This window comes from Roseomonas fluvialis (assembly GCF_022846615.1).
Taxonomy (GTDB): domain Bacteria; phylum Pseudomonadota; class Alphaproteobacteria; order Acetobacterales; family Acetobacteraceae; genus Neoroseomonas; species Neoroseomonas fluvialis.
This window is the reverse complement of the sequence record NZ_AP025637.1, coordinates 3797404-4247201: the sequence shown is the minus strand read 5'-3', so window position 1 is coordinate 4247201 and position 449798 is coordinate 3797404. Positions and strand designations below refer to the sequence as shown.

Below are 449798 nucleotides of genomic sequence, written 5' to 3'. Positions count from 1 at the left end.
CCGGCGGCCCCCACAGGATCAACGACGCCAGCGACCCGCGCGCGAGCATCCGCGCGATCGCGCCCGCCTCGCCCAGCAGGTGGTCCTGGCCCACCACCTCGACCAGGACGCGCGGGCGCAGCCGGTCGGCCAGCGGGCGGGCGGCTTCGGCCTCGGCTGTGGCAGGGGCCTCGCCGAACAGGTCGGCGGCGGGTGCGGGGGTCTTCGCCATGTCGCCATCCTGCGCCAGGGCGCGCCCGCGATCCATGGCAGGCCCGCCGCCCGCCCCCGGCCGGCGGGCCGCACCCGCGTCGCCTGCCGATCCGGCCCGGGACCATCCGTCTCGAATGACGTCATGCGTCTGTCGCTTGACGCCGCGCCGGGCGCATCGCACGGGAGCGCCATGTTGAGACGTACGCTGCTCGCCCTGCCGCTCGCCACGCCGGCCCTTGCGCAGGACCGCCCCACCCGCCTTGTCATCGCCTTTCCGCCGGGCGGTTCCACCGACATCCTCGGCCGCCTGATCGCCCCGCGCATGTCGGACCTGCTCGGCGCCACCGTCACGCCGGAGAACCGCTCCGGCGCCTCGGGCGCGGTCGGTGCTGGCGTCGTCGCGCAATCGGCCGCCGACGGCGCCACCCTGCTGCTCGATTCCGGCGGGCAGTCGGTGAATCCCTTCCTGCTGCGCGGCCTGTCCTTCGACTATGTGCGGGACCTCGCCCCCGTCACGCTGCTCGCGACCCTGCCGCTGCTGCTCGTGGTGCGCGCCGAATCTCCCGCGACCACGCTGCCCGACCTCCTCGCCGCGCTGCGCGCCGACCCGTCCCAGGCGCGCTACGGATCGGTCGGCATCGGCGCGCGCGTACACCTGGCGATGGCGCAGCTGCTGCGCCGGGCCGGCATCCGCGGCGAGCACATCCCCTATCGCGGCGGCGCCGACCAGGTGACTGGCCTGCTGCGCGGCGATACGCCGATCGGCTTCACCTCCCCCGCGCTCGCCGCGCCGCTGCTGGCGGACCGCCGGGTGCGCGCCGTCGCCATCTCCTCCGCCGCGCGCAGCCCGCAATACCCCGGTGTGCCGACCGTGGCCGAACAGGGCTTCGACGGCTTCGCCATTGGCGACTGGCTCGGTGTGCTGGCGCCCGCCGCAACACCCGCGCCGGCCATCGCGCGCATCGCCGCCGCGGCGGCGGATGCGGTGAACCAGCCGGCGCTGCGCCCGCGCCTCGATGCGCTGGGCCTGCAGCCTGCGGCGGACGGCCCCGCCGCCTTCGCCCGCTTCCTGGCGGCCGAGCGCGCGCAGTTCGAAGCCCTGATCCGCGAGGAAGGCATCCGGCTCGAATCGTGATCCCGGCCATGACGCCGGGCATCCCGCTACGGCCAGGGCGCCGCGGATCTTGATTCGGCTCAAGGCGCCGCCGCCCCGCCCGCCGCATGCTCCGCCGGTCGCAACCAGGAGGAACTCCATGCGCGCCCGGGACATCATGACCACCGACCTTGTCACCGTACCGCCCGACATGCCGATCGACGCGCTCGCCACGCTGATGGCCGAGCGCCACGTCTCCGGCGCCCCCGTCGTCGACGCCGAGGGCCGCCTGGTCGGCCTGGTCACCGATGGCGACCTGATGCGCCGCCTCGCGGCCCGCGAGGACAAGCCGGCCTCCTTCTTCGCGGCGCTGCTCGGCGCCAATGCCGACCAGGCCGCCAGCTACGCGCGCACCCATGGCCGGCGCGTGCGCGACCTCATGAGCACCGACCTCGCGACCGTGGCCGAGGACGCGACGGTCGAGGAAGTCGCCCATATCCTGGAGACGCGCCGCATCCGCCGCGTGCCGGTGGTGCGCGACGGCGCCCTGGTGGGCGTGGTCTCGCGCGCCGACCTGCTGCGCGCAGTGATGGCCCCGGTCGGCTCCGGCGCCGAGGCCGAGGCGTCCGACCCGCGCATCCGCCGCGCCATCTATGCCGCCATGGCCGAACAGCCCTGGATCAGCGCACGCTTCGTGTTTCCCATCGTGCAGGACGGCGTGGTGACGTTCCACGGCTTCCTGGGGTCGCAGGAGGCGCTGCGCGCCCTGCGCGTGCTGGCCGAGGGCGTGGCCGGGGTGCGCGAGGTCCGCTTCGACACCACCCCCGCGCCGCGCATGATGCTGGGGGTGCCGTAGCGTCGCCGCGCAGCCCGCGCTTTTCCCCATGCTTTTGCATTTTCCTTGTTTTCGCACATGCGAAGGCGCATAAGCCTGCCCAACCGCGCGGACACCTCCGCGCGCCACGCGCCGCCCGGCCGCGTGATCGGTCCCCGCCGCTTCCCTTCGCAGAAGGCGTGAAGCGCGGTGCGGGCCCGGGCCGGGGATGGCGCGCCACACACCGGACGGTCCCTATCCCGCGGGGCATTCCAGACCGCAGCGACGCGCGCGGCCGGAACCGCCACGCGCGCGTGACAGGACATATCGTGACCACGAATTTCGAGGCGCTGAACCTCGACCCCCGCATCCTCCAGGCCCTGGCCGAGGAAGGCTACACTTCCCCAACCCCCATCCAGGCGCAGGCCATCCCGTCGGTGCTCGAAGGCCGCGACCTGCTCGGCATCGCGCAGACCGGCACCGGCAAGACCGCGGCCTTCGGCCTGCCGATCCTGCATCGCCTGGCGGCCACCGCCGGCCGCCCGCCGCGCGGCGGCTGCCGCGTGCTGATCCTGTCGCCGACGCGCGAACTGGCCTCGCAGATCGCCGACAGCATCAAGACCTATGGCCGCCACCTCGGCCTGTCGGTCGCGGTCATCTTCGGCGGCGTGGGCTTCGGCCCGCAGCGCGCGGCGATGGCCCGCGGCGTCGATATCCTGGTGGCCACACCCGGCCGCCTGCAGGACCTGCTCGACCAGAATGCCGGGCGGCTCGACCACGTCTCCACGCTGGTGCTCGATGAAGCCGACCAGATGCTCGACAAGGGCTTCCTGCCGGCCATCCGCCGCCTGGTGAAGGCCATCCCGGCCGAACGCCAGACGCTGTTCTTCAGCGCGACCATGCCGAGCGAGATCAACCGCCTGGCCGCCGAGATGCTGCGCGACCCGGTGCGCGTGTCGGTCGCCCCGGTCGCCACCACGGCCGAGAAGGTGGCGCAGCGCGTCATCCACGTCCCGGCCTCGGGCAAGCGCCGCGTGCTGGCCGAGATCATCCGCGGCGAGGGTGTCGGCCGCACGCTGGTGTTCTCCCGCACCAAGCACGGTGCCGACCGCATCGTGAAGCACCTGGACATGGACGGCATCGCCGCCAGCGCCATCCATGGCAACAAGGCGCAGAACGCGCGCGAGCGTGCACTCGCCGCCTTCCGCGACGGCTCTGCCCCGGTGCTGGTCGCGACCGACATCGCCGCCCGCGGCATCGACGTGGATGGCGTGACGCACGTGATCCAGTTCGACCTGCCGGAAGTGCCCGAGACCTACGTGCACCGCATCGGCCGCACCGCCCGTGCGGGCGCTTCGGGCGAGGCGGTGGCGCTGTGCAGCCATGAGGACCGCGACAAGCTGCGCGCGATCGAGAAGCTGATCCGCCAGACCATCCCGGCGGAAACCCGCCCGGGTGCGACGGCAGAGGAACTCGCCGCCCAGCCGAAGGAGGCCCCGCGGCCGCCGCGGCAGCAGCAGCACCGCAAGCCGCAGCGCCAGGCCCAGCAGCCGCGGCAGCCGCAGCACCGTCCGGCTGGGCATGGTGCGACGGCGGAGCCGAAGCGTGACGTGCAGCCCGCGCGGCCGCATGCCGGCGAGGCCGCGCGGCGGCGTCCGTCCAGCACCGGCAGCCAGGCGGAAGCGCCGCGGCGGGACCGGTCATGGCGGGAAGGGGATTTTCGCGATGGGTCGTCTGCGCCGGCGTTCTTGAAGCGCGGGCGGTAAGGCAAGGCTAAGGCCCGGCGGAAGGGAACTTCCCCCGGACCCCCATCCTTTTTTCTGTCAATTGGACGAGCGTTCCCGGCGCGGCCAGGGGTGCTCATCCGGCGAGCGCCTCACGGAGCGCTCGGCTCTTGGCGGCATTCACGGCATTGCCGATGCGCAGGAAGGCTTCCTCCGATTCCAGGTAGCGCGCCGCGGCTGCCGGAATGTTGCCCGCGGCATACTCAAGGTCACCTAGCGCCGGCAACGCATCAGCCTCGTTCCAGACCGGGGAGAGCGCGCGGAACTGCGACAGCGCCGCGACGATGTCCTCGCGCACCGCCCTGAATTCCTCGTCCGCCAGCGACACCCGCCCCAACCGCAGCCCACGAATCGCCTCGCCGATGCGCGCGCCGGCGGCGCGAACGATCGGTAGGACCGCCTCGTAGGAACCCCGTGCCGCGTCGTGGTCGGCGCGGGAGCGAAGCCCCGCTGCCCGCTGCGCGACCAGCCAGATCGCGAGCGGCATGCCCCCTAGCGCATCGATGAGGCGCGGCAGATAAGAATAGCGCAGCTCTCCCTGGACTTTCGCAACGCGGCGAGCTTATATAGGAATTCAGTCCGCAGTATGGTGCAGACTGCCGCTCTTTCACAGCCGCATCCGTCCCTCGTCACCCTGTCGCAGCGGGACCCTTTCTGACGCCGCGCGCGGTATTTCTCCGAAACTTGGTGATACGCGCCGAGCTCGTCCCAGTCGGAATTTGTCCAAAACCCGCAATCCGTCGGTCCCGCCTAAAATCCTAAAGCCCTAAAGCCCCCCAACCCCATTGTCCGAAACCGCCCCTTCCCGCGCCAACGGCCAAAAAAAGGAGGGGGTTTCAGGGGGAGTTCCCTCCCCCTGACCTTCCACCGCCCCTTACCCAAACACCTCGCCCCAGGCCCCCCGCAGCGCCGCATCGGCTTCGTCCATCGTCGCCATCACCCCCTGCGCCGCGATGCTGGTCACGCCGTGCTCCGCCACGCCGCAGGGCACGATCCCGCCGAAATGCGACAGGTCCGGCTCGACGTTCAGTGCCACGCCGTGCCAGGTCACCCAACGCGTTACGCGTACGCCGATCGCGGCGATCTTGTTCTCCCCGCCGGCCCGGTCTGGCACCCACAGCCCGACGCGGCCCGCCCGCCGTTCGGCGCGGATGTTGAAGCGAGCCAGTGTGCGGATCAGCCATTCCTCGAGACCATGGACATAGGCCCGGACATCACGCGCCGGCACGGACCCATGCGCCTGGTTGAGGTCCAGCATCACGTATCCCGTGCGCTGCCCCGGCCCGTGATAGGTCCATTGCCCGCCGCGCCCGGCGTTGAACACCGGGAAGCGGGCATCGTGCAGGTCCTGGGGCCTTGCGGAGGTCCCGGCGGTGTAGGTCGGGTCGTGTTCGACCAGCCAGATGCGTTCGCGCGCGCCGCCCGCGCGGATGGCGCCGACATGCGCCTCCATCGCGGCCAGGGCCTCGGCATAGGGGGTGCGGCCGTCGGAGATGATCCACTCCGGCGGCTCAGTTGATGGCGGGGCGCTCATGGGTTATACGCCGCGCCCTCTACCCGGTTTGCGGTCGTGGCGGAATGGTAGACGCGCCAGCTTGAGGTGCTGGTAGGGGAAACCCTGTGGAAGTTCGAATCTTCTCGACCGCACCAGTTTTTTTCTGATTCCTCAGACGGCGGGCGCGGGCCATCCGGCCGGCTTGCCTTCGCGTCGTGCACTGCCGCCCTGGCGGCAGCGGGCAGCGGGCAGCGTGCGCGCGGTCGCGCTATGCGCTCGCGGCCCGAGGCAGGGCCTCGGGCCGACAGGTCGGAGGGCTCAGGCGGCCAGGGCCAGGCGCATCTGCAGGTCGTGCCAGTCGGCGGGCGCGAGGCTGACCATCGCCGACCCCTCGATCATCGCCACCGCCGTGTCGTCCGGCGCATTGGCCCTGGCGCCCGCAACCAGGGCGGCGCGTTCGGGCGGGCTCATCGCCGGCAGCATCAGCCGCAGGAAATCCTGCGCGCGGGCGGGCGGGATCGCGGCCAGGATGCCGGCCTCGATCGCCCGCATCTCCGCATCGCTCAGCAGCGCCTGGAGCATCGGCTGCACCGCCTGCTCCTCTTCGGCCATGTGCTCGAAATCCTCGGCCACGAAGGTGCTGAAGCGGAGATAGAGACGGCGGCCGAGCGGCGGGCGCTCGGCGCCGGGCGCGGCGGCGATGGTCTCGATCATCAGCGCCAGGTCCGCGAAGGCGGCGTCATGCGCCTCGTGCTGGTGGCGCGGGCGCACCGCGCCTTCGGGCAGGCGCGTGTCGAGCAGGCGGTGGATGTGCTCCTCCTCGTGGCGCAGATGCGCCGCCGAGATCTCGAGCTGCCCGCGCATCGCATCCAGCAGCGCGGCCGTGCTCGCGGCTTCCGTCCAGTCCTGCGCGCCGAGCCGCGTCAGCAGCCCGCACAGCGCCAGGCGCAGCCCCTTGTGGACCGGCCCGTACAGGTCGAAGGAGGCCGGGCGCTTCGGCGCCGGCATCGGGCCGAACACGTCGTCGCGGCTCGGCGCAAGCCAGTTGTCGTTGATGATCGGCATGGGGCGTGTCCTCGGCATGGGTGCGGCTGTCATGGCGCCGACCGCGCGCCGCACGTCGCGACGGCCGGCGCGCAGGTGGTGGCTGTCAGCGCGCCGGCGCGCCGGGCACGACGACCGTGAGGTAGGGCGCCGTGGGCGTCTCGGTGGCGCCGACCATGGCCGGGGTCGGGTTGCGCACCGGCGGCAGGGCGCGCAGGTAGCGCGCCAGCGCCCGGGCATCGGCGTCGGTGAGCGCGGCGTAGGAATGCCAGGGCATCACCGGCGCCAGCACGCGCCCGTCCGGCCGCACGCCGGTGCGCACGGCGCGCACGATGTCCGCTTCGCTCCAGGTACCGAGCCCGGTCTCGCGGTCCGGCGTCAGGTTGGGCGGATAGAAGACCCCGACCTCGGGGATGCCGAAGCCGATGCCCGAGCCCGCCAGGTGCAGCCGCGGGTCGGGCCGGCCGGCCAGCGCGCCGCCGGTGTGGCAGCCGCCGCAATCCATGATGCGCGAGAGGTATTCGCCGCGCGCGTTCGGGCCCGACGGCGCAGCCTGTTGCGCCAGCGCGGGCGCGGCGGCGAGGGAGGCGATCATGGCGGCGGCGCGCAGGCCGCGGGAAGCGATGGTGGTCATGGCGGCGGTCCTCGATGCCCGGGCGACCTCGCCGCGGGATGGCGCCACATTCGCCGCCGCCGCTTTCCGGAGCCATCGCCGGAGCTTTCCGGAGCTTTCCGGAATCCTTCCCGCCGGTGATCCGCGTCACACCGCCATGCGGCGGCTCACTCCGGCACGCCGGCCTTGACCAGGCCCTCGACGAAGACCTCGGCATGGGCGAAGCCCGCGAGGTTGCGGCGCAGCAGCCCGACGCGGATCGGCGGGCCCATCCGGTTGCGCGCGGCGATGTAGTCCTGCGCTTCCTCGATGCGGCCGAGATGCCCGCAGCAAGAGATCAGCGTGTTGTAGTGCCCGAGATACTCGGCGAAGGCGGCGACGGAGGCGCGCAGGTGCGGCAGCGCTTCGTCGAAGCGCCGCGCGCCGAGCAGCGAGAGACCGTGGATCGCGGTGTAGATGCCCGCGAAGCTGTCCATCGGGCTCATGCGCAGCGCGAGGCCCGTCTCGGCGATCGCTTCCTCCATGCGGCCGGCGCGCAGCAGGCCCCAGCCATGCAGCGTGCGCCCCAGCGCAAAGCAGGGGTTGAGGTCGAGTGCCGCGCGCAGTTCCACCAATCCGGACTCGTGCTGGCGCGCCGAGGAGAGGCAGATGCCGTGCGTCATGCGCGCCCAGGGTTCGGCGGCATCGTGCGCCACGGCCACGGCCGCGTGGCGTGCCGCCTGGCGGTAGCCCTCGGCATTGTCCGGCCACCAGTAGCACAAGGCCGCCCACCAGCCGGCCCAGGCCAGCAGCGCCTGTGCCCGCGCATAGCCTGGCTCGAGCTCGAGGGCGGCCTCGAGCAGGCGGCGCGCTTCCTGGTTCTGCGCGCGGCCGACCTTGCTGATCAGCCCCATGGCGCGCACCGCGAGGCCCCAGGCCGAGAGGTTCGCGGTCGGCCGGGCGGCGGCGCGGAAGCCTTCCTCGGCATACAGATGCGGCTCGATCGCCGCGACGACATGGCGCGTGATCTCGTCCTGCACGGCGAAGATGTCGGCCATCTCGCGATCGTAGCGTTCAGCCCAGATGTGCCGGCCTGTGGCGGCGTCGATCAACTGTCCGGTGACGCGTATGCGCCCGCCGGCCACGCGCACGCTGCCTTCCAGCACGTAGCGCACGCCGAGGTCGCGCGCGACCTCGCGCACGTCCACCGCGCGGCCCTTGTAGGTGAAGGTCGAATTGCGCGCGATCACGAACAGCCAGCGCAGCCGGGCGAGGTCGGTGATGATGTCCTCGGTGATGCCATCGGCCAGCCAGTCCTGGCCGGCGGCCTCGCCCATGAAGGTGAAGGGCAGCACGGCGATGGAGGGCGCTGCGTCCTCCGCCGCGCCTGTGGCGATCGTGCCGGGTGGCGCGTCGGGCAGCGCGGGGGCCGCGACCTTGTCATGCAGCACGAGGCCGGTGGTCGCCTCGACGACCGCCAGCGTGCGGTCGGAGAACAGCCCGACCAGCAGCTTGTCGACGGTCGAGCGGCCGAGCCGCGTGCGATGCGCGAATTCGTCCCGCGAGATGCGCTCGCGGGCCAGGTAGGTGCGGAGGATGTCTGCGACCCGTCGCCTGCCGTCCATCCGGACGCCGCTGCTCCCCGACCCATCGCCCCGCCGCGCGCGGGGCCCTCGACCTGCGATGCCAGGATAGGCCGGGGCGACGGATGGGGAAACCGCCCCCGGCGGCCGGTGGCCCTGACGCACCGGCGCGAAAGCCTCTACCCTGTGTGGCGGAGGTGCCGTTCATGGACGATGATTTCCGCCGCGCAGCGCTCGACTACCACCGGCTCCCGCGGCCCGGGAAGCTGGCGATCGAGCCGACCAAGCGCATGGCGACGCAGCGCGACCTCGGGCTGGCCTACAGCCCCGGCGTCGCCGCGGCCTGCGAGGCGATCGCCGCCGACCCCGCCGCCGCCTACGAATACACCACGCGCGGCAACATGGTCGCGGTCATCACCAACGGCACCGCCGTGCTGGGTCTCGGTGCGATCGGCGCGCTGGCGTCCAAGCCCGTGATGGAGGGCAAGGCGGTCCTGTTCAAGAAATTCGCCGGCATCGATTCCATCGACATCGAGGTCGAGGAACGCGACCCGGCGAAGTTCATCGAGGTGGTCGCCGCGCTCGAGCCCTCGTTCGGCGCCATCAACCTCGAGGACATCAAGGCGCCCGAATGCTTCGTCATCGAGGCCACGCTGCGCGAGCGGATGAAGATCCCGGTCTTCCACGACGACCAGCACGGCACCGCCATCATCGTGGCCGCCGCGGTGCGCAACGGGCTGCTACTGCAGGGCAAGCGGCTCGAGGATGTGAAGCTGGTCAACACCGGCGGTGGCGCGGCGGCGCTGGCCTGCCTGGATCTGCTGGTGTCGATGGGGCTGAGGCGGGAGAACGTCACCGTCTGCGATATCGGCGGCGTGGTGCATACGGGGCGCAATGACCTCGACCCCTACAAGGCGCGCTATGCGCAGGTGACCGAGGCCCGCACGCTGGAGGATGCGCTGCCGGGGGCAGATGTGTTCCTGGGCTTGTCGGCGCCGCGCGTGCTCAAGCCGGAATGGCTGAAGCTGCTGGCGCCCAAGCCGCTGGTCCTGGCGCTGGCGAACCCCGAGCCCGAGATCCTGCCCGAGGCCGTGCGCGCCGCACGGCCTGATGCGATCGTGGCGACCGGGCGCACCGACTACCCGAACCAGGTCAACAACGTCCTGTGCTTCCCCTTCATCTTCCGCGGCGCACTGGATGTCGGTGCAACCACGATCAACGAGGCGATGAAGATCGCCGCGGCGGATGCGATCGCGGCACTGGCGCGCGTGGAAGCGAGCGAAGTCGTCGCCGCGGCCTATGGCGGCCAGGCGCCGGTCTTCGGCCCTGACTACATCATCCCCAAGCCCTTCGACCCGCGCCTGATCCTTGAGATCGCGCCGGCGGTGGCGCGCGCGGCGATGGACAGCGGCGTTGCCACGCGCCCGATCGCCGATTTCGAATCCTACCGGCGCGAACTGGAACGCAACGTGTTCCGTTCGGGCAACCTGATGCGCCCGGTCTTCGAATCCGCCCGCAAGCGCCCGCGCCGTGTGGCCTATGCCGAGGGCGAGGATGAACGCACGCTGCGCGCCGTGCAGTCGGTGGTCGATGAAGGCATCGCCGAACCCATCCTGGTCGGCCGGCGTTCCGTGATCGAGGCGAAGGTCGCGGCGCTCGGCCTGCGCATGAAGCTCGGCGAGAGCGTGCGCGTGGTCGACCCGGTGGATGACGATGCGCTGTTCGCCCCGCTGGTCGACCTGTACCGCCACAAGGTCGGCCGCCGCGGCACGCCGCCCGACGCGGCGGCGAAGCGGGTGATGACGCGCCCGGCCGTCGCGGCGTCCCTGCTGCTGGAAGCCGGCCATGCGGATGCTGCCATCTGCGGGGGCACCGGCGATTGGATGGGGCAGTGGAGCCATGTGCTCGACATCATCGGCAAGCGCGACGATGTGGGGCGCGTCTATGCCGTCTCGGGCCTGGTCACGCGTGCGGGCGAGCATCTGTTCGTGGTGGACACGCACCTGTGCCTCGAGCCGACCGCCGACCAGATCGCCGAGATGACGCTGCTCGCGGCCGAGCAGGTGCGCGCCTTCGGCATCACGCCCAAGGTCGCGCTGCTGTCGCATTCGTCGTTCGGTGCGTCGCATGCGCCATCGGCACGACGCATGCGCCAGGCGCTGAAACTGGTCCGCATGCACGACCCGGCGTTGGAGGTGGATGGCGAGATGCACGCCGATGCCGCGCTGATCCCGGCGATCCGCGCGCGCGCGGTGCCCGACAGCACGCTCGATGGTGCGGCGAACCTGCTGGTGATGCCCGGGATCGATGCCGCCAACATTGCCTTCAACCTGGTGAAGGCGGCGACCGACGGGCTGCAGCTGGGTCCGCTGCTGCTGGGGATGAACAAGCCGATCCACGTGCTGGTGCCGTCCGTCACCGCGCGCGGGATTCTCAACGTCACCGCGCTGGCGGTCGCGCAGGCGAACGCGCAGGGCTGAAAAAGCGCCCGGGAGGGGCGCAGCCTTTTTGCTTGCAGTTAGTTCAACGTTGAAGGTAAATAGTTCTACGTTGAACGAAAGGCAGATCCCCATGTCCACCCGACGCATCCTCCTCGCCGGCGCCGCCGGTGCCTTCCTTGCGCTGCAGGGCCGCACGCTGCGTGCCGCCAGCGCAGACCCCGTCGCCCCCTGGGCCGCAGCCCCCGCCGCCGCGCACCCGGACTGGCGCGTGCGCGCGGCCTTCTGGGCGGTGCTGGCCCCCAACCCACACAACCGCCAGCCCTGGATCCTCGACCTGCAGGCCGATGGGTCGGCGCTGCTGCGCTGCGACCTCGATCGCCGGCTGCCGGCGACCGACCCCTTCGACCGGCAGATCACCATCGGCCTGGGCTGCTTCGCCGAACTGTTCCGCATGGCGGCCGCGCAGCAGGGTCAGGCTCTGCGCATCGAGGCCTTGCCCGAGGGCGAACCTGGCCCGCGGCTCGATGCGCGGCCCATCGCGCGCTTCGTCCCGCTGCCGGGTGCGGCCACGCCCGACCCGTTGTTCGCCCATGCGCCGGCCCGGCGCAGCGCAAAGGTGCCGTTCGACACCGCGCGCACCGTGACGCAGGCGCAGATGGCGACCCTCGCCGCCGCCACCGGCGGGGGCTTCGGCGGCACGACCGACTCCGCGCGCGTCGCCGCCCTGCGCGACCTCACCTGGCGCGCCTGGGTGATCGAAGCCGAGACCCCCGCCGCGCATATGGAAACCATCAACCTGATGCGCCTGGGGTCGCCCGCCATCGCCGCGCAGCCGGACGGCATCAGCGTCGGTGGCCCAGGCCTCGATGACCTGATCGCCCGTGGCGTGCTGACGCGCGAGGGCTTCGCCACCCCCGGCGCCCCCGGCTACCGGGAGATGTTCAATCGCTATCGCCCGATGCTGGCGGCCACCACCGCCCATGTCTGGCTCAATGGCGCGGCGACGCGCACGGCCGCGCTGGCGGCGGGGGCGGAATGGCTGCGGCTGAACCTGGCGGCAACCGGGCTTGGCCTGGCCCTGCACCCGGTCAGCCAGGCGCTGCAGGAATATCCCGAGATGGCGGGGCCTTTCGCCGAGGCGCAGGCCCTGATGCCGGGTCCGGCCGGATCCCGCGTGCACATGATGGGCCGCATCGGCCACCTGCCCGACGGCGCGCGCGCGCCGCGCCCCACCCCGCGCTGGCCCGCCGAATCGCGTATCCTGGGGGCATGACGGCAGCACCCCAGGACCCGCCCCTGTTCGCCCTGTTGAACGAGGTCGGGATCATCGAGCAGCTCGCCCGCAACCGCTTCGACGCGGCGCAGGCGGACGGGCTGCTGCTGTCCCACTTCATCCTGCTGAACCACCTCGTCCGCGTGGGCGACGGCACGCCGCCGGCGCGGATCGCGAGCGCGCTGCAACTCGCCAAGGGCGCCATCACGAACACCATGCAGCGGCTCGAGGATCGCGGGCTGATCCGGGTCGAGCCCGACCCCGAGGATGGTCGCGGCAAGCGCGTGTTCCTCACCGAAGCGGGCCGCGCGCGCCGCGCCGCGGCGGTGGCCAGCGCCACCGATGCCCTGGCCCCCCTGCTGGCCGACCTGCCCGCCGGCACCTGCGATGCGCTGCTGCCGGGCCTGCGCGCCATCCGCACGCGGCTCGACCGCGCGCGGGATGGCTGAACGCCGGCATCAGCCCCGCGCGAGCAGCGCCGCCAGGTCCTTCGCGCCGGCCTTCTGCTCCGCGCGCAGGATGACATAGACCGCCTGCGCCTCGATCGCCGGGTCGCCGGCCGGGTTCAGCCTGACCTCGCCGCCCGGCGGGCTGTAGGCGATGGCCGTGCCGAGCCCCTGCTCCAGCAGCAGCCCGGCGACGCGCGCCCAGGTGCCGCGATACGGCGTTGGCAGGTCGATCCGGAACAACTCGTTGCCTTCGGAGGAGAACAGGTCCTCGAGCAGCCGCTCCGCGCCTGGTGCCACCAGGGCGCGGGCCAGCATCTCGGGGTAGCTGCGCAGCGGACGGACCGCGGCCGAAGCGCCGGCCGCGAGCAGCCTGACCCGGTTGCGGTCATCGACGCATTCCGTGACCACCACCGGCGGCGCGCCGGCCGCCATGGCGCGCACCCGCGCGACGACATCGGCCGAGATGGCATCGCTCACCGCGTCATCCTCGCGCTCGGCCAGCACAATCACCGCGGCGGCGTGCTGCGCATCCGCCATGCGCAGCGCGTCCTCGTCGGTCGGCGCGCCGTTCACATGCACCAGGTCCTCGTCGCACAGCATCTGCGGCAGGCCGTCGGGTCCCGCGGCAAAGGCGCGGGTCAGCAGCAGCACCGGCGCCTCCCGGTAATCCGGCGTGCCGCGCAGTTGCCGCACCAGTCCGTGGAAGAACCGCACGGCATCGCCCTCCGGCGTGCCGATCACCAGCACATGGCCTTCCATGCCCCACCTCCAGGATCCCGATCGCTTGCGCGCGCGCACGTCCTCGCGCCAGTCGAACCAGTCCGACGCAACCTTCGCCACGACGAAGACGCCACCGACCAGCAGCAGCAGCACGGTCGCGACCCGGCCGATGCCGGTCCTGGGCGTGATGTCGCCATAGCCGACCGTGGTCAGGGTCACGACCGCGAGCCACAGGCTGTCCTGCGGCGCCATCTCCTCGAAGGCGGCCATGGCGGCGACGAACAGCGCAACCATTGCCGCCAGCCACATCATTGGCCGGCGCAGTCGCGGCCGCCCGTGCCGCCAGCGACGCCGGCGCAACAGCAGCCGGAACGCGGTCAGCACGGCACGGACCGCCCCCGGGTCACTGCGCCGTGGCGGTGATCCCGAACAGCCGCTGGGCCTCCGCCGGGCCGGGCGGCGGACCCTGGATATCCGCCATGCCGAGCGGGCGCGGTGGATTGGCGCGGATCTCGATGGTGCGCGCCTGGCCGCGGATGAAGCGCTGCACCACGTCGCGGATCGGGTCGAGCGCCGCTGCGCCCGGCTGGGACAGCGCGCCGCCTGCCATGGCGGCCAGCTGTTCGCGCAGCTGCGGCTCGGGCGTGCGGGTCTCGCGCGACTGCGCGGCGATGAAGCGGCCGAACAGCGACGCATCGGCATAGCGCAGCCCGAAGGAGATCAGCCGCGTGGCGGAGAAGTCGGCCGCCTGCATCCTCTCCTGCGTCAGGCCATCCATCGCGAGCGCGAGCGACAGCGTGCCGGCCTCGCGCACCGCCAGCGAGATGTCACGCACCTCGATCCGCCCCGATGCGCCCTCATAGGCGGAGCTGGAGGTGATGTCGGCGTCGATCGCCTGGTAGCCGAAGCGCGTCAGCCAGGCAGCGATCATCGGCGTGGCCTCCACGCGGATACCGCGGAAGGCGAGGGTGCCGGTGCCCGACCCGTCGGGGTTGGTCACGTCGGCGCCGATGCGCATCTCGGTCATGCGGCCGACCGGGCGGCCGCCGCCGGCGAGTTCCAGCCCGTCCATCTCGACAGAGGCGCGCCCGACCAGCGATCGCGGCCGTTCCTGGCGCATCACGGCGCCCAGGGTGCTCGCGATGTCGACGCCGCTGAAGGCGAAGCGTGCGATGCGCACGGCATCGACCACGCCGCCGCCGTCGATCCGCGAGACGTCGAGCCCCTCCATCCCGAAGCGCGCCGGCTGGCCCGCCACCCAGTTCTCGAAGGTCAGGGACGCAAGGCGCATGGTCGCCCCGCCGGAGGTCTCCAGCCCCTCGAGCCGCAGCCCGTCGAGCCGCACATCCTCCGGCCGGGGCGGGCCGCCGGCGCCGCGCGGCACGGTCAGTCCGGCCAGGCGGAGCAGGCCGACGCGGACCTGCGTGCCGCTTTCCTCGGTCGCGAGGCCGCGGATCACCGCCTCGGCCACGCCATCGGGGCGCAGGCCGTTCAGCGTGACCTCATCGGCGGTGGCGCGCTTGCCGGGCTGTTCGAGCACGACGCCGGTCAGGCGCACCTGTTCGCCGGCGGAATCGAGCGCCTGGGCGCTGGCATAGGAGAGCCGGACATTGGCGCCCAGCAGGCTGCGCAGCCGCGTGACCGCGGCGGGCTCGTTGGCAGGCACCGCCTGGGCGGCCGGCGGCATGATCGGCGGGTGGAGCGGCGCGGGCTGGCCCGGCGGCGGGGTGGCCGGCCGGGCCGGCTGCGCCTGCTGCGGCGCGCCGAGCGGCGGCGGCTTGGCGGTGGGCAACGCCTGCGTGGGCGCCGCCTGGGTGCCCGGCTTGGGCTGTGCGGCGACCGGCCCGGCCAGGGCGAGCCCCGCCACTGTCGCGAGCATCGTCGCCTTCATGCCCATGCTGCGTGCTGCGTGCATCCCCGGCTCCCGTCCTGCGTGACCGAAACCAGTTAAGCCCGCGCGCGCGTTCCGCACCAGCATCGGCGCGCCGGGGCTTGGCGTGGGGTGTGACCGGTTTCACATGACAGGCATGATGCGCGAAAGCCCGGACCCGGCATGACCCGCCCGCCCGCCCGCACCGGACCGCCCCCCGAGGTCGCCGCCTTCCTCGACCGTGTCGCGCGGCTGCCCGCCGCGCGCCCGGCGAGCGGGCGGCCCGGCCGGCTGATCTTCACCGTCGATGCCACCGCGTCGCGCCAGCCGGCCTGGGACCGGGCCTGCGCGCTGACCGGGGAGATGTTCCTGGCCACGCGCGACCTCGGTGGGCTGGCGGTCTCACTCGCCTATTGGCGCGGCTTCATGGAATTCGCGGCAACCCCCTTCCTGACCGACGGCGCGGAACTGGCGCGGCGCATGTCCACCGTGACCTGCCTGGGCGGCCAGACGCAGATCCTGCGCGCGCTGCGCCACGCGCTGGCGGAATCCCGTAAGGAGAAGGTCGGCGCGCTGGTGCTGGTGGGCGACGCGATCGAGGAGGATGTCGACGCCGTCTGCCACGCCGCGGGGGAGCTCGGCCTGTTCGGCACGCCGGTCTTCTGCTTCCACGAGGGTGCCAACCCGGTCGCCGCCAATGCCTTCCGCCAGGTGGCGAAGGTGTCGGGCGGCGCCTACGCGCCCTTCGATTCGGCCTCGGCCGGCACGTTGCGGGACCTGCTGCGGGCGGTCGCGGTGTTCGCCGCCGGCGGGCGGACGGCGCTGGCGGCCTTGCCCGGCGCGACCGCGGCGCGCATCGCGGGACAATTGCCCGCTCCGAAAGGTCGCACATGACCTGGGTCGCGCTCGGTGCGCTGGCGCTGCTGGTGGTGATGGTCGCGTTGCGCGGCTTCGCCACCGCCTCGGTCACGACGGTGAAGAAGACGCTCGCCTGGACCGCGGGCGGGCTTGGCGCGGTGCTGCTCGGCGCGCTGCTGTTCAGCGGGCGCGGCATGCAGGCGATCTGGTCGCTCGGCCTGTTCGCGCCGCTGCTGGTGCAGGCCTGGCGGTCGTGGCGCACGGCGCGCACCTTCTCCCGCGGCGGCCAGGCGAGCCCGGGCCAGGAAAGCCGGGTCGAGACCGCGACGCTCGAGATGGTGCTGCACCACGACAGCGGCCGCATGACCGGCACGGTGAAGCGCGGGCGGTTCCAGGGTGCCGACCTCGCGGATCTCGACCTGCCGATGCTGCGCGCCCTGATGGCGGACTGCGCCGCCGAGGACCCCGACAGCGTGCCGCTGCTGGAAGCGTGGCTCGACCGCAGCCACCCCGACTGGCGCGACGGCGCGCCCCCGGCGGCCGAGGACGGCCCGCTCACGCGCGCCGAGGCGCTGGCGGTGCTCGGCCTGGCGGAGGGCGCGACCGAGGCCGAGATCCGCAGCGCGCATCGGCGCCTGATGCGCACCGCGCATCCCGACCAGGGCGGCAGCGCCTGGCTGGCGGCGCGGCTGAACGCGGCGCGGGACCTGCTCGTCGGCGGATGACGGGTGGCGGGTGCGGCCTCTCCGCGGCCTCGGCCCGGATGCAGGCCATGCATGATGCCGTCTCGCCCGATGCCCGCCGCCGCCCCAGTCCTGCCGCGTGGCGGCGGCAGGATGCGCCGATGGAACACGCCCGCCGCACGGCGCTCGCCGCCGCCCTCCTGGTCCTGGCCGCGCCTGCCGGCGCCACGCAGGACGCCGTCGTCACCGGCACCGCCGCCTATCGCGAACGCATCGCGCTGCCGCCGGGCGCGATGCTCGAGGTCGAACTGCGCGACATCTCCCGCGCCGACGCGCCGGCGCCGCTGATCGCGACCGTGCGCGTGGACCCGGCGGGGCAGGTGCCGATCCCCTTCGCGCTGCGATACGACCCGGCGCGGATCGACCCACGCGGACACTATGCCGTCTCGGCTCGGCTGCTGGTGGATGGCGTGGTGCGCTGGCACACCGACAGCAACCATCTGCTGCCCCAGGGCGGGTCCGGCCAGGGCGTCGCGTTGCAGCTGGTGCGCGCCGCGGCGCCCGGGCCGGCCGGCGCGTGGCAGGTGCGCGAGATCGGCGGCCGCGCCGTGCCCGCCGCGATCCCCGCGACGATCACCTTCGACGGCACCGGCCGCGCCCACGGCACCGGAGGCTGCAACCGCTTCAACGGCGGCTACGAAGCCGATGGCCCGGCGCTGCGCTTCGGCCCGGCCGCGCAGACCAACATGGCCTGCGCCGAGCCCGCGATGGACCAGGAGGCGCGCTTCCACGCAGCACTCGCGCGCGTGCGCACCTGGCGCGCCGATGGCGCGACGCTGCTGCTGCTGGACGAGGCCGGCGGCGTCGCGATGCGCCTCGCGGCCCAGCCGGGCTGACGCGCAGGCGCTGCTTTTGGGGGCTTCAGCGCGGTCGCGTCACGATTTCGGCGCCTGGCTTGCCGGGGCGGAAGCGGTAGACCTTGCCGGCCCAGGCCCCTTCCGAGCATTCGCCGCGCATCGCGAGGTCACGCCGCGCCATGGAGCCGGCATCGTTCCAGTCCTCCATCAGCCCGTCATTGGACATGCTGCCCAGCCAGAACAGGCCGCAGGGGCCGGGCTGGGCGGTATCCGATCCATAGACGGTGACATCGAGCAGGTCGGCGATGCCATGGCACAGTGCGGCGCCGCTGCGCGGGGCGGGCAGCGCATCTGTCGGGCTGCCGCCGGGGTTGGTCACGATCCAGCAGGCGCGCAGTTCGATCGACGGATCCGGCCCGCCGAAGCGCCCGGCCAGCGGGCGCAGCTTGCGCAGGTTCCAGGCGCCGATCCCGTCCTTGCCGAGCTTGATCCACCAGTCGCCCTCGGCGCTGTGCCCGCTGTGGCAGATCATGATGAGCCGGCCGATCGGCACGGCGGCCGCGGCATCCGCCAGGCGACCTATCACGTCCTCGGTGCTGAGGTCGCTCTTGTGATGGGCGAGGAAATCGAAGCGGCCCGCATTCTCGATGCTGGTGCCGATGCGCGTGTCGAGCACGCGGTAGGTTGCTGGTGCGGCCATCATGCGCTCCGTTCGCCACGGTGGCATGATGGCCCGGTCCGGCGGCCGTGGCTGTGACGCGCTTCACCCTGCGAAGCGGGCGAATTCCTGCGCGAGGTCCTGGTAGATCACGCGTTTGAAGGCGACCGCCATGTCCGGCAGCGCGGCCAGCGGCGCCCAGCGCCAGGCGTCGAATTCCGGATGCGGGTCGAGGTCGAGCCGGATGTCGGAATCGGTCCCGGTGAAACGCAGCGCGAACCATTTCTGCCGCTGCCCGCGATACTTCCCCCCCAGCGCCTTGCCCACCAGGTCGGGCGGCAGGTCGTAGGTCAGCCAGCGCGGGTGTTCGGCCAGGATCTCGGCGCGCGCGGTGCCGACTTCCTCCTCCAGTTCGCGGAAGACCGCGATGGCCGGGTCCTCGTTGTCGTCGATGCCGCCCTGGGGCAATTGCCAGCCGCCGGGCGCGCCTTCGGCATTGGGCAGGTCGGCGCGCCGCGCCACCAGCACCAGGCCGGCCGCGTTGAACAGCACGGCGCCGACATTGGCGCGATAGGGCAGCAGGCTGGTCATGGGGCGCTCGCGGGCCGGACGGCGGGGGTCTCGGTGCCGGTCGCCTCGGGGCGGCGGATCAGGGCGGAGACCGGGGCCAGCACCACGCCACGCTGGTCGAGCCCGACGGCCCAGGCGGCGATGCCCTCGACCAGCACGGGGGTGGGCGCACCGGCGAGGCCGAGCGCGCTGCCCCGTTCGCGCGCCAGCTGTTCGAGCTCCGCGAGGCGGCGGTCGATCTCGTGCCGCGTGCGCGCCGGTTCGTCGAGCACCACATCGACCCCGCGCCCCCAGGCGCGGGATGGCGAGGGCGCGCCGGGCCGCGGGTCGACATACAGCAGGCCGCGGCGGAACAGCGCCTCCTGCACGGCGGCCATCGCCTCGGGCAGCGCGGCGAAGCGTTCCCCCCGCATGCCAGCCACCACGCCGATGGCCCCGACATAGCCCTGGAAGCGCGCCAGCGACCAGTCGAGCTGGTCGAGGTTCTCGGCCATGCCGCGCCCGGTCAGCAGGGCGCGGTCGCCGGGGTCGTTCAGCGGGTAGCCGGTGGGTTCGAGCGGGATGGCGATGAGCGTTTCCATGCCCCGTTCGCGGGCGCGTTCGGCGGCCTGGGCCGGGCGCTGCGCATAGGGCGAGAGCGCCAGAGCCACCCCCGGCGGCAGGCGGCGGATGGCGTCGTCGGTGGCGCTGGCGGACAGGCCGATATCGGCCACGACGATGCCGATGCGCGGGCGGGTGTCGCGGCGGTCGAAGTCGCGGCCGTAGGTGCGGATGGAGGTGCGGCCATCGGCGCCGATGCGCGGCACCGTGCCGTGGCGCCCGGCTTCCTGCAGCGCCGGGTCGGGCGGCGTGATCGGTCGCGGCGCGGCGCGCGGCGCGGCCGCGACCGGGGCGAGGGGGGGCGGTTCCGGCGCGGGCGGCGGGGTGGCCGATGGCGGCGGGGCTGGCGCCGCGGCGGTGGTCGCCGGCGCGGCGGGTGCAGGCAGGTTGGCCGCAGCGGGCGGGGACGTCGCGGCGGCTGGCGCGCGTGCTGGCGTGGGCGTTGCTGGGGGACTGTCGGGCGGAGCGCCGCCCGGCGTGGGCGGCATGGCCGCGGGCGGCGTGACACCGGTGGGCGTCGCAGCCGGTGCCGCCGCCGACGCCGGCGGCGTGGTGCCTTCGCCGGTCGCTGCGGGGCCGGTTGCATGTGATGCATCGGCGCCGGGTGGCGCCGCGGCCACGACGGGCTCGGCAGGCACCGGCGGCCCGAGCCTGGCAAGGATTGCCGCCCCGCCGCCCACCACGACCGCCACCACCGCCCAAGCCAGCCCGAGCGCCCGCCAGCCTGGCACGCGCATTGGCGGGCGGCCCCGGTTCGGGCTCAGCGCGCCGCGCGGCGCTGCGCGGCCGGCAGGGCGGCGATGCCGCGCAGCAGCTGGACCGCCTGCTGCAGCTGGTGGTCGGTCTCGGGCTTGGTCGGGTCGAAGGCGGCGGCACCCTCGGCCGGCTGGCGCTGCACGCGCTCCAGCAGGTTGGCGGGCAGGTTCAGCGGCGGCGGCGGCGGGGCGGGCTGCTGCGCCGCCTGGCCGGAATTGTCGTTGCGCAGCGCCCGGCGCAGGTCGGCCTCGCGGTCGCGCCGCGCCACCGCGGCGGTGGTGGCGTCCTCGCGCGTCGCGAGCACCTCGATGTCGGGCTCGATGCCGGTGGCCTGGATGGAGCGGCCCGACGGCGTGTAGTAGCGCGCCGTGGTCAGGCGCATCGCGCCATTGCCCGGGATGGGCATGACGGTCTGCACGCTGCCCTTGCCGAAGGACTTCACGCCCATCACGACGGCACGGCGGTGGTCCTGCAGCGCGCCGGCGACGATCTCGCTGGCCGAGGCGGAACCGGCGTTGATCAGCACCACGATGGGCAGGCCCTGCGCGATGTCGCCCGCGCGCGCGTTCCAGCGCTGGGCGTCTTCCTGGCGGCGGGCGCGGGTGGAGACGATCTCGCCCTGTTCGAGGAAGTCGTCGGAGACCTGCACCGCCTGGTCGAGCAGCCCGCCCGGGTTGTTGCGCAGGTCGAGCACGATGCCCTTGAGATTCGCACCCGCCTGCTGGCGCAGCTGCTGCATCGCGCGGCGCATGGCCGCTTCGGTCTGTTCATTGAAGGACGACAGGCGAATGTAGCCGATGTCGCCGCCTTCCATGCGGAAGCGCACGACCTGCGGGCGGATCACGTCGCGGGTGATCGACAGTTCGATCGGCCGTTCGGCGCCTTCGCGGCGGATGGTGATGCGGATGGCGGTGCCGCGCTCGCCACGCATCTGCTCGACCGCTTCCTGCAGCGACAGGCCCTGCACGGAATTGCCGTTGAGATGCGTGATCAGGTCGCCCGGGCGCACGCCGGCACGCGCCGCCGGTGTCTCGTCGATCGGCGAGATGACCTTGATGTAGCCGCCTTCCTGCGACACCTCGATGCCGAGGCCGCCGAACTCGCCGCGCGTCTGCACCTGCATGTCGCGGTACATGCGGGGGTTCATGTAGGACGAGTGCGGGTCGAGGCCCGACAGCATGCCCTGGATGGCGTTCTCGATCGCGTCGCGGTCGTTCACCGGTTCGACGTATTCGGCGCGGATGCGCTCGAAAACGTCGCCGAACAGGTTCAGCAGGCGGTAGGTTTCTGCCCGCCCGCCTTCCTGCGCGCCGGCGCCCATGATGGGGCCGACCAGGGCGCCGGCCACGAAGGCCGCGCCCACCGCCGCGTAGGTTCCGGTCCTGCGCCGCATCCGAATTCCTTCCTTCCGCATCGCCGAGGGCCCGATGGCCCGGCGCGAGTCCCGATCCTACAGTGCAACGCGGACCAAGGTGCAGCCTCATTCCGCGCAGATACGCACCCGTTACCTTGGCCGCGCCGGGGCGCGCCCGTCAGCCGGCCCCGGGACGGCCCGCGCCGAACCAGCCACGCGGGTCCACCGCCTGCCCGTCCCGCCGCAGTTCGAGGTACAGGCGACCGCGCCCGCCCTCGGTTTCGCCGACCACACCGACCGGTTCCCCGGCCAGCAGACGGGTGCCGGTCGTGGTGTCCAGCCGGCCGAGGCCAGCGATCACGACATGGTGCCCATCGGTGCATTCGACAATCAACAGCAGGCCATAACTTCGGAAAGGACCGCTGAACGCCGCCCGCCCCGGGCAGGGGCTGACCACCCGCGCGCCGGTCGCGGCCTGGATGGTCTGGCCGCGCGCCGGTCCGCCCTCCGCGGCCTCCCCATAGGCACGCAGGACCCGCCCGGCGACCGGGGTGACGCGCGCGGCGGCAGGCGCGCCGGCGACTGCCGCCGGTTCCGGAGCGGGGGCGGGCGGGGGTTCGGGCAGCGGGCGGCCGGCGCGGCGGGCGGCGCGTTCCTCTCGCGCGCGGGCGGCGGCCTCGGCGCGATCGCGCGCGGCCTGGGCGGCGGCTTCTCGCGCGCGGTCGCGTTCGATGCGCGCCAGCATCTCGGTCAGGTCGGCGGCGCGGGCCAGCGCCTCCTGCGCGCGGCGGCCGGCCTCGCGCTCGGCCTGGCGGGCCTCTGCCTCGCGGGCGCGGGCGGCGGCGATCTCGCTGTCCAGGGCGCGGGCGGCGGACAGCGCCTCGGTGCGCGCGGCAGCAACGATGGTGGCCTCGACCGCGGCCTGCCGGGCCTGGCGGGAGGCCTCCTGGTCGGCTTCGCGCAGCGCTTCGACATCGCGGCGCACCTGGCGGGCGACGCCCTGCAGCACCAGCACGCCGCGCAGCGCTTCCTCGGGCGGCAGGGGCACCGCCAGCAATGTCTCGACCGGCCACAGCGAGAGCCGGCGCATGGCGGGCATCAAGGGCGCGAGGGCGGCGGCGCGGCGTTCCACCTCGGCGCGGGCGGCGATGGCGGCGAGGCTTGCGGCGCGCTCGCGGTCCTGCGCCGCCTCCAGCGCGGCATCGGCGCGCTGGGCGCGTTCGGCCATGGCGACGCGCTGGCGGGCCAGGCCGCGTTCGAGTTCGGCGGCCTCACGCGCCAGGCGGGCGGCGTCGGCGGCGGCGGCGCGCTCGGCCTCGGCGGCGCGCCGCGCGTCCTGGATGGCCTCGCGCGTCGGTTGGGCGAGGGCGGGCGCGGCCGAGAGCGCGCAAGCGAGGCCGAATGCCGCGAGGCGCATCGGGCGGGCGGCCGTGCCCTGGCGGGCCGTGTGGCGATCCGGATGCGCCACGCCGGCCGCCATCAGCGCGGGTCTGGCAGCGTGGCGGCGCGGCGCGTCACGCCCGGTGCCATAGCGCCGCGCAGCGTCGGCCACGGCCACGCAATGCGGGCCGGGCCATGTCGCGGCCGCTTGCGGCTATTCGGCGGCAACCTGGGCCGTCCCGTCGCGCAGCAGCGACCGCCCGGTCATCGCGGCGGGCTGCGGCACGCCCAGCAGCGCGAGCAGCGTCGGCGCGATGTCGGCGAGTCTTCCATCGGCGAGCGCCGCGCCGGCGGGACCGCCCAGCAGCAGGGCGGGGACCGGGTTGGTGGTGTGCGCGGTGTGCGGCCCGCCGGTCGCGGGGTCGCGCATCAGTTCCGCATTGCCGTGGTCCGCGGCGACGAACAGCGCGCCGCCGGCCGCACGGATGGCATCGGCGATACGACCGAGGCCGGTGTCGACGGCTTCCACCGCCTTCGTCGCGGCCGGCAGGGAGCCGGTGTGCCCCACCATGTCGGCATTGGCGAAGTTCAGCACGACCAGGTCGTAGGTGCCGGACGCGATGGCGGCGACCGCCTTGTCGGTCAGTTCCGGGGCCGACATCTCGGGCTGCAGGTCGTAGGTCGCGACCTTGGGGGAGGGGACCATGATGCGGTCCTCTCCGGCATAGGGCGTCTCCTCGCCGCCGTTCAGGAAGTAGGTGACGTGGGGGTATTTCTCGGTCTCGGCCATGCGCAACTGCGTCAGGCCGGCGGCGGCGACCGCCGCGCCTAGGATGTCGGCCATGGATTGCGGGGCGAAGAGCGCGCGAAGAAAGGGATTCAGCGCATCCGAGTAGTGGGTCATGCCCACGGCGTCGCAGAATTCGGGAGTGCTCGGCCGCGGGAACCCTTTGAACCCGGGATCGACCAATGCGGTCAGGATCTCGCGCACGCGGTCGGCGCGGAAGTTGAAGCAGAGGATGCCATCGCCGCTTTTCATCCCGGCGTAGTCGCCGATGGCGGTCGCGGGGATGAATTCATCCGTGACGTCGCGCGCATGGGACGCCGCGATGGCCTCGGTCGCCGAGGCGGCACGCATGATGGGGCTGGGGGTGTCGGGCTTGAAGGGCGGGTAGGGACCGGCGCCGTAGGTCATGACCTCCCAGGCCTTCGCGACCCGGTCCCACCGGTTGTCGCGGTCCATCGCGAAGTAGCGGCCCGTCACGGTCGCGATGCGCACGCCGGGCAGGCCGGCGATGTCGGCTTCGAAGCGTGCCATGAAGCCGGGGGCGGATTGCGGGGCGGTGTCGCGCCCATCGGTCCAGGCATGGATCGCGACCGGGATGCCGGCGGATGACAGGATGCGCGCCAGCGCCACCGCATGATCCTGGTGCGCATGCACGCCGCCAGGCGAGAGCAGGCCCATCAGGTGGCAGGTACCCCCCGTGCGCTTCAGCGCCGCGATCAGCCCGGTCAGCGCCGACAGTGTGGTGATCGATCGATCGGCGATGGCGCTGCCGATGCGCGGCAGGTCCTGCATGACCACGCGCCCGGCGCCGATATTGAGGTGCCCGACCTCGGAATTGCCCATCTGCCCGTCCGGCAGGCCGACATCGGCGCCGGAGGTGCGCAGGAAGGCGTGCGGACATTCCGCCCATAACGCATGGAAGGCCGGCGTGCGGGCCTGCGCCACGGCGTTGTCCGCGGCCTCCGCGCGCCAACCCCAGCCGTCGAGGATGACGAGCATGACGGGGCGGGGGCGGGTGGCGGACATGGCGCGGGTCCTTCGGGTGCTTGGGGCGGGATTAGCCCCCGGCGCGCTCCGCCCGCAAGGCCGCGACCTCGGCGCGCAGCGCACGGATCTCGTGCAGGAGCGTCACCTGGTCGGCATGCGCGGCCGATGCCGCGGCATCCGAGGCCGCCTGCGCGGCCGCGGCGTCGGCGCTGGTGCGTTCCTCGCGCAGCGTCTGGATGCTCTCGACGATCACGCCGATGAACAGGTTCAGCACCACGAAGGTCGCGACCACCGAGAAGGGAATGAAGAACAGCCAGGCGAGCGGCTGCTTCTCCATCGCCTGGCGGACGATGTTGCCGAAATCATCCATCGCCATGAGCTGGAACAGTGTGAACAGCGAACTGCCCAGGTCGCCGAACTGTTCGGGCAGATCCTCGCCGAACAGCTTGGCGCCCATCACGGCAAACACGTAGAAGATCAGCACCATCAGCAGAACGATCGAGCCCATGCCGGGGAGTGCTGCCAGCATTGCCTCGACCACGTTGCGCATGGACGGCACCACCGACATCAGCCGCAGCACGCGCAGCACGCGCAGGGCGCGCAGCACACTCAGCGGCCCGGTCGCGGGCATCCAGGCGATGCCCACCACCACCAGGTCGAAGATGCCCCAGGGGTCGCGGAAGAATCGGCCGCGGAAGGCGTAGATGCGCAGCGCCAGCTCGGCGGTGAAGGCCCACAGCAGCGCGGTGTCGATCGCGTGAAGCACGCCGCCCCAGGAGGCCATGACCGCGTCCGAGGTCTCGAGCCCCAGCGTGACGGCGTTCAGCAGGATGAGCGCGATGATGGTGCGCTGGAAGGGCACGGACATGACCATGCGCGCGACGCGCGCGCGCGGCGTGTCGTCCGCGTCCGCGGCGGTCAGGGCTTCCTGCATCTGTTGCGATTCCCGCTGGTGTCCGGTGCGGGCGCCACATAGGGCGGCGCCGCGCCGGGCTCAAGCCGCCGGTCAGCCCAGGATCAGTGCGGGCACGCCAAACACATGGCGGTGCGCGTGCAGGAAGCCGGCCCAGGCCACCAGCCCGATCAGCGGGGCGACCCAGCCGATCTCGCGCACCACCAGCCGGTTGCGCCCGGCCAGGATGGCAGCCCCGGGAATGATGGAACTGGCCGCCGCGAAACCCGGCCAGGCGTCGGGGTGGCGCTTCGCCATCTTGGCGTCGATCGACGGCATGCCCGCCACCGCCGTGACCAGGAAGGCGCCGAAGAAGACGACCGCGGCGCTGTCACCATTGCCCAGTACGTGCACCGCTGCCCAGATCGCGAAGGCATTGAGCATCGGGTGGCGCGTGACGCGCTGGATGCCGCGCGGCCCCTGCGCCAGCAGCGCCGCCCCGCCCATCGCAGTGGGGTTGCCGATCAGCGAACACGCGAACAGCACGAAGGCGGGCAGCATCACGATCGCGAGGATCCAGCGCAACCAGGCGGGGGCGAACCATAGCGGCGTGGTCCCGGCCCCTTGCCAGGCCTGCACCAGCAGCACGATGGCGCCGACGGAGGCGACCGAGAAGCCGACCGAGAAGACGCGCTCGCCCACCCGCGCGACCAGCGCGTCGCGCAACGCCGTGCCCGAGACGCCGATATGCACGAACACCCAGAGCACGGCCGCGAGGATGAGCAGGATCATGGGCGGCAGTCTCGCCGCCGCGCCGTGACCGCGTCCAGCCTCGTCGCGCGAGGCCTGCGTTCGAACTCATCGCGCGATGCGCGCGTTCCAAATCATCGCGCGATGCGCGCGTTCCAAATCATCGCGCGAGGCGCGCGTTAGACCTCATCTGGCGAGGCGCGCGTTCCACGCTATGGCCGCCAGGCGCGGTGATAGGGGTGGTTCTGCCGGATCGCCTGCGCGCGATAGAGCTGTTCGGCCAGCATCCCGCGCACCAGGAAATGCGGCCAGGTCATGGGGCCGAGGGCGATCCGGTGCTCGGCCCGCCCCAGCACGGCGGGGTCGAGGCCCTCGGCGCCGCCGATCAGGAAGCAGGGCGCACGGCCCGCGTCGTCCCAGCGGGCCATCAGGGCGGCGAAGCGGGCGCTGTCGGGCTGCTCGCCGCCGAGGTCCAGCGCAACGCCCAGCGCATCCGCCGGCATCGCGGCGAGAAGCGCAGCACCCTCGCGCCGGCGGATCTCGGTCGCGGAACCACGCGCTTCCGGGATTTCGGTCACCTCGGGCGGTGGGCGCAGCCGAGCGGCATAGTGCGCATACAGCGCTGCCTCCGGCCCCGGCTTCATGCGCCCGACCGCGAGGATCCTAGCCGGGCGTGGCGTCGGCCGCCCCCGGGCTTTCCGGGCCCCACATGCGTTCCAGACGATACAGTTCGCGCGCTTCGGGCCGGAACAGATGGATCACCAGGTCGCCGGCATCGATCAGGACCCAGTCGCCGGAGGCCTGGATGTTGTCCCGGCGAAGGTGCAGGCCGGCATCGGCCAGCGCCTTGTCGAGGTGTGTCGCCATGGCCTGGAGCTGCCGCTCGACGAGGCCGGTCGCGATGATCAGGCGGTCGGCATAGTCGGCACGGCCGGTGACATCCAGCAGGACGATGTTCTCGGCCTTGTCGTCCTCGAGCGACTTGATTGCGGCGTCGACCAGCAGGGCGAGCCGGTCGGGGGCGAGCTTCTCGCGCTTCTTGGTGCGGGTGGGGCGCGGGGCGGCAGGCTTCGCGGCGGCTGCGGCTTTCGGCGTGGTCGGCGCCTTGGCGCCCGACGCGGCCTTCGGCGCGGCGGCGGCCGGCTTGCTGGCGGCGCGGGAGGCGGCCTTGGCGGGGGCTTTCTCCGTCGTCGACGCCTTGGCCACGGCGCGCGCCGGCGCCTTCGCGACCTTCGCGGTCGCCGGTTTCGGCACCGCGGCCGAGGCCTTGGGCTCGGCCGACTTCGCCGCCGCGGGCGACGCCGCCTTCCGTGAGGGCGCCTTCGGCGCGGCAGGCTTGGGTGTCGACACCGCGACGCGTGGCGCAGTGGCCTTCGGCGCTGCGGTCTTGCTCCTGGGCGAGGCGGCCTTCGCTTTTGGCGCGGCTGCCTTAGGCGCGGCCTTCGCCTTCGGCACGGCAGGCTTGGGTGCGGTCGCCTTCGCCTTCGTCGCGGCGGGCGTGTTGGTCTCGGTCTTCGGCGTGCGGGCTATGGCCCCCTCCTGTCGCGCGGGCCGCCCCAGGCCCTCGCCGCGCGGATGGCGGTGGCGGAGGCGGCGTGCTCTCGGGCCGGAACCAAGCACCAAGGCGCGTGCGGCGCAAACCTTTCCGCGCGAGGCGCGTCGCGGGCGCCTTCGCTGCGCACCTGTCCCGGCGCGCGGCGATGCCGGCGAAGCGCCTGCGCTGCCAGACCCTTCAGCGCGGCCCGCGTGAAGCTCGGCCGCGGCAGCACGGCCAGCGCCGTGCGTCGCGCAATCCCGCGCCAGCCCTTCCAGCGCGGCAGTTGCAGCAGGTTGTCGGCGCCGATCACGAAGGTGAAGTCGGCACGCGGAAAGCGCCGGCGCAGCAGGCGCAGCGTGTCGGCGGTGAAGCGCGTGCCCAGCGCGCGCTCGATGTCGGTGGCGATGACGCGCCGGCCATCGGCGATGCGCCGCGCGGAGGCCAGGCGTTCGGCCAGCGGCGCCATGCCGGCCCTGGGCTTCAGCGGATTGCCCGGGGAGACGAGCAACCACACCTCATCCAGCCCGAGCGCACGGCGGGCGCATTGCGCGACATGCAGATGCCCCTCATGCGCCGGGTTGAAGGACCCGCCCAGCAGGCCGATGCGCCGCCGCCGGGAGTCGCCGAAGCGGCCGGGTGTCACCGCGTGCGGACGCTCACGCTGACCGGCGCGGCCGCCAGGCCTTCGTAGCGCACGGTATAGGTGCGACCGGCCTCCAGCGGCAGCGTCGGCGAATACCCCGCGACCGAGATCACCTGCCCTGCCTCCAGCCGCTGCCCGTCCTGCGCCAGGCTCTCGACCAGGAAGGCGACGACGTTGAGCGGATGGCCGAGCGCCGCGGTGCCGGTCGCACGTGCGCGTTCCTGCCCGCGGTCATCGACCATGGTCACGACCATGTTCGCCAGGCGATCGGCGAAGGCCTGCGTCGCCTCGACCGGGATCGGCGTGCCCATCACACCGAGGCGCGCGCCCACGTTGATGGCGAGCAGCTGCGGCCCGGTGAAGCCGCCGGTCAACACCAGGTCCGGCAACTCGATGTAAGGGATCACGGCATCGAGGTGGCGCAGGATCGCGACATGGTCGCGCCCCGCGTCGTTGATGCCGGCGTCGCGCACGCGCACCAGGAAGTCGCTCTCGATCACCGGCACGGCGCCGAAGCGGGCCGGCACCTCGGCGCCGTCGCGCAGGCTGACGCTGGATTCCATGAGGATGCCGCGCAGCGGCTGGTTCACGCCGAAGCGTTGCTGGACGGGTGCACTGGTCAGCCCGACCTTGTAGCCGACGATGCTGCCCCAGCTCGGCACCAGCGCCGCGACCAGCCGTTCCTGCGCGCAATGCCCCTCCTCGATCGTCGCCAGGCCCCGGATGGGTGGCGAGGGGCGGTTGGCGATGAGCGCCTCCGCCAGGCTGTCCATCGCGGCCTGGGACGGGCAGGCCGCCTGCGCCGTCACTGGCAGGGCGAGCAGGGCAGCGAACAGCATTCGGCGCATGGGGTCGTTCCTCCGACGGGCGGCGATGCTACCGGCGCGGCGGGGTGGACGGGAAGGGCGCGTCAGCGGAAGTTCAAGACGACGGCGCCCAGGCCCTCGATCGACAGCCGCCAGGTCTCGCCGCCGCGCGGTGGCATCGGCGCGGCGGGGCCCATCAGCGCCACCTGGTCGCCCGCGCGCAGCGGCCGGCCTTCGGCGGCGAGGTCGCGGGCGAGGGTCGCCAGCAGCATCGCCGGCGCCGTCGCGAGGCCAAGCCCGGCCAGGCTGGCCACGATGCTGTGGTCGGCCTGGAGCGTTACGCCGGCGGACAGCGCGGCCGCATCGCGCAGCGGCACCGCCTGGCCCAGCACGCCCAGCCTGACGCCGAGATTGCCAGCGCGCCGCGACGCTTCATCCATCCCGCCCGGCATGGCGGCGTGGTCGAGCAGCACAAGAAACGGCGCGACAGTCGCGACATGGGCCAGCGGGTCGGCTGCGGTCTCGACCCCCTCGCGACCGATGGTCAGCAGCAGCGCGGGGGCGATGGCGGGGCGTGCGGCGTAGGCGGCCTCGATGGTGGCGCCGGAGCGTTCGCGGAAATTCGCGTGGAACAACGCGCCGCGCAGCGCCGGCGCGACCTCGGCGGCGAGCACGATGCCCTCGATGTCGCCCCAGGGCTGCGCGAGCATGCCCACCAGGCGCTGCTGCGCGCAGCCGGTGTCGGTGCCAGGTGACCAGGGCTGCGGCACACGCCGTTCCAGCAGCGCGCGGGCGAAGCGGGCGACCTCCGCCATCTCCGGGCAGGCCGCCTGCGCCGGTGCGGCCGCGGCCATCAGCACAACCGCGGCGGCCGCCAGCCTCACGGCCGGGTCTGGCCCGTCCCGATGACCTGGTAGCGATAGGTGCAGAGCTGTTCGAGCCCGACCGGCCCGCGCGCATGCATCCGCCCGGTGGCGATGCCGATCTCCGCGCCGAAGCCGAATTCGCCGCCGTCGCAGAACTGCGTCGAGGCATTCCACAGGCCGACCGCGGAATCGATGCCGTCGAGGAAGTCGCGCGCGGCGGCTTCGTCCTGCGTGATGATCGCCTCGGTGTGTTCGGATCCGAAGCGGCGGATATGGGCCAGCGCATCCGCCACGCCATCCACCACCTTCACCGACAGGATGGCGTCGAGCCATTCGGTGGCGAAGTCCGTATCGGTCGCGGCGGGCAGGTCCGCCACGATGGCGCGCGCGCGGTCATCGGCACGGAAGTCGCAGCCCAGCGCGCGCAGGTCGGCGACCAGCAGCGGCAGCAGGGCCGGCGCGATGGCGGCGTCGATCAGAAGTGTCTCGGTCGAACCGCAGACGCCGGTGCGGCGCATCTTCGCATTCGCCAGCACGGCACGCGCCATGGCGGGGTCGGCGGCGGCGTGGATGTAGGTGTGGCAAAGCCCCTCGGCATGCGCGAGGACCGGCACGCGGGCTTCCTCCAGCACGCGCGTGACCAGGCCCTTGCCGCCGCGCGGGATGATGAGGTCGATCAGCCCCGCCGCGCGTAGCATGGCACCCACGAAGGCGCGGTCGGCGGTGGGGGCGATCTGCACGGTCGCTTCGGGCAGGCCGGCTGCGCGCAGGCCCTCGACCAGGCAGGCATGGATGGCGGCGGCGGAGCGCGTGCTCTCGCTGCCGCCGCGCAGGATCACGGCATTACCGGATTTCAGGCAGAGCGCGGCGGCATCGGCCGTCACGTTGGGCCGGCTCTCGAAAATCATGCCGATGACGCCGAGCGGCTGGGCCACGCGGCGGAACACCAGGCCATTGGGGCGGGTCCATTCCGCCAGGGTGCGGCCGACGGGGTCGGGCAGGGCGGCGACCTCCTCCAGGCCGACGGCCATCGCCTCGATGCGGGCGGGCGTCAGCGTCAGGCGGTCGCGGAAGGCCGAAGTCAGGCCGGGGGCGGCCTCCACATCCGCGGCATTGGCGGCGAGGATCGCGGCGGCGTTTCGGCGGATCGCGGCAGCGCCCTGAGTCAGCGCCAGGTCCTTCGCCGGCGACGGCGCGCGCGCGATGACCGCAGCGGCCGCGCGGGCGGCGCGGGCGGCGGTGTCGAGCAGGCGGGCGGCGTCCTGGGCGATGGCGTTCACGGCGTGGTGCTCCGATGCCGAGTTCATGTGGCGTGCGCGGCCCCTCGGGAGAAGGACCGCCGCCCCGTCACGGCCGATAGGCCACCCAGCCGCGGAAGGTCAACGCTGCGTAGAACAGGCTGACGTCGACGAAGCCGGCTTCCGCCAGCAACGTGGCGTCCTGTTCGGGCGACAGCGCGGGCAGGTGCTGGCCGATCCCATCGGCGGCGCCCTGCGCGAGCTCGGCCGGGACGCCGGAGGCGGTCGCGAAGGCAGCGAAGCGCGACAGCCAGACGGGCTTCTCGCCCGGCGCCTGCGGGAAGCTGTGATGCGCCACCACCAGCGGCGCGCCGGGCTTCAGCCGCGCGAACAGCGCCGCGAGGGTCTGCGCGCGCGCCTCGGGCGGCAGGAAATGCAGCGTCAGCAGGCAGGTCGCGGCGTCGAAGGGGCCGGGCGGCGCGGTGCCGATGTAGCCCTCGTGCATGTCGACCCGTGCTGCGAGCGGGCCGAGCGTGCGCGCCGCCAGCGCCAGCATCTCGGCCGAGGGATCGACGCCGGCGAAGCGCCAGCCCGGCTGCGCCTCGGCGAAGGCCTTCAGTTCAAGCCCGCCGCCCGCGCCCAGCACCAGGATGCGCGCATCCGGCGCGCAGCGTTCTGCGAGCAGCAGCGCCGTCATGCGATGCAGCGCATCGAGGCCCGGCACCAGGCGCGGCGGCATGTCGGTATAGCGCGCGACGGCCTCCGGATCGGCGAAAGGCGCCCTGGGCGATATCATGGCGCGGCCGCCAGGCGCAGCAATGCGCGCGCATTGCCGCCGGCCACGGCGCGGCGGGCCTCGTCGTCCAGCGGCGCGGCAGCGATGAAGCGCGCGGCGTCGTCCGAGGATTCATACGGGTAGTCGATCGAGAACAGCACGCGCCCATGCCCCATCGCCGCGATGGCGGCCATCAGCGGCACGTTGTCGAACTGGCCCGATGTGGTGACGTAGAAATTCTGCCGCACGTATTCGGATGGCTTGCGCGCGACGCAGCGATTGGTCTCGGTGAAGGCGTAGCGGCTGTCCAGGCGCCACAGCTCGTACGGGATCGCCTCGCCCATGTGGCCGAGGATCAGCTTCGCGCGCGGGAAGCGATCGAATACGCCGGAGACGATCAGCCGCAGCGCATGCGACGTGGTCTCGGTGGTCCATTCCCAGACCGGCTTCTGCAATTCCGGGAAGCCCTCCAGCACGAAGGGCATGCGGTGGGAATCGCCCGGATGCAGGTACAGCGGCACGTCCAGCGCCTGCAGCCGTTCCCAGAAGACGTCGTGGCGCGGGTCATCCAGGTACACACCATTGGTGTGGCCGTTCACCAGCGCGCCCTCGAAGCCGAGCTGGCGCACGCAGCGTTCGAGTTCGTCCGCCGCACCGGCCGGGTCCTGCATGGCCAGGTGCGCGAAGCCGGCATAGCGCGCCGGGCGGCGCGCGATCTGCGCGGCAAGCGCGTCGTTGGCCTCGGCGGCGAGGCGTGTCGCGAGGCGTGCATCGGGTTCGATCTGCACGCCGGGGCCGGAAATCGACAGCACCGCGACATCCACGCCCGCTGCATCCATCGCGGCGATGCGCTGGTCTCCGAAATCCGCAAGGCGCGCGATGATGGCCTCGCGCGCTGCGCGCGGCGTCGGCGGGAAGGCGCGCTCCAGATAGGGCTGCAGCCCCGGCGTGATGACGTGTTCCTCGAGCGCCACCTTCGGGATGGACTGCGCCACGGCCTGTACGGGCAAGGCGGCGGCGGGGGGCGCGGCGATGACGGAGCGGCGGGACAGGCGCATCGGGGCATCCTTGGCGGCGTGCGCGACCCCTCGCACGCCGCGCCGGACGCGTCGACCGCGCTACTCGATGCGTATGCCGCTCTCGCGGATGATCGGCTCCCAGGTCGTGCGCTCGGCCGCGAGCGCCTGGGCCATCTGTTCCGGCGTGGACCAGCGCGGCTCCAGCCCGTTGCGGTTGAGCACCGCCGTCGCCTCGGCATCGTTCAGCGCCACGCGCATCGCGGCATTGATGCGCGCGATCGCAGCGTCGGGCGTGCCGCGCGGCGCCAACACGCCATACCAGGACGGCACGTCGAAGCCCGGCACGCCGGATTCCGCGACGGTCGGCAGCTCGGGCATCAGGCGGGAACGTTCGGCATGCGGCACCGCCAGGGCGCGCAGCTTGCCCTCGCGCACCTGCGCCAGGACGGACGCGGCGGTGGCGAAGGAGAAGTCCACGCGCCCCGCCAGCAGGTCGGTCACCACAAGCCCGCCGCCGCGGTAATGCACGGGCGTCGTCTCGATGCCCGCCATGCGGTCGAACAGCAGCCCCGCCAGGTGCGGCCCGCCGACGATGCCGCTGGTGCCATAGGACAGGCGGCCCGGCGCCGCCTTCGCCGCGGCCACCAGGTCGGCCACGCTGCGCCACGGCCGGTCCATCGGTAGGACCAGGATGTTGAACAGGTCGACGGCGATCGAGATCGGCACCAGGTCGCGCGCCGGGTCGATCGGCAGGCGCACCACCATCGGGCTTACCACCAGCGCGCCGAGGGTCGCGAGCAGCAGCGTGTGGCCATCGGCTGGGCTGCGCGCCACCACTTCCGACGCGATGTTGCTGCCCGCGCCGGGGCGGTTTTCCACGATCACCGGTTGGCCGAGCGCCTCGCCCATCTTGGGCGCGATGGCGCGGGCCGAGATGTCGGTCGCACCGCCGGGCGTGAAGCCCACGACAAGGCGTAGCGGGCGGGTGGGGAAGCCCTCCTGGGCGAAGGCCGGCGCGGCGAGCGGCAGGGCAGCGGCACCAAGCAGCGCGCGGCGGCGGAAGGCGGGTATGGTCATGGCGTTCAATCTCCCGGTGCGATTGTTGCGGGCATCATCGCACGAACCGCGCGGGGCGTCGAAACACTTGGTTTCATCGACGGTCGTGATGGTGACCATCAGCGCCGCCAGGGCTGCGCACCGGGTCGGTGGCGCCATGTGCTGGGGCACGCGGACGGCGCCACTTCCTGCCGCCGCGCAACAGAAGAAAAGGACACCATCACATGACCCATGCGCGCTTCGGCATTGCGGCCGCCGCCCTCGCCTTCGTCGTCGCCGGCTCTGCCGCGCAGGCGAATGAATGGCTGGCGCAGTCGCAGGCCTTCGTCGCCGGCAGCGGCGAGACCGAGAGCGTCGCCTATGTCGGCGAGCGCCCGGCCGGTATCGTGCTGCCGGGTTCGGTCGTAACCGGCAGCGGCAACAACGTGTCCGTCGTGCTGCCCGGAGCCCCCGCCTTCGCGCCGCGCGACTACGTCGCGGTGGTCGAGGGTTCGGGCGAGAACCAGACCGTGCGGCACATCCCGCTGCCGCGCGGCTGACGCAACGTCACAGCAGGACGAGGTCGTCCCGGTGGATGATCTCGTCCCGTCCGCGCCAGCCGAGGATCGCTTCCAGCTCCTCGCTGCGATGACCGGCGATCTGGCGCGCGGCCTCGGCATCATAGGCCGACAGGCCGCGCGCCACCTCGCGCCCGGCTTCGTCGCGGACCGACAGCGGATCACCGCGTTCGAACTGGCCTTCCACCGCACGCACGCCGGCGGGCAGCAGTGATGACCCGCGCGCCAGCGCGCGCGCCGCCCCTGCATCGACCGTGAGCGCGCCGAGTGGCGCCAGGCTGCCTGCGATCCATCGCTTGCGCGCCGTGCGGCCTTCGGGTGCGGCGAGGAACCAGGTGCAGCGTGCGCCATCGAGTAGCGCCGCAAGCGGATTGTCGCGCTTGCCGAGCGCGATCGCCATGGCGCAACCGGCGCCGGTCGCGATGCGCGCGGCGATCAGCTTCGTGCGCATGCCGCCGGAGGAATAGCCGGGCGGGGGTTCGCCGCCCATCGCCATGATCTCGTCGGTGATGCGATCGACCGCGGGGATATGCGCGGCCGCCGGGTCGCGCCGCGGGTCGGCGGTGTACAGGCCGTCGATGTCCGACAGCAGCACCAGCGCGTCGGCGCTGATCATTTCGGCCACGCGCGCCGCCAGGCGGTCGTTGTCGCCGAAGCGGATCTCGGCGGTGGCGACGGTGTCGTTCTCGTTGATGACGGGCACGCAGCCGAGGCCGAGCAGTGTCGCGATGGTGGCGCGCGCGTTCAGGTAGCGGCGGCGGTCCTCGGAATCCTCGAGCGTCAGCAGCAGCTGCGCGGCGTTCATGCCGTGCGCGCTGAGTGCATCCTGCCAGGCGCCGGCCAGGCGGATCTGTCCCACGGCGGCGGCGGCCTGCTTTTCCTCGAGCCGCAGCGTGCGCCGCGTGAGGCCGAGCGCGCGGCGCGCCAACGCGATGGCGCCGGAGGACACCAGCACGACCTCCGCACCGCCCGCGCGGAGGGCTGCGACATCCGCCGCGACCGATGCCAGCCAGGCGGCGCGCGGCGCGGCCGTCGCCTCGTCGACCACCAGGGCGGAGCCGATCTTGACGACGATGCGCTTGGCCTGCGCGAGGGAGGGGGCGGCGGGATCGATCATGGCGGCGGCCTGTAGCATGCGGGACGGGCGGCCTGAAGGCGGGATGGCCGACCGCGTCTTGTCGCTTGCCCCTGACGCGCGGCGCCCTATCGTGCAGCGCAGATCGGCATCACAGGGAGACAGCCCATGGCGGACCTCATCATCGTCGCGTACCCGGACGAAAAGACGGCGGAGGCGGCGCGCGCCAAGCTTATGGAACTTCAGAAGGAGTACCTGATCGAACTGGGCGACGCCGTGATCGCGGAACGCCTGGCCGACGGGTCGGTAAAGCTGCACCAGTTGATCAACACGACCGCGGCCGGTGCGGCCGGCGGCGCAATGTGGGGCACGCTGATCGGCCTGCTGTTCCTGAACCCGTTGCTGGGTGCCGCGGCGGGCGCGGGCGCGGGTGCGCTGAGCGGCTACCTGACCGACGTGGGCATCGACGACAAGTTCATGAAGAGCGCGGCCGAATCCCTGACGCCCGGCCAGGCGGCGCTGTGCGTGCTGGTGCGCAAGGTGACGGCGGACAAGGTGCTGCCGGCCATGGCGCAGTTCGGCGGCACGGTGCTGCGCACGAACATGACGACCGAGCAGGAGCAGAAGCTGCGCGACGCGCTGAAGGTGGGGTAGGCGCGCGGCTGCGACAGATCGGCTGGGCCCATCCGATCGGGATGGGCCCAGTGCCTATTCGGCAGGTCCGGCGCCGACGCTCACCACCCACCCGGCCATCCCATGCCAGGATACGGAGGTGAGCGGCTGGGTCGGGGAACCGGCCGATGCCGGACATCGAGAATGCGCCTGAATGGGCGCAGGCCCAGACGGTCAGTTACGCGGGGGCGCGGGCCGAAAGATCCCGCATCACCGTTCTGAACACATTGCGGTAATCCTCGGCCACCCGCAGGTCCACGCCGTCCTCGAGCGCGTCGCGCGACAGCCCGGGCCAGGCCCCGAAATGGCCGCCCAGCGCGCCGCCACGCCCGAACGCCAGGACCGTGCCGGCACGACCGTGGTCCGTGCCGCCATTGGCATTGGCGCGCACGCGCCGGCCGAATTCGCTCGCGACCAGGACCGACCAGCGCCGCGGCAGGTCGGTCAGGTCGGCATCCAGCGCGGCCAGCCCGCGCGACAGGGTGCGGACCAGGTTCGTCATGCGCCAGGTCTGCCCGTCATGCGTGTCCCAGCCGCCAAGGTCGACCTGCGCCGCAACCAGGCCGGGCAGCAGTTTTGCGGCTTGTGCCACGGTCGCGAGCGATGCGCCGAAGCCCCCGGCCGCGCCGTAATTGGCGCCGCCCGCCGGGCGGTAGGGCAGGATGCGGCTCCCCGCTTCCCGCGGCAGCAGCGCGTGCAGCGCGCGCATGTCGTCGATCGCACCGCGCGCAGCGCGCGAGACCTCGTCCTGCCCACCGGCGTGCAGGGATTCCAGCGCGGCGGCACCGAGCGATCCGCCGGGCAGTGCCAGCCCGCCGGCAAGCGATGGCACGCTCAACGCGCGCGCCAGCCCTGCGAGTTCCGGTGTCAGCCCGCCCTGGGCCGCGATGGCGGCCGGGCCAGGCGCATGGCCCGACAGCGCCGCCGTCCAGGCTGCGAGCCAGCCCTGCGCGGCGCGTGCATCCTGCCGCGACCCGCGACCCCCGGCCATCAGCGCCTGTGCCTCGAAGTGGCTGCGGGTCGCTTCCGGCACGCCGGCGGCGGGCCAAAGCGCCATGCGGCGATCGCGCCAGATCTCCGCGAGGCCGCCGGCCTCGACATGCAGGCGAAAATCGATGGTGGCGGACGCCTCTAGCCGGTGGCCTGCGCCGGCGCCGTCGGCCCGCGTGCGCAACTCCGCCATGCGCATGTCGACGAAGGCGGCGTCGTCGGCCGGCGAGAGAACGTGCAGCGCGTCCATCCCGCCGCGCAGGAACACCAGGATCAGCAGCGGCGGGGCCGTCGCCGGGTCGGCGAAGGCCATGCCGCGCAGCCCGGGCAGCGCGGCGGCGGCGAGGCCAGCCCGCAGCAAGGCGCGGCGTCCGAGGCGGGCGATCATGTCGTCTGGAATCCCGGTGCCAGCAGGGCGATGCCGAGGAGTGCGGCGCCGTCCTGGCGGTTGCGCAGGCGGTCCGGGCGCCGGTCCGCCTGCCAGGCGGCCACCAGGCGCTGGCCGACGGGCCCGGCGGCAGCGCCGAGCAAGGCCTGCGCGACCTCGCGCGCCGCCTCGGCGACCGGCCGCCCGGCCAGCGCCTCCGGCAGCGGGGAGGCGCCGGTGCCCCACCAGTTCTGCGCGACGCCCAGCAGCATGGTCCAGCGCGCGCGCAGCGCGCCGCCGCCGAGGTAATGCGCGCCGTCGAGTGGTTGCCCGTCCGGGGAGGGCCAGCCGAACAGCACTTGGCCGGCGCGCCCCATCTCCGCCAGCAGGGGCGCCTGCGGGGCGATCGGGATGGCGAGCGCGCGCGCGGCCGCGGCGGCGGCATCGAGCGGGCGGCGCACGCGGCCGAGTGTGGGGTCGGTGGCCTCGGGCCCGTCGAGCAGCGCACGCAAGGTGTGGGCGATCTGGTCCGACGACTCGCGATGCCGCAGGAAAGCGGCCTCGGCGCGGGCTGCGGCGGCGGGTGGGGCGCGATCGCCCAGGAAGAAGCGGGCGAGCTTGGCGGCGATATGCCGTGCCGTCGCCGGATGCGTCGCGGCGAGCGCGATGACGCGGCGACCATCGGCCTGCGCCGGCGCGAAGGGCGGCAATTCCTGGCCTAGCACGCGCTTCTGGTAGCCGTCGTGCCAGCGTTCGACATAGGCGAATTCGCCCGCCGTCGGCAGGGTGCGCGCGCCGTCGATGCGCTGGCCCGCGGCGATGGTCCAGCCGGTGAAGGCGCGCGCGGCTTCCCAGACATCGCCGTCGAAGTAGCCGGCCGGGGTTCCGTCGGTGGCGCCGGGGACGTCGCGCCAGGACCGTGCGCCAGGCTGGTAGGCGGACGCGCCCAGCGTGTGGAGTTCGAGCAGTTCGCGCGCGAAATTCTCGTTGGGTGCCCCGGCACGCGAGACGTTGTTGTTGAGGTAGGCGAGCATCGCCGGGCTGCTGGCCACGGCTTCGAGCAGGGCGGCGAAGTTGCCGAAGGCATGGGTGCGGATGCGCGTGTCGTGGTCCGGCAAGCAGACGGCCACCTGGCCGCTGGCCTGCGCCGCGACGTTGAAGTGGTCGTGCCAGAACTCGACCACGCGTTCGCGCAGCTGGTCGGGGGCGAGGACCTTGCGCAGCAGTGTGGCGGCCGCGAGTTCGAGCCGCGGGCGGTCGCGTTCCGGCCACGCGATCGGGCGGCGGTTGTCGGACAAGGCCCAGCGCTGGTCGGGGCGCATGGCCAGCGCCTGCAGCGGGCGGTGTTCGTCCACCATCTGTTCGCCAGGGCCGGCGGCGTAGCGGATCGGCAGCGTCAGCGCGGCGAGGGCCGTGTCGATGGCCGTGCTCGCGGCGGGCAGGGAGAGCTGCGCGTCGATCCAGTCCCGCAGGGGCAGTCGCGCGGTGGCAGGCAGGTCGGCCGGCCGCGGGCCATAGGCGGCACGGTTGAGCAGGCGGCGTGCGGCGTCGTCGCCGAGCATCGACATGCGGACAGGCTAGCGCGTTTTCCGATCAGACGGCACTGGCGCGATCCGCTGGCGGGCCGCCGCCGCGCCACGGGCGCGCCCTGTGTGCCCCGCCAGTATCGTTGATGTGGGGGACGGTGCCGATGCCGACAGGTCGGTGCACGCGCGAGCACCGCCGGCGGGTGGTGCCCCGGCGCTCCGGCGCCGTCAGGCGCTGCGGTGCGCGGCGATGGTGTCGGCCAGGGCGCGCAGGATGGCCGGTACGCCTTCGCCGGTGGCACCGCTGATCACATGCACCGGGTGGCCGCAGGCGCGTTCCAGCGCCTTCACGCGGCTGGCCTTGGCCTGCGCGGTCATGGCATCGAGCTTGTTCAGCGCCACGATCTCGGGCTTTTCGGTCAGGCCGTGGCCGTAGCCTGCCAGTTCCGCGCGGATGGTGCGCCAGGCGCCGGCCGGGTCGGCCTGCGTGCCGTCCACCAGGTGGAGCAGCACCGCGCAGCGTTCGATGTGGCCGAGGAAGCGGTCGCCTAGGCCCGCGCCCTCATGCGCGCCCTCGATGAGGCCGGGGATGTCGGCCAGGACGAATTCCTCGGTGGCGTTGAGGCGCACCACACCGAGTTGCGGATGCAGTGTGGTGAAGGGGTAGTCGGCGATCTTCGGCCGCGCGGCCGATGCCGCGGCAAGGAAGGTGGATTTCCCCGCATTGGGCAGCCCGACCAGGCCAGCATCGGCGATCAGCTTCAGGCGCAGCCAGACCCAGCGTTCCTCGCCCGGCCAGCCCTTGTCGGCGCGGCGCGGGGCGCGATTGGTGCTGGTCTTGAAGTGCGCGTTGCCGTGCCCGCCGTCGCCGCCGCGCGCGAGCACCACGCGCTTGCCCGGCGCATCGAGGTCGGCGAGCAGGGTCTCGCGGTCCTCGGCCAGGATCTGCGTGCCGACCGGCACCTTGAGCACGACGTCGTCGCTGCCCGCGCCGGTGCGGTCGGAGCCTGCGCCGTTGCCGCCCTTGCGCGCCTTGAAGTGCTGCGCGTAGCGGTAGTCGATCAGGGTGTTGAGGCCGTCCACCGCTTCGGCCAGCACGTCGCCGCCCTTGCCGCCATTGCCGCCGTCGGGGCCGCCGAATTCAATGAACTTCTCGCGCCGGAAGGCGATGACGCCGTCACCGCCGTCGCCCGCCTTCAGGTAGACCTTCGCTTCGTCGAGGAACTTCATGGTGCTTGCGGCCTTGCGAAACGAAAACGGGGGCCGTAAGGCCCCCGCGATCGCAGCGCCGTGTGGGCGTGGCTATTCGGCGGCCTGGGCGGTCGGCGTCACGGTGACGTGGACGCGGCCCTCGGCCCGGCGGACGAAGGTGACGCGGCCGTCGACCTTGGCGTGCAGGGAGTGCTGGCGGCCGGCATACACGTTGTCGCCCGGGATCATCTTCGTGCCGCGCTGGGTCACGATGATGGAGCCGGCATTGACGGTCTGCCCGCCGAACAGCTTGACGCCGAGGCGCTTGCCCGCGCTGTCGCGCCCGTTGCGGGACGAGCCGCCTGCCTTTTTGTGAGCCATGGTGTGTGCCCCTTACGCCGCGGTGATGGTGGCGATCTTGAGCACCGTCTGGTGCTGGCGATGCCCGTTCTTGCGCCGGCTGTTCTGGCGGCGGCGCTTCTTGAAGATGAGGACCTTGTCGCCGCGGTTCTGGGCGACGACCTCGGCCGTGACGGACGCGCCAGCGACAGTGGGCGCGCCGATCGTCAGGCCCGCTTCGGTCGCGACGCAGAGCACGTCATTGAAGGTGATGGTGGTGCCCGGCGCGGCGTCCAGCTTTTCGACCGCCAGGGTGGCGTTCGGGGTGACGCGGTACTGCTTGCCGCCGGTGCGGATCACTGCGTAGGTCATGACAGGCCCTGGATGTTTCCCGCTGTCCCTTGGGCCGGAGGCCGGGGACGGGCGGGCAAAAGCGAGAGCGGCGAAGGTTGCGGCCCCGCCGGGAGAGCGGGCGTATAGCGGCGGGGCGGGCGGGGCGTCAACCGGTGAAGCGGCATCCGGGGCGTTGCCAGCGGGGCTCGGCCGGATTATAGCCGCCACCCCGTCGGAGAGGTGCCGGAGCGGTCGAACGGGTCGGTCTCGAAAACCGAAGTACGGGCAACTGTACCGTGGGTTCGAATCCCACCCTCTCCGCCAAAAAGGTAGTGATTTCAGCTCTCTAGACCGCTGGCGTCTGTGGGTCCACAAATGAGTCCACAAGATACCCGGCGGCCACCCTGGCTGCGCCTACATCCTCGCGTGCGCCCAGTGCCCCGGGCTTTACTCGGCCTCGGCATGTGTCGGAGGCGTGATGCGGCGGCTCGGACTGGCAAGTGTCCCTCGGGCAGTCGCAGGGTGCGCGGTCGCGGACCACCACCCGCCAACGAGTTCACTTGACCCGCTAATGGTCGAGTTCCGAAATTCTGAGGGCGTCGGCCGCTGGTGCATTTCGCCGGCATTCGCCGAAACCAACTACCGAGGGTGCCGGGACAGCCTCCTAGCATCGGGCTATCACGAGTAGGGCCTTACTGCGCGCACCAGGTCGAGGATGGGGCATTCTCCGGTAACGTGGCGGCCTGGGCGGTCCTCGGTGGGATAGGCGGAGCGATCAGCGCGGCCCGCATGAATTCGGCGCACGCGGCGCATCGGGCTGCCTGTCAGCAAAGGCAAGATGCTGCGTAGGGGCGTGTCTTCGCCGGGCTTCAACATGCCAGCTTGATGAATCTCGCCCCAAGTCCCGCAGCTTTCGTGACGCGCTCTCTAACAATTCGCTTGCCTCGGGCCGGATTGCAGCATCCTCGGCCGCGAGGGTCGGCGCTGCCAGGGTGCGCAAGACCTCTGGCAGCCCGGCCTGGAAGTGCTGCCGCACCTCCCTCGCACTGGCCGGGGCGAGGCCGCTGGTCGGGATCGGCGGGATATGGAGTGGGTCGGACATCGGCCGAAGGATGCCGTGGGCAAGGGAACGAATGAAGAACATGAATCGCCGGCGAGAACAGACCTAATGTGTCAATGCTTTGCCCCGCCGTGAGCGCTCCACCACGGCACTCAGGTTGAAGCGCTTGGTTGCCCTTCGAGGATGAGGCGGGTAACGCGGGCCAAGGCGTCCTGCAGTTCGGCTGAAGGGATGCGACGAGCATTCACGACAAACGCAGCTATGCGGCTAATCCGCTCGCGTTGAGCGCGGCCCTGCGAGCCGCGCCGCAGCATCTGGGCGCCCGGAAAGAATTCCGTCACGGGCACTCCGAATAGCGTGGCGGCACGGAGTAAGGTATCGGCGAAGATGCGAATCTCACCGCGTTCGTACTTGTGCACGGTCCCGTATGCGACGCCGAGGAACGTCGCGAGCTCCTGGATCTTTAGCCCGTTCGCAATTCGAAAGGCCCGAAATGCCGCGGCGACGTGAAGGTCGGTCGCCTCGACGACGCCAATGGGCGACTCCACCCGTTCTACTGCGGCAGGACGTGGCTTGACCACGGGTTCGGATCGGGCGCTACCGGAAATTGGATGTGCGGCACGCGGCCGGGATCGCCGCCAAACTCGGCCCATAGCCGATCGAAAGCGATACGAAAGCCTGCCGCCAACTCAGCATGGGCGGTGCTTTCGGGGCTTCCGCCAGCAGCGTCTCGAAGCGCAAGGAACAGCTCGCGCGCCAATGCTTCCATGCGCTGGAGGGGTTGGTCGCACTTCTCCAGATGCGCCCGGATAGCGTGCTCGGCGGCATCTGCGACGGATTTTTGGACGAACGCTGTCATGGCTACCTATGAGGATGCATCCTACACGACGTCATGCGAAGGGGCGGTCGGCCATCCAGGCGCGCGCGCGGCGTCGTGAGGGTGCCTCATTCGCGGGGTCATGGCTAATTCGAATCACAACCGACCGCGACACGTAACGCCTCCTTGTGAGAGAGCGAAATGCATTTTTTGCACATTCACTATCGCGATGGTCGTGATGCCGGCGGCGGGGTTACCCGCATCCGTGAAAACTGCGTCAGAAGCTCACTGCAGGGTTTCATAAATTTGAACAATTTCAGTTACTTAATTGGAAGTCTCCGAAAGCGCCTCTCAATCTCTGGTTTACCAACCTGTGGACAAGGTGATCGCTGACAGCCTAGTTCTGTCCCGCGGTGAGGGCAGAGGGGCAGCGGGGAGCATCACTTTATGGTAAACGAACACCCATTCGTTCTCATTAATAATCCATTTGCTGATGACAGAGACGTAAACACTCTCACTCTCCCGTTCGCGGTCGGTTCAGGAATCATCTCCGCCGCTGAGGGGGTATTGAGCGCGGCTCGAGAGGCCGGAAGTATCGACGCGGAACGCGTGCTGCAAGCCGTCATCGAGCTGCTGCGAGCAGCCGGCTCGGCTCAGGCAGCATGACCCGGTCACCATCCAGAAGGGGTTAAGGTCATCATGGATATGGCAAACACGATCAACCCCGGCGCTTCGCCCGCCGCCGACCTTTCGGTGGGCATTGATATGTCAGAGGATCTCAAAACAGCCGCGCTCGCTATCGAGCGGGTCTTGAGTGCCGCCCATGAGAGGGGCAGCGTCGATGCCGTCATCATCCTTAGCACGGTATCTGGCCTGCTGCGCGATGTTGCCCGCTACCGCGGGAAAGCCAAAGAGAGCTAAGGCTTCCACTCGCCAACGGCCCCGCACGGTCGAACGGGGTGTCCGCCACGCGGAATCGGCTTGCGGGTTTCGCTTCAAGCCCCTCGCCACCACCACCAGCGACCAATCCGGCAAGGTTCGCTGCACCGCCTTCGCCTCGTACCACGGCGCCGTCATCTACGTTTAGATCTCCTCCGGCGCGGCGACGATTACCGGCATCGCCCAGGGGTGACTCGCGCCCACCTCGGCGTTCGGTTCCCTCATGAGGAAGCGGAACAGGTCGATCGTCTCGAGGCCCGTCCGCGCCTTCCGTACGCTGGTCCACCGTGGCGCCCATATGCCGGCGAAGAAGGTCAGGGGACGGTCCTAATCGCGGGCGAACCAGATGTATCCGCCTGCCTCCCTGTTGAACTCGCTAAAGGACGTGAAGGGCACCAGGCATCGGCTCTCGACGCCGAGCCATCGCTTCCAATGCGCCGATGCGGTGTTGCGGATGTTCGTCGTGCCGCTATCCGGCTCCATGCGGAGCAGCTCGTCGAAGTCGACGCGCTTGCCCTTCGCGCGGAGCTTGTCCGCCCGCTTCGTCGCAGCGTCCAGGAGCGCCTTTTCGACGACGGCATGCCCCACCGAACCAAGGCAAGTTCGGGGCCCTCTGGGAATACCCCGGGCATCTGCTGCAGGTTGCCCCTGCTGTCCTTGAAAGCCGGAAGCGATCGTCACCCGCTTCGCTAATCGCTTTCCGCCGAACGTCGTACAGAAGGCGAAGGATCGCCTAGCCGGCGCATGAAGTAACCGGTGCCGGCGCGGAGGTTAGCTACGGATCATCCTTGCCGCACCGATCAGAACGCAGGCCCCGAGCACCCCAGCCGCCAAGTAGCCAATCCAACCGCCGAAGGAGACGCCGAGAATCCCGAAGAGCAAGCTGGCGACAGCGGCACCTATCATCCCGACGATGATGTTTAGGAAGATCCCGGTGCTTGATTTCATCAGCGCCGAGGCGATCCAACCGGCGAAGCCGCCTATGGTGAACGCCGCAATCCAGCCAATGCTTCTGTCGTCCATTCTCTGTCCGCCGATAGGCCCGCGCCGTTCAGCGACGCAGGCAAAAGCCAATGAACAGCCCCGTGAACAACGACGCCAGCATGGCCTGAATGGGGTGCTCCTGAACGCGCTGTACCGTCCGCGTGGCGCAATCTGCGACGCGGTCGACCGCATCCTTAGCGCGTCCTCCGACCTGACTGAATCGCGAAAGTCCTTCCCCGACGCGGTGCGGATCTGATTCAAGCTGTCTGTCGGGAGGGGGCCGACAGGCATGTCGAAGGCGCTGTCGGTGGATCTTCGGGAGCGTGTTGTTGCGGCGATCGAGGCAGGATCCTCTTGCCGGGCAGCCGCTTCACGCTTCGGCGTCGGCATCTCGAGCGCCATCCGCTGGGCGTCCTTGAAGCGTGCGGTGGGTTCGGTGGCACCCGGCCCCCTCGGCGGCGACCGTCGCTCAGGACGGATCGAGGCGCATGCGCCGTTGATCCTCGGTCTGCTGGAGCGCACGCCGGACATCACGCTCAGCGAGCTACGCGCGGAACTGGCGGCGGCCGGCGTGCCGGTCGGCGTCGCCACCTTGTGGCGGTTCTTCGCACGGCGCCGGATCACGCTGAAAAAAAGTCGGCGCACGCGGCGGAGCAACAACGGCCCGACATTCTGACGCGACGCTGGGAATGGTTCGAGGGACAACTCGACCTCGACCCGGACCGCCTGGTGTTCATCGACGAGACCTGGGCCTCGACCAACATGGCCCGCACCCGCGGCCGGGCACCGCGCGGTGAGCGACTGCGCGCCGCTATCCCGCACGGCCACTGGAAGACGACGACCTTCGTCGCGGGCCTGCGCAACTCCGGCATGGTCGCGCCGATGGTGCTCGACGGGCCGATCAACGGCCTCGCCTTCCAGGCCTATGTCGATGAGGTTCTGGTCCCGGATCTGCGACCTGGCGACATCGTCGTCATGGACAACCTCAGCAGCCACAAGCGGCCCGGTATCCGCGCCGCTATCGAGGCTGCGGGCGCGAGCCTCCTTTAACTGCCGCCCTACAGCCCCGACTTCAATCCGATCGAGAACGCCTTCGCCAAGCTCAAGGCCATGCTGCGCAAAGCCGCCGAGCGAACCATCGACGGCCTCTGGTCCGCCATCGCCAGCATCATCGACACATTCAATCCAACCGAATGCGCCAACTACTTCGCCGCGGTAGGATATGACCCAGACTGATCGGAAAATGCTCTAGCCGTGCTCGCCCTCATTGGCTGCGCCTCAACTACGCCAGTCCTCAAGCTCGGCGGCGGGGAATACTGTAACCGCTCAGACCGATTGGATGAGTGGCGGCGCGGCGTCGGCACAGACGCGGGTCGTAAGCCAAGCGACTGAGTATTGTGCAGCGCAGGGAAAGCAGGTGCAGCCCGGCGATCTGAGTCGCAGCATCGACCAGTATCGTGGCCTTTACGACTTTAGCCTTCGCTTCCGCTGCACCTAAGCCGGCGCCGCGTCGGCCTAGGCGTCCCGCCGGTCCTGTCGCCGGGCAACCCATGCGAGCGCGCTGCCGATGGCGTGGAGCAAGACCCACACGCCCACGACCCCCAGCACGACAATACCTCCGGCGACCAACTGCGACACCGACGCCTCCACAAGCCTGCTGCGATGCTGCGGTTATGCATTCGGCCGTATAGGCGCCGCCACTAACCGGCGGGCGTGGTGTCGCAGCCGTGACGATACGAACACGGACCGTCGCGTGCTGCGGTGCAACCTGTGCGCTGTGCGATAACGCGTGCCATGCACGCTGAGGGATGGCGCGCCTAGATGCTGCGCTTAGCTAACGCGCGCGCCTGCCCGGCGAGGTCGGCTGCGGCCGTCAGCAGGCGCAGCATCGGCCCGGCTGCGATCCGCCCGGTGGTTGCGGCTGCGGCGAGGTCGGTTATGCCCATGCGCCGCGTCACGAGCACCAATGCGGGGTCGGTGAGCAGACGGGCCAGGGCCTCACGCTCGGCCCGTGCCTCTTGCTCGGCGTGGTGGCGGGCGCGGTGGCGCATGGCGGCGACGGGGTCGTGCGTCATGGGGCAAGTATCGCCGGGTGTAGTGACCGAGGCATTACGCAGGGCTGGCGGAGCCTGCCCGCGTCTCCGGCGCCGGCCCGGGGCGCTCGCGTGTGACGGTGCCGCGCGTCTCTGTCGTGACCTGCACGACGATGGTGCGCCCGCGGCACCCGGAGCATCGCACGCGCTTGGCGATCCCGCGGACAGTCATGCTGCGGCCGAAGCGCGCGATCGCAGGGCCGAAGCCGAGGGCGATGCGGAGGTTTGTTCAACGCCGGTCGCTGCCAACGTCGCGAAGCAACCCGGCGACAGCGCTGAGAAGCGGAATGGCGTCTGCGAAGCCGCGCTCGTGTGCCACCGCCAGGACACGTTCGACTGCCAGCGCGGCGTCTCTAAGGGCGTCGGTCCCAGAGGCCGCGCCAGTTAGGTGCTCAACTTGATCTCGGTCCTGGAGACACAGATTGTCGATCTGAAACATTCCAAGGGCCTTCCTCGATGGTTATGGGGTGCCGTTACACTGGCTCGGCGTTTCCGCCGCTGGAGGTCTTAAGTAGCGCTATCAGCGTGTGCAAAACGCGCTCGGCGTGGGCGCTACCGGCTTCGCGCGCGGCCCGAAGGACCTGCTCGGCGGCCTTGAGCGCATCATTCCGCGCGAGTGTTGCGTCCGCAGCACGATCTTCATTTGTGTCGTTATGATCATTTAAAAGACTGTGAACGCGGCCGTCCGACATAAAGGGATGCTCCTTGAGCGCCGAGATCACTTGCTTACCGGCGGAATATGCATCTAACCCGAGTGTGTCCAGATTTTCCTAAACCCCAGATTGATATGTCGCGTCCCCGGTTTCCCGTTATGTCATTGAATTCAAATAACTCAACCAACAGTAGTGGAGGGCATTGACGACGAATTCACGCGCCAACGATCCATGCCAATGATAGACAATTATTCGTGAGCGATGAATATTGGTTAATTAGACAATGTTTTGATTTTTGGATTCTGAGGAACGCTGGCTACCACCGCAGTCATTGGCGGAGCGCCCGCCTCTAGACCACAGTAGGCCGCACCGCCGTCCAACGCCGGGCTGTACCCCTTACCGTCGGGGAGCGGTCGTGCAGGGGAGACACGAACTGTGAAGCCGCTAGCGAACCATACAATCGTTCAGGCAGCGGAAATCGCGCTGCGCGAAACCATCGCGCTAGCCGATAGGCCGCGCGAGAGGCTTGAGGAACTCGTTCGTGAGCTCTCTGGCGCCTTTGACGCGGCACACAATGCCGCAACGCCTGGCGAGGCCGCGACGATCCGGGAGGTCGCGGAGGCGTTCCGCGCCGCCTGCGAGCAAATCCGGACGGAGGTCGGCGGCGATAGCGCCCACACGCCGGAGCTCGAAATCGCTCGCGAGCCGGTACCGCAGCCATTTATGGAGCGCGCGAAGCTACTTCAGCATTAGTCACCGGTGAGACGTCTCGCTGGAGTTGACCCGGTTTTGTGGACACCCCGAGGCTTGAGACGGAGGTGTTCGAGATGCCCAGGTTCAGAGTGCCCTACCCGCCGGAGTTCCGGCGGCAAATGGTGGAGTTGGTCCGATCAGGTCGAACGCCCGAGGACCTCGCTCGCGAGTTCGAGCCGACGGCGCAGTCGATCGCGCACTGGGTCCGTCAGGCGGAGCGCGATGCCGGCCAGCGCCGCGACGGCGGTACGACCAGCGCCGAGCGAGAGGAACTGAGCAAGCTCCGCCGTGAGAACCATCGGCTGCGCCAGGAGCGCGACATCTTGGCAAAGGCGGCGGCCTGGTTCGCGAAGGACAAGACCCCGTCGGGGTCTTCGAATTCATGATCGCGCACCAGGCCGAATTCCCCATCCGTGTCATGGCCCGTGTGCTGCGGGTTTCCGTTTCTGGGTTCTACGCCTGGCGCAGCCGGCCGGCCTCGGCCCATGCCCGGGCCGACGCCATCCTGCTGCGCCGGATCCGCACGATCCACGTGGCCTCACACGGCACCTACGGCGCCCCGCGGGTGCATGCCGAGTTGCAAGCCGAGGGCACCGCGATCGCCCGCAAGCGTGTGGCGCGGCTGATGCGCCAGGACGGGCTGCGCGGTGTGTCACGGCGACGTTTCCCGACCACGACGCGGCGCGAGCCGACACACAGGCCGGCCAACGATCTCGTCGGCCGGGTCTTCACCGCACCAGGGCCGAACCTGCTGTGGGTGGCCGACATCACCTACGTGCCGACCGCGGCAGGCTTCTTGTTCCTGGCCGTCGTGCTTGATGCCTGGTCGCGCCGCATCGTCGGCTGGTCGATGGCCACAGACCTGCGGACGCGCCTGGTGCTCGACGCACTCGACATGGCCGTCGCCACGAGGAAGCCAGCCGATGTCGTGCATCACAGCGACCAGGGCAGCCAATACACCTCTGTGGCCTTCGGGATGCGCTGCCGCGAAGCCGGCGTGCGTCCGTCCACAGGCTCGGTCGGCGACGCCTATGACAACGCCATGGCAGAGGCGTTCTTCGCCACCCTCGAGTGCGAACTACTCGACCGGCGTCGTTTCCGTTCCCAAGCCGAAGCCCGCATGGCCGTGTTCCACTTCATCGAGGGCTTCTACAACCCCACCAGGCGCCACTCAGCCCTGGGCTACCTCTCCCCCATCGAATACGAAGCGACGAAGATGCTCATGAACGACTGATCACTACCCGCAGACCGTCCATGGAAGCGGGGCAACTCCACGCAGCCCGACTGCTCAGCGCCAGCGCCGCGCATTTCGCGTCACTGATCAGCAGCCCGAAGACGCGCCAGCTCAGACGGCGCGTCATCGAATCTATAACTGGCTGCCGTACTGCGTCCCCGCGATGCACAGCAGGTCGCATACCCTCTGTCCGAAATGCTCTTCGGCAACTCCGGAGCCCACTATGCGGTTAACGTCGGACGATGCCTCGTGGCTTGCCTCCATGGCGCCAAGGGCAATCGTCAGCGTCGTCTTCCGCGCCCGGCGGATTCCACCGGAAGCCCTGACATCGCGGAGACGAAGGGCTCCCGCTTTCACCTGTCCTGAATGTGCCGAGCCGGGCAACAACGGACCGCGGCTTTAGGCCCAGTGCGGAGGGATCAGCCGCCCCGGTGGGGCTTGTGTGCACCCCACTCGAAAACGCGCTTGCAAATGCGCCATAAAGTTGAATAACAATAAGCGACTTCGCGGATTGGATGCGGATATGGCCGTCGAAAACTAAGGAGTTGCCGGCGTATGTTGGGGGACGCTTCTGTCTCGGCCGAAATGACAATGATTCCCGCTTTGTTGCTGGTGCTCCTCGCGTTTGCCGGCGGCTGTGCAGCCTGCGCGCAGAGCATTGCTGCCGCGGCTGCTGAGCCCATTCGGGCTGTCCTTTGCGCCACCGGAAGCGCTGCCACTGTGCACGGCGAGACCGCAGGGTGGCTGAATCGCTCTGGTAGGGTGCCTGACCGGCGGCAGACGGCGCGCGAACCAATGTCGTGCGGAGCAAGGTTGGAAGTTGCCGGACGCGCTTGGGCGGTCAATTTGCTTGACCTGTCGGAAGCCGGCGCCGGCATTCAGGCGCCGTCCGACATTGTCGGCGTAGGCGCCGAAGGGCGCCTCGTGATCGATACAGCGGTGCTTCCGGTGCAGGTCGTATCGGTCGGTCCCGCTCGCCTTAGCGTTGTCTTTGGACCTCTTTCTGCCCATGCCACAGCGACGATCGGCAAAATCCTGTCCTGACCCCAGCGGTACAGCGAGCGCGCGAGCCCGGCCCTAAGCTCCGCTGGAAGATGCGGGCGAGCGAAACGCCGGGGCGGCGTCATCGCCCGAGCATCCGCTCGGCGCCTTTCATCCATATCGCCTCGTGCCGTTCCATGGCGGCTTCCCACTCGGCCCATGTGCGCTCGTATGTCCGCCAGCGCATCCATTTTGGTCGGCGCGGCAACACGTCGTCAGCATGGGTGTAGGCGCCTCCTAGCCGGCGATGCAGGCGCCGCAGGCGGCCATGGCTGCGGCCCATGGCGTCTTGGCTTTGTGAGGCATAGCCGAGCCGATACGCGCCCCGCCCGCGGCTCAGGAACAGTTGCCCGCCGTTGGGCAGATAAAGCGTCGCACAGCGCCGCCCCGTAGCCGGGCACACCCACCACCACCGCACCCCGCCGAACCGGCAGGGCGTGGTTTCCAGCGTCACTAGTTGGTCCTGCGGCCCGGTGCGGCGGCTCGGCTGGGCAATGTCGAATTGCAGACGCGCCGTCCCGTGGTCGGCGTGCAGCATCAGCGTCAACAGCGCGTGGGCGCGAGGCGCTGCGTCCCCGTCTGTCGTCCATGACCACACAGCCCCCCCAACCACCGGCAGCGCCGCCGGCTCCACGCCGCGGAGCGCACCCCGCAGGACCTTCGTTACCCGGTTCACGTCGAGTTTCAGCGTCCGGCAGCCTTCCACCGTGACCTTCCCCGCCGTCCGCCCCGATCCAAAGCCGCCCATGCATCGCCTCCGCTCGCCGGATAATCCGAAATCGTTTGGCTAACCCGCCTTCCTCGCGCGCGAGGCCGTCGGCTCTTTGGTTTTCGGCATGGTTAGAAAACCGTCCCGGCGCGGGGAGGGAGGCGCGGTCCAAAGCGTGTCCAGCCAAGCGACTTCCTCGGCCCTCACTGGCGCGCGCGGATCGCCGGCTAGAAGGGCGCGTAGTTCGGCGATACGCCCCGCACTGGCGGCGTCGCCTCGGTAGCGCTGCGACAGTTCCGCCAGGCGCTTGCGCCGCCCTCGGGGACCAAGATGAGCGAGGCCCTTCGCCTCCCGCGGCTTCGTCATCTGGTCAAGGATCGCGTCCATCGCGGAGGCAAACGTGTGCGGCTTCACGCCCTCGGCCTCGATTATCTGAGCGATGCAGCGGGCGGCCACCAAGGCGTGTTCGTCGTTCGCTGATCCCAGATGTTGAACAGCCGTGGCGAGCGTCCGTGCGCGGTTGGGGGTCATGTCGTTACCTCATGGATGGCGTTGGGGGACAGGTGATCGGGCGGGTGGCAGGTGGTGCAGCGCCGCGCCGTGTCCGGTTCACCGACTTCGCACCACCAGCGGCGGCCAGCGCAGGTCGGGCAGGCGCCGGGCTCCCTGCGAACCGCGGCGAAGGCGCGTCCGCGCTCCGGGCCGGCAGGCAGCGCATTCCAGGCCGCACGGTGGGCATGGAAGCCGCGATGCAGCCCGTCTCGCAGAGGGTCAACGTCGCCGGGCTGGTAGGGGCGCGCTGCGCCTTCCTCGGCGTAGTGCGCGGCCCTTGCAGCGCGCTCGGCCGCGTCATGGTCCATCGCCTCGGGTTCGGCCGTTCTCTTCGCCCGGAACAGCCGCGCCACAGCCTCGGCCTTTTCCGCTTCGCTCAGCCCCCACGCGTCGCGTTCGGGGAGAGCCGGCAAAGCCGGCGGGGGCGGCGCACTCAGCAGCCGCAGCACGCCGTCTCGCTCCGCCCGGAGAGCAGCAAGCAGGTCATCCGCGGGCGGACGCGCCGCCCGCACCCGGACCTGCCCGCCCTCCACCGACAGGCTGACGCCTTCGGCAGCGGCTCGCGCGATCAATGCGGCGGCGCTCACAGCGTCGCCTCGAACGGTTCGGAGGCCCTTTCCCCCCAGGCAGGGGGTTCCTGATCCGCTACACCGCTACAACCCATATTTTCTGCCGGGTTGCGGGCATTTTCGGAGCCGCTACAGGGGGTGTCGTGTAGCGGTTCGGAATTTGCAGAAAACCTCGGGTTTTCCTCACTTGTAGCGGTGTAGCGGCTCGAATGGGGGGTATGGGGCACAGAAGGGGTGTCAGCCGGCAGGTAGCGGTTCCACGCTTCCTCGAAAGCCTCGCGGAAATACCCCTTCGCAACCTTGTTGTCTGGTCCGCGCAGGTTCGCCGGCCGCACCCCGAACGGCGCCAGGCCGCGCGCGAGCTGTGTCGGCGTCATCGGCTTCCCGTGCTTCCACTCGGGCCAGGGGCGTTCCTCCATCTGCCCCAGGTGCTCGCAGATGCCCGCGCTGGTCAGCCGCGTGGCGCTGTTGCCCACGAACAGCCGCCGCAAGTCCGACAGCAACAGCGCGCCGGCCTCCATGGTGCCTTCGGCCGCGTTGCGGATGCCGAACACCTCCAACAGCGCGGCGCGCGCCCGCGCGGGCCACTCGCCCCCGGCGGCATCAGCGATGGCAAGCAGTGGCACGGAAATGTCGCCCTCGCGGTCGCCCATCGCCTCGGGAATGTCAGGCGCAAGCGGCAGGCTGGCGCCGTGGTCCTGTGCCCACCGCGCCAGGCACTGCGCGGCGGTGTGCAGCGCGTCCCGCGCGCCAGGTGCGCGCATCTTCACCACCGTCTCGGCCGCAGCTTTGCGCTGCAAGGTGATCGGCACGCACCGATCCGCCAGCGTGTCCGGCAGCTTGCCGATGCCCGCCAGCGCCACCGGGCAGAAGGTGGCGAAGCGCACCGGGCGGTGCTCCCCGTCGATTTCCACCACGCGGATTACCTCACCGGACACCTCAAAGCCGGAATTGAGGATCCCGCGCAGTTCTTCGTTGTCGCCCAGGAAGGTGTCCGCTTCGTCCACCAGCAGCGTGAGACCGCCTTCCTCGCGCAGCGCCTCGACCGTGCGGAACACACCGCTGGCGCTGATGTTGTCCGCCTTGAGCGGCCGGCAGCAGGTGGCGCGCAGCACGTCCATCAGGGTGGACTTGCCGCAGCGCTTCGCAGGGCTGCCGATGCCGAGCCGCGGCGTGTGCTGAAACCGCTGCGGCACCCACGTGTGTGCGATCCACAGCGCCACGCAGTCGGCCGCGCACTGCGGCAGGATGATGTGGCGGCGGATGACGACGGCCAGCCGATCGAGCATGGCGGCGCCGTCCACCGGCTCGGGCCAGGGCTCGACCGCGCCGAGCGTCACGCCCCGTGCGCGGTCCGCCTCAGGCTTCGGACGCAGGGCCGCAATCTGTTGGTCTAGGGTGCTAGTGCGGATGCCCAGGCGCTTTGCAGCGGCCTCGCGCTCGCGGTCGTAGGAGAGCGCATCCAGGGCCGCCAATCGGAGTAGTACTTCGGCGTCGGCAGCGGCATCGCGCGAGGTTTCGGTGGCGCCGCTCATGCGTCACCTCGCGGGCCGTGCTTCAACCCATATTCAGCGGTCTTCTCAGCATTGCGCCGGTCGATGCCGCCGGCGTCCATCGCCGCGTTGACCAGCGCATCGCGCGCGCTGGCATCGGATATGGACCCGTCTTGCACGAGTTCATGGGCCTTGAGCGCCGCCCATAGCAGCTTCGGATGCCGCTCCCCTTCGGCTGCCCCGCGCACGACCTGCAAGAGCGCGGCAAATCGCATCGCAGGCGCCCCCCGCGAAGCGCAGCGAAGGAAGGCAAGCCCCTGCGTTGCGGCTGGCGAAGCAGGGGCAGGGCGAGGGTGAAGGATCACGCCCGGCACCTCCACAACGCCACGATCGCCCGGCACCAGCGCCAGGCGGGCGGGGAGCGGGTCGGCGCGGCCAAGGAACAACGGCGCGGCGGTGTAGATCGGCTGCGCCGCACCGAAGACGCTAAAATCAACCGGGCAGCCCATGAACCATGCCTTCAGTTCGTCACCGGTGGTCGGGCGGGACAGCCAAGCCCACCAGCGCAACCGTGCGCCGGGCTTGATGCCGTGCGACGCGGTGGCGGTTACGATCGCGGCGGCCCCCCGGAACGCGGGCGGCAGCACGCACCGCACAGCACCGGCGCAGGCGGCCAGGTCACGCGGGTCGGTGCCGGGGGGCAACGCGACGCTGTCCAGATCCACAGCAACCCATCGCCGCGCAATCTCGCCCAGCGTCGGCGCCTCCCCGGTTTCTGCGTCGGGATGCACCAGCCGCCGCACGCCCATGGTGCGGGCGGCGTCGATAGGCTCGCCGCGCACGATGCACTGGCGGGGCTGCGTCAGCAGGTCGCGCAGCACGTCCGCCAGGGTGGCGAGGTCAGCCACCGAGCGGGCGTGAAGGTTCACGGTGCGCGCCTTGTCGTATGGCTCGCACGTCCCGTCAGCGTGCCAGCGCTTCGCGAGGATGCGGCTGCGGGCTTCAACGATGGTGAGGGCGCAGCCCGGCGCGAGGTTCGGCGCGCTCATGCCGCACCCCCTTCCGCACGAGCCATGATCGCAGGATGCGGAGGCTTGTCCGCCGGAACCTGGATCAGCAACAGCGCGAAGGGTTCGCGGCCTTCGGCCTCCCGCCGGTCGCGTTCGCGTTCCGCCAGGTGCATCCATGCCGGCTCGGCCGCGGTGTTTGTCTCGACCAAAAGCACCCGCCGGTGGATGCGCGCGGCGGCCACCGCCCAATCGTAGTGGCAGGTCGTGCCGCCGGCGGCGTGGATCATCACCCGCTGCGCCCACGTCAGCAGGCGGCCCGCATCGGGGAAATCCCCCGGCCCGCTCGACAGCCCGGCATCGTCGCCGATGACGGCAATGGTCGTGACGGCGCTCCAAAGCGCCTGGCGCGGCACGCGGCCTCGCGGCAGAACCTCGATAAGGGCGCCGACGTCGCCCGCCAGGTGGGCGCGGTAGAGCGCATTGCGGAATTCGAAGCCGCCGGCTTCCTGCGGTCGGATAATTCGGTTGATGGTGTCCAGGTCGCGGATGGCGGCGCTCATGCCTGCGCTTCCATGGCGCTATGCGTCAGGCTGGCGCGGACGACGCGCAGGGCGTCCGCTTCCAGCGCCTCGGCAGCGCCCACGTCCCCGCGCTGGCGCAGGGCGGCGGCCTCACTCAGCAGCGCGCGCAGCGGCGCCGCAGTGGTGGTGGTCTGGTGTTCCATGTCTCGGCCTCTTGAAGCTGGCCGGACACTCAGGAAGCAGTGGCAGTGAACCGCGCAAAACCTTATGTTCGGGCTGACCATCGGGCTTGTAGTTCTCACCCGCCCGGTCGCTCCCTGAGCGCCGGGCGGCTTTATGTTGAAGGGTTGAAGCGAAGCAGCCCGGCCAGCGTCAGCAGGGCCAGCAGCGCCACGGAAGGCGCGGCGAGGAACGGAGGCGGCGCGCATCACGCCGCATCCCGCTTGCCAATGGACGCCTCAGGCAGCGTCGCCAGGAACGCGCGCACGCTGGCGCAGTCCACCAGAGTCCGCGCGCCGGCCTTCAACAGCCTGATGCGGCCCTCAGCGGCCAAGCGGTAAAGGTGGGACCGGGAAAGGCCGAAGATGGCTGGCGCGCGCGGCAGCGGCACCATTTCGGGGGATGGCTTATGGTAGGTCATGCTGTCCCTCCAGCAGCGCGGGATTGCGCGGGACAGCGGCGTTGTCGGCGCTTCAGAAGCTCGCAGCGATAATCGCGGAGTTCCCGCCGCGGCGAGACTTACCGCGGCTTGCGCGGACCAGATTTCCGCCAATCCGACGGCGCCAATTCGCGCCGTATTTCGCGGATTGTCTCGCGCGGAATCGGGGGGGAGCGGTCCCCAAAGTAAGCGCGAATCTGGGTGAGATCGGTAGCCTCGGAGGGTGGCGGCTCCTCTTTCGGCCAAGTCGCAACATGGAGGCGATACCACGCACGGCCGGCCGCGAGCGTGAATCGGGGGCGCGGGTCAGACCGTGATGGGGCTGCCCCGGGGGTCGATGGGATACCTTTGGTAGGTGGTGGTGCCGCGTCCCCGTGAATGGGCTGCCATTCTCTCACCACTTCATCCCGCGCGACGCTGATCTCCTGCCATGCACGTCCCGTTGTGCCCCGCGGTTCTGCGACGACGTCGCCCCGCGTGGGCTCCGCGAGCGCCAGGCCTCGCCAATCGCCGGGGTCCATGGTGCGTGGCGTCGCGTAAGCCGGCAGTCGGCCGCGTGCGATGATGGCGCCGCTTCGCAGCTTCGACAGCAAGTCGTTCTCGGCCGCGTCAGGCGGCAGTCCGTTAGTAGGGGTGCCTTGCGCCCGGTCGTACGCCCATTCGAGCGACAAGCGGAGGCGACCGCTTCCCGGTTCGCCCATCACCGGCTGCAGTTCCGCATCACCACCGGGCAAGCGCGTCTCTGCCCGATATGCCGTGGCCTCGCGCGGCGTTTCGAGTGAAGCGCCCTGCACGGTGCGCAGGTCTCGGAAGATGATCCACGCGAGGGCTTCAAGCAGGGTCCAGCGCGCGGGCAATTCGCTAAGTGTTGGAGGCTCCGCGCCGGGCCGTGCCGGTGTTGCAACGGGCCACTCGGCCAAAACTGCCGCTGCATCGAAATGCACATGGTGGAAGTAGGGACCGCCATAGTCCAAGACAGCATCTATGGGAGCGAACCGCCTTAGGCCGAGCGTTCCGACGTCACGCCCGTTCAACCCGACTTCGTGCTTTGCGAAGGCGGCGGCCGGGATCGCGGTCGGCAAAACGCCCGGCCGCGGCTTACCCCGGCTCCCTTCCTCGCCCCTCGCACCAATTCGTCCCGCCGCTGCCGCGTCAACAAGAGCGCGTTCGGCGACATTCAAGCGGTCGCCATAGGCGGCGTCATCTATCGGCGGAGGGCAGCCACGGAAGGCAACCCAGTGGACAGATTCCATGGCGGGCAGCCAAGGCTTCTGCGCGGGGTTTGGTGGCGCAGCGTTGACCAGTGGTGGCGGCGCAACCCGCTCCCGCTCGGCGGCAGTGGCCGATGTCTTGCCGCCGCGCACCCTAGGCGGAGGGTCGGGGCATTGCGTCGGGCCGCGCTCACCGTTGGGGGCCACATAAGCTGCCCGCCATTTCGGTTCCTCGCCGTCGCTTTCTGTATGGTCCATCGCCGCCCCTCCGCTGGCGCTCCGCAATGTGGCGGCGTGGGCAGGGAGTGCGGATATCTCCCGTTCGGCTGGCCGGCCTAGGCCCCACCATTCCTAAGGCGGCAGCGCCTATTGCGCCGGGCCTTCAGCCATCCCGCCGCCGCCGCCATATCCGGGCATCGGGGCGAGGGCCCCGCCGCGCCGGCCTGGTAGCTGCTGCGCTGCGCTAAGCAGCCCGTTTGCGATCCCGCCCACAATCGACCATTTGCCGTCCGGGCCGTACGCGATCGGCCTGCCGAGCATTTCCACCAGCATCTGGCGGCGCCGCTGCATTTCGATATCGTCACTCGCTGCGGCAGCCGGCGCGGGCGCCATGGGCGCCGCTGGTTCCTGCTTGGGCGGCCCGACCGCCTGCGCCGCTGTCATGGCCCTAGGATACTGCACCAATGTATCAGGATTCGGCAGCCCCGGCAAAGTGCCCGATATCGGCGCTGTCACGTCGTTCTTCCGCCAATAGTCCATTGCCCGCGTCTCCGCATCGGTGTTCCGCACAGAGGCTTCGTCGCGGGAGGTGCGCCGATAGTCGGGCGCGGTGTGATCGGGCGAAGCACGAGGGCGAGTCTAGAACAACCGACCCGCCGCTGCGACTGCATTCGCGGGCGGCGCCGGACTATCCGTGTGCCGCGCGCTCTGAAGGAACGGCGGCGGGCTGCGCGGTCGGTGGCCCGCGCTGGCCGGCCGGCCTGCCCCGCCGCGATGAACTCTAACCCGAGGCGTGATCGGTCGCGCGTTCCTCGCGGAACCGATCGGTCGCCCACGTTTGGGCGCGCCCTCGCCCGCGGGATTTCCGGTCACGCTCAGGGCTATCCTCAGGGGGGATCACAACCCACTCCCATGGCCCCCACCGCAGAGCGTTCGGGCCACCGTCCACCGTGGCCCAGTAGCCCGGCAGCGGAAGCAGACGCCGTCCGGCGGCGCGCAAGTCCGGCAGGGGAACCCTTGCGGCGCCTGCCTTGCCGCCGGTGCGCGCCGGCAAGTCGCGGAGGGATTGCGGCATCTCGTTCCCGTCATCGAACGCGGCTGCGTAGCACCTAGCGTGTTGCGACTGCCGGATTTTCGCATGCCCGAAGCCACGCGCTCCGCCTGTTCCCGAAGCTCGGCTACCGCAACGGCAAAGCGGCCGCTCATGCGCCGTTCGTCCCACGTTGCATTTGTTCCAAGTGCTTGAACAACACGATGGCGTCGGCAGCGTTGTCATCGTCAGGCGCGAAGCCATGCGCGCGGCACCAGGCAATCGCTCCCGAATTCGCCGTGCCGGCGGGGAAGTCGCTGCGCCCCAAAACCTCGCGGCGCGTTCGCCACCGGTTCCTCGAGGACCGGGATGCCCTTGTGGTGCGCGAGCAGATGCAGGTGCGCGGCCAACCCGTAGGCTAGCCGCGTCGTGCTTGCGCCTTGGCTGCCAAGCGGCGGTTCGATGGCAATTTCGGCCGGCTGGTGCTGCCGGATCAGCGCATGGAGCCAACGGAGCAGGTCCGCATAGACCACGCCGTGTGAGCGACCCTGTAGCGCGACAGTGCCGTAATCGGGATGGGCGCCAGGGACGCCCGCGCACCAACCGAATGTGCGGGCGAGGTTGAGGCACAACACCGGCCGCGGCATGGTGCGCGCCGACCAATCCAAAAAGGGAGCGGGGGTCATGCCACGACCGCCTGCGCGGGAGCCGTTTCGGTGAGCGGCATACCGGCCAGGGCGGCGAAGTCGGCGCGCAGGCTTCCAACACAGCCGCGTCCGCGTCGTCCGAAATATTCCCAGCCTGCAGCCGGCCCGTCAGGTATTCGCCCTTGAGCGCTGCCTTTTCGGCCGTTGCCACGGGCCGCTTGGCGCGCATCATCGACAGCACGTCATCGAACCGTCCGAGCCCGTCCATGTCGTCGTCCGAAATCCCCGGACCCGCGCGCATTGATCGCCGCGAAAGAGGTTCGCGCCGTCGCCAGCAGGTCGCGCAGGGGCGTCGCTGCCAGCGCGCGGCGTGCCGGCACTGAGGCGCCGCGGGTGGGCGCGGCGCCGAGCCAGATCACCGCGTTCGAGGCGCCGGAGGCGATGCGGCACGCGGACGACTACGACGAGCCGAGCGGGACGCCGCTGCGGGCGCGCGTAGATGCGTTCGCCCTGGCGGGTGGGGTGCTGCCGCGGATGCGGCGGCATTCTTTGTCGCCCCTGAATGATTCGCAAGTGCCCGAGAAGCCAAGACGACCATTTCCTGTAGCTTGGGAGACCGAATCTGTTGAAAATCCGACAACAATCTTTGCAGGCTGAGTAATCTAGGTGACTGTTTCAACGCTTTTTGGCGTGGAAAGAATGACTTGATAGGGCTGGCGAGGGCCTGTGCGGCCAAGTACAGTTGTCCAGCTGAAATTCTGATTTCGCCTTTTTCCATTTTATGGACGGTTTGCGGCGCAACGCCGATGTAGCGGCCAAGAAGTCGCTGCGTCATTCGACGCGAGCGCCGCACTCGGCTAAGCGCCTTACCAACGTCCTTGTCGAAATCTCGCGAGGGCATGTAGGAGCGCGTTATCCAGGATCAGATGCCAGAACCGCGATTGCGATTCGCCAGTCATCGTGTGTCAAGGGGTGAAGCGATCCCACCCACTTCACCGCCATACTCTCCGCATCGGGGGGGGGGGGGGGGGCAATCGCACTTTTTGAGACGTTCATTAAAATCGTCTTATTGCGAATTTTTGGGCGTCAATCTCCCGTGAAATCGCCGTCAGTCTGATCATCTCCTGATCTATAAATTCACCAAATATCAAAGGCTTACACGGAATTGGCGCTCTGCTTATCAATCCTTGGTTTAGAAAACCTCTGGACCGTCGTCCTGTAGCGCGTATTTTTGGGTCTGCGGTTCAATTTCTGAGCGAAAAGGGGCTCGTGGTGCGCGAAAATCGTGAGAACGTTCATAACTCCTGGTGGCAGCCGGTCGAACGCGAGTCCGATGAAGTATGTGACCTCGCCGGGGAAGCAGCCGCCTTGCTCGATGTCATTTTGATCGACGCATATGAGGCTGGGCATGACGAACTGGTCGGAGTTTTGGCCGCAATGCGCGGCTTGCTCGCTTCCTTGTCGATGAATCAGGGATAGTGGGCTTGGCGATCGTATCGCTCGGCTTGGGCCCCGGATCCCGCAACGGAAACGTACAGGCTGGCGAGTTGCGCCAGGCTCCACTTGACGCCCAGTTATCCTAAATCCTCCCAACTGGCGAAGAGGATTCCTCGTTTGATGGCTTGACTGCCGCCTAGCATCTTTGAGTATGGCCAAGCCCGTCACCGCGGTCTCCGTCGTCGCAGGCGGCGGCAGGATGAAAATCGTTGACCGCCGGCCGGAAGCCTAAGCTTTTGCCTCAGGTCACGTCTGCGAGGTTGGTATGGACAATCATCAAACGCCGGCTGACTGCATACGCCGCGGCGAGTTGCCCAGATCGCTTCCAATCTTTTTTTTCCTACACATCCCAAAGACCGCGGGAACCACACTGAACTCAGTCTTATCCAAGATGTTCGCCCCGCACAGCATTTTTCATCAGGCCCTCACAAATAAGATAGGAAAAAATGAGAGTCTTTCAGATTATATAGATAGCAATCCAGATTTTTATGACACGCTTATGCTTGTCGTAGGGCACTTTGGATTCAAGAATCCGCTGGTACAAAATGCAAGCCGTCGTAGGATCATACTTGCAAATTTTCGCGATCCTGTCGAAAGGATCGTGTCGCTCTACAATTATATGCGATTTCGAGAGGATCACGCCCTTCACCAGCCGCTTCAGAAAATGACCTTATATACGGCGATACGTGAACTTCCTGAATTTAGAATACACTGCGGGAATGCTCAACTTAGGACAATTTTTGGAACTGACAATCTTGATAGAGTACGTGAGCGGCTTGATTCGGCAGACTATGTAGTTGGGCGTTATGGAAATACGTCGGTATTTCTTGAGGCTGTTGAAGCCATCTCAGGCTTCAGGCGCAATGTTGAGATACCTCACCTAAACTCAGAAAAACCCATCTCTGGTGTATTGCATGCGCACCAACAAAATGACTACTCTCTCGCCGTTGAACATTTGCATGCCCTCAATTCGTCCGAGCTGGAATTTTTTGGCAGAATGCCGTCAGTCGTTATCTCTCGATCGTTCCATAATCTAGTGTAGGGTTGGGCTCCGCACCGCTGGGATCAGGTGCGGAGCGCCCATTTTCTCAGAAGCGATAGACGAGACCTGCATTCATTCGATACGACTCGATTACATTGACACCACTCGGCCATGAGTAGGTCACGTCCATACGGGCTGCCCACGACGCCGTGAGCGGGATCTCGGCCCCGATCCCGAAGGTAGGTACCGGCGTCCATTCAGTGCGCGCCCTGTTGCCGTTTTCGACCGACTCAAAATTTTGAGTCGGAATGACTAAGCCCGCCCTGAAGAAGAACAGGTTGCGGCCATCAGACGACCATCCGATGCGCCCGAACGCACCGATCTCGCCACGAAGTCGGGCGCGGTACTCCACGCCATAGGCATTCAGGCGGCTCGTCACATTCCACGGAAGCAGTCCCTCCACCTCGCCGCCGACATAGATGTGCTGCGTGACGAGACGGCCCCATCCGACACGGGCGCCGAAGATGACGCCGTCCCCGCCCTGGTCCACGAACTTTCCCGCTGGCCGGTCGGGAGTTGCCGGAAACGTGACCGTCGAGTCCAAGACGACCAGGCCGGCGAACCCCGACACATAGATTCCTTCGACAGGGTTACCTTGCCCGAATGCTCTAGACCCAGCTGCCGCAACGAGCAGTATCAATCCAGACGCAAAGATCATAGAGAAATATTTGATCATCTCATGACTCCCCATGACTGCATGTCGCGAGGGAGTTTGACGATGGGTGATTAAAAATGTGTGCCTTTGTGAGGATTTACTATCCCAGAACGAAATTCACAGACTTTTATTAGATTCACTATTTGTAGAACATCTAAAGATTTGTTTGAAAAACAGAGATGGGGGCGCTGCTGCTCTGCCGCGTCGCCCATCTCTGGTTACGAAATCGACGCTTAACCGTCGGTTAGGCGTGCAGTCCCATCACCGCTGGCAGCGTCCGAGCGGCGTCATGGTGGCAGGAGGCCCCTCGATGACAGATCTTCCTTCGTCGGCGAAACTTCTCCCGCCAGTGACCAATATCGCTACAGGCGTTGGCGGTTCGCATCGGCTACTGCAATATGCCTCCGGGCAATCCTGCTCCCTTGGATGGCAGCAACGCGACGGAGTGCTTCGCATGCTGTCGCCGACCAGTGCGGTGGTGGGGTCACAGGCTTGCGTGCTGGCGATAGCGTTCGTTTGGTGGTCTAGCGGGACGAAGTGATCGTCCGCTAATGCCGCGTGACGCGCGCTACGCTTGAAGGGATTGAGCACGACCACGGCCACGGCGACGACGGCAAGCGTGCTGGGAGTCAACGCATCCAATAGCTGGCTTGGTTGGACCGCCGCCCAGTCTGACCGGGTAGGCTGCGTGGCCTGGAGGGTTTGTCGCGTCAGCCTTGCCCGAGCCAGAGTTTCCTCATCAATGCGGCCGGAAGAGCGTCTGGAGGAGGCGCTTGCTCGCGCGAAGGGGAGCGGTGAGCCGCCAGGAACTGCTGCCTTGTACGGCGAGGAGATCCGCGGAGATACGGTCGTTCTCCGCGCGGACTGCCTCTATGGCTGAGGCGCCACGAAGGATATCCGCGCGGGCCTCCATTAGGGCGGCCGTCGCATCCGCTTGTAGGCGAGCGGCACGTATGGCCTGCGCACGATGCCATTGGGACGCATAGGCAGCGCCAGTGCCGACATACCGGACACATTGATTCAGCAGACTGGCCTCTGCGAGGGACTCCGCAGAGTTGCCGAGCCCGAGAGTGTGCACCACGCGCTTCCACAGCACGGCATCGAGCCGGCTGCGGGAACCAAGAAGGGCCAGAGTGGACGAATCCAGTTCCTCGCCCAAGACGGGAATAGGCGCCGATGGCGATTTTTGCGTAGCGTTTTCGTGATCGATCACGATGTCCGCGCCGATGAACTTGGCCAGACGCGTCGCTAGCGCCGGATCCTCTACGCATCCAACGAAATCCAGCCGCTTGAGCGCCCGGTGCGCGGCATCGAGAAGCTCATCGTCGGCTTCCGGCGGAATGAAGTCGGCGTCTGGCAGGCGGGGATGCGGCCAGACAAGCATACGAAGGCACAGATTATCTGTCTGACAGGCGATGCGGGGATCCGTCAGAAAGTGAGAAAGCGTGTCACGAGCGACCGCGAGGCGGTCGCCCCACTCGCTCCACGGGGCCAGGACCGAGTCGGGCAAACTGCGCCAAAAAAGCCAAGTCGAGAGAATTCGACTGCGCGGCTCGCGCAGTATTGTAAATATACTTGAAGTAGGATAGGCCGCTTTCAAGCTCGATAACGCAATGTGTCCGCTAAAAAAGGATATATTATTCGGAAATTCGCCTGGATTCAGATAGAAAGAATTCCTATATGGCAGATTTTCTTTGCGATTTTCGAAGGCGTTGCCAAATGTGCAGAGATCAAATCCTTCCCCAGCGCTTGCCGCACACGTCGCCACCTGAACTGCACGCCGTATGGACGTGCCAGCCGTCTTGGGAATGTGCAGAAATATGATCGGTGTCTTCGTGACCGGTTGATTCAATATGGTCCGATCACGATTCATGTCCTCAGATGAGATTTGATCAAGCAACGATAATTCCTTTCTAAAGCGACCATATACCAATATAGATTTTTCACAGTCCAACTTAGTGTCGCAAGGCGCGGATTGGCAGACGGGGCGACATTGATGCGAAAATAACGCGAGCACCGTTTCGAGAATCGTAAAGATCAGAGCGCTCGGTGTGTGGTGCCGCAGGGTCGATTCTGGCTATTGGCCACATCGTCCCCACCGGCCGCGCCCTCGCCCTCTTCCCAGGACAAGGCCGACCGCGCGCGCCAGGGGACAGCCACCGGATCAAGAGCCGCACCGCAGCCCTCCGAGGGTTGCCCCATGGCACTCGACATCGAAAAGCACTTCACCACCCAGTTCGAGGCTGAGCTCTTCGAGGCGTTCCAGAACAAGGGCGGAGTGATGCGCCCGCGGCTGCGCCGCAAGACCGCCAGCAACTCCTCCGAGGTGAAGTTCCCCAAGATCGGCCGCGCCCCCGAAGCCATGCCGCAGTCCGCAACGGCAAGGTCGCGCTCATGGAAATCCTGCGCGACCGCGTGACCTACGGCCTCGCCGATTACTACGGCGCGGTCATGGTCGACGACCTCGACGAACTCAAGACCAATGTCGAGGAACGCGGCGCCGTCACGCTGCGCGAGCGCATCCGGCTCCTCTGCAGGTCGCAACGGCTGGTCGTCGACGAGATCGGGTACCTGCCCGTCGTCGCCGGCGGCGGCAACCTGTTCTTTCAGCTCGTCAACGCGCGCTACGAACGAGGTGCGATTAGCCTCACCTCCAACCGCGGCTTTGCCGAATGGGGCGAGGTGTTCGGCGACACCGTCGTCGTCACCGCGCTGCTCGACCCTCCCGCACTACGCCATCGTCGTCCGCATCGAGGGCGCCACCTATCGTCTCCGCCGCCGTGCCGACCTGCTGCCCGACCGCGCCGCAGCGCGCGATGGTGGGCGATGGGGCGAAGCAGCGCATCGAGGCGGTGGATCGCTGGATGGCGCGGCAGCACTGCAACGAGACGATGTACCGGGCGGCAATTAGCCGGGCGACCAGCGCGGATTTCGTGCTGGCGATGGAGCAGCTGATGCGGAGCATGAGGCACGCCGTGCAACTGCCGGTCGGCGCGCCGGGCGCGCGCGGCTGGCGCGAGAAGGTGGCGGTAGGGTAGCGGTGTTGTTAGCCTCGACCGCATGGGTCGCTCCAAGGTGGTCGGGGTCAGCCCCGCCCGGTGGTTCCAGCACCGGACGGGCGCCCTGGATCGCGGAACGGCCCCGGCGCGGATGCCCGCCGTTACTAGCGTTACCAGTGCCCGCGCGGCAGTGGTAACAGCGGCAAAGCGGCGGATTTCTGCGGTTGTTGCCACCGTTACCGGTGTTGCTAGCCAAAACGGCTAGGATTGCAACTCGCGCGTCACCCGGCGGCCTCGGGGTGCGCCACCAGCAGGGCGTGAACCTCGGCCGGCGCGTTGGCGCAGAAGTCCGCCCAATCGGCCATGAGGCGCGCGCGCTTCGCGAACAGGTCGCCGCGCCGATACGCCGCCTCAACCTTGTCCCCGATGGTGTGCGCGAGCGCGGCCTCGGCCACCGCGTGTGGCGTGCTGGTCGCTTCCTCCGTCCAATCGCGGAAGGCGCTGCGGAATCCATGCGTGGTGAGGTCACCGCGACCCATCCGGCGCAGCAGCATGAGCATCGCCATGGAGGATAGGCCGCGCGTCTCGACGGCGCCGGGGAACACAAAGCCGTCGCCTTCCTCGGGACACAGCGGCGCCATTTCGGCCAGCACCGCCAGCGCGGCGCCAGGCAGCGGCACGCGATGCTCGCGCCCGGCCTTCATGCGCTCGGCGGGGATCGTCCAGACTGCCGCGCCCATGTCGATTTCCGACCAGCGTGCGCCCAACGTCTCGCCGGTGCGCGTCGCCGTCAGTATGCAAAATTCCAGCGCGCGCGCGGCGGTGCCGGGGCGCTTACGCAGGTCCACCATGAAGGCGCCGATTTCCTGCCAGGGAAGGGCGGCGTGGTGCTGCACGCGGCGCACTTTCGAGCGCGCGGGAAGCAGGTTCGCCAGATGCCCGCGCCACCGGGCAGGGTTCACCGTCTCGCGCCAGCCCCGCGCCGTGGCGTAGTCGATCACTGCTTCAATCCGACCGCGCACGCGCTTCGCCGTCTCAGGCTTCGCCGTCCAGATCGGTTGCAGACAGCGCAGCACATCATCGGTCGCGATTTCGTCCACCGGCTGCCCGCCGATGGTCGGATACGCGTAGGTCGTGAGGGTCGCCGTCCACTGCGCGCGGTGCTTCGCGTTCCGCCAGCCCGGCGAGTGCGCCGCGATGTATTCCGCCGCCACGTCGCGGAACACCCGCGCCTTCGCCTGCGCGTGCGCGGCCAACCGCTCGGCCTCGGCCTTCGCCTCGGTGGCCTTGCGGTCGCGCTCGGCCATCGGATCAAGCCCGGCGCGCAGGATGGCGCGGGGTTCCTCGGCAGCCTCGCGCGCCTGTGCCAGTGTCAGCCCGGCCTTGCCGTCCGCGTCATAGGGTCCAAGCCCCATCTCTCGGGACTTGCCGCCAATGGCGTAGCGCAGGGTCCACTTGCCCGCGTTCCGGCCGGCGACGCGCAGGTAAAGGTTCCCGCCGTCAGCGTGGGCGCCGGGCTGCCCGGCTGCCACGAGTGCCTTCACGGCCACCGCCTGCAACCGCCCCGTCAGCTTGCCCGCCGCCTTCGCCATGGTCCCGCCGTCCGTCCACAAGGTAGTCCACAATTATCTTGTGGACTGGCGGGGCGCAACGGGAAACGGTGGGGGGTGGTGCTCTAGTGAGGTGGGCGGGAAGTCTCAAGTTATGCTGGGGATTTTGGCATGGCGTGGTGCGGTGGGGGATTTAGGTTCGGCGGACATCCCCTCCGCCAGTTCCCATACGAGCCGTGCTCTCTGCCTGACCGACCGCCACGCTGAGTGGCAGGTTTCCTGGGCTTTCCGGGGCAGACCTGTTGACTGCCGCGACGCGGAGACGGCCAAAAATCGCTCTCCGGAGGCCATTTCTCTCCGGACCTCCTGACTTGGGCGCTTTAGTACGGAACTTAAAACCCTAGGTAAAAGGCCGGTTTCAGCGCGGTCGGCACTCGCCCTGGTTCGAACCCCACTTGCCCGAAATCCGTACTTCGAGAACGAACATTCAGTACGTCGATCCGGAAGACGCGCTTGTCATCGGTCATCTATTTGATCTGGACGCGGCATCGATGATCTCCGACACGAAGTCACCCAGTTCACTGTTCAGACGTTGAGCGCGCTCAGGAATCGCCAAGAGGTCTTTGGAGGTCAGCTTCCGTTGCACGCGCTCGTAGCGCAGCTCCGCGAACTTTAGCATCTCCAGGTGGAGCCCGCGGCCGGGCGCGTCTATCTCGGCGGCATGAACGAGCCAATTGCGGTCGTCGGCGGCTTCGAGAACTCTGGCCAAGAGATGCTCCCCTCCGGCGGCAAAGGGAACCAGCAGATCGCACCCGGCGAAGGCTGATTTGACGAACTTGATCTTTGCCCCAAGGAGCCTCGGATAGGGCCCGTTTGGCCTGGGAAAACCGCCGTAGTTGATTGCGACACCAACGATGTAGTCGAGCATGCGTTCGATTTGGGAGAAGGCGATCACGGTCCTACCGACCGACATCTCGTAGGGAGTGCCGTTATTCATTGGTTCCATCGCACAGAGCGTCTCGTGCAATTTCCGCAGCGCGCGTTTGAAGGATCACCCTCGGTACGCATTTTCGTTGTGCCAGCCCAGGGCGGCGCGGTCGGGGCGCTGCCGGGCGTCACCAGGCGTGGCGATCTGCTGGCCGTGCAGCGCGTAGTAGTGCTTGCCGTTGTCGAACTCCTCCCGGATGCGGCGGCTGACCTCGAAGCGGAGGTCGGGCGTCACGGTCACGTAGCCGGCGTCGAACAGGCTGTGCAGGTCGCGGCGGAGGAGGAGGCCGTTGCTGGCCTCGTGCTGGCCGCCCTCGGCGTAGGGGCGGATATGGGCGGCCTCCAGCGCGGGCAGGGTGCGTTCCTGCGTCACGGCGCAGCGGCGCTGATACAGGTCCGTGACCAGCACGCGGAAGGCGCCCTGGCCGAGGCGCGGGCGGATAAGGTGGGGTTCACCGAAGCGCGGCAGGGGCTCGGCGAGGCCGGGCACGGCGCGCTGCGCCAGGCGGTCCTGCATCGCTTCCCACAGGGCCAGGCCTTCCGCGTCACCGGTGCTGTAGGTCTTGAAGGAGACGATGTTGCGAGCCCAGCTCGGCGGCACTACTAGCCAGTCCCGTTCGTCGAGGAAGAAGGGCTGGCTGAGGATGCGGCAGCCGATCTCGAACTCCGTGCGGTCGGCGGGATCGGCGCGGCGGTAGCGGGCGATCCGCGTTCGCATCTCCTGCGCCGAGCGGGCGCCGTTCGCTTCGCCGAAGGTGCTCCAGGCCATGGACCAGGGCATGGCGTTGGCGTGCGCGAAGATGCCGCCGCCGACGATGACGTTGCGCGGGGCGTGCAGCTTGAAGAGGAAGAGCTCCCCGGGCTGGAGGGCACGGAAGTTGGCGGCCGAGGGCGCCCAGAAGTTCACCTCCGTGATGTCGGGGCGATGGCGCAGCATCTCGAACCAGTCATCATCGGTGACGGCGATGACGAGGTTGATCGGCATGATCGCGCCTAGTTTCGACCGTTCGCGAGAACATCCCAGGGCGTAATCATGCGCTGGAGCGGCTCAGTATCCTTGCCCGAGGCCGTCACGAAGGCAGCACCCAGCCGAGTGGTCCGCGAGATCGGTGCGACGAACATGCCGACCAAGTCATCGAGCAGCGTTCCCGGCCGGACGAATTGGAAGGTCTCCGTGTGGTCGGCATCGAGGCTGCAATGCGGCAGGATGTCCTCGACCCGCATGTCGCGTTCGATGATGCGCGCCGGCTCTGCCCAGAGGTGATCGAAGACGGCGGCCTCGTTGAACACGCCCATGACAACGTCGCGTTCATCAAGGATCGGCAGATGGCTGAAGCCGTCACGCTTCATCATGTCGGCCAGGTCGCCCAAGCGGTCGCCCAGGCGCGCGGTCCTGATATCGCGGCGTGCGACGCCGACCGAGCGAACCGTGGGAGGGTCCTGTAGGTGCCTCAGGAGAGCCTTTGCCTCGTTGAGGAACGCGTCGGTGATCTGGACGGCGTGACCTCGCGCGCCGTGTTGGGGATGCTGCAGGGCGTTCCGCACATCACGGATGTAGCGGATCAGGCGACGATTCTTGTCGATGGCGGGATCAACGCCTGCAGCGGTGTCAATCTGGAGCGTGTGGGAATTTGGCTCGCCCGCGCGGCGATTTACCTCCTCGCGGAGCGCTTCGAAGGTGCGGATGAAGTCCTCTGTCGTCGTGCTCATGCGGCGATCTCGGGAAGGGGGGCAAGCGTGTCGGTTAGGGTGACTTCCAACAGCCGCGTTCGGGTGGTGGTCGCGTCGGTGAGGCCCGCCTCCAGTATTCCGCAGAGACCCATCAACTCGTTGACCCTGGCCAGGATGCGTTCCTGTTCACCCTGCGGTGGCAAGGCGACCGGAATCGAATTCATCTTCGCTTGGTTCATCTTGGGCTGCGCGGTGCCTGTGACGTACAGCTTCAGGTCCGTGGCGTTGATGAAGAGCTCAAGATAGCGAAGGAAGTCCTCCGATACGCCATCGATGACGTGGGCGTGGTTGTTTACCCAGTATCTTCCGCGCGCCATGAACGCGATCGGCGTTGACCGATTGATGAGGTTGGCTCCGTCCTCCCCGATGAGCAGAAGGGGCTGATCGAACAAATAGCCGTCAATCCGATCGATAACGCCGGACGCGCCGTAGTAGTCGTAAAGCTTGGCGCGTCCGCTTCTCTCCTCCTTTGAGACCGGGACGCGCCGGCCGTCACGGCAAACAGTGATATCGCCGAAGCGGAACCACGCCCAACCACTCGGCACCGGATGAGGCGCTTCGGCTTCAGGGATCGGCCTGATGCTTTGCGTCTGAGCCCGGCCGGCCTGATGGTGCTGGCGATATGTCCCGATGCGAGCAATGAGCGCGGACACGGGCTCATCGCGGGCATCCTGCGGCACGAGCTTCCCGCGTACCGCTAGGTTCAGGATGGTCTGGCGGAGGTCCTTGATCTGGTCGGGGCGGGTGGTGAGGGCGGGCAGGGCGTCGAGGGCGAAGCGCGCGTCGGTCGGGAAGGTCTCGGGATCCGGGGTGTTGAGGCGGGCGAGGCTCGCTGCCGCCAGCCGGTCGCGCGCCGCCTCTCGCGCCGTCCGCGCCGCCTCCAGCCGGTCGCACAGCGCCATTAACTCATCCACCTTGGCGACGATGCGGTGCTGCTCGGCCAGCGGCGCGAGGGGGAATGGCACTGCGGCAACAATCTTGCCCGAGACTTCCTTGAAGGTCGTCCCCGGTGCTTTCGCATCGATCTCCGGCGCAAAGGCCTTCATCGCCACAGCAATGAAGCGCGAACACTCCACCACATACGGCACGATGGACTTGAAGCCCTGGTTCGTCGCCAGCGGGTTCGAGGCAATGGCGACGTAGCCGATCGGGGCGCGGCTGGTGAAAAGGACGGTGCCGGCCGGCATTATGGTTGCGGACGACGTGCGCGCGCCCTTCTCGGAGAGATCCCGAGCGCCGCGCGAGACATAAAGTTCGGTGTGTCCGCCGAGGTCTGCCGGCGTGAGCCAAGGGACCCCATCGCCAGGTTCCGCGAAGTTTTCTGCATCAGCCGCCGAGGGCGTTCCGCCGCCGATGATGGCACCGACGCCGTCAAGTCTGATCCATTTCCAACTCGGCGGAACGGGGAATGGGGCCTCTATCTCATCCGCGCTGCCAAGTTCGCGCGGCTTCCGAACCTCACCCAACTTGACCAGCCGCGCCTTCTCCCGCGCGATGCGCTTCAGCAATTCCGACGCCGGTTCGTCGCCGGCATCCTGCGATACCAACTTCCCCCGCACTGCGAGGTCCAGCACGAAACGCCGCAGCCGCGCCACTGCATCCGGCGCCTCGGCGATGCGCTCATACAACGCCAGCAGCCGCGCCGCGTTCATCGCGTCAGCGCCTCCGCCAGGATGGCCTTCAGCTGGTCCTGCAGGCGGGCTGTCTCGGCCTCGGCTGCGTCGAGTTCGGCCAGTAGCGCCTCCGGGTCGCCGTGGTCCGCCGCGACGGTGTTTGGGTTCTTGATGTCGAGGTTGTAGCCGCGCGCCTTCACCTCCTCGGCCGTCACGCGCCAGGCCTGGGGGCCTTCGGCGCGGCCTTCACGGGTCGGGCCGCCCCACCAGGCGGTGCAGTCGGCAAAGTGGTCCAGCCGGATCGGCTTGGTCATGGAGTAGGCCTTCTGGCCCGCGGGCACCTGGTGTTCCCAGAACCAGGTCTCGGTGGTCGGCGTACCCCTCTCGAAGAACAGCAGGTTGGTGCCGATCGAGGCGTAGGGCTTGAAGACCGAGTTCGGCAGCCGGACGATGGTGTGCAGGTTGCACTCCTCCATCAGGCTTTCCTTGATGCGGGTCTTCACGCCTTCGCCGAACAGCGTGCCGTCGGGCAGCACCACCGCGGCGCGGCCGCCCGGCTTCAGCAGGCGGATGATCAGCGCGAGAAAGAGGTCCGCCGTCTCCCGCGTGCGTAGGTGAGCGGGGAAGTTGCTCTCGATCCCGTCTTCCTCCCGCCCGCCGAAGGGCGGGTTGGTGAGCACGATGTCGACGCGGTCGGACTGGGTGTAGCTGATGTAGGGGCGGGCGAGGGTGTTGTCGTGGCGGACGAAGCTCGGGTCCTCGATGCCGTGCAGCAGCATGTTGGTCACGCAGAGCATGTGCGGCAGCTGCTTCTTTTCCACAGCGCGCAGGGCGCCCTGCATCAGCCATTCGTCGGTGGTCTTCTTCACGTAGCGGTCGCGCATGTGGCGCAGTGAGCACGTGAGGAACCCGCCCGTGCCGCAGGCGGGGTCGAAGAGGATCTCGCCAGGCCGCGGGTCGATACGGTCGACCATGAAGGAGGTGACGGCGCGGGGGGTGTAGTACTCGCCCGCGTTGCCGGCGGATTGGAGATCGTTGAGCAGCTGTTCGTAGATGTCGCCGAAGTGCTGGCGTTCGCTGAGGTTGTTGAAGTCGATGCTGGTGATGCGGTTGACCACCTGGCGCATCAGCTGGCCGGACTTCATGTAGTTGTAGGCGTCCTCGAACACGTCGCGGACGACGCGGCGGCGGTCGCCGGGCGTGGCGGAGACCGGGAGGTTCTTCAGCGCGGGGAAGAGTTCGCCGTTGATGAAGTCGAGCAGGGCTTCGCCTGTGATGCCCTCGGGGTCCGCGGCCCAGGTGCGCCACTGGAAGCGCTCGGGGACGGGAGAGCGGTAGTCGGGCTTCAGGAGTTCGAGTTCCTGGTCCTGGTCGTCGATGATCTTGAGGAAGAACATCCAGCAGAGCTGGCTGAGGCGCTGCGCGTCCCCATCCACGCCGCTGTCCTGGCGCATGATGTCCTGGATGGATTTGACGGTGGTGCGGGCGGACATGGGTCAGGCGATATCCTGGTAGAGTGCGGCCTGCAATTCCTGCGCGGCCTGTTCGAATCCCAGCTTGCCGCCGAAGGCGCGGACGAGTTCGACGATGCTGCCCATGGCCGTGAAGGGCGTCACGCGCAGGACGTTGGCGTCGTCGAGGTTCAGCACGCCCTCATCGGCATACTTGGCCAGCAGCGCGTCCAGCACGGCGCGGCCCTGGGGACCGTACTTCGAGAAGGCATCGCGCTTGCGCACGTTGTCCGCCCGTTCGCGGCGGGTAAGCGGCTTGCGATCGAAGGCGATGTGGCAAATGAGATCGAAGGGATCGAGGTTCTTGCCGAGCTCGTCCGCAATCGGGTCGAGCGGCAGGCCCTCGGCCTCCAGCTCCTCCACGATGGCCTGCTTGCGCGCTTCTGATTTCCAGCGCTTGAGGAAGTCATCGAGGCTGGCAAAGCGCTTGCGCAGCGCGGCCTTGGTAAAATCGCGGAGCGATTCAGTGACCAGCTTGCCGTTTTCGTCGAGGTACTCGATGCGCTCGGTGATGATCCTGACGCTGACACCGTCGATATAGACTTTGCGCTGGCCGCTGCCTTTGGTCGGCAGGTGCACGCCGTCGGGGTCATCCACAACTGTCTCGTCGGTGCCGGGCGTGATGGCATCGTCGGCACCGGGCGGTGCGTCGTCGGGCGGCGTGATTGGGTCATCGGCACCGGGCTCGTAGATCTGCACCGGCTCGCCGTCGAAGTCGGGGTCGGCGAAGTGGTTTGTGGCTCCGCGGAAGTCGAGCAGGGTGAAGTAGAATTTGCGCGTGTCCTCGTGCACGCGCGTTCCGCGGCCTACGATCTGCTTGAACTCCGTCATGGAGCCGATCTCGCGATCGAGCACGATCAGCCGGCAAGTCTGTGCGTCCACGCCAGTCGAGAGCAGGCGAGAGGTGGTGACGATGACGGGGTAGGTAGACTCCGGGTCGATAAAGTTGCCGAGCTGATCCTGGCCTTCCTTGTCGTTGCCAGTGATGCGCATGACGTAGCGGTGGTTGGCGGCCACTAGGTCGGCGTTCTCGTTGACCAGGGCCTGGCGCATGCGCGCTGCGTGTTCCTGGTCGACACAGAAGACGATGGTCTTCTGGAAGCGGTCACCGCTCTCGCGCAGGAACTCGGTCACCTTCCGCGCCACGAGCCGGGTGCGCTCATCCAGCACGATCGTGCGATCGAAGTCCTTGGTGTTGTAGATGCGGTCCTCGACCTCTTCTCCATCGCGGTCGAGCTGACCCTTCTCGGGGCGGTAGCCTTCGACGTCGCGGTCGATATGGACCTTCACCACCTTGTAGGGGGCAAGGAAGCCATCCCGGATACCCTGCTTCAGGGAGTAGGAGAAGACCGGATCACCGAAGTACTCGATGTTCGAGACGTAGCGCGTCTCCTTGGGGGTAGCAGTCAGGCCGATCTGCGTGGCGGATGCGAAGTAGTCCAGGATCTCACGCCAGGCGGAGTCCTCGGCCGCGCTGCCGCGGTGGCACTCATCGATCACGATGAGGTCGAAGAAGCCCGGCGAGAATTCCTTGTAGAGCTTCTGGCGCTCCTCTGGCCCGGTGATGGACTGGTAGAGCCCCAAGTAAATCTCGTAGGCGCTGTCGATTCGGCGCTGCCGGTCGAGCGCCAGGGTGAGATCAACCTTCGTGCCGTCAGCGCGTTCGATGGTTTTCGACGAGGTGGACAGCTTGGCCATAGCGCCGCCGAACGGGCGGAAGTCGTTCACCATGGTCTGATCGACCAGCACGTTGCGGTCGGCCAGGAAAAGGATGCGCTTCTTGCGGCCTGCCTTCCATAACCGCCAGATGATCTGGAAGGCCGTGTAGGTCTTGCCCGTGCCGGTGGCCATCACGAGCAGGATGCGATCCTGCCCCTTGGCGATGGCCTCAATCGCGGCGTTGACTGCGTTGACCTGGTAGTAGCGCGGCGCCTTGCCGCTGCCGTCGTCGTAGTAGTCTTGAAGGACGATTTGCTCGGCGGTGGGATCGATGCCTTTCCAGGTGCGATAGCGTGCCCAGAGTTCATCGGGCGCAGGGAATTGGTTCAGGCTCAGTGTGGTTTCCGACGGGCCGCCGGGTGCCGTTCGATCGTGGAAAACGAACCCATCCCCGTTGGAGGAAAAGACGAAGGGGATCTGGAGCGTTTCCGCGTACTCGAGCGCCTGCTGAAGGCCGTCTCCGACGCTGTGGGTGTTGTCCTTCGTTTCGATGATGGCGAGCGGAATGTTGGGCTTCACCGAGAGTATGTAGTCGGCACGCTTGGCCTGCCCGCGGCTGACCAGCTTGCCGCGGACAATGATGCGCCCCTTGGTAAAGCTGACCTCCTCGCGGATCTGCAGCATTTCATCCCAACCGGCAGCGCGCAGCGCCGGCGTGATGAACTTCGTGCAGATGTCGCGCTCGCTGAGTGATGTCTTGTCCATAGGCTCAGAGAGAGGTAGCCGCGCTAGAGACGGTGATATCCGCCGCGGTCGATTGCGACGACCAGTGGATATGACAATACGGCGCTAGAAATACGCCGAGTGCCTTCGTGATGTAGGAGTAACTCCAAGATTGCTCCCACTTAGGCGATCGCCCATGCCTGTTCTCGACCCACGAGTAAAATTCATCATGATCGACCAAGAACCAGTTCCGGCCTGGACAATTTCCGTAAGGATCCGGGAAGAGCATCCAGATGTTTCGACCGCTGTATCGTAACCGATCGACAGCGGGGCGTCCCTTCAGCTGTACCGCTCGCAAGCGGCCATCGGGCCATCTCAAAACGAGGTCTTCGCCCGTGACGTCAGCCTCTGGCCGGTAGACTCGAAACCTTGCACGGATCAGCAGCGCCGTCGCTTCAGCGCGATTGGCCGCTTCGATCTCACGGGTTGCGAGCTTTGGTAGCGAAACCGCTGAACCGTTGGATGAGGACTGAAGCAAGGGAGAGTCGTTCCGGCGTGGTGAAGCACGTTGCATCGCAATACTAGAGATTTCGACAACCCATTCCACCGGAAACAGCTGCGTTAGCGTCGGCAGCGCCATCGCCTCCGGCTGCGGCCCGCCCAGGATCGCCTCGACAGTGTCGGGCGCCAGCAGCGTGAGGCGCAGCACGCGCGAGATGTAGGACAAGTTGATCATCTCGGCCTCGGCGAGCTAATTGATCGTGGCGAACCGCCCGGCCTCCAGCGTCCGCCGCCACCATAACCAAATTAGCGGAAGGCCCAGCGCAGTGTCTGCGCCACCCCGAGCGTCCCGGCGCGCACGAAGGGGCGGGCGAGCAGGGGATTAGGCAGCCCGTGCATGCGTCGCGCCCATGCGGGCAGCAGGTCGATGGCAGCCTGATTGCCCAGCACCTGCACGCCCATGGCCAGGCGGTCGGCCGTCGCCGCCTTCAGAACGAGGTCTCGGACTTCGCGAGTACGGGCGTCGGTGCGCAGGTGCGGTCGGTATGTCTCGACGAGGCGGCGCGCTGCTGACCGATCCACCGGCACCGGTGACGCACCCAGCGCGTGCGCCACCTGCGCCATCTCAGCAAAGTACCGATCCTGGTCCGCCGCCGACATGCCGGGTTCGACGTAGCGGCGCCAGGCGTTCAGAAAGCTCGTCGCCTCGGTGACATGGACCCAGGCCAGCAGCGCCGGATCATTCGCGGCGTAGGGGGTCCCGTCCGGCAACATGCCCCCCACGCAGTCATGGATGTGGCGGACGCGAGCAATAACCGCATCGGCCTCATCGCGCCCGCCGTAGGTGGTCAGGGCAATGAAGCGCGCGGTGCGCCGAAGGCGGCCGTGCATGTCGGTCCGGAAACTGGAGTGATCCCAGACGCCGGCCAGCACGGCGGGGTGCAGCATCTGAAGCAACAGCGACGAAATCCCGCCGACCATCATCGACGTAACGTCGCCATGGACACGCCATGCAACAGCCTGGGGGCCGAACAAGCCATCGAGGCGGCGCGTGACGGGCGCCTCGCCGCGCGAGCGATCGTTGAACAGCGCGATAACCCGGCCGGTAATCGCAGCCTTGATGGAACGCGCTGGGTCAGGCTGTGGCGCGCGTGGCGGTGCTCGCTTCATGATTCGGGATATAGGGCGATGCTCGCGCGGGGCCAGTCAGAACTCCAGCAGCGGCAAAAACAGAAGCCGGCGTTTATGGACCGCTTGCCTGTCGCTCCCACTCCACCGGAAACGCCTCCATCAACCCCGGCAGCGTCACGCCGCCTGGCTGCCGCCCATCGAGGATCGCCTGGACGATACCGGCGCCACCAACGTCAGCCGCAGTACGCGCGAGACGTAGGACGAGTTGATCGTCTCGGCTGCGGCCAGTTCGTTGATCGTGCCGAACCGCCCGGTCTCCAGCATCCGCCGCCACCGGAAGGCGCGTGCGACCGCTTTGATGAGCGTGATGCTGCCTGCGCTCCAGCGCCAGCACGCCGGGGCGACCATCGCCTTCCTCGACCACTCCGGCCCGGCCAAACAGAACACGACAGGATGGTAGACCGAGTAAGGCACACAAGGGCACTACGCCCGATCTTCTCCCGATCAGATCTCTGGGGGCTGTCCGCTGAGAAGCGCGGCGAAAAAGGGCTGGCATTCTCCGATAACCGCGGCGACGCTCAACTGCTACGCCCCGGATGGTTACGCCCCGGCAGCTTGGTGATTTCACCAGGCGGATGTCCCGGTGAAGCCGGGGTTCAATCCGCACCCCGGTCAAGGAGTCCGCGATGCCCCCGCTGAGCTCAGTGCCGACCGCGACCCAGCCACGTCGGCGCTCGCTGCTAGCCCTCGCTGCCGGTGGTGTCGTGGCCCTCCCTGGCTGCTCCATACCGACCCGCGGCACGGCCGTGCCGAGTGGCCGCGCCAGTGCCGCGTCGGTTGTTGGCCTGCCGAACGAGAGGTTCTTTCCTTTAGAGGCTGCCGGCCAGGCGGCGCTCCAGCGGGAGTTCACCGCCGCTGTAGAACGCCAGATGGCGGCGCGTGGCCTTTCTGCCAACGCACCAATGCCGGAGTTGGATTTGCTGGGCATCTCGGGCGGCGGCGAAAACGGCGCCTTTGGCGCGGGAGTGCTCAACGGCTGGTCTGAGCGAGGCGATCGCCCGCCGTTCTTCCTCGTAACTGGTATCAGCACCGGCGCGCTGACCGCTCCTTTCGCTTTTCTGGGCAGTGCCCGTGACGCTGATCTGAAAAGTGTCTTCACGGACATCACGCTCGCCGACGTGATCGTTCAGCGCGGCATGACAGCAGCCATCTGGAACGACGGTATGGCGGACAACGGCCCGCTGTTCCGGACGATCTCCCGATACATCGACAACGCGCTGTTGGCCGAAATCGCCCGCGCCTATGACAGCGGCCGGCTGCTGCTGGTCGGCACGTCCAACCTCGATGCGCAAATGCCGATCATCTGGAACATCGGCGCCATCGCCAAGAGCGGACACCCGAGGGCGCTGGACACGGTTCGAAAGATCCTGCTGGCTTCCTCCGCCATACCGGGTGCCTTCTCACCGGTGCTGTTCGACGTGACCGTTGACGGCCAGGAGTTCCAAGAACTCCACGTTGACGGCGGCGCCTTCGCTCAAGTCTTCCTCTATCCGGCGAGCGTCGGCACGTTTCGTCGCGCGCGGATGGCACGAGGGCAGCCGATAGCGCCGGCCAGGGCGTGGGTCCTTCGCAACGGCCGGCTTGATCCCGAATGGGCTTCAGTGGACCGACGGACGATCGGCATTGCAGGCCGCGCGGTTGCCGCCATGATTTCCTCCGCAGGGGTCAACGACGTGTGGCGAATCTACACTGCGACCGAGCGCGACCGGGTGGACTTCAACCTCGCCTTCATCGGGCGGGATTTCACTGTCCCTTACGATCAGCCATTCGCGCAGTCCTACATGCGCCCACTGTTCGACTACGGCCGGGAGCGCTCCTTACGTGGAGATGCCTGGGTGAAGCGTCCGCCGAGTTGAGGCAGTGGGAATTGAGCGGAACCGGCGCAAGGGGGCCTATCCACGCTGTCGTTCGTTCATTGCTGGTGCCACACCACCGGAAAACGGCCCATCAGCCCCGGCAGCGTCATCCCCTCCGGCTGCCGCCCGTCCAAGATCGCCTCCACGATGTCGGGCGCCAGGAGGGTCAGTCGCAGCACGCGCGAGACGTAGGACGAGTTGATCTTCTCGGCCGCCGCCAGTTCGTTGATCGTGGCGAAGCGCCCGGCCTCCAGCATCCGCCGCCACCGGAACGCCCGTGCCACCGCCTTGATCAGCGTGATGTCCTGCCGGCGTTCCAGCGCGAGCGCGCCGGGCGTGACCATGGCCTTCCGCCCGCCCCGCGGCTTCACCCGAAGCGGGATGACCACGGTGAGAGTCTGAGCTGCGTCGCTCATGCCGCCGCCCTCCCGGCGTCGGGGGCCTGGGCAGCGAGGTCCCGGACCAGGCTGCCGAGCCCGTCCAGCCGCAGCCTCACCGCGGCGCCCTCTGCCCGGACGTCGACGCGGTCCACCAGCAGCCGCACGATCCGCGCTCGCTCGGCGGGGAAGAACTCTTCCCAGAGGGGCTCGATCCGCTCCAGCGCCTGCAGCACCTCCTGCTCGGTCACGTCCTGCGCCGACGCACGCGCCGCGCGCCAAGTGCCGACCACCATCTCCGGCTGGCGCAGCAGCGCGCGGACCTGGGCGACCACCGCCGTCTCGATCTCCCCGGCCGGCAGCCGCGCGATCGCCGGCCGCTCCGTCGCGCCGCCCTTCAGCACGGCTTGGCTGACATAGTAGCGGTACATCTGTCCGCCCCGGCCGCGGCTGTGGCTCGGCGACATGGCGCGACCGTCACTGTCGAAGATCAGTCCGCGCAACAGCGGCGCGGTGGTGTTCCGCGTCCGGTTGACCCGCACGCGTGGGCTAACCTGCAGGATCGCGTGCACCGCGTCCCACTGCGCCTGGCTGACGATGGCGTCGTGCTCGCCGGGATACGCAGTGCCTTTGTGCACCGCCTCGCCCAGGTACACGCGGTTGCTGAGAATGCGGTAGACGTCGCTCTTCGTCAGTAGCCTACCCCGCTTCGTGGTGGCGCCCTCGGCGCGCAGCACCTGCACTAGTCGGGTGCAGGATTCCAGCTCGACGAAGCCCTGGAAGATCCGCCGCACCAGGGCGGCCTCGGCGGCGTTCACCAGCAGCTTCCGCTCGCGTACGTCGTAGCCGAGCGGCACGTAGCCGCCCATCCACATGCCGCGTTTGCGCGACGCTGCCACCTTGTCGCGAATGCGCTCGCCGATGACCTCGCGCTCGAACTGCGCGAAGCTCAGCAGGATGTTCAGCGTCAGCCGCCCCATGCTGGTGGTGGTGTTGAAGCTCTGCGTGACCGACACGAACGTCACGTTGTTCGCGTCGAACACTTCGACCAGCTTGGTGAAGTCCACCAGCGAGCGGGAAAGGCGGTCGATCTTGTAGACCACCACCACATCCACCAACCCCTCCTGGATGTCGGCGACCAGGCGCTTCAGGGCGGGGCGTTCCAGGGTCCCGCCGGAAATGCCGCCATCGTCGTAGCGGTCGCGCACAAGCACCCACCCTTCGGCGCGCTGGCTGGCGATGAAGGCCTCGCAGGCCTCGCGCTGCGCATCGAGGGAGTTGAACTCCATGTCGAGGCCTTCCTCGCTCGACTTCCGGGTGTAGACCGCGCAGCGCAGCTTCCGCACGGCCGCCGGCATGGCGCCGGCCTGCTTTGCGTCGCGCTTCATGCCGCGTTCCGGCTCGGGCGCAGCCCGAAGAACATGCGCCCGTTCCACCGCGTGCCGGTGATGGCGCGGGCGATGGCGGAGAGCGATTGGTAGGGCTGGCCCTGGTACTCGTAGCCGGCGCGCGTGACGGTCACGACGTGCTCGACGCCCTGGTACTCGCGGATCAGCTGGGTGCCGGCGATCGGCTTGTCGTCGCCGCGCATGCGGCGGACGGTGATCTTGCCCCCGTCGAGCTGCTCACCGAGTGCCTCGAGGCGGGCCAGCGTCTCCGGCTTCAGCCCGCCATAGGCGAGCTCCTGAATCCGGTACGCGAGCCGGCTCTCCAGGAAGCGCCGATTGTACGGCGGCGGATCCGTGCCGAAGAGTTCCCGCCATTGCTGCTTCAGCGCCGGCGTGGCGGTGGTCTTCAGGGCGGCAAGCCGGCCGAGCACGTCGGCGGGCGGGATGGCGGCCATCGAGCGCGCGACGGGCTCGATGGCATCGCCGGAATAGGTGCGGCGGGTCATGCGGGACTCCTCTCCAAGGGGACCGCATGCACGCTCTGGTGGGCGGTGAAGTGTAGCGAACTCTCTCCGCCTGTCCGCCTGTCGCGGTCGAACTCCTCGGCAGTGCGGCTACGCAGCCGCACCAGGCCGCGGGCGAGGATGTCGCAGATCTCGCGGAGGTGAGGGGGAAGGTGCCGCACGGGGTCAGCGGCTGATGTTTCATGCCGAGGCATTAGATTTCCCCAACACGGACAGGCGCGGCGCAACGCTATCGTTTCGGGCATGACCGACGATTCGCGCCCCCGCCGCCTGGCTCTTGTCGAGGCTGTCCTGGCGTGGACGCCTCCGCATCTCATGGACGCCGTTCGCGACGCGGAGGATATGACCCACCACGACGAGCTTGTGCGATGGGGACGCGATGCGATCGCGACCATCACACAGCCTCGGGCGCGCCCTCAGCGTGGTCGGATGATGTCGATGGCCGGACGCCCTGCTGGGATTGCGGCGCTGGATCGTGCTTGGGACGCGGTCTTCGACCACGTCCGTTTGGAAGTGGAGAAGGGCACGCTGCAACTTACGGGACGCATGATGCGACCCGAGCATCGGCAGAATGCGCAGCCAATTCCGAGCGTTTGGGGACGTGCGCTCGACTTCGACCTGCGGGCGGGGGCGGTGTTCTTCGAAGACCAAACCTTCGTTGCCGTCGAGACATCGAAGCAATTGTCCTTCGGAGCGGTCCCCGAAGTCGGCAGCGATGAGCCGGGCAATCGCACACCTGGCGATACGTGCCCTAGCGCGGCGGACCAGGATCTTTCGCTGCTTGAGGCCATGACGCAGTGGTGTGAGCCACGACTCGTCAACCGCGTTCGTGAGGAGGAGCGAAAGTTTATCGCAATCGAGCTCCACCGATACTTCATGCCGAAGCTGACGCACGAGACAGAATGGAGCCAGCCCACCAGCCGATCGTGGATGGCGGAGACGAACTATGTGTTCCTGACCGCCGCCTGGAACGAGCTGACCATCGACTTTCGACGACGGATAGAGCGAGGCGAAATGTACCTGCGAGGCGTTCTGTCTGGAGACGACCCTGCCGCCGCCATCGAGGCGATTCCTGGTTTCTGGGCTGCGGAGTTGATGTTCGATCTGCGCGCCAATGCTGTCCGCCGCGACTCCAGAACCTACCTGGCGGTGAGGGTCTCGAAGCAGGCGCCAGCGGAGCCACCAGTGGCAAAGAACGAGGTTCCACCTGCCGCTGCCGAGCCTCGTGGGCCGGTCACGCCTCTCACGGCTGCCACGTTGACGGACGAAGAGGTGTTCGTATTGCTGGATGAGTACGCTCGGCGCGTCGTGGCGGAAGAGGGCTCGCCCCTCAGGCTGCCGGTGAAAGTCAGCTTCATACCGATCCTTCGGAGAAAGATGCGGCAGCGATTCGCGACTGGCGAGCACGCGTTGACGCTCGGCGCTGAGGCCGCGGCCTTGGAGGAATGGATCAAGACGAAGGTGGATGGCCATCAGACCCCCAGCGCCGGGCATATTGAAAACGAGCTGCGAGAGGAACATCGGCGCTTGAAAGCCCAGCATCCACGGCCAGCATCCAAGGATCGGGATCCTTAGATCCTGGGTGTGGATGCTGGTCTCGGTTCCTCCCAACTCTGCCCCACGAGCAGATGCTGTGAGGCACGACGATGTGCGACCGACGACCGGCTTCGAGCGCCAATGCAGGTGGGTTCAACAGCGTCCGCCTGACGCAGTCGGAATTGGCGAAGCGTTGGCGCATTAGCGGCCGGACGCTTGAGAAATGGCGGCAGACCCAGGCCGGGCCTCGGCACCTCAAGATCGGCGGGAGGGTGGTTTACCGCTTGGAGGACATCGAAGCCTTCGAGGTCGAACAGCTCCGGGGGCCGGCGTGATGGACGCCGCCGTCGCCGCTGCGATGTCTGACGCGGATCGCAATCCGAATTTCCGGCGGAAGTGGGTGGATGATGCCCGCGTCACTGCGATCTCGGGAACCGCGCCGCCCGCGGCGATCGGCTCGTTCGGCCTGGTGCTGCAGGAGGCCCTGGCGCGCGCCGGCCGTCCCCACCTTCAGTCGCATGTCGGCAGCGCGGATCGCCGGATCCAGCCGCCGGAGGGCACCGAAAATGGCTGACGGTGGCTTCCAGATGCCCACGCTGGCGAGCCTCGCGACGATACCGCGGTGGGTTGCTTGGCAGACACAGGATCGAGATGGGAAGCCCACCAAAGTGCCGTTCCAATCGAACGGCGCGAAGGCGAAGGCAGATACTCCTTCGACATGGTGCGGCCGTGCCGCGGCAAGAGAGCGGGCCGATCTGCTGCCCAAGCCCTACGGCGTTGGCGGCGTCGGCATCATGCTGGGCCAGTATGAGGATCTCGCCCTTGCCGGTCTGGATCTTGATAGATGCCTCGATGAGAGCGGCGGCATGGCGCCCTGGGCTGTCGAGATTGTCGAGCGGTTCGGCTCCTACACCGAAGTCTCACCCTCCAACACGGGGGTGAAGGTCTTCTTCACCTACAACGCTGGTGACCTGGTCACACTGCGGCAGTTGATGAAGTCCGAATGGGGCAGGCAGTACAAGCGTTCGAGCGGCGCCGACCATCCGCCAGCGATCGAGCTCTACCTTGGCAATCGCTTCTTCGCTGTGACCGATCGACAGCACGGCGACATCGAACTGTTGCGCCATGTCAGCACCGACATCCTCCGGTGGCTGATCGAGAAGGCCGGGCCTGCTTTCGCACAGAAGCTGAAGGCTCAACGGAAGGAGTCCACCGGCAGGAAGCCGAGCGGCCAGCAGAATCGGGACGAACGTGGCAACGATGGCAGCCGCAGCGCGATTGCCTTCGGCATCGCATGTCGCGTTGTGCGTGATGGCGGAAGCTACGCGGACATGCTCGCCGCGCTTGGTGCCCATCCTCACGCGGCAGAATGGCTTGCCGAGAAGGGCCTGCCCAACGGAGAGCGTGAGGCGAAGCGCGCATGGGAGAATGCGAACAAGCGCGCCCGACCTCGCGCTGAATGGCTGGCAAAATGCCAGAACGGTCAGGACGGCACGCCGCGCGGCAACCTTTACAACGCGCTGTTGGCTCTGCGCGAGGACGGCCGCCTTCGGGGTGTGTTCCGGCTGGATGAGATGCTGCGTGTCGTCGTGATCCCCGAGCATCGCGCGCACATGACGATGGTGCCGGCGACCGAAGTACACGTTGGCCGGCTACAAGCCATGCTTCAGGAGGAGGGGCTGGAGACAGTTGGCAAGGAAACCGTGCACCAGGCGGTCGAGATTATTGCCGCGGAGAATGCGTTCCATCCCGTTCGCGACTACCTCGGTGCGCTTCGCTGGGACGGGAAGCCGCGCCTGGGGACCTGGCTACACGTCTACCTCGGCGCAGAGGCCAGCGCATACACCAGCGGCATAGGCACGATGTTTCTAATCGCCATGGTCGCGCGCGTCATGCAACCGGGCGCGAAGTGCGACTACATGTTGATCCTGGAAGGCGCCCAGGGCGCCCGCAAGAGCACCGCCTGCCGCATTCTCGGCGGCGCCTGGTTCTCGGACAACATGCCCGATATCCGGGGCGGCAAGGACGTGTCGCAGCACCTGAAGGGCAAATGGCTAATCGAGGTGGCGGAAATGTCCGCCCTCGACAAAGCAGAGGCAGCAGCGCTGAAGGCCTTTGTCACTCGCGACACCGAGCGCTATCGGCCGAGCTATGGCCGCCTCGAAGTGATCGAGCCCAGGCAATGCGTATTCATCGGAACTACCAACAAGGTCGCGTATCTGCGCGACGAAACAGGCGGCCGACGGTTCTGGCCGGTGAAGGTCGGTGTGATCGACACGGACGCCCTCACGCGCGACCGCGACCAACTATTCGCGGAAGCTGTGGCGCTGTTCAACCAGGGCGCGGGTTGGTGGCCAACCTCCGGTTTCGAGAGCATGCATATTCGGCCTCAACAGGAGCAGCGATACGAGGTCGATGCGTGGGAAGATGTGATCGCCACATGGCTGGATGGCAGGGCGCAGGTAACGCTTCTGGACGTGGCGACTCAGGCCATCGGACTCGATCGGTCGAAGGTCGGAACCCAGGAGCAGCGCCGCATTGCGGCGGCGCTCGAACGGCTGGGATGGGTTCGCGGGAAGAGGACGAACAGCGGCCTCCCATGGGTGAGAGGCGTGACGCAGTGACGCACGTGACGCACTTCTCTTCCAAGCAGCGGACCGAAATCTTATTCAACTACTGGTGGCTCAACCGCGCGTAGAACATGCACACGCGAGGCGCGCACGAAGGAAAATGCGTCACGTGCGTCACTGCGTCACTCGATGCATCCCGCTGCGCGCACCAGCTGGGCACGTCGCAGACAACGTCGGCGCTGACTACGCGCTGCAGGCACCAGGGTCCCTCGATAGGGCAGGCGAGGCTCGATGAGTCTCTCGACGCGATGGCAGCAGCGTCATCGTACATCGAATAAATCTGCAGCGATCGTACCGCCGCGTAGCGCATCGCATTTGCGGTCGATTGTGCCCAAGAATCGCGATCCGGTATTCAATCGAGGTCGCGGCGCAGGGCCCGACATCCACTCCGCGCAGGAGGTTTTCGAGATGCCGGTGACCGTCGCTTCGCACGCAGACTTCCCGACCTACAAAACGGTCCGAACAGCGGATTTGATCCCCTACGCCCGCAACGCGCGCACCCACAGCGACGCGCAGGTCGCGCAGATCGCGGCGTCCATCCGCGAGTTCGGCTTCACCAACCCGGTGCTGACCGACGGCGACAACGGCATCATCGCCGGCCACGGCCGCGTGCTCGCCGCGCGGAAACTCGGGCTCGCCGAGGTGCCGGTGATCGAGCTCGCGCATCTCACGCCGGCACAGCGCAAGGCCTACATCCTCGCCGACAACCGCCTCGCGCTGTCCGCCGGCTGGGACGACGACCTGCTCCGCCTCGAACTCGCCGATCTGCAGGCGCTGGGCTTCGACCTCGACCTTACCGGCTTCGACGCCGACGAGATCGCGGGGTTCCTCGCCGAGCCCACCACCGGCCTCACTGACCCTGACGACATCCCGCCGCTGCCCGAGACACCGGTCTCCAAGCCGGGCGACGTCTGGATCCTCGGCCGCCACCGCCTGGCCTGCGGCGACTGCACCGACCCCGCTGTCGCGGCGGCGGTGCTGGCCGGCGTGCGCCCCCACCTGATGGTCACCGACCCGCCCTACGGCGTCGCCTACGACCCGGAGTGGCGCAACCGTGCCGGGGTCAGCACCACCCGCCGGACCGGCAAGGTGGAGAACGACGACCGCGCCGACTGGCGCGAGGCCTGGGCGCTGTTCCCCGGCGATATCGCCTACGTCTGGCACGGCGCCCTGCACGCCACGACGGTGGCGGAGAGCCTGACCGCCTGCGGGTTCGACATCCGCGCGCAGATCATCTGGGCCAAGGACCGCCTGGTGCTGGGCCGCGGCCACTACCACTGGCAGCACGAACCCGCCTGGTACGCGGTGCGCGGCCAGGGCCATTGGTCGGGCGATCGCAAGCAGACGACCCTGTGGCAGATCGCCGGGCGCAGCGAGGACGCCGAGACGGTGCACGGCACCCAGAAGCCGGTGGAATGCATGCGCCGGCCCATCGAGAACAACTCCTCGCCCGGGCAGGCGGTGTACGAGCCTTTCTCGGGTTCTGGCACCACCATCATCGCGGCGGAGATGACCGGCCGCGCCTGCCACGCCATCGAGCTCTCCCCGGCCTACGTGGACGTCGCCATTGCCCGCTGGGAGGCCTTCACGGGCCAGGACGCGGTGCGGGAGGGCGACGGGGCGCGGTTCAGCGGTCTCGCCCCTGGCCCGGTCCCTGGCGCGCCTGTCAGCCCCGCGGAGGCGCCCCATGCGCCGGCATGACCCCACCCCTGACCAGCGCCGCACGGTGAAGACCATGGCCGGGTTCGGCGTGCCGCACACTGACATCGCGACCTTCCTCGGGATCGACGCCAAGACCCTGCGCAAGCATTTCCGGGAGGAACTGGACCGGGGGACGACGGAGGCGAACGCGAAGGTGGCGCAGTCGCTGTTCCAGATGGCGACGCAGGGGAAGAACGTCGCGGCGGCGATATTCTGGATGAAGGCGCGGGCGGGCTGGCGCGAGAAGGTCGAGATCAAGCCGGTGATCGATGATGACATCAGCCGGATGAGCGATGCGGAACTGCATGCGGAGATCCGGCGCCTCGAGCGTGAGGTGAAGACGGTCCAGGTGGTGCTGGTGGACGAGACGACCGCGAGCGACGGCGAGCGGCAATGACGGCACCGGCGGGTTCGGATTCGGAGGTCGAGCAGACCAGGCTGCTGCTGACCGACGAGCAGCGCCGGACGGCGAGGGCGATGGCCGGGTTTGGCGCGCCGCGCACAGCGATTGCGGGCTACCTGAAGATCGACGTGCCGCGGCTGAACGCGCTGCTGGGCGATGAGCTGGACCAGGCGGAGGCGGATGCGAACACGAAGGTGGCGCAGGCGCTGTTCAACATGGCGACGCGGCAGAACAACGTGGCGGCGGCGATCTTCTGGATGAAGGCGCGCGGGGGCTGGCGCGAGAAGCACGATGTTGAGGCGACGGTGAAGGGCGAGGTGCAGCAGCGGTACGTGATCAACGTTCAGCCGCGGCTGTCGGAGCAGGAGTGGCTCGAGACCTACGCGCCGAAGAATCTCGGCTGACCCTCGTCGCATCGCATCTGTTCAACACCGAGCAACGACCGTTGGTCGGTGGTGAACAGGAGAGGGGACGGGGACATAGCAGCGCACGCGTGTCCCCTTTCGACCCTTCGCCGTCGTGCAGCCGCCGACCAGGCAGCCTGGTTCAGAGCGCAATGAGCCGGGTGAATGCGTCATACGCCATCCTCGGGCGGCCGTGGCATTGCGGGCCTCAGCATCCCGTAGCCCGCCGATCCCGGGCTGTAGCGGTCTGGCAGCATTGACCTGCGAAGGCCTGCCACCGCGCTGGCCTGTGAATCGTCAAGCTGGTCTTGGTCTAGGTAGGTGCGGGCCGCCCACATTGGTCGGAGCGTGCGAGTCCGCTCGAGTTCAACCAGGAGAATCGTTGTTGCCCATGCGCCGCCGGCTGGCCCTGGCAAAAGCAAATCCGCTCTCTGTTCGCTTGGGTTGATCCCGAGCCGCGCGTTGATCATGGCACCTACGGTCGCCTCTGGCATTCGAAGCAATGTGTCGTGCAGATCCAGTACCGCGGCCCGCAGAGCGGCCGTGGCACGCACGCGCCCGCGCTGCACCAGGCGGCCGAGCGCGTGCATGCTGACCGTGAGGCAGCCCGGCGTGAAAGCCCAGCCGGTACGCGTCACGGCCAGGTCCAAAATCTCCAGCGTGCAGCTTTGGTCGAAAGCCGGATCGGGCGTCAGGCCGTCCCTGAACGTGCCGGTGAGTGATCCGGCAAGACGGCGCCAGCCAACGTAGTCGGGCGCGTCGATGATTCGCAGCCAGGGCGCTCCGAGCGCGGTGTCGATCCAGGCTAGCGCGCGCTTGCGACCCTCACCAGTCTTTCGCACCGCGTCGTCCGCGAGGGCATTCGGCAGCATCGGCCAGCCTGAGTTTGCAGGGGCGATGACCTCCCGCGCGGCCGCATAGGCAAGGCCTCGCGCTTCTGCGTCGACCGGAGTGCTCACGTTGAACGCGCCCCAAAGGCGTTCACTGACCCGCCGGGCGGGAGCCAGGTCGTCGTCATGGCGCGTGGCGTCAGGATGCCTGCCCTCCTCGCGATGCGCGTCGAACTGCCAACTCAGGTGAATGGCGATAGGCAGGTAGTGTCCGCGCCAAGAGCCAAAGCGGGGTCGACACTACTGCGATCTCCCGTTCCCACATCTCCGTCGGGAACACGTCATCCGTCTGCTGCTTGATCAGGCTGCGCCAGTGCTCGGCATCACGGATCTGCGCTGACAGGCGTCCGATGACCGCGTCACCGGTGAAGCCGAGATAGATTAGAGCGGTTGGGATGCCCAGTGAGGCGAGCTTCCAGGCAAAGGCGACGCGATTGGAAAACTGGTAGCAACGGTCACGACTAATGCCGATGCGCGCGTCTGAGGCCCTCAGTGCCTGACACGCCTCGGCAACGGCGCGTCCGATCCTCTCGTGGTTCTTGTGGCTGTTGGCGCTGGCGTCGGAACGCAGCCGCTTTGCGGCGCCCTCATTAGCAAGCTCACCGACGTGGGCCTTGGCCTCCACCAGGACGAGGCCGCGGCGCCGCTCGGGAAAGTCTACCGCCGCCACGAGGTCCCAATTCGGTCCGCTGGCCGTCGGATGGTCAACCGCTAGCCACCATTCACGGAGGCACCGACTGACCTGCGCCGGAAGCAACGGCGCGCAATCGCGGTCGAGGAGCGCCTCTGCGGGATTGCTGTAGCCGACAGGGCGCCACAACGCCTCAGGCGATACGCTGGCGCCCGTGAGCGTCAGCATGGCATTCAGGGATTCCACAAAGCCGCCGCTGCGGCCCTCGACCCAATCGAGGACATGCATCCTGCTCCCAGCATACTCATTCACCATGACATCTCCCCTACGGCCCAGTGTGCTGGTCCGTGCGTGCCCGGTCCAAGGGATTTCAGCGCCGCGGGGCGGGGCGAGTGTTCGGCTAGCGTTCGATGCAACGTGTGCGGGCCAGCACGCGAGCGACGGTGGTGTGGGTCCAGGCGACGCTGCCGCGCGGCGCTGGCACAGCCCGCGCGTTGAGAGCACGCGCGAGGGCCGCGTGTCCTTCGACCCCCTCTGCGCGCAGGCGGTCCACTTCCAGCCCGAGCCGATGCGCCGTGCGTTCCGCCGCCTCACGCCGCGCCTGGGCCGCTGCTGCGGCGTCCGGGCTGGCGGCCGGCCGATAGCCTCGGTCGCCGCCCAGAACCCTCCCCCGCGCCTTGGCTGCCGCCAGCGCCGCCCGCGTCCGCTCGCTGATCAGCTCGCGCTCCTTCTGCGCCATCGCGGCGTAGATGCGCAGCATCAGGTCGTCGGCCCCCGGCATGTCGGCCGCGCGGATTGAGACCCCATCCTCCAACAACTGCGACAGCGTGTGCGCGCGCCGCGTGATGCGATCCAGCCGCGCGGCGACCAGCACCGCGCCAAGCTGACGGCACCGCTCCAGCGCTCCCTGGAACCCCGGCCGCCGGTCGTCCTTGCCAGACGCGATGTCGGAATACTCCGCCACCATCGTCCATCCCTGCGCGGCGACGAAGGACCGGATGCTCGCCTGCTGGGCCTCCAGGCCCAGCCCGCTGTTGCCCTGCTCGGCGGTCGAGACCCGGATCAACCCGACCGCCAGGCGTGGTGCGTTCGCGCCCAGGCGCATCAGCCCGCCTCGGCGACGCGGTAGATCGAGTAGGAGCCCTTCGCACCCTGCTTGTTCGGGCCGACCTGGCGGACGCGCTCCAGCACCTCGACCGTCACGCCCTTGCGCTTGAGCCCGGCGACGAAGCCGCGGACGGTGTGTGGCTGCCAGCCGGTGGCGTCGATGATCTCGGCGATGGTGGTGCCCTCGTCGCGGCGGAGCAGGGCGAGGACCGCCTCCTGCTTGGTGCCGGTGCGGGCCTGGGGCGGGATGGCGGGGTCGCGCGGCGGGCGTGTAGCGCGTGCAGCCCGCGGGGACGCTGCCAGGGCGTCGCGAAGGGCCGCCATCGCGTCATCGAGTCCGTCGCGCTCCGGGGCGTCCCAGGCGGTCAGGACTGTCGTCGCGGCCATGCGCAGGGCAGCGGCGCGGCCGATTGGGGCGTGCTGACTCATAGGCGGGCGCTGAGGCCCCTCTGGGGCTTCGCCGCCGCCGGAGGGCGGGGCGGGCGGAAACGCCGCCAGTGAGGCTCCCTTTGGCCCTGTGGGTAATTCGGTGGATGGCACTGGGGCCGGCGCCGCTGAGGTCAGCTCGCCCGCGATGTCGCCGTCATCCACAGCCTCTGGAGAAGTCGGCGCCTCGGGCTCGACGCCGATCGCGGCCAGCCCCGCGGCGGTGATGCGCAGCGCGATCAACGGCCCGTCCTCGTCCTGCCGCCAGCCGAGCGCGATCGCCTCACGCGCGGCGGGCACCTCCTCCAACAGGCCCTTGGCGATCATGCTGCGCAGGACGGCCTGGCGCGCGGCGGCGGGCAGCTTGGCGGGCGGGGTGGCGAGCAGCGCGTCGTGCTGGGCGGCGCGGCTGAGGATCACGCGCTGGGTGTCGGAGAGCTTGGTCATCGTCGGGCTCCTGGTCCGCACCCGATGATCCGGGTGCTACCAGCCCGAGCCCCGCCGGGCCGCAACCGGGCAGGGCGGCGGGGTGGAGCGTCGCGTCAGGCGGCGCATTCGCCGCGGCGGAAGTGCTGGTCAGCGATGTCACGCAGTTGGCGGATCGCGTCGGTCAGCCAGGCGGCCTGTGCCCAAAGCACCGTGTCCGGGTCAGTGCCGAAGTGATCCGCGCTGGCCCGCTGCGACTCGGCGAGCAGCGCATCGAACTCGGCCTTGCAGGCGAGGAAGGCGTCGAGGCTGCGCTGCTGGTTCGTGGCTCGGATCTTCATCATCGCGGGCTCCGTCTTTCGCTGGCCCACGACCATTCGCTCTGTCGCCGCTCGAAGCCAAGCGAAGGGTGCGATCAGGTTATTGCTTTGTGATGCGGGTGCGCGCCACCGCCCATTCGCTCCGAGGCTGCGCGAGGCCAAGCGGATCGGAGAGCAGAACCTTGCTATATTTGCGGGTGTAATCGGAGCGGCCGTTTCCGCCCCCGACGCTTATCAACCGGCGAAGAGGATCTCGATGGTGTGGAATCCGGATGCTGACCTTCGGCCGCCCGCCAGCGACGCCAGCATCACGATCGAAACGTTGACCGAACATATTCTAGGCGGCTGGCGTCTTCGGAACCACGCCCACGAAGATCTGCAGAGGTATCACGGCAAATTACTCGAGCTGATGTGCCAAGAACTTGGCGTCGCTTGGCGGGATGACGCTGACGCATTGCGGGCCGCCTGGTATGGATCCGACAACGGTCGTCGCGAGGAAAACGAGGCAGGCCCCATGGGCACCGTCCACGATATCCGGTCGGAAGCTATGTCGAGGAACGAAGCCGATAACGTGCCACTGCCGAGTATCCTGCGGACTATTTGTGATTCGTACGCGGGGATAGAAAGACCATTCGACTCTTTCTTAGAATACAGGCCCGGTGAGCGCGAGAGAGAAATCTTGGATGCCCATATTGGCGGCATCGATCGTGCCACGGACGCGCTGCGAAAGCTCTGGCAGAGGTGGCTGCGAGACATGCTGCTGCTCCGATGGCCGGATGCCGCATCGCGAACGACAAGCTGGGAACGGCTTGCGGAACTCGGACTCGGCAAGCCGGTGGACGCGGCAGACTATTTCTGATGCCGACGGCTACGGCGATGCTCGCCGTGTTGGAAGAAGTCCTTCCCGCGTACGTCAGGGTTTTGCCCGCCAAGCACGCAAGGTAGGCATCACGCTTCGCGTGCAACTGGTTCGAGTTGCTTAACGACGCAGCGATGTGAGCCAGCGCAACGCTGACATCCAGGGCGCCGTTTTACCTGCTGCTGGCTGTTGCCTGTCGCCTTCTGGGCCGGGCTCTAGCGGAGGCCTTGTCCATCTGAGAGCATCGCTGATTGCGTAACAGTAAGTGTCGCGTTTTTGGATGAGGCTCGCCTGAAAGCGCAACACGATGCCGGCGGTGCCTTCGGGGGAGCCATCGAGCAGGTCTTCGCAAAGTCTCTCCGCCGCTGTCCAGATTTCCGCGCGCCGGAGGATGTCGACCTGGCGGATCCGCATTCTGCGACATGCCTCGTCATCCGGATCTTTGCCCTCAAGCGCCAAGTCCGTGAGCTGTGTCGCTTCCTTTCGACATTCGATCGACAGAACGCGGTCGTGCCTGTCATCGGCTACCCAGGCTGCGCGCAGTGCGGAATCTGCCGCGTCGTGCGGTTGACCGAGCTCCCGTTTCAATAAGGAAGCGCGGAGGAAGGCGGAGGCAAGATCCGGCCCTTTCCACCCGAACATCAATTCGCGCCATCGATCGCCGGCAAGCACTCGCCGTACGAGATCGGGAGTGAGAAGTTCGACGCCGATTTTCTCGGCGACGTAACCGCAATTCGGGCACGCCTGTATCCACGCCGTCATCGTGCTCCGAACCATCTCAGGCGGACGCAGGTCGAGGTCGGCCGTGCCGAACCGATTTGTGCTCGCCAGGGTCGTCTGGATGCTCGTCGAGTGACACATGCAGCAAGTTGCTTCGATCGAGCCATAAGTCGTCATCGGCGGTTCCTCTGAGCCACCTGACGACTGGTCGTTTGGCGTGAGTTCAGGAGCTGTGATGTCGCGTGGATAAGTCCCTGCATCGGGAGCAGTGGGGTCACCGGCGCTGGGGCGATCACGAGAGCGTCGCGAACCTCGCGGTGCCGCCAGCCGTGGGGCTGGAAGCAGCAGCGGGTCCACGAGTGACGGCGGGCCGGATCGCTGCATCGGCCAGACCGGTTTGCGCCGCTAGCACTGCCTCGGACCGTAGACCGCGGCGGCTAGACGGTCCCTCGCGTCAGACGCTGTTGCCGCGACCCTTGCTAGGAACGCGACAATTGCCGCTTCCAGGTCTGCCTCCAGCGTCGCGCGGTTAGCGAGGGCGCCCGCGAGCCAGCGCTCCAACCGGGCCGAAAGACTCCCCTCGGGCGCTTCGACGGGCTCAAGCATGGGCGCCGTGGGCACAGGGTCGGCGGCGAGCGGATGCTCCGCATAAGGGGCGCCGTTGGGGCGGTCGTCCGTCCAGAGATGAGCGATCCGAGGGTTCGGTGCAAAGTGGCGATGCAGCACAGGCTGATCGCATAGCACCAGGAGGGGGTCGTCCGACAACCAAACTAGCTCGCGCGGCAGTTCACAGGCCTGGATCGCTTCCAGGCCCGCTCGGCCCGCCGCCGGCGACCGCATGTCGTTCATCACCCTGCCATCCGAGTCGGTGAGCAACATCAGTGATCCCGACCAAGCGCCACCATGCCAGGCGAGGTGGGATGCTTTGATCCGCACGCCATGGGCTGGATCGACGAAGCCAGCGGCGGTCCGGGGAGAAACGAAGGTGGTGATTTCTCCCAGTGTTTCCTCCTCGCCGACCGAATACTCAACTCCGGCAGCTGACGTCCTGGTGAGCGGCGACGTCGGCTTCGTCCACGTCACGTAGATGAATGCGAACACCAGCGCCGGCTCTCTCGACGGCAAGCGCGGCATCAGAACCAGATCGACGCGGAACACTGGCAAGCAGCGCACTTCGAGGACGTCGAAACCGGCCTCGAATTCCGTCCCGTCCTCGTCCTGGAACCGTAGGCTGCCGGCAACTCGGCCAAAGGCTGCTGGGGCTACACTTTCTCCGCTAACATAGCCGAGATGGACATGAGGGTAGCGGTCAATCCGCTTCCATGTCTGTACGCACAGAGTGTCCGACTGCGAGAGGTTGAGTTCGTCGCCGAGAAGCTCAAGATCGACCTTCATCGGGGATGTCAGGTCACCCGGCGCCTGCAGGGCCCAGCCTGCAGTCTCCATCCGCCGAATGGCGGCAGCAGCGGGATACTTTCGGCACAGCCTAGCGGCGATATCGGAGAGCATCTGCGTCATAAAGCCGGTGCGGCGCACGAGGTCAGCCTCGATCGGCGCCGGTGGTGGATCCTGCGTGTAGTAGCTGCCCTCAAGGACGCGGAGTGTTGCCACATCGGGGTCGATTCCGGCGAGTTCCGCCGCCGCCTTCGCAACCTTTACGAATCTCGAGGCTGTCCGCAGGAGATGGCGCGCTCGCCGCTCCGTCTCGCCCGAGTCTCCGGTCGGGCGGAATGCGTAGCGGGGCAGATGCTTTGTCGAATCTTCTGGCGTGGCGTTGATCGCCTTCTGGAGGACGCGCGCCTTGCTGACCCCTCGCGGCCCACGCTCGATCTCGTCGAGCAGACACCAAAGATTCTCTCCGACACGTCGTCGCTCCATCTCGCGACGCATGAGCGGCCGATCTGCCATGCGTTTCTCGGCGTGGCGCACGAGCGCGCGGCGCCTGATGCGCTCCTCGAAGGCTGCCCGCTGCCCGTCCAGGAAGCCGGTCTCTTCCATCTCCCGCTGCGCCTGACGAGCCCGTCCTTCGGCTGTTTTCGGATGCATCACCACCTCGCTCATCAACGGCGCGCTCCGCTACGGCTGCGCCGCTCAGCCATGGCCGCGCGTTCCCGGGCGCTGAGCCGAGCATGGCCGCGCTGAAACCGAGCGTACCATGTCGGCCGGTTCATCACCGTCACGACGGTCCCATCGGTGCCGAGTATGGCGACCAGCCGGCGGAGCTGCTCGACGTCATCTGGCGGCACCCCCTGACGCGCCGCTTCGGCCAAGGCGAACCTGGAACAGCTCCGTGCGACGCAGCCACGACCCACATCACGCTCGGTATCCCCGTGCGCGAGCAGTAGCGCCAGCATCTGCCCGCGCACGCCGCGGCGCCGGAGTTGAATCTCGGCGTGTAGGGTCGTTCGCGGGATTGATGTGTCTGTTGCGATACTCATCGGAAGCTCTCCTCGGTGCGATGGCCGAGTGATAGCGGCGGCGGTCGGAGGCCCGACATCCCAGGTTCGACGCCGCCCCTTTAAGAGCACCATCTGGGAACATAGATGGGAAGAAAAATATTCTACAAGCACCATTCTTGACTGGGCCAGCCTCTAGGCTGCGGCTGGAGCGGCACGGACTGCGTGGGTCCCAGCCATGTCACTTTGACCAATGAACGACCCATGCGAGCGATCCGCCTTGAGAATGGGGGTGCTCTGCGAATGCGTTAGCCAGTCGCGCCCGTACAGGGATGGTTGGCGGCCGCGCTGACGGCAGTTGGCGCAGCCAATTTGGCAGGACGCCGCGACGGCCGCGATGCCCGTCACGCCGAAGTCGCGTGCGAGGAACAGACGACGAAGAGGACGGCGGACGCGGCGGCTCGTGATGCTGAACGTACTGGTGCTGCCGAGCGGCTGCGGAGCGGGGATTTCTGATCGGCCCTGTCCGCGCGTGACGGAGTTCCCCGCCGAGCTGCAGCGCCAGGCCGTCATCGAACTCGCCACAGCGCCGGCGCTCGCGCGCATGATGGATGCGATGGCGGCGGATCGGGCATTCAATGAGGCGATCTGTGGCTAATCATCATCGCGTCGACCGTGCCCGGCGCTCCAGGCGCATCTGCCGAGCGGCAGCGGTAAAGGCGAACTTTACGAGGATATACTTCCTAGGACAAAAATGCGGAGTGGCAACACTAATTTCTTGTTCGCGGACGTTCTGGATGTTGGAGTATCAGGTGCGGGCTCCAGACGAAAGGAATTCGTCGATGAAGGCTCTGATCTTCGCTGCTGCTGTGGTGTTTTTGGCGTCGACGCCCACGCCCGTCGGTGCGCAAGGATCGTCGAATCCAGGTGTCTGGTCGGGGGAATCCACGTTCGCGCAGATTGCGATCTTCTGTCAGCGACTCTACAGATGTGGTCCATCTCAAGCGGTCATGATCAGCGGCGAGAACCGCCTGGAAGTCACGCCACCTCGTACGGTTCGTGGCGTGTGTTCGGCGGCCGGGGGGGCTGCGGATTCTTGCAACGTTTGCCTGACAACCCCGCCAAATGAGAGTTGTTCATGGCGAATAGTTCCTAGATGAGCTGCGTTGTCTCATCATTGAGCACACTATCGGTCGCTTTGTCTCGGCGCGCCTCTGTCTTGGCACAAAAGTTTACCTGTAAGTCGGAGTCAGGCCGCGGCGATCCCGCGACGAAGGTCGTGCATGGCATGACCATAAGATCGGTTGGAGGAAAGATGCGTCGAATCTTCATTCTCGGAGGCGTCGCTGCGTTCCTCCTGGCGTTCGGCACTTCGGACGTTGGCGCGCAGCCAGCTGCGGCGCCGCCTCCACAGCCGCGCGCATTGATCCCAGTAACGGACTTGCCAAACCTGGCGACGCTTACCCTGAGAGCATCGTGCGAGAATGGTCCGCACGTCCTTGCTTGGAACGACGATCGCGACGCGCCGACTATGCGGCCTGTGACAGACACAGAGATCACAAGAGCTACGTTCCGGGTCTGGAAGACGCCCAGGTTTCCACTACCGCTCAATCGAACAACATCCCTGCCGGAAGCGGAGCCTATCGCGAGACAATTCCGTCGTCTGCAATCGCGCGGTCTTCGCATTCACGCCGGCGACATGGTTCAACTCAGTCTACTAGAGGCGCCCGCTAATGGGCAGCATCAGGCAGATCTTGTAGATCTGCGCGAGGAAAGCTCGGATACGCCAGCTGAGAAGTTTTGGCTTTCTGTGCGCACTTTGCCAGGCACTCCGCCTGGACACCGGCTCGGGCTTGGTGAACTACCAGCATCTCCCGGTGCATGGCAGCGTCCCGAATCCACTGGCGACGCGCATTCGCGTTTCTTTATTAGGTCACCGGACGGGTCTTTCGGCGAACCTGAGGCGTTCGGAATTGGTTCGGATGTTGTTCTGCATTCGGCGTCGACCGGACGCCGGATTGCGGTCAGTCGTAATTGTTCAATTACGCATGTTCCTTCAGTTCAGAGGTTCGACGACACGACCGAAGTACCCCTTTCGCTTGGGAGCCCATACGGCGTGAATGGGCTTCCCGCATTCGCAATTCGTGAGGATCGATGGACAGACACAGATTTCTTTCACGGATCTTTCGTTCTGCCAGCGATCGAGCTAATCTTCATTTCGGATTTAGTTCGTGTTATTCAGCTTCCACAATTGACCGGTGCTGCGGGTTTTTCAGGTCCTTGGGTTAGAGGGGTGCCACCTCTTCTAAGATCTGAGCCCGGTTGGTGTCTGCTGGATAGTGGAATGCCAACTGGCTCCCAGCGCATCTTTAGTTTGCCCGCCAATCCTCTCGGGCTCGGCTCATATCGGTCATTCTCACAACAGGAAAGCGTATTCTATATGAATCCACCATCTATAACTTTTGGACGTCATCCTTCTGTAACCCTACCGGAAGACCACGGAATTAGAGTGCCTGCGATGTTGTTGTGTGGAACGGAATTTCATCGAGCCGAACCTCAGGCGATTGCTGCGCCGCCAAGATCACAATCCACCAGTTTACGCGAGGAGATACGTGCACTCCGACGCGAGATCGCTCGTTTGGAATCAGTCTCGGATGGACAGAAGGCGACGCTGATCCAGCTTATGCAAACCATGACACAAATACTTAGCAGGGGTGCCCAGCGGTGATGTGGTTTCGCCTATCGCTGCTTGCATCAGTGGCCTTGATCTTGAGCGTGACAACAAAAGCCCCTTTCGGAAACGCGCAGTCGTTACCGCCTCTCACGCCATCGCCTTCAGAGCGTATACTACTCGCGCTTCCAGAGAACACAACGATCGTTGTCCCTGATTGGGCGCCATTAGTTACCACTCCGCAGCACGCTCGCGCGCTGGCGGGACGTGTGGCTCGAGATTCATGGAGCGCGCGGCGCAGCGAGGGCGCTACGCCGGATCTTCCAGACCTACAGGCAGCGGTGAGGGAGTTTCGGAGTGCGGTGGAGCGGCTAGCGCCTAGTGCTCCTGCGGCGTCGTTTGCTTCCCGGCTGGCAGGTGGCGCTCACGGATCCGCTGGTAATCGCAGTATCGCTGATCTCGCAAGCGAGTTCTCTGTCGTGCGGAGGTTAAATCCGATCGAATTTAGCCATGGCATTCAGGCGGCTAGCACGATTGGCGCGTCAGCAGTTCAGTTCGGCGTTTTTTCGCGTGGCGTGGCTAGTGGAGTTGTGACGCAGTTCCTCGCGGTCAGAGATCCCAACCTTTCCGCCGAGCAACGGGCGCAGCTCTCTCGTATGGCAGCAGCAACTTCTGCACAAGAGCGACGACGGATCCTTGAGGAAAACGACGAGAATCTGGCTGCTGCATTGCTGAATGGTGCCCCGGCTTCGTTCGACAGAGGAGCCGCCATAGCGCTGTTGGCCGAACACGCCTCGGCCTTACCGCTGAGTACTGTTATGGAACCTAAGGATAACCTTGAGGAGATATGGCCACGGTTGGCCGACGCTGCTGAGCTCAATCAGACAGTCAATGCATACAGTCGATCTCTGCTCGGAGCGACTATTGGAATTGAGGCGCGGACACCAGCTCCGCCCTTCGCCGGGGCAGATTTCACGTCTGGGCTCCGCGATACCTATGGGCTGTCGCGTGGGCCTGGAGCTCGCGCGGATCCATGGCGCCAAGCTACGCTAGGATCGAGCGGCTTCTTTCCTGCGTTCGAGCTGCGGCAAAGAGTTGAGGGTTATTACTTTCCGGGAATTCTCTTGCCTCCTCCGCCACGGCCGTTTCGGGAAAGGTTTGCAGAAGAAGGAGGGCGCTTTGGGGCAGCCCTTTCGGTCGCGGCTGAACATCTTGGAACGGCGCTTCCGATACTCGAGCGTTTGGGTGTCCAGAGCCGAGATGTGGCCAACCTGCGCCGGGCGCAGAACGTCCTATCGGCAGGTAGCGACGCGTTCACTAAAATGGCCGCATTCGCGGCAGCAACGACTTTTGAGTTTGGCACGTTCTTTCCGATGGTGGGCGCGGCAGGGGCGCTAGCGGACGCTCTGTTTGGCGACGGCGGCTTATTTGGTTCAGGCGAAGGCGGCGGCAACGCAAGCGGGCCTGATCCAATGGCGGGATCCATGATGGTCATCATGGAGGCCCTTGCAGAAGTCTTAAAGCAACTTGATGAAATACGTAGTGAAATCAGAGAAATTAGAGTGGAAATACGTGCGCTCTCGCGAGAAATAGCCGATCTGCGAAATGAAATTAATCGCAGATTCGATCAAATATTTGGACAGCTCGCGTTTTTGCGTCGAGATTTGCTTGAGATTAGGGACCTCGCGTTGGCTGAGGCCGATCGTGATATCGGGCTTTGCGATTTTGCACTCGGACTCATTGATCAGGGTGAGCGGAGACTTTCCGTCGCAATGGCTAGTCCTGGGATTTCAGCTGACGCGCTACGGCGCCTAGACCCGTATCGGCGACTTTTTTCTTCTTCTTCAACCACTCCGCTCCCGCGTTGCTTCGCGGGCCTCCTTGATGCGTTTGGTCGTGATCCGCTTGACGGTCGAAACCGGATACACCTCCGCCGGTACAGTGCCCGCATCGTCGCCGATGACTCGCCTGCCCCAGGATCGCCCAACGATCGGCAAGACTGTGTAGATCGCCTTCGAAACGCCGCGAATAATCGCGATCGAGTCGTGGCAGAACGAAGGGGTCAGCGGGGAGGATCGCAAACTATCGTATCAGCAACGGCTCGGACTGCAGCTGCTTTCTCTAATGATCTCGCGGCCACAGCCGAGAGTTTCTATGAATGCGCATGGAAACTCGCACGTACGCTCGCGCCGTTTGGTGCATCCGAAGCCGCTGGAGGTGGGGCCAATGATTGGAGGCCCTGGCAGCGTGCTGCGCGTCCTCGAGGTGATGCTTTCGCTTACCTCCCCGGACAATCCTCGTCAGTCCCCCTCAACCTGACGGCGTTCGATCGATCCGTGTTTGTCCACCGCGCGTCGTACGAACGGTGGGCATCTGAGGCGGTTGCGATTGGCGACTTGTCAGTTGGATTGGGTCGCCTGCTCGACGGATCCAAGCTGATACGCCATGCGACCATGCTGCGTCGCCTTGCCGGGGTTATGGATCTCGAAGAGGTAGTGGCAGAGCGCCAAAGTCCCGCAAACGCGACCGAGGGCGTAGCGCGTGACCTTCTTGCCCACGCTGAGAGCTTGTTGACCGTCGCGACAATGCAACGGAGCATGCTTGCCGGTGAGGCGTGGCTCGATCCATTAAACGCGCTGATAGAGGGGCGGAGTTCCGGCCTACCAGAGGGGATTCGGGGCGACGAAGCGCATAAGGCGAGTCTGCGAGCCGAAGCGTTCGTACTCCTAGCTTCCGACGCCGGTGCCGATCTTGCGCGGAACCTGGCAATGTTCACGATCGTTCGGCGCCTTTCCGCAAAAAGCGTAACCGAGGCAATGCTCGATCCCGCGCGGCTAGCGAATTACGGTACTGGCTTTTTTGTGAGCAGTTTGAATGGATCTCCCATCCATGCTGCCTTAGACCGAGAAGGGGAGAGCCGAGTTCCAATAGAGTGGATTTCTGGCCACAATTGGGAATGTCTCGGTTTCCCAGATGAGCTCGGACATAGGTCCACGGGTGCGCAGAGCGGTTGGGCAATCGTCTGGCGGCGACCGGATGGAATCGGAGAGTTGTCGGCCGATGGACGTGCGCTGCCAGCGCGAGTTTGCGTTGTCCTGCCGAGCACCGAGCAAGTTTCGGCTGCACTTTTTTCATATCCTCCCCAGACTGAGGAGATTGGACGTCTGCGCGATGAGATCACGTCGGATCTGTTGACCCGCGGCATCGCTGAGCGCCTTGCGGGCGGGACTCCGGCGGAGCGTCACGTCCATGCCCTGGTGAGCTACATGTGGATGCATGCGCCTAGCAGGTGAACCGCTTGCCCCTCGCGGACAGACTCTGACGGAAGGGATGCACGACATATCCCGCGGCAGCCCGTTGGCATCATGCCAGGCCGCGCGACGGTTCGAATCCGGGAGCACTCCCTCCGCCAGTTCCCATACGAGCCGTACTCTCCTCGGGACCGGCCGCCGCACTGAGTGGCGGGTTTCCTGGGGTTTTCAGGGCAAACCTGTTGACTGGCCCGGCGCGGAGACGGCGGAAAATCGCTCTCCGAGGGCCGTTTCTCTCCGGACCTGCTGACTTGGGCGCTTTAGTACGGAACTCAAAAACTCAGGTAAAAGGCCGTATTCCGCCCGGTCGCCATTTCCCTTGGTTCGAACCCCACTTGCCCGAAATCCGTCCTGCGAGAACGAACACTCTGTACGGCTCCGCCTCACCCGAGCACATCCCGCAGGAACTCCGATTCGGGCATCACCCCAGAGACCCAAAGGCGGTCCCGCGCCCGGGTACAGGCGACGTAGAGCAAGTGCCGCTCCGTCTCGTAGACCTCCACCAAGTCGGCCTCATCCGTGACCGCCTCGACGCGCTCCTGCAGCGGCAGCACCTCGTCATCGCAGGCGATCACCGCCACCGCGCGAAACTCCAGCCCCTTCGCCAGGTGCATTTGGCTGATCGAGACCGCCCCCACGGCCCCTTTGACCTTCTCGTCGAATTCCACCGCCTTCGCGCCGGCCGCCTTCACCGCCGCCCGCGCGCGGGCGGCCTGCGCGGCTGATCGGACCAGGATGCCGATCTCGGACGGTGCATATCCCTCCCGCAATCGTTCGGCGATCCAGGCCCCAACAGTCGCCCCCTCGGCCGCCTCATCCTTGAAAAGCCTGATCACCGGCGCCGGACCGTCAAACAGCGACACCGTACCGCGGCGGTTCTCCTGCGCGCCGTCCACATCCGAGACTATGCCCGGCAGCAACCGGTCCGCCTGGGTCCGTATCTGGTGGGAGGTCCGGTAGTTGATCCGCAGGCTGTTCGACCGGCCACGTACATCAATGCCGAGCGACTTCCAGGAAAACGGCTGCTGGAAGATGCGCTGCCCCAGATCGCCGGCGAAGAACAATCCGTCCGGCTTGCTGCCCACCATCGCGGCCAGGAAGCGCGCCTCGGGCATGCTCAGATCCTGTGCCTCATCGACGACGACGAAGTCATAGCCGAGGCTCTTGCCCACCGCTGCCTGCTCTGCGAGGCGGCCAAAGATGTGCGCCCAAGTCACCACCTTCCGGTCCCGCAACCCGGCTCCCACCGCCTCGAAGATGGACCACAGCACCAGCCGCTGCTTCTCCACGCGTCACTATCCTAACTCGCCGACCGCAACGCAGGTCCGGTAGGTCGATCGGGGCCCGCCGCGTCGAGCGGAATGCCGTTCAAACGCTTGCCTGCGCTCTCAATCATCATGAAGCTTCGCCGCTCGTTATCACCTACGGAGCGCTCCAGGATTGCGGTCGATCCGCTTTGCCGTGACTGTGACGCAGCACGAAGAACGAGCCGCGCGGAGCGATGGTTCGAGTGTTACAGGATCAGGACCTCCAGCTTGGAGAGTAAGCTTGCCACCGACCAAGGTTACCCCCAGTCAAATGGCAAAACCTCCGCGGTCCCGAAGCGTACGTAAAGGCGCACCCGTCCGTGTAAATCGTAGGGCAGACGGCCAGGCACGTGAGAAGGCCATAGTAGCCGCCGCGATCACGCTGTTTTCCGAACTCGGGTTCGAGGCGACGACGCGCGATCTGGCCGCACGACTGGGCGTCACACAGCCACTGATCTTCAGTTACTTTCCGACGAAGGACTTATTGATCGAGCGCGTCTACCAGGAGGTCTTCGTCGGCACATGGAAGCCGGACTGGGACACCATGATCGCCGATCGTGCAATACCGCTGAAGCAGCGCTTGGTGACGTTCTACCAGGACTACGCGCGTACGGTCCTGCGCCCGGAGTGGATTCGTCTCTTTATGTTCTCCGGACTGAAGGGGGTTGGGCTGAACACCCGCATCCTGCGCATGATCCGCGAGCGAATATTCGTCGCAGTGTTGGCCGAGATCCGCGCCGCGAAGAAGCTACCTTCGCCCACGACAGCGCGAGAGGAAGAGCGCGACCTCGAGCTCGTCTGGGGATTGCATGCCACGATCTTCTATCTGGGCATGCGCCGCTTCGTTTTCGGCATGACGGTCCCGCAGGACCTGGATGCGGCCATCGCCGACAAGGTCGAGGCGTTCTTGGAAGGTGCCCCGGCCGTCATGGCCGGCGGCCAAGTCACCCCGTCGCGTCGATCGGAAAAGCCACCGGCCGCCCGAGTTGCGCCGCCCGGTCGAAGGCTTTCGTCATCATGAGGCAGCGGTGTGCTTCCGCTGCCGTCGCATGGGGCGTTGCGACCCCGAGTGAAATGCGGTCGAACCACCCCAGGGTCTCCTCCCGCATGGGCCCCCAAAGCTCGCCGAAGGCCATGTCGCCGGGCGGGTAGCTGCCAAGGAAGTCGACCAGGCGCCGCTTGTCAGGCGCGTAGCCCTCGGTCTGGGGGTCGTCCGTGGCCAGCACGATGTCTCGGTGCGTGTCGTCGATAGTGAGCACGCCGCTCGTGCCCAGGATCGCGACGTCCAGGCTGTAGACGGCGGCCGGCCAAGCCACAGGGAGGGCCCAGGACATACCGAACTGGCAGACCGCTCCATCAGCGAAGGTGATCAATCCGGCCGTTCCATCGATACCCTGAACCTGCGGCCCCAGCACGCTATCGACCGAACGCGCATAGACTTCCATCGGCATCTTTCCATCAAGCAGCCAGAGCGCGATGTCCATCGCGTGCGTTCCGGAGACGACCATGGGCGAGACCGTGCTGCGGTCCCCCGCACGGCGATAGGCGTCGAGCGCCACGAGCCGGTTCATGAGCGTCCGCGAGGTTACCATCGTGACCTCGCCAAGCGCACCGGTTCGCACGCGTTCCTTCGCCGAGAGCCAGCGACGCCGGAAGCGCTGCGTGTAGCCGACGACGGCATCCGTGCCCGTGCGTTCGATCTCGGCGAGGACTCGCGCTGAATCCTCAAGGCGCGTCGCGAGCGGCTTCTCGATCATCATCGAAAGCCCCCGATCGGCAGCGAACAGGGCAGGCTCGACATGCAGATGCTCGTCGGTCGCGATGATTACCGCGGTCACCTCGGGCCGGGCGAGCAACTCCCGCCAGTCCTCGCTGACAAGGTCGGCTTGCACGAGCGCGCCTACCTCCGCCGCTCGCTCGGGCCGGATATCGCAGACGCCGATCCAGTCCACCATCGGGTGGCGGCGTGCCAGCGCACCGCGGAAGCGCCCGACGCGCCCAGCACCAATGATGGCAAGGCCAATCCGGCGATGTGAACGGGAAACCGCGCGGCCAGAACTGATCACGTCAATCCGCCAGTTCGATGCCAGTTTCAGCGATCAACCTGCGCCAGTAGGCGACATCGGCCATCAGCCATGTCTTGGCGTCATCCGGTGTCGAGCTGGGTGCAGCGGTGATGATCTGCCGTCGGAAGCTTGTGAGCACCGCCTCCGCCCGCAGAGCCTGTGTGATCGAGCGATGCAGCGCTGTCGTCGCCGCTGGCGGCAGACCCTGCGGTGCGAACATCGCGACCCAGGAAATGCTGCCGATGCCGGGGAAGCCTGCTTCGGCCATCGTCGGCACGTTGGGGAACTCGGGCATGCGTTCGTGTGATGTCACCGCGATGGGCAGCACCGCGCCGCTCTCGAGCACCGGGCGCAGCGCCGCCGGGTTGAGCGTAATGAACTGCGCGTCATTGCGCATCAGCGCGCTCAGGATCGGCGCAGCCCCGCGCGGCATCGGCAGGTGCGTGAACTCGACGCCGTTGCGCTTTGCCAGCAGTTCCATGTCGAAATGCGCGTAGGTGGCGACGCCCGGCGTCGGATACTTTACGTCGCCAGGGTGACGCTTCGCGTAGTCGATCACTTCACGCATGGTCCGTGGGCCGAAATCCTTTGTCACGGCGAAGACGGCCGGAAGGTCCGCCATGCGCGTGATCGCGGCCATGTCGATGAAGACATCGACTGGCGGCCGCCCGCGGAACGTCAGTGGCGTCAGCACGTTCGTCGTGGTGTTGCCGATCATGATCGTGTGACCGTCGGGCTGGGCGCGGGCAACGACTTCCGCCGCGATCAGGCCACCGGCTCCGGGACGGTTCTCGACGATGACCGGCTGGCCAAGAAGTTCCCGCATCTGATCAGCGACGAGGCGACTGATGATATCGCTGGCGCCACCGGGCCCATATGGATTGATGATCCGGATCGGCCGGCTGGGGAAGCGGTCCTGCGCTACGCCGATCCCGGGCAGTGCAAGGCTGGCGATGCCGCTAAGGGCGAGGCGCCGCGTGATCATGCTGTATGTCCTCCAGGCGAGTTGTGTCGTTGGCGCAGCGCGCGGATCAGCTGCGGCGCAGCGCGGTTGCCGGGACCGGAAGTGCCGCGTTCGTGCTGTCGAGGAACTCCACCGTGGTGAAGATGAGCTCGGTGGTCCCGGTATTGACCAGGTCATGCAGCTTGTATTCGCCGGCACCGTAGCGGGAGTGCACCACCTGTCCGGCGGTCACAGGGATGTCGACGATACGACCATCCTGCAGATGGGAGCGCGCCTGGCCGCTGGTGATGGCGCACCAGAAGTAGTCGAGCACATGTCGATGAAAGGGCAGCCGCTCGCCGGGGGCGACCTGCACGCGCCACACGCGGACGCGCTCGTTCTCGGACAACAATTCAGTGCCGACGCAGGGGTTGAGCTGGTTGCGGATGAAGTCCTCGCGGATCGCATCAGGCCAATGCGCGGGCGCGTTATCCAGCGCGGATGCTGCTTCGAGGGGAAGCGTGTCGGCCATGATCTCCTCCATGCGCTTCGAGGCGGCGCTTGCATGACCATAGCTGTCGCCGTAGTTTGATCAAGTGATAAATTTCCCGCATCAATGATCGCGGGGCGGGAGAATGGTGGATGTCGCGAGTGTCTCACGCAGTAGCAGCAAGACCGCGCGCGCTTGTCGTCGGCGGGTCCATCGGAGGACTGTTCGCTGCCCGTGCGCTGCGCCGCGCGGGGTGGGACACCACCATTTTCGAGCGAACGGGCGGCCTCGAAGGCCGCGGCACTGGCATCGTCACGCATGACAAGCTGCTGACTGCGCTGCGATGGGTGGGTGTGGAGCCGGATGCGACGCTCGGCGTCCCCGTCACGATGCGCCAAGCCTTCGATGCGGACGGGCGCGTCATCGGCGAGCGTATCCACGCGCAGACTGTCACCTCGTGGGAGAGGCTGTTCAGTATCCTGCGCGCCGGGGTCGCCGATGCCGACTACCGCACCGCACATGACCTCTGCGACGTCGAACTGCTGGAGAACGGCGTGCGCGCACGCTTCACGAATGGCGTGACCGAACAGGGTGACCTGCTGGTCGCCGCCGATGGCTTTCGCTCGACCGTCCGCAGCCTGCTGATGCCTGCGGTCGAGCCCGTCTATGCCGGCTACGTCGGGTGGCGCGGCTTGACGGACGAGGCAGAACTGGTGGCGCGCCTTGGTTCCGGCTTTTTTGACAGGTTTGGCTTCTACCTCGCCTGTTCGCACCAGATGGTGGGCTATCCTGTCGCCGGGATGGGCAATGATTTGCGCCCGGGCCGTCGGCGCTACAACTTCGTCTGGTATCGACCTGTCGATGACGACCGGCTGAGGGAGCTCCTGACGGACGCGAGCGGTCAGGTGCACGCCCTGTCCATCCCGCCGCCGCTGATCCGTGCGGAGTCGTTGGCCGAGATGCGCAGCACCGCAGAACATGAACTCTGCCCTCAGTTCCGGGAAGTCATCCGTCTGACAGCCCAGCCCTTCTTCCAGCCTATCTACGACGTGTGCTCGGAGCGACTGGTCCAAGGCCGCGTTGCCCTCATAGGCGATGCGGCCTTCGTCGCACGCCCGCATGTAGGCGCCGGCGTGACCAAGGCTGCGGAGGACGTGCTTGCCCTCGCGCAGGCGCTCGATGGTGCTGCCGAGATTGGGTCCGGACTCGTTGACTACGAGCAGGCGCGGCTGGAATCGGGCCGCCAGATCGTCGCCTGGGGACGACGTCTCGGTGGCTACCTGGCGCCGGGGCACGCAATGACCATGACGCCTGGCGAGACCTTCGACGAGCCGACGCCCGACGCCTTCATGAAGGACAGCGCATCGCTGGAATTCCTCGTGGCGTGACCGCGATAGGCTTGCGGCATCGCTCTGCGCGCGGCCGGTATCAGGATTGACGGATCATACGGATCATACGGCGCAGGACGCGCACTCAGGCGAGGAAGCACTATGCGACAGGTTTCGGTCGGTATCATCGGCGTGGGGTGGGTGGGTGGCGTTCGCGCCAATGCCTTGGCGGATCATCCGCAAGTGCGCGCGCTGCACATCTGCGACATCCGCCAAGACAGGCTGGCTGAGGTTGCCGGCCAGACCAGGCCGACCTCCGCGGTGGAGGACTACCGTCGGCTACTCGAAAATCCGGACATCGACATGGTGTATGTCTGCACCACGCCTGAAAGCACCCATTACCCGATCACGCGAGACGTACTGTTGGCCGGCAAACATGTGATGGTTGAGAAGCCTCTGGCGCAGACGACAGCCGAGGCGGACGACCTGATTGCCATCGCGAATCGCCAGGGGCTGAAGCTCTCGGTGGGTTATTCGCAGCGATTCAATCCGCGCTTCGCTTATGTACGCAAAGCAATCCAGGAAGGCATGATCGGCGAGCCGGTGACGTGTCTCGTGAGTCGCAACGTGACGCGTGAACTGGGCACGAAGGTCACTGGTCGCACACGCCTTTCACCGGCAGCAATGGAGGCGACGCACGACATCGACTTTCTGATGTGGTGCCTTCAGCCGCGCAAGCCGATCCGCGTCTTCTCGCAGGCTTCGGGCAAGTACATGAAGCAGTTCAGCGAGACACTCGATCATCAATGGGTGATGATCACCATGGATGACGGCACCACGGTCAACGTCGGTGCCGGTTGGATCTTGCCACTCGGCTATCCGAACTACTCCCATACATGGATCGAGATCATCGGGACCGAGGGCTCGTTGACGGTCGATGACAGCCACAAGGAGGTGTCGCTCAACACGGTGGCGCACGGCATTCGCTACCCGATGTCGTCGATGCCGGGCGAGGCAGTCGACCACGTCTATGCAGGTCCCATGTCGGCAGAAACGCTCCACTTCCTGGATGCGGTCGCGCGCGATCGCGGCGTCCTGGTGAAGGCCGAGGAAGCGCGCGCTGTGATGGACATATACAATGCAGCGGACATTGCAGCTGACCGACACGAAGCTGTGGCGCTTCCGCGGAACAGCTGAGAGACGGGGCTGCCGATCCAACCGTCCAGACCGCGACCAGGCTTCAGCGAAACGGCTTCTGCTGACCTGCCGACGTAGAGGCGTTCCGCCGGGGATGGTTCCCGGCGGCAGACATGGGCGGTTGAGCTCGACGTGTCGGAACGGAGGGCCTGCGCGGTGTTGGGGCAGCTCAGATCAGCGCAACAGAAGCCGCCGCTTTTTTTGCCGGCGCGGGCTAGGCGCTACCGCGGATGATGGTCTCAAAGCCGACATCAACGCGCAATGCGGTTGGTAGACCTTCAGCGCGCTCGACGATCAGCCTGGCGGCAGCACGACCAATCTCGTACCCGCGCGTCCGCACGGTTGTCAGCCCCGGGGCAACCTCTGCGGCGATCTCGAAATCACCATAACCCGCCACGGCGAAGTCGCGCGGCACAGCAAGGCCCTGGCGCTGGCATTCAAACAGCACGCCAACGGCGAAGATGTCGGTCACGCAGAATAGCGCATCGAGCCTCGGCTCTCGTGCGCGGAGCGCTTCCATCGCAAGGCGGCCACCCGCAAAACCTGCACTTTCATCCGCATGGAACAGCAGGTCGTCGCGTAGGCCCGCCTCGCGTAACGCCGCTTGAAAGCCCTGCTGCCGTTCTAGGAAACGCTTGCGCTCAGCCGGCGCATAGCCCGCGAAGCCGATATGCCGGTAGCCGCGCGCAACAAGCAGCCGTCCCATCTCCTTTGCCGCATGGCGCAGATCGAAACCCACCGCCATGTCGAGTATCGGCTCGCTCATGATCCACGTTTCGACGAGCGGCACCTCCCTCTGCTGCAGCAGAAGGATCGTATCCGGGTGATGCTCGTTGCCGGTCAGGATGATGCCATCTGGTCGGTGCCGCAGCACCGCCTCCACGGCACTCCGCTCGCGTTCCGCCGTATCGGCGACGGCCAGAAGCAGTTGGTATCCCTGCTCGGAGAGCTCGTCGTTCAACCCCTGGACCGTGCGCGCGAAGCTTGAGTTCCGAATCGAAGGGACGAGCGCGGCGACTGTCCTGCTCCGTCCTGAAGCCAGGCTGCCGGCCAGGCCGTTTGGCACGTAGCCTAGCCGCCGGGCCGCCTCCAGGATGCGCTTGCGGGTCTCAGGCAAGACGATCTCGGGCTTCTTGAAGGCGTTCGATACACTCATCGCGGACACGCCGGCCTCCCGCGCAACATCGCTCATGCGGATGGTCCGCGGGGACAGGTTCGGCGCGTCGGTCATGATCGCGGGCCTAGCATGGACAGGGGCTTTGAGGGCAGGGCGCCTGCTCCCTTGCATTGGGCGATTGTAGCGCTACAATTGGCGAAGATCACGCAGCAGGTATCCTAATGACCTTCTCGCTCGCCGCGCACGATGCGCAAACCGGCATGTTCGGGATCGCATCGGCCAGTTCCAGCATCGCGGTCGGTAACCGCTGCCCTTGGGCGCGCGCCGGTGTGGGTGTCGTGTTGACGCAGCACCGCACTGACACGCGCGCGGGGCCCTTAGGTCTGGATTTCCTCACCCATGGCTACAACGCACAGGAAGTGGTGAACCTCCTGGTCGCCGGCAGCGAGCATCCCGGCCAGCGTCAATTTGCCGCGCTGGATCGCGAAGGGCGCGCTGCCTTTTTCAACGGCCCGCTGATTGAATCGATCAATGCCGGCCACATCGGTGACCGCTGCGTCTCGGTCGGGAATTTCCTCGCAAACGTGGATGTCCCGCAGGCCATGGTCACAGCCTACGAGGCCGCCGAAGGAAAAGCCTTCGTGGAGCGGCTGCTCACCGCACTCGATGCCGGCGTCGCCAAGGGGGGCGAAACCCAGCCAGCAATGGCCGCGGCCTTGCTGGTCGTGGACCGCCATTCCTGGCCGCTGGTCGATCTGCGCGTCGATTTCGAGCCCGACCCGCACGAGACCCTACGGCGGCTGTGGCGAAGCTACGAGCCTCTGGTCGAGCGCTTTGTCACCCAGGTGCTCCGCCCATTCGCGCTCAAGCCCCTCATCAATTCCGCCTTGACGATCTGACCAAGCCCCGGAGCATCCGATGACATTCCCGGTCGAGACTAGCCGTCGCCTGGCCATCGCAGCGCTGCTCGCGCCGCTCGCCTCCACGGCGCGCGCACAGGCGCCCGCTTTCCCCACCCGTCCCATCACGCTGGTCGTCTCATTCCCTGCAGGCGGCAGCAGCGACGTCACCGCGCGCATTCTCGCGGAAGGCATGGCGCGCGATCTCGGTCAGCCGGTCGTGGTCGAGAATCGCCCAGGCGGTGCGACGGTGATCGGCGCCATGGCTGTCGCTCAGGCAGCGAAGGATGGCTACACGCTGCTCTTTGCGTCCACCTCCGCGCTTACGACGAACCCCCATCTCTACCAGAACCTTCCCTACAAGGTTTCGGACTTCCAGCCGGTCTCGATGGTCGCGGTGGCGCCATGGATCATCGCCGTCTCGCCAACCGTGCCTGCGCGCACGCTGCGCGAGTTCGTGGACTATGCGCGGCAGCGGCCCGGCCAACTCAATTATCATTCATACGGACCGGGGACCGGCGCGCATCTCTTTGCCGCGATGGTCTTGGCTGCGACAGGCATCGAGGCTGAGGCGATCGTCTATCGTGGGGAGGCGCCGGCCCTGACTGCCCTGAGCACGGGCGAGATCCAGATGATGCCTGCCAACATCAGCGGCGCTCTGATCGAGCAACACAAGGCGGGCCGCATCCGTATCATTGCCATCGCGGATGCGGCGCGAAGTCCCGTCGCACCGGACGTGCCGACATTCGCCGAGCAGGGCTTCGCGGGCGTCGAGGCCAGTTCATGGTTTGGCATCGCCGCGCCATCCGGCACGCCCGCGCCTGTCGTGACGCGCCTGCAGCGTGCCGTAGCCGCGGCCCTCGCGATGCCTGACATCCGCGCGCGGATCGAGGGCATCGGCTTCAGCGCACAGGCTTCCTCGCCCGAGGCGCTCGGCAAGATCATCGACGAGCATTCGCGTCTTTGGGGCGGCGTGATCCAGCGGCTGGGCATCCGTCTCCAGCTTTGAATGACTGCGGAGCTGCCTGCGGTTACCTGTGCAGCTCCGCACTCGTGGCGACCACGTTGCGAAAACGTACCTTGCGCCAGAGCATTTTCCGATCAGTCTGGGTCATATCCTACCGCGGCGAAGTAGTTGGCGCATTCGGTTGGATTGAATGTGTCGATGATGCTGGCGATGGCGGACCAGAGGCCGTCGATGGTTCGCTCGGCGGCTTTGCGCAGCATGGCCTTGAGCTTAGCGAAGGCGTTCTCGATCGGATTGAAGTCGGGGCTGTAGGGCGGCAGTTAAAGGAGGCTCGCGCCCGCAGCCTCGATAGCGGCGCGGATACCGGGCCGCTTGTGGCTGCTGAGGTTGTCCATGACGACGATGTCGCCAGGTCGCAGATCCGGGACCAGAACCTCATCGACATAGGCCTGGAAGGCGAGGCCGTTGATCGGCCCGTCGAGCACCATCGGCGCGACCATGCCGGAGTTGCGCAGGCCCGCGACGAAGGTCGTCGTCTTCCAGTGGCCGTGCGCGATAGCGGCGCGCAGTCGCTCACCGCGCGGTGCCCGGCCGCGGGTGCGGGCCATGTTGGTCGAGGCCCAGGTCTCGTCGATGAACACCAGGCGGTCCGGGTCGAGGTCGAGTTGTCCCTCGAACCATTCCCAGCGTCGCGTCAGAATGTCGGGCCGTTATTGCTCCGCCGCGTGCGCCGACTTTTTTTCAGCGTGATCCGGCGCCGTGCGAAGAACCGCCACAAGGTGGCGACGCCGACCGGCACGCCGGCCGCCGCCAGTTCCGCGCGTAGCTCGCTGAGCGTGATGTCCGGCGTGCGCTCCAGCAGACCGAGGATCAACGGCGCATGCGCCTCGATCCGTCCTGAGCGACGGTCGCCGCCGAGGGGGCCGGGTGCCACCGAACCCACCGCACGCTTCAAGGACGCCCAGCGGATGGCGCTCGAGATGCCGACGCCGAAGCGTGAAGCGGCTGCCCGGCAAGAGGATCCTGCCTCGATCGCCGCAACAACACGCTCCCGAAGATCCACCGACAGCGCCTTCGACATGCCTGTCGGCCCCCTCCCGACAGACAACTTGAATCAGATCCGCACCGCGTCGGGGAAGGACTTTCGCGATTCAGTCAGGTCGGAGGACGCGCTAGCCATTGACCTCCGCTGGACGGACAGCAGCAAGTGGAGACGGTTCGAACCCAGGCGCACTTCCTTCGCCAGTTCCACATCGCGTCGCGCTCTCGGCCCAGCCAACCGCCGCGCTGAATGGCAGTTTTCCTGGGGTTTTCGCCGCGGACCTGTTGACTCGCCGGGCGCGGAATTGGCTGAAAATCGCTCTCCGGACGGCAATTCTCTCCGGACCTCCTGACTTGGCCGATTTAGTACGGAACGCAAAAACCTCGGTAAATAGCGCTTTTTTTTCGCGGTCGGCATTTGCTCTGGTTCGAACCTCAGTTGCTCGATAATCCGTACTTCGCGAGTGACCATTTGGATCGGAACAACGCGGTTGCAGGGCGATCCAACGCATAAGGCCGTCTGCAGGCCCGTCGCGCGCCCCCCCGGGGGCCCTCGGTGCTTTGTCACCCTAGACGCCCAAAAATAGTCCGGCTCCCCTGCGCCTTGCGTTTGAGCAATGCGTACCCGGCCAAGTGCAGCCTAAAGATGGCGCGCCATGGCTATCCACTATTCCACTCAATCCCAAGCAGCGGCGGATGATGCCTGATATCCCGAGCCCCGCGGGCGCGCACACCGACCAAGCAGGCATGTGCCGCATCCCCGGCGGTGTCTTCCGCATGGGCAGCGACGTGCATTACCCGGAGGAAGCCCCGGCACATCGCGTCCGCGTGGGATCCTTCTGGATGGACGCCACGACCGTCACGAACGCGGAGTTCGCCCGCTTCGTCGCCGCCACCGGCTACGTCACCGTGGCGGAACGGCCTCTGGACCCGGCGATGTATCCCGGCGCGCGTCCACGCGATCTCAAGCCAGGCAGCCTGGTGTTCCGCATGACCGACGGGCCCGTGCCGACCAACGATTATCGCCACTGGTGGGCCTGGACCCCCGGTGCCTGCTGGCGCCATCCCGAAGGCCGCGGCAGCGGTGTCCAGAGCCGTCCCAATCACCCGGTGGTCCAGGTCGCCTACGAGGATGCCGAAGCCTATGCCGCCTGGGCCGGAAAATCGCTGCCGACCGAAGCCGAATGGGAATTCGCCGCGCGCGGCGGTTTGGATGGCGCGGAATTCGTCTGGGGCGACAGCCTGACCCTCGGCGGCCGCCACATGGCCAATACCTGGCAGGGCGACTTTCCCTGGCGCAACACGGCGGAGGATGGCTTCGCCGGTGCCGCGCCGGTCGCGTCCTTCCCGCCGAACGGCTACGGCCTCCACGACATGGCCGGCAATGTCTGGCAGTGGACGACGGATTGGTTTGCCCCCCGCCACGCTGCCGAGGCCGCCAAGACCAAGGCGCAATCCTCCTGCTGCATGCCGAGCGACCCGCGTGGCCCCGGGATCGAGGGCTCCTTCGACGCCAACCAGACGGGCGTCCCCATCCCGCGACGGGTGGTGAAGGGCGGCTCCTTCCTATGTGCGCCCTCCTATTGCCGTCGTTATCGCCCGGCGGCGCGCCACGCGCAGATGGTCGACAGCGGCATGAGCCACATCGGCATCCGCTGTATCCGACGCGACGCCTGATGGAGGCCGCCGCGCCCCCCGCCAGCCGGCGCGAGTTCGAGGACCCCTACGCCTTCGCGGGCGCCGTCCAGAACGCGCATCTGCGCCTCATGCCGCAGCAGGCGGGTTGTTTCCGCGCCCGCGTGACACAGGTGCGCCTGCCGGCCGTCAATCTCTCCCAGGCGGAGGAAAGCCTGCCGCGGGTGGCGCTGATCGAAACCGCCCCTGGCCGCGTCTATGTGCGGCCGACCCTGTACGACGATCCGCCGCGCATGATCGACGGCCAGGACGAACTGCCAGGCACGCTCCGGCTGCGGCATGAGGCGGCGCTCGGGGTCGAGCACACCACGACCCCCTCGGTGCTACGCACCTTGTCCCTGCCGCTGGAGGCCCTGCAGACACGTATGGCGACGCTGCTGGGCCGAGACCTCGGCGCCATGCTGCGGGGGCCGCTGCGCTGGCGGCCGGACGCGGCCGATTTCACCGCCCTGGTCTTGCTGCACCAGCAGGCCATCGGCCTGGCGCGCGACGCGCCGCATGTCCTCAGTCATGCCGCCGCCGCCGCGGCGCTCGACGCCCGGATCACCGAGGTGCTGCTCTCCGCATGGAGCGGTGCGACGGCGCTGCCCGAACGTGCGGCGCAGCGCCGTGGCGACCTGATCATATCGCGGGTGTTGCGCTTCATCGAAGACGGCCCGACGGCGCCGCTCAGCCTGACCGCCCTGTGCGCATCCGCCGGGTGCTCGGCCAAGACGCTGGAGATGCTGTTCCGCGAAAGGCTCGGCCAGACGCCGCTGCGGTATCTCCGCCAGCGGCGGCTGTGGCTGGCGCATCGCGCGCTGATGGCCGCCGACACACGAACGACGACCGTCTCGGCGATCGCCCTGGAGTGCGGCTTCTGGGAACTAGGCCGCTTTGCCGGCGCCTATCGCGCGCTGTTCGGGCAGGCGCCGTCGGTGACGCTGCACCGCAAGCAAACCCGCGCGTGAATTCCAAGTAATTTACGAAATTTGCATGGTATTGGCACCAGCCGCCGCGCACCTTCCACACCCACAATAAACGAGGGGGACAGCGCGCATGGACTTAAGTCTGAAGACGCGTCGTTGGCTTTTTGGCACGATTAGCGCGCTGGCGATCGCTGGTCCCCTGGCGGCCCAGCAGCCGGCTCGCCCCGCCGCGCCGCCCGCCGCAGCGGCACCTGCGCCGGCGCAGCCAGCGCAACAGCGCCCGAACATCCTGTTCATCATGGGCGACGACATCGGCATGTGGAACATCGGCGCCTATCACCGCGGCCTGATGGCCGGGCGGACGCCGAACCTGGACCGGCTCGCCGCCGAGGGCATGCTGTTCACCGACTACTACGCCGAGGCGTCCTGCACCGCGGGCCGGGCCAACTTCGTCACGGGCCAGCTCCCGATCCGGACCGGCCTCACCACGGTCGGTCAGGCGGGCTCGCCGCTCGGTATTCCGGCCGAGGCCGTGACGATCGCCACGACCCTGCGTGCCCAGGGCTACGCCACCGGCCAGTTCGGCAAGAACCACCTGGGTGACCTCAACCAGTTCCTGCCGTGCGTGCATGGCTTCGATGAGTTCTTCGGCTATCTCTACCACCTCGACGCGATGCAGGACCCGTTCTCGCCGAACTATCCGGCGGCGCTGTGCGACCAGGTCGGCCCGCGCAACGTGGTCCGCTGCACCGCCACCGATGTCGACGACGCGACGGAACAGCCCCGCTGGGGCCGCGTCGGCCGCCAGCGCATCGTGGACGAAGGCCCGCTGCCACCGCGCCCGATGCCCGGCATCCAGTACAACATGACGACCTTCGACGAGGTCATCCGCGACAACGTCATCGGCTTCATCGATCGCTCGGTCGCGGCCAACCGGCCCTTCTTCGCCTACATGAACCCGACGCGCATGCACGTCGAAACCCACTTGTCACCCGAATACCAAAGCCGCCGGAACGCGGAGAACGGCTGGTCCATCCAGGAAGCCGGCATGGCGCAGATGGACGACAACATCGGCGCGGTCATGGAGCACCTGCGTCAGCGCGGCCTCGACCAGAATACCATCGTGGTGTTCACCACCGACAACGGCGCCGAGAACTTCACGTGGCCCGATGGCGGCAATACGCCCTTCGCCGGAGGCAAGGGGACGGCCATGGAAGGCGGCTTCCGCGTGCCGATGATCGTCCGTTGGCCGGGCCGCATCGCTCCGGGCACTGTGCAGAACGGGATCATGTCGGGCCTCGACTGGCTGCCGACGCTGACCGCCGCTGCCGGCAACCCGAACATCCGCGACCAGCTGCGTGCCGGCGCGCAGATCGGCGGCCGCACCTACCGCAACTACCTCGACGGCTACGACCAGACCCGGATGCTGACCGGGCAGGGCCCGTCGGCCCGCAACGAGATCTTCTACTTCACCGAGAGCACGCTCGGCGCGGTGCGGATCAACGACTACAAGTACCGCTTCACCGACCAGCCGAATGGTTGGCTGGGTGGCACGGTGCGTCTGGACTGGCCGCAGATCACCAACCTCCGGCTCGACCCGTTCGAGCGCATGGGCATGCCCAGCGGTGCGCAGGGCTCGCTGCATTTCTATGTGTTCTTCCTCGACAACTTCTGGCGCTTCGTCTTCGTCCAGCAGGAAGTGGCACGCTACGCCCAGTCCTTCATCGACTATCCGCCAATGCAGCGTGGTGCCTCCTTCAACATGGACGCAGTGAAGGCGCAGATCGAGGCCGCCATCGCAGCAGCGCGAGCGCGGAGCAACTAGAGCGCCGCAGCGCCATGCCAAGCCGCCGGCGCGTGTGGCGCGCCGGCGGATACAAAGCTGGCGTCCTGTCGTTCGCGGCGGGATTGCCCCACCGATACGGACCGCCCCCATGACCGCCCGGACAATCTTCGGTACGCTTACACGTCGCACCCTGGCCGCCGCCACGCTTGCCCTTGCCGCTGCCCCGGCCGCCGAGGCGCAGGCGGTGCGCGACCCGCTGCCCTCCTGGCGCGACGGCCCGAACAAGCGCGCCATCTTCACCCTCATCCGTCGCACGGTGCGTCTCGGCACGCCCGACCATGTGCCGCCAGAACAGCGCGTCGCCGTCTTCGACAATGACGGCACTTTGTGGGTGGAACAGCCGCTTTACACCCAATTCATCTTCGCCATCGACCGGCTGCGCGAGATGGCGCAGCGCGATCCGGCGCTGGCCGCCCACCCGCTGTTCAAGGCCGCGATCGACGGCGACATGCGCACCGTGATGGCCGGCGGCGAGCGCGGCCTTGCCGAAATCGTCGCGGTTACCCATTCCGGCATGTCGCAGGACGCCTTCATCGGCATCGTCACGCAATGGCTGGCGACCGCGCGCCACCCGCGCTTCAACCGGCCCTTCACGCAACTGATCTACCAGCCAATGCTCGAAGTGATGCGCCTGCTGCGGCGCGAGGGCTTCGCCGTGTGGATCGTCACCGGCGGCGGGCAGGAATTCGTCCGCGCCTTCAGCGGACCGACTTATGGTGTCGGGATCGACCGTGTCGTTGGGTCGGTCGGCAAGACTGAATTCCGCACCCTGCCGGATGGCAAGACCGAACTGTTCCGCCTGCCATCGATCGAGGCGGTAGACGACGGCCCCGGCAAGCCGGTCGGCATCGGCCGCTTCATAGGCCGCCGCCCGATCATCGCCTTCGGCAATTCCGATGGCGACGTCGAGATGCTGCAGTACACCACGACCGGTGCTGGCCAGCGGCTCGGCCTGTTCGTCCACCATGACGATGCAGAGCGCGAGTACGCCTATGACCGGGAGACGCACATCGGGAAGCTCGATCGCGGCCTGACGCTCGCGCCCACAGCGGGCTGGCGGCTGATCTCGATGAAGAACGATTGGCTACGGATCTTTCCATCTGGCTGAATGTCGTTGAGCCAGATCGTACCGCCGCTACTCCGGCTCTGGGCACGGACGCCGGACGCGAGACAAGGAGGCGGATGCGAACACGAAGGTGGCGCAGGCGCTGTTCAACATGGCGACCCGGCAGAACAACGTGGCGGTCGCGATATTCTGGATGAAGGCGCGCGGTGGCTGGCGGGAGAAGCACGAGGTGGACGCGACGGTGAAGGGCGAGCCGATAGGATTAGGCGTGGTGTTCCGCGTCGCACACGTGGGCAGTTGACCAAGGGGCAGCCACGAGGGCCGAGTGTCAATTCAACTTGACAGTTCATTCCTTCAAATCGATGATTTCGGCGTTGGGGTTCGTTGAGTCGCTTGGATTGCCGATGCCGTTGGTGATCCGGTTTCGCATTGCGGTGGGTTCAATCATGCGCGTCGGGATTTCGCACTCCCGAGGGCACCGAGCTCATAAGCACCGCTGGCGGCTGCGACGTTCCGTAGCGTGAGTTTTCGAGCACGTGCTCGGTTGTGGCCCGAGGTGTTGCCGCACATGAGTGGCTCCGCGTCGATGCCTCGTCGGCCAGGCTCGGGTGTGGCGTGCGAAGGGCCGAGGACGATGCTGAACGAGTCACGCGGAAGCTTCGACGACATCCCACGCGACCCGTCCCCCTCCGCGGATCTCTGTACCGTTGTCTACCGCAGTAGGGCCGTTAAGCCGCTCTCGGACCTGGACCTGAAGTCGCTGCTGCGCACGGCGCAGGCGCGCAACCAGCGGGAAGCGATCACCGGTGTCGTGCTCTACGACAGCAGCCACTTCTTCCAGTGGCTGGAAGGACCGCCCGCCGGTGTCGAGCGGGTCATGGAGTCGATCCGGAACGACAACCGCCATCGTGATCTCGAGATCCTGACCAAGGGCGCCGCGCCGCAGCGTCGGTTCGACGGCTGGGACATGAAGCTCGCGGCGCCGGGCGCCAGCGCCACGTCGCTCCGCAGCGAGGCGCTTGAGCCGCCGCGCGACATCATCGACGGCCTGCGCCGCCAGCCGGCTGCAGCCCCCAGCCTTCTCGTCAAGCTGGTTCCCTTGCTCCCCGCGGACAACGAGAGCCCATTGTCGGCATCGCTGGCCGGTCGGGAACTCGGCAACTCGGCGGCCGCGATCCTGAGGACAGTGATCCTCGATGCGGTGATCCCGAGCCTGCTCGATGCCCACGGTTTCCCCCCGGGTCGGATCGAAGCACCGCGGGCCAATCCCCGCGCCTGCGAACTCGCCGAACTCCTGATCGCGTCGGACCAGACCGCAGCGCTCGATCTGATCCGCGAACTGCGCGGAAAGGACGGCGACGTCGAACAGCTCTTTGCGCCGTTGCTCGAGCCGGCCGCGCGAAGCCTCGGCGACCTGTGGGATGAAGACGTCTGCAGCGAATTCGACGTGACCCTTGGGCTGTGCCGCCTGCAAACCGCCGCACGCCTCCTCGGAGCCGATTCACCTCGCCGCATCCTGCGCGTCGCGCAGCCCAGCGTGCTGATCGCTCCCGTCCCCGGTGAGATCCATCAACTCGTCGCGGGCCTGGACAGCGAGTGGCTCTGGCACGCAGGCTGGTCACCGCGATCCGAGTTTCCTGCGAACGAGCGCGACCTCGGGGACATGCTGTCATCGAACTGGGTCGACATCCTGGACCTGTCCTTGAGCGCCGCCTTCCGCCGCGAGGAGTCCATGCCGCGCCTCGCCGGCATCATCGCCGGCGCCCGGCGTGCATCCCGCAACCCGACGCTTGTCGTGGTCGTCGGCGGCCGGGCGTTCGTCGAGGACAGTGCAGTCGGAGCCGAGGTTGGTGCCGACGTATCCAGCCGCACGACGCGCGACATCGACCGTCGGATGCTCGAGAGCATCCAAGCGGATGGGATCGTGTCCCCGATTGTTCGTGCCGGGCGTGTTCAGTGAGCGAACAGGATCAGACTGCGAATGCCAGGCACGCGGAACGACGAGGATCCATGAACCCGCCCGACATGACCGCGATGGCCGAGGGCCACGCAGTGGGGGAAGGCGGCATCTCGCCCTGCCGCGGGACATGCAACTTCGATGTCGTCGCTCGCCAATGCATCGATTGCGGCCGGCTGGCCCGCGAAATCCGCGAATGGCCTGACGCGACCCAGCAGCGCCGCCAGGAGATATGTGACGCCGCCGCGCTGCGCGTCGCGCCGGACAGCTTACTGTAGTCCACGTCGTGCGGCCGGACCTTAAGGCTGCCCGACCCACAGCCGCTGACCCTGCCCCCTAGATGACCTCGTTCATGATCAGAGCCTGTGTTCCATGTGACCTGCTAGCCGTCCGTGGGAGGCCAAGGACGTAAGCTGGGTCGGTGGTGCCAGCGGGTAGCCGACAGATCCGTTGGCCATCCCGGTTTTACACCCCGGGCAAAGCCGGAATTCCCCGCGGACGCTACCTGTCGGCGCCCTCCCGCTTCGTGGCAGAAGGGTGGAGTGTATCCAGCGGACCTGAATCGAGGTGCTCAAGAATGCGCTTCAGTGCCGCGATGTTGTTTTCGTCCTCGGCGGTCCCGAGCGCTTCCTGCAGCACCGCGCGGATGTCATCGGCTCCGACCCGCTCCATCTCCCAATTCGGATACAGACGCGCGCGCTTTTCCACACTCCGGTCCAGCGTGACGATGTCGAAATGCCGCGGATCGCCATGAAGGCTCGCGATCAGCTTCTCCACCTGGGCGGGCGGCCCCTCGATCCACTGGAAGAAGATGCCGCTGCCGAAAACCAGCACCCCGGTGATGTCGCGGGCGACATTGCGGCGCTGAGACAGCTCGATGATGCGTTCGACCTGAGCGTCGTTGACGCCTTCGGCGGCACGACTGCAGTACACGAACGTATCGAGAATGGGTTCGGCGCGGCCCGAGTCAGCGTCGCGCGGAAAACCGAATTCGTCGAACATGGGTCAGCTCGCCTTGTCTATGCCGGGCAGGCCGCGCCATCCGGTGAGTGAGCGTAAGGCTAGCGCATCTCCCTGATTTGGATAAGGAAGGATTGGATCCCCACCCCGGGTCGCGGCAGCTGGATCTCTGGACGTACCAGCGCGGTGTGACGCTGGACTTTTCCTGGCCCGGCGCAAGCCGACGGACAACGCGTTCATCGAGAGCCTGAACGGGAATTTCCGGGCGGGGTGGCTGAACGCGCACTGGTTCATGAGCCTCGACGACGCGCGGGCGAAGTGCGAGGCCTGGCGTAGAGACTACCATGAGGTTCGCCCGCTCAACGGGATCGGCAACGAACCGCCGGCGAGCCTATTGAAGTCAGTCAGCGTTACACGGCCGACGCCGACCGAATAGCGCTGGATGACACCCGCAGGGCGGTCCAGGGATGCGTAGCAGGTCAAGCGGAGAACGGGCTCTGCTCATGAACGAGGGCGCTTCGGGGGCAGGGTCACCGGGGACCCATGCACCTGACGGCGCGCGCTGCCGTCGGAGCCGAGCCCGGCCGCGCGCTGACGGTGCCTCGCCGCGGCCTGGCTGAAGCCGAGGGCGATGCGCGGTGTCATCCAGGCGCGTGCGCGCGCAATTCGCGCGGGAAGGCATCGGATCGCTTCAGGATCTCCAGCTTCTTGACCGGCAAAGTGCGCAGTGCGAGCCCGGCCATGAACGGCGCGATGGTCGGCGAGATCACGTGCAACCCCGGCGCATAAGCCGCCGGCGCGCCATAGAGCCCCGGCGTGGCCGCGACGAAGAAGCCGATGGCGAAGGCGATGGCCGAGACCTCGGCCATGGCATAGTCGCGCAGCTGCAGGTCGGGGAAGAACGGGCTCGCCTCGGCAAACGGCAATGGTATCAGCAATTCCCGCTCGATCGCTTCGCCGGGCTGGACCAGCGTACATAACGGCAGGTCCGGCGCCAGCAGAATGCGGTCCTGCGGCAGGGGGGCGATGAACTTGCCGACCAGCGCGATGCCGTCTTCGCGCAGTATGACAGCCGCCGCCTGGGGATTGGCGCTGACCGCGCGGGTGCCGCGGTCGACCTGCGGCATCGCGTCCATCACGTAGATCGGCGCGGCGGATTGGTTCTCGGCGCGATAGGCGAAGACGAAGGCGTCGGGCACTTTGTTGGGCAGGCACTGCAGGTGCAGCCCGCCCTGGCGGAAGGTGGCGGCGTCCGCGCTCATGGCGTGCTCCCCGGCGCGGGTTGGCCATTGTATGTGCCCGGCGGCACGGTGCCATCGCGCATCTGTCCTGATCGATCGAGCGATCCTTCCAGCTGCTCGGCGCTGGTGGGCGAAGCGGAATCGCCCGCGCGTGGCCAAGCCGAGGGGTCGTACTTGATGGTGGAGCCGGTGCCCATGCCGGTGCCCGTCTCCGGTGTGCCGTCGGGATTGGTGCGCCCGGTCGGCTGGCCCGCGGGCACGGAAGCGGGCGGATGGTTGGGAGAGATGCCGGTGGCGGGCGGGTCGGTCGACGGTGCCTTCTCGATCACGGTGGGCTTGTCGGAATTGATGGCGTCGTCGATCTTCTTCGAGCCTTCGGGCGTCTCGCGGATCCTGTCGAGGTCGGCGACGACCTCGTTCGCGAAGGCCGGGTCGTCGGTCTTGATGCGCAGCCCGCTCTCGCGGCCATCCGGCTTGCCGACAAGAAGCGTTCCGTCCTTCGCCGCATAGATCCTGGCGGTGCGCTGGGGCGACTTGGTGTGTTTGCGCCGCCCGCCGCCGCCGCCCTTGGGCAGCCGCGCCAGGTAGTCGGGCGGCTCGCCGGGGTCGGCCTGCGCGGCATCCGCGGCCGCGGTCAGCTCGATCACCGGCCCGCTGGACGGCGAGCCGCCCATCTGCTCGCGGTAGAACGCGGAGTCGTTGTCGATCGCCGCCGGGGTGATGACGATCGAGGATGCACCCACCTTCAGCGTGATCTTCTTCTTGGCGTTGAGGATGATTTCGTCGGCATCGAGCACCGCGTTGCCGGTGGCGTAGGTGTACCAGCCCGCGCCCACATCCTGGACCTTGTCGGCTGTGACCGTGATGTTGATGGCGCTGTCGATGCTCTCGAACTGGTCCTTTCCGACATGCAGGTCGTACTCGCCGCCGGCGGTGACGAAGATCGACCCACCGGGCGGCGGCTTGCCCGGTTCCTGCGAACTGCCGCCCACCAGCACGTGCAGGTTGCCCCGCGTGGTGTCGTAGCGGGAGCCGAAGGCGGTGATGTCCATCCGCCGTTCCGAACGCAGCAGGAACTGTTCCTCCCCCTGCCGGTCATCAAGGCGCATCATGTGGAAGCCCGACTGCCCCTCGGGCTTGCGCGGCGTTGTCTTGGTGCGGATGCCCGAGCGCGTCGCCTGGTCGGTTTCGGTGCCGCGCAGGTCGTCGGGCACCGCGAGATGCTTGCCCTGCGCCGAGGCCGGCAGGTAGGGCAGCTGCGTGGTACCGCCGCGCGCATTGTAGACACGTCCCACGACCATCGGCCGCTCGGGGTCGCCGTCGATGAAGCCGACCAGCACCTCCTGGCCGATGCGGGGCAGGAACTGCGTGCCGAGGCGTTCGCCCGCCCAGCCTTCCGAGACGCGCACGAAGCAGGTGTTGCGCCCGGTCTGCAGCGGCTCCTTGCCGATCGGGTCGTGTGGGCTGTCTGGGCCGGGGTCCCACGGAAAGCGGATCCGCACCCGGCCCAGCGCATCGACATGAATGTCGCGTCCCGACGTATCGATGCCGTCGGGCCCCACCACCATCGCGAAGTGCGGGCCATGCGCGACCGGCTTTGTCGAACCGGGCATCGGCAGAAGGTCGCGCAGGTGCGGCGGGTCGAAGGGCAACGCGTCGAAGGCGATCGACAGGCCGTTGGTCTCCTTCATCAGCGACTCGACCAGTTCCTTCACGCTCTTCACGGTCGAGAGCAACAACGGCACGGCGCCGGCGACCGCCGAGCCCGCGCTCCCGAGGGCCGAGCTCAGGAAGCCCGGCAGTCCGGAGGGGTTCTCCGCACCTGGCTTCTTTTCGAGCCAGTCGATGATCTTGCCGGTGCCCTCGACGTTCTTCTTGACCTGCTCAAGCAGCCCCTTGGCCGCGGCGGTCGCGATGTCCTCCTTGCCGCCACCCAGGCCGACAAGCCCGCCCAGGATGTCGATGATGCGGTCACCAAGGTCGATAAGTGCCGAATGGTCGAAGGCGAAGACCGAGCAGGTGCGCAGCAGGAAGGTCTTGCCCGTCTGGCCCTTGTCGGGTTCTTCCTCGGATACGGTCAGGTCCTTGTGGACCACGAATTTCCGCCCGGCGCGGAACTCGGCATTGCGCGTGCTGCCGGTCGCGCCGAAGACGCCACTCTCGTTCTGACGCATGCGGCGCTGCGCGTAGTCGCGCGGCGCGGGCGCGACCGTGGCCGGTACCGGAAAGGCCTCGGCCTCATGTGGTGGGAAGTCGCCCCACAGGTCATAGGCGGGTGCGATGTCCGCCTGGCCGCGATAGGGCGTGGCGGGATTGATCTCGTTGAAGTTGCCGACCTTGGCGACGCGCGTCGCCATCACCGCGGTGCGGCGGAAGCCGGTGACGCGCCCGTGCTTGGGGTTCCCGCCATCGATGTCGACAACCTCGACCTGCACCGGCGGGAGAGCGCCCACGCCGCCCATCACCATCACCTCGCGCGCCAAGTTCAGCTCGTGCTCGAAGCGATAGAAGCAGCCGTAGCGCTCCAGCAGGCGATGGACGAAGTTGAACGTGGTCTCGCCGAACTGCACGCAGTAGGGGATCTTTTCCTTGCCCTCGTCGGGCATCAGGGACGTGTTGATCTCGATCTCCGGATAGGGCCGCAGCACTTCCTGCAGGACCTGTTCGAGGGTGCGGTCCTCGAAGACGCGGTAGCGCGTCTCGTAGGCCGTCAGCTTGAAGGCCGGCACCAGGCGCATGGCATAGGTCCGGTAATCGTCGAGTGGGCCAGTATCCTCGAAGGTCTCGATGATGCCGTGCCGCGTGACGAACTTGAAAACGTCGTCGTCGCCCTCGTTGAGCACGTGCTTGATGCCGAAACTCGCGCGCGAACCCACCATGACGGCCGGGTCGGGACGGCGCTTCCTGGGGCCGATCACCGCGAGGTCGTAGGCATAGGGGGCCGACATGCTCTCGGCGCCGCGCGCCTGGATCAGGACGAAATTGTCGTCCTCATCCTCGTCCGCGCTGTCCTTCAGGACCGTCTGGACCTGCAGGAATCGCTTCTTCGGGTTCTGCTTCAGCGCCATGCACTGGTTCCGCCAGGTTCAGGGAACATGGCTGGTCTTCTGACCCGCATCGGTGACGGTGATCACCCCGCCCCACATGCAGGCCAGTGTCGAGGTGTCGTTGAGCACAGGCGCGCCCGCGAGCAGGTCCTTGGGCACGCCGGGCGTCCAGGGCGTCGTGGTGCAGGGAATGCAGGGCTGCGGCGTCAGCACGCCGGCTGCCGCCGTCGTCGCGGCCGCGACCTGTGGGTTGGTCGGCGCGGAACACATGCCGAATGGGCGGATGTTCTTCGTGGGCAGGTGGTCGAGGATGTTCGCCGCCGGCGTCCCGATGCTGGACCGCTTCTCCGGCGTCACGCCGAGCGCGGAGGGCATGGCCCCGAAGCTGCACGCCAGCAGCGCGCCATCGACGACGTGCAGGGCCATTTGTTCGTCCCTCCCGCACCGGTCCGCCGCTCGGCCCGGCAAGCGTGATCAAAACGCTAGTCCGAGCGCGTCGGCAGACGCCAGCGCCTATTTCGTAGAAGGAACGGCGCGAGTCTGCATCGACGAACGCTGAGCGCGTATTCATGTTCGTCCTTCAACCGTGGACTGTGCCGGCGCGACGTGCGTTCTTCGCAGCCGCTACATCGTCGAGCCCCGTCCCGGCATAAAGTCCAACCGATCGAGGCGAAGGACGCGATGCAGGGACGGACCGCGTGCCAGGGGCAGGGCCAGCAGCAGCCTCGCAATTCCTCGTGTGGTCGGGTCCAGCCCTGCGGGCGGCGCGCCAGGTCGAACCGTCAGAGTGTGCCCTGCCCGTCAGCTCGATGGCGCTGTCCATGGACATGGCCGCATCGGGCAGCAGGGTCCGGTCGTCGATCCTGGCCTGCCCGTCATGCCGATACAGCGCGCGCGGGCCGGGCTGCAGCTGAAGCGGTTATCCCGGTTCGCGCACATCCTCTATGCGCAGCATCTGGATCTGGTGACCGTCACCCATCAGGACCGACGATCCCTTCGCGCTGAGGCCCGATGCCGCGCCGCATCAGCTATTATGCTGCGGGAAGCGCAACTTCAGCGTCTCGCCCGTATGGCGCCACGTCGGCGTTGTCGACCGGCACGCGGTGTTCGGGTTGCCGCCGAGGGCGATCTCTTAGACCGCCTCCGACTGCGGCTTCGTCTCGAGCCAATCTACCGGCACGAACCACTCGCACTTCTCGAGATCGTCGATGAACTGGCTGTGGAAGGAACCCGGCTTCACGGCATCCAGGACGGGCAGGAGGCCGCCGGCCTCATTGCGGACCTTGACGTCGCGCGCGGGCTCCGGCGTGCCGGTCACGGCGGCGACGCCGACGAACCCGTAGTCGCGAACCTTCACCCAGACGGGATCTCCCGGCTTCAGCATGCCCAGCGTGCGGCTGTATCCAGCACGTTAGGGAGGTGAGATAGCCCGCCGAGCCAGCGCTCAAGGTTGGCCAGCGAAAAATGACTCAGCCGGCGGGATGCGTCTCATGGCACCCAGAGAATTTTATTCCCCGGTTCCCGCCGCTGCAGCAGGCCTCGGCGTCCGCTCGACAGGCGGCGACGGTTCGAACCCGGGCGCACTCCCGCCGCCAGTTCCCCAGCAGGTTCAAGCGCTTCACGTCGGCAGCATGGGGGCAGGGGCGACCAACGGCCATGGCTGTGCCCCATGGCGTCTTGGTTCTGTGCGGCATACACGAGCCGGTATGCGCCCCGTCCGCGGCGCAGGAATGCTCGCCCGCCGTTGGCCAGTGGCAGCGCCGCCGGGTCGCCGGGCACAGCGCGTCGACGCATCGCATCTGCTCAACACTGATCAACGAGCGTCGGTCGGTGGCGAACAGGCGACACCGGCGCGAAATGCGCTCGGCGCCAAGACGCCTGCGCGTCCAGCCATTCGGCGATCGCTTTGGTCGGGCAAAGCCTTAAAATCTCCCTCCGGTGTGGCGTTCAGGCGTAGATGCTCTCGTAAACTCGCCCCTGCCGCCGCTTGGCTTGCTCGTGTGGCCTTGGGCCGTTGAAAGGTGCTGGTCCCGTCATGAAGATCGCGCGCGTCTTGCTGCTCGGTGTGCTGCTTCTCCTGGCGGGGAAGTCCGGCGCTACGTCGGTTGGCTTTACAACGCTGCATGTGCCGGACGGAGCGGAGCCTGCGCTGGAGGTCGCCGTCTGGTATCCTAGCGATGCACCCTCACGCTCCGCCGCCGTAGGCCTGTTCATGCAGGACGTCGCGCCGCAAGCCGCGGTGCTGGGGCGCGGCCATCCGCTGGTGGTCATTTCTCACGGCAATGGTGGCAACTTCGCAAGCCATGCCGATACTGCCCTTGCCCTCGCGCAGGCTGGCTTCGTCGTCGCCGCGCCGACCCATACAGGCGACAACCATCGCGACCAGTCACGCGCGACCGATGTGGCCGGGCGCAGTCGCGGCCTTGCGGCGGTTCTCGACTACATGGTTTCGCATTGGGTTCCGGGAACGATCGATCCGGCGCGCATTGGCGCCTTTGGATTTTCAGCGGGCGGCTTCACCGTGCTCACCACCGCTGGCGGGGTGCCTGACCTTGCCCGCATTGCACCGCACTGCGAGGCAAATCCAGCATTCTACGATTGCCGCTTGATGGCCAGCGCGCGTCGCGACGGGCAGATTGCGGCAGCAGGCACCTCCGCGATGAATCGCCCTTCCTTCATTCGTGACGGGCGGCTTCGCGCGATCGTCGTCGCTGCGCCAGCCTTCGGCTTCACATTCACACCAGCTGGCATGATGTCGGTGACCTTGCCCGTGCAGCTCTGGCAGGCCGAGGACGATGTCATACTCCCACCGCGCGTGTATGCTGAACCAGTGCGTGCGGCGCTGCCTCGTCCGCCAGAGGTTCACGCGGTTGCCGGTGCCGGGCATTTCGATTTCCTCGGACCCTGCCCCGATGCCTTGGCGCGTGCTGCACCCGCGATCTGCCAGAGCGCGCCAGGTTTCGATCGGGGCGCCTTCATCAGGCACTTCAACGCTGAAGTTGTCGCGTTCTTCACGAGGACACTGGCGCCGTAACGCCGGTGGGTCGGGTGATGTCATGATGACGATGCGCCAGATGAATGTGTTGAGCGTATGTGTTGCAGCGGTGCTTTGTTTCGCGACGGCATGCTCGGGACCGGCTCAGCGCGCCGTGGTGCCGATGCTGCGCGGTGGGCCATCGGATGAACGGCCGCCCTGGCTGCGCGAATTGCCGCAGCCGATCGAACGGTATCCCGCGCCGCAGGGATGGGGCGGCGATAACCTTGCGGCACAACAGTTCGGTGTGGGTGCTGGCTAGCTGCCCAGAAGACTGGCCAAGCGCGCGAGGACCCGCGAGACGGTCGCGCGCGCCCAGGCGCCGCCTGCCCCCGAGGCGTCAGCACGCTGCGTTCGTTCAGGGCGGGTGCCAGCGCGTAGCCTCGGTACCGCGAACACCCTGCCCAGCCTGACGCGTTCTACGTTTACCAGCACTAGCGGCACCCGCCGGCCTTCATTCGCCACATGCGAACCGCACGCGGGCTCTGTCGCGGATTCGCATGCGTCGGATCGCGAAGCTTCGGGCGTCGCGCGCGTGTGCGCCCCTGCGCGCGGTTGCTGCGGCCTCGGTCATCCGCCGCCACCGCCCCTCGTCAAACGCGCGGCCAATGCCGCTGGGAACGTCGCCTCGTATCCGCGCAGGTTGTCGGGCAGCTGCGCGTTCTTCCACTCCAGCTATTTCAGCCGTTTGACCCGGCCAAGCTGCAAGCCACCGCCCCCGTTTGCCCACGATACTAGGTCGGATTCGTCACGCAGATCGTCCGCACCCCGTTGGCGACCGTCCTGCGCCGGTGAACGAGAACCTCAACCTACCGCAGCTTTGCGACAATCTCCTTCGGTGCGTGCGCCTGGTTCCTCGCTGAGCCCATCACCCCTTCGCTGCCTCCGGCTTTCACTACCGACGGACGCGTCTCGCGGCCCCTCGATCTCGTGGAGCCGACGGATTTTCCCAGCCAGCTCCACGATCAGCATCCCCAACATGACTCCCCCGGCGTCTCCGAGAGCGAACGTGAACCCCTTCAACAGAGGGGTCCGCTCTTGGACGCTGATCATCCCTCCAAACGGCGAGGCGGTTTAACCGAGCGCTCGACGCCGAGGGTGATTCAAAAAATTCACGGAAACGTGATTACTGATACATAAGCAAGTTTATGTGATCACTTGTTGCGAAAACGATACGTGATAGCGAGCAACGCCATAGGGTTTGGAGCATGGCTCACCACCGAGAAACTAAATAGTTGAGTTGCCCTGTTCCGCAACGTTGCAGATACAACCCTGAATAGGTGGAAACTAGGAAGTCCAAACGATTAAGAATCTGTCAGGCAAGAGTCACCATCCAAATACGATAAGTAATCTGTCACATAACTTGTCATGAAAGAACTCTTTCATGACAGGACTGCGGAATTTTGCTCGCGGAGAAATCCAAAATGACCCCGTCTATCAAGAAAATTCGATCAATTATGCAATCAAGGATTCCAATTCTTGATGATCATGAGGTCGGGCAAAATCTTGCGAACATCATCGACCGCCCTTTGCTGCCGCGCGGACTGCGCGCCGTGAGCGGGAGCCGCAATAATATCGTGTTGGGCCGTGAAATTTGGAGTGTATCCAGGCAACCATTTGCAATTCTTGCCGGCGGGCTGAGCTGCAGGGACGAAGCCGACGGCGATTTCATCCATTTCGGGTCGGGCTTGAAGTTCACGGACACGAATTGCGGCACTCGGGCGAATGTTGCGGAGGCCGCTTCTCGGATGGCTTCAAGCCTGGTCGTTGATCAGGCGCCGGAAAGCCCGGCCGCGCTTCGCACCGCCCCGCGTCATGCCGGGCTTTCTGGATCGGACATGCTGGAAGCCGGTGCGGAGGTCCTCGCCGCCTACGCGCTGAACCAGGCTGCCGCGGGCGTGGTGGCGGAATGACTACCTTCCCCCTCACCCCACGCGACCTCGCGGGCCTCAAGGCCCTCGTCACCGGCCAGCGCTATGACGAGAGCGTCACCGGCGTGCGTACCCTCAGCGGCATCGGCAACAATCTCGAAGACCCGACGGACGGCGTTGCCGACGAGGAATTCATCCGCATCACGGACGCGCGCTACGGCGTGCCGGAATACGCGACCGATCCTGCGACCGGGCAGCAGGTGAAGGTGAACCTCGCGGTGAACCCGGTCTTCGAGGGGCTGGACCCGCGCACCATCAGCAACGTGATCGGCACGCAGGAACTGGACCTGCCGCAGCAGGCGGATGGCGGCACCATCCTGTTCATGGCCTTCGGCCAGTATGTCGACCACGGGCTCGACTTCATCGCCAAGGGCGGCAGCGGCACCATCCAAATTGGCGCGCCGGGCACAGGCTTCGGGCCGGGGTCGACCAACCCCGCCGACCTCACCCGCGCCACCGTCGTCGGCTACGACGCGGACGGCGTGCCGCTGCACACGAACAAGACCTCGAACTTCGTCGACCAGAACCAGGCCTACGGCTCGAACGAACTGGTTGGCATCTTCCTGCGCGAACCTGGCGGTGATGGCACCGTCACCGCCCGCCTCGCCTTCGGCGCGCCCGACCCGTCCAATCCAGACTTCGACCTGCTGCCGACGCTGCGCGAACTTATCCACGCGCACTGGGCCAACGACACCGACTTCGGCGCCATGACCTTCCGCGAGGCCTATCCCGGCCTCGTGGTCGACGGCGTCATTACGTCCTCCATGGTCCAGGGGCTCTATCAGAACTTCATGGGCAGCGGCCAGCCGCTGCTGCTCGACCTGAATCCTTTCATCAGCCCGCTCGACCACATCGTCGCCGGCGACGGGCGCGTGAACGAGAACATCACCCTCACGTCGATCCACACTGTCTGGGCGAGGAACCACAATTTCCACGTCGATAACCTGATCGCGCAGGGCTTCGACGGCACGGCCGAGCAGGTCTTTCAGGCCGCCAAGATCATCAACGAGGCCGAGTACCAGCGCGTTGTCTACACCGAATACGCCGATGCGCTGCTCGGCGGCATGCGTGGCAGCGGTTCGCACGGCCACGACGAGTACAATCCCGATGCGTCGGCGGCGATCTCCCACGAATTCGCCGCCGCCGCCTTCCGGTTCGGCCATTCGCTGGTCGCCGAGACCGTCACCGTGATCGGGGAGGACGGCCAGCCCAAGCAGGTCCGCCTCTTCGACGCCTTCCTGAACCCGACGAACGGCGGCGAGTTCCTCGTCACGCCCGCGCAGATGGCGGCGATGGGCTACCAGCCGCAGCCGGGCTACGCGGAGTACGGCGCGGCCCCCATCATCGCCGGCATCGCCACCCAACCGGCCGAGGAGGTGGACGCCAACATCGTCGGCGCCATCCGCAACGACCTGGTGCGCATCAGCGCCGACCTCTTTGCCTTCAACGTCGCGCGCGGCCGGGACGTCGGCCTCGGCACCATGAACCAGGTACGCCAGGCGCTCGCGGAATCAACCGACCCGTATGTGCGGGAGGCGGTGAGCTTCGCGGGCGACATGTCCGCCTACGCATCCTGGGAGGACTTCCAGGCGCGCAACGGCCTAAGCGACACGGTCATCGAGCAGTTCCGCACCGCCTATCCGGATCTCGTGCTGCAGACGCAGCAGGAGATCGACGCCTTCCGCCTGATCAATCCGGACATCGAACTGGTGGACGGCACGACGGTGAAGGGCATCGATCGCGTCGACCTCTGGGTCGGCGGCCTGACGGAAAAGCACATCAACGGCGGCATGGTCGGCCAGACCTTTTGGGTCATCCTGCACGAGCAGTTCGACCGGTTGCAGGAAGCCGACCGCTTCTACTACCTCGATCGCGTCGACGATTTCGACTTCTACGAGGACCTGGTCGACGGCTCCCAGGAGGGCTTCGCGGCCATCGTCGCACGCAACACGGGCCTCGTCGGCCTTCCAGAAGACCTCTTTATTCTCGACGACCTGCCTGACAACCGCGCGCCACGTCTCGAGAATCCGATCGCCGACCAGGTCGCTCTGGCGGGCGGCGCGATGGACTTCACCATCCCGGCCGATGCCTTCCGCGACCGGGACGCGCTGGACGTGCTGTCCTACACGGCGCGGCTCGCCGATGGCGGGCCCCTGCCGTCCTGGCTGAACTTCAACCCGACCAGCCGCGCCTTCTCCGGCGCCGTGCCGCTCGACTTCATCGGCACACTCTCGATCCTCGTCACTGTCACCGACAGGGGCAAGGAAAGCGCGTCGGATGTCTTCAGCCTGACGGTCTCGACAACGCGCAATCTCATCGATGGGAGCGCGGGCAATGACCTGCGCATTGGCAGCGGCGGCGCCGACCTGATGCGCGGCCTTGCCGGTGCCGACACGCTGAGGGCCGGCAGCGGCGACGATGTCGCGAGCGGCGGCGACGGCAATGACAGCCTGCTCGGGGACGGCGGCGCGGACACGCTCCTCGGCGGCACGGGCAACGACCTGCTGAACGGCGCGGATGGGCTCGACTCGCTCGATGGCGGCGCGGGGGCGGACACGCTGATCGGCGGCGCGGGCAATGACGTTCTTCTCGGCGATGCCGGCAACGACAGCCTGAGCGGCGGCACCGAGGACGATGTGCTGAAAGGCGGCGCCGGCAGCGACACGCTCGTCGGCAACGTCGGCAACGATTGGCTGGAGGGCGGGGAAGGAGCCGACAGCCTGACCGGCGGCGGCGACAACGACACGCTGTTTGGCGGGATCGGCGACGACGTGTTGCGGGGGGATGATGGCGACGACCTCATGCTCGGCGGCACGGGCAACGACCTGCTCAGCGGTGGCAACGGCGGCGACACGCTGCACGGCGAGGACGGCGATGACAGCCTGTCCGGCCTGGACGGGGACGACCTCCTGCTCGGCGGAGCGGGGATCGATACGCTGAGTGGCGGGTTGGGTGCCGACACCCTCGATGGCGGCCTGGATGCCGACCGTTTGTCCGGTGGTGGCGGGGACGACCTGTACATTGTCGATGCCGGCGACGTCGTCAGCGAGACCTCCGATGCCGGACAGGATACAGTTGTCACGGCACTGTCCAGCGCCACGCTGGCGGCGAATGTCGAGGTGCTGGTCTTCACCGGCACGGGTGACTTCGCCGGCACGGGCAATGGCGCCGCCAACACGATCATCGGCGGGCACGGCGACGACTGGCTCGACGGAGCGGCAGGGGCGGACTCCCTTGTCGGCGGGGCGGGCGACGACGTTTACGTGGTCGGTGACGTGGGCGATGTCGTGGTCGAAGGCGCGGGCGGTGGCACCGACACCGTCAGGGCCTCGAACGCAACCCACCAGCTCGCCGCGAATGTCGAGGTGCTGGTCTTCACCGGCGGTGGACACCGCAGCGGCGTCGGCAACGGTGCGGACAATACGCTCGTGGGCAGTAGCGGCAACGACACGCTGGATGGTGGCATCGGCGCCGACGTGCTTGAGGGTGGCACGGGCAACGACGTCTATGTTGTGGATGATGTCGGCGACCAGGTGGTCGAGGTTTCGGGCGGAGGTAGCGACCTGGTCCGCACGACGCTCGCGACGTACACCCTGGGGGCCAACGTCGAGAACCTCACCTACACCGGCGCGCTCGACTTCACGGGCTACGGCAACAACCTGTCGAACGTCATCACCGGCGGTGCGGCCAACAACGTGCTGTATGGGGCTGGCGGCAACGACCGGATGAGCGGATTGGGCGGTCATGACTCGCTGTTCGGCGAGGCTGGCAACGACAGCCTGCTCGGCGGTGAGGGTGACGACACGCTTGATGGCGGCGTGGGTGTGGACACGCTGAATGGCGGGGCCGGCAACGACTACTACGTGGTCGACAATGTGCTGGATGTGGTGATCGACACCGCCGGCAACGACACGGTCGAGACGACGCTCGCCAACTTCACGCTCACCGGTTCGCTCGAGCGCCTGTACTACGCCGGCAGCGGCAATTTTGTCGGCACGGGCAACGGGCTCGCCAACGAGATCCGCGGCGGCGACGGCAACGATACGCTGAGCGGCGGCGCCGGGCACGACACGCTGGTGGGCGGGGACGGCAACGACGAGATCGACGGCGGGAGCGGCAACGACGTGCTGCGCGGCGGTGTCGGCAACGACACCATCGTCGGCGGGCTCGGCGGGGATACGATCGAAGGCGGCGAGGGCGATGACATCTTGCTCGGCGGAGCCGGTGCGGATGTGTTTGTCTTCTCGGCCGGTTTCGGCAACGACGTGATCGAGGGCTACGCGTTCCTGCCGGGTGAGACGCAGGATCGCATCGACATCCGGAGCTACGGCTTCACGGTCGAGGAGTTCAATCTGGGCGTCGAAATCCAGATCACCGGAGACACTTCCCAGACGGTGATCACGATCGGCAGCGACGAGATCCTCCTCGCGGGTGTGGACGTCGCGACCGTCAATCAGACGGACTTCATCCTCTAGCACGTCGCATGGTCAGCCAGCACGCCGCTGGCTGACCATCGCTACCGCGCCTCAGGCAACATCGCCAGCTGCACAGACGAAATGGGCGTGGCGACGGCCCGTCCGGGCAATTCCTGGCGAAGTTCGCGCGATGTGCCACTTTTCGCGCGGGCGGTGGCGGTTCGAAGCCGGGCGCACGCGCTCCGCCGCCAATCAAGCAATTTCAGATGTTCAAGCCCCTAGGCCGTCCAGGTCCGCGGGCGCTGCCCCCCGTGGGGTGCCCGGGTCTGCGCGAGAATCCGCCGAAGGGCGGCGGGTGTTCGCATCGCAGATCCCTACTGCCCGGACTGCCTGGCGCCCCCACCGTCGACGCCAGCGCCGCCGGGGGGCCATCGAGAAGGCGGGAGCTGCCTCGGGCGCACTGCCTTCCGAAAAGGCGGTGCCGGCAGTCATGCGATGCACTGGAGGCATGTGCAGGGCGGCCGCTGAGTCCCGGCGGCTGCGACGCCCGGTCGGCGGGGCCTCACCCGATCCGGTCGGTTGGGTCTCGGTCGTGTGCCAGCGGGCGGGGCGGCAGGTTCCCAGGCGGCAAAACGTCAACGGCCGCTCTCGGAAATGTGATGAACAAAAAATTAACGAACGCGTGTTCACTTATTCCGAAAGCGATACGTTATATGCAGGAAAGCCATAGGGTTTGGATCGAAGCCTACGGCTGAAAAACTAAATAGTTGATTTGATCCGCACCGCAACGGTGCAGATGCAACCCTGAATTAGTAGATGTTTGGAAGCTCTAACGATTACGAATCTGTCAGGCGGGAGTCGTATTCGAGTGCTGCCTAATAGCGTTCCGTATGGATTGTCATGAAGCGATGCTTTCATGGCAATTTGATTGAGTTTTTCCGGGGAGAAATCTGATAATGGTCACTCTTGTTAAAGAAGATCTGTCGTTTATCCTCCGGCAAATTCAGATCGCCGAGGCGCATGCAGCTGGAGCAAATCTTACAGATTTTATTTCAAGCCCGCTGCTGCCATTCGGGCTGCGGACAGTCGACGGTAGCTTTAACAATATTGTCCCAGGGCGTGAAACCTGGGGTGCGTCCGGGCAGCCATTCATTTTTCTGGCTGGTGGGCCAAACTATAATAACGATGACGACGGCGATTCCATTAACCTTGGGCCGGGCTTCACTGTCACGAACACCGACTACGGCAATTCCGGCAGCGTCGCGGACGCCGACCCGCGCATCATCTCGAACCTGATCGTCGACCAGACGCTGGAGAACCCGGCCGCCCTTCGCGCGGCCCTGCAGCATGGTGGACTCTCGGGTCAGGCGCTCCTCAACGCCGAGGCCGCAGTCCGCGCCGCCTACGAGACCAAGCAAGATGCCGCCGACGCACTCGCCGACGCGCATGCGGCATTCGTCGCCGCTGAGCAGGCCGTGACCCTGGCCTCCGAGGCGCTTGATGGCGCGAGCCCGGAGGAAGTGGAGGGCCTGCAGGCTGCGCTCGCCGCGGCCGAGGAGCATCGCGACGCGGCGGAGGTCGCGAAGGTTGCCGCGACGTCAGCCGCCACGGGCGCGGGCACAAGCCTGGTAAATTTGCTCAAGACGTACGACGTCGAAATGTCGGGCGACAGTCTGGTCCTACCCAACGTCGCGCCCGACGAAGGACTTTCCGCCCCCTACAATTCTTGGTTCACGCTGTTCGGCCAGTTCTTCGACCACGGGCTCGATCTCGTGCAGAAGGGCGGGAATGGAACCGTCTATATTCCGCTGCAGCCCGACGACCCCCTGTACCGGGCCCCCGCCGGGGAAGATGGCGTCCTCGGCACGGAGGATGACGTCCACACCAACTTCATGGCAGTGACGCGTACCAACGGCCCCGAGGCCGCCAACCTCACGACGCCCTGGGTCGACCAGAACCAGACCTACACATCCCACCCGTCGCACCAGGTCTTCCTGCGCGAATACGAGATGGTCGGGGGGCGGCCCGTCGCGACCGGCCGCCTGCTGGACGGCGCCGATGGCGGCCTGGCCACGTGGGCCGACGTGAAGGCGCAGGCGCGCGACTTCCTTGGTATCAACCTGACGGACGACTTCGTCACCGGCGTGCCGCTGATCAAGACCGATCCTTACGGGAAATTTATTCCGAGCACCGACGGTTTCCCCCAGGTCGTCTTCCTGGTGCAGGACCCGCCTGGCTCCGGCGTCTACGTCGAGCAAACCGACTCTGGCACGCCCGACGCGCCACTCAACATTGCCGGCGCGGCGCGCATCGCCAACGCATTCCTTGACGACATCGCGCATGATGCCGCGCCGGTGCTGCTCGGCGGGGAGCTCCAGGACGACGACGACGACGTCGTCGGCTACGCCGGCGGCACCTTCCAGGGCCGCAATACCAGCTACGACAACGAACTGCTCGACGCCCATTTCGTCACCGGCGATGGCCGCGGCAACGAGAACATCGGCCTGACCGCCGTCCACCATGTCTTCCACTCGGAGCACAACCGCCTGGTCGACCAGGTTAAGCAGGTGGTGCTCGCCAGCGAGGACCTCGAATTCATCAACGCGTGGCTGTCCGTGCCCGTGACGGAGCTGCCCGCGCCGGACGCGGAGCTTGCCTGGAACGGCGAGCGCCTGTTCCAGGCGGCGCGCTTCACAACCGAGATGCAGTACCAGCACCTCGTGTTCGAGGAGTTCGCCCGCAAGGTCCAGCCCGATATCGATGTCTTCATGGTGCAGCCGAATGTCGAGCTGAACCCGCAGATCTTCGCCGAATTCGCGCATGTCGTGTACCGCTTCGGCCACTCGATGCTGAACGAGACGGTGGATCGCGTCACCGAGGACGGCAACAGCGACGCGAGCATGACGCTGTTCGATGCCTTCCTCAATCCGCTCGCGTTCAACGATCTCGATGGGCAGGCGGTCAATGCCGAGGTGGGCGCCGGCGCCATCATCCGCGGCATGACCGGACAGGTCGGCAACGAGATCGACGAATTCGTCACCGACGCGCTGCGCAACAACCTGCTCGGGCTGCCGCTCGACCTGGCCGCCATCAACATTGCCCGCGCCCGCGAAGCGGGGATGCCCACCCTCAATGAGGCACGGGCGCAGTTCCAGGAGCTCGCCGGCGGGGATACGCAGCTCACGCCCTACACGAGCTGGGCGGACTTCGCGCTGAACCTGAAGAACCCCGCCTCGATCGTGAACTTCATCGCGGCCTACGGCACGCATGCCAGCATCGAGGCGGAGGAGACCGCCGCCGGCAAGCGTGAGGCGGCGCTGAAGCTGGTGATGGGTGGGGTTGGCGCTCCCGCGGACCGCGTCCAGTTCCTCAATGCGCAGGGCGACTATGCTGGCGGTGCGCTCGGCGGCCTGCAGAACGTCGATTTCTGGATCGGCGGCCTGGCCGAAAAGAAGATGGCCTTCGGCGGCATGCTGGGCTCGACCTTCTCCTTCGTGTTCGAACTGCAGATGGAGAACCTGCAGAACGCCGACCGCTTCTACTACCTGTCGCGCACGCAGGGCATGAACCTGCTGACCGAGCTCGAGAACAACTCGCTGGCCAAGATCGTCCAGCGCAACACCGATCTCGGCGAGACCATGTTCGCCCTGCCGGCGGACATCTTCGCGGTGCCCGACTTCACCTTCTATGTCGACCTCGCGAAGCAGCAGGCCTTCGGCCACCAGGACCCGGAGCACGACGACCCGGTCCTGCAGGCGCTGTCGAACAAGGTCGAGCGCGGTGTCACCGAGAACGGCGACAAGTACATCCGCTTCAATGGCCTCGAGCACGTGGTGATCGCCGGTACCGAGAACGACGACAGCATCGTCTCCGGCGGTGGCGACGATGGCGTCTGGGGCTTCGACGGCAACGACACCATCGAGGCCGGCTACGGCGTCGACAAGATCATGGGCGGTGACGGCGACGACATCATCACCAACGCCGGCACCGACATCGGCGAGACTGACATGCTGCACGGCGATGACGGTAACGACGTCATTCATGGCGGCAGCGGCCTGTCGCTGATCTTCGGCGGCAAGGGGCAGGACGCCATCATCCTCGGGCCCGACGGGTCCGAAGCCCGCAGCGGCACTGGCAACGACTTCGTCATCGGTCGCGAGGGCTCCGACGTCATCTTCGGCAACGAGGGCGACGACTGGGTCGAGGCGGGGGCCAATTTCGACTACATCGCCGGCGACAACGGCGACATCTTCTTCAACTCGCCCATCATCGGCCATGACGTGCTGAACGGCGGGTCCGGCGACACCGACTACGACGCCGACAGCGGCGACGACATCATGTTCGGTGGCGAAGGCATCCAGAAGTTCATCGGCATGTGGGGCTTCGACTGGTCCATCTACAAAGGCCAGCTCACGCCCGCCGTCGCGGACATGAACATCCGCGTCTTCACGACGTTGCCCGAGGAAGTCCTGCGCGACCGCTTCAGCGAGGTCGAGGCCGCGTCCGGCTGGGACAACGACGACGTGTTGCGCGGGGATGACCGCGCCTACGACGTCAACATCGCGGTCAACGGCACGCTCGATCCGACGCCCGAGGGGAACTTCGCCTTCAACGAGCTCACGCAGGAAGGCATCGATCGCATCGCCGGACTCAACGCGATCGTCACGCCAGACCTGCTGCATGAGGTCCAGCTCTTCGACCCGGTCACGCTCGAGACCATCGAAGGTGCCGGGGGCACGATCATGGGCTTCGCCGCCGGCAACATCCTGCTGGGCGGCGGCGGCAGCGACACCATCGAGGGGCGCGGCGGCGACGACATCATCGACGGCGACGCTTGGCTCGACGTGCGGATCAACGTGATGGGGACCGGCGCCGACAGCCTGACCATCCTCGAATCCGTCGACAGCCTGGCCGATATCCAGGATCGGCTGCTCAACGGCACCATCAATCCCGGCCAGCTACAGATCGCGCGCGAGATCCGCTACGCGAATGCGGCAGGTGACGTCGACGTCGCAGTCTTCTCGGGGGATTTCGACGAGTATGCCGTGACGGTCAACGCGGACGGGTCCGTCACCGTCGCGCATGACGGCGGCGCCGGCGTCGATGGCACCGACACGCTGCGCAACATCGAACTGCTGGAGTTCAACGACAGGGACCTGGCGCCCGCGAACGGCAGCTTCACGCTGGACGACCTGACGCCGACGCAGACGCAGATACTGACGGTGACGCTGGCCGATCCGGATGGCGTCCAGTCCTCGGCGATCACCTGGGAGGCGCTGACCGCGCCCAACACGTGGACCGCGGTCGGCACCGGGGCCACCTTTACGCCTGGCGCGACGGAAATGGGCCGGGTGCTGCGTGTCAGCGCGCAGTACACGGACAGCCTTGGAATCGTGACCAACATTGCGCCGATCGTGACCGGTGTCGTCGGCGGGTACTTCTCCGGGAGCGCCGCTGGCCAGCTGACGACGATGACGGCCTCGTCGGACCTCGCCTTCGGCAATGCGGGGCACGACACCATCCTCGGCGATGCGGGCGACGATACGCTCAACGGTGGCACCGGAAACGACTCGCTGCAGGGCGGCGCCGGTGCGGATCTGCTCCGCGGCGAGATCGGCAACGACACACTCGATGGCGGCGGCGAAGCCGATCGCCTTGAAGGCGGCGCGGGCAACGACTCGCTGTTCGGCGGCGATGGGATGGACCAACTGCTGGGCGACGTCGGCAACGACACGCTGGATGGTGGCATCGGCGCCGACGTGCTTGAGGGTGGCACGGGCAACGACGTCTATGTTGTGGATGATGTCGGCGACCAGGTGGTCGAGGTTTCGGGCGGAGGTAGCGACCTGGTCCGCACGACGCTCGCGACGTACACCCTGGGGGCCAACGTCGAGAACCTCACCTACACCGGCGCGCTCGACTTCACGGGCTACGGCAACAACCTGTCGAACGTCATCACCGGCGGTGCGGCCAACAACGTGCTGTATGGGGCTGGCGGCAACGACCGGATGAGCGGATTGGGCGGTCATGACTCGCTGTTCGGCGAGGCTGGCAACGACAGCCTGCTCGGCGGTGAGGGTGACGACACGCTTGATGGCGGCGTGGGTGTGGACACGCTGAATGGCGGGGCCGGCAACGACTACTACGTGGTCGACAATGTGCTGGATGTGGTGATCGACACCGCCGGCAACGACACGGTCGAGACGACGCTCGCCAACTTCACGCTCACCGGTTCGCTCGAGCGCCTGTACTACGCCGGCAGCGGCAATTTTGTCGGCACGGGCAACGGGCTCGCCAACGAGATCCGCGGCGGCGACGGCAACGATACGCTGAGCGGCGGCGCCGGGCACGACACGCTGGTGGGCGGGGACGGCAACGACGAGATCGACGGCGGGAGCGGCAACGACGTGCTGCGCGGCGGTGTCGGCAACGACACCATCGTCGGCGGGCTCGGCGGGGATACGATCGAAGGCGGCGAGGGCGATGACATCTTGCTCGGCGGAGCCGGTGCGGATGTGTTTGTCTTCTCGGCCGGTTTCGGCAACGACGTGATCGAGGGCTACGCGTTCCTGCCGGGTGAGACGCAGGATCGCATCGACATCCGGAGCTACGGCTTCACGGTCGAGGAGTTCAATCTGGGCGTCGAAATCCAGATCACCGGAGACACTTCCCAGACGGTGATCACGATCGGCAGCGACGAGATCCTCCTCGCGGGTGTGGACGTCGCGACCGTCAATCAGACGGACTTCATCCTCTAGCACGTCGCATGGTCAGCCAGCACGCCGCTGGCTGACCATCGCTGCCGCGCCTCAGGCAACATCGCCAGCTGCAGAGAGGCAAAGGGCGTAAGGTCGAATCAGTTTGGGCGGGCAACGACGGTTCGATGCCGGGGCGCCCCCCTGGTCTGCGTGACACGACCTGGTACGCGCGTCTGATAACAGCGCTGGCCGAACCGGCGCGGTTTTCGAGGCCTGAATTGAGCCAGCGCGTCGCTGTGCTCGCGACCTGATCGGCAGAGACGTCGCGGCCTCCCGGATGCTTTCGCTGTATCAGTGCGAGGGCGGGCTGCACGGGTTGCGGCTGATCTACCGGCGATCGACCTTGACCCGCTCAGACACGCTGCCGCGGCACCGCCGGAACCGCTGCCGCCTCCGAGTGCCGGGGCTTCGGCGGGCTGAACAACTCCGATCCCTGCGAACAGGCGGTGTGCCAAGCTGACGCCGCGTTCCGCCCGTGCACTGGGCGCGAACCGGCCGCCGCGCGCGGTCTGCACCACGTCGCGGACGTGCTCGCACGCGGCCCGCGCCCGCCTTGTGCTGGCGAACGTCGGCGCCGCAACACCGGTTACAGGCCGCCGCTCGACAGCGCGTGGTCCACGCCGCCCAGGATATGCGTGGCCAAGACATCGCGCGCCGCCGCAGCATCGCGCCGCAGGGCGCAGTCGCGCAGCGCCGCGTGCTCCCGCACCGCGATGTCGCCACGGAACCCGAGCGCGCGATTCTGGTAGCGCTGGTAGCGGTCGAACACCGCGGCATGGGTCGCCATGAGCGTGCGCGAACCGCAGGCGGAGATCAGGGTCTGGTGGAACTGGGAATCGAAGCGCCGCCACGGATCGAGAGCCGCAGCATCGCCTCCGCCCAGTCGTTCTTCCATCTGCGCGAGCCTGTGGTGGGCAGCGACGACATGCGCCTCCCACTCGACATCGCCGGCGCGCAGCGCCTGGTCCAGCGCATGGCTCTCCAGCAGCAGCCGCAGCTTCGCAAGTTCGCGCAGTTCGTCGGCGCAGAAGGGCGCGACCTCGAAGCCGCGCTGCCCTTCGGCGAGAACGAGCCGCTCGACGACCAGCCGGTTGAGCGTCTCGCGCAGCGTGCCGATGCCGGCTCCATAGGCATCGCGCAGTGCCTCCAGCCGGAGCCGCTGCCCCGGCGCCAGCACATTGCGCAGGATATCGGTGCGGAGCAGCCGATAGGTGCGCTGCGCCGCGGTTTCGGGGGGCAGGGCAGGGGCATCGCCGGCCATCATGGGGCGACGGCCCTGTGGGGCGCGGGCGCTGTGTGGGGCGAAGGGCAGCAGCGCCCCGGTCTGCGCCACGTGCTCGACACAGCCGCCGACATGCTCGTCCAGCAGGCGGCAGGCCTGGTCGGCATCACGCGACAGAGCGCAGGCCAGCAACGCCTCGTGCTGCGCGGCCGCTACGCCGCCGCGGAACACCACCGCCACCATCTGGTAGCGCAGGTAGCGGTCATAGGCGGCAGCATAGGTCTCGCGCAGCACGGTCGACCCGCAGGCCTCGATCAGCGCAGCGTGGAATTCGCGGTCGTAGCGCTTCCAGAGCACGGGATCCGCGGGCTCGCCGGCCAGCAGGCGGCGTTCCAGCGCAGCCAGCTTGTGGTGGCCTCCGACGACGCGGCCTTCCCAGTCCAGGTCGCCCGCCGCGAAGGAGTCGCGGATTGCATTGCGCTCCAGCAGAAGCCGCAGGTCGGCAACCTCGGCGAAGTCCCGGGACGAGACCGGGGCGACGCTGAAGCCGCGCTGGCCTTCGGCAACGACGAACTCCTCGGACGCCAGGCGGGTCAGGGCTTCCCGCAGCGTGCTGACCCCCGCGCCGTAGATCGGTCGTAGCCCCTCGAGGCCGAGCTTCTGCCCCGGCGCAAGCCGGCCGGCGATGACATCGGCACGCAGGCGGCGATAGGCCGCCTCGCCGGTCGTGCCGGATGCCTCCAGGGCAGTGCCGCCCGCGGTGGTCATGCCGTCTCCTTTCGCGTCGGTCGGAGTATCGGTCGCGGTCCGGGCGCACACAATATGTGAGCTTTTAGCAAATCTCATACATAAGGCTCAGAGACTCTTGATCTGGGAAATCCCCACACGTAGCCTGAAGGCCAACAAGACACAGGGAAAAGGAAACGCCATGTCGTCGCCCATCGGCCGCCGTGCCGTGCTGGCCGCTGCCGCTGCCGCTGTCCTCGCCGCCGCGCCCGTTTCCGGCGCCAATGCGCAGGCCCGCCGCCGGCTCCGCTTCACCGCCGTTTTCTCCGACCAGGACATCCGCGCCGAGGCGATGCGCGGCTTCCAGCGCGACCTCGCCAGCGAGTTCGATGTCGAGTTGCACCTGAACGCGACGCTGTTCCGCCAGGGCACGGAGCTGGTCGCGATCCAGCGCGGCAATGTGGAGATGGCGAACCTTTCGCCGCAGGACATCTCGCGGCAGATCCCGGCCTGGGCGGTGATGGCCTCAGCCTACCTGTTCCGTGACGCCGACCACATGCGCAAGGTCTTCGCCAGCCCGATCGGCACCGAGTTCAACCGCATGGCGCGTGAGCAGCTGAACGTTCACATCCTCGGCCCGCTTTATTTCGGCACGCGGCATGTGAACCTGCGCCCGCGCACGCGTATCGCGACACCGGCCGACATGCGCGGCCTGAAGCTGCGGATGCCGCCCGGGGAGACATGGCAGTTCCTGGGCGAGGCGCTGGGCGCCAACCCCACCCCGGTCGCCTTCGCCGAGCTCTACACCGCCTTGCAGACCGGCGCGGTGGATGGCCAGGACAACCCGCTGCCGACCAGCCGCACGATGCGCTTCCATGAAGTGACGACGCAATTCGTGCTGACCAGCCACCTCGTGGCCTACGACCTGCTCGCGGTCTCCGCGCGGGTCTGGGATGGCCTGACCCCGGCGCAGCAGCAGGCGCTGCAGGCCGCCGCCAACAAGGCGATCGACGAGAGCACGCGCCGCCATCTCGCGCAGGAGGAGGAGATGCTGGCCTTTTTCCGCAGCCAGAACCTCGAAGTCTATGCGCCGAACGTCGATGCCTTCAGGGCCGAGGCGCAACGCCGCTACCTCGCCTCTCCGCAGTCGCAGAGCTGGCCGCAGGGCATCCTCGAGCGCATCCAAGCGGTGCGTTGATCCCGTGCCGGGCGGCCGCCCCGTGCGACCGCCCGGTTGCCACGCCCTTCGGATGGTCCGGTCATGATGCCCCTCACGCGCCGCGCGCTCGACTGGGCCAGGCGGCGCGCCGAGAACGTGCTTGCCGCGCTGCTCGCGGCGATGTTCGTCGCCTTCATCATTCAGATCGTCATGCGCTACGCGCTGAATGCCCCGGTCGGCTGGACGACCGAGGTATCTACCCTCGCCTGGGTCTGGGGCATCCTCTGGGGCGCGGCCCTGGTGCTGACCGATGAGGAGGAGATCCGGTTCGACGTGATCTACGTCGCCATCCCGCCCCGGTTGCGGCGCCTGTGCGACATGGTCACCGGCAGCATCGTCGTCGCGGTCTTCACCTGGTCGCTGCCGGCGGTCTGGGACTACGTGACCTTCATGAAGGTGGAGCGATCCACCTATCTCGGCATCCGGTTCGACTGGCTCTACTCGGTATACCTGGTCTTCGCCGTCGCGATGATCATCCGCCACGCGGCGATCGTCTGGTACGCGGCGACAGGGCGGCGGCATGTGCCGGCGGACGGCGCGTGAACGCCGTCGATCCCTTCACGCTGGCGCTGCTGGCCATCATCGGGCTGTCGCTGCTCGGCCTGCCGATCGGGCTCGCGATGATCACCGGGTCAATCCTGTACCTGGCGGCCTCCGGGCAGGATATGTCGATCGCGGCGGAGCAGGTGCTGAACGGGCTGAACGGCAGCTACATCCTGCTAGCGGTGCCGCTGTTCATCTTCTCGGCCGGGTTGATGAATGCCGGCAGCATGACGGACCGGCTGCTGCGCTTCTGCAACCTGCTGGTCGGGCGCTTCCGCGGCGGGCTGGGGCACGTCAACGTCGTGCAGAGCGTTATCTTCGCGGGCATGTCGGGTTCGGCCATCGCCGATGCCGCGGGCAGCGGCAAGATCATCATCGACATGATGAAGCGCGGCGGCGCCTATCCGGCGAGCTATGCGGCCGCGATCACCGCGGCCACGGCGGTGATCGGTCCGATCATCCCGCCTTCCATCCCGATGGTGCTCTACGCGCTGATCTCCGACAGTTCGATCGGCTACCTGTTCCTCGGCGGTGTCGTGCCCGGGCTGCTGATGGCGCTGGCGCAGATGGGGATCAACAGCTGGATGGCGCATCGGCACGACTTCCCGGTGGCCGAGCGCGTCCCGCTGCGGGAGATCCCGCGCCTGACCTGGGATGCGGCGCCGGCGCTGCTGATGCCCGTGATCCTGCTCGGCGGCATCTATGGCGGCGTCATGACCCCGACCGAGGCGGCGGCCGTCGCGGCCGCCTATGCCTTCGTAGTCGCCGCCGTGGTCTATCGCAGCATCACCGCACGCGAGACCTATCGCACCGTGCTGGCCAGCGCGCGGTCCACCGCCGCGATCGGCATGCTGATCGCCGGCGCGCTCGCCTTCAACTACGTCGTCGCCAGCGAGAACATCCCGAACACCGTGCGCAACGTGCTCGCTGGCTGGGAGCTGTCGCAATGGCAGTTCCTGTTGGCGGTGAACCTGATCCTCCTGGTGCTCGGCTGCCTGCTGGAAGGCAGCACGATCCTGCTGGTGGTCGTGCCGGTGCTGATCCCGACCGCGCAGGCGCTGGGCGTGGACATGGTGCATTTCGGTGTCGTCGTTGTGGTGAACATCATGATCGGTCTGATCACGCCGCCGTACGGGCTCCTGCTGTTCATCGTGGCGAAGCTTTCGGACGCACCGCTCTCGGCCGTTGTGCGCCACACGCTTCCCTTCATCGCGGCGATGCTTGGCGCGCTCGCACTGATCACCTTCGTGCCTGAGCTGGTGCTCTGGCTCCCATGGCGGTTCGGGTACCAGGGCTGAGCGCGGCGCTTCGCCCCTGGAAGAAAAGGATACTGTGTTGTCCAGAACCATCCACGTGCTGAACGGCCCCAACCTGAACCGCCTCGGCAAACGGGAGCCGGAGATCTACGGCCACACCACACTCGCCGAGGTGGAGGCGATGTGCCGCGCCGCGGCAGGCGAGGACGCCGTGGTTTTCCGCCAGACCAACCATGAGGGGCAGCTCGTGGACTGGATCCACGAAGCGACGGACAGCGGCGCGGCCGGCATCGTGATCAACCCGGCCGGGCTGACCTTCACCTCCATCCCCGTGCTCGATGCCCTCAAGATGTTCGAAAGCCCGGTGATCGAGCTGCACATCTCGAACATCCACCGGCGCGAGGCGATCTATCATCGTTCGCTGGTTTCCGGCGTGGCGACCGCGGTGATCGCCGGCCTCGGCGCGCGAGGCTACGCGACTGCGGTGCGCGCCCTCCGCGACATCCTCGATGCCTGAGCCTGGCCGTCCGGCGGCTTCGTCCGGCCGGCGCCGCGCCCCAAGCAACACCTCCGCGACCGCTCGAACCCTGGCATAAGTTTCCGACCCCCTTCGGGACGCGCCGCGCGCGCTGTGTGGCACGGCGGCACGGCGCGCCCGGTCGGGTGCACTAGGCCAGGATGAAGTCGGCCTGCGTGATCGCGTTCGGAACGCTCCCGGAGACACCCGCGAGGAAGATCGAGTCCAGCCCGATAGTGACGCGCATCCCGGCACCATCGACGGCAATCGTCACAGAAGCCTCGAAGCTTGCCGCGGTGATGCCCAGGCCGCTGATGTCCAGCAGATCCTGCCCACCCGCCGGGTTGGCATCGAAGCCGGTGATCGTGTCGGCGCCGAAGCCCGCGCCGAAGATGAAGATGTCGTTGCCGGCGCCTCCGTTCATGGCGTCGTTGCCGGCGCCGCCCGTCAGGCGGTCGACCCCGCCATCGCCCGTGATGCTGTCATTGCCGGCACCACCGTTCAGGGTATCGTTGCCGAGGCCGCCGCTCATCACATCGTTGCCGTCGTCACCGACCAGGTTGTCGGTACCGCCCATGCCGCTCAGCGTGTCGTGGCCAGCGAGGCCCGTCAGGGTATTGGCGCCGCTCCCGCCGATGATGACGTTGTCGAGCGCATTGCCCGTGCCGCTGAATGCACCGCCGCCCGTGCGGGTCAGGTTCTCAACATTGGCTCCGAGCGTGTAGGTGGCGAGGTTTGTCCGGACCGTGTCGGTGCCGCCACCGATCGCTTCGCCGAACACCACGTCGCCTGCACTTCCGACGACATACAGGTCGTCGCCTGCGCCGCCCTCCATGGTGTCGTTGCCCGCGTTGCCGGCCAGCGTGTCGTTGCCGGCGCCGCCGACCAGTTCGTCGTTTCCGACGCCGCCATCGAGGCTGTCGTCGCCGCCACCGCCTTCCAGCGCATCGTTGCCGGACAGGCCGGCAAGGGTGTCGCCGCCGACGCCGCCGAGGATCGCGTTCGCGCCGTTGTTGCCGGACCCGGTGAAGGCGCCCGCGCCGCTGTAGGTCAGGTTCTCGATGTTCGTCGCGAGCGTATAGGCGCTGAGGCTCGTGACGACGCCATCATCCGCACCATTGCCCGCCCCGGCGCCTTCCGGCGCGATCACGTCACCGAGGGAATCGACGAAGTAGGTGTCGCTCCCGGCCCCCCCGGCCATGGCATCGTTGCCGCTCCCGCCATCCAGCGTATCGTTGCCGTTGCCGCCGTTCAGCGTGTCGTTGCCGGCATTGCCGAACAGCCTGTCATTGCCGCCGAGCGCGGAGGCATTGTCGTCCCCGGCGGTGCCGTTAAACGTGTCGACCCCGTTCCCGGCGCCGTTGCCGGCACCGAACAGGTCGCCCACCACGATGGTCGGCGCCGACACACGCTGCTCCGCGTAGCCCGAATTGTCGGTGAAGCTGACGACCACGCGCAGCGGGCCATTCACCTGCAGCTGCGTCGGCACGAAGGTGGCGCTGTTGGCCCCTGCGATGTTCACGAAACCGCCGCCTGCATCGTGCTGCCACTGGTAGGCGACGGTGGCCGCGTTGATGCCGCCATTGGCATCGGCGACGGTGCCCAGCGACGCGGTCAGCAGCTGGCCCTCGGTCGGCGACGTGTCGCTGATCGCCGGCGCCCCGGTCGCCGCCGTGTTGGAGATGTCGAGGTCCTGGTCGGTGAAGCGGAGCACCTCGATGTTGCTGATGGTGTCGACGCCATCGGCCTGCGTGCCTCCGGTATGGGAGACCGTCCGCCGGCCAAGCGCATCGAGGCCCAGGGTGTATTCGGCACGCGCGCCGGAGAACACCGCCACATCGATGTCGCCGGCGCCATCCGCCGTCAGGATCTCGCGCTGGATCTGCAGCTGCCCGGGATTGAAGGTCGCGTTGAACATGCGCGTGACCAGCTGGGTCATGCTGTCAGCCGTCGCGATCTCCGGCCCGGTGCCGTCGTTGTTTTGGCGGACGCTGATCCGCACGTTGAACCACTTGTCGCCATCGATGATATCGTTGCCGCCGCGGCCCTCGATGATGTCGGACCCGTCGCCGCCGAGGAGGATCTCGCCGTCGTCGAACAGCGTGACGCCGGCACCCACGACCGCCTGCAGGCCGGTGACCAGCGCGATGCCTTGCGCATCGAGCGCGCTGCCCAGGTAGCCATGTGTGCCGCCAGCGGCCAGCGTCTGGCCGATCTCGGCCGAGGTGTCGTCGGAGCCGCGCAGCGTGTCGCCGAAGCGCGAGCCGGACAGGCCCTCGACGGCGTCATAGACATCGAGCGCCGCATTCGACGGCGGGATCGGCGTTTCGTCGAATGCCAGGCGGAACAGGTCGGCATTCGTGCCGGCCGTGTTGTTCTTGTAGATCGTCCAGTCGAAGCCGGACATGCCGACCATCTTCCCGACGCCGGCACTGCCGACCATGACGTCGTCGCCGCCCTCGCCGATGAACTCGTCGAAGCCGCCGAGGCCGAAGAACACGTCGTTGCCGCGGATGCCGTCGCGCGCGAAGATCTCGTCGAAATTGTCGCCCGGCGCACCGTCGAAGGTGCCGTACTCGATCCAGTCGTCGCCCTCGTTGCCGAGGATGCGCTCGGCGGTGAGGTTGCCCAGGATGAAGTCGTTGCCTTCGCCGGCGAACACCTCGGTGCCGGCGTCGTTGCCCAGCACGATGAAGTCCTGGCCGCGGCCACCCATCACCAGGTCGAGCCCCGGGCCGGTGTTCGCGACGTCGTTGCCGTCGCCGAGCTTCATGTTGTCGTCGCCGCCCACGTCGCGAACGATGTCGTCGCCCGCGCCGGCATTGATGATGTCGTTGCCGGCACCGCCCTGGATCGTGTCATTCCCGCCGTCGCCATAGATGGCGTCGTCGCCTTCGCTGGCGGTCAGGATGTCGTTGCCCTCGGTGCCACCAAGGACGACATGCTCGTCGCCCGTGTAGCGCAGGTAGTTGGCGTCCGGACCGGCGGTGGCCGGATTGTTGCGGATGACAAGCGGCGTGAGCACGGTGCCCCCCGCCGGGTCGGCGGTCCCCAGGTCTGGGTTCCATTGCCTCGTCTGGTCGACCTCGAGAATCAGGCCAGGCGTCGAGAACACATCCGATGGCAAGTGCGTCGCATCGGTGTTGCGCATGATCATGGAGGCGAAGGAGTTGTTCTCCATCTCGCCGAACAGGTGCAGGCCATCCAGGCGCTGCAGGTAGTAGAAGCGGTCAGCGTTCTGCAGCTTCTCCATCTGCACTTCGAAGACGAAATTGAAGGTGGAACCCAGCATGCCGCCGAAGGGCAGGATCTTTTCGGCCAGGCCGCCGATCCACAGGTCGACGTTCTCGAGGCCACCGAGGGTGGACGCGTGGGCGCCGCGGCCGTTCAGGAAGTCCTCGGCATCGCCAGGTACGGCAAAGGTGCGGGACTCGTCCTCCGGTGTGTTCGGATCATCCACGCCGACGGTCTGCGCTTCTCCGAAGATGATCGCCATCGCCGCGGCGCGCTTGCCCTCCAGCGTCGTCTCGTTGGTGATTGACGTATGCGTCCCGTAGGCCGCGATGAAGTTGATGATCGAGGCCTCGTTCTTCAGGTTGCTCGCGAAGTCGATCCAGCTCTCATAGGGTCGCAGCATCGAATCGTTATTGGTCGCTTCGTAGAACTCGCGCCGTGCCTCGTTCAGCGTCGGCACGCCTGTATCGCGCCCGCGGGCCAGGTTGATGGTCGCGAGGTCGAGCGGCAGGCCCAGCAAGTTGTTGCGCAGGGCGCTCGTGACGAACTCGTCGATCTCGTTGCCGACCTGGCGCGTCATGCCGCGGATGATGTCGCCCGCCGCCAGCCCGTCCTCGACGCCGTTGGTCGTCGTGAAGGCGGCCGGATTGAGGAAGCCGTCGACCAGGCTGATGTGATCGGCGTTGAAGGACGGGTCGAAGCGGTCGATCGATTCCGTGAGCATCGAATGCCCGAAGCGATAGACCACATGCGCGAACTCGGCGACGATGTCCGGGTTGATCGTGGTGTCGAAGCCATCCGGTACGATGAAGAAATCGACCTGCGGCTGGACCTTACGGGCAAATTCCTCGAACACCAGGTGCTGGTACTGCATCTCGGTGCCGAACTTCGCCGCCTGGAACAGGCGTTCGCCATCCCAGGCGAGGCTGTTGACGGCCGCTCCCTGCGGCACCACCGCCACGTCGACAGCAAGCCATTCATTGAGGAAGGCGACCGCTTCAGCCTGGGATGCGCCGCCGGCGAGCATCGCCACGGCATCGGCGAGCACGACGCTCTTGGTGTGTTCGACCAGGCGGTTGTGTTCCGAGTGGAACACGTGGTGCACCGCAGTCAGCCCGATGTTCTCGTTGACGCGCCCGTCGCCCGCCATGAAGTGCGCGTCCAGCAATTCGTTGTCGTAGACGTCCGGGTTGTTGCCCGGATTGGCGAGGCCGATCGTGACGTCGCCGTCGTCGATGCCCTTCGGAACCGCGTCGTGCGCGATGTCTGCGAGGAAGGCATGGTTCGTCCGGATCGCCGTGTCCAGCGTGACAGGCGCGCCCGGCGTGCCCGATATGGTGATGTCGTCGGCGGTATTCGGGATGCCGTCCAGGCCCACGCCGGTGATGACCTGGGGGAAGCCGGTGTCGGGGTGCGGGATGAAGTTCCCGTACTGATCCGTCCGGAGAAGCGGAACGCTACCGACGTCCTGGTCCGTCAGCGTGATGCCGAGCATCGCAAGCGCCTGGGCCTTGACCTCGCCCCAGGTCGCCATACCGCCATTCAGGCCTTCGATCAGCTTCCCTGTTGCGACCGGCTGCCCATCGGTATTCAGCACATACTCGCGCAGGAACACCTGGTGCGACGGGTGCGAGGTGTAGGTCTGGTTCTGGTCGACATAGGAGGTGGTGGTGTTGACCGGCCCCACATCGTCGGCGGTTCCCATGATGCCGTCCGTACCGGCCGAGACGGTCGCGCGCGTCAGCACCATGAAGTTGGTGTCGCTGCCCTCGACATAAAGCGGATCATCCGCCTGCAGCGGGATGAAGACGGTGCCGCTGCCGCCCTTGTTCACCAGGTCGAGCCCGTGGTCGAAGAACTGGCCGAACAGCGTGAACCAGGAGTTGAACGATGCCGACAGGCCGACATCGGGGGAGATGTTCGGCAAGTGGACGTTGTCGCCGTCCATCGCGATGCCGAACGGCACAAGGGCGGCGTCACGCACTGTACGTGCTGCCTCTAGATCGTTCAGCGCCGCGGCATGGGCTGCGGCCGCGACGACGACCGCAGCCTGTGCCGCGTCGAGTGCCGTCTGCTGTTCGGGCGTCAGCTCCCCGCCAGGCGGGGCGGGATCACTGAGCTCGTTCGCCAGCGCTTCCGCATTCTGCAACGCAACGCGCGCCTGATACTCGGCGTCGGACGCTGGCTTGAACGCCTGGTAGATCGTGGTGACCAGAGCGACGTTGTCGAGCGTCGGCGCCCTGACGCCGCCACGTTCCAGCGCCTCGAGGATTGCAGCCGGATTGCCCAGCGTCTGATCGACGATCAGGTTGGAGATGGTCCGCAGGCTGGGGTCGAAGACGATCGAGGCCGGATTGTTCGACGGGGTATAGCCCGGTGCATAGGAGGGATCGACGAGCGCAGGGAACTGCACGTCGGAGGCGCCCCAGTTCTCCTGTCCGGGAAGCAGATGGTTGTAGGTGCCATCGACGGTCCGCAGACCGAAGCTCACATTGTAGGCGGGCACGAGCCCGCCCGGGCCGAACAATGGCGCGCCCGCCGCGTGCTGCTCGGCGATCTTGATCTGGTCGAGGATGAACTCCAGGTCGCTGCGGATGTAGGTGACCATGATCGAGATCCTCCGGCCGGGTGCTGCGCGAAGCCGCGGTGGATCCGACGGTCGCGGAAAGCGGAATGTCGTCGGGTCACTGTCCGCCGCGCCCGGGCCGGAATGCCATACGGGCTGAGGACTCGTTCGATGCGACTGAGGTCTCACGGGCGTTCAGACCAAGGGCTTCAGACCTAAGGCTGACGTCACGCGCGCGCGCATCGTCCGCGGCGCGAACGCGCGCGATGCGACGTGATGCGCATCGCCCGTGGATGCGTATCGTGATGCCGGTCAGCCTCCGCCACCGTCTTACGTGTCGTGGCGTCGCACGGCGCAAGGACCTGCCGGTTCGCGCCTGACGCGCAGCGCTGCGGGCGGACGAACACGCTGCGGCCCGCGCCGCGCACCGCAGCCGCGATTGCGCATGTGCGTCCGGCCCAGCACGCTCCGGCGGATCGCTACGTCACAACAAAAAGATACGGAATCACGGACAACTGCGCCCCGCGATGCGTTGTACCGACCTATTCAATCATGTTGCTGGAAGTGGCCTGGTGCGCGTACAAAAGATGTGGAGAGGGATGATTACGCAGAAAAAAACTAATGAATAGAGACGACAAAAAGAAACACACGGAAAAAGTGCAGAAGAAATCATATCATGCGTATTCAACCAAAGGGGCAAGTTGGCGTGCGGCGCGCGCGAACGGCTGCTTTGCGGCCGGCGGTTGCCGGCCACGGGCCTGACGGCGCGCGGTCTCGCCATCTGCATTTGCCGCGTGGGCCGGGTGAACATCCGCGCCGATCGGGCTGCGCTGCATGATCGGGTCGAAGCCTCAACGCTGGCTTGGGCGGCGCGTCACCAGCAGGCTGGTGGACACGGCGCCGGCTGGGCCGGTTCGGGGTGTGGTGCGGGCATCGCCGGCCGATGGCAGCGATCCGGCCGTGACGGAGGAGAATATCGTCGATGCGGCCCGCACCGGGTGCCCTCTGGATCGGGGCGAACCGCGGTCGCGTCACGCAGGGCGAACGGCATCGGGCCTTGTGCAGCGGCTGTGCTGGTGGCGAAGGTCTGCGGCGCGGCCGGTACCGGAGCCCGGCATCTGCCTCGCCGACGCCGCGCCGCGCAGCCGTGCCTCACGCGCTTGGCCACGCTCGCTCAGCCTGACCGCACAGTTTTCCGTGGTGAGCAGCGCCGTGCTCCTGATGGGCATGCTGGTCCAGGGACACTGGATTTCCTCCACCATCGAGGACAAGGCGAAGTATCACGCCGGAGCGGCGGCGACGTTGTTCGTCGACCACATCCTCGGGCCGCATTTCGCGAACAGCGAAGTCGGTGACGTGATTTCTCCGGCGCAGCACGAAGCCATCGACGCGCTCATGCGGCGGGCCTCGGAGCGCATGCAGGTTGCCGCCCTGAAAATCTGGTCCCCCGAGGGCACGGTCGTCTACAGCACCAATCCGCAGATCCTCGGCCAGAGGTTCGAGCCGACCGAAGCGCTGCGCAGGGCGCTGGACGGCATGACCTCGGTCGAGTTCGACATCCTGGACGATGCCGAAAGTACGTGGGAACGGAACATGAATGTTCCGCTGATCGAGGTCTATGTCCCGATCCGCAACGCGGCGGGGCGCGTGGTCGCGGTCGCGGAGTTCTACGAGAACGCCGAGGTCCTGAACAACGAGCTTGTCCGGTCGCGTCGAGACACCTGGGTGGTCACCGGCGCGGTCTTCATCGCGATGATCGTGTCGCTGCTGGGCATCGTGACCCGCGGCAGCCAGCTGATCGAGCAGCAGCGGCATTCCCTCACGGAGAAGGTTCGCGAGCTGTCCGATCTGCTCAGCCAGAACTCGTTGCTGCGTGGCAGGGTCGAACAGGCGTCCCGGCTCGCCGCCGCGGAGAACGAGCAGTTCCTGCATCGCCTTGGCGCAGAACTGCACGACGGACCGGCCCAGCTGATCAGCTTCGCGCTGCTGCGCCTCGGCACCGTGGCGCCGGCCGGCGACGACGAGCCCCCCTTCGGCCCCATACGGACAGCGCTGTCGGATGCGATGAACGAGGTGCGCAGCATCAGTGCCGGACTGTGCATGCCCGGCGTCACGCAACTGCCCTTCGCGGATGCCATCGCATCGGTGATCGAGGGGCATGAGCGGCGCACCGGCACGGTTGTCGCGAGCCACTTCGCCGGGCTGCCGTCCGACACGCCCCACTTCGTCAAGACAAGCATCTGTCGGTTCGTTCAGGAGGGGCTGAACAATTCCTTCCGTCATGCGCAGGGAAAGGGCCAGTCGGTCGATGCCTGGTGCCGTGATGGAACGATCGTGGTCGAGATCTCGGACACCGGTCCGGGCATGACGCTGCCGATCTTCGGCGGACCGCATGGTGGCCTCGGTCTTTCGGGGCTTGCGAACCGCATGGAGAGCCTGGGCGGGACTCTGCGTATCGACACCGTGCCCGGGAATGGCACGCGCCTGACGGCGACAATGCCGTTCGTCACACCGGAAGGGAGGACGGGCTCATGATCCGCGTTGCAGTCGTTGACGACCACCCGTTGTTTCGGGATGGCGTGATGCAGACCCTGCGGGCGGTGGCCGACATCGAGGTCGTTGGTGAGGGCGCGTCGGCCGAGGATGCGGTGCGCATCAGCCGCGACCTCGGGCCCGACGTGATGCTCCTGGACATGAACCTCTCGGAGGGCGGCGACGGCATCCGGGCGGTCGCAGCGATCACGGCCAATTCGCCCGCCGTGCGCATCCTGATGCTCACCGTCGTCGCCGATAGCGATCGGATCCTCGAGGCGATCAAGACAGGCGTGCGCGGCTACGTGCTCAAGGGCGTGGGTGGGGCGGAACTGATCACCGCGCTGCGCGCCGTGCATGGCGGCGAAACCTACGTTACACCGAATCTCGCGGCCTCGCTGTTCGCGCGGCTCGATCGCAAGGTCCACAACGCCGCGCCGGATGGTGCACCGACGATGCGCCTGAGTGCGCGCGAGGCGCAGATCCTCTCGTACATCGCGATGGGCATCAGCAACAAGGAGATCGGCCAGCGCATCGAACTGAGCGAGAAGACCGTGAAGCACTACGTGACGAACCTGCTGCAGAAAATGCAGGTGCGCAATCGCACGCAGGCAGCGCTCCTGGCCTCCCGCATACAGGTGGATCGCGATGGCGCACCGCACTCCGCGCAGACCGAGGCGCGGTCGGCAGCATTGCCGGGTACGGAGTACGCGCGGCCTGTCTGACCGGGAAGCATCGGCCCGCGGCCAGGTCATTCGGGCCGTTGGAGCACGTGTCGGCGCACGCGACGGGCGCCGCGGGCAACGCCAGCGTCGCTGACGGGTCGGCTCTACCATCAACGGCGTGCTGACCGGATCGCCCGCAGCAAGCCTCATCGACGGTAACGACGGATACTGACACGCTGCGGGGCGGGCAGGGCGACGTGAACGAAAACGCCGTGGCCGGCATCGTCATCCGGCTGCAGGGCACCAGACTGCGGCTGGTGGTAGCTGATTTCGCACCGTAGGCCATTCCGAGCCGCACAACCGGCCTCGCGCGCCGATGCGCAAGGCGAAGCAGCGGTTTGGTCGCGCCGAGAGGCCTGGCTCAGGCCCCGCGACCCTCGGCAGCGGCCGATGCGCCCGGCGCACGCCGACCATCGCCGCGTGATATTGCGCGCTTGTCGTGGACGATCGCGCCGCACGGCGTGGGCCGCAGCGGCGCCCGGCCCACGACCTCGCCGACCAGGATCAGGGCAGGCCGCCCCGACGCCCAGCCGATGGCGCTATCCGGCAGCGTGCCGAGCGTGCCGTCGAGCCTACGCGAGGCGCCGGTCCCGCCATCCTCGACCATCGCCGCTGGCGTGGACGGGTCGAGCCCGGCGCCGATCAACCCGGCGGCGAGTTCCGGCAAGGTCGATAGCCCCATATAGATCGCGACGGTCTGCCCGGGCCGCGCCAGCGCCGCGAAGTCCACATCCAGCCGCCCATCCCGCGTATGGCCCGTGACCAGCACGAGCGCGCGCGCGGCGTCGCGATGCGTCAGCGGTATCCCGGTCTCGGCCGCGCAGGCCAGGGCTGCGGTGACGCCGGGGACCACCTCGTGGTGGATGCCGGCCTCGGCCAGGGCGGCCGCTTCCTCGCCGCCGCGGCCGAACACGAAGGGGTCGCCACCCTTCAGCCGCACCACGCGCTTCCCGTCCTGCGCCAGGCGCACCAGCAGCGCGTTGATCTCCCCCTGCGGCATGCAGTGGTTGGCGCGCGCCTTGCCCACGAAGATGCGCACCGCGTCGCGCCGCGCCATGTCCAGCACCGCGTCCGCCACCAGCCGGTCATGCACGATGACATCCGCTTCTCCCAGCAGGCGCAGCGCGCGGAGCGTCAGCAGGTCAGCCGCACCGGGTCCGGCACCGACCAAGTACACCACGCCGGCAGGTGCCGCGTCGGCGGTCTCCAGCGCCGCGGCGAAGGCGCCCGACGCCTCGGTGTCGCAACCGGCGAGTGCGAGCTGGCCGGGCCGTCCGCCCAGCGCCGCGTCGATGAAGCGGCGCCGGGCTGGAAGATCCGGCAGGCGACGGCGGACCAAGGCCTGGAAGCGGCTGGCCAGCGCCGCCAGCGCACCCAGGCGCGGTGGCAGCACGGTCTCGATGGATTGGCGCACCATGCGCGCGAGAGTGGGTGCCGCGCCGCCGGTCGAGATCGCCACCGTGACCGGATCGCGATCGACGATTGCCGGCATGATGAAGGAACACAGTTCGCTGCGGTCGACGATGTTGACCGGGATTCCGCGCCGCTGCGCCTCGACCGACAGCGCGCGCAGATCGTCCTCGGGTGCATCGGCGCCGATCGCGATTGCAACGCCATCCAGCAGCACGGCATCGAAGCGGGATGCCTGGCGCAGCAAGGCGCCGGCGCGCCGCAGCGGTTCGGCCTTGCGCGCCACGGTCTCGCCTTCGCCGATCAGCAATGCAGTACGGCCATGGAGATCGAGGAAGGCGGGGAAGTGGCGCATCACGCATCCTCCGGCTGGCGGGCGATCAGCACGGCGATCTCGGGACGGCAGGATCCGCAGCCGGTGCCCGCGCCGGTCGCGGCACCCACGCCGTCCACGTCGGGCGCGCCGCAGCCGCGAATCGTGGCCGCGCTCACGCCATGGCAGGCGCAGACCAGCGGCGAGGCTGGTGGACCGCCCGGCAGGATGCCCGCGAGCAGTGCGGCGCGTTCGGCGATCGACAGCGGCCCTTCGCCGGCCATCAGCGCCGACAGCCAGGCGCGCGGCGGGAGGGCTGCGTCGGGGCCGAGCAGCACAGCGCCGAGCAGCCTGCCCCCGCGCAGCACGGCGGCGCGGTAGACCCCGGCCGCTGCGTCCTCGAGCACCTGCCATGCGGCGTCCTGCGCCGCGATCAGGCTGCGCAGCCGCGCGAAGGCCTCGGCCGGACTGTCGCTTCCGGCGAGTTCGTGCCGCCAGGCGCCGCCCTGGACCGGGATCGCGGCGCACCATGGCGCAATGTCGGCCGACAGGCGTCGCGGCAGGAGCAGGAAGGCATGCCAGGTGGCGGCGAACGGCGCGACGCGGATGGCTGCATTCTTCAGTTCAGGCTGGAACGACACCGGGTCGGCATGCGGCGCGACCAGCGCATTGACGCGCGCGGCCGGCGCGAATTGCGCCGTCCAGTGCATCGGCGCGAAGGCTGTGCCGCGCCGCTGGCCCTCGTCCAGCGCCAGGCGAAACACCGCGCTGCCGCGCGCGGAGCGCGCTTCGACCAGACCGCCATCCGGCAGCCCCGCCGCGTCCTGCGGATGCAGTGTCAGCACCGGTTCGGGCGCATGGGCCATGAGGCGCGGCACAGTGCCGGTGCGGGTCATGCTGTGCCATTGGTCGCGCAGGCGGCCGGTCAGCAGGCGCAGCGGGAAAGCGCTGCAGACATCCTCGACTGGCGCGCGGAAGGGCGTAGGCACCAGGCATGCGCGCGGCGCCAGCGTGCCGCCGGCGGCAAAGAAGCGCCTGGTGGCGGTGCCATGCGGGGGCACGGGCCAGCGCGTCGGCGCCAGCGCGTCGTACTGCGCGTCCGACAGTTGGGCGAGGCCGGAAATGTCGAAGGCGCGCCGGGAAGGACGGGCAAGCCCCGTCACCGCCGCATGTTCGCGGAAGATCGCGGCGGGTCCCTTCCAGCCGAATGCGGTGCCCAGGCGCGCCGCGACCTGCGCGACGGCCCACCAATCCGGCCGCGCGTCGCCCGGCCACGGCAGGAAGCCGCGCTGGCGGCTGATCACGCGCTCGCTGTTGGTCACCGTGCCGTCCTTCTCGCCCCAGGCGAGCGCGGGCAGGCGCACATGCGCGTAGCCCGCGGTGTCGGACCGCCGCGTGGTCTCGGACACGACGAGGAACGGCGCGCGGGCCAGCGCCGCACGCACCCCGTCGCCATTGGGCAGCGACACGGCGGGGTTGGTCGCCATGACCCACAGCGCGCCGATGCGCTGTTCCGCGAGCGCGGCAAAGAGCTGCGTCGCCTTCAGCCCCGGCGCCGTCGGCAAGGCCGGCGCGCGCCAGAAGGCAGCGAGCGCGGCGTGTTCGGCGGGCACGTCGAAGCGCAGATGTCCGGCCAGCATGGTTGCGAGGGCGCCGGTCTCGCGCCCGCCCATCGCATTGGGCTGTCCGGTCACGCTGAAGGGCCCCGCGCCTGGCGTGCCGATCCGCCCCGTCAGCAGGTGGCAGTTGATGATGGCGTTCGCCTTGTCGGTGCCGGCGGAGGATTGGTTGACGCCCTGGCTCCAGAGCGTGACGGTGCGCGGGCTGCGCGCCCATGCCGCGCAGAAGCGCGCGATCGCGGCAGGATCGAGGCCCGTGAATTCGGCTGCGCGCGGGGCGATGGAGCGCGCGGCGGCAAGCGCTTCGGCGGCGCCCTCGGTGTGTGCGCCGAGATACGCGGCATGCGCATGGTCGTGATCGGCCAGGTGCACCAGCAGCGAGGCGAACAGCGCCACGTCGCTGCCGGGACGCAGCGGCAGGTGCAGCGCCGCGCCCTCGCAGGTCGCGGTGCGGCGTGGATCGACCACGATGACCTGCATGGTCGGTCGCCGTGCCTTCGCGGCCTGGATGCGCTGGAACAGTACCGGATGGCACCAGGCGAGGTTGCTGCCGACAAGTACGATCGTATCGGCCAGTTCCAGGTCGTCGTAGACGCCGGGCACCACATCCTCGCCGAAGGCGCGGATATGGGCGGCGACCGCGCTCGCCATGCACAGGCGCGAATTACTGTCGATGTTGGCGGTGCCAAGCACGCCCTTGGCGAAGCGGTTGGCGGCGTAATAGTCCTCGGTCAGCAACTGGCCCGAGACATACAGCGCCACGCCGTCAGGCCCATGTTGCGCGAGGCCGCGGCGGAAGCCTTCGGCGACTGCATCCAGCGCGGCGTCCCACGACGCGCGCTTGCCGTTCACCTCCGGATGCAGCAGGCGTTCGTCGAGCGACAGTGTTTCGCCCAGCGCGGTGCCCTTGCTACACAGCCGCCCGGCATTGGCGGGATGCGTCGCGTCCCCCGCGATGGCCGCCCCGCCACGGCCATCGGGTGTCGCGACCACGCCGCAGCCCACACCGCAATAGGGGCAGGTCGTGCGGATCGCGCGCTGGGCGATGCTGCCGTCCATCACCGGCCCGATCGCGATCCGACGACGCCGCGCAGGGTGAATCTGCCCACCATTTCAGTACACATCCCGCTGGTAGCGGCCCTGGCGTGCGAGGGAGACGATCCAGTCGCGCGCCTGGTCCGCGGTCATGCCGCCTTCGGACTGCGCGATGCCGCGCAACGCCGCATCGACATCCTTGGCCATGCGCAAGGCATCGCCACACACGTAGAAATGCGCGCCATCCTGCAGCCACCGCCACAGGTCGGCCGCCGCCTCGGCCATGCGGTGCTGGACATAGACCTTCCGCGCGCCGTCGCGGCTCCAGGCCAGCGAGAGCTGCGACAGCACGCCCCTGGTCTTCCAGGCAGCGATCTCCTCGCCGAACAGGAAATCCGTGGCGCTGCGCTGGTCGCCGAAGAACAGCCAGGCGCGGCCTTTCGCACCGATCTGCTCGCGATGCTGGAGGAAGGCGCGGAATGGCGCGATGCCCGTCCCCGGCCCGACCATGATGACCGGCGTCGCCGCGTCTGTCGGCAGGCGGAAGTGGCTGGTCTGGACATACGCGGACAATGGTGTCTGGGCATCCGCGCGGAAGGCGAGATGGCAGGAGGCGACGCCGTCGCGCAACCGCCCACGCCGTTCGTCCCGCACCACGCCGACGCAGAGTTCGACACGCCCCGGGCGCGCCAGCGGCGAGGATGCGATGGAATAGAGCCGCGGCTTCAGCGTGGGGAGCGACGCAACCAGGTCCGCGACCGGCGGACGTGACGAGGGAAAGGCCGCGAGCAGGTCGAGCAAGTCGGCATCCGCGGGCTCGGCGCCGTCTTCGCCATCCGCCAGCGCGCGCAGCGCCGCGGCATGGGGGGCGTGCTTCGCCGCGCCCGCCAGCAGGTCCATCGTGCGGTCGAGCGGACGGGCGATGTCGCGCCGGTGCAGCAGTTCCGCCCGCAGCGCGGCATCGTCCGCTGCATCGAGCAGGGCGAGCACGGCATCGACCAGCGCGGGATCGTTCGGCGTGGCGACGGAGAGGCTGTCACCCGGCTCATACGTCAGATCGCTCTCGGCCAGGTCGAGCACGACATGCCGTACATCCTTCGCGGAACCCGCGCCGGTCAGGCGATGCGCCGCAACGAAGCGCACCGGTCGGCCCGCGGGTGCCGCGGCCGCGGCGACGGCCGGCCTCGGCAGGGCCGCCGGCGCTTCCGCCAGCAGCGCCTTCAGCGCCTTCTGCGTCGGCTTCGCGCCGGGCACGCAGAGCGATGCGGAGGTCTCGGCGCCGCTCGCCAGCGCCTCGGCATAGGTCTGGCACAGGTAGCCGCACTGACCGCAGTCCAGTTGCGCCATGCAGGCCATCAGGCGCCGGCTGAGCGGGCGACCTTCCGCCATCGCGATGCGTTCGTCGAGTTCGAGGCCCGGATCGTGCCAGGGAAAATCCTCGGCTGGCGGCGGGGGCGCGGCGGACGCGTTGCCCGCTGCCGCCGCGCCGCCATAGAGCCCGGCGAGAAAGCCGTTCAGCCAGGCGCGCTGCGCGGCGGTGAAAGGCGCGGAGTCCGGGATCAACGGCACCGGCGCCGGCGGCAGGCCGGACGGCAGGATGGCGTTCATGCGGGGGCGTGCTCCGCCTGCGCGATGGCGGCGAGTGCGGCATCGTCGTGGCGCGCGGTGAAGGCCTGGAAGGTTTCGCCCGGTGCGCGGTCGCGCATCCAGGCCGACAGAACGGCGAGCACGGTCGGGCCGAGCACATCTGCCGCGACCTTGGGCAGGATCATCCGGCCGATCTTCTGCTCCGGCCCGGCGCCGCCGCCGACATGCAGGTCGTAGCCCTCGACCAGGTCGTCGCCGCGTTCAACCTTGGCGCCGAGCAGCCCGATATCCGCGACGTAGTGCTGCGCGCATGAATGGTGGCAGCCGGTCAGGTGGATGTTGATCGGCGCATCGACGGTGATGCGCGCATCCAGGAAATCCGCCAGCTCCGCCGCGTGGCGCTTGGTGTTGGACGCGGCGAACTTGCACCCCGCATTACCGGTGCATGCGACCAGCCCGCCGCGCAGCTTCGATGCCTGCCAGCCCAGGCCGAGTGCGGCGATTGCGGCGCAGGCCTCCGCCACCGCGCTGTCGGGAACATCGCTGACGATCAGGTTCTGCCAGACCGTCAGCCGGATGGTGCCGCTGCCGAAGCGCCGCGCCAGCGCCGCGATGCCCTGCAGTTGCGCGAAAGCCAGGCGCCCGACCGGCGTGACGATGCCGACATAGTTCAGCCCGTCCTGCTTCTGCGCGTGGATGCCCATATGCCCGTGCTTGGCGGGTGGCGGCGCATGGTCCAGCGCGGCGTCCTCGATGCGCTCGAGCGCAATGCCGAGGCGCTGTTCCACCAGGGCGATGAAGCGGTCCACACCCAGCCGGTCCAGCACATATTTCAGCCGCGCCGTCTTGCGGTCGGTGCGATCGCCCTCGGCGATGAAGACGCGCAGGATGGCGTCACAGACGCGCACCGCATCCTCCGGCTTCACCACCACGCCGGTCGGGCGGGCGAAGTCCCTGTGCCCCGTGATGCCACCCAGTGTGAGGCGATAGCGGAGCCCGTCCGGCGTGCGCACGGCGCGTAGTGCAATGTCGTTGGTCTCCTCCAGCACCTCCACCGCGCCGCCGCCGGCGACCGAGATGTTGAACTTGCGCGGCAGGCCGAACAGGTCGCGGGTATTGAGGATGTGGTGGTGCAGCGCACGCACCAGCGGCCGGGTGTCGATCAGCTCCTGCGCGTCGATCCCCGCGGTCGGGCTGGCGGTGATGTTGCGGATGTTGTCCGCACCCGTCCCCTTGGGGATGATGCCGAGCTCGGCCAGGCGCGCCACCACCTCGATGCCCTTGGCGGCGGGGATTTCGCGCAGCTGCAGGTTGGCGCGCGTGGTGATGTCGGCATAGGCCCCGGCGCAGTCCCGCGCGATCTCGGCGATGCCATCGAGCTGGTGCGCGGAGAGGATGCCGCCCGGGATTCGCAGGCGGCACATGAAGGCATCCTGCGCGGGCCCAACAAAGAACAGCCCGTGGTAGCGGCCGATGAAATCGTCGATCGGCTTGGGGAAGGTGTTGGCCTGCGCGCGCGCCGTCAGTTCGTCCCAGCGGTCGAGCGGGTGTTTCGCGCGCTTGGCATCCTCCTGCGGAACCAGCTTGCCGCCCCGCGCGATCGTCGCGTCCTGCGCGGCGCGCAGCGCGTCGGGCGGCGCACCACCTTCGCCGCCGCCCGGCAGCAGCGTGCCGCGCCGCGCCTCGACGCCGGCCATGAAGCCCTTGAGGTATTCCTGCTGCTCGCCGGTGAAGCCCGGATCGGTCATCACGCGGCCTCCGCAAAGGCAGCGCCGAATGCCAGGCGCGCGCGGAACGGCTCGACCGGTCGGCCGCTCGACAGAAGGTCCAGGTAGAAGGGCGCATCGGCCGTGTCGCCGTAGAGCACCGCGCCCACCAGCCGCCCGCCGCGCAGCCAGAGCCGCCGATAAAAGCCGGCCTCCTCGTCCGATAGCGTCACCGCCTCGGCATCGGGTGGCGCGATCTCGCCGGCCGACCAGACCGCGATGCCCGAGACCTTCAGCGCCGCGGTGTCGGGGCGCGCGGCGTAGGCGCGCTGCTCGCCCAGCAGCGTGGCGGCGGCAACCTCGGCCATGGCCAGCGCGGGCGCGACCAGGCCGCAGACCACGCCGCGATGCTCGGCGCATTCGCCGATGGCGAGGATGCGCGCATCGCTGCTGCGCATCGCGTCGTCCACGACAATGCCGCGGCTGACCTGGAGCCCGGCCTCGCGGGCCAGCGCCACCGCAGGGCGGATGCCGACTGCCATTACCACCAGGTCGCAAGCGATGCGCGACCCATCAGCCAGGCGCAGCGCGCGGACATGGTGATCGCCCTCGATGCCCTCGGTCGTCGCCGGCATCACGAATCGCAGGCGACGAGTCGCGCCCAGTTGGCGTGCCAGCAGCGCGCCGGCCACGGGGTCGAGCTGCCGTTCCATCGGCCAGCCCAGCGCATGCACCACGATCACCCGCGCGCCGGCCATCGACAGCGCCGCCGCCGCTTCCAGGCCGAGCAGCCCGCCGCCGATCACGACGGCCGTGGCGCCGCCCGACACGGCGCGCCGCATCGCCTGCACATCGGCGATGCTGCGGTAGACGAACACGCCCGGCAGCTCCGCACCCGGCAGCGGCAGGCGCACCGCGTCCGACCCGGTGGCGAGGACCACGCGGTCCCAGACGATGGTCTCGCCGCGCGCCGTCGTGGCGCTGCCCGCCGCGCGTTCCATCGCCGCGATGCGCGTCGCGGCGCGGAAGCGGATGTCGAGCGCGCGTAGGCGGGCCGCGTCATGGGTGATGAGCGCGCGCACCTCCGCCTCGCCCGACAGCACGCGGCCGAGCGCTACCCGGTCATAGGGCAGTGCTGGCTCGGCGCCGGCCAACGTGACCTCGGCACCGCGTTCCGCCAGGCGCTCGGCGCAGCGCGTACCTGCGGGCCCTGCGCCGATCACCAGCACGCGCATGGTCACGCCGCGGCCGGCAATGCGTGGCGTTCGTGCAGGAAGCGCAGCACGGCCTCTCGCGCCGTCAGGAAGCGCGCATCCGATGCCAGGGCCAGCCGGTCGCGCGGACGCGGCAGGTCAACGTCCAGCACCTCGCCGATCGTCGCGTTCGGGCCGTTCGTCATCATCACGATGCGGTCGGACAGCAGCACCGCCTCGTCCACGTCATGGGTGATCATCATGACGGTGGTGCCAAGATCGGCATGGATCGCCATGACCTGGTCCTGCAGATGGGCGCGGGTCAGCGCATCCAGCGCGCCGAAGGGTTCGTCCAGCAGCAGGACCTTCGGCTTCATCGACAGAGCGCGTGCGATGCCCACGCGCTGCTTCATGCCGCCCGAGATCTCGTGCGGCCGCTTCTGCGCATGGCCTTCCATGCGCACCAGCGCCAGGTTACGCAGCGTCCAGTCGTGGCGCTCGGCGCGCGACATGCCGCGCCCGGCGGTGCGGTCCACCGCCAGCTTCACGTTCTCATACACGGTCAGCCAGGGCAGCAGGCTGTGGTTCTGGAACACCACCGCGCGGTCGGGGCCGGGTTCAGTCACCTCGCGGCCTTCCAGGATCACGCCGCCCTGCGTCGCGTTCAGAAGGCCGGCCACCACGTTCAGTAGCGTGGACTTGCCGCAGCCCGAATGGCCGATCACGGCGACGTATTCGCCTTGGCGGATCTTGAGGTCGATGCCGTTCAGCACCAGCGGCGCGCCGGCGCCGAAGCGCACCGACACGCGCGAGATATCCAGGAAATCGCGTTCCATGGCCGGCCCCTTCACTGTTCGGAGGTGCCGCGCGTGACGGCGCGGCCAACCAGCGCCATCGCGCGGTCGAGCACGAAGCCGACCACCCCGATATAGACCAGCGCCACGATGATGTCGGAGAGGTTGGAGGAGTTCCACGCATCCCACACGAAGAAGCCGATGCCCACGCCGCCGATCAGCATCTCGGCCGCGATGATCGCCAGCCACGACAGCCCGACGCCGATCCGCAGCCCGGTGAAGATGTAGGGCGCGGCCGCCGGCACCACGATGCGCAGGAACCAGTCGAAGGGCGACAGGCGGATGACGCGTGCGACATTGCGGTAATCCGCCGGCACGTTCCGCACACCGACCGCGGTGTTGATGATGATCGGCCAGACCGCGGTGATGAAGATGACAAAGATCGCGGAAGGCTGCGCCTCGCGGAAGGCCGCGAGCGAGAGCGGCAGCCATGCCAGCGGCGGCACCGTGCGCAGCACCTGGAACAGCGGGTCCAGCGCGCGCATCGCCAGGCGCGACGATCCCACCAGCATCCCCAGCGCCACGCCCACCACGGCCGAGATCGCGAAGCCCACCGCCACGCGCTGCAGGCTGGCGAACAGGTGCAGCCCCAGCCCCTTGTCGAGCCCGCCGCGGTCGTAGAACGGGTTCAGGATCAGCTCCTTCGCATCGTCCCACACGCGCGATGGCGGCGGCAGCGAGGCGGTCGGCCCGGAGGACGCCCATTCCCACACCGCCATCAGCAGGCCGATCAGCAGCATCGGCGGAATGGTGACCGCGAGCGCATGCTGCACATGCGGGCGCATCCGGTCAGTCAGCGTCGGCCCGCGCCGCGGCGGCAGCGCGGTTGAGGCGGCAAGGTCGGCCGGCGGCGCCGGCGGGGCGATGGCGTTCATCGGATCAGGCCGCCGACAGCTTCTTGATCGTCAGGCTGTCGAGGTAGGCGCGCGGGTTCTCGGGGTCGAAGACCTTGCCGTCGAAGAAGGTCTCGCGCCCGCGCGACGTGCCGGTGGGCGTTTCGGCATTCGGCACGCCGGCGCGCGCGGCGCCGGCGCGCCAGATCTCCTCGCGGTTCACCTCGCGCAGCAGCGGCGCGGTGTCGAGCCCCTCCGGCAGGATGCCCCAGCGGATGTTCTCGGTGAGGAACCACAGGTCGTGCGACCGGAAGGGATACGACGCATGGTCGCGCCAGAACTTCATCGTGATGTCGAGGTTCGTGGCGCGGCGACCGTCGCCGTAGTCCACCTCGCCGCGCATGCGGCCGATGATGTCGTTCACCGGCACGTTGAACCAGGCACGCCGGCCCAGGATCTCGCACATCTCCTGCGTGTTGGCAGGGGTGTCGCACCACCGGGCGGCCTCGATCACGGCGGCGGTCATGGCTTCGGTCGCGCGCGGGTTCTGCTGCACGAAGTCTCCGCGCAGCGCGAAGCACTTCTCCGGATGGTCCTTCCAGAACTCGCCGGTGACGAGCGCGGTATAGCCCAGCCGCTGATTCACCAGCTGGGCATTCCAGGGTTCGCCGACGCAGAAGGCGTCCATCGTGCCCACGCGCATGTTCGCCACCATTTGCGGCGGCGGCACAACGATGGTGGAGACGTCGCGCTCGGGGTCGATACCGCCGGCGGCCAGCCAATAGCGGATCCACATGTCGTGCGTGCCGCCGCGGAAGGTCATCGCGACCTTGCTGTCGCTGTTGAGCGCGCGCTTCAGCGGCGCGGCATCGAGCCGTGCGCCGAGCGCTGCGTGCTTCGCCGCGACGCTGATCGCCTGCCCGTTGGTGTTGAGCCTTGCCAGCAGCGCCATCGGGACCGGCTGGTTGTTCTGCACGATGCGGCCCATGTGAATGAGGTAGGCCATGGGCGTGAGCAGATGCGCGCCATCGATGCCGCCACGGCCACCACCCAGCACCAGGTTGTCACGCGTCGCACCCCAGCTCGCCTGGCGCGCCACCTCGACCTCCGGCATGCCGTGCTTCGCGAAGAAGCCCTTCTCCTTCGCAATGATCAGCGGCGCGCTGTCGGTCAGCGCGATGAAGCCGAGCGTCGCCTTGCGGACCTCCGGCGCGGTGCTGCCCTGCGCGAAGGCGCCGCGCGGCGTGGTGGCGCGCGCGGCGGCGAGCAGCGCGGCGGTGGCGGCGATGGCTTGGCGACGGGTCGCGGGAATGCCGGTCATGCGAGGGGCTCCTGGACGGTGGGTGTGAAGGGGGCGGGCGCGGCGGCACGTTCGGCGGCGCGCTGCCAGAGGTCGGCGCGCCAGCAGGCGCGCGCGTCGTGGGCGGATGCCGCGGCGGGCAGGTGATCCCAGCGCCGCATCGCGTCGAACCAGCGCGTCGCGGTCTCGGCGCAGGGCGGCGTGTCGGGGTCAAAGGCGATGGTCGGCGCCGCCGGCGCGCCCGCCAGCGCTGCCGCGATGCTCGCGGGCGCGACGCCAGGGAAGACGCGTTCGGCCAGCAGCGCGACGGCGGCGGGGCGGTTCGCCGGATCGGCCAGCCAGCGCTGCGCGGCGATGACGGCGGCGGTGGCGGCGACCACTGCCCCAGCGTCACGCTCCGCGAGGCCCTCGGCGAAGGCCAGCACCTTCTCGGGATGGTCCGGCCAGATATCTCCGGTGGACAGGGCGAAGCGCCCGGCGCCCTGCGCCACCGCATGGCTGCCCCAGGGTTCGCCGGCGCAGAAGCCCTCGATGGCGCCCTCGGCGAGCGCGCGGGCGGTCTGCGGCGGCGGCACCACCACCAGGCGCACATCATGGTCGGGATCGAGCCCGCCGGAAGCGAGCCACTGCCGTAGCAGGTAGTTGTGCGAGGAGTAGGGGAAGACGACCGCGAGCGTGGGCGGCGGCATGCCATCCTCGGCGCGGGCCTGCAGCGCGGCGGCGAAGGCGGCGGCCGCCAGGGGCGGGGTGAAGCGCCCCACCGCGGCCGCCAGCGCATGGGACAGCACGACGCCATTCCCGTTGCGCCCGAGACGCGCCGTGACATCGACCCGTCGCCGGAGTCCCCCCGCGCCAAGCGCCAGGCCTACTGCCATCGGGCCGAGCAGATGCGCCCCGTCCAGCGCGCCGAGCGCGAGCTTGTCGCGCAGCGTCGCCCAGGCGCGTTCCTGCGACAGCGCCACCCGGACACCGGCGGCGGCGAAGAAGCCGAGCGCATCCGCCACCACCAGGGGCGCCGCATCGGTCAGCGGGACATAGCCAATGCGCAGGAACGAGGCCGACATGAACGGGCGGTTCCAAGGCGCCTTGCGCCTTGATCGCGAACCGCCATTGGCGCGCGCATCAGCCGGGATAGGGTTGCGGCGTCCTGCCACGTCATTGCGGCAGGCACCGGCCGCACTGAAGCGGCAGGGTCCAGAAAGCACGCCACGGCGCGGTGACGGAATCGGATTCGCGTCCGATCTGGGCAAAATCAGCGAATTCCCGACGTGATTTGCTTAACGGATTTGCGTGGCGCCTATAGATTGCGCAGAAACTGCTGTGCGACATGCGCGAGCTTCTCGCCGCGATCCATCGCCCAGCGGCGCAGCATCCGGTAGGCATCCTCCTCCGACAGCCTTCGGCGCTGCATCAGGATCCCCTTGGCGCGCTCGATCACCACGCGGTCGGCCAGCGTCGCCCGGGCTTCCTCGAGCCGCGCGCAGAGCGCCTGGTGGGCGCGGAAGCGGCGGATCGCCACCTCGATCACAGGCCGCACGCGCGTTGGCGACAGGCCCTCCACGACATAGGCGGCAACACCGGCTTCGAGCGCGGCCTCGATCTGGTCCGGCTCCCCGCGTGCGGCGAAGACCACCACCGGCCGCGGTTCATCGCGGTGCAGCGCGCGCATGCTCTCGAGAGCATCGCGCCCCGGATCGTCGATGTCGCAGACGATGACGTCGGCCTGGGCGTCGCGCACCCGCCGGGTCAGGTCATCCGCATCCGGTGCGACGGCCACGACCACGCACCCCGCGGCTTCGAGCCCGGCCCGCACCGCCGCAGCGCGCTCGCCCTCGCCATCGATCAACAGGACGCGCAACATGCCCCCCGCATTGCAGGACGCCGTGCACCGGATTTGCCTCCGCTGCCAGCATGCCCGGGTCGCGGCGGCGGGAAAAGACGCGCCGTCGCCGCCGCGCATCGCAGCCGCCGCACGCGCCGCGGGCATGGCGCGCTAGACTGCCGCCATGGCCCCAGCCCCGCCCGCCATCGCCCGCCTGCTGCTGCCGCGCGACGACGACTTCCCCCGTCGCGCCGAGGAGCTGGGCTTCAACTTCCATGCACCCGACGACCGCGAATACTGGGCGCGCGATGCCTGCTACGCCCTGGCGCCGGAGGCCATCGCGGCGCTCGAGGCCGCCGCGCGCGAACTGCACGGCATGATCGATGCCGCGGTGGACCGCGTGGTGGCGCGCGGCGACTATGCCGCCTTCGGCTTCACCGACCGGCTCGCCGCGCTGGTCGAGGCTTCGCACCGCGCAGCCGAGCCATCGCTCTATGGCCGCTTCGACTTCCGCCTGGCGCCCGACGGCGCCATCAAGCTGTTCGAATTCAACGCCGAGACCCCGGCCGCGCTGCTGGAGGCCGCCGTGGTGCAGCTCGCCTGGTTCGAGGAAACGCCCGCCGCGCGCCTCGGCACCGACCAGTGGAACCGCATCGACGATGCGCTGGTGGCCCGCTGGCCGGCGCTGCGCCTGCCGCATCTGGTGCATTTCGCCGCCGAGCACGAACGCGCGGACGAGGTCGCGCAGGTCGCCTACCTGATGGCGACCGCGCGCGCCGCCGGGCACGCGGCCGCCTTCCTGCCGGTCGAGGACATCTCCTGGCAGGACCCCACCGGCTTCGTGACACCCGACGGCACGCCGCTGCGCGCCTGCTTCAAGCTGTACCCGTGGGACTGGCTTGATGCCGAGGATGGCGGGCGGCTGCTGCCGCTGGGCCGTACGCGCTGGATCGAACCGGCGCGGCGCATGGTCGCGGCGAACAAGGCGATCCTGGTCACATTGTGGGAGATGTTTCCGGGGCACCCTCTGCTGCTGCCGGCGTCGCTCGACCGCGGCAGCATCGACGGGCCGGCGATCGGCAAGCCGGCACTCGGGCTGGAGGGACATGGCATGCGGGTGGACGGCCTCGACGCCGATGCATCGACCGAGATCGCGGAAGGTTTGCCACCCTCGCCCACCATCTGGCAGGCTTGGGCGCCGCTGCCGGGGCACGCGACGCCGCAGGGCGACGCCTTCCCTGTCATGGGCGTCTGGATGGTGGGCGACGAGCCCTGCGGGCTCGGCATACGGGAGGGAGACGAGCTGGTGACGACGCTCGAGGACCGCTTCGTGCCGCATGTGGTGCTCTAGAGTGCATCCCGGTCGCAAAGGCGCGCGTCATGCCCGCTAGCCGTCCGTTCTTGCGAGCACCTTTACCCGTCCAAACGATTCCGCATGGGCGGGGGATGCACTAGGCCGCCATGACCACGCTGCCGTTCCAGCGCATCGCCGTGAAAACCCCGCGCGAGGCCGAGGCCCGGCTGCGCGAACTGGGCATTCTCGAAGCCAATGCCGATGGCACGCCGTGGTGGGTGACCGATGCCGCCTACCTCATCGACGCCGCGCTGGTGGACCGCGTGTTCGACGCCGCGAAGGGCATCCAGGCGCGCTGCTACGCCGCGGTCGAGGCCATCGTCGCCAGCGGCGACTTCTCCTATTTCGGCATCCGCAACCCGGCGATGCAGACCGCCATCAGGAAGTCCTGGGCGGCCAAGGACTCGCCGCTGCATGGGCGGATGGACTTCTCCTTCGCGCCCGACGGCACGCCCTTCCTGCTCGACTACGAGGCCGATTCCCCCTTCGGCTTGGCCGAGGCCGGGCACGTCCAATGGGGCTGGTTCGAGGCCTGGCAGGCGGCCGAGGGCAAGTCGTCGGACAGCCAGGAGAACCTGATCTACGAGACCTTCATCAAGCATCTGCCGCGCACCGGCCTGCCGACGCGATTCGCCATCGCCGCCGGCGGCGACACGCTGCCCGATGGCCGCCCCGCCGACACCGGCGAACGCTTCGACGCCCAGTTCATCGCCGAGATGGCGACCGAGGCGGGGCTGCGCCCGTCCATCTGCTCGATCGGCCAGGTCGGCTGGGACGTCGACGCCAAGGCCTTCACCGACGAGGCCGACGAGCCGCTGCAGGCAATGGTGAAGATCTACCCGTGGGACTGGATGGAGGACGAACCCAACGTGGACGTCCTGCCCGACTGCCGCACGCGGATCCTGCCTGGCGCCTGGACGCGGCTGCTGTCCGACAAGACCATGATGGCGCTGCTGTGGCACCAGCAGCCGGGCGCGCCGAACCTGCTGCCCACCTTCCTGAATCGCCCCGAACAGGGTGCCACGGTCGCCAAGCCGAGGCGCGGCTGGGATGGCGAGCATGTCTACCTGCCCGGCCAGACCCCGGGGCTGGTGCCAGAGGACGAGATGGGCCCGCTGCTGTTCCAGGCCCACTGCCCGCTGCCGGTCTTCCGCAGCAACGCCGGGGAGGTGCACGCCAACCTCTCGGTCTGGATGGTCGGCGGCGAGCCCGCCGGCATCGCCTTCCGTGAATCGCGCGGACCCATCACCGGTCCCGCCGCGCGCTTCGTCCCGCACATCCTGCGCGGCTGACGCGCGCCAGGAAGGAAAACCCCCGCATGTCCGCCGCCGAGATCCTCAGCCTGTTTCCCGCCACCTTCCTCAGTTTCCTGGTCGCCTTCGGCCTTGGCTTGGTGTTCTGGGTGGCGGGCCTCGTCGTCGTCTCGCTGATCACGCCGCATTCCGAACTGACGCTGCTGCGCGCCGGCAATCTGCCCTGCGCGCTGGCCTTCGGGGGCAAGGCGCTCGGCATGGTGTTGCCCATCGCGGCAGTGGCGCGCACCGCGGCCGGGCCGTTCGACCAGATCATCTGGTGCATCGTCGCGGTCGCGGTGCAGCTGGTCGTGCACCTGGTCCTGACCACACTGCTGGAAGGCCGGCTGAAGGAGGAGATCGCGGCCGACAAGCTCGGCGGCGCCGCAGTCTTCATCGCCTTCATGCAGGTGGGGGCCGGCGTGCTGAACAACGCGGTCATGTCGGGCTGACGCGCCGCCATGGCGCAGCCACCGAGCCCCCGCCGCTCCCGCACCGTGCGCGCCGCCGCGCTGGTGACGCTCGGCCTCGGCGCCACGGCTTGCGACGAGGCCCCGCCCGGCGACCTGCCGGGTGCCGCGGCGGCGCGGCTCGAAGCCTGCCGCACCGCGCATCGGCGGCTCGGCGAGGACCCGGCGCGCTGCGACCGGCTCGAGGGCGTGCTGGCGCGCGAGCAGGCCGAGACCCGCCCGCGCTTCACCACCGTGAACGCCTGCGAGACGCTGTTCGGCCGCGACGCCTGCGAGGGCGAGACGCTCGGCACCCAGCCGCCCGCCTGGCGCCCGGCACTCGTCGGCTGGTCACGCGTGCCGGGGCAGATGACCGCCGTGCAGCCGGTGGTGCGCGACCGCGACGGCACCGCCTGGGCGTTGCCCGAGGCGAACCCGGCGGGGGCGTCGGGCGTCGCGGTCCAGGCGCCGCCGCGCGCGGTCGCCAACCTCGACTATACGGCCACGGCGCGCGCGCCGCTGCCGGTCTCGCTGGCCTACTATCGGCTCGCGCCGGTCTATCCCGAGGAAGCGCTCTGCAACGCCGAATGGCAGGGCTGCGAGCGCTTCGACCTGCCGCTGCCGACGCGCTTCGCGACACAGGAATCCTGCCAGGCGACTTGGTCGACCTGCGCCGAGGTCGAGATCCCGCCCGCCGCGCTGCTCGCCGCCGCCGCCGTCGCGGCGCAGCCGGGCACCTCGACGCCGCGCAGCAGCTGGGGCGGCTACAATTCCTTCTGGGTGCAGCGCTATGGCAGCGGCATCGGCCCGCGCTACCAGGGCTGGACCTGGTCGGCCGACCGCCAGCCCACGGCGTCCTACCGGCCGGCGGTCGGCACCGGGCCGCTGCGTGCCTGGGACAGCGGCGCCCGCACCCTCGGCCAGGCGAACCGCATGGGCACCTATGCCGGCACGACCGGGTCGCGGCTGACCGGCTCCAGCGTGTCGCGGCCGACCTCCACCATCACGCGCGCGGGCTTCGGGTCCACCGGCCGCGCCTATTCGTCGGGGGGCTGAGCATGGCCGCACCCGATGCCGTTACCCGCGCCCGCGGCAGCCTGCAGCGGCAGGAGCCCGAGGGTGCGCCGGGCGACACGCTCATGAGCGACGGGCAACGCCGCGTGGTCTTCGCCATGCTCGCGGCCGGACTGGCCTGGCTGCTGGTCGGGCTGCTGGTGCCGCCGTATGGGGCGGCGTTCTGGGTGTGGTTCACGCTGGCGCCGCCGGTGCTCGGGGCCATCGCGGCGCTGTTCGGGGGGCGTCGCGGCATCGATGCCTGGCTGCTGGGCGGCGGGCGGGCGAAGCCTGACGTCGCTGCGGTCGCCCCCGCCGCCTTGCCCGCGGCGGCGCGCGACGCGCTGCGCCTCGCGGTGGTGCCGGCCCTGCTCAATGAACTGGCGCGCGCCAGCGTGCGAATGCCGGCTTCCGAAAAGGCCGCCGCCGGCCTGGTGATCGAGGCCGCGACGCGCGCCTGGAATGCCGCGCCGGACGATGCCGCGCGGCTTCCGCTGGCCCGGGCGCTGCCAGGGCTGGTGGCCGGGCTGCTGGCCGGCGGGGCCGAGGCGATCCGCGCCGCCGATGCCTTCGCCGCAGGCGGAGGGCTTGCGCGATGAACCCGCTTCAGGTGCGTGCGCGGCTGTTCCTGCTCGCGGCCTCGGTGCTGGTGCTGCTGGCCGGGATGATGATCGCGGTGGGGCGCTGGAACGCTGCCGAGACCGACCGCGCCTTCGTCGACGCCGCGGCGCGCGCGGCCGCATTGCCCGAGACGACCCTGCCGCCGCGCTACTGGGCGCCGACGGCCGCGGCGCGCCCCGGCCCCACCGTGACCAGCCGGATCGAGGCGATCGAGGCCGCCCGCAGCCTGCCGCCCGCGCCCGCCCGCGCCGAGCCCACCCAAGCGCCCTCCAGCGCCAAGCCGCCGGCGGCCGCGCGATGATCCTGGGCACGCTGTTCCTGCTGGGCGCCATGGTGCTGGTGTTTTTCGCCTGGCGCGCGCTGCACCGTGCGAGCGGCGGCGACTGGGTGCGCGATGCGGGCACGCGCATCGTGGTCGAGGCGCCGGCGGGCCAGGAGGCGCCGCGGCTGCGGCTCGACAGCGGCGGCGTGGCGCTGTTCGGCCCGGTGGCCGCGGAATGGGCGCCGCGCGCCGCGTTGTCGCAGGCGCTGGGCAATCCGTCGGCGCTGCCCGGCCAGGCGGGCGGGGCGGCGCCGACCGGCAGCTGGCGCGTGGTGGCGATGGTCGACCTCGCAGCGCCCGGGGCCTTCGACAGCGGCGATGCGGCGCTGGACAAGCGCCTGGCCGAGAGCCTGGGCGGGCGCGCCATGCTGCTGGAGCGCGTGGATGGTGGCGCGGCCCCGATGCTGCTGCACGGTGTGGGCAGCCACACCGATGGCAGCCTGGGCGGGCTGGCCCTGCAGTCGGCGCGCTTCGGGGAACTCGCGGCGCGGTTGGGCAACCCCGAGGGGCTGGCGGTCGAGGTGCTGCGCCGGCGCATCCAGCGCGCCGGCTGGGGCGGAGAGCGGGCGCAGCGGCGGCGCGGCGGGTGATGCCGTGCCGGTGCGCCGGCGCCGTGGCCGATGAGGTGCGCGTTGTCCTGCGGTGGTGCGTGCGGGGTCGCGGCGCGCGCCGCAACCCCGCGCAGCGCCTCAGGCCAGGGTGAAGGCCTCGTTGATCGCGCTTTTCACCCCGCCGCCCATCTGCGGGCCTCCGCCGGCGACATAGATGCCGTCGCCGATCACCACCGCGCCCATGCCGTGCCGCGGCGTGAGCATGGGGGCATAGGCTTCCCAGGCATTGGTGGCGGGGTTGAAGGCCTCGTTCTGGCCATAGACGCGGTTGGTGCCCTCGCCGCCCATGCAGAAGATGCGGTCGCGGTACCAGACGCAGCCCTGACCCGACCGCGCGGTCGGGATGGGCGTGCGGAAGGTCCAGTCGTCGGTGCGCGGGTCGTAGCTGTGGTGCAGGTTGGAATTGGTGTGGAAGGTGTCGATCCGCCCGCCGATGATGTGGATCGCACCGGCCACCACCACGATGCCGGTGTGGTCGCGCCCGACCGGCATGGGCTGGCGGCGCGCATAGCGGTCGGTCTGCGGGTCGTACACCAGGTGCCAGTCGATCGACCGGCGATTGTCGGAGCCGATGGCGCCGCCGATGATGTGGATCTTCCCATCGAGCGCGATGCAGGCCATCGCGCCGCAGGCCTCGGGCAGGCGGCGCAGGGTGTGCCAGCGCGTGCCGTCGAAGGCGAAGGCGCCGTCATGCGGCGTGCGGTTCTGCTCGAGGAACCCACCGAAGGCGTAGATCCGGTCGCCCAGCGTCGCCACACCCACATGGTTGGCGCCGCGTGGCAGTTGCGCCAGTTCGTCCCAGCGGTCGGTGCGCGGGTCGTAGGCGTGGTGGTAGGGGCGGTCGACGCGCTGTTCGGCGTAGCCGCCGATCAGGTGCATGCGGCCGCGATATTCCACCGCCCAGGCCATTTCCGTGCGCGGGATGGGCAGCGGCGACAGCGCCCGCCAGGCCCCCTGCCGCGCGGCGCGCGGCGCGGGGCTGTCCGTCACAGCATGCTGCTGCGCGAGGTCCGGCAGGCCCATCCGCCCGGGCTGGGCCAGGCGTTCGAACTGGCCGCCGTGATGGGCGTGGGGGTTGCCCTGCGCCAGGGCGGGCGCGGTCGCGAGGGCAGCGCCCCCGGCCAGCAGGGTGCGTCGGTGAAGCGACATCTGGTTGTCTCCGGCGAAGCGTGGTCTTGGCGGCCTCGTGGCCGCTTGCCGCAGGATTGTCAGGCAACGCCCGCCAGGCGCAAGCCCCGCAGGAAATGGTCGATGTCGCGGCGCCGCACATAGGGGGCCGCGCGGCGGAAGCGTTGCAGCGTGAAGCCCGGGTCGATCTCGAGCAGCGCGCGCACCGCCGGGCGGGCCTCGCCCTCGCGCCCCAGATGCCCCAGGGCTGCGATGCGTGCGCGAAGTGCGGCGGTGAAGCGCGGCTGCATCTGCAGCACGGCGCGGGCCATCTCGGCCGCGGCCTCGTGATTGCCGAGCAGCATCTCGACGGTGGCGAGCCCGGCCTCGGTGAAGAAGGCGTGCGGGTTGCGCGGCAGCAATTGCAGCGCGCGCAGAAGATGCCGCCGCCCGGTCTCGAGTTCGCCCGAATACGCATGCGCCATGCCCGAGAAGGTCCAGGCCGCCGGCAGCGACGGATTGATCGCCAGCGCCTGGCGGCACAGCGACAGCGCGTCGGGCACCTGGTGGTGCAGGAAGCCGCGCGCATGGCCTGCGATGGCCAGTCCGCGCGCATCCTTGGGGTCGAGCAGCACGGCCTGTTCGGCCGCCGCCGCCGCCGCTGCCAGCACCTCGCGTTCCTGCGTTGCCCAGCCCTGGCCGACCAGCAGGATGTTCCAGTAGGCCAGCCAGGCCTGCGCGGCCGCCAGGCGCGGGTCCCGCCTGACCGCCATGCCGAGGATCTTGCCCGCGCGCAGGAAGGCGTCGCGTTCCAGCCGGTAGATGTCGGGCAGCACGCGCAGGACCATCTCCTGCGCGGTGGCCTCGTTCAGCGGCACCAGCGCGGCGCGCTCGGCCTCGAGCAGCAGGACCTCGTGTTCGATCCGCGCGCAGGCCAGTGCCGCCACTTCCTCGGCGAAGGCGGCCGGGCGCGCGGCGTCCGGCGCGGCGGCGAGGGACCACAGCACCGCGCCGCCGCCGGCCGCATCGACGAAGCGCAGCACCGCCTGGGGCTGGTTTTCGGACAAATGGATGTTCCCGGTCAGCAGGTAGTCGGCCGCCGGCACAGGGCGGCCAGGCACCTCGACAACCACCGCGACCGAGCGCAGCGCCGACAGCGCGGCCAGCACCGCATCGTTGACCGCGGCATCGAGGTGGCCCACGCGCGACCCGGCCAGGTTGCGCACCGGCATGACCAGCACCGACGGGCGCCGCGCCGCGGGGCCGCCACGGTCCGGCGCGCGGGGTTCGGTCGCGCCGGGCGGGGCGGCGCCGGTCTCGGCGCGTGACAGCCAGTCATCGAGCTGCGGGTCGATGCCGCGCAGTTCGGGCAGCAGCGGCCAGCCCTCGGTGCGCGGGGCGTGTTCCACCGCCACCCGGTCGGCCCGAAGCCAGAGCGAGGAGGCGTCGGCGCCGAAAGGGTCGAGATCGCCGGCCAGCAGGCCATGGCGCAGGTCGTGCAGCACGTCGCGCAGCCGGGCCAGCCCCTGGCGCAGCTCAGCCCCGCTCCAGAGCAGCCCAGCGACCAGCCGGCGCGGCATCACATGGCCCGGTGCGAGCGCCAGCAACGCGAGCAACGCCCGCGGCCGCGCGCCCCCCGGCAGCAGGGACGACCCGTCGGCGGCCAGCACCTGGAGCGTATCGCCCAGGCGCAGGCGCAGCGGCGCCGGTGGGGCGGTCAGGTCGGCCAAAGGCGGCGCGGGGCCGACGCTATGCAATGACGGGAACCTCTCCAGTGCGTGCCGCGCCGACGCATTTCCGACGCCGACCGACGCCGTACCCTCATGCACGAAACGGCGAAAGATCAAGACTGATTTCCGCGCATTGGTTGCTTTTCATGAAGGACACCCCCGTCGTGAACCTGGTCGAGATCGGCACGCCGCAGGTCCCGCCGCCGGCCCTGCACCCGGCATCGCCGCCGCGCCGCCGCGCACGGCCTGCCGCCGCGCCGCGTGCCGCCGCACCCGCCATCGACGCGACCGAGCACGAGGTGCTGTTCGGCGTGCTCGCCCCCTGCCTCGGCTGGATCGAGGCGGCGGAAGCTTCGGAGGCTGCGCTGCGGCGCTTCGGCGGCCTGGCCGGGACGCTCGCGGCATCGGAGGGGGAACTCGCGGCCCTCGGCCCGCTGGGCGAGGCGGGGGCGGCGACGCTGAAGGGCCTGGCCGCCGCGGCGCGCCATCTGGGTGCACTGCAGCCGCCCGAGCGCCCGGTGCTGCGCGGCCTGCCCGCCATCCTGGCGCATCTGCGCGCCGCGGGCGCGATGCCGCCGGGGCTGCGGGCGATCTTCCTCGATTCACGCGACCGCGTGATCTCGGAGGAAGCGATGGGCGCGGCCGATGACGGCGCGGCGGCACGGGTGCTGCGCCGGGCGGTGGCGGTGAACGCCGTGTCGGTGATCCTACTGCGCCACGCGCCGGAGGGCGACCCGACGGCGCTCGCGACCGACGTGCTGTTCGCCCAGCGCGTGGCCGGTGCGGCGCGCGTGATCGAACTGGAATTGCGCGACCACGTCGTCGTCGGTGCCGGTGCGCCGGCCTCCTTGCGCGGCCTTGGCCTGATGGACTGAGCCGCAGCCGAACCCCGGGAACGGGCATGGCGCGGGGCCGGTGGGGCGGCCCTGGTCCGGAGCCCGGGAGCCGCGCCGCAGGGTCCACCCCCCTGCGGCGCGGAATGTTTTGTGCGCCCTCAGTCGGCGGGCGCGGCCCGTCCGGGCCGCTTGCCTTCGCGCCGTGGGCTGATGCCGTGGCGCGGCGGATGGTTTGGGCGCGCTCGCGCATGCGCGCTCCCGGATCGCTGCGCGATCCGCGCATTTTCTGTCATTCAGGCGACGGCGCTGCGGCGGCGGCGGCGGACCTCGGTGGCATGGCGGCCGAGCGGGCATTGGCCGCCGCGCCGCGGGGCGACGACCGAGCGTTCGTAGTCGGCCCAGTCGGAAGGCGTCATGGCGCCGAGGCCCTCGGCCACCGGAAAGGCGTTCAGCGCGGCATCGTCATAGGCGTCCCGCGGGATGGGCTGGACCTGGAAGATCGGCAGGTCGGGGTCGAAGCGCACCGGCGCATGGGTGCGGGTCAGCCGCAGGTTCACAAAGAGCGGGCCGAACCAGCGGTCGGCCTCGACCAGGCCTTCATAGACCTCGAAGCCCGGCTGGCGGGGCAGGTTGACCGGCGGGCGGACCAGCAGGCTCCAGCCGGGGCGCGAGCGTGCGAACAGCCCTGACCACAGGTTCACCAGTCCCGGTTCGGGCAGGGCACCGACCAGGGGCGGGGAAAAACCGCGCACGCCCTCGGGCGCCGCGCCATCGAACTGGTCCCGGAAGCCGGGGAATTGCGCGACCGAGAGCGGGTGCCAGGCATCGGCACCGTCCCAGGTCCAGTGGATCTCGCTGCCGTCCCAGACCAGCGCCAGGCCGATCGGCGGGAACACCAGCCAGCCGAAGCCCGACGCGGTGGTGGCGGACTCGCAGTAGCGGAAGGCGCGGGTCGGCAGGGTGCCGCCGGCGGCGCGATCCGCCCGCTGGGGCGCACGCCCGCCGGGGGTGACCTGGTGGAAGCGGATCAGCGGTTCGGCATCGGTCATGGCGGCGAGTCCGGGCATGGGAAGCGAAGGCACCCGGCCTGCCGCGCGCGGCAGGCCGGGCGGGCGGCATCAGCCGCGGGCGAAGACCGGGGAGAGGCCGCCCATGCGCAGCGTGCCGGCATCGGCGACGCAGGCCGGCGGAAACAGCGGCGACAGGCCGCCCAGGCGCAGCGCGGGCAGCGCGGTGGCCCCGGGAAGCGCCGGCAGGGCCGGGAGGGTGGCGGGGGACTGGGTCTGGGTCTGGGTGTTGGACATCGGGGGGGACCTTTCGTCGGGCTGGCCCGGGGGGCCGTTGGGAGAGGAAGCGGCAGCCAGGGTCGCCGCGTGGGGTGTTGGGTGGTCAGTCCTGTACGACGGGGCTGGGGAACCCTGCCGTCCAGCGGGTTCGGAGCAAACCGTTGCGCTGGCCTACCCTTTGTATCGCCGATCAGTCCTAAGATCAAGATAAAATTCTTAGTACGGGGCTAAATATTCCTTAAAGACGTGCCGCCCTGGCGCCGCCGCGGCGCAGACCATATCGTAGCCGGTGCATCGCCGGCGCCAGACCGGCCCTTTCGGGAGACTTCTGCATGAGTTTCGCGCCCCCGCGCCGTGCCCTGCTGCTGACCGCCGCCGCGGCCGCGCTGCCGGCCCCTGCCTTGGCCCAGGCGCCTTGGCCCAGCCGGCCGATCCGCGTGATCGTGTCGTTCCCGCCGGGTGGGGCCATCGACACCGTCACGCGCCTGATCGCGCCCGCCATGCAGGAGGCGCTGGGCCAGCCGCTGGTGATCGAGAACCGGCCGGGTGCGACCGGCACCATCGCGGCCTCGGCCGTCGCGAGCGCCGCACCGGACGGGACGACATTCCTGTTCGACGCGTCGTCGCATTCCGCCGCACCCCATCTGGTGCGCAATCTCCCCTTTAACTACGCGACCGCCTTCGAACCGGTGACGCAGCTGACCTCGGTGCCGCTGATCCTGGTGGCGCACCCGTCGGTGCCGGCGAATACCATCCAGGAGTTCCTCGCGCTCGGCCGCGCGAGGGCCGCGGCGGGGCAGCAGCTGACCTATGCCAGCGCCGGGAACGGCTCCTCCTCCCACTACGCGGCGGTGCTGTTCCTGCAGCGCGCGGGGTGGGAGGCGACGCACGTGCCCTTCCGCGGCGGCGGGCCGGCGGTTCAGGCGCTGCTGTCCGGCACGGTGCAGTTCCACATGGGCACTGCGGCGTCCTCCTCGCTGCTCGCGCAGGAGGGGCGGCTGAAGGGTCTTGCGGTGACGACGCAGGCGCGCATGCCGCAGCTGCCCGCGCTGCCGACCCTGCAGGAGGCCGGGATGGCCGGCTATGAGTGGATCGAATGGGGCGGCATCTTCGCCCCGGCCGGCACGCCGGCGCCGATCCTCGACCGGATGAACCAGGTGGCGCGCGCCGCGTTGGCGGTCCCCGCCACGCAGGACAGGTTGCGCCAGATCGGCATGGTGCCGGTGGGCAGCGCCCGGGCGGATTTTTCGGCATACGTGACGGAGCAGCGGGCGCTGCTCGAGCGGCTGACGCGGGAAGCGAACGTCACGCTGGATTAGCTTGCCGCGAGCGCCGGCGCCGGCAGCAGCCGGTTTGGCTCGTCCACGCTGCGCCGGGTACAGCGGGCAGGTTGGGCACGGTCGCGCCTAGCGCTCTCGGACCGCGCGCAGCGCGATCCGTCTTGTTGGACTGAGACCCCACGCGGGCGGCGCGGACGAGGCCGTGGCCTGCACTGCTTCGCTCGCGCGGTGCCTCGCGCTGGCCGGAAAGATTCTGCGCCCCCGCGCGCGGGCAGGAAATGCTGCGCGGCAGGTTGGAGGAGCCGCGTGATGAGTGATCTGAGGCCGGGAAATCTCGGGCCCTACGCCCTCGAAGGACGCATTGCCGTCGTCACGGGCGGCAGCAGCGGCATCGGCGCGGCGACCGTACGGCGGCTCGCCGAACATGGTGCGCGCCTCGTCATCGGCTACAACACCGGCCAGGATCGAGCCGAGGCCCTCGCGGGACGTCTGCCCGGAAGCGGGCACCTGCCGATCTTCCGGCCGGCGACCGACAGCGCGGCGCTGCGCACCGCGGCCGGCCAGATCGAGCAGCGCTTCGGCCGCGTCGACGTGCTGGTGAACGCAGCCGGCACGACGCGCGCCGTGCCTCATGGCGATCTCGATGCCATGGATGACGAGACCTTCGATCGCATCCTGGTCACCAATGTTCGCGGCCCCTTCGCCACCATCCGGGCGTTCCTGCCGCTGCTGCGCCGCGGTGGCGACGCCGTCGTGGTCAACATCTCCTCCTTCGCCGCGCTGCGCGGGCAGGGCAGCAGCGTGCCCTATGCCGCGTCCAAGGCTGCGCTCGACACGATGGGGAAATCGCTGGCGCGGGCCCTCGCCCCGCATATCCGGATCATCGGGATCGCGCCGGCCGGCGTCGATACCGACTTCATTCCAGGGCGCACGCAGGAGGGCTTCCTTCGCCACATCGCGCAGAGTCCGCTGAAGACCATCTGTCAGCCGGACGAAGTGGCAATCGCCGTGCTGGCCGCCGTGACGCACCTCAGGCTGACGACGGGCTCGACGATCCTGGTCGATGGCGGTTCGCATCTCTGAATTCGCCGGGGCGCCTAGGCGCCAGGCGCGGCCCGCTGCGCCGTGAACCAGTCGCCGATCTCGCTTGATGTCGCAAAGACAACCTCGGGATGCCGCGCGAGCTCCGCCATCACGGCGGCGAAGCTTTCCATTCGGTGCGCCACGCCGATCACATGCGGGTGCAGCGCGATCGTCATCACGCGTGTGCGGTCGAAGCCGCTGCGCGACCAGAAGGCCAGGGTGTCGCGGATGCGGTCCGCCAGGGCCGACGACGCCTGGTTCGCCACCACATAGACCGGCACGTCGTTCAGTTCGACCGTATAGGGCAGCGCGACCATCGGGCCATCGGCGGTGCTCATCCACACCGGCTCGTCATCCACCAGCCAGTCGTGCAGCAGGTCAATGCCGTGTCGGCGCAGCAGTTCGGGCGTGGTGTCCTTCTCGCTGAGTCCCGGGCCGAGCCAGGCGCGCACGGGCTGGCCCGAAAAGCCGCGCATGATCGACAGGCTCTCGCGCACCCAGGCCTCGTCGTCCTCCACCGTCGCGAGCGCCTTCTGGTACAGGCCGTGGCCGACGAACTCCCAGTTTGCGGCCAGCATCGCTTCCGCCAGGCGCGGGTAATGCGTGCAGATCTGCGCGTTCGACAGGTTCGACGCGCGGATGCCCAGGGCCGCGCACAGGTCGAGCAGCCGCTTCATCCCCACCCGCAGCCCGTATTCCACCCAGGTGAAGTTGGGCACGTCCGGTACGGCGCGGATGCCGTGCGGCGGCGGCAGGATGGCGCGCGGCATGGGTTGGTCGAAGGGCCAATACTCCACGTTCACCGCAACGTTCACCACCACGCGCTTGCCGCGGAAGGGCGCGAGCGCCGCGCTGTCACCCTCGAGCCGGAAGGGGATGCGGGGATTGGGCGTGGACATGTGCGCGGCTCCGGCGTGGTGCTGTGGCGCAGGCATCGCGCGAATTGCGGCGGACGTCGAGCCTGCGAGAGAAGGCGTGCGTCGAGCCCGCCGGAGAACGCGGGCGTCGAGCCCGTGAGAAAGCCGGCGCGGCGGCATCAGGCGGGGCGGTTTCGCTCGGCCGGCGGCTGCTCTAGCATCGCGCACCGGGCCATCGCCAAGACGCGCAGGGGAACCACGACTGACCCGCATCCCGTTCCATCGGCTGATGCCGCCCTTTGCGCTGGCCTGCGCCATGCTGGTGCCGCATGTGCTGCTGCCCGCCGACGGCGCATGGGCGACGCTGCGCCTTGCCGCCGGCACCGGCTTCTGGCTGTGCGTCGCCTGGACCGCGGCGCGGCTCGCCGCATTGCTGCTGGCGCATCACCCGAAGCTGCTGAGCGACCTGATCGGCGCCGCGCTGTTCCTCGCCGCCGCGGTGGTGGTCACGCAGCTGGTCTTCGAATTGCCGGCGACCGGGCTGATCGCGACGTCATCCGTGCTGATCGCGGTGCTGGGCTTCGCGCTGCGCAACACGCTGGGGGACATCTTCTCGGGCATCGCGCTGGGCATGGAATCGCCCTACGCCATCGGCGACTGGATCGAGGCGACCGAGGGCTGCGCAGGCCGCGTCACCGGCATCTCCTGGCGATCGACGCGGCTGGTGACGCGCGACGGCGTCGCGGTGGTGGTGCCCAATTCGCTGATCGCGGGGCATCGCATCGCGGTCTACGGGTCGGGTGCGGCTGGGCGCTACCGCGCGCAGGTGATGGTGCCGGTCGATGCCACGGTGCCGGCGGCGCGCGCGCGGCGCCTGCTGCTGGGGGCGGCGATGGAGGCCGGGCGCGCGCAGCCCGACTTCGACCCCGACGTGGTGCTGGTGGATGTCGCGCAGGGCCAGGCGATGTACGCGGTGCGCTTCCATGTACCGGACTACGGGGCCGAGATGCGCTGGCGCGACGCCGTGGCGGGCGCGGCGCAAGCGGCGCTGCAGCGCGCAGGCATGGAATTCGCCCGGCCCGGGCGCGAGGTGGGCCCCGGCCGCACCTGGCAGCCGCCCGCCCCGGCCTCGCCCGAGCTGCTGCTGGGCAGCATCGACCTGTTCCGCCCCTTCACCGCCGAGGAACGCGAGGGCCTGGCGCGCGCGATGGCCGAAGTGGTGCTGGCGCCGCGCGACGTGGTGATGCGCCGCGGCGAGCAGGGTGACAGCCTGTTCCTGCTGGCCGAGGGCGTGCTCGAGGTGCGCATCCCGGACGTGAACGGGACGGAGGTGCCGGTCGACCGCCTGCATCCCGGCGCGGTGTTCGGCGAGATGTCGCTGCTGACCGGCCAGCCGCGCAGCGCGACCATCCTGGCGGTGACCGACGCGCTGGCGTTCCGGCTGACGCGCGAGGATATCGACCCGGTACTGCGCGCGCGCCCGGCGCTGCTCGAGGGTCTAACGGCCATCATGGCGGCGCGCCAGGCGCGCAACCGCGCCCCGCCCGGCAGCACCCGCGCCGTGCCGGCGGCGCCGACGCGCGAGGACATCCTGGCGCGGCTGAAGTCGTTCTTCGCGATCAGGTAGCGGCGCGCCGCATCACCACCGGAAGCGACGCGGATCGTGCACTGCACGATCCGGGAGCGCACGGCGCGACCGCGCCCAGACCGTCAGCTGCGCCGGGCCCGACACTGCATGGCGCGCAGCCAAGCCGCGGGACGCCGCGCCCGGCGTTTGAGGGCACGCCGAAGACTCAGCGGCACTCCAGGACGCGGATGTCGTAAACCGGGTGCTCCAGCATGCTCACACCTGGCGCGTTCGCGAACATCCAGCCGCGGAAGGCGGGCGGGCTGCCGGGGGCGGCGCGACTGTCGGTGATCTCCATCCAGGCGGCGGCGTCGGGCACGTCGTCGGGCCCGCGGCCGTTGCACGACCGCAGCGCGATCGACAGCGTGCCGAAGGTGGCGCTCTCGTTCACCCGGGCTTCCAGGATGGTGATGCGCGCCGTTACCTTGTCGAGCGCCTGCAACCGCGCGGCGCGCATCGGCACCCAGTCCTGCGCCGCCGCGGGAATCGGCGCGAGCACCGCGGCCGCTGGCAGCGACGCCAGTACCAGGGCGACCAGTGCGCGGCGCATCACGCGCGCCTCGGGCTGACCAGGCCGGCCACGAGGTCGGCCAGGATGCGGCGCATCGCGGCCTCGTCCACGCCCATCAGTACCGCGTCCTCGAAGGCGTCCTGCAGGACCTGGCGCGCCTCGGCGTGGTTCTCCGCGAGGGTCTTGAGCTTCTCGCGGCACGACACCGGGGTGCCGTCGGCACCGGGCCAGGTGGTCGGGGCGGTCATTGCGGCGTGGCCGGGGGCGCGGGCGCATCCCCGCCACGCTGCTGGTTCATCTCGGTGACCGAGAAGATGAAGCGCCCGAGCAGGCTTTCGAGGCTGACCGCGCTGGCCGTGATGGTGATCTCCCCGCCGTCGCGCAGGAAGCGGTCGGACCCGCCCGGGACCAGCGCGATGTATTTGCCGCCCAGCAGGCTCTCGCTCTGGATCTCGGCCGAACTGTCGGAGGGCAGGTTCAGCCCGGCGTCGACGCGCAGCGTCAGCACGGCCAGGAAGGTCTGCGGGTCGATCCGTTGGCTCACCACCTGGCCGATCTTCACCCCCGCCAGGCGCACATCGGCCCCGGCGCCGAGCCCATCGATCCGGTCGAAGCGCGCGGTGAGGGTGATGCCCGGCCCGCCGGCCAGCGATCGCCCGCTGCCGGTCACGGCATGCACCAGAAACCATCCGGCGACGACCAGGATGACGGCGCCGGTCAGAATTTCGGCGAGGCTGCGCTTCTGCATGATGGTCAGATGTCGGGGCTCAGCGCCCCGGCGTCCAGGCCTCGTAGTCGCCGGCGGTGGTCGGGCGCTGGCCGCCGCGGGCATCGTGGCCGGGCGGGTGCCAGGCCTCGGGCGTGCCGGTCAGGTTGGGGCGGTGCTCCTTCTGCCAGGCGCGGCGGGGCGCGTCCTCGGGCAGCGGGGCGGCGGTGGTGTGGTGGATCCAGCCCCACCATTCGGGCGGCACGGCGCTGGCTTCCGGAACGCCGGCATAGAGCACGCGGCGGATCGGACGGCCCTGCACGTCGCGCTTGCCCTTCGCCTCCCAATAGGTGTTGCCGAAACGGTCCTGCCCGACGCGGCGGCTGCTCAGGCGGATGAAGAAGGCGTCGAGGAAGGCCATGGCCACGTCCTTGGGGGCATCCCGGGAGGGGTGGTGATGCCACAGCGCGCGGGCGGGCGCAAAGTGCGGCCTGCGCCACGGCGCCCGGCCAGGGGGCCGCGGGACTATCCACAGGATATTGGGGGTAAGCGACGCCCGACCCACAAGATGCGGCTTCCGTGCCCTGCCGAGTCCCGCTAGCCTTCGCGCCATGGCAGGCATTCTCGGCACCCTGTGGGATGGCGTGGCACTTCGGCGCGAGAGGATCGGCGCCGATCCCGATGCGCCGCCGCGCGCGGTGGCACTCCCGGCCGCCTGGGAGGGCGGCGCGGCGGCGGCGATCGCGGGCCTCGCGCCCGGCACCGGCCCGGTCACGCTGCCGACGCTGGCCGAGGGCTGGATCCGGCGCGTCACCACGCGCGGGCGCCGCCTGGGCCTGCTGGAAAGCCCGGAGGAGGCCGACGAGCTGGCCGGCCGGCTGCGCGCCCTGTTGCTGGCCCGCCGCGGCGCCCCGGGCGCCGAGGTCTGGCGCGACCGGCGGGAGGAGGCGCGCTTCGTGCTCAACCTGCCCGCCTTCCTCGATGCCGATGGCGGCTTCGATACGCCGGGCTATGCGGCGGCCGCGGCGGTCGGCGTGCGGGTGCTGGACATATTGGGACAGGGGCGCGCGCCGCGCCTGCGCCTGGGCTTCGCCGACCTGGCGGGGCTGCTGGCGGCCTTCCGGCTGCCCTATGGCGGCGCGGAGGCGCAGGCTGTCGCCGCCGCCATCGCCGCCCTCACGCGCGGCGCGGCTGAGGCTGAATCCGGCCGTCTCGCGGCCCGCCACGGCGCGCTGCACCCGGTCGCGCTGATCTGGCCGGAGCCGCCGGGCGAAACCGTCGTGCCGGGCCTGGCCGCTGCCGCGCGCACGGCGTTGGATGCCGCCGCGGCCTCGCCCGGCCTGCGGCACGAGGGCTGCGTGGCGCTGACCCCGGCCGATGCGGTCGAGGCGCTGCTCGGGGCCGAGAGCGCGGGCCTTGCGCCTGCGGCCGGCCCCCTGGTGCCGGTGCGCGATGCCGAGGGCCGCTTCGCGCTGCGTCCGACCCGCGCCGCCGAACGCGCGGGGGAGGAGGCGCCGAGCCTGCTGGCCCCGCCCGCACCCGGCGCGCGGGCCGCGATGGAAGCCGCCGTGATGCCCTTCCTGGATGCGGCCCCGCCGGCGCCGATGGCTGTGGCGGCCCCGCCGCAGGCGCCGCGACGTGCCGCGCCGCGCCCGGTCTCGGCCGCGCCCGCGCGCACCTGGCGCGTCGCCGTGGGCGGGCTTCGGGTGGCTCTGCGCGCGACCGAGGACGACCGCGGCCGCCTGCGCGAGATCGCCTTCAGCCTGCCGCGCGAAGGTGCGTCTGCGCGCGCGCTGCTGGAGGCGCTGGCGCAGGCCGTGTCGCTCGGCCTCGCGCATGGGGTGCCGCTCGCGGCCTTCGTGGAGGCCTATGCCTACAGCCCCGGCGCGGGCGGAGTGGTGGAAGGGGATGGCGCGATCGGCCGCGCGACCTCGGTGCTCGACTGGGCGTTTCGGCGCCTGGCGCTGGACTACCTCGGCCGCGGCGACCTGCCCGACCCGGTCGAGGAGGAGACGCCCGTCCCGACAAGCGCCGCGCCGCCGCAACTGCCGCTCGACCTGCCGGCGCAGCCGGCGCCGCGGCGCGGGCGGTCCTATCGCCACGCTGCCTGAAGGAGACTGACCCATGGCCGGACGCATCGAGGCGCGCCTGACCGCGCTCGGCATCACGCTGCCGACGCCGGCGGCGCCGATCGCCAACTACGTGCCCTTCACGGTCAGCGGGAAGCTGGTGGTGATCTCGGGGCAGATCCCGATGCGCGACGGTGCCGTGGCCTTCACCGGCAAGGTCGGCGCCGAGGTCACGCCCGAACAGGGCAAGGACGCGGCGCGGCTGTGCTTCATCAACCTGCTGGCGCAGCTGAAGGCCGCGGCGGGTGGGGACCTGGATCGCGTGGCGCGGGTGCTGCGCCTGGGCGGGTTCATCGCCGCGCCGGCGTCGTTCACGCAGCATGCGGCGGTGATGAACGGGGCGTCGGACCTGGCGGTGGAGGTGTTCGGCGATGCCGGGCGGCATGCGCGCAGCACGATCGGCGTGCCCTCGCTGCCGGCGGATGCGGCGGTCGAGGTGGAGGGGATGTTCGAACTGGCGTGAGGCGTCGCCGGGCGCTTGCGCTTCGGCGCAACGGCGCGACATTGCCCCCATGCCCGACGGATCCGCCGAACTGTCGCTGAGCCTCCACCCGGCCATCGCGGAGATCCCCGCAGCCGACTGGGATGCCTGCGCGGGCGGCGACAACCCCTTCGTCAGCCATGCCTTCCTGAGCGCGCTGGAGGATAGCGGCAGCGCCACGCCTGATCGTGGCTGGCTGCCGCAGCACGCAGCCCTTCGCGACGACAGCGGACTCCTCGTGGCCTGCGCACCCTGCTACGCGAAATCCCACAGCCAGGGCGAATACGTCTTCGACCATGGCTGGGCCGATGCGCTGGAACGCGCGGGCGGCGACTATTATCCGAAGCTGCAGGTCTGCGCGCCGTTCAGCCCGGTCCCCGGGCCACGGCTGCTGCTGCGCGCGGATGCCGGGGTGCCCTACGCCGCGCTGGCGCAGGGCCTGGTGCAGGGGTGCAAGGCGGTGGGCGCGTCGTCTGTACACGTGACCTTCTGCACCGAGGGCGAATGGGCCGCGCTGGGCCAGGCCGGCTGGCTGCAGCGGATCGGCACGCAGTTCCACTGGGCCAACCAGGGCTATGGCTGCTTCGATGATTTCCTGGGTGCGCTGGCGTCGCGCAAGCGCAAGGCGCTGCGGCGCGAACGGCGCGACGTGCAGGCGGCGGGGCTGACCCTGCGCTGCCTGCGCGGCGCCGAGATCACGCCGCGCCACTGGGATGCCTTCCACCGCTTCTATCGCAGCACCACCGACAAGAAATGGGGCCGCAGCGCGTACCTGACCAGGCGCTTCTGGCCGCTGCTGGGCGAACGCCTGGGCGATGCGGTGGTGCTGATGGTGGCCGAGCGCGACGGCGAACCGGTGGCCGGTGCGCTGAACCTGGTGGGCCGCGACGCGATCTATGGCCGCAACTGGGGCGCGACCGTGGACGTGCCGTTCCTGCACTTCGAGCTGTGTTACTACATGGCGATGGACTTCGCGATCGCGCACGGCATTCCGCGCGTCGAGGCCGGCGCGCAGGGCGAGCACAAGATCCAGCGCGGCTACCTGCCGGTGCCGACCTTTTCCGCGCATTGGATCGCGCATCCAGGGCTGTCGCGCGCGGTGGCGGAGTTCCTGGACCGGGAACGCCCGGCGATGCGGCGCGAGATGGAGGCGCTGGCCACGCTGTCGCCCTTCCGCGCGGAGGGCGAGGCGTAGCGCGTGGCGAAGTCGCCCTTCTTCGCGCGCATCAAAGGCGATGTGCTGCGCATCGTCGCGAGCGTGCCGGCGGGGCGTGTCGTGAGTTTCGCCGATGTTGGCGCGCATCTCGATGTCGCGCCGCGGCACGTGGCGTACATCCTGGCGATGCTCGACCCGGTCGAGGCCGCCACGCTGCCGTGGCATCGCGCGGTGGCGGCGGGCGGGACGCTGGGTGTGCCGAAGGCCGGGGCGGATGGCACGCCGCAGCGCGCGTTGCTGGCGGCGGAGGGCGCGGCCTTCGATCCGGATGGGCGCATCACCGACTTCGTCGCGCGGTGCATCGCCGTGGCGGACCTGCCGCACGGCGTGGCGAGGCAGGTGCGTCCCGCCGACGCACCGGTCGCGACGCGGCGCGCGCGGCAGCCGGTTGCGAAGGAGGCGCGCGGGCGGCGCTGAGGGCTGCGTCGAAACACGCGGCCTGCCAGCCGCCATTTCCGTGAGCGAGCGTCCCGCCTGCGCCGGCGCGACGGTCGCCGTCGCGCCACCGTGTTGGGGCGGCAGCCTGTGATCCCATCCCGAACGGCAGTGCCCTACGGCACGGCCCAGTCACGCTGACCCGGTGTGATCGGATTTCGTGCTGCAGACTCAAGGGTTTCTGAAGCAGGGCACCCGATCGGCCGTTTCCGGCTGATCGGATATTGCTCTAGGCTTCCGCCACGGGATGGAGGAAGCGGGCATGGTCGCACGACGCGGAGCGTTCCTTGGCGCGGCAGGCTTGGCACTCGCCACGCGCCTGCCGGGCGTGGCGCTGGCACAGGCGCAGACCGCCGCACCCACGCTGCCCTACCGTCCGCACACCGTCACCAGCCCGGATGGCGTGGTGCTGTCGGTGCAGGAATGGGGCAACCCGCAAGGCCCTGCGATCCTGTTCATCCACGGGTCCTGGCAGTCGCATTTGTCCTGGGCGCGGCAGGTGAGCGACCCGGCACTGGCACAGCGCTACCGCATGGTGACCTTCGACCTGCGCGGCCACGGCGACAGTTCGAAGCCCGAGGGCGATGCCTTCTACAAGCCGGCCAAGCCCTGGGCGGACGACGTCGCGGCCGTGATCGCCACGCTTGGCCTACAGCGGCCGGTCCTGGCTGGCTGGTCCTATGGCGGGCGCGTCATGGGGGACTACCTGACCGTGCACGGGAATGCCGCGGTGGGCGGCATCCACTTCGTGGACGCGACGACCTCGGCCGCTGATCCGGCGGCCTTCTTCGGGCCTGGCGTGCGCTTCCTGGGCGCCGGCACGGCGGCGGACCAGGCCACGCGTATCCGCGGCACGATCGATTTCCTGCGCGCCTGCTTCGAACGTCAGCCGACCGATGCCGAGTTCCAGGACATGCTCGCCATGAACATGCTGACGCCGCGGCATGTGCGCATCGCGATGGGCGGGCGGCCGACCAACTACGAGGCCGCCTGGCGCGCGCTGCAGGTGCCCGCGCTGGTGACGAATGGCGACAAGGACCAGCTGATAACGCCGGCGATGGCGCGCTGGACGGCCTCGGTCGTGCCGGGCGCGCGGCTGTCGATCCATGAAGGCGTGGGCCATGCGCCCTTCTGGGAGGACACGGCGCGCTTCAACCGCGAACTGGGCGAGCTGATGGCGCAGGTGGCCGCGCGCCGGGGCTGATCCCGCTTGCGCCTGGCCTATCTGCAGCTGGCGCTGTCCATGGCGCTGGTCGGCGCCAACGTGGCGGTGGCGAAGCTGCTGGCCGAGGCATTGCCGATCGCACTCATTGCCTTCCTGCGCTGCGTGCTGGCCATGGCGGTGCTGTGGCCGCTGGCGCGTTGGATGGATGGGCCGGTGCGGGTGCCCCGCGATGTGGCTTGGAACCTCGCGTTGCAGGCGGTGTTCGGCACCGCGATCTACAATGCGGGGCTGCTCGCGGGGCTGCGGCTGACCACGGCGCTGGAGGGCGGCCTGGTGCTGGCGACGCTGCCAGCGGTGGTGGCGATCGGCGGCGCGGTGTTGCTGCGCGAACGCCTGCCGGGCCGGCAATGGGCGGCGGTGGCGCTGGCGGCGGGCGGCATGGCGGCGATCACGGTGGCGCGCGCGGCGGGCGGGGATGGCGGGTCGCTGCTCGGCAACCTGCTCGTGTTCGGCGGCGTGCTGGGGGAAGCCGCGTATGTGCTGCTGGCACGGCGCATCGCGGGGCGCGTGCCGGTGGTGACCGCGAGCCTGTGGATGCAGGGTTTTTCGGCGCTGGTGCTGCTGCCCTTCGCGGCGCCCGGCTTCGGCGCGGTGGCCGCTCTGTCGGATGCGTCGCTGGCGGCCCTGCTGGTGTTCCATTCCCTGACCGCGAGCGTGATCTGCCTGCTGTTGTGGTACGCCGGGTTGAAGCGCGTGCCTGCGGGGATGGCGGGGGTGTTCACCGCCTTCCTGCCCGGCACGGCGGCGCTGGTGGCGGTGAGCCTGCTGGGGGAGGCGTTCACGTCGGTGCATGCGGCGGGGTTCGTGCTGATGATGGGCAGCGTGGCGGTGGCGACCTGGCCGCGGCGGGGCCGTTCATGAGGGCGTGGCTGGCGCGGACAGGTTCGGACTTGCAGGCGGAGGAACCGGCCGTGACCGCGGGCCTGCTCGCTGCCGCCCAGGCGACGCGGGGGTATCCTGGCACGCCCGAGCAGCAGGCGGCGTGGCATGACGCGGTCGTGGCGCTGCGCGCTGCGCTGCGTGCGGCCGGTGGCGACGCATGGACGGTGGCGCTGGAATACGACCTGATGCGGCTCGAGAAGCGCGCCGATGCGGTGGTGCTGACCGACCGCGCGATCCTTGTGCTGGAATTCAAGCAGGCGGATGCCTCGGCCGCCGCGCTGGCCGAGGCGGAGGACTACGCGCTCGACCTGCGGGATTTCCACGCCGGCAGCCGCGCGCACCCGGTCGTCCCGGTGCTGGTGAGCGGCGGCGTGCCGGGCTTCGCACCGCCGCGCCAGGCGCCGCTGATCTGGCACGGCGTGCTGCCACCGATGGTCTGCGGGCCGGACGGGCTGGCGGCGTTGATGCGCTGGGTGCAGTCGACTGCACCGGTGGCGGCGCTGGACGGCCCCGCGTGGCTGAATGCGCCCTATCGCCCGGTGCCGGGCATCGTGGAAGCGGCGACGATGCTGTTCGCACGGCACGGCGTGGCCGAGATCGCCGCCGCGCGTGCCGATGCGGCGAACCTGCGCGAGACATCCACGGCGATTGCCCGGGCGGTGGCCGAGGCGCGGCGCGACCATGTGAAGCGCGTGGTCTTCGTCACCGGCATTCCCGGTGCGGGCAAGACGCTGTGCGGGTTGAACGCCGTGTTCGGTGCCGCGCGGCAGGATGGCGCGGCCTTCCTCACCGGCAATGCCCCGCTGGTGGCGGTCCTGCGGGAGGCGTTGGCGCGCGACGCGGTGGCGCGCCGCGGCGGTGCCAAGGCGCAGGCGCTGCGCGAGGTGAAGGCCGCGATCCAGAACGTGCACCGCTTCCTGGAGGACGGCGCGGCACCGGGCGCCGGCGCGCCGCCCGAACGCATCATCGTCTTCGACGAGGCGCAGCGCGCCTGGGACGAGGCGAAGGCGCGCCGCGGCACGCAGAACCGCCCCGGCACGCTGACCATGAGTGAACCCGCCCATGCGCTCGACATCATGGGCCGGCATGACGGATGGGCGGTGGTGGTGGCGCTGATTGGCAACGGCCAGGAGATCAACACCGGCGAAGCCGGGCTCAGCGAATGGGGACGCGTGATTGCCGCCGATCCCCGCTGGGGAGCAATTGCGGCGCCGCGTGTCCTGGCGGCGGCGGACCCTCTGCAGCGGCTCGCGCCCACGCAGCCGCCGTGGCTCGTCATCGACCACGCGCTCGACCTCACGGTGCCGCTGCGAGCGGTCCGCGATGCCTCGGTCGCGGGCTGGGTTGAAGCGGTGCTGGCGAATGATGCGGCGGGGGCGGCGGTAATCGCGCGGGGCGCGGCGGCGTTCCCGGTGTTCGTCTCGCGCGACATCGACGCGGTGCGCGCGGCGCTGCGCGGCTTCGCACGCGGGCGGCGGCGCGTGGGGCTGTTGCGGTCGTCGGGCGCAAAGCGCTTGCGCGGCGAAGGGCTGGCGGCCGAGGTGCCGGCCGAGGATGTGGCCGATTGGTTCCTCAACGACTTCCTGCATCCGACTGGCACCGCGGCGCGGGACGTGCGTGCGTCGGACGCCCTGGAGGCGGCGGCCACGGAATATGCCTGCCAGGGCCTGGAACTGGACGTCACGGGCCTGGCCTGGGGCGGTGACCTGGTGCGCGGCGACGGGCAGTGGCGGGCGCGGCGCTTCGCGGGCACGCGCTGGCTCGCGGAGCGCGCGGAGGCGCATTACGTGCTGAACACCTACCGTGTGCTGCTCACCCGCGCGCGCAACGAGGCAGTCATCTGGGTGCCGCGCGGATCGCCGCGCGACGATGCCTTCCACGATCCCACGCGCGACGCCGCGACCTACGATGCCATCGCCGACTTCCTGATCGCCTGCGGCGCCCGCCGTCTCGATACCGCGGCCGCGCTGCCCGCGCGCGCCGAACCCTCGACACTGCTATGAAGGCCGCCATGCGCCCGCTGCTGATCGCCGTCTTCGCCCTTCTCGCGCTGCCCGTGGCGGCGCAGGAGATCAAGCTCGCCGCCTGGAACATCGCCTGGCTGACCACCAAGCCGGCCGGGCATCCGGACCTGCCATCCTCCCTGCCCACGCGCACGGCCGAGGATTGGGCGCGTCTGCGCGTCTATGCCGACCGGCTCGCGGCGGATGTGGTCGCGTTGCAGGAAATCGACGGGCCGCTCGCGGCTGCGCGTGTCTTTGATGCGACGCGCTTCGAGTTCCATTTCCCCAGCGAGACCGACACGCAGCGCGCCGGCTTCGCCTGGCGGCGCGGTCTGAACGTCACGCGCAACCCGGATGTCGCCGCACTCGACCTGGTGCCGAATGCGCGGCGGTCGCTGCGGCGCGGGGCGGACATCACGGTGCGCAGCGGGGATGGGCCGCCGCTGCGGCTGCTGTCGGTGCATCTGGATGGCGGCTGCGCGCAAGGGTCGATCCGCCAGCCAGACAGCCGCGACTGCCAGAACCTCGGCCGCCAGGCTGAGATCATCCGCGACTGGATCGCCGAGCGCCGGCGCGAGGGTGTCGCCTTCGCCGTCCTGGGCGACTTCAACCGGCGCATCGAGCGCAACGACGAATTCCTGGCCACGCTGGCCGAGGCCGCGCCGCTGATCCGCCCGACCGAGGGCTTCGCCAACCCCTGCTGGGCGCGCGACCGCCAGGCGCGCGGCTTCGTCGACCACATCCTGCTGGGTGGCGCCGCGCGCGACTGGCTGGTGCGCGACAGTTTCCGCGTGCTCGTTTATGTCGAGCGCGACCCGGCGCTGCGCGACCGGATCAGCGACCACTGCCCGATCAGCGTGCGGCTCGACCCGCGCTGATGTCCGCCTCGCCAGGCTTCGCGCGCATCACGCTGCCACTCGCGGCGATCAATTTCCTCAACCAGTGCAATCGCGGGATGGTGGCGACGATCGGGCCGCTGCTCGCGATCGAGTTCGGCTTGTCGGCCTCGGGGCTCGGGCTGCTGGCGGCGTGCTTCTTCGCGGCCTATGCGGTGGCGCAACTGCCGATCGGCATCGCGCTCGACCTGCATGGACCGCGCAAGGTGCAGGCGACGCTCGCTTTGGTCTCGGCCGCGGGGTTCGTGCTGTGCGCGGTCGCACCCGACGTGATGGTGCTGGCGCTCGGGCGGATCCTGTGCGGCCTGGGGCTTGCAGCCGGGCTGATGGCGATGCTCAAGGCGAATTCGCAATGGTATCCGAAGGAGCGCGTCGCGGCCGTCACCGGCGCGGGGCTATTCCTGGCGGGCATGGGCGGCATGACGGCCACGGTGCCGGTGCAGTCGGCGCTGCCGTACCTGGGTTGGCGCGGGATCTTCGTGCTGCTGGCGGGGCTCGCGGTCTGCGCGGCGGCCTGGATCTGGACGCGGGTGCCCGACCGTCCGGCCGCGGCGCCCCAGCGGCGCAGCATGGTGCGGGAGATCGGCGAGTTCGGGCGCATCTTCCGCGACCGCCCCTTCCTGCGCTTCCTGCCGGCGATCATGGTGCTTTCGGCGTTGAACTTTACCTTCCAGGGCCTCTGGGCGGGGCCATGGCTGCGGGACGTGGGTGGCCTCGATGACGGGCCGCGCGCGATCGCGCTGCTGATCTATGCGATGGGGCTGGTGACGGGGTCGCTGGTGACCGGCCAGGCAGCATCGTTTGCGCAGGCGCGCGGCTTCACGCCGATGTTCGTCCCGTATCTGGGCATCGGCGGTGTGCTGGTGGCGCAGGCGCTGCTGGTGGCGGCACCGGGCGGCTATTGGGTCACAGCGGCGATCTGGTTCGGGTTTTCCTTCTGCGGGTCGGTCGGCGTGGCGGGCTATGCGGCGATGGGGCAGGGCTTCCCGCCGGAGTTGCAGGGGCGTGTGGCGACCGCCATCAACTTCTCGATGCTGGTGCTGGTGTTCATCCTGCAGACCGGAATCGGCGCGATCCTGGACCTGTGGCCGCGGACGGCGAATGGCGGGTGGGACCCGGCCGGCTACGCGGTGGCGCTGAGCGTGACGTTCCTGTTGCAGGCGCTGGCGGCGGCGTGGATCGTGGTTGCACCGAAGGGGAGGGCCACATGATCACCAAGCGCACCGAGGCCATCCTGGACCGGCTGCGCGTCACGCGCGCCAAGGGCTTCCGCCTGAAGGACCACGACGCGGGCGACACCTGTGGCCTCGACATCGAGAAGGACCACGCCGCGGCGTTGCTGAAGCAGGGGGTGGATCGGCTCGCGCAGTTGCAGGACATGCTCTACGCGCAGGATCGCTGGTCGGTGCTGTGCATCTTCCAGGCGATGGACGCGGCGGGGAAGGACGGTGCGATCAAGCATGTGTTCTCCGGCGTGAACCCGCAGGGCTGCCAGGTGCATTCCTTCAAGGCGCCGACTTCGACCGAACTCGACCACGATTTCCTGTGGCGGCATTCGACCGCGCTGCCCGAACGCGGGCGCATCGGCATCCACAACCGGTCCTGGTACGAGGAAGTGCTCGCGGTGCGGGTGCATCCGGAGTTCCTGGCGGGCCAGAAGCTGCCGCCGCGCCTGGTGGGCAAAGCGGTGTTCGACGAACGGCTGGAGGACATTGCCGCCTACGAACGCTACCTCGCGCGGCAGGGTACGGTGGTGCTGAAGTTCTTCCTGAACGTCAGCCAGGCGGAGCAAAAGAAGCGCTTCCTGTCGCGAATCGAGGAGCCGGAGAAGAACTGGAAGTTCTCGGCGAATGACGTCGCCGAGCGCGCGCATTGGGACGCCTACATGGACGCGTACCAAGCCGCCATCCGCGGCACCGCGGCGGAGCACGCGCCGTGGTTTGTGGTGCCGGCGGATACGAAGTGGTTCACGCGCCTGGCGGTGGTGGCGGCGATCGTGCAGGCGCTGGAAGGGCTGGGCCTGCACTATCCGAAGGTGACGAAGGCGCAGAAGGTGGCGCTGGAGGGCGCGCGGGCGGCGTTGGGTTAGGTTTCGTTCGCCCGATCCAACGCATGCAGCGCATAGGTAAACGCCGCCCCCGCATTCAGCGCGATCGCCACCCCCAGCGCCTCCGCGATTTCCGCCTTTGTCGCCCCCGCCGCCATCGCCTTGCGCACATGCGCGTCCAGGCAGCCGTCGCACTTCGTGGTGATCGCCACCCCCAGCGCGATGAACTCCCGCGTCTTGGCATCGAGGTGCTGCGTCTTGGCCGCGCCGTTCGACAGCGCGACGAAGCCCTTCACGATCTCCGGGTGCAACTGCCCCAGCTCCTTGCCGCGGTCGCGCAGCGCCGCGGAGTAGGCGTTCCAGTCCTTGATCGCGCTCATCGCTTCATCCCCTGAACGGAAAACGGGCGCGGAGGGTTGCCCTCCGCGCCCGTTCATCATCGCGCCTGGCGGCGTGCAGCGCTACTCGGCCGTCTCCGGCTCGCGGTCGGGTTCGCCCTCGCCTTCCTCGGGCTTGGGCAGCGCCGGTGGCGTGGCCTCCATGATGTCGAAGGACAGCGCGCCGTCCTTCAGCCCCACCTTCACCGAACCGCCCTTGGCCAGCTTGCCGAACAGCAGTTCCTCGGCGAGCGGCTTCTTGATGAATTCCTGGATGACGCGCGCGAGCGGGCGCGCGCCATAGAGCGGGTCGTAGCCACGTTCGGCCAACCATTCCTTGGCCGCGCTGCTCAGTTCGATCGTCACGTTGCGATCCGCGAGCTGGGCTTCCAGCTGCATCACGAACTTCTCCACCACGCGGCCCACGATCTCGGGCGTGAGCGCGGCGAAGGGCACGATCGCATCCAAACGGTTGCGGAATTCGGGCGTGAACAGTCGCTTGATCGCTTCCTCGTCCTCGCCCACGCGTGTCGGGCGTTCGAAGCCGATGGTCGCCTTCGCCATGTCGGACGCGCCCGCATTGGTCGTCATGATGAGGACGACGTTGCGGAAATCCACGGTCTTGCCGTTGTGGTCGGTCAGCTTCCCGTGGTCCATCACCTGCAGCAGGATGTTGTACAGGTCCTGGTGCGCCTTCTCGATCTCATCGAGCAGCAGCACGGCGTGCGGGTGCTGGTCGATCGCATCGGTCAGCAGCCCGCCCTGGTCGAAGCCGACATAGCCGGGCGGTGCGCCGATCAGGCGGCTGACGCTGTGGCGCTCCATGTACTCCGACATGTCGAAGCGGATGAGTTCGATGCCGAGCGTCTTCGCCAGCTGCTTCGCGACCTCGGTCTTGCCGACGCCGGTCGGGCCGGAGAACAGGTAGTTGCCGATCGGCTTCTCCTGGTCGCGCAGGCCCGCACGCGACAGCTTGATCGCGGCGGAGAGCGCCTCGATCGCCTTGTCCTGGCCGAACACCATCGCCTTGAGGTCACGCTCAAGCGTGCGTAGCTGCTCACGGTCGTCGGTCGAGACCGACTTCGGCGGGATGCGCGCGATCTTCGCCACGATGTCCTCGACATCCTTGAGCGTGACCGTCTTGCGCCGCTTGCCCTCGGGCAGCAGCATGCGCGACGCACCCACCTCGTCGATCACGTCGATCGCCTTGTCGGGCAGCTTGCGGTCGTGGATGTACTTGGCGCTGAGTTCCACCGCGGCGCGGATGGCCTCGGGCGTGTAGCGGACCTTGTGGTGCTTCTCGTAGTTGGTCTTGAGGCCCTGCAGGATCTTCACCGCGTCCTCGAGCGTCGGCTCGTTGACGTCGATCTTCTGGAAGCGGCGGACCAGCGCGCGGTCCTTCTCGAAGTAGTTGCGGTATTCCTTGTAGGTGGTGGAGCCCACGCAACGCAGCGTGCCCTGCGCGAGCGCCGGCTTCAGCAGGTTCGACGCATCCATCGCCCCGCCGGAGGTCGCACCCGCGCCGATCACCGTGTGGATCTCGTCGATGAACAGGATGGAGCCCGGCTGGGCTTCCAACTCCGTCACTACGGCCTTCAGCCGTTCCTCGAAATCGCCGCGGTAGCGCGTGCCAGCCAGCAGAGAGCCCATGTCGAGCGCGTAGATGGTCGACTTCAGCAGCACCTCGGGCACGTCGCCCTCGACGATGCGCTTGGCCAGGCCCTCGGCGATCGCGGTCTTGCCCACGCCCGGATCACCCACATAGAGCGGGTTGTTCTTGGTGCGCCGGCATAGGATCTGGATGGTACGCTCGATCTCGGAGTCGCGCCCGATCAGCGGGTCGATCTTGCCCGCCTGCGCCTTCTTGTTGAGATTGACGCAGTAGTTCGATAGCGCGTCCTGGCCGCGGCCGCCGCGCGGCTTCTCCTCCTTCTCGGAGTTCTCCTCGCCGTTGTTGGCCGAGGCCTGCGGCGAACCCTGCACCGGGCGCGGCTGCGAACGGCCCGGCGCCTTGGCGATGCCGTGCGAGATGAAGTTCACCGCATCGAGCCGCGTCATGTCCTGCAGCTGCAGGAAATACACGGCATGCGATTCGCGTTCGCTGAACAGCGCGACCAGCACGTTGGCGCCGGTCACCTCGTCGCGGCCGGAGGACTGCACATGGATCGCGGCGCGCTGCACCACGCGCTGGAAGCCGGCGGTGGGCTTGGGATCGCCGCCGCGCTCGGTCACCAGGCCGGCCAGGTCCTTGTCGAGGAACTCCGACAGGTCGCGCTTCAGGCGCTCGAGGTCGACCCCGCAGGCGCGCAGGACCGTCGCGGCATCCTGGTCGTCGCCCAGGGCCAGCAGCAGGTGTTCGAGTGTCGCGTATTCGTGGCGCCGTTCGCTGGCCAGTGCCAGGGCCCGGTGGAGCGTCTGCTCGAGGTTGCGGGACAGCATGTCAGTGACGCTCCCCTGTCGGTGGCGCGTCAGCCTCATTGGGTCGGCGCGGCACCAGGTATCCGGTGTAGGTGATGTAGGCTTCCCCCCGAGGTTCTGCGACCCCTGCCCCTATTCCTTCTCGATCGTGCACTGCAGAGGGTGCTGGTTCTGGCGCGCCAGGTCCATCACCTGTGTCACTTTCGTCTCGGCGACCTCGTAGGTGAAGACGCCGCAAACGCCCACGCCGCGCCGATGCACGTGCAGCATGATGCGCGTCGCCTCCTCCCGGTTCTTCTGGAAGAAGCGTTCGAGGACATGCACGACGAACTCCATCGGCGTGTAGTCGTCGTTCAGCATCAGCACCTTGTACATGGCGGGCTTCTTGGTGCGCGGACGCGTCTTGACGACGACCCCGGTCTGGGGTCCGTCGCCGCCCTGCCCGCCGCCCGGGCGCTTGTCCTGATCGCTCATGGCCGAAGAAGTGGTTTCCCTTGGGCGGACCGGCAACGGCCCGCGCCGCATGGCAGGATATCGGAGCGCGCGGCCCGCCGTGAAGGGCCGAGAGCGCCGACGTGCCAGATTGTTCCCCAGGTCATTAAAAAAGCCCGGACCGGAACCGGCCCGCCGCGGATGCGACAGGCCGGCCCGGTCCGGGCCGTTGGGCCACCCCGGCGCTGGGGGAGGGGGATCGCGCCGAGGGGCCTCGGGTCTCGTGGCTCAGGCCGCGATCGGCTTGGCCATCTTTTCCATGGCGACGGTCACGCGGGCCGAGATCGGCGCCACGGCCTGCTCGGTCAGCTTGAAGACCGCTTCCTGCATCTTCGCCGACTCGGCAACGGCCTTCTCCAGCGCGGCCTTGGCGTACTTCGCCTGGATCTCGGCGGCCTCGTTCAGCGACTTCACGGCCGAGAGAGCCTTCGCACCCTCGAGCGAGTGGTCGGTCAGGCCCTGCGCCAGCGCCATCATCTGGCGGGCCAGGTCCTGCGCGCCGACGGTCCAGGTCTGGGCGGCCTTGGTGAAGGCCTCCATGTTGCCGCGGCCGAACTCGGTCGCTTCCTCGACGGCCTTCATCACGCCTTCGGCACCCTTGGTCATCTGCTCCATGCCCTTCTCCATCGCGACGCGGGCCTGCGCCGCGCCGTCGGTCACGATCTTCTGCGCCTGGGCCGCGCCCTCGGCGGCCATCTTCTTCACGTCGGGGGTCTTGGTCTCGGCCATGGCCTGGTCCTCTTCCATATTGGGGGTTGGGACCACGGGGGGCGCGGTCCGCTTTGGTAGCCCGGGCTTCCGGGTCGGTTTGCTGCGCTGCAACATGACCCGGGGTTTATCTGATCGGGACGGTCCCTCGCAACATTTTTTTTGCACCGCACCATAACTTTGCAAAGGCCCGACGGCGGACAGGGCCGGGGACTATGGCGGAATGTCGCAACACCACTTTGTAACCCATTGCGGTATAAGGAAGTCGTTGCACGTTTCGGCTGGACGGCGGCACCGCGCCGTCGCTATTCTGGACCAAGGGTGATACTGCCGGGTCCGCCAGGACCGGGCTCGAGGGGGATTCCGCATGCCGCAGACCGGCGCCGAACTGCGCGCGAGCGTCCGATTCCGCGCCGCGCACGGCCTGCTGCCGGGCCTGCTGGCGCTGCTGGCCGCCTGGCTGGCGCCAGCACCCGCGGCTGCACAGATCGGCAGTGAACGTTATGCCGCGATGGTGGTGGAAGCCCGCAGTGGCCGCGTGCTGGTCGCCGCCAATGCCGATGAACAGCGCTACCCCGCCTCGCTCACCAAGATGATGACGCTGTATATGCTGTTCGAGGCGCTGCGCGACGGCCGCGTGCAGCTCACCACCCCGATCCGCATGAGCGAGGAAGCCGCCTCGCGCCCGCCGTCCAAGCTCGGTCTGCCGGCCGGCATGACGCTGTCGGTCGAGCAGGCGATCTACGCGCTGGTCACCAAGAGCGCCAACGACGTCGCCGCCGCGGTGGGTGAACACCTGGCTGGCAGCGAGGAACGCTTCGGCCAGGTCATGACCATGCGCGCACGCGCCATCGGCATGACGCGCACCACCTTCCGCAACGCCTCCGGCCTGCCGGACCCGGACAACATCACCACGGCGCGGGACATGGCCACGCTCGGCCAGCGGCTGATCGCCGACTTCCCGAACCGATACCACTACTTCAGCACGGTGCACTTCTCGTGGGGGCGCGCGATGATCCGCAACCACAACCGGATGCTGGGCGACTACGAGGGCGCGGACGGCATCAAGACCGGCTTCATCCGCGATTCCGGCTTCAACATCGTGACCTCGGCGCTGCGCGACGGCGTGCGGCTGGTGGGCGTGACCATGGGCGGGTCGTCCTGGGTGGAGCGCGACCGGCACATGGGCGCGCTGCTCGACCAGGGCTTCGCGCAGATGGGCGTCGCACCACGCCCGCCGTCGTCGATCATGGCCGCGGCGGTGCCCACGGCGCGCGCCGCGACCGCTGCGCGCGCCGCCGTGCCCGACCGCCGCGCCGGCACGACGCGCGCCGCCGCCACGCAGGCCCGCGTCGGCGCCGGGCGGGGCACGACAGCGGCACGCGCCGCAACCCAGGCCGTGCGCGCGCCGGTCGCGCGCAGCACCGCCCCGCGCGCACCGGCCCCGCGCGCGGCGGCCGCGTCGCGCCGCACCGCGCCGACCGCGCCGCGCGTGGAACAGGGCAGCCGCGCCACGACGCCCGCGCTGCCGCGCCCGGTGCCGCGTCCGGTTTCGACCACCCGGCGCTGAGCCGCGATCGCCCGGCGGGGCACTGGCCCCAGCCGCGCCAGCCCGACGGCACGGTGCTTGCTCCGCCGCGCGGCAGGTCGTGCTATCGCACGGCTGCCAGCGCCTGTGGTGCCCGGGCTGCCCGGCGCGCAGGCATGCTTGTCGCCAGCCGCCATCGGAAAGGGCAGCCCATGCTCCGTCGTCGTCTCCTTCTCGCCGCACCCGCCGTGCTGGCCGCGCCGTCGGCCCTGCATGCCCAGGGGGCCTGGCCGAACCGGCCGGTGCGCATCATCAACCCGTATGCGCCGGGCGGGACGTCGGACATCGTCATGCGCTACCTGGCGGCGGGCATGGAGCGCGCTTTCGGCCAGCCCTTCATCGTCGAGAACCGGCCCGGCGCGGGCGGCGCGGTGGGCACCGCGCAGGTCGCGGCCGCGGCGCCGGATGGCTACACGCTGCTGGTGACGAATACCGGGCCGCTGGCCGTTTCGGTCAGCATGACGCCGCCGCCGGCCTATAATCCGGAGCGGTCCTTCGCCTACATCACGATGTTCGGCGGCGCGCCGATCCTGTGCGCGGTGAAGGGCGACGGGCCGATCCGCACCATGGCGGACTACAAGGCCGCCGCGGCCGTGCGGCGAGAGGCGGTGTCCTTCGGGTCGTCCGGCGTCGGTTCGGTCGGCCACCTGGCCGGCATGCTCTGGGCGCAGGAGGCGGGGGTCGAACTGCTCCACGTGCCCTTCCGCGGTGCCGCGGACGCCGAGCAGGCGATCATCGGCGGCAACACCACGTCGTTGTGGAACACGGTGGGGGCACATACGGGCGGCGTGCAGGGCAATTCCATCCGCGGCCTCGCGGTGACCAGCGAGCAGCGGGTGTCCTCGGTGCCGAACGTGCCATCCATCGTCGAGGCCGGCTTCCCGGGGTCGATCGCGTCGAACTGGTTCCTGCTGGCGGGCCCGGCGGGGTTGTCGGCGGAGATCGTCGGTCGGCTGCGGACCTACATGGCCACCGCGATGGCCGAGGCCGCGGCGCGCGAGCGCTGGGCGGCGATCGGCATGGTGTCGCTGGGCGACCCGACGCCGGCCGAGATCTCGACCTTTGTCGCGCGCGAAGCCGCCCGCTGGGCCCCCGTGGTCCGCGCCTCGGGCGCCTAGAGCAGATCCCGATCCGATGGACTCATCGGATCGGGTAAAGATGCTCGCGAAAACGGATCCGGGTTCCGGCGGTCCAGGGGGCACTGCCCCCTGGCGGGATGGTCCGGGAGGGCAGCGCCCTCCCGGCGATCACCCAAACCTCTCCAGCCAGTGCTGCGCGATATCGCGCCGCCGGGCGACCCAGACCTGGTCCTTCGCCTTCGCCACATGCGCGAGGAACTGCTCGAGCCCCGCGATGCGCCCCGGCCGCCCGATTGTGCGCAGGTGCAGCCCGACCGACATCATCCGGCCGCCCTCGGCCATCAGCCGGTCGAAGGCCGCGATGCAATAGCGCGAGAAGTCTTCCGCGAAGACGAAGCCCTGGCCCGGGCGGAAGCGCATGTCGTTGGTGTCGAAGGCGTAGGGCAGGATGACGTGGCGCGTTCCCGGCAGCAGCCGTGGCAGGTCGTCGTCATAGGCGTCGGAATCGTACAGGAATCCGCCATCCTCCAGCAGCAGCCGGCGGGTGTTGACCGATGGCGCGGACTTGGTGTGCCAGCCCACGGGCCGCGTGCCGGCGTGTTCGGCGAGGGTGGCGATGGTGCGGGCCATCACCGCGCGCTCGGTCGCCTCGGGCATGTTGGCGTGCATTTCCCAGCGCCAGCCATGGGCGGAGACCTCGTGCCCGCGGGCCGCCGGCGCGGCGGCCAGGGCAGGGGTCACGGCCACGGCGCGGGCGCAGCAGGAGAAGGTCGCCTTCACGCCATAGGCGTCGAGCACATCCATCACCCGCCACAGCCCGACGCGCGATCCGTAGGCGAAGTGGGTTTCCATGCAGGGGTCGGGCGCGCCCTGCACCAGTTGGCCGGTCTCGGGCCCGCTCTCGTTGCGCTCGTCGCCCGAGGCGATGGAGAGTTCCGCGCCTTCCTCGACATTCACCACGATCGAGACAGCCACGCGCGCCCCGCCGGGCCAGGCGGGGTCGGGCGGGGTGCCCTCATAGCCGGCGAGGTCCCGGTCGGCCGGCGGCATCCCGCCGGGCAGCGCGCCCTCAACCATAGGACTTGAGGATCGCCTGCATCGCCGGCGCCATGTCCGGGCGCTTCAGCGCGAAGGCGACCTGGGCTTCCAGGTAGCCGGCCTTGTCGCCGCAATCGAAGCGCTTGCCGTCATAGCGCAGGCCGTGGAAGGGCTGGTGGCCGATCAGCTTCGCCATGCCGTCGGTGAGCTGGACCTCGCCGCCCGCACCCTTCTCCATCTTGGCCAGGTGGCCGATCACCTCGGGCATCAGGACGTAGCGGCCGATCACCGTGAGGTTGGACGGGGCCTTGTCGACCGGGGGCTTCTCGACCAGGCCCTTCACCGAGACCAGGCGCCCCTTGTCCTCGGCCACGTCGAGCACGCCGTAGCGGTTGACGCGGTCCATCGGCACTTCCTCGATCGCCACCACGTTGCCGCCGGTCTCCTGGTAGGCGCTCGCGAGCTGCGCGGTGCAGGAGGTGTCGCACATCATCAGGTCGTCGGGCAGCAGGATGGCGAAGGGGTCGTCGCCCACGAAGGCCCGCGCGCACCATATGGCGTGACCGAGCCCCATGGGCACCTGCTGGCGCACCGTCACGATCGACCCGGGCGTCATGGCCTGGGCGCGCAGGGCATCCAGCTCCGCGGTCTTGTTGCGGTCCGCGAGCGTGCGTTCGAGTTCGTAGGCGACGTCGAAATGCTCGACGATGGCGGTCTTGCCGCGGCCGGTGATGAAGCAGAACTGCTCGATTCCGGCGGCGCGCGCCTCCTCGACCGCGTATTGGATCAGGGGCTTGTCCACCACGGGCAGCATTTCCTTGGCCATCGCCTTGGTGGCGGGCAGGAATCGGGTGCCAAGGCCGGCAACGGGCAGGACGGCCTTCTTGAGCGGCTTGAGGGGCACGGTGGGCGGTTCCTCGATGGTCTTGGTAACGGACATAGCATCATCCGGCCGAGGCATGAAAAAGGCGTGGCCAAGCCGGGCCGATGCCGGATTTCCGACCCCGCCGGATGGCGCGGCGCCGGACGGACACGTCGGCTGGAACGCGGCCATGGCCCGCTGCGTTGCAGGGCCGCCGCGCGACGGCCCGCGACCCGTTCCCGCCCGTGGTATTCTGGCCTATAGGCTGGCCCCACCATGGACATGCCCCTCCCCGCGGATGCCCGCGTGGCCGCCGAGGCCGCGCGGCGCCGGTCCTTCGCCATCATCGCCCACCCGGACGCCGGCAAGACCACGCTGACCGAAAAGCTGCTGCTGAAGGGCGGCGCGATCCAGCTGGCCGGCCAGGTGCGCGCCAAGGGCAATGCCCGGCGCACCCGGTCGGACTGGATGAAGATCGAGCAGGAACGCGGCATCTCGGTCGCGACCTCCGTCATGACCTTCGAGAAGGACGGCACGGTCTTCACCCTGCTCGACACGCCGGGCCACGAGGATTTCTCGGAAGACACCTATCGCACGCTGACCGCCGTCGATGCCGCGGTGATGGTGCTCGATGCCGCCAAGGGCATCGAGAGCCAGACGCGCAAGCTGTTCGAGGTGTGCCGCATGCGCGACATCCCGATCATCACCTTCGTCAACAAGATGGACCGCGAGGGGCGCGACCCCTTCGAATTGCTGGACGAGATCGAGAAGACGCTCGCACTCGATGCCGCGCCGGTGGCCTGGCCGGTCGGGCAGGGGGCGGACCTGCGCGGCGTGTACGACATGCTGAACCCGTCGCTGCGCATGGTGGACAGCGAGGAGGTGATCGCACTGTCGGGCCTCGATGACCCAGCGATCGGCGCGCATGTGCCGGCGAACCTCTCGGCCACGCTGCGCGAACAGGCGGAACTCGCGGCCGGGGGCTGCGCGGAATTCGACCTCGGGCGCTTCCTGGAAGGATCGCTGACGCCGGTCTTCTTCGGATCGGCGCTGCGGGATTTCGGCGTGGCGCATCTGCTGGAGGGCCTGGCACGCTTCGCCCCGCCGCCCCGCCCGCGCCCGGCCGATACCCGCCTGGTGCGGCCGGAGGAACCCAAGCTGTCCGGCTTCGTGTTCAAGATCCAGGCGAACATGGACCCGCAGCACCGCGACCGCGTGGCCTTCCTCCGCATCTGTTCCGGCCGGCTGGAAAAGGGCATGCGCCTGCGCCAGGTCCGCACCGGCAAGCTGGTGCCGGTCAACGCACCGCTGTTCTTCTTCGCGAAAGACCGCCAGGTGGCCGAGGAAGCCTGGCCGGGCGACGTGGTCGGCATCGCGACCCATGGCGGCATCCGCATCGGCGATACGCTGAGCGAGAACGAGGCGCTGAATTTCCAGGGCGTGCCATCCTTCGCACCGGAACATTTGCGGCGCGTGCGCCTCGATGACCCGATGCTGGCCAAGAAGCTGCGCAAGGCGCTGGACGAGCTGGCGGATGAGGGCGTGGTGCAGCTGTTCCGCCCGCTGGATGGGTCGCAGCCGATCGTGGGCGTGGTGGGGCTGCTGCAGCTCGATGTGCTGGCGTCCCGCCTGAAGGCCGAATACGGCGTGCCGGCGTCGTTCGAGGCGGCGCCCTGGGCGCTGACGCGCTGGATGGCGTCGGAGGACCGCGACGCCATCGAACGCTTCGCCGCCTCCAACCGCATGGACATGGCCGAGGATCACGACGCTGAGCAGGTGGCCTTCTTCACCTCCGACTGGCGCCGCAAGCGCGCCGAGGAGGAATGGCCCATGATCCGCTTCCTGCCGGTGCGCGAGCAGCATGGTTTGTAGGTCCCTGTGGTGGCGGGCGCCGCGCATCCGCGCGGCATGCCCTCGCGACACGCATTGGCGCGCCCGGCGCCGCTAGAGACGCCTCCGTTCGCCGTGGCTTACGGCGACGTCTCTAGGCAGCTGTTGTCGCGAGCATCTTCACCCGGCCAGATGATTCCATCTGGTCGGGATCTACTCCAAGGGTCTGGGCGCGGTCGCGCCTTGCGCTCCCGGGGCGCGCCGTTGCGCGATCCGCCGGGTCGGTGCGCCGGCGCGCTACTGCGCCGCCACCGGAAGCGCGGCCTCGGCCCCGCCGCCAAGGCCGGCCCTGGCCGCCGCCGCCTGCATCTCGCGCGCCACCAATGCGCGTAGCCACGCATGTCCGGCATCGCGGCGCCGACCTTCGTGCCACACCAGCCAGATCGGGATGCGGATGGGCGGGCCTGGCACGTCGGTGATGATCATGCCGTATTCCTGTTCGGCGACACGCGCCATGCTGCGAGGCAGGACGCCGAGGTAATCGGTGCGCAGCACCACGAAGGGCACTTCGAGGTACTCGCTCACGGTCAGCCGGCTATCGGCCATCATCTCCCACAGGCGCCCCTGCAGGGCCTTGGGCCGGCGTTCCGGGGCACGACGGTGGCAGCGGACGAATTCCTCCGCCGCCAGGTGCCGCCAGCCCATGCCCTTGAAGGCGCGCGGATGCCCGCCGCGGGCGGCGATCACCAGGCTGTCGTCGAACAGGCGCTTGTTGACGAAGCGGTCGTCCTCGGCGCGGATCCAGTCCACCGCAAGGTCGAGCAGCCCCTCGCGCATCAGCGTCGGCGCGTCGTCGGCCAGCGTGCGCGTGTCGAAGCGCATCGTCACGCGCGGCGCCTCGGCCAGGGCCGCGTCGCGGATGCGCATCGCGAGCACTGGGCCCCAGGGATGCGGGATCGCGACCTCGAAGCGGCGGGTGCTGGCGGCGGGGTCGAAGCCGCGCGCTTCCTCGACCGAATGGCGCAGCGCCTCGAGTGCCTGGTGGATCTCGGGGAAGATGCGGTTGGCGACCGGCGTCGGCGTCATGCCGGTGGGCGTGCGCAGGAACAATTCGTCGCGGCAGGTCTCGCGCAGGCGGGCCAGGGCGTGGCTGGTGGCGGATTGGCTGAGCCCGAGCCGCACGCCGGCGCGCGAGACCGACCGCGTGTCGTACAGCGCCTCGAACACCAGCAGCAGGTTGAGGTCGAGGCCCTTGAGGGTCGCCATGCGGTCTTCCTTGCAGCAGCGCCGCTGGCTGGGCCCGGGTCCGGCGCGCAGTCGCAATGATGATTTGCGCCGATGCGGCGGCGAAATTCAAGGCTTGCTGCGCCTGCGCCCGAATGGGGGCACCGCGCCTGGCGTCAGGCCGGCGGTGCGGCGTCGGCCCGCCTCCGGCGCACCACGGTCACCGAGCACGGCGCCTCCCCCGCCACCTGCGCCGAGACCGACCCGAGCACCCGGCGCGAGAAGGACGCTTCCCGCGCGCCCAGCACCACATGGTCGACCCGGTTGGCGCGCGCATAGTCCAGTATCGCGCCTGCGACGTCGGCTGCCTCGAGCACGTGGAAGGTCACGCGGCCCTCCGCGAGGCCGAGCGGCGCGGCCCAGTGGCGCAGTTCCAGCAGCCGCTGCACATGCCGGTTGCGCCCCGCATCATCGAGCGTGCTGTCCATCGCGATCAGGTTCGACTTCAGCACATTGAGGCAGGCCAGCCGCGCGCCGGGCCGGCTGGCCAGCATCTTCTGCGCCTGGTTGCGCAGCGCGTCGGCGAGTGTGTCGTCGGTGCCCGACGTATCAATCGCGATCGCGAGGATGGGGGAGACGGCGATCTGGCGGGCGGCGCCGCCGCGCCGAAGCCCGGGGGGTTCGGGCCGCAGGCGCCGGCGCAGTACGGTCAGGAACCCATCGCGCCGGAGGCGCCGGGCGCGGTCCGTGAGTGCGACCTGGTCGGGGTGGCGCAGGTCGAAGGCGAGCTGCGCCGCGGTGGGTGGCCGGCGGTCGGGGTTCACCTCGAGACAGCGCAGGATGATCTCCTGCAGCCAGGGCGGGATCGCCGGGCGGCGGCGGCGCGGCGGCACCGGGTCGCGCCACAGCCGGCGCTTCACGGCCTTGAGGTGCTGTGGCTCGCCGAAGGGCGTGTCGGCCGTGGCGAGCTGGTACAGCACCGCCCCCAGCGCGAACAGGTCGCTGCGCGGTTCGTGGCGGATGCCCATCGCCTGTTCCGGCGCCATATAGGGCGTGGAGCCGTAGGGCAGGCGGAATTCCTCGGCCATCAGGTCGGGCAGCCGGTCGTGGCGGGCCAGCCCGAAATCCACCATCACCGCGGTGCCGTCGGGGCGGAACAGGATGTTCGCCGGCTTCACGTCGAGGTGCACGACATGCTGCCCGTGCAGGTCGTCGAGAGCATCGGCGATGGCCGCGCCGATCGCGGCGACCTCCTCGGGCGGCAGCGGCAATTCGCGCAGGCGGGCCGAGAGTGCCGGGCCCTCGATGCGCTCCATGACGATGTAGGGGTCGGCCTCGAAGCCGCCCATGGCGATGAAGCGCGGCACATGCGGGCCGGACAGCCGCGGCATGATCAGCTGCTCCATCTCGAACGAAACGATCGCCGCAGGGTCCTCGCCCTCGCGCAACCTCGGCACCTTCATCAGCATGGGGGTGTCGTCGCCGGGCCGCGCGGCGCGATACAGCATCGCCATGCCGCCTTCGTGCAGCCTTTCGCCCACCTCGAAGCCATCGAGCACGGTCCCGCTGCGCGGCACCGCTCAGCGCCCCACGAAAAGCCGCTCCGCGAGGCCCGCGGGCAGCCCGGCGGCGCGGATCTTCCCGGCCGCGGCCGCGATGTCGTAGGGCACGCGATGCCAGGTCACGCCGAGCTGCACCGTATCGACCATGGCATAGCAGGCGGCGGGGTCGCCATCGCGCGGCTGACCCACTGCGCCCAGCACCGCGAGCCAGCGGCGCCCCCGCGCCAGCGGCACCGGCGCGCCGGCCACCGGGCGGAACGCATTGAGCTTCGCGGTCTCGCCAAGGCTGTACAGCGCGGGGCGGTGGACGTGGCCGCAGAAGGTCGCGTGCGCGGTGGTTGCCTCGAGGCTGCGCAGCGCGGCGTCCCCGTCGGTCACGTAGCGCCAGCGCGCGGGGGCGGAGGCCTCGGCATGGACGAAGAGCCGCCCGTCCTCCTCGTGCGTGAGGGGCAGCCCGGCCAGGAAGCCCCGATGCGTGTCCGTGAGGCGCCCGCGCGTCCAGTCCATGGCGATGGCCGCCATGTCGTTCATGCCGGTCGCGCCGGTGCCGATCGCGGCCTCGTCGTGATTGCCCAGCAGCGCGACGGCGCCGGCGGCGACCAGCGCGATCGCGACGTCGACCACCGCGGCCGGGTCGGCGCCGTAGCCGACCAGGTCGCCGAGCAGCAGGATGCGTTCGGCCCCGCGCGCCAGCGCATGGTCCAGGCAGGCGTGCATCGCCTCGAGGTTGGCGTGCACGTCGGCGAGGACGGCCAGGCGCATTCTGCGGCGCTAGTTGTTGATGAACACGCGCGCGGCGAGCGCGATCTGGAACAGCGCCGTCACCAGGTCGGTGCCCATCTGCCAGTATTTCGGGTCGAGATAGGGCAGCGCGATCAACTCGTCCCCGGCGCGCGGGGGCACGCGGGGGTCGAGGATGACCTCGCCCGACGGGCGGCGCAGCATGAGGGTGGAGCGCGCGCCGCGCGCCGTGAGCCCGCCCGCGGCGTCGAGGTATTGCTCGATGCCCCAGCCTTCGCGCCAGATCACGGGCTGGGCCATGTTGACCTCGCCCTGCACGAAGACGGTCTGGGAGCGTTCGGGGATGACGATGATGTCCCCGTTCTCGAGCCGGATGGGCGCGCAGGCGCCGCTCGCGCCCATCACGACCACGCGCCCCTCGGGCTGCACGCGGCGCGCGCGGGAGATGTACTGCGAGATCAGGTTGGCTTCCTGCGCGCGCGATTCCGCGATGCGCGTGGTGGCCGAGGGTGCAAGGAACAGCTGGCGTTCCAGCCGGTCCAGCGCCTCGTCGATCGCGCGCTTCTGCGAGATCGCGAGCGAGGGGCGCATCAGGAAGACGCCCTCGGTATTGGCCAACTGCGCATCGACCGCGATGTGGTCGAGGATGCCGCACAGCGTCATGTCGCGGTCGGTCACGAGCACCGAGGGATACAGCCGGCTGCCCTCGACATTGACCCGGATGGTACGGGCCGCGACGTCGGCCACGAAGGTTACGGTATCCTGGTCGAGCAGAGTCTGCTGCGCGAGTTCCGTGATGGTCATGTAGCGCGAGAAGGGCTGCGAGGACCGCACGCCGCGCACCACCGCATTGGTCGCGGCGGGCAGCGGCCGGGCCAGTTCGATCAGTTCGCGCCCGCTGAGGTTGGCGCGGCTGGTGCTCTCGAACAGGTAGTTGTTCCTGACCGCGCCATCGGCGCCGATCATGGCGCGTTGGCGGCCGACGATGATAGTGTCGCCCTCCTGCAGGCGGATCTGCGGCAGCACGCCCTGCAGCAGGAAGCGATAGAGATCGATGGTCGCGATCGTGCCGCCGCCGCGCGCCACGGTGATCTCGCGGAACGACCCGCGCCCGGGGTCGACGCCGCCGGCGCGCACCAGGAAATCCAGGATGCTGTCCGATGCCACGCCGGCATAGCGGCCGGGCGCGCGCACGAAGCCGGTGACGAACAGGCCGATGCGTTGGGTGGACAGTACGGTCGCATAGACCTGCACCTGGGTGGTGTAGACCTTGCGGACCTCGCCCTCGACCACCGCCTGGAGGTCGCCGACCCGCACGCCGGCCACGCGCACCGGGCCGATATTGGGCAGGAACAGGTTGCCGGCGGGGTCGATCACGCCGACCAGTTCGGAATCGACCGCGCCCCAGGCGCGGACCGAGACACGGTCGCCAGGTGCGAGGACGTAGTTGGGGTTGGGCGCTTCCGAGCTGCTCTGCTGCTGGCCGGTGAACAGCGCCGCGCCGAACACCGCGGTGGCGGGCCCGGCGACGCGTGCCTGGTCGCCGAGCGGGGCGACCAGGGATGCCCCGCCCTCGGCCTGTGTCGGGCTGCCCAGGCGTTCCAGGCCGCGCTGCTGGCCGGGGATGTCGGCCAGCGAACGCTGGTCGAAGGTGGGCGGCGGCAGCACGGCCGGCGCCGAACCCGGGATCTGGGTGCCCCCGGCCGTTCCACCGCTGCCCTGGCCCAGAAGGGGGAAGCCCGGCAACTGGCCCGGCACGCCGCCGATCCCGGGCGCCAGGGTGCGGTTCTGCGCCACCGCCTGCCCCGACACCGCGAGGCCAGCGAGCAGCCCCAGTGCCATGCAGGCGCGCCGCAGGATGTCAGATCGCATGTTCGCGCATCCCCGCCACCAGCAGCCAGCCGATGCCGAATGCGACCGAAAGCCCAAGGAAAACGCTGCCAACACTGATGAGCTTCCGCGGATAGAGGGGATAGACCGCCAGGTTCGGTTCGACCACGCGCGCGATGTAGACCTGCTGGCGCTGCGCCTCGACGCGCGCGGCCTCGAGGCTTGCGGTGGCGGAGGCAAGCTGGCGGTCGGCGAATTCGCGTTCCAGCATCAGCCGTTCGAAGTTGCCGAGCTGCTGCGCCAGCGTGCCCTCACCCTGGGTGCGCCGGGCGCGCTCCACCTCGATCTGACGTTCCAGGGCGGCGATTCGGTTGCGCGTGACCTGCAGCGCGGGGTTGTCCGGGCGCATGAAGGCCATGCGTTCGCGCAATTCGGCATTGGCGGCGGTCAGCGCGCTTTCCATCGCCGAGATGGTGGAGGCCGCGGCAGTGGCGGTGCCGGCGCTGTCGAGGTCCTGCTGCTGCTCGCGGAAGCGCGTCAGCGCGGCGCGGGATTCCGCCACTCGCTGTTCGGCGACCTGCAGCTCGGCGCGCGCGATCCTGAGCGCATCCTCGCGCGCCCGTTCGGACAGGCTGTTCACCAGCGATTCCGAGAGCGACAGCAAGGTCACGGCGATCGCCTTGGAATCCTCGGGGCGGAAGCTGCGCACGCGCAGCGTGGTCACGCTGGTCGACGTATCGAAGCTGGCCGAGACCATGGAATTGTAGAACTTGGTCAGGCGTTCTGGCTCGGTGTTGTGCAGCCGCGCGTAGAAGTCGGCATCGTCGCGCGACCACATCGCGATCAGGTCGATGCGGTCCTGCGTGCGCATCACCGCGTCGTGGGAGAGCAGGAAGTCCCGCACGCTGTTGGCCTCGGCGGTGGCGCCGCCGCCGCCGCCGGCCGCGGCCGAGATCACGGCGCCGAGCGAGAGCTGCGGCGCGTCGGCGCGCGAGCGCACCACGAAGCGCGCTTCCGAGACGTATTGCGGGGAGGCGACGAGGTAGAAATACGCGGCCACCAGCGCTGTGGGCAGTAGCACGCACCAGGTGAAGGGGTGGCGGACGAAGCGCAGCAGCCGTCGTTCCGGCCGGGGCGGCGGGGTCGGCGCAGCCTCGCTCCAGGCCGCGACCGGCTCGGCCTTGCCGGGTTCAAAGGCTGTTGTAGGTGGCGAGAGCTTCATCGATGTCTTCGTAGAAGGTCAGCGTCCCTTGATCCAGCACTGCCGCGCGGGTGCAGAGCTGGCGGACGAGGGAGGGCTGGTGGGTGACGAGGATCAGGCCCGATCGCTGCAGCCGCGCGGCGAAGGCGCGGCCGAACTTGGTGTCGCCCACCGCCAGGGCTTCGTCGACCAGGAAGCAGTCGAATTCGACCGCCAGCGAGATCGCGAGGCCGAGGCGCGAACGCATGCCCGAGGAATAGGTCCCGACCGGCATGTTCAGATAGTCGCCGAGCTCGGCGAAGGATTCCACGAAGTCGACGGTTTCCGAGGCCTTCTTGCCGTAGATCCGCGCGATGAAGCGCGAATTGTCCGCCCCCGACAGCGCCGGCTGGAACCCGGCTGCCATGCCGATCGGCCAGGAGACCGACATGGTGCGCCGGATGGTGCCGCGCGTGGGGGCCTCGACCCCGCCCAGGATCCGCACCAGCGTGGACTTGCCCGTGCCGTTGCGGCCCAGGATGCCTACCCGTTCGCCCTTGCGGAAGCTGCCGGTGACGCCGCGCAGCACATGCTTGCGGCCGACATTCATCGGGTAGGATTTGTGGACGTCGTAGAGGTCGAGCGACACCCACGCCCCCTATTCCAGGCCCAGGCGGTTGCGCGCGAGGCGCAGTCCGGTCAGCCCGATCAGGTGGGTCACGAGGATCCAGCCGAACACGTAGTTCAGGTCATACACAGGCCGGTACAAGTCGCCGAACTGCCCGTCGCGCAGGAGTTCGAAGATGTGCACCGTCGGGATCCAGAGCACGATCTCCTGCATCCAGCCCGGCAGCCATTCGACCATGAAGAACAGGCCGCTGAAGGGCAGGATCAGGTAGGACATCGCGTGCACCAGGCGCTCCAGCCCGTCCCATTCGCTGGTCGCGGCGCCGATCACGAGGGCAAGGCCCTGCGCAAACAGGAACATCAGCATCATGGCCGAGAGCATCTTGACCACGCTGTCGGGGTATTGGCCGCCCATCGCGACGCCAGCGATGGTGAACAGCACCATCACGCCGGTGCAGGCGATCGATTCGATGATGTGGCGTGCATAGAACAGGTCGGGCAGGGTCACCTGCCGGTGGTACAGTAGTCCGCGATTGGCGCTGATGGTGCTGCCCGCGCGGTTGACCATGCCGCGGAACTTGAAGAATAGGATGTAGCCGATCGCGAAGAATTCGAAGTTGGCGCGAATACTGTCCTGGCTGCCGCGGAACTGGTGGATGATGGCGATCATCGCGCCGAGCAGCAGCGGTTCGAAGAACAGCCACAGGTAGCCGAACTTGTGCCGCCCGAAGCGGGTATGCATCTCGCGGATGATGAGCGCGCCGATCACGCGCATCTGCATCCGCGCGCAATCGATGAGCAACGGGCGTGGCGCGCTGCCGCTCACGGCCGGCCCACGCCGTCGCGCAGCAGCGGCCGCGCCTCCCGCCAGCCGGTCCCGGCACGGCAGAGCAGGCGCATCTGGGCCGTGCCGCTGGTGTTCACCTGGATCTCGCGGCATTCCCGCCCGCTCGCGGCCGTATACGACCGCACCATGCGCAGCCTGGCGGTCTGGCCGGTCGAGGGCAGCACCACGCTGTCCTCCGCGCCGGGGGAGGCATTCGCGGCGAAGGCAACGACCGGGTCGGTGATGGCGACGGGGGTGTCGGTGCCGGGCGAGATGACCGCCGTCGGTTCCGCGCACCCTGCCAGCAGGGCCAGTGCCACGGCGGCCCCGGTCCATCCGGCAGCGATCCGTTCGCGCCTTACACCCATCCGCACCGACCCTTTGGAACAGCAGTTAGATACCCTAGCGTTTCGTGGCGACTTACGCAAAAACAAGCAGATGCGATGCGCGGCACATACGGCGTGCGTGCTCGGCGCCCCGACCCACGGGGGCAGCATAGGCGCGTGACCTTGCCAAGGCGTATCCTCGTCCAGCACGAATTGCTGCGGCGCTGGCCGCATTTGCCTGCCTTCTGGCCGGAGGCCTGCGTCGGGCCGCTGCGGGCGGGCGTGGCGCCTGATGCGGTGATGGCCGTGCCGGCGGGCGATGCCGTCCCGGCCCGGTGGGATGGCCGCGTGCTGCGCCTTTCGCCCGGCCCCTTCGCTCCGCCATCCTTCGCGGGGCGCCGCGTGCCGGCCGTCCTGCTGGCCGGCGAGGCGCCCGACCCTGTCACGCACGCGCTCGCCGCCGCGCCGGCCCCGGATGCCGGCATCTGCCCGCAGGCGCTGCAAGCCGCGCTGCGCGCCGCCCGTATCGGCGGCCCCCCAGGCCTGGCCGACCCCGGGCCGGCCGCGCTCGGCCACGGCCCTGTCGAGGCGGTGCTGGTCATCGACCCCTGCGACCCGTCGCGCCGCGACGCCGCGCTGGGGCTGTGGCGCGATGCGCTGGCGCAGGCCGACGGGCGTCCGGTGCTGGCGCTGCGCGACCCGCATGCCCCGGCCACGGCCGCGCCCCTGCTGGGCGCCACGCGGCGCGATCTCCTCTCGCCCTGGACGCTGCTGGACGTGGCGGCGGGTGTGCATGCGCTGCCGGGGCCGATGGCGCTGCTGGGCACGCTGGCAGGCGTGGCGGTGCGCGGGCCGGGCGGCCGGGTCGCGGATGCCGGAGCGGCCTGGGCGGCGATCGCCGCCGCGGCCCGCTGCGCCGACCCGGTCCGCGGCATCCCGATCGACCTCGAACAGGCGATCGCGCTGCTGGGAGATTGGCGCGCGGCGGAAGCCGCCAATCGCCGTATCGCCGTCTGCCTTGGCATGTCCTTCTGGAAGCGGCGGCGGATGGCGGCGGTGCTCGCGAGCGCCGCCGGCCCGCCGGCCTTCGCTCGCACCGCCCGCGACGCGGTGGCGCTGGCGAGCGCGCGGGGCGGTGCGGTCGCCGCCTGGCCGAGCCGCGCCCCGGCCGACCTGACCGCCCGGGCTGCCGCGGCCGGCGTGCCGGTGGTTTGGGTCGAGGATGGCTTCATCCGCTCGGCCGGTTTGGGGGCGGGCTTCCTGCCGGCGGCTTCCCTCGCGCTCGATGGGCGGCGGCCCTATTTCGACGCCGGCGGTGCCAGCGACCTCGAGATCCTGCTCGCGACCACGACCTTCCCACCGGCGCTGCTGGCGCGTGCGGCGGCGCTGCGCGACGTGCTCGTGGCGCGCGGCATCACCAAGTACAATCTGGCAGGCGCCGCGCCGGCGCTGCCGCCCACGCCCGGGCGGCGGCGCATCCTGGTGCCAGGCCAGGTCGAGGACGACCTGTCCATCCTGCGCGGTGCGGCAGGCGCCGTGCGCGGCAACCTCGACCTGCTGCGCGCGGCGCGGCGGGCCGCGCCGAACGCCTACATCGCCTTCAAGCCCCATCCGGATGTCGAGGCCGGCTACCGCCGCGGCGCGGTGCCGGCCGACGCGGCCCGCGCCCTGGCCGATATCGTGCTGGACCACGTGACGATCGCCCCGCTGCTCGACCAGGTGGACGAGGTCCATACTATCACCTCGCTGACCGGCTTCGAGGCGCTGCTGCGTGGCCGCGCTGTGACCTGCTGGGGCCAGCCCTTCTACGCCGGCTGGGGGCTGACGCAGGACCACGCGCCGATCGCGCGGCGAGTGCGGCGGCTCACGCTTGATGAACTGGTGGCAGGTGCGCTGATCCTCTATCCCCGCTATCAGGACCCGGTGAGCGAACTGCCATGCCCGCCCGAAGCCCTGCTGGATCGCCTGGCGGAGACTGCCCCCTGGAGGGGTGGCCTGCTGGCCCGGCTGCGCCGCTGGCAGGGGCAGGCCATGGCGCGCCTGCTGAAGGGGCGCGGCTGAGGGTGCCGGGCGGTCCGCGCCCGGGCGCCGATGCCGTGGACGGCGCCGCGTGGCAACACGCGATGCGCGGCTGCACCGGGGATGCCGGCGCCCGTCGATCAGGAACGCGCGTGATGGCGCCCTGTCTCGCAAAGCGCGCCTGATGGTGCCGCGTCACGAGGAGCGCGCCTGATGGCGCCCCGTCATGAGGAGCGCGCCTGATGGCGCCCCGTCATGAGGAGCGCGCCTGATGGCGCCCCATCATGAGGAGCGCGCCTGATGGCGCCCCATCATGAGGAGCGCGCCTGATGGCGCCCCATCATGAGGAGCGCGCCTGATGGCGCGACGCTCCTTCCTGTTCCTGCAAGGCCTGGCCACGCACTTCTTCGTGCGCCTGGGCGACGCGCTGGCAGCGCGCGGCCACGCCGTGCACCGCGTGAACTTCAACGCCGGCGACCGGCTGTTCTGGCGCCGGCCCAACGCCACCGACTACACAGGCACGCCGCAGGACTGGCCGGGCGCGCTCGCGGCGCTGGTCGCGCAGCACGGCGTCACGGACCTCGTGATGTTCAGCGACTGCCGGCCGCTGCATATAGCGGCCATCGCCTTCGCGCGGCGCAGCGGCCTTGCGGCCTGGGTGATCGAGGAAGCCTACCTGCGGCCGGGCTACATCACCCTCGAACAGGGCGGCGTGAACGCGAATTCGCCGCTGCCGCGCGACCCCGGGCGGATCATGGCGATCGCACGGGGCCTGCCGCCGGCGGCACCCGAGACCCTGTCCGGCGGGTCCTTCCTGCGCCGCGCATCGGACGACGTGCGCTACAACATTGCCAACCTGGTCGGCCGCGGCGGCTTCCCGCATTGGCGCACGCACCGGCAATGGAACGCTTTCCACGAATACGGCGGCTGGCTGTGGCGCGGAGCGCGGCGCCCCTGGCGACAGGCGGCGGCGCGGCGGCGGCTCGCGGTGCTGCAGGCCTGGGCCGGCCCGGTCTTCGTGTTCCCGCTGCAGCTCGAGGGCGACTTCCAGCTGCGCCTGCATTCGCCCTTCCCCAGCCTGCGCGACGCCATCGCGCACATCGTCAGGTCCTTCGCGGCGCATGCGCCAAGCGATGCAGCTCTCGCGGTGAAGGGGCATCCGCTCGACAACGGGCTGACCGATTGGGGGCGCGTCGCGCGGCGCGTGGCGAGTGATGCCGGGGTGGCGGACCGCCTGGTCTGGCTGCCGGAACTGCCCTTCGGCCCGGTGCTGGCGCCCGCTGCCGGCGTGGTCACGGTGAACAGCACGGCGGGGCTGCAAGCGCTGCGGGAGGGCAAGCCGGTCGTGGTGCTCGGCCGCGCGCTGTACGACATGCCGGGCCTGACCTTCCAGCACGGGCTCGACCGCTTTTGGACCGAGGCGACGCCGCCCGACCCCGCGCTGGTCGACGCGCTGCGCCGGGTGCTGGCGGCGCAGTGCCTGATCCGCGGCGGCTTCTTCCACGATGCCGGCATCAACGAGGCGGTGGCGCTTGCCGCCGCGCGGCTCGACCGGCCGGTGCTCGCGGCGGCGGCGCAATGATGCTGGTCCTGCGGCCCTGCCGTCCTGCGCGCAAGGCCCGGGGCCGCCTGCGCCCGGCATGACCGCGCCGCGCTGCATCCTCGTCACCGGCGCGTCGCGCGGGCTCGGCGCCGCGCTGGCGGAACGCTTCGCCGCGCCGGGTGTCACGCTGCGCCTGGTCGCGCGCGGGGCCGAGGGACTCGCCGCCACCGCTGCACGCTGCACCGCCCGCGGCGCGCAGGCCGAGACCGCGGCGATAGACGTGCGCGACGCCGCCGCCATGTCGGCGCGGATCCAGGCCTGGGAGGCGGCGCTGCCCTTCGACACCATCATCGCCAATGCCGGCATCTCGCGCGGGACCGACCCCGATGGCGTGTCCGAGGGCCTCGAGGGCGCGACCGCGCAGGTCGCGGTGAACCTGCTCGGCGCCATGCACGCGATCGAACCGCTGCTGCCGGCGTTTCGCGAACGCCGCGCAGGGCGGATCGCGCTGGTGGCCTCCGTCGCGGCCTATCGCGGGTTGCCGGATGCGCCGGGCTATGCGGCGTCCAAGGCCGGGCTGCGGGTGTACGGCGAGGGGCTGCGCGCCGCACTCGGCCCGCGCGGGATCGCCGTGACCGTGGTGCTGCCCGGCTTCTTCGACAGTGCGATGGGCGCGCGCTGGCAGGGGCGGCGGCCGCTGGCGATGGGCCTCGATCGCGCCGCCGACGTCACGCACGCCGCCATCCTGCGCGGCGCGCGGCGCTGCGCCTTCCCGTGGCCGCTGGCGGCGCTGCTGCGCGTGCTGGATGCGCTGCCGGCCGGTGCGTCCGACTGGCTGGTGCGGCGCATGCGCTTCCGCATCGCACCCGAGGCGTGACCGCCGCCCTGCACCTGCTGGCCGCGGCGCTGCTGCCGCTGCCCGCCTGGTGGTGGCTGCGCCGCGGGGCGCGCGTGTCGGCCTGGATGCTGCTGGATGGCGCGCCGCTGGCGGCGGCGTTCTGCGCGTTGCTGGCGGTCACGGCGCGGCCGGTGCTGGCGGGCGGGCTGGTTGGTTGCGCGTGCATCTTCCTGGCCGTGGCGGACCGCGCCAAGCGGGCGGCGCTGCGCGAACCGCTGGCCTTCACCGATGGCGGGCTGCTGTGGCAGGTGCCCGCGCATCCGAGATTCTACCTGCCCTTCGTGCCGCGCGCGGTGGTAGTGGGCGGGATCGGCGCGGGGGTCGCGGCATTCCTGGCCGTGCTGGCGCTGGAGCCAGCGTTGGCGCTGGGGTGGTCGTGGCGGATGGTGCTGGCCATCATCGCGGCCGCGCTCGTGGGCGTGGTGCTGCGGCCGTTGTGGCTGCTGCGCGGCGCGGTCAACACCGACGAGACGCGCGACACGTCGCGTACGCAATCATTGGCGCGCGATCCGTCGCGCGACCGAGCACTGGCGCGCGACCCCACGCGCGACCAAGCACTAGCGCGCGATCCCACGCGCGACGCCGCCCGCTTCGGCCCGCTCGCCGCCTTTGCGCTGCATGCGCGGACCGCGGCGGTGGAACGCGTCGCGCGCCGCGCCGCGTATCCACCCGCCCCCGCGGTGGCCGCGCCGCACGGGACGCCGCCGCACCTGGTGCTGCTGCAACTCGAATCCTTCTGCGACCCGCGCCGGCTCGGCCTGCCCCAGGCGCTGCCGCACTGGGATGCGCTGGCGTCGAGCGCCGTCGCACGCGGGCGGCTCGCGGTGCCAGGCTTCGGGGCCAATACCATGCGCACGGAATTCGTCGTGCTGACCGGCCTCGATGACGCGGCCCTGGGACTCGACCGCTTCAACCCGTATTTCCGCTTCGCCCGCACGCCGGTCGCCTCGCTCGCCTGGGCCCTCAGCGGTGCGGGATGGTCCACCGCCTGCCTGCATCCCTATGACGGGCGCTTCTTCGGGCGCGACCGCGTGCTGCCCGCGCTCGGTTTCCAGCGCTTCGCGGACGCGGCAGCCTTCGCCGATGCACCGCGCGAACATGGCCTGGTGACGGATGCGGCACTGGGCGCGCGCATCGTCGCGGAACTCGAGGCCGCGGCCGCCCCGCTGTTCCTCTATGCCATCACGGTGGCCGCGCATGGGCCCTGGCCCGGCGCCGATCCTGCCGCTGGATGGGCGGCGCGCATGGCGGCGACCGATGCGATGCTGGGCGCGGTGGCGAATGCGGCGCGGCGCAGCGCGCGCCCCGTCGTGCTGGCGGCCTTCGGCGACCACCGGCCATCCCTGCCCGTCGCGCGGGGCGCGACGGACACCGACTACCTGATCTGGCGCAGCGACACGCCGGGGGGCGGCGCCGCGCGGGACCTCGATGCCGCGGCGCTGCACCGCGCGGTGCGCACGGCGGTTGGTGTGGCGTAATGCCTCACCGCGCGACCCCGCCGAGAGCGCGCGCCGCGCGCAGGTCGGCGGCATCGGTCAACCGCACCCCGCGCCGCGCCGCATCCGCCAGCGCCGATCGATCGGGGAAGGGGCAATAGGGCAGTAGCGGCAGGTCGCGCCCGCGCTCGCTGCCCTGCGCCATGGCGTCCAGCACCTCGACCAGCATCGCCGCACCCACCTGGTGCAGCATCCGCGCCGCGGCCGAGACGCTGGCCCCGGCCGGTGGTGCCGCGGCGCGCTGCGCAAGCAGCGCCCCTGCATCGATCCGCGCCGCCAGGCGATGGATGCTGACGCCGTAGGCCGCGCCTCCCTCCGCCGCGGCCCAGAAGCAGGGCATCGGCCCGCGATGGCGCGGCAGCAGGGACGGATGCAGGTTCACCCCGCCGCAGGGCGCGATCGCGATGACCTCGGGTACGAGGATCTGGTCGAAATGGCAGGTCACGATCACATCCGGCCGCGCCTGCGCGACCATCGCGCGCGCCGATTCGCCGTTCACGTCGCCCAGCGCCACCGGCGCCACGCCGCGGGCGCGTGCCGCATCCATCAGCGGCCCGCCGGGGCGCGCGCGCAGCAGCCGCGGCGCCGCGAATTCCACGACCATCCAGGGCAGGATGCGCGGCCCGCTGCGCACGACCATCGCCCGCGTTCGTGCCAGACCTCCGCGATACGGGTCGGACAGGCCGATGAAGACGACGTCGTGCCGACTCTCGCGCACCACGCGCGCGGCGGCTTCGGCGCTGGCAGTGCTCTCGAGCGTGAGGACCGCGATGCGCAGGCGGCGCATGGTCGCTACCGCGCGAGCTCCGCCTGCTGCGTGCCCGACATCACCGCGCGCAGGGCCGCGACGGTCTGGCGGATCTGCGCTTCCGTATGTTCGGAGGACAGGAAGAAGCGCAGCCGCGCCGAACTGTCGGGCACCGCCGGGTACAGGATGGGCTGCACATTGATGCCGCGGTCGAACAGCGCCTGCGACAGCCGCGCGGCACCCACCGACGACCCCACGATGACCGGCACGATCGCGAAGCCCGCCGAGGTGCCGGTATCCAGTCCGGCCTCCTTCGCCAGCCGCAGGAACAGCGTGCTGTTCGCCTGCAGCCGCGCCACGCGTTCGGGCTCCGCTGCCAGGATGCGCAGCGATTCCAGCGCCGCGGCGGCGAGCGCCGGCGCCATGCCGACCGAATAGACGAAGCCCGGGGCGGAATGCTTCAGCCAGGCCACCAGGTCGGCATTGCCCGCGATGTAGCCGCCGCAGCCCGACAGGGTCTTCGAGAAGGTCCCCATCCAGATGTCGACCTCGCGCGCATCGACGCCACAGTGTTCGTGGATGCCGTGGCCGGTGGCCCCGACCACGCCCATGCCATGCGCTTCATCCACCATCAGCCAGGCGTCGTGGCGGCGCGCCATCTCGATGAAGCGGGGCAGGTCGGGGATGTCGCCATCCATCGAGTAATGCCCCTCGATGACGATCAGCGCGCGCCGCGCGCCGCGCCGTGCCGCGCCGAGTTCGCGCTCCGCCGCGCGCCAGTCGTTATGCGCGAAGGCGATGCGCCGCGCTCCCGACAACCTGGCGCCCTCGGCCGCGGAATTGTGGATGGCGGCATCCTGCAGGATCAGGTCACGTGGGCCCATCAGGTGGCCCAGCACGGTCACGTTGGTCGCATGGCCCGACACGAAGGCCAGCGCGGCATCCACGCCGTAATGCGCCGCGATCGCCGCTTCCAGTTCGCCATGCACGGGCCGTTCGCCCGAGACCATGCGCGAGGCCGAGGCCGAGACGCCATGGCGTGCAATGGCCGCCTGCGCCGCCGCCTGCACCCGCGCATCGCCATTCAGGCCGAGGTAATTGTACGACCCGTAGTTGATCACCTCGCGGTTGCCGATGCGCGTGGTGGCTGACGCGACACCCTCATGCGGGCGGAAGAACGGGTTCTCGAGGCCCAGCGCGCTGGCTGCCTCGCGGATCAGTTCCATGTCGCGCTGGCCGGGCAATTCGCGGAAGGCGCGCGCCGCGCCGGGCGCGGGGCCCTTCTCTTCCTTGCGCTTCGACAGGCGCTGCAGCAGCGCGAGCCGCGCAGTGGCCGACAAGCCGAAACCCTGCGTCACTTCACCGCCTCGGCCGCGGCGGGTTCGTAGGCATCCATGAACGATTCCACCGCCTGTTCCGTCCTGTCTTCCAGCACCACGCCGGCCATGCGCCCGGCCAGCACGGCGATGGTCAGATCCTCGGTGACCGCCGCCAGCGGCACCTGTACGCCAAGCCGGCGCTCCAGCGCCATGCGCAGCTCGAGCCCGCCCAGGCTGTCGAGCCCGAGCCCTGCCACCGGCGCATCCGCGCCGATCGCTTCCAGCGGCAGGCGCAGGATGCGCGCGATCTCCTCCTGCGCCAGGCGCACCAGTCGCGCGCGGGCGTCATCGGGCGGCAGGGCGCGCAGTTCGGCGCGCAGGTCCGCACCTTCCTGGTCTCCCTGGCGGGCGGTGCGGATGCCGGCATAGGCGGGCTCCGCCAGGATCGGCAGTGCCGAGGACAGGCTCGCCCAGGTCACGCGCGCGAGGTGCACGACCGGCGCGCCCGCGCCGATCAATGCGGGCAGCGCGGAGAGAGCCGCCTGCGCCGGCATCGGCGCCACGCCGGTGCGCCGTTCGAGCGTCTCGGCCGTGGTGGCATCACGCGCCAGCACGCCGGCATCGGCGATCGGCCCCCAGCCCACCGCCAGGCCCGGCTGCCCCGCCGCGTGGCGTTGCCGTGCCAGCGCCTCCAGCGCCGCATTGGCCGCGACGTAGTTCGCTTGCCCCGGATTGCCGAAGGCGGTGGTCGCCGAAGAGAACAGCAGGAACAGGTGCAGCGGGTCGGCCTGCGTCAGCCTGTCGAGGTTCCGCGCCGCCACCAGCTTCGGCGCGAGCACGGCCTCGAAGCGCGCGGCATCCATCGTGGCGGCCGCGCCATCCGCCAAGGCGGCGGCGGCGTGCACGACGCCGCGGATCGGCGGGCCGTCGCGCCGCAAGCGCCCCAGCAGCGCCGCCAGCGCCGTCGCATCGGTCGCGTCGCAGGCCTCGATCCGCGCGCGCGCGCCAAGGGCCGCGAGCGTGCGCAGCCCCGCATCACCGCCCGGCGTGGCGCGCCCGCGGCGCGAGACCAGCGCCAGATGCGCCGCGCCATTGGCCGCGAGCCATTTCGCGCATTCCAGCCCGAAGCCCTGCACGCCGCCCAGCACCAGATACAGCCCGTCCGGATCCGGCCGCCAGGGTGCCGGCGCCGCGGCACCGTCGCCCGCCGGTGGGCGCACCACCAGCTTGCCGATATGGGTCGAGGCCTGCAGCGTGCGGAACGCGGTCTCGACCTCCTCCGGTGCGAAGACCGCGTGCGGCAGCGGCAGCAATGCACCTTCCGCGAGACGCGCCGCGATGTCGGCCAGCAGCGCCTGCGCGAGGTCCGGGCGCGCCCGCGGCAGCGCATCGGCATCCACCGCGAAGTAGGACACGTTGCGGCGGAAGGGGCGCAGCGGCGCGCGGCGGTTTTCCACGAAGTCGCGCTTGCCCAGTTCGATGAACCGCCCGAAGGGCGCCATCAGGCCGAGCGTGCGCTCCATCGCTTCGCCGGCCAGGGAATTCAGCGCGACATCCACGCCCCCGGGCCAGGCGGCGCGCAACCGGTCCGCGAAGCCCGCGTCGCGGCTGTCGAGCACCAGGTCGGCGCCGGCGGCGCGCAGGAAGGCCCGCTTTTCTTCGCTGCCGGCGGTCGCCGCCACCAGTGCGCCCGCCGCGCGCGCGATCTGCAGCGCGGCGAGGCCCACGCCGCCGGCCCCGCCATGGATCAGCACGCGCTCGCCCGGGCGGATGCGTGCCAGCGTCTCGAGAGCATAGGCCGCGGTGATGAAGGCGACCGGCACGGTGGCGGCGGCCTCGGGCGACAGGCCCGCGGGCAGGGGGGCAAGAGCCTCGGCGCGCGTCAGCGCATGGGTCGCGAAGGCCGCCGGCGCGAAGCCGAACACCCCCTGGCCGGGCTTCAGCGCTACCCCGGGGCCGACCGCCTGCACCACGCCGGCGCATTCCATGCCGAGCGTGGGGCCGGCGAAGCCGTCCATCAGCGCGTCCTCGGGCAGCAGGCCCTGCGCCCACATCAGGTCGCGGAAATTCAACCCCGTTGCGGCAATGGCGATGCGCACCTCGCCGGCGCCGGGCGCGGGCAGGGCGGGTTCCGCCTCCCAGGCCAGGGAACCGATCTGGCCAGGCTGGCCGACCGCGAGCCGGCGTGGCCCGGTGGGCATCGGCACCGGCAGGCCGGGCGCCAAGACCGGTGTGGCGCGGCCGGCCGCCGTGATGGCCACCTCCGGCACCGGGTCGTCGTGGAGCAGTTCCGCGACCAGCCGCCGCGCCGCCTGTTCGGGCGGCAAGGCGGGGTCGATGGTGATGCGGCGTGGGCGCAGCTCGGTCATCTCGTTCGCCAGCACGCGGCCAAGCCCGGCCAACGCGGCAGCGCCCGGCGCATCCCCGGCGCCGACCAGGGCGAAGCCGTCGGCGGCACCCTGCGCGGCCTCGGCCAGCCGCGTGGCGGCCGCGAGGGTCGCGGGCAGCGCGTCGTCACCAGCCAGCCCCACCACGATGCGCCCGCGCAGCATGGCCGGCGCGGGCCGATCGGCCAGCGAGCGGGTCACCGCGCCGTGGCCGGCGGCGAGCAGCGCGGCCGCCAGCGCGGCAGCGAGGCGCGTGGCATTCGGGGCGGCGCAGACCATCACGTGGCGCGGCTTCGTCGCGGCCGGCAGCACCACGGAGGGCGCGCGCGCCGCCACAAGCAGCGCCGGCCAGGGCGCGGCCACCAGCGGCAGCGCCTCGGGCGCCTCGAAGCCGGCCTCGGCCAGGGCATGCGTCCAGGCGCTGGCATCAGGCAGGGCGCCCGCGCCGCCCTCCCACCAGGCAGGGTCCTGGCCGCAGGCGAAGTCCCACAGCCGGCCGGGGGCGGGTTCGGCCAGCAGCAGCAGCGCGCCGGGGGCCGCGGCGCGGCGCAGCGCGGCGGCGAGGGCGGTGCCGGACCGCGCCAGCGCCCCCGCAGCGACGCCGATGACCAGATCCGCGACCGGAGCGGCGCCGGACCCGGCCAGCGGGCTCCAGGGCGTCCAGGCGAAGTCGATGCCCGCCGCGGCGGGCGGGGCGCCGCCGGCGCGGGCCTCGCCTGCGGCGCGGTATTCCACCCGCCGGCCGCCGGCGACGAGTGCGGCGACGGCGCGGCGGGTCAGCGGCCCGCCGGGCGAGAGGTCGAGCACCCGCAGCGGGCGCCCTTGCGGCCAGGCGGCGACCAGCGCGGCGATCGCCGCTTCCAGCACGCCGGCGAGGCGCGCGAAGGCCCCGGCTTCGGCGGGCGGCGGGGCGTGCGGGCGGACCTGCCCGGCCAGCGCCTCGGGCAGCGCCTCGGCGGCATGGGCCAGCCACGCCATGTCGAGGGCGAGGCGCGGCTGCTCGGCCAGCACGGCGCGCCAGATCTCCTCGGCTGGTGGCAGCGACTGGTCCTCGGCGAGGCGCCATCCAGACGGGGTTTCCTCGGCCAGGCCGCTCTCGGCGAGGCCGCGCCACAGCGCACGGCGGTAGGGGCTGGCCAGCGCCGGCGCGGCGGGCAGGGCGGCGACCGCGGCGGCGGCGGCGAAGCCTTCCAGCAGCAGCGCGGCTTCCGTCATGTCAGCCGCGGCATCGGCGGTGCGCGCGGCATCCAGCGCGGCATCCGCGTCGATCGGCGCGGGGGCGGCGGGCAGCGGCGCGGCGGGCACGGGGTCGAGCCGGAAGGCGTGTTCGGCCGGGGCAAGACGGCCCGGCAGGCGCACGCGCTGCAGCCAGACATCCTGGCAGGTCGCTACCACGGCGCCATCGGCGTCGCGCAGCGTGAGGTCGGCGGCGAGCACGCGTTCGCCGCGCCGGGTCAGCGTCACCTCGGCGCTGGCGGGCGGGGCGGCACCGCGGCGCACGGCAAGCCGCCCGATGCGCACCGGCACCAGCGACTGCCCCTCGGGCCGCATCAGGGCCGAGAGCAGCGCGACCAACCCCTGCAAGGCGCCGTCGAGCAGCACCGGATGCAGCAGGTAGCCCGCGGCGGGCGGAGCGGCCGCGGGCAGGCGCAGCGACACCAGCCCCTGCCCGGTGGCGTCGTCGACCAGCACCCGTTCGACCGGCTGGAAGGCGGGGCCGTAGTCGAGCCCGCAGCGCGCGGCGAGTGCCACGACCTCGGCGCCGGTCACGGCGCGGCGGGCCGGGAGCGCCTGGTCGGGCGCCTGGTTGCCAGCGGGCGCGGCGGGCAGCCGAGGCAGGGGCGCGACCCGTGCGCGGGCGGACAGGCTCCAGGGTTCGTCGGCCAGGCGGCGCCGGCTTTCGAGCACGAACCCGCCCTCGGCGTCGGCCACGCTGCGGACTTCGCGCGTGCGGTCGGGTTCGAGCGCCAGCGGGCGCAGGATCGCGAGGTCGGTCACCTCCAGCGCAGCGGCCTCGGGGTGCAGCGCGGCGGCGGCGGCGAGCGCCATCTCGGCCATGCCCGCGGCCGGCAGCACCGCTTCGCCCATCAGCCGGTGATCGGCCAGCCAGGGCATGAGTTCGGTGTCGAGGAAGGCGGTCCAGACGCCCGGGTCCGGTCCCTGGCGGATGCCGAGCAGCGGGTGGTCGCGCAGCGGATCGGTCAGGCGCGCGGATTCGACCGTGCGCGGGAACCAGGTGGCGCTGCGCGCGAAGGGCGTGAGCGGCAGGTCGCGTTCGCCCGCCCCCGCGAAGGCGGTGCCACCGCGCGGGTCGGCGCCGCGCGCGACCGCACGGTCGGCGATGGCGGGGAAGGGGTCGCCCGGCGGGTCGCGGCGCGTGAGGGACGGCAGCACCGCGGCCTCCGCGGCGTCCTCGCGCAGGCTTTCGCGCAGGTAGGATTGCAGGACGGGGGTGGGGCCGATTTCGAGGAACAGCCGCGCGCCCATCGCGCCGGCGGCGCGCGCGGCATCGCGGAACCGCACCGGTTCGCGCAGGTTGCGCCACCAATAGGGCGCGCCGGCATCATCGCCGCGCAGCACCGCGGCCGACACGCTCGAGACCATCGGCACCGCGCCGGGCTGCGGCGCGAGCGTCGCGAGGTCGGCCAGCAGCCCGTCCCGCACGGGGTCCATGGCGGCGGCGTGGAAGGCGTAGTCGAGGTCGAGCGGCACGGCCGAGACCCGCTGCGCTTCGGCCGCCGCGCAGAGCCGTGCGATGGACTCCGCCGGGCCGGCCACGGTGATCGCGTCGGGGCCATTCACCGCGGCAACCTCGAGCCCCGGCCCACACGCTTCGAGCAGCGCCGCCGCGGCGTCGGGCGCGCAGCCGATCGCAGCCATGCGCCCGGCACCACGCGTCGCGTGCTGGTGGCGCGATCGCGCCACGATCAGCCGTGCGGCCTGGTCGAGCGGAAGGATGCCGGCGCACCAGGCGGCCGCGACCTCGCCCACCGAATGGCCGAGCACCACCGCCGGGCGCAGCCCCTGCTGCGCCAGCGCGCCGACCGCCCCGACCTGGATGGCGAACAACAGCGGCTGCGCGATGTCGGTGCCGGCCAGCGCCTGCGCGCTGACGCCGCGCTTCAGCACCACCAGCGGGGACCAGCCCAGCAGCGGCGCCAGCGCGGCATCCGCCTGCTTCACCGCCGCGCGGAAGGCGGGCGAGGCGGCCAACGCCGTCTTCGCCATCGCGGCGTATTGCGCGCCATTGCCCGAAAAGACGAAGGCGAGTGAACCGCGCACCGCCTCACCTTGCACGGCGCTGCCGTCATTCGCCTGCAAGGCGGCGATCGCAGCGGGGATGTCGGGGCCGCGCAGCACCAACCGATGCGGCGAAAGGTCGCGATGCTGCGCGACGCCCCGCGCGAGGCGCGCGGCCTCGGTGGCATCGGCGCCGAGCAGCCGGTCGCGCCAGCGCTCCGCCAGCAACGACAGCGCGGCGGCCGAACGCGCCGAGAGCACCAGCGGCGGGCTGCCGCGCCCGGACGGCCCGCGCGCCGGCGCGGCGGCGGGCGCGCGGCCCAGCAGCACGGTCGCGTTGGTACCGCCGAAGCCGAAGGAATTCACGCCGACGACCGAATCCGCCTGCACCGGCGCTGCAGCATGGCGCGTCTGCACCGCGAGGTTCAGCGCGGCGAAGTCGATCTCGGGATTGGGCGTGTGGAAATGCAGCGAAGGCGGCACCGCGCCGTGCTGCAGCATCAGCATCGCCTTCAGCAGCCCGGCCATGCCCGAGGCCGCTTCCAGGTGCCCGATATTGGTCTTGACCGACCCGATCGGCAGCGGGGCGGAGCGGCGCTGCGCGATGGTGGTGCCGATCGCCCAGGTCTCCGCCGGGTCGCCCACGCGGGTGCCGGTGCCGTGCGCCTCGAAGGCCAGGAAGCGGTCAGGGGAGACGCCGGCACGCCCGATCACGCGCTCCATTAGCGTGGCCTGCGCGGTCCGGTTGGGCAGCGACAGGCCGATCGTACGCCCTGCCGCATTCGCCCCGCTGCCCAGCAGCACCGCGCGGATGGGGTCTCCCGCCGCGATCGCGTCGGGCAGGCGCTTGAGGATGATGGCGCCGGCGCCCTCGGCGCGCACGTAGCCATCGGCGCCGGCGTCGAAGGCGCGGCAGCGCCCGGTCGGTGAGAGCATACCGGCGCGCGAGAAGCCAATGAAGGAATAGGGCGAAAGCAGCATCGACACGCCGCCCACCACCGCCGCTTCCAGCGCGGGGTCGTCGGCCAGTGCGCGCACCGCGAGATGCAAAGCGACGAGCGAGGAGGAACAGGCCGTGTCGATGGTCTGCGCCGGCCCCCGAAGGTCGAAGACGTTGCCGATCCTGTTCGCCAGGATCGACAGCGCATTGCCGGTCATGAAGAAGCGATCGACCGAGGACGGGTCCGCGAGGCGCAGTTCCGCGTAGTCGGTCGAGGACCCGCCGACGAAGACCGCGACATTGCGCCCGGCCAGGCGTTCGCCGGGCCAGCCGGCATCCTCGAAGGCATGGGCGGCGACTTCCAGCAGCACGCGCTGCTGCGGGTCCATCTCCGCCGCTTCGCGCGGGGACAGGCCAAAGGCCTGGGCGTCGAAGGCCGCCGCGTCCCCGATGGTGCCGGCGGCGAAGGTATAGGACCGCCCGGCCTCGGATTTGCGCGGGTGCAGCCAGCGCGCCTGGTCGAAGCGATCGGCCGGAACCGCGGTGACGGCGTCGCGCCCCTGTTCGAGCAGCGACCAGAAGGCGTCGAGGTCCTCGGCACCCGGCAGCCGGCAGGCGGCGCCCACGATGGCGATAGCGTCCTGCACGGGCTGGCCCAGTCCTGCTATGCGCCGCCGGCGTCCAGCGTTCATGCACGCAGTATGCCCGGTGCGCCTGGGCGCGTCATCGCAGGCCGACTGGCGGTGCGCCGAAGGCGTCCGGCGCGGCGATGGCAACCCGCGCTTCGGCGCGCTGGGGCACGGGCAGGGCAGACGCGCCGCGTGCGGTCACCCTCGCCAGCAGCCCGTCCACCGCGGCGAAATGGTCCGACCAGGCAGGCGCGCGCCAGTCCCGCAGCCGGGCCAGCTGGGCGGCGCGCGCGCGGCTGTCGGGCGCCGCATAGTCCAGCACCAGCCGCCGCCACGCCGCGCCATCGAGGGGGTCGAGGTATTCGGGCACGGCGCCACCGACCTCGCGCAGGGCCGCGAGATCCGAACAGATCGCCGGCGCGCCGGCGGCCAGCGCCTCAGCGAGCGGCAGCCCGTAGCCTTCCGCGAAGGAGGGGAACAGCAGGGCGCGGCTGCCGGCCAGCAGCGCCGTGACCTCGGGGTCAGGCAGCGAGCCGGCCTCGTGCACCAGCCCGCGCAGCAGGGTGCAGCGCTCGAGCAGGTCGAGCACGTTCTCGTTCTCCCAGCCGCGGCGCCCGACCAGGACCAGCCGCGGCGCGGCCTGGCCCCACTTGGCAGCGAAGTCGCGCCACAGGTGCAGAAGCAGCAGGTGGTTCTTGCGTGGTTCGATGGTGCCGATCACGACGAAATAGGGCGCGTCGACCGGGCCCGCGGGCAGCGCCGCGGGGGCCGGGCGGCCGATGCCCAGCGGCGCCACGAGCACCGGCGGCATCGCTGCCTGGCGCACCAGGTGTGGGCGCAGAACGGCCGCGGTCGCTGCCGAGTTCACGATGATGCCGTCGGCCAGCGCCGCCACCGTCTCGAGCCGCTGGAGGTGCTGCATGGCGACCCCAGGCCGGGCGTATTCCGGATGGGTGGCTGGGATCAGGTCATGCACCAGCGGGATGAAGGCGGCCCCGGCGCGCCGCAGTTCGGCGATCGGCTCGGGCTGTTCCATCAGGCGGTGGGAGACCAGCAGGAACACGGTGCGGCGGTCGCGCGCCATCACCTCGGCGACGCGGGCGCGGCCGCGCCCGACCATCATGCGCGCCAGCGCCAGCATGCCGATCCTGCGCGCGCTTCGCAGCGCCGCCGCGGCGTCGGGCCCGCCCGACCAGGCGACATTCAGCCGGTCCGCGAGGTCAGCGACAATGCCGCGCGGCACTGCGGAATAGCCGTTGCGCGGCCCGCGGGCGACGAAGGTGACCGCGTTCGCGGGGGCATCGAGCCACCGGCGCGCATAGGCGGCCTCGACACGATCAATCCCTGACGGCGCCAGTCGGCGGCCGCATGCCAGGAACCTTGAAACGTCCATCACGACATGCACGACGTCACTGTCCAATCTCGGCTCAGGGGCTCGATGCCCTCATTCAGCTCCAACTTCCGCATTCGCGAGGCAGACCGTGGTGTTCCCAGTGATTCGTGGCGGTAAAATACACCGGAGATTTTCTACCGCAAGTTGATATAGCGATACCAGACCGATGGCTGTCTGTTCGTCTTGAAATAAAATCGGCCCGCAGGCACTCAGACGCAACGACACAATCGCGCGAGAGCGTAAAAAATTTGGGATTTTCCATGAAAATTTGGCAAAGACCGACCGAACCTGAGCAGATGGAAGCCCGCTTCGCCGGCAGCCTGCCCGGTCTTTTCGGCATCCGCATCCTGGAGGTCGGAGAGGATTTCCTGCGCGCCGAGATGCCGGTGGACGACCGCCATGTGCAGCCCTTCGGCATCCTGCATGGCGGCGCCTCGGTCGTGCTGGCGGAGACGCTGGGCAGCATCGCCAGCACCCTGACGCTGCCCGAGGGCCGCCGCGCCGTCGGGCTCGAGGTGAATGCCAACCATCTGGCCGCGGTGACCAAGGGCGACGTGGTGACCGCGACCTGCCGCCCGCTGCACCTGGGCCGCACCACGCAGGTCTGGCAGACCGAGATCCGCCGCGGCGACGGCAAACTCGCCTGCGTGTCGCGGCTGACCACCGCGGTTGTCGAGGCCCGCGCCTGATGCGCGCACGGGTTGCCGTGCCGGCGCCACGCCGATAGCCTGCCACGCAGGAAACGCACACCCTCGCCGGCGCACCACCCGCCCACGGGAGACCGCCCGCATGCATCCCCTTGCCATTCCTCCCGAGATCATCGCGCGCGTGCAGGCGCGCTGCGGCCGCGCGCACCCCTTCGAGAACCTGGTACCCGCGCGCACCGCCTTCGTGGTCATCGACATGCAGGTGGGCTTCATGGACCCCGCCATCAGCCATGCCTGCTGCCCGATGGCCGAGCGCATCGTCCCCGCGGTGAACCGCCTGGCCGCGGCGCTGCGTGCGACCGGCGGCGGCGTCTTCTGGATCCAGAACACCCATGATGACGCCGACGACGCGTCCTGGAGCGTGATGCAGCGGATGTGGACGCCCGCCGCCCGCGCGCGTCGCGTCGCCGCCATGACCGCGGGCGCTCCCGGCCATGCACTGTGGCCCGCGCTGGACGTGCGGCCGGAGGACGAGCGCGTGAAGAAGCACCGCTTCAGCGCCTTCATCCAGGGATCCTCCGACCTGCCGGCGCGGCTGCGCGCACGCGGCTTCGACACGGTGCTGATCGGCGGCACCGTGACCAACGTGTGCTGCGAGAGCAGCGCGCGCGACGCGATGATGACCAACTTCCGGACCGTCATGGTCGCCGACTGCAACGCCGCCAACAGTGATGCCGAGCACAACGCGTCGCTGGCGAATTTCTGGAACATCTTCGGCGACGTCATGACCGCCGACCACGTGATCGACAGGCTGCGCATCGGCGCGGCGGGAGCAGCGGCGGCATGAGCACGAAACCCAAGGTCGCCATCATCGGCACCGGCGGCACGATCTCCTCGATGGGGCGCGGCCCGCTCGAACTGATCGACTACGGTGCGGCCGGCGTGGTGCTGGACGTCCACGGCGTGATCGCCCGCGTGCCGGAACTCGCGCTGGTGGCCGATGTGCTGCCGGTGCCCTTCAAGGCGATCCCGTCCACCGCGCTGGCCTGGCCTGAGTGGAAGCAGCTCGTGCTGATCTGCGACCGCCTGTCGGCCGAACACCCGGACCTGGCAGGAGTCGTGGTGACGCACGGCACCGCCTCGCTGGAGGAAACGGCGTATTTTCTCTCCCTGACTCTGAAGATTCCGCAACCGGTGGTGGTGGTGGGCGCGCAGCGCCCGGCTTCCGCGCTGGCCGGCGACGGGCCAATGAACCTGCTGAACGCCTGCCGCGTGGCAGCCGACCCGGGCGCGCGCGGTCTCGGCGCGCTGGTGCTGCTGAACGACGAAATCCAGGCGGCGCGCGAGGTCACCAAGACCTCGACCCTTCGGCTGCAGACCTTCCGCACCGCGGATTTCGGCGCGCTGGGCCATGCGGATGCGGACCTGGTCGCGTGGTACCGCCGCCCGCTGCGGCGCCTCGCGCCCGACACGGAATTCGACGTCCGCGGACTGGATGCGCTGCCGCGCGTGGACATCGCCTATACCTATGCCGGTGCCGACGGCACCGCGATCGAGGCCTTCGTCGCCGCCGGTGCCAAGGGCATCGTTACCGCCGGCTTCGCGCCGGGCTACGTGACGCCGGCGATGTCGGAAGCCATGGCAGCGGCGGTGAAGCAGGGGGTCGCGGTGGTGACATCCTCGCGCGCCATGTCGGGGCGGGCGGCCAAGACGAGCAAGAACACCGCGCTCGGCTTCGTGACCGCGGACAACCTCACGCCGCAGAAGGCGCGCGTGCTGCTGGCCCTGGCCCTCGCGCATGGCATCACCGACCTGGAGCGGGTGTTTGCCACCTACTGACGCGGCGCGCCGTGGCTGACCGCGCCTGGGTGCGGCTGCCCTCGGGCCGGCGGCTCGACCTGCTGGCCCCCACGCCCTTCGACTGGACGGATGCGGACCTGGCCACGGGCCTGGCCCGCACCTTCCGCTGGGGCGGGCATTCCGCCTGGCCGGAGCCGCTGTCGGTGGCGCAGCATTCGCTGAGCGTGCTGGCGCTGCGCCGCACGCGTACGCGCCACCGCCTGGCACCGGCGCAGGAACTGCGCGAACTGCTGCACGATGCCGATGAGGGGCTGATCAACTTCGACTGCATTTCGCCGCTCAAGCCCTTCCTGGGGCCGGGCTTCGCCGAACTGCAGGCGCGGCTGTCGGGCGTGATCGCCACGCGCTACCGGCTGCCAAGTTGGACCCCCGAGGAGAAGCGCGCACACAAGGTGGTGGACATCGCGGTGGCGGCGGCCGAGGCGGTCCACGTTGTCGGCTGGACCGCGACGGAGGTGCGCGAGACGCTGGGCATCCGCGCCGCGGTGATGGCGCGCGACCCGCTGGCGGTGCGCTACGGCGACGCGCCCTGGCGGCCCTGGGCTCCCGATGCGGCGGCGCAGCGCTTCCTCGAGGAACTGACCGCGCTGCAAGCGCGGATCGGCTGACGCTCAGGCGCCGAGCTCGCGCAGGCACCGCCGGATGGCCGCCTCGCGCTCGTCGTATCCCTGGTAGCCCGGACGCGCCGCCTTGGCGACCAGCACAAGATCGAGCGCCTCGCGGCACAGCGCTGCCGGATCGCCGGCGCCGCGCCGCGCGCGGTTGTGCAGCAGCGCCGCTAGGTTCGCCGGTGCATGCGGATTATCCGGCACCAGCCGGCGCGCAGCGCGCAGCAGCGGCTCGGCGCGGTCGGCCTCGCCGAACTGCATCTCGGCATAGGCGGCGTTGACCAGTGTGGTCGTCGCCAGCAGCGCGCTGCCGATGCACCAATGCGTCCCGGCCAGGATGTCCGGCATGTGCGGGAAGGCCGCGATCGCATGTTCGTGCGTGCGCAGCACGTAGGGCGCGAGCTCCTTGGGCCAATCCCCCTTCACGATTGCCGGCAGGATTGCATCGGCGCCGCCGCCAAAGCGCGCGCTGTCCATCATCGCCGGCAGCGTCGCGCCATCGAAGCCGAGCAGTGCGGCGCCGGTCGCCAGCGGCGCAGCGAAGCTGCTCCCCAGCACGCCGGCGGGCTGGCGGATGGTGAGGTCGGTCACGTCGCTCTGCGCGAAGTCGGGCGGGATCGCGGCAGCGAGCTCGGTCTGTTCGGCGGTCAGTTCGCGCGCGTCCAGCTGGAAGCCGGCGCTGACCACGCCCTCGGCAACCGCCGGGCAGAACACGCCATCGACGGCGTTTCCGGCGGCAGCGACGATGATCGGCCCCTGCGCGGACGCGGCCCGCGCCGCCTCACACAGGCAGGGCGAGGCCGGGCAGGTGCGGGGCCTCGCGACCTGCCGCCCGGCTGCGGCGAACATGCCGAGCAGCATGTCGGTGAAGCTCGCATCCGCGAGGCTATCCGCGGGCTCTACGGTTACCTCGTGGCGCGGCACCCCGACACCGAGACTGAGGCAGGCGGCATCGACGCCGGACAGCGCGATGCGGCGCAGCGCCGCGCGCACCGCGAAGCCGTCCGGCACGCCATCCGCGGTCGTCTCGTACAGGTCGAGCTGCGCATCCGGCGCGACCGCGAGGATCAGCAGCGCAACCACCGTGCCATGCGCGGTGGGCTCGCCCGCGCGGGCGGCCATCTGCGGCGCGCCGCCCGAGGCGGCATGCAGCGCCGGGATCGACAGGTCGAATGCGGAATCGACGACCGCTGCACGACGGCCGTGGCCGGTCAGGCCTCGGCGGTGCGCTTCCGCCACGGCGTCCCAGAACTCGCCCACCAGCGGGAGGTGCCAGCGGCCTGTGTCCCGGTCGTATCTGTCAAGAACGGCCTGCGCCGCCGCCGCGCTCTCCAGCCGCAGGGTACCGGCCTGACCCGTCACGGGGCTTACTCGATCGCAAAGGGGCTGAGTTCCACAAAGGGCTGCGCCGGCAAGGGCGCCGCAGCGGGGTCTCCGGCACCGAGCAGTTCGGGCCGGGAGCGGCGCCCCCAGATCGAGCGGCTCGCGCCATAGAGCCGCAGGGCGACGGGATGCGGCTGGTCGCTGGCGCGCAGCTGCAGCGCATAGGCCGCCCCTGTCGTGGCGCCGAAGGAGACGGAGGCGTCGCCGACGTCGAGCGCCTTCAACGCCTTGAGCGACCCGCTCAGTTCGACCTCGCCCTCGCTGCCAACGGCGACCGCAAGCGCCGCGACGCGCGCGGAATGCACCTCCGAGACGACCACCACGTCGTCGAACTCCGGCGAGCCCCAGTCGAGCGCCGCGAGCACGAGGCCGAGATTGGCGAGCGCATGCTGCACGCGGTCACGCGCGTCGAACACCACGCCGCCGTTCGATCCGAATTTCAGCGAGGCCTCGACCTTCAGTGCGGGATCGACTTGCGCGCCGCCCTGCGCCGCCGCCTTGGCCGTCACACCCACCGAGAACTTCATCGGCGCGGCGAGCGTCTGCTGCGTGGGCTCCGGGACCACGCTGCCCTGGAGTTGCGAGACATGGCCCTCGCGCACGAAGACGCCATCCTTCATCACGCCAACATCGCCCGGTACCAGCCCGGTGCCGGGCTGCCAGACGGGATGGTAGCTGAGGTTCTCCCGGAACTTCGCCGCGTAAAGCCCGATGATCGAAGCCATGGCGCGCCATCCATCAAGGGGCGAGGACTGCGTGGTGCCGCCCGCCGGGCGATAGCACCACGTCGCGCCGGCGCGGGGCAAGCGCAGCGTGCCGCTTGCCCCCTATCGCTGCGGCGCTGCACGCGCGATCCTCGGTGCCGGAAACGTCAGAAGGGAAGGTTGTGTCCATGACTGCCGCCGTGCCGGTCGCCGGCCACAGGTTCATCATCGTGGGCGGAGCGAGCCTCGTGGGCTCCGCCACTGCCGCCGAGCTGCTCGACGCCGGCGCCGCCGAGGTCGTCCTGTTCGACAACTTCTCCATGGGCTCCGATGCCGCCATCGCGCATCTGAAGGACAATCCGCGCCTGCGCCTTGTGCGCGGCGACGTGATGCGCCTGCCTGACCTACTGCGCGCGATGGAAGGCTGCGACGGGGCACTGCTGCTCGCAGCCTACATGACGCTGAACATGAACACCGACCCGTGGGGCGGGCTGGATGTGAACGTCCGTGGCGTACAGAACGCGCTGGAAGCGGCGCGCGCGAACAAGGTGCGCAAGGTTGTCTTTGCGTCGTCCAACGCCGTGTACGGCTACGGCCCCGGCGTGAAGGGCGACCTGGTCGAGGACACACCCTTCCATTCGGTGGGCGCCCCGCCGGCCGCTATCCTGTACGGCGCGACCAAGATCATCGGCGAACAGCTCTGCCGCGACGCCAAGCGCCGCTTCGGGCAGGACTACGTCGTGCTGCGCTACTCCACCGTCTATGGCGAACGCCAGCACTACCGCGCGGCGAACGCGCTCTACATCATCGAGACCTGGGACAAGGTGAAGCGCGGCGAACGCCCGCAGGTCTTCGGCGACGGGTCCGAGACCAAGCACTTCGTCTATGTCGGCGACCTGGCGCGGGCCAATCGCATGGCCTTCGAATCGCCAGCGACGGATGTCGCGGTGAACACCTCGGGGCCGAAGCCGGTCACCACGCTTGAACTGGTGCGCATGGTCACGAAGCTGGCGGGCAGCGACGTCGAACCGGAATTCGTCGGCGACACGCCGGGCAAGGTGCGCCTGACCTCCGGTGGCGCCTTCCGCATCGCGCATGAGGAGGCCTTCGCCGCCATCGGCTGGAAGCCCGAGGTCGACATGGAGGAAGGCCTGGCGCGGCTGATGCGCTGGATCGACGGCAACGAGGCCCGTGCCGCCTGACGCGCCCATGATGGCGCGGGTCGAGGCGATTGCCCGCGCCGCGCCCGACCGCGCCGCCTTCATCCGCGCCGATGGGCCCATGGGCTACGGGGAAGTCGCGCGCCTCGTGCGCGCCTATGCGGCGCAAATCCTGCGTGCCGGGATCGCACCCGGCGATGCGGTCGGCATCACCCTCGCCGATGACTGGACGCATATCGTGTGCTCGCTGGCGCTGATCCGGCTGGGCTGCCGGCAGGTCGGGCTGCCGCGGCGCGATCCGGTGCCGCTGCGCGAGGACCTGGTGCGCCGGGTCGGTGTCGTCGCCATCATCGCCGACGACGCGGCGGATGCGCTGGGCGGCGCGGCACTGATGCGCCCCGACCGCGAGGCCGCCGCGCGCGAGGCGCCCGATAGCCTGCCGCCGATCGGCCATGGCGAGCTGGTCATGGCGACCTCCGGCACCACCGGCCGGCCAAAGCTGATGATCGCGCGCGAACCCATGCTGCTCGACCAGGCGGAGCGCATCGCCGGCTTCGGCTGGGTGTTCGTGCATCGCCCGAGCTTCGACGGCAACCACAGCAAGCGCCTGACCTACCGCAGCCTGGTCACCGGCGGGACCGAGGTGATCGCCGGCGACCTGTCCGCCCGCGACCTCGCTGCGCTGGTCGCGCGCCACGGCGTCACGCGCGTCCATCTGGCACCGAAGGACGTCGCGGCACTGCCCGATGCGCTGGGCAGCGCGCCCTGGCCCGCCGGCACCTCCATTGTCACCACCGGCACCCGCGTGCCGCAGCCGGTGCGGCGCGACGTGCAGGGTCGGCTCGGCAGCGCGCTGCATGTCCTCTATGGCACCACGGAAGCCGGCATCGTCAGCATCGCCGGCCCGCACGACCACGAGGACCATGCGGATTCCGTCGGCCGCATCCTGCCCGGCGTGGACGCACAAGCCCTCGATGACGCCGGCCGCCCGCTGCCCGAGGGCGAGGACGGGCTGCTGCGCTTCCGCACGCCAGCCCTGGTCGCAGGCTACCTCGACGACGCCGAGGCCGATGCGACGTATTTCCGCGACGGCTGGTTCCACCCCGGCGATATTGGCCGGCGCCTGTCCGGCGACGTGCTGCTGGTGGCCGGGCGCGTTGACGACCGCATGACGCTCGGCGTCATCAAGATCTTCCCCGCCGAGATCGAGGCGGTGGCCGAGGGCTTCCTCGGCGTCGTGGAATGCGCCGCATTTCCGCTGGCCTCGGCGGCCCTCGGCGACATTCCCGTGCTGGCGGTGGTCGCGCGCGAGGGCTTCGACGCCGCCGCGCTGCTGGCGCATTGCCGCGCGCGGCTGGGCATGCGCGCGCCGCGCCGCATCGACATCGTGGCGGCCCTGCCGCGCAACGCGCAAGGCAAGGTGCTGCGCCGCGAACTGGCCAGGGCCGCCGGCGCGCCATGACCTCGCGGCCGGCGGCGACGCATGCCATGCTGCCGGAAAGAACCGCATGGAGGACGTCATGACAACGACAAGACGCACGCTGCTCGCCGCTGGCGCCGGCCTTGCCGCGCCCGGCATCGCGCCGGCGCTCGCCCAGGCCAATCGCTGGCCGGAAAAGCCCGTCGAGATCGTCGTCGGCTTCGTCCCCGGCGGCGCCACCGACCTCGATGCGCGTGCGATCGCACCCATGCTGGAACGGCGCATCGGCGGGTCGGTGGTGGTGGTGAACCGCCCCGGCGCCGGCGGCGAGGTCGCGCTTGCGTCCGTCGCGCGCGCGCGGCCGGACGGGCATGTGCTCGGCACGACCAACATGCCTGGGCTGCTCACCATCCCGATCGAGCGCACCGCGCAGTTCAAGCTCGATGACTTCGCGGGCATCGCCAACATGGTCACCGACCCGACCGCGATCACGGTGCATGAGGACAGCCCGTATCGCACGCTGCCCGACCTGATCGCCGCGGCGCGCGCGCGGCCCGAGACGATCACCTACGCCTCGCCGGGTGTGGGCACCGACGACCATCTGCAGCTGGTTCTACTGCAGGCCGCGACGGGCACGCGGTGGGTGCACGTGGTGTTCCAGGGCGACCCGCAGCTGATGGCGGCGGTGCTCGGCAAGCAGGTCGATTCGATGGGGCTCAACCTCGGCCCGGTCTCGGCCAATCGCGACAAGCTGCGGACGCTGGCGATGGCCGGGGCCGCGCGCAGTTCCTTCCGGCCCGACGTCCCGACACTCAAGGAACTGGGCTTCGATGTCGAGATGGCCTCGGAACGCGGCCTGGTCACGCAGGCCGGCGTGCCGCCCGCGGTGCTGGCCAAGCTGCGCGAGGCGATGGCCGATGTGGTGCGCGACCCCGCCTTCGTCGCCGCCTTCCGTGCCCGCTTCACCGAGCCGCGCCCCGAGGAAGGCGAGGCCTGGTTCACCCGCCTGCGCGGTCTGCAGGAAGGCTACCGCACGCTGTACCAGCGCACGCCCTGGTCGCAGCGCTGACGAAGCGCTTGCGCGCCGCCTGACCCCGCGGCCAGGATCGCGCACCGGCGTTCCCGGTCAGCCCTCGCGACGGGTTGAACTGCCGGCGCGGGCGGCACAGCCTGCGCGCATGATCGGATTCGGCGATTCAGTGCGCGCACCCTTCGCCATCATGGCGGCGGTCGAGGCCATTGCCGCGCGCGACCCACGGCATCCGGCGCTTATCCTTCGCGGCGGGGCGATCGGCTATGGCGACCTGGTGCGCCAGGTGCGCGCGCTGGCGGCGCAGTTCGCGCGCGCCGGCCTTGCACCCGGCGACACGGTCGGGATCACGCTGCGCGACGACCTCGCGAACATCCTGTGCGCGCTGGCGCTGCTGCGGCTGGGCTGCCGGCAGGTCGCGCTGCCCGCGCGCGACCCCGCGCCGCTGCGCGAGGCGCTGGTGCGCCGCCTGTCGGTCTCGGCGGTGATCGGCGACGAGACCGCCGATGCGCTGGGCAGCGCCGCGCTGGTCGTGCCGGACATCGAGGCGGCGCGCGCGGCGCCCCTGCACGAGGCACCGCCACCGCCCGGCGTCGGCGCGCTGGTCGTGGGCACCTCCGGTACGACCGGCCAGCCGAAGCTGATGGAAGCCGACGAAGCCATGATTGTCGACCGCGCCGCGCTGCTGCACGCCCATGGCGGCGTGGTCCTGCAGGCGCTCGGCTTCGACGGGAACCACGGCAAGCGCATCACGTTGCGCAGCCTGGTCTGCGGCGGCACCGAGGTGCTGGCCGAAGGCGCACCGCCCGAGGACTTCGTCGCGCTGGCGCAGCGCTTCGGCATCCGCCGCATGCACCTGCAGCCCCAGGCCGCGGCGGCGGTGCTGGCTCAGCGCCGGCGCGGTGGGCCCGCCTGGCCGCCGGCGCTGCGGCTGTTCACCACGGGCACGCGCATCGCGCAGCCCTTCCGGCTTGAACTGCAGGCGGTGCTGGGCGTGGGGCTCCATGTCCAGTACGGCACGACCGAGGCCGGCATGGTCAGCCTGGCCGGGCCGACCGACCACGCGGCGCATCCCGATGCGGTCGGGCGGGTCTTCGACGGCATCGATGTCTCGGTGGTCGACGAGGACGGGCGCGAACTGCCCCCCGGCACGGACGGGCTGCTCGGATTCCGCTCCTCCGGGCTGGTGCCCGGCTATATCGACGACCCGGCGGCGAATGCGCGCTACTTCCCCGCTGGCTGGTTCAGGCCGGGCGATATCGGGCGCATCGATGCGTCGCGCGCCTTGTTCGTGACGGGGCGGCGCGACGACCTGATGACGCTGGGCGTCATCAAGATCTTCCCTGCCGAGATCGAGGCCGTGGCGGAGGGCTTTCCCGGCCTGCGCGACTGCGCGGCCTTCCCGCTACCGAGTCCGGGGCTCGGCGAGATCCCGGTGCTCGCGGTGGTGCCGGAGGCGGGCTTCGACGCGCAGCGGCTGCTCGCGCTGTGCCGCGAACGGCTTGGCGTGCGTGCGCCACGCAAGATCGTCGCGCTCGACGCGCTGCCGCGCAACGCCGCGGGCAAGGTCCTGCGGCGGGAACTCGTGCAACTCAGCGGACTTGCTCCGGATTGAATCGGCGCGCACGAGGGCTGCGGTGCAACATTTCACAATCCAGGGTTGTTTCTCGCGGCACGAATATGCGCTTGCGGTGGCGTGTGCGCATCTTCGCCTTGCCCGGCCGACGCACCGCCGCCAGATTGCGCCGCCACCGGGAGAACGCGATCAGCACCATGCAGCAGCCTTCCACCGCCATCACGCGTGACGCTGCCGCGCTGCGCGCACTGGTCGCCGAGGGTGTCCGGCAGAACCCCGTGGTCTTCGTGTCGGATCCCGTGCTGCTCGCTCGCCTTGCGGACCCGGCGGCGGATTGCAGCTTCGAAGCGCTCGGCTTCGATTCGCTCGCGCGAATGGAACTCTGCATCTGGATCCAACTCGAGGCCGGGCTCGAGGTGACCGAGGCCGAGATGCTCGACCATCCGAGCGTTGCTGCGCTGTCGGCGCACCTCGCCGCACGGGGCTGATGGATGTCCGCGCGGCGCTGGCCGCCTGCGGCAGCACGGCCGAGATCTATCGCGCCCAGATCGACGCCGAGAATTGCCTGGCACCAGCCGAGGTCGAGGCACTCGCGGCCGACCATGCCAGCCTGCCCGAGGCCGCCCAGCCCTGGATCCTGAAACTGGCGGCGACCTGCGCCAGCATCTGCGCGACCACCCAGCCCTATCGCCGGCGTGACCTTGGCGAGAACGCCATGATGTTCGAGGCGCCGGCCCCGTCCGATGCGCCGCGCTGCCTGGTCGTGGCCTTCACCGGCATCGCGCTACGCATGATGCTGCCGGTCGCGGGATTCCTGCAGGCGCTGCCGGCCGAACGCTGCGACGTGCTGGTGCTGCGCGACCCCGACCGCGTCTGTTTCCTGCAGGGCGTGCCGGGCTATGCGGCGGATATCCCCGCGCTTGCGGCCCGCCTGGCGGCGGACCTGCCGATGGCGCGCTACACCCACCGCTGCTGCGTCGGCACCAGTTCGGGCGGGGCGGCGGCGCTGGTGCTTGGACCGCTGATTGGCGCGCGCGTGGCCCTGGCGCTGGGGGGCGGACATCCGCAGGGGCTCGCGCAGCGTGCGCCGCCGGGAACCGACCGCGCCGCCTTCGACGCGCTGCTGGCCGCGCCGCCGCAGCCCACCCGTCGCATCTGCGCCTTCGGCGAAGGGTTTCCGCGCGACGGCGTGCGCGCGCGCCTGCTTGCGATGATGTGCCAGGCCGACCTGCTCGAGGTGCGCGGCGTGGGCGTGCATGGCGTGCTGAGCGGCCTGGCCGCGCGCAAGTCGATGGACCGCTTCCTGTGTGACGTGCTGCTGGGCGATGCGCCGCCGGGCCCAGCCTGGCCGGCCTGACGGCCCTGCGTCAGCGGGCCGGCGCCGTCACCGATAGGCGGGAAAGCGCGTCAGCCGCCCGGGCCGCGCGACCGTTCGGCCGGAACCGCGGCCAGGCTCTCGCGGATGAAGCCGACCAGCGGTTCGACCAGCGCCGAGCGCCCCTCGGCATCGCCGAAGACGCACATCTCGGCGGTGCCGCAGGCCGGCAGGCCGGGCAGGTCCTCGAGCCCCGGTGGCAGGCCCGACCGGCCGAGCACGGTGGCCGCGAAGCCCGCCTGCGCCGCCGCCGCCACGCCGAGCAGCGAGGGCGATGTGTACAGGACCTCGAAGGCGATCCCGGCGCGGGCCAGGGCGGCCAGAGCGCGATCGCGGAACATGCAGCCCTGCGGCAGCATGGCGACCGGCAGGGCGCGGTCCGTGGGCGGCGTCCAGCCGGGGGCGGCGACCCAGATGATGGTCTCGGTGAAGATGGGGCGGCCCTCGGTCTCGCCGTCGCGCCGCTTGCCCAGCACCAGGTCGAGCGCGCCATCGGCCATGGCCGCGCGCAATTCGTGGCTGCGACCCACTTCGACTTCCAGGCGCACATCCGGATAGGTCTGCGCGAAGCGCGCCAGAACGGGGGCCAGGTTGCGCGGGATGAAGTGGTCCGCGACACCCAGGCGCAGGCGGCCGGCCACGGGTGGTGCAACCATGCGGCGCACCGCCTCGTCGTTCAGCGCCAGGATGCGGCGTGCGTATGCGAGCAGCGTCTCGCCCTCGCGCGTCAGCGCCACGCCGCGGCCGCCGCGGTCGAGCACGCGCTTGCCCAGGATCTCCTCGAGCCGCTTCACCTTCAGGCTGATGGCCGATTGCGTCAGGCCGAGCGCATTGCCCGCGGCGGTGAATCCACCGCGCTCGGCGACCGTGACGAAGCCGCGCAACAGGTCGAGGTCGAGGTCGGGGACGCGCATCGCATGAGGAACCATCATGCGCCCGGGCGCGTCAATGACGCGCGCCAATGAAAAGGCCGGATCCCCGTGGGGACCCGGCCCTGTCGCGAGGATCAGATTTCCTCGTCGCCGCCCCAGTCGCCGCCGCCGTCATCGGCGCCCCAGGCGTCCTGCGGCTCGGCCGCGGCGTCCTGGTAGCCGCCACCGGCGGGCGCCGCGTCGTCGGCACCCCAGCCGCCGGCCGCGCCCGGGTCGCTCACCGGGGCGGCATCCGCGCCGAGGCCCGCGGCCTGCGCCGCGCCGCCGCCGAGCGCACCCATCAGCATGTTGCCCAGCAGCATGCCGCCCGCGACACCCGCCGCGGCCGCCGCCGCCGTGCCCAGGAAGCCCATGCCGCCGCGCGACTGCTGCTGCAGCGCCTGCGGGTTGTACCCAGGCGGAAACTGCGGCTGCGGGCGGGGCGGCATGGCGGGCGGCATCGGCGCGTTGGAACGCCCGCCGAACAGCCCGCCGAACATGCCACCGCCGCCGGCCTGGGCGGCCTGCGCCTGGCCCTGGCGGCGGGCGTTCTCGACTTCCCATTCCAGCTGCTGGATGCGGTTGGTCGCCTCGATCAGCGCCGCTTCCTGCACGAAGGCGGATTGGGTGATGCGGTAGCGCGCCTCGGGCAGGCGGGCGAACAGGTCGTTGATCAGCCGGTCTGCCTCCGGGTCGACCGGCGGCAGGGTCGGCACGCGCGCCGGGCCGGTGGCGCCCCAGGGGCCGCTCGGCGCCTGCGCGATCGGCGCGGCGCCGCTCATCCGCTCCACGAAGGCGGTGATGATCCGCCGTTCCTCGTCCGTCATTCGCTTCATCCTCTCCCGACATGTCCGGGGCGCCGCCTGTTGTCGGCCCGCTGTCCCGTCGCGGCGCGAAATGGCCCGCGGGTGGGCCGGTTTCAAGGCGGCGGCGTGTTACGGTCCGACGTGCCCGGGCAGCCCCAGCCGCCGCCATTCGATCACCGGGCACCGGTCCATCACCACCATCAGCCCCGCCGCGCGGGCGCGCGCCGCCGCCGCCTGGTCGATCACGCCGAGCTGCAGCCAGACCGAGCGCGCACGCAGGCGGATCGCCTCGTCCACCACCGCGCCGGCCTCGGCGCTACGGCGGAAGATGTCCACCATGTCGAGCGGCGCGGCGTCGTCGAGCGACGCGACCGCCGCGATGCCTTGGATTGGCCGGCCCGCCAGCGCCGGGTTCACCGGCACCGCGTCGTAGCCGCGCGCGCGCAGGAAGGCGAAGACGCCGTGGCTCGGCCGGTCTGGCCGGTCGGAGGCGCCGACCACGGCGATCCGGCGGGTGGTCAGCAGCAGGTCGCGGATGGCGGCGTCGTCCAACGCCATCAGAATTCCTCCAGCAGCCGTCCGCAGCCTTCCACCTTGTCCATGATCCCGTTCGCCCGCAGCGCGTGCCAGTAGGTGGCGGTATTGATGGCGATGACCGGCTTGCCGAGCCAGAGTTCCGCCATCGCCGCGAGCCTCACCATCGACAGGTTGGTGCCGACCTGGATGATCGCATCCACGTCGTCGCCGTCGATCTTCTTGATCGCATCGACGCATTGGCGCGGCGTGATCTGCGCGATGCCGGTCCAGGACCGCGCCTGCAGCGCGATGTCGCGCACCACGGTGAATCCCATGTCCCCGAAATACCGCGCGACCTCGGTATTCATCGCCGGCCAGTATGGCGAGAGCACCGCGAGCCGCTTCACCCCGCCATGCGCATTCAGCGCCGCCGTGCAGGAATGGCTGCCGACCGAGATGTCGAGCCCCGACACCTCCTTCACCTGCGTGATGAAGCGATCCGCCCCGCGCGCGCCGTCGAAGAAGGTCACCGCCGACATGCCCATGACCAGGTAGTCGGGGTTGCAGGTCATGACGGACCGTACGGCGTCGAGCGTATTGGCGCCGATCAGCTCCGCACCGGCGCGGAAGGTCTCGTTCGACACGGCATCGGCATTGGGCGTGTAGATGCGGCTGTAGTGGTTGGTCACGCCGGCCGGGCGCATCATGTCGAAATCCGGCTGCACGACCGTGTTGGTCGATGGGCCCATCACCCCGAACAGCTTCCGCCAGCCCAGCACGTCCCTGACCATCGCCGCGTCTCCTGCCTAAGTCGCGCCGGAAGCCTGCCACAGGCGCGCGGGCGCGCCAGCCCTTGCCGGCACGCGCCATGCGGCCGGCATGCGCGATGCGGCCGGCATGCGCGATGCTAGAGCACGCCAGCGCTGGCTCCGCTCGCCTGGGCTCGCGGCTTCGCCTGTAGCCTTTTGGTTTCGCGAGCACCTTCACCCGAGCGGACGATTTCATCCGGTCGGGATGTGCTCTAGGCATGGGCTGCACAGCCCCCGGACGGAGCCTGCCATGACCCCCACGCGACGTACCCTGCTGGCAGCGGCACCCCTGCTGGCCGCACCGGCCGCGCTGCGCGCGCAGGGCACCTGGCCCGACCGGCCGGTGCGCTGGGTCAATCCCGGGCCGGCCGGCGGGGCGGGGGACGTGTTGTCGCGCCTGGTGGGGGACCGTGTCTCGGCGCGCATCGGCCAGCCGGTGGTGGTCGAGAACCGGCCCGGCGCGGGCACGAATATCGGCATGACGGCGGTCGCGCGCGCCGCGCCCGACGGCTACACGCTGGGCCTGGCGTCGATCGCTTCCCACGCGGCGAACAAGTGGCTCTATGCCAACATGCCCTTCGATGCGCAGCGCGATTTCGCCGCCATCGGGCTGATCGCGCTGGTGCCCAACATCGTGGTGGTGCCGCCCTCCATCCCGCCGCGGGACCTGCAGGGCTTCATCGCCTGGGCCAAGGGGCTGGGGCGGCCGCTGAACTTCGGGTCGGTGGGCATCGGGTCCTCGCAGCACCTGGCGGCAGCGCAGTTCGGCCAGATCACCGGCATCGAGATCATCCACGCGCCCTACAACCAGGCCGGGCAGATGAACACCGACCTGATCGAGGGGCGACTCGACGTGCTGTTCCAGTCGATCTCGGCGGTCAGCGGCATGGCGCAGGCCGGGCGGATGCGCCCGATCGCGGTGAGCGGGCCCGAGCGCGTGCCCGCCTTCCCGGAGCTGCCGACCATGCGCGAACAGGGCGTGGACGTGACGACCACCGGCTGGTTCGGCCTGGCCACGCCGGCCGGGGTGCCCGAACCCATCCTGGCGCGGCTGGATGAAGCGCTTGCGGCTGCGCTGGCCGAGCCCGAACTCCAGGCGCGCATCGTGGCTGGCGGATCCTTGCCGCGCGTGATGCGCCGCGCGGAATTCGCGCAATGGATGGCAAGCGAGAGCGAGCGCGTCGGCGCCATCGTGCGCGCGACGGGCGCGCGGGTGGATTGATCAGCTCGCCATCGCGCGCCGCAGCGCGAGGCCGACGGGCACCATCCCGGGGATCACCTCGCGCGTGAACAGCGCGAGCGTATCGAGGAAGCGCCGCAGGCCGGCGGGCTCCGGCGGCGGCGCGCCGAGGCACGCGATCAGCGCCGGCGCTTCGTCCTCGGCGGCCGCGACGGCGGCATCGCGCGTCCGCGCCAGAGCGCCATCCGCGAACAGCGGCGCGAGCGCGTCGGGCAGGGCGCCCAGCACCGCTGGCCAATGCGCGAGGTGCAGATACAGGCTCGGCATCACCGCCGGATCGGACAGCCCATGGCGCGCAGCCAGCGCACGAGCCGCATCCGCCAGCGCCGGCGGCAGCGCGTCGAGGCGCGGCAGCGGCGGCGGGGCGGGCAGCGGGGCACCGATCGGCGCCGGAGCGGCCGCGCGGCCCGGCGCCAGGCCGCCCGCGCGCAGACGCACCGCGGTCAGCACAGCAAGGTTGGTGAGGTTGCCGCGATTGTAGGTCTCGACCAGCGCGGCCACGCCGGGCGGCGCGTGCAGCGGCGGCAACGCGGGCAGCGCGAGCGCCGCGGCGATGCGGTCCCGCCCGCCTGCCGCCGCACCCGAAGCGAGCGCCGGGCGCGCCTGCGCCCAGAGCCAGTCGAGCACGCCCGGCAGCGCGGCCGCATGGCGCCAGATCAGGTTGACCTGCGGCACGCCGGTCGCGTCGCGCAGGGCGGCATAGGTCGCCGCGACGACGGGCGGCGCTTCCGATTCGCGCAGTTCGGGCAGGCTCACCGCGGTGCGGTCCAGGCCGCTTCCAGCTCGGCGCGCGTCAGCAGGTCGGCGTATTTCTGGCCCATGTCGAACAGGTTCGCCTCGTGTGGGCCGATCGCGCGGTCGCCGACGCAATCCGTCACGCAGATGGTGCGGAAGTTCGACTGCAGCGCATCCACCACGGTGGCGCGCACGCAGCCCGATGTGGTGCAGCCCGCCACCGCGACCGTGTCGACACGCCGGAAGGCCAGCCAGCCGGCCAAGTTGGTGTCGAAGAAGGCGGATGCGCCCTGCTTGCGGATGATGAGTTCGCCTGGCGCCGCTGCCAGTTCGGGCACGATCTGCGACAGCGGTGAGGTCTCGGTCAGCTTGCGCAGGGATGGCGCCTTCAGGGTGAAGACGCCGGCATCCGACCCGTCCTCGGCATAGACCACGCGGGTATGCGCGACCGGCCAGCCGTGCCGGCGCGCAAACGCCAGCAGGCGCACCGTCTGTTCGATCGCGGGGGCGATGTTGCCGCCGCCGAAGTGATCGGGATCGGCGAAGCCCACCACGAAATCGACGATGACGAGGGCAGGCGCCTGGCCGAGGCCGGCACGGTTGCCCATGCCCTGGCGGTGGTAGATGTCGGCCTCGGGGTGTCCGCTCATTTCTTTCCTTTGTCCCTCAAACGCCGGGCGCCGGCATCCGCCGGCTTGGCTTCGCGCCACGCGCTGGTGCGCTGGCGGCGACTGGCGGGTTGGGCGCGGTCGCGCTTTGCGCTCCCGGATCGCGCCTGCGCGTAATCCGAAACGCGGCGCGGCGCTGCCGTTTGGCAGGTGCTGTTGCCGATGGCTTGGTGCGCGCCGCGTGCGGGGGCCGTCACGCCACCTGCTCCAGGTCGCGCAGCGACTGGATCATCGAACTGCGCAGCAGGAAGGCGCGGTGCTTCGCGGGGTCCGCGGCGGTGGCGCGCAAGTCGTCGTGGTAGGTGGCGCGCACCTGCGGGTCGCGCTGGTTCAGGATCTGGCGGTTGCGCAGCGTGGTCGCCTGCACCGTCTCGAGCGCCACCTTGCGGCGCTGGCGCCCATAGCGGTCGAGCAGCGACGCATCCGCGCCGCGCCAGACCTCGCTGAGCTTCTCGGCCAGGTTGAAGGCGTCGTGCACGCCCCCATTCATGCCCATGCCGCCGAGCGGGTTGTTGATGTGCGCGGCGTCGCCCACCAGGAAGCAGCGGCCGCGGCCGTAGGTCTCGGCGACACGTTCATGCACGCGATAGGCGGTGCGGTGGCGCAGCTCGTAGCCCGCGGGGTTGGGCACCACCGCCTGCAGCCGTTGCTCGATGCGCGCCGGGTCCATCATGCGCGCCTCGGGCTCCGACGGGTCGGTCGGGAACAGCACGCGCCACAGGGATGCGGTGCGCAGCAGCACGAACCATTCCTCGGGATCGGAGATGTAGGCGATGTTGGTCAGGTCATCGATCGCGTCGTGGAAGGCGAAGGTCGTGGACAGCGTCAGGAAGATCTCGGGGATGGTCTCTCCCTCGAAGCCGATGCCGAGCGACTTGCGCACGGCGGAAGACGCGCCATCCGCCCCCACCAGCCAGCGCCCGCGCACCGGTTCGCGCGACCCGTCAGGACGCTCGATCGTGAGCGTCACGCCATCGGCGTCCTGCGCGACGTCGACCGCCTTCGCGTCGTAGATGAAGGTGGCGTCGGGGTTGGTCGCGAGCCGGTCGCGCAGCATGCGCGTCAGGCGCCACTGCTCGCATTGGAGGCGGTAGGGATGGCCCGTGTCGTCCTTCAGGTAGCCCAGGTCGAAGGTGGCGATCACGCTGGTCGCGCGGTCGCGGAACTGCCAGGTCGGGCACACCAGCCCCTGGTCGATCATCGCCTGCACCACGCCGAAGCGTTCCAGCATGTCGAGCGTGGGCGGATGGAAGGTCGATGCGCGCAAGTCGTCGGGGAGGTCGCGCGCCTGTTCGACGATGGTGACGGGGATGCCCTGGTCGGCCAGCACGGCGGCGGCGACCAGGCCCGAGGGCCCGGCACCGGCGATAAGAACGCGGTTGTTCATCATGGCCGCATTGCAGCGCGCAGCGGGCGCGGCGGCAAGGCGGCTTGATCGTGGCGGCAGCGGCGGCATCTATCGGGCATGGCCTTCACTCTGTTCGACCGTACACCCCGCGTCGCGCTCATCCGGCTGACCGGCCTCATTGCCGCGCGCCCTGACCCCTTCTCGGGCGGGCTCAGCGCCGCCGGGACCGGGCCGCTGTTCGACCGCGCCTTCGCCATCAAGCGCCTGGCGGCGGTGATCCTGGTGGTGAATTCGCCCGGCGGGTCGCCGGTGCAGTCATCATTGATCGCGGGGCAGATCCGGCGCCTTGCGGAGCGCAAGAAGGTGCCGGTCATCGCGGTGGCCGAGGATGCGGCGGCCTCCGGCGGCTACTGGATCGCCTGCGCGGCGGATGAGATCGTGGCGGATGCGGCATCGATCCTGGGCTCGATCGGCGTGATCAGCGCCGGCTTCGGCTTCGACCGGGCGATGGCGCGGCTGGGCGTGGAGCGGCGGCTGCGCACGGCGGGGGCAGAGAAGTCGTTCCTCGACCCGTTCCGGCCCGAACGCGCGGAGGATGCGGCGCGGCTGGACGACCTGCTCGGCAAGCTGCACGAGGAATTCAAGGGCTGGGTGCGCGCACGGCGCGGCGCGAGGTTCACCGCGCCGGAGGAGACGCTGTTCAGCGGCCGCTTCTGGACGGGGCGCGAGGCGGTGGCGCTCGGGCTCGCCGATTCGCTCGGCGACGCGGAGGGTGAGGCAAAGCGCCGCTTCGGGGAGAAGGCGCGGATCATCCGCCTCGGAGCGCGGCGCCGGCCCTTTCCGTGGCGGCTGCTTCCCGGCGCGCGCGAGGGTGTCGATGCGATCGCCGCCGCGGCGGAGGAACGCGCGGCCTGGGCGCGGCTGGGCCTATAGCCCGGCCACGCCCGGCCCCATCGTGGCGAACAGCCGCGCCAGCATCCGCGTGCGCGGCACCAGGCAGCGCAGTTCGATGTATTCCTCGCGCGTATGCGGACCGCCGCCGATCACGCCGAGGCCATCCAGCGTCGGCACGCCGAGCGCGCCGGTGAAGTTGCCATCCGACCCGCCGCCGGCGACGCGTTCGCCCGCCGAGGGCAGGCCGCACTCCGCGGCAAGCGCCGCCGCGTGGTCATACAGCGCCTGGATCGCCGGCGACTTCACGAAAGGCGGGCGGCCGAGGCCGGGGGTGATCTCCGTCCGCACATCGGCGTCGTGCTGTGGCAAGGCGTGGATGGCGGCGCGCAGTTCGGCGTCCTCGACCGCCGTGGGCACCAGCGCGTAGCAGATCGCGCTGCATTCGGCGGGAACCATGTTCTCATGCGTGCCGCCGTGGATGATGCCGATGTTCACATAGAAGTTGCGGGGATGATCGGTCAGCGCTTCCAGCGCCAGGATGTGATGTGCCATCTCGCGCACCGCGGAGCGGCCCGCGGCGTGGTAGGCGCCGGCATGGGCGGGCCGGCCGATCGTGCGAATGTGCCAGCGCGCGATGCCATGGCGTGCGACGGTGAACCGGCCGCCGTCGCCCGAAGGTTCCACCACCAGGACCGCGCGGTGGCGCAGCGCCTCTGCCTCGATCGCCGCGCGCGAGGAGGGGCTGCCGACTTCCTCGTCCGGAATCATCATGACGCTGACCGGCAGGCGCGGGCGGCGGCCGGTCGCGTGCAGGTGCTGCAGCGCCGCGACCGCCATCGCGTTGCCGCCCTTCATGTCGTAGATGCCCGGGCCATAGGCGCGGTCGTCCTCGCGCCGGAAACCGAAGGACCCGCGCTGGTGCACCGTGTCCATGTGGCCGAGCAGCAGCAGGCCGGGGCCATTCACCTCGCCCGGCACGCGGCCGATGAGGATGTCGCCGAAGCCGTCGCGGCCGGGGGTGCGTTCGATGGTGGCGCCGAAGGAACGCAGCAAGGCTTCCGCGTGATCGGCGACGCGGTTGACGCCGGCGGCGTCGTTGGTGGGGCTTTCGATCTCGACCCAGGCGCGCACGGCATCGAGCAGCGCGTCGGTGGTCAACTCACGCATCGGCGGCGACCTGCGCGATCCAGTCGGCCAGGTTGTAGTGCATGGTAACGCGCGCGATCCGTCCGTCGCGGATGGCATAGAAGGCGCCAGCGGGCAGGGCGTAGCGCTGGCCGCGCGCCTCCGGCAGGCCCGCGTCGGTCGCGATGTATTCGCCATGCACGGTGAATTCCGCCGCGGCGCGCGTGCCGGTGGCGTCGGCCATCACCACGATATCCGCCAGGTGTTCGCGGTAGCAGCGGTCCATGCGCGCCATGAAGCCGGCAAAGGCATCGCGGCCGACCTCGCGCCCGCCCTGGTTGACGTCATGCGCCACGTCCTCGGCCAGCAGGGACAGCATGGCCGGGCGGTCGCCGCGGTTGAAGGCATCGAGGTAGGCGCGGATCAGGGCGGCGGCGGTGTCCAAGGCGGTTTCCTTGCCCGATGGGGGTCTGCCGCCTATACGTGCCGCGCAAATCCGCGCAGCACCACCCCGGACCGCCCATGCCGCAGAAGCCCCCGAGCTTCCAGGACATCATCCTGCGCCTGCACCGCTTCTGGTCGGAGCGCGGCTGCGTCATCCTCCAGCCCTACGACATGGAGGTGGGCGCGGGCACCTTCCATCCTGCGACCACGCTGCGCGCACTCGGCCCCAAGCCGTGGAAGGCGGCCTATGTGCAGCCTTCGCGCCGGCCCTCGGATGGCCGCTATGGCGAAAACCCGAACCGGCTGCAGCACTACTACCAGTACCAGGTGATCCTGAAGCCCTCGCCGCCCGACCCGCAGGCGCTGCTGATCGAAAGCTACCGCGCGCTGGGCATCGACCCCGGCCTGCACGACATCCGCTTCGTCGAGGATGACTGGGAAAGCCCGACGCTGGGGGCGTGGGGCCTCGGCTGGGAAGTGTGGTGTGACGGGATGGAGGTGACGCAGTTCACCTATTTCCAGCAGGTCGGCGGTATCGCCTGCGAGAAGCCGAGCGCCGAACTGACCTACGGGCTCGAGCGCCTGGCGATGTACATCCAGGGCGTGGAGAACGTCTACGACCTGGCCTTCAACGACGACGGCGTGAAATACGGCGAGGTCTTCCTGCGCGCCGAGAAGGAATACAGCGCGCACAACTTCGAACACGCCGACGTTGCCATGCTGTTCCGCCACTTCGAGGATGCGGAGCGTGAATGCGCCGCGCTGCTGGAACAGAAGCTGGCGCTGCCGGCCTATGACCAGTGCATCAAGGCATCGCACCGCTTCAACCTGCTGGATGCCCGTGGCGCCATCAGCGTGACGGAGCGGCAAGCGTATATCGGCCGGGTGCGCGACCTGGCGAAGGGCTGCTGCGAGGCGTGGCTGGCCGGCGAGGCCGCGTGACCTTGCGCTGGGGTCGAATTCTACCATATGACGGCAGCGTTCTACCATGAGGCTGCCATGGGCCAGTTGAACATCAAGGACGACGTGGTGATCGCCGAGGCGAAGGAGCTGGCGTTGCTGCTCGGCACCTCCGCCACCGGTGCTGTTCGCGAGGCGGTGCATGAACGCCTGGCGCGGGAGAAGGCGGCGCGCGATGAGCGCAAGCAACGCATGTTCGAGGAGATCATGGCGATCGCCGAGCGGTCCTCGAAGCTGTTTCCGCCCGGCACGACGAGCGACCACAGTGACCTCTACGACGAGAATGGCCTGCCCCGTTGATACTGGACACCTCTGCCCTGATGGCCATCCTTCAGAAGGAGGCCGAGGCTCCGGCCTTCGGCGAGGCGGCGGCGAAGGCTGAGACCATCGCCATCGCGGCGCCGACCCTCGTCGAGCTCGGCATCGTCGCGGAGGGACTTGCCGGCGAGGTCGTACGCCCGCGCATCGATCAGCTTCTTGAGTCGATGCGTGTCGAGATCGTGCCGTTCACCGCTGAACACGCCGCGCTCGCGCGCGACGCCTGGCGCCGCTACGGCAAGGGGCGGCACCCGGCGGGGTTGAACCTCGGCGACTGCTTCGCCTATGCGCTGGCGGTCGCGCGCGACGAACCCCTGTTGTTCAAGGGCGATGACTTCGCCCGCACCGATGTGAAGGCGGCGATCTAGTGCCTGAACTGCTGATCGAACTGTTCTGCGAGGAAATCCCGGCGCGCATGCAGGCGCGCGCTGCGGAGGATTTTTCGCGGGTGTTCGGCGAACGCTGCGCCGCGTTGGTCGAGGCGCCGCCGCTGACCTTCCATGGGCCGCGGCGGATCGGGCTATCGGCACTGTTGCGCGCGTCAGTCGATAGGCCCGGCAAGGAGGAACGCGGCCCGCGCGTGGGCGCACCCGATTCGGCACTGGAGGGCTTCCTGCGCAAGCACGGCGCGGCGCGCGAGGCGCTGGTGCAGGACGGCGCCTTCTGGGTGCTGCGCAAGCCCGGCGAGACGGTCGAGGCGCGCGCGCTGGTCGCGGCTGCGCTGCCGGCCATGATCCGCGGCTTTCCCTGGCCGAAGTCGATGCGCTGGGGCGGAACGTCGTCCATGACCTGGGTGCGGCCGCTCAAGCGCGTGGTCTGCGTGCTCGACGGGGCGGTGGTGCCGTTCGACCTGCGCGCCGGCGACGATGACGGCCATGGCCTGGTGTCGGGCAACGAGACCGAGGGCCACCGCGTGATGGCGCCGGGCGCCTTCGCCGTGCGCGGGCTGACCGACTACCAGGAGGGGCTGCGCGAACGCCGCGTGGTGCTGGATGCGGCCGAGCGTGCGCGGCTGATCCGCGAGGGGATTACTGAGCTGGCGTGGGCGGAGGGGCTGGTCATGGTTCCCGACGATGCCTTGGTGGCCGAGGTCGCGGGCTTGGTCGAATGGCCCATCCCGCTTCTCGGCAGCATTGATGCCGACTTCATGGATTTGCCGGTCGAGGTCATGCGGACCACCATGCGCGTGAACCAACGCTATTTCGCGCTGCGCTACGCTGATGGTTCCCCGATTTCCTCTCCTGAACCCGACCCCGTTCGCGGCAGCGCCGCGCCGCGCTTCGCTCTGGTCGCGAACATCGCCGCACCCGATGGCGGCGCGGCGATCGTGGCGGGCAATGAGCGCGTCCTGCGTGCGCGGCTGTCGGATGCGCGGTTCTTCTGGGACCTCGACCGCAAGCAGTCACTGGAATCCTTCCTGCCGAAGCTGGACAGCGTGGTGTTCCACGCGAAGCTCGGGACGCAGGGGCAGCGCGTGGCGCGGCTGGAACGGCTGGCGCGGGTGATCGCGGGGCGGCTCTGGCCGGATGACGCGGCCGTGGCCGACGACGCGGCGCGGGCGGCGAAGTTGGCGAAGGCGGATCTGGCCTCCGGAATGGTGGGCGAGTTCCCGGAATTGCAGGGCGTGATGGGGCGTTACTACGCGCTGGCGCAGGGCGAGGCGCCGCGGGTGGCGGAGGCGATCGGCGCGCATTACCGGCCGGCGGGGCCTGGCGATGACGTGCCGGGCGAGCCGGTGGCGATCGCGGTGGCGCTGGCGGACAAGATCGACCAGTTGGCCGGGTTCTTCGGCGTCGGCGAGAGGCCGACCGGCAGCGGCGATCCCTTCGCGCTACGCCGGGCCGCGCTCGGCATCATCCGCATCCTGCGCGAGAACGGCCTGCGGCTCGGCCTGCATGGTGTGCTCGAGCAGGCACTGGCGGGTTACGTCGAACAGTGGCGCGGATCGCCTTGGCTGGCCGGTGAACCGAAGCAGGTTGCGCCGCTGCTCCATAGCGCTGCCATCCGGCAGGAACTGCTGGACGGCGCTGCCCGCCTGGAAGGCGAGGGGCTCTCGCCGCAGGAGCGCGTCCTGGTGCGCCTGATGGACTTCGCGAGCGTCACGGACCTGCGTGAGCGCGGCGTGGCGATCTATCTGGTGCCCCAGACCGGGGCCGCGGGGGAACTCACGCGCATCTTCCGCACGACCGACGCGGTCGTGCTTCCCGAAGCGGCCGTGCTCGCGCGCGACCTGCTGGATTTCATCGCGGACCGCCTGCGCGTCCAGCTCCGCGCCGAGGGCACCCGCCACGACGTCGTGACCGCCGTGCTCGGCGCCACCCCGGACGACGACCTCAATCGCCTGCTTCGCCGTGCCGATTCCGTGCGCGCCTTCGTGGAATCCGACGCCGGCGCCAATCTGCTCGCCGCCTACAAGCGGGCCGCCAACATCCTCCGCATCGAGGAAAAGCGCGACGGCCATGCCTTCGACACCGGCTACGAGCACCACCTGCTCAAGGCCGAAGCCGAACAGGCGCTCGCCGCCGCCCTCGAAGCCGCCGCGGCGCGCATCGACCTCGACCTCTCGGCCGAGGACTTCGAACGCGCCATGGACGCGATGGCCACGCTCCGCGCCCCTGTTGACGCTTTCTTTGACAAGGTCATCGTGAATGACCCGGCGCCGGAACTCCGCCGCAATCGCCTGAAACTACTCGCCCGGCTCCGCGTCACCATGGACGCGGTCGCCGATTTCTCGAAGATCGAAGCCTGAGCGGGAGCACCCGATGACGCAGTGGGTCTACAGTTTCGGTGCCGGCCACAACGAAGGCCGCGCGGAGATGCGCAACCTGCTCGGCGGCAAGGGGGCGAACCTGGCCGAGATGGCCTCCATCGGCCTGCCCGTGCCGCCCGGCTTCACCATCACGACCGAGGTCTGCACCGCCTACTACGCGAACGGCGAACGCTACCCGGATGACCTCGACGGTCAGGTCCGTGCCGGCCTGGCGCGCATCGAGGCCGCGGTGGGCAACACCTTCGGCGACCACCACAAGCCACTGCTGGTCTCGGTGCGCTCCGGCGCTCGGGTCTCCATGCCGGGCATGATGGACACGGTGCTGAACCTCGGCCTGAACGACGCAACGGTGGAGGGCCTGGTCACGGCCTCGGGCGATGCGCGCTTCGCCTGGGACAGTTACCGCCGCTTCATCCAGATGTACGGTTCGGTCGTGCTCGGCGTCGATCATCACCGCTTCGAGGAAATCATCGAGCACATCAAGCTCGACACCGGCAAGAACGAGGACACAGAACTCTCCGCCGCCGAATGGCACCGCGTGGTGCATGGCTACAAGGAAATGGTCGCGGAAGTCACCGGCAAGCCCTTCCCGCAGGACCCCTGGGAACAGCTCTGGGGCGCCATCACCGCCGTGTTCGGCTCCTGGCAGAACCAGCGCGCCGTCACCTATCGCCGGCTGAACGACATCCCGGCCGAATGGGGCACGGCGGTGAACGTGCAGGCGATGGTGTTCGGCAACATGGGCGAGGATTGCGCCACCGGCGTCTGCTTTACGCGCGATCCCAGCACGGGCGAGAACATCTTCTACGGCGAATACCTGATCAATGCGCAGGGCGAGGACGTCGTCGCCGGCATCCGCACCCCGCAGCCCATGGCGCAGCTTAAGGCCAAGCCGGACGAACGCAGCATGGAAGTCGCCATGCCCGCCGCCTATGCCGAGCTGGTGAAGGTGCGCGCCACACTCGAACGCCACTACCGCGACATGCAGGACATCGAGTTCACGGTGCAGAGCAACAAGCTCTATATGCTGCAGACCCGCAACGGGAAGCGCACCGCGGCCGCCAGCCTCAAGATCGCCGTCGACATGGCGCGCGAAGGCCTGATCGACCACACCGAGGCGGTGAAGCGCGTAAACCCGGCCGCCCTCGACCAGCTGCTGCATCCCACGCTCGACCCCAAGGCGCCGCGCAAGGTGCTGGCCAAGGGCCTGCCGGCCTCGCCGGGTGCGGCCTCCGGCATCGTGGTGTTCTCCGCGGATGAGGCGGAGGCGCGTGCGCAGAAGGGCGAATCCGTCATCCTGGTGCGCATCGAGACGAGCCCCGAGGACATCCACGGCATGCATGCCGCCAAGGGCATCCTGACCACGCGCGGCGGCATGACCAGCCATGCGGCCGTGGTCGCGCGCGGCATGGGCCGGCCCTGCGTGGCCGGCTGCGGCGGCGTGTCGGTGGACTACAACAACCAGGTGCTGTCGTCGGGCGGCATCCAGGTGCGCGGCGGCGAATTGCTGACCATCGACGGCGGCACCGGCGAGGTCTTCGTCGGCCCCGTCGCCATGATCGAACCGCAGCTGTCGGGCGATTTCGCGACCCTGATGGAGTGGGCCGACCAGATGCGCCGCATGAAGGTGCGCGCCAATGCCGAGACGCCGCTCGATGCCGAGACAGCGCGCAAGTTCGGCGCCGAGGGTATCGGCCTGTGCCGCACCGAGCACATGTTCTTCGACCCTGCGCGCATCGGCGCCGTGCGTCAGATGATCCTGGCCGAGACGGAACAGGGCCGCCGCGCCGCACTCGCGCGCCTGCTGCCCTTCCAGCGACAGGACTTCATCGACCTGTTCGGCATCATGGCCGGGCTGCCGGTGACCATCCGCCTGCTCGACCCGCCGCTGCACGAATTCCTGCCGCACACCGAATTCGAGATCGCCGAGGTCGCGACCTCACTCGGCGCGAACGTGGACGACATGCGCCGGCGTGCGCAGGACCTGTCGGAAGCGAACCCGATGCTGGGCCATCGCGGCTGCCGGCTGGGCATTTCCTACCCCGAAATCTACGAGATGCAGGCTCGCGCGATCTTCGAGGCCGCCTGCGCCATCGGCCGCGACACCCACAAGCCGCCGCATCCCGAGATCATGATCCCGCTGGTCGCCACGCGCCGCGAACTCGAGATTACGCGCGCGCAGATCGATCGCGTCGCGCAGGAGGTCTTCGCCGAGATCGGCTACCACGTGGACTACAGCGTCGGCACCATGATCGAATTGCCGCGCGCCTGCCTCACCGCCGATGCCATTGCGGAATCCGCCGACTTCTTCTCCTTCGGCACCAACGACCTGACGCAGACCACCTTCGGCCTGTCGCGCGACGATGCCGGCAAGTTCCTGCCGCTCTACATCGAGAAGGGCATCTTCCCGAAGGACCCCTTCGTGTCGATCGACCCCGACGGCGTGGGTGCGCTGGTGCGCATCGCGGCCGAGAAGGGCCGCGGCGTGAAGGCCGACATCAAGCTCGGCATCTGCGGCGAGCACGGTGGTGATCCGTCGTCGATCACATTCTGCGAGAGCGTGGGTCTCGACTACGTGTCTTGCTCGCCCTACCGCGTGCCGGTGGCGCGCCTGGCGGCGGCGCAGGCAGCGCTTGCGGCCGGCGGGGGTGTCGACCGCACCGCCTGACGCGGCACGACGTGGCTGGCGGGGGCTACTGGCCCGCCGGCTGCAGCAGCGACAGCTGCCGGTCGGAATTGGCCTGCCAGTCGGTCAGCGGGATCGCGTAGTCCCCGGTGAAGCAGGCGTCGCAGAAATGCGGCGCAGCCGGGTCGCGCGCCTGCTGGCCGAGCGCGCGGTACAGCCCATCGAGCGAGATGAAGGCCAGGGAGTCCACGCCGATGATGCGCGCCATCTCCGTGAGGTCGTGCTTGGCCGCCATCAGTTCCGACCGCTCGGGCGTATCGATGCCGTAGTAGCAGGAATGCGTGGTGGGCGGCGACGAGATGCGCATGTGCACCTCCTTCGCCCCTGCCTGGCGGACCATCTCGACGATCTTGCGCGACGTGGTGCCGCGCACGATCGAATCATCCACCAGGATGACGCGCTTGCCTTCCAGGATCGGCTTGTTCGCCGAATGCTTCAGCTTCACGCCCAGATGGCGGATCTGGTCGGTGGGTTCGATGAAGGTACGGCCCACATAGTGGTTGCGGATGATGCCCAGTTCGAACGGGATGCCCGCTTCCATCGCGTAGCCCATGGCCGCCGGCACGCCGGAATCGGGCACCGGCACGACCACGTCGGCCGCCACGCCGGATTCGCGCGCCAGCTCGGCGCCGATGCGCTTGCGGGTGTCGTAGACGGGCGTGCCCTCCATCACGGAATCGGGCCGCGCGAAATAGATGTATTCGAAGATGCAGAAGCGCCCGGGCTGGCGCCCGAAGGGCTTCACCGACCGCACGCCCTCGTCGTTGATGATCACGACCTCGCCGGCCTCGATGTCGCGCACGAATTCGGCGCTCACGATGTCGAGCGCGCAGGTCTCGCTCGCCAGCACCCAGCCGCCATTGGCCAGCCGCCCCAGCACCAGCGGGCGCACGCCCAGCGGATCCCGCGCGCCGATCAGGGCGCCGTTGTGCAGCGCGACCAGGCTGTAGGCGCCCTGCACCTGCTTCAGCGCGTCGATCAGCCGGTCGAGCACAGTAGAATACAGGCTGATCGCGATCAGGTGGATGAACACCTCGGAATCCGTGGTGCTCTGGAACAGGCAGCCGCGGCGCACCAGGGCCCGCTTGAGCACATGCGAATTGGTCAGGTTGCCGTTATGCGCCACTGCGAAGCCGCCGAATTCGAAGTCGGCATACAGCGGCTGCACGTTGCGCAGCGCCGTCTCCCCGGTGGTGGCGTAGCGGTTGTGGCCCACGGCCGCACCGCCGCGCAGGGATGCGATGACCTTCGCCTCGCCGAAATTGTCGCCGACCAGCCCCAGGCCCTTATGCGCGTGGAACAGCCCCTTCTCGTCCAGCGTGACGATGCCGGCGGCTTCCTGCCCGCGATGCTGCAATGCATGCAGGCCGAGCGCCGTCAGCGCGGCGGCATCCCCCCCGTTCCACACGCCGAAGACTCCACATTCCTCATGCGGCTTGTCGTCATCGAGGTCGAAGGGGGCGGTCATGCTGGACCTCAATTGCGGCTGCGGGCGGGGGGACGTAGCAGCTCATCCACGGTGGGTCCGCCCGGGCCCGGCGGGGCAACCAGGCGGGGGCGATAGGCTTCGGGCACGCGTTCGACGACCTGGCGCGCGCCCTCCGCGACGAAGGGCAGGCTGCGGGCGTCCTTGACCGCCTGCGGCCAGGTAGCGGTCTCGGGCGCGAACAACCCAGCCATGATATAGGCAACCACGGCCAGCACCGCACCCCTTGCCGCGCCGAACAGCAGCCCGAGCACGCGATCGAGACCGCCCAGCGACGAATCCTGCACGCGGTCTGCGATCGCGTTGGTCAGCAGCTTGAGCAGCACCAGCACGACCAGGAAAACCGCCCCCGCGCCGACCGCATCGGCGATCCATTCGGTGTCGATCCAGCGGCTGGTATAGGGCAACAGGTACGGCCGCGCGAGGAAGGCGGCGGCCGCGGCCCCCACCCAGGCGCCCAGGCTCAGCACTTCCCGCACCAAACCGCGGAAATAGGCGACGGCGGCCGAAATCACGACCACGCCCGCCAGGACACCGTCTACCCAGGTCATGCCTGCCCTATAGCGGGGCCGTGGCGGGTCGTCACGGGGCCGGGCGGGCGCGCTTGACGGTCTTCTCCGCGAGGACCGCAACGACATCCGCCAGGTGACCGACCTCGGCCAGGACCATGCCTTCTGGCGGTGCGGGCGCCTTGCCGCCGCGCGCCACGCGCCGGGGCAGCGTGGCCTGGCCGAAGCCAAGCTTGGCGGCCTCGCGCAGGCGGGTTTCGGCCTGCGCAACCTGGCGGACCTCGCCCGACAGCCCGACCTCGCCGAAATAGACGCGCTCGGGGTCGGTCGGCCGGTCGGTCGCGGCCGAGACCAACGCCGCCGCCACCGCCAAATCCGCCGCCGGTTCGTTGATCCGCAGCCCGCCCGCGATGTTCAGGTACACGTCGTTCTGCCCCAGGCTCATCCCGCAGCGCGATTCCAGCACCGCCAGCAGCATCGACAGGCGCCCCGAATCCCACCCCACGACCTGCCGGCGCGGCGATCCGCCCGAACTGGGCGAGAGCAACGCCTGGATCTCGACCAGTACGGGCCGCGTGCCCTCGATGCCCGCGAAGACCGCGCTGCCCGCCACATTGCCGCGCCGTTCCGCCAGGAACAGTGCGGAAGGGTTGGCGACTTCCATCAGCCCGGTGCCGGTCATCTCGAAGACGCCGATCTCGTCGGTGGCGCCGAAGCGGTTCTTCACCGCGCGCAGGATGCGGAACTGGTGGCCGCGATCGCCTTCGAAATACAGAGTGGCATCGACCATGTGTTCCAGCACGCGGGGCCCGGCCAGCGTGCCTTCCTTGGTCACGTGCCCCACCAGCACGATGGCGAAGCCGCGCGCCTTGGCCAGGCGGATCAGCTCGGCGGCGCAGGCGCGCACCTGCGCCACCGTGCCCGGCGCGGAATCGAGCGCGTCCAGCCACACGGTCTGGATCGAATCGATCACCACCAGCGCGGCGTCGGTCTCGCCTTCCAGGCTCGCGACGATGTCGCGCAGCGCGGTGGCGGCGGCCAGCGCCATCGGGCTTTCGGTCAGGCCGAGCCGGCCGGCGCGCAGGCGGACCTGCTCGACCGCCTCCTCGCCGCTCACGTACAGCACGCGCCGTCCGGCGGCGGCCACCCGCGCGGCCGCCTGCAGCAGGATGGTGGATTTTCCGATGCCCGGATCCCCGCCGACCAGCACGGCCGAGGCCGCGACCAGACCGCCGCCCAGTACTCGGTCGAGTTCCGCGATGCCGGTCGGGATGCGCGGCGGCGGTGCCGAACTGCCCTTCAGCCCGACGAATTCCACTCGACGCCCGCCGCCCGCCTTGGCCGCGGGGCCGGGGCCGCGCGGGGCAGGAGCTTCCTCGGCCAGCGTGTTCCATTCGCCGCAGGCCTCGCAGCGGCCCTGCCATTTGGGGTGCGCCGCCCCGCAGGACTGGCAGACGAATCGGGTCTTGTCCTTGGCCATGACCTTCCAGGACCCGCCGGGGCGCCCCCCGTCAATCCTTTGTTGAGGCCGATGGGCCGAGAGTTGGGCCAGTGTCGGAGAAGCGCGCGATGCAGCGGAATCCAATCGCACGCCGCGCCCTGCTGGCCACGGCGGGGTTTTCCTGGGTCGGCGGCGCGCGGGCGGTCGAACCCATCCTGATCGGCGGCACCGGGACCGCCACCGGCCTGATGCGGCATCTCGCGGCCGCCCACGCCGCGCGCACCGGCGACGCGCTCAGGATCGTCCCGAGCCTGGGCAGCACCGGCGGGCTGCGTGCCCTCGCGGCGGGGCGGCTCGACATTGCCGTGACGCTGCGCGAACCGGGCCCGGAACACGCTGCCCTGCGCGCGCGTATGTTCGGCCGCACGCCGATCGTTCTCGCGACGCATCGCGCCACCCCGCCCGTCATGCTCACCGCCGCGCAGGCCGGGCGCCTGCTGGCCGGCGAGGACCGCGCCTGGCCGGATGGCGCGCCGGTGCGCCTGGTCCTGCGGCCACCAGCGGAACGCGAATGGTGGGTGCTGCGCGATGGCCCGCCGGAACTCGCGCGGGCCGCGGACGGGGGCGCGCGGCGCAGCGGGGCGCTGGTCGCAAATACCGCACAGGACAATGCGCACGCGCTCGGCGCGATCGAGGGCAGCCTCGGCATGATCTCGCTTGGCCAGATCTTTTCCGAGGGGCTCGACCTGCGGGTCGTCGGCCTCGATGGGCTGGTCCCCAGCCTTGGCAGCCTGCGAGCCGGCACCTGGCCCTATGGCGTGGTGGTCCACATCGTCGCGCAAGCCGCCCCGCGGCCCGATGCCAGGGCCTTCCTGGGCTTCCTCGCCTCGCGAGACGCCGCCGCGATCGCCGAGGGCTTCGGCTACGACCCCGCGGTGCAGGCGGCGTGAGCGACCGAACCGACATCGCGGGCATCCGCACGCGGCTGCATGGGGTCCTGCAGCACGGCTCGCGCATCATCGCGACGTTGCTCGCGCTGATGCCGCCGCTTCTGTATTTCGCGACCGCGCGCGCCACCATCGAATCCGAGATCGACCTCGAGGCACGCTTCATCGCCGGCATGGTCGGCGAGATCGCCGCGAGCAACCCGACCCATTGGACCTTCGAAGGCGTGCGGATCGAGCAGGCGCTGACCCGCGTCGTCGACGAAAGCGACCACGAATCGCGCCTGGTCCTCGCATCCGACGGCGAGGTGCTGGCCACCCAGGGGGCGAGGCCCCCCTGGCCGGTCCTGCGCGTCGACCACAGCATCGTCGCGCATGGCGAACGCGTGGGCGCGGTGGTGATCGTCAAATCGATCATGGACATCCTGCGTGAAGCGGTGCTGATCGGCGTGCTGAGCGCCTTCGCAATGGGCCTCGCCTACCTGCTGCTCGGGCGCGTGCCGCAGCGGCTGCTCGATTCCGCGATGCGCCAGGTGACGCACCTCGCGACGCACGACGTGCTGACCGGCCTGCCCAATCGCGGCGTCTTCATGGATCGGCTGCAGCTGGCGCTGGCAACGCTGCGGCGCGACGGCGGCGGCGCGGTCGCGCTGTTCTGCCTCGACCTCGATCGCTTCAAGGAGGTGAACGACACGCTCGGCCACGCGATGGGCGACGAACTGCTCCGCCAGGCGGCCGACCGGCTGCGGCGCGAACTTCGTGACACCGACACGCTGGTGCGGCTGGGCGGCGACGAATTCGCCATCATCCAGCCGCGGCTGAACCATCCGCATTCCGCCGAGGTGCTGGCCCAGCGCCTGATCGACGCCGTCGAGGAACCCTTCGACCTCGGCCGCCACCAGGTCCGCGTGGGCGTGAGCGTCGGCATCGCGCTCGCGCAGGGGCGCGGCCATCCCGAGGCCGAGGTCCTGCTCAGCGATGCCGATACCGCGCTCTATGCCGCCAAGCGCGATGGGCGCGGTACCTTCCGCTTCTTCGCCGAGGACATGAACGTCGCGCTGCGCCGGCGCCGCGCCATGGAGACCGACCTGCGCCAGGCGCTCGCGCGCGGGGAGTTCGAACTCTACTACCAGCCGCAGGTGAACCTGAGCACCGGCGCGCTGACCGGCGTGGAGGCACTGCTGCGCTGGAACCATCCGGAACGCGGCTTCGTGACGCCCGACAACTTCATCCCGCTGGCCGAGGAGATCGGCCTGCTGCCGCAGATCGGCGCCTGGGTGCTGCGCGAGGCCTGCGCCAATGCGCAGCGCTGGAAGGACATGACGATCGCGGTGAACGTGTCGGCCCACCAGATCCATGCCGGCGGCTTCGAGACGCTGGTGGCGCGTGCGCTGGCCGAAAGCGGCCTGCCGGCCAGCCGCCTCGAGATCGAGATCACCGAAGGCGTCCTGCTGACCCAGACTGAGGCGACCATCGGCACGCTGGAACAGATCCGCGCCCTTGGCGTGTCGATCGCCATGGACGATTTCGGCACCGGCTATTCCTCGCTCGGCTACCTGCAGCGATTCCGCTTCGACAAGCTCAAGATCGACCGGTCCTTCATCGCGAGCCTCGGTACCGACCCCTCCGCCTCGGCCATCGTCGATGCCGTGCTGGGCATCACGCGCGCGCTCGGCGTGCGCGCCAATGCCGAAGGGGTGGAGACCGAGGAGCAGGCGCGGATGCTGTGCGAGCGCGGCTGCAACGAAGCCCAGGGCTGGCTCTTTGGCCGCCCGGTGCCCGCCAGCCAGATCGACACGCTGCTCGCCGATCGCATCACGGCGGCTGCCGAGTAGCGCCGTCGAGCGACCGCTTGAGAATGCGCCCGCCGGCGCATGCTGCAGGCCCGCAGCGGGCCTTCTCAATCGGCCGCTCAGCGCGCCGCCAGATACCCGAACACGTCGCCCTGCGGGGCAATCCCCTCGACATGCCGGCGGTGCCACAGCGCGTGGAACAACAGGTGCCAGGCGGCGAAGGCCTCGCGCTTGCCCGCCGCGGCGCGGAACAGCGGCAGGATTCGGTCGGGCTTCGCGATCTCGGCCACGCCGGGCTGGGCCGCCACCAGCGGCGCCAGGCGATCCGCCGCTTCCGCGATCCAGGTGCCGACCGGCACGGTGAAGCCCTGCTTCTTGCGGAACGGCTCGCTGGCGGGGAAGTGCCGCGCCAGCCACTGCCGCAGGATCCACTTGCCCTGGCCGTTCTGCACCTTCAGTGCATCCGGCAGGCGGAAGGCCGCCGCCGCCACCCCGGCATCGAGGAAGGGCGTACGCCCTTCGACGCCATGCGCCATCAGGCAGCGATCGAGCTTGAGCAGCAGGTCGTTCGGCAGCCAGTCGGCCACGTCCAGCGCCTGCGCGGCCTGCAGGCGCGTGCGGCCGGGGGTTGCGGCTTCAGCCTCGGCGGCGGCGATGCCGTCGCGCCAGCCGCGCGGAGGGCTGCGCAGCACATCCAGCCGGTCGAAGGCGCCATGCGCGCGCATCGCCTTGCCGCCGCGCCACCAGGGGCGCATCGCGGACCGGTAGCGGCCATAGCCGCCGAAGATCTCGTCGCCGCCCTCGCCCGAGAGCACGACCTTCACGTCCTCCCGCGCGCGCCGCGCCAGGAACCAGGTCGGGATGATGGCGTAGTCCGCCGCCGGGTCGTCCATGGCGCCGACGATCTCTGGCAGGTGCTGCCAGACCATCTCGCGCGTCACATCCAGGGTCACGTGTCGTGCGCCGGCGGCCTTCGCGGCATGGGCGGCGGCGTCGCGCTCGTCCGCCGCGCCGGGCACGTCGAAGCCGGCGGTGAAGGCCTGCACCGGGCGTTCGTTGAGCCGCGCCATCATCGCCAGCACGGCGGCGGAATCCGTCCCACCCGACAGGAACATCCCGTAGGGCACGTCGGCGCGCTGGTGCAGGTCGACGCTCTGCTCGAGCGCCGCATCCAGCCGCGCCAGCGCCGCCTCGGCGCCGATGCTCTCCGGCCCGCCCTCGGGCAATGCCGCGCGGCGGCGGCGCTCCACCACGCTTCCGTCGGCGATCACCACCGTCTCGCCGGGCAGCAGGCGGCGGATGCCCTCGAAGATGGTCTCCGCGCCGGTGGTGAATTGCAGTTGCAGAACTTCGGCCAGCGCGGTGCTGCGCAGCCGCGGCGCGACCAGCCCGGCGGCGATCAGCGCCTGTGCCTCCGAAGCGAAGGCGATGCCCTGCGCCGTCTCGGTCACATAGAGCGGCTTGATCCCGAAGGGATCGCGCGCCAGCACCACGTGCCGCGAGGCGCGGTCATGGATGGCGAACGCATACATGCCGCGCAGCGTCTCAGCGAAAGCCGCACCATCGCGGCGGAACAGGTGCAGCGGCGGTTCGCAATCGGACCCGGTGGCGCAGGCCAGCGCATTGTCCGCGCGCAGTTCCCGGTAGTTGTACACCTCGCCATTGCCGACCAGGCTCGCCGGCCCGGCATGCAGCGGCTGGTCCCCCGTCACCAGGTCGATGATCGCAAGGCGCGTGTGCGACAGCGCCACATTGCCCTGCACATGGTGCCCGTGCCCGTCCGGCCCGCGATGCGCCAGCGCGCGCGTCAGCGCATCGAGCACCGCCGGGTCGGGCGTGGCTCCGGGCTTCAGCGCGAGGCCGGCGATGCCACACATGCCTCAGGCCGCCTGCCGCTTCGGCGCGACGGCGGCCAGGAATTCCCGCCAGCGCGCCACCACGGCCGCCTGCGTGAAGTCGCGCGCGAAGGCCGCGCGCCCCGCCGCGGCAAGCCCGGCCGCGCGCGACGGGTCATCCAGCAGCCGCGCGATCGCCACCGCCAGCGCGCCGGGGTCCTCGCCTGCCACCAGCACGCCATCGACGCCGTCGGTGATCAGTTCGAGCGGCCCCTGCGACGCCACGGACACCACCGGGCGCGCGGCCGCCCATGCCTCGAGTACGATGTTGCCGAGCGGTTCGTGGCGCGACGAGCAGACGAAGACTTCGGCCGCCGCGAGCAGCGCAGCCGTGTCGTGCCGCCAGCCCAGGAAGGCCACGCGGTCCGCGACACCGAGCTCCCGCGCCAGTGCCTCGAGCGCCGCACGCTCCGGCCCCTCGCCGGCAATCGCGAGATGTGCGGTGGGCAGTTGCGCCAGCGCGCGCAATGCGATGTCGAAGCCCTTGTTCGGGTGCAGCCGCCCCATCGCCAGCAGCCGCCGCGCGCCGGGCGGCGCGCCCCAGTCGGCGGGTGCCGCGCCCGCCATGTCATCGACGAAGTTCGGCAGGTGATGTGCGCGCGCCGCCGGCCAGCCCTGCTCGGTCACCCAGCGGACGATACCGCGCGTGTTGCCCACGATGTGGTCGCAGCGCCGGTAGTACTTCAGGTCGTAGAAGCCGCCCATGCGTCCCACCAGCGTCCAGGAACCCTTCGGCGTGAAGCGCGCCGCGCGGTTCATCCAGGCGACCGTCACCGCCGGTGCGAAGCCCCCGAGCACCCGGCGCAGCCGCGGCGCGGTCAGCAGATCGAGCGCGCCGCCGAAGCCAAGCTCCACCGGCGCCAGCCCGCCCGCGCGCAGCCGCGACGCGCGTTCGGCATCGCGGCGGATCACCGGCAGCACGTCCGCGCCCGCGGCATGCAGCGCAATGGTCAGCCTTTCATAGAAGCCTTCCGCCCCACCGTGCCGCGCCCCGGCCATGACCTGTGCGACCCTCATCGCCCGCCACCGTGCTTCTCGGGCTCCAGCTTCGCCTTCAGATACGACAGCAGCGGAAACGCCCCCGTGCACAGCGCCAGCAGCACGCCCCAGCCGCCCTCGCGATAGCCCTTGCGGGAGACATAGGACTTGAACCCGCGCGAGAAGAACCGCCGCACATTGGCGCGCAGTGTGCCGATATCCCCCGCCGCGATCAGGTCCGCCGCCTTCGCGGTGGAATAGCGGTCGAGCCGCCGCAGCATGTCCGAGATGTCGCGATCCACCAGGTGCACCAGCGCTCCGCGCGTGATCTTCGGACCCTCGGTGCCCGTCCAGTCCAGCCCCGGATGCACCCGCTGCGCGCGCCAGCGCTTCGCCCCGCGCCGGAACAGCCGCGGCACGGATGTTGTGCCGAAACTCCCCGCCCAGCCGAACCGCACGAGCCTGTCACCCACGTAGTTGTCGACCGGTACCTGGTGCCAGGCATGCGCGCTGGTCGCGATCGTCTCCCGCACCGCAACCGCCAGCGCCGCATCCACCCGCTCATCGGCATCGACCTCGAGCACCCAATCGCCGGTGCAGGCCTCGATGCCGGTGTTGCGCCGCTCGCCCTCGAGCTCCCAGGCCCCCTCGATCACCCGCGCCCCGGCGACCTGCGCAATGCGCGCGCTGCCATCAGTGCTGCGATCCAGCACCACCACCACCTCGTCGGCAAAGGCCACCGAGGCCAGGCAATCAGGCAGGCGGGCCTCCTCGTTGCGGGCGACGATGAGGGCGGAAAGGCGAGGGGCGGTCATGCGGGCGCGGTCGCACGGGGGAGGGCTCTGCCCTCCCCCGGACCCCCACCCGCCAGGGGGCTACGGCCCCCTGGACCGCGGGTCTTGAATCGGGGAGTTCGGGGAGGGGCATCGTCGGTGATGCCCTGCGCGAAGGTCGCGTCACGCCCCTCGCCGAACTCCCCGATCACGTCGAGGGTTCCAAGGGCCTTAAGCCCTTGGTGGGGGAGGTACGGAGGGGGCAACGCCCCCTCCGTAGCGACCGTGCCGCTCATGCCGCCACCGCCTCCGGCCGCGCCAGCAGCGTGGTGGCCTCGGCGGCGACGTGGCTGGCGGTCAGGGCGCCCATGGGGGCATTGCCGGGCGGGCCTTTGGCGAGCACGGCCAGCGCGCGGGCACCGACCGGGGCGTATTCGGAGGCCGGGGTGGGGCCGAACAGGCCGATGGTGGCGGTGCCGGTGGCGGCGGACAGGTGCATCAGGCCGGAATCATTGCCGACGAACAGGGCGCAGCGCGACAGCACTGCGGCGGCTTCGGGCAGGTCAAGTGCGCCGACCAGATCGATCGCGCCGGGCAGGGCGTCCAGCACCGGTTGGGCCATGGCGCGTTCCTGTGCGCCCGGACCGCCGAGCACGGCAATACGCGCGCCGTCGAGGGCGCCGCCGGGTTGCGTGAGCAGGCGGGCGAGGGTGAGGAAGCGGTCGGCCGGCCAGACCTTGCGCACCCAGTTCGCGGTCGGGCCGAGGGCCAGCACCGGCGGGCCGGGTGGGATCAGCGTCGCGGCGCGGGCCGCCTCGGCGGCGCCGAACCAGGCGACGGGGCGTGGCGCGGGGGTGATGCCCAGGGTCTGCGCCAGGTGCAGCAGGCGGTGGCCGGGCCGCCGCCCGCCGCGCATCACCGCGCGTCGGCGTGCCGGCAGCAGCCAGGCGATGGCCGATCCGCGCAGGTCCACCACCAGGTCCCAGCGGGTGGTCGCGACCGTCGCCCAAAGCCCCAGCCAGTGCAGGCCGTAGCGCTTCTTCTCGATCGGGATCAGGCGTTCGAGGTTCGGCATGCGGGCGAACACGCCCTCGGCCACGCGACCGCAGGCGATGGTGAAGCGCGCCGTCGGGTGGGCGTGCATCAGGTGGTCGAGCAGCCCGGTGGACAGCACGGCGTCGCCGATCCGGGTCGAGGTGATGAAGAGCACGCGCACGGCGCGGCTGTATCACGCCCCGCGCGCGGGCGGGAGGCTGCGTCCCGCGGCACCGGTCACCCGTGCGCGCGGCGCTGCGCACCGGGCCGGACCGCCGCCCGCCCGGGGCCTGCCGGCGGCGGGGCGTGCGGGCCGGCGGGGTGGTTGCGCGGCGGCCCTGGCCGGCACACCTGTGCTGGCATGACGACAGCGCTTCTTCCCGACCGCGGCGTGCTCGAACTGACCGGCCCGGACCGGGTCGCCTTTCTGCAAGGCCTTGTGTCGAATGACGTATCCGCCATCCCGGGCGGGACGGCCGTCTGGGCCGCCCTGCTGACCCCCCAGGGGAAGTGGCTGGCGGATTTCTTCGTCCTCGCCACCGGCGACTCGTTGCTGCTCGATGCCGAGCGCGCGCAGATCCCGATGCTTCTGCAGCGGCTTTCGCGCTTCCGGCTGCGCTCCAAGGTCGAACTGCGCGATGCGTCGGAGGACTGGCACGTCCATGCCGCCTGGGGCGCGGGCGAGATCCTCGAGGGTTTCGGCGGCCGCGACCCCCGTCTGCCGGAAGCGGGCTGGCGGATCCTTGCGCGGACGCCGCTGGCCGGATCGGAGACAGCCGAGGCGTACGACCTCCATCGCCTTCGGCTGGGCCTGCCGGATGGCTCGAAGGACATGGAGAGCGAGAAATCCGTCCTACTCGAAGGTGGCTTCGACGAACTGAACGGCGTCTCGTGGTCGAAGGGCTGCTACATGGGCCAGGAACTGACGGCCCGCACGCGCTATCGTGGGCTGCTCAAGCGGCGGCTCGTGCCGGTGCTGGTGGACGGCCCCTTGCCGCCGCATGGCGCGGCTCTGACCGACGAGGCCGGCGCCGAGGTCGGCCAGATGCGCTCGGGGCGGGATCGGCTCGGCCTCGCCCTGCTGCGCCTGGATGCGCTGGACCGGGGGCCGCTGCGCGCCGGGTCATCCTTGGTGCATCCCGAGGTCCCTGACTGGATGCGCCTGCCCGCGCGCGAGCAGGCATGACGACCCCCGACCACGGCCCGGGCGTGCGCATTCCGCCGCCGGTGCTGGTGGCCGCGCTGCTGGCGGCCGCCTGGCTGCTGCGCCAGCTGGTCCCGGTGCCGATCGGCCCGCCGCTGCCGGCCTTCGGTTCGCTGCTGATCTTCGCGGCCCTCGCGCTGATCGGCTGGGCCATCCTGGTGATGGTGCGCGCCGGCACCGATCCGCGCCCCGACAAGCCCGACGCGGCGATGGTCGAGGGCGGGCCGTTCCGCTTCAGCCGCAACCCGATCTACCTGGGTTTCCTGCTCGCGGTGGCGGGCTTCGCGCTGCGCTGGGGGGATCTGTGGGGCTGGGTTGCGGTGGTGCTGGCGCACCTGGTGCTGGACCGGCTGGTGGTGGCGAAGGAGGAAGCCTACCTCGCCACCCGGTTCGGCGCGGCCTACGCGGCCTACCGGGCGCGGGTGCGGCGCTGGGTGTAGCGGCGCTTGCCGCAGGAACCGCCGTGTCATCGGGCCCGGGCTCCCGGGGGCATTGAATCCCGTGTCGACGTCGATCCGCGCCGAACCTGGCCCGCTTCACCTCTCCTTGACCTTCACCCGGCAGGATGTGCCGGCATGACCAGCCCGACCGCCCCCCGTCCGGCCGGCCCGCCGGCTCCGCCCGCCACGCCGCCGGGGCGTGCGCCCAAGGCCCGGGACTTCAAGCCCGCGCTGGCACGGGCCACCCCGCCCGCCGTGCCCACGCCGGCGCCGCAGCCGCGCCCGGCGGCGCAGCCCGCCGTCGCGCGCATCCCGGCCCCGGCCGCGACGCCGGTGGTGGCCCGCCCGGTCGCCCCGGGCACCCTGCAGGCCCCCAGCCTGCGCCCCTGGGAAGGCCAGGCCAACGCCCTGTTCCGCCACCGCATCGCCGAGGCCGAGCGCAGCGCCGAACACGTCAACGACGGCTATGGCCTGCGCAACCCATCCTCCGGCGCGCTCGGCCGCTACCAGTTCCTGCCCATCGCGCTGCGTGACATCGGCTGGATGGACCCCGACGGCGCCTGGTCCGCCACCGCCCAACGCCACGGCGTGACCGACGAGGCGAGCTTCCTCGCCAGCCCCGCCGCGCAGGAGGCCGCGATGTCGGCCTACCTCGCGCGGCAGGAGACCATCCTCGACCGCGGCGGCACCATGGGCGTGGTGGGCCTCACCATCCGTGGCCTGAACGGCCAGGAGATCACGCTGAGCGAGGGCGCGCTGGTCGCCGCCGCGCATCGCCGCGGCGCCGGCACGCTCGCGCGCTACCTGACGCATCGGACCGAGACGCCGGACGCCCCGCTCAGCCCCGCCCAGCGCGCCGCCTTCGAAAGCATCGAACACCGCCTGCGCGGCTTCGCCGAGGTGGCCTATGCCTCCGAGCGCCCCGGCAACCGCCTGATGGCGCGCCGCACCGGCCCGGCGGGCTGACCGTCGCGACTTTGACACCGCGCGCCATCCGGTGAAGGAGTGCGCCCGCACGCACCCGCCACAGCCGAGAACGCCCACCGCCATGTCTTCCCTCACCGGCCAGGTTGCCCTGGTCACCGGCGCCTCCCGCGGGATCGGCGCTGCCGTCGCCGTCGAACTCGCCCGCCGCGGAGCGCAATGCGTGCTGGTGGCGCGCACTCAGGGCGGGCTCGAGGAAACGGACGACGCCATCCGCGCCACGGGCGGGCTGCCGGCCACGCTGCTGCCGCTCGACCTGCAGAAGCGCGCGCAGGACATTGACATGCTGGGGCCGTCCGTCGTTGCGCGATTCGGGCGGCTCGACATCCTGGTCCATGCGGCCGGGGTGCTGCCGAAGCTGACGCCCGTGGCGCATATCCAGCCGCGGGACATGGAGGAGTCGCTGGCGGTGAACCTGTCCGCCACCTGGCGGATGATTCGCACCTGCGACCCACCCTTGCGCGCCGCGCCCGCCGGCTGTGCGGTGGTGCTGACCGATGCGGTCGCGGCCGCCCCCGCCGCCTATTGGGGCCTGTACGGCGCCGCCAAGGCGGGAATGGAGCACCTGGTGCGCTGCTGGGCCGCTGAGGTCGCGACCACCCCGCTGCGTGTCATCCTGGCCGACCCCGGCCCGGTCGCGACGCAACTGCGCGCCAATGCCTTCCCCGGCCAGGATCCGTCGCGCATCGCCGACCCGGCGGCGGTCGCCCCAGGCATCGCCGCGCTGTGCGAGCCCGGCGGGCCCGGCAACGGCGAAACGATCCGCCTGGGCGGCTGAGGGCCGCCGCGCACCTCGGCTCGCGGCAACGCCTCCTGCCGTTTGGACGTGCGGGCATATCCACCTGATCTGATTGGGATCTGCTCTCGGGCGTGATCCAGCCGGATGGCATCATCCGGGCGGCGCCCTTCTCTGGTCAGCACGAGGCCCCGCAGGAGCCACCGCCCGGTCGACGCTGCCGCGCCAGCGGTTCCATGTGGCAGCGCGCGGCCCTACTGCCCTGCGGAGGGCTGCGTCGCCTCGAGCGCGCGCACCGCCGCGCCGGCCGCCGCACCCTGGGGCGGCCCTGGCACCGCGCGGGCCGCCGCCTCGGCCGCCACCGCCTGGATGGCGGGGGAAGGGGCGGGGATCGGGGCCATCACGACGGTGGGTGCCGGCACCACCACCTGCACCGGTTCGGGCGGCGGGGCAGGGGCCGGCGTGGCGGCGCGTTCCAGCGCCCGGGTGATCCGCCCGCCCCAGCCGATGCGGTTGTTCTCCTGCGCCTCGGTCAGCGTCGCCGGGCCGTCCGCCACGCCGCGATAGGCCGGCCAGGCCGCCGGCGGCACCGTCCAGCAATCGACCGCGCCGAGCGACCGGGTGCACATCGGCGGCGGCGTTGGCGCATTGTCCTGCCCGCAATACGAATCGCCCCGGCCAATTCGCGCGATCGAGCAATCCTCCCCCGTTGCCAGTGAAACGAGGCCGTCGCCAACCGTACGCCCGAAGGCGCGCAACGAGACGGCCTCGACCACCGCGGGGATGGCAATGAGGGGCGCGCCCGGTGCGCCGATCGCGGCACAGCCGGGCAGCAGGGCAGCCAGCAGGGGAAGGGCGGGAAGGCGCATGCCGCATGGAAACCCTTGCGGGCTTAACGCCCCGCCAACGGGCCTGTATGGTCCGCCCCCTTCCGGGGGGTGGGCCAGGCCCGCCCGCCGCAGACAGAGGTGCCGCACTTGCCCGATATCTTCGACGAGGTGGCGGAGGATCTCCGCGCCGAACGCGCCGCCCAGATGTGGCGGCGCTTCGCCACGCCGGTGATCGGCGCGCTCGTGCTGGTCATCGCCGGCGTCGCCGGCTGGCAGGGCTGGCAATGGTACGAAGGCCGCCAGCGCGATGCCGCCGCCACCGCCTTCCTGGCCGCGCATCGCGCTGCCGAGGCCGAGGGTGCCGACCTGCCCGCGATCACCGGCCGGTTCGAAGGCCTGGCGCCGCAGGCGCCGGCCGGCTACCGCACCATCGCCCTGCTGCGCGCCGCCGCGCTGAAGGCCGAGACCGGCGACCGCGCCGCCGCGCTCGCGCTGTACGACCGCGTCGCCGCAGATACCTCGATCGATCCGCTCTATCGCGACCTGGCGTCGCTGATGTGGGTCCTGCGGTCGATCGACAGCGGCGATCCCGCGGTGCTCGCCGCGCGCATCGCGCCGCTGGCGCGCCCCGACCAGCCCTGGAGTGCGTCGGCGCGCGAACTCGCCGCCCTGGTCGCGCTGCGCGCCGGCCAGCCGGCCGAGGCGCGCCGCACGCTGGAAGCCCTGGCCGCCGACGTGACCGCGCCGCGCGCCATCCGCGACCGCGCCCAGCGCATTGCCGCGGGGATCGCCGGCTGATGGCCGCGCGCCTCACGCGCCGCGCCGCGCTGTTCGGCACCGCCGGGCTGCTCGGCGGCTGCGAGACGATCGACAACATCTTCGGCGAGCGCCGCGAACGCTTCGAAGGCGACCGCCGCGCCGTGATGACCGTGCCTGAACGCACCCTGCAGGTGGATGCCAACGCCCAGGGCACCGCGGTGGTGCTGCCGGCGCCCGTCCCGCGCGCCGACTGGCCGCAGCAGGGCGGCGATGCGGCGCATTCCGGCGGGCATCCTGCGCTGGGCGGCGCACTTTCGCGCGCCTGGAGCAGCGGATTCGGCAGCGGCACGGGCTACCGCCAGCGCCTGGCCGCCGGGCCCGTGGCGGGCGGCGGCATGGTCTTCGCCGGCGATGCCTCGAGCGATGTCGTGGCCATCGACCTCGCGACCGGCGGGCGGCGCTGGCGGCGCGACGTCAGTCGGCCGAACGAGAGCGCGGGGTCGATCGGTCCTGGCCTGGGGCTGGCGGGGGATACGCTGTTCGTCGCCACCGGCCTGTCAGAACTGCTGGCGCTGAACGCCGCGGATGGCGCCATTCGCTGGCGCGTGGACCTGCCCGCCCCGGCGCGCGGCGCGCCCACCATCGCCGAGGGCCGCGTCCTCGTGCCCACCGTCGCGAGTCACCTGGTCTGCCTGTCGGCCGAGGACGGGCGCCGCATCTGGACCCACCGCGCGACCCCCACCGTCACCATCCCCTTCGGCCTGCCCGCCCCGGCGGTCGAGGGCGAGGCGGTGGTCTGCGGCTTCCCCTCCGGCGAGTTGTTCGCGCTGCGCGCCACCGACGGGCGGGTGCTCTGGAGCGAGAGCCTGGCCGCGGCGGGCACCGGCGCGCTGTCGGACATCGCCGGCGTGCGCGCGAGCCCGGTGATCGCGGGCGGGCGTGTCATCGCGGTCGGCGTCGGTGGCCTGACCATCTGTGTCGACCTGCGGTCGGGCCGGCGGCTCTGGGAGGAGGAGACCGGCGGCACCGAGGCCCCCTGGGTGGCGGGCGACTGGGCCTTCCTGGCCAATGATGTCGGCCAGGTCGCGGCGATCGGGCGCGACAGCGGGCTGGTGCGCTGGGCGACATCCCTGCGCCCGCCCGCGCGCGGCAGCCGGCCGCAGGAACGCATTGGCCTGTCCTCCCCCGTGCTGGCCGGCGGGCGCCTGCTGGTTGGCACCAGCCGCGACGAACTGGTCGCGATCGACCCCGCCACCGGCGAGGTGACGGGCCGCACCGCGCTGCCCGGGCCGCTCTCGTTGCAGCCCATCGTCGCGGGCAACCTGCTGCTGGCGGCGACCGACGACGCGACGCTGGTCGCCTTCGCCGGCGCCGGCTGAGCGCGCCGCGCCATGACCCCCACCGTCGTGATCCTGGGCCGGCCCAATGTCGGCAAGTCCACGCTGTTCAACCGCCTGGCGCAGCGGCGCATCGCCATCGTGGACGACACGCCCGGTGTCACGCGCGACCGCAAGCAGGCGGAGGCGCGCATCGGCGGGCGGGATGTCACGCTGGTCGACACCGCGGGTCTCGAGGAAGCGCCGCCCGATACCGTGGCGGGGCGGATGCGCCAGAGCTCCGAGGCCGCCTTGCGCGCCGCCGACCTGGTGTTGTTCGTGATCGATGCGCGCGCCGGGCTGACACCCGCCGACCGCGCCTTCGCCGCCTGGCTGCGCAAGGCCGCGCTGCCGGTGCTGGTGGTGGCGAACAAGGCCGAGGGCCGCGGCGGCATCGCGGCCGCGATGGAGGCCTTCGAACTCGGCCTGGGCGACCCCGTCGCGGTCAGCGCCGAGCACAATGAGGGCCTGGGCGCGCTGCACGAGGCGGTGACCGAAGCACTCGGCGCCCCGCCCGAGGACGAGCCGGAGGACGCGGCGGAAGATCCCGACCGCCCGCTGCGCATCGCCATCGTGGGCCGCCCCAATGCCGGCAAGTCGACCCTGCTGAACGCCCTGATGGGCGAGGAGCGCATGATCACCGGGCCCGAGCCGGGCCTGACGCGCGATTCCGTGGCCCACGAATGGGTCGACCACACCGGCGGGCGCGTGCGCCTGGTCGATACCGCGGGAATGCGCAAGAAGGCACGCATCCAGGAACGGCTCGAGCAGATGTCGGTCGCCGCCACGCTCGGCGCGCTCAAGGAAGCCGAGGTGGTGATCCTGGTGGTGGACGCGCTGCTCGGCATGGACGAGCAGGATTTGCGCATCGCCCGCCTGGCGGAGCGCGAGGGCCGCGGCATCGTGATCGCCTTCAACAAGTGGGACGCGGTCGAGGACCGCGCAGCGACGCGCCGGGTGCTCGACGACACGCTGATGGCATCGCTCGCGCAGCTGCGCGGCATCGCGGTCGTGCCGCTCTCGGCGCAGACCGGGCGTGGCGTGGACAAGCTGATGCCCGCGGTGCGCACGGCCTATGCGCTGTGGAACAAGCGCGTGGGCACCGGCGAGCTGAATCGCTGGCTGGAAGGCGCGCTGTCGCGCCATCCGCCGCCGGCGGTGGAAGGGCGGCGCATCAAGCTGCGCTACGGCACCATGCCCAAGGCGCGCCCGCCGACCATCGCGATCTTCGGCACGCGCGCCGAGGATCTGCCGGAGGATTACCGCCGCTATCTGGTGAACACCTTCCGCGACACCTTCGCCATGCCGGGCGTGCCCATCAGGCTGCAGCTGCGCGGCACCAAGAACCCCTACGCCGAGGAGTGATGCAGGTCGCGGCGCTGCGGGGCGCTACGGTCCTGAGCTAGAGCATGAGCCGATCGGATGGAATCGTCCGGTCGGATGCCTTGCCTTGAAAAACAACGATTCCGGAGCCGCTTGTGTCAGGTCAGCGGTTCCGGTCAGCCGGGCGCTGCTCTAGGCGCACCGTCGGGGTGCATGGTATCCCGAAACGACCTTGATAGAGGCGCCGCGGTGGCGCGGGGAGCGACCCTGGCGATGGACGACATGACCGCGGGCACCGACCCGGCGCCGAGCATCGGACAGAGGCTGTCATCGATCGAAAGCCGCATCGATGTTCTGCAGGCCGAATTGCGCCAGGCCAACGCGACGATCCAGCGTCTCGCGGCCGCGGGCGACGCCGTGCTGCCCTATGTCACGGTGGCGCAGATGCGCGACATGGGCGACCGCGTGATGGCCGAGGGCATGATGCGCGCGCGCTGCATGAACGTGCAGGTGGATGCGACCACGATCCTGTGCCGCATGCTTGGCCGCTACAAGATGTACCTCGACCGTCGCGATGTCGGCTTCGCGCCGCATCTGATGTTCGAGGGCTTCTGGGAATACTGGCTGACCGAATTCATTTGGCGCAACGTGAAGCCCGGTCAGGTCGCGCTCGATGTCGGGGCGAACCACGGCTACTACGCGGTGCTGATGGCCGACCTGGTGGGCCACGAGGGCGTGGTGCACGCCTTCGAGCCCAATCCGCGGATGGTGCAGCTGCTGCGCCAGACCGCGGCGCTGAACGGCTTCTGGCAGACGGTGCAGGTCCATCCGGTCGCGCTGGCCGCCGCCTCGGGCCGCCCGATGCTGTTCTTCGCGACCGAGGCCGAGCCGAAGAACGGGCGGCTGCTCCATGAGGCGGAGGCGGCCGCCGCGATGCGCCACGATTCCTCGTCGAACGTCTATGAGGTGCAGGTGCGCTCGCTCGATGATGCGATGCCCGGGCGCGTGGACTTCGTGAAAATCGACGTCGAGGGCGCGGAGGAACTGGTCTGGCGCGGCATGCAGCAGATGATCGGGCGCAATCCCGACATCAAGGTCGTGATGGAGTTCAACCCCGGGCGCTGCCGCCAGGCGGCCGAGACGCTGCGCGAGATCGCCGACCTGTTCCCGCTGCGCGAGATCGGCTTCGACGGCCAGGTGCACCCCTGCACCATCGAGGACATCCTGCCGCGCCGCGAGGATGCGCTGCTGTACCTCTCGCGGGTCGATCCCGATTGAGCGCGCGGGTCCGACCGGCGGCGAGGTCACGATGATCTACTACCTTCACATCCCCAAGACCGGCGGCCAGACCCTGGCCACGCGGCTGTCCGCCGCCTTCCCGCGCGACCGCAGCTGGATCCTGCAGGCGGATATCCGCAACCAGAGCCACCTGCGCGACCTGCTGCGCAAGCACGATTTCGTCGAGGGCCATGCCGGCGTCGGAGTCCTGCGCGGCCTGGATCCCGCGGTGGATATCATCTGCACGGTGCGCGATCCGGTCACGCATGTGCGTTCGCTGTTCGCGCATATCCTGCGCGAACCCCGGTTGCGCCTGCATGCGCCGGCGCGCGGGCTGGGCTTCCGCCGCTTCGCGCAGCACTACGGGGAGCACCTGTTCAACGTACAGGCCGACAGCCTGGTGAAGGTCTTCGAGAACCGCGACCTCGGCTACTACCGCGACGGTCGCGACCTTTGGATACTCCAACGTCTGGGCGCAGCGGCGCGCCGCGTGCGCTGGCTCGTGCCCACTGAGCAGATCGACGATTTCTGCCGCTGGTGGCCGATCGAGACCGGGCGCCCTGCGGTGCCCGGTGGCCTGCGCGTGAATGTCGCGCAAGCCGCCGAACAGGATGACGAGGTCACCGCCTTCGTGCGGGAGAACCCGCATCGCCTGTCCCTCGACTACGCGCTCTGGTCGATGGCGCAGCAGCGCTACGACGCCTGGCGCGCGGCGGTGGCGAACGCCGCGGCGCCGCCGCCTGACGAGCTTCATGCCTCCTGCGCCTTCTCGGACGGGAAGGGGCACGGCATCTGGCTCGGACGCGGCTGGTACGCGCGCGCGATGCGCGGCGACGGCACCGCGGAATGGTGGGCCGGTCCCTCGGCGATCTCGGACCTGCGGGTGCGTCGCAGCCCGGACCAGGTGCGCCTGTGCTTCGAGGTCCCGGCGCTCATCGGCTTCCGCCACGAAGGCATCAACCTCTATCCGGCCGACGGCACAAAGCGTCTGCCCGCGCGCATCGCGCCGGTCGGCGAGGGACCGATCATGGCGCTGTCCTTCACCCTGCCGCCCGAACTTGGCGAGGACATCCGCCTGCAGATCCAGGTGCCGCGCGTGGCGAGCTTCCTCGAGGTCATCCCGCCTTCGGGCGATGGGCAGCGCCAGTCCTTCGCGACGCAGAACTGGTCGCTGGGCACGGCGGCGTGAACGGCGCGCGCGCTGGACGCGGGCTTGGCTGGTTCGGTAGCCTTGCACGCATCGGAGGCGCAGATGGCCTGTGACGCACTCATTCCCGCGGTGGCGCCGGCCAAGCACGTGAACCACGCGCCGGCCGACGAGGAGCCGAAGCACGTCGCGCGTTTCTTCGGGGATGGCCGCCCACCTGCCCCGCCCGCGGCGTGACCGCGCCACGATTGCGCCATCGGTTGGGCTGACACGGCACGGCCATGCAGGACTTTCTTTTCGCGCTCTCCAAGATCCTCTGGTTCCCCGCGCGCCCGGGCCACTTCGCCCTGATCGTCGGGTTCGTCGGGCTGGTCATGGTCTGGCGCGGGCGGCGATTGGGCCGGTGGTTGATCCTCGCGAGCCTCGGCTTCTTCCTGATGCTGGTCGCGACACCGGTGCACCAGTGGATGTTGCTGCCGCTCGAGAACCGCTTCGCGCGGCCTGCAGAAGCGCCCGCGCATGTGGACGGCATCATTGTGCTGGGCGGCGCGGTGGACCAGAACATCACCGAGGCGCGCCGCATCCCGTCGCTGAACGGCGCGGCCGAACGCATGACGGAAGGCGTGATCCTGGCGCGCCGCTACCCGAACGCCCGCCTGGTCTTCAGCGGCGGGCAGGGGTCCTTCGTGCATGGCGCGATGACCGAGGCCGATGTCGCGCGCGAGCTTTGGACCGCCATGGGCATCCCACCCGATCGTGTCGTCTATGAGGATGCGGCGCGCAACACGCACGAGAACGCGGTCCTGACCTACCGGCTGCTCAACCCGCGCCCGGACCAGACCTGGCTGCTGGTGACGTCCGCATCGCATATGCCACGGTCAGTCGCGGTGTTCCGCGCGGCTGGCTGGCGCGGCATCGTGCCCTGGCCGGTCAACTACCGCACCGGCACCACCTGGCAATCCTGGTACGACGCGCCCTTCCCCGAACGGCTTGGCCAGTTCGAATGGGCCTTCCGGGAGTGGATCGGCCTGGTGGCGTACCGGCTGATGGGGCGCACGGACAGCGTGCTGCCGGCGCGCGAGGCGCCGTCGCGCTGATCAGGGCGACGTTCCGTCTCGCCGATCAGCGCGCGCCGCGCTGGCGCTCGATCTCGCGCCAGCGAGCCACCGCGCGGTTGTGCTCCTCGAGCGTGCGGGAGAAGGCATGCCCGCCCGTGCCATCGGCCACGAAGTAGAGGAAGTCGGTCGCTTCGGGGCGCGTGACGGCCTGCAGCGCGGCGCGCCCGGGACTCGCGATCGGCCCCGGCGGCAGGCCGCGGATGCGGTAGGTGTTGAAAGGGTGCTCGCGGTCGAGGTCGGCCCGGCTGATCGGGCGGTCCATCGGCGCGCCAGCCGTCGCGGCATAGGCCACGGTCGGATCGGATTGCAGCGGCATGCCGCGCCGCAGGCGGTTGACGAACACGCCGGCGACGCGCGCGCGTTCCTCTGGCTTGCCCGTCTCGCGCTCGACGATCGACGCCAGCACCAGCGCCTCGCGCGCCGAGGCCAGCGGCAGGTCGGGCGCGCGCGCGGCCCAGGCCTCCGTCAGGGCGCGGTCCATCGCGGCATCGGCGCGGCGGATGATGGCGGCACGGGTCTCGCCCCATTCGAAGGCGTAGGTCTCGGGCAGGATGTCGCCCTCGGCGAAGGCGGGGGCCTCGCCCGTCAGGCCCTCGGTGCGCTCGAGCAGGGCGCGGATCTGGTGGGCGGTCAGGCCCTCGGCGATGGTCAGGCGGCGCTGCACGGGGCGCGCCTCGCGCAGGATGCGCAGCACCTCATCGAGCGACGCACCGACGGGGAAGGCGAATTCGGCCGCGCGCAACGGGCCGTCGCCGCGGGTCAGCCAGGCGGCGAGGGCGAAGGCGCGAGGGTCGCGGATCACGCCACGTTCGAGCAGCGCGCCGGCGATGCGTTCGGTGCCGCCGCGCGGGATGACGACCTGGGTGGGCTCGGCGAGCGGGCCGGGGGCCGTGTAGGTGTGCCAGGCGAAGCCGGCACCGCCGGCGAGGACGGCCAGCATCAGCACGAGCGTGATCAAGCGCTTCATGCGCGCGCACCGGAGGGGCACCGCCCCTCCGGACCTCCCCGCCAGGGGGCTACGGCCCCCTGGACCGCGGGAAAAAGGGCGCGTGGAAGGTCATGCGGGACCGACACGAGACGGGTCGCGGCGTGCGGCGATCCGGGGGCGTGCCTGCGTGACCGCGCCCGGAGCATCAGTCGCCCCGGGCGCGCCAGTGCGTGGCGCGAAGGCAAGCCGGCCGGATGGCCGGCGCCCGCCGCCTGAGGGTGGCGCAAAAACTCAGGGCGCAGCCCTGAACACGATGCTGGCGTTGGTACCGCCGAACCCGAAGGAATTCGACAGCGCCACGTCGATCTTCCGCGGCTGCGCCTGCAGCGCCACGCGGTCGATGGCACTCTCGCGCGAAGGCTTCTCCAGGTTCAGCGTGGGCGGGGCAACATTGTCGCGGATCGCGAGGATCGAGAAGATCCCCTCCACCGCGCCCGCCGCGCCCAGCAGGTGCCCCACCGCCGACTTGGTGGAGGACATCGCCAGGCCCTTCGCCGCATCGCCCCACAGGCGCTCCACGGCTTCCAACTCCAGGTCGTCGCCGAGCGGGGTCGAAGTGCCGTGCGCGTTCACGTACTGCACCTCGGCCGGCGTGACCTTCGCCGAGGCCAGCGCGGCCTTCATGGCGCGGAAGGCGCCCTCGTGGCCCTCGGCCGGGGCGGTGATGTGGTAGGCATCACCCGACATGCCGTAACCGATCACCTCGGCGTAGATCTTGGCCCCGCGCGCCTTGGCGTGTTCGAATTCCTCGAGCACCAGCACTCCGGCACCCTCGCCCATGACGAAGCCGTCGCGGCCCTCGTCCCAGGGGCGCGATGCCGCGGTGGGCGTGTCGTTGAAGCCGGTGGACAGCGCGCGCGCAGCGCAGAAGCCGGCGACACCCAGTTCGCACACGGCGGCTTCCGCACCGCCGGCCACCATCACGTCGGCATCGCCCAGCGCGATCAGGCGCGCCGCGTCGCCCAGCGCATGCACGCCGGTGGCGCAGGCGGTCACCACGGAATGGTTCGGACCCTTGAAGCCGTACTTGATCGATACCTGGCCGGAAGCGAGGTTGATCAGTGCGGACGGAATGAAGAAGGGCGAGATGCGCTTCGACTTCCCGTTCACCGCCAGCATCGCCGCTTCGTGGATGGTCTCGAGCCCGCCGATGCCCGATCCGATCATCACCCCGGTGCGGCAGCGGCTTTCCTCGTCCGGCGGCACCCAGCCGGAATCCTCGACCGCCTCGCCCGCCGCAACCAGCGCGAACTGGATGAAGCGGTCCATCTTCTTCTGATCCTTGATTGGGATCCATTCGTTGATGTCGAGCCCGCCCTCGGCCCGCACGCCCGCGGGGATCTGCCCCGCGATGCGCGCCGGCAGGGCGGAAGTATCGAAGGACTGGATGCTGCCGATGCCGGACTGTCCGGCCAGCATCCGCGTCCAGACATGCTCGACCCCGAGGCCGAGCGGGCAGGCGATGCCCATGCCGGTCACGACAACCCGTCGCGGCTGGAAACCGTTCTGGAACACGCGCGCTACCCCCCAACCAAGTCTGGGCGTTACTCGCCCTTCTGCTTCTCGATGTAGTCGATCGCGTCCTTCACGGTGGTGATCTTTTCCGCCGCATCGTCCGGGATCTCGACGCCGAAGGCCTCCTCGAAGGCCATGACCAGCTCGACCGTGTCGAGGCTGTCGGCGCCCAGGTCGTCGATGAACGAGGCTTCCGGGGTCACCTTCGCCTCCTCGACGCCGAGGTGCTCGACGACGATCTTCTTCACCTTCTCGGCGGTGTCGCTCATCGCGTTTACTCTCTCCGTTCTGCCGGGCCTGGCCCGTGCCTGAATGCCGTCTGCGCTCCGCCCGGCCGGGCCGGACTCGCGCCCCGGCCCCCCGCGGAGCCCGGCGCTTATCATGGAAGCGCCGCGGGGCCTAGGCGCTCATGGCCTCCCCGGTCAAGGGGCGGGGTCCCGCCGCCGCTTGCCCAGGCGCCGGGGCGGCCGCATGTAGCCATCCGGCAACACCAGAACAAGGAGGCTCCCGGACCATGACCACCCGCCGTTCCGTCCTCGCCGCCGGCACCGCCGCGCTGCTGCCGGCCGGGCTTGCCGCCCCCGCCCTCGCGCAGGGTGCAGCCCGCAACGCGCTGCGCTTCATCCCGCATTCCAACCTGGCGTCGATCGACCCGGTGGGGACCACGGGCTACATCGTGCGCAACCACGGCTACATGGTCTACGACACGCTGTTCGCGACCGATGCCGAGTTCCGCATCCGCCCGCAGATGGTCGAATCCTGGGAGGGTTCGGGCACCGACCTGGTCTGGACCTTTCGCCTGCGCGAAGGCCTGCGCTTTCACGACAACGAACCGGTCCGCGCGCAGGACGTCATCCCCTCGCTGCGCCGCTGGGGCGCACGCGACAGCTTCGGCCAGACCCTGATGGCCGCGGTGGCGGACATGACCGCGGTCGATGACCGAACCTTCCGCATCACGCTGTCGCGGCCCTTCCCGCTGCTGATCGACGCGATCGGCAAGCTGTCCTCGCAGGTGCCCTTCATCATGCACCAGCGGCACGCGAGCCTCGATCCGAACACCCCGGTGCCCGAGGCGGTCGGCTCCGGCCCCTTCCGATTCGTGCGCGACCAGTGGGTGCCCGGCAGCCAGGCGGTCTACGAGAAGTTCGCCGGCTACGTGCCGCGCAACGAACCGGCGTCGTCGGCCGCCGGCGGCAAGCGGGTGAACATCGACCGCGTCGAATGGCGCATCATCCCCGACCCGGCCACGGCGGCGGCGGCGCTGCAGACCGGCGAGGTCGACTGGTACGAACAGCCCGCCTTCGACCTGCTGCCGCTGATGGCCCGTTCGCGCGACATCCGCATCGAGCAGATCGACCCGGTCGGCTCCATCCTGATGCTGCGCTTCAACCATCTGCACGCGCCCTTCAACAACCCGGCCATTCGCCGGGCGGTCCAGATGGCCGTGAGCCAGGCCGACTACCTCCAGGCCGTGGTGGGCAACGACCGCTACTTCCGCGAGTGCAAGGCCTTCTTCGCCTGCGGCACGCCGCTGGCCAGCACCGAGGGGGTCGAGGCGATCGGCGGCAACCTCGACCGAGCCCGCGCCATGCTGCGCGAAGCCGGCTATGCCAACGAACCGGTCGTCATCATCAGCCCGACCGACATTCCGGCGAACCACGCGCAGTCGCTGGTCACGCACGACCTGCTGCGGCGCCTTGGCATGAACGTGGAATTGGTCGCGACGGATTGGGGCAGCGTGCTGACGCGTCGCGGAAATCGCAACGCGCCTGCGCAGGGCGGCTGGTCCATCTTCCATACCTGGTGGGTGGGGCCGGACCTCGCGAACCCCGCTCTGCATGCGCCGCTGCGCACCCACGGTGCGAACGCCTGGGCCGGATGGCCGACCGATGCGCCGCTCGAGGCGCTGCGCGACCAGTTCCTCGCGGCCGCGACGCCAGCGGACCAGATGCGCATCGCGGTCGAGATGCAGAAGCGCGCCTTCGAGGTGGTGCCCTATGTCACGGTCGGGCAGATGTGGCAGCCGACCGCGTTCCGCCGCAACGTGGTGGACATCGTGCCCAGCCCGGTGCCGTTCTTCTGGAACGTGCGCAAGACCTGACGCGGGTGTCGCGGCTGCGCCGTCCGCCGCAGTCCGCGCTGCGGTGGTCGCCGCGTGCGTGAACGGGCCGATACGCAGGTCGCACGGCCCATAAGCCACGCTTGCATTCCGCTCCAGGTGAGACCATCTTTCGTCTCATCTGGAGCACCCCCATGTCCTTTGCCCTTGCCGACGATACCGCGCTTTTGGGCCTGGCACCGCCGCCGGGCCGTCCGCTCGCGCTCGCCGAACGCGTGGCGGCCGGGCTGCCGATCGCCGCACTGGATCGCCTGATGCGCGCCGTCGCGCCGGACGAGGACGCGCTGCGCTATGCCTTCGTGCCCAAGGCCACGCTGGCGCGGCGTGCCAAGGCGCGGCCCGCGCGCCTGTCGCCGGAGGAGAGTGCCCGCATCGCCCGCGTCGCCCGCGTCTTCGCGCTGGCGCGCGAGGCCTGGGGCAGCGATGCCGAGGCGCGCGACTTCCTGCGCCGCCGCCACCCGATGCTCGAGGACCGCACGCCGCTCGATGTCGCGATCGAGACCGACATCGGCGCGCGCATCGTGGAACGCATCCTCGGCCGGCTGGCGTACGGCACGGCGGCGTGACGCAGCGGCTCGACCGCATCCTCGACTGCTGGCGCATCGGGGATCCGCAGGGCCGCTTCCCGATCTTCGACGCGACCGGATCCGCACTCGCCCCCGGGCGCTGGAACCGGGCCGATGGGCCGGTGATCTACGCCGCGCGCAACTATTCGACCGCGATGCTCGAGAAGCTCGCGCATGGCGCGGGCCGGCTGCCGCCGAACCAGCACGCGGTGCGGATCCGCGTCCCGCCCGGTGTGAGCTACGAGGCCTTCGACCCCGCCATGGCCCCCGGCTGGGCCGCGGCGGACGAAGCCGAGGCACAGGCCTGGGGTGCGGCCTGGCGTCGGCACGGACGCTCCGCCGTCCTGCTGGTGCCATCGGTGGTGGCGCGGATGGAGGAGAACGTCGTGATCAACCCCGACCACGCGGATTTCTCGCGCATCGAGCACGACCTGCCACGCCCGGTGTGGTGGGACCGTCGGTTGTTCGGATAAGGCCTGCCGTTCCCGCGCAACCCGCAACGGATCGCGCAGCGATCCGGGAGCGCAGGGCGCGACCGCGCCCAGACCATCAGCCGCCCCCTGCGCACCAGTGCACGGCGCGCAAGCCAAGCCACCGTATGCCGACGCCCGGCGCCTGAGGGCAAACAAAGCCTCGGATCGCGCAGCGATCCGGGAGCGCACGGCGCGACCGCGCCCAGACCATCAGCTGCCCCCTGCGCACCAGTGCTCGGCGCGCAAGCCAGGCCGGCGGATGCCGGCGCCCGGCGCCTGAGGGCGAAAAAAGACTCAATCCACGGTGATGTTGGCCTGGCGGATCACTGGCGCCCAGCGCTCGCGCTCCCAGCGGATCAGGCGTGCGAAGGCCTCGCCGTCCATCGTCGAGGGCTCGGCCCCCTCGTCGCGCAGGCGGCGGATCACCTCGGGGTCGGACAGCGCCTGGCGCATCGCGACGAACAGGCGTTCCTTGACCGGCGCCGGCGTGCCGCGCGGCACCAGCAGCCCGTACCAGGCGGTCGCCTTGTAGCCCGGGATGGTCTCGGCGACGGTGGGCACGTTGGGCAGCACCGCCATGCGCGCCTCGCCGGTCACCGCGATGGGGCGCAGCTGGCCGCCGTTCAGCAGCCCGACCACGGAGGGCAGGGTGGTGACCATGAAGTGGAGGTGGCCCGCCACGACGTCGGTCAGCGCGGGGCCTGCGCCGCGGAAGGGCACGTGCTCGGCCGTCAGCCCCGACATCTGCAGCATCAGCGCCGCCGCCAGGTGGCTCGCCGAACCGTTGGACGCGCTGCCGTAGGTGGTGCCGCCATTGCCGGCGCGGATCTCCGCGAGCAGTTCGGTCAGGGTCTGCGCGCGGGATTTCGGGCCGACCACCACCACCAGCGGCGCATCCGCCACCAGGCCGATCGGTTCGAGTGCACGCTCCGGGTCCACGCGCATGTTGCGGAACAGCGAAACGTTCACGCTCATGGGCCCGTGGTTGCCCATCAGGATGGTGTAGCCGTCGGGGCGCGCACTGGCCGCGGCCTCGGTCGCGATGTTGCCGCCGGCGCCGGGGCGGTTTTCCACCACCACCGGCTGGCCCAGCACGCCCTGCATCGGTGCGGCCAGGGTGCGCGCGATCAGGTCGGTGCCGCCGCCCGGCGCGAAGGCGAGCAGGATGCGGATCGGCCGGTTCGGGAAGGGACCGTCCTGCGCCGCGGCCGGCAGGGCGGCGAGGGCGGGGGCGGCGGCAAGGGCGCCGATCAGCGTGCGGCGGTGGGTCATCGCGAAGACTTCTCCGTGTGCGGCCGGTTCGGTCCGGCACCTGTGCGTCGCGTGGTCTAGCGCGTCCGTGAGGGCGTTGTGAATGTTTCCCGAGCCGGTGCTGCGCGCGCGGGGGATTGATCCGGCGCGGCGGAGCGCGTCCCCTGTGTGGGCATGACCGACGATCCGCCGCGCCCCGTCCCGACCCTGCTCGACATGTTTCTCACCTATGGCCGCATCGGGCTGATCGGCTTCGGTGGCATCAATGCCTGGGCGCGCCGCGTGCTGGTCGAGGAAAAGCGCTGGTTGACCGACCAGGAATACGCCGAGACGCTTGGCCTGGGGCAGGTGCTTCCAGGGCCGAACGCGCTGAACGCCGCGATCATGGTCGGCGACCGCTTCCACGGCACGGCGGGCGCCATCGCGGCACCCGTCGCAATGTTTGGCGGGCCGCTGATCCTCCTGGCGGGGCTGGCGATGTTCTACGACGCCTATGGCGAGGTGCAGGTGGTCAAGGCTGTGCTGGCCGGCGTGGCCGCGGCCGCGGCGGGCATGGTGTTGGGCACCGCGGCGAAGATGACGCAGAAGCTCAAGCCGCCGCCCACGCTGCTGGCGGTCGGGCTCTGCGCGCTGGTGGCGGCGGGGCTGCTGCGCGTGCCGCTGCCCTATGTGGTGCTGGGTCTCGCGCCTTTCGGGATCGCGGCCGCCTGGCAGGTGCTGCGCGCGAAATGACGGCCACGATCTTCTGGCAATTGGTGCTGGGCTTCGGCGCCATATCCCTGGTCTCGGTGGGCGGCGGCATCGCCGTGCTGCCCGAGATGCACCGCCTGGTGGTGGATGTGCATGGCTGGATGAGCGATGCCGATTTCGCCCGTCGATTCGCGCTCGCGCAGGCAGCACCCGGGCCGAACGTGCTGGTGGTGGGGCTGTTCGGCTGGCATGTCGGCGGCGTGCTCGGGATGCTCACGGCAACGCTCGCGATGACGCTGCCGACCTCGTTCATGGCCTTCGGCTTCTCCCGCCTGCGCGCGCGCCTGTCGGGGCGCTTCTGGCTGCGCGTGGTCGAGCGCGGGCTGGTGCCGATCGCGGTCGGGCTGATCGGCGCGTCGGGATTGATCCTGGCGCAGGGGACCGCGACCGGGTGGCTGCCGGCGGTGGTCACGGCGGCCTCGGCGGTATTCGTGTGGCGGACCGATTTCTCGCCGCTCTGGGTGCTGGGCGCGGGTGCGATCATCGGGCTCGCCTTCCTGTGAGCCTCACGGCGCCACCGCTGCGCGAGGCCGAACCGCGCGGGCTGTGCACCGATTGCGGCGTCTCCCGCATGGCGGATGCCAGGGCCTGCGGCGTGGCCTGCCAGTTCATCAAGCCCGACTACCCGGCGCTGGAGGCGCGCGTGCATGGCCGCACGCGCGACCCGGCGCGCCCGGACGAGGCCTATTTCGGCCCCTTCCGCCGCATGGTGCGCGCCGCGCTGAAGCGCCCGGCCTCGGGCGCGCAATGGACCGGCATCACCACGCGCATCGCGGAACGGCTGCTCGAGAGCGGCGCGGTGACCGCCGTGCTGACCATGGCGCCCGACCCGGACGACCGCTGGAAGCCCGTCCCGGTGCTGGTAACGAAGCCGGAGCACCTGGCGCAGTGCCGCGGCATGCGCATGGGCTACGCGCCGCTGCTGGCCTTGCTGGAACCGGCGGCGGCGGCTGGGCACAAGCGCATCGCCGTGGTCGGCATTCCATGCCAGGTCTACGCGCTGCGCGCGCTGGAAGACCGCCTCGGCTTCGAGGACATCTTCGTCATCGGTACGCCCTGTTCCGACAACACGACCACCGAGAACTTCCACAAGTTCCTCGCCCTGGTGGACCCGTCGCCCGCGACCGTCACCTACCTGGAATTCCGCGCCGACTACCATGTGGAGATCCGCCACGACGACGGCCGCAAGCGCGAGATCCCGTTCCTGCTGCTGCCGCTGGCCGACCTGCCCGGGGATTTCTTCCCGCTGACGTGTCGCACCTGCGTCGACTACACCAACGTGCTGGCCGACATCACCGTGGGCTACATGGGCGGCACCGGCGCGCAATGGCTGATCGTGCGCAATGCGCGCGGCGAGGCGCTGCTCTCGCTGCTGGGTGACGAGGTTCTGGTGGAATCCCCGCGCGATTCCGGCCGCCGCACCGCCGCGGTGCGCGGCTTCATGGCGAATACCGAACGCGCCGCCGGCGGCCTGCCGCTACGGCGCATGCCCAACTGGGCGCGCCCGATCGTCGCCTGGCTGCAGCCGCGCATCGGCCCGCGCGGCCTGGAATTCGCCCGCGCGCGCGTCGAGATGAAGGCGATCGAGACCGTGCTGCACCTGCGCCGCCAGAAGCCCGGGATGATGCGCAACATGATCCCGCGCCATGTCTGGGCGCTGGTGGAGCGCTACGGCCTGAAGCCCGGCCCGGAGGAGGCGCGCGAGAGCCTTGCACCGCCGCCGGTCCGCGCGCAGAAGGCCGCGACAACGGAAGGACCACGCCCATGATGGACAAGGACGCGCTGACCGCCTGGGCGCTCGCCAATGGCTGGACGATGATCGGCGGCAACCCCTGCCTGACCAAGCCGTCCTCGCCCAAGGAGGCGATCGTGCGCATGCTGCTCAAGGCGACGGTCGTGACCATTGAAGCGAAGAAGCCCGCGGGGAAGTGGGAGAAGCTGTCGTCCGAACCCTACGGCAAGATCGAGCCCGACCCCGAGGGCGGCCCGCCCCAGGGCCTGGGCTTCGGCAAGTTCCCGAGCCTGACGATGCTGATGCAGGAGAACCGCGACCGGCAGGTGTTTGCGAGGATGGGCGGCGGCGGCTGACAAACCTCGCGCGCCTAAGCTGCGTCGCGCTGCACGACTTCGACGGTGACGTAGACTCGGCGTTCCAGGTCGAGCATCGCGTCGTCCAGGACCTTCAGGCGTTTTCGGACCAGCAGCACGCCACCGAGCGCGAAGCCCAGCGCTGTACCGATCAATGGGCCAACGAGACCGAAGGCGCCGAACGCCGCCGCCGTCAGGCCGCAAAGCCCAAACATCAGCCCGACGACGCGAGTGTTCCGACGCTCGGGCGAGCCATCCCAGACCGTTCGCGCCTCGGCGAGTTGCTGGCGCAGGCGCGCCGCCTCCTCCGCCAGGGCCGGGAGCTGTGTATCCCGCTCGGGGTTCCAGCCAGACTGCCGGTGCAAGCCTGCTTCGATCTTCTCGATCCGCTTCTCGGCATTCTGAAAGGCGATCGAATCCAGCATCCCGTTGCATGGTCCCGGCCTGTTGGCGCGCAGGATCGTACCGCGTTCGCCTTGTGGTCCAGCACGATTCTTCGCCCATTGCTTGACCCCGAGGCAGCGGACAGGGAATTTCCGCCCCGCCATGCTCAACCCCGCCCTGCCCGACGCCCTCGCCACCCTGCTCGGCCCCGCCGGCCTGCTGACCGACCCGTCCGACATCGCACCCGCGCTGTCCGACTGGCGCGGACTGTACCGCGGCGCGGCGATGGCCGTGCTGCGCCCGGCGAACACCCAGCAGGTGGCGGACTGCGTGCGCATCTGCGCCGAAGCGCGCATCGCCATCGTGCCGCAGGGCGGCAATACCTCGATGGTCGGCGGCGCCACGCCGGAGGGGAATGGCCGTTCGGTCGTGCTCTCGCTCGCGCGGCTCAACCGCATCCGCGACCTTGACCCGATCGACATGACCATGACCGCCGAAGCCGGCGTTGTGGTGAAGACCGCGCAGGATGCCGCGGCCGATGCCGGCTGCCTGTTCCCGCTGTCCTTCGGCGGCGAGGGCACGGCGATGATCGGCGGCATCCTGTCGACCAATGCCGGCGGCAACACCACCGTGCGCTACGGCAATGCGCGCGAACTCATGCTCGGCCTGGAAGTGGTGCTGCCCGACGGGCAGGTCTGGTCCGGCCTGCGGCGCCTGCGCAAGGACAATACCGGCTACGCGCTGCGCCACCTGTTCGTGGGGGCTGAGGGCACGCTCGGCATCATCACCGCCGCCACGCTGCGCCTGTTCGCGCGCCCGCGGGTGAACGAAGTCCTGTTCTGCTCGGTGCGGGACGAAGCCGCCGCGCTGTCGGTGTTCCGCCGCTTCCGCGACGTGGACGAAACGGCGATCCGCGCCTTCGAATACATGTCGGGCCTCGGCGTCGACTTCGCGGTGAAACACATCCCCGGTGTCACGCTGCCCGTCGCCGAGCGCGCGGATCACTACATCCTGGTCGACCTCGCCTCGACCCGCGCCGATGCCGACCTGCAGGGCCTGGCGGAGCAGGTCCTGGGGGCCGCGATGGAATCGGGCGAGGTGCTCGACGCTGTGGTCGGCGGCAGCGAGGCCAGGCGCCAGGCGATCTGGCGCATCCGCGAGGAACACCCCGAGGCGCAGCGCAAGGAAGGGGCCAGCGTCAAGAACGACGTCTCGGTGCCGGTCTCGAAGGTGCCGGAGTTGATCCGCCGTGCGTCGGCCGCCTGCGAATCGCTGATTCCCGGCATCCGCCCCGTTCCCTTCGGACACATGGGCGATGGCAACATCCACATGAACCTCGAACAGCCAGTGGGCATGGACCCCGAGGCCTTCCTCGCGCGCAGCCACGACATCATGGACACGGTGAACGACGTTGTGCGCGACCTCGATGGCTCCTTCAGCGCCGAACACGGGATCGGGCGCCTCAAGACCGACATGATGGAGGCCTGGCGCGGCGGGGCTGAACTCGCGACCATGCAGCGCATCAAGGCCGCGCTCGATCCCGCGGGCGTGATGAACCCCGGCAAGGTGCTGCCCTGAATCACGGCGCCGTGCGCGACGCCGCCCCCGGCCCGGCTGGCGCCGCGGCGCAGGGCGGCAGCCCCGCGCGCGTGACCGTGGTGACCGTGACTCATCGCAGCGCCGACACCATCGCGGACTTCCTCGATGCTCTGCCGCAGGGCCTGGACCTGGTGGTGGTGGACAACGCCGGCGGTGACGACACGCCCGAGCGCGTCGCTGCCGCGGCGCCGCGGGCACGGGTCATCCGCAACACGGTCAACCGGGGCTTCGGCGCCGGCTGTAACGCCGGCATCGATGCCGCCGCAACGGACTTCATCCTGCTGCTGAACCCCGATGCGCGCCTGCGCGCCGGCGCGCTCGACACGCTGCTCGCCGCCGCCGAGGCCTGGGCCGATGCTGCGATCCTCGCCCCCGCGATCGTGAACGAGGACGGTTCGCGCGTGCGGTCCTACGATGCCTCCCAGCGCCGACGCCGCCTGCTGCCGCGCAAACGCGCCGCCGAGCCCTGGCCGGAGGGCCCGGCCTGTGTCGACTTCGCCTCGGGTGCGGCAATGCTGCTGCGCCGCGCCGATGGGCTGCGCTTCGACGAATCGATCTTCCTGTTCTACGAGGACGACATGATTTGCGACGCCGCGCGCGCCATGGGCCGCGCGGTGGTTTACGTGCCTGGCGCGGTGGTGGCGCATGCTGGCGGGCGGTCCTCCGCGCCATCGCTGCGAATCCGCGCGCGGAAGGCTTTCCACATGGCGCGCTCGCGACAGATATACCTGGAACGCCATGGCGGGCAGGATGCGCCGGCACGCCTGCTGCACCATGCCGGGCGCGCGTTGGGCCATGCCCTCACGTTTCGCGGCGCGAAGGCGCTCGAGGACCTGGCCGGGCTGGCGGGAACCCTGGCCTGGCTGCGCTCCGGGCGGGCGTAACATGCCCAAGGCTTCCGGCCCCGGCGACAAACCTCTAGCTTGCGCCGCCCCATGACCCGGATCGATCGCTACCTGTTCCGCCAACTCGCCCTCGCCCTCCTTGCCGTCACGGTGGGCTTGGCGGCGCTCGTGTGGCTGACGCAGTCGCTGCGCTTCATCGAACTGGTGCTCGACCGCGGGCTGTCGCTCGTGGTGTTCGTCGAGCTCACCTCGCTCATGCTGCCGTCGTTCTTCGCGGTGATCCTGCCGATCACGACCTTCGTCGTGGTGCTGTTCGTGTATGTGCGCCTGGCCGGCGACCGCGAACTGGTGGTGATGCGCGCGGCAGGGCTGTCGCAATGGCGCCTTGCGCGTCCGGCGGTGCTGCTCGCGGCCATCGCGACCGGGCTGTGCGTGCTGCTCAACATCTGGCTGGTGCCCATCAGCCACACCGCCTTCCGGCAATGGCAGTTCGAGATCCGCAACCAGCTGGTCGGCGTGCTGCTGCAGGAAGGCGTGTTCAGCCAGGTGGGCAACGACCTGACCGTGTACGCGCGCTACCGCGACCCGGACGGCACGCTGCGTGGCATCCTGGTGCATGACCAGCGCGATGCCGGCGCGCCGGTCACCATCCTGGCCGAACAGGGGCGCATCAGCACCACCGGCGCGGCCCCGCGTGTGACGCTGCTCAACGGCGTGCGCCAGCAGGTGGAACGCGCGCCGGCCAATGCGCCGCCCGGCACGCCGCCGCTGCGGCTCAACACGCTGTCCTTCACCGAGAACAGCCTCGACCTCGCGCGCGCAACACGGGGCGAGGAGTCGCGCTCGCGCGATTCGCGCGAACGCTCCATCGCGGAACTGCTGAACCCCGACCCCGACGAAGCCCTGCGCGACCGCGAGGTGCGCCGCTACTACGCCGAGGCGCACCAGCGCATGTCCGGCCCGCTCACCGCGCTGTCCTTCGCGCTGGTTGGGCTTGCGGTGGCACTGACCGGCGAATTCCGCCGCCATGGCGGGGGGCTGCGCATCGCGGTCGGCATCGGGCTGGTGGTCGGGCTGCTCGCCTTCGGTCTGACGGCCGGTAACCTCGCCGCGCGGGACAATGCCTGGGTGCCGCTGATCTGGCTGCAGACCGTGCTGCCGGGCATCGTCGCCGCCTGGTGGCTGGGCGGTGCGCCCGGCTGGCCGCGCGCCGCACCCCCGCCGGTGCCGGCCGCGCCATGACCTTCGCCCGCACGCTGATGATGTACGTCGCGCGGCGCTTCGCGCTGATGACAGGCGCGATGCTGGCGGCCCTGGCCGGCCTGGTCGCGCTGTTCGACCTGATCGAACTGTTGCGCCGCGCCGCCACGCGCCAGGACGCGACCTTCGCGCTGGTGAGCCAGATCGCGGCACTGCGCCTGCCCTTCGTCGCCATGCAGATCCTGCCGTTTGCCATCCTGCTCGGCGGCATCGTGGCGTTCTGGCGCCTCACGCGGTCATCGGAGCTTGTGGTGGCGCGCGCCGCGGGTGTCTCGGCCTGGGGGTTCCTGGCAGGGCCGGTCGGGGTCGCGGTGATGCTGGGCGTGGTCGCGACCGCGGCGATCTCGCCCTTGTCCTCGGCCATGCTGGCGCGGGCCGAGCGGCTCGATTCGCAGTTCCTGCGCAACACCAGCGGCATCTCGGCGCTGGCCGGCGGGCGGCTGTGGCTGCGCCAGGCCGATGCGGGGCTCGACCCGCGCGGGGTCGCGATCCTGTCCGGCCGACCGGTCGGGCCGCGCGACCTGCGCCCGGGCGAGGCCTTCCGCCTTGATGACGTGAGCCTATGGCGCCTGTCCGCCGATGACCGCCCGCTCGCACGGATCGAGGCCCCCTCGGCGGTGATGGCGCCGGGCCGCTGGGTGATATCGGATGCCGTGGTGTTCGGCGCCGATCGCCTGCCCGCGCCGGCGGAGCGTCTCGAATTCCCGACCGACCTCACGCCCGCGCGGATCCAGGATTCCTTCGCCAGCCCCGACACGCTGTCCTTCTGGGCGCTGCCGGATTTCATCCAGGTGCTGGAACAGGCGGGCTTCTCCGCCGTGCGCCACCGGCTGCACTTCCAGTCGCTGTTGGCGCTGCCGCTGCTGGCGGCCGCGATGGCACTGCTGGCGGCGGGGTTCTCGATGCGCTCCTCGCGCCGCGGGGGTGTGGCGCAGATGATCGGCGGCGGGGTGGCGGCCGGCTTCGCGCTGTTCGTCGTCGACAAGATCACCGGCGAATTCGGCGAGGCCGGCACACTGCCGGTTGTCTTCGCGGCATGGGCGCCGGCGGGGGCGGGCTTCCTGCTCGCGACCGCCCTGCTGCTGCATCTGGAGGATGGCTGATGCGTCTGGCCGGGACCCGCCGCGCGGCGTTGCTCGCATCGCTCGTCGCGCTCGCGGCGGCGCCTGCGGTCGCGCAGCAGGGGGCGCTGCCGCCGATCGTGGCACCGCGGGACATCGCGCCGGTGCGCCCTGACCAGCCGGCCGCCGCGCCCGCGGCCCCGGCGGCCGCCCCGGCGCAGGACGCGCCCGTCACCTTCACCGCCGAAGAAGTCGAATACGACCAGAACCGCGCCCTGGTCACAGCCCGTGGCCGGGTCGAGGCCTGGCAGGGCAACCGTGTGGTGCGCGCCGATGAATTCACCTACGACCGCAACACCGGCGTCGCCACCGCGCGCGGCAATGTCCAGCTGATCGAAGCCGACGGCCAGGTGATCTTCGCCGACTCGGTCGTGCTCGAGAACCAGTTCCGCGACGGCGTGATCGAAGGCCTGCGCGGGCTGCTCGCGCAGAACGGGCGCGTGGCGGCGAACAGCGCGCGGCGCACCGGCGGGTCGGTCTTCGACCTCTCGCGCGTGGTCTATTCGTCGTGCAATGCGTGCGAGGATGACCCGCTCGCGCCGCCGCTGTGGCAGTTGCGCGCGCGCTCCGCCACGCTCGACCAGACCGGGCGCCAGGCGCGCTACCGCGATGCGGTGGTGGAATTCGCCGGCATCCCGACCTTCTGGACGCCCTACCTGCAGCACCCGGCGGGCGATGCGCCGCGGCAATCGGGCTTCCTCAGCCCCACCTTTGGCATCACGAACTTCCTCGGCGGCTTCGTCGAGACGCCCTACTACTGGGCGATCGACCCGAGCCAGGAACTGGTGCTGCGTCCGCAATTCGCGACCCGCCAGGTGCCCAACCTCGGCCTCGAATACCGTCGCCGATTCAACTTCGGCGAGATCGAGGCCGAAGGCTCGCTCGGCTACCTGAATGGCGACGAGGAAACGCCCGAGGGCGTGGCAGGGCACATTTTCTCGCGCGGGCGCTTCTCGCTCGATGAGAACTGGCGCGCCGGCTTCGACTTCAACCGCGCGTCCAGCGAGGACTACCTGCGCATCTACCGCTACGGCGCGCGACGGCGGCTCGATTCCAGCGTCTATACCGAGGGCTTCTGGGGCACCGACGCCTATGCCCGCGTCGATGCGCGCATCTTCCAGGGCCTGCGCCCGTCCGACAACACCAGTCTGATCCCGACCGTCGGGCCGAACATCTACCTCGATTGGCGGGCACCGGTGGATGCGCTGGGCGGGACCTTCACCTTCGACACGTGGAATTTCGCGGTGTTCCGCTCCGGCGGGACGAATACGCAGCGCGGTGCCTTCCGGCTCGGCTACGACCTGCCGATGACCGACCGTCTGGGCGGCGTCTGGACCTTCCGCGCGCAAACTGATGTCGCGTCCTACGCCTTCACGGACCTCGCTCTCGCGCCGAACAACTCGACCACGGCGAATAACGGCACCGCCGCCCGCGCCAATATCCGCGCCGCGATCGCCTGGCGGATGCCCTTCGTGCGTCCGGCCGGCGCCTATGGCCACCAGGTCATCGAACCTATCCTGCAGTTTGTCGGTGGGCCGCTCACCGGCAGCCAGTCCAGCGTGCCGAACGAGGACAGCATCGACTTCGAGTTCACCGACGCCACGCTGTTCAACCTGAACCGCTTCTATGGCCGGGACCGCCAGGAAGGCGGCACCCGCGTGGACTACGCGCTGCGCGCCGCCTGGTATTTCCCCAATGGCGGGCTGGTCGAGGGCTTGGCAGGCGCATCGTACCGCACGCAGCAGGATGGCGGGCCCTTCTACGCCGGCAGCGGCGTCGAGAACCGGGCCTCGGACTACGTCGCGCGGGCGCGCGTCATGCCGGTGCCGTGGCTCGAATTCCTCGGCCGCGGGCGCTTCGGTCAGGAAAACGGCGACCTGCGCGCCACCGACCTCACGACCAACATCAGCCTGCCCAGCCGCACGACGCTGACTGCGGGCTACCTGTACACGCCCGCCGTGCCCTACCTGACACCCTTCCAAGATCGAAACGAAGTCGCCTTCGGGGCCACCCAGCAATGGGGCAACTGGCGGATCGGCGGCTTCGCCCGCTACGACATCGAGATCAATCGCCCGGTCGTGGTCACCGCCTCGGTTGCCTACGAGGACGAGTGCTTCCTGTTCGAAGCCCGCTTCCTCAAGCGCTTCGCCGAGGACCCGTCGACCAACAACCTCTATCCGGCAAACACGGTGCTGTTGTTCCGGATCGGCCTCAAGACCATCGGCGATGTCGGCTTCCGGGCGATCTGACACTGCAGTTGGCTTCGCCGGACGTATCCGCACGCAGGCGTGGCGTGGCGGCTGCGCCCGTCGACGCGTGACGCATCGCCACCGTCGGTATGACGCCGCGCGCCGCCCCGGCGCGCCGCAAAGCTTCCCCGCGCTGGCCGCGGGTCGTATGAAGGCCCTGCCATGACAGCCGCGACGCCCCGCACCGCCCGGCCCCACGCCCGCGCCATTCTGGCCGCGGTGCTGGCGATCGGCCTATCCCTGCCGGCCGCGCCCGCGCTCGCCCAGGCCAACCGCGTCGCCGCCGTGGTCAACGGAGACGTGATCACCGCACAGGAGGTCGCCTCCCGCCGCCGGCTGCTCGCCCTCACCGCCGGCATGACCGGGGAGACGCCCGGCCGCGCCAACGACCAGATCCTGCGCCTGCTGGTGGATGAACGCCTGCGTACCCAGGAAGTGGCCCGCCGGCGCATCCCGGTGACCGATGCCGACATCGCCGGCGCGGTGGGCGAGATCGAGAACCGCAACGGGCTGCCCCCCGGCGGCCTGCGCGACAACCTGCGCCGCGCGGGAATCGACCCGCGCGTGCTGTACGACCAGATCCGCGCGCAGATCGGCTGGAACCGGCTGCTGCGCGGGCAACTCGGCAACCAGGCGCAGATCTCCCAGGCGGAGATTGACGAATACGTGAACTCGGCGCGTGCCCGCACCGGCCAGCCTGAATTCCTTGTCAGCGAGATCTACATCCCGATCTCGAACCCCGCGCAGGAGGCCGAGGTCCGGCGCTTCGTGGACGACGTGATCGCGCGGCTGCGCCAGGGCGCGCCCTTCCCGATGGTGGCCACGCAGTTCAGCCAGTCGCAGACCGCGCTGCTCGGCGGGGACCTTGGCTGGACGCAGCCCGAACGGCTCGACCCCGAAGTCGCCGCTGTGGTGCGCCAGATGCCCGAGGGCGCCGTCTCCAACCCGATCCGCGTGCCCGGCGGCTTCGTGATCGCGCAACTGCGGCAGAAGCGCACGGCGGGCCGGGACATGGCGACCATGATCTCGATCCGCCAGGCCTTCTTCCCCTTCGAGGGCCAGGTGAACCCGGCTGCGCCCACCGCGCAGCAGCTCCGCCAGGTCGAGGCGGGGCAGCGCCTGTCCGAGACCGCGCGCAACTGCGATGCGGTGGAAGCCGCCGCGCGCGGCGGTTCGCGCCCCGCCGACCCCGGCCCGGTGCGCCAGGACACCATCAATCCGCCTGAACTGCGCGAACTGCTCGCGACCCTGCCGCTGGGCCGCCCGACGCAGCCGATCATCTCGCCCGACGGCGTCATGATCATCGCGGTCTGCTCGCGCGAGACCCGCAATCTGGCGGAACTCACGCCCGAGCAGGCGCGCGACCGGCTGCTGCGCGAGCGCGTGGAACTGATCTCCCGCCAGGTGCTGCGCGACCTGCAGCGCCGCGCGCAGATCGACATCCGCAACCAGGCGAACGAACCGCCCGCCGCCGCGCAGCCGCCGCAGCGGCGCGGGTAGAGTGCATGACCTTCGCAAGGGCTCACGGCATGCGCTCTGGTCTTTTGGTGTTGCGAGCACCTTCACCCGATCAGATGGGTCCGTCTGATCGGGATCTGCTGCTCTAGGGCCCCGCAGGCGCGCCCGCCGCGCGCCATCCCCGCCATGCCACCGGACGCCCCGGACCTGCCCAGCCTGCGCGAGACCATCGCGCGCCATGGGCTCGATGCACGCAAGGCGCTGGGGCAGCATTTCCTGCTCGACCCCGCGGTGTGTGCACGCATCGCCGGGCTGGCGGGGGACCTGTCAGGGCGGCATGTGATCGAGGTCGGCCCGGGGCCGGGCGGCCTGACCCGCGCGCTGCTCGCGAGCCCGGCGGCGCAGGTGGTGGCGGTCGAGCTCGACCGCCGCGCGGTGGCGGCGCTGGCGGAGCTGGAAGCGGCGTATCCCGGCCGCCTGCGCGTGATCGAGGCCGATGCGCTGCGCATCGACGCGGCAGCGCTGCTGCCCGCGCCGCGGCGCATCATCGCGAACCTGCCCTACAACGTGGCCTCGCCGCTGCTGGTCGGCTGGTTGCGCGGCGCTGCCGCGATTGAGGGCATGACCCTGATGTTCCAGCAGGAAGTGGCGGAACGCATCTGTGCCGCCCCGGATACGCCGGCCTATGGGCGGCTGGCCGTGCTGGCGCAGTGGCGCTGCCGCTGCGAGCTGCTGCTGCGCCTGCCGCCGGGTGCTTTCAGCCCGCCGCCCAAGGTGTGGTCGGCGGTGGTGGGCTTCACGCCGCATGCGGAGGACCCCGGCGGCGCGCTGTTCGCGGCCATGGAACGCACCACGGCGGCCGCCTTCGGCCAGCGCCGCAAGATGCTGCGCGGCGCGCTGAAGTCGCTGGGCGATGCGGCGGCGTTGCTGGAAGCCGCCGGCATCGATGGCGCCCGGCGGGCGGAGACGCTGACGGTGGCGGAATTCGATCGGCTCGCGCGGCTGGTCGCCGCGCGCGGCGCGGGATGATCACCGCCCGCGGCGCGGGGTAACCGCCGCCCGCGGCGCTACCCCCGGAACCAGGCCAGCACGGCCGCGACCGTGAACACCGAGATCACGGTCGAAACCAGCACCGTCGCACCCGAGCGCTCCGCCCCCACCGCATAGCGCCGCGCCAGCATGAAGGCATTCGCTCCGGTCGGTAGCGCCGCCGTCGTCACCGCAACGGCCGTCTCGAGCGGCCCCAGCGCGAAGGCGATGCACAACCCCCAGACCAGCAGCGGCAAAACCGCCAGCTTCAACACCAGCGCCCAGGCCACGTCGCGCATCGACCCGGCCAGCCTGAACGACGCGAGCGACCCGCCCAGGCAGAACAGCGCCAGCGGCGGGCTCGATGCCCCCAGCAGTTCCAGCGTGCGCCGCAACGCCGATGGCACCGGCAGCGCCAGCGTGCTCCAGGCAAGGGCCACCACCACCGACATCACGATCGGGTTGCGCAGCACGCCCCCCAGCGTGGCGCGCACCACGCGCCCGAGCGGTGCGTGGCGATGGATGCCGAATTCCGCGACGATGGTGCCCAGGCTCAGCAGCACCATGGAATGCAGCGCGATCAGCGCCAGCAGCACCGCAACGCCGGCCTGCCCATAGGCCGCGGCGGTGAGCGGAATGCCCATCATCACCGTGTTGCCGAAGGTGCAGTTCAGGGCGAACAACCCGGCCTCCGCCAGGTTGAGTGAAAGCTGCCGCAGCGCGATCCACATCGCCGCGCCGTAGACCACCAGCGCGGCCAGGAAGAAGGCCAGCGCCGCCGGCCCGCCGCCGCCATTGCCCGAGGTGCCGCCGGCGAAGAGCAGCGCCGGCGACGCAATGGTGAAGGTGAACCAGATCAGCGAGCGGAAGCCGGCCTCGTCCACCCATTTCCAGGCCGCCGCCGCCCAGCCCATCGCCACGATGGCGAAGACCGGCGCGACGATCTCGAGGATGATCGCCACGCTACCCCGCCAGCAGGCGCGTGATGAAGCCGGCCATGCCCGGCTGGCGCCGGCGTTCGCTGCGCGCCGCATGCAGGATGGCGCGCACCTGCGCGACCGTGGCGTCGAAGTCGCGGTTCACCACCACGTGGTCGAATTCATCCCAATGCGTGATCTCCTCGCGCGCTGCGGCCATGCGGCGCGCGATCTCGACCTCGCTGTCCTGGCCGCGGCCGCGCAAGCGCGCCTCGAGGTCGGGCAGGGATGGCGGCAGCAGGAAGATGCCCACCACGTCCTCCGGCAGGATCGCCTTCACCTGGCGATGGCCCTGCCATTCGATGTCGAACAGCACGTCGCGCCCGGCGGCCAGCGCGGCTTCCACCGGCGCGCGCGGCGTGCCGTAGGCGCGGCCGAGGAAGCGCGCGTGCTCCAGCAGTTCATCCGCCGCAACCATGGCGTCGAAGGCCTCGGGCGTCCTGAAGAAGTAGTGCACGCCCTCCTGCTCGTTCGGGCGCGGTGCGCGGGTGGTGGCGCTGACCGACAGCGAGAGGTCGGGTTCGGTCGCCAGCAGCGCCCGCGAGACCGAGGTCTTGCCTGCCCCCGGCGCGGCCGCGAGCACCAGGCACATGCCGCGCCGCGCGATTTCCACGCTCATGCGACACCGCCGGGGCTTGCGTGTTGCGTTGCACCAACCCATCTATTCCAAAGGGTTAGGGGGGAATAAACAACAGGAGCCTCCGACATGGAATCCGCCGCCTTCTTCCTCGCCCTGGCCACCCTGGTGGGGCTGCACCTCACGGCCGCCATCCTGGTCGACCGCGACCCGACCCTGCCGCTCCGCCGCTCGGAGGACTGATCCGGCTTGCGTCCCGCGCCGCCCCGTATGGCGCACGGGGTTGGCGGGGCCGCCGCGCGCCCTGCAAGGCTACGCCTTCGGTGGCTTGCGACGGCGAACAGTCGCCGCGAGCCACCCGGGGCATGAACCGCGGCGCCGGCCCGCTCACTCCACATTCGCCGATTGCTCCTTCAGCCGTTCGATGGCGGCCTTGAGCTCGAGCCCGATGCGCGTCAGCGCCGTGCTGGCCGACTTGCTGCACAGCGTATTCGCCTCGCGCACGAATTCCTGCGTGAGGAAGTCGAGCTTGCGACCGATCGCCTCGCCCGAAGCCAGTAGGCGCCGCGCCTCGGCGATATGCGCGGACAAGCGGTCGAGTTCCTCCCGAACGTCGGATTTCGTGGCGAGCAGCGCCACCTCCTGCGCCAGGCGGTCTTCCGGCACGCGGCGCTCGCCCTCCAGCAGCGCGGCCAGGCTCTCGCGCAGGCGCGCGGCATGCAGCGCGGGCTGGCCGGCCGCCTCGGTCGCGGCCAGGTCGCGCAGCGCCGCCACCTCATCCAGCAGCACGCCCAGGATCTCGGCCAGCTTCGCGCCCTCGGCGCGGCGCGACGCGACAAGCCCGTCCAGCGCGCGCGCGAAGGCGGCGGCAACGGTGGCGCGCTTGGCCTCCTCCTCCACCTCGTCGGGTTCGGCGGTCTCGGCACGCAGCACGCCTGGCAGCGTCAGCAGCGCCTCGGCACGCGGCGGCGGACAGCCGGGGATGCGCGCGGCGAGGTCGAGCGCGATGCGCAAAGCCTGCTCGAGCGCAGCCGGGTCGGGCGTGAGGCGCGCGCCGGCCGCGCGGTCCTCGCGCTTGACTGTCAACGTCGCGTTCACGTTGCCGCGCTTGAGCAGCCGCGCGGCCGCTTCCTTCAACGGGGTCTCGATCGCGTCGTAGCCGTTGGGCAGGCGCAGCCGCACATCCAGCCCGCGCCCGTTGACGCTGCGCAGTTCCCAGACGAAGGAGGATCCATCGGCCAGGCTGCCGCCCTCGCGGGCGAAGCCGGTCATGGAGGAGAGGGGGTGCGTGGCCATGGCGCCGCTTCTCCCCCCGGAAGGGTCGCGATGCAAGCCGCCTGGACGCATGTGCTGGTGACGGGCGCGTCCTCGGGCCTGGGCCGCGCATTGGCCGAGGCGTGCGCCAGGCCGGGCGCGGTGCTGCACCTGTCCGGACGCGATGCCGTTCGGCTGGACGCCACCGTGGCCGCCTGCCGCGCAAAGGGCGCCGATGTCCGCCCCGTGGTTCTCGACGTGACCGATGCCGATGCGATGGCGCGCTGGATCGGCCGGGCAGGGCGGCTCGACCTGGTCATCGCCAATGCCGGCATCTCGGCCGGCACGGGCGGGCTCACGGAACCGCCCGCGCAGTCGCGCGCGATCTTCGACACCAACGTCACCGGCGTGCTGAACACCGCCCTCCCGGCCATCGAGGCCATGGCCGCGCAGGCGCCAGGCGCGGATGGCGTGCGCGGGCGCGTGGCGGTGATCGCCTCGCTCGCGGCCTTCGTGGCCGCGCCCGGCGCGCCGGCCTATTGCGCCACCAAGGCGGCGGTGCAGCGCTGGGCGGAGGCACTGGACGCCAGCGAGCGCGCGCGCGGCATCCGCCTGCATGCGGTCTGCCCGGGCTATGTCCGCACGCCCATGACGGCGCGCAACGCCTTCCCCATGCCTTTCCTGATGGATGCCGAGGAAGCGGCGCGGCGCACGCTGGACGGCATAGCGCGGGGGCGCGTGCGCATCGCCTATCCCTGGCCGACCTATGCGATGGCGCGGCTGGCGGGCGCGTTGCCGCCGGCGGTGACGTCGTGGTTCTTCGCACGCATGCCTGCGAAGGGGCAGGCGGAACCGTGATGCGCGCGCGGTGCCGAATCATGCCGCGGCACGGCTGATCCTGCCGCGTCTCCCGCCCTCGCGCGCGCCGGGGCCGGAGGCTTCACACCGTCAGGCGCCGCACGCTGCCGGCAATGGCGTCTGGGCCAGTATCCGCTGACGTTGAACCGGGAAGCGGTCCGTCGGCGGATGTACGTGCGCGCAGGGCGCTGGCTGGACCGAGATGGGCACAGGCGAATCGCGACCTATCGCCGGCTGGTAACCAGCCAGACCGAGGCCAGCACCACCGCCCCGCCGGCGATCACCTGCCAGGACGGCACCTCGCCCAACCAGACCGCGGCGATGGCGGTGGAGAACACCGGCTGGATGTAGCCGACCATGGATGAGTCCGCCGCGCGCGCGCGCGTGGCCAGCCCCAGGAACAGCGTCAGCGGCACCGCAGTCGCGAAGATCGCGAGGATCACCGCCACCACCCATACATCCGTCGGCTGCGCCAGCGCCCCAGGCCCGTCCACCGCCAAGGCGAGGCTGCCCGACAGCGCGCCCGAGACCAGCTGCTGTCCCAGCGCCAGGGCCGCCGCCGGCCCGCGATCGGCCCGCCGCACCCAGATGGTGCTGAGCGCGTAGGAAAACGTCGCGACCAGGATCAGCAGCGATCCGGTCACGCTGCCGCCTTCGAACCCGCCCGCTCCCACCACCAGCATGATGCCGCAGAAGCCGAGCGCGATGCCGCCCATCATGCGCGGCGTCGGCGTCTCGTTCTTCAGCAGCCAGCCCGCCATCAACGTCAGGATCAGCGGCCCCGCCGCCTGCACGAGCGACGCCGGCGCCGCCTCCATCCGCTGCAGCGCCATCGGCAGCAGCGTGTTCGGCACCACGCCGCTCAGCACGCCCAGCACCAGCGACGTGATGACCACGCTGCGCGAGATGCCGCCCAGTTCGCGCCGGAACCACAGGAAGGCGAAGACCGCCACCGCCGCCAGCGCGCCGCGCACGCCCGCCACCGCGAAGGGCGGCATCTGCGCCGCGAGGTAGCGGATCAGCGGATAGGCCGCGCCCCACAGCGCGCTGATGACGATCAGCCGCGTCCAGAGCGCGGCACCGGTCAGCGGCGTCATGCGGCGTGGCGCCCGCTCATGCGCGGCCCGCAAGCGCGGCGAGTTCGTGGCGCAGCACCTTGCCCACGCCGTTGCGCGGCACCGCCGGCACCAGCACGATCTTTCGGGGCGCACGCAACCCAAGCCGCGCGCGGCAATGCGCGAGCAGCGCCGCGGTGTCGAGCCGCCCCGGCGCAGCCTCGACCACCGCGAGCACCGGCAGGTCGCCATGCGCGGCGGAGGGCAGGGCGAACGCCGCGCAGTCCGCGAGGCCGGGAAAGCCCAGCGCGGCGCCCTCGATCTCGGTGGGGAAGATGTTGATCGTCCCCAGGATCATCATGTCGTCGCCGCGGCCGCCGAAGAGCACGTGCCCATCGGGCGTGAGCGTCGCGATGTCGCCCGTGTGGTACCAGCCGCCGGGCAGAAAGGCGGCGGCCGTCGCGGCCGGGTCGTCGAGATAGCCATCCGCCCGCCCCGCCGAGAGGATGCGCAGGACGCCGGGCGTCCCCGGCGGCAGGCGGCGACCGGCCTCGTCCACGATGATCGCCGAGGCACTCCAGGCGCGTCCCACGCCGTCCGGATGGCGCGCGTGGTCCTCGGGCAGTGCGATGGCGACGACGCCGCATTCGGTCGCGCCGTACAGCACATGCAGGTTCCGCGTGAGTTCCGCCTGGATGCGCGCCCGCAGCGCGCCCGGCACCGCCGTGCCGGTCAGGTTCAACGCAACGCCCGCCGGCCAGCCGCCCATGCGCGGCACCTCCTGCAGCAGTGCCTCGGCGCGGCTCGGGGCCAGGACCACGATCTCGATGCCGTGGCGGCGGACCAGGTCGACCAGCGGCGGGCCCTTCGCCGGGGCGTGGAAGGCCCAGCAGGAACCCGCCGCGATCGCCGTCAGCACCGACCAGCGCGACTGGGCGAATTCCGCGGTGATGGCCGAACACCGTCGCGCCGTCGCCTGCGGGCGCGCCAGGCCGCGCAGCGTCAGCAGCCGCTCGGTCATCGGGATGATCTTCGGCCGTCCGGTAGTGCCCGAACTCGGGATCAGCACCGTCGTGCCGTCCGGGCCCGGGGTCGGGATGTGACTGTCGTCGAGCGCCGGATCGGCAGCGATCGCTGCATGGTCCGGGATGAGCAGGCCGAGGGACCCGACCGCGTCCTCGGCCTGGTCGCCGATCACGGCCACGGCGCCGACGCGTTGCGCGAGATCGGCGCGCATCGCCGGCGTGTCGTGGCTCGCCAGGCCGATCTGGTCGCAGCCCAGGCGCATCAGCGCGAGCGTCGTCGCCAGGTGGTCGATGTTGCCGCGGATGGTGATGCCGACGCGATCACCCGGCCGCAGGCCCTGCCGTTCGAGCCACGCCGCCATGCGTCGCGCCATCTGGTCGAACTCGCTGCAGGGCACCTCGCGCCCGGCATCGATGATGGCAATGGCGGCGGGATCGGCGCGGCCCAACTCCCGCACGGCGTCGGGGATGCGCCACGGTCTCATGGCGCGGCCGGCACTACCGGTCGTCCCAGCCCAGGAAGGCGCAGAACTCCGCCGCCGTCGCGCGCTCCGTCACCAGCGTGTTCTCCGGCGCCGACGGGTCGGCGTGGCCGAGCGCCATGCCGCAGACCACCACCTCATGCTCCGGGATGTCCAGCATCGCTCGAATGGTCGCGTGATGCGGCGCGAAGGCCGCTTGCGGGCAGGTGTCGAGACCCATGCCGCGCGCCACCGTCATGACGTTCCCGAGGAACATCCCGTAGTCGAGCCAGGAGCCGATCTCGAGCCGCCGGTCGATGGTGAAGATCATCCCGACTGGTGCGCCGAAGAAGGTGAAGTTGCGCGCGTGCTGCGCCTTCATCCGATCGGTATCGCCCTTCGCGATGCCGAGCAGCCCGTATAGGTCCCAGCCCACCTTGCGGCGGCGCGAGAGGTATGGCTCGAAGAAGGCCTCGGGGTAGTAGCGATACTCCGCGTCCACCTTTGCACCGGCTTCCGCCACCAGCCCATCGGTCAGCGCGCGCAGCCTGGCACCCGCCAGCGCATAGCCGCGCCAGGGCTGCATGTTGGTGCCGGACGGCGCGCGCGCGGCGATGTCGAGGATGAGTTCGACATCGGCACGCGGCACCGGCGTGGGCAGGAAGGCGCGGATCGACCGGCGGGAGGTGATCGCCTCCGCGGCTGTCACCGATGCGTCTCGGCGAAGGACACGGGGCGGCCGATCGGCGCGCCGAGCACCTCGTCCTCGCGCATCACGGCGCGGCCGCGGATGATGGTCGCGACAGGCCATCCCGTGCAGACAGTGCCGTCGAAAGGCGTCCAGCCGCAGGGCGAGGCCAGCCAGTCGTTGCGGATCATGCGCTGCCGCTTGAGGTCCACCAGCGTGAAGTCCGCATCGTAGCCGGCGGCAAGCCGCCCCTTGTTCAGCGCGCCATAGACGCGCGCCGGGCCCGCGCACATCAGGTCGACCAGGCGCGAGATCGACAGTCGGCCCGACGTCACGTGATCCAGCATCAGCGGCACCAGCGTCTGGATGCCTGTCAGCCCCGCGGCGGTGTTCGGCCAGGGCCTTTCCTTCGCCTCGCGCGAATGCGGCGCATGGTCGGACCCGATGCAGTCCACCGTGCCGTCGTTCACCGCCGCCCAGGCGGCATCGAGGTGCCGCTGGTCGCGGATCGGCGGATTCATCACCGCATAGCCGCCGAGCCGGTCATAGGCCTCGTCGGTCTGCGTCAGGTGGTTGAGCAGCACCTCGACCGTGCAGACATCGCGATAGTCGCGCAGGTAGGCGAGTTCCTCGGCGGTCGAGACATGCAGGATGTGCGCGGCGCGGCCGGTCTTGCGCGCCAGCGCCATCAGCCGTTTGGTGCCGAGCATGGCGGTCTCGACATCGCGCCAGACCATGTGGTTGCGATGCGGCATGCCGGGCGTGAACATCGGCTTGCGTTCCTGCAGCCGGTATTCGTCCTCCGAATGGTAGCAGATGCGCCGGCGGCCCGATCGCATCACGGCCTCAAGGCTGGCATCGTCCTCAACCAGCAGGTCGCCGGTCGACGAACCCGCAAACACCTTCACCGCGCAGACATTGGGCTGCAGTTCGAGGTCGGCCAGGTCGCCGATGTTCTTCTTCGACGCACCGACATACAGGCCGACATCGCAATAGGCGCGGCCTTCGAGGAAGGCGCGCTTCTCGTCCAGGATATCGCGGCTCACGACCGACTTGGCCGTATTCGGCATGTCGAAGACGGCCGCGAGGCCGCCCAGGACCGCCGCCTTCGTCCCGGTCTCGATCGATTCGACCGACGCGTCGCCCGGATCACGCAGATGCACATGCGGGTCGATCAGCCCGGGCAGCACGTGCAGGCCGGCGCAGTCGATCGTCTCCGCCGCCTCGGCCGAGCGGAGGTTGCCAAGCGTGGCGATGCGCCCGTCGCGCACCGCGACGTCTGCCGCCTCGACACCCCAGGGCGTGACGACATGGCCGCCCTTCAGAATCAAATCATAGCGTTCCATGCCAAGCCCTCTGTTCGCGATGCCCCTATGTCGCACCTGAAGGCACGGTGGGGAAGGCGGTGGCGAAGGGCGCGGCGGGCGAGGACTTTGCCCTCCCCCGGACCCCCACCCACCAAGGGCTTAAGGCCCTTGGAACCCTCGAGTTGATCGGGGGAATAGGGGCGGGCAGGGCGCGCGCTTCGTGTCGGTGGCACTGACGATGCCCCCCCGCCGAAATCCTGATGAAAAGCCCGCGGTCCAGGGGGCCGCAGCCCCCTGGTGGGGGAGGTCCGGAGGGGGCAAAGCCTCCTCCGCCGCGCGCCTCTACCCTGCGACTTCCACGGCCGCCTCCAGCCCCAGCACCGCGGCAAGGGCTTCCACGCGGCGCAGCACGCTTTCGCCGGCGAACACGCCGGTGCCTTCGACCAGGCGCAGCACCAGTCGTCCGCCGCGGCGTTCGATTTCGGTGCCCGCCAGCAATTCGGGCGTGCCGCCGGACAGGGTGTAGGCCAGGCGCAGTGCAGCGCCGAGGGTTTCGGCGCGGCGCACCGCCGGCAGGTCGAGCAGCACGCGCGCGGCCTGGATATAGGTGGCTTCCGGCGCGGCCTCGTAGCGCAGCGCGACCGCCAGGGCGAGGAAGGCGCGCGCGTGGTGATCCAACCCCACGCCCGGCTGGCGCAAGACGCGGAAGTAGGAATGTTCGGCACGGTAGTCCGGATGGTCGTGGCTGCCGATGTCGCTCGCCCAGCAGGCGGCGATGCGCAGCGCAGCGTCGGTGGGGGATTCGGTTTCGAACAGGCCGCTGGTCCAGCGGGCCAGCGCACCGGGCAGGCGCGGGTCGCGTCCGAAGCGGGTCGCGAGGTCCTGTGCCGCCGCCAGCAGCGGATCGGCCTGGCGGGTTTCGCTTGGCAGGCGTCGCGCATACCACCCTTCGCGCAGCCCGTTCGCGCTGAACACCACGCGGCGTGCTCCCGAAGCGCGCAACAGGCGGCGCAACACCACCGCCGCCCAAGGCAGGTCCGACAGGCGCTTGGATGGCGCGCCGGGCATGCGTTCCAGGGTGCGGCGCGTGGCGGCCATGACCACGCCGGCCAAGTCGCGCGCTTCCTCGCGCATCAGCGCGTAGTGATGCACGATCGACAGCGGATAGGCGGTCTGCGCGATGTGCATGCGCGCCAGCGCGCGCCAGGCGCCACCCACCAGGTAAAGGTCGCGGCCATTGGCCTCGGGCAGCCAGGGCACGCGGGCGAATTCCTCGTCGGCCAGAGCGCGGCCGCGCTGCACCTCGCCGCCCGCACGCTCCGCCAGGCGGATGGCGCCGAGCGGCAGGCTGGCCACGCGCCCCGCGCGCCCATGCGCCAGTTCCACCAGTTCGAGCGACCCGCCGCCGATATCCCCCAGCACGCCATCGGCGCCGGGGAAGCCCAACAGCACGCCGTCGGCCGACAGGCGGCCTTCCTCGTCGCCGGTCAGCACGCGGATCACCAGGTCGGGCAGGCGGTCGCGCAGCGCGGCGATGAAGGCCGCGCCATTCGCAGCGTCGCGCACCGCGGCCGTGGCCAGCACCTCGACCGGGTCGGCGCCCATGGCGCGCGCCACGGTGTGGTAGCGGACCATGACGGTGAGCGCCTGCTCGACCGCGTCCTCGTTCAGCCGGCCCGTGGTCACCAGGCCGCGGCCCAGGCCCAGCACAGCCTTTTCGTTGAAGATCGCGAGCGGATTGCGCCCATGCCCTTCGAAGACGACGAGGCGGACCGAATTCGACCCGAGGTCGACGACCGCCGATCGCGCCGCGCGCAGCGGCGCGCCGGCCGCGGGCATGTCGGTCATGGCGGTGTCCATGCTGGTCAGTCCTGCACCACGCGGTCCTGCCGCTGGCGCCGCGGCGTGCCCTTGAGCGCGCTGCCGCGGCCCGAGAGCGAGGGGTTGGTCATGAAGTATTCGTGCGCCGAGACACCCTTCTCACCGGGCTGCAGCCGCGTCCAGCCGCCATCCGCGCCGAGCTGCCATGACTGCATCGTATCCTTCAGGTTCACCACCATGATCTGGTCGACCACCTGGGCGTGCACGGTCGGGTTCTCGACCGGCACCATGGTCTCGACGCGCCAGTCCATGTTGCGCGCCATCCAGTCCGCGGAACTGATGAACACCCGCGCACGCCGCGACGGCAGGCGATGCCCATTGCCGAAGACGCAGATACGCGAGTGTTCCAGAAAACGTCCGACGATGGATTTCACGCGGATGTTCTCGGACAGGCCGGGCACGCCGGGGCGCAGGCAGCAGATGCCGCGCACCACGGCATCCACGCGCACGCCGGCGCGCGATGCCGCATACAGCGCATCGATCAGCGTCTCGTCGACCAGCGAGTTCATCTTGATCCAGATCGCCGCCGGCTTGCCTTCCTTCGCGAAGGCAATCTCCTGCTCGATCAGCCCCAGAAGCGTGGGGCGGATCGTGAGCGGCGAGAACGCCAGCTTGTCCATCGTTTCGGGCCGCGCATAGCCGGTCATGAAGTTGAACAGCCGCGCGGCATCGCGCGTCAGCGCCGGGTCGGCCGTGAAGTAGGACAGGTCGGTGTAGATGCGCGCCGTGACCGGGTGGTAGTTGCCCGTGCCGAAATGCGCGTAGGACCGGAGCTGCGCGCCCTCGCGCCGCACCACCAGCGACACCTTCGCGTGGGTCTTCAGCTCGACGAAGCCATAGACCACCTGCACGCCGGCGGCCTCCAATTCGCGCGCCAGGGCGATGTTGCGTTCCTCGTCGAATCGCGCCTTCAGCTCGACGATGCCGGTGACCGACTTGCCGGCCTCGGCGGCCTCGATCAGCGCCTTGGCGATCGGGCTGTCGCGTGTGGTGCGGTACAGCGTCTGCTTGATCGCGACCACGTTCGGGTCGCGCGCCGCCTGACGCAGGAACTGCACCACCACATCGAAGGATTCGTAGGGGTGGTGGACGACGATGTCCTTCGCCCGGATCGCCGCGAAGCAGTCGCCGCCGAAATCCAGGATGCGTTCGGGGAAGCGCGGCGTGTAGGGCGTGAACAGCAGGTCCGGCCGGTCCTCGGCGATCAGCTGCGTCAGGTCCGACAGGCCGAGCAGCCCGTCCACGATGAACACCTCGCTGCGCGGCGCCTGCAGTTCCTCGGCCACGAATTCCAGCATGTCGGCCGGCGTTGCCGCGGTGACGGACAGCCGGATCGGGCGGCCGCGACGGCGGCGCTTCAGCGCGGTCTCGTAGGACCGCACGAGATCCTCGGCCTCTTCCTCGAATTCCACGTCGGTGTCGCGGATCAGGCGGAACAGGCCGGTCTCGGCGGGGATGAAGCCCGGGAACAGCCGGTCGAGGAACAGCAGGATCAGGTCTTCGAGCTGCACGAAGCGGATCGCGCCGTCCTCGCGCACCGGCAATCGGATGAAGCGCTGCACTTGCGGCGACAGCGGCAGCAGCGCGCGCATGGTTCCGCCGTCTTCCTCGCGCACCAGCTTCAGCACCATGCACAGCGACAGGTTCGAGATGAACGGGAAGGGATGCGCGGGGTCGACCGCAAGCGGTGTGAGCACCGGAAACACCCGGTCCATGAAATAGGCCTCGAGCCAGTCGCGGTCGGCGGCATCGAGCTCCGCCGGTTCGCACACCGCGACACCCGCGCCGCGCAGCAGCGCCCGCAACTCCTGCCAGGCATCCTGCTGCGCGCGGATCAGCGCCTGTGCCTGGTCGTGGATGGCCGCCAGCTGCTGCGCCGGTGTCTTGCCATCGTGGCTGAGCTTGCCGATTCCGGCGCGCTCCTGCCCAACCAGGCCGGCCACGCGCACCGAATAGAACTCGTCGAGGTTGGAGGCCGAGATTGCCACGAAGCGCAGCCGTTCCAGCAGCGGATGGCGCGGGTTCGCCGCTTCCTCCAGCACGCGCTGGTTGAAGGCGAGCCAGGACAGCTCCCGGTTGATGTAGCGCGCGGGGCTGCCGAGCAGCGCCTCGGCGGCGTCGGGGGCGATGGCGGCGACATGGTTCATGGGCAAACCCTACAGCAGCGCGGCGGCGGGCGGGGAGGGCAGGTCGAGGGCTGCCTCGGAAGCGTCATCGCCGAAACCCTCCCAGCCGGCCAGCGCGGCGCGGGCCAGGGGGCGGGTGACCGGCGCGCGGGCCTGCATGGCGGCGCGGTCGAGCCGCGCCACCGCCTCGGCCAGCGCCGCGGCTTCCCGCGGCAGGCGGGCCAGCAGCCAGGCCTGGATGTCGGGGGCCACGCGCAGCTGCCGGTCGGCGAACAGCTTGGCCAGCAGCGCCGCCAGCAGCCCGTCCCCGGGGGTGGCGATGGCGACGGCGGTGGTGGCGCGCAGGCGGCTCGACAGGTCGGCCAGCGCAACGGGCCAACGCGACGGCGCCTCGCGCGCCAGCAGCAGCAGCCCCTCGTGGCGCTCGGCGCACAGGTTCACCAGGTGCAGCAGGGCCGTGGGGTCGGGCACGGCATCGGCATCGTCCAGCACGGTGCCGCCGGGGGCGGGTGCGGGCAGGTCCCGCAGCAGCGGGCCTTCGATCACGCGCCAGCGACGCACCGCGGCGAAGGCGCGGCCCAGATGCGTCTTGCCCACGCCCTGCGGCCCGAACAGCGCGAGCCGCCCCGACGGCCATTCGCCCACGCGGTCGAGCCAGGCGACCGCCGCCGCATTCGACGCATCCTCGAGAAAATCGGCGCGGTCGGTCGAGGCATCGAGCGGCAGCGGCAGTGCGAATTGCCGCGCGGGCGGCAGGGCCATGGCGCGCTACATCCCCGTCCGCGGCGGGTCGAGATAGAGCGGGCTCTCGAGATACCGCCGCAGCCAGTAGCGCGCCACCACACCCAGCGCGGCCGCCATCGGCACCGCCAGCAGCACACCCAGGAAGCCGAAGGCCACGCCGCCGGCGAACAGCGCGAAGATCACCCACACCGCGTGCAACTCCACCCGGTCGCCGAGCAGGTAGGGGTAGATCACGTAGCCCTCGATGGTCTGGCCGACGATGAAGATCGCGACCACCATCATCACCTCGTTCCAGGTGCCGAACTGGCCCATCGCCAGCAGCACGGCCGAGGCGAAGCCGGTCAGCGACCCGACATAGGGGATGAAGGTCAGGATGCCCGCCATCAGCCCGATCGTCAGGCCCAGTTCCAGCCCCACCAGCTGCAGCGCCACGGCATAGAACACGCCGAGCGCGGCGCAGCACAGCAACTGCCCGCGCAGCCAGGCCGAAAGCACGCGGTCGGTGTCCCGCGCCAATTGCCGCATCACGGCGGCATTCTTGCGCGGCAGCCAGGATTCCACGCGCCCTAGCATCACCGGCCAGTCGCGCAGGAGGTAGAAGGCCACCACCGGCACCACCACCACCAGCGTGAACACCTGGAACAGCGCGAAGCCGCCGCCGATCAGCCGCGTGGCCGCGGTCACGATCCAGGACAGCATCGACCCCGCCTGGTTCACCGCCATGTCGCGCAGGCGCTGGTCCATCATGTCGGGCCCGAGCGCTTCCTCCAGCCGCAGCAGCCCGTCGCGCAGCAGCGTGCCCAGGCCCGCCACATAGGTCGGCAGCCGCTGCACCAGGATGCCGATCTGCGCGAGAATGAGCGGATAGAGCAGCAGCATCGCGGCCAGCCCGACCGCCATCAGCAGGAAGATCAGCGAAAACGCGCCGAGCGACCGGCGGATCCCGATGCGCGTCAGCCGCGTCGCCAGCGGGTCGAGGAAATACGCGATCACCGCGGCCAGCACGAAGGGCGTCAGGATGCCCTGGAACAGCCACAGGCAGAACAGCAGCGCCGCCCCCAGCCCGACCAGCAGCCCGGTGCGCTGCGCCTTGGTGGCGGTGCGCGGCGCGGCTGGCGGCGGGAAGCGCGAGGCCGGCGCCGCGCCCGGTCGCGGCGGCGGGGCCGGCAGCCGTGGCGGGGTGTCGTTCACGCGCCGCCGCCCGCGGTCAAGCGTGCGGCCTGGATTACATAGGCCGCGCCGGAGCCGAGCGTGGTCAGCGCCACCACCAGGATCATCGCATCGAGCAGCAGCGGCGCGGCCAGCCCGAACCCCGCCAGCAGCAGCGCCAGCGCCGCGAGCGCGATCTGCGCGGCGGTATTCGCCTTGCTGACCATCAGCGGGCGGATGCGCGCCCGCACCCCCAGCATCCACAGCGCCACCACCCCGCCCACGATGAGCACGTCGCGGAACACCACGAGGATCGCGAGCCAATCCGGCAGCACGCCGATCGCCGCCAGCGTGACATAGACCGACACCAGCAGCGCCTTGTCCGCGATCGGGTCGAGCAGCGCGCCGAGGGCGGAGCGCTGGTTCCAAACCCGCGCCAGCCAGCCATCCACCGCATCCGAGACGCCGGCCCCCACGAAAACCAGGAACGCGAGGTCAAGCCGGTGGCGCAACATCAGCCAGACCGCCGCCGGCACCGCGCACAGCCGTGCGAGCGTGATGAGGTTGGGCACGGTGAACAGCCCGGCGCCATTCCCCGCCGGGTCCTGCCCCGAAGGGACGGGGTTGCGGTCAGGACCGTCCTGCAAGGCCCACGCGCCAGGCATCGCCCGGCGCCCCGGACCCGGGGACCATCGCCAGGCCCTGGCGGGCCAGTTCCTCGGCCGCCACCGCCGGGGGGGCGCGCAGCCCAAGGCGCAGCCGCGCCCGGTCGGTCGAGATCGCGACCACCTCCATCCGCGCCGTATTCGCGACCAGGCGGCGGCGGATCTCGAGCCATTCGTTCAGCGAACCGTACTGGGCCACCGCCTCGACCGTCGCGGCGGCGGGCGTAGAGGCGACAGGGCGCGGCGGCGGGTCGCCGGGGGCGCCGGGCACGGCCGGCGTGGTGCCCTCGGCCGTCGCGGCGCTGCCGGTGATGGCGCGCACGCGCCCCGGGTTGAAGTTGACCGTGATCCGCCCGGTGTAGCGGGTGGGGGAGGTGCGTTCCTCCTCGATGATGATCGAGTTCACCATCGATTCGATCTGCTGGTCCGACAGCGACCGCGTCACGCCGGCGGCGGTGGCGATCCGATCCCAGGCGGCGCGGCGCCCGGCGGTGAAGGCGCGTTCGCGGGCGATCACGCCGTTCTCGGCGGTGGCCTCGGCGGGCACGCCGCGCTGGGTATAGGCCACGGCCGCGGCCTCCTGCGCGCGCGGGGCGGCAGGGGCGGCCAGCGCCAGCATGACGGTTGCGAGGATTGCCGCCGCATGGTTCTTTCCGCGCGCCCGCGTGAAGCGGGACCTGACCGCCATGAGCTTCCCCATTCCTCATCGATGGGCGGCCGGGGGCCGCCGCGCAGCGCCGTGGCGCCGCATCCGGCAAGCCAATACCCGATCGGAGGCCGCCCTGACCAGTTCCCCGTCCGCCCCGCTGACCTACCGTGCCGCGGGCGTCGACATCGAGGCCGGCGACGCGCTGGTCGATGCCATCAAGCCGCTGGCGAAATCCACCGACCGGCCGGGCACCATGGGGGGCCTCGGCGGCTTCGGCGCGCTGTTCGACCTGAAGGCGGCCGGCTTCACCGACCCGGTGCTGGTCAGCAGCACGGATGGCGTGGGCACCAAGCTGCGCGTCGCCATCGATGCCGGGCTGCACGCCACGGTCGGCATCGACCTGGTGGCGATGTGCGTGAACGACCTGGTGGTGCAGGGCGCGGAGCCGCTGTTCTTCCTCGACTACTTCGCGACCGGCGCGCTGGACGTCGCGTCCGCCAAGCAGGTGGTGGCCGGCATCGCCGAGGGCTGCCGGATCGCCGGCTGTGCCCTGGTAGGCGGCGAGACCGCCGAGATGCCGGGCATGTACGCGAAGGGCGACTACGACCTGGCCGGCTTCTCGGTGGGGGCGGCGGAGCGCGGCGCGCTGCTGCCGAAGCCCGATGTCGGGCCGGGCGACGTGGTGCTGGGGCTGATGGCGTCCGGCGTGCATTCGAACGGCTTCTCGCTGGTGCGGCGTATCCTGGAGCGCGGCAATGCGGGGCTTGGTTCCCCCGCACCTTTCGCGGCCGGGCGCACGCTGGGCCAGGCGCTGCTGGAACCCACGCGCATCTACGTGAAGCCGCTGCTGGCCCTGCATCGCGCCGGGCTGGTCAAAGCCGCCGCGCACATCACCGGCGGCGGCCTGCCGGGCAACCTGCCGCGCGTGCTGCCCGAAGGCACGCTGGCCGTCCTGGACGCCACCGCCTGGACGCCGCCGCCGGTCTTCGCCTGGCTCGCGCGCACGGGCCAGGTCGCGGCCGAGGAAATGCTGCGCGTCTTCAACTGCGGGATCGGCATGTGCGTGGTTGTTGCGGCGCAGGATGCCGAGGGCGCGACGAAGCTGCTGGAAGCCCAGGGCGAGGCGGTGCGGCGGATCGGGGTGATCGAGGCCGGCGACGGCGCCGCCGCGGTGCGCATCGACGGGCTGCGGGCCGGCTGGCCGGCATGATACGGCGCGCTGCCGGCGCTGGCGTGCGGCAGCGCATGCAAACAGCGTTGCCGCAGCGGTTACGCGCCGCCGATCCGCGCCTGGTCCGCGCCGCGTGGCGACGGCCCGTTCGCGTGGCGTCGCGACGCCTTCTCCGCGTCGCCCGGCGACCCACCCGCTCCCCCGCGTGCGCCTTCCTCCGCGCCGCTCCGCGATTTTTCCTCCGCGCCGCTCCGCGGCTTTTCCTCCGCGCCGCTCCGCGGCGACACGCATGACCCGCACCCGCGTCGCTGCGCTGATCTCCGGCCGCGGGTCGAACATGGCCGCGCTGCTGGCCGCCGCCGCGGCTCCCGCCTACCCGGCCGAGATCGCTCTGGTGCTGTCGAACCGCGCGGATGCGGCCGGGCTCGCCACCGCCGCCGCCCGGGGCGTGCCGACCGCCGTGGTCGAAAGCCGCGCCTTCGGCCGCGACCGCGCGGGGTTCGAGGCAGCGATGCAGGCCGTGCTCGACCGCCACGACATCGGCATCCTCGCGCTCGCCGGCTTCATGCGCGTGCTGACCGAAGGCTTCGTGGCGCGGTGGGACGGGCGGATGATCAACATCCACCCGTCCTTGCTGCCGGCCTTTCCGGGGCTCGACACCCATGCCCGCGCGCTGGCCGCCGGCGTGAGGTTGCACGGCTGCACGGTGCACCTGGTCAGCGCCGGCGTGGATGAAGGCCCGATCCTGGCCCAGGCCGCCGTGCCGGTGCTGCCGGGGGACGACGAAGCCACCCTGGCCGCGCGCGTCCTGGCGGAAGAACACCGCCTGTACCCGGCGGCGCTGGCCTGGCTGGCGGCGGGGCGCGTCGCGGTGGCGGGCGGCGTGGCGCGGGTCGACGGCGTGGTGGGCGCACAGGGTTGCCTCGCGAACCCCTTGCCCGCAGCGCCGGGGCTTTCTAAAGGCTGACGTGACATTGCGGTGTTGGGGATCAGTCCGTGGCCGAACAGCAGACCTATGACTTCGTCGAAGTGAAGCCCGCCGACATCCTGGCGGAGCGCCAGCGCGAATGGGCCGGCTTCACCACCTTCATGACCTGGGGCACCGGCGTTGTGGTGGCGATCCTGGTGCTGGTCTACCTGCTCTGGGGCTGACCGCACCCTGAACGGCGCTTTGCTGCGACATTCGACGGCCGGGATCGGACCGCACGGCCACTCGCGTGGCTGCATTTGCGGCCGGGAATCGGGAGCCGGACCACGGCCCGGGCCGACGCTTCACCAGTTCTCCTGAAACCCGACGGCGATCGGGGCGCTGGCCACGGTCACGCCGCGGCGCGATGACCGGCCGATGGTTCCAAGCCGCTCGCGCCGATCGTCAGGGCTGGAAGGCGCCCGGGCGGCCCAGCAGCCAGCCCTGCAGCGCATCACAGCGCGCATCCCGCAGCGCGCGCATCTGGCCAGCGGTCTCCACCGCCTCGGCCACCGTGACCGCGCCCAGCGCATGCGCCATCTCGACCACCGCGGCGACCAGCGCGCGGGATCGCTCGGCACCGGCATCCTGGTGCTCGACCCCCGCGGTCAGCGCGGGGTCGAGCTTCACGGCGGCAAAGGGAATGTCGCGCAGCACCCGCGCGGAGCCATGCGTGCCGCCGAAATCATCCAGCGCGATACTGATACCGAGATCGCGCAGCGATGCGGCCACGCCCCGCGCCGCCACCAGGTCCCGCGTCACCGCGGCCTCGGGCAATTCGAGCGACAGGCCGCGGGGGTCGACGCCGGTCGCCTCGATCGCGGCCTTCACCATGGGGGCGGCATGGCCGCTCACGATGCCGCTGACCGAAACGTTGAGCGCGAGATACGGCCCGGAGCGCGGCCAGCCGGCGCGCATGCGGAAGCCCTGCACCAGCACCCAGGCATCGAGCGCCACGCCGCGGCCCACCGCATCGGCGGCGGCCAGCGTCTCGCGTGGCGAAATCGGGCCGAGTTCCGGGTGTTCCCAGCGCAACAGCCCCTCGTAGCCGACCGGGTCCAGCGTGGCGGCCGCGCAGATCGGCTGCAGGTCAAGCCGCAGGCCAGCCCCGCCGGCCGCCAGCGCTTCGGCTAGCGCCTCCCCAAGGTCCTGCAGGGTCGACCGCTGCGTCGTCGCCGCGGGCAGGGTGCCGTCCATGCCGTTCCTCCGTCTCCAGGCCCCGCATCAGGCACCGGGCAGCGTTAACGGGTCGTCAGCGCCGGCGGCGTGATCGGGATCATGGCGGCGCCATGCCAGGGGTGCTGTGGTGAGATCGCGGGCAAGCGGCCCGCGCTCCGGAGGCAGTCAGCGATGGCCATCATCAACGGAATTCTGCGCGGCACCATCACCGGCGGCGGCGACCCGTCGGGCGGCGGTCGCGTCCAGGTGCAACTGCCCGCGCTGGCGGGGTCCGGCAGCGTCTGGGCGCCGGTCTGCCGGGCCTTCGGGGGCGGCGGCGGTGGGGGTGGCAGCGTCGGCGGCGCGGTCTGGGTCGCCTTCGAGAATGGCGACCCGGCCTATCCGGTGGTGCTCGGCCTAGCGGACTGAGCACCTGTACCGAAAGTCGCCCTGCGGCGACTTTCGGTGTCGGGCGACGGCCCGGTCAGTCCACCAGTTCGGTGCCGGCGAAGAAGTAGGCGATTTCGATCGCCGCGTTTTCCGGGCTGTCGGACCCGTGCACGGAATTCGCCTCGATGCTCTCGGCGAACAGCTTGCGGATGGTGCCCTCGGCCGCCTGGGCGGGGTTGGTGGCACCCATCAGCTCGCGGTTCTTGGCCACGGCGTTCTCGCCTTCCAGCACCTGCACCACCACGGGGCCGGACACCATGAAGTCCACCAGGTCGTTGTAGAACGGGCGGGCGGCGTGCACCTCGTAGAACTTCTTGGCATGCGCGCGGCTCATCCAGATGCGCTTCTGGGCGATGATGCGCAGGCCGTTCTTCTCGAAGATCGCGTTGATGGCGCCCGTGAGGTTCCGCCGCGTGGCGTCAGGCTTAATGATGGAGAAGGTGCGTTCGATGGCCATGGCGGCTGTCCTCGGGGGTTCTGGAGTCGGGCCGCCCGATAGAAGGGATGGCGGGCGCGCGCAACCCCCGCCGCCCTGGCGCGGCCGCCGGTCGGCGGCCGCCGCGGTCGGGATGCGGGACCGGCCCGCACCCCGGCGCGTCAGGCAGCCTGCTTCATGGCCGCCGCGTTGATCTCGCGCGACGCCTTGGTCAGCGTGCTGTCGGCCGCCTTCTCCTCGGCCAGGTTGGCGTCCAGCAGCGCCACGATGTCCGACTTGCCGGCCGCGCGCGCCCAGGCGATCAGCGCGCCGTAGCGGGCCATCTCGTAGTGCTCAACCGCCTGGCCGCAGGCGATCAGGCCTGCGTCACGCACGCTGCCGGGTTCCGGCGCGTCGTCGATCAGCTCCTCGCATTCCTCGATCAGGCCGTTGATGGCCTCGCAGGTCACGCCCTGGGCGCGCTTGCCGAGCGCCTCGAACACCTGCTGCAGGCGTTCGATTTGCCCCTGCGTCTCCTCGCGATGCGCCATCAGACCCGCACGCAGCGTCTCGCTCTCGGCCGCCTTGGCCATCTTCGGCAGCGCCTTCAGGATCTGGCGCTCGGCGTAGTAGATGTCCTTGAGCGTGTGCAGGAACAGGTCGTCAAGAGTCTTCATGCGGGCCATGGGGCGATCCTCCGGGGGGGTGACGTGTCGTCTGGCGTTCAACGCCCTGCTGGGCCCGGGGTTGCGCTGACCTCCCGCGCAACGCGCGCCTGACAAGCGGTGGCCGAGCCGGTAGAAGGCCGCTGCCATGACCGTCCTTGCCCTCCGCGACCTGACCATCCGCATCGCCGGGCGCGCGTTGCTGGACGGCGCCAACCTGCAGATCGACACCGGCCGGAAGGTAGGTCTGGTCGGGCGCAACGGCGCGGGCAAGTCCACCCTGCTGCGGGCCATCACCGGGGATCTGCAGCCCGATGGCGGGGAGATCCGCCTGGCGCAGCGCGCGCGCATGGGCCATGTCGCGCAGGAAGCGCCGGGCGGCGACGACAGCCTGCTCGACATCGTGCTCGCGGCCGATACCGAACGCGCGTCCTTGCTGGCCGAGGCGGAGGCGAACCCCGACCCCGCCCGCCTGGCCGAGATCCACGATCGCCTGATCGCCATCCGCGCCGACAGCGCGCCGGCACGCGCGGGCGCCATCCTCTCGGGGCTCGGATTCGATGCCGCCGCGCAGGCGCGTCCGTCCCGCGAATTCTCGGGCGGGTGGCGGATGCGCGTGGCACTCGCGCGCGCGCTGTTCATGGAACCCGACCTGCTGCTGCTGGACGAGCCGACCAACCACCTCGACCTCGAAGCCACCATGTGGCTGGAATCCTGGCTGCAGCGCTTTTCGGGCGCGGCCATCGTGGTCAGCCACGACCGCGGCCTGCTGGAACGCTGCGTCGATTCCATCGCGCATCTCGATCGTGCGCAGATCACGCTGTACCAGGGCAACTTCGCCGATTTCGTGCGCCGGCGCGCCGAACGCCAGGCGCAGCAGGCCGCCGCCAATGCGCGCATCACGGCCGAACGCGCGCATATCCAGTCCTTCGTGGACCGCTTCCGCTACAAGGCCAGCAAGGCGCGCCAGGCGCAGTCGCGCCTCAAGGCGCTGGAACGCATGCCCGCGGTCGAGGCCCTGGTCGAGGACCACCCCGTCCGCTTCGCCTTCCCCGCCCCCGAGGAACTCGCCCCGCCGATCCTGTCCTTGACCGGCTGCGCGGTCGGCTACGGCGGCCCGCCGATCCTGCGCGGGTTGAACCTGCGCCTCGATCAGGATGACCGCATCGCGCTGCTGGGGTCGAACGGCAACGGCAAGTCCACGCTGGCGAAACTCATTGCCGGGCGGCTGCAGCCAGAGGGCGGGACGCATTTCCGCACCCGCGCGCTGCGCGTGGGGTACTTCGCGCAGCACCAGACGGAAGAACTCGACCTGTCCGGCACGCCGCTGACCCACATGCAGGCAGCGCTGCCCAAGGCGACCGAGACCGCCTGCCGCGCGCAGCTCGCGCGGTTCGGCCTCGATGCCGACCGCGCCGAGACGCGGATCACGTCGCTGTCGGGCGGGGAGAAGGCGCGGCTGCTGCTCTCGCTGACCACGCGCGACGCGCCGCAGCTGCTGATTCTCGACGAACCGACCAATCACCTCGACATCGATGCGCGCGAAGCGCTGGTGAAGGCGCTGGCTGACTTCCCCGGCGCGGTCGTGCTGATCAGCCACGACCCGCATCTGGTCGAGCTGGTGGCGGACCGGCTGTGGCTGGTCGCGGACGGCACCGTGACCGCCTTCGATGGCGACCTCGACGACTACCGCGCGCTGCTGGCGGACCGCGCACGCGGCGGCGCGCGCGGCGAAGCCGGCGCCGCCAAGGCCGGCGCGCGGCGCGACCGCGCCGATGCGCGCATCGCGACCGCGCCGCTGCGCGCCCGCGTGAAGGAGATCGAGGCCTCGCTCGAGAAATTCGCGCGCGAGGATGCGCTGATCGCCAAGCGCCTCTCTGACCCCGAGACCTACGCCCGCTTCAAGCCCGAGGACATCACCTGGGCGAACACGCGTCGCGCCGCGATCGCGCACCAGGTCGCGCTGCTCGAGGAGGAATGGCTCGACCTCTCGGCGCGACTCGATGCCGCCTGAGGGGGCGCTCCCGCCGGCGAGACGACCGGCGCGGTTGGCCAGCCTTCGCACCGTGCCACGCAGCGCAAAGCAGCAAGCCGACAATCAGCCGCCGCGCGGCGCCTCGTTCGGGCCGCCGCCGACTAGGTGTTCGTCCAGCGTGCGGCGCATGAAGGTCGGCCAGAGCGCACGGCCGGTGGGCGGCTCCGCGGGCAGGCGGTCCTGCGCCTGCGCTGCGGCGGCCTCGGCCGTCCGAGGCGGGTCGATGCTTCCCATCACGCCCTCCTGACCTTCACTCCGCAAAGGCTAATCGTATCGCGAGGCGAATCACAACGAAAGGTTGTGTGACTGCGAAAAATACCCCGCTGGACCAGCGCGGCCGGATCGGCGAACAGACAGCCAAGGCCGCCGCCGGGGCGCGGCCAGGAGGAAACCGCATGATCCGCCGCCGCACGCTGCTCGCCACACCCGCCCTTGCGCTGCCCGCCGCCGCGCGCGCCCAGGCCTGGCCGTCGCGGCCGGTGCGAATCGTGCTCGCCTATCCGCCCGGCGGATCGACCGACGTGCTGGCGCGCACCCTCGCCGCCGCGCTGGCCGAGGCGATTCCCGGCAGCACCTTCGTGGTGGACAACCGTCCCGGCGGCGCCGCTGTGGTCGGCACCCAGGCGGTCGCGCAGGCGGCCCCGGACGGCTACACGCTGTCGCTCGGCAACAACCAGACGCATGCGGCGAATGCGGCGATGCTGCCCTCGCTGCCCTTCGATCCGATCGCGGATTTCGCCCCGATCGCGCGGCTGGCCGCCGTGCACCACGCGCTGGTGGTGCCCGCCAACGGGCCGCGGACGCTGGCCGAACTGGCGGCGAAGGGAAAGAACGGCGGGCGTGTCACCTACGCCTCCTCCGGCGCAGGGTCGGCCAGCCACGTCATTGCCGAGACCTTCGTGCGCCGCGAGCGCATGGACGCTACCCACGTGCCGTATCGTGGCGGCGCCCAGGCCACCACGGACACCGTGGCGGGCACGGTGGATTTCTTCGTGTCGACCTGGCCGCAGGTGGTCGCATTGGTGCGCGACGGCCGGCTGCGCGCGCTGGGGATCGGCGCCCCCGCGCGCCTGCCCGAAACACCCGACGTGCCGACCTTCGCCGAACTGAACGCGACCGACCTGGCCGTGGATGCCTGGTTCGGCATGTGGGCACCGGCGCGCACCGACGCTGGCATCATCACCCGCCTGTCGGACACGCTGGTCGGCATCGTGAACCAGCCGGCCATGCGCGAACGACTGAACGGCCAGGGCTTCGTCGCCGCGCCCATGCCCGCGGCGCCCTTCGCCGCCTTCCAGCGGGAGGAACTGTCCCGTTGGCGCGCCCTGGTGGAACTGACGGGCATCCGGCTGGCTGGGTAGCGCGCGGTGCACGGGGAGGGCTCTGCCCTCCCCGAACCCCACCCGCCAAGGGCTTAAGGCCCTTGGAACCCTCGACTTGATCGGGGGAATCGGGGAGGGGCATGGCGCGCCCGTGGCGTCGGTCGCCGACGTTGCCGCTCCCCAATTCCCCCGATCAAAAATCCGCGGTCCAGGGGGCCGTAGCCCCCTGGTGGGGGAGGTCCGGAGGGGGCAAAGCCCCCTCCGTCCGCGCCACGTGTTCGCTCAGGCCTTCTTCTCCCACCCACCCGGCCCCTGCTGCCAGTAGGTCAGCGCGTGCCCCGCCGCCTTGGCCGCCGCCCAGCGCATGCGCGCCGCGGCCACCGCCGCCTCGTCGCTGCCGTCGAACAGGTCGAGCACGCGGTCGTACTCCGCCAGGCGCCCGCTATCAGCCCCGGCGACCAGCATCAGGAAGCGCGCGCCGTTGGCGGGCGGCGCGTCCTCGGTGGCGAGCAGGATCGGCTGCAACGCATCGTGCTCGCCGCCGGCCAGGCCATGCGGCAGCCAGTCGGGATCGGTCGCGGTCCACAGCGCGGCGTCGATCGCGCGGGCGCGCTCGGCATCGCCGCACAGCACATGGGCGCGCCCGCCCGCCGCCAGCACGCGGCCAAGCAGCCGCGGCAGCGCCTGTTCCAGCGCCGTTCGGGTCAGGTGGTAGAATCCGATCTCTGCCATGGCGCTAGAGCATCACCCGCTCGCACGGGTTCGGTTGAACGGGCCAGGATGCTCGCAAAAAGCCGAAGGCTGGAGCGCATGATGTGAACCCTCGCGACCGGCATGTACTCGAGCCTGCCGCCCGCGGCGCGCGACGCATGCACCGACTTCCCGCGCGCGCGTCACGGCTCCTGCTCGAAGCGCATCGCCACCAGCCGGTCGAGCAGCCGCGCGCCGAAGCCGGTCGGCCCGGCCGGCCCCAGCGCATGGGGGTCCTCGGCCGTGTCCACCCCCGCGATATCCAGGTGCGCCCAGGGCGTCGTGTCCACGAATTCCCGCAGGAAGGCCGCGGCGTGGCAGGCATCGGGCAGGAAGCGCCCGCCCCAGGCGCCGGATCCCGCCGGCGCGCATTGCCGCAGGTCGGCGATCTCGGACCGCAGCACCTCGCGATGCGTCGGCCCGATCGGCATGGGCCAGAGCGTCTCGCCCACCGCCTCCCCCGCCGCGGCGGTCGCCGCCATCAGCGCGGCGTCGCTGCCAAACAGCCCTGCGCGGTGGTGGCCCAGCGCCGCGATGATCGACCCGGTCAGGGTCGCGAGGTCGACCACGGCGCGCGGGCGGAACGCGCTGATCGCGTGGTGCAGCGCATCGGCCAGCACCAGGCGGCCCTCGGCGTCGGTGTCGATCACCTCGACCGTGCGGCGGGACGCGGTGCGGATGACATCGCCGGGGCGGTAGGACGCCGCACCGGTGGCGTTCTCGGCGATCGCGAGCACCGCCACGGCGGATGCGGGCGAACGCCGCCGCGCCAGCGCCAGCATCGCGCCCGCACAGGCGGCGGCACCGGCCATGTCGGCGCGCATCGCCTCCATCCCGGCGGCGGGCTTGATGGAGATACCGCCGGTGTCGAACACGATCCCCTTGCCCACGAAGGCGACCGGGGGCAGCGGCAGCGTGCCGCGCCAGCGCAGCACCGCCAGGCGCGGCGGGTCGGCGCTGCCGCCGCCCACCGCCAGGATGGCGCCGAAGCCGTGGCGCGCCAGCCATTTGCGGCCGTGGATCTCGACTTCGATCCCCTCCTCGGCCAGGGCTTCCAGCCGTTCGGCGAAGCGGCGCGTGGTCAGGTGGTTGGCGGGTTCCGCGGTCAGGTCGCGGGCCAGCAGGCAGCCCGCCACGCCGGGGGCGAGGCGCGCGAATGCGGCCTCCGCCGCCGCCGGGTCGGGCGCGTGCACCACGAGCCGCCGCGGGCCGCGCGGGACGTCGCGGCTGCGATGCCGGTCGAAGTGCCAGGCGCCGAGCGCGATCCCGGCCGCGAGATGCGCGATGGCCTCCGCATCGTGATCGTCGCCCGCGAGCGCGATCTCCTCCGTCTCGCCGGCGGCACGCGCGGCGGCGGCTCCGGCGGCCTCGAAGGCCAGGGCCTGCGGCGCCGGGCCCAACCCCACGACGATACGCCGCGGATGGCCGGGCTGGTCGAGCACATGCCCTGCCGCACCGGTGAAACGCGCGGCGGCGGCAGCGGCGGCGAGCACGCGCGGCGGCGCGGCGCCCGCTGCCAGCGCATGCACGCAGGGCACCAACGGCCCCGGCGCCCCGCGACGGAAGCGGACCGCGATCACGCGGCGGAGCTCATCGGGCGCGCGCAGTACTGCGCCGGAGCGCCGGCGCGGGCCTCACCCCTCGTAGTGCTCCGCCACCAGCCGGTCGAGCATCCGCACGCCATAGGCCGTGGCCCCCTTCGGCACCGTGGCGGTGTCCTTGCCCGACCAGGCGGTGCCGGCAATGTCGAGGTGCGCCCAGGGCTTGCCCTGCACGAAGCGCTGGATGAACTGCGCCGCGGTGATCGACCCGCCAGGCCGGCCGCCGACATTCTTCATGTCCGCGATGTCCGACTTGATCTGCTTGTCGTAGGCCTCGCCGAGCGGCATCCGCCACGCCGTCTCGCCGGTCGCGCGGCCGGCGGCCTCGATGCGGCTGGCCAGCGTGTCGTCGTTGCTGAACAGCCCGGCGTGCTCGTGGCCGAGCGCGATGATGATGGCACCCGTCAGCGTCGCCAGGTCGACCATGAAGCGCGGGTCGAACTTCTCGATGCAGTAGTGGATCACGTCGGCCAGCACCAGTCGGCCTTCCGCGTCGGTGTTGATGACCTCGATGGTCTGGCCGGAGGCCGACTTCACCACGTCCCCGGGGCGCTGCGCGGTGCCGGAGGGCATGTTCTCGACCAGGCCCACGATGCCGATCACGTCGGCCTTGGCCTTGCGCCCGGCGAGTGCGGCCATCAGGCCGATCACGGTGCCGGCGCCGGCCATGTCCCACTTCATGTCCTCCATGCCGCCGGCCGGCTTGATGGAGATGCCGCCGGTGTCGAAGGTCACGCCCTTGCCGATGAAGGCGAGCGGCTTGCCCTTCTTGCCCTTGGGCGCGCCCATCCACTTCATCACCACCATGCGCGGTTCCTGCGCGCTGCCCTGGGCCACACCCAGCAGCGCGCCGAAGCCGAGCTTCTTCATCTCCTTCGGGCCGAGGATCTCGACCTCGAGGCCGAGCTTGGTCAGCGCCTTGCAGCGCTCGGCGCATTCCACGGGCGTGAGCACATTGGGCGGCTCGCTCACCAGGTCGCGGGTAAGAAAGACGCCGTCGGCCACCGCCTGCAGCGGGGCGAAGGCAGCCTTGGCCTTGGTGGTGTCGCTGGTCGCGACGGCGATGCGCTCGACCTTCGGCTTGTCATCCTCCTTCTCGGTCGTGCGGTAGCGGTCGAACCGGTAGGATTTCAGCACGGCGCCCATGGCGATCGAGGCGGCAAGCGCGGGGGCCAGGCCATCGGCGGCGACCATCGCCTCGCGTTCCTGCGCCACCGCGCCTGCCAGCGTGCCGCCGGCCGCCTCCGCGCCGGTCGCGGCGATGTCGTCCGCCTTGCCCAGGCCGATCGCGACGACCTTCGACAGCCCCGCGCCGGGCGCCCAGAGCGTCGCGGTCTGGCCCTTGCGGCCCTTGAACTTGGCGGCTTCGAGGCCGCGCGAGATCGCGCCGCCGGTCGCCTCGTCGGCCTGTTTCGCGAGGCCCGCGAGCGCGGCGTCCTCGGCCAGCGGCAGCACCAGGGCGCCGCTGCGCGGCAGGGCAGGCTTCACGAAGGCGATGTCGGGCATGGGGACTCCGCAGTTACGCGCGTTGGGTGGTGCACATTAGGTGCGCGACCGCGGCCCGGCCAGGGGCGGGACCAGCGGCGGGACCGCCCCGGCGCATCCGGGGCTTGCGGGGCGCGGGGGCAGGGGCCACACGGCGGGCATGGACCATGATGCCCTGCTCACGCTCGCGACCCGCCTTGCCACCGAGGCAGCGGCGGCGATCAACGCTGTGCGCGCCGCCGGTTTCGCGGTGGAGCGCAAGTCCGACCGGTCCCCCGTGACCGAGGCCGACCGCATCGCCGAGGCGCTGATCGTCGAAGGCCTGCGCGCCGCCGCCCCCCATATCCCGGTCATCGCCGAGGAGGAGATCGAGGCCGGCACCGCCCCGACCGACCCGGGGCGCCGCTTCTGGCTGGTCGACCCGCTGGACGGCACGCGCGAATTCGCCGCCGGGCGGGACAATTTCGCCGTCTGCATCGGCCTGGTCGAGGATGGCCAGGCGGTGCTCGGCGCCGTCGCGCTTCCCGCGCCGGGCGAGGTCTTCTGGGGCCGCAGCGGCGGCGGCGCCTTCAAGCGCGACGCCGCCGGCACGCGCCCCATCGCGGTGCGCGCCGTGCCTGATGAGGGCCTGGTCGTGATGGGCAGCCACCACTACCAGGACGACCCGCGCATGGGCCGCTTCCTGGAAGGCCGCCGGGTCGCGCGCATCGTCAACATCGGCTCGGCGGAGAAATTCTGTCGCGTGGCCGAAGGCAGCGCCGACCTCTATCCGCGTTTCGGGCGAACCATGGAATGGGATACCGCGGGCCCGCAGGCGGTGCTCGAGGCAGCGGGCGGCACGATGCGCCTGCTGGAAGGCGGCGGGCCCTTCCGCTACGGCAAGCCGGGCTGGGCGAATTCCGGCTTCGTGGTCGAGGGCCGCGTCGCGTGACGGTGCTGCTGCCCGCGCAGGAGGTCGAGCGCGCCGCCGCGCTGCTGCGCGCCGGCGACCTCGTCGCCTTCCCGACCGAGACGGTCTATGGCCTGGGGGCGGATGCGCGGAACGGGCGCGCCGTCGCGGCGGTGTTCGAGGCCAAGGGCCGCCCCCATTTCAACCCCCTGATCCTGCACCTGCCGGAGGCCGAGGCCGCCTTCGACGAAGCCGTGGCCGACGACCGCGCCCGCGCGCTGGCCGCGCGCTTCTGGCCCGGGCCGCTGACGCTGGTGCTGCCCCGCCGGCCCGAGTGCCGCGTCGACCTGCTGGCGGGGGCGGGGCTCGATACGCTGGCGCTGCGGGTGCCGGCGCATCCGCTGGCGCTGGCGCTGCTGCGCGGCGCGGGCGTGCCGGTGGCGGGGCCGTCCGCCAACCGCTCGGGCCAGGTCAGCCCGACCACGGCGCAGCATGTGATGGATGGCCTGGTCGGGCGCATTGCCGCGGTGCTGGATGGTGGGCCCTGCGCGGTGGGCGTGGAGAGCACTGTGCTCGACCTCGCAGCCGGTGGGGCGGCGCTGCTGCGCCCCGGCGGCGTGCCGGTCGAGGCCATCGAGGCGGTGATCGGCCCGGTGGCGCGGCCCATCCCGATTGCCGCCGCGGCAGCGACGCGCACGCTGCGCAGCCCGGGGATGCTGCTGTCGCACTATGCCCCGGCACTGCCGGTGCGGCTGGCGGCGCGGGACGTCACGGCGGAGGAGGCGCTGCTCGCCTTTGGCGAACCGCTGCCGGGCGCGGGCGCGGTGTGGCAGTTGAGCGAGGCGCGGGACCTGCGCGAGGCGGCCGCGCGCCTGTTCGCCGGGCTGCGCCGGCTGGATGCGGAGGGCGCGCGGCTCGGCCTGCGGGGCATCGCAGCGATGGCCGTGCCGCAGGACGGGCTTGGCGCGGCCATCAACGACCGCCTGGAACGCGCGGCCGCGCCGCGGGGGTGATGCCCGCGCCCGGGGGAGTCGCGCGGGTCACGGCGGGTGTACGCCCATCGCCGCCCGGAGCGAGGCGCGCACCGCCGGCCGGCTCGCCGCGCCACCGCCCCACCGCGCAAAGACGAAGCAACTCGCGCGGCGCGCGCGTGTTCTCGACGGTATCGCCCTGCCGCCACGGAGTTTCCATGCGTTTCAAGATCGGTTGCCGTCTGGCCTACCAGACGGAATCGCCCGTGCCCTTCGTCTTCAACATCGAGGCGCAGCGCTTTGAGGGCCAGCGGATCGAGCGCGAGGACCTGGTGCTGTCGCCAGACGTGCCGATCGACCGATGGACCAGCGAGGACGCGGGCAATCGCTATTTCCGGATCACCCCGCCCGCGGGGCCGTTCACGCTCGACTACAGCGCGATCGTGGAGGTGACGCCGAGCCTCGGCGATGCGGGTGCGGTGAAGGAGATACCGATCGGCCGCCTGCCGCTGCCGGCCCTGCGCCACCTGTTTCCCAGCCGCTACTGCCAGTCCGACAGGCTCGAACGCTTCGCGCTGAGCACCTTCGGCGCCATCGAACCGGGCTATGCGCGGGTCAACGCCATCTGCAACTGGATCTACGAGTACGTCACCTACGAGGGCGGGGTGTCGGACGCCATGACATCGGCCTTCGACATCGTGACCCTGCGCGCCGGTGTCTGCCGCGACTTCGCGCACCTGGGCATTTCCCTGTGCCGCGCCCTGGGCATCCCCGCGCGCTACGTCAGCGCCTACGCCTTCCGCCTGCAGCCGCCCGACTTCCACGCTGTGTTCGAGGCATTCCTGGAAGGCCCGGCGGGGCCTGACTGGTACATCTTCGACCCGACCCGCATGGCCGATCCGGCCGGGCTGGTGCGCATCGGCATCGGGCATGACGCGGCGGAGGTCGCGTTCTGCACGGCGTTCGGCCCGATGGTGTCGGAGAAGCCGGAGGTGTGGATCGAGGCCCTGGAGCCGGCCGCAGACCCGACGGTGCACGCCGTCCGGCCCGAAGCCGGGGGCTGAGGATCCGTCGCGCGTCCGGCGGCGGCGGGTTCGCCGACACGGTCGATCCATGGGCGAGACCAGGGCCGGAGCCGACTGAGGCGCAGCGGCTCCCGCTCTAGAGCCGTTTCCGTTCGCCGCGGCTCACTGCAACGTCTCTAGACCGGTGTTTTCGCGAGCATCTTCACCCGATCAGATGATTCCATCTGATCGGGGGGTCTGCTCTAGCACGGGATTTGCTTGCCATCGTCCGCCCTGACCTGGTGGGACGCATGCGCAGCCGACTGCCTGCCGAACCCTCGCCCATCGACCTCGACCCGGCGCGCACCGCGCTGGTCGTGATCGACATGCAGCGCGATTTCCTGGAACCCGGTGGCTTCGGCGCCGCGCTGGGCAACGACGTGTCCCTGCTCGCCGCCGCCATCGGGCCATGCCGGGTCGCCCTCGATGCCGCGCGTGCGGCCGGGATGCTGGTCATCCACACCCGCGAGGGACACCGCCCGGACCTCTCCGATGCGCCGCCGGCAAAGGTCTCGCGCGGCGCGCCATCGAAGCGCATCGGCGACCCGGGCCCGATGGGCCGCATCCTGGTGCGCGGCGAACCCGGGCACGACATCGTCGCCGCGCTCGCGCCCATCCCCGGCGAGCCGGTCATCGACAAGCCCGGCAAGGGCGCCTTCTACGCGACGGAACTCGAACCCATGCTGCGCCACCGCGGCATCGAGGCCCTGCTGCTCGCCGGCGTCACCACCGAGGTCTGCGTCCACACCACCCTGCGCGAGGCGAACGACCGCGGCTTCCGATGCGTCGTCCTCGCCGACGCCTGCGCCTCCTACTTCCCGGAATTCCATGCGGCGGCGCTGGCGATGGTCAGCGCGCAGGGCGGCATTTTCGGCTGGGTCAGCGACACCACGCGGCTGAGGGCCGCACTTCAGGGAGACGGGCCATGACGATCACGACCGCCAAGCCTGCCTTGTGGACGCCGGGCGATTGGAATGCGCTGTTCGGCTTCGGCACCAACATCCTGGTCAACCTGCTGGTGCTGACCGGGCTGCTGCGCTTCGTGCTCAACATGCCGCCCGAGATCGTCTTCGGCCGCATCCTGCCCGCCGCCGGGCTGATGATGGCGCTGTCCACTTGGTACTACGCCTTCCTGGCCTACCGGCTGGCGGCGAAGACCGGGCGCAGCGATGTCTGCGCGCTGCCCTCGGGTATTTCCGTGCCGCACATGTTCGTGGTGGTGCTGGTCATCATGCTGCCGATCGCGCAGCGCACCGGCGACCCGATCAAGGGCTGGGAGGCCGGGCTCACCTGGGTCTTCGTGCAGTCCTTCATCCTGATGATCGGCGCTTTCGTGGCACCCTGGATCCAGAAGATCACGCCGCGCGCGGCCTTGCTCGGCACCTTGGCGGGCGTGTCGATCACCTTCATCTCGATGCGCCCGGCACTCGAGATGTTCATGACGCCGGTGATCGGCCTGGTCTGCTTCGGGATCGTGCTGGCCGCCTGGTTCGGCGGGCTGCGCTATCCGCGCAACATCCCCGCCGGGCTGGTCGCCATCGCCTTCGGCATGCTGGTCGCGTGGCTCGCCGCGCTGTTCGGCCTGGGCATCGGCGGGCGCAGCCTGACGGCGCTGTTCGACGGCCTGTCGAACATCGGCTTCTCGGTGCCCCTGCCCGCCATCGACCACGTCTTCGGCGGCTTCGAGTTCATAGGCATCATCCTGGTCACCGCCATCCCCTTCGGCATCTACGACCTGGTCGAAGCCATGGACAACGTCGAGAGTGCAGAGGCGGCGGGCGACCATTTCCCCACAACGCGCGTCCTCACCGCCGATGGCGCCGTCAGCCTCATTGGCTGCCTGATGGGCAACCCCTTCATCAACGCGGTCTACATCGGCCACCCGGGCTGGAAGTCGATGGGCGGGCGGATCGGCTATTCCGCAGCGACCGGGCTCGCGGTGTTGGTTGTCACCTGGTTCGGCATCGTCTCCGTGCTGCTGGACCTGGTGCCGATCGTCGCGATCTCGCCGATCTTGCTCTACATCGGGATGCTGATAGGCGCGCAGGCCTTCCAGGAAAGCCCGAAATCTCATGCGCCGGCCATCGTCCTGGGGCTCGTGCCGCACCTGGCGCACTGGGCCAAGACACTGATCGACGGTGCGCTCGGCGCCGCGGGGACCAGCGCGGCGGCGGTGGGTATGGACAAGCTCGCGGGGCTCGGCGTGCTCTATCCGGGGCTGGTGGTGCTGGGTGAAGGCGCGATCCTGTCAGGGCTGATCCTCGCCGCCGTCGCCGCCTTCATCATCGACCGCGACTGGCTGCGCGCGTCCTACTTCGCGGCCGCCGGGGCGGTGCTGACCTTCTTCGGCTTCATGCACGGGCCCGCGGTGGGGTTCGCGGTCACGCCGGGGGTCGCGCTGGCCTATGCGATGGTGGCGGCGTTCCTGTTCGCCTGCGTCCGGTGGCCGGTGTTGGCAGGCGGGATGCAACCAAAGGCAGCGCCGTCGCCCGCCGAATAGCGGGCAGCCGAAGGCGCCGGCGACATGGCGGCGCAGTGTGATCTCGACGGTAGAATGTGCCGCCCCGGGCCGCGCAATATCCCGCGACGCAACCGCAATGTCCGCGGTGCGGTGTGGGGAGGCCTTCCGTGGACGCGCAAACCAATGTGGAGGACCTGCCGCCCTGCGACCTCATTCTGCGTGGCGGCATCACCTCCGGCGTCGTGTACCCGGGCACGGTCGCGGGCCTAGCGGCGAAGTACCGCTTCGTCTGCATCGGCGGCGCCTCGGCCGGGGCCATCGCAGCAGGGGTGACGGCCGCGGCCGAGTACGGCCGGCAAGTTGGCGGGCGGCCCGATGCTTTCGAGAAGGTCGCGGGCCTTGCGCACGAGATCGGCGGCGGGACCACGAACCTGCGCAAGCTCTTCCGAGCGACGCCGAAGCTGCGCATCCTCGACTGGTTGCTGTGGCGGGGGCTGAGCGCTGGTCCTTTGGCGACGTTGGGCGCCGTGGCATCGCCGTCGATCGCGATCGGGCTGGGCGCATGGCTGGGCGGCGCCGGCATCGCCTGGGGACTGGCGCTGACCTTCGGCGGCCTGATCGCCACGGTGGGCGCGCTCGTGTGGCAAGTGGTGCGGGGCCTGCCCGCGGCTGGATATGGGCTCTGCCCCGGCATTCATCCCGGCATCGAGCAGACGGAAGATGCCCTGCGCCACCGCGGAGCGCTGATGGACTGGATGCACGCGACCATGCAGCGCCTTGCCGGCCGCACCGTCGGGCAGGTACCGGAGGGCAAGGATGCGCCGCTTGCCTTAGGCGACAGTCCTTTGACCATGGGCGATCTTTGGGGAAGCCCCGACACGCTGGCAGAACGGCGTCTCGACCTGGTGTTGACGACGACCAACCTCTCGCAGCAGGTCGCCCACCGGTTCCCGTTCCTGGAGCCCAGCGGCACCAACCTGTTCTTCCAGCCGGACGAACTCGCGCGCGTCCTGCCACGCGACGTCGTCCGCTGGATGGTGCGCGCGGCACAGGGCGAAGTGGTGGCGGACGGGGTTCGCCTCCTGCGGCTGCCCGCTCCGGGCGACCTGCCCGTCCTGTTCGGCGTGCGTCTGTCGCTGAGCTTTCCGGGCCTGATCTCGGCCGTACCCCTGCATGCCAGGGACGCAAGCATCCCCCGTACCTCGGACACGACAGCGGCGACGCGAGCCTCGCGTCGCCCGGCCCGCTTTCGCCGCGCCTGGTTCTCGGATGGCGGCATCACTTCGAACTTCCCGGTCGATGCCTTCGACTCTGTGCTGCCGCGCCGGCCGACGTTCTGCATCAACCTCCGTGAGCTGCCGACCGACGACGAGGAAGCGGGGCCGCGGACGGAAGCCGACATGGTTTGGATGCCACGCGACAATCGCGATGCCCTGCGGCCGCCGTTCCTCGCCTCGCGGCGGCGCGGTGGCGGCGGCGAATGGCACGATGATCCGACGCTCGCTGGCTTCGTCGGCGCCATCGTCAACACGGCGCGCAACGCCCAGGAGAACGCCCTGCAACTCACGCCCGGCCAGCGCGACCGCATCGTGACCGTGTTGACGCGCGACAACGAGGGTGGCCTCAACCTCAACATGCCGGCCGAGACGATCGCCCTGCTCAGCAAGCGTGGCGCGGATGCCGCGGGCCGGCTGGTCGACCGGTTTCATCCGGACGGCGCCGAAGCGCGCGAGGGCGCCTTGATGGGCTGGCGCAACCACCGCTGGATCCGCTTGCGCGCCACGCTCTCGGGTGTCGAGCGGTTGCTCGCTGAGATCAGTGCGGCCTGGCGGCATCCAGACGCCCAGGCAGGCAGCTATGCCGATGCACGCGCCGCGTGGTCACCCACGCATCCCGCGAACGCCACGAGCGTGCCGAAGGGCAAGCGCGTCACCCCGGGCTATCGCTGGGCAAGTGATTCCGCCGCCCGGGCTGCGGGAGATGGCGTCGACGAGATCATCCGGCTTGCCGACACACTGGGCGCCAGGGCCAGTGCGAAGGCGACGCAGACCGGCGAGCCGCACGCATCGCTGTTCGACAGCGGTCCGAGCGCCGCCAGTGCGAGCAAGACTGCCGGCGCTTCGTCCGGCGCCGCGCCGCGCCCGAAGCTGGGCTGGCGGCTGCGCGCCGTCGGCGGCGACCCCCGCGCCAACCTGACCTATCGCTGAATCGAGAGTCTCACGCGCACAGCCCGAGGCCCTGAAGCCAGTCCTGCACGAGGCCCGCCACCCGGTCCGAATTCCGGTCCATCATGATCATGTGGCTGTTGCCACGGATGCCGACGGCGGGCAGGTCCACCACGTCCACATGCCCGCCGGCCGCGCGCACCGCCGCAGCGAATGCGATCCCCCGCGCGCGGATTGCCGGCCAGCGCGGGTCGCCGGCGATGAAGTCGCCATAGATCATCAGCACCGGGATCCCCGCCAGCGCCGCCACCTTCTCCATCAGCCCCGTGCTCGCGGGTTCCACCAGCACCAGCGCGCGCACGTTCCCCGGCCATTCCTGCGCCGCCCGCCAAGCGAAGAAACCGCCCTGGCTGTGCGCGACCACGACGGAAGGCCCGACACGCTCCAGCAACGCGCCATAGGCCGCAAGCGTCAGGTCGTCGGTGGTGGTGAAGCGCGGCACGCAGCCCAGGATGAAGTGGCGCCAGGATGCCGGATCGGCCGGGAACTGCTGGCCATCGAAGACTCGCCCTTCCTGCGGTGTGCCGGGGCCGATGCGAAAGCGCTCCCACGGGTTCTCGAGCGTGAGCGTGACCGGCACGCCGCCGGTCTCCTCCGGGATGCGCATCCAGCCGGAGCGGCCGCGCTCCACCGCGTCGGACACCACCACTTCCCACCCCGCGCGCAGGAAGAAGTGCTGCCAGCCCTCGCGCCCATCGGGCGTGGTCTCCCAGCACGCACCGCTCAGCCCGCCGCCATGCCACAGCATCAGCGGCACCGTGCCGCGCTTCGGCGCCGGTTCCATCGCCTGTGCGTACATCCCGCCGACCAGGTAGGTGCCGTTCGCGTCGATCAGCGCCGGCGCGCCGCCGGGGGTGAAGGTGACCTCCCGCGCGGGCTGGCCCTGCACCACCACCTCCCGCCCGCCGACATGGAAACTGGTCCAGCGCGCGAGAGCGATCGGCGGCAGGTCGGTCATGGCGAAGGCGGTTCCCCCCGGGCAGCGGCGCGCAGCATGGCGGCGGCGACGGGTCCGCTCAACCCGCCGCGCCGCGGGGCGTGACGCGGCCGCGGCGGCGCTGCATGATCCGGGGCCAAGAATCAAGCTTCGGGAGATGTTCCATGATCCGCCGCCGCCCCATGCTGGCCCTGCCCGTCGCCGCGCTTCTCGCGCCGCGCCCGGTCGCTGCCCAGGCCACCGCCGCCTGGCCGAACCGGCCGCTGCGCATGGTCATCCCCTGGCCGCCCGGCCAGCAGACCGATGTGGCCGGCCGCCTGGTCTCGCAAATGCTGACCGAACGCCTCGGCCAGCCCGTGGTGCCCGACAACCGCCCGGGCGCGGGCGGGCAGATCGGCACCAATATCGTCGCGAAGGGCACGCCGGACGGCTACACGCTGCTGGCCGGTTCGCTCGGGCCCATCACCTTCGGCCCGCTGGTCACCCGCCCGCCCTATGACGTGGAACGCGAACTGCAGCCTGTCGCGCTGTTCGGCGAGGCGCCCTTTATCGCCTTGGTCAAGGCCGACAGCCCGGTGCGCGACCTCAATGGCCTGATCGCGATGCTGAAGTCGCGCCCCGGCCACTACACGCACAATTCCTCGGGTGTCGCGGGCGCGCAGCACCTGGTCACCGCGCTATTCCTCGCGAAGGCGGGGCTCGAGGCGTTGCACGTCCCCTTCCAGGGCAGCGGGCCGGCGCTCGCGGCCCTGCTGGGCGGGCAGGTGGATTTCGGCTTCGACACGCCGGCCGCGGCGGGGCGGCTGGTGAGTGCTGGGCAACTGCGCGCGCTGGGCGTGACCACCGCGAATCCATCGCCCCTGGTCCCCGGCGTGCCGCCGATCCGCTCGGCGGGCGGCGGGCTTGCGGACTACCACGTCGATTCCTGGGCGTCGGTCATGGTGCAGACCGGCACGCCGCGGCCGATCGTCGATCGCCTGGCGGCCGAGGTCACCGCCGGCTTCGCGGGCGGCGAATTGCGCGAACGCTTCGCCGGCATCGGCATGGCGGTGACCGGCGTCAGCGGCCCGGATGAATTCTCCGCCCGGCTGCGGCGCGACTGGGCGACCTTCCGCCCGGTCATCGAACAATTGGGCATCCGCGCCGAATAGGCGCGGGCCTCGGTGTCTGTCTGACACGCCCGCCCCCGGGCCTGCACGGGACCCGACCACCCGTTCCAGCCTGCTGAAGCGGGTGGCCGTCCGGGCGTGAGGCCCTCCGCCGCTGTTCGGGAAGGCGCCATCAGGCGCATTCCCGGACCGACATTCAGGGCAGCGTCGCCAGGAAGCGCGCCAGATCCTCCCGCCAGAACCGTGCATTTCCGGTGGTGCCGTGGCCAAGCGTCTCGGCACTCGCGGGGATCAGCAGCAGCCGTGCGTTCGGAATGCGTGCCAGCGCGCGTTCGGTCAGGCCGGTCTCCGGCGGGTTGCGCTCGTCATCGGCGGAATTGATCTGCAGCACGCGGGCGCGCACGCGATCGAGCCGCGGCTCGGGGTCGTAGTCGCGCGAGGCATCCCACTGCCAGATGAAGTCGTTCGCGTCGCGCGGCGGCGGCGCGGCCAGGCGCTGGTCCACCAGTCGGTCGGCGGCCTCGCGCGTCGGTGCCGCGCGCTGCAGGTTCAGCGTGCCGCCATTGGTGCCGGTGCCGTACATCACGTTCGCCAGGCGCAGCGCGGGCGGCTGCGTGGTGTAGTTGCCGCCCAGGTAGGCGGGGTCCTGGCGCACGCTCTCGATCATCAGCCGGCGCATCATCCAGTTGCGCGCGGACATCGCGGTGGGCTGCGACGCCATCGGCACGATCGCGTCCATCATGTCGGGGAAGTCGGTCGCCCAGCTCCAGGCCATCATGCCGCCCATCGAATTGCCGAGCACCAGGCGCAGCCGCCGGATGCCGAGGCCTTCCGTCACCAGCCGCTGCTGCGCGGCGACCATGTCGGTGTAGGTGTAGCGCGGGAAGCCGGCGCGCATCCCGTCCGACGGCTTCGAGGAATTCCCGGTGCCGATCGCATCCGGGATGATGATGAAGAAGCGCGTCGCGTCGAGCGGCTGCCCGGGGCCGAACAACTGCCCGCCGAAATTGGCGCCGAGCATGCCCCGCGCCGTGCCATAGGTGCCGTGCAGGATCAGCACCGCGGGGTTGGTGGGCTCGCCCAGCGTGATGTAGCCCTGGCGCAGGTCCATGACCTCGCCGCCGTGGAAGCGGAATCCGGATGCGGTCCAGGTGCCCTCGCGTGGGGTGGGCTGCGCGGCGGCGGGCAGGGCGGCGATCAGCAGCGGCAGCAGCATGGCCGCACGGCGGAGCAGGCGCATGGCGTTCCCTCCTGGGCTTGGTTGCGCAGGAGGCTAGCGCAGGCGGCCGGCGCGCGGAATGGAACGGTTGCGCGCCGTCATGGCCACGCACGCGCCGAGCGCATCGGCCCGCGCACGGCGAGCGAGACCCGCATATGAGGGGCCACATGGGGCGTGGCCGCGGTCATCTCTTCGCGGGCCGTTGGCCGGGTCGTGCGCGCAGTGCTTCCCGTCCGCCGTTACACCATGGCCATGCCGCCATTCACGTGAATGGTCTGGCCGGTGATCCAGCCCGCCTCGGCGCTCGCGAGGAACACCACCGCGGCCGCGATATCCTCGGGCGTGCCCATGCGCTGCGTCGGGATGCGCGACAGCAGCGCGGTCTTCTGCGCATCGCCCAGCGCATCGGTCATCGCGGTCTTCACGAAGCCCGGGGCCACCACGTTCACCGTGACGCCACGCGTGGCGACTTCCTGCGCCAGCGACTTGCTCATGCCGATCAGCCCGGCCTTGGCGGCCGCGTAGTTGGCCTGGCCGGCATTGCCGGTGACGCCGACGATCGACGCGATCGACACGATCCGCCCGCTGCGCTTCTTCATCATGCCGCGCAGCGCTGCGCGCGCCAGGCGGAAGGGCGCGGTCAGGTCGACCTCGAGCACCGCGGCCCAGTCGGCATCACCCATGCGCAGGGCCAGCATGTCGCGCGTGAACCCGGCATTGTTGACCAGGATGTCCAGGCCGCCGGCCTCGGTCTCGATCTTCTCGACCAGCGCCGCGGGCGCCGCCGGGTCCGACAGGTCGGCCGGGGCCACGATCACGCGCGCCCCGCCCAGCGCCTCGGCCACGCGGGCGAGTTCGCCCTCGCGCCGGCCGGTGATGGCGACGGTCGCGCCCTGGCGGTGCAGCGCGGTAGCGATGGCTTCCCCGATGCCGCCGGTGGCGCCGGTCACGAGGGCGGTGCGCCCGGTCAGGTCGAACATCTGTGTCGGTTCCTCAGGTGAAGCGCTTGAACAGGAAGTGCCGGGCGTGGCCGGGCGGCTGGCCGTCGATCGTGCCGAACACGACGTAGCCCTGCTTTTCGTAGAAGGGCCGCGCCTGAAAGGAGAAGGTATCCACCCAGGCGCCGATGCACCCGCGCGCCCGTGCCTCGGCCTCGATGCGCGCGATCAGCCGCGCGCCGAGGCCGCCGCCGCGCAGGTCCTCGGGCAGGTAGAAGTAGTGCAGGAAGTACCAGGCGCCGTAGCACCAGCCAAAGGCACCGCCGACCGGCGCGCCGCCGGGTTCGCGCCGCACCACCAGCGACAGTGGCTTGAAGCCATGCGGGCCGACGAAGGGCGCATTGAACGCGGTCAGCCCGTCCAGCGCCGCCTTCGCCGCCGGATCGTCCGCCAGTTCCGAGAGCGTGACCTCGGGCTCCATCACACCGACTTCAGGAAGGCCTCGACATCCGCCGGCGTGCCGATGGCAAGCGCCGTCGCCTCGGGCGCGTTGCGCTTCATCAGCCCGGTCAGGACCTTGCCGGAGCCCACTTCCACGAAGCGCTCGCAGCCCATCGCGGCCATCGCGGCGACGCATTCGCGCCAGCGCACCGTGCCGGTCACCTGCTTGACCAGCAGGTCGCGGATCTCCGCGGGGTCGGTCGCCTTGGCGGCGGTCACGTTGGCCACCACCGGGACCAGCGGCGCGCGCATCGTGGCACCGGCCAGCGCCTCGGCCATCGCATCCGCTGCCGGGGCCATCAGCGCGCAATGGAAGGGGGCGGAGACCGGCAGCAGCATGGCGCGCTTCACGCCGCGCTCCTTCGCTATCTCGATCGCGCGCTCGACCGCCGCCTTGGAGCCGGAGATGACCACCTGGCCGCCGCCATTGTCGTTGGCGGCTTCGACAACCTCGCGCGTGTTGGTCTCGGGGTCGGTGGCGGCGGCGTCGCAGATCTCTCGCGCCAGGTCGATCTCGGCGCCCAGCAGCGCGGCCATCGCGCCGGTGCCGGGCGGGGTCGCGGCCTGCATGGCGTCTCCGCGCAGGCGCAGCAGGCGCGCCGCGGTCGCGACATCGAAGGCGCCTGCGGCGGTCAGCGCCGAGTATTCGCCGAGCGAATGCCCGGCCACCAGCGCCACGCGCTCGGCCAGGATGTAGCCGCCCTCGGCTTCCAGCGCGCGGACCACGGCCAGGGAATGCGCCATCAGCGCGGGCTGGGCGTTGGCGGTGAGGGTGAGTTCCTCCTGCGGGCCCTCCCACATCAGCTTCGACAGTTTCTGCGAGAGCGCGTCGTCCACCTCCTGGAAGACGTGGCGTGCGGCGGGGAAGGCTTCGGCCAGGTCGCGGCCCATGCCGATGGCCTGGCTGCCCTGGCCAGGGAAGACGAAGGCGAGCGACATTCTGCGGCGTTTCCCGTTCGCTTTGGTTCGATGCTGCGGCGCGAATGGGCCGCCCGCCGGCCCGTGTCAATCCGGCAGGCGACCCGGCGCGGCGATGGCGAGCATGACCTGGCCGATCACCCGCTCGGCGCAGGCGGCGGGGTCGGCACCCTCGAATATGCCCGGGCGCATCCCCCATTGGTGGATCGAGGAGATGATGTCGGTGGCGTCGCGGCGCGAGATTCGGCGGAATTCGCCGCGCGCGATGCCTTCGTTGACCACCGCCATGACCACATCCCAAAAGATGGCGAGGTCGGCGGCGTATTCGCGCTCGGTCTCCGGCGGCCAGGACCAGGACAATCCAATGATGGCCGCGTACATCCGCGGCTCCGCGAGGTCGCATTGCGCCCAGGTGTGCAGGATGCCGGCGAGGCGTTCGGTCGGCGTGCCGGGGCACGCCGCGGCCACGCGTGTCGCTGCCAGTTGCTGGTCGTTGAAGTTGCGCAGTACCGCATAGAGCAGGCCCGCCTTGCCGAGGAAATGCGCGTTGATCAGCGACGGCGCGACGCCGGCCTCCGCGGCGATGTCGGTGGAACTGGTTGCCTCGTAGCCGCGCTCGCGGATCAGCTTCTCGGCGGCTTCGACCAGGCGGGCCATGGTCCGGGTGCGCTGTTCGGCACGCTTGGCGGTGGAACGGCGCCGCGGGGCAGGCGGTATCGACATGACGGCGTGATGCCTCGGGCAAGTTCGGGGCGCAAGTTTGTTGCCAAAAGTCGTCGTTTTCTCTTATTGAATACACTCAATGAAACACGTTTATTTTACGTTATCGCCCTCGGGGCGTTGGCGGGAGCGCGCAATGCGGCGCTGGGCATAGCGCTGCACACGGCGCGGCGCCGGCGCGATCGTCTGCGCAAGAGGGCCCACGCGACGCAATCCGGTGCTGCCCCGGCATGGATGCAAATGCACGGACTTGCGAGCAACGAAGTCGCGGCCTTACATTGAAGGCCTTCGATGAATTAAATCGATCCCAGATAATCGCGCCTGCTCCGGAGCCGTTGACGATGTTCGAAACATCCGACCAGCCCGGCCCCGGCTCAGGCGTCCCGCGGGGTCACGCCTTCCTCAAGGAACTGGCCGAGGAACTGCGCCGCATCGCCACCGGCGAAAAGACCTGCGGCGAGGGCCTGGTCTGGATGATCGCCGTGCTGACCGCGCAGCATCCCGACCTCGACCACGCCATGGCCGTGCAGCGCCTGATCGCCGCGCTGCTGGTCGAAAGCGGCCCGATGATCTGGCAGCACGTCCGCGACGGCGCCGGCGGGTTCAGTTGAGCTGAATGCCGGCGTCGCGCACCACCTGCCGCCACCGTGCCAATTCGGTCGAGATGGTCTGGCCGAGCTCTGCCGGGGTGCTGGCATCGATGGTGAAGCCGGCGGCGGTGAGGCGCTGGGTCACCTCCGGCAGGCGCAGGGCGGCGGCGATGGTCTCGTGCAGCCGCGCGATCGCCGGGGCGGGCGTATTGGCCGGTGCCAGGAAGGCCGACCAGGAGGCCGAGACCACCTGCGGATAGCCCGCCTCGGCCATGGTGGGCACGTCCGGCAGCGGGTCGAAGCGCCGCGGCATGGCAATGGCGATGCCGCGCAGCGCGCCGGACGCCACATGCGGGCGCACCGTCGCGGCATTCAGGATCGAGCACTGCACCGTGCCCTGGATCATCGCCGTGACCGCCGGCGCACCGCCCGGGAAGGGAACATGCGTCGCCTGGGTGCCGGTGGCATTCAGGAACAATTCCATGCCCAATTGTTCGGTCGAACCGACCCCGCCGGAGGAATAGGAGGCGCGGCCGTTCTCGCGCTTCAGCCAGTCGATCGTCTCGGCCACCGTGCGCGCGGGAACGTCCTTGTGCACCACCAGCATGTTGGGGACGGTCATCGCCAGGCTGACCGGCGCAAAATCCTTCTCCGGGTCGTAGCCCGGCTGCCGCATGACCGCCGGGTTGATGGTCATGGTGCCGGAGGCGGCGACGATGAGCGTATGTCCATCCGCCGGCTGGGCCGCGACATGGCGCGCGGCGATGGCGCCGGTGGCGCCCGGCCGGTTTTCCACCACCACGTTCTGGCCGAGGGTGGCCTGCAGGTGCGGGGCGACCAGGCGGGCCACCAGGTCGTTCGGGCCGCCGGGGGCGAAGGGGACCACGAGCACGACAGGGCGGGTCGGTGCCCAGGCGGTCTGGGCGTGGGCGATGCGGGGCTGGGCCAGGGCGGCGATCGGCAGGATCAGGGCGCTGCGGCGGTTCATGCGGGGCCTCCCGGGGGCGTGAAGGGTCGATTGCAGCATGAAGCGCCGCGCGGTGCACCCCCGCGGCCCTTGCGCCAGCCCCCCCTGCCGTGCTTTACGCCCCGCTCCCCTGCCGGGTGCGAGGCACGCGCCCGGCTATGCCCGTTTGCGCGCCCCGTCCCGGGGCCAGGGCTGAGCCAGCCACAGGGAGATCACATGCCACTCTACGAATGCGTGTTCATCGCGCGCAACGACATCACCCAGCAGCAGGTCGAGGCGATCGCCGAGCAGGTTGCCGGCCTCATCACCGAAGGCGGTGGCGAGGTGAAGAAGCGCGAGTACTGGGGCCTGCGCGGCCTCGCCTACAAGATCAAGAAGAACCGCAAGGGGCACTACATGCTCCTCGGCATCGACGCGCCCGGCACCGCGCTGCCGGAAGTCGAGCGCCAGCTCGGCCTGAACGAGGACGTGCTGCGGTCGCTGATGATCAAGGTCGAGGCGATCGACGAGGCGCCCTCCGCCGTTCTGGCCAAGCGCAGCGACGACCGTGACCGCGACCGCGGCTTCCGCGGCCCGCGCCCGGCCGGCCGCTTCGGCTCCGGCCGCACCGGCGGTGGCCGCGAGCGTGGCGACGACCGCGAGGAATTCCGTGCGCGCCCGCGCGACGAGATGGACGGCCCCGGCGGGCACGAGGAGTAAGCACCCATGTCTGAATCGACCGACCTGACCCCCGCCGGCCGCCGCCCAGCTGTCGGCGCGCGCCGTCCCTTCTACCGGCGCAAGAAGTCCTGCCCGTTCTCGGGGCCGCAGGCGCCGAAGATCGACTACAAGGACGTCCGTCTGCTCTCCCGCTTCCTCAGCGAGCGCGGCAAGATCGTCCCGTCCCGCATCACGGCGGTCTCCGGCAAGAAGCAGCGCGAACTGGCCCAGGCCATCAAGCGCGCCCGCTTCCTGGCGCTGCTGCCCTACGTGATCAACGACTGACGCAGCGATGGGCGGCGTGCTGAGCAATCCGCGCTGGCTCGCGGCGATGGCAGGGGGCCTCATGGCCGCCACGCTGTCGCTGTGGGCGATGCGCGGCCTGCCGCTCGGCTTCGCCGCCTTCTGGCTGACGCCGCTGCCGCTCTTCGCCGCCGGCCTGGGCTTCGGCCCGGGCGCGATCGCTGGGGCGGCGGGCCTGGCGGCGCTGATCCATGTCGCGCTGGCGGGCATGCTGCCGATGGTGGTCTTTCTGACCGCCTTCGCCATTCCCGCGGTGCTGATCGTCGCGACCGGCCTGCGCGGCGGGCGCATCGACCCGGGCCTGCCGCTCGCCCTGCTCGGCCTGTGGCCGGCGGTGGTCATCATCGGCTGCGCCTTCGCCTTCTCGGGCCTGCCTGGCGGGCTCGAAGGCGCGATGCGCGAGGCGGTGGAACAGGGGCTGCGGCGCATGGGCGGCAACGCCACGCAGTTCCCGGTCGACCAGCTGGTGCAGGTCATGGCCGCGGCCCTCGGCTTCTGGGCGGCGGTGTCGCTCTCGGTCAACGGGGCGGCGGCGCAGTCGGCGCTGGCGCGTTCGGGCTGGGCGATGGCCCCGTCCCCGCGCTGGAGCGAGGTGCGCCTGCCGGCCTGGTACCCGCCGCTGACCGGCGCGGGTGCGGCGGCCTGGCTGGTCATGGGCGGCGATGGCGACGTGGTGGCGCTCTCGGTGCTGCTGGTGCTGCTGCTGCCGGTGTTCCTGATGGGCATCGCGGCGGTGCATCGCCGCTCCGTCGGGCGTCCGGCGCGCCCCTTCATGCTCGGCGTGTTCTACACCGGGCTGGTCATCCTCAGCGTGCCGGCCGCGATCGCGGTGACGGCCTTTGGTTTCTACGAGCAATGGGGGCGGCGCACGAGCCCGCCCGGAGGCACAACATGATCGAACTCATCCTGATGCAGCGTGTCGACAAGCTCGGCCAGATGGGCGAGCTGGTGAAGGTGAAGCCGGGCTACGCGCGCAACCACCTGATCCCGACCGGCAAGGCGATCCGCGCCAACAAGGACAACCTCGCGCGCTTCGAGCGCGAGCGCGCCCAGCTGGAAGCGCAGAACATCAAGCGCCGCGGCGAGGCCGAGCGCACCGCCGAGCGCGTCGCCGGCCTCTCGGTCATCATCATCCGCCAGGCGGGCGAGAGCGGCGCGCTGTACGGCTCCGTCTCGACCCGCGACATCGCCGAGGGCTGCAAGGCCTCGGGGCTGACCGTGGCGCGCGAACAGGTGCTGCTCGGCCAGCCGATCAAGACGGTCGGCCTGACCACCGTGCAGGTCGCGCTGCACCCGGAAGTCTCGATCCCGGTGGTGGTGAACGTCGCGCGGTCCCCCGAGGAAGCCGAGAAGCAGGCCCGCGGCGAGCGCGTCGAGGCCGAGGATGAGGCCGAGGCCGCGTCGCTCGAGGCCGAACTGGCCGCCGAACTCGCTGCCGGCCAGGCCGACAACGGCTGATCGTCCGCGGTGCGGGTCGTTACGCCCGCGCCGCGCATTGCGTCTTGCCGGCGACACTCGGCACCATGCCATGCGTCCCTCTCGCCATGAGGAGGGACCAGCTTGGTCCGAGTTCATGATCCCGCGGCGGATCCGCTGCAGCACCCTGGTGCCGCGCTGCGCCGGTGGACTCCCACAGACCTTCGGCGACTGGAGCGCGCCGCGTGCTGGCTTGCACATCCGCACGTCGGCAGCCGCAACACCACCGTGGCTCTGCACGATAACCGTTTCTGCCTCATCACCGAGGTCTGCGGGCCTGTTTGGATCTCGTCTTCCGACAATGGCGCACATCGTGCGGCACGCGCCGCCGGCGGCGCGTCGGGACGGCGTACCGTTCACGGTCGGCCATATAGGCTCTGCGGAGCGTGAAGCCGTGCGGCCGACGCGCGAATCGGCCCGGCTGCAGTAGCCTTGCGGACCATCATGCCGCGAGAAACGCATGCGCCTGACCGCCGTCGCCATGATCCGCAACGAGGCGGACATCCTGCCCGATTTTCTCGGCCATTGCGCGGCGCTGTTCGACGACGTCCTCGTGGTGGACCATGCCTCAACCGACGGTACCGCCGAGATCCTGGCCGCGGCGGCCACGCGGATGCCGCTCACGGTCCTGCGCTTCGCCCAGCACGCCTACGTGCAGTCGCTGATCGTCACCGCGCTGGTGCGCGAGGCCTTTGCGCGCGGCGCATCCTGGGTCTTCCCACTCGATGCCGACGAGTTGCCGATGGTGGCCGGACGTGCGGCGCTGATCGGGTGCCTGCCGGAGGACGCGACGATGGTGCAATGGCGCTGGCGCAACCTTTGGCCGCAGCGCCCCGCCGGATTTGCCGATTTCTCGGCGGAGGGCGAGCACGAGGTTCTGCCGCCGGCGTCCACGGGAGTTGTCAAGGTCGCGGTCTCGCGCCGCCTGCACGACCGGGTACCGCGATTCACGATCGCGCAGGGCAGCCATGGCCTGTCGCGCGGACGGGAGGATGCCGGCACCCCGATCGCGATCGGGCACCTCGCGCATTTCCCGATCCGCAGCCGTGAGCGCTTCGTTCTCAAGGCCGAACTGGGCGCGCGGGCCGTGTCGGCCATACCATCCGTATCGCCGCGCTCGGGCTTCCAGTGGCGCCAGGCGGCGGAAAGCGGCGAACGCTTCGACGGCGCTGCAGGCTTGCAGCGTCTGCGCTCGCATGCGCTGCGCTATCCTCATGTGGCGCAGACCGATGTGGTGGACACCATCACCTTCACCCCGCTTGGCCGAATGAACGGCCTACCGGCCGGCGTGCCCGACGCCGAGGCAGTGCGGTCGCGCGAGGCCGAAGTGACGTGGCACCCGCTCCCTGACGGCCCCAAGTCAGAGTGGCGCATTATCTGCACCGGGGATGCGCTGGTCCTGAAGGGACGCAGCGGGCGTGCTTGAGCCGGCCGGCGCGATGCGGCTCCCGTGCAGGGCGAACTGCCGCCCCATGCGAATGGCGCAGCGGGCCGCGCCGGTGGGTCGACCGCCGGCTGCCGAACCACTTCATCCCCGTCATCCCCCTGATCCACAGGCCATGCCCAACGCCGGACGCATCGGCGCGGTCTAGGATGCCCCGATGAACGAAATCGACTCCGCCGGCAGCAGCCTTCTCGGCCTGTCGCAGCGCATGCCGCCGTCCAACATGGCGGCCGAGCAGGCGCTGCTCGGCGCGCTGCTGGCCAACAACAAGGCCTATGAACGGGTCAGCGAGTTCCTGGCGCCGGAGCATTTCGCCGACCCCATCCACGGCCGCATCTTCCAGGCGATCCAGCGCCGCGTGGAGGCCGGGCAGCTGGCCGACGTGGTGACGCTGCGCGCGGAATTCGAACATTCCGGCCTGCTCGAGGAAGTGGGCGGGCCGGCCTATCTCGCGCAACTGCTCTCGGCCATGGTCGGCATCATCAATGCCGGTGAATACGGCCGCGTGGTCTTCGATGCCTGGCTGCGCCGGCAGCTGATCGACCTGGGCGAGGTGGTGGTGAACCGCGCCTTCGGCGCCGAGGCCGAACTCGATGCCACCCAGCAGCTCGAAGCCGCGGAACAGGCGCTGTTCGACCTGGCGAAGGATGGCGCCGCCGGCGAGGGCGGCATGGTCACCTTCGACCGCGCGCTGGCGACGGCGGTGGAGGCCGCGGCCAAGGCCTTCTCCACGCCCGGCGGCGTGTCGGGCCTGACGACCGGGCTGCGCGACCTCGATGCCAAGATGGGCGGGCTGCACAAGTCGGATTTGATGATCGTCGCGGGTCGGCCGGGCATGGGAAAGACCGCGCTCGCCACAAAGATCGGCTTCGGCGCGGCGAAATCCATCCTGCGGCAGGCGCGCGACATCGACCCGAATGCGGTGCCCAAGGGCGGTGTCGCGATCTTCTCGCTGGAAATGAGCGCCGACCAGCTGGCGACCCGCCTGCTGTCGGAGGAAGCGCGCATCTCCGGCGACCGTATCCGCCGCGGCGAGATCGGCCAGCGCGACTTCGACCGCTTCGTGGAGGTGAGCCGCGAGATCGCCGCCCTGCCGATCTACATCGACGACACGCCGGCCATCACGATCAGCGCTTTGCGCACGCGCTGCCGGCGCCTCAAGCGCACGCGCGGGCTCGACCTGGTGATCGTCGACTACCTGCAGCTGATGCGCCCGGCGGCGGGCACGCGGCCGGAGAACCGCGTGCTGGAAATCTCGATGATCACGCAGGGGCTGAAGGCGATCGCCAAGGAACTCGCGGTGCCGGTGATCGCGCTGTCGCAGCTGTCGCGCGCCGTCGAATCGCGCGAGGACAAGCGGCCGCAATTGAGCGACCTGCGTGAATCCGGGTCGATCGAGCAGGACGCCGACTCCGTCATGTTCGTCTATCGCGACGATTACTACCTGGCCCAGCGCGCGCCGAAGGAACTGGCCTTCGACAACCCCGACAAGTTCCACGAGGCGGTCGACAAGTGGCAGAAGGACATGGAGATGGCGCATAACAAGGCGGAACTGATCATCGCCAAGCAGCGCCACGGCCCGACCGGCACCATCAAGCTGTTCTTCGAGGCCGAGTTCACCCGCTTCGGCGACCTCGATACCCACCACGAGGACCAGATGCGTGACTGACGTCGTCGGCATCCGCCCCGCGCGCCCCACGGATTTCGACGCCTGGCTACCCTTGTGGGAAGGCTACAACGCCTTCTACGAACGCACCGGCCCGACCGCCGTGAGCGAGGCACAGACGCGCACCACCTGGGCGCGCTTTTTCGACGGCCATGAGCCGATGGAGGCAATCGTCGCGGAACAGGCGGCCGCGCTCGTCGGCTTCGTGCACATCATCTTCCATCGCAACACCACCATGATGGGCCCCACCTGCTACCTGCAGGACCTGTTCGCCGCACCGTCCCTGCGTGGGCGCGGCGTGGGCCGCGCGCTGATCGAAGCCGCTGCCGCGCGAGCGAAGGAGGCGGGCGCCACCCGGCTGTACTGGCAGACGCAGGAGGGCAATGCGACGGCGCGGTTGCTCTATGACCGCATCGCGCAGCGATCGGGCTTCATCGTCTACCGCATGGACCTCGCGTGAGCGGCCCGCTCACCGGCCAGCCGGTGCTCACCATCGACCTGCCCGCCATCGTCGCGAACTGGCGGGACCTGGCTGCGCGCGGTGCACCCGGCGCGGTGGCGGGCGTGGTGAAGGCGGATGGCTACGGCCTGGGTGCCGTGGAGGTCGCGCGCGCGCTGCGCGCGGCCGGCTGTCGTCACTTCTTCGTGGCCTGCCTGACCGAGGGGCTGGCGCTGCGCGCGGCCCTCGGCCCCGCGCCGATGATCGCCGTGCTGGAAGGCTTCGCGCCGCAGGAGGATGGCGACGCGGCGCTCGTGCCGGTGCTGAACGCGCTGGCGGACGTGGCGGTGCATGCGGCGGCGGGGCGCGCGGCGGGGGTGGCGCGGCGCGCGATCCTACACCTCGATACCGGGATGGCGCGGCTCGGCCTCGATGGCCCCGAGCAGGTGCGGCTTGCGGATGATCACGCGCTGCTGGCGGGGCTCGACCTGCTGTATGTCATGACGCACCTGGCCTGTGCCGACGAACCGGACCATCCGCTGAACGCCGACCAGGCCGCGCGCTTCGCCGCGGCCTGCGCAGCCCTGCCGTCCATGCGCCGGTCCTTCGCGAATTCCTCGGGCATGTTCCTCGGGCCGGGCTTCGCCTCCGACCTCGCGCGACCCGGCTGCGCGCTGTACGGCATCAACCCCATGCCGGGCGCGCCGAACCCCATGCGCCAGGTCATGCGCCTCGCCGCACCCGTGCTGCAGGTCCGCGAGATCCCGGCCGGGGCGTCGGTCGGCTACGGCGCATCCTGGGTCGCGCCACGCCCGTCCAGGATCGCCACGGTTGCGGTGGGCTATGCGGATGGCTACCTGAGGAGCCTCTCGGGGCGTGCCGTGGGCGAATGCCGCGGCCGGCCCGTTCCCCTCGTGGCACGGGTGTCCATGGACCTGACGACCTTCGACGTGACCGACCGGCCCGACATCGCGGTGGGCGACCGCATCACCGTGCTGGGCGGTGCGGGCTGCACGCCGGACCAGGCGGCGGCCCTGGCCGGCACCATCGGCTACGAGTTGCTGACCGGCCTCGGGGCCCGCTACCACCGCGACTACATCCGGGGCTGAGCGGTTGGACCTGGTGTTGAACCCCGTCGCCGCGGTCGGGCGTGGCGTGATCGCCGCCTGCCGGACCATCGGCGAGGTCGCGATCTTTGCCGTCGTCGCCGTCAGCCATCTGCTGCGCCCGCCCTTCTTCGGGCGGCTGTTCCTGCGCCACCTGGCCGAGATCGCGTACTTCTCCCTGCCCGTGGTGGCGCTGACCGCGGTGTTCACCGGCATGGTGCTGGCCCTGCAATCCTATACCGGTTTCGCGCGCTTCAATGCCGAAGGCGCGGTCGCGAACGTGGTGGTGCTGTCGATCACGCGCGAACTTGGGCCCGTTCTGGCCGGGCTGATGGTGGCCGGGCGGATCGGCGCCGCCTTCGCCGCCGAGATCGGCACCATGCGCGTGACCGACCAGATCGACGCGCTGACCACGCTGTCCACCGACCCGATGAAGTACCTGGTCACGCCGCGGCTGCTGGCGGGCGTGCTGGCGCTGCCCTTCCTGGTGGTGGTGGCGGATATCCTGGGTGTGATGGGCGGCTGGCTGATCGGCACCACGAAGCTCGGCTTCGGCTCCGCCGGCTACCTGCGCGCCACGCTCGATTTCCTGCAGGTGATGGATGTCGTCTCGGGCCTCGTGAAGGCCGCCGTCTTCGGGTTCGTGATCACGCTGATGGGCTGCTGGTGCGGCTACAATTCGCGCGGCGGCGCGCAGGGCGTGGGCGCCGCGACGACCACGGCGGTGGTGTCGTCCTCGATCCTGATCCTCGCACTCGACTACATCCTGACCGAGCTGTTCTTCGCCACATGAGCACGCCGAAGATCCGCCTGCGCGGCCTGTCCAAGGCCTTCGGCGAGAAGCGTGTGCTGGATGGCGTGGACCTCGATATCCGCGCCGGGCACGGCATGGTGATCCTGGGCGGGTCGGGGTCGGGCAAGTCGGTCACCATCAAGTGCATCCTGGGCCTGATCACGCCCGATGCCGGCACGATCGAGGTCGATGGCCGCGACCTGCTCGCCATGCCGCGACGTGATCGCGCGGCGCTCAACGACCGCATCGGCATGCTGTTCCAGAACGGCGCGTTGTTCGATAGCCTGCCTGTCTGGGAGAACGTGTGCTTCAAGCTGCTGGCGCAGAAGCGCATCACCCGCGCTGCCGCCCGCGACAAGGCGGCCGAGGTGCTCGCCCAGGTCGGCCTCGCGGCATCCGTCGGCGACCTCTCGCCGGCGGAACTCTCGGGCGGGATGCAGAAGCGCGTGGGTCTCGCTCGCGCCATCGCCGCCGAACCCGACATCATCTTCTTCGACGAACCCACCACCGGCCTCGACCCGATCATGGGCGCGGTGATCGACGGGCTGATCGTGGATGTCGTGAAGCGCCTCGGCGCCACCGCCGTGTCCATCACGCACGACATGGCGAGCGCGCGGCGCATCGGCGACGACGCCGCCATGTTGCACAAGGGCCGCATCGTCTGGACCGGGCAGGCCTCGGCGCTTGGCGAGACCGGCAACGCGATGGTGGACCAGTTCGCGCGCGGCGATCGCGACGGGCCGATCCAGATGGAGTTGCGCCGGTAGGCCTTTTGCGTTCGCCCTGGCACGCTCCGATGTCTCGAACGTCGCGGTGTCACCAGCATCGCCACCCGATCCGATGCTCTCATTCGACCGGCATCGGCGCTGCCACCGTGGCCTGTGCGTGTGACGATGCGGGCGCGCGCCCGGCACGCATGCGGACAGTGCGCGCCGAGGCCACCGTGTGATGTGCGCGCCGCGCAAACCCCGGCGCGTCCGCCCGGGATCCTGCAGGATTCGTGGAAGCGCGACTTGACCGCACCGAGCCCCGGCGCGAGCCTTCCGACGGGATGAAATCGCGAGGCGCACGGCACACCAGCCGGAGCGTCGCCATGCCCGCCCCCGATCCCGATACAGAATTCGACATCGCCCTGGCCCGTGCCGGCGTGACCGTGCCGCCGGACCGCCGCCCGGCGATGATGGAAGGCTTCCTCGCCTGGCGCGCGCTGCGCGAGGTGCTCGACGAACCCATGCCGCGCACCACCGAACCCGCCTTCGGCCTGCGCCAGCCGCGCACACCCGAACGATGACCACGCCCGTCCCCTCGCTGGCGGACGCGTCGCGCGCGATTGCCGCCGGTACGCTTTCGCCCGTCGAACTCACCGAACAGGCGCTGGCGCGCATCGCCGCGCTGGACCCGTCGCTGCATGCCTTCATCGAGGTGACCGCGCCGCGGGCGCGTACCGCGGCCCAGGCCGCCGAGGCCGAGATCAAGGCCGGCCGCCGCCGCGGCCCGCTGCATGGCATCCCGTACGCGCTGAAGGACATCTACGACGCCGCCGGGCTGCGCACGACCTGCCATTCGCGCCAGATGCTGCAGAATATGGCCGACACCGACGCCGAGACGACGGCGCGGCTGGAAGCCGCTGGCATGGTGCTGCTCGGCAAGCTCTCCACGCATGAATTCGCCCGTGGCGGACCGACCGACGAACTCGCCTTCCCCAATGCGAAAAATCCCTGGGACGTGACGCGCTTCGCCGGCGGGTCGTCATCCGGTTCGGGCACCGCGGTCGCGTCGGGCATGGTGGCGATGGCGATGGGCAGCGACACCGGCGGGTCGATCCGCCTGCCGGCGTCGTATTGCGGCATCGTCGGGCTGAAGGCGACCTATGGGCGGATCAGCCGGCGCGGGGTGTTCCCGCTCTCCTTCACGCTGGATCACGCGGGCCCGCTCGCGCGCACCGTGGAAGACTGCGCGCTGACCACGCAGGTGCTGGCCGGACACGACCCGCTCGACCCCGGATCAGCCGACGAACCGGTGCCGGACTACATGGCGCAGATCGACGCCGGAATTGCCGGGTTGGTCATCGGTCGCGCGCGCGCCTTCGACATCGAATCAGGCGTGGATGCCGAGACAATGACGGCACTCGATGCCGCCTGCGAGGTGTTGCGCGGCCTCGGTGCCACCATCATCGACGTGACCCTGCCCGCGCGTGCACGCACCGATGCCGTGACCCAGGCGGTGCTGCTGGCCGAAGGCTTCGCCATCCATGCCGACTGGCTGCGCCGCACGCCCGAACTCTATGGCCGCGTCACGCGCGAAAGATTGATGATGGGCGCCTTCGTCTCCGGCGCCGACTACGTCCAGGCGCAGCGCCTGCGACGCGTGCTGATCGCGGAGATGGACGCCGTCTTCGCGCGCTGCGATGCGGTGCTGTGCGCCGGCACGCCCTCCGCCGCGCCGCTGCTCAGCGAGGTGGACGAGGGGCCGTTCCGCAAGTCGCATCCGATCACCTCGACCTTCAACGCAACCGGGCATCCGGCCATCGCGCTACCCTGCGGATTCGGCGCGAACGGCATGCCGCTGTCGCTGTCCTTCGCGGCCGGGTCGTTCCACGAGGCCCTGCTGTTCCGCGTGGCGCATGCCTACGAACGCGCGGCGGGCTGGTGGGAACAGCGGCCGCCGCTCGCCGTGTGATGGACGGGGCCAGGCGCGTTGCCGGCCCTGCGCGGCCTCGGCGCGACGGTCCGCCGCGCGCCGACCGAAGCCGCGCACCTGCCATCCCAGGCAACACGCACCCGGGGTGGCGGGCGCCGTCACGACCCTTGACCCGCCAGCGTCCGCAGCGCGACCCTCCCTCCACGAAGCCGGGCCGCGCCAACGGACCAGGCCGCATCCGAGGAACGCCACCCATGCCGCTCACGCTCAAGCCGCTGCACCCGCTCTTTGTCGCCGAAGCCACGGGCATCGACCTGCGCCAGCCGATCGCGCCGGATCTCGCCGCCGAGATCCACCGCGCCATGGACACCTACGCGGTCCTGGTCTTCCCCGGCCAGGCGCTCGACGACGAACAGCAGATGAACTTCGGCCGCGCGCTCGGCACGCTCGAAGCCACCCGCGGCGTGGTCGACGCCCACAAGCACCGCCTCAAGCACCAGGAGATGAACGACATCTCCAACCTCGACACCGATGGCTCGCTGCTCGCCGCCGATGACCGGCGCCGGATGTTCGCGCTGGGCAACCGGCTCTGGCACTCGGACTCATCCTTCAAGCCGACACCGGCGATGTATTCCATGCTGCACGCCCGCGTGATCCCGCCCGAAGGCGGCGAGACCGAATTCGCCGACATGCGCGCCGCCTGGGACGCCCTGCCCGAGCGCACCAAGGCGAAGATCAAGGACCTCACGACCTGGCACTCGCTGATCTATTCCCGCGCGCAACTCGGCTTCGACGAATACACGCCCGAGGAAAAGAAAGCCTTCGCCCCCGTGCCGCAACGCCTGGTGCGCCGCCACCCCGGATCAGGCCGCACGTCACTGTACCTCTCGGCCCATATCGGCCGCATCGACGGCATGCCCACGCCCGAAGGCATGGCCATGATCCGCGACCTCACGGAACACGCCACCCAACGCGACTTCGTCCACCGCCACCACTGGACCCAGAACGACCTGGTGATGTGGGACAACCGCTGCACCCTGCACCGCGCCCGCCCCTTTGAAGACACCACCTACCCCCGCGACATGCGCCGCGTGACCCTGACGGACGTGGCACCGACGCTGGAACAGCAGGCGGCCTGACGGGGGATGGGCGCGCGGGGAGGGCTCTGCCCTCCCCGAACCCCACCCGCCAAGGGCTTAAGGCCCTTGGAACCCTCGATTTGATCGGGGATTTCGGGGAGGGGCATGGTGCGCCCGTCGGGCAGGTTGGCACCGACGATGCCCCTCCCCAAAATCCCCGATGAAAACCCCGCGGTCCAGGGGGCCGTAGCCCCCTGGTGGGGGAGGTCCGGAGGGGGCAAAGCCCCCTCCGCCGCCCGCCTTCACCCCGCCGGGATCAGCTTGACCCGTTTCCCGTCCACGCCCAGCGCCAGGCGTCCGGCCTTCAGGGCCAGGGCTGCGTCGCCGAACACGTCGCGGCGCCAGCCGTGCAGGGCGGGCACTTCGGCGTCGTCGCCGGTGGCCAGGCGGTCGAGGTCGTCGCTGCTGGCGAGCAGTTTCGGCGCGACGTGGTGTTCCTCGCTCTTCGCCGCCAGCAGCACCTTCAGCAGCGCGACCAGTGCGGGGGAGGCCGGTGGCCCGGCGCGGTCCTTCGGCGCCTCGGGCAGAGCCTCGTCGGCCAGTTCCTTCCCGGCCTTCACTGCGGCGAGCAGCCCGATCCCGGACCTCCCCTTGGCGAAGCCTTCCGAGATGCCGCGCGCGCGCGCCAGGTCGGCCGCGGTTTCCGGCGTGGTGGCCGCGATCTCGAGCAGCGTCTCGTCCTTCACCAGGCGCTGGCGCGGGATGTTGATGCGCTGCGCCTCGCGTTCGCGCCACGCGGTCACGGCCTGCAGCACGCCCAGGAAGCGCCGGTTCGTGGTGCGCGGGCGCAGGCGTTCCCAGGCACTCTCGGGGTCGGTGAGGTAGGTGGCCGGGTCGGCCAGCGCGCCCATTTCCTCCGCCACCCAGGCGAGGCGCCCCTCGCGCCGCAGCTTGGCATCGAGCGCGGTGTAGATCTTGCGCAAATGCGTCACATCGGCCGCGGCGTAGGCGAGCTGCGCGGCCGACAGCGGTCGTGCCGACCAGTCGCTGAACCGGTGCGCCTTGTCGATCTGCACGCCGGCCAGCGACCGGCACAGCCCGTCATACGACACCTGGTCGCCGAAGCCCGCGACCATGGCGGCGATCTGCGTGTCGAACAGCGGCGTCGGCACGGCGCCGAATTTCAGCAGGAAGATCTCCACATCCTGCCGGGCGGCGTGGAACACCTTCACCACGGCGGGGTCGGCCAGCAATTCGCCGAGCGGCGCCAGGTCCAGGCCCGGCGCCAGGGCATCGACTTCCGCGACCTCGGTCTCGCCGGCGAGCTGCACCAGGCAGAGTTCCGGCCAGTAGGTGCGTTCGCGCATGAATTCGGTGTCGACCGTGACGAAGGCCTCGCTGCGCAGGCGGGCGCAGAGCGCGGCCAGGGCCTCGGTCTCGGTGATCAGGACGGGGGTGGGTTCGGCGGCGGCAGCGGGGCGGCGACTCATGTCCTTCGCTTCTAGACCCCGGGGCGGGGGAGGGAAAGCGGCCCGGGCAGGTTCTTGGCGCCCTGCTTCGTGTCTGCCGGCGGGCCGTCGGGCTGGCGGGCCGGCCGGGCGCGGCGCATCCTGCCCGCCGGTACGGAGGACAAACCTATGCAGATGCGCGCGCTCGGCCGGTCCGGCCTGTCGGTGCCCCCGGTGGTCTTCGGCGGCAATGTGTTCGGCTGGACGGCCGACCAGGCGATGTCCTTCCGCCTCCTCGATGCCTGCGTGGAGCGCGGCCTGGTCGCTATCGACACGGCGGATGTCTATTCCACCTGGGTCGCGGGCCATGCCGGCGGCGAATCGGAGACGATCATCGGCGCCTGGCTGAAGGCGCGCCCGGGCGTGCGGGACAAGGTCCTGATCCTGACCAAGTGCGGCATGGAGATCCCGGGGCAGGGGAAGGGGCTCTCCCCCGCCTGGATCGCCGCCGCCTGCGAGGCATCGCTGAAGCGCCTCGCGATCGAGCGCATCGACCTGTACCAGGCGCACCGGGACGACGAGGCGACGCCGCTGGCCGACACGCTCGGTGCCTTCCAGCGGCTGATCGAGGCCGGGAAGGTCCGCGCCATCGGGTCGTCCAACTACACCGCCGCGCGGCTGAAGGCGGCGCTCGACCTCAGCGCGGCGCATGGCCTGCCGCGCTTCGAAAGCCACCAGCCCGTCTACAACCTGATGGACCGCGGCATCGAGGCCGACCTGCTGCCGCTGTGCCTCGCCGAACAGGTGGGCGTCATCACCTATTCCGCGCTCGCCTCGGGCTTCTTGACCGGCAAGTACCGTTCGGCGGCGGATCTTTCGAAGTCGGTGCGCGGGGAGCGCGCCGTGGCGAAGCACATGACCGACAAGGGAATGCGCGTGCTGGCGGCGGTGGATGCGGTGGCGGACCGGCACGGCATCACCCGTGCGGCGGTCTCACTGGCCTGGCAATTGGCGCGCCCGGGCATCACCGCGCCGATCGCGAGTGCGACCAGCCCCGAGCAACTGGCGGAACTGGCCGTGGCGGGGGAGGTGGCGTTGACCGCCGCCGACGTGGCGGCGCTGGACGCCGCCAGCACGTGACGGTTCGGTGACGCCCCGGCCGATGCCTTGCGCCCGGCGGTGCCGGTCCGACATCGTACGCAAACGGAACGGGGGCGGTGATGATGCGTCGGCGTGACATCCTGGCGGCATCGGCCGCCCTCGCGGCCGGCCCGGCCGCGGCGCAGGGCCTGGCGGTCGAACCGCTCGCCCGCTTCCCCAGCGGCACATTCCTCGAGAACCTGGTGGTGCGGCCGGACGGGTCGGTGCTGTTCACCAACTACTTCGCCCGGCGGGTCGAGGCCTGGTCGCCGGCCGGCGCCGGCCCCTGGGCGGAGGTGCCGCTGCACCCGGTCAGCCTGGCGTTGCTCGATGGCGGCGCGGTTGCGCTGGCCGGGCATGGCGCGGTCTTCACCCAGGGCCCGGCGGCGCTGCGCGGCACCGGCGCCGTGCTGCTGCTGGACGGCCAGGGCCGGGTGCAACGCCGCCTGCCGCTGCCCGAGGCGATCTTCCCCAACGGCCTGCTGGTCCTGGCGCCGGGCCTGCTTCTGCTGGCCGATTCGGCGCTGGGGCGCGTCTGGGCGGTGCCGCTGGACGGTGCCCCGCCGCGGGTCTGGCTGGACGACCCGGCCCTGGCCGGGGACCCGGCGCGCCCGGCCCTGCCGGGCGTGAACGGCATCAAGCGCAGCGCCGACGGGCAGGCCTTGCTGCTGTCCAATTCCGCCACGCGGATGCTGCTGCGCGTCGGCCTTGATGGGGCCGGGATGCCGGCCGGCGCGCCCGCGCCGATGGCGCGCTTTCCCGGCATCGACGATTTCTGGGTCATGCCGGACGGCACCATCTGGGCGGCGACGCATGGCGGTGCGATCGCGCGGCTGCGCCCCGGCGCGACCGAGGCCGAGGGGTTTCCGGCGCCAGGGCTGGAGGGCAATACCGCGCTGGTCGCGGTGCCGAGGGCGCCGGCCGCGTATGTGCTGGGCACGGGCGGCCTGGCCGAAGGCGGGCGGGGCGAGGCGATGCTGGCCCGGGTGACCCTGCCCGGCTGACAATCCGGCGGTGCTTCGGGTTGTATTTAGGAAGAAATTCCGATACCTTCTCGTTCATGGAAACAGCCAGCCCGGCCCGTTCCGACCTCCGCCGACGCCTCCCCGCCGAGGACCGGGGGGAATTTGTCCGAAACCGACAGGTCGCGCCCTGCCGCCCATTTGTCCGAAACCGGCGGTTCCGTCTCCCGCCGCGGTTTTCCGCCCCCGCGCTTGACAGCCCCGCCCCTCTCGGTCCCTCTGCGCGGCCTTCCCTCCCAGCCCGTCACGGTCGCCAGAACATGCACGCCTATCGCACCCATACCTGCGCCGCGCTCCGCGCCTCCGATGCCGGCAAGACCGTGCGCATCTCGGGCTGGGTGCACCGCAAGCGCGACCATGGTGGGGTGCTGTTCGTCGACCTGCGCGACCATTACGGCCTCACGCAATGCGTGGTGGCGGCCGGGTCGCCCCTGCTGCCGACGCTGGAGGAAACCCGCCCCGAGAGCGTGGTGACCATCACCGGCGAGGTGGTGCTGCGCGAAGCCGGCACGGTGAACGCCAAGCTGCCCACCGGCGAGATCGAGATCCGCGTGCGCGAGGTGACGATCCAGTCCGCCGCCGAACAGCTGCCCATCCAGGTGGCGGGCGAGCAGGAATTCCCCGAGGACCTGCGCCTGCGCTACCGCTTCCTGGACCTGCGGCGCGAACGCCAGCACCGCAACATCATGCTGCGCGCCGGCGTCATCGCCTCGATCCGCCGCCGCATGATCGACCAGGGCTTCACCGAGTTCCAGACGCCGATCCTGACGGCATCCAGCCCCGAGGGCGCGCGCGACTTCCTGGTGCCGGCGCGCAACCATCCCGGCAAGTTCTACGCGCTGCCGCAGGCGCCGCAGCAGTTCAAGCAGTTGGCTATGGTCGCGGGCTTCGACCGCTACTTCCAGATCGCCCCCTGCTTCCGCGACGAGGCCTCGCGCGCCGACCGCAGCCCGGGCGAGTTCTACCAGCTCGACTTCGAGATGAGCTTCGTCACGCAGGAAGACGTGTTTGCCGCGATCGAACCCGTGATCGCCGGCGTCTTCGAGGAATTCGCCGGCGAGCGGAAGGTCTACGGCGCGCCCTTCCCGCGCATCGCCTACGACACCGCGATGCTGGAATACGGGTCGGACAAGCCGGACCTGCGCAACCCGCTGAAGATCACGGACGTGACGGCGCACTTCGCCGGGTCGGGCTTCGGGCTGTTCGCCAAGATCGCGGCTTCGGGCGGGGTCGTGCGCGCGATTCCCGCGCCGGGTGCGGCCGACAAGCCGCGCGGCTTCTTCGACAAGCTGAACGACTGGGCGCGGGCCGAGGGCGCCGGCGGCCTCGGCTACATCCAGTTTGCCGCTGATGGCGCGAAGGGCCCGATCGCCAAGAACCTGGAAGCCGACCGCGTCGAGGCCATCCGCGCGTCCTGCGGCCTGCAGCCCGGCGATGCGGTCTTCTTCGCCGCCGGCAAGAAGGACGAGGCGCCGAAGTTCAGCGGCAAGGTCCGCACCCGCCTCGGCGAGGAGCTGGACCTGATCGCGAAGGACGAATTCCGCTTCTGCTGGATCGTCGATTTCCCGATGTACGAGCTGAACGAGGACACCAAGCAGATCGACTTCAGCCACAACCCCTTCAGTATGCCGCAGGGCGGGCTCGAGGCGTTGAACACGATGGACCCCTTGGACATCAAGGCGTTCCAGTACGACATCGTGTGCAACGGCGTGGAGCTGTCGAGCGGCGCCATCCGCAACCACCGCCCCGAGATCATGATCCGCGCCTTCGAGATCGCCGGCTACACCGCCCAGGATGTCGAGGACCGCTTCGGCGGCATGCTCAACGCGTTCCGCTACGGCGCGCCCCCGCATGGTGGCTCGGCACCTGGCATCGACCGCATCGTCATGCTGCTGGCCGATGAGCCCAACATTCGCGAGGTCATCCTGTTCCCGCTGAACCAGCAGGGCGAGGATCTGATGATGCAGGCGCCGGCACCCGTGCCCGCCGCGCGGCTCAAGGAACTTCACATCAAGCTGGATCTTCCGCCCGCGAAGGGTGCGGCGGCGCCGAAGACTCCCTAAGTTCATGGTCCCGACCTGCCCGAGGAGACCGCGATGCGGCTGAGCCTTGTCACTGCCCTTGTCGCGCTTCTCGTGGCCCCGTTGGCGCAGGCGCAGGCGCCTGCCACCCCGGTTCCCGCCGGCCAGCAGATCGAGGCGCGCCACCTGGCGGCGCATCGCGCGGCCTATCGCCTCACGCTCGCGCAGGCGCGCGAACCGGGCAATATCGCCCGCGCCGAGGGCGCGATGGCCTACGAGCTCATCGACGCCTGCGACGGCTGGGCGACGCGCCAGCGATTCTCCCTCACGCTGACCGACCGCGACGGGACCGAGCTCGAGACCGCGTCGGACTACTCGACCTATGAGAGCAAGGACGGGCGCCGCCTGCGTTTCACGCTCACGCAGATGACGCAGGGCGCTGTCACCACCCGTATCGCCGGCGAGGCCGAGATCATGGCCGATGGCACCGGCGTGGTGCGCTACACCGAACCCGCCGCGCGCGAGGAGCGCCTTCCGCCGGGCACCATGCTGCCCAACCACCACACCATCCTGACGCTGAACGCCGCGCGCAACGGCCAGCGCCTGGTGGTCGGCCCGTTGATGGACGGCACGTCGGAGGATGGCGCGCAGGATACCACGACGGTGCTCTCGGCCTGGGACGCGCCGCGCGAGGTGGCGGACTTCCCGGCGCTATCCCCGCTCGGCTCCGTGCGCATGCGCATCGCCTTCTTCGACCGCGACGCGCAGAGCCAGGGCGGTGGTGCGACCACGCCATCCTACGAGGTCTCCCTGCGCTACTGGGAGAACGGCATCGCCGACCAGCTGCTGATGGACTTCCGCGAGTTCGTGGTGGAGGGCCGGATGGTGAAGCTCGAACCCGTGCCCGGCGGGTGCTGAACGACCCGGCGGTCCTGTCGGCCCTGGCGCGTGCCTACCGGCGCGGCCAGGAAAGCATGCGCGAGGCAGCGGTCGAGGCCGCGCGCATCGCCGCGGTGCTGGCAGGCGAAGACCGCGGCGCGATCGCCGAAGCGCGCGCACAGGGCGCTCTGGCAGCGGAGGCAGCGATCCGCAGCCTGCCGCTGCGCCCCTACGATGCGGACGATGCCTGAGGCGCTGGAGCGCCTGCCGTTCGCGAGCTCTTACGTCATGCTCACGCGCCTTTTGGTGTCGCGAGCATCTTTGCCCGCTCGAGCGCTTCTGCTTGAGCGGGCGATGCGCTAGGCGCGCCTGAGGTTCCACACGAAGGGGTTCGGCCCCTGCAGCACGCCGCTGATATCGGCGCGGAACGCCGTGCGCAGCCGGAACAGGCCGGTCGGCGCGAAGGGCACCGCATCCCAGGCGAGTTCCTGCAGGCGGCGCATCGCGGTCGCCTGCGTGTCGGCGTCGGTGGCGGTTATCCAGGCTTCAACCTGTTCCTCCACCGCCGCGTCGGTCGGCCAGCCAGGCCACGCCGCAGCACCGTTCATGCGGATGGCGAAGGACACCGCGGGGTTCGCGATGGTCGCCGCGGGGCCGTTGGTGTTGTGCAGGTTCCATCCGCCCTGTGCGGGCGGGTTGCGGTTGGCACGGCGCGCCAGCACCGAGGCCCAGTCGCTTTCGACCACCTGGATGTTCACGCCGAGCTGGCGCATCAGTGCGACCGTGAGCCGCCCCTGCTGCGTCACCGCCGGGAAGTCGGAGGGGTTGATGTGGATGATCGGTTCGCCGGTGTAGCCGGCCTCGCGCAGCGCGGCGCGGGCGCGATCCATGGCGGCGGGGCCGCGCGCGGCGGGCGGGAATTCCACCACGCCGGGCAGGCCGCAGGGGAACATTGCGTGGCATTCCTGCCAGTCGCCTTCGAGCGCGACCGCGGCCATGAAGTCGGACTGCACGATCACGTCGCGGATGGCGCGGCGCACCCGCACGTCGTCGAAGGGCTTGTGCAGGTGGTTGAAGCGCAGGAAGCCCAGGAAGCCGTTCGGGTCGTAGATCTGCGTGCGCGTCTGCGGGCCGCGTTCGAGCACCGGCACCAGGTCCGGCAGGGGGTATTCGATCCAGTCGATCTCGCCGGTGCGCAGCGCGGCCGCCGCCGTGCCGCCATCGGGGATCCAGGTGAGCTCGAGCCGGTCGAAATGCACGCGCTTGCCGCCGGCGGCGGCCTCGGCCGGTTCGTCGCGCGGGGCATAGGCGTCGTTGCGCGCGTAGTGGCTGCGGCTGCCCTGCACGTAGTCGGCCGCGATGAAACGCCAGGGGCCGGAGCCGATCATGTGCTCGACACCCAGCGCGCGGTCGGCGGGCAGGGAGGCGATGCGCTCGGGCATCATGAAGCAGGGCGACGAACCGGGCTTGGCCAGCGCGTCGAACAGCGCGGGGAACGGGCGGTGCAGGCGGAAGACGATGGTGCGGTCGTCGGCGGCGGACAGGTCCGCGGTGGCGCGCAGCAGCACCTGGCCGAAGCCGTCACGGCTGGCCCAGCGCTTGATCGACGCCACGCAGTCGGCAGCGCGAACGGGGTCGCCGTCATGCCAACGCAGCCCGTCGCGCAGGCGGATGCGCACGGTGCGGCCATTGTCCTCAACCGCATGCCCCTCGGCCATTTGCGGGCGCGGACGCAGCGCGCGGTCCGCGCCATACAGCGTGTCGAACACGCAATAGGCGTGGGTGGTGATGATGGTGCTGGGGCTGAACACGGGGTCGAGCGAGGCGAGCGCCGCCTGCGGCATGAAGCGCAGGGTGCGGGCGCGGGCTGACTGCGCGAGGGCCGGGCTGGCGAAGGCCGCGGTGGTGGCGGCGATCAGCGAGCGGCGATGCATGCGTCGTTTCCTCCATGCCGGCGAAGGAAACGGGGGCTTCCGCACATGGCCGCGCGTGCGCCCGCGAGGGTGCTGAACGCGCGGACGAACGGGTGGCACCGTTCCCTACACCGGTCCGAACCGGATCAGGTTCCATGGGTCGCGGGTGAAGCCCGCCTCTCAGCCCCCGGACGGGGCTCCCCAAGGTGTCCATGCCGTACATGCGCCTGTCGTGCGGCGTGCGCAAGGGCGGGGCTGCGCGCCGCGCGGGGCGTGGCATAGGATGGGGCGGACAGGGAAGGGACACTCCATGGATACCGCCACGCTGCCGCCCGTGATCCGCCTGCACCCCGAGGATGGGGTGGTCATCGCGCGATCGGTGTTGCTGCCTGGCACCGTGGTCGCACCGGGTGTGACCGTGGGCGGGCGGCGCATTCCGGCCGGGCACAAGGTGGCGGTGCGACCGCATGCGAAGGGCGAGCCGATCCGCCGCTACGGCCAGATCATCGGCTTCGCGACGGATGCGATCGAACCCGGTGCCTGGGTGCATACGCACAACTGCGAGATGGGCGACTTCTCCCGCGACTATGCCTGGGGCGTGGATGCGAAGCCGACGGCGTATGTGGACACGCCCGCGACGTTCATGGGCATCCGCCGCGCCGATGGGCGCGTGGCCACGCGCAATTACATCGGCATCGTCACCAGCGTGAACTGTTCGGCGCATGTGGCGGAACTGATCGCGCGGCAATTCGAACGCAACCCAATCACCGGGCATGACCCGCTGGCAGACTGGCCGAACGTGGATGGCGTGGTGGCGCTGACGCACAAGACCGGCTGCGGCATGACGATGGACGAGCCGCTGCGCGTGCTGCGGCGCACGCTGGCGGGCTTTGCGCGGCATGCGAATTTCTCCCACGTGATCGCCATCGGGCTGGGCTGCGAGGTGAACCAGCTCGGCCCGATGCTGGAGGAGCAGAAGCTGACCGGGCGGCTGCGCAGCATGGACATCCAGGACAGCGGCGGGTCGCGCGCGACCGTGCTGAAGGGGATGGACTTCGTGCGCGAGGTGCTGGCCGAATCCAACACGGCGACGCGTGTCGCGGTGCCCGCTTCTGAGTTGTGCGTCGCGCTGCAATGCGGCGGGTCGGACGGGTATTCCGGCATCACCGCGAATCCGGCGCTGGGGGCGGCCTCCGACCTGGTGGTGCGGCATGGCGGCACGGTGATCCTGTCGGAATCGCCCGAGACCTATGGTGCCGAACACCTGCTGACGCGCCGCGCCGTCTCGCGCGAGGTCGGGCAGAAGCTGGTCGATGTGATGACCTGGTGGGAAGACTACACCGCGCGCGAGGGGGCGGAGATGAATGCCAACCCGTCGCCTGGCAACAAGGCGGGCGGGCTGACCACCATCCTCGAGAAGTCGCTGGGTGCGATGGCCAAGGCGGGCACGACCAACCTCGTCGAGGTGTATCGCTATGCCGAACCCGTCACCGCCAAAGGCTTCGTCTTCATGGACACGCCGGGCTACGACCCGGTGGGGGCGACGGGTCAGGTGGCGGGCGGGGCGAATCTGGTGTGTTTCACCACCGGGCGCGGGTCGGTGTTCGGGATGAAGCCGGCGCCGTCGATCAAGCTCGCGACCAACACCGCCATGTACGACCGGCTGCGCGAGGACATGGACATCGACTGCGGCGCGATCGTGAGCGGTGGCGAGAGCGTGGAAGCCTGCGGGCAGCGCATCTTCGACCGGATGCTGCGCACGGCGTCGGGCGAGCCCACGCGCAGCGAGGCGATGGGGTTCGGGGCGCAGGAGTTTGCGCCATGGGTGCTGGGGGCGACGATGTGAGCGAGAGGTCGGGGGGCGCGCCCCTGTTATCGGCGGTCTTGACCATTGTCGCCCTGGCGACGGCGGTCTTCAGGATCCCGACGCAGTACGAGCGGGGCATGGCTGTGCTGCGGCAAGACGTGCGACGACGGCATTCGACGCGCGCTCGGGTTCCGCAGGCGCATGGTGCTGTGGCCCGTGCCTTCCGCCCTGGCGCACGAAGCGGCGGCCGCTTTGGTGGCAGCATGATGTTGCGCTCGCTGTCGCACCGCCTCCTGTCTACTCGGCGGCCGGCATGACCGAGGCGTCGTATCCGCATGCAGGCGCCGTAGCGTGACCACGCTGGTTCAGATGTTGGCCGTCCTGTTCGGTGTCGCGAGCGCAGGCTTCGCAATGCTGGCGCTGGTGGACGGGTATCGCGCCGTGCGCATCGGTGGATCGCGCCTTCTGTTCAACGGCTGGGACTGGTTCGTGATGTCGGACCGCGTGCCGGCCGAGGCACGGCCGCATATGCGCCGCGCGCTCGCGCGCTGGGGGCTGGCGATCCTGTGCATGGTGCTGGCGTCTGTTGTCGGCGCGCTCTCCGGCCGCGCGGCGTGAACGCCGGCGCCCTGCTCGCCGCGGCGCGGCGCCTCGACGCCGCGGGGTTCATGCCCTCGAAGTCCGGCAACCTGTCGATGCGCGACGGCGATGGCTTCCTCATCACCCCCGCCGCGTTGCCCTATGCCGACACCGCCGAGGCCGACCTGGTGCGTATGACCGCCGACGGCAGCGCGACGGGGCGGCGCCGCCCGTCATCCGAATGGCAACTGCACGCCGCCGTCTATGCGGCGCGGCCGGATGCGAACGCTGTCGTGCACACCCACAGCCCGCGGGCCACCGCGCTGTCCTGCGCGCGTTCCGGCATCCCGCCCTTCCACTACATGGTGCTGCTGGCGGGCGGTGATGTGCGGTGCGCGGCACATGCCACTTTCGGCACCGTCGCGCTGGCGAACAACGCCGTTGCCGCGCTGGAGGGCCGCCGCGCGGTGTTGCTGGCGAACCACGGCGCCGTGGCAATGGGTGCCACGCTTGCCGCCGCGCTGACGCTGGCGTTCGAGATCGAGAACCTGGCAGGCCAGTATCTCGATCTGCTGGCGGCGGGGCTGGAGCCCGTGCTGCTGGACGCGCGCGACCTGGCCGAGGCCGCCGCGCAATTCGCCGGCTATGGCCGCGGCTAGGGCAGATCCAGATCGGATGGACCTCATCTGATCGGGTGAGGATGCTCGCGAAAAAAGCCGAGCGGAAACGGCTCTAGACTGGCCCGCGCGTGATCGCCGTCAGCGGCGCGTTGTAGGTGCGATAGGTCGCCTCGATCCCGGTGATGCCGGCCTTCCCTAACCGCGCGGCGTGCTTCGCGTGGTAAGCCTCGGCCGCCGCGCGGGAGCGGAACAGGTAGATCCCACCCGCGCGCTTTTGCTCGGCCGATTCCGTCCAGATCTTCCACAGCAGGTCGGGCTCGGCGGCGATGTCCTCGGCCAGTGCGCGGATCGCGGCCGCCTGCTCCGGCCCGCCGGGCGGGCGGGCCGGGAAGTCGAAGATGACCAGTGTCGGCGCGTCGGTCACCGGCGCTGCTGCTGCTGCTGCTGCTGCTGCTGGCGCGGCGCCGGCGGCGGGGCGAGCTGCGCCTCGATCTCGACCACGCGGCCGACGTCGAATTGCAGGAAGCAGGCGGCGCGGTCGGCCGGCGCGGTGTCCGTGCGTTCGGGATTGCTGCCGGCGAAATCGCAGCGGCGGTCGCGATACGCCGCCCAGGCCGCCTGCACATCGGCCAGCGCGGCGCGGCGCCCGGGGTCCTGCTGCGTCGCGAGCAGGCGCTCCACCGCGGCGTCGAGGCGCGGCGCGATGGTTGCGCGCTGCGTATCCATGCAGCGCGCCACCAGCGCCACGTCCTGGGACGTGCCGATGCAGCTGCGCATGTTGCGTTCGACCTGCTGGCCGAGGTCGTCCGGGCGCGTTGCCTGCTGGCGTTGCTGTGCCGCTGCCATGCCTGGCAGCAGCACTGCGACGGCGAAGGCGGCCGCGCGCATCACGACGAGGCGACCAGCTTCTGCTGCTGTTCGCCCAGCCCCGCGATGCCGAGCTTCATCACCTGGCCCGCCTTGAGGAAGACTGGCGAGGGCTTCTTGCCGAGCCCCACGCCGGGCGGCGTGCCGGTGAAGATCACGTCGCCCGGATTCAGCGTGATGCACTGGCTGACATAGCCGATGATCTGCTTGACGCCGAAGATCATGGTGCGCGTCGAGCCATCCTGCTGGCGCACGCCGTCGACGTCGCAGAACATCGCGAGGTTCTGCGGGTCGGGCACTTCGTCCTTGGTGACCAGCCAGGGGCCGAGGGGGCCGAAGGTGTCGAAGCCCTTGCCCTTGTCCCAGGCGCCGCCGCGTTCGGCCTGCCATTCGCGTTCGCTCACGTCGTTGCCTACGGCGTAGCCGGCGACGTGGTCCAGCGCCTGGTCCTCGGTCACGTACTTGGCGCGCGTGCCGATGATGATGCACAGCTCGACCTCCCAGTCGGTCTTCACGCTGTGCCGCGGAATGACGACGTCGTCGTTCGGCCCGCAGAGCGCGTTGAGCGACTTGAGGAAGACGATCGGCTCCTTGGGGATGGGCGCGCCGGTCTCGGCGGCGTGGTCGGCGTAGTTGAGCCCGATGCAGACCAGGTTCTTCATGCCGGTCACGGGCGGACCCAGGCGCGGGTTGCCCGCGACCTTGGGCAGCGAGGCAGGATCGATCGCGGCGATCTTCGCGAGCGCGGCGGGTGCCAGCGCATCGCCCGTGAGGTCAGGCACGAAGCCTGACAGATCCCGGATGGCGCCGTCCGAATCCAGCAGTCCGGGTTTTTCCTGCCCGGCGGGTCCGTAGCGCAGCAGCTTCATTGGCGTGTTCCTGACCGTGTCGTTGGCGGCGACACCATGCCAGGGAGAGGCTGCGGCCGGAAGGGCCGCGCCTGCTGTCAGGTCCTTCGAGGCGCCCCGCGCACATGGCCGAACAGCGCGAAGCCGGCGCCGACGAAGCCGAGTGCGACGGCCTGGTTCGGCGGGAGCGCGATCGAACCGTTCCAGATCAGCAGCCCGACCAGCATCGCCAGGCTGCCCAACGACATGAAGGCAGGCATCGCGGCCTCGTCGACGATCCCGGCGAGGATCACCGCACCCATCATTGCAAACAACGGAACGGCGAGTTCAGATCCCATGGTCCAAGGCCTCCCTGCGGCTATCGTTTCTGTTTCTCACAACGTCCAGCCGCCGTCTATGACAATGGCCTGGCCGGTGACGAAGGCGCTTTCCTCTGCGGCGAGGTACACGACCAGGGCGGCCATTTCCTCGGCGGTGGCAAGCCGGCCCATCGCCTGACGTGCAACGAAGGCGGCGCGCGCGGCTTCCAGCGAACCGGCCGCTGCTGCGTTGGTGGCGATGCGTTCGTGCAGCGACGGCGTGTCCACCGTGCCGGGGCACAGGCAATTGCAGCGGATGCCCTGGCCCACATAGTCGGTCGCGATCGACTTGGTCAGGCCGATCACCGCGGCCTTTGTGGTGCCGTACAGGAAGCGGTTCGGCGCGCCCTTCACCGACGAACAGGCCGAGGACATGTTGACGATCGACCCGCGCTTGCGGTCGACCATGCCCGGGATGAAGGCGCGGGCCATCTTCCACATGGCGCGCACGTTCAGCGCGAAGCCGAAATCCCACTCCTCGTCGGTGCAGGTGACGACGCTGTTCTGGTGGACGTACCCGGCGCAGTTGAACAGGACGTCGACCGGGCCGGCTTCCTTCGCGGCGCGTTCCACCGCGGCGTCGTCCAGCACATCGAGCGGCATGTGCGTGATGCCGCGCGCACCCAGGTCGCCCACCTTGTGCGCGTCGCGGTCGGTGGCAATGACGGTCGCACCTTCGGCGGCCATCATCAGGGCGGTGGCGCGGCCGATGCCCTGGCCCGCGGCGGTGACGAAGCAGCGCTTGCCGGCGAGACGTGTGCCCATGTCAGTGATTGTGCCGGCTTTCGCCGCGCGTCTCCAGGATGTTGAGATACAGCGTCGCGGGTTCCAGGCAGCCGCCGGTGCCGAGGCTGCCGACCGAATTGCGGTAGATCTCCTCCCAGGGCGTCTTGTTCAGCAGCTCGGGCGGCTTCCAGGCCGCGCGGCGCGCGGCGAGTTCCTCCGCCGGAATCAGCACATCGACCTTGCGGGTGTTGAGGTCGATGCGGATCGGGTCGCCATCCTTCAGCAGCGCGAGCCCGCCGCCGACTGCCGCTTCCGGCGAGACGTTGAGGATCGACGGCGACCCCGAAGTGCCCGACTGCCGCCCGTCGCCCATGGTGGGCAGCGCGCCGACGCCGCGTTTGATGAGCGCGCCGGGGGGCTGCATGTTCACGACCTCGGCCGCGCCGGGATAGCCGACGGGGCCGCAGTTGCGGATCACCAGTACGGTCTTGTCGTCGATGCCTGAATCCGGGGCCTCGATGCGCGCGTGGTAGTCCTCCGGGCCTTCGAAGACGGCGACCTTGCCTTCGAAGACATCGGGCGGGTCAGACAGGAAGCGGGCGCGGAAGTCCTTGTCGATGACGCTGATCTTCATCACCGCGTTGTCGAACAGATTGCCCGAGAGCACGACGAAGCCCGCGCGTTCCTTCATGGGCTTGGCCAGCGGGCGGATCACCTCGGGGTCGGGGGCAGGGACGGCGGCGAGGTTCTCCGCCAGCGTCTTGCCCGTCACGGTCATCACGTCGCCATGCAGCAGGCCCGCATCGAGCAACTGCTTCATCACCGCCGGGATGCCGCCGGCGCGGAAAAACGCCTCACCGAGGTAGCGCCCGGCCGGCTGGCAATCGACCAGCAGCGGGATGTCGGCGCCGACGCGCTGCCAGTCCTCGACAGTGTGGTTCACGCCCATGTGGCGTGCGACGGCCACCATGTGGACAGGGCAGTTGGACGACGCGCCGATGGCCGAAGCGACCGCGACCGCATTCTCGAAGGCCTTCTGCGTCATGATGTCGGACGGACGGAGATTGGCCTCCACCATCTCGACGATTCGCCGGCCGGTCTCGTAGGCGATCTGCCCGCGCTGGCGATACGGGCCGGGGATGGCGGCGCAGCCGGTCAGCGACATGCCGACCGCCTCGGCCAGCGAATTCATCGACAGCGCCGTGCCCATGGTCGAGCAATGGCCGACGGAGGTCGCACTCGCCGCCACCATCTCGATGAAGGTGTCGTTGTCGATCTCCCCGGCGGCGAGCATTTTTCTCGCCTCCCAAACGATGGTGCCGGAGCCCGCGAGCCGCCCCTTCCACCAGCCATCGAGCATTGGCCCGCCGGACAGGCCGATGGCCGGGATGTTCACCGTGGCCGCGCCCATGAGTTGCGCCGGCGTGGTCTTGTCGCAACCCAGCGTCAGCACAACGCCGTCCATTGGGTAGCCGTGCAGGATCTCGACCAGGCTGAGGTATTGCAGGTTGCGATCCAGCGCGGCGGTCGGGCGCTTCAGCGTTTCCTGCACCGGATGGATCGGGAATTCGAGCGGCACGCCGCCGGCATCGCGGATGCCCGCCTTCACCCGTTCGGCGAGCGCGATGTGGTGGCGGTTGCACGGCGCGATGTCGGAGCCCGTCTGCGCAATGCCGATGATCGGCCGGCCCGACTGCAATTCGCCGCGCGTCATGCCGAAGTTCAGCATGCGTTCGACATAGAGCGAGGTCATGCCGGGGTCGGTAGGGTCGTTGAACCAGCGCTGGCTGCGCAGCCGGAAAGGCCGCTTCGTCTGGTCGTCCGCCGCCATCACGCTTCCCCCGTGGTCGATTTGGGGGAAGCGTGGGTCGCGCCCGGCAGGGCTGTCAACCGTCGGTCGGGTCTCAGGCCGACCTTGGCCGCCGCGGCCCACCGCGGCGCCTGCGGCCAACCTTCGACACTCGGCAAGCGTCAGGGATAGTTGATGTCGGTCAGGTTGCAGGTGTTGATCTGCATGCGGTCGATGTTCTGCCCACCCTCGAGCACGATGCGGATGTCGTTGATGCACTGCCCGTCCGGCAGGCGGACGATGAAGGACTGGCCCGGCGGCAGGACATTGGCGCCGAGGTGATCGCGCCCCCAGTCGCTGACCTGCGACGAGTTCGCGTAGATCTCCATGATCGTCTGGTTCGACCTGTTGTTCAGCCGGAAGGACGGGTCGGTGCTCTGCGCCTGCGCAGCGCCGGCCAGGCCGAGCACGAGGGCGGTGGCCGTGGCGAAGCTGCCGAGGCCGAAGATGGCGCGACGAGTGGTCATGTATGGATTCCGTGAATCGTCGCCCGATCGGCGACCGCCCGGACTGTCGCGGAGGCCGGCTTACCTGACAATGAACCCGTTCAGATAGGCCGCGCGGCTGCCGTCGCGGCCCGCCCTGCGATCGTGATGCCGGCGCCGTGCCCGCGCACCCACGCACGGGGCACCATGCGTCAGCGAGGAAGCCCTGCCCGCCAAGCGCCGGCGGCTTCCTCAAGGACGCACGCTAAGCGCCGGCGGCTTCCTCAAGGAAGCCCTGCACCGTGGCAAACAACGTTCCCCTGTTGCGCTCCATCAGCAGCGTGTGCGTGCCCTCGCCCAGCATGACCAGGCGCTTGCCCGGGCTGTTGGTCAGCAGCGGGAACAGCGCCGCGGCCATCGATGGCGGCGTGTCGCGGTCCCATTCCCCGACCACGAGCAGCGTCGGCGCCGTCACCTTGGACGGGTCCCACCAGGGCCGCCCGGCCTGGCCGTATTCGCGGCTGTCCTGCAGCACGCCGTTGGGCGCGCGCAGCACGGGCGGGTTGCGGCGCAGTCCCTCGGGGTCGGTCGCCCAGGTCACGCCGGCCCAGTGTTCGAACCAGCCAGGCGGGATCAGGGCGGCGCGCTTGGCCTCCGGCACGCCTTCCATCCAGCGCGCGCGGGCCTGCGCCTGCGTCACGGTGCGATAGGCACCGAGGGTGGCGGGCGCGCCTGCCGCCGCGGGGCTTGGCCCGTCGCGCAGCCAGGGGGGGGCGACCAGCACCAGGCGCTCGACGGTGGTCGGGCTGTCGGCGGCGAAGCGGCCCATCAGCGTGCTGCCCCAGGACCAGCCCATGTGGATGATGCGCGGCGTGTTGCGGTGTTGGCGGATGAAGCCCGCCACGGCCGAGATGTCGGCCAGCGCCGTGGTGCCGCGCACGATCGGTGCATTGGCCTCGGGCGGCTGCGCCATCTCGGGCGGGCGCGTGGAGCGCCCATAGCCGCGGATGTCCATGCACCACACGTCGAAGCCGCGCCCGGCGATGTAGTCCATCCAGGACAGCCCGCCCAGCGGCACGTCGAAGGCGGTATGCGCCGGATAGGTCGCGCCGTGCACGAACAGCAGCACCCGCTGCGGCACGAAGGCGGTCAGCGTGTTCGGCCGCTTGTTGCGCACGAACAGTTCGATCCCCGGGTCGCCGGAGGGGACCATGAATTCCTCGGTGATGATCTCGACCGCTTGCGCCTGCGCCTGGGCGGCGATGATGGGCGCGGCAAGGACAGGGGTCGCGATCAGGGCGCGTCGGTGCATGGCGGCCTCGGTGCAATGGTTGCCCCCTAGATAGCGCGGCCGTTGGCGATGCGCACCGTCCCGGTCTATGGGGGCCGCATGGACGCCGGGAGCATGGCGGCGGCGGGGCCTCCCGTGCGCCGGGATTGGCGCGCCGAGGCGCTGGCGACCTTGCGACTCGCCGGACCGATCGTGTTGACCAACCTGTCGCAGATGGCGCTGGCGCTGACCGAGACCATCCTGCTGGGGCGCCTCAGCACCGATGCGCTGGCCGCCGGCATGCTGGCGGTCAGCCTGCATTTCGCCCTGCTCGCGCCGGGCTTCGGCTTGGCGCTGGCGGCGGCACCGCTGCAGGCCCAGGCGTGCGGGGCAGGGCGTTTGCCGGGAGTGGCGGCGCGTGGCTGGGTGCGCGCCGTGCGGCGCGCCACGCGCGCGGCCTTGTGGGCCTGCGCCATCATGCTGCTGCCGACCTGGGCATTGCTGTGGGAATCGGCGGGGGTGCTGCGCGCGCTGGGGCAGGACCCGGCGCTCGCGGCGCTGGCGCAGGACTACACCCGGGCTGCGATGTTCGGCATGCCGGGCTTCTGCGGCTTCGTCGTGCTGCGCGGCTTCCTGGCGGCGATGGAGCGGCCCGCGGCCGCGATGTGGGTGGCCTTCGGCGCCGTCGCGCTAAACCTGCCGCTGGCCTGGCTGCTGATCTTCCCGGCCGGACTCGGTGTGCTCGGCGCGGGGCTGGCGATCGCGATCGCCAATATCGGCATGCTGCTGGCGCTGGTCGTGCTCATTCGGCGCGACCGCGTGTTCCGCCGTTTCCGCCTTTTCGGGCGCGTCTGGCGGGTGGATGGGCCGCGGCTGCGGGAGGTCTTCGTGGTGGGCCTGCCGATCGCCGGCGTGATGCTGCTCGAGATCGGGGTCTTCACCGCGGCGGCCTTCGCGATGGGCTGGTTCGGCACGGTGGCGGTGGCGGCGCATGCCATCGCGATCCAGACGGCGTCCGCCACCTTCATGGTGCCGATGGGCATCGGCCAGGCGGCAACGGCGCGGGTAGGGCTCGCGATCGGCGCTGGGGACCCGCGCGGCGCGCAGCGCGCGGGTTGGGTGGCGGTGACGCTGGGTGCGGCCTTCATGGCGACGATGGCGCTGCTGCTGGTGACCACGGCGCCGGCCATCGCGCGGATGTTCCTCGATCCCGCCGATCCGCAATCGGCGGCGGTGGCGGCCCTCGGCGCCACGCTGCTGATGATCGCCGGTGCGTTCCAGATGGGCGACGGCATCCAGGTGGTGGCGGCGGGCGCCTTGCGCGGGCTGAAGGATACGCGGGTGCCGATGCTGTTCGCCGCCCTCGGCTACTGGGGGATCGGCCTGCCCTTCGGCCTGCTGGTCGCGCGCTACGGCGGGCTTGGGCCGCAGGGGGTATGGATCGGGCTTGGCGTCGGTCTCGCGCTGGTGGCGGGCATGATGCTGTTGCGCTGGCGGCGGCTGTCAGCCGCCGCCGCGCAGGAAGTTAGTCGCTCTCCGGCGGGATGACGTTGGTGTCGAGCCCCTCGACCAGCACGTCGCGCATGGTCTCGGCGGCCTTCAGGCGGATGTCGTCCCACGCCTCGGGCGTGTGGAAGGCGATGTGCGGACAGATGATGAGGCGGCCGGTCAGCCAGTCCTCGCGGTCGCGATAGGCGCGCAGCAGGGACGGGATGGGTTCGACCGGCGGTTCGACCGGGATCACGTCGAGCCCGGCCGCGGCGACGTGGCCTTCGCGCATCACGCGCTCCAGCGCATCGATATCCAGGATCGGGCCGCGCGCGGTGTTGATGACGACGGCGTTCTGCGGCAGCAGGCGCAGTTCGCGTTCGCCCACCAGGCCGCGCGTGGTGCGCGTGAGCGGGCAATGGATGGACAGCACATCGGCCTGCGCCAGCATCTCGTCCATCGTGCGGCAGCGCGCAACACCGATCGCGCGGTCGGCACCATTGGGCAGCGCGGGGTCGTAGAACACCACGCGATAGCCCAGCGCCTTGGCGCGCAGCGCGGCGGCCGTGCCGATGCGCCCGAGGCCGAGGATGCCGAAGGTCTGCACCTCCTGCCGGCGCACGGCCGGATGCGGCATGACACCCCAGCGCGCCGGGTCGGGGCCGCGCTGGGTGTCGTGGTACAGCGTCAGGCCGCGGCGCAGCGCGAGCGCCATCAGCACGGCGAATTCCGCGACTTCCTGCGTGCCGTAGTCGGGCACGTTGCAGACCTTGATGCCGCGCGCGGCCGCTGCGGCGCGATCCACGCGGTCGTAGCCAACACCCATGCGGATGATGACGCGCAGCTTGGGGAAGCGGGCGATCTGGTCGGCCGGCACCGCCATGCGCAGCGTCATCAGCGCATCGGCCTGCTGGCACGTCTCGTCGGGCAGTTCCACGAGCGACGCCTTGCACGCGCCCTGCAGGATGCGCACCGAGGGCCCCATGATCCGCTGTTCGAGCGCGGTATCGGGATAGAGCCCCTCAGGCTCGAGCACGGTCAGCGTCACGTGGTGTCCTCCGCAGGTGCGGCGGAGGATGCGAGGCGCGGGGCGGGGCTGCAACCCCGCCCGGTCAGCGTGCCGGGCAGCGCCAGGTGCCGGTGACCGAGATCGCCTCGGTGTCGGGCAACCGGTTGTGCGGAATCTGCTGCACCAGGCCAGTTGCGCGGAAGTGGCCGCCCATGCCGTCGGCGTCGATCCGGACGCTGCCGGCGCTGGGTGGATCGGTCTCGGCGATGCTGCGTTCCCAACGGCCTTCCGGCGTGCCGACGCTGATGGTGAAGGCGCGGCCGAGCAGGACCGGGCCCGGCGTCTCCAGCGCACCGGCACGCGGCAGCACGTCGAGCGTGAACCCGGATTGCGGGCCAAAGGGCACCCATTCCGGTGCGAGCCCCACTGCGACACCGTCGAAGCGTGGCGCGAAGAACACCGTGTAGCCATGCGCGACATTGGGCGGGTCGGTGCGCGGCACGGACGGGTCGCGGCCGTCGGGGTGGTGGGTACGCACCGGCATGAGGCAGCGATGGAACGCGTCCGCGGCGTGCGTCAGGACGACGCCGCGGCGCTCGACCCGGCCGCTGATGTCGAAGGCGACATGCAGGCTGCCGTCGGGCGGCGGGGGCGCGGCGCAGCCGGCGCAGGCGAGCACGACTGCCGCGCCGCGCCAGGCGGCCGGGGAGGGACGATGATTCTCCCCGGCCCGGCGCATCAGAACATCGCCGTCGGCGCCACGGTCGAACCCGATCCGCCCTGCACCTTGAGCGGCTGCATCATGAAGGCGAATTCCTTCTGCGGACGCTGCGCGAGCTCGTCGAGCTTCATGTTCTCGAGCAGGTGCACCCCATGCACCACCAGCGCGATCTGGTGCACCGGCAGCGAGGCCTGCGGCATGGTTTTGGAGGGCGCGCATTCCACCGGCCAGTTGTCGGCGCCCATCAGGATCGGGTTGCGCGCAATGATCCATTCGGCGGCGGCGGTGCCGATGCCCGGGCAGGTGCGCACGTAGCGCGCATTGTCGCGCCCCCACAGCGTGCCCCAGCCGGTGTGGATGATGACCGCGTCGCCCTCCTGCACCTGGCTGTTCTGCCGGCGCAGCGCCTCCTCGAGGTCCGCCACCGTGATCTCGTAGTCATCGGGCAGCACCGGCACGCCTTTCGCACCCGCCACGTCGATCAGCAGGCCGCGCGTGAAGACGGTGCCGATGGTGTGCACGCCCATCTCGGTGAAGCCGCCGCGCGAGCTTATCGAGGGCAGGTTGACACAGTTGTACACCTCGTCGCCGATGGTCTGGTGCGGGAAGGCGTCGAGCTGCGTGCCGACCTGGCCGATCTCGGTGATGACGATCTCCTCGTTCGACCCGCGGCGGTTCGCCTCGGGGTTCATGAAGGTGCGCTTGGTGTGCAGGTCGAAGCGGCGCGTACCGAAGAAGGGCATGGTGGGCGCGAGGGTGTGGCCGAGTTCGACACTCTCCCCGGTGCGGATCAGCCGTGCGGCGGCCTGTGCGCGCGCCGGCGTCTGCAGGTTCATCGAACCACGTCGGTCGGCCGCACCCCAGCGCGAGGGGCAGCGCTGCGCGGCGGTGGGCGGGGACCAGGTCTGCTGCGCCTGGACCGGCGTTGCCGTCAGTCCCATATGCGCCCCGCCGCAAGCGAGGCACGCCGCGCCGAACAGGCCGCGGCGCGAGAGCGTCTTCATGGCGTTCCATCCCTTGTTATAGTGTTTCGTGGCGACGCTCGTCGCCACGGCAGGATGGCACGGCGCTGGGAGAGAATGCGATGACGGAGCGGAACATTCTCGTGACAGGCGCGGCAAGCGGGATCGGCGCGGCCTGCTGTCGCGCGCTGGCTGCGCCGGGTGTGGGCATCGTGGTGCACACCCGCGGCAACCGCGAAGGCGCGGCGCGGACCGCCGCCGCGGTGCGCGAGCGCGGCGGGCAGGCGCACGAGATCTTCGGCGACCTCAGCGATGCCGGTGCGCCGGAACGCGCGGTGGAGGATGCCGCGGCGCTGCTCGGCGGCCTCGATGTCGTGGTGTCGAATGCGGGTTTCGCCGACCGCACGCCGGTCGCGACGCTGACTGATGCCGGCTTCGCGAAAAGTCACGACGCGATCGCGCTGGCCTTCCTGCGCATCGCGCGCGCGGCGGGGCCGGTGCTGCGGCAGGGGCGCGACCCGCGGCTGATCGCCATCTCCTCCTTCGTGGCGCACCTGTTCCGCAATGACGTCACGATCTTCCCCGCCTCCGCCGCCGCCAAGGCCGCGACCGAGGCGCTGGTCAAGGCGATCGCACTGGAATGGGCGCCGGCGGTGACGGTGAATGCGGTGGCACCAGGTTATACCCAGAAGGACCCGGGCACGCATGCCGCGCTGGATGCCGCGCAGTGGGAGGCGATCGCGGCGCGCATCCCGATGAAGCGGCTGGGCCAGCCGGCGGATGTGGCGGCGGCGGTGGCGTTCCTCGCTTCGCCCGGCGCGGGCTATGTCACGGGGCAGGTGATCCATGTCAGCGGCGGGGTCGTGAACTGATGCTGCGTCGCGCGCTGTCGCTGGCGCTGCTGGCCCTGGGTGTGTTGCCGGCTCCGCCGGCAGCGGCCCAGGACCAGGGCGCGGTGCATGGCGGGCCGGTGCGCGCTCTCGCAGCGGCACCTGGCGCGCTCGCCTCGGCGGGGTTCGACCAGTCGGTGATCTTCTGGAACCTGGCCGATGGGCGTGCGCGGGCGGTGGTGCGCTGGCATGCGGGGGCGGTGAATGCGCTGGCCGCACTGCCCGGGGGCGGCATCGCCTCGGGCGGGGAGGATGGGCGCATCGCGATCTGGCCGGCCGACCCGCGCGGCGGCACGCCGCTGCGGGTGCTCGAAGGGCATGACGCGCCGGTGGCGGGGCTGGCGTTCGGTGAAGGTGTGCTGGCCTCCGCGGCGTGGGATGGCACGGTCCGGCTGTGGCAGGACGGGGCCGCGCCGCGCGTGCTGGAAGGCCACCGCGGCAACGTCAACGCCGTGGTGTTCCGTGCCGACGGCGTGGCGGTGAGTGCCGGCTTCGACGGCACGCTGCGCGCCTGGCGCGCGGACGGGACGGCTGATGTACTCGCGGAATTCGGCCTGCCGCGTAACGCGCTGGCGGCGCTGGCGGATGGTGGCCTGGCGGTGGGCGGCGTGGATGGCGCGGTGCATGTCGTGGCGGCTGGCGGCGCGGTGCGGGAGGTGTTCTCCGGCGCGCGGCCGATCGTGGCACTGGCGGCGAATGCGTCGGGAACGCTGCTGGCGGCAGCTGGGCTTGGTGGGTCCGTCGCCGTGATCGGCCTGCCCGAGGGACGGTTGCTGCACACGCTCGACGGCCCGGGCACGCCGGTCTGGTCTGCGGTGTTCGACGCGGATGGACGCACGCTGTGGACCGGCGGTGCGGATCGGCGCGTGCGGCGCTGGGATGCGCTGGCGGGGCGCGCGCTCGGGCCGATTGGCGAGGCGGGCGAGGCTGCGCCGCGCGAGGGTCTCGATGCGCATGGCGCGCGCGTGTTCCGCGCGTGCTCGGCCTGCCACGCGCTGACGGCGGAGGGCGGCAACATGGCGGGGCCGCATCTGCACGGGCTGTTCGGGCGCCGCATGGGCGCCGTGGCCGGCTATTCCTATTCGGAACGCCTCGCGCGCGGGGACATCACCTGGACGCGCGAGAGTGTCGCGGACCTGTTCACCCGCGGGCCGGATGTCGTGACGCCGGGCACCAAGATGCCGGTGCAGCGCGTCGACAATGCCGAGGACCTGGCCGCGCTGCTGCGCTTTCTGGAGCAGGCGACGCGCTGATCAGCGCGTGCCGACCAGCCGGCCCTGCGCGTCGTAGCGCCGGATATTGCCGGCGCTGTCGCGTTCCGTGGTGCCGGACAGGCGGCCCTGCGCGTCGTAGTGGCGCACCGTTCCGTTCGAACCGCGTTCGGAGGTGCCCGACAGCCTGCCCTGCTGGTCGTAGCGGCGGACCTGGCCATTGGCGCCGCGCTCAGCGGTGCCGGAGAGCCGGCCCTGCTGGTCGTAGCTGCGCACCTGGCCGTTGCTGCCGACCTGGCTCTGGCCGACCAGGCGCCCTGCCGAATCGTAGCGATAGACGTTGTTGCCGCTGCGCACGGTCGACCCGGCGATGCGGCCCTGCGCGTCGTAGTGGTATTGCGTCTGTGCCTGCGCCGGCGCAGCGGCCAGCAGCGGCAGAAGAAGCACTCCGAGCAGGCGCTTCATGGCGCGGCATCCTTCCCGACCTGATGATCATGCGCCCTCCGGCGTGATCTGTCACCGAAATGGATCACGGCAGCAGGCGATGGATCGTGACCTGGCGCACCATCCGGTCCTCGAGTTCCAGCGTGGTCGGCACCGCGTGGCGGACAAGCGGTTGCAGGCCATCCCGCGGCAGGTAGGCGCGGCCCGGATCGGCGAGCAGCACCTCGGCCCCCGCCGCCGCCATGGCGCGCAGCCAGGGCAGGATATGCGCGGTCATCGGCGCCTCGTAGCAGACATCGCCGGCGAGGATGACGTCCCAGCGGCAGGGGGCGCCCACGACGTCGCCCTCGGGGGTGGCAACCTGCACGCCGTTCAGCGCGGCATTCAGCCGCACGGCCGCCAGCGCGAGGGGATCGATCTCGGCGGCTTCGACCAGCACCGCGCCGGCGCGCGCGGCACCGATGGCGGCGATGCCGCAACCGGCCGCGAAATCCAGCACGCGCTTGCCCGCGACCCGCGCCGGTTCATCGAGCAGCAGCCGCGCCGTCGCCTGCCCGCCGGGCCACGCGAAGGCCCAGAAAGGCGGCTCGATGTTGCGCTCGGCCAGCCAGGATTCGGTGGCCTGCCAGATCGGCGTGATCTCGGTGGCGAGGTGCAGGGCGATCTCGGGCACCAGCGGTGCGTGGGCGATCGTGGTGTGGGCGCGGACGAAGTCCTCGGGGCTCACAGGCGGCCGATCAGGAAGGCCGCCGCCACCGCCAGGCCGACATCGCGGTTCGCCTTGAACAGGCGCAGGCACAGGGCCGGGTCGCGAATGTCGAGCTGCACCACCTGCCGCGCGAGCAATGCCGCGGGCAGCAGCAGCGCCGGGGCGAACCACCAGGACAGTCCCGCCAGCAGCCCGGCCAGCGCCAGCAGCGCGAGCGTGGCGCCGTAGCAGGCCACCAGGAAGGGCCGCGTGCGATCCCCGAAGCGCAGTGCGGTGGAGCGGATGCCCACCATCGCGTCGTCCTCGCGGTCCTGATGCGCGTAGATCGTGTCGTAGCCCAGGATCCAGAAGAATCCCGCCGCCCATAGCGCGAAGGCCGCGGCGTCGAGCCCGCCCGTCGCCGCCGCATAGCCGGTCGGCGCCGCCCAGGAGAACACCAGCCCCAGCACCGCCTGCGGCCAGTCGGTCACGCGCTTGGCCAGCGGATAGAGCGCGATCGGGACCAGCGACAGCACGCCCAGCAGGATTGCGCTCCAGGGCAGTTGCAGCAGGATCAGGAAGGAGACAGCCAGCAGCGCCAGCAACAGGGCAAGCGCCTGGCGTGGCGTCACCGCGCCCGAGGCGAGCGGGCGTCCGGCCGTGCGTTCCACCTGGCGGTCGATGTCGCGGTCCCACAGGTCGTTCACCACGCAGCCCGCGCCGCGCATCAGCACCGCCCCCAGGCCGAACAGAAAGGTGAGCCACAGCCCCCGGCCCCAGGACGGCGCAGCCAGCGCGAAGGCCCAGAAGCCCGGCAGCACCAGCAGCCAGGACCCGATCGGGCGATCCAGGCGCATCAGCAGCGCATAGGGGCGCCAGCCCTGCGGCAGGCGCGCGACCCAGCCGCCGGCGCGTATGTCGGTGTATCCGCTCACGCGCCGTATAAGGGGCAGGGAGGCCCGCCATGTCCACCCCGCGACTCTTCCTCGATGCGCCATTGACCGAAGGTGCGGAACTGCCGGGCACGCCCGCGCAGGCGCATCACCTGGGAACGGTGCTGCGGCGCGGCGCGGGCGATGCGGTGGTGGTGTTCAATGCGCGGGACGGCGCATACGCCGCGACCATCGCCGCCTTGCGCAAGGAGCGCTGCGCCCTGGCGCTGGGCCCGCGCATCCGCGCCCCGGCACTCGAACCCGACCTGCGCCTGGTGGTCGCCGCGCTGAAGCGCGATGCGCTCGACTGGGTGGTGGAGAAGGCGACCGAACTGGGCGTGGCCAGCATCCAGCCGGTGACGACGCGGCGCAGCGTGGTGGACCGCGTGAACACCGACCGGCTCGCCGCCATCGCGCGCGGCGCCGCCGAGCAATGCGAGAGGCTGTCGGTACCGGTGGTGCATCCGGCCGCGCCGCTGCGCGCCGTGCTCGATGCCTGGGACGGCGCGCCACTGCTGGTCGCCGCCGAACGCCGCGGCGCCGCGCCGATCCGTGACATTGCCGCGACGATGCGCCTGCCCTGCGGATGGCTCGTTGGCCCCGAGGGTGGTTTCGATCCTGCTGAACTTGACGACGCGACCCGTCATGCCTTTGTTACCGCCGTCGCCCTCGGCCCCCGCATCCTGCGGGCGGAGACGGCGGCGGTGGCGGGCCTTGCCGTGCTGCAGGCACTGGCGGGGGATTGGACCGCGACCTGAAGGCGCCGCGTCCTGCGGCGTTCGTGGAAGGGCTGCATGTCGAATCCCGGCGAGTCGGATCCCACGCCGATCACATCGGCGCGCCAGTTGTCCGGCTGGTTCGCCGCCGGCAGCAAGCCGCGCGATGCCTGGCGCATCGGCACCGAGCACGAGAAGTTCGGCTTCCGCCGCGACGACCTGGTACCGCCGCCCTACGAACCCGGCGGCATCCGCGCCATGCTGGAAGGGCTGACGGCATTCGGCTGGGAACCCATCCTGGATCGCGGCAACCCGATTGGGCTGAAGCGCGGGGAGGCATCGGTTTCGCTGGAACCGGGCGGACAGTTCGAATTGTCCGGCGCCCCGCTGCTGACGCTGCACGAAACGCATGCCGAGACCGCTGCGCATCTCGATGAGGTGCGCCGCGTCGCGGAACCGCTCGGCCTCGGCTTCGCGCCGCTCGGCTTCCATCCGCTGGCCAGGCGCGAAGACATGCCGTGGATGCCCAAGGGCCGCTACGCGATCATGCGGCAGTACATGCCGCGCGTGGGCGCCATGGGCCTCGACATGATGCTGCGCACCTGCACGGTGCAGGTGAATCTCGACTTCGGCGACGAGGCCGACATGGTCGAGAAGCTGCGCGTGTCGCTCGCGCTGCAGCCGCTGGCGACGGCGCTGTTTGCCAATTCGCCCTTCATGGAAGGCAAGCCGAACGGCTACCGGACGCTGCGCGGCAAGGTCTGGACCGACACCGACCCCGACCGCACCGGCATCCCGGCCGTGGCCTTCGAGGACGGCTTCGGCTTCGAGCGCTTCGCCGACTGGGTGCTCGACGTGCCGATGTATTTCATCATGCGCGAGGGGCAGTACATCGACGCCGCGGGCATCCCGTTCCGTGCCTTCATGGAAGGGCGGGCCGAGGCGCTGCGCGGCCACACCGCGACGATGGGCGATTGGGCCGACCACGTCACCACCGTGTTCACCGACGTGCGGCTGAAGCGGTTTCTGGAGATGCGCGGCGCCGATGCCGGCGCGCCGGCCTACCTGACCGGGTTGCCGGCCTTCTGGGTTGGGCTGCTGTATGACGACGCCGCGCAGAAGGCGGCGCGGGCACTGACGGCCGGGTGGTCGGTCGACGAGATCCGCGCGCTGCGCAACGCCGTGCCGGCGCAGGCGCTGACCGCGACCATCGCCGGGCGGTCCCTGCAGGACGTCGCGCGCGACGTGCTCGCCATCGCGCGGGACGGGCTGAAGGCGCGCGGCCTGGGCGAGGAGATGCACCTCGACCCGGTGGATGCCATCGTGGCCACGGGGCAGACCCAGGCGGACCGCTGGCTCGACCGCTGCGCGCGGGTCTGGGGCGGGGACGTGTCGCGGATCTTCGGCGAGGCGGCGGTATAGCGGGGCCCTACAGGTCCCCAAGCCCGCCCAGGATCCCGCCCACCACGTCGAGCGAGACCTTCGCCACCGTAACCGTGGCGTCGAGCGCCGCGCCGGCGACCGCGCCCGCGGCCTCGACCGCGCCGCTCGCGACCGCATCGACCACGCTGCCCGCGAGGTCGAGCGCACCATCGACGTTCGCGTCCGTCTGGCGCCGGGCTTCCTCGCGCTGCGCCTCGTCGAGCTCGGGCGGGATGGGCGGCTGGGTCATCGGGGCCTCCTGCTATCAGGGGGAGCCTAGGACGGGCGGCCGGGCCCGGCGACGAAGCCGTTCACACGCCCCGCGGGTGCTGCAGCAAATCCTTCACAATTTCGGACGATCCTGTCGCCAGCCGTCATTCCTGTTGCCGGGGTCCCGACATGCAAAGCCTGGTTTCCCGCCTGTCCGGGGTTCGTCCGCAGGTCCTGCTGCTGGCCGTGGTGCCGATGCTGGTGGCGATCGTGCTGTCGGTGGCGGGCGCGGCCTGGACGGTGCGTGATCTCCTGCATCGTGCTGCGGGCCAGGAGCTCGAGCGAGGCATGACGCTCGCGGAATCCGATCTTGCGGAGCTCGAGCTGCGGATGCGCGGACATGCGACCGGCCTCGCGCAGCGCCCCGACCTGGCCGCCGCCATCGCCGCCGCGGACGCCGGTGCGTTGCGCGCCATCCTGGTGCCCGGCCTCGCCGCCCTGCGGGAGGCGGACGCCGCGGTTTCGGTGCTGGAGGCGACCGATGCCGCCGGGCGGGTGGTCATGCGCGGCCACAACCCGGGCCGTGCTGGAGACGACAAGTCGGGCGTCGCGGACGTGGCCGCGGCCCTGGCGGGACGCCCGGCGGTCGGGCGCGAGGTCTCGCCGACCTCGGGGGCGCTCGCGATTGGCGCCGCCCTGCCGGTGCGCGACGCCGCCGGCACCATCGTCGGCACGATCAAGGTGGGCTCGAACCTGAACGACGCCGTGGTGCGCCAGCTTGCCGCCACGTCGAACGGCGCGGTCGCGCTGTTCGGGGCCGGGCGCCTGATCGCCTCCAGCATCGCCGGGCTGTCGGGCGAGGCGCTGCCCGAGGCGGTCCTGGCCGCGCAGCGCGCCGGCACGCCGGTGCCGGCTGCGACGCTCGCCATCCCCGGCGCGGGCGAGGTGCTCGCGACCGTGCGGCCGATCCACGACCTGTCCGGCCGGCCCTCCGGCGCGCTGCTGATCGCGCAGTCGCGCCTGCCCCAGCAGCAGGCCGAGAGCCGCGTGACGTTGACCATCCTGCTCATCGCGGGCGTGGTGCTGGTGCTGGCGGTGCCCGCGGCGATGATCGCCGCCCGGCGCCTGGCGCATCCGCTCGGGGCGATCGCGGCCGCGATGGCGCGCATCTCGGCCGGCGACACCCGCACCGAGGTCCCCGCACGCGGGCGCGGCGACGAGATCGGCGCCATGGCGCGCGCACTCGAGACCTTCCGCCAGCAAGCAGAGGACAAGATCGCGCTCGAAGCCGCCGCGCGGGCCGAGCGGGAGGCGCGCGACCTGCGTGCGGCCGCACTCGAACGCCATACCCAGGATTTCGGCCAGTCGGTCTCCGCGGTCCTCGATTCCCTGAGCCAATCGGCTGAGGCGATGACCGTGTCCGCACAAGCCATGGCCTCTTCGGCCGACAGGACCCGCAGCGACGCCGCGCGCACCGCCGACGGCGCCGAGGCCAGCTCGCGCGACCTGGCGGCCGTCGCCGCCGCCACCGAGGAGCTGACCACGAGCGTGAGCGAAATCTCGCGCCAGGTCGCGCATGCCGCGGGTGCCGCGCGCGCCGCGGTGGAGCGCGCCGAGACCACCGATGCGACCGTGCGCGGCCTGTCCGAGGCGGCGAGCCGTATCGGCGAGGTCGTGCGCGTGATCGCCTCGGTCGCGGGCCAGACCAACCTGCTCGCGCTCAACGCCACGATCGAGGCGGCGCGCGCGGGGGAAGCCGGCAAGGGCTTCGCGGTGGTCGCGAGCGAGGTCAAGCAGCTCGCCGGCCAGACGGCGGGCGCGACCGAGGGCATCGCTCGGCAGGTGTCGGCCATCCAGGATTCGACGGCGCTCGCCGTCGACGCCGTGACCTCGGTCGCCAGTTCGATCACGCTGATGGACGAGATCGCGACCACCATCGCCGCGGCCGTCGAACAGCAGGGCGCCGCCACGCGCGAGATCGCCGCCAGCGTGCAGGCCGTCGCGCGGCAGAACCAGGAAGCGAGCGAGGCGATGCGCACCGTCTCGGGTATCGCCGACGCGGCCGAGGAATCGAGCCGCAACGTGATGTCGACGGCGGCCGGGCTCGCGCAGATCGCGGGGACGCTGCGCCAGGAGGTGACCGACTTCCTGCGCGCGATGCGCGAGGATGACGGCAACCGGCGCCGTTGGGATCGGATTCCGGGCGGTGGCGCGACCGTGCGGGTCGCGGTCCAGGGGACGCCGGGCCGCGAGGTCGCGCTGATCGACATGTCCCAGGGGGGCTGCGCCATCGCCGCCGACGAAGCGCCGCCGGTCGGGACCGAGGTACGTGTCGTGCTGCCCGGCGGCTCGGCGAGCGTGTCGGGTCGGATCGCGCGCACCGGCGCCGGTGCCGTCGCGATCGTGTTCCGGCAGGACCCGGCCAGCGCCGCCGTGGTGGAATCGGCGCTGGCGCGCCTCGCCGCGCCGCTGCAGCGCGCGGCCTGAAGCGTCAGCGCACCGCGGTTCCGCCCACCGTCAGCCCCGTCATCTTCAGCGTGGGCTGCCCGACACCGACCGGCACGCCCTGGCCCTGCTTGCCGCAGGTGCCGATGCCGGGGTCGAGCGCCATGTCGTTCGCCACCATCGCGACCTTGGTCAGCGCATCGGGGCCGTTGCCGATCAGTGTCGCACCTTTCACCGGCGCGCCGATCTTGCCGTCCTCGATCATGTAGGCCTCGGAGGCGCTGAACACGAACTTGCCGGAGGTGATGTCGACCTGGCCGCCGCCGAAATTCACCGCATAGAGGCCGCGCTTCACCGAGGCGAGCACTTCCTCCGGCGCATGCGACCCGCCCAGCATGACGGTGTTGGTCATGCGCGGCATCGGGATATGCGCGTAGGATTGCCTGCGGCCATTGCCGGTGGGGGCCACGCCCATCAGTCGCGCATTCTGCCGGTCCTGCAGGAAGCCAACCAGGATGCCGTCCTCGATCAGCGTCGTGCGGTTGGTCGGCGTGCCCTCGTCATCCACGGTCAACGAGCCCCGGCGGTCAGGGATGGTGCCGTCGTCGATCACGGTCACGCCCGGCGAGGCGATGCGCTGCCCGAGCAGGCCGGCGAACGCGGACGTCTTCTTGCGGTTGAAGTCGCCCTCCAGCCCATGGCCGATGGCTTCGTGCAGCAGGATGCCGGGCCAGCCCGGGCCGAGCACCACCTCCATCTCGCCCGCCGGTGCCGGCACGCTGTCGAGATTGACCAGTGCCTGGCGCAGTGCCTCCGCCACGCCGCCCTTCCAGGATTCTTCGGACAGCACGCGGGAATAGTCGAAGCGCCCGCCGGTGCCGAAGGACCCGGTCTCGCGCCGCCCGTCCTTTTCCACCACGACGGAGACGTTGAAGCGCACCAATGGCCGCAGGTCGGCCACGCGCTGGCCGTCGGGGCGGATGATCTGCACCGCCTGCCATTCGCCGAAGATCGAGGCCATGACCTGCACCACGCGCGGGTCGGCGGCGCGCGCGTAGGCGTCGATTTCCTGCAACAGCGCGGTCTTCGCGGCGAAATCCATCGCGGTCAGCGGGTTGGCATCGGCATAGAGCCGCGCATTGGTGGCGCGTGGCCCGGCTTCCATCACGCCGGACCGGCCCTGGCGCACCGCGCCCACTGCCGAGGCGGCGCGCGCGAGCGCGGCGTCGGACAGTTCGCCCGCATGGGCGTAGCCGGCCGCCTCGCCGCTCACGGCGCGCAGGCCGAAGCCGCGCGTCGCATCGTAGGTGGCGGAACGGATACGGCCATCGTCGATCGAGATGCCCTCGCTCTCGCGGTATTCGAGGAACAGCTCGCCATCCTCGCAGCCCTCGGTCGCCTCGCGCAGGCGGGCCTCGGCGGCGCCGCGGTCGAGCAGGCCGAAGAACAGGGCGTCGGTGGTGGCAAGGGCGGTCATGTCGTCTCCTGGGTCGTTTGCACCACCGATGTGGTGATGCCGGGCGGCAGGCGCAGGGTGGCCGTGGTGCCCGCACCGGGGCTGCTGTCGAGCGTTAGCGTCGCCCCCATCGCTTCCGCCAGCATGCGCGCCAGGTGCAGCCCGAGCCCCGAGCCCGGAAAATGCCGCGCATGGGAGGAATCGAGCTGGGTGAAGGGTTCGAAGGCGCGCGGGATATCCTCCGGCGCCATGCCGATGCCGGTATCCACCACGGCGATGTCGAGTCCGCCCGCGCCGGAGGCCCGCAGCACCAGGCGCACGCTGCCCTCCGCAGGCGTGAACTTTACGGCGTTGCCGAGCAGCGCCGAGAGCACGCGTCGCAGTCGGCGTTCATCCACCCGCGCGGCGGGCAGCTCCGGCGGGGCATCGACCGCGAGCTGCACGCCCGCCGCGTCGGCCTCGGCCTGCGCGGCCTCGGCGAGGGCCAGCGCCAGCGCCGCGACATCGACCGGCGCGCGCCCCAGCGCCGCATCCGGCCCGCCGGCGCGCGCCACGTCCAGGATGTCGTCGATCAGGCCGAGCAGCTGGCGGCCGGCCTGGCGCACGGCGTCGGCGAATTCCGCGACCTGCGCGGGGGCGGGCTGGCCCATCAGGGCCTCGGCATAGCCGATCACGGCCGAGAGCGGCGTGCGCAGTTCGTGGCTCATGGTGGCCAGGAAGCGGGACTTCGCCTCGCTGCCGGCCTCCGCGGCGGCGCGCGCGCGTTCCAGCTCGTCGCGCACGCGGCGGTCCTCGGTGACGTCGGAATAGGTGCGCACGAAACCGCCATCGGGCGTGGGGGCGGTGGTGATCTCGAGCATGGAGCCATCGGGGCGGCGGCGCACGTAGCGCTCGGGGCCGCGCCAGGGATCGTCGGGGCGGATCGCGATGAAGCGGGCGACCTGCTCGGGCGGGCCGAATTCGCCGGCGGCGACCTGGTCGTCGCGCACCTGCAGGATGTGGCGGCCCGGCGCCATCTGCTCAGGGGCCAGGCCGCACATGCGCGCGGCTAGCGCATTGACCGCGACGATGTGGCCCTGCGCGTCGAACAGGCAGATGCCGTGCTGGGTGTTGTCGAGCATCACCTGCAGGATGCCCGCGCGGCTCAGCGCCTCGGCCTCGGCCTGCGCGAGAGCGGTGATGTCCACATGGGTGACGATGAAGCCGCCTTCGGGCGTGGGGTCGGAGGAGACCTCGAGCACGCGGCCCTCGGGCGTGGTGCGGCGCACCCGGTGCGGGCGCGACCGATCGAGGTCGCGGGCATCGCCGGCCAGGCGCGCCGCCAGCGGCTCCGGCCCCAGGCGCCCGCTCGCGTGCAGTGAATCGACCAACTCGTCGAGCGAGCGGCCCGGCCGGATATCCCCCGGTTCGTGTCCGGCGAGCGTGCTGGCCAGCGCATTCGCCGCCACCACGCGCCGGTCGGGCCCATAGACCACGAGGCCGTGGCGCATCGAGCCCATCGCGGTTTCGAGCAACGAGGCGCGGCGGCGTGCTTCCTCCTCGGCCTGCCAGAGCGCCGTGATGTCGGTGACGACCGAGATGTGCCCGCCATCGGGCAGCGGCGCCGTGCGGATATCGAGCGCGGTGCCGTTGGCGCGCTGGCGCCGGCGTTCCTGCGGGCGCGACAGGTCGCGCGCCTTCTCGCGCGCGATCACCGCCGACACGTCGCCGGGGCCATATTCGCCGGCGGCGGCGCGGCGGTGGATGACATCCTCGAGCGTGTCGCCGACCTGCAGCGGCGCGCCTTCCATCAGGCGGGTGTAGGCGCCGTTGAATAACGCCACGCGCTGGTCCGGGCCCCAGACGCAGATGCCGTGCGGCAGCGCTTCCAGCACCCCGTCCAGGATGGCGGCGCGGCGGCGGGCGTCGTCCTCGGCCCGGCGCAGGTCGGTCACCTCCTCGGATTGCAGCAGGAAGCCGCCATCGGGTTCGGGGGTGCTGGTGAAGCGCATGATGCTGCCATCGGCGCGCTCGCGCTGCGACATGCGCGGCTGGCGGCGATCGGCGGCGAGGATGTCGCGCAGATGCGCCCGCGCGCGGGTGGCGCGGAATTCGCCGGCACGGTCGAGCTGCGCCACCAGGTCCTCGAGCGTCGGGCGGCCGGCCAGCATCTCGGGCGTGGCGCCGGAATGGCGGCGATAGGCGGGGTTGTGCAGCATCAGGCGGTGGTCCGGGTCGAACAGCGCGACGCCGCCGCGTTGCGCGTTCAGCACCCGTTCGAGCAGGCTGGCGCGGGCGCGCGCGGCGGCCTCGGCCCGCGTCAGCGCGGTGATGTCGACCGAGCAGATGGCGAAGCCGCCGCCCGGCAGCGGCAGGCTTGTGACCTCGGACAGGCGCGCGCCGTCGGCGGTGCGCTGGTGGCGCAGCAGGAACTGGCTGCGGTCCAGCGCCAGCGCGTCCTCGGCCAGCACGGCCGGGTCGCCGGCGCCGAGCAGCCCGCGGAAGGCGAACAGGCGCAGGATGTCGCGCAATGAGGTGCCGGGCGGGAAGCGGGCGGGATCGGCGCCGGCCTCGCCCCACAACGCGGCATTGGCGAGCACCAGCCGCTCCGCCCCATCCATGACCAGCATGGCGTGGGGCAGGGCCTCGATGGCCCTGAGCGCGGCGTCCTCGCGCGTCATCCCGGCGCGGGCCGGCGAAGCGCGTGCAGCGCCAGCAATGCGCCGGTCAGCACCAGGACCGCCACCGCCTGGTGCAGCGTGCCGAGCCAGACCGGCACCACCGCCAGCAGCGTGGCGACACCCAGCGCGTATTGCAGCCCGACCGCGATGGCGAGACCCATCACCGCGCCCCGCACCCGCCCGCGCGGCAGGCGGCGGAAGGCCAGGAACGCCGCCCAGGCCGCGGCGGCCAGCGTCGCGGTCGCGAGCAGGCGATGGTTGAACTGCACCGCCGCGACATTGGCGGTGAGGTTCTTCCAGGCCGGTTCCAGCAGCCAATAGCCCTGCGGCACGATGCGCCCTTCCATCAGCGGGAACGTATTGTAGTCGAAACCGGCGCGAATGCCTGCCACGAACCCGCCGGCCAGCATGGCCGCCACCGCGAGCCCGGCCGCGAGATGCACGGCGGGGCGCAGCCCGGCCGGCGCGGGGTCCTGTACCGGGCGCGGGCGCAGCAGCGACAACGCGGTCCAGACCAGCAGCCCGAACAGCAGGAACGCCATGCCGAGGTGGATCACCAGCCGATATGGCGATACCGCCGTGCGGTCGGCTTCGAAGCCGGAGGCCACCATGAACCAGCCGATTGCGCCCTGCAGCCCGCCCAGAGCCAGCAGCAGCAGCAGCCGAGGCTTCAAGCCTGGCGGGATGCGCCCGCGCAGCCAGAACCAGGCCAGGCCACCGACATAGGCCAGGCCAATCAGCCGCCCCCAGAAGCGGTGGATCCATTCCAGCCAGAAGATCTCCTTGAAGCCATCGAGACCGAAGCCCTGGTTCATCAGCTGATATTGCGGGATGGTCCGATACAGGTCGTAAAGCCGCTGCCATTCGGCGTCGGTGAGCGGCGGCAGGATCCCGGCCAGCGGCGCCCATTCCATGATGGACAGGCCGGACCCGGTCAGGCGCGTGGCGCCGCCTATCGCGACCATCACCCAGACCAGGCCGGCGACGAACAGCAGAAAGCGGGAGAGGGCTCGGGCCTGCGCGTCGGGTGCCATGGCGTGCGCGGCATCAAGGGTGCGGCTATCGAAGGGCATGGCGCGGATATAGGGGAGGGCCCGCGGAAGCGCACCCCGCCGGCTGGCGGCTTGCCGGGCGGGGATGCGCCTGCTACCGCGCCCCCATGTCTCCCGAGCCCCGCGCCGGGTCCGGGCCCGCCGAGCCGGCGCCGGATGCCGGCGCGCCCCCCCTGCTGTCCGTCGTCATCCCCGTGCGCAACGAGGCGCCCAACATCGCGCCCCTGGTCGCCGAGATCGAGGCCGCGCTGGCCGACGTGCCGCACGAGATCGTCTATGTCGACGACGGTTCGACCGACCACACGCCCGAGGCGTTGCGCGCGGCGCGCGACGGTGGCGCGCCGGTCCGCGGGTTGCGGCACCGGGCGTCCTGCGGGCAGTCGGCCGCCATCATCACCGGGGTGAAGGCGGCGCGCGGCACCTGGATCGCGACGCTCGACGGGGATGGCCAGAACGACCCGGCCGACATTCCGCGCCTGTTCGCCCGCGCGCGGGCCGAGGCGGCCGAGGGCCGGCGCACGATGGTCGCGGGCCACCGCGTGAACCGCAAGGACAGCGGCGTGAAGCGGTATTCCAGCAAGATGGCCAACGCCATCCGGTCGCGCCTGCTGCGCGACCGCACGCCGGACACCGGATGCGGGCTGAAGGTGTTCCCGCGCGACCTGTTCCTGGATCTTCCGCATTTCGACCACATGCACCGTTTCCTGCCGGCGCTGACGCTGCGCCAGGGCGGGACGGTGGTGAGCGAGCCGGTAAACCACCGTCCGCGGGTGCGCGGCGCGTCGAATTACGGGACGCTCGACCGCCTTGCCGTCAGCATCTTCGACCTGGTGGGCATGGCCTGGCTGCAACGGCGCGGTCGGCGTCCGGTGGTCGAGACCGACCCGCCGTGAGGGGCGCGGCTGCCCGGCGCAGCACGACGCGCGCGCCCGTTCGGTGCGACGTGATTGGCGCGCCCGGCCGACAGGACATGATGGGCGCGACTCGCCGGCACGACATGATGGGCGCGCTTGGCCGGCACGGTCTGATCCGCGCGCCTGCCGGCGCGACGCCATGAGCGGGGCAGTCGCCCGGCGCCGGTCCTCGCTGCTGAAACTCGCGATGTTGGCGGCCGGGCTGGCGGCGGCGGGACTGCTGCTGCGCGGGATCGGCTTGGCGCCGGGCACCGACTGGGTGGATCGCTGGGTGCTCGGCCAAGGGGTGCTGGGCGATGCGGTGTTCGTGGCGATCGGTGCCGCGGCGACGGCGGCCGGGGCGCCGCGGCAGGGGGTGGCGTTCCTCGGCGGCTACGCCTTCGGCGCAGTCGAGGGCACGCTGCTGGCGCTGGCAGCGCAGGTGGTGGGCTGCGCGGCGTCGTATGGATGGGCGCGGGCGGTTGGGCGGGGCTGGGCGGAACGGCGCCTGGCCGGGCGATTCGGCCACCGGCTGCGACCGCTGCGCGACGTGCTGGCCGGCAGCCCCTTCGGCGCGACGCTGGCGCTGCGGTTGCTGCCGGTCGGCAACAACCTGGCGCTGAATCTGCTGGCGGGGATGGCGGCGATCAGCGCGGTGCCGTTCCTGGCTGCCTCGGCCCTGGGCTACCTGCCGCAGACGGTCGTCTTCGCACTGCTCGGCAAGGGCATCCGGGTGGATGGCGCCTGGCAGATGGGCCTGGCGGCGGCGCTGTTCGTGGTCTCGGCGGCGATCGGGCTTGCACTGCTGCGCGCGCACAAGGCGGGCCGGGTGATCGAGGACGACCAGGGGTGAGGCGCACGCCGCACGGCCCGGCCGGCGGCGCGCAGACTGGCCTGGTCATGAAGGCGTCTGCCGGCCGCAGGCACCTTCCACGCGTGGCCGGCGCCGTGATGGGCGTCGCGGAGTGGTCATCGCGGATGTCCGCCCGGCATCGGAGGACGCGCCAGCCGCCGGTGCAGAACCGCCGCCGCTGACGTCAGTGCAGGGTGAAGACCCCGTTCGCGTATCGCAGTTCCGCGGGCCTGGTCAGCGCGGCACAGGCGACCCGGACCGAATGCAGCGGACCTTCGATTTCGCGCCGCCAGAAGTCCAGGAAGCGGGTGAGTTCGGGGAAGGTCGGGGCCTTGTCCACCTTCTGCCAAACGAAGGTCTGCAACACATGCGGGTGGTCGGGCAGGTGGTAGAGCAACTCGGCGGTCGTCATGCGCCAGTCGGGGATCTTCACGATCGGTTCCAGTCCCTGCAGCACCTTGATCCATCCTTTCCCTTCGGGTGGTGAGCCGTGCGGTTCCTGGGCGCGCATTCTGGTATGGGCGCGCTTCCGTCATGAGGATGACATGAGCGTGGCCGGGATTGACAAGAAAAATCGTGCGAATTCAAGTCATTAGCACTCGCGCTCGGTGAGTGCTGACAAACGCTTGACGGCGGCGCCGGGGCGGCCTAAGCCGCTGGCACTCCTCTGGGGGGAGTGCTAACGGCCGGGGCGCTTCCGGCGACCGGCCAAGGCTTCCCAGGGCGAGCCGTCATGCAACCCGAGGCTCAGGAGAGGACACACATGAACTTCCGTCCCCTACACGACCGCGTTCTCGTTCGCCGCATCGAAGCGGAAGAAAAGACCCGCGGCGGCATCATCATCCCCGACACCGCCAAGGAAAAGCCGCAGGAAGGCGAAGTCGTCTCCGTCGGCGCGGGCACCATCAACGAGAAGGGCGAAGTTCGTCCGCTCGACGTGAAGGCCGGCGACCGCATCCTGTTCGGCAAGTGGTCCGGCACCGAGGTGAAGCTCGATGGCGAAGAACTCCTGATCATGAAGGAGAGCGACATCATGGGCATCCTCGAGGGCGTGTCCGCCGCGAAGAAGGCCGCCTGAGGCGCCGCTTCGCGACCACCGACAACCAATTCGAAAAGGTAGAACACAATGGCTGCTAAGGACGTGAAGTTCGGCGCTTCGGCGCGCGAGCGGATGATTCGCGGCGTGGATATCCTGGCCGACGCCGTGAAGGTGACGCTGGGCCCCAAAGGCCGCAACGTCGTGATCGACAAGTCCTTCGGTGCCCCGCGCATCACGAAGGACGGCGTGACCGTCGCGAAGGAAATCGAGCTCGCCGACAAGTTCGAGAACATGGGCGCCCAGATGGTGCGCGAAGTGGCCTCGAAGACGAACGACCTGGCCGGTGACGGCACCACCACCGCGACCGTGCTGGCCCAGGCCATCGTGCGCGAGGGTGCGAAGGCGGTCGCCGCGGGCATGAACCCGATGGACCTGAAGCGCGGCATCGACAAGGCCGTGACCGAGATCGTGAAGGACCTCGAGTCCAAGACGCGCAAGATCTCGACCTCGGCCGAAGTGGCGCAGGTCGGCTCGATCTCCGCCAACGGCGAGACCGAGATCGGCGAGATGATCGCCAAGGCGATGGAGAAGGTCGGCAACGAGGGTGTCATCACCGTCGAGGAAGCCAAGTCCATCCAGACCGAGCTCGACGTCGTCGAGGGCATGCAGTTCGATCGCGGCTACGTCTCCCCGTATTTCATCACGAATGCGGAGAAGATGATTGCCGAGATGGATCAGCCCTACATCCTGATCTTCGAGAAGAAGCTGTCCGGCCTCCAGCCGATGCTGCCGCTGCTCGAGACCGTGGTGCAGTCCGGCCGTCCGCTGGTGATCATCGCCGAGGACGTCGAGGGCGAGGCGCTGGCCACCCTGGTGGTGAACAAGCTGCGCGGCGGCCTGAAGGTCGCGGCCGTGAAGGCGCCTGGCTTCGGTGATCGCCGCAAGGCGATGCTGGAGGACATCGCGATCCTGACGGGCGGCGAGGTCATCTCCGAAGACCTCGGCATCAAGCTCGAGAACGTGACGCTCGCCATGCTCGGCAAGGCCAAGATGGTCCGGATCGAGAAGGAGAACACCACGATCGTCGACGGTGCCGGCGAGAAGACCGCCATCACCGGCCGCTGCGAGCAGATCAAGGCGCAGATCGAGGAGACCACCTCGGACTACGACCGCGAGAAGCTCCAGGAGCGCCTGGCGAAGCTGGCCGGCGGCGTCGCCGTCATCCGCGTCGGCGGCAGCACCGAAGTGGAAGTGAAGGAGCGCAAGGACCGCGTGGACGACGCGCTGCACGCGACCCGCGCCGCGGTCGAGGAAGGCATCGTCCCCGGTGGTGGCGTGGCGCTGCTGCGCGCCTCGCAGAAGCTGGCCGGCCTCAAGGGCGCCAACAACGATGAGCAGGTGGGGATCGAGATCATCCGCCGCGCCATCCAGGCCCCGCTGAAGCAGATCGCCGAGAACGCCGGCAAGGACGGCGCGGTGGTCGCGGGCGAAGTGCTGCGCACCGACACCTACGTGTTCGGCTACGACGCCCAGAAGGACGAGTACAAGGATCTGGTGGCCGCCGGCATCATCGACCCGACCAAGGTCGTGCGCACGGCGCTGCAGGATGCCGCTTCGGTGGCGTCGCTGCTGATCACCACCGAGGCGATGGTCGCCGAGCGTCCCGCGAAGCCGTCGGCCCCGGCCGGCGGTGGCGGCGGCGACATGGGCGGCATGGGCGGCATGGACTTCTAAGTCCGGGCTCTGCCTGTACGGATGGGGAAGGGCGGTCCTGCTGGGCCGCCCTTTTTCATTTTGGGCCATCAATCGGCGGGCGGGCCGCATCCGCGCCCCTTGCCTTCGCGGCATGCACGGTTCCACTTGGGCCGTCGGTTGGTCTGGGCGCGGTCGCGCATTCGCGCCGCCGGAACATGGCAAGGCCACGATCCGCTTTTTCGTCTTCCCTCAGACGCCGGGCGCCGCCTGCGGCGGCTTGGCTTGCGCGCCCTGCGCTGGTGCGCCGGAGTGCGTTGGGCGGGTTGGGCGCCGTCGCGCTGTGCGGTCCCACAGCGTGGCAGGTCCACGATCCGCTATCGGTGACCCATGCGTCCGGCCCGCCGCAAGCAGCGGTCCATGTCGCCCGCCTCCGCTCGCACGCGCCTCATCGCGCTTTGGCACCACGTCCCGGGATGCTAAGCACCGCCATCCAAAGCCCACCGGGAACCGTCCAATGAAGCGCCGCAGCCTGCTGCTGACCCCCACCCTGTTCGCCCCGACCCTCGCCCTCGCGCAGGGCGCCGCCTGGCGGCCGAACCGGCCCATGACGATGATCGTGCCCTACGCCGCGGGCGGGGGCACCGACATCGTCGGACGGGAATTCGCGCAGATCCTGTCGCAGAAGGTCGGCCAGCCCGTGGTCGTCGAGAACCGCGGCGGGGCCGGCGGGTCGATCGGCACGCTGCAGGCGGTGCGCGCGCGCGCGGACGGCTTCACCTTCCTCTATGCGGTGTCGTCCAACATCGTCATCAACCCGCATGTCTATCGCACGCCCGAGCGCGAGGACCCCGCGCGCGTGCTGATCCCGGCGGGCATCCTGGCGAATTACCAGTACATCCTGGTGGCCAACCCGCGCTTCCCGGTGACCAACCTGGCGGAGCTGATCGCGATCGCGAAGCAGCGCCCGGGCGAGGTTACCTTCAGCCATTCCGGCAATGGCGGGAACAACCACCTGGCCGGCAAGCTGCTCGCGCGCATGGCCGGCATCGAGATGGGCGACGTGGCCTATCGCGGTACCGGCCCCGCGCTGATGGATGCGGTGAATGGCACGGTGAACTTCAACATTTCGTCCCCGCCGCCGGCCATCCCGCTGGTGCGCGAAGGGCAGCTGCGCGCCTTCGCGGTGACCGGAGCCACGCGTTCGCCGGCCTTCCCCGACGTGCCCACCGTCGCGGAGCAGGGGCTGCCGGGCTATGCCGTGACCGGCTGGCACGGCGCCTTCTATCCGCCGGGCACGCCGGAGGGGCCGGTAGCGATGCTGCGCGCCGCGGTCGGCGAGATCGCCGCGATGCCAGCCTTCCACGAAAAGCTCGGCCGCGATGGGCTGGAACCGCTCACCACCGCCGTCAGCCCCACCGCCTTCGTGACGCAGGTGCGCGAGGAACACGCCTTCTGGGCGCGGACGATCCCCGAACTCGGCATCCGCGTGGAGTGATCCCGCCGGCCGCGCCCGCGGTTGACGCTGCGGGCGCGATCTGTGTCCAATTCCGGACCTGGGCGAAACCGGCCTCGGGCTTGGCGTGCCTCCGGATCCCCGGTCGCCTCCAATCCGAACCGGGATCGGTCGGGTTGCTGGCGCGGGCAGCCCATCGCCCGTGGCGAACCGGAGGAGGCGCGCATGCCGATCGGCACCGTGAAGTGGTTCAACGCAACGAAGGGCTTCGGCTTCATCGTGCCGCAGGACGGCGGCAAGGATGTCTTCGTCCATGTGACCGCCGTGCAGAAGGCGGGCCTCACGGGGCTGAACGAAAACCAGAAGGTCAGCTACGAGGTGGTGACCGAACGCGGCAAGGCGGCGGCGACCAACCTCAAGATCGTCTGACGCGCGCGCCGTGGGCGTGACCTGCGGCGCCGATCCACCGCCGGCGTGATCGCCGGCAGCGGGCCGATCGCAGTGCTTCGGTCTCGGCGATGCCCGCCGACGAATATGCCTGGGCCCGCAGCGCGGCGCCGGCGGACGGGGCGGCAGCGGGAGCGCGGCCGCAGTTCGAACCAGGCCGGTGTGCGGCTGCTCGCCGCGTGAACAACCGCGCCACGGCGCCACGGAACCCACGATCGCCATGCCATGTTCACGCTGACCGACCTCGAAGCCGCCGCTGAACTGGTGCATGGCACCTTCCGCCCCACCCCCGCCATCCCCTGGCCGATGCTGGCCGCGCGCACCGGCGCCGAGGTCTGGGTCAAGCATGAGAACCACACCCCAACCGGCGCTTTCAAGGTGCGGGGCGGGCTGGTCTATATGGACCGCCTGGCGCGCGAACGGCGCGGCGTGCGCGGCGTGGTCAGCGCCACCCGCGGCAATCACGGGCAGTCGCTGGCCTATGCAGGGCGGCGCCACGGCGTGCCCGTGACAATCCTGGTCCCGCACGGCAACAGCATCGAGAAGAACGCGGCGATGCGTGCCCTGGGCGCGCGCCTGATCGAACATGGCCGCGACTTCGACGAGGCGCGCATCGAGGCGCGGCGCCTGGCCGATGCCGAAGGGCTGGAATTCGCGCCCAGCTTCGCGCCGGACCTCGTGGTGGGTGTGGCGACCTATGCTCTGGAACTGTTTCGCGCGGCCCCGTCGCTCGATGCGCTGTTCGTGCCGATCGGGCTCGGGTCGGGCATCTGCGGCTGCATCCTGGCGCGTGACCTGCTCGGGCTCTCCACGCAGATCATCGGCGTGCAGAGCACCGAGGCGCCGAGCTACCAGCGATCCCTGGAAGCGGGGCACATCGTCGAACTGAACAGTGCCAACACCCGCGCCGACGGCATGGCGACGCGCGTGCCCGACCCGGCGGCCTTCGAGATCATCCGCCGCGGCGCCGCACGCATCGTGACCGTGACCGACGACGAGGTCGCGGCCGCGATCCGCGCCTATTGGACCGACACGCACAACCTGGCGGAAGGCGCGGGGGCCGCGCCGCTCGCCGCGCTGCTGCAGGAACGCGAGCGCTGGCAGGGAAAGCGCGTCGCGACCATCCTGTGCGGCGGTAACATCGACATCGACCTGTTCCGCGACTGGGTGCTGGGGGCTGCATGACCGACCTGCTGCTGCGCAATGTCCGCCCGATGGGCGGGCCGGCCTCCGACGTGCTCGTGCGCGGCGGGTGCATCGCCCCGCCCGGCACGGACGCCACCGGCGCAGCGGTCGAGGACGGCCATGGGATGCTGCTGCTGCCCGGCTTCGTCGAAGGCCACACGCATCTCGACAAGACCGTCTTCCACGAGCCCGACTGGCTCGTGAACGAGGTCGGCCCGCGCATCATCGACAAGATCGACACCGAGCGCGAATGGCGCGCGCGCACCAGGCATGACGCCGGCGCGGCGTCGCTCGCGATGGCGCGCGCCTTCCTCGCGCAGGGCACCACGCGCATCCGCAGCCACGTGGATGTGGATACCTCCGGCGGCACGAAGCATGTCGAGCACGTGTTGGCCACGCGCGAGGCGATGCGTGGGCTGCAGGACATCCAGGTGGTTGCCTTCCCGCAATCGGGCATCCTCGGGCGGCAGGGGACCGAAAGCCTGCTCGATGCGGCGCTGGCCATGGGTGCGGACATCGTGGGCGGGCTCGATCCCTGCGCGATCGAACGCGATCCGGTGCGGCACCTGAACATCGTCTTCGGCCTGGCCGAGAAGCACCACAAGCCGGTCGATGTGCACCTGCACGAACAGGGCTCGATGGGCGCTTTCTCGCTGGAACTGATCCTGGAGCGCACGCGCGCGCTGTCCATGCAGGGCCAGGTGGTGGTCAGCCACGCCTTCTGCCTGGGCGACGTGACGGAGCGGGAGCGCGACGTATTGCTCGCGCAAATGGCGGAACTGGGCGTCGCCATCGCCACCACCGCGCCGGCCTCGCGCCCGGTACCACTGGTGGCGCCCTGCCGCGCGGCGGGCGTGACGATCTTCGGCGGCAATGACGGCATCCGCGACACCTGGACGCCCTATGGCTCGCCCGACATGCTCGAACGCGCGATGCTCATTGGCCTGCGCAACAACTTCCGCCGCGATGACGAGATCGCGCTGGCCTTCGACTGCGTGAGCGCGGCAGGGGCGAAGGGCTGCGGCTTTGCCGACTACGGCCTGCATCCCGGCGCGCGCGCCGACCTGGTGCTGGTGGAGGCCCGCAGCCTGGCCGAAGCCGTCGTGGTGCGCCCGCCGCGGCGCATGGTGGTCTCCGGTGGGCGAATCGTCGCGCGGGACGGGGTGCTGCTGGCGTGAGCGCGCCTGTCGCGGTCGAGGCCCACGGCGCGGTCCATACCATCCGCCTGGCGCGGCCCGATCGCGGCAATGCGCTGGGGCCGGAGATGGTCGCGGCCATCGACACGGCGTTGGATGGTGCACAGGCGGCCGGCGCGCGGCTGGTCGTGCTGTGCGGCGAAGGGCGGCATTTCTGCACCGGCTTCGATCTGTCGGACCTCGATGCGCTGGATGACGGCGAACTCGCGCTGCGGGCGATCCGCATCGAGATCCTGCTGCAACGCATCCATGCGCTGCCGGTCAGCACGCTGGCTGTCGCCGGCGGGCGCGTGTTCGGTGCGGGCGCGGACCTGTTCGCGGTCTGTGACCATCGCGTCGCGCTGGCAGGCACCACCTTCGCCTTTCCCGGCCCGGCCTTTGGCCTGGTGCTGGGAACAGGGCGGCTCGCGGGGCTTGTGGGCGACGGCGCCGCGCGGCGCCTTCTGCTGGCCGGCACGACCATTGAGGCCAAGGCGGCCCTTACGATGGGCCTGGCGACGCGGGTGGTGGAGCCCGACGGCGTGGCGCCTGCAATCGACTCGGCACGGGATGCCGCGACACGGCTCGATACGCCGACGGTCGGCGCACTGTTCGGGCGCACCCGGCGCGCCGACGATGCCGGCGACCTGGCTGCGCTGGCGCGGTCTGTCGCGCGGCCGGGGCTGAAGGACCGCATCCTGGCCTACCGCGCGCACGTCGCGGCGACGCGCCCGCGGAGCTGACGCCGGCGCCGGGCATCGCACTCCGACGCCGGCCGCGCTTCAGGCTGCGGCGTCGACCGGCTGGTAGGGCAGGCGCTTCACGCGATCCATGTTGATGCCCTCGATCCGCAGCAGGCGGGTCGGGCCGTCGCGGCGCGGGGAATGCAGGATGCCGGGTTCGTACAGGTAGGCATCGCCGGGCTTCATCGCGTAGTCCTTGATGCGCCGCGCGCGGCCGGGCGTGGTCTCGGTCGGGCGCGCGAGGCATTCCCAGTCGGTCATCACCGTCTCGCCGGCGGCCTGGCCATAGATCGCCCAGGACGGACCGTGGTCGTGCGGCGGGGAGGTCTTGGCGTCGCGATAGGCATGCGCGAGCACGGTGAAGCCGAGCTCGGGGTCCTCGTACAGGACCTGCCGCTCGGGCGTGGCGTCGTTGATGTGCTTGGCGACGAAGTCAGGGTCCTTCAGCGCCTCGCCCACCAGGTCGCAGACCAGGATGCGGCCGTCGATGCCGGGGTTGTCCCTCAGCGCGGCGCGCGCGCGGGTCACGAAGTCATCCAGGGTCATGGGCATGGATCGTCTCCTCCTGCCAGAAAGCGGAGCACAGCATGCTCCCGCGCGCGCTGTCGCGGAAGGGGCGCGCGGTCACGGCTCGGCGAGAAAGTCGCGCGTCTCGGCCACTGCCTGCGCGAGGCCCAGGCGCCGGATCAGGACACCCGAGGGCAGCCCCTGCAGCAGCCGCGACGGGGCCGAACGGTCCAGCAGCACGAACACGCCCTTGTCGTCGGCGCGGCGGATCAGCCGCCCGAAGGCCTGGCGCAGCCGGTGCCGCGCGATGCGGTCGTCGTACTCCTTGGGCCGCCCGCCCGACAGGTGCGTGCGCCGTTCGCGGTGCAGGATGGTCGGGCGCGGCCAGGGCACGCGGTCAAACACCAGCAGGCGCAGCGCGCGGCCGGGCACGTCCACCCCGTCGCGCATCGCATCGGTGCCGAGCAGGCAGGCGTTTTCCTCGGCGCGGAAAACGTCGACCAGGGTGGCGTTGTCCATCGCGTCGATGTGCTGCGCATAGAGCGGGATGCCGGCCTGTTCGAGCGGCCCGGCGATGCGCGTATGCACGTCCCGCAGCCGGCGGATGGCGGTGAACAACCCGAGCCCACCGCCGCCTGCGGCCAGGAACAGCGCCTGGAAGGCGCTCGCGACCTGGCCGGCATTCTCCTTCGCGACATCCGTCACCACCAGGCAGCGGGTACGCGCGGCGTAGTCGAAGGGGGATGGCACGGCGGCGCGGATCGCCGGCAGCGGCAGGTGGGATGCGCCGGTGCGCGCCTCCGCCTCGCGCCAGGTGGCCTCGGGGTCGTCGTCGTCGGCCTCGGCTTCGTCGCGCAGGGTGGCGGAGGTGATCAGCACGCCGTGCGCCGGTGCCGCCACCGCCATGGCGAAGGGCTGCGTGGGGTCGAGGTAGTGGCGGTGCATCCCCGCATCGCTGTCCTGCCCGCCGCGGCGTTCGAGGCTCAGCCAATCGACATGGACGGGCCGCGCGCCGGGCTGCGGCGCGTCGGCCTGCACGGTGGCGAGCATCGCGCCCCAGGCGCGGATGGGCATCAAGGCGCGGCGGTCGATGGCGCGGCAGGCGGCTTCGATGCGGATGCGGTCGCCAATCTCCAGGTCTTCCGCCTCGTCCTCGAGGCGCGCGGCCAGCCGGTCACGCAGGCTGGCGAGTGGTTCCTCGATGCGCCGCAGCGCGCGGTCCAGCGCCTCCGCGGCAGAGGGCAGGGCGCTGGTGACCGGGTGCAGGTCGCATTCGGAATCGTACAGGCCGGCGTCGCGGGTCTCCTGCGTGCGGGCGAGCACCTGGTCGCGTGCGGCACGCAGGAAGGCCTCGGCGGCGTTGGGGGTGTCGTCGGGTGTGGCGCGGGCGTCGCCGGCCAGGCGCGCGGGCCAGCCCTGCACCGGCAGCGCGCGCGCGGCGTGCAGCGCGGCGTCGAGGGGGGCGTGCAGGTCGGCGCGCTCACCGATCAGTTCCTCGAGCCGCCGGCGCAGGCCGCGGGCGCGGGATCGACCGCCCTCGGCGCCGAGCAGCCAGCGACGGACCTCGGCCATCTCGGCGCCGGTCAGGTCGGCGGAGAAGGCGGAATCGGCCGCGTCGAACAGGTGGTGGCCCTCGTCGAACACGAGGCGCAGCGGCGGGCCGTCCTCGCCGCCGCCGAGGGCGGCCTGCACCATCACCAGCGCATGGTTGGCGACGACGATCTGCGCGGTGCGGGCGCGGCGGATGGAGTGTTCGACGAAGCACATCTTGTAGTGCGGGCAGGCGGAATGGATGCATTCGCCGCGGCGGTCGGCGAGTGGCAGCACCGCGCCGGGTCCGAACAACTCGCCGATCCAGCCGGGAAAGTCGCCGCCGAGCAGATCCCCGTCGCGTGACGCCAGCGCCCAGCGCGCCACCAGGCCGAGCGCGATGGCGAGGTAGGGCGGCGCGCCGCCCGCCGTCAGGTCATCGAGGTTCAGCAGACACAGGTAGTTCTCCCGCCCCTTGCGCAGCACGACGCGGCGGCGGCGTTCCTCCGGGTCGGGAAACAGGCGCGCGGTCTCCTGGTCGATCTGGCGCTGCAGGTTGCGAGTGAAGGTGCTGATCCAGACCGGCGCGCCGTTGCGTTCGGCCCAGAGGCTGGCCGGCGCGACGTAGCCCAGCGTCTTGCCGGTGCCGGTGCCGGCCTCCGCCAGCACGACCGCGGGTGCGCCGGGATACTCGCGCGGGGCGAAGGCACCGGCGGCCGCCGAGGCGTAGTCGGCCTGCTGCGGGCGCTGTTCGGCGCCGGGGCCAAGAATGTCCGCCAGGCGCCGGCGCGCCTCGGCCGGCTCCACGGTGAAGGAGAGCGGCGGGGTGGGGGGTGCCGCCTCCTCCCATTCCGGCAGCCGGCGCCAGACCTTGTAGGCGCGCGCGTCGGGTTTCGCCTTGGGCTCGCCCAGGGCTGCCAGGACGGACGGCGCCCAGGCCCAGCCGGCTTCCCCCATGCGCGCGGCGAGCCCGGCCGCGTCGCGGTTGCGCGGGTGTTCGCGCGTGTCGGCCAGGTGGCGCAGCAGGTGGGTGGCGATGTCCGGCAGCAGGGCGGCCGCGGCGTCGTCGCTGGCGGGCTGCGGGAGGTCGAGCGCCAAGGCGATGCCGCGCGGGGTGGGCGCGCAAGGCTCGGCGGGGCGACAGAATGCAAAGAGTTCCAGCAGGTCGTGGGCGGCCTCGATATGCGGCAGGCCGAGGCGGCGCGCGGTGGCAGGGGCATGCACCAGCATCGGCGCGGTGTCTGCGATGCGTGCAGCGATGGCGCTGGCGGGGAGGGTCTCGAGTTCGCCTTCGGTGGTCAGCAACACCGCATGGCCGAAGCCCGCGACGAGGCTCGGCACGTCCGGCAGCACGAGTCGCGGGGCGGAGGGCATGGGGCAGGATAGCAGCGGGCGCGCCGTGGCGGCAGCGGCGCGCCGCGAGCGGGCGTTTGCTGGACCCACACGACATCCAGCCCGGCGGATGATGCCGCCACTCGCGCCCTCCGCCGTGTACGTCGCGATCCGGAGGCCGGCACCCCCGTTCGTGCAGCGGTGTCGCGTGGCTGGGTGGCCGGCCCGTCAGAACCGCCGCATCGGCGCCGGCCGATACGCCGCATGCGCCGTCACCACCGTGCATCGCCCGCCTGGGTAGCCGGGCGCCATCACGCTGAGATCCGTGTCGCCCGGCACCGCCAAGGTTTCCACCGCGCGGCCCGCAGGACCCAGCGCGGCCAGGATGGCAGGGGCGGCCAGCGGCTGCGCCCAGCCCTCGCGCGCCGGTTCCAGCCGCGCGCCCACCTGGCCGCGGCGCAGCAGCGGGGCCTCGGTGCTGGCGCCGCCGCTCCAGTCCTCGATGCGGCGCTGGACGAGGATGCCGCGGACGCGGCCCTCCGCGCTCAGCACCGGCGCGCCGGACAGACCGGGCGCGATGCCGCGGCCATCGGCCAGGCGCAGGTCGAGCAGTGCGCCTTCGGGCTGGCGGCGGGCCGGCGCCAGGCCGGGGGCGGCGCGGAAGGCGGCCTCCGCGGCCGGGCTGTCGAAGCGGGCGAGGGTCAGGATCGCCTGGTCCGACCAGGCTGGGTCCAGCGCCGCCAGCGGGTTCCAGGGCTGCGCCGTTGCTGCGATGCGTGCCGTGCCGACCGGTGTGCCATCGGCCAGGGACAGGCGGATTGCGGCTTCGTCGGGCGCTTCCAGCGCGCGGGCGACGACATGCGCGGCGGTGATGACGCGGTTCGGCGCGCCGGGATCCGCCGCGCTGTCGGCGACGATGAAGGCGGTGCCGCGGGTGGCGCGCCCGCCGCGGGGGCCGGGCACGCTGACCCGCAACACCGACGCCCCCACGCTGGGTGGCAGTGCGGCCGCCGCGGTGAAGCAGGCGGCGCCCTGGGCGCTGGCCTCGGGCGCCGTACCGGCGCCGCAGGCGGCGAGCAGCGGCAGCAGGGCAGCAAGGGCGATGTGCGGCTTCATCATGCCGCAAGGATCGGCGGCGGGAATGAATCAGCCGGAAACGGCGGGTGTCACGAAACGCCGTGAACAGCGTTGCCGCCGGGTGAAGACGATGCGCCGGTCGGAGGGCGCGCGACGCCGCGCGGGCCCGCGCAACGCCGCGCGGGCCCGCGCAACGCCGCGTGCGGCCTGCGAACCGCTCCGAAGCGCTGGGCAGGGAAAAGACCCTGCCCGCGTCGGTTCAGGCCGCCTTGCGCGCCACCGCGGGGAGGCGTTCGGCGATCTGCACCGCGTTCAGGGCAGCGCCCTTCAGCAGCTGGTCGCCACACAGGAAGAAGTCGAGCCCGCAATCCCCGAAGACCGGATTGGCCCGGATGCGCCCGGCCTCGACATCATCCTGGCCGGTCGCGTTGATCGGCATGGGATAAAGGCCCTGCGCCGGGTCATCCACGACCTTCACGCCGGCGGCGCGGCGCAGCACTTCACGCGCGGCATCCGGCGTCACGGGGCGCTCCGTCTCGATGGTGACCGCCTCGGCATGCACGCGCATGGTCGGGATGCGCACGGCGGTGCAGGAGATCGGCAGGTCGGCCGCGCCCATGATCTTCTGGCTTTCCCAGACGACCTTCATTTCCTCCCGCGTGTAGCCGTTGGCCTGGAAGGCATCGATCTGCGGGATGACGTTGAAGGCGAGCGGCCAGCGGAAGACGTCCGCTTCTGGCTTCACGCCCTCGACCAGGACGCGGCGGGATTCGCGTTCCAGCTCGGCCATGCCCTCGGCCCCGGCACCCGAGGCCGCCTGGTAGGTGGAGACGATCACGCGCTTCAGGCCGAAGGCCTGGCGCAGCGGTTCCAGCGCCACAACCAGGATCGCGGTGGTGCAGTTGGGGTTCGCGATCAGGCGCGCGCCACCGATGGCGGCCGCGTTCACCTCCGGCACCACCAGCGGCACGTCGTCCTGCAGGCGGAAGGCGGAGGAATTGTCGATCACCGTGACCCCGGCCGCGACCATGGCCGGCGCATGGGCCTTGGCGAAATCGCCCGAGACGGCCAGCAGCGCGATGTCGAGGTCGCGCACCGCCGCATCGCTGAAGGCCTCGATCGTGGTGGGGCCGAAGGGCGTTTTGACCGTGGTGCCGGCGCTGCGGGCGGAGGCGAACAGCCTCAGCGAGGTGACCGGGAAGGCCCGGCGCCCCAGAACATCCACGAGCTCGCGGCCCACCGCTCCGGTGGCGCCGACAATACCGACACGCATGTCCCTACATGGTCCTTGCATGGTTGAAGGGCGGGTTGCATAGCGCAATGGCCGCGGCGGACCAATGGTTTTGGCCGCGGGGCCGCATCCCGGGCGCGGCATGGCGCGGCGGGGGCGTGGCAAAGCGGCCCGCGCCACCTATAACCGCACCCCCGCCTGCTGGATGAATCCGCCGCCGTGACGACCAACCCGCCTGTTGATCTCTCCGCCGTGAAGGCCTGGCCCTTCGAGGAAGCGCGCAAGGTTGCCGCGCGGCTGGCGAAATCCGGCAAGGGGTCCGCGCTGTTCGAGACCGGCTACGGGCCGTCCGGCCTGCCGCATATCGGCACCTTCGGGGAGGTGGCGCGCACATCCTGGGTGCGGCGCGCCTTCACGCTACTGACCGGTCTGCCATCGCGCCTGATCGCCTTCAGCGACGACATGGACGGGCTGCGCAAGGTGCCGGACAACGTGCCGAACAAGGAAATGCTGGCGCAGCACCTGGGCCGTTCGGTCACCGCGATCCCGGACCCGTTTGGCACGCATGAGAGCTTCGGGCACCACAACAATGCGCGGCTGCGGGCGTTCCTCGATGCCTTCGGCTTCGACTACGAATTCGCGTCGAGCACCGACTATTACCGGTCCGGGCGCTTCGACGACGCGCTGATCCGCATGGCGGAACGCCATGATGCGGTGCGCGACGTGATCCTGCCGACGCTCGGACCCGACCGCCGCGCAACCTATTCGCCCTTCCTGCCGATCCATCCGAAGACCGGCGTGGTGATGCAGGTGCCGATGGAGGAGGTGCGCCCGGCCGAGGACCTGCTGATCTGGCGCGACCCGGCCGATGGCACGCGCCACGCCACGCGCATCACCGGCGGGCATTGCAAGGCGCAGTGGAAGGCGGATTGGGCGCTGCGCTGGTATGCGCTGGGCGTCGACTACGAGATGTCGGGCAAGGACCTGATCGATTCCGTGCGGCTTTCGTCCGCGATCTGCCGCGTGCTGGGTGCGGATCCGCCAGAGGCCTTCACCTACGAGCACTTCCTCGATGAGCAGGGCCAGAAGATCAGCAAGTCGAAGGGCAACGGCCTGACCATCGACGAATGGCTGCGCTACGCGCCGGCCGAGAGCCTGAGCCAGTACATGTACAACCAGCCACAGCGCGCCAAGCGGCTGTTCTTCGACCAGATCCCGCGCGCGGTGGATGAATATCTGCAGCATCGCGCGCGGCTGCGCGTGGCCCCCGATGCGACCAACCCCGCCTGGCACATCCATGGCGGCGCGGCGCCGAACGACCCGGAGCCGCCGGTATCGTTCACCATGCTGCTGAACCTGGCGTCGGTGGTGAATGCCGACGACCCGCAGATCCTGTGGGGCTTCCTTGCGCGCTACGCGCCAGGGACCACGCCGGCCACGCAACCGATGCTGGGCAAGCTCGTTGAGCACGCCGTGCACTACTACCGGGACTTCGTGGCACCCACGAAGCGCTTCCGTATTCCGACCGCGCCCGAGCGCGAGGCGCTGGCGGCGCTGATGGCGGCGCTGCGCGATCGCGCGCCCGACCTCGAGGCCATGCCGCCGGAGGATCGCGCGAAAGCCATCCAGGACCTCGTCTATGATGCCGGCCGGCGCGAGCCCTTCCTGCAGGCCAACAAGGACGGGACCACGGGCGTCTCGCGCGCCTGGTTCAATGCGCTGTACCAGGTTTTGCTGGGCCAGGAGGAAGGCCCGCGCTTCGGCGGCTTTGTCGCGCTCTATGGCATCGCGGGGACCATCGGGCTGATCGAGACGGCGCTCGCGCGCACGGAGCAGCCGGCCGCGTGACCCGAACCGGGGGCGCCCTCGCTCTGCTGAAGCGCCACGGCCCGACGGTCTTCGGGCTGCTGTTGCTGGTCGGCGCGCTGTATGTCGTGCAGCGGGAATTCCGCACGCTGTCCTGGGCCGACATCCGGGGCGCGCTGCACGCCACGCCGGCCTCCGCCCTGTGGGCGGCGGCGGGCTTCACGCTGCTCGCCTACCTGGTGCTGACCGCCTATGACCGGCTGGGGTCGGTCTATGCGGGGCATCCGGTGTCCTACGCGCGGACCTCGCTGGCGTCCTTCGTGGCGTATTCGCTTGCGAACAACCTCGGCTTCGCGACGGTGTCCGGCGCGGCCATCCGCTACCGCTTCTATGCCGCCTGGGGGCTGCCGCCCTTGGCCATCGCGAAGGTGGTGGCCTTCACCTCGCTGACCTTCGGGCTCGGCGGCTTCGCACTGGGCGGGCTCGTGCTGCTGGTCGAACCCGAAGTGCTGCCCTTCTTCGGCGACAGCGTGCCGCATTGGGCCATGCAGGCGGTGGGCGCGGCGCTGTGGTGCATCGTCGGCGCCTACATCATGCTGGCGCGGTTCGTGCCGCATTTCCGCATGTTCGGGCACCAGATCGACCTGCCGGGCTTCCGCATGGCGCTGATGCAGACCGGCCTCGCCTCGGCCGACGTGGCGGTCACTGCGATGATCTTCTGGACGCTGCTGCCGCCGGTGGAAGGGCTGACCTTCCTGCATTTCCTCGGCATCTACGTGGCGGCCTACACGGCTGGCATCGCGGCGAACGTGCCGGGCGGGATCGGCGTGTTCGACGGGGCGATGCTGTTCGGGCTGTCGGGCTACCTGCCAACGCCGGTCGTGGTCGGCGCGCTGCTGCTGTTCCGCCTGTTCTACTACATCGCGCCGCTGTTCCTCGCGGGCCTGCTGTTCGCGGCCTTCGAGGTCAGCCAGCGTCGCCACCTGCTCGACCGCTTCTCGTCCGAGCGCGGGGTTGCGATTTCCTTCGAGGTGCCGGCGATGGCCGCGCTGGCGGGGCTTGCCGCACTCACGCTGGTGTTCATCGGCGCGCTGCCGCCCAAGCCCGGTCCGCTCGATGGCGCGCTCGCCTTCCTGGACGAGGCAGCGAGCCATTTCGCGGCCTCGATCCTGGGCTCGCTGCTGCTGGTCGCGGCCTATGGGCTGGTGCGGCGCTTGGCGCTGGCCTGGTGGGCCGCGCTGGTCTTCCTGCTGAGCGGCGCGCTGGTGGCCTGGCTGCGCGGCGAGCCCTGGTGGCTGACCGGCGCCTTCCTGTTGCTGGCGGCGCTGCTCGCGACCACGCGCCCGGCCTTCTACCGGCGCGCCCGGCTGATCGGCGAGGCGCTGACTGGCGAGACGGTGGCGGCGGTCACGGCACTCGGCCTGTGTGCGCTGACGCTGGCGACGGTGGCCTATGGCGGGCGCTTCGCCGACCTGTCCTGGTGGGGCGTCGTGTTGTCCGGGGAGGCGCCGAACACGCTGCGCTTCGCGGTCGGCCTGGCCGGCGTGCTGCTGGTGGTCGCGGCGTTCCGGCTGCTGCGCCCGGCCCGCCCGCCGGCGCTGTCCTATGGCACCGAGGTCCGCGACAGGCTCGCTGCCCTCGGCGCGCGGGCGCCGCAACATGCCGATGGCGCGGTGTTCGGCGAGGCGCAGCGCGCCGGCTTCGCCTTCGTGCGCCGCAACGGCATCTGGCTCGCGCTCGGCGACCCGGCGGGGGAGGAGCGCGACCGCGTCTCCGCCATCTGGCGGTTCCGCGACATGTGCGAACAGGCGGGCGCAGATCCGGCCTTCTGGCATGTCGGGCCCGGGCTGCTGCGGGTCTATGCGGATATCGGGCTGACGTCCTTCCCGCTCGAAGGTGCGCCAGGTCACTTCCTGGCCTGCCGGGCTGAGCATGATCTGGCGGCGCTGCTGCCCCTGCTGCCGGGGCTCGATGATGCCGGCTGAGGCGCTTGCCAGACCGGCCCCGACAGGCCATTGCACGCGCCGCGTGCCTGCAGATGAGGGACACACATGCGCATCGCCATGATCGGGGCCGGGTATGTCGGCCTCGTCTCCGGCGCCTGCTTCGCCGAATTCGGCGTCGACGTGACCGTGATGGACGTGGACCCAGACAAGATCGCCGGGCTGCGCGCGGGGCGCATGCCGATCTACGAACCTGGCCTCGACAAGCTGGTGGCGGAGAATGTCAGGAACGGCCGGCTGACCTTCACGACCGACATCGATGCGGCGGTGAAGGGGGCGGATGCGGTCTTCCTCGCGGTCGGCACGCCGACGCGGCGCGGCGACGGACATGCCGACCTGACATACGTTTACGCCGCGGCCGAACAGGTGGCGCGCGCGGCGGACGGCCCGCTGGTGATCGTGACGAAATCGACTGTGCCGGTCGGCACGGGGCGCGAGGTTCAGGCCATCGTGCGGCGCGTGCGGCCGGATGGACAGATCGCGGTGGCGTCGAACCCGGAATTCCTGCGCGAGGGCAGCGCGATCGGCGACTTCATGCGCCCTGACCGCGTGGTGATCGGCGTGGATGACGACCGCGCGCTGGCCGTGATGAAGCGGCTCTATCGGCCGCTCTACCTGATCGAGACGCCCGTGCTGGCCGTCAGCATCGAGAGCGCGGAATTGATCAAGTACGCCGCCAACGCCTTCCTCGCGACCAAGATCACCTTCATCAACGAGATCGCGGACCTGTGCGAGAAGGTGGGGGCCGACGTGCACGACGTGGCGCGCGGCATGGGCCTCGATGGTCGCATCGGTCGGAAGTTCCTGCATCCCGGGCCCGGCTATGGCGGGTCCTGCTTCCCCAAGGATACGCTGGCGCTGGCGCGTACCGCGCAGGATGCCGGCGTGCCGATCCGCCTGGTGGAAGCCACCATCGCGGTGAACGAGGCGCGCAAGGCGCAGATGGCGGACCGCATCCTTGCGGCGCTCGGGCCGTCACCGGCCGGCAAGCGCGTCGGTGTACTGGGGGTGACCTTCAAGCCCGAGACCGACGACATGCGCGATGCGCCTTCGCTGGTCATCCTGCCGAAGCTGGTGGCCGCCGGTGTCGAAGTGCGTGCCTTCGACCCGCAGCCGGGCCATGCGCGCCAGGCGCTGCCCGCGGCGGTCGGCTTCGCCCAGACGGCGCTGGACGCGGCGAAGGGGGCGGATGCGGTGGTGGTGCTGACGGAATGGAACGAGTTCCGCGCGCTGGCGCCGCATCGGCTGAAATCCGCGATGGCGGGCGACGTGGTGCTCGACCTTCGCAATGTCTGGGATCCGGCGGCGATGCGCGCCGCGGGGTTCGCCTATTCCTCCATCGGCCGCCCGTGAGGGAGTGACCATGCCCGTCTTCAACCACCGCTTCGATCCGACGGTTCTGCGCGAATACGACATCCGCGGCATTGTCGGCAAAACCCTCAAGCCCGAGGACGCTTTCGCGATCGGCCGCTGCTTCGGCTCCGTGGTGATGCGCGCGGGCGGCAAGCGCGTGGCCGTAGGCTACGACGGACGGCTGCATTCACCTGAGATGGAGGCGCAGCTGGTCGCCGGGCTGCGCGCCTGCGGGCTGGAGGTGGTGCGCATCGGGCTGTGTGCCACGCCGATGCTGTACTTCGCTGCCTATGACCAGGAGGCCGATGGCGCGGCGATGGTGACCGGCAGCCACAATCCGCCCGACTACAACGGCTTCAAGATGATGATCGGCAAGAAGCCGTTCTACGGCGCGCAGATCCAGGAGATCGGCCGCATGGCGCGCGAGGGCGACGTCGTGCCCGAGAAGGCCGGCACCGACCGCGCCGTCGACATCGCCGGGCGCTATGCGGACCGTGTGTTGGCCGATTGGGACGGTGGCGACCGGGCGCTCAAGGTGATCTGGGACCCGGGCAATGGGTCCGCCGGGCCGATCGTGAAGGCACTGGCGTCGCGGCTGCCGGGCACGCACTACGTCATCAACGGCGACGTGGATGGGAATTTCCCCAACCACCATCCCGACCCGACGGTGGCGAAGAATCTCGAACAGATCATCACCGAGGTGAAGCGCGAGAAGGCCGACCTCGGCATCGCCTTCGACGGCGACGGCGACCGCATCGGCGTGGTGGACAATGAAGGCCACATCCTGTTCGGCGACCAGCTGCTGATCGTGCTCGCCCGTGATGTGCTGAAGTCGAAGCCGGGTGCCACGATCATCGCGGACGTGAAGGCATCGCAGGTGCTGTTCGACGAGGTGGCGAAGGCCGGCGGCGAGCCGCTGATGTGGAAGACCGGCCATTCGCTGATCAAGGCCAAGATGGCCGAGACCGGCTCCCCGCTGGCCGGCGAGATGTCGGGGCACATCTTCTTCGCCGACAAGTGGTACGGCTTCGACGACGCGCCGTATTCCGCCGTGCGGCTGCTTGGCATCGTCGCGCGCATGAGCGGATCGCTGGCGGACGTGCGCGCCGCGCTGCCGCAGGTGATCAACACGCCGGAGCTGCGCTTCAACTGCGAGGAAACGCGCAAGTTCGTCGTCGTACAGGAGGTCAAGGACCGCCTGGCCGCCGAGGGTGCCAAGGTGCAGGCCGTCGATGGCGTGCGCGTGCTGACCGAGGATGGCTGGTGGCTGCTGCGCGCATCGAACACGCAGGCGGTGCTCGTGGCGCGCTGCGAAGCGTCGTCCGAGGCGGGCCTGGAACGCCTCAAGGCGCAGTTGGTGAAGCAGCTGGTGGCTTCGGGCCTGGAAGCGCCGGATTTCTCGGCGGAGAACGCCGGGCACTGACGGCCGCCTTCCCCGCGCGGCGACAACCGGTCTAGCCTTCACCTCCAGCAGCCTGAGCAACGGCTGCAGGAGGAACCCCAGGCATGACCCTCGCCCGCCGTACGCTGCTGCTCGCCGCCGGCGCCACCCTCGCCGCGCCGGCCCTCGCTCAGGATTTCCCGACGCGCCCCATCCGCATCATCGTGCCCTTCCCGGCGGGCGGCACCACCGACCTTCTCGCCCGGCTGTTCGCCCAGCGCATGACCGAGACCATGGGCCAGTCCGTGGTAGTCGAAAACCGCGGCGGCGGCGGCGGATCCATCGGCGCCGACGTGGTCGCGAAGGCCGCCCCCGATGGCTACACGCTGCTGTTCCACAACATCACCTTCCCGACCACGACCGCGGCGATGACGCTGGCTGGGCGCCCGCCGCACGACATCGATCGTGACTTCGCGCCGTTGTCGCTCGGCGCCAACGTGCCGCTGATCATCCTGGCGAACCCGGGCGTACCGGCGGCCGACCTCAAGGGCTTCGTGGACTGGGCACGGGCGCAGCCGAACCAGCCCTTCTATGGCTCCACAGGCCCCGGCTCTTTCATGAACATGGTGGGCGAGGTGCTGAAGCGCGACGCCAATATCCGCATGGAGCACGTGCCGTTCCGCGGCGCCGCACCGCTGGTGCAGGAACTGATCGCCGGGCGCGTGCAGTTCGGCGGCGACCAGATCTCGACCTGCCTGCAGCATGTGCGCGCCGGCACGCTGAAGGGGCTGGCCAATGTCGCCTCGCGCCGGTCCGCGGTGCTGCCGGACGTGCCGACGGTGCGCGAACAGGGCTTCCCCTCGCTGGAGCTGGAAGGCTGGAACGGCTTCTTTGCCCCCGCGCGCACGCCGGCGCCGGTGATGGCGCGACTGAATCGCGAGATCGCTGCCGCCGCACGGCATCCTGATTTCGTGCGCCGTTGCGACGAGGTAGGTGCGGAGGCAGTCGGCTCAGACGCGGACAGCTTCGGCACCATGGTGCGTGCGCAATCCGCCAAGATCCGCGACCTGGTGGTCAGCGTGAACCTGCGCCCGGAGTGAGGGCCGCAACCGCGGTGCAGGCGCCGCCACGCGCAGGCGAGGCCCCCGGCCCGTGATCCTGTTCGTCTATGGCACCTTGCTCGATGCGGGCGTGCTGGCACGCGTGTCCGGTGACCCCGCCCTGGCGCGACAGTCGCGCGCCGCCATGCTCGAAGGCTGGCGGCGCGTGGTGCTGCGCGGCACGCCCTATCCCACGCTGGTGCCGCGGCACGGCGCGCGGGTCGAAGGCGCGGTGCTGCGCGTCGGCGACGCGGCGCTCGCGCGGTTGTCGGCGTACGAGGGCAGCGCATATGCGCTGACGCCGGTCAGGGTGGTGACGGCGCGCGGGGCGCTGCACGCGCGCGCCTGGATCGCCCCGCCTTGGCGCGCCGACCGTGCGCGGGACTGGCCGTGATCAGGGCACGGCGCGCGCGGCCGCCATCCCGCTGAGCCAGGCGCCGGCCACGGTCGCGGCGAAGCGCGGGTGGCAGGCCTCGCCGGCGAAGCACAGGCGCCCGTCCGCGACTGGCGTGCCCAGCACCCGGCGCGCCGCCAGCGCGCCAGGTCGCGCGTGCGAATAGGCGCCGCGGAACAGCACATCCTCGCCCCACCGCGTGACGGTCGCGCGACCCAGCGTGGCCGCGGCGCGCGCGCCGAAGATGCCAGCGATCTCGTCGCGCGCGGCGGCTTCGAGCGCCGCTGCGTCGTGCAGCATCTCCCAGGCGCGCGCGCCGCCGCAGAAGCCGATCAGCAGCGGGTCATGGAACAGGCGCGACAGGAAGGACATCGGACGGTCGTCGGTTGACTCCACCGCGCGGCGCACACTCGCGAAGGCGGGCAGGTCGGGCGCGGCGGGATCGTCGGCACGAAACGCGACCTTGGTCAGCAGGCCCATCGGCAGGTCGTCGATCGCCTGCTGGGTCGCGGCTGGCAGCGGCGGGTCGAAGGCGATGCCGCCAGCTGCGAGCACGCCGGTCGAGACGGTCACGATGGCGGCGCGTGCAGCCAGGCTGCCGAAGCCACCCTCCGCGACCACGCCGGCCGCCCCCCAGCGCAGGCGATCGACACGCGCACCGAGGCGCACCGGCAGGCCTTCGGCGAGGCGCGTGACCAGGCCCCCGATGCCCTCGCGCAGGATCAGGTTCGGCCCGTCGAGCGCTGTCGCCGCCAGGTCGTGCAGCGACATGCGGTGCAGTTCCGCGGCGCAGATCTGCGCGCCTTCCCAATGCGCGATGGTGGCGTCCCAGCGGCCACCCTGGGGTGCGGCCTGGTCGGCGGGGCGGTCGGGTGCGCCGTCCGCCGCGGCGGCTTCGATCGCGGCCCAGAAGGCGTCCTCGGCGGCGGCGAAGTCCTTGCGTTCCTCCGGCGTGGCGAAGCGGTCCCGTGTCACCAGCCGCCGGTCGCGCAGCGTGTCGTGGTCCAGTAGCCGCAGGCCGAGGCCACGCGCCAGTGGCGTCAGGGGATTGTCATTGGCCTGGTGCAGCCAGGAGGCGCCATGGTCGAAGGGCAGGCCGAGCGAGTGGCTCTCGGTATGCGCGCGCCCGCCCACGCGCGCGCCGGCTTCCAGCACCACGCAGGTCCGTCCGCGTGCGGCGAGATCTCGCGCGGCCGCGATACCGGCGCAACCGGCGCCGATGACGACCACGTCTGGATCGGAAGGGAACATCGCCGCATCATGGCGCGGAAGACGCGAAGGATGAACCATGCTGCAAGCGCCGCCCGCCGAACCCGGCATGCGCGAGGACGAGATCGACACGCCGGCGCTGGTGATCGACCTCGATGCCTTCGAGCACAACCTCGACACCATGGCCGCGCTGTTGGCCCCGACCGAGGCGAAGCTTCGCGCGCATGCCAAGACGCACAAGTCGCCGGTTGTCGCGAAGCTGCAGATGGCACGCGGCGCGGTCGGGCAATGCGTGCAGAAGGTGGCCGAGGCGGAAGCCCTCGCGTGGGGCGGCGTCCCGGACGTGCTGGTGACCAACCAGGTGGTGGGCCCGCGCAAGTTGGCGCGTCTGGCCGCGCTGTCGCGCATCTGCGAGGTCGGGCTGTGTGCCGATGACGAGGCGCAGGTGGTGCTGGCCGAGCAGGCAGCGGAAGCCGCGGGCATCCGGCTGAAGATGCTGGTCGAGATTGATGTTGGCATGGCGCGCGGCGGCATCGAGGCCGGCCCGCCGGCGGTCGCGCTGGCGGAACGCATCGCCGCGTCGAAGCACCTCATCTTCGGCGGGCTGCAGGCCTATCACGGCAGCGCGCAGCATATCCGTGAGCCGGAGAAGCGTGCCGGCGCGATCGCCGAGGCGGTGGCGCGCACGCGGCGCACGATGGAGCAGTTGGCGCAGCGCGGCCTGTCCTGCGCGATCGTGGGCGGTGCGGGCACCGGCACCTTCCGGCACGAGGCGGCGAGCGGCGTCTATACGGAAATCCAGGCCGGATCCTACGCCTTCATGGACGTGGACTACGCGAAGAATGACGACGCGCCGCCCTTCCGCCACGCGCTGTTCGTCGCGACCACGGTGATGAGCCGCGCAGCGCCGGGGATCGTGGTGGTGGATTGCGGGCACAAGGGTGTCGCGGTGGATTCTGGCATGCCGGGCGTGTGGGAACGGCCTGGCCTGCGCTTCGCGGGTGCGTCGGACGAACACGGCAAGATCATGGTGGAGGATGCTGCGGCACCCGCGCTGGGTGAGCGGCTGCGCCTGGTGCCCGGGCATTGCGACCCGACGGTGGATCGCTATGACTGGTATGTCGGCGTGCGGAAGGGGCGGGTGGAATGCCTCTGGCCGATCGCGGCGCGGGGCGGGATGGCGTGAGCGTCGCGCTGCGGATTGCCGCAGCGCGATCGTGCAGCGCGACGCACCTGGGCCGGAGGCGCGGCGCAGCGTGCGTGCATGCGGCAACCTCATCGGATCGTGCCCTGCGCGATCCGGAAGCGCCAAGCGCGACCGCGCCCCGACCATCATCCGCCGTCGGGACGCCAGTGCGTGGTGGGAAGGCATGCCGCGCCGGTCGCAGCACCGCTTGCGACCGGCGCCCGCGGTCTGACGGACAAAAAAACTACTGACTCGCCCAGACGATCCGATGCATCCACGCGATCTCGGGCAGCTCGAAGCTGTAGCTCGGATGAGCGGGGTTGAGGCTCGCGAGTTCGATCCGCTTGGCCGATTGGCGACGGAGTTCCTTGGCCATCACCTCGCCCTTAGCGGTCCGCACCACCACGCGGTCCCCGCGGCGCACCGGCGCGCCCGGGGAGACCACCACCACGTCGCCGTCGCGGAACACCGGTTCCATGGACTCGCCCGAGATCTCCAGCGCATAGGCGTTGGGATCGCCGATTTCGGGCAGGGAGATCTCGTCCCAGGAGCCGCCGACAGGGTAGCCGCCATCGTCGAAGTAGCCCTCGCCCCCCGCCTGGGCCAGGCCGATCAGCGGCACGCGCCGGCCCACCCCGCCGCGCCCTGATCCGCCGCGCGAGAGGGCAGGCATGCCCGACACCAGTGAGGCGAAGTCGTCGATCCCGCGTCCGACCGCGTTCAGCACCTTGGCGATGCTCTCGGTCGAGGGCCATCGCGCGCGGCCATCCGCGCCGATGCGCTTCGATGGGTTGAAGGCGGTGGGATCGAGCCCCGCCTTGCGCGCAAGCCCGGAGGCCGAAAGCCCGTGCTCGGCCGCGAGGGCATCGAGGGCGCGCCAGATGTCGTCATGCCGCATGGGAACAGATGTCCTTGGGTCGCCAGGACGCGAATCCAGATGAAGTGGGCGTCCTGGGGAACATATCCTAGGTCTAGTGTCGTGATGCAATAGGTCAATCTTCCTTTTTCGGCTTGCCTCGATGCAACTTGAGCGGTTAATGTTCTTGTATTGTTCACCCCACAGGCGAGAACCCCCCATGCGCCCCGCCCCCCGCACTGCCCACGCCCCCCGCTACGCCAGCATCGCCGCCGCCGAGCCCTTTCGGTCGGCCGAGGAAGCCTGGTTCTGGACCATGTCCGCGCTGATCGCGCGGCGCGACGGCGCGCGCATCACCGCCGGCAAGGGCGAGAAGGTGCGCCCCTGCGAACCGGACGACGTGATCAAGTGCCTCGACCGGCTGTACCGCTGCCGCCGCATCGACCTGATCCACGCGCGTATTCTGCGCCTGTGGGGTGAGCGCGGCATCGCCCCGGACCCGCGCCACCTGTCCGAGCGCGCCGATGCCGCGCAGTGGCGCGAGGCCATGAATCGCCTGGAATGGCCGCTGCGCGTGAAGGGGATCGTGGCGTGAAGCCCACGGTTTCCGGCGCCTCGCGGGGCCAGGACGGATCGCGCGGCCCCCCCCGCCTGCGCGCCGCGCGCGACGCCCCGCAACAGGTCTGGATCGCCTTCGGCGGCGAGGCCGACCAGGCTTGGCTGCGCCCGCTGCGCCGCGGCTTCCGCCACTGCTTCGCCGCCCTGCGCGACGAGGCCGGCTGGACCGTGGTGGAACCCGTCTCGGGCCGCTTGCTCGTGCTGCGCATCGCCATGCCGGCCGGCTACGACTTGCCGGGCTTCTACCGCCGCGCGGGGCTGCGCGTGGTCGGACCCTTCGCGCCGGGTCCGGCGCGTCCGGGATGGCTCCCGCCGGTGCTGCCGCAGACCTGCGTCGGACTATGCCGCGCTCTGCTGGGCGCCGGTGCGCCCTTCGCGCTCACGCCCTTCGGCCTGTTCCGGCGGCTGGTGAAGATTCTTCAAGAAAATAGGAAAAATGTCTTGACCCAGTTCGCGCCCTGACGTATCACCATCAGGCCAACGGGCGATCTGCGCCCGGCGGCCTTCCTCCGCTCCCTCCCGAGACTTTCGCGAACCCGCCCTTCCCCCGGAAGGGCGGGTTCGCGGCTTTTCGGGCTGTGCGCGGAGGGTCCCGTCCCCCAATCGAGAGGAGCCGCGCGCGCATGGGTGGCCTGTTCCGCGCCCCGAAGCCTGTCGTCATCGCACCTGCCGCCGCACCGGCCCCGGCGCAAGCCGTCGTCGCCCCGCAGCAGGCCATCGAGGAGACCGCAGCCGCCGCCCGCGTCGAGACGCGCGAGCGTGCCCGCCGCGGCCTCTCCGGCACCATCGCCACCTCCGCCGCCGGCGTGCTCGGCGCGCGCGCCGACTTCGCGGCGACGCGCAAGTCGCTCCTGGGGGAATGAGAGCATGACCCCCGAGGACATGCTGGCGCGCCATGCCCGCGCGCTCGATCGCCGCCGCGCGCAGGATGCGCTGTGGCAGGACTGCTACGACCACGTGCTGCCGCCCGCGACCGGCGGGCGCGTGGCGATCTTCGACGCCACCGCGGCGGATGCTGCGGAACAGCTCGCCGCTTCGTTGTTGGCGGAACTGACGCCGCCCTGGTCGCGCTGGTTCGGCCTGGCACCTGCCCGCCAGGTGGAAGGCGACACCGAGGCCGCGATCGCGTTGGAAGATTCGGCGGAGGTGCTCCAGGGCCATTTCGACCGGTCGAACTTCGCGCTCGAGATGCACCAGGCCTTCCTGGACCTGGTGATCGCCGGCACGGGGCTGCTGCTGGTCGAGGAAGCGCCGGTGGGCGAGCCCTCCGCGCTGCGCTTCACCGCCGTGCCGCTGCGTGAGGCGGTGCTGGAGGAAGGCCCGTCCGGCCGGCTCGACACCGTGTTCCGCGCAGCACGCCTCAGCGAGGCAGCGCTGCGTGCCCGCTACCCCGATGCGCCCGTGGCGCCCGCGGAGGAGGACGCCGAGGCGCCGCGCCACCGCGTGCTGGAAGCGGTCTGGCCCGATGCGCGCGGGCATGCGTTCCGCGCGCTGTTGGTGACCGACCGCGGCCCGGTGGTGCTGCGCGAGGGCCGCTTCGCCGAAAGCCCCTTCGTCGGCTTCCGCTGGCTGAAGGCGCCGGGCGAGGTCTATGGCCGCGGCCCCGTCGCCAAGGCGCTTCCGGACATCCGCACCGCCAACAAGGTGGTCGAGCTGATCCTGAAGAACGCATCGATCGCCGCGACGGGCATCTGGCAGGCCGACGATGACGGCGTGCTGAACCCGGCGACGGTGCGGCTCGAACCAGGTGCGATCATCCCGAAGGCGCCGGGGTCCTCGGGCCTCACGCCGCTCGCGGCACCGGGCAACTTCGACGTGTCGCAGCTGGTGCTGACCGACCTGCGCACGCGCATCCGCAGCGCGCTGCTGGCCGACCGCATCGGCCCCGAGCGGCGCGACAACGTGACCGCGACCGAGGTGCTGGAACGCGCCGCGCAGACCGCGCGCCTGCTGGGGGCGACCTATGGCCGGCTGCAGGCGGAGCTGCTGACGCCGCTGGTCTCCCGTTGCCTGTCCATCCTGCGCCGGCGCGGGGAGATCCCGCCGCTGTTGCTCGATGGTCGCGAGGCGGTGCTGCGCTACCGCAGCCCGCTCGCGCAGGTGCAGGGGCGATCGGACGCGGCGAACACGCTGCTGTTCCTGCAGGCGGTCCGCGCCATGGGCCCCGAGGCGATCGCCACCATCGACCTGCCGGCCGCTGCCCGCTGGCTGGGGCGCACGCTGAGCGCCCCCGCCGAAGTCCTGCTTCCCCCCACCGAGAAGGAGTGAGCCCCTCATGCCCGAGGACCTGCTGGAGACCGCGCTGGCCGAAGGTGCCGCGCCGCAGACGAATGCCCGCCCCGATGACGTGCCCGAGAAATTCTGGGACGCCGAGGCCGGCGCGGTGCGCGTCGAGGCGCTGCTGAAATCCTATCGCGAGCTGGAGCGCCGCCTATCGCAGCGCGCCGGTCCGCCCGCCGAGGACGCGCCGGAGGAAGACCGCATCCGCTTCCGCCGGTCGCTGGGCGTGCCCGATGGCCCCGACGGCTACGAGATCGCGCCGAAGCACGAACTCTGCTGCCCCGATGACGACATCAACCGCCGCCTGCACGAAGCCGGCTTCAGCAAGGCCCAGGCGCAGCTGGTCTATGACCTGGCGGCCGAACGCCTGCTGCCGCTGATCGCCGAGGCCGCCGGCCAGTTCGAGGCCGAGCGCCAGGTTGAGAAGCTGCGCGACCACTTCGGCGGCGAGGAACGCTTCCGCCGCATCGCCGCGCAGATCACCGCCTGGGGCCGGTCGAACCTGCCCGCGCCGGTGATGGAGGCGCTGTCCACCACGGCCGAGGGAGTCATCGCCCTGCACCGCATGATGGAGGGCAAGGAGCCGGGCCTGGCGCGGCGCGGCGAGGAACCCGCCGGGGCGGATGAAGGCGAGCTGCGCGCGATGATGCGCGACCCGCGCTACTGGCGCACGCGGGAGCCGGAATTCGTCAAGCGCGTGACCGATGGCTTCCGCCGCATGGTCGGCGGCTGAACATCCTTCCGGCGCGGCTCGAGCGGTCCTCCCTGACGCTCGCCGCGCTGGCGGCCCCGCGCGATCGCGCGCGGTGGCCCGGGGCGGGTGGCGCGCCTTGAACCAGGCAGCGCCGCCCGCCCCGTGAGCTTCCGGCCCGCGCACAACCCTGACCGGCGCGCGGGCCGCGCCACGCCCGGCCCCTTCGCGGCCAACCGGGCTCACGGCGCATCCCTCCGCACACATCCATCATGAAAGGGCACCCGCATGTCGGGCACCATCGAACAGGCCTTCGTGAAGCAGTTCGAAGCCGAGGTCGCCGAGGCCTACCAGCGCCAGGGCAGCAAGCTGCGCCCCACCGTGCGTTCCAAGACCGGCGTCAAGGGCGCGTCCACCATCTTCCCGCGCGTCGGCAAGGGCGTGGCCGCGTCGAAGGCGCGCAACGGCGTCGTGCCGGTGATGAACCTCACCTACGCGAACGCTGAGTGCTTCCTGCAGGACTACTACGCCGGCGAGTGGATCGACCGCCTGGATGAGATCAAGACCAACATCGACGAGCGCACCGTCATCGCCAACGCTGGCGCCTATGCGCTCGGCCGCAAGACCGATGAGCTGATCGTCGCGGCGCTCGACACTGCCACGGCGGAAGCGACCGGTACCGGCACGGGCCTGACCGACACCGATGGCCTGACCAAGCAGAAGGTCCTGATGGCCTTCGAGATGCTCGGCGGCGCCGACGTGCCCGATGACGGCAACCGCTTCGCCGTGGTCGGCTGGAAGCAGTGGAGCGAGCTGCTCGCGATCGACGAGTTCGCCCGCTCCGACTACGTGGGCGACGACGCTCTGCCCTGGAAGGGCACGCAGGCCAAGCGCTGGCTGGGTGCGCTGTGGATGCCGCATTCCGGCCTGACCAAGACCGGCGTGCTGCGCTACTGCTACTTCTTCCACAAGACGGCGGTCGGCCACGCGGTGGCGTCCGAGGTGGTGACCGACATCACCTGGCACGGCGACCGCGCCGCGCACTTCGTGAACAACATGATGTCGCAGGGCGCGGTGATGATCGACCCGACCGGCGTCGTGCGGATGCGCGCGAAGGAATAGCGAAGGTCGGGGGGAGGGAACTCCCCCCGAACCCCCCCTCCTTTTTCTGGCACCTGAGGACTGACCGGACAGGTCGGTCCCCGTCCCCTTTCGGAGGATCCCCGATGGCGCTTTCCGCCCTCGCGCTCTGCTCGCGCGCGCTGCTCAAGATCGGCGCGCAGCCTGTCGCCTCCCTCGACGAGGGCACGGCCGAGGCCGAGGTCGCGGCCAACCTCTATCCGGGGATCCGCGACGCGCTGCTGTCCTTCCACCCCTGGTCCTTCGCCACCGCGCAGGCCGGCCTTGCGCGTCTGTCCGCCGTGCCGCGGGCGGACTTCTCCTCCGCCTTCCAGCTGCCCGCGGGCTTCCTGCGTGCGCTGTCGGCCGGCACCGCGGGGCGTGCGCGCGGCATCGTCTATCGCCTGCAGGAAGACCGTCTGTTCACCGACGCGACCGAGGTCGCCCTGACCTACATCTTCCGCCCCGACGAAAGCGCCTTCCCGCCCTATTTCGCGCAGGCCCTGGTCGCGCGCCTGGCGGCGGAATTCTGCATCCCGCTCACCGAGAACTCCTCGCGCGCCGAGATGCTGTTCCGTCTCGCGGAAGCGGAGCTCCGCCAGGCCCGCCAGGCCGACAGCCAGCAGGCCAGCGCGCGCGTGCTGGAAGGCTTCTCCCTCATTGACGTGCGGGGCTGAGCCATGCCTGTCGTCAAGCGTGCCAAGACCAGCTTCGCCGCCGGGGAACTCGCGCCCGAACTGCTCGGCCGTGGCGACCTGCGCGCCTTCGAGAACGGGGCGCGCCGCCTGCGCAACGTGTTCATCCAACCGACCGGCGGTGTGGCGCGCCGCCCCGGCCTGCGCCACGTCCTGCCGCTGCCGGGTCCGGCGCGCCTGATCCCCTTCGAATTCAATACCGAGCAGACCTATGTCATGGTGCTGATCGGGGGCGCACTGCGCGTGCTGCAGGGCGATGCGGTCGTCGCGACGCTGGCCGGGCCCTGGACCGCGGCGATGCTGCCGCAGCTCGGTTTCACGCAGTCCGCCGACACGCTGCTGCTGGTGCATCCGGACATGACGCCGCAGCGCATCACGCGCACCACGACCGGCTGGACCATCGCGCGCTGGGCCTTCGTGCGCGACCCATTCTTCCGCTTTGCCGATGCCAGCGTCACGCTCCAGGCGACTGCGACCAGCGGCATCATGACGCTGTTCGCCAGCGCGCCGCTGTTCACCGCGGGCCATGTCGAGACGCGCCTGCGCATTGCAGGCAAACGCGTGAAGGTGCTGTCGGTGCAGACCGCGCAACAGGCGAGCGCGGTGGTCGAGGATCTGCTCACCATCACCGGCCCCACCACCGACTGGGACGAAGCAGCCTTCAGCACCGCGCGCGGCTGGCCCGTGAGCTGCGGCTTCCACCAGGACCGCCTGGTGGTTGGCGGGTCGCGCGACCTGCCGAACCGGCTGTGGTTTTCCCGCACTGGGGACCTGTTCAACTTCGACGCCGGTACCGGCCTTGATGACGAGGCGATCGAATTCGGCCTGGTCTCGGACCAGGTGAACGCGATCCGCGGCGTGTTCTCCGGCCGGCATCTGCAGGTGTTCACCTCGGGCGCCGAATGGATGGTGACGGGCGATCCGCTGACGCCCTCCTCCATCCAGCTGAACCGCCAGACGCGGGTGGGTTCGCCGGTCGATCGCCTGGTGCCGCCGGTCGATGTCGACGGCGCCACGGTGTTCGTCGCTCGCGGCGGGCAGGGTGTGCACGAATTCGCCTATACCGACGTGAGCCAGGCCTACCAGGCGAACGACCTCGCGATCCTCGCGCGGCACATCGTCTCGATGCCGGTCTCCATGGCCTACGACCAGCGCGCGCGGCTGCTGCATCTGGTCATGGCCGATGGCGGGATCGGCACGCTCACGCTTTATCGCGCCGAGCAGGTCACCGCCTGGACGCGCCAGGAGACCGACGGCGCCTTCCGCGCCGTGGCGGAATCCGACGGCACGGTCTGGGCCGTGACCGAGCGCGCCGGCGCCTTCGCGCTGGAACGCTTCGAGGCCGGGCTCGCACTCGATGCCGCGCTGACCGGCAGCGCGACCGTGGCGCAGGACGAATGGAGCGGCCTGTCGCATCTCGAAGGCCGCGAGGTCGGCGTGCTGGCCGATGGCGCCCCGCGTGAATCCGCGCTGGTCGCAGGCGGCGCGGTGGTGATCGACCCGCCGGCGAACAGCGTGCAGATCGGCCTGGCCTATCGCCACGAGATCGAGCCGCTGCCGCCGGACATCATCTCGCCCTCGGGTGCCGCGACCGGGCCGTTGCGTCTGGTGGCGGTGACCTTCCGGCTGCTCGAGACGGCGGCGCTGTCGGTCGATCTCGGTCGTGGTGCCGAGCCCGTGCCGTTCCGCCGGCTGGATACGTCGCTGCTCGATGCGGCGCCGCCATCGTTCACCGGCGACGTCACGCTACGCGGCCTGGGCTGGCGGCGCGACCGGCTGCGCCCCGTCTGGCGCGTCGAGGGCGACGCACCGCTGTCCATGACGCTGCTTTCCGTCACCACCGAGATCAGGATGACCGACTGATGGCCCAGCTCGCTTCACTCGCCTCGCTCGCCGGCACGGGCCTCGCCGTCTATGGCCAGGTCCGCCAGGGCCAGCAGCAGCGGGCCACCGCGCGCGCGCAGGAGGAGAACCTCCGCGCGCAGCAGGCGGCACAGACCGACCAGGTTACGATGCAATCCGCCGTGCAGGAGCGCGAACGCCAGGACCGCCTGGCGCGCACCATCGCATCCGCCCGAGCTCGGCTGGCCGCCGGCGGCGTGGCACCGGACGAGGGCTCCGCAGCGGCACTCACCGCCGGTCTGCGGCGTGACGCGACGCAGGACGCGGCGGGGGACGCCGCCGTGACCGCAGCGCGTCTTGCGGCCGGGCGGCGATCGCTGCTCGCCACCGATGGCAGTCTGAACTCCTTCCTGCGGGCCGGGCAGACCCTCGGCGGCGCGGTGCGAAGCCTTTTGGACTGACCCCTCAGGCGGCGGGCGCCGGCCGTCTGGCCGGCTTGCCTTTGCGCCCCGCCTTGGCGTGCCCAGCGCGGATGGTGGTCTGGGCGCAGTCGCGCCGTGCGCTCCCGGACCGCGGCAAGGCCGCGATCCGCGTGTCCAGCCTGTTCCGGCCGGCTTTGGCCGCCCCACCCCTTCAAGACATCGAGGACCACCCATGGCCGAACACATCACGATCGGCGATGTCGCGCCGCGCGTGCAGTACGTCGCGGACGGCGTCCTGGCCGACTTCACCTATCCCTTCCCGATCTTCGACGAGGCCGACCTCGAGATCCGCCTGGATGGCGCGGTGCTTCTGGGCGGATCGACGATCCTGGGGGCGGGGTCATCGGATGGCGGCACGGTCACGCTGGCCGAACCGCCGCCGCCGGGCACGCGCGTGACGCTGCGCCGGCGCCTGAAGATCGCCCGCGCGACCGACTTCCAGGACAATGGAATCCTGCGCGCCCGCGCGCTCAACGACGAGCTCGACTACCAGGTCGCCGCCATCCAGCAGGTGGCTGACGAGGTGGCCGGGACCGTGCGGCTCGACCCCGCCGATGGCGGGGAACTGGTGCTGCCACTGCGCGGCGCGCGCGCCAACCGCGTGCTCGGCTTCGACAGCACCGGCGACCTCACGGTCTTCGACCGCGGTACGCAGGCGCTGGGCGTGCCCTATCCGGGCGGCGTGCCGCGCATGGTCGAGGACAAGCTCGCCGAGCGCCTGACCGCGCGCGACTTCGGCGCGACCGGCGACGGCGTGACCGATGACGGCCCGGCGCTCGCCGCCGCCATGGCCGCGGCCGCCGCCTCGGGCCGCGTACTCGAGATCGGCGAGGGATCCTTCCGCACCACGCAGCCGCTCACGCTCGGCGGCGGTGCGGCCGGGCTGATCATGCACGGCGCGATCATCTATGCCGGGCCGGCGGGGAACACCGCGCTCACGCTCGGCGACGGTGCCGCCGTGCGCAACGCGGCCAAGCGCTACGAGGGCCTGCGCGTGCTGCGCGCGACGATCTCCAGCTGGGACAACGAGGCCGATATCGGCCTGGTGATGCGCAACCTCGATGCGTCCTTCGTGGAAATCCGCCAGGTCGAAGGCTTCACCATCGGCGTGCGCACGCAGGGCGTGGAGCGCGGCTTCGAGGACAGCACGCTCGTCCTCGGGCGCATCGTGAACAACAAGATCGGCCTCGATGTGCGGACCGAGACGGCCGGCGCATGGAACACCTCCGTGCGCTACTACGGTGGGCACTTCGCCATCGGCAGTACGGTCTATCCGGACAAGGACCGCTACGGCGTGCGGTTCTCCGCCGCACCCGGCGCCTATGTCTCGCACAACCGGCACATCTTCGACGCGCCGGGCTTCGAGCTGCAGGCCGCAGGCCGCCCGATCAGCGGCATCCCGTTCCTGATCGAGGTCAACAGCCGCTCGGTCTGGGGGCGCGCGTTGCGCATGGAGAGCTGTTCGCCCTTCGTCGCGCGCCATACCGGCGCGGCGCAGGACCATATCTACGAGGTCGCCTGGGCGAGCCAGACCTACCAGGTGGAGGTCGACTACACCGACACCGCGACACGCGTCGGCGCCGTGGTGCGCGCCTCCCACCAGGCGGCCGCCTTCCGCGAGGCGTCGCGCGAAGTGGCGGCGGTGCCGAACCTGCGCGCCGCGCGCATCCGCTGGTCGAACAGCGAATGGGGCTTCGAGAGGCTTGCCTGCCTTTCGACCAACGTCTCGGGTTCGCCGACCACGCTGGCCGACTTCGCCTTCCCGGCCCTGGACAACTACGGCTTCAGCAACGACGGCGTGGTGCTGACCGGCGGGCGGGGCCTCGGCTTCGTGGTGGATGCGCGCGGCTGCCGCGAATTCGCCCTCGCGGTCGATGCCGATGCGCCGCGGCTGGTGGTCATGTGCTTCGACGCCGCGCGCAACCTGCTGAGCGACACCGGCACGGCGCTGGTGCGCGCCTCGGGCCAGTCGATCGTCTGGAACGCGGCGGCGCGCTGGTGGCAGGGGTCGGCCGACATGGCGGATGCGACCTTCACGCGCCCGCAGGTCGTGCGCCTCGCGGCCAATGTCGCCTACGCCATCATCGGCGTGGCGCGCATCGGCGCGGATTACGAGGTGCGCGCGATGCGCCTCGCGTGCGATCCGCTGTTCGCGCCGCCGCTGCTCTATGCGCAGCCCGGCCTGCCGCATGGCGGGCGGGAGATGGTGGCCGAGGCCGCCTGGGATCCGCCGTCGATCGCGGCGGGTGCGATCGCGCAGGTCAACATCGCGGTGCCTGGCGCGCGGCCGGGTGACTTCGCCTCGGCGGCCTTCTCGCTCGCCACCTCGGGCGTCGTGTTCCTTGCGCAGGTGGGGGCGACGGATGTTGTCACCGTCACTGTCTGGAATCGTTCGGCGGTGGCGATCGACCTCGGTGCCGGCACGGTGCGTGCCCGCGTGGTGAAGACGTGACGGGTCGCCGCGAGCCGACGGTTCGCGGGCCCGACCTCCGCAGGGCGATGGATGTCGTCACGGAGAGCTACCTCGACTTCCTCTCCTGCGGGCCGGAGCACGGCACCGGCGACGATGCGCGCGCCTTCGTCGCCTACCACGCGGCCTGCAAGGCGGCGCTCGCGCATCTCGAGGCGCTGGTGAAGCTCGCGCGCGGGATGGGCGCCGCCCCGCCGGAGGCCGAGGAGGCACAGGTGCTGATCCTCGAGGCGCGCGAGGCCCTGTCCCATTTCCAGGAGGAGGATCCGGATGCCAGCGAGGAGCAATGCTGAACCGGGATTCCTCGAATTCGCCTGGGTGTGGAACCGGCGGCAGAAGCAGGACACGCCGCCGGTCCACCGCCGCATCGCCCGATGGCTGGAGGCACGCCAGACGGCCGGCGAGACGCGGCTGCTGCTGATGGCGTTCCGCGGCTGCGGCAAGTCAACCCTTGTTGGGCTGTGGTGCGCCTGGCAGCTCCTGCGCCGGCCAGAGACGCGCATCCTGGTGCTGGCGGCGGATGCCTCGCTCGCGGTCAAGATGGTCGCGACTGTGCGGCGCATTGTCGAACGCCATCCGCTGTGTCGCCACCTGCTGCCGGATGGCGCGGAATCCTGGGCATCCGACCGCTTCACGGTGAAGCGCGGCGGCGCGCTGCGCGACCCGTCGATGCTCGCGCAGGGCATCGGCGGCAATGTCACCGGGTCGCGCGCCGAGGTGATCGTGTGCGACGACGTGGAGGTCGCGGGCAATTGCGACACGCCCGGCAAGCGTGCCGACCTGCGCGAACGCCTGGCGGAGGCGGAGTTCGTCCTGACGCCGGGCGGCACCATCCTGTTCGTCGGTACGCCGCATTGCGAGGACAGCCTCTATCGCAACCCACGCGAGGAGGGCGCCTTCCTCGCCGGCTACCGGCGCCTGGCGGTGCCGGTGATGAATGCGGCGGGTGCCTCGGCCTGGCCGGAGCGCTTCCCGCGCGATGCCATCGCCGCACTGCGCGACCGCGTGGGCCCGCTGCAGTTCCAGCGCCAGATGCTGCTGCAGCCCGTGGCGGCGAGTGCGGTGCGGCTCGATCCTGCCGCCATCATTCGGTACGCCGACGAACCCGAGTACCGGGAGGCGCAGGGCAGGGGCGTCCTCACGCTGCTGGGCCATCGCCTGGTCTCGGGCGGCGCCTTCTGGGACCCGGCCTATGGCCGGCCCGGCGCCGGCGACGCGTCGGTGCTGGCGAGCTGCTTCTCGGATGGCGATGGGCGCACCTTCCTGCATCGCCTGGCCTACCTCACGCATGATCCGGCGGCGGCGCTGGACCCCGCCACGCAGCAGTGTCGCAGGGTCGCGGCGATCCTGGGCGAACTGCTGCTGCCGGCGGTGCGTGTCGAGACAAACGGGCTCGGCCGCTTCCTGCCGGCGCTGTTGCGGCGTGAACTGGCGCAGGCGGGTGTCGCCTGCCAGGTGATCGAGCACGCCAGCACGAAGGCGAAGGAGGACCGCATCCTCGGCGCTCTGGAGCCCGCGCTCGCCGCGCGCCGCCTGCATGCGCACGAGGGCGTGTTCCGCACGCCCTTCCCGGGCGAGATGGCGGAATGGCGCCCCGGTGCGCCCGGCGCGCGCGACGATGCGTTGGATGCGGTGGCCGGCTGCCTTCTGGCCGAACCGGTTCGCCTGGTCAGCGGCCCACGTCCCGCGCCGCGCCCATCCTGGCGCGGCGGGTGAGCCTCAGGCGGCCTGGCGCTTCAGGATCTCACTGGCGTGGCGCTCGCGCCCGGCGTCGGTGATCTCGAAGCGGCCATCGTCGCGCGGCTGCGCCAGGCCCATCGCGGTCAGCCGGTTCAGACAGGGCCCGTCCTTCAGGCCCGGCGGGCGGCCATGCGGCCCCACCAGCGTCAGCCGGTGCAGCGCCGAACGGCAGCAGGTCTCGAGATACGGCTCGTTCCACATCGCGACGCGGTCATCCCCCGGCATTCGCCGGGAGGGTGGGCCGCGCCGTCCTTCCCTTCAAGGTTCCAGCAGAGAGGCAGGGCCGAAAAATGCCGATTCAGATCGAACCCACCTGGTGGATCACCGCCGTCGAGGCGCCGATCGTCGCCGCGCTGTTCTGGATGATCCATGGCTTGCGCCGGGACCTGCAGGCGCGCATCGACCACGGCGACCAACGCGATTCCGATGCGCTGACCCGCACGCGCGAGGACCTCGCGCAGTTCAAGATCGAGGTGGCGCGCACCTACGTGCCGCTCTCGCTTATCCGTGACCTCGATCGCCGCATCGCCGACCACCTGATCCGCATCGAGGCGAAGCTGGATGAGGTGACGCTCGCCTCCATTGCCGTGGCCCAGGCCGCGCGCCGCGCGGAGGACCGGGAATGAGCGCCGCCATCCACGTCACCCCGCGCGAGGCCGCCGCCGAGATCCTCGCGCTGACCCTGTGGGGGGAGGCCGCCGACCGACCCGTCCGCGCCATCGAGGCGCTGGCCGCCCTGGTGATCAACCGCCTGCGCGCGGGCGTGCCGCACTGGGGCACCGGCGTGGCCGGCGTGTGCCGCGCGCCGTTCCAGTTCCCCTGCTGGAACCGCAACCACCCGCGCCACGCGCGGCTGCGCGACATCCCTGCGGGTGATGCCGCGCTGGCGATCTGCCGGCGCATCGCCGCCCGCGCGCTGGCGGGTGCGCTGCCCGACCCGACCGGCGGGGCGACCTTCTTCCACGACGCGCTGGGACTGCCTGGCTGGGCGCTAGGCCGGCCCGCCGCGGCCGAGATCGGCGGGTTGTGCTTCTACCGCGCCGAGGACCTGACCTGAGCCCGCCGGCTCGCCAGCGCGTGATGCGTCTGGGTTGATCATGCCGTACCCGTTGTTTGCGCGAATGGTTCGCCGCTACGGCGATTCCACCGTCGCGGGATCTGGCGGTACACAGCACCCATGGAACGCTTCGTCTACACCCTGGTGCGTGCGGCCGACTGGCAGGGCGCCGAGGCCGCCGGCGCCTATGCCGGCAGCGCGGACGATGCGCGCGACGGCTTCCTGCATTTCTCGACCGCGGCGCAGCTGCGCGCGACCGCCGCCAAGCACCGCGCCGGCGTGCCGGACCTCGTGATGGTCGAGGCCGATGTCGCGGCGCTGGGGGCTGCGTTGCGCTGGGAACCGGCCGCGGGCAGTTCGCGCCCCGGCCTGTTCCCGCATCTGTATGCCACGTTGCCGGTCAGTGCGGTGACGCGCGCGGTGCCGCTGCCGCTCGGCGCCGACGGCCGTCACGTCTTTCCGGCCGACGTGCCCTGAGCGGCGGCGCGCTGGCTCATGATCAGCGCGAAGACCACGATGACCGACCCGCCCATGGTCCAGGCGGTCGGCCGGACATTCCAGATCAGCAGGTCGAGCACCACCGCGAAGACCATCGCCGAGAATTCGAGCGGCGCCAGCCGCGCTGCGGAATCGTGCCGGAAGGCGATGGCGAGCAGCAGCGTCGCGCCGCCCGCCAGCAGCCCGTTGACGAACAGGGCGGCAAGGTCGAAGGCGCTTGGCCGCACCCAGGTCATCGCTGCGAAGGGCGCCAGCGCCAGCAGCCCCGGCAGCGACGTCCATAGGATGAACTGCGCCACGCCCGTTTCCTGCCGCAGCAGCCGGTTGATGGTCAGCACCCCAGCGTAGCAGGCGGTTGCGAAGAAGGCCCAAAGGTACGCGCCCCAGGGCCCCTCGGCATGCAGCCCGGGCCACATGGCCAGCGCCACGCCGGCGAAGCCGACGGCGCACCACGCCCAGACCGCGCGTCCGGTGCGTTCGCGCAGCACCAGCGCCGCGAGGCCCAGCGTCATGAACGGGGCGGTGAAATACACCAGGTAGCCTTCGGTCAGCGGAATCTCGCGCAGCGCCTGGAAGAAGCCGATGCCGGCGCCGACCATGATCCCCGCCCGCGCCACCTGCAGGAAGGGGTGTGCCGTCGAGAGGGTCCCGCCCGCGCCAGGCAGCACCGCGCGCACGACGAACAACACTCCGAGCAGCGCGGCGCATCGCACCATGACCACCTGCTCGGCCGGGTAGGTTGCCGAGAGCAGCTTGGAATTGGCGTCAAGCAGGCCGAACAGGGCCATGGCCGTCACCAGGTAGACGGGTCCGCGCACGCTGTGTCTTTCACCGTTTGTCGGCGCGGTTCTGGCCGGGCGCTGCGGGCCGCGTCAATCGGGCTTCCGTGGCGGCGCGGGCCGGGGCACAAGGGCGCGCCATGATCCCCTTCCTCGCCTCCGCCCTCATGCCGCTGATGCGCGGCCTCGATGCCGAGACCGCGCACGGGATCGCGCTGAAGGCGCTCGCCGCCGGGCTGGCCGGGCGCGATTCCGGCCGCGACGACCCGGTGCTGGAGACGCATGTCCTGGGCCTGCGGTTCCGCAACCCGATCGGCCTCGCCGCCGGCTTCGACAAGGATGCGGTGGCGGTGCCGGCGCTGATGCGCCTGGGCTTCGGCTTCGTCGAGGCCGGCACCGTCACGCCGCGCCCGCAGCCCGGCAATCCGCGCCCGCGCCTGTTCCGGTTGAACGAGGACGCCGCGGTCATTAACCGCATGGGCTTCAACAATGGCGGGCTCGATGGCTATGTCGCGCGCATCGCCGCCCTGCCGCGGCCGCTGCCGGCGGTGTTCGGCGCCAATATCGGCATCAACAAGGAAGGTGCCGATCCCGAGCGCGACTACCCCGCGCTCTATGCCTCCGTCGCACCGCATGCGGACTACGTGACGGTCAATGTTTCGTCGCCCAACACGCCCGGCCTGCGTGACCTGCAGGGCGAGGAAAGGCTCGCGTCCATCCTCGATGCCATCGCTGCGATCCGCGCCACCTTGCCGCGCACGCCGCCGCTGCTGGTCAAGATCGCCCCCGACTTGGCGGATGACGCGCTGGGGCCGATCGTGCAGGCCTGCCTGACGCGCGGCGTGGCAGGGCTGATCGTGTCGAACACCACCATCGCGCGGCCGGCCATGCGGTCGGCGCATGCGAAGGAAGCGGGCGGGCTGTCCGGCACGCCGCTGTTCGAACCCTCAACGGAGGTGCTGCGCAAGGTGCACCGCATCGCGCGCGGGCGGCTCGTGCTGGTCGGCGTCGGCGGCATCGCCACGGCCGAGCAGGCATACACAAAAATCCGCGCAGGGGCTTCGCTGGTGCAGGTCTATACCGGCTTCGCCTATGCTGGGCCGGTGCTGCCGCGCCGCCTCGCGGATGGCTTGGCGGCGCTGCTGAAGCGGGATGGATTCACCTCGGTCGCCGACGCGGTCGGCAGGGATTCGTGATGGAGATTCTCGACGGTATCGCCGACATCGCCGACCGCTACGACGGCTACGTGCTCGACCTCTGGGGCGTGGTGCATGACGGGCGCAAGCCCTATGCGGGCGTGCCCGAGGCGCTGGCCGCGCTGAAGGCGCGCGGCAAGGCGGTGGTGTTCCTCACCAATGCGCCGCGGCGCGCGCACGCGGTGGCCGCGATGCTCGACCGCATGGGCCTGGATCGCGCGCTGTATGATGGCATCGTCTCCTCGGGCGAGGTCTCGTGGTCGCATCTGAAGCATCGTCGCGATCCGTTCTTTGCGGGCCTCGGCACGCGCTGCGTGCATATCGGGCCGGAGCGCGACCTGTCGGTGGTGGAGGACGGCGTCGCGCAAATCGTCGCCGCGCCGAAGGATGCCGATTTCCTGCTCAATACCGGCCCGGACGACCAGCGCGGGCCAACCAGCCCCGACCCCTACCGCGCCATGCTCGCCGCCTGCGCCGCGCTTGGCCTGCCGATGGTCTGCGTGAACCCCGACCGCGCGGTGATGGTGGCCGGGCAGAAGGTGATCTGCGCCGGCGCGCTGGCCGACATCTACCTGGAACTCGGCGGCGCGGTGCGTGAGATCGGCAAGCCCGACCCGGAAGTCTACGACCCCGTGCTCGACCTGATGGGCAACCCGCAGCGCGCGCATGTGCTGGCGATCGGCGACAGCCCGCATACCGACCTCGCGGGCGCGCAGGCGGCGGGGCTCGATTCGCTTTGGGCGCTCACGGGCCTCGCGGCCGAGGCGCATGGCGAAGCACCGGACCCGGATTATCTCGCCGCGGTGGCGAAGGCGGAAGGCGTGCGCCCGATCGCTGCCTTGCGCTCGCTGCGCTGGTGAACCGCCAGGCGATCACCCGGCTACGCCGCATCTGCCTCGGTCTGCCAGAGGCCGAGGAACGCGAGACCTGGGGCATCGCCACCTGGCGGATCCGCGCGCGGATCTTCTGCATGTGGTCCACCACCGACACGCCTGAGGCCGCCTTCTGGTGCAAGGCGCCGCAGGGCGTGCAGGAGATGCTGGTGGAAGCCGCGCCGGAGCGCTTCTTCATCCCGCCCTATGTGGGTCACAAGGGCTGGATCGGCGTGGTGCTCGACCCGTCGGTGGATTGGTACGAGGTCGCCGCGCTGGTACGTCGGTCCTGGCGCATGACCGCGCCCAAGCGCCTGGCGGCCACGGTCCCCGAATAGCGTGTATTCGGACCTGTCCGCGTGCCCACCCGGCGAACCATCCAGGACACTGTCGTCGCGCGAGGAGCGCGCGTGCGGCGCGACGCGTGGACCTGTGGGCGAGCGGGCCGGCGCCATATGCGCCGGACGGCGCGCTAATCCACGATGAACAGCGTCGCACCCGTCGCCGTTCGCGACCGATGCGGCTCCGCGCCATCCGCCACTTGGTACGACATGCCCGGTGCCAGCACGAAGACGCGCCCGTCCGCGAGCGTGGTTTCCAATTCACCCTTCAGCACCAGCAGGACGTGTCCCTTCTCGCACCAGTGGTCGGAGACATAGCCGGGCGAATACTCGACCATGCGCACGCGGATCGGGTTGTCGGGCGGGCCGACCTGGCGCGTGCGCCACAGCGCCTCGCCGGCGTCCCCGGCATGGCGCGTGGGTTCCACGCTGGACCAGTCGGTGGTGTCGAACGGGATGGCGGACATGCGCATGGCGGCGCTCCTCAGGCGTGGCCGGCGGTGCCCGAAAGCAGCGCCGGGTCGATCCGGAGCCTGGCCAGCGCCGCGGTCCAGCTGCCCGACAGGTCCTCGCGGAACAGCAGAGCCTCGTCGGCCGGCAGGTTGAGCCAGGCATTGCGCTGGATCTCGTCCTCGAGCTGCCCCGGCCCCCATCCGGCATAGCCCAGCGCGAGCACGCCGTCGCGCGGCCCACCGCCCGCGGCGATGGCGGCCAGGATGTCGGTGCTGGCGGTGAGCACCAGGCCGGGGGCGAAGGCGAGGCTGCCCTCGGTGCGCCAGTCGTCGGTGTGCAGCACGAAGCCGCGCCCGGTCTCGACCGGGCCGCCCGAGACCATCCGGAAGCGCCGCGCGGGAGGCTCCGGCTCCACCTTGAGCTGCCGGAGCAGGTCGTCGAATACGATCCCCGCAAGCGGCCGGTTCACCACCAGCCCCATGGCACCGTCGGCCGAATGCGCGCACAGGCACACCACGCTGTGGTCGAAGCGCGGGTCCTGCATGCCGGGCATGGCGACCAGCAGGTGGCCGGCGAGGTAGCCATCGACCGGTTCGGGCGTTGATCGGGACGTGGAGGCCATGCGCATCACTTGGCGCAGCCTCCGCGGTCCCGCAAGCGTTCCCGCCCCATGACAGTGCGCCGTGCGCGCGCTACATCAGGCGGACCGACAAGGAGAGAGACATGCCGATCAAGGTTGGCGACGCCATTCCGGCCGTGAAGGTGATGCAGGCCACCGCCGAGGGCCCGAAGGAACTCGACACCGCCGAGTTCTTCAAGGGCCGCACCGTCGCGCTGTTCGGCGTGCCCGGCGCCTTCACCCCCACCTGCTCGGCCAAGCACCTGCCCGGCTTCGTGCAGAATGCCGATGCGCTGAAGGCGAAGGGCGTGGACGCGATCGCCTGCATGGCGGTGAACGATGCCTTCGTCATGGGCGCCTGGGCGAAGGACCAGGGCATCACCGACCAGGTGACCATGATCGCGGACGGCTCCGCCGCCTTCACCAAGGCGATGGGCCTCGAATTCGACCTGACGGCGCGCGGCCTGGGCGTTCGGGCGCAGCGCTTCGCCCTGATCGCGAAGGACGGCAAGGTCACGCATGTGGCGGTCGAAGCCCCCGGCGCCTTCGAGGTGTCGAAGGCCGAAGCGGTCCTCGCGGCGCTTTGACCCCATTCGACGCGTGGCGCTTCCTGGCGGAAGCGCAGTCGGTGATGCTCCGCCGCAGCCTGGCGCTGATGGCGGAGCCTGAATCCGCAGGGCCGGCCCTGGCCCGCATGGTGGCGGAAAAGCAGCGCGCCTTCGTGGATGGCGCGATCGCCGCGAGCTTCGCGGCGGCGCGCGGCGCCGATCCGGCCGCTATCGCCGCCGCCGCCATCCGCCCGGCACGCAGCCGCGTGCGCCGCAACCTGCGGAGCAAGGGCCTGTCGTAGGGCGCGGCCACCGTTCGGGAACGCGCGAAGGGGCGAATTCCGCGATCCGGCAGCGGCCCGTTCGCGGCGTTTCTCGAACGGTCGTTCAGCCTTCCGGCTGGACGCCCGAGACGCGCACCAATTCGCGCCAGGTGCCGCGCTGTGCCCGCATCAGCGCATCGAATTCGGCCGGCGTGCTCGCGAAGGGCACGTTGCCGTTGGCCTCGAGCCGCCGGACCATCGCCGGGTCGCGCAGCCCCGCATTGATCGCCTCGTTCATGCGGCGGACGATCGGCTCCGGGATGCCCTTCGGCCCCATGACGGCCGAGAAGGACGGCAGGTCGTAGTCCGGCACGCCCTGTTCCTGGACGGTCGGCATGTCGGGTGCCAGCGGCCAACGCGTCGGGTTGGTGACGCCGAGCGCGCGGATCTGCCCCGCCCGGATCGACCCGATCACGCCCGAATAGCTGTCGAACACCACCTGGATGTTGCCGGCGATCAGGTCCGCCAGGGCCGGCGCGGCGCCGCGATAGGGCACGTGCGTCAGTTCCGTGCCGGTGCGCAGCATGAACAGCACGCCCAGCATGTGGTTCGCCCCGCCCGCGCCGGCCGACCCGTAGTTCAGCTTGCCGGGGTTCGCCTTCGCATAGGCCACCAGTTCCTGGATGTTGCGCGCCGGCACGCCGGGATGCACGCAGACCACCGCGGTGCCGGTGGCGAAGGTGGCGATGGCGGTGAAGTCGTCCACGCCGTCGTAGCCCGCGTTGCGGAACAGCAGCGGCGCGCCGAGGTGCGAGGAAGGGCTCGCCATCATCACGGTGTAGCCATCGGGCGGCGACTGCGCGACGTGCAGCGTGCCCACGGTTCCGCCAGCACCCGAGCGGTTGTCGACCACGCAGGGCACACCGAGCGCGGCCTGCAACGCCTCGGCCTGGAGCCGCCCGGCGATGTCGGAGGCGCCGCCGGGCGGGTAGGGGACGACCAGCCGGATGTTCCGATTAGGCCAGGCGCCCTGCGACAGCGCCGGCGTGGCGAGGCCGGCGCCGAATCCGGCGGCGAGGGCTGGCAGGGTACGGCGGCGAATCATGCGGTTCTCCAGGAGGCGATGCGGTGCCGCCAGCATGGCGGGCGGGGCGGGAGAAGCAAGAAGCGGTCCGGTATGCAGGCTTGATTTGGATCAAGGTCCGACATAGATTTCAGAAAATTCTGAAACATCGGTCACGCCATGAATCTTCCACCGCTGGTCCAGTCCTTCGTGCTCCATTTCGGGGAAATGGGCTCGCGCTGGGGAATCAACCGGACCGTGGGGCAGATCTATGCGCTGCTGTATGTCTCGCCGAACCCGCTCAACGCGGACGATATCGTGGACGCGCTAGGTGTGTCGCGATCGAATGTGTCGATGGGCCTGCGCGAACTCCAGGCCTGGAACCTGGTGCTGCCGCGCCACATCCCCGACGACCGGCGCGACCACTACACCACGCCCGACGATGTCTGGCAGATCCTCCGTACGCTGGCGGAGGAACGCAAGAAGCGCGAGGTGGACCCGACGCTGTCGGTGCTGCGCGAATTGCTGATGCTCAAGCCGGGCAGCCCGGAGGAACAGCACGCCCAGGCGCGCATGGCCGAAATGCACGGCCTGATCGAACGCCTGACCACCTGGTATGACGACGTGAAGCGCCTCGAGACCGAACGCATGACGGCGCTCCTGGCGCTCGGCGCGCGCGTGACCAAGTTGCTCGACGCGAAGGACAAGGTCGTGGGCCTGGTCCGTGGACGCAAGGAAGGCTGAACACCGATGGACGCGCTCATTCTCGCCCGCATCCAGTTCGCGGCGAACATCTCCTTTCACATCCTGTTTCCCACCATCACCATCGCGCTGGGCTGGGTGCTGCTGTTCTTCAAGCTGCGCTTCAACGGCACCGGCGACGACAAGTGGATGGACGCCTACCGCTTCTGGGTGAAGGTCTTCGCGCTGTCCTTCGCGATGGGCGTGGTCTCGGGCATCACGATGTCCTTCCAGTTCGGCACGAACTGGCCGGGCTTCATGGAGCGCGTGGGCAACATCGCCGGCCCTCTGCTGGCCTATGAGGTGCTGACGGCCTTCTTCCTGGAGGCGACCTTCCTCGGCATCATGCTGTTCGGCTGGAAGCGCGTGCCGGGCTGGGTCCACACCGGTGCCACCGTGCTGGTCGCCTTCGGCACCACCATGTCGGCCTTCTGGATCCTGGTGCTGAATTCCTGGATGCACACGCCGCAGGGCTTCGAGATGCGCGAGGGCGTCGCGCACGCGACCGACTGGTTCGCGATCGTGTTCAACCCGTCCATGCCCTATCGCCTGTCGCACATGCTGATGGCGAGCACGCTGACAGTCGCCTTCCTGCTGGCCGGCATCTCGGCCTGGCGCTGGCTGCGCGGGGACCGCGCGCCGTCGGTCATGGCGGTGCTGCGCACCGGCGTGGTGATGGCCGCGGTGGGTGGGCCGGTGCAGGCCTTCCTGGGGGACGCGCACGGGCTCAACACCCTCGAGCACCAGCCCGCCAAGGTCGCGGCCATGGAAGGCAACTGGGAGACCGGCGGTTCGGTGCCGCTGCTGCTGTTCGCGATCCCGGACGAGGCCGCGCGCGAGAACCGCTTCGAGATCGCTATCCCCTACGGCGCCAGCCTGATCCTGACGCACAGCCTGCGCGGCGAGGTGCCGGGCCTCAACCAGTTCCGCGGCGAGCACCCGCCCGTCGCACCGGTCTTCTTCGCCTTCCGCGTCATGGTGGGCACCGGCCTGCTGATGATCGCCTTCGGCCTGTTCGGTGCGTGGCGGCTGTGGCGTCATGGCGAACTGCCGCGCTTCATGCTGTGGGGTCTTGTGGCGATGACCTTCTCCGGCTGGCTCGCGACGCTCGCCGGCTGGTACGTCACCGAGATCGGCCGCCAGCCCTGGCTGGTCACCGGCGTGCTGACCACGGCGCAGGCGGCGGGGCCGGTGCCGGCCGCCAGCATCGGCACCACGCTCGCACTGTACCTCACCATCTACGCCATGCTGCTGGTGGCCTATGTCGGCACGATCTACCGCCTCGCCGCGCGCGGACGGATCGCGGAGGCCATGCCCGGCAACGTGATGCCGACGCCCAAGGGCACCATCGCATGACCCCCTTCCTGCCGCCCGACTGGCTGCCGGTGATCTTCGCCGGGCTGATGGCACTGTCGATCCTGTTCTACGTGGTCCTCGACGGCTTCGACCTCGGCGTCGGCATCCTGCTGCCGCGCGTGACGGAGGAAGCCGACCGAGACCGCATGATCGCCGCCATCGGCCCGTTCTGGGATGCGAACGAGACCTGGCTGGTGCTGGGCGTGGGGCTGCTGCTGGTGGCGTTTCCCTCGGCGCATGGCGTGATCCTGACGGCGCTCTACCTGCCTGTCGCGATCATGCTGGTGGGTCTCACGCTGCGCGGCGTGGCCTTCGAATTCCGCGCCAAGGCGCATGACCTGACGACGAAGCGGCGCTGGGACCATGCCTTCGTCGCGGGGTCCGTCACGGCGGCGCTGTCACAGGGCTGGATGCTCGGTCACTACGTGCTGGGCTTTGCCGAGGGCTGGGCCGCGATCGCCTTCGCCGCCATGTCCGCGGTCGGCCTCGCCATCGCCTATGCCTTCATCGGAGCGGCCTGGCTGATCTGGCGGACCGAGGGCGCACTGCAACGCCAGGCGATCGGCTGGGCGCGGCTGGCGATCTGGCCGCTGGGCCTCGGTATCCTGCTGGTCAGCGCGGTGACGCCGCTGGTCAGCCCGCGCATCTTCGACCGCTGGTTCTCCTTCCCCGAGGTCTTCCTGCTGGCACCGCTGCCGATCGTCACGGCGGCACTGCTGCTCGGCGTGGGGAACCTGCTGAAGCACATGCCCTTCCCGGACGACGCGCTGCGGCGGCTGCCCTTCTGGGGCGCGGTGGCGCTGTTCTCGCTGTTCTTCGCGGGGCTCGCCTGGTCCTTCTTCCCCTATGTGGTGCCGGAGCGCCTGACCATCTGGCAATCGGCCAGCGCCCCGGAGAGCCTGTCGCTCATCCTCGCGGGCGCTATCTTCGTACTGCCGATCATTCTCGGCTACACGGTGCTTGCCTGGCGGATCTTCGGCGGCAAGGCGCGCGACCTCACCTACTACTAGCCGTCGCGTGGTCATGGCACGATGCGGCCATGACCACCGACTTCACCCGCACTGGTGTGCTGCCACGCCTGATCACGCCGGACTGCCTGTGGACGGGCGGTTGCATCGCCGCTTCCGTCCCCGGCTTCTTGGCGCACTACTCCTGCTTCCTGCTGAAGGGCGCGCGCGCCTCGGTGCTGATCGACACCGGCCACCCGATGCATGCCGAGCAGGTGGAACGCGACATCACCGCCTTCCTCGGCGACCGCCCGCTCGACTTCGTCTTCCCGACTCACGGCGAGCTGCCCCATGCCGGGCTGCTGGAACGCTGGCTGCGCAAATGGCCAGACGCGGTGGCGGTGGGCGACATGCGCGACTGGCACCTCTATCTGCCCGCGCTGTCGCATCGCTTCCGCCAGGTCGCGCCGGGCGACGTGCTCGACCTCGGCGACCGCGACTTCACCTTCCTGCCGGCGATCTGGCGCGATCTGCCCGACAGCCTGTGGGGCTGGGACCCCAAGGACCGCATCCTGTTCCTGTCGGACGCCTGCGCCTGCTTCCACCCACACACGCCTGGCCAGTCCGACCACTTCACCAGCGAGATCGCACCCCCCGACGTGCCGCTGATGCAGGACTTCAATTCCAAGGCACTGCACTGGCCGCGCTTCACCGACAGCACGGGGTCATTCGCCGCGATGGATGCGCTGCTGGCGGCGCTGCAGCCGCGCCTGCTGTGCAGCGCGCATGGCGCGGTGGTGGACCAGCCCTTCGAACTGATGCCGCTGTTCAAGGCCGGCCTGGCGCAGGCCGCATGAGCCTGCACGAGATCATCCCCGGCACGCTGTTCGCCGCGACCGGCTGGCTGCGCGCCGATGCGCAGCCAGTCTCCTGGATTGCCGCGGGCCTTCCGGGCCATCTGCCGATCAGCGCCTATGCCCTGCGCGACGGCACGGAATGGATGGTGATCGACACCGGCCTGCCGGTGCATTGGCCCGCCATCGAGGCCGCGCTGGCGCAGACCGTGCAGGGCACCACCCGCCGGCGCATGATGAACACGCGGCGTGAGCAGGACTGCATGGCGAATATCGGCGCCCTGGTGCGCCGCTTCGCCATCGCGCAGGTGCCATATGTCGGCGTGCTGAACCCGGTCGAGATGACCGACGTGCTCGAGAACGACGAGGCCGAGGCACGCATCGCCGCGCTGTCGCAGGCACGCGCCATCCGCATCGAGGTCGGCCAGGTGGTGGAGATCGGCCGCCTGCGCATCGAACCGCTGCGCGTGCAGTTGCGCCTGCTCGCGACCAACTGGTTCTTCGAACACACAACGCGCACCTTGTTCACCAGCGACTCCTTCGGCTTCCTCACGCGCGCCACGCCGCACGAACCGCTCGTCCGCGCGCGCGACGAGGCGCCAATCGTCGCCGGCGACATCGCGCGCATGCTCTCGGCGAAGTTCGACTGGCTGCTGGGCATCGCTCCCGCGCCGATCCTCGCCGACCTCGACGACATCTTCGCCGCACGCCGCGTCGACCGCATCTGCCCCGGCTATGGCTGCGTCATCGTAGGCGCGGATGCGGTGGCCGAGACGGTCGCGCGCATGAAGGACGCCATCGCACTGCTCGCCGCGCAGCCGAAGCGCGCCATCGACCTGCCCGCCTTCATAAAGGAGACCGCCTGAGATGCTCCGCCGCTCCCTGCTGCTCGCGACCCTCGCCACGCCTGCCCTCGCGCAGGCGCGCACGTTGCGCCTGATCGTGCCCTTCCCGCCGGGTGGCACGGTCGACCTGCTCGGTCGCCTGGTGCAGCCGGAGATGGAACAGCGCCTCGGCCAGACCGTGGTCGTGGAGAACCGCCCCGGCGCCGGCGGTATGATCGGGTCCGACGTGGTCGCGAAGTCGCCGGCGGATGCGGGTGTGCTGGTGATCTCGAACATTGCCTCCCACGGCGTGGGTGCCGCGGTGAACCGCGCCATGCCCTACGACCCGATGCGCGACTTCACGCATATCGGCCTGATTGCCGCGGTGCCGAGCGCGCTGGGCGTCTCCGCGACTGGCCGCTTCGCGACGCTGGCGCAGTTCCTCGATGCCGCCCGCGCGCAGCCCGGTGCGGTGCGTGTCGGCTCGTCGGGCAACGGCACCACCGGCCACGCCAAGACCGAGATGCTGGCCCGTGCCGCGCGCGTCGAACTCACCCACGTGCCCTATCGCGGCGCCGCGCCCGCGGTCACCGACGTGATCGGCGGCCAGACCGAGGGTGTCATCGCCGCCGTGGCCGACATCGGCCGCAACGACCGCCTGCGGCTGCTCGCGATCACCAGCGCGGACCGGGCGGCGCGCTGGCCGGACGTGCCGACCTTCAAGGAACTCGGCTTCCCAACGCTCGAGGCGAACAACTGGTTCGGCCTGTCGGGCCCCGCCGGCATGGACGCAGCGGCGGCGGCGCGCATCAACGCCGCGCTGGTGGCGGCCCTGGCCACGCCGGCGATGGCACAGCGCCTGACCGACCTTGGCACCACGCCCAATCGCATGACCCCGGCCGACTACACCGCGCTGGTCGCCGCCGAACTCCCGCGCTGGGCGCAGATCGTGCAGGAGGCGAACATCAGGGCCGACTGACCGCGCGCTGGCGCTGGATCAGAAACCCCACCAGCGCCAGCTGTACGATATTGAAAGCGATGCCCGCCCACCAGGCCGCCGCGTAGAAGCCCACCGCATCGTAGATGGCCCCCGCGAGCCAGGCACCGAACGCCATGCCCGACAGGCTGAGGAACAGCAGCGCCGGCACGCGCCAGGATGCCTCGATGGCCGGGAACAATTCCCGCACCGTCAGCACATAGGCCGGGATGATGCCGCCGAAGCCGAGACCGTAGGCGGCCGCCACGAAGAACAGCCCAGCCTCGTCCTGCGTCGCGAGGAAGCCCAGCATCCCCGCGACCTGCGCACAGGACCCGGCCAGCACCGTCCACAGCCCACCGATCCGGTCCGACAGCCAGCCCCAGAATTGCCGCGCGACGAAGGCCGACAGCAGCAGCACCGACAGCATGGCCGCCCCGCGCGAGGCGGCGATACCGAGGTCACCGCAGAATGCCACCAGATGCGCTGCCGGCATCGCCATTGGCACGCAACACAGGAAGGATGCGGTGGCCAGCAGCGCCAGGGCGGTGTTCGGCGCCATGCCCAGCACGCGCTGCCCGGGCACCACGCGCATCGCCGCGCTGCCCACCGGCATCGGCGCCGGGCGCAGCACCAGCAGCGCCAACGTCACCACGATGCCTGCCGCGAAGGCGCCATAGGCCAGCATGGTCGCCTGCCAGCCGAAGGCCGCGATGGCGCGCTCGAACACGAAGGGCCAGACGAAGCCCGCGATGTATTGCCCGGACGAGACCAGCGCCAGCGCCGTGCCGCGCCGCCGGTCGAACCACATCGACACATACGCGACCATCGGCGCGAACAGCGCACCATTGCCGAACAGCCCGACCCCGAGCCCAAGCCCCGCCAGCAGCGACCAGCCCTGCCCAAGCGACGCGAGCCCCAGTCCCGCGAGAATCGCACAGCCGCCGAACGCCGCCACCAGGCGTTGGCCGAACCGCGCCGCCAGCAGCCCGCACATCACCCCGCCCACACCCGTGCCCAGATAGGCAAGCGACGTGGCGGCCGAGGGCAGTGCGCGCCCCCCGCCCAGCGTCTCGCTGATCGGCACCAGCCCGATCACCACCGTCAGCGGCGCGCCCGCGGCGAGGGCCAGCATGGTCACGGCGGTGATGGCGATGATCCAGGAATATCTGGTCTCGACGCTCTCGGCCTGCGTCATGCGTTTCCTTGTCCCATGCGCAGTCTCGGCGGCGGCGCGCGTGCCGGCAAGGGTGGCCAGGCGGGCGCGTCGGTGCTGCACTGGGACCCTGCTGCCAAGGAGACCGCGCATGACCCGCCGCCTGCTGATGCTCTGCGCCCTGCTGGCCGCGCCCGTCGCGGCCTTGGCCCAGGCCGTGCCCGTGCCGCCACCGGTCGCCGCCTCCCGCGCCCTGACGCAGGAGGCGATGCGCATCTTCGAGGCCACCTGCCTGCCCGCCGCCCTGCGCGGCGAGGCCGTCCCTCCGATCGTGGCACGCGACTTCGGCACCGCCGCCGCCGCCGTCCCGCCCGACCAGCTGCGCGGCAACGACGCGGTGCGCGAGACGGGCGCCTGGCTCATCACCGGCCTGCACGGGCGCTACCGCCTCAACACCATCGAACCCGGCGGCCAATGCGGCCTGCTGGCCGAGGGCGTGGACCACGACAGTTTCCTCGGCGCCGCCGCACAGATCATGGCCCGCGCGCCGGAGGTCATGCCCGGCTGGACGCTCGACGGGACGCCGCAGCGCACATCCGGTGCGCGGCCTTTCGGCACGCTGACCTATGTTAGCGCCACCTTCTCGCGCGCCGATGCGCCGCCGCCGGCGCCGGTGCGGCTGCTGTCGATCACCGCCTCGGCGGCGGAGCGCACGGATGGGCGGCCGAATACCGGGGTGGTGAGTGTCGCGATCCGCGAGGAACGCCGCTGAGCCTCAGCCCGCCGCCGCATCCCGCGCGGCGGTCGCCAGCGCATCGGCGCGTTCGTTCATCGGGTCTCCGGCATGGCCGCGTACCCATTTCCACTCGACCTGGTGCGGCTTCGCCGCCGCCAGCAGGCGCTGCCACAGGTCCATGTTCTTCACCGGCTCCTTCGCCGCGTTGCGCCAGTTGCTGCGCACCCAGCCATGGATCCAGCGGCTGATGCCGTCGCGCACGTATTGGCTGTCGGTGTGAAGCGCGACGATACAGGGCTTCTTCAGCGCCTCCAGCGACATGATGGCGGCGGTGAGTTCCATGCGGTTGTTCGTGGTCTCGGGCTCGCCGCCGGATAGTTCGCGCTCGTGCTCGCCGAACTTCAGGATGGCCGCCCACCCACCCGGGCCGGGGTTGGGCTTGCAGCCGCCATCGGTCCAGATCTCGACCAGTGGGCGCGGATCGGCACTCATGCGCCGATCGCGGCCGCGCTGCCGGCCTGGCCGAAGAAGCGCAGCTTGCGCAGGTATTCCAGCGGATCCTTGCGCGTGACCAGCGCGCCCGGTGGCGTATGCGTCCAGTCGTACAGGCGCGTGAGCAGGAAGCGCAGCGCAGCACCACGGCAGAGCACCGGCAGCGCCGTGCGCTCTGCCGGCGACAGGGGCCGCACCGCGTCATAGGCCGACACCAGCGCGCGCGCCTTCGTCACGTTGAAGGCGTAGTCGGGCTCGAAGCACCAGGCGTTCAGGCAGACCGCGACGTCGTAGGCGAGCAGGTCGGTGCAGGCGAAGTAGAAGTCGATCAGCCCCGACACGCGCGGCCGCGCATCCGCGCCCGGCAGGAAGAAGACATTGTCGGGGAACAGATCCGCATGGATCTGCCCGCGGTGCAGCGCACCCTTGCGGGGCCAGGCTGCCAGGATGCCCGCCAGCGCCGCGTCGAGTTCCGCGACCAGGCCCGGCTGCACCTCGTCCCCGCGCGCGCGGCAGCCATCGAGCAGCGGCGCCCAGCCCGCGGGGCCGAGCGCATTGGGCCGCGCCATCGCGAAGCCGTCGCCGGCCACATGCAGTTCGGCCAGCGCGCGCCCCAGCGGCGCGCAGTGCTCCGGCCGCACGCGCCGCGGCCAGACGCCGGGCAGAAAGGTCACGATTGCCGCCGGCCGCCCCGCCAGGCTGCGCAGCGCCGCACCGTCGCGCCCAGCCACCGGCGTCGGGCAGGCGAGGCCGCGCCCCGCCAGGTGGTCCATCAGCCCGAGGAAATAAGGCAGCTCCGCTGGATCGACGCGCTTTTCGTACAGCGTAAGGATGAAATCGCCGGCCTCGGTCTTCAGCGCGTAGTTGGAATTCTCCACCCCCTCCGCGATGCCGCGGAAGGCGAGCAGTTCACCCAGCGCGTAATCCGCCAGGAAGGTGCGCAGCGCCTCGTCCGAGACTTCCGTATAGACCGCCATCAGGCCACGGCGCGCATGCGCGGGATACGGAAGACGATGTCCTCGGTCGCCACCGTCACTTCCTCCACGCTCACCTCGAAGCGGTCGCGCAGGCGGGCCAATACCTCCTGCACCAGCAATTCGGGCGCGGAGGCGCCGGCCGTGATGCCGATGGTGGCGCAGCCATCGGCGATGGCGGGGTCGAGTTCGGCGCCACGCTGCACCATCACCGCCCGCGGCGCGCCTGATCGTTCCGCGACTTCGCGCAGGCGCACCGAATTCGACGAATTCGGCGCGCCCACCACGATCACGAGGTCCGACCGCGCCGCCACCGACTTCACCGCCGCCTGGCGGTTGGTGGTGGCGTAGCAGATGTCCTCCTTGGCGGGGCCCTCGATGGCGGGGAAGCGGTCACGCAGGATGGCGACGATCTCGGCGGTGTCGTCGACCGACAGGGTGGTCTGCGTCGTATAGGCGAGTTCCACGCCGGCCGGCGGCTGCAGGGCACGCGCCGCCTCGGCGTCCTCGACCAGCGTGACCGCGCCGTCCGACAACTGGCCCATGGTGCCCACCACCTCCGGATGGCCGGCATGGCCG

The 449798-nt window shown here is 70.2% G+C and carries 417 protein-coding genes, 2 tRNA genes, 3 pseudogenes and 1 riboswitch (2 of these 423 only partly in view); of the genes and pseudogenes, 214 read left to right on the top strand and 208 right to left on the bottom strand.

What is annotated here, in order from left to right:
* Positions 1-211, bottom strand: the 5' end (the start) of a protein-coding gene (locus MWM08_RS20340; protein WP_244408337.1) for a replication-associated recombination protein A. Its footprint begins 1127 nt before the window's first position; only the first 211 of its 1338 coding nucleotides appear in the window; the start codon lies at positions 209-211; its stop codon lies beyond the left edge, outside the window.
* Positions 212-382: 171 nt separating this feature from the next.
* Between MWM08_RS20340 and MWM08_RS20335 the strand changes: the two genes are divergently transcribed.
* From MWM08_RS20335 to MWM08_RS20325, 3 genes are all read left to right on the top strand, one after another.
* The gene (locus MWM08_RS20335) at positions 383-1327 is read left to right on the top strand and encodes a Bug family tripartite tricarboxylate transporter substrate binding protein (RefSeq protein ID WP_244408336.1); all 945 of its coding nucleotides are present in this window, start codon (positions 383-385) and stop codon (positions 1325-1327) included.
* A gap of 118 nt (positions 1328-1445) precedes the next feature.
* A complete protein-coding gene (locus tag MWM08_RS20330; protein ID WP_244408335.1) occupies positions 1446-2141 on the top strand; it encodes a CBS domain-containing protein in 696 nt (231 codons plus the stop codon).
* Between the two features lie 287 nt (positions 2142-2428).
* Entirely contained in the window at positions 2429-3865 is a 1437-nt protein-coding gene (locus tag MWM08_RS20325) for a DEAD/DEAH box helicase (RefSeq protein WP_244408334.1), read from the top strand.
* Between the two features lie 94 nt (positions 3866-3959).
* On the opposite strand, the gene MWM08_RS20320 is transcribed toward MWM08_RS20325, so the two are convergent.
* Positions 3960-4370, bottom strand: a complete 411-nt coding sequence (locus MWM08_RS20320; protein WP_244408333.1) for a hypothetical protein — start codon at positions 4368-4370, stop codon at positions 3960-3962.
* A gap of 387 nt (positions 4371-4757) precedes the next feature.
* On the bottom strand, positions 4758-5417 hold the full coding sequence (lipB, locus tag MWM08_RS20315; RefSeq protein ID WP_244408332.1) for a lipoyl(octanoyl) transferase LipB: 660 nt from the start codon (positions 5415-5417) through the stop codon (positions 4758-4760).
* Positions 5418-5447: 30 nt separating this feature from the next.
* Between lipB and MWM08_RS20310 the strand changes: the two genes are divergently transcribed.
* Positions 5448-5533 (top strand) — tRNA-Leu (locus MWM08_RS20310).
* Positions 5534-5696: 163 nt separating this feature from the next.
* Here MWM08_RS20310 and MWM08_RS20305 read toward each other — a convergent pair.
* The 3 genes from MWM08_RS20305 to MWM08_RS20295 all read right to left on the bottom strand — a co-directional run bounded on the left by MWM08_RS20305 (position 5697) and on the right by MWM08_RS20295 (position 8639).
* A complete protein-coding gene (locus tag MWM08_RS20305; RefSeq protein WP_244408331.1) occupies positions 5697-6443 on the bottom strand; it encodes a hemerythrin domain-containing protein in 747 nt (248 codons plus the stop codon).
* An 85-nt stretch (positions 6444-6528) separates the two neighbouring features.
* Positions 6529-7056, bottom strand: coding sequence for a c-type cytochrome (locus MWM08_RS20300; protein WP_244408330.1), 528 nt, complete (start codon positions 7054-7056; stop codon positions 6529-6531).
* Between the two features lie 146 nt (positions 7057-7202).
* Positions 7203-8639 carry a tetratricopeptide repeat protein gene (locus tag MWM08_RS20295; RefSeq protein ID WP_244408329.1) on the bottom strand — a complete coding sequence of 479 codons (1437 nt, stop codon included), beginning with the start codon at positions 8637-8639 and terminating at the stop codon, positions 7203-7205.
* 164 nt (positions 8640-8803) lie between these two features.
* On the opposite strand from MWM08_RS20295, the gene MWM08_RS20290 reads away from it, so the two are divergent.
* The 3 genes from MWM08_RS20290 (at position 8804) to MWM08_RS20280 (ending at position 12760) form a co-directional block, all read left to right on the top strand.
* Positions 8804-11077, top strand: coding sequence for an NADP-dependent malic enzyme (locus MWM08_RS20290; protein WP_244408328.1), 2274 nt, complete (start codon positions 8804-8806; stop codon positions 11075-11077).
* A gap of 91 nt (positions 11078-11168) precedes the next feature.
* Positions 11169-12311, top strand: a complete 1143-nt coding sequence (locus tag MWM08_RS20285; protein ID WP_244408327.1) for a hypothetical protein — start codon at positions 11169-11171, stop codon at positions 12309-12311.
* Positions 12308-12760: a MarR family winged helix-turn-helix transcriptional regulator gene (locus MWM08_RS20280; protein ID WP_244408326.1), complete on the top strand. Its 453-nt coding sequence runs from the start codon at positions 12308-12310 to the stop codon at positions 12758-12760. The genes MWM08_RS20285 and MWM08_RS20280 overlap by 4 nt, the downstream gene beginning before the upstream one ends.
* 9 nt (positions 12761-12769) lie before the next feature.
* Here MWM08_RS20280 and MWM08_RS20275 read toward each other — a convergent pair whose 3' ends face one another.
* Together MWM08_RS20275 and MWM08_RS20270 are read right to left on the bottom strand one after the other, a co-directional pair.
* A complete protein-coding gene (locus MWM08_RS20275; RefSeq protein WP_244408325.1) occupies positions 12770-13864 on the bottom strand; it encodes an ion channel in 1095 nt (364 codons plus the stop codon).
* A 19-nt stretch (positions 13865-13883) separates the two neighbouring features.
* Positions 13884-15395: a hypothetical protein gene (locus MWM08_RS20270; RefSeq protein ID WP_244408324.1), complete on the bottom strand. Its 1512-nt coding sequence runs from the start codon at positions 15393-15395 to the stop codon at positions 13884-13886.
* Positions 15396-15533: 138 nt separating this feature from the next.
* On the opposite strand from MWM08_RS20270, the gene MWM08_RS20265 reads away from it, so the two are divergent.
* From MWM08_RS20265 to MWM08_RS20255, 3 genes are all read left to right on the top strand, one after another.
* Positions 15534-16244 (top strand): VWA domain-containing protein, encoded by a 711-nt coding sequence (locus MWM08_RS20265; RefSeq protein WP_244408323.1) that lies wholly within the window; start codon positions 15534-15536, stop codon positions 16242-16244.
* On the top strand, positions 16241-16933 hold the full coding sequence (locus tag MWM08_RS20260) for a J domain-containing protein (protein WP_244408322.1): 693 nt from the start codon (positions 16241-16243) through the stop codon (positions 16931-16933). Before MWM08_RS20265 ends, MWM08_RS20260 begins: the two co-directional genes overlap by 4 nt.
* 119 nt (positions 16934-17052) lie before the next feature.
* Positions 17053-17787 (top strand): YbaY family lipoprotein, encoded by a 735-nt coding sequence (locus MWM08_RS20255; RefSeq protein ID WP_244408321.1) that lies wholly within the window; start codon positions 17053-17055, stop codon positions 17785-17787.
* Between the two features lie 25 nt (positions 17788-17812).
* Here MWM08_RS20255 and MWM08_RS20250 read toward each other — a convergent pair whose 3' ends face one another.
* The 17 genes from MWM08_RS20250 to MWM08_RS20170 form a co-directional block, all read right to left on the bottom strand.
* The gene (locus tag MWM08_RS20250; RefSeq protein WP_244408320.1) at positions 17813-18448 is read right to left on the bottom strand and encodes a hypothetical protein; all 636 of its coding nucleotides are present in this window, start codon (positions 18446-18448) and stop codon (positions 17813-17815) included.
* A gap of 63 nt (positions 18449-18511) precedes the next feature.
* Positions 18512-18997, bottom strand: a complete 486-nt coding sequence (locus MWM08_RS20245; protein ID WP_244408319.1) for an RNA pyrophosphohydrolase — start codon at positions 18995-18997, stop codon at positions 18512-18514.
* A complete protein-coding gene (locus MWM08_RS20240) occupies positions 18994-20313 on the bottom strand; it encodes a divergent polysaccharide deacetylase family protein (RefSeq protein WP_244408318.1) in 1320 nt (439 codons plus the stop codon). The genes MWM08_RS20245 and MWM08_RS20240 overlap by 4 nt, the downstream gene beginning before the upstream one ends.
* A 23-nt stretch (positions 20314-20336) precedes the next feature.
* On the bottom strand, positions 20337-21725 hold the full coding sequence (locus tag MWM08_RS20235; RefSeq protein ID WP_244408317.1) for a S41 family peptidase: 1389 nt from the start codon (positions 21723-21725) through the stop codon (positions 20337-20339).
* Between the two features lie 139 nt (positions 21726-21864).
* Positions 21865-23238, bottom strand: coding sequence for a murein hydrolase activator EnvC family protein (locus MWM08_RS20230; protein ID WP_244408316.1), 1374 nt, complete (start codon positions 23236-23238; stop codon positions 21865-21867).
* 42 nt (positions 23239-23280) lie between these two features.
* Complete coding sequence (gene gpmI / locus MWM08_RS20225; RefSeq protein WP_244408315.1) at positions 23281-24879, bottom strand: 2,3-bisphosphoglycerate-independent phosphoglycerate mutase; 1599 nt, start codon at positions 24877-24879, stop codon at positions 23281-23283.
* A gap of 31 nt (positions 24880-24910) precedes the next feature.
* A complete protein-coding gene (locus MWM08_RS20220) occupies positions 24911-25774 on the bottom strand; it encodes an ion transporter (RefSeq protein ID WP_244408314.1) in 864 nt (287 codons plus the stop codon).
* A gap of 72 nt (positions 25775-25846) precedes the next feature.
* Positions 25847-26524: an NnrU family protein gene (locus MWM08_RS20215; protein WP_244408313.1), complete on the bottom strand. Its 678-nt coding sequence runs from the start codon at positions 26522-26524 to the stop codon at positions 25847-25849.
* Positions 26525-26694: 170 nt separating this feature from the next.
* Positions 26695-27144 carry a 23S rRNA (pseudouridine(1915)-N(3))-methyltransferase RlmH gene (locus tag MWM08_RS20210; protein WP_255751416.1) on the bottom strand — a complete coding sequence of 150 codons (450 nt, stop codon included), beginning with the start codon at positions 27142-27144 and terminating at the stop codon, positions 26695-26697.
* Position 27145: 1 nt separating this feature from the next.
* Positions 27146-27937 carry a ribosome silencing factor gene (gene rsfS / locus MWM08_RS20205; protein ID WP_244408311.1) on the bottom strand — a complete coding sequence of 264 codons (792 nt, stop codon included), beginning with the start codon at positions 27935-27937 and terminating at the stop codon, positions 27146-27148.
* A gap of 71 nt (positions 27938-28008) precedes the next feature.
* Positions 28009-28662 (bottom strand): nicotinate-nucleotide adenylyltransferase, encoded by a 654-nt coding sequence (locus MWM08_RS20200; protein ID WP_244408310.1) that lies wholly within the window; start codon positions 28660-28662, stop codon positions 28009-28011.
* Positions 28659-29510 carry a 2-keto-4-pentenoate hydratase gene (locus MWM08_RS20195; RefSeq protein ID WP_244408309.1) on the bottom strand — a complete coding sequence of 284 codons (852 nt, stop codon included), beginning with the start codon at positions 29508-29510 and terminating at the stop codon, positions 28659-28661. The genes MWM08_RS20200 and MWM08_RS20195 overlap by 4 nt, the downstream gene beginning before the upstream one ends.
* A gap of 62 nt (positions 29511-29572) precedes the next feature.
* The gene (locus MWM08_RS20190; RefSeq protein WP_244408308.1) at positions 29573-30352 is read right to left on the bottom strand and encodes a hypothetical protein; all 780 of its coding nucleotides are present in this window, start codon (positions 30350-30352) and stop codon (positions 29573-29575) included.
* Positions 30349-31641, bottom strand: a complete 1293-nt coding sequence (locus MWM08_RS20185; protein WP_244408307.1) for a glutamate-5-semialdehyde dehydrogenase — start codon at positions 31639-31641, stop codon at positions 30349-30351. Before MWM08_RS20185 ends, MWM08_RS20190 begins: the two co-directional genes overlap by 4 nt.
* A gap of 40 nt (positions 31642-31681) precedes the next feature.
* Positions 31682-32368, bottom strand: a complete 687-nt coding sequence (locus tag MWM08_RS20180) for a class I SAM-dependent methyltransferase (RefSeq protein ID WP_244408306.1) — start codon at positions 32366-32368, stop codon at positions 31682-31684.
* Positions 32365-33405 carry an amidohydrolase family protein gene (locus MWM08_RS20175; protein WP_244408305.1) on the bottom strand — a complete coding sequence of 347 codons (1041 nt, stop codon included), beginning with the start codon at positions 33403-33405 and terminating at the stop codon, positions 32365-32367. The genes MWM08_RS20180 and MWM08_RS20175 overlap by 4 nt, the downstream gene beginning before the upstream one ends.
* 60 nt (positions 33406-33465) lie before the next feature.
* The gene (locus MWM08_RS20170; RefSeq protein WP_244408304.1) at positions 33466-34443 is read right to left on the bottom strand and encodes a Bug family tripartite tricarboxylate transporter substrate binding protein; all 978 of its coding nucleotides are present in this window, start codon (positions 34441-34443) and stop codon (positions 33466-33468) included.
* Between the two features lie 203 nt (positions 34444-34646).
* On the opposite strand from MWM08_RS20170, the gene MWM08_RS20165 reads away from it, so the two are divergent.
* Complete coding sequence (locus MWM08_RS20165) at positions 34647-34961, top strand: hypothetical protein (protein ID WP_244408303.1); 315 nt, start codon at positions 34647-34649, stop codon at positions 34959-34961.
* Positions 34962-34968: 7 nt separating this feature from the next.
* Here the strand turns inward: MWM08_RS20165 and proB are convergent, their stop codons facing one another.
* A complete protein-coding gene (gene proB, locus MWM08_RS20160) occupies positions 34969-36096 on the bottom strand; it encodes a glutamate 5-kinase (protein WP_244408302.1) in 1128 nt (375 codons plus the stop codon).
* A 126-nt stretch (positions 36097-36222) separates the two neighbouring features.
* Between proB and MWM08_RS20155 the strand changes: the two genes are divergently transcribed.
* A complete protein-coding gene (locus MWM08_RS20155) occupies positions 36223-36708 on the top strand; it encodes a DUF1269 domain-containing protein (protein ID WP_244408301.1) in 486 nt (161 codons plus the stop codon).
* 196 nt (positions 36709-36904) lie between these two features.
* On the opposite strand, the gene MWM08_RS20150 is transcribed toward MWM08_RS20155, so the two are convergent.
* The 5 genes from MWM08_RS20150 to rplU form a co-directional block, all read right to left on the bottom strand.
* Positions 36905-38104 carry a DUF1501 domain-containing protein gene (locus MWM08_RS20150; protein WP_244408300.1) on the bottom strand — a complete coding sequence of 400 codons (1200 nt, stop codon included), beginning with the start codon at positions 38102-38104 and terminating at the stop codon, positions 36905-36907.
* The gene (locus tag MWM08_RS20145; protein WP_244408299.1) at positions 38101-39651 is read right to left on the bottom strand and encodes a DUF1800 family protein; all 1551 of its coding nucleotides are present in this window, start codon (positions 39649-39651) and stop codon (positions 38101-38103) included. Before MWM08_RS20145 ends, MWM08_RS20150 begins: the two co-directional genes overlap by 4 nt.
* A 186-nt stretch (positions 39652-39837) precedes the next feature.
* On the bottom strand, positions 39838-40839 hold the full coding sequence (gene obgE, locus MWM08_RS20140; protein ID WP_244408298.1) for a GTPase ObgE: 1002 nt from the start codon (positions 40837-40839) through the stop codon (positions 39838-39840).
* Positions 40840-40911: 72 nt separating this feature from the next.
* A complete protein-coding gene (gene rpmA, locus MWM08_RS20135; protein WP_244408297.1) occupies positions 40912-41181 on the bottom strand; it encodes a 50S ribosomal protein L27 in 270 nt (89 codons plus the stop codon).
* Between the two features lie 12 nt (positions 41182-41193).
* Positions 41194-41511, bottom strand: coding sequence for a 50S ribosomal protein L21 (gene rplU, locus MWM08_RS20130; RefSeq protein WP_244408296.1), 318 nt, complete (start codon positions 41509-41511; stop codon positions 41194-41196).
* 195 nt (positions 41512-41706) lie between these two features.
* Between rplU and MWM08_RS20125 the strand changes: the two genes are divergently transcribed.
* Positions 41707-41796 (top strand) — tRNA-Ser (locus MWM08_RS20125).
* An 888-nt stretch (positions 41797-42684) separates the two neighbouring features.
* Here the strand turns inward: MWM08_RS20125 and MWM08_RS20120 are convergent.
* Together MWM08_RS20120 and MWM08_RS20115 are read right to left on the bottom strand one after the other, a co-directional pair.
* Entirely contained in the window at positions 42685-43113 is a 429-nt protein-coding gene (locus MWM08_RS20120) for a helix-turn-helix domain-containing protein (RefSeq protein ID WP_244408295.1), read from the bottom strand.
* Positions 43086-43391 carry a hypothetical protein gene (locus MWM08_RS20115; RefSeq protein WP_244408294.1) on the bottom strand — a complete coding sequence of 102 codons (306 nt, stop codon included), beginning with the start codon at positions 43389-43391 and terminating at the stop codon, positions 43086-43088. The genes MWM08_RS20120 and MWM08_RS20115 overlap by 28 nt, the downstream gene beginning before the upstream one ends.
* A gap of 657 nt (positions 43392-44048) precedes the next feature.
* Between MWM08_RS20115 and MWM08_RS20110 the strand changes: the two genes are divergently transcribed.
* Positions 44049-44270 (top strand): hypothetical protein, encoded by a 222-nt coding sequence (locus tag MWM08_RS20110; RefSeq protein ID WP_244408293.1) that lies wholly within the window; start codon positions 44049-44051, stop codon positions 44268-44270.
* 345 nt (positions 44271-44615) lie between these two features.
* On the opposite strand, the gene MWM08_RS20105 is transcribed toward MWM08_RS20110, so the two are convergent.
* Positions 44616-44876 carry a hypothetical protein gene (locus MWM08_RS20105; protein ID WP_244408292.1) on the bottom strand — a complete coding sequence of 87 codons (261 nt, stop codon included), beginning with the start codon at positions 44874-44876 and terminating at the stop codon, positions 44616-44618.
* A gap of 183 nt (positions 44877-45059) precedes the next feature.
* Entirely contained in the window at positions 45060-45194 is a 135-nt protein-coding gene (locus tag MWM08_RS26550) for a GlsB/YeaQ/YmgE family stress response membrane protein (protein ID WP_423816055.1), read from the bottom strand.
* A 28-nt stretch (positions 45195-45222) separates the two neighbouring features.
* Between MWM08_RS26550 and MWM08_RS20100 the strand changes: the two genes are divergently transcribed.
* On the top strand, positions 45223-45528 hold the full coding sequence (locus tag MWM08_RS20100) for a hypothetical protein (RefSeq protein WP_244408291.1): 306 nt from the start codon (positions 45223-45225) through the stop codon (positions 45526-45528).
* A gap of 33 nt (positions 45529-45561) precedes the next feature.
* Positions 45562-46508: pseudogene (locus MWM08_RS20095) on the top strand (IS630 family transposase).
* Between the two features lie 581 nt (positions 46509-47089).
* Here MWM08_RS20095 and MWM08_RS20090 read toward each other — a convergent pair.
* Positions 47090-47347, bottom strand: coding sequence for a hypothetical protein (locus MWM08_RS20090; RefSeq protein WP_244408290.1), 258 nt, complete (start codon positions 47345-47347; stop codon positions 47090-47092).
* 1106 nt (positions 47348-48453) lie between these two features.
* Between MWM08_RS20090 and MWM08_RS20085 the strand changes: the two genes are divergently transcribed.
* From MWM08_RS20085 to MWM08_RS26350, 3 genes are all read left to right on the top strand, one after another.
* Positions 48454-48771, top strand: coding sequence for a hypothetical protein (locus MWM08_RS20085; protein WP_244408289.1), 318 nt, complete (start codon positions 48454-48456; stop codon positions 48769-48771).
* Between the two features lie 74 nt (positions 48772-48845).
* A protein-coding gene (locus tag MWM08_RS20080; RefSeq protein ID WP_244459925.1) for an IS3 family transposase occupies positions 48846-50005 on the top strand; the annotation gives its coding sequence in 2 pieces (ribosomal slippage) (positions 48846-49107 and positions 49107-50005; 1161 coding nt in all).
* Positions 50006-50560: 555 nt separating this feature from the next.
* Positions 50561-51049 carry a PilZ domain-containing protein gene (locus MWM08_RS26350; RefSeq protein ID WP_341482826.1) on the top strand — a complete coding sequence of 163 codons (489 nt, stop codon included), beginning with the start codon at positions 50561-50563 and terminating at the stop codon, positions 51047-51049.
* Positions 51050-51128: 79 nt separating this feature from the next.
* Here MWM08_RS26350 and MWM08_RS20070 read toward each other — a convergent pair whose 3' ends face one another.
* The 11 genes from MWM08_RS20070 to MWM08_RS26545 all read right to left on the bottom strand — a co-directional run bounded on the left by MWM08_RS20070 (position 51129) and on the right by MWM08_RS26545 (position 60566).
* The gene (locus tag MWM08_RS20070; RefSeq protein ID WP_244408287.1) at positions 51129-51584 is read right to left on the bottom strand and encodes a hypothetical protein; all 456 of its coding nucleotides are present in this window, start codon (positions 51582-51584) and stop codon (positions 51129-51131) included.
* 249 nt (positions 51585-51833) lie between these two features.
* Positions 51834-52286 carry a hypothetical protein gene (locus MWM08_RS20065; RefSeq protein WP_244408286.1) on the bottom strand — a complete coding sequence of 151 codons (453 nt, stop codon included), beginning with the start codon at positions 52284-52286 and terminating at the stop codon, positions 51834-51836.
* Positions 52283-52894 carry a hypothetical protein gene (locus MWM08_RS20060; RefSeq protein WP_244408285.1) on the bottom strand — a complete coding sequence of 204 codons (612 nt, stop codon included), beginning with the start codon at positions 52892-52894 and terminating at the stop codon, positions 52283-52285. Before MWM08_RS20060 ends, MWM08_RS20065 begins: the two co-directional genes overlap by 4 nt.
* The gene (locus MWM08_RS20055; protein ID WP_244408284.1) at positions 52891-54411 is read right to left on the bottom strand and encodes a DUF3631 domain-containing protein; all 1521 of its coding nucleotides are present in this window, start codon (positions 54409-54411) and stop codon (positions 52891-52893) included. Before MWM08_RS20055 ends, MWM08_RS20060 begins: the two co-directional genes overlap by 4 nt.
* Positions 54408-55418: a hypothetical protein gene (locus MWM08_RS20050; protein ID WP_244408283.1), complete on the bottom strand. Its 1011-nt coding sequence runs from the start codon at positions 55416-55418 to the stop codon at positions 54408-54410. Before MWM08_RS20050 ends, MWM08_RS20055 begins: the two co-directional genes overlap by 4 nt.
* On the bottom strand, positions 55415-55939 hold the full coding sequence (locus MWM08_RS20045) for a hypothetical protein (RefSeq protein ID WP_244408282.1): 525 nt from the start codon (positions 55937-55939) through the stop codon (positions 55415-55417). The genes MWM08_RS20050 and MWM08_RS20045 overlap by 4 nt, the downstream gene beginning before the upstream one ends.
* The gene (locus MWM08_RS20040) at positions 55936-56103 is read right to left on the bottom strand and encodes a hypothetical protein (RefSeq protein ID WP_244408281.1); all 168 of its coding nucleotides are present in this window, start codon (positions 56101-56103) and stop codon (positions 55936-55938) included. The genes MWM08_RS20045 and MWM08_RS20040 overlap by 4 nt, the downstream gene beginning before the upstream one ends.
* A gap of 224 nt (positions 56104-56327) precedes the next feature.
* Entirely contained in the window at positions 56328-56540 is a 213-nt protein-coding gene (locus MWM08_RS20035; RefSeq protein WP_244408280.1) for a MerR family transcriptional regulator, read from the bottom strand.
* Between the two features lie 1595 nt (positions 56541-58135).
* Complete coding sequence (locus MWM08_RS20030; protein WP_244408279.1) at positions 58136-58432, bottom strand: hypothetical protein; 297 nt, start codon at positions 58430-58432, stop codon at positions 58136-58138.
* An 834-nt stretch (positions 58433-59266) separates the two neighbouring features.
* Complete coding sequence (locus MWM08_RS20025) at positions 59267-59704, bottom strand: hypothetical protein (RefSeq protein WP_244408278.1); 438 nt, start codon at positions 59702-59704, stop codon at positions 59267-59269.
* Between the two features lie 376 nt (positions 59705-60080).
* Positions 60081-60566, bottom strand: a complete 486-nt coding sequence (locus MWM08_RS26545) for a helix-turn-helix transcriptional regulator (RefSeq protein ID WP_423815989.1) — start codon at positions 60564-60566, stop codon at positions 60081-60083.
* A gap of 371 nt (positions 60567-60937) precedes the next feature.
* On the opposite strand from MWM08_RS26545, the gene MWM08_RS20020 reads away from it, so the two are divergent.
* Both MWM08_RS20020 and MWM08_RS20015 read left to right on the top strand, forming a co-directional pair.
* The gene (locus MWM08_RS20020) at positions 60938-61144 is read left to right on the top strand and encodes a hypothetical protein (RefSeq protein ID WP_244408277.1); all 207 of its coding nucleotides are present in this window, start codon (positions 60938-60940) and stop codon (positions 61142-61144) included.
* A 409-nt stretch (positions 61145-61553) separates the two neighbouring features.
* Positions 61554-62204 carry a hypothetical protein gene (locus MWM08_RS20015; RefSeq protein ID WP_244408276.1) on the top strand — a complete coding sequence of 217 codons (651 nt, stop codon included), beginning with the start codon at positions 61554-61556 and terminating at the stop codon, positions 62202-62204.
* Between the two features lie 46 nt (positions 62205-62250).
* On the opposite strand, the gene MWM08_RS20010 is transcribed toward MWM08_RS20015, so the two are convergent.
* Both MWM08_RS20010 and MWM08_RS20005 read right to left on the bottom strand, forming a co-directional pair.
* A complete protein-coding gene (locus MWM08_RS20010) occupies positions 62251-62880 on the bottom strand; it encodes a hypothetical protein (protein ID WP_244408275.1) in 630 nt (209 codons plus the stop codon).
* Positions 62881-63598: 718 nt separating this feature from the next.
* Entirely contained in the window at positions 63599-64759 is a 1161-nt protein-coding gene (locus MWM08_RS20005; protein WP_244408274.1) for a sulfotransferase family protein, read from the bottom strand.
* A gap of 300 nt (positions 64760-65059) precedes the next feature.
* On the opposite strand from MWM08_RS20005, the gene MWM08_RS20000 reads away from it, so the two are divergent.
* Positions 65060-65278 carry a hypothetical protein gene (locus tag MWM08_RS20000; RefSeq protein WP_244408273.1) on the top strand — a complete coding sequence of 73 codons (219 nt, stop codon included), beginning with the start codon at positions 65060-65062 and terminating at the stop codon, positions 65276-65278.
* Positions 65254-65814 carry an ATP-binding protein gene (locus MWM08_RS26450; RefSeq protein WP_279323212.1) on the top strand — a complete coding sequence of 187 codons (561 nt, stop codon included), beginning with the start codon at positions 65254-65256 and terminating at the stop codon, positions 65812-65814. Before MWM08_RS20000 ends, MWM08_RS26450 begins: the two co-directional genes overlap by 25 nt.
* 325 nt (positions 65815-66139) lie before the next feature.
* On the opposite strand, the gene MWM08_RS19990 is transcribed toward MWM08_RS26450, so the two are convergent.
* The 10 genes from MWM08_RS19990 to MWM08_RS19945 all read right to left on the bottom strand — a co-directional run bounded on the left by MWM08_RS19990 (position 66140) and on the right by MWM08_RS19945 (position 77672).
* The gene (locus MWM08_RS19990) at positions 66140-67450 is read right to left on the bottom strand and encodes a tyrosine-type recombinase/integrase (protein ID WP_244408272.1); all 1311 of its coding nucleotides are present in this window, start codon (positions 67448-67450) and stop codon (positions 66140-66142) included.
* Between the two features lie 481 nt (positions 67451-67931).
* Complete coding sequence (locus MWM08_RS19985) at positions 67932-68363, bottom strand: hypothetical protein (protein ID WP_244408271.1); 432 nt, start codon at positions 68361-68363, stop codon at positions 67932-67934.
* 96 nt (positions 68364-68459) lie between these two features.
* Complete coding sequence (locus MWM08_RS19980; protein ID WP_244408270.1) at positions 68460-69380, bottom strand: HNH endonuclease; 921 nt, start codon at positions 69378-69380, stop codon at positions 68460-68462.
* A gap of 8 nt (positions 69381-69388) precedes the next feature.
* A complete protein-coding gene (locus MWM08_RS19975; protein ID WP_244408269.1) occupies positions 69389-70105 on the bottom strand; it encodes a CBS domain-containing protein in 717 nt (238 codons plus the stop codon).
* Positions 70102-71778: a restriction endonuclease subunit S gene (locus tag MWM08_RS19970; protein WP_244408268.1), complete on the bottom strand. Its 1677-nt coding sequence runs from the start codon at positions 71776-71778 to the stop codon at positions 70102-70104. Before MWM08_RS19970 ends, MWM08_RS19975 begins: the two co-directional genes overlap by 4 nt.
* Positions 71775-73232, bottom strand: coding sequence for a class I SAM-dependent DNA methyltransferase (locus MWM08_RS19965; protein ID WP_244408267.1), 1458 nt, complete (start codon positions 73230-73232; stop codon positions 71775-71777). Before MWM08_RS19965 ends, MWM08_RS19970 begins: the two co-directional genes overlap by 4 nt.
* A gap of 3 nt (positions 73233-73235) precedes the next feature.
* Positions 73236-75674 carry an EcoAI/FtnUII family type I restriction enzme subunit R gene (gene hsdR, locus MWM08_RS19960; RefSeq protein WP_244408266.1) on the bottom strand — a complete coding sequence of 813 codons (2439 nt, stop codon included), beginning with the start codon at positions 75672-75674 and terminating at the stop codon, positions 73236-73238.
* Between the two features lie 4 nt (positions 75675-75678).
* Positions 75679-76359: a hypothetical protein gene (locus tag MWM08_RS19955; protein ID WP_244408265.1), complete on the bottom strand. Its 681-nt coding sequence runs from the start codon at positions 76357-76359 to the stop codon at positions 75679-75681.
* A gap of 80 nt (positions 76360-76439) precedes the next feature.
* On the bottom strand, positions 76440-77303 hold the full coding sequence (locus tag MWM08_RS19950) for an oxygenase MpaB family protein (protein WP_244408264.1): 864 nt from the start codon (positions 77301-77303) through the stop codon (positions 76440-76442).
* A gap of 135 nt (positions 77304-77438) precedes the next feature.
* Positions 77439-77672, bottom strand: coding sequence for a hypothetical protein (locus MWM08_RS19945; RefSeq protein WP_244408263.1), 234 nt, complete (start codon positions 77670-77672; stop codon positions 77439-77441).
* Between the two features lie 278 nt (positions 77673-77950).
* On the opposite strand from MWM08_RS19945, the gene MWM08_RS19940 reads away from it, so the two are divergent.
* Positions 77951-79180 (top strand): patatin-like phospholipase family protein, encoded by a 1230-nt coding sequence (locus MWM08_RS19940; protein WP_244408262.1) that lies wholly within the window; start codon positions 77951-77953, stop codon positions 79178-79180.
* A gap of 56 nt (positions 79181-79236) precedes the next feature.
* On the opposite strand, the gene MWM08_RS19935 is transcribed toward MWM08_RS19940, so the two are convergent.
* Genes MWM08_RS19935 through MWM08_RS19925 form a run of 3 tightly spaced genes read right to left on the bottom strand, consistent with a single transcriptional unit; the run spans position 79237 to position 81451 of the window.
* Positions 79237-79596, bottom strand: a complete 360-nt coding sequence (locus MWM08_RS19935) for a hypothetical protein (RefSeq protein ID WP_244408261.1) — start codon at positions 79594-79596, stop codon at positions 79237-79239.
* Positions 79593-80945, bottom strand: a complete 1353-nt coding sequence (locus MWM08_RS19930) for a recombinase family protein (RefSeq protein WP_244408260.1) — start codon at positions 80943-80945, stop codon at positions 79593-79595. Before MWM08_RS19930 ends, MWM08_RS19935 begins: the two co-directional genes overlap by 4 nt.
* A complete protein-coding gene (locus MWM08_RS19925; protein ID WP_244408259.1) occupies positions 80942-81451 on the bottom strand; it encodes a DUF2924 domain-containing protein in 510 nt (169 codons plus the stop codon). The genes MWM08_RS19930 and MWM08_RS19925 overlap by 4 nt, the downstream gene beginning before the upstream one ends.
* Before the next feature lie 261 nt (positions 81452-81712).
* Between MWM08_RS19925 and MWM08_RS19920 the strand changes: the two genes are divergently transcribed.
* The 6 genes from MWM08_RS19920 to MWM08_RS19895 all read left to right on the top strand — a co-directional run bounded on the left by MWM08_RS19920 (position 81713) and on the right by MWM08_RS19895 (position 88143).
* Positions 81713-83044, top strand: a complete 1332-nt coding sequence (locus MWM08_RS19920) for a hypothetical protein (protein ID WP_244408258.1) — start codon at positions 81713-81715, stop codon at positions 83042-83044.
* A 295-nt stretch (positions 83045-83339) separates the two neighbouring features.
* Complete coding sequence (locus tag MWM08_RS19915; RefSeq protein ID WP_244408257.1) at positions 83340-83579, top strand: hypothetical protein; 240 nt, start codon at positions 83340-83342, stop codon at positions 83577-83579.
* Positions 83572-85629: a virulence-associated E family protein gene (locus MWM08_RS19910; protein WP_244408256.1), complete on the top strand. Its 2058-nt coding sequence runs from the start codon at positions 83572-83574 to the stop codon at positions 85627-85629. Before MWM08_RS19915 ends, MWM08_RS19910 begins: the two co-directional genes overlap by 8 nt.
* Positions 85630-86043: 414 nt before the next feature.
* Positions 86044-87336: a site-specific DNA-methyltransferase gene (locus MWM08_RS19905; protein WP_244408255.1), complete on the top strand. Its 1293-nt coding sequence runs from the start codon at positions 86044-86046 to the stop codon at positions 87334-87336.
* A gap of 34 nt (positions 87337-87370) precedes the next feature.
* Positions 87371-87733: an SAM domain-containing protein gene (locus MWM08_RS19900; protein ID WP_244408254.1), complete on the top strand. Its 363-nt coding sequence runs from the start codon at positions 87371-87373 to the stop codon at positions 87731-87733.
* On the top strand, positions 87730-88143 hold the full coding sequence (locus tag MWM08_RS19895; protein WP_244408253.1) for a hypothetical protein: 414 nt from the start codon (positions 87730-87732) through the stop codon (positions 88141-88143). Before MWM08_RS19900 ends, MWM08_RS19895 begins: the two co-directional genes overlap by 4 nt.
* A gap of 170 nt (positions 88144-88313) precedes the next feature.
* Here MWM08_RS19895 and MWM08_RS19890 read toward each other — a convergent pair whose 3' ends face one another.
* The 5 genes from MWM08_RS19890 to MWM08_RS19870 all read right to left on the bottom strand — a co-directional run bounded on the left by MWM08_RS19890 (position 88314) and on the right by MWM08_RS19870 (position 91967).
* Positions 88314-89102: a hypothetical protein gene (locus MWM08_RS19890; protein ID WP_244408252.1), complete on the bottom strand. Its 789-nt coding sequence runs from the start codon at positions 89100-89102 to the stop codon at positions 88314-88316.
* A 70-nt stretch (positions 89103-89172) separates the two neighbouring features.
* Entirely contained in the window at positions 89173-89952 is a 780-nt protein-coding gene (locus MWM08_RS19885; RefSeq protein WP_244408251.1) for a hypothetical protein, read from the bottom strand.
* A gap of 112 nt (positions 89953-90064) precedes the next feature.
* On the bottom strand, positions 90065-90769 hold the full coding sequence (locus MWM08_RS19880) for a recombinase family protein (protein ID WP_244408250.1): 705 nt from the start codon (positions 90767-90769) through the stop codon (positions 90065-90067).
* On the bottom strand, positions 90769-91644 hold the full coding sequence (locus MWM08_RS19875) for a DUF3489 domain-containing protein (RefSeq protein ID WP_244408249.1): 876 nt from the start codon (positions 91642-91644) through the stop codon (positions 90769-90771). The genes MWM08_RS19880 and MWM08_RS19875 overlap by 1 nt, the downstream gene beginning before the upstream one ends.
* 95 nt (positions 91645-91739) lie before the next feature.
* Complete coding sequence (locus MWM08_RS19870) at positions 91740-91967, bottom strand: hypothetical protein (protein ID WP_244408248.1); 228 nt, start codon at positions 91965-91967, stop codon at positions 91740-91742.
* A 232-nt stretch (positions 91968-92199) separates the two neighbouring features.
* Here MWM08_RS19870 and MWM08_RS19865 point away from each other — a divergent pair, with 232 nt between their 5' ends.
* Positions 92200-92802 (top strand): hypothetical protein, encoded by a 603-nt coding sequence (locus MWM08_RS19865; RefSeq protein WP_244408247.1) that lies wholly within the window; start codon positions 92200-92202, stop codon positions 92800-92802.
* Between the two features lie 120 nt (positions 92803-92922).
* Here the strand turns inward: MWM08_RS19865 and MWM08_RS19860 are convergent, their stop codons facing one another.
* Entirely contained in the window at positions 92923-93699 is a 777-nt protein-coding gene (locus MWM08_RS19860) for a hypothetical protein (RefSeq protein ID WP_244408246.1), read from the bottom strand.
* A gap of 228 nt (positions 93700-93927) precedes the next feature.
* Positions 93928-95583: a hypothetical protein gene (locus tag MWM08_RS19855; RefSeq protein ID WP_244408245.1), complete on the bottom strand. Its 1656-nt coding sequence runs from the start codon at positions 95581-95583 to the stop codon at positions 93928-93930.
* Positions 95584-96384: 801 nt separating this feature from the next.
* Here MWM08_RS19855 and MWM08_RS19850 point away from each other — a divergent pair.
* Positions 96385-96576, top strand: a complete 192-nt coding sequence (locus tag MWM08_RS19850; protein ID WP_244408244.1) for a hypothetical protein — start codon at positions 96385-96387, stop codon at positions 96574-96576.
* A 2603-nt stretch (positions 96577-99179) separates the two neighbouring features.
* Positions 99180-101882 carry a coiled-coil domain-containing protein gene (locus tag MWM08_RS19845; protein ID WP_244408243.1) on the top strand — a complete coding sequence of 901 codons (2703 nt, stop codon included), beginning with the start codon at positions 99180-99182 and terminating at the stop codon, positions 101880-101882.
* 401 nt (positions 101883-102283) lie between these two features.
* On the opposite strand, the gene MWM08_RS19840 is transcribed toward MWM08_RS19845, so the two are convergent.
* Positions 102284-103189: a 3'-5' exonuclease gene (locus MWM08_RS19840; RefSeq protein ID WP_244408242.1), complete on the bottom strand. Its 906-nt coding sequence runs from the start codon at positions 103187-103189 to the stop codon at positions 102284-102286.
* 259 nt (positions 103190-103448) lie between these two features.
* Here MWM08_RS19840 and MWM08_RS19835 point away from each other — a divergent pair, with 259 nt between their 5' ends.
* Positions 103449-104228, top strand: coding sequence for a TetR/AcrR family transcriptional regulator (locus MWM08_RS19835; RefSeq protein ID WP_244408241.1), 780 nt, complete (start codon positions 103449-103451; stop codon positions 104226-104228).
* Here MWM08_RS19835 and MWM08_RS19830 read toward each other — a convergent pair.
* The 3 genes from MWM08_RS19830 to MWM08_RS19820 are packed head-to-tail and all read right to left on the bottom strand — an operon-like array spanning position 104152 to position 106748.
* On the bottom strand, positions 104152-105273 hold the full coding sequence (locus MWM08_RS19830; RefSeq protein WP_244408240.1) for a Gfo/Idh/MocA family protein: 1122 nt from the start codon (positions 105271-105273) through the stop codon (positions 104152-104154). The genes MWM08_RS19835 and MWM08_RS19830 overlap by 77 nt on opposite strands.
* A 1-nt stretch (position 105274) precedes the next feature.
* Complete coding sequence (locus MWM08_RS19825; RefSeq protein WP_244408239.1) at positions 105275-106258, bottom strand: Bug family tripartite tricarboxylate transporter substrate binding protein; 984 nt, start codon at positions 106256-106258, stop codon at positions 105275-105277.
* A 46-nt stretch (positions 106259-106304) separates the two neighbouring features.
* Positions 106305-106748, bottom strand: a complete 444-nt coding sequence (locus MWM08_RS19820; protein WP_244408238.1) for a cupin domain-containing protein — start codon at positions 106746-106748, stop codon at positions 106305-106307.
* A gap of 110 nt (positions 106749-106858) precedes the next feature.
* On the opposite strand from MWM08_RS19820, the gene MWM08_RS19815 reads away from it, so the two are divergent.
* Both MWM08_RS19815 and MWM08_RS19810 read left to right on the top strand, forming a co-directional pair.
* On the top strand, positions 106859-108094 hold the full coding sequence (locus MWM08_RS19815; protein ID WP_244408237.1) for an FAD binding domain-containing protein: 1236 nt from the start codon (positions 106859-106861) through the stop codon (positions 108092-108094).
* A 102-nt stretch (positions 108095-108196) separates the two neighbouring features.
* Entirely contained in the window at positions 108197-109231 is a 1035-nt protein-coding gene (locus tag MWM08_RS19810; RefSeq protein WP_244408236.1) for a Gfo/Idh/MocA family protein, read from the top strand.
* A gap of 214 nt (positions 109232-109445) precedes the next feature.
* On the opposite strand, the gene MWM08_RS19805 is transcribed toward MWM08_RS19810, so the two are convergent.
* Positions 109446-110462 (bottom strand): LacI family DNA-binding transcriptional regulator, encoded by a 1017-nt coding sequence (locus MWM08_RS19805; RefSeq protein WP_244408235.1) that lies wholly within the window; start codon positions 110460-110462, stop codon positions 109446-109448.
* A gap of 107 nt (positions 110463-110569) precedes the next feature.
* Between MWM08_RS19805 and MWM08_RS19800 the strand changes: the two genes are divergently transcribed.
* Positions 110570-111247 (top strand): DUF1028 domain-containing protein, encoded by a 678-nt coding sequence (locus MWM08_RS19800; RefSeq protein ID WP_244408234.1) that lies wholly within the window; start codon positions 110570-110572, stop codon positions 111245-111247.
* Between the two features lie 19 nt (positions 111248-111266).
* Entirely contained in the window at positions 111267-112256 is a 990-nt protein-coding gene (locus MWM08_RS19795; RefSeq protein WP_244408233.1) for a Bug family tripartite tricarboxylate transporter substrate binding protein, read from the top strand.
* Positions 112257-112348: 92 nt separating this feature from the next.
* Here the strand turns inward: MWM08_RS19795 and MWM08_RS19790 are convergent.
* Positions 112349-113295, bottom strand: a pseudogene (locus MWM08_RS19790) (IS630 family transposase).
* Positions 113296-114002: 707 nt separating this feature from the next.
* Here MWM08_RS19790 and MWM08_RS19785 point away from each other — a divergent pair.
* From MWM08_RS19785 to MWM08_RS19755, 7 genes are all read left to right on the top strand, one after another.
* Positions 114003-114932, top strand: coding sequence for a formylglycine-generating enzyme family protein (locus tag MWM08_RS19785; protein ID WP_244408232.1), 930 nt, complete (start codon positions 114003-114005; stop codon positions 114930-114932).
* Between the two features lie 182 nt (positions 114933-115114).
* Positions 115115-115900, top strand: coding sequence for an AraC family transcriptional regulator (locus MWM08_RS19780; protein ID WP_244408231.1), 786 nt, complete (start codon positions 115115-115117; stop codon positions 115898-115900).
* Between the two features lie 88 nt (positions 115901-115988).
* Positions 115989-117683: an arylsulfatase gene (locus tag MWM08_RS19775; protein ID WP_255751358.1), complete on the top strand. Its 1695-nt coding sequence runs from the start codon at positions 115989-115991 to the stop codon at positions 117681-117683.
* A 34-nt stretch (positions 117684-117717) separates the two neighbouring features.
* Positions 117718-118812, top strand: coding sequence for an HAD family hydrolase (locus tag MWM08_RS19770; protein WP_244408229.1), 1095 nt, complete (start codon positions 117718-117720; stop codon positions 118810-118812).
* Between the two features lie 88 nt (positions 118813-118900).
* Positions 118901-119071, top strand: coding sequence for a hypothetical protein (locus MWM08_RS19765; RefSeq protein ID WP_244408228.1), 171 nt, complete (start codon positions 118901-118903; stop codon positions 119069-119071).
* A 333-nt stretch (positions 119072-119404) separates the two neighbouring features.
* Positions 119405-120730, top strand: coding sequence for a BLUF domain-containing protein (locus MWM08_RS19760; RefSeq protein ID WP_244408227.1), 1326 nt, complete (start codon positions 119405-119407; stop codon positions 120728-120730).
* A gap of 50 nt (positions 120731-120780) precedes the next feature.
* Positions 120781-121005: a DUF1289 domain-containing protein gene (locus MWM08_RS19755; RefSeq protein ID WP_244408226.1), complete on the top strand. Its 225-nt coding sequence runs from the start codon at positions 120781-120783 to the stop codon at positions 121003-121005.
* A gap of 223 nt (positions 121006-121228) precedes the next feature.
* Here the strand turns inward: MWM08_RS19755 and MWM08_RS19750 are convergent, their stop codons facing one another.
* On the bottom strand, positions 121229-121729 hold the full coding sequence (locus MWM08_RS19750; protein ID WP_244408225.1) for a BLUF domain-containing protein: 501 nt from the start codon (positions 121727-121729) through the stop codon (positions 121229-121231).
* Between the two features lie 110 nt (positions 121730-121839).
* On the opposite strand from MWM08_RS19750, the pseudogene MWM08_RS19745 reads away from it, so the two are divergent.
* Positions 121840-122123, top strand: a pseudogene (locus tag MWM08_RS19745) (integrase core domain-containing protein); the annotation flags it as partial.
* Positions 122124-122328: 205 nt separating this feature from the next.
* Here MWM08_RS19745 and MWM08_RS19740 read toward each other — a convergent pair.
* The 4 genes from MWM08_RS19740 to MWM08_RS19725 all read right to left on the bottom strand — a co-directional run bounded on the left by MWM08_RS19740 (position 122329) and on the right by MWM08_RS19725 (position 127359).
* Positions 122329-122949 carry a hypothetical protein gene (locus tag MWM08_RS19740; RefSeq protein ID WP_244408224.1) on the bottom strand — a complete coding sequence of 207 codons (621 nt, stop codon included), beginning with the start codon at positions 122947-122949 and terminating at the stop codon, positions 122329-122331.
* Complete coding sequence (locus MWM08_RS19735; RefSeq protein ID WP_244408223.1) at positions 122946-125996, bottom strand: type VI secretion system Vgr family protein; 3051 nt, start codon at positions 125994-125996, stop codon at positions 122946-122948. Before MWM08_RS19735 ends, MWM08_RS19740 begins: the two co-directional genes overlap by 4 nt.
* 18 nt (positions 125997-126014) lie before the next feature.
* Entirely contained in the window at positions 126015-126401 is a 387-nt protein-coding gene (locus MWM08_RS19730) for a DUF4280 domain-containing protein (RefSeq protein ID WP_244408222.1), read from the bottom strand.
* A 706-nt stretch (positions 126402-127107) separates the two neighbouring features.
* Positions 127108-127359: a hypothetical protein gene (locus MWM08_RS19725; RefSeq protein WP_244408221.1), complete on the bottom strand. Its 252-nt coding sequence runs from the start codon at positions 127357-127359 to the stop codon at positions 127108-127110.
* A gap of 651 nt (positions 127360-128010) precedes the next feature.
* On the opposite strand from MWM08_RS19725, the gene MWM08_RS19720 reads away from it, so the two are divergent.
* The 4 genes from MWM08_RS19720 to MWM08_RS26445 all read left to right on the top strand — a co-directional run bounded on the left by MWM08_RS19720 (position 128011) and on the right by MWM08_RS26445 (position 135415).
* Complete coding sequence (locus MWM08_RS19720) at positions 128011-129009, top strand: alpha/beta hydrolase family protein (protein ID WP_244408220.1); 999 nt, start codon at positions 128011-128013, stop codon at positions 129007-129009.
* A gap of 22 nt (positions 129010-129031) precedes the next feature.
* A complete protein-coding gene (locus MWM08_RS19715) occupies positions 129032-129271 on the top strand; it encodes a hypothetical protein (RefSeq protein ID WP_244408219.1) in 240 nt (79 codons plus the stop codon).
* A 1162-nt stretch (positions 129272-130433) separates the two neighbouring features.
* Complete coding sequence (locus MWM08_RS19710) at positions 130434-130922, top strand: hypothetical protein (RefSeq protein WP_244408218.1); 489 nt, start codon at positions 130434-130436, stop codon at positions 130920-130922.
* Positions 130919-135415: a peroxidase family protein gene (locus tag MWM08_RS26445; RefSeq protein WP_279323210.1), complete on the top strand. Its 4497-nt coding sequence runs from the start codon at positions 130919-130921 to the stop codon at positions 135413-135415. Before MWM08_RS19710 ends, MWM08_RS26445 begins: the two co-directional genes overlap by 4 nt.
* 992 nt (positions 135416-136407) lie before the next feature.
* Here MWM08_RS26445 and MWM08_RS19690 read toward each other — a convergent pair.
* Positions 136408-136803, bottom strand: a complete 396-nt coding sequence (locus tag MWM08_RS19690) for a hypothetical protein (protein ID WP_244408217.1) — start codon at positions 136801-136803, stop codon at positions 136408-136410.
* A gap of 27 nt (positions 136804-136830) precedes the next feature.
* Between MWM08_RS19690 and MWM08_RS19685 the strand changes: the two genes are divergently transcribed.
* Entirely contained in the window at positions 136831-142113 is a 5283-nt protein-coding gene (locus tag MWM08_RS19685; RefSeq protein ID WP_244408216.1) for a peroxidase family protein, read from the top strand.
* A gap of 586 nt (positions 142114-142699) precedes the next feature.
* Here the strand turns inward: MWM08_RS19685 and MWM08_RS19680 are convergent.
* Positions 142700-144103 carry a GntR family transcriptional regulator gene (locus MWM08_RS19680; protein ID WP_244408215.1) on the bottom strand — a complete coding sequence of 468 codons (1404 nt, stop codon included), beginning with the start codon at positions 144101-144103 and terminating at the stop codon, positions 142700-142702.
* Positions 144104-144263: 160 nt separating this feature from the next.
* Between MWM08_RS19680 and dctP the strand changes: the two genes are divergently transcribed.
* The 4 genes from dctP (at position 144264) to MWM08_RS19660 (ending at position 147596) form a co-directional block, all read left to right on the top strand.
* Positions 144264-145259, top strand: a complete 996-nt coding sequence (dctP, locus tag MWM08_RS19675; RefSeq protein ID WP_244408214.1) for a TRAP transporter substrate-binding protein DctP — start codon at positions 144264-144266, stop codon at positions 145257-145259.
* 63 nt (positions 145260-145322) lie between these two features.
* On the top strand, positions 145323-145823 hold the full coding sequence (locus MWM08_RS19670) for a TRAP transporter small permease (protein ID WP_244408213.1): 501 nt from the start codon (positions 145323-145325) through the stop codon (positions 145821-145823).
* Positions 145820-147121: a TRAP transporter large permease gene (locus MWM08_RS19665; RefSeq protein ID WP_244408212.1), complete on the top strand. Its 1302-nt coding sequence runs from the start codon at positions 145820-145822 to the stop codon at positions 147119-147121. The genes MWM08_RS19670 and MWM08_RS19665 overlap by 4 nt, the downstream gene beginning before the upstream one ends.
* 37 nt (positions 147122-147158) lie before the next feature.
* Positions 147159-147596 carry a type II 3-dehydroquinate dehydratase gene (locus tag MWM08_RS19660; protein WP_244408211.1) on the top strand — a complete coding sequence of 146 codons (438 nt, stop codon included), beginning with the start codon at positions 147159-147161 and terminating at the stop codon, positions 147594-147596.
* Between the two features lie 151 nt (positions 147597-147747).
* Here MWM08_RS19660 and MWM08_RS19655 read toward each other — a convergent pair whose 3' ends face one another.
* The gene (locus MWM08_RS19655; protein ID WP_244408210.1) at positions 147748-153438 is read right to left on the bottom strand and encodes a peroxidase family protein; all 5691 of its coding nucleotides are present in this window, start codon (positions 153436-153438) and stop codon (positions 147748-147750) included.
* 792 nt (positions 153439-154230) lie between these two features.
* Between MWM08_RS19655 and MWM08_RS19650 the strand changes: the two genes are divergently transcribed.
* Both MWM08_RS19650 and MWM08_RS19645 read left to right on the top strand, forming a co-directional pair.
* Positions 154231-155931 (top strand): sensor histidine kinase, encoded by a 1701-nt coding sequence (locus tag MWM08_RS19650; RefSeq protein ID WP_244408209.1) that lies wholly within the window; start codon positions 154231-154233, stop codon positions 155929-155931.
* Complete coding sequence (locus MWM08_RS19645) at positions 155928-156653, top strand: response regulator (RefSeq protein WP_244408208.1); 726 nt, start codon at positions 155928-155930, stop codon at positions 156651-156653. Before MWM08_RS19650 ends, MWM08_RS19645 begins: the two co-directional genes overlap by 4 nt.
* A 361-nt stretch (positions 156654-157014) precedes the next feature.
* On the opposite strand, the gene cysG is transcribed toward MWM08_RS19645, so the two are convergent.
* The 10 genes from cysG to MWM08_RS19595 form a co-directional block, all read right to left on the bottom strand.
* Positions 157015-158418: a siroheme synthase CysG gene (gene cysG, locus MWM08_RS19640; RefSeq protein WP_244408207.1), complete on the bottom strand. Its 1404-nt coding sequence runs from the start codon at positions 158416-158418 to the stop codon at positions 157015-157017.
* Positions 158418-161054, bottom strand: coding sequence for a nitrate reductase (locus MWM08_RS19635; RefSeq protein WP_244408206.1), 2637 nt, complete (start codon positions 161052-161054; stop codon positions 158418-158420). Before MWM08_RS19635 ends, cysG begins: the two co-directional genes overlap by 1 nt.
* Positions 161055-161108: 54 nt before the next feature.
* Positions 161109-162638, bottom strand: a complete 1530-nt coding sequence (locus tag MWM08_RS19630; RefSeq protein ID WP_244408205.1) for a sulfite reductase subunit alpha — start codon at positions 162636-162638, stop codon at positions 161109-161111.
* Positions 162635-164365 (bottom strand): NirA family protein, encoded by a 1731-nt coding sequence (locus tag MWM08_RS19625; RefSeq protein ID WP_244408204.1) that lies wholly within the window; start codon positions 164363-164365, stop codon positions 162635-162637. The genes MWM08_RS19630 and MWM08_RS19625 overlap by 4 nt, the downstream gene beginning before the upstream one ends.
* Positions 164365-165558, bottom strand: a complete 1194-nt coding sequence (locus tag MWM08_RS19620; RefSeq protein ID WP_244459995.1) for an NAD(P)/FAD-dependent oxidoreductase — start codon at positions 165556-165558, stop codon at positions 164365-164367. Before MWM08_RS19620 ends, MWM08_RS19625 begins: the two co-directional genes overlap by 1 nt.
* A 2-nt stretch (positions 165559-165560) precedes the next feature.
* A complete protein-coding gene (locus MWM08_RS19615) occupies positions 165561-166352 on the bottom strand; it encodes an ABC transporter ATP-binding protein (protein ID WP_244408203.1) in 792 nt (263 codons plus the stop codon).
* Positions 166353-166363: 11 nt separating this feature from the next.
* Positions 166364-167245, bottom strand: a complete 882-nt coding sequence (ntrB, locus tag MWM08_RS19610) for a nitrate ABC transporter permease (RefSeq protein WP_244408202.1) — start codon at positions 167243-167245, stop codon at positions 166364-166366.
* 4 nt (positions 167246-167249) lie between these two features.
* Positions 167250-168524 carry a CmpA/NrtA family ABC transporter substrate-binding protein gene (locus MWM08_RS19605; RefSeq protein WP_244408201.1) on the bottom strand — a complete coding sequence of 425 codons (1275 nt, stop codon included), beginning with the start codon at positions 168522-168524 and terminating at the stop codon, positions 167250-167252.
* Entirely contained in the window at positions 168521-169567 is a 1047-nt protein-coding gene (locus MWM08_RS19600) for a CmpA/NrtA family ABC transporter substrate-binding protein (protein WP_244408200.1), read from the bottom strand. Before MWM08_RS19600 ends, MWM08_RS19605 begins: the two co-directional genes overlap by 4 nt.
* 233 nt (positions 169568-169800) lie before the next feature.
* Positions 169801-170364: an ANTAR domain-containing response regulator gene (locus tag MWM08_RS19595; RefSeq protein ID WP_244408199.1), complete on the bottom strand. Its 564-nt coding sequence runs from the start codon at positions 170362-170364 to the stop codon at positions 169801-169803.
* Between the two features lie 145 nt (positions 170365-170509).
* Between MWM08_RS19595 and MWM08_RS19590 the strand changes: the two genes are divergently transcribed.
* From MWM08_RS19590 to MWM08_RS19560, 7 genes are all read left to right on the top strand, one after another.
* Positions 170510-171676 carry a glutathionylspermidine synthase family protein gene (locus tag MWM08_RS19590; RefSeq protein ID WP_244408198.1) on the top strand — a complete coding sequence of 389 codons (1167 nt, stop codon included), beginning with the start codon at positions 170510-170512 and terminating at the stop codon, positions 171674-171676.
* Positions 171677-171786: 110 nt separating this feature from the next.
* On the top strand, positions 171787-172971 hold the full coding sequence (locus MWM08_RS19585; RefSeq protein ID WP_244408197.1) for a glutathionylspermidine synthase family protein: 1185 nt from the start codon (positions 171787-171789) through the stop codon (positions 172969-172971).
* 26 nt (positions 172972-172997) lie between these two features.
* Positions 172998-173423 carry a DUF350 domain-containing protein gene (locus MWM08_RS19580; RefSeq protein ID WP_244408196.1) on the top strand — a complete coding sequence of 142 codons (426 nt, stop codon included), beginning with the start codon at positions 172998-173000 and terminating at the stop codon, positions 173421-173423.
* Between the two features lie 9 nt (positions 173424-173432).
* Positions 173433-174476 carry a DUF1190 domain-containing protein gene (locus MWM08_RS19575; RefSeq protein ID WP_244408195.1) on the top strand — a complete coding sequence of 348 codons (1044 nt, stop codon included), beginning with the start codon at positions 173433-173435 and terminating at the stop codon, positions 174474-174476.
* 2 nt (positions 174477-174478) lie between these two features.
* Positions 174479-175072, top strand: coding sequence for a hypothetical protein (locus MWM08_RS19570; protein WP_244408194.1), 594 nt, complete (start codon positions 174479-174481; stop codon positions 175070-175072).
* Positions 175069-175395, top strand: a complete 327-nt coding sequence (locus MWM08_RS19565) for a hypothetical protein (protein ID WP_244408193.1) — start codon at positions 175069-175071, stop codon at positions 175393-175395. The genes MWM08_RS19570 and MWM08_RS19565 overlap by 4 nt, the downstream gene beginning before the upstream one ends.
* Entirely contained in the window at positions 175392-176006 is a 615-nt protein-coding gene (locus tag MWM08_RS19560; RefSeq protein ID WP_244408192.1) for a hypothetical protein, read from the top strand. Before MWM08_RS19565 ends, MWM08_RS19560 begins: the two co-directional genes overlap by 4 nt.
* A 99-nt stretch (positions 176007-176105) precedes the next feature.
* Here the strand turns inward: MWM08_RS19560 and MWM08_RS19555 are convergent, their stop codons facing one another.
* Positions 176106-177176, bottom strand: a complete 1071-nt coding sequence (locus MWM08_RS19555; protein ID WP_244408191.1) for a Kelch repeat-containing protein — start codon at positions 177174-177176, stop codon at positions 176106-176108.
* Between the two features lie 59 nt (positions 177177-177235).
* Positions 177236-178981, bottom strand: coding sequence for a hypothetical protein (locus tag MWM08_RS19550; protein WP_244408190.1), 1746 nt, complete (start codon positions 178979-178981; stop codon positions 177236-177238).
* A gap of 29 nt (positions 178982-179010) precedes the next feature.
* On the opposite strand from MWM08_RS19550, the gene MWM08_RS19545 reads away from it, so the two are divergent.
* A complete protein-coding gene (locus MWM08_RS19545) occupies positions 179011-179739 on the top strand; it encodes a JAB domain-containing protein (protein WP_244408189.1) in 729 nt (242 codons plus the stop codon).
* Between the two features lie 254 nt (positions 179740-179993).
* Here MWM08_RS19545 and MWM08_RS19540 read toward each other — a convergent pair whose 3' ends face one another.
* Together MWM08_RS19540 and MWM08_RS19535 are read right to left on the bottom strand one after the other, a co-directional pair.
* Positions 179994-180749: a DUF6065 family protein gene (locus MWM08_RS19540; RefSeq protein ID WP_244408188.1), complete on the bottom strand. Its 756-nt coding sequence runs from the start codon at positions 180747-180749 to the stop codon at positions 179994-179996.
* A 69-nt stretch (positions 180750-180818) separates the two neighbouring features.
* Complete coding sequence (locus MWM08_RS19535; RefSeq protein ID WP_244408187.1) at positions 180819-181004, bottom strand: hypothetical protein; 186 nt, start codon at positions 181002-181004, stop codon at positions 180819-180821.
* 314 nt (positions 181005-181318) lie between these two features.
* Between MWM08_RS19535 and MWM08_RS19530 the strand changes: the two genes are divergently transcribed.
* Together MWM08_RS19530 and MWM08_RS19525 are read left to right on the top strand one after the other, a co-directional pair.
* On the top strand, positions 181319-182305 hold the full coding sequence (locus MWM08_RS19530; RefSeq protein WP_244408186.1) for a Bug family tripartite tricarboxylate transporter substrate binding protein: 987 nt from the start codon (positions 181319-181321) through the stop codon (positions 182303-182305).
* A gap of 270 nt (positions 182306-182575) precedes the next feature.
* Positions 182576-183349, top strand: coding sequence for an SDR family NAD(P)-dependent oxidoreductase (locus tag MWM08_RS19525; protein ID WP_244408185.1), 774 nt, complete (start codon positions 182576-182578; stop codon positions 183347-183349).
* 14 nt (positions 183350-183363) lie between these two features.
* On the opposite strand, the gene MWM08_RS19520 is transcribed toward MWM08_RS19525, so the two are convergent.
* The gene (locus MWM08_RS19520; protein ID WP_244408184.1) at positions 183364-184248 is read right to left on the bottom strand and encodes a polysaccharide deacetylase family protein; all 885 of its coding nucleotides are present in this window, start codon (positions 184246-184248) and stop codon (positions 183364-183366) included.
* 247 nt (positions 184249-184495) lie between these two features.
* On the opposite strand from MWM08_RS19520, the gene MWM08_RS19515 reads away from it, so the two are divergent.
* The gene (locus MWM08_RS19515) at positions 184496-185833 is read left to right on the top strand and encodes a mechanosensitive ion channel family protein (RefSeq protein ID WP_244408183.1); all 1338 of its coding nucleotides are present in this window, start codon (positions 184496-184498) and stop codon (positions 185831-185833) included.
* 166 nt (positions 185834-185999) lie between these two features.
* Here the strand turns inward: MWM08_RS19515 and MWM08_RS19510 are convergent, their stop codons facing one another.
* Genes MWM08_RS19510 through MWM08_RS19495 form a run of 4 tightly spaced genes read right to left on the bottom strand, consistent with a single transcriptional unit; the run spans position 186000 to position 187471 of the window.
* The gene (locus MWM08_RS19510; protein ID WP_244408182.1) at positions 186000-186383 is read right to left on the bottom strand and encodes a DUF2155 domain-containing protein; all 384 of its coding nucleotides are present in this window, start codon (positions 186381-186383) and stop codon (positions 186000-186002) included.
* Positions 186383-186592, bottom strand: a complete 210-nt coding sequence (locus MWM08_RS19505) for a hypothetical protein (RefSeq protein ID WP_244408181.1) — start codon at positions 186590-186592, stop codon at positions 186383-186385. The genes MWM08_RS19510 and MWM08_RS19505 overlap by 1 nt, the downstream gene beginning before the upstream one ends.
* Positions 186589-187092 carry an outer membrane lipid asymmetry maintenance protein MlaD gene (gene mlaD, locus MWM08_RS19500; protein ID WP_244408180.1) on the bottom strand — a complete coding sequence of 168 codons (504 nt, stop codon included), beginning with the start codon at positions 187090-187092 and terminating at the stop codon, positions 186589-186591. Before mlaD ends, MWM08_RS19505 begins: the two co-directional genes overlap by 4 nt.
* Before the next feature lie 19 nt (positions 187093-187111).
* Positions 187112-187471: an NADH-ubiquinone oxidoreductase subunit NDUFA12 family protein gene (locus tag MWM08_RS19495; protein ID WP_244408179.1), complete on the bottom strand. Its 360-nt coding sequence runs from the start codon at positions 187469-187471 to the stop codon at positions 187112-187114.
* A gap of 190 nt (positions 187472-187661) precedes the next feature.
* On the opposite strand from MWM08_RS19495, the gene MWM08_RS19490 reads away from it, so the two are divergent.
* The 10 genes from MWM08_RS19490 (at position 187662) to MWM08_RS19445 (ending at position 198406) form a co-directional block, all read left to right on the top strand.
* Positions 187662-189161, top strand: coding sequence for a TSCPD domain-containing protein (locus MWM08_RS19490; protein WP_244408178.1), 1500 nt, complete (start codon positions 187662-187664; stop codon positions 189159-189161).
* Between the two features lie 13 nt (positions 189162-189174).
* Positions 189175-189642, top strand: coding sequence for a RidA family protein (locus MWM08_RS19485; protein ID WP_244408177.1), 468 nt, complete (start codon positions 189175-189177; stop codon positions 189640-189642).
* 49 nt (positions 189643-189691) lie between these two features.
* Positions 189692-190855 carry a GNAT family N-acetyltransferase gene (locus MWM08_RS19480; RefSeq protein WP_244408176.1) on the top strand — a complete coding sequence of 388 codons (1164 nt, stop codon included), beginning with the start codon at positions 189692-189694 and terminating at the stop codon, positions 190853-190855.
* Positions 190856-190858: 3 nt separating this feature from the next.
* A complete protein-coding gene (locus MWM08_RS19475; RefSeq protein WP_244408175.1) occupies positions 190859-191293 on the top strand; it encodes an MGMT family protein in 435 nt (144 codons plus the stop codon).
* A gap of 280 nt (positions 191294-191573) precedes the next feature.
* Positions 191574-192515, top strand: a complete 942-nt coding sequence (locus MWM08_RS19470) for an alpha/beta fold hydrolase (RefSeq protein WP_244408174.1) — start codon at positions 191574-191576, stop codon at positions 192513-192515.
* Positions 192516-192521: 6 nt separating this feature from the next.
* A complete protein-coding gene (locus MWM08_RS19465; protein ID WP_244408173.1) occupies positions 192522-193397 on the top strand; it encodes a DMT family transporter in 876 nt (291 codons plus the stop codon).
* A gap of 50 nt (positions 193398-193447) precedes the next feature.
* On the top strand, positions 193448-195421 hold the full coding sequence (locus tag MWM08_RS19460) for a DNA/RNA helicase domain-containing protein (protein WP_244408172.1): 1974 nt from the start codon (positions 193448-193450) through the stop codon (positions 195419-195421).
* Between the two features lie 8 nt (positions 195422-195429).
* The gene (locus MWM08_RS19455; RefSeq protein ID WP_244408171.1) at positions 195430-196299 is read left to right on the top strand and encodes an endonuclease/exonuclease/phosphatase family protein; all 870 of its coding nucleotides are present in this window, start codon (positions 195430-195432) and stop codon (positions 196297-196299) included.
* A complete protein-coding gene (locus MWM08_RS19450; protein ID WP_244408170.1) occupies positions 196299-197528 on the top strand; it encodes an MFS transporter in 1230 nt (409 codons plus the stop codon). The genes MWM08_RS19455 and MWM08_RS19450 overlap by 1 nt, the downstream gene beginning before the upstream one ends.
* Complete coding sequence (locus tag MWM08_RS19445) at positions 197525-198406, top strand: polyphosphate kinase 2 family protein (RefSeq protein WP_244408169.1); 882 nt, start codon at positions 197525-197527, stop codon at positions 198404-198406. Before MWM08_RS19450 ends, MWM08_RS19445 begins: the two co-directional genes overlap by 4 nt.
* Here MWM08_RS19445 and MWM08_RS19440 read toward each other — a convergent pair.
* From MWM08_RS19440 to MWM08_RS19425, 4 genes are all read right to left on the bottom strand, one after another.
* Positions 198403-198735 (bottom strand): carboxymuconolactone decarboxylase family protein, encoded by a 333-nt coding sequence (locus tag MWM08_RS19440; protein ID WP_244459994.1) that lies wholly within the window; start codon positions 198733-198735, stop codon positions 198403-198405. The genes MWM08_RS19445 and MWM08_RS19440 overlap by 4 nt on opposite strands.
* 90 nt (positions 198736-198825) lie before the next feature.
* Entirely contained in the window at positions 198826-201180 is a 2355-nt protein-coding gene (clpA, locus tag MWM08_RS19435; RefSeq protein WP_244408168.1) for an ATP-dependent Clp protease ATP-binding subunit ClpA, read from the bottom strand.
* Positions 201181-201291: 111 nt separating this feature from the next.
* The gene (clpS, locus tag MWM08_RS19430) at positions 201292-201633 is read right to left on the bottom strand and encodes an ATP-dependent Clp protease adapter ClpS (protein WP_198371206.1); all 342 of its coding nucleotides are present in this window, start codon (positions 201631-201633) and stop codon (positions 201292-201294) included.
* Between the two features lie 246 nt (positions 201634-201879).
* Positions 201880-202380, bottom strand: a complete 501-nt coding sequence (locus MWM08_RS19425) for a phasin family protein (protein WP_244408167.1) — start codon at positions 202378-202380, stop codon at positions 201880-201882.
* 346 nt (positions 202381-202726) lie between these two features.
* Between MWM08_RS19425 and MWM08_RS19420 the strand changes: the two genes are divergently transcribed.
* Both MWM08_RS19420 and MWM08_RS19415 read left to right on the top strand, forming a co-directional pair.
* A complete protein-coding gene (locus MWM08_RS19420; protein WP_244408166.1) occupies positions 202727-203929 on the top strand; it encodes a D-alanyl-D-alanine carboxypeptidase family protein in 1203 nt (400 codons plus the stop codon).
* A 170-nt stretch (positions 203930-204099) separates the two neighbouring features.
* Positions 204100-205065 (top strand): Bug family tripartite tricarboxylate transporter substrate binding protein, encoded by a 966-nt coding sequence (locus MWM08_RS19415; protein ID WP_244408165.1) that lies wholly within the window; start codon positions 204100-204102, stop codon positions 205063-205065.
* Between the two features lie 129 nt (positions 205066-205194).
* On the opposite strand, the gene MWM08_RS19410 is transcribed toward MWM08_RS19415, so the two are convergent.
* Positions 205195-206103 (bottom strand): polysaccharide deacetylase family protein, encoded by a 909-nt coding sequence (locus MWM08_RS19410; protein WP_244408164.1) that lies wholly within the window; start codon positions 206101-206103, stop codon positions 205195-205197.
* The gene (gene galU, locus MWM08_RS19405) at positions 206096-207004 is read right to left on the bottom strand and encodes a UTP--glucose-1-phosphate uridylyltransferase GalU (RefSeq protein WP_244408163.1); all 909 of its coding nucleotides are present in this window, start codon (positions 207002-207004) and stop codon (positions 206096-206098) included. Before galU ends, MWM08_RS19410 begins: the two co-directional genes overlap by 8 nt.
* 204 nt (positions 207005-207208) lie before the next feature.
* Between galU and MWM08_RS19400 the strand changes: the two genes are divergently transcribed.
* Positions 207209-208798 carry a peptide chain release factor 3 gene (locus MWM08_RS19400; protein ID WP_480461672.1) on the top strand — a complete coding sequence of 530 codons (1590 nt, stop codon included), beginning with the start codon at positions 207209-207211 and terminating at the stop codon, positions 208796-208798.
* A 255-nt stretch (positions 208799-209053) separates the two neighbouring features.
* On the opposite strand, the gene MWM08_RS19395 is transcribed toward MWM08_RS19400, so the two are convergent.
* The 8 genes from MWM08_RS19395 to MWM08_RS19360 all read right to left on the bottom strand — a co-directional run bounded on the left by MWM08_RS19395 (position 209054) and on the right by MWM08_RS19360 (position 217066).
* Positions 209054-210022, bottom strand: coding sequence for a LysR family transcriptional regulator (locus MWM08_RS19395; RefSeq protein ID WP_244408161.1), 969 nt, complete (start codon positions 210020-210022; stop codon positions 209054-209056).
* Between the two features lie 134 nt (positions 210023-210156).
* Entirely contained in the window at positions 210157-211557 is a 1401-nt protein-coding gene (locus MWM08_RS19390; protein ID WP_244408160.1) for a serine/threonine protein kinase, read from the bottom strand.
* A 3-nt stretch (positions 211558-211560) separates the two neighbouring features.
* Positions 211561-212304, bottom strand: coding sequence for a metallophosphoesterase family protein (locus tag MWM08_RS19385; RefSeq protein WP_244408159.1), 744 nt, complete (start codon positions 212302-212304; stop codon positions 211561-211563).
* A gap of 9 nt (positions 212305-212313) precedes the next feature.
* Positions 212314-214155, bottom strand: a complete 1842-nt coding sequence (locus tag MWM08_RS19380; protein ID WP_244408158.1) for a polysaccharide biosynthesis/export family protein — start codon at positions 214153-214155, stop codon at positions 212314-212316.
* On the bottom strand, positions 214145-215335 hold the full coding sequence (locus MWM08_RS19375; RefSeq protein ID WP_244408157.1) for a KpsE/RkpR family capsule polysaccharide export protein: 1191 nt from the start codon (positions 215333-215335) through the stop codon (positions 214145-214147). The genes MWM08_RS19380 and MWM08_RS19375 overlap by 11 nt, the downstream gene beginning before the upstream one ends.
* The gene (locus MWM08_RS19370) at positions 215304-215942 is read right to left on the bottom strand and encodes an ABC transporter ATP-binding protein (protein ID WP_244408156.1); all 639 of its coding nucleotides are present in this window, start codon (positions 215940-215942) and stop codon (positions 215304-215306) included. The genes MWM08_RS19375 and MWM08_RS19370 overlap by 32 nt, the downstream gene beginning before the upstream one ends.
* Positions 215943-215951: 9 nt before the next feature.
* Positions 215952-216689, bottom strand: a complete 738-nt coding sequence (locus MWM08_RS19365; protein ID WP_244408155.1) for an ABC transporter permease — start codon at positions 216687-216689, stop codon at positions 215952-215954.
* Between the two features lie 53 nt (positions 216690-216742).
* Positions 216743-217066, bottom strand: a complete 324-nt coding sequence (locus MWM08_RS19360) for a DVU3141 family protein (protein WP_244408154.1) — start codon at positions 217064-217066, stop codon at positions 216743-216745.
* Between the two features lie 183 nt (positions 217067-217249).
* Between MWM08_RS19360 and MWM08_RS19355 the strand changes: the two genes are divergently transcribed.
* From MWM08_RS19355 to MWM08_RS19340, 4 genes are all read left to right on the top strand, one after another.
* Entirely contained in the window at positions 217250-219133 is a 1884-nt protein-coding gene (locus tag MWM08_RS19355) for a capsular polysaccharide export protein, LipB/KpsS family (protein ID WP_244408153.1), read from the top strand.
* 316 nt (positions 219134-219449) lie between these two features.
* The gene (locus MWM08_RS19350; RefSeq protein WP_244408152.1) at positions 219450-220673 is read left to right on the top strand and encodes a capsule biosynthesis protein; all 1224 of its coding nucleotides are present in this window, start codon (positions 219450-219452) and stop codon (positions 220671-220673) included.
* A 58-nt stretch (positions 220674-220731) separates the two neighbouring features.
* Positions 220732-221511, top strand: a complete 780-nt coding sequence (locus MWM08_RS19345) for an SDR family NAD(P)-dependent oxidoreductase (RefSeq protein WP_244408151.1) — start codon at positions 220732-220734, stop codon at positions 221509-221511.
* On the top strand, positions 221508-223010 hold the full coding sequence (locus MWM08_RS19340; protein WP_244408150.1) for a sulfatase-like hydrolase/transferase: 1503 nt from the start codon (positions 221508-221510) through the stop codon (positions 223008-223010). Before MWM08_RS19345 ends, MWM08_RS19340 begins: the two co-directional genes overlap by 4 nt.
* A gap of 4 nt (positions 223011-223014) precedes the next feature.
* Here MWM08_RS19340 and MWM08_RS19335 read toward each other — a convergent pair whose 3' ends face one another.
* The 4 genes from MWM08_RS19335 to MWM08_RS19320 are packed head-to-tail and all read right to left on the bottom strand — an operon-like array spanning position 223015 to position 233711.
* Positions 223015-223815 carry a formyltransferase family protein gene (locus MWM08_RS19335; RefSeq protein WP_244408149.1) on the bottom strand — a complete coding sequence of 267 codons (801 nt, stop codon included), beginning with the start codon at positions 223813-223815 and terminating at the stop codon, positions 223015-223017.
* 5 nt (positions 223816-223820) lie between these two features.
* Entirely contained in the window at positions 223821-225134 is a 1314-nt protein-coding gene (locus MWM08_RS19330) for an aminotransferase class I/II-fold pyridoxal phosphate-dependent enzyme (protein WP_244408148.1), read from the bottom strand.
* Complete coding sequence (locus MWM08_RS19325; protein ID WP_244408147.1) at positions 225131-232354, bottom strand: type I polyketide synthase; 7224 nt, start codon at positions 232352-232354, stop codon at positions 225131-225133. The genes MWM08_RS19330 and MWM08_RS19325 overlap by 4 nt, the downstream gene beginning before the upstream one ends.
* 31 nt (positions 232355-232385) lie before the next feature.
* Positions 232386-233711, bottom strand: coding sequence for a glycosyltransferase (locus MWM08_RS19320; protein WP_244408146.1), 1326 nt, complete (start codon positions 233709-233711; stop codon positions 232386-232388).
* A gap of 269 nt (positions 233712-233980) precedes the next feature.
* Here MWM08_RS19320 and MWM08_RS19315 point away from each other — a divergent pair, with 269 nt between their 5' ends.
* The 4 genes from MWM08_RS19315 (at position 233981) to MWM08_RS19300 (ending at position 236799) form a co-directional block, all read left to right on the top strand.
* Complete coding sequence (locus MWM08_RS19315; RefSeq protein WP_244408145.1) at positions 233981-234373, top strand: hotdog fold thioesterase; 393 nt, start codon at positions 233981-233983, stop codon at positions 234371-234373.
* 100 nt (positions 234374-234473) lie between these two features.
* Entirely contained in the window at positions 234474-235178 is a 705-nt protein-coding gene (locus MWM08_RS19310; protein WP_244408144.1) for an isochorismatase family protein, read from the top strand.
* A complete protein-coding gene (locus MWM08_RS19305) occupies positions 235175-236170 on the top strand; it encodes an asparaginase (protein ID WP_244408143.1) in 996 nt (331 codons plus the stop codon). The genes MWM08_RS19310 and MWM08_RS19305 overlap by 4 nt, the downstream gene beginning before the upstream one ends.
* 11 nt (positions 236171-236181) lie before the next feature.
* Entirely contained in the window at positions 236182-236799 is a 618-nt protein-coding gene (locus MWM08_RS19300) for an HD family hydrolase (protein ID WP_244408142.1), read from the top strand.
* Between the two features lie 3 nt (positions 236800-236802).
* On the opposite strand, the gene MWM08_RS19295 is transcribed toward MWM08_RS19300, so the two are convergent.
* Both MWM08_RS19295 and MWM08_RS19290 read right to left on the bottom strand, forming a co-directional pair.
* Positions 236803-238059 (bottom strand): S8 family serine peptidase, encoded by a 1257-nt coding sequence (locus tag MWM08_RS19295; RefSeq protein ID WP_244408141.1) that lies wholly within the window; start codon positions 238057-238059, stop codon positions 236803-236805.
* Between the two features lie 107 nt (positions 238060-238166).
* Positions 238167-238907, bottom strand: a complete 741-nt coding sequence (locus MWM08_RS19290) for a hypothetical protein (RefSeq protein ID WP_244408140.1) — start codon at positions 238905-238907, stop codon at positions 238167-238169.
* Positions 238908-239074: 167 nt separating this feature from the next.
* Between MWM08_RS19290 and MWM08_RS19285 the strand changes: the two genes are divergently transcribed.
* The 4 genes from MWM08_RS19285 to MWM08_RS19270 all read left to right on the top strand — a co-directional run bounded on the left by MWM08_RS19285 (position 239075) and on the right by MWM08_RS19270 (position 244111).
* Positions 239075-240088, top strand: coding sequence for an NAD-dependent epimerase/dehydratase family protein (locus MWM08_RS19285; RefSeq protein ID WP_244408139.1), 1014 nt, complete (start codon positions 239075-239077; stop codon positions 240086-240088).
* Between the two features lie 7 nt (positions 240089-240095).
* Positions 240096-241508, top strand: a complete 1413-nt coding sequence (locus MWM08_RS19280) for a class I adenylate-forming enzyme family protein (protein ID WP_244408138.1) — start codon at positions 240096-240098, stop codon at positions 241506-241508.
* Between the two features lie 58 nt (positions 241509-241566).
* Positions 241567-242535: a tripartite tricarboxylate transporter substrate binding protein gene (locus MWM08_RS19275; protein ID WP_244408137.1), complete on the top strand. Its 969-nt coding sequence runs from the start codon at positions 241567-241569 to the stop codon at positions 242533-242535.
* A 109-nt stretch (positions 242536-242644) separates the two neighbouring features.
* Positions 242645-244111, top strand: coding sequence for a class I adenylate-forming enzyme family protein (locus tag MWM08_RS19270; protein WP_244408136.1), 1467 nt, complete (start codon positions 242645-242647; stop codon positions 244109-244111).
* On the opposite strand, the gene MWM08_RS19265 is transcribed toward MWM08_RS19270, so the two are convergent.
* Positions 244089-244271 (bottom strand): hypothetical protein, encoded by a 183-nt coding sequence (locus tag MWM08_RS19265; RefSeq protein ID WP_244408135.1) that lies wholly within the window; start codon positions 244269-244271, stop codon positions 244089-244091. The genes MWM08_RS19270 and MWM08_RS19265 overlap by 23 nt on opposite strands.
* Between MWM08_RS19265 and MWM08_RS19260 the strand changes: the two genes are divergently transcribed.
* Together MWM08_RS19260 and MWM08_RS19255 are read left to right on the top strand one after the other, a co-directional pair.
* Positions 244270-244560, top strand: a complete 291-nt coding sequence (locus MWM08_RS19260; protein WP_244408134.1) for an acyl carrier protein — start codon at positions 244270-244272, stop codon at positions 244558-244560. The two genes, MWM08_RS19265 and MWM08_RS19260, sit on opposite strands and share 2 nt — an antisense overlap.
* Positions 244560-245429, top strand: a complete 870-nt coding sequence (locus MWM08_RS19255) for a hypothetical protein (RefSeq protein WP_244408133.1) — start codon at positions 244560-244562, stop codon at positions 245427-245429. Before MWM08_RS19260 ends, MWM08_RS19255 begins: the two co-directional genes overlap by 1 nt.
* Before the next feature lie 50 nt (positions 245430-245479).
* On the opposite strand, the gene MWM08_RS19250 is transcribed toward MWM08_RS19255, so the two are convergent.
* From MWM08_RS19250 to MWM08_RS19235, 4 genes are all read right to left on the bottom strand, one after another.
* Complete coding sequence (locus MWM08_RS19250; RefSeq protein ID WP_244408132.1) at positions 245480-246361, bottom strand: LysR family transcriptional regulator; 882 nt, start codon at positions 246359-246361, stop codon at positions 245480-245482.
* A gap of 92 nt (positions 246362-246453) precedes the next feature.
* Positions 246454-247185: a DUF2076 domain-containing protein gene (locus MWM08_RS19245; protein WP_244408131.1), complete on the bottom strand. Its 732-nt coding sequence runs from the start codon at positions 247183-247185 to the stop codon at positions 246454-246456.
* Between the two features lie 108 nt (positions 247186-247293).
* Entirely contained in the window at positions 247294-247722 is a 429-nt protein-coding gene (locus tag MWM08_RS19240; protein WP_244408130.1) for a CoA-binding protein, read from the bottom strand.
* On the bottom strand, positions 247722-248471 hold the full coding sequence (locus MWM08_RS19235; RefSeq protein WP_244408129.1) for a maleate cis-trans isomerase family protein: 750 nt from the start codon (positions 248469-248471) through the stop codon (positions 247722-247724). The genes MWM08_RS19240 and MWM08_RS19235 overlap by 1 nt, the downstream gene beginning before the upstream one ends.
* A gap of 268 nt (positions 248472-248739) precedes the next feature.
* On the opposite strand from MWM08_RS19235, the gene MWM08_RS19230 reads away from it, so the two are divergent.
* On the top strand, positions 248740-249711 hold the full coding sequence (locus MWM08_RS19230) for a Bug family tripartite tricarboxylate transporter substrate binding protein (RefSeq protein ID WP_244408128.1): 972 nt from the start codon (positions 248740-248742) through the stop codon (positions 249709-249711).
* Here the strand turns inward: MWM08_RS19230 and MWM08_RS19225 are convergent, their stop codons facing one another.
* The 3 genes from MWM08_RS19225 to MWM08_RS19215 form a co-directional block, all read right to left on the bottom strand.
* Positions 249712-250485, bottom strand: coding sequence for a hypothetical protein (locus MWM08_RS19225; RefSeq protein WP_244408127.1), 774 nt, complete (start codon positions 250483-250485; stop codon positions 249712-249714).
* Positions 250482-251114 carry an isochorismatase family protein gene (locus MWM08_RS19220; RefSeq protein WP_423815988.1) on the bottom strand — a complete coding sequence of 211 codons (633 nt, stop codon included), beginning with the start codon at positions 251112-251114 and terminating at the stop codon, positions 250482-250484. Before MWM08_RS19220 ends, MWM08_RS19225 begins: the two co-directional genes overlap by 4 nt.
* 211 nt (positions 251115-251325) lie before the next feature.
* Positions 251326-252522 (bottom strand): FAD-dependent oxidoreductase, encoded by a 1197-nt coding sequence (locus MWM08_RS19215; RefSeq protein ID WP_244408126.1) that lies wholly within the window; start codon positions 252520-252522, stop codon positions 251326-251328.
* A 75-nt stretch (positions 252523-252597) separates the two neighbouring features.
* Between MWM08_RS19215 and MWM08_RS19210 the strand changes: the two genes are divergently transcribed.
* Positions 252598-253413, top strand: coding sequence for a S49 family peptidase (locus MWM08_RS19210; protein WP_244408125.1), 816 nt, complete (start codon positions 252598-252600; stop codon positions 253411-253413).
* Here the strand turns inward: MWM08_RS19210 and MWM08_RS19205 are convergent.
* Both MWM08_RS19205 and MWM08_RS19200 read right to left on the bottom strand, forming a co-directional pair.
* The gene (locus MWM08_RS19205; protein ID WP_244408124.1) at positions 253408-254541 is read right to left on the bottom strand and encodes a M20 family metallopeptidase; all 1134 of its coding nucleotides are present in this window, start codon (positions 254539-254541) and stop codon (positions 253408-253410) included. The genes MWM08_RS19210 and MWM08_RS19205 overlap by 6 nt on opposite strands.
* Positions 254534-254944 (bottom strand): ketosteroid isomerase-related protein, encoded by a 411-nt coding sequence (locus MWM08_RS19200; protein ID WP_244408123.1) that lies wholly within the window; start codon positions 254942-254944, stop codon positions 254534-254536. The genes MWM08_RS19205 and MWM08_RS19200 overlap by 8 nt, the downstream gene beginning before the upstream one ends.
* Before the next feature lie 77 nt (positions 254945-255021).
* Here MWM08_RS19200 and MWM08_RS19195 point away from each other — a divergent pair, with 77 nt between their 5' ends.
* The 5 genes from MWM08_RS19195 to ppdK are packed head-to-tail and all read left to right on the top strand — an operon-like array spanning position 255022 to position 261659.
* Entirely contained in the window at positions 255022-255885 is an 864-nt protein-coding gene (locus MWM08_RS19195; RefSeq protein WP_244408122.1) for a glycine--tRNA ligase subunit alpha, read from the top strand.
* A gap of 27 nt (positions 255886-255912) precedes the next feature.
* Entirely contained in the window at positions 255913-256203 is a 291-nt protein-coding gene (locus tag MWM08_RS19190) for a type II toxin-antitoxin system VapB family antitoxin (protein WP_244408121.1), read from the top strand.
* Positions 256200-256589 carry a type II toxin-antitoxin system VapC family toxin gene (locus MWM08_RS19185; protein ID WP_255751357.1) on the top strand — a complete coding sequence of 130 codons (390 nt, stop codon included), beginning with the start codon at positions 256200-256202 and terminating at the stop codon, positions 256587-256589. The genes MWM08_RS19190 and MWM08_RS19185 overlap by 4 nt, the downstream gene beginning before the upstream one ends.
* Positions 256589-258970, top strand: coding sequence for a glycine--tRNA ligase subunit beta (gene glyS / locus MWM08_RS19180; protein WP_244408119.1), 2382 nt, complete (start codon positions 256589-256591; stop codon positions 258968-258970). The genes MWM08_RS19185 and glyS overlap by 1 nt, the downstream gene beginning before the upstream one ends.
* A gap of 13 nt (positions 258971-258983) precedes the next feature.
* Entirely contained in the window at positions 258984-261659 is a 2676-nt protein-coding gene (gene ppdK, locus MWM08_RS19175) for a pyruvate, phosphate dikinase (RefSeq protein ID WP_244408118.1), read from the top strand.
* Positions 261660-261684: 25 nt separating this feature from the next.
* Here ppdK and purF read toward each other — a convergent pair whose 3' ends face one another.
* Genes purF through radA form a run of 3 tightly spaced genes read right to left on the bottom strand, consistent with a single transcriptional unit; the run spans position 261685 to position 265152 of the window.
* On the bottom strand, positions 261685-263145 hold the full coding sequence (purF, locus tag MWM08_RS19170) for an amidophosphoribosyltransferase (RefSeq protein ID WP_244408117.1): 1461 nt from the start codon (positions 263143-263145) through the stop codon (positions 261685-261687).
* A gap of 8 nt (positions 263146-263153) precedes the next feature.
* Positions 263154-263714, bottom strand: a complete 561-nt coding sequence (locus tag MWM08_RS19165; RefSeq protein WP_244408116.1) for a CvpA family protein — start codon at positions 263712-263714, stop codon at positions 263154-263156.
* A gap of 31 nt (positions 263715-263745) precedes the next feature.
* On the bottom strand, positions 263746-265152 hold the full coding sequence (gene radA, locus MWM08_RS19160; protein WP_244408115.1) for a DNA repair protein RadA: 1407 nt from the start codon (positions 265150-265152) through the stop codon (positions 263746-263748).
* A gap of 89 nt (positions 265153-265241) precedes the next feature.
* On the opposite strand from radA, the gene MWM08_RS19155 reads away from it, so the two are divergent.
* Both MWM08_RS19155 and MWM08_RS19150 read left to right on the top strand, forming a co-directional pair.
* Positions 265242-266063: a substrate-binding domain-containing protein gene (locus MWM08_RS19155; RefSeq protein WP_244408114.1), complete on the top strand. Its 822-nt coding sequence runs from the start codon at positions 265242-265244 to the stop codon at positions 266061-266063.
* A complete protein-coding gene (locus MWM08_RS19150) occupies positions 266060-267892 on the top strand; it encodes a putative bifunctional diguanylate cyclase/phosphodiesterase (protein ID WP_244408112.1) in 1833 nt (610 codons plus the stop codon). Before MWM08_RS19155 ends, MWM08_RS19150 begins: the two co-directional genes overlap by 4 nt.
* 77 nt (positions 267893-267969) lie before the next feature.
* Here the strand turns inward: MWM08_RS19150 and asnB are convergent, their stop codons facing one another.
* From asnB to MWM08_RS19130, 4 genes are all read right to left on the bottom strand, one after another.
* On the bottom strand, positions 267970-269727 hold the full coding sequence (gene asnB / locus MWM08_RS19145; protein ID WP_244408111.1) for an asparagine synthase (glutamine-hydrolyzing): 1758 nt from the start codon (positions 269725-269727) through the stop codon (positions 267970-267972).
* A 3-nt stretch (positions 269728-269730) separates the two neighbouring features.
* Positions 269731-270762, bottom strand: a complete 1032-nt coding sequence (locus tag MWM08_RS19140) for a glycosyltransferase (RefSeq protein WP_244408109.1) — start codon at positions 270760-270762, stop codon at positions 269731-269733.
* Positions 270759-271538: a glycosyltransferase family 2 protein gene (locus tag MWM08_RS19135; protein WP_244408108.1), complete on the bottom strand. Its 780-nt coding sequence runs from the start codon at positions 271536-271538 to the stop codon at positions 270759-270761. Before MWM08_RS19135 ends, MWM08_RS19140 begins: the two co-directional genes overlap by 4 nt.
* A gap of 250 nt (positions 271539-271788) precedes the next feature.
* A complete protein-coding gene (locus MWM08_RS19130) occupies positions 271789-272712 on the bottom strand; it encodes a glycosyltransferase family 9 protein (protein ID WP_244408106.1) in 924 nt (307 codons plus the stop codon).
* Positions 272713-272892: 180 nt separating this feature from the next.
* Here MWM08_RS19130 and ygfZ point away from each other — a divergent pair, with 180 nt between their 5' ends.
* From ygfZ to MWM08_RS19110, 4 genes are all read left to right on the top strand, one after another.
* Positions 272893-273717, top strand: a complete 825-nt coding sequence (ygfZ, locus tag MWM08_RS19125) for a CAF17-like 4Fe-4S cluster assembly/insertion protein YgfZ (protein ID WP_244408105.1) — start codon at positions 272893-272895, stop codon at positions 273715-273717.
* Positions 273714-274175: a methyltransferase family protein gene (locus tag MWM08_RS19120; RefSeq protein WP_244408104.1), complete on the top strand. Its 462-nt coding sequence runs from the start codon at positions 273714-273716 to the stop codon at positions 274173-274175. Before ygfZ ends, MWM08_RS19120 begins: the two co-directional genes overlap by 4 nt.
* 135 nt (positions 274176-274310) lie before the next feature.
* Positions 274311-275141, top strand: a complete 831-nt coding sequence (locus MWM08_RS19115) for a hypothetical protein (protein WP_244408102.1) — start codon at positions 274311-274313, stop codon at positions 275139-275141.
* Positions 275142-275223: 82 nt separating this feature from the next.
* Entirely contained in the window at positions 275224-275937 is a 714-nt protein-coding gene (locus MWM08_RS19110) for an SDR family NAD(P)-dependent oxidoreductase (protein WP_244408100.1), read from the top strand.
* Positions 275938-276149: 212 nt separating this feature from the next.
* Here the strand turns inward: MWM08_RS19110 and MWM08_RS19105 are convergent, their stop codons facing one another.
* On the bottom strand, positions 276150-276764 hold the full coding sequence (locus MWM08_RS19105; protein ID WP_244408099.1) for a hypothetical protein: 615 nt from the start codon (positions 276762-276764) through the stop codon (positions 276150-276152).
* A gap of 108 nt (positions 276765-276872) precedes the next feature.
* Between MWM08_RS19105 and MWM08_RS19100 the strand changes: the two genes are divergently transcribed.
* From MWM08_RS19100 to MWM08_RS19075, 7 genes are all read left to right on the top strand, one after another.
* Entirely contained in the window at positions 276873-277523 is a 651-nt protein-coding gene (locus tag MWM08_RS19100) for a tetratricopeptide repeat protein (protein WP_244408098.1), read from the top strand.
* Entirely contained in the window at positions 277523-278863 is a 1341-nt protein-coding gene (locus MWM08_RS19095; RefSeq protein ID WP_244408097.1) for an outer membrane protein assembly factor BamB family protein, read from the top strand. The genes MWM08_RS19100 and MWM08_RS19095 overlap by 1 nt, the downstream gene beginning before the upstream one ends.
* 12 nt (positions 278864-278875) lie before the next feature.
* On the top strand, positions 278876-280225 hold the full coding sequence (gene der / locus MWM08_RS19090) for a ribosome biogenesis GTPase Der (protein ID WP_244408096.1): 1350 nt from the start codon (positions 278876-278878) through the stop codon (positions 280223-280225).
* Positions 280226-280456: 231 nt separating this feature from the next.
* Entirely contained in the window at positions 280457-281461 is a 1005-nt protein-coding gene (locus MWM08_RS19085) for an FkbM family methyltransferase (protein WP_244408095.1), read from the top strand.
* Positions 281462-281492: 31 nt separating this feature from the next.
* A complete protein-coding gene (locus tag MWM08_RS19080; protein WP_244408093.1) occupies positions 281493-282650 on the top strand; it encodes a hypothetical protein in 1158 nt (385 codons plus the stop codon).
* Positions 282651-282713: 63 nt separating this feature from the next.
* Positions 282714-282845, top strand: coding sequence for a hypothetical protein (locus MWM08_RS26340; RefSeq protein ID WP_255751356.1), 132 nt, complete (start codon positions 282714-282716; stop codon positions 282843-282845).
* A 44-nt stretch (positions 282846-282889) separates the two neighbouring features.
* The gene (locus MWM08_RS19075) at positions 282890-283705 is read left to right on the top strand and encodes a YdcF family protein (RefSeq protein WP_244408091.1); all 816 of its coding nucleotides are present in this window, start codon (positions 282890-282892) and stop codon (positions 283703-283705) included.
* Positions 283706-283730: 25 nt separating this feature from the next.
* Here MWM08_RS19075 and mltG read toward each other — a convergent pair whose 3' ends face one another.
* From mltG to MWM08_RS19060, 3 genes are all read right to left on the bottom strand, one after another.
* Positions 283731-284693 (bottom strand): endolytic transglycosylase MltG, encoded by a 963-nt coding sequence (gene mltG, locus MWM08_RS19070; protein WP_244408090.1) that lies wholly within the window; start codon positions 284691-284693, stop codon positions 283731-283733.
* Between the two features lie 252 nt (positions 284694-284945).
* On the bottom strand, positions 284946-286229 hold the full coding sequence (gene fabF, locus MWM08_RS19065) for a beta-ketoacyl-ACP synthase II (protein WP_255751355.1): 1284 nt from the start codon (positions 286227-286229) through the stop codon (positions 284946-284948).
* Positions 286230-286258: 29 nt separating this feature from the next.
* Positions 286259-286498: an acyl carrier protein gene (locus tag MWM08_RS19060; RefSeq protein WP_168040410.1), complete on the bottom strand. Its 240-nt coding sequence runs from the start codon at positions 286496-286498 to the stop codon at positions 286259-286261.
* A 245-nt stretch (positions 286499-286743) separates the two neighbouring features.
* Here MWM08_RS19060 and MWM08_RS19055 point away from each other — a divergent pair, with 245 nt between their 5' ends.
* The 3 genes from MWM08_RS19055 to MWM08_RS19045 all read left to right on the top strand — a co-directional run bounded on the left by MWM08_RS19055 (position 286744) and on the right by MWM08_RS19045 (position 289387).
* Complete coding sequence (locus tag MWM08_RS19055) at positions 286744-288330, top strand: ABC transporter substrate-binding protein (protein ID WP_244408089.1); 1587 nt, start codon at positions 286744-286746, stop codon at positions 288328-288330.
* Between the two features lie 152 nt (positions 288331-288482).
* Complete coding sequence (locus MWM08_RS19050) at positions 288483-288914, top strand: antitoxin Xre/MbcA/ParS toxin-binding domain-containing protein (RefSeq protein ID WP_244408087.1); 432 nt, start codon at positions 288483-288485, stop codon at positions 288912-288914.
* The gene (locus MWM08_RS19045) at positions 288911-289387 is read left to right on the top strand and encodes an RES family NAD+ phosphorylase (protein WP_244408085.1); all 477 of its coding nucleotides are present in this window, start codon (positions 288911-288913) and stop codon (positions 289385-289387) included. The genes MWM08_RS19050 and MWM08_RS19045 overlap by 4 nt, the downstream gene beginning before the upstream one ends.
* Positions 289388-289681: 294 nt before the next feature.
* Here MWM08_RS19045 and MWM08_RS19040 read toward each other — a convergent pair whose 3' ends face one another.
* Positions 289682-290659, bottom strand: coding sequence for a Bug family tripartite tricarboxylate transporter substrate binding protein (locus MWM08_RS19040; protein ID WP_244408083.1), 978 nt, complete (start codon positions 290657-290659; stop codon positions 289682-289684).
* A 153-nt stretch (positions 290660-290812) separates the two neighbouring features.
* On the opposite strand from MWM08_RS19040, the gene MWM08_RS19035 reads away from it, so the two are divergent.
* The 4 genes from MWM08_RS19035 to MWM08_RS19020 are packed head-to-tail and all read left to right on the top strand — an operon-like array spanning position 290813 to position 293476.
* Complete coding sequence (locus MWM08_RS19035; RefSeq protein WP_244408081.1) at positions 290813-291370, top strand: chromate transporter; 558 nt, start codon at positions 290813-290815, stop codon at positions 291368-291370.
* Positions 291367-291891: a chromate transporter gene (locus tag MWM08_RS19030; protein ID WP_244408079.1), complete on the top strand. Its 525-nt coding sequence runs from the start codon at positions 291367-291369 to the stop codon at positions 291889-291891. Before MWM08_RS19035 ends, MWM08_RS19030 begins: the two co-directional genes overlap by 4 nt.
* Positions 291888-293156 (top strand): Coenzyme F420 hydrogenase/dehydrogenase, beta subunit C-terminal domain, encoded by a 1269-nt coding sequence (locus MWM08_RS19025; protein ID WP_244408077.1) that lies wholly within the window; start codon positions 291888-291890, stop codon positions 293154-293156. The genes MWM08_RS19030 and MWM08_RS19025 overlap by 4 nt, the downstream gene beginning before the upstream one ends.
* A complete protein-coding gene (locus MWM08_RS19020) occupies positions 293153-293476 on the top strand; it encodes a hypothetical protein (protein WP_244408076.1) in 324 nt (107 codons plus the stop codon). Before MWM08_RS19025 ends, MWM08_RS19020 begins: the two co-directional genes overlap by 4 nt.
* 14 nt (positions 293477-293490) lie before the next feature.
* Here MWM08_RS19020 and MWM08_RS19015 read toward each other — a convergent pair whose 3' ends face one another.
* On the bottom strand, positions 293491-293901 hold the full coding sequence (locus tag MWM08_RS19015) for a hypothetical protein (RefSeq protein ID WP_244408075.1): 411 nt from the start codon (positions 293899-293901) through the stop codon (positions 293491-293493).
* Between the two features lie 121 nt (positions 293902-294022).
* Here MWM08_RS19015 and MWM08_RS19010 point away from each other — a divergent pair, with 121 nt between their 5' ends.
* The 7 genes from MWM08_RS19010 to rsmA all read left to right on the top strand — a co-directional run bounded on the left by MWM08_RS19010 (position 294023) and on the right by rsmA (position 303421).
* A complete protein-coding gene (locus tag MWM08_RS19010; protein ID WP_244408074.1) occupies positions 294023-295438 on the top strand; it encodes an FAD-binding oxidoreductase in 1416 nt (471 codons plus the stop codon).
* A gap of 11 nt (positions 295439-295449) precedes the next feature.
* Positions 295450-296343 carry a glycosyltransferase gene (locus MWM08_RS19005; RefSeq protein WP_244408073.1) on the top strand — a complete coding sequence of 298 codons (894 nt, stop codon included), beginning with the start codon at positions 295450-295452 and terminating at the stop codon, positions 296341-296343.
* 51 nt (positions 296344-296394) lie between these two features.
* Entirely contained in the window at positions 296395-297546 is a 1152-nt protein-coding gene (lptF, locus tag MWM08_RS19000) for an LPS export ABC transporter permease LptF (protein ID WP_244408072.1), read from the top strand.
* The gene (gene lptG / locus MWM08_RS18995; protein ID WP_244408071.1) at positions 297543-298667 is read left to right on the top strand and encodes an LPS export ABC transporter permease LptG; all 1125 of its coding nucleotides are present in this window, start codon (positions 297543-297545) and stop codon (positions 298665-298667) included. The genes lptF and lptG overlap by 4 nt, the downstream gene beginning before the upstream one ends.
* Entirely contained in the window at positions 298667-300934 is a 2268-nt protein-coding gene (locus MWM08_RS18990; RefSeq protein ID WP_244408070.1) for an LPS-assembly protein LptD, read from the top strand. Before lptG ends, MWM08_RS18990 begins: the two co-directional genes overlap by 1 nt.
* 162 nt (positions 300935-301096) lie before the next feature.
* Positions 301097-302434 carry a peptidylprolyl isomerase gene (locus MWM08_RS18985; RefSeq protein ID WP_244408069.1) on the top strand — a complete coding sequence of 446 codons (1338 nt, stop codon included), beginning with the start codon at positions 301097-301099 and terminating at the stop codon, positions 302432-302434.
* 144 nt (positions 302435-302578) lie between these two features.
* Entirely contained in the window at positions 302579-303421 is an 843-nt protein-coding gene (gene rsmA / locus MWM08_RS18980; protein ID WP_244408068.1) for a 16S rRNA (adenine(1518)-N(6)/adenine(1519)-N(6))-dimethyltransferase RsmA, read from the top strand.
* Positions 303422-303459: 38 nt separating this feature from the next.
* Here rsmA and MWM08_RS18975 read toward each other — a convergent pair whose 3' ends face one another.
* The 3 genes from MWM08_RS18975 to MWM08_RS18965 form a co-directional block, all read right to left on the bottom strand.
* Positions 303460-304383: an AEC family transporter gene (locus tag MWM08_RS18975; protein ID WP_244408067.1), complete on the bottom strand. Its 924-nt coding sequence runs from the start codon at positions 304381-304383 to the stop codon at positions 303460-303462.
* A gap of 1 nt (position 304384) precedes the next feature.
* On the bottom strand, positions 304385-305017 hold the full coding sequence (gmk, locus tag MWM08_RS18970) for a guanylate kinase (RefSeq protein WP_244408066.1): 633 nt from the start codon (positions 305015-305017) through the stop codon (positions 304385-304387).
* Positions 305018-305362: 345 nt separating this feature from the next.
* Positions 305363-306271, bottom strand: a complete 909-nt coding sequence (locus MWM08_RS18965; RefSeq protein WP_244408065.1) for a YicC/YloC family endoribonuclease — start codon at positions 306269-306271, stop codon at positions 305363-305365.
* A 30-nt stretch (positions 306272-306301) separates the two neighbouring features.
* Here MWM08_RS18965 and MWM08_RS18960 point away from each other — a divergent pair, with 30 nt between their 5' ends.
* On the top strand, positions 306302-307087 hold the full coding sequence (locus MWM08_RS18960; protein WP_244408064.1) for an SDR family NAD(P)-dependent oxidoreductase: 786 nt from the start codon (positions 306302-306304) through the stop codon (positions 307085-307087).
* 224 nt (positions 307088-307311) lie between these two features.
* On the opposite strand, the gene MWM08_RS18955 is transcribed toward MWM08_RS18960, so the two are convergent.
* The 10 genes from MWM08_RS18955 to MWM08_RS18910 form a co-directional block, all read right to left on the bottom strand.
* The gene (locus tag MWM08_RS18955; protein ID WP_244408063.1) at positions 307312-308184 is read right to left on the bottom strand and encodes a DMT family transporter; all 873 of its coding nucleotides are present in this window, start codon (positions 308182-308184) and stop codon (positions 307312-307314) included.
* 16 nt (positions 308185-308200) lie between these two features.
* Positions 308201-309625: a class I adenylate-forming enzyme family protein gene (locus tag MWM08_RS18950; RefSeq protein WP_244408062.1), complete on the bottom strand. Its 1425-nt coding sequence runs from the start codon at positions 309623-309625 to the stop codon at positions 308201-308203.
* A gap of 40 nt (positions 309626-309665) precedes the next feature.
* A complete protein-coding gene (locus MWM08_RS18945) occupies positions 309666-310337 on the bottom strand; it encodes a nitroreductase (RefSeq protein ID WP_244408061.1) in 672 nt (223 codons plus the stop codon).
* Entirely contained in the window at positions 310334-311662 is a 1329-nt protein-coding gene (locus MWM08_RS18940; RefSeq protein ID WP_244408060.1) for a dihydroorotase, read from the bottom strand. The genes MWM08_RS18945 and MWM08_RS18940 overlap by 4 nt, the downstream gene beginning before the upstream one ends.
* A gap of 303 nt (positions 311663-311965) precedes the next feature.
* A complete protein-coding gene (locus MWM08_RS18935) occupies positions 311966-313483 on the bottom strand; it encodes a Ppx/GppA family phosphatase (protein WP_244408059.1) in 1518 nt (505 codons plus the stop codon).
* Between the two features lie 5 nt (positions 313484-313488).
* Positions 313489-315651 carry an RNA degradosome polyphosphate kinase gene (locus tag MWM08_RS18930; protein WP_244408058.1) on the bottom strand — a complete coding sequence of 721 codons (2163 nt, stop codon included), beginning with the start codon at positions 315649-315651 and terminating at the stop codon, positions 313489-313491.
* Positions 315652-315660: 9 nt separating this feature from the next.
* On the bottom strand, positions 315661-316392 hold the full coding sequence (locus MWM08_RS18925) for an HdaA/DnaA family protein (protein ID WP_244408057.1): 732 nt from the start codon (positions 316390-316392) through the stop codon (positions 315661-315663).
* A 6-nt stretch (positions 316393-316398) separates the two neighbouring features.
* Positions 316399-317565 carry an AI-2E family transporter gene (locus tag MWM08_RS18920; RefSeq protein WP_244408056.1) on the bottom strand — a complete coding sequence of 389 codons (1167 nt, stop codon included), beginning with the start codon at positions 317563-317565 and terminating at the stop codon, positions 316399-316401.
* Positions 317562-318170, bottom strand: coding sequence for a CDP-alcohol phosphatidyltransferase family protein (locus tag MWM08_RS18915; protein WP_244459991.1), 609 nt, complete (start codon positions 318168-318170; stop codon positions 317562-317564). The genes MWM08_RS18920 and MWM08_RS18915 overlap by 4 nt, the downstream gene beginning before the upstream one ends.
* Positions 318154-318876 (bottom strand): hypothetical protein, encoded by a 723-nt coding sequence (locus MWM08_RS18910; RefSeq protein ID WP_244460066.1) that lies wholly within the window; start codon positions 318874-318876, stop codon positions 318154-318156. Before MWM08_RS18910 ends, MWM08_RS18915 begins: the two co-directional genes overlap by 17 nt.
* A 94-nt stretch (positions 318877-318970) precedes the next feature.
* On the opposite strand from MWM08_RS18910, the gene purM reads away from it, so the two are divergent.
* The 3 genes from purM to MWM08_RS18895 all read left to right on the top strand — a co-directional run bounded on the left by purM (position 318971) and on the right by MWM08_RS18895 (position 321160).
* Positions 318971-320047, top strand: a complete 1077-nt coding sequence (gene purM, locus MWM08_RS18905; RefSeq protein WP_423816053.1) for a phosphoribosylformylglycinamidine cyclo-ligase — start codon at positions 318971-318973, stop codon at positions 320045-320047.
* A gap of 250 nt (positions 320048-320297) precedes the next feature.
* A complete protein-coding gene (purN, locus tag MWM08_RS18900; protein WP_244408054.1) occupies positions 320298-320975 on the top strand; it encodes a phosphoribosylglycinamide formyltransferase in 678 nt (225 codons plus the stop codon).
* 29 nt (positions 320976-321004) lie between these two features.
* The gene (locus MWM08_RS18895) at positions 321005-321160 is read left to right on the top strand and encodes an aa3-type cytochrome c oxidase subunit IV (RefSeq protein ID WP_244408053.1); all 156 of its coding nucleotides are present in this window, start codon (positions 321005-321007) and stop codon (positions 321158-321160) included.
* A 220-nt stretch (positions 321161-321380) separates the two neighbouring features.
* On the opposite strand, the gene MWM08_RS18890 is transcribed toward MWM08_RS18895, so the two are convergent.
* Positions 321381-322172, bottom strand: coding sequence for an EAL domain-containing protein (locus MWM08_RS18890; RefSeq protein ID WP_244408052.1), 792 nt, complete (start codon positions 322170-322172; stop codon positions 321381-321383).
* A gap of 153 nt (positions 322173-322325) precedes the next feature.
* Between MWM08_RS18890 and MWM08_RS18885 the strand changes: the two genes are divergently transcribed.
* A complete protein-coding gene (locus MWM08_RS18885) occupies positions 322326-322562 on the top strand; it encodes a phage baseplate assembly protein V (protein WP_244408051.1) in 237 nt (78 codons plus the stop codon).
* A 55-nt stretch (positions 322563-322617) separates the two neighbouring features.
* On the opposite strand, the gene ndk is transcribed toward MWM08_RS18885, so the two are convergent.
* Together ndk and MWM08_RS18875 are read right to left on the bottom strand one after the other, a co-directional pair.
* Positions 322618-323040: a nucleoside-diphosphate kinase gene (ndk, locus tag MWM08_RS18880; protein ID WP_244408050.1), complete on the bottom strand. Its 423-nt coding sequence runs from the start codon at positions 323038-323040 to the stop codon at positions 322618-322620.
* Between the two features lie 140 nt (positions 323041-323180).
* Entirely contained in the window at positions 323181-323684 is a 504-nt protein-coding gene (locus MWM08_RS18875) for a YciE/YciF ferroxidase family protein (protein ID WP_244408049.1), read from the bottom strand.
* A 127-nt stretch (positions 323685-323811) separates the two neighbouring features.
* Here MWM08_RS18875 and MWM08_RS18870 point away from each other — a divergent pair, with 127 nt between their 5' ends.
* Entirely contained in the window at positions 323812-325677 is a 1866-nt protein-coding gene (locus MWM08_RS18870) for an ABC-F family ATP-binding cassette domain-containing protein (RefSeq protein WP_244408048.1), read from the top strand.
* A gap of 84 nt (positions 325678-325761) precedes the next feature.
* Here MWM08_RS18870 and MWM08_RS18865 read toward each other — a convergent pair whose 3' ends face one another.
* Entirely contained in the window at positions 325762-325932 is a 171-nt protein-coding gene (locus MWM08_RS18865) for a hypothetical protein (protein ID WP_244408047.1), read from the bottom strand.
* 161 nt (positions 325933-326093) lie between these two features.
* Between MWM08_RS18865 and MWM08_RS18860 the strand changes: the two genes are divergently transcribed.
* Positions 326094-327059 carry a Bug family tripartite tricarboxylate transporter substrate binding protein gene (locus MWM08_RS18860; protein WP_244408046.1) on the top strand — a complete coding sequence of 322 codons (966 nt, stop codon included), beginning with the start codon at positions 326094-326096 and terminating at the stop codon, positions 327057-327059.
* Positions 327060-327302: 243 nt separating this feature from the next.
* Here the strand turns inward: MWM08_RS18860 and MWM08_RS18855 are convergent, their stop codons facing one another.
* The 3 genes from MWM08_RS18855 to MWM08_RS18845 all read right to left on the bottom strand — a co-directional run bounded on the left by MWM08_RS18855 (position 327303) and on the right by MWM08_RS18845 (position 330877).
* Entirely contained in the window at positions 327303-327752 is a 450-nt protein-coding gene (locus MWM08_RS18855) for a DNA polymerase III subunit chi (RefSeq protein WP_244408045.1), read from the bottom strand.
* Between the two features lie 161 nt (positions 327753-327913).
* On the bottom strand, positions 327914-329350 hold the full coding sequence (locus MWM08_RS18850; protein ID WP_244408044.1) for a leucyl aminopeptidase family protein: 1437 nt from the start codon (positions 329348-329350) through the stop codon (positions 327914-327916).
* Positions 329351-329404: 54 nt separating this feature from the next.
* The gene (locus MWM08_RS18845) at positions 329405-330877 is read right to left on the bottom strand and encodes a leucyl aminopeptidase (protein ID WP_244408043.1); all 1473 of its coding nucleotides are present in this window, start codon (positions 330875-330877) and stop codon (positions 329405-329407) included.
* A 139-nt stretch (positions 330878-331016) separates the two neighbouring features.
* Between MWM08_RS18845 and cysQ the strand changes: the two genes are divergently transcribed.
* The 6 genes from cysQ to MWM08_RS18815 all read left to right on the top strand — a co-directional run bounded on the left by cysQ (position 331017) and on the right by MWM08_RS18815 (position 338448).
* On the top strand, positions 331017-331787 hold the full coding sequence (gene cysQ / locus MWM08_RS18840) for a 3'(2'),5'-bisphosphate nucleotidase CysQ (RefSeq protein ID WP_244408042.1): 771 nt from the start codon (positions 331017-331019) through the stop codon (positions 331785-331787).
* On the top strand, positions 331784-332758 hold the full coding sequence (locus tag MWM08_RS18835) for an L-threonylcarbamoyladenylate synthase (protein WP_244408041.1): 975 nt from the start codon (positions 331784-331786) through the stop codon (positions 332756-332758). The genes cysQ and MWM08_RS18835 overlap by 4 nt, the downstream gene beginning before the upstream one ends.
* Positions 332759-332934: 176 nt before the next feature.
* Positions 332935-333780 (top strand): transglutaminase-like domain-containing protein, encoded by an 846-nt coding sequence (locus MWM08_RS18830; protein WP_244408040.1) that lies wholly within the window; start codon positions 332935-332937, stop codon positions 333778-333780.
* A gap of 251 nt (positions 333781-334031) precedes the next feature.
* Entirely contained in the window at positions 334032-334709 is a 678-nt protein-coding gene (locus MWM08_RS18825; protein ID WP_244408039.1) for a cysteine hydrolase family protein, read from the top strand.
* Entirely contained in the window at positions 334706-336280 is a 1575-nt protein-coding gene (locus tag MWM08_RS18820) for a hypothetical protein (protein ID WP_244408038.1), read from the top strand. The genes MWM08_RS18825 and MWM08_RS18820 overlap by 4 nt, the downstream gene beginning before the upstream one ends.
* Before the next feature lie 128 nt (positions 336281-336408).
* Entirely contained in the window at positions 336409-338448 is a 2040-nt protein-coding gene (locus MWM08_RS18815; RefSeq protein WP_244408037.1) for a patatin-like phospholipase family protein, read from the top strand.
* A 10-nt stretch (positions 338449-338458) separates the two neighbouring features.
* Here MWM08_RS18815 and MWM08_RS18810 read toward each other — a convergent pair whose 3' ends face one another.
* Positions 338459-339424: an alpha/beta hydrolase family protein gene (locus tag MWM08_RS18810; RefSeq protein ID WP_244408036.1), complete on the bottom strand. Its 966-nt coding sequence runs from the start codon at positions 339422-339424 to the stop codon at positions 338459-338461.
* 143 nt (positions 339425-339567) lie between these two features.
* On the opposite strand from MWM08_RS18810, the gene MWM08_RS18805 reads away from it, so the two are divergent.
* The gene (locus tag MWM08_RS18805; RefSeq protein WP_244408035.1) at positions 339568-340554 is read left to right on the top strand and encodes a Bug family tripartite tricarboxylate transporter substrate binding protein; all 987 of its coding nucleotides are present in this window, start codon (positions 339568-339570) and stop codon (positions 340552-340554) included.
* A gap of 154 nt (positions 340555-340708) precedes the next feature.
* Here the strand turns inward: MWM08_RS18805 and MWM08_RS18800 are convergent, their stop codons facing one another.
* The 5 genes from MWM08_RS18800 to MWM08_RS18780 all read right to left on the bottom strand — a co-directional run bounded on the left by MWM08_RS18800 (position 340709) and on the right by MWM08_RS18780 (position 344811).
* A complete protein-coding gene (locus tag MWM08_RS18800) occupies positions 340709-341752 on the bottom strand; it encodes an alpha/beta fold hydrolase (RefSeq protein WP_244408034.1) in 1044 nt (347 codons plus the stop codon).
* A 218-nt stretch (positions 341753-341970) separates the two neighbouring features.
* The gene (gene fabG, locus MWM08_RS18795) at positions 341971-342711 is read right to left on the bottom strand and encodes a 3-oxoacyl-[acyl-carrier-protein] reductase (protein WP_244408033.1); all 741 of its coding nucleotides are present in this window, start codon (positions 342709-342711) and stop codon (positions 341971-341973) included.
* A gap of 13 nt (positions 342712-342724) precedes the next feature.
* Positions 342725-343150, bottom strand: a complete 426-nt coding sequence (locus MWM08_RS18790) for a GNAT family N-acetyltransferase (RefSeq protein WP_244408032.1) — start codon at positions 343148-343150, stop codon at positions 342725-342727.
* On the bottom strand, positions 343150-344109 hold the full coding sequence (fabD, locus tag MWM08_RS18785) for an ACP S-malonyltransferase (RefSeq protein WP_244408031.1): 960 nt from the start codon (positions 344107-344109) through the stop codon (positions 343150-343152). Before fabD ends, MWM08_RS18790 begins: the two co-directional genes overlap by 1 nt.
* Before the next feature lie 66 nt (positions 344110-344175).
* Positions 344176-344811: a TetR/AcrR family transcriptional regulator gene (locus MWM08_RS18780; protein ID WP_244408030.1), complete on the bottom strand. Its 636-nt coding sequence runs from the start codon at positions 344809-344811 to the stop codon at positions 344176-344178.
* A 338-nt stretch (positions 344812-345149) separates the two neighbouring features.
* On the opposite strand from MWM08_RS18780, the gene MWM08_RS18775 reads away from it, so the two are divergent.
* Entirely contained in the window at positions 345150-345419 is a 270-nt protein-coding gene (locus MWM08_RS18775) for a hypothetical protein (RefSeq protein ID WP_244408029.1), read from the top strand.
* On the opposite strand, the gene MWM08_RS18770 is transcribed toward MWM08_RS18775, so the two are convergent.
* Complete coding sequence (locus MWM08_RS18770; protein ID WP_244408028.1) at positions 345412-346386, bottom strand: Bug family tripartite tricarboxylate transporter substrate binding protein; 975 nt, start codon at positions 346384-346386, stop codon at positions 345412-345414. The two genes, MWM08_RS18775 and MWM08_RS18770, sit on opposite strands and share 8 nt — an antisense overlap.
* 195 nt (positions 346387-346581) lie before the next feature.
* Between MWM08_RS18770 and rpsF the strand changes: the two genes are divergently transcribed.
* From rpsF to MWM08_RS18705, 13 genes are all read left to right on the top strand, one after another.
* Complete coding sequence (rpsF, locus tag MWM08_RS18765; protein ID WP_244408027.1) at positions 346582-347064, top strand: 30S ribosomal protein S6; 483 nt, start codon at positions 346582-346584, stop codon at positions 347062-347064.
* Positions 347065-347070: 6 nt separating this feature from the next.
* Positions 347071-347349, top strand: a complete 279-nt coding sequence (rpsR, locus tag MWM08_RS18760; RefSeq protein WP_198370384.1) for a 30S ribosomal protein S18 — start codon at positions 347071-347073, stop codon at positions 347347-347349.
* Positions 347350-347365: 16 nt separating this feature from the next.
* On the top strand, positions 347366-348262 hold the full coding sequence (locus MWM08_RS18755) for a hypothetical protein (protein ID WP_244408026.1): 897 nt from the start codon (positions 347366-347368) through the stop codon (positions 348260-348262).
* A complete protein-coding gene (rplI, locus tag MWM08_RS18750) occupies positions 348259-348825 on the top strand; it encodes a 50S ribosomal protein L9 (RefSeq protein ID WP_244408025.1) in 567 nt (188 codons plus the stop codon). The genes MWM08_RS18755 and rplI overlap by 4 nt, the downstream gene beginning before the upstream one ends.
* Before the next feature lie 478 nt (positions 348826-349303).
* Entirely contained in the window at positions 349304-350269 is a 966-nt protein-coding gene (locus tag MWM08_RS18745) for a glycosyltransferase family 2 protein (RefSeq protein WP_244408024.1), read from the top strand.
* 175 nt (positions 350270-350444) lie between these two features.
* Positions 350445-351956 carry a replicative DNA helicase gene (locus MWM08_RS18740; RefSeq protein ID WP_244408023.1) on the top strand — a complete coding sequence of 504 codons (1512 nt, stop codon included), beginning with the start codon at positions 350445-350447 and terminating at the stop codon, positions 351954-351956.
* On the top strand, positions 351949-352413 hold the full coding sequence (locus MWM08_RS18735; protein WP_244408022.1) for a GNAT family N-acetyltransferase: 465 nt from the start codon (positions 351949-351951) through the stop codon (positions 352411-352413). The genes MWM08_RS18740 and MWM08_RS18735 overlap by 8 nt, the downstream gene beginning before the upstream one ends.
* Positions 352410-353501 (top strand): alanine racemase, encoded by a 1092-nt coding sequence (gene alr / locus MWM08_RS18730; RefSeq protein WP_244408021.1) that lies wholly within the window; start codon positions 352410-352412, stop codon positions 353499-353501. Before MWM08_RS18735 ends, alr begins: the two co-directional genes overlap by 4 nt.
* Before the next feature lie 4 nt (positions 353502-353505).
* Positions 353506-354291 (top strand): MlaE family ABC transporter permease, encoded by a 786-nt coding sequence (locus tag MWM08_RS18725; protein WP_244408020.1) that lies wholly within the window; start codon positions 353506-353508, stop codon positions 354289-354291.
* Positions 354288-355058, top strand: coding sequence for an ABC transporter ATP-binding protein (locus MWM08_RS18720; protein ID WP_244408019.1), 771 nt, complete (start codon positions 354288-354290; stop codon positions 355056-355058). Before MWM08_RS18725 ends, MWM08_RS18720 begins: the two co-directional genes overlap by 4 nt.
* Before the next feature lie 326 nt (positions 355059-355384).
* The gene (locus MWM08_RS18715; RefSeq protein ID WP_244408018.1) at positions 355385-355582 is read left to right on the top strand and encodes a hypothetical protein; all 198 of its coding nucleotides are present in this window, start codon (positions 355385-355387) and stop codon (positions 355580-355582) included.
* Positions 355579-356970 carry an amidase gene (locus MWM08_RS18710; RefSeq protein WP_244408017.1) on the top strand — a complete coding sequence of 464 codons (1392 nt, stop codon included), beginning with the start codon at positions 355579-355581 and terminating at the stop codon, positions 356968-356970. The genes MWM08_RS18715 and MWM08_RS18710 overlap by 4 nt, the downstream gene beginning before the upstream one ends.
* Positions 356971-357185: 215 nt before the next feature.
* Positions 357186-358070 carry a TauD/TfdA dioxygenase family protein gene (locus tag MWM08_RS18705; protein ID WP_244408016.1) on the top strand — a complete coding sequence of 295 codons (885 nt, stop codon included), beginning with the start codon at positions 357186-357188 and terminating at the stop codon, positions 358068-358070.
* Positions 358071-358312: 242 nt separating this feature from the next.
* Here the strand turns inward: MWM08_RS18705 and rnd are convergent, their stop codons facing one another.
* Entirely contained in the window at positions 358313-359500 is a 1188-nt protein-coding gene (gene rnd / locus MWM08_RS18700) for a ribonuclease D (RefSeq protein WP_244408015.1), read from the bottom strand.
* A gap of 147 nt (positions 359501-359647) precedes the next feature.
* Here rnd and MWM08_RS18695 point away from each other — a divergent pair, with 147 nt between their 5' ends.
* The 5 genes from MWM08_RS18695 to MWM08_RS18675 all read left to right on the top strand — a co-directional run bounded on the left by MWM08_RS18695 (position 359648) and on the right by MWM08_RS18675 (position 364771).
* Positions 359648-360598 (top strand): aldo/keto reductase, encoded by a 951-nt coding sequence (locus tag MWM08_RS18695; RefSeq protein ID WP_244408014.1) that lies wholly within the window; start codon positions 359648-359650, stop codon positions 360596-360598.
* Positions 360599-360678: 80 nt separating this feature from the next.
* On the top strand, positions 360679-361602 hold the full coding sequence (locus MWM08_RS18690; protein ID WP_244408013.1) for an SMP-30/gluconolactonase/LRE family protein: 924 nt from the start codon (positions 360679-360681) through the stop codon (positions 361600-361602).
* 278 nt (positions 361603-361880) lie between these two features.
* Positions 361881-363683 carry an aspartate--tRNA ligase gene (aspS, locus tag MWM08_RS18685; protein WP_244408012.1) on the top strand — a complete coding sequence of 601 codons (1803 nt, stop codon included), beginning with the start codon at positions 361881-361883 and terminating at the stop codon, positions 363681-363683.
* A gap of 33 nt (positions 363684-363716) precedes the next feature.
* A complete protein-coding gene (locus MWM08_RS18680; protein ID WP_244408011.1) occupies positions 363717-364559 on the top strand; it encodes an EipB family protein in 843 nt (280 codons plus the stop codon).
* Positions 364553-364771 (top strand): hypothetical protein, encoded by a 219-nt coding sequence (locus tag MWM08_RS18675; RefSeq protein ID WP_244408010.1) that lies wholly within the window; start codon positions 364553-364555, stop codon positions 364769-364771. The genes MWM08_RS18680 and MWM08_RS18675 overlap by 7 nt, the downstream gene beginning before the upstream one ends.
* 108 nt (positions 364772-364879) lie before the next feature.
* On the opposite strand, the gene MWM08_RS18670 is transcribed toward MWM08_RS18675, so the two are convergent.
* Positions 364880-366454, bottom strand: coding sequence for an ABC transporter substrate-binding protein (locus tag MWM08_RS18670; RefSeq protein WP_244408009.1), 1575 nt, complete (start codon positions 366452-366454; stop codon positions 364880-364882).
* A gap of 84 nt (positions 366455-366538) precedes the next feature.
* Positions 366539-366647: riboswitch (TPP riboswitch) on the bottom strand.
* Between the two features lie 96 nt (positions 366648-366743).
* Here MWM08_RS18670 and MWM08_RS18665 point away from each other — a divergent pair.
* From MWM08_RS18665 to MWM08_RS18655, 3 genes are all read left to right on the top strand, one after another.
* Complete coding sequence (locus MWM08_RS18665) at positions 366744-368279, top strand: UxaA family hydrolase (protein ID WP_244408008.1); 1536 nt, start codon at positions 366744-366746, stop codon at positions 368277-368279.
* Between the two features lie 312 nt (positions 368280-368591).
* Positions 368592-368858, top strand: coding sequence for a hypothetical protein (locus tag MWM08_RS18660; RefSeq protein ID WP_244408007.1), 267 nt, complete (start codon positions 368592-368594; stop codon positions 368856-368858).
* A complete protein-coding gene (locus tag MWM08_RS18655) occupies positions 368855-369478 on the top strand; it encodes a class II aldolase/adducin family protein (protein WP_244408006.1) in 624 nt (207 codons plus the stop codon). Before MWM08_RS18660 ends, MWM08_RS18655 begins: the two co-directional genes overlap by 4 nt.
* Positions 369479-369551: 73 nt before the next feature.
* On the opposite strand, the gene MWM08_RS18650 is transcribed toward MWM08_RS18655, so the two are convergent.
* The 8 genes from MWM08_RS18650 to MWM08_RS18615 form a co-directional block, all read right to left on the bottom strand.
* The gene (locus MWM08_RS18650) at positions 369552-369863 is read right to left on the bottom strand and encodes a YdhR family protein (protein WP_244408005.1); all 312 of its coding nucleotides are present in this window, start codon (positions 369861-369863) and stop codon (positions 369552-369554) included.
* A complete protein-coding gene (locus MWM08_RS18645) occupies positions 369860-370327 on the bottom strand; it encodes a lysozyme inhibitor LprI family protein (RefSeq protein ID WP_244408004.1) in 468 nt (155 codons plus the stop codon). The genes MWM08_RS18650 and MWM08_RS18645 overlap by 4 nt, the downstream gene beginning before the upstream one ends.
* The gene (locus MWM08_RS18640; protein ID WP_244408003.1) at positions 370327-371175 is read right to left on the bottom strand and encodes a fumarylacetoacetate hydrolase family protein; all 849 of its coding nucleotides are present in this window, start codon (positions 371173-371175) and stop codon (positions 370327-370329) included. The genes MWM08_RS18645 and MWM08_RS18640 overlap by 1 nt, the downstream gene beginning before the upstream one ends.
* Before the next feature lie 77 nt (positions 371176-371252).
* Positions 371253-371492 (bottom strand): hypothetical protein, encoded by a 240-nt coding sequence (locus tag MWM08_RS18635; protein ID WP_244408002.1) that lies wholly within the window; start codon positions 371490-371492, stop codon positions 371253-371255.
* A gap of 36 nt (positions 371493-371528) precedes the next feature.
* The gene (locus MWM08_RS18630) at positions 371529-372278 is read right to left on the bottom strand and encodes an SDR family oxidoreductase (protein ID WP_244408001.1); all 750 of its coding nucleotides are present in this window, start codon (positions 372276-372278) and stop codon (positions 371529-371531) included.
* A 1-nt stretch (position 372279) separates the two neighbouring features.
* On the bottom strand, positions 372280-374070 hold the full coding sequence (locus MWM08_RS18625; protein ID WP_244408000.1) for an IlvD/Edd family dehydratase: 1791 nt from the start codon (positions 374068-374070) through the stop codon (positions 372280-372282).
* 140 nt (positions 374071-374210) lie between these two features.
* Positions 374211-374555, bottom strand: coding sequence for a hypothetical protein (locus MWM08_RS18620; protein WP_244407999.1), 345 nt, complete (start codon positions 374553-374555; stop codon positions 374211-374213).
* Between the two features lie 223 nt (positions 374556-374778).
* The gene (locus MWM08_RS18615; RefSeq protein ID WP_244407998.1) at positions 374779-375825 is read right to left on the bottom strand and encodes an alpha/beta hydrolase; all 1047 of its coding nucleotides are present in this window, start codon (positions 375823-375825) and stop codon (positions 374779-374781) included.
* Between the two features lie 78 nt (positions 375826-375903).
* On the opposite strand from MWM08_RS18615, the gene MWM08_RS18610 reads away from it, so the two are divergent.
* Entirely contained in the window at positions 375904-377331 is a 1428-nt protein-coding gene (locus tag MWM08_RS18610; protein WP_244407997.1) for an MATE family efflux transporter, read from the top strand.
* Here the strand turns inward: MWM08_RS18610 and MWM08_RS18605 are convergent.
* From MWM08_RS18605 to MWM08_RS18595, 3 genes are all read right to left on the bottom strand, one after another.
* The gene (locus tag MWM08_RS18605; RefSeq protein WP_244407996.1) at positions 377309-378319 is read right to left on the bottom strand and encodes an NAD(P)-dependent oxidoreductase; all 1011 of its coding nucleotides are present in this window, start codon (positions 378317-378319) and stop codon (positions 377309-377311) included. The two genes, MWM08_RS18610 and MWM08_RS18605, sit on opposite strands and share 23 nt — an antisense overlap.
* A gap of 64 nt (positions 378320-378383) precedes the next feature.
* Positions 378384-379019: a hypothetical protein gene (locus MWM08_RS18600; RefSeq protein ID WP_244407995.1), complete on the bottom strand. Its 636-nt coding sequence runs from the start codon at positions 379017-379019 to the stop codon at positions 378384-378386.
* Positions 379019-380005 (bottom strand): cyclase family protein, encoded by a 987-nt coding sequence (locus MWM08_RS18595; RefSeq protein ID WP_244407994.1) that lies wholly within the window; start codon positions 380003-380005, stop codon positions 379019-379021. The genes MWM08_RS18600 and MWM08_RS18595 overlap by 1 nt, the downstream gene beginning before the upstream one ends.
* Before the next feature lie 80 nt (positions 380006-380085).
* On the opposite strand from MWM08_RS18595, the gene MWM08_RS18590 reads away from it, so the two are divergent.
* On the top strand, positions 380086-380835 hold the full coding sequence (locus MWM08_RS18590; protein WP_244407993.1) for an SDR family NAD(P)-dependent oxidoreductase: 750 nt from the start codon (positions 380086-380088) through the stop codon (positions 380833-380835).
* Positions 380835-382106, top strand: coding sequence for a c-type cytochrome (locus MWM08_RS18585; protein WP_244407992.1), 1272 nt, complete (start codon positions 380835-380837; stop codon positions 382104-382106). The genes MWM08_RS18590 and MWM08_RS18585 overlap by 1 nt, the downstream gene beginning before the upstream one ends.
* On the opposite strand, the gene MWM08_RS18580 is transcribed toward MWM08_RS18585, so the two are convergent.
* The 3 genes from MWM08_RS18580 to ubiA all read right to left on the bottom strand — a co-directional run bounded on the left by MWM08_RS18580 (position 382107) and on the right by ubiA (position 384131).
* Positions 382107-382529, bottom strand: a complete 423-nt coding sequence (locus tag MWM08_RS18580; protein WP_244407991.1) for a type IV secretion protein Rhs — start codon at positions 382527-382529, stop codon at positions 382107-382109.
* A gap of 64 nt (positions 382530-382593) precedes the next feature.
* The gene (locus tag MWM08_RS18575; RefSeq protein ID WP_244407990.1) at positions 382594-383235 is read right to left on the bottom strand and encodes a class I SAM-dependent methyltransferase; all 642 of its coding nucleotides are present in this window, start codon (positions 383233-383235) and stop codon (positions 382594-382596) included.
* The gene (ubiA, locus tag MWM08_RS18570) at positions 383232-384131 is read right to left on the bottom strand and encodes a 4-hydroxybenzoate octaprenyltransferase (protein WP_244407989.1); all 900 of its coding nucleotides are present in this window, start codon (positions 384129-384131) and stop codon (positions 383232-383234) included. Before ubiA ends, MWM08_RS18575 begins: the two co-directional genes overlap by 4 nt.
* A gap of 29 nt (positions 384132-384160) precedes the next feature.
* Between ubiA and MWM08_RS18565 the strand changes: the two genes are divergently transcribed.
* Positions 384161-384886, top strand: coding sequence for a 16S rRNA (uracil(1498)-N(3))-methyltransferase (locus tag MWM08_RS18565; protein ID WP_244407988.1), 726 nt, complete (start codon positions 384161-384163; stop codon positions 384884-384886).
* A 36-nt stretch (positions 384887-384922) separates the two neighbouring features.
* The gene (locus MWM08_RS18560) at positions 384923-386266 is read left to right on the top strand and encodes a glutamate--cysteine ligase (RefSeq protein WP_244407987.1); all 1344 of its coding nucleotides are present in this window, start codon (positions 384923-384925) and stop codon (positions 386264-386266) included.
* 7 nt (positions 386267-386273) lie between these two features.
* Here the strand turns inward: MWM08_RS18560 and MWM08_RS18555 are convergent, their stop codons facing one another.
* Positions 386274-386516, bottom strand: a complete 243-nt coding sequence (locus tag MWM08_RS18555) for a hypothetical protein (protein WP_244407986.1) — start codon at positions 386514-386516, stop codon at positions 386274-386276.
* Between the two features lie 149 nt (positions 386517-386665).
* On the opposite strand from MWM08_RS18555, the gene MWM08_RS18550 reads away from it, so the two are divergent.
* The gene (locus MWM08_RS18550) at positions 386666-388963 is read left to right on the top strand and encodes a methyl-accepting chemotaxis protein (RefSeq protein WP_244407985.1); all 2298 of its coding nucleotides are present in this window, start codon (positions 386666-386668) and stop codon (positions 388961-388963) included.
* Between the two features lie 4 nt (positions 388964-388967).
* On the opposite strand, the gene tldD is transcribed toward MWM08_RS18550, so the two are convergent.
* From tldD to MWM08_RS18535, 3 genes are read right to left on the bottom strand one after another with little or no spacing between them, the layout of a single operon-like run.
* Positions 388968-390398 (bottom strand): metalloprotease TldD, encoded by a 1431-nt coding sequence (tldD, locus tag MWM08_RS18545; protein WP_244407984.1) that lies wholly within the window; start codon positions 390396-390398, stop codon positions 388968-388970.
* The gene (locus tag MWM08_RS18540; protein WP_244407983.1) at positions 390395-393037 is read right to left on the bottom strand and encodes a sensor histidine kinase; all 2643 of its coding nucleotides are present in this window, start codon (positions 393035-393037) and stop codon (positions 390395-390397) included. The genes tldD and MWM08_RS18540 overlap by 4 nt, the downstream gene beginning before the upstream one ends.
* The gene (locus tag MWM08_RS18535; protein ID WP_244407982.1) at positions 393034-394110 is read right to left on the bottom strand and encodes a COX15/CtaA family protein; all 1077 of its coding nucleotides are present in this window, start codon (positions 394108-394110) and stop codon (positions 393034-393036) included. The genes MWM08_RS18540 and MWM08_RS18535 overlap by 4 nt, the downstream gene beginning before the upstream one ends.
* A gap of 86 nt (positions 394111-394196) precedes the next feature.
* Between MWM08_RS18535 and MWM08_RS18530 the strand changes: the two genes are divergently transcribed.
* Together MWM08_RS18530 and MWM08_RS18525 are read left to right on the top strand one after the other, a co-directional pair.
* Positions 394197-394982, top strand: a complete 786-nt coding sequence (locus MWM08_RS18530; protein ID WP_244407981.1) for a glycosyltransferase family 2 protein — start codon at positions 394197-394199, stop codon at positions 394980-394982.
* Positions 394983-395142: 160 nt separating this feature from the next.
* Positions 395143-395835 carry a TVP38/TMEM64 family protein gene (locus MWM08_RS18525; RefSeq protein WP_244407980.1) on the top strand — a complete coding sequence of 231 codons (693 nt, stop codon included), beginning with the start codon at positions 395143-395145 and terminating at the stop codon, positions 395833-395835.
* 184 nt (positions 395836-396019) lie between these two features.
* Here MWM08_RS18525 and MWM08_RS18520 read toward each other — a convergent pair whose 3' ends face one another.
* Positions 396020-396292: an usg protein gene (locus tag MWM08_RS18520; protein WP_423815987.1), complete on the bottom strand. Its 273-nt coding sequence runs from the start codon at positions 396290-396292 to the stop codon at positions 396020-396022.
* 306 nt (positions 396293-396598) lie between these two features.
* On the opposite strand from MWM08_RS18520, the gene groES reads away from it, so the two are divergent.
* The 7 genes from groES (at position 396599) to MWM08_RS18485 (ending at position 403572) form a co-directional block, all read left to right on the top strand.
* A complete protein-coding gene (groES, locus tag MWM08_RS18515) occupies positions 396599-396913 on the top strand; it encodes a co-chaperone GroES (RefSeq protein WP_244407979.1) in 315 nt (104 codons plus the stop codon).
* A gap of 48 nt (positions 396914-396961) precedes the next feature.
* Positions 396962-398608, top strand: coding sequence for a chaperonin GroEL (gene groL, locus MWM08_RS18510; RefSeq protein ID WP_230167979.1), 1647 nt, complete (start codon positions 396962-396964; stop codon positions 398606-398608).
* Between the two features lie 475 nt (positions 398609-399083).
* Positions 399084-400064, top strand: a complete 981-nt coding sequence (locus tag MWM08_RS18505) for a Bug family tripartite tricarboxylate transporter substrate binding protein (protein WP_244407978.1) — start codon at positions 399084-399086, stop codon at positions 400062-400064.
* Positions 400065-400247: 183 nt separating this feature from the next.
* The gene (locus MWM08_RS18500; RefSeq protein WP_198371516.1) at positions 400248-400451 is read left to right on the top strand and encodes a cold-shock protein; all 204 of its coding nucleotides are present in this window, start codon (positions 400248-400250) and stop codon (positions 400449-400451) included.
* A 243-nt stretch (positions 400452-400694) separates the two neighbouring features.
* Positions 400695-401654, top strand: coding sequence for a threonine dehydratase (locus MWM08_RS18495; protein WP_244407977.1), 960 nt, complete (start codon positions 400695-400697; stop codon positions 401652-401654).
* Positions 401651-402832, top strand: coding sequence for an amidohydrolase family protein (locus MWM08_RS18490; RefSeq protein WP_244407976.1), 1182 nt, complete (start codon positions 401651-401653; stop codon positions 402830-402832). Before MWM08_RS18495 ends, MWM08_RS18490 begins: the two co-directional genes overlap by 4 nt.
* Positions 402829-403572: an enoyl-CoA hydratase/isomerase family protein gene (locus MWM08_RS18485; protein ID WP_244407975.1), complete on the top strand. Its 744-nt coding sequence runs from the start codon at positions 402829-402831 to the stop codon at positions 403570-403572. The genes MWM08_RS18490 and MWM08_RS18485 overlap by 4 nt, the downstream gene beginning before the upstream one ends.
* 39 nt (positions 403573-403611) lie before the next feature.
* Here MWM08_RS18485 and MWM08_RS18480 read toward each other — a convergent pair whose 3' ends face one another.
* From MWM08_RS18480 to MWM08_RS18465, 4 genes are all read right to left on the bottom strand, one after another.
* The gene (locus MWM08_RS18480; protein WP_244407974.1) at positions 403612-404124 is read right to left on the bottom strand and encodes a cupin domain-containing protein; all 513 of its coding nucleotides are present in this window, start codon (positions 404122-404124) and stop codon (positions 403612-403614) included.
* 72 nt (positions 404125-404196) lie between these two features.
* Positions 404197-406983 carry an ATP-dependent DNA helicase gene (locus MWM08_RS18475; protein WP_244407973.1) on the bottom strand — a complete coding sequence of 929 codons (2787 nt, stop codon included), beginning with the start codon at positions 406981-406983 and terminating at the stop codon, positions 404197-404199.
* Positions 406984-407169: 186 nt separating this feature from the next.
* Positions 407170-408060, bottom strand: coding sequence for a S1 family serine peptidase (locus tag MWM08_RS18470; protein ID WP_244407972.1), 891 nt, complete (start codon positions 408058-408060; stop codon positions 407170-407172).
* 217 nt (positions 408061-408277) lie between these two features.
* Positions 408278-409291 (bottom strand): aspartate-semialdehyde dehydrogenase, encoded by a 1014-nt coding sequence (locus tag MWM08_RS18465; protein WP_244407971.1) that lies wholly within the window; start codon positions 409289-409291, stop codon positions 408278-408280.
* A gap of 159 nt (positions 409292-409450) precedes the next feature.
* Between MWM08_RS18465 and MWM08_RS18460 the strand changes: the two genes are divergently transcribed.
* From MWM08_RS18460 to MWM08_RS18435, 6 genes are all read left to right on the top strand, one after another.
* Complete coding sequence (locus MWM08_RS18460) at positions 409451-411097, top strand: lysine--tRNA ligase (RefSeq protein WP_423816052.1); 1647 nt, start codon at positions 409451-409453, stop codon at positions 411095-411097.
* Complete coding sequence (locus tag MWM08_RS18455) at positions 411094-413040, top strand: phosphatidylglycerol lysyltransferase domain-containing protein (RefSeq protein ID WP_244407969.1); 1947 nt, start codon at positions 411094-411096, stop codon at positions 413038-413040. Before MWM08_RS18460 ends, MWM08_RS18455 begins: the two co-directional genes overlap by 4 nt.
* Positions 413041-413106: 66 nt before the next feature.
* Complete coding sequence (locus MWM08_RS18450) at positions 413107-414411, top strand: UDP-glucose dehydrogenase family protein (protein ID WP_244407968.1); 1305 nt, start codon at positions 413107-413109, stop codon at positions 414409-414411.
* Between the two features lie 10 nt (positions 414412-414421).
* Positions 414422-415834 carry a phosphoglucomutase/phosphomannomutase PgmG gene (pgmG, locus tag MWM08_RS18445; protein WP_244407967.1) on the top strand — a complete coding sequence of 471 codons (1413 nt, stop codon included), beginning with the start codon at positions 414422-414424 and terminating at the stop codon, positions 415832-415834.
* A gap of 83 nt (positions 415835-415917) precedes the next feature.
* On the top strand, positions 415918-416892 hold the full coding sequence (locus tag MWM08_RS18440; RefSeq protein WP_244407966.1) for a Bug family tripartite tricarboxylate transporter substrate binding protein: 975 nt from the start codon (positions 415918-415920) through the stop codon (positions 416890-416892).
* A gap of 52 nt (positions 416893-416944) precedes the next feature.
* Entirely contained in the window at positions 416945-417286 is a 342-nt protein-coding gene (locus MWM08_RS18435; RefSeq protein WP_244407965.1) for a gamma-glutamylcyclotransferase family protein, read from the top strand.
* Here the strand turns inward: MWM08_RS18435 and MWM08_RS18430 are convergent, their stop codons facing one another.
* A complete protein-coding gene (locus MWM08_RS18430) occupies positions 417287-418537 on the bottom strand; it encodes a flavin monoamine oxidase family protein (protein ID WP_244407964.1) in 1251 nt (416 codons plus the stop codon).
* A 37-nt stretch (positions 418538-418574) separates the two neighbouring features.
* On the opposite strand from MWM08_RS18430, the gene MWM08_RS18425 reads away from it, so the two are divergent.
* Positions 418575-419681: a DSD1 family PLP-dependent enzyme gene (locus MWM08_RS18425; RefSeq protein WP_244407963.1), complete on the top strand. Its 1107-nt coding sequence runs from the start codon at positions 418575-418577 to the stop codon at positions 419679-419681.
* A 244-nt stretch (positions 419682-419925) separates the two neighbouring features.
* Here the strand turns inward: MWM08_RS18425 and MWM08_RS18420 are convergent, their stop codons facing one another.
* The gene (locus MWM08_RS18420) at positions 419926-420579 is read right to left on the bottom strand and encodes a S24 family peptidase (protein ID WP_244407961.1); all 654 of its coding nucleotides are present in this window, start codon (positions 420577-420579) and stop codon (positions 419926-419928) included.
* Positions 420580-420757: 178 nt separating this feature from the next.
* On the opposite strand from MWM08_RS18420, the gene MWM08_RS18415 reads away from it, so the two are divergent.
* The 12 genes from MWM08_RS18415 (at position 420758) to terL (ending at position 432450) form a co-directional block, all read left to right on the top strand.
* Entirely contained in the window at positions 420758-421132 is a 375-nt protein-coding gene (locus MWM08_RS18415) for a hypothetical protein (protein ID WP_244407960.1), read from the top strand.
* Positions 421129-421617: a hypothetical protein gene (locus MWM08_RS18410; RefSeq protein ID WP_244407959.1), complete on the top strand. Its 489-nt coding sequence runs from the start codon at positions 421129-421131 to the stop codon at positions 421615-421617. Before MWM08_RS18415 ends, MWM08_RS18410 begins: the two co-directional genes overlap by 4 nt.
* Before the next feature lie 161 nt (positions 421618-421778).
* Entirely contained in the window at positions 421779-422018 is a 240-nt protein-coding gene (locus tag MWM08_RS18405; RefSeq protein ID WP_244407958.1) for a hypothetical protein, read from the top strand.
* Between the two features lie 4 nt (positions 422019-422022).
* A complete protein-coding gene (locus MWM08_RS18400) occupies positions 422023-423423 on the top strand; it encodes a portal protein (protein ID WP_244407957.1) in 1401 nt (466 codons plus the stop codon).
* A gap of 7 nt (positions 423424-423430) precedes the next feature.
* Positions 423431-424168 (top strand): capsid assembly protein, encoded by a 738-nt coding sequence (locus tag MWM08_RS18395; RefSeq protein WP_244407956.1) that lies wholly within the window; start codon positions 423431-423433, stop codon positions 424166-424168.
* Between the two features lie 246 nt (positions 424169-424414).
* A complete protein-coding gene (locus tag MWM08_RS18390) occupies positions 424415-425248 on the top strand; it encodes a phage capsid protein (protein WP_244407955.1) in 834 nt (277 codons plus the stop codon).
* A 104-nt stretch (positions 425249-425352) separates the two neighbouring features.
* Positions 425353-425922: a phage connector family protein gene (locus tag MWM08_RS18385; RefSeq protein WP_244407954.1), complete on the top strand. Its 570-nt coding sequence runs from the start codon at positions 425353-425355 to the stop codon at positions 425920-425922.
* 3 nt (positions 425923-425925) lie between these two features.
* Entirely contained in the window at positions 425926-427803 is a 1878-nt protein-coding gene (locus MWM08_RS18380) for a phage tail protein (RefSeq protein ID WP_244407953.1), read from the top strand.
* Positions 427803-428243 (top strand): hypothetical protein, encoded by a 441-nt coding sequence (locus MWM08_RS18375; RefSeq protein WP_244407952.1) that lies wholly within the window; start codon positions 427803-427805, stop codon positions 428241-428243. The genes MWM08_RS18380 and MWM08_RS18375 overlap by 1 nt, the downstream gene beginning before the upstream one ends.
* A 193-nt stretch (positions 428244-428436) precedes the next feature.
* Positions 428437-430716, top strand: a complete 2280-nt coding sequence (locus MWM08_RS18370; protein WP_244407951.1) for a phage tail fiber domain-containing protein — start codon at positions 428437-428439, stop codon at positions 430714-430716.
* 47 nt (positions 430717-430763) lie between these two features.
* A complete protein-coding gene (locus MWM08_RS18365) occupies positions 430764-431027 on the top strand; it encodes a hypothetical protein (RefSeq protein ID WP_244407950.1) in 264 nt (87 codons plus the stop codon).
* Positions 431005-432450: a phage terminase large subunit gene (gene terL, locus MWM08_RS18360; RefSeq protein ID WP_244407949.1), complete on the top strand. Its 1446-nt coding sequence runs from the start codon at positions 431005-431007 to the stop codon at positions 432448-432450. Before MWM08_RS18365 ends, terL begins: the two co-directional genes overlap by 23 nt.
* 3 nt (positions 432451-432453) lie before the next feature.
* Here terL and MWM08_RS18355 read toward each other — a convergent pair whose 3' ends face one another.
* Positions 432454-432675 (bottom strand): hypothetical protein, encoded by a 222-nt coding sequence (locus MWM08_RS18355; protein WP_244459989.1) that lies wholly within the window; start codon positions 432673-432675, stop codon positions 432454-432456.
* Positions 432676-432710: 35 nt separating this feature from the next.
* On the opposite strand from MWM08_RS18355, the gene MWM08_RS18350 reads away from it, so the two are divergent.
* The 3 genes from MWM08_RS18350 (at position 432711) to MWM08_RS18340 (ending at position 434008) form a co-directional block, all read left to right on the top strand.
* A complete protein-coding gene (locus MWM08_RS18350) occupies positions 432711-433100 on the top strand; it encodes a hypothetical protein (protein WP_244407948.1) in 390 nt (129 codons plus the stop codon).
* On the top strand, positions 433097-433531 hold the full coding sequence (locus tag MWM08_RS18345; protein ID WP_244407947.1) for a cell wall hydrolase: 435 nt from the start codon (positions 433097-433099) through the stop codon (positions 433529-433531). The genes MWM08_RS18350 and MWM08_RS18345 overlap by 4 nt, the downstream gene beginning before the upstream one ends.
* Positions 433532-433651: 120 nt before the next feature.
* On the top strand, positions 433652-434008 hold the full coding sequence (locus MWM08_RS18340) for a DUF952 domain-containing protein (protein WP_244407946.1): 357 nt from the start codon (positions 433652-433654) through the stop codon (positions 434006-434008).
* Here MWM08_RS18340 and MWM08_RS18335 read toward each other — a convergent pair.
* Entirely contained in the window at positions 433981-434847 is an 867-nt protein-coding gene (locus tag MWM08_RS18335; protein WP_244407945.1) for a DMT family transporter, read from the bottom strand. The genes MWM08_RS18340 and MWM08_RS18335 overlap by 28 nt on opposite strands.
* A gap of 101 nt (positions 434848-434948) precedes the next feature.
* Here MWM08_RS18335 and MWM08_RS18330 point away from each other — a divergent pair, with 101 nt between their 5' ends.
* From MWM08_RS18330 to MWM08_RS18320, 3 genes are read left to right on the top strand one after another with little or no spacing between them, the layout of a single operon-like run.
* Entirely contained in the window at positions 434949-436004 is a 1056-nt protein-coding gene (locus tag MWM08_RS18330; RefSeq protein ID WP_244407944.1) for a quinone-dependent dihydroorotate dehydrogenase, read from the top strand.
* Positions 436004-436864 carry a TIGR01459 family HAD-type hydrolase gene (locus tag MWM08_RS18325; RefSeq protein ID WP_244407943.1) on the top strand — a complete coding sequence of 287 codons (861 nt, stop codon included), beginning with the start codon at positions 436004-436006 and terminating at the stop codon, positions 436862-436864. Before MWM08_RS18330 ends, MWM08_RS18325 begins: the two co-directional genes overlap by 1 nt.
* On the top strand, positions 436861-437214 hold the full coding sequence (locus tag MWM08_RS18320) for an MmcQ/YjbR family DNA-binding protein (RefSeq protein WP_244407942.1): 354 nt from the start codon (positions 436861-436863) through the stop codon (positions 437212-437214). Before MWM08_RS18325 ends, MWM08_RS18320 begins: the two co-directional genes overlap by 4 nt.
* 134 nt (positions 437215-437348) lie before the next feature.
* Here MWM08_RS18320 and MWM08_RS18315 read toward each other — a convergent pair whose 3' ends face one another.
* Positions 437349-437684 (bottom strand): DHCW motif cupin fold protein, encoded by a 336-nt coding sequence (locus MWM08_RS18315; RefSeq protein ID WP_341482824.1) that lies wholly within the window; start codon positions 437682-437684, stop codon positions 437349-437351.
* A 17-nt stretch (positions 437685-437701) separates the two neighbouring features.
* Complete coding sequence (locus MWM08_RS18310) at positions 437702-438292, bottom strand: YqgE/AlgH family protein (RefSeq protein ID WP_244407940.1); 591 nt, start codon at positions 438290-438292, stop codon at positions 437702-437704.
* Between the two features lie 101 nt (positions 438293-438393).
* Here MWM08_RS18310 and MWM08_RS18305 point away from each other — a divergent pair, with 101 nt between their 5' ends.
* Complete coding sequence (locus tag MWM08_RS18305; RefSeq protein WP_244407939.1) at positions 438394-438876, top strand: peroxiredoxin; 483 nt, start codon at positions 438394-438396, stop codon at positions 438874-438876.
* Positions 438873-439139 carry a hypothetical protein gene (locus MWM08_RS18300; RefSeq protein WP_244407938.1) on the top strand — a complete coding sequence of 89 codons (267 nt, stop codon included), beginning with the start codon at positions 438873-438875 and terminating at the stop codon, positions 439137-439139. The genes MWM08_RS18305 and MWM08_RS18300 overlap by 4 nt, the downstream gene beginning before the upstream one ends.
* An 85-nt stretch (positions 439140-439224) precedes the next feature.
* Here the strand turns inward: MWM08_RS18300 and MWM08_RS18295 are convergent, their stop codons facing one another.
* Positions 439225-440205, bottom strand: a complete 981-nt coding sequence (locus MWM08_RS18295) for a Bug family tripartite tricarboxylate transporter substrate binding protein (protein ID WP_244407937.1) — start codon at positions 440203-440205, stop codon at positions 439225-439227.
* A 138-nt stretch (positions 440206-440343) separates the two neighbouring features.
* On the opposite strand from MWM08_RS18295, the gene MWM08_RS18290 reads away from it, so the two are divergent.
* From MWM08_RS18290 to MWM08_RS18265, 6 genes are read left to right on the top strand one after another with little or no spacing between them, the layout of a single operon-like run.
* Positions 440344-440907 carry a GbsR/MarR family transcriptional regulator gene (locus MWM08_RS18290; RefSeq protein ID WP_244407936.1) on the top strand — a complete coding sequence of 188 codons (564 nt, stop codon included), beginning with the start codon at positions 440344-440346 and terminating at the stop codon, positions 440905-440907.
* Between the two features lie 6 nt (positions 440908-440913).
* Positions 440914-442260 carry a cytochrome ubiquinol oxidase subunit I gene (locus MWM08_RS18285; RefSeq protein WP_244407935.1) on the top strand — a complete coding sequence of 449 codons (1347 nt, stop codon included), beginning with the start codon at positions 440914-440916 and terminating at the stop codon, positions 442258-442260.
* A complete protein-coding gene (locus MWM08_RS18280; protein ID WP_244407934.1) occupies positions 442257-443270 on the top strand; it encodes a cytochrome d ubiquinol oxidase subunit II in 1014 nt (337 codons plus the stop codon). Before MWM08_RS18285 ends, MWM08_RS18280 begins: the two co-directional genes overlap by 4 nt.
* A 29-nt stretch (positions 443271-443299) precedes the next feature.
* A complete protein-coding gene (locus MWM08_RS18275; RefSeq protein WP_244407933.1) occupies positions 443300-444064 on the top strand; it encodes an MBL fold metallo-hydrolase in 765 nt (254 codons plus the stop codon).
* Positions 444061-444927, top strand: coding sequence for a hypothetical protein (locus MWM08_RS18270; protein WP_244407932.1), 867 nt, complete (start codon positions 444061-444063; stop codon positions 444925-444927). Before MWM08_RS18275 ends, MWM08_RS18270 begins: the two co-directional genes overlap by 4 nt.
* A gap of 1 nt (position 444928) precedes the next feature.
* Complete coding sequence (locus MWM08_RS18265) at positions 444929-445864, top strand: Bug family tripartite tricarboxylate transporter substrate binding protein (RefSeq protein WP_244407931.1); 936 nt, start codon at positions 444929-444931, stop codon at positions 445862-445864.
* On the opposite strand, the gene MWM08_RS18260 is transcribed toward MWM08_RS18265, so the two are convergent.
* Complete coding sequence (locus MWM08_RS18260) at positions 445851-447059, bottom strand: MFS transporter (RefSeq protein WP_244407930.1); 1209 nt, start codon at positions 447057-447059, stop codon at positions 445851-445853. The two genes, MWM08_RS18265 and MWM08_RS18260, sit on opposite strands and share 14 nt — an antisense overlap.
* Before the next feature lie 109 nt (positions 447060-447168).
* Here MWM08_RS18260 and MWM08_RS18255 point away from each other — a divergent pair, with 109 nt between their 5' ends.
* Positions 447169-447789 (top strand): hypothetical protein, encoded by a 621-nt coding sequence (locus MWM08_RS18255; protein ID WP_244407929.1) that lies wholly within the window; start codon positions 447169-447171, stop codon positions 447787-447789.
* A gap of 3 nt (positions 447790-447792) precedes the next feature.
* Here MWM08_RS18255 and rnhA read toward each other — a convergent pair whose 3' ends face one another.
* The 3 genes in view from rnhA to ispH are tightly spaced (each overlapping or abutting the next) and all read right to left on the bottom strand, a layout consistent with a single transcriptional unit that may run on beyond the window.
* Complete coding sequence (gene rnhA, locus MWM08_RS18250; protein WP_244407928.1) at positions 447793-448245, bottom strand: ribonuclease HI; 453 nt, start codon at positions 448243-448245, stop codon at positions 447793-447795.
* Positions 448242-449222: a homoserine kinase gene (locus tag MWM08_RS18245; protein ID WP_244407927.1), complete on the bottom strand. Its 981-nt coding sequence runs from the start codon at positions 449220-449222 to the stop codon at positions 448242-448244. Before MWM08_RS18245 ends, rnhA begins: the two co-directional genes overlap by 4 nt.
* Positions 449222-449798 carry the 3' portion of a 4-hydroxy-3-methylbut-2-enyl diphosphate reductase gene (gene ispH, locus MWM08_RS18240; RefSeq protein ID WP_244407926.1) on the bottom strand. 380 nt of this gene lie beyond the right edge of the window, so 577 of the gene's 957 nt are visible here — the last part of the coding sequence; its start codon lies beyond the right edge, outside the window — the gene reads right to left on this strand; it ends in the stop codon at positions 449222-449224. The genes MWM08_RS18245 and ispH overlap by 1 nt, the downstream gene beginning before the upstream one ends.

Excerpts from the sequence above, each read along its gene's own strand:
- MWM08_RS19255 (WP_244408133.1), top strand. The coding sequence starts at position 244,560 with ATGGATGTCCGCGCGGCGCTGGCCGCCTGCGGCAGCACGGCCGAGATC.
- MWM08_RS18580 (WP_244407991.1), bottom strand. The coding sequence starts at position 382,529 with ATGAAGCGCCTGCTCGGAGTGCTTCTTCTGCCGCTGCTGGCCGCTGCG.
- obgE (WP_244408298.1), bottom strand. The coding sequence starts at position 40,839 with ATGAAGTTCCTCGACGAAGCGAAGGTCTACCTGAAGGCGGGCGACGGC.
- MWM08_RS20050 (WP_244408283.1), bottom strand. The coding sequence starts at position 55,418 with ATGAGCGCGCCGAACCTCGCGCCGGGCTGCGCCCTCACCATCGTTGAA.
- MWM08_RS18870 (WP_244408048.1), top strand. The coding sequence starts at position 323,812 with ATGACCGTCCTTGCCCTCCGCGACCTGACCATCCGCATCGCCGGGCGC.
- MWM08_RS19620 (WP_244459995.1), bottom strand. The coding sequence starts at position 165,558 with ATGCGCGTGCTGGTGATCGGCGCAGGGCCCGCAGGTACGCGCTGCGCC.
- MWM08_RS20220 (WP_244408314.1), bottom strand. The coding sequence starts at position 25,774 with ATGCAGGAAGCCCTGACCGCCGCGGACGCGGACGACACGCCGCGCGCG.
- MWM08_RS19245 (WP_244408131.1), bottom strand. The coding sequence starts at position 247,185 with ATGACGGACGAGGAACGGCGGATCATCACCGCCTTCGTGGAGCGGATG.
- MWM08_RS19930 (WP_244408260.1), bottom strand. The coding sequence starts at position 80,945 with ATGAAGCGCGACGCAAAGCAGGCCGGCGCCATGCCGGCGGCCGTGCGG.
- MWM08_RS18670 (WP_244408009.1), bottom strand. The coding sequence starts at position 366,454 with ATGCATCGCCGCTCGCTGATCGCCGCCACCACCGCGGCCTTCGCCAGC.
- MWM08_RS18805 (WP_244408035.1), top strand. The coding sequence starts at position 339,568 with ATGATCCGCCGCCGCCCCATGCTGGCCCTGCCCGTCGCCGCGCTTCTC.
- MWM08_RS18475 (WP_244407973.1), bottom strand. The coding sequence starts at position 406,983 with ATGCCCTCCGCCCCGCGACTCGTGCTGCCGGACGTGCCGAGCCTCGTC.
- MWM08_RS19235 (WP_244408129.1), bottom strand. The coding sequence starts at position 248,471 with ATGGTCAGGGACGTGCTGGGCTGGCGGAAGCTGTTCGGGGTGATGGGC.
- MWM08_RS18270 (WP_244407932.1), top strand. The coding sequence starts at position 444,061 with ATGAGCCTGCACGAGATCATCCCCGGCACGCTGTTCGCCGCGACCGGC.
- MWM08_RS18265 (WP_244407931.1), top strand. The coding sequence starts at position 444,929 with ATGCTCCGCCGCTCCCTGCTGCTCGCGACCCTCGCCACGCCTGCCCTC.
- MWM08_RS19910 (WP_244408256.1), top strand. The coding sequence starts at position 83,572 with ATGGCTGACGGTGGCTTCCAGATGCCCACGCTGGCGAGCCTCGCGACG.
- MWM08_RS19535 (WP_244408187.1), bottom strand. The coding sequence starts at position 181,004 with ATGTCCAACACCCAGACCCAGACCCAGTCCCCCGCCACCCTCCCGGCC.
- der (WP_244408096.1), top strand. The coding sequence starts at position 278,876 with ATGACCCCCACCGTCGTGATCCTGGGCCGGCCCAATGTCGGCAAGTCC.
- MWM08_RS19310 (WP_244408144.1), top strand. The coding sequence starts at position 234,474 with ATGCATCCCCTTGCCATTCCTCCCGAGATCATCGCGCGCGTGCAGGCG.
- MWM08_RS20090 (WP_244408290.1), bottom strand. The coding sequence starts at position 47,347 with ATGACGCACGACCCCGTCGCCGCCATGCGCCACCGCGCCCGCCACCAC.
- MWM08_RS18420 (WP_244407961.1), bottom strand. The coding sequence starts at position 420,579 with ATGCGGCATGACGACATCTGGCGCGCCCTCGATGCCCTCGCGGCCGAG.
- lptF (WP_244408072.1), top strand. The coding sequence starts at position 296,395 with ATGACCCGGATCGATCGCTACCTGTTCCGCCAACTCGCCCTCGCCCTC.
- MWM08_RS20280 (WP_244408326.1), top strand. The coding sequence starts at position 12,308 with ATGACGGCAGCACCCCAGGACCCGCCCCTGTTCGCCCTGTTGAACGAG.
- MWM08_RS19080 (WP_244408093.1), top strand. The coding sequence starts at position 281,493 with ATGATCTACTACCTTCACATCCCCAAGACCGGCGGCCAGACCCTGGCC.
- MWM08_RS19825 (WP_244408239.1), bottom strand. The coding sequence starts at position 106,258 with ATGATCACGCGGCGCCTCGCCCTTAGCGGCATCGCCAGCCTTGCACTG.
- MWM08_RS18395 (WP_244407956.1), top strand. The coding sequence starts at position 423,431 with ATGCCCGAGGACCTGCTGGAGACCGCGCTGGCCGAAGGTGCCGCGCCG.
- MWM08_RS19975 (WP_244408269.1), bottom strand. The coding sequence starts at position 70,105 with ATGAGCACGACGACAGAGGACTTCATCCGCACCTTCGAAGCGCTCCGC.
- MWM08_RS18985 (WP_244408069.1), top strand. The coding sequence starts at position 301,097 with ATGACAGCCGCGACGCCCCGCACCGCCCGGCCCCACGCCCGCGCCATT.
- MWM08_RS19275 (WP_244408137.1), top strand. The coding sequence starts at position 241,567 with ATGACAACGACAAGACGCACGCTGCTCGCCGCTGGCGCCGGCCTTGCC.
- MWM08_RS18290 (WP_244407936.1), top strand. The coding sequence starts at position 440,344 with ATGAATCTTCCACCGCTGGTCCAGTCCTTCGTGCTCCATTTCGGGGAA.
- MWM08_RS19420 (WP_244408166.1), top strand. The coding sequence starts at position 202,727 with ATGCCGCAGACCGGCGCCGAACTGCGCGCGAGCGTCCGATTCCGCGCC.
- MWM08_RS19285 (WP_244408139.1), top strand. The coding sequence starts at position 239,075 with ATGACTGCCGCCGTGCCGGTCGCCGGCCACAGGTTCATCATCGTGGGC.
- MWM08_RS19710 (WP_244408218.1), top strand. The coding sequence starts at position 130,434 with ATGACCCCGTCTATCAAGAAAATTCGATCAATTATGCAATCAAGGATT.
- MWM08_RS18855 (WP_244408045.1), bottom strand. The coding sequence starts at position 327,752 with ATGGCAGAGATCGGATTCTACCACCTGACCCGAACGGCGCTGGAACAG.
- hsdR (WP_244408266.1), bottom strand. The coding sequence starts at position 75,674 with ATGGACAAGACATCACTCAGCGAGCGCGACATCTGCACGAAGTTCATC.
- MWM08_RS19810 (WP_244408236.1), top strand. The coding sequence starts at position 108,197 with ATGCGACAGGTTTCGGTCGGTATCATCGGCGTGGGGTGGGTGGGTGGC.
- MWM08_RS19560 (WP_244408192.1), top strand. The coding sequence starts at position 175,392 with ATGATCCTGGGCACGCTGTTCCTGCTGGGCGCCATGGTGCTGGTGTTT.
- purN (WP_244408054.1), top strand. The coding sequence starts at position 320,298 with ATGACCCGCACCCGCGTCGCTGCGCTGATCTCCGGCCGCGGGTCGAAC.
- MWM08_RS18820 (WP_244408038.1), top strand. The coding sequence starts at position 334,706 with ATGACGATCACGACCGCCAAGCCTGCCTTGTGGACGCCGGGCGATTGG.
- MWM08_RS19490 (WP_244408178.1), top strand. The coding sequence starts at position 187,662 with ATGGCAGGCATTCTCGGCACCCTGTGGGATGGCGTGGCACTTCGGCGC.
- MWM08_RS19060 (WP_168040410.1), bottom strand. The coding sequence starts at position 286,498 with ATGAGCGACACCGCCGAGAAGGTGAAGAAGATCGTCGTCGAGCACCTC.
- MWM08_RS19450 (WP_244408170.1), top strand. The coding sequence starts at position 196,299 with ATGTCCGCCTCGCCAGGCTTCGCGCGCATCACGCTGCCACTCGCGGCG.
- MWM08_RS19085 (WP_244408095.1), top strand. The coding sequence starts at position 280,457 with ATGGACGACATGACCGCGGGCACCGACCCGGCGCCGAGCATCGGACAG.
- cysG (WP_244408207.1), bottom strand. The coding sequence starts at position 158,418 with ATGCGCCACTTCCCCGCCTTCCTCGATCTCCATGGCCGTACTGCATTG.
- MWM08_RS20070 (WP_244408287.1), bottom strand. The coding sequence starts at position 51,584 with ATGCTGCACGCCGACCACGGGACGGCGCGTCTGCAATTCGACATTGCC.
- cysQ (WP_244408042.1), top strand. The coding sequence starts at position 331,017 with ATGGACCATGATGCCCTGCTCACGCTCGCGACCCGCCTTGCCACCGAG.
- MWM08_RS19730 (WP_244408222.1), bottom strand. The coding sequence starts at position 126,401 with ATGGCCCTGCACGTCGTCGATGGCGCGCTGCTGGCGTGCAGCTTCGGG.
- MWM08_RS19800 (WP_244408234.1), top strand. The coding sequence starts at position 110,570 with ATGACCTTCTCGCTCGCCGCGCACGATGCGCAAACCGGCATGTTCGGG.
- fabG (WP_244408033.1), bottom strand. The coding sequence starts at position 342,711 with ATGTTCGACCTGACCGGGCGCACCGCCCTCGTGACCGGCGCCACCGGC.
- MWM08_RS18450 (WP_244407968.1), top strand. The coding sequence starts at position 413,107 with ATGCGCATCGCCATGATCGGGGCCGGGTATGTCGGCCTCGTCTCCGGC.
- MWM08_RS18825 (WP_244408039.1), top strand. The coding sequence starts at position 334,032 with ATGCGCAGCCGACTGCCTGCCGAACCCTCGCCCATCGACCTCGACCCG.
- MWM08_RS19510 (WP_244408182.1), bottom strand. The coding sequence starts at position 186,383 with ATGCGCCGCGCACTGGTCGCCCTGGTACTGGCGTCGCTGCCAGCGGCC.
- MWM08_RS19565 (WP_244408193.1), top strand. The coding sequence starts at position 175,069 with ATGAACCCGCTTCAGGTGCGTGCGCGGCTGTTCCTGCTCGCGGCCTCG.
- MWM08_RS19865 (WP_244408247.1), top strand. The coding sequence starts at position 92,200 with ATGGTGTGGAATCCGGATGCTGACCTTCGGCCGCCCGCCAGCGACGCC.
- rnhA (WP_244407928.1), bottom strand. The coding sequence starts at position 448,245 with ATGAGTGCCGATCCGCGCCCACTGGTCGAGATCTGGACCGATGGCGGC.
- MWM08_RS18890 (WP_244408052.1), bottom strand. The coding sequence starts at position 322,172 with ATGGACGGCACCCTGCCCGCGGCGACGACGCAGCGGTCGACCCTGCAG.
- MWM08_RS19860 (WP_244408246.1), bottom strand. The coding sequence starts at position 93,699 with ATGACGACTTATGGCTCGATCGAAGCAACTTGCTGCATGTGTCACTCG.
- ygfZ (WP_244408105.1), top strand. The coding sequence starts at position 272,893 with ATGACGACAGCGCTTCTTCCCGACCGCGGCGTGCTCGAACTGACCGGC.
- MWM08_RS18375 (WP_244407952.1), top strand. The coding sequence starts at position 427,803 with ATGGCCCAGCTCGCTTCACTCGCCTCGCTCGCCGGCACGGGCCTCGCC.
- MWM08_RS20110 (WP_244408293.1), top strand. The coding sequence starts at position 44,049 with ATGGATATGGCAAACACGATCAACCCCGGCGCTTCGCCCGCCGCCGAC.
- MWM08_RS19210 (WP_244408125.1), top strand. The coding sequence starts at position 252,598 with ATGGCCTTCACTCTGTTCGACCGTACACCCCGCGTCGCGCTCATCCGG.
- MWM08_RS18865 (WP_244408047.1), bottom strand. The coding sequence starts at position 325,932 with ATGGGAAGCATCGACCCGCCTCGGACGGCCGAGGCCGCCGCAGCGCAG.
- MWM08_RS18780 (WP_244408030.1), bottom strand. The coding sequence starts at position 344,811 with ATGTCGATACCGCCTGCCCCGCGGCGCCGTTCCACCGCCAAGCGTGCC.
- MWM08_RS19580 (WP_244408196.1), top strand. The coding sequence starts at position 172,998 with ATGTCCGCCGCCGAGATCCTCAGCCTGTTTCCCGCCACCTTCCTCAGT.
- MWM08_RS19755 (WP_244408226.1), top strand. The coding sequence starts at position 120,781 with ATGAACCCGCCCGACATGACCGCGATGGCCGAGGGCCACGCAGTGGGG.
- gmk (WP_244408066.1), bottom strand. The coding sequence starts at position 305,017 with ATGAGCGTGGAAATCGCGCGGCGCGGCATGTGCCTGGTGCTCGCGGCC.
- lptG (WP_244408071.1), top strand. The coding sequence starts at position 297,543 with ATGACCTTCGCCCGCACGCTGATGATGTACGTCGCGCGGCGCTTCGCG.
- galU (WP_244408163.1), bottom strand. The coding sequence starts at position 207,004 with ATGTCCGTTACCAAGACCATCGAGGAACCGCCCACCGTGCCCCTCAAG.
- MWM08_RS18440 (WP_244407966.1), top strand. The coding sequence starts at position 415,918 with ATGACCCTCGCCCGCCGTACGCTGCTGCTCGCCGCCGGCGCCACCCTC.
- MWM08_RS18610 (WP_244407997.1), top strand. The coding sequence starts at position 375,904 with ATGGACGCCGGGAGCATGGCGGCGGCGGGGCCTCCCGTGCGCCGGGAT.
- MWM08_RS18940 (WP_244408060.1), bottom strand. The coding sequence starts at position 311,662 with ATGGAACGCTATGATTTGATTCTGAAGGGCGGCCATGTCGTCACGCCC.
- MWM08_RS19585 (WP_244408197.1), top strand. The coding sequence starts at position 171,787 with ATGACCACGCTGCCGTTCCAGCGCATCGCCGTGAAAACCCCGCGCGAG.
- MWM08_RS19515 (WP_244408183.1), top strand. The coding sequence starts at position 184,496 with ATGCCGCCCTTTGCGCTGGCCTGCGCCATGCTGGTGCCGCATGTGCTG.
- MWM08_RS18325 (WP_244407943.1), top strand. The coding sequence starts at position 436,004 with ATGGAGATTCTCGACGGTATCGCCGACATCGCCGACCGCTACGACGGC.
- MWM08_RS18665 (WP_244408008.1), top strand. The coding sequence starts at position 366,744 with ATGGATACCGCCACGCTGCCGCCCGTGATCCGCCTGCACCCCGAGGAT.
- MWM08_RS19820 (WP_244408238.1), bottom strand. The coding sequence starts at position 106,748 with ATGGCCGACACGCTTCCCCTCGAAGCAGCATCCGCGCTGGATAACGCG.
- MWM08_RS19950 (WP_244408264.1), bottom strand. The coding sequence starts at position 77,303 with ATGAAGCGAGCACCGCCACGCGCGCCACAGCCTGACCCAGCGCGTTCC.
- MWM08_RS19570 (WP_244408194.1), top strand. The coding sequence starts at position 174,479 with ATGGCCGCACCCGATGCCGTTACCCGCGCCCGCGGCAGCCTGCAGCGG.
- asnB (WP_244408111.1), bottom strand. The coding sequence starts at position 269,727 with ATGTGTGGCATCGCCGGCCTCGCGCTGAAGCCCGGAGCCACGCCCGAC.
- tldD (WP_244407984.1), bottom strand. The coding sequence starts at position 390,398 with ATGACCGCCCTTGCCACCACCGACGCCCTGTTCTTCGGCCTGCTCGAC.
- MWM08_RS18310 (WP_244407940.1), bottom strand. The coding sequence starts at position 438,292 with ATGGCCTCCACGTCCCGATCAACGCCCGAACCGGTCGATGGCTACCTC.
- MWM08_RS19875 (WP_244408249.1), bottom strand. The coding sequence starts at position 91,644 with ATGACCAAGCTCTCCGACACCCAGCGCGTGATCCTCAGCCGCGCCGCC.
- MWM08_RS18340 (WP_244407946.1), top strand. The coding sequence starts at position 433,652 with ATGGAACGCTTCGTCTACACCCTGGTGCGTGCGGCCGACTGGCAGGGC.
- MWM08_RS19735 (WP_244408223.1), bottom strand. The coding sequence starts at position 125,996 with ATGGCGCTGAAGCAGAACCCGAAGAAGCGATTCCTGCAGGTCCAGACG.
- MWM08_RS18430 (WP_244407964.1), bottom strand. The coding sequence starts at position 418,537 with ATGTTCCCTTCCGATCCAGACGTGGTCGTCATCGGCGCCGGTTGCGCC.
- MWM08_RS19485 (WP_244408177.1), top strand. The coding sequence starts at position 189,175 with ATGGCCGGACGCATCGAGGCGCGCCTGACCGCGCTCGGCATCACGCTG.
- MWM08_RS26545 (WP_423815989.1), bottom strand. The coding sequence starts at position 60,566 with ATGCCCTCGCGAGATTTCGACAAGGACGTTGGTAAGGCGCTTAGCCGA.
- MWM08_RS18305 (WP_244407939.1), top strand. The coding sequence starts at position 438,394 with ATGCCGATCAAGGTTGGCGACGCCATTCCGGCCGTGAAGGTGATGCAG.
- ntrB (WP_244408202.1), bottom strand. The coding sequence starts at position 167,245 with ATGAACGCCATCGCCCCGCCGGCGCCGCCGGCCGACCTTGCCGCCTCA.
- MWM08_RS18525 (WP_244407980.1), top strand. The coding sequence starts at position 395,143 with ATGAGCGGGGCAGTCGCCCGGCGCCGGTCCTCGCTGCTGAAACTCGCG.
- MWM08_RS19055 (WP_244408089.1), top strand. The coding sequence starts at position 286,744 with ATGACCACCCGCCGTTCCGTCCTCGCCGCCGGCACCGCCGCGCTGCTG.
- MWM08_RS18640 (WP_244408003.1), bottom strand. The coding sequence starts at position 371,175 with ATGAAGCTGCTGCGCTACGGACCCGCCGGGCAGGAAAAACCCGGACTG.
- MWM08_RS20265 (WP_244408323.1), top strand. The coding sequence starts at position 15,534 with ATGACCCGCCCGCCCGCCCGCACCGGACCGCCCCCCGAGGTCGCCGCC.
- MWM08_RS20285 (WP_244408327.1), top strand. The coding sequence starts at position 11,169 with ATGTCCACCCGACGCATCCTCCTCGCCGGCGCCGCCGGTGCCTTCCTT.
- MWM08_RS20025 (WP_244408278.1), bottom strand. The coding sequence starts at position 59,704 with ATGACCCCCGCTCCCTTTTTGGATTGGTCGGCGCGCACCATGCCGCGG.
- MWM08_RS20195 (WP_244408309.1), bottom strand. The coding sequence starts at position 29,510 with ATGCGCCGAATGCTGTTCGCTGCCCTGCTCGCCCTGCCAGTGACGGCG.
- MWM08_RS18635 (WP_244408002.1), bottom strand. The coding sequence starts at position 371,492 with ATGGGATCTGAACTCGCCGTTCCGTTGTTTGCAATGATGGGTGCGGTG.
- MWM08_RS20065 (WP_244408286.1), bottom strand. The coding sequence starts at position 52,286 with ATGACCCCCAACCGCGCACGGACGCTCGCCACGGCTGTTCAACATCTG.
- MWM08_RS19680 (WP_244408215.1), bottom strand. The coding sequence starts at position 144,103 with ATGACCACCGCGGGCGGCACTGCCCTGGAGGCATCCGGCACGACCGGC.
- rplI (WP_244408025.1), top strand. The coding sequence starts at position 348,259 with ATGATCGAACTCATCCTGATGCAGCGTGTCGACAAGCTCGGCCAGATG.
- MWM08_RS19380 (WP_244408158.1), bottom strand. The coding sequence starts at position 214,155 with ATGCGATCTGACATCCTGCGGCGCGCCTGCATGGCACTGGGGCTGCTC.
- MWM08_RS19120 (WP_244408104.1), top strand. The coding sequence starts at position 273,714 with ATGACGACCCCCGACCACGGCCCGGGCGTGCGCATTCCGCCGCCGGTG.
- MWM08_RS18380 (WP_244407953.1), top strand. The coding sequence starts at position 425,926 with ATGCCTGTCGTCAAGCGTGCCAAGACCAGCTTCGCCGCCGGGGAACTC.
- MWM08_RS20155 (WP_244408301.1), top strand. The coding sequence starts at position 36,223 with ATGGCGGACCTCATCATCGTCGCGTACCCGGACGAAAAGACGGCGGAG.
- MWM08_RS18790 (WP_244408032.1), bottom strand. The coding sequence starts at position 343,150 with ATGGAGCCCGAGGTCACGCTCTCGGAACTGGCGGACGATCCGGCGGCG.
- MWM08_RS19855 (WP_244408245.1), bottom strand. The coding sequence starts at position 95,583 with ATGAGCGAGGTGGTGATGCATCCGAAAACAGCCGAAGGACGGGCTCGT.
- MWM08_RS19725 (WP_244408221.1), bottom strand. The coding sequence starts at position 127,359 with ATGCTGAAGCCGGGAGATCCCGTCTGGGTGAAGGTTCGCGACTACGGG.
- MWM08_RS19345 (WP_244408151.1), top strand. The coding sequence starts at position 220,732 with ATGACCGCGCCGCGCTGCATCCTCGTCACCGGCGCGTCGCGCGGGCTC.
- MWM08_RS19990 (WP_244408272.1), bottom strand. The coding sequence starts at position 67,450 with ATGGCGAAGGCGGCGGGCAAGCTGACGGGGCGGTTGCAGGCGGTGGCC.
- MWM08_RS20320 (WP_244408333.1), bottom strand. The coding sequence starts at position 4,370 with ATGCCGCTCGCGATCTGGCTGGTCGCGCAGCGGGCAGCGGGGCTTCGC.
- MWM08_RS19715 (WP_244408219.1), top strand. The coding sequence starts at position 129,032 with ATGATGACGATGCGCCAGATGAATGTGTTGAGCGTATGTGTTGCAGCG.
- terL (WP_244407949.1), top strand. The coding sequence starts at position 431,005 with ATGCCAGCGAGGAGCAATGCTGAACCGGGATTCCTCGAATTCGCCTGG.
- MWM08_RS18535 (WP_244407982.1), bottom strand. The coding sequence starts at position 394,110 with ATGCCCTTCGATAGCCGCACCCTTGATGCCGCGCACGCCATGGCACCC.
- MWM08_RS18630 (WP_244408001.1), bottom strand. The coding sequence starts at position 372,278 with ATGGGCACACGTCTCGCCGGCAAGCGCTGCTTCGTCACCGCCGCGGGC.
- rplU (WP_244408296.1), bottom strand. The coding sequence starts at position 41,511 with ATGACCTACGCAGTGATCCGCACCGGCGGCAAGCAGTACCGCGTCACC.
- MWM08_RS19265 (WP_244408135.1), bottom strand. The coding sequence starts at position 244,271 with ATGGTGCTGATCGCGTTCTCCCGGTGGCGGCGCAATCTGGCGGCGGTG.
- clpA (WP_244408168.1), bottom strand. The coding sequence starts at position 201,180 with ATGCTGTCCCGCAACCTCGAGCAGACGCTCCACCGGGCCCTGGCACTG.
- MWM08_RS19470 (WP_244408174.1), top strand. The coding sequence starts at position 191,574 with ATGGTCGCACGACGCGGAGCGTTCCTTGGCGCGGCAGGCTTGGCACTC.
- rpmA (WP_244408297.1), bottom strand. The coding sequence starts at position 41,181 with ATGGCTCACAAAAAGGCAGGCGGCTCGTCCCGCAACGGGCGCGACAGC.
- MWM08_RS18370 (WP_244407951.1), top strand. The coding sequence starts at position 428,437 with ATGGCCGAACACATCACGATCGGCGATGTCGCGCCGCGCGTGCAGTAC.
- MWM08_RS19115 (WP_244408102.1), top strand. The coding sequence starts at position 274,311 with ATGACCAGCCCGACCGCCCCCCGTCCGGCCGGCCCGCCGGCTCCGCCC.
- MWM08_RS19325 (WP_244408147.1), bottom strand. The coding sequence starts at position 232,354 with ATGAACGCTGGACGCCGGCGGCGCATAGCAGGACTGGGCCAGCCCGTG.
- MWM08_RS19315 (WP_244408145.1), top strand. The coding sequence starts at position 233,981 with ATGGAAGCCCGCTTCGCCGGCAGCCTGCCCGGTCTTTTCGGCATCCGC.
- MWM08_RS19350 (WP_244408152.1), top strand. The coding sequence starts at position 219,450 with ATGGCGCGACGCTCCTTCCTGTTCCTGCAAGGCCTGGCCACGCACTTC.
- MWM08_RS19205 (WP_244408124.1), bottom strand. The coding sequence starts at position 254,541 with ATGCGTGAGTTGACCACCGACGCGCTGCTCGATGCCGTGCGCGCCTGG.
- purF (WP_244408117.1), bottom strand. The coding sequence starts at position 263,145 with ATGACCGCCCCCTTCGACCTCGATGACGACAAGCCGCATGAGGAATGT.
- MWM08_RS19110 (WP_244408100.1), top strand. The coding sequence starts at position 275,224 with ATGTCTTCCCTCACCGGCCAGGTTGCCCTGGTCACCGGCGCCTCCCGC.
- mltG (WP_244408090.1), bottom strand. The coding sequence starts at position 284,693 with ATGAAGCGCTTGATCACGCTCGTGCTGATGCTGGCCGTCCTCGCCGGC.
- MWM08_RS19195 (WP_244408122.1), top strand. The coding sequence starts at position 255,022 with ATGCCGCAGAAGCCCCCGAGCTTCCAGGACATCATCCTGCGCCTGCAC.
- MWM08_RS20040 (WP_244408281.1), bottom strand. The coding sequence starts at position 56,103 with ATGGAACACCAGACCACCACCACTGCGGCGCCGCTGCGCGCGCTGCTG.
- MWM08_RS19220 (WP_423815988.1), bottom strand. The coding sequence starts at position 251,114 with ATGAGCGGACACCCCGAGGCCGACATCTACCACCGCCAGGGCATGGGC.
- MWM08_RS19650 (WP_244408209.1), top strand. The coding sequence starts at position 154,231 with ATGATCGGGTCGAAGCCTCAACGCTGGCTTGGGCGGCGCGTCACCAGC.
- MWM08_RS18390 (WP_244407955.1), top strand. The coding sequence starts at position 424,415 with ATGTCGGGCACCATCGAACAGGCCTTCGTGAAGCAGTTCGAAGCCGAG.
- MWM08_RS19870 (WP_244408248.1), bottom strand. The coding sequence starts at position 91,967 with ATGATGAAGATCCGAGCCACGAACCAGCAGCGCAGCCTCGACGCCTTC.
- MWM08_RS18620 (WP_244407999.1), bottom strand. The coding sequence starts at position 374,555 with ATGACCACTCGTCGCGCCATCTTCGGCCTCGGCAGCTTCGCCACGGCC.
- MWM08_RS18555 (WP_244407986.1), bottom strand. The coding sequence starts at position 386,516 with ATGACCCAGCCGCCCATCCCGCCCGAGCTCGACGAGGCGCAGCGCGAG.
- groL (WP_230167979.1), top strand. The coding sequence starts at position 396,962 with ATGGCTGCTAAGGACGTGAAGTTCGGCGCTTCGGCGCGCGAGCGGATG.
- fabD (WP_244408031.1), bottom strand. The coding sequence starts at position 344,109 with ATGTCGCTCGCCTTCGTCTTCCCTGGCCAGGGCAGCCAGGCCATCGGC.
- MWM08_RS18830 (WP_244408040.1), top strand. The coding sequence starts at position 332,935 with ATGCGTTTCAAGATCGGTTGCCGTCTGGCCTACCAGACGGAATCGCCC.
- MWM08_RS20305 (WP_244408331.1), bottom strand. The coding sequence starts at position 6,443 with ATGCCGATCATCAACGACAACTGGCTTGCGCCGAGCCGCGACGACGTG.
- MWM08_RS20150 (WP_244408300.1), bottom strand. The coding sequence starts at position 38,104 with ATGATCGCCCGCCTCGGACGCCGCGCCTTGCTGCGGGCTGGCCTCGCC.
- MWM08_RS19165 (WP_244408116.1), bottom strand. The coding sequence starts at position 263,714 with ATGACCTGGGTAGACGGTGTCCTGGCGGGCGTGGTCGTGATTTCGGCC.
- MWM08_RS18405 (WP_244407958.1), top strand. The coding sequence starts at position 421,779 with ATGGGTGGCCTGTTCCGCGCCCCGAAGCCTGTCGTCATCGCACCTGCC.
- MWM08_RS18530 (WP_244407981.1), top strand. The coding sequence starts at position 394,197 with ATGTCTCCCGAGCCCCGCGCCGGGTCCGGGCCCGCCGAGCCGGCGCCG.
- MWM08_RS19945 (WP_244408263.1), bottom strand. The coding sequence starts at position 77,672 with ATGGTCGCCCCGGCGTGCTGGCGCTGGAGCGCAGGCAGCATCACGCTC.
- MWM08_RS19575 (WP_244408195.1), top strand. The coding sequence starts at position 173,433 with ATGGCGCAGCCACCGAGCCCCCGCCGCTCCCGCACCGTGCGCGCCGCC.
- radA (WP_244408115.1), bottom strand. The coding sequence starts at position 265,152 with ATGGCCAAGGACAAGACCCGATTCGTCTGCCAGTCCTGCGGGGCGGCG.
- MWM08_RS18295 (WP_244407937.1), bottom strand. The coding sequence starts at position 440,205 with ATGATTCGCCGCCGTACCCTGCCAGCCCTCGCCGCCGGATTCGGCGCC.
- MWM08_RS19900 (WP_244408254.1), top strand. The coding sequence starts at position 87,371 with ATGGCCGGGTTCGGCGTGCCGCACACTGACATCGCGACCTTCCTCGGG.
- MWM08_RS20165 (WP_244408303.1), top strand. The coding sequence starts at position 34,647 with ATGACCCATGCGCGCTTCGGCATTGCGGCCGCCGCCCTCGCCTTCGTC.
- MWM08_RS18425 (WP_244407963.1), top strand. The coding sequence starts at position 418,575 with ATGCTGCAAGCGCCGCCCGCCGAACCCGGCATGCGCGAGGACGAGATC.
- rpsF (WP_244408027.1), top strand. The coding sequence starts at position 346,582 with ATGCCACTCTACGAATGCGTGTTCATCGCGCGCAACGACATCACCCAG.
- clpS (WP_198371206.1), bottom strand. The coding sequence starts at position 201,633 with ATGAGCGATCAGGACAAGCGCCCGGGCGGCGGGCAGGGCGGCGACGGA.
- MWM08_RS18990 (WP_244408070.1), top strand. The coding sequence starts at position 298,667 with ATGCGTCTGGCCGGGACCCGCCGCGCGGCGTTGCTCGCATCGCTCGTC.
- MWM08_RS18690 (WP_244408013.1), top strand. The coding sequence starts at position 360,679 with ATGATGCGTCGGCGTGACATCCTGGCGGCATCGGCCGCCCTCGCGGCC.
- MWM08_RS19455 (WP_244408171.1), top strand. The coding sequence starts at position 195,430 with ATGCGCCCGCTGCTGATCGCCGTCTTCGCCCTTCTCGCGCTGCCCGTG.
- MWM08_RS19415 (WP_244408165.1), top strand. The coding sequence starts at position 204,100 with ATGCTCCGTCGTCGTCTCCTTCTCGCCGCACCCGCCGTGCTGGCCGCG.
- MWM08_RS18585 (WP_244407992.1), top strand. The coding sequence starts at position 380,835 with ATGCTGCGTCGCGCGCTGTCGCTGGCGCTGCTGGCCCTGGGTGTGTTG.
- MWM08_RS18345 (WP_244407947.1), top strand. The coding sequence starts at position 433,097 with ATGAGCGCCGCCATCCACGTCACCCCGCGCGAGGCCGCCGCCGAGATC.
- MWM08_RS20000 (WP_244408273.1), top strand. The coding sequence starts at position 65,060 with ATGGCACTCGACATCGAAAAGCACTTCACCACCCAGTTCGAGGCTGAG.
- MWM08_RS20260 (WP_244408322.1), top strand. The coding sequence starts at position 16,241 with ATGACCTGGGTCGCGCTCGGTGCGCTGGCGCTGCTGGTGGTGATGGTC.
- dctP (WP_244408214.1), top strand. The coding sequence starts at position 144,264 with ATGTCGTCGCCCATCGGCCGCCGTGCCGTGCTGGCCGCTGCCGCTGCC.
- MWM08_RS18935 (WP_244408059.1), bottom strand. The coding sequence starts at position 313,483 with ATGGACACCGCCATGACCGACATGCCCGCGGCCGGCGCGCCGCTGCGC.
- MWM08_RS20245 (WP_244408319.1), bottom strand. The coding sequence starts at position 18,997 with ATGACCAGCCTGCTGCCCTATCGCGCCAATGTCGGCGCCGTGCTGTTC.
- MWM08_RS18500 (WP_198371516.1), top strand. The coding sequence starts at position 400,248 with ATGCCGATCGGCACCGTGAAGTGGTTCAACGCAACGAAGGGCTTCGGC.
- MWM08_RS18560 (WP_244407987.1), top strand. The coding sequence starts at position 384,923 with ATGTCGAATCCCGGCGAGTCGGATCCCACGCCGATCACATCGGCGCGC.
- MWM08_RS19425 (WP_244408167.1), bottom strand. The coding sequence starts at position 202,380 with ATGGCCGAGACCAAGACCCCCGACGTGAAGAAGATGGCCGCCGAGGGC.
- MWM08_RS20240 (WP_244408318.1), bottom strand. The coding sequence starts at position 20,313 with ATGCGCGTGCCAGGCTGGCGGGCGCTCGGGCTGGCTTGGGCGGTGGTG.
- gpmI (WP_244408315.1), bottom strand. The coding sequence starts at position 24,879 with ATGTCCGCCACCCGCCCCCGCCCCGTCATGCTCGTCATCCTCGACGGC.
- MWM08_RS18490 (WP_244407976.1), top strand. The coding sequence starts at position 401,651 with ATGACCGACCTGCTGCTGCGCAATGTCCGCCCGATGGGCGGGCCGGCC.
- MWM08_RS19805 (WP_244408235.1), bottom strand. The coding sequence starts at position 110,462 with ATGACCGACGCGCCGAACCTGTCCCCGCGGACCATCCGCATGAGCGAT.
- MWM08_RS20035 (WP_244408280.1), bottom strand. The coding sequence starts at position 56,540 with ATGACCTACCATAAGCCATCCCCCGAAATGGTGCCGCTGCCGCGCGCG.
- MWM08_RS19095 (WP_244408097.1), top strand. The coding sequence starts at position 277,523 with ATGGCCGCGCGCCTCACGCGCCGCGCCGCGCTGTTCGGCACCGCCGGG.
- MWM08_RS18330 (WP_244407944.1), top strand. The coding sequence starts at position 434,949 with ATGATCCCCTTCCTCGCCTCCGCCCTCATGCCGCTGATGCGCGGCCTC.
- MWM08_RS20180 (WP_244408306.1), bottom strand. The coding sequence starts at position 32,368 with ATGATATCGCCCAGGGCGCCTTTCGCCGATCCGGAGGCCGTCGCGCGC.
- MWM08_RS18930 (WP_244408058.1), bottom strand. The coding sequence starts at position 315,651 with ATGAACCATGTCGCCGCCATCGCCCCCGACGCCGCCGAGGCGCTGCTC.
- MWM08_RS20175 (WP_244408305.1), bottom strand. The coding sequence starts at position 33,405 with ATGCGCCTGTCCCGCCGCTCCGTCATCGCCGCGCCCCCCGCCGCCGCC.
- MWM08_RS18565 (WP_244407988.1), top strand. The coding sequence starts at position 384,161 with ATGTCCACCCCGCGACTCTTCCTCGATGCGCCATTGACCGAAGGTGCG.
- MWM08_RS19940 (WP_244408262.1), top strand. The coding sequence starts at position 77,951 with ATGCCCCCGCTGAGCTCAGTGCCGACCGCGACCCAGCCACGTCGGCGC.
- MWM08_RS19050 (WP_244408087.1), top strand. The coding sequence starts at position 288,483 with ATGTCCTTTGCCCTTGCCGACGATACCGCGCTTTTGGGCCTGGCACCG.
- MWM08_RS18590 (WP_244407993.1), top strand. The coding sequence starts at position 380,086 with ATGACGGAGCGGAACATTCTCGTGACAGGCGCGGCAAGCGGGATCGGC.
- MWM08_RS19590 (WP_244408198.1), top strand. The coding sequence starts at position 170,510 with ATGGCCCCAGCCCCGCCCGCCATCGCCCGCCTGCTGCTGCCGCGCGAC.
- MWM08_RS19935 (WP_244408261.1), bottom strand. The coding sequence starts at position 79,596 with ATGAGCGACGCAGCTCAGACTCTCACCGTGGTCATCCCGCTTCGGGTG.
- MWM08_RS19760 (WP_244408227.1), top strand. The coding sequence starts at position 119,405 with ATGCTGAACGAGTCACGCGGAAGCTTCGACGACATCCCACGCGACCCG.
- MWM08_RS26350 (WP_341482826.1), top strand. The coding sequence starts at position 50,561 with ATGTTGGGGGACGCTTCTGTCTCGGCCGAAATGACAATGATTCCCGCT.
- MWM08_RS18680 (WP_244408011.1), top strand. The coding sequence starts at position 363,717 with ATGCGGCTGAGCCTTGTCACTGCCCTTGTCGCGCTTCTCGTGGCCCCG.
- MWM08_RS18355 (WP_244459989.1), bottom strand. The coding sequence starts at position 432,675 with ATGTGGAACGAGCCGTATCTCGAGACCTGCTGCCGTTCGGCGCTGCAC.
- MWM08_RS18710 (WP_244408017.1), top strand. The coding sequence starts at position 355,579 with ATGACCACGCCCGTCCCCTCGCTGGCGGACGCGTCGCGCGCGATTGCC.
- MWM08_RS19605 (WP_244408201.1), bottom strand. The coding sequence starts at position 168,524 with ATGACCGGCATTCCCGCGACCCGTCGCCAAGCCATCGCCGCCACCGCC.
- MWM08_RS19215 (WP_244408126.1), bottom strand. The coding sequence starts at position 252,522 with ATGATGAACAACCGCGTTCTTATCGCCGGTGCCGGGCCCTCGGGCCTG.
- rpsR (WP_198370384.1), top strand. The coding sequence starts at position 347,071 with ATGTCTGAATCGACCGACCTGACCCCCGCCGGCCGCCGCCCAGCTGTC.
- MWM08_RS19260 (WP_244408134.1), top strand. The coding sequence starts at position 244,270 with ATGCAGCAGCCTTCCACCGCCATCACGCGTGACGCTGCCGCGCTGCGC.
- MWM08_RS18550 (WP_244407985.1), top strand. The coding sequence starts at position 386,666 with ATGCAAAGCCTGGTTTCCCGCCTGTCCGGGGTTCGTCCGCAGGTCCTG.
- MWM08_RS19920 (WP_244408258.1), top strand. The coding sequence starts at position 81,713 with ATGACCGACGATTCGCGCCCCCGCCGCCTGGCTCTTGTCGAGGCTGTC.
- MWM08_RS20335 (WP_244408336.1), top strand. The coding sequence starts at position 383 with ATGTTGAGACGTACGCTGCTCGCCCTGCCGCTCGCCACGCCGGCCCTT.
- MWM08_RS19385 (WP_244408159.1), bottom strand. The coding sequence starts at position 212,304 with ATGCGCCTGGCCGTCCTCGCCGACGTGCACGCCAACCTCGAGGCGATG.
- MWM08_RS20295 (WP_244408329.1), bottom strand. The coding sequence starts at position 8,639 with ATGGACGGCAGGCGACGGGTCGCAGACATCCTCCGCACCTACCTGGCC.
- MWM08_RS19615 (WP_244408203.1), bottom strand. The coding sequence starts at position 166,352 with ATGGAACGCGATTTCCTGGATATCTCGCGCGTGTCGGTGCGCTTCGGC.
- MWM08_RS18925 (WP_244408057.1), bottom strand. The coding sequence starts at position 316,392 with ATGGCCCTGCCGCCCGCGCGGCAATTCGCACTGCCGCTGCCGCTCGAT.
- MWM08_RS18845 (WP_244408043.1), bottom strand. The coding sequence starts at position 330,877 with ATGCCCGACATCGCCTTCGTGAAGCCTGCCCTGCCGCGCAGCGGCGCC.
- MWM08_RS26340 (WP_255751356.1), top strand. The coding sequence starts at position 282,714 with ATGGCCTGTGACGCACTCATTCCCGCGGTGGCGCCGGCCAAGCACGTG.
- MWM08_RS19965 (WP_244408267.1), bottom strand. The coding sequence starts at position 73,232 with ATGTCCGCCCGCACCACCGTCAAATCCATCCAGGACATCATGCGCCAG.
- MWM08_RS19105 (WP_244408099.1), bottom strand. The coding sequence starts at position 276,764 with ATGCGCCTTCCCGCCCTTCCCCTGCTGGCTGCCCTGCTGCCCGGCTGT.
- MWM08_RS19885 (WP_244408251.1), bottom strand. The coding sequence starts at position 89,952 with ATGCATGTCCTCGATTGGGTCGAGGGCCGCAGCGGCGGCTTTGTGGAA.
- MWM08_RS18315 (WP_341482824.1), bottom strand. The coding sequence starts at position 437,684 with ATGTCCGCCATCCCGTTCGACACCACCGACTGGTCCAGCGTGGAACCC.
- MWM08_RS18365 (WP_244407950.1), top strand. The coding sequence starts at position 430,764 with ATGGATGTCGTCACGGAGAGCTACCTCGACTTCCTCTCCTGCGGGCCG.
- MWM08_RS19395 (WP_244408161.1), bottom strand. The coding sequence starts at position 210,022 with ATGGCGACCCTCAAGGGCCTCGACCTCAACCTGCTGCTGGTGTTCGAG.
- MWM08_RS19545 (WP_244408189.1), top strand. The coding sequence starts at position 179,011 with ATGAAGGACACCCCCGTCGTGAACCTGGTCGAGATCGGCACGCCGCAG.
- MWM08_RS18775 (WP_244408029.1), top strand. The coding sequence starts at position 345,150 with ATGTTCGAAACATCCGACCAGCCCGGCCCCGGCTCAGGCGTCCCGCGG.
- MWM08_RS19555 (WP_244408191.1), bottom strand. The coding sequence starts at position 177,176 with ATGTCGCTTCACCGACGCACCCTGCTGGCCGGGGGCGCTGCCCTCGCG.
- rnd (WP_244408015.1), bottom strand. The coding sequence starts at position 359,500 with ATGAGTCGCCGCCCCGCTGCCGCCGCCGAACCCACCCCCGTCCTGATC.
- MWM08_RS18260 (WP_244407930.1), bottom strand. The coding sequence starts at position 447,059 with ATGACGCAGGCCGAGAGCGTCGAGACCAGATATTCCTGGATCATCGCC.
- MWM08_RS18600 (WP_244407995.1), bottom strand. The coding sequence starts at position 379,019 with ATGCGCCGGGCCGGGGAGAATCATCGTCCCTCCCCGGCCGCCTGGCGC.
- MWM08_RS18705 (WP_244408016.1), top strand. The coding sequence starts at position 357,186 with ATGCCGCTCACGCTCAAGCCGCTGCACCCGCTCTTTGTCGCCGAAGCC.
- MWM08_RS18875 (WP_244408049.1), bottom strand. The coding sequence starts at position 323,684 with ATGGCCCGCATGAAGACTCTTGACGACCTGTTCCTGCACACGCTCAAG.
- MWM08_RS19290 (WP_244408140.1), bottom strand. The coding sequence starts at position 238,907 with ATGGCTTCGATCATCGGGCTTTACGCGGCGAAGTTCCGGGAGAACCTC.
- MWM08_RS20235 (WP_244408317.1), bottom strand. The coding sequence starts at position 21,725 with ATGCGGCGCAGGACCGGAACCTACGCGGCGGTGGGCGCGGCCTTCGTG.
- MWM08_RS19030 (WP_244408079.1), top strand. The coding sequence starts at position 291,367 with ATGACGGCCACGATCTTCTGGCAATTGGTGCTGGGCTTCGGCGCCATA.
- MWM08_RS19785 (WP_244408232.1), top strand. The coding sequence starts at position 114,003 with ATGTGCCGCATCCCCGGCGGTGTCTTCCGCATGGGCAGCGACGTGCAT.
- MWM08_RS20170 (WP_244408304.1), bottom strand. The coding sequence starts at position 34,443 with ATGACCATACCCGCCTTCCGCCGCCGCGCGCTGCTTGGTGCCGCTGCC.
- MWM08_RS19040 (WP_244408083.1), bottom strand. The coding sequence starts at position 290,659 with ATGACCCACCGCCGCACGCTGATCGGCGCCCTTGCCGCCGCCCCCGCC.
- MWM08_RS19140 (WP_244408109.1), bottom strand. The coding sequence starts at position 270,762 with ATGAGGGTCGCACAGGTCATGGCCGGGGCGCGGCACGGTGGGGCGGAA.
- MWM08_RS19075 (WP_244408091.1), top strand. The coding sequence starts at position 282,890 with ATGCAGGACTTTCTTTTCGCGCTCTCCAAGATCCTCTGGTTCCCCGCG.
- MWM08_RS18740 (WP_244408023.1), top strand. The coding sequence starts at position 350,445 with ATGAACGAAATCGACTCCGCCGGCAGCAGCCTTCTCGGCCTGTCGCAG.
- MWM08_RS19375 (WP_244408157.1), bottom strand. The coding sequence starts at position 215,335 with ATGAAGCTCTCGCCACCTACAACAGCCTTTGAACCCGGCAAGGCCGAG.
- MWM08_RS19980 (WP_244408270.1), bottom strand. The coding sequence starts at position 69,380 with ATGCCGATCAACCTCGTCATCGCCGTCACCGATGATGACTGGTTCGAG.
- MWM08_RS18385 (WP_244407954.1), top strand. The coding sequence starts at position 425,353 with ATGGCGCTTTCCGCCCTCGCGCTCTGCTCGCGCGCGCTGCTCAAGATC.
- MWM08_RS19135 (WP_244408108.1), bottom strand. The coding sequence starts at position 271,538 with ATGACCGCCCCTCGCCTTTCCGCCCTCATCGTCGCCCGCAACGAGGAG.
- MWM08_RS18715 (WP_244408018.1), top strand. The coding sequence starts at position 355,385 with ATGCCCGCCCCCGATCCCGATACAGAATTCGACATCGCCCTGGCCCGT.
- MWM08_RS18540 (WP_244407983.1), bottom strand. The coding sequence starts at position 393,037 with ATGACGCGCGAGGACGCCGCGCTCAGGGCCATCGAGGCCCTGCCCCAC.
- MWM08_RS20055 (WP_244408284.1), bottom strand. The coding sequence starts at position 54,411 with ATGAGCGGCGCCACCGAAACCTCGCGCGATGCCGCTGCCGACGCCGAA.
- MWM08_RS26450 (WP_279323212.1), top strand. The coding sequence starts at position 65,254 with ATGGAAATCCTGCGCGACCGCGTGACCTACGGCCTCGCCGATTACTAC.
- MWM08_RS19905 (WP_244408255.1), top strand. The coding sequence starts at position 86,044 with ATGCCGGTGACCGTCGCTTCGCACGCAGACTTCCCGACCTACAAAACG.
- MWM08_RS19230 (WP_244408128.1), top strand. The coding sequence starts at position 248,740 with ATGACCCCCACGCGACGTACCCTGCTGGCAGCGGCACCCCTGCTGGCC.
- MWM08_RS19525 (WP_244408185.1), top strand. The coding sequence starts at position 182,576 with ATGAGTGATCTGAGGCCGGGAAATCTCGGGCCCTACGCCCTCGAAGGA.
- MWM08_RS19190 (WP_244408121.1), top strand. The coding sequence starts at position 255,913 with ATGACGGCAGCGTTCTACCATGAGGCTGCCATGGGCCAGTTGAACATC.
- mlaD (WP_244408180.1), bottom strand. The coding sequence starts at position 187,092 with ATGCAGAAGCGCAGCCTCGCCGAAATTCTGACCGGCGCCGTCATCCTG.
- MWM08_RS19020 (WP_244408076.1), top strand. The coding sequence starts at position 293,153 with ATGATGGACAAGGACGCGCTGACCGCCTGGGCGCTCGCCAATGGCTGG.
- MWM08_RS20115 (WP_244408294.1), bottom strand. The coding sequence starts at position 43,391 with ATGACAGCGTTCGTCCAAAAATCCGTCGCAGATGCCGCCGAGCACGCT.
- MWM08_RS18505 (WP_244407978.1), top strand. The coding sequence starts at position 399,084 with ATGAAGCGCCGCAGCCTGCTGCTGACCCCCACCCTGTTCGCCCCGACC.
- MWM08_RS20255 (WP_244408321.1), top strand. The coding sequence starts at position 17,053 with ATGGAACACGCCCGCCGCACGGCGCTCGCCGCCGCCCTCCTGGTCCTG.
- MWM08_RS19015 (WP_244408075.1), bottom strand. The coding sequence starts at position 293,901 with ATGCTGGATTCGATCGCCTTTCAGAATGCCGAGAAGCGGATCGAGAAG.
- MWM08_RS18770 (WP_244408028.1), bottom strand. The coding sequence starts at position 346,386 with ATGAACCGCCGCAGCGCCCTGATCCTGCCGATCGCCGCCCTGGCCCAG.
- MWM08_RS19520 (WP_244408184.1), bottom strand. The coding sequence starts at position 184,248 with ATGTCCACGCCCAATCCCCGCATCCCCTTCCGGCTCGAGGGTGACAGC.
- MWM08_RS19690 (WP_244408217.1), bottom strand. The coding sequence starts at position 136,803 with ATGCGCGTCGGCGAGTGCGTCGGCGGCATCTTGCTTGGTCTCGTAGGC.
- MWM08_RS18255 (WP_244407929.1), top strand. The coding sequence starts at position 447,169 with ATGACCCGCCGCCTGCTGATGCTCTGCGCCCTGCTGGCCGCGCCCGTC.
- MWM08_RS18470 (WP_244407972.1), bottom strand. The coding sequence starts at position 408,060 with ATGATGAAGCCGCACATCGCCCTTGCTGCCCTGCTGCCGCTGCTCGCC.
- MWM08_RS19270 (WP_244408136.1), top strand. The coding sequence starts at position 242,645 with ATGATCGGATTCGGCGATTCAGTGCGCGCACCCTTCGCCATCATGGCG.
- MWM08_RS19850 (WP_244408244.1), top strand. The coding sequence starts at position 96,385 with ATGCTGAACGTACTGGTGCTGCCGAGCGGCTGCGGAGCGGGGATTTCT.
- MWM08_RS18720 (WP_244408019.1), top strand. The coding sequence starts at position 354,288 with ATGAGCACGCCGAAGATCCGCCTGCGCGGCCTGTCCAAGGCCTTCGGC.
- MWM08_RS19540 (WP_244408188.1), bottom strand. The coding sequence starts at position 180,749 with ATGACCGATGCCGAACCGCTGATCCGCTTCCACCAGGTCACCCCCGGC.
- rsmA (WP_244408068.1), top strand. The coding sequence starts at position 302,579 with ATGCCACCGGACGCCCCGGACCTGCCCAGCCTGCGCGAGACCATCGCG.
- MWM08_RS19895 (WP_244408253.1), top strand. The coding sequence starts at position 87,730 with ATGACGGCACCGGCGGGTTCGGATTCGGAGGTCGAGCAGACCAGGCTG.
- proB (WP_244408302.1), bottom strand. The coding sequence starts at position 36,096 with ATGATCGATCCCGCCGCCCCCTCCCTCGCGCAGGCCAAGCGCATCGTC.
- MWM08_RS20045 (WP_244408282.1), bottom strand. The coding sequence starts at position 55,939 with ATGAGCGCCGCCATCCGCGACCTGGACACCATCAACCGAATTATCCGA.
- groES (WP_244407979.1), top strand. The coding sequence starts at position 396,599 with ATGAACTTCCGTCCCCTACACGACCGCGTTCTCGTTCGCCGCATCGAA.
- MWM08_RS19795 (WP_244408233.1), top strand. The coding sequence starts at position 111,267 with ATGACATTCCCGGTCGAGACTAGCCGTCGCCTGGCCATCGCAGCGCTG.
- MWM08_RS19480 (WP_244408176.1), top strand. The coding sequence starts at position 189,692 with ATGCCCGACGGATCCGCCGAACTGTCGCTGAGCCTCCACCCGGCCATC.
- MWM08_RS26550 (WP_423816055.1), bottom strand. The coding sequence starts at position 45,194 with ATGATAGGTGCCGCTGTCGCCAGCTTGCTCTTCGGGATTCTCGGCGTC.
- MWM08_RS20300 (WP_244408330.1), bottom strand. The coding sequence starts at position 7,056 with ATGACCACCATCGCTTCCCGCGGCCTGCGCGCCGCCGCCATGATCGCC.
- MWM08_RS19750 (WP_244408225.1), bottom strand. The coding sequence starts at position 121,729 with ATGTTCGACGAATTCGGTTTTCCGCGCGACGCTGACTCGGGCCGCGCC.
- MWM08_RS18615 (WP_244407998.1), bottom strand. The coding sequence starts at position 375,825 with ATGCACCGACGCGCCCTGATCGCGACCCCTGTCCTTGCCGCGCCCATC.
- MWM08_RS19335 (WP_244408149.1), bottom strand. The coding sequence starts at position 223,815 with ATGCGCCGCCTGCGCATCGCGGTCCTCACGCTCGAGAGCACTGCCAGC.
- MWM08_RS18695 (WP_244408014.1), top strand. The coding sequence starts at position 359,648 with ATGCAGATGCGCGCGCTCGGCCGGTCCGGCCTGTCGGTGCCCCCGGTG.
- MWM08_RS19645 (WP_244408208.1), top strand. The coding sequence starts at position 155,928 with ATGATCCGCGTTGCAGTCGTTGACGACCACCCGTTGTTTCGGGATGGC.
- MWM08_RS18280 (WP_244407934.1), top strand. The coding sequence starts at position 442,257 with ATGACCCCCTTCCTGCCGCCCGACTGGCTGCCGGTGATCTTCGCCGGG.
- MWM08_RS20185 (WP_244408307.1), bottom strand. The coding sequence starts at position 31,641 with ATGAACTCGGCATCGGAGCACCACGCCGTGAACGCCATCGCCCAGGAC.
- MWM08_RS19010 (WP_244408074.1), top strand. The coding sequence starts at position 294,023 with ATGCTCAACCCCGCCCTGCCCGACGCCCTCGCCACCCTGCTCGGCCCC.
- MWM08_RS18910 (WP_244460066.1), bottom strand. The coding sequence starts at position 318,876 with ATGGCGGTCAGGTCCCGCTTCACGCGGGCGCGCGGAAAGAACCATGCG.
- MWM08_RS19530 (WP_244408186.1), top strand. The coding sequence starts at position 181,319 with ATGAGTTTCGCGCCCCCGCGCCGTGCCCTGCTGCTGACCGCCGCCGCG.
- MWM08_RS18275 (WP_244407933.1), top strand. The coding sequence starts at position 443,300 with ATGACCACCGACTTCACCCGCACTGGTGTGCTGCCACGCCTGATCACG.
- MWM08_RS20010 (WP_244408275.1), bottom strand. The coding sequence starts at position 62,880 with ATGATCAAATATTTCTCTATGATCTTTGCGTCTGGATTGATACTGCTC.
- MWM08_RS18860 (WP_244408046.1), top strand. The coding sequence starts at position 326,094 with ATGATCCGCCGCCGCACGCTGCTCGCCACACCCGCCCTTGCGCTGCCC.
- MWM08_RS19280 (WP_244408138.1), top strand. The coding sequence starts at position 240,096 with ATGATGGCGCGGGTCGAGGCGATTGCCCGCGCCGCGCCCGACCGCGCC.
- MWM08_RS19600 (WP_244408200.1), bottom strand. The coding sequence starts at position 169,567 with ATGTCGGCCTCGTTCCTGCGCATTGGCTATGTCCCGCTGACCGATGCG.
- MWM08_RS18965 (WP_244408065.1), bottom strand. The coding sequence starts at position 306,271 with ATGGCCACGCACCCCCTCTCCTCCATGACCGGCTTCGCCCGCGAGGGC.
- MWM08_RS18495 (WP_244407977.1), top strand. The coding sequence starts at position 400,695 with ATGTTCACGCTGACCGACCTCGAAGCCGCCGCTGAACTGGTGCATGGC.
- MWM08_RS18885 (WP_244408051.1), top strand. The coding sequence starts at position 322,326 with ATGGCCATCATCAACGGAATTCTGCGCGGCACCATCACCGGCGGCGGC.
- MWM08_RS19655 (WP_244408210.1), bottom strand. The coding sequence starts at position 153,438 with ATGGTCACCTACATCCGCAGCGACCTGGAGTTCATCCTCGACCAGATC.
- MWM08_RS20270 (WP_244408324.1), bottom strand. The coding sequence starts at position 15,395 with ATGCACGCAGCACGCAGCATGGGCATGAAGGCGACGATGCTCGCGACA.
- MWM08_RS19740 (WP_244408224.1), bottom strand. The coding sequence starts at position 122,949 with ATGAGCGCGGACGCCGCCACCTTCCGCCAGGGCGGGCTGCACCTGCAG.
- MWM08_RS19495 (WP_244408179.1), bottom strand. The coding sequence starts at position 187,471 with ATGGCCTTCCTCGACGCCTTCTTCATCCGCCTGAGCAGCCGCCGCGTC.
- MWM08_RS19775 (WP_255751358.1), top strand. The coding sequence starts at position 115,989 with ATGGACTTAAGTCTGAAGACGCGTCGTTGGCTTTTTGGCACGATTAGC.
- MWM08_RS18960 (WP_244408064.1), top strand. The coding sequence starts at position 306,302 with ATGCAAGCCGCCTGGACGCATGTGCTGGTGACGGGCGCGTCCTCGGGC.
- pgmG (WP_244407967.1), top strand. The coding sequence starts at position 414,422 with ATGCCCGTCTTCAACCACCGCTTCGATCCGACGGTTCTGCGCGAATAC.
- MWM08_RS20330 (WP_244408335.1), top strand. The coding sequence starts at position 1,446 with ATGCGCGCCCGGGACATCATGACCACCGACCTTGTCACCGTACCGCCC.
- MWM08_RS19305 (WP_244408143.1), top strand. The coding sequence starts at position 235,175 with ATGAGCACGAAACCCAAGGTCGCCATCATCGGCACCGGCGGCACGATC.
- MWM08_RS18645 (WP_244408004.1), bottom strand. The coding sequence starts at position 370,327 with ATGCGCGCGGCCGCCTTCGCCGTCGCAGTGCTGCTGCCAGGCATGGCA.
- MWM08_RS19410 (WP_244408164.1), bottom strand. The coding sequence starts at position 206,103 with ATGGTTGAGGGCGCGCTGCCCGGCGGGATGCCGCCGGCCGACCGGGAC.
- MWM08_RS19625 (WP_244408204.1), bottom strand. The coding sequence starts at position 164,365 with ATGACCGATCCGGGCTTCACCGGCGAGCAGCAGGAATACCTCAAGGGC.
- MWM08_RS18625 (WP_244408000.1), bottom strand. The coding sequence starts at position 374,070 with ATGGCGGCGGACGACCAGACGAAGCGGCCTTTCCGGCTGCGCAGCCAG.
- MWM08_RS19155 (WP_244408114.1), top strand. The coding sequence starts at position 265,242 with ATGCAGCGGAATCCAATCGCACGCCGCGCCCTGCTGGCCACGGCGGGG.
- MWM08_RS18400 (WP_244407957.1), top strand. The coding sequence starts at position 422,023 with ATGACCCCCGAGGACATGCTGGCGCGCCATGCCCGCGCGCTCGATCGC.
- MWM08_RS18285 (WP_244407935.1), top strand. The coding sequence starts at position 440,914 with ATGGACGCGCTCATTCTCGCCCGCATCCAGTTCGCGGCGAACATCTCC.
- MWM08_RS26445 (WP_279323210.1), top strand. The coding sequence starts at position 130,919 with ATGACTACCTTCCCCCTCACCCCACGCGACCTCGCGGGCCTCAAGGCC.
- MWM08_RS19635 (WP_244408206.1), bottom strand. The coding sequence starts at position 161,054 with ATGGACGGCAGCATCGCCCAGCGCGCGATCCGCACGACCTGCCCCTAT.
- MWM08_RS19250 (WP_244408132.1), bottom strand. The coding sequence starts at position 246,361 with ATGCGCGTCCCCGACCTCGACCTCGACCTGTTGCGCGGCTTCGTCACG.
- MWM08_RS19035 (WP_244408081.1), top strand. The coding sequence starts at position 290,813 with ATGACCGACGATCCGCCGCGCCCCGTCCCGACCCTGCTCGACATGTTT.
- ppdK (WP_244408118.1), top strand. The coding sequence starts at position 258,984 with ATGACGCAGTGGGTCTACAGTTTCGGTGCCGGCCACAACGAAGGCCGC.
- MWM08_RS18415 (WP_244407960.1), top strand. The coding sequence starts at position 420,758 with ATGCGCCCCGCCCCCCGCACTGCCCACGCCCCCCGCTACGCCAGCATC.
- aspS (WP_244408012.1), top strand. The coding sequence starts at position 361,881 with ATGCACGCCTATCGCACCCATACCTGCGCCGCGCTCCGCGCCTCCGAT.
- MWM08_RS18480 (WP_244407974.1), bottom strand. The coding sequence starts at position 404,124 with ATGCCCATGACCCTGGATGACTTCGTGACCCGCGCGCGCGCCGCGCTG.
- MWM08_RS18465 (WP_244407971.1), bottom strand. The coding sequence starts at position 409,291 with ATGCGTGTCGGTATTGTCGGCGCCACCGGAGCGGTGGGCCGCGAGCTC.
- MWM08_RS18800 (WP_244408034.1), bottom strand. The coding sequence starts at position 341,752 with ATGCGCCTGCTCCGCCGTGCGGCCATGCTGCTGCCGCTGCTGATCGCC.
- MWM08_RS19595 (WP_244408199.1), bottom strand. The coding sequence starts at position 170,364 with ATGTTGCGCGTCCTGTTGATCGATGGCGAGGGCGAGCGCGCTGCGGCG.
- MWM08_RS20290 (WP_244408328.1), top strand. The coding sequence starts at position 8,804 with ATGGACGATGATTTCCGCCGCGCAGCGCTCGACTACCACCGGCTCCCG.
- MWM08_RS18245 (WP_244407927.1), bottom strand. The coding sequence starts at position 449,222 with ATGGCGGTCTATACGGAAGTCTCGGACGAGGCGCTGCGCACCTTCCTG.
- MWM08_RS20030 (WP_244408279.1), bottom strand. The coding sequence starts at position 58,432 with ATGACAGCGGCGCAGGCGGTCGGGCCGCCCAAGCAGGAACCAGCGGCG.
- MWM08_RS19240 (WP_244408130.1), bottom strand. The coding sequence starts at position 247,722 with ATGGCGTTGGACGACGCCGCCATCCGCGACCTGCTGCTGACCACCCGC.
- MWM08_RS19445 (WP_244408169.1), top strand. The coding sequence starts at position 197,525 with ATGATCACCAAGCGCACCGAGGCCATCCTGGACCGGCTGCGCGTCACG.
- MWM08_RS20215 (WP_244408313.1), bottom strand. The coding sequence starts at position 26,524 with ATGATCCTGCTCATCCTCGCGGCCGTGCTCTGGGTGTTCGTGCATATC.
- lipB (WP_244408332.1), bottom strand. The coding sequence starts at position 5,417 with ATGAGCGCCCCGCCATCAACTGAGCCGCCGGAGTGGATCATCTCCGAC.
- MWM08_RS18810 (WP_244408036.1), bottom strand. The coding sequence starts at position 339,424 with ATGACCGACCTGCCGCCGATCGCTCTCGCGCGCTGGACCAGTTTCCAT.
- MWM08_RS19670 (WP_244408213.1), top strand. The coding sequence starts at position 145,323 with ATGATGCCCCTCACGCGCCGCGCGCTCGACTGGGCCAGGCGGCGCGCC.
- MWM08_RS19400 (WP_480461672.1), top strand. The coding sequence starts at position 207,209 with ATGCCCCTCCCCGCGGATGCCCGCGTGGCCGCCGAGGCCGCGCGGCGC.
- MWM08_RS19915 (WP_244408257.1), top strand. The coding sequence starts at position 83,340 with ATGGACGCCGCCGTCGCCGCTGCGATGTCTGACGCGGATCGCAATCCG.
- ndk (WP_244408050.1), bottom strand. The coding sequence starts at position 323,040 with ATGGCCATCGAACGCACCTTCTCCATCATTAAGCCTGACGCCACGCGG.
- MWM08_RS18745 (WP_244408024.1), top strand. The coding sequence starts at position 349,304 with ATGCGCCTGACCGCCGTCGCCATGATCCGCAACGAGGCGGACATCCTG.
- MWM08_RS19630 (WP_244408205.1), bottom strand. The coding sequence starts at position 162,638 with ATGAACGCCATCCTGCCGTCCGGCCTGCCGCCGGCGCCGGTGCCGTTG.
- MWM08_RS19970 (WP_244408268.1), bottom strand. The coding sequence starts at position 71,778 with ATGAACGCGGCGCGGCTGCTGGCGTTGTATGAGCGCATCGCCGAGGCG.
- MWM08_RS19720 (WP_244408220.1), top strand. The coding sequence starts at position 128,011 with ATGAAGATCGCGCGCGTCTTGCTGCTCGGTGTGCTGCTTCTCCTGGCG.
- MWM08_RS19925 (WP_244408259.1), bottom strand. The coding sequence starts at position 81,451 with ATGACCCGCCGCACCTATTCCGGCGATGCCATCGAGCCCGTCGCGCGC.
- MWM08_RS19815 (WP_244408237.1), top strand. The coding sequence starts at position 106,859 with ATGTCGCGAGTGTCTCACGCAGTAGCAGCAAGACCGCGCGCGCTTGTC.
- MWM08_RS18955 (WP_244408063.1), bottom strand. The coding sequence starts at position 308,184 with ATGACGCCGCTGACCGGTGCCGCGCTCTGGACGCGGCTGATCGTCATC.
- MWM08_RS20250 (WP_244408320.1), bottom strand. The coding sequence starts at position 18,448 with ATGGCCGCACCAGCAACCTACCGCGTGCTCGACACGCGCATCGGCACC.
- MWM08_RS20015 (WP_244408276.1), top strand. The coding sequence starts at position 61,554 with ATGTTCGCCCCGCACAGCATTTTTCATCAGGCCCTCACAAATAAGATA.
- MWM08_RS19505 (WP_244408181.1), bottom strand. The coding sequence starts at position 186,592 with ATGACCGCCCCGACCACCTGGCCCGGTGCCGACGGCACCCCGGTGTCG.
- MWM08_RS19880 (WP_244408250.1), bottom strand. The coding sequence starts at position 90,769 with ATGCGCCTGGGCGCGAACGCACCACGCCTGGCGGTCGGGTTGATCCGG.
- MWM08_RS20145 (WP_244408299.1), bottom strand. The coding sequence starts at position 39,651 with ATGTCGATGCTCGGCGACGACGCCGCACGCCGCCTGCTCAACCGTGCC.
- MWM08_RS18595 (WP_244407994.1), bottom strand. The coding sequence starts at position 380,005 with ATGAAGACGCTCTCGCGCCGCGGCCTGTTCGGCGCGGCGTGCCTCGCT.